This is a genomic window from Fodinicurvata sp. EGI_FJ10296 (genome assembly GCF_040712075.1).
GTDB lineage: Bacteria > Pseudomonadota > Alphaproteobacteria > DSM-16000 > Inquilinaceae > JBFCVL01.
This window is the reverse complement of sequence record NZ_JBFCVL010000002.1, coordinates 1-461,373: the sequence shown is the minus strand read 5'-3', so window position 1 is coordinate 461,373 and position 461,373 is coordinate 1. Positions and strand designations below refer to the sequence as shown.

Below are 461,373 nucleotides of genomic sequence, written 5' to 3'. Positions count from 1 at the left end.
GTGACAGGGCGGTGCCGGCGCGTGGGATCGCCGTGGGCGTCAGATACCATTCCTGGTGCGCCGGACCCATGCCGCGCTCGTGATCGTGGCGCATGGATTCCACACTGGCGGCGGCGTCGCGGCGCGCGGCGGCGGCACAGGTAGCGACCAGTTCGCAGGTCACGGGGTTGCGCTTCTGCGGCATCGTGCTGCTGCCGCCGCGTCCCGGAATGGCGGGTTCGGCCAGCTCGCCGATTTCGGTCTTCATCAGCAGCCAGATTTCCTGGGCGATCTTTTCCGCCGTCGTCGCGGCGGCGGCGGCCAGTCCATACGCTTCGGCCAGCGCATCGCGGGATACGTGCCAGCTGATGACCGGTTCGCTCAGCCCCAGTTCACGCGCCAGTGCTGCCCGTACGGCAAGTCCGTCATCGCCAAGCGACGCCAGTGTGCCGACGGCACCACCGAATTGCAGCGTCAGGACGCGGGAACGGCTTTCGGCCATTCGATGGCGATGGCGCGTCATCTCGTCGAGCCAGACAGCGGCCTTGAAGCCGAAGGTCAGCGGCAGGGCATGTTGGCCGTGGGTCCGGCCGGCCATGAGCGTCGAACGGTGCCGTTGGGCAAGGTCGATCAGGATTTCCTGAATGGCGCCGAGGTCCCGGTCGATGACCGTCCAGGCGGCGCGAAGCTGAAGCACGAGTCCGGTGTCCATGATGTCCTGGGTCGTGGCGCCCCAATGGACATAGCCGCCGGCATCGTCGCCGCACCGGTCGGACAACTGATGCACAAGCGGCAGGATCGGCCATCCCAATGCCCGGGTATCGGCGTCTAGCTTCGCCAGATCGAGATCTGATGTCCGGGCCGCGCGCGTGATCGCCGCCGCCGCGGAGGCCGGGATCATACCGATTTCAGCCTGTGCCCGAGCGAGTGCGGCTTCGACGTCGAGCCAGGCCTGTGCCGTTGCTTCGGCGGAAAAGATGCCGCGCATTTCATCGGATAGATAGATCGCATCGAACAGCGCCATGGTGTCGCGTTTCCCGTCAAGGTGCAGTGTGGATCAACCGGCCGGGCGAAGGGCCGGGTGACTGGTCGGGTAATTGGCTGGGGAGGCAAGCGGCGGAACGCGAGCGGTCAGGGTGTCGGGTTCCAGCGTGGCAAGCGCTGCGGTCCATGCCACCAAAGCCGGGTTACGGCCATCGATCGCCGCCCGCGTCTTTGCCAGAACGGCGTCACGATTCAAGGGACAGTCGGGGCTTCCGGGGGCGCTGTCGCATTGCGCGCTTAACCGGCGATTGCCGCAAAGCACGACCGTGACGCGCGCTGGCCGATCCATCGGCGGCGCTGGCAATGGCTGGAATTCCGACAGCCTGACCAGACGGCGAAGGCGTGCGATCAGCGGATTGCTCACCCGATCCGCGGCGAACGAGGCCGCGTCCGCGCGGCCGGTCAACAGCGCGACGGCGATGGCATGGGGCAGCGAGAAACGGGCCGCCAGATCGGTTGCCGGCTCAGCGTCCGCCAGCATCAGAGCCAATGGGTGCGTTGCGACCTCGATCGCTTCGATCTCAGCCAGCCAATCGTCGTCGGTCATTCCGGCACGGATTTCCAGCGCGGCGTGAATGCCCGCATGGGCGTACTGGCAACAGGCATAGATCTTGTGATAGCCGTCGGTCACCGCCCAATGGGTACCCAGATCATCAACCAGCGCGGCAGGGTCGACCGACTGCCGGTCCCGCGCGCCCATGACATCGCTCAGAACTTCAACAACGCCAGCGGCATCGCCCGCCATGCCTGCTTCGACCGCGGTCAGGGTTCTGAAAGCCGTTGTCGCGCCATGCCCGGCCCAGGCGTTGCGGATTTGCAGTCCGCCCATAGCGTGGCTCCAGGGGCCGGGGGCAGAAAGGGTCGCCGCCGCGCCCATGGCTGCCACGCGGTCGTCTGCCGACAAGCCGCGCATATGGGCGAGTGCGGCCGTGGCGGCGATCGCCGACAGCCCGGCGTGTGGATGAACGATCAGTTCCGGTCCGGCAAAGCAGCGGGCGAGGTGGGTCGCCGTTTCGTAGCCGACGATCACCGCTTCGAGCACCAGGGCGGCTGAGGCGCCGGTGGCTTCGGCTTCTGCCAGCACGGCCGGGACCGTATAGAGCCCGGCATGGCAGGCGATGGGGCGATAGCCCTCGTCCAGTTCGCACCAGTTGGCGGCGACGGCGTTGGCGAACGCGGCCTCTTCCCGGCGAAGCGGGGGAAGATCAGTCCCGGCGAGGTGAGCTTCGGGTTCGCCCGGCCGCGTCGACACCAGCCGGTGCAAAGCGGCGACTTCACCGACCACGGTGCCGGCCGCCATGGCGCCGATATCGTCGGCGACGATCAGGGCGGCCCGGCTTTTCGCAGCGTCGGGGATGGCCGTCGGATCAAGTCCGGCGGGCCAGCGGGCCAGCGTATGGATCCGGTCGACCAGATCGCCATCGCCGTCGTGCAGCCTGCGGGCGCCGGATGCCATACCTCAGACCGTTGCAACAGTGCCGGCCGGAAGGCCGGAAACGTGTTTGGCGATCGCACCCGGCCGGGTCAGCCAGATCCGGTCGCGATAGCGCGCGATATGCTCCAGCGCCCGGCGCAGGCGCCGCAGCCGCAGCGGCTGTCCGACGATGAAAGTATGAAGGGCGATCGGACAGACCAGCGGATAGTCACCGGCCTGATACAGACGCTCGTCGAAATCATCGACGATCATGTCCGAGAAGGTGTCTTCCGAGACGCGGCGATAGATGAAGGCCGGCGAGTCGTTCACTTCCATGCTGGGGTAGGGGACGGAGAGGATCGGACCCGATCGGGTGCGGAACCAGATCGGCTGATCGTCGACCGGCCAATCCATCATATAGCTGTAGCCGTGCTCCTTGAGCAGATCGGGGGTTACCGGGCTCTGTGAAATCCAGGGACCGAGCCAGCCGGCCGGCTGCTTACCCTCGTGTTTCTTGTAGTCATCCGTGGCCTCGGCGATCAGGCGGGTTTCGCCGGCCTCGTCCAGTTCGGCCTGTCGCTCGGAATTCGTGCGGCCGTGGCAGACGATCTCGTCGCCCCGCTTTCGGAACGGTTCCAGCACCTGGGGGCAGTGGTTGTAGATCGAGGTGTTCAGATTGACCACGACGGGCAGCTTCAACTCGTCGAAAAGCTGAAGAAGGCGCCAGACGCCGACGCGGTTGCCGTAGTCGCGCCACGCATAGCCGCGGTGATAGGGCGGATTCTGCACGGCGGTGAAATCCGAGCCCGGGAAAGTCCCGAATTCGAAATGTTCGATATTAATAGCGAAATATACGGCAAGGCGATTTCCATCCGGCCACTGATAGGTCGGACGTTCGAAAATCGGGGAAAAGTCGTAGCGTCCGTGCTGGGCCAGCGTCATCGAATTCCTCACTCCCTGGATTCCGTTTTCGGAACCGATTGATCGGCCTGTACGGCACAACTATCCCGATCGCACCGGCATATTCTCATGAATACGAGAAGAGTGCTTCGGGCAAGAGTCTGCCAAGCCGGTTGATGTAGCCATCACCTTACGTATGGGAGTGTATACAGTTCAACCAATTTGTTCTTCAGGGGCAAGGGGCTGCGATTCCCATTACCGGATCGTCCCGGGCGCCGTTGCTCTCGGCGGGCGAAACGCGGACCGTGTTCCACCGGAACGTGTGGGCCCCGGACAGCGCTTCGCGCTTCCGGGGAGGTGAAAGGGGTAGGACGTGCGCAGCGCGGCCACGAAATGACGCGCTGCAGACCCGGGATCGGGTGCGGCGGCTCTCGGCGGGCGAGACGCAATTTGGGTTCAGCCGGGTTTGCGCAGTTTGACCAGCGAAAAAAGCCCGAGCGGCGGAAGTCCGTCCTGGCGATCTTCCAGTTCCAGCGACGTCGACTTCATCATGTCATCGAAATCGAAATCCGGATGCCAGCCGAGTTGCGATGCAAAGCGGGACATGCCACGCTCGATCGCGGCGCGTGCGCCGACCTTGGATTTGAAGTGATTGACGAAAACGATGGTTCCGCCGGGGCGTGTTACCCGTTCGATCTCCCGCAGCGCCTGGTGAACGTCGGGCACGACGGACATGACGTAGGCGGCGATGATGATGTCGAAACTCTCGTCCGGAAACGTTAGCGCGTTTATATCCTGTACCTGCAGGTCGCGGACATGGGTAAGGCCATCGCGATCGGCACGCTCCCGCGCCTTTTCCAGCATCTCCGGCGATATATCGATGCCGGTTACATCGTGGTCGCGGCGATAGAATGGCAGCGTCAGACCTGTACCGACGCCGACTTCGAGCACGCGTCCGGTTCGCTCGTTCGCGATATCGGCGGCAAGGCGGCGCCCCTTCTGGCCCAATAGCCAGCGGAACGTGGAATCATAAACCGGGGCGTATCGGCGGTAAGACCGCTTGACAGCATTAAGATCCATGGTCGCTTCCCGTGGAGCGCTTGTAGTGGTGACGTCTGGCAACAGCCTCAGCGTCGCAGCGTACCACAGCCTAGGCCAGCAGAACGTGGCAAAGTCAAGGTAAGTCACGGAAAACCGGACCGGCACGGCCGGTTGGACAGAAAAATGGCGGCGCAGCCATCCGGCTGCGCCGCCTTCGAGTTTTGGCGATGACACGACAGGAAGAGGAGGGAACGCAATGGCGTTCCGGTACTCTTGCAGTCGTACTGTTGAAACCGAAACGCAAATGCGAGTCATTCTCAACACGAGAACAGTACCACATCGATTGGCGTTGGCAACCTCGAATTTATCGTACCTTGACCGATCCGCCCCGAACCGGCGGAGCGCTTGCAGCCCGGGGATAGGCCGGTGGCGTGTCCGCGCGCTCCCGGCTTGCGGTGCTGCGCGCCGGATTCGATCCGGGGCCGCTTTCCTCGTCGAACAGTTCGGCCAGTTTGTCGACCATGGTGCCGCCGAGTTGTTCCGCATCGACGATCGTCACCGCGCGACGATAGTAGCGGGTGACGTCATGGCCGATACCGATGGCGAGCAGATCGACCGGGCTGGACCGTTCGATCCACTCGATCACCGACTTCAGATGGGTTTCGAGATAGTTGCCCGCATTGACGGAAAGCGTGCTGTCGTCGACCGGTGCGCCATCGGAGATCACCATCATGACCTTGCGCTGTTCCGGCCGGGCGGCGAGACGACTGTGCGCCCACAACAGCGCTTCGCCATCGATGTTCTCCTTCAGAATGCCTTCGCGCAGCATCAGCCCAAGGTTCTTGCGGGCCCGGCGCCACGGCATGTCGGCGGGCTTGTAGACGATGTGGCGCAGATCGTTCAGCCGCCCCGGATAGACGGGCTTGCCGGCCTTGATCCAGTTTTCGCGCGCCATGCCACCCTTCCAGGCCTTGGTGGTAAAGCCCAGAATCTCGACCTTGACGCCGCAACGCTCCAGCGTGCGGGCAAGAATATCGGCACTGATCGCCGCGATCGAGATCGGACGCCCGCGCATCGAACCGGAATTGTCGATCAGAAGCGTAACCACCGTGTCTCGGAACTCGGTGTCTTTCTCCTGTTTGAACGACAGTGGCGTCAGCGGGTTGATGACGATCCGCGACAGCCGCGCCGCATCCAGCAGGCCTTCTTCGAGGTCAAAGGACCAGTTGCGCTGCTGCTTTGCCATCAGTCGGCGCTGAAGCTTGTTGGCGAGCCGCGAGATTGCCCCCTGCAGGTGCTGCAATTGCTGATCCAGCATCTGGCGCAACCGCGTCATCTCGTCGGGATCGCACAGATCCGCAGCTTCGACCACCTCGTCGAATTTGGTCGTAAACGGCCGGTAGGGCTGTCGGCTGGGGTCGTTGATGCGGTCGCGATCCTGCGCCAGGGGCTCGCCGGGCGCCTCGCTCTCGCGAACGGCTGTCTGATCGTCGCCGTCGCTGTCGCCTTCGTCCAGCCCTTGCTGATCCTGTTCTTCCTCGGACCCCTCGGGGTCGCCCTCCTGATTCTGGTCTTCGGCGGAGCTTTCCTCGCCTTCGCGCGAACCCTGATCGATCTGATCGTCCTGCTGATTCTCGTCGTCGTCGTTCCGCTCGTCGTCTTCGGAGGACTCGATCTCGTTGCCCAGTTCAAGGTCGAGATCGGATAGCAATGCCCGCGCGCAATTGGCGTAGCCGGCCTGATCTTCGATCATGCCGCAGAGATCGCGCATGCGATTGCCGAGCTTCTCCTCAACGAAGGGCCGCCACAGATCGACGGCCGCGCGCGCCGCAACCGGCGGCTCCTGGCCGGTGATGGCTTCGCGCGCGAGCATACGCACCGCCTCGGAAATCGGCACCTGCGCCTGCTCGGTGGCCTTGTCGAGGCCCTGACGCCGATACCGGTCGTCCAGCGCGGCCGCGAGATTGGCCTGGATGCCCGACATATGCGCGCTGCCCACGGCTTCGCAGCGCGCCTGTTCCAGGGCCTCGAAGGCTTCGCGCGCGGTCTCGCCCTCGGGCTGGGTGGCGGCGTGGACCTTGCGATCATGGTGGCGCAGGCGCAGCGCGATGGCGTCGGCGGCTCCCCTTATCCGCGCCGCTTCTTCGGCGTTCAGCAGGCGCGAGGGCTGTGGCAGCCGGATCTTGGTACCGGACACTCCGGCCGGGTCGTTGCTGAACTGAAAGCTCAGATCCGACGTCCGGCCAAGGGCTTTGACCGTAGCGGCCGTCGCCTTCTTGAATATCTCGGTTGGATTTTCCTTTTTGGACATCCGGTTAAAGTCCCTGTCTGCGTCAATCGTGCCTGGGAGCGGCCTTGGCTCCTCCCACCACGCGACCCGGCGCCTGCGCGGCCGGTCTGCTACCGGAAGCGCGGGCGCTGCGGGAAGCGCTGAAGGCGGGCCTGATCAGCCGGCAAGTGCCGGTATGGCCGTTTCGGGGAGTTCCTTGTCAAAGGCACGCTGGTAAAACTCAGCGATGATTGGCCGTTCGGTTTCGTCGCATTTGTTGAGGAAGCTGGTTCTGAACGCGAAACCGACATCGCCGCCGAAGATTTCCGCATTCTCCGCCCAGGTGATCACTGTTCGCGGTGACATGACCGTCGAGATGTCCCCGGCAATGAACGCGTTGCGGGTCAGGTCGGCGACGCGGACCATGGACGACACGATTTCGCGGCCCTCGGGCGTATCGTAGCCGTCGAGCTTTGCCAGAACGATCTTGGCCTCGTGCTTGGCATCGAGATAGTTGAGCGTCGCCACGATGTTCCAGCGGTCCATCTGGCCCTGGTTGATCTGCTGGGTTCCGTGGTACAGACCGGTCGTATCGCCCAGTCCGACCGTATTGGCGGTCGCGAACAGCCGGAACGACGGGTCGGGACGGATCACCTTGTTCTGATCGAGCAGGGTCATCTTCCCTTCGGCCTCCAGAATTCTCTGGATGACGAACATGACATCCGGCCGACCCGCGTCGTATTCGTCGAAGACGAGGGCGCAGGGGTTCTGCAATGCCCAGGGCAGAATACCCTCGCGATATTCGGTTACCTGCTTGCCGTCGCGCAGGACGATGGCGTCCTTGCCGATCAGGTCGATTCGGCTGATATGGCTGTCCAGATTGACCCGGACGCACGGCCAGTTGAGACGGGCCGCAACCTGCTCGATATGGGTGGATTTGCCGGTCCCGTGATAACCCTGGATAAGAACCCGCCGGTTGAAGGCGAAGCCGGCCAGAATGGCGACCGTCGTTTCATGGTCGAACTGATACGTCGGGTCCAGATCGGGGACATAATCGCTGCCCTGGCTGAAGGCCGGAACCTTCATGTTGCTATCCAGGCCGAAAGCTTCGCGCACGGATATTTTTGTGTCCGGCTTTCCTTCAGGTAACGCGCTCATCGAATAACAACCTCTCTTCTATTGAATACCGTGATCGCCCGGGCAAAGGGGCGGCCGGCCAGCGGTGCCATACATGTGCCGTGCTATAGGCATTATGTGGCTCGGCAAGGGGACAAACCAAGGTTCGATTGCCAGCTATGCACGGCCAATCGGCCGGCTGCGCACATCGGCAGTGACGAATGCTGAGTGTTAACGGGCCATCGCCGCCTTCAACGTACTATACGCCAGATTGATGGCCTTGAGTTTTTCTTCGGCTTTGCGTGAGCCGCCATGGCGGTCCGGGTGATGCTCCTTGACCAGGGTCTTGTACCGGGCTTTGACGGTGGCAAAATCGACCGGGTAATGAAGATCGAGCACCGCAAGCGCGTGTTCCTCCGCCTGAGTGGCCGCACCGGCCTCACGATACTGTCGGCCTGCCTCCTCCCAGGCGCGGCGGCGGCGCGCGTCGCCGCTTCTGCCGCCAGGATCGCCGCGTTTATCGAAGGCGTCGGCAAAGGCTGCTCGCAGATCCTGTTCCCGGTCGTACCAGTCGCGGCCGGCCCAACCCCTTGCGTCGCCTCCGGCACCCAGGCCCGCTGTTCCGAACGGCCAGCTCGGCCTGTTCCAGGTTACGTCGCGGTACCAGGCGGCGTCGATTTCCGCCTCGTCCATGCCGTCACAGAAATCCCAGCGGGCGTTGTATTCGCGGACATGGTCGATGCAGAACCAATGGAAGTCGGACAAGCGTTCCCGCGATTTGGGTGCCCGATGCTGCCCCTCGGCCTCGCAGCCAGGGTGATCGCATGGTCTTTCCGGTGGGGCGGCCGAAGGCTCGAAATAGGCCGCCCGTTCCTTCCATTTGGGTTTCCGCGTTTCCATAGGCGCCAGTATGGTCACGGGCCGGGGTTGTTGCAAGCCGTCGCAACCGGCTCGAAGCAGCGGAATTCGTGCGGCCCTTGCGCACGCATTACGGCATCACCTGGCCGCCGTTCACCTCGATGATCTGCCCGGTGACATAGCTGCTGAGTGCCGGGGATGCCAGCCACAGGAACGCGCCGGCGCATTCTTCGGCCGTACCAAGGCGCCCCATGGGAATCGACGCGGCGATCACGCCGAGTTGCTCAGGCGATGTGAAGCGGTCGTGCAAGGGGGTCTGGATGACGCCCGGGGCGACGGCATTCACCCTGATGCCGTCGGGTGCCAGTTCCTTGGCCAGGCCGCGCGTCATGGTCGAGACGAAGCCCTTGGTCGACGCATAGATGACGGAGCCCGGACCACCCCCATTCCGGGCGGCGACGGACGAGGTATTGATGATCGCGCCGTTTGCGGATTTGCGCAGATGGGGGATCGCGGCGCGGGTGCAGGCCACGACGCCACGGATGTTGGTGTCGATCAAGTCGTCCAGCATTTCATCGGTTATGTCGGCTACCGGAATCCGCCCGACCAGACTGCCGGCATTGTTGATCAGCAGATCCAGTCCGCCCAGCGCCGCCGCAGCCTCGTCCACGGCGGTCGCCGCCTCTGCCGATCGCCGCATATCCGCACCCAGCGTGACAGCCTCGCCGCCGGAAGCGCGGATCTCCCCGGCAATCGTGTTCGCCGCATCCGCCCCGGTATTATAGTGTATGGCCACATGCATGCCGTGACAGCCCAGCAGCCGCGCGACCGCCGCGCCGATGCCTGAACTGCCGCCCGTGATGAGAACGCGCTGACCCGCGAGATCGACGACCATTGTGATCCTCCCCTTTAATGTCGCATGCCGGGTATTCCGGCAGGTCAAATCTGCCTTTGAACGAAATTATGGAATGTGTATTCTACCGGCGGCACAATTCGCTCGTGCCGTTCAACGCGACCCCAAACGGGGCCTTAGACAATTATGGGAGGGTACGATGCGCTCGACAATACGATTTGCAGGGCTGACGGCGGCTGCGGCCGTGCTGGCCGTTGCCGGACACGCCCCGGGCGTTGCCCAGGCGGACGAGGCAGACCGCATGGAATTCATCGTCGTCTCGCACGGCGCGGCGGCCGATCCCTTCTGGTCGGTGGTCATCAACGGCGTGAACGAAGCTGCCGCGGAAATGGACGTCGACGTGACCTATCGGGCGCCGGAACGGTTCGACATGGTCGAGATGCAGCAGCTGCTGGATGCCGCGATTGCCGCCGATCCCGACGGCATCGTCGTGACGATTCCCGACGCCGACGCCCTGGGCGGCGCGATCGAAGAGGCGCTGGCCGCCGGCATTCCCGTGATTTCAATGAACACAGGTGCCGACGTCTATGCCGATTTCGGCATTCTGGCCCATGTCGGGCAAACCGAATACGAAGCCGGTGTTGGCGGTGGCGAGCGAATGGCGGAGCAGGGCGTGACGAACGCCATCTGCATCAACCACGAGGTCGGCAATGTCGCGCTCGATCAGCGTTGCGAAGGGTTCCAGGAAGGCTTGGGCGAGGACGCGACTGTCGAAGTGCTGTCCGTCGATCCCGACCCGACCGATGTCCGGGATTCCGTCGTCGCCCATATCACGCGCAATCCCGATGTCGAAGGCTTGCTGGCTGTCGGCCCGGTCGGCATGCATCCCAGCCTGGACGCGCTGCGTCAGGAAGGCGTGATCGGCGACATGGTCGTCGGCAGCTTCGATCTGTCGCCGGAAATCCTGGAAGCGGTGGAAAGCGGCGAGATGGCGTTCGCCATCGATCAGCAGCAGTATCTGCAAGGCTATCTGCCGATCGTCCTGCTCAAGGAATACAACAAATACGGCGTGATGCCGGCAGGGATCGTGCGGACCGGCCCCGGCTTCGTCACCCAGGAGAACGCAGCCGACGTCATCGACTGGTCTGCCGAGGGCTATCGCTGACCCTTGACTTCGTGAGGCCGGCGAACCGCAACAGCGGCGCCGACCTCGCCTTTGGCATATGCGTGACCGGCAGTCCGCGAATGTCGGATATGCGTTACATCAGGGAGGAAGGATCATGACCGAGAGGGCCAAGGGGGCCGACGACGCGCCCGAGCAGGGCCGGGACGACCGCCTGGCGCGTCGGTCTCTGGTTCGGCGATTGCTTAACCGTCCGGAACTGGGCGCTGTTGCCGGCGCCATCATCGTCCTGATCGTGTTCCTGGTCGTCGCCGGCGACAGCGGCATGTTCTCGCCCCGGGGCATCGTCAATTTCCTGAACGCCGCCGCCCTTCTCGGCATTGTCGCGGTGCCGGTCGCGCTGCTGATGATCGGCGGGGAATTCGACCTTACCGTCGGATCGATGATCGCCTTTACGGGTATGACCGTGGCGATCGTCGCGGTGTCGATGGAATTTCCCCTGTGGCTGGCGATCCTGGCCGCCTTCGTCATCGCACTCGGCATCGGCTTCATCAACGGCTACATCGTCATCTGGACGGGACTGCCGTCGTTTATCGTCACGCTCGGCGGCCTGTTCATTCTCCGCGGCCTGACCGTGGGACTAACGCGTCACATAACCGGGCGCACCCAGGTCGGCGGCGTACGCGACCTGATGGCGGGCGACCCGCTGGTGCCGCTATTCCACGGGACGCTGCTCGGCCTTCCGCTTTCAGTCGTCTGGTTCCTGATCCTTGGCGGTTTGGCGACCTATGTGCTGCTGTTTACCCGGTTCGGCAACTGGATATTCGCGGCCGGCGGCGACAAGAACGCGGCCCGCAATGTCGGCGTTCCCGTCGATTTCGTGAAAATCGTTCTGTTCATGCTGACAGCGGCCGGTGCGACCCTGGCGGCCGTGATCACCGTTCTGGACGCGGGTTCGGCCGATACCCAGCGCGGTCTGCTGCGCGAACTCGAAGCGATCGCCGCGGCGGTCATCGGCGGCTGTCTGCTGACCGGGGGCTACGGATCGGCGGTCGGGGCGATGCTCGGCGCACTGATCTTCGGCATTACCCAGCGCGGCATTTTCTATACCGGCATCCCGACCGACTGGTTCCTGGTCGTCCTTGGCGGCATGCTTCTGGCCGCCGTGATGTCCAACAGTTACATCCGGCGCAAGGCATTGGAGGGGCGGTGATGAATTCCGAAACGCCATTGCTGGAAGTTGCCGGCTTGTCCAAGAGCTTCGGGTCTGTCACCGCGCTCAAGGATGTTTCGATGAAACTGGATGCCGGCGAGGTGCACTGCCTGCTGGGTGACAACGGCGCCGGGAAATCGACCCTGATCAAGGTTTTCGCCGGCGTCCACGAGCCGACGACCGGCGAGTTGCGTCTTGAGGGCAAGCCGACGCGGTTTCAGTCGCCGCGCGATGCCCTGGACCACGGCATCGCCACCGTGTTCCAGGATCTGGCGATGATACCGTTGATGAGCATCACGCGGAATTTCTTCATGGGCCGGGAGCCAACGGTCGGATGGGGGCCTTTCCGTCGCATCGACTGGGGCTTTGCCGACCGTGTTGCCAGCGAGGAAATGCACAAGATCGGCATTGAAGTGCGGGAGCCGCAACAGCCCGTGGGGACGCTATCGGGTGGTGAGCGCCAATGCGTGGCCATTGCGCGCGCCGTCTATTTCGGAGCCAAGGTGCTGATTCTGGACGAGCCGACCTCGGCACTGGGGGTCAGTCAGGCGTCGATGGTGCTGCGCTACGTGGCCCAGGCGCGCAAGCGCGGACTCGGCGTCATTTTCATCAGCCACAACGTTCATCACGCTTTCGCGGTCGGCGACCGGTTCACCCTGCTGAATCGCGGCCGCAGCATGGGAACCCACAGACGTGGCGAAATCACGCGCGAGGAACTGACCGACATGATGGCGGGCGGCAAGGAACTCGCACAGATGGAAGAAGAACTCCAGCAGATCGAGAGTGCTTGAGCGTTGCCTTCAAGTCGCGAGTGAGGTCGGGCTCAGCTCCGCTGATGCACGGGCTCCATGCGGCCGGACTCTTGCGAGTGGCGGGCCGCCTGGAGCACGTCCATGACCGGCAGCACCGAGGCCGCGTCGGCGATCGGCGTGCGGCCCTGCTGCAGGGCGTCGACGAATTCCGCAAGCTGGACCGTATAGAGGCCGGGATTCTGGTCGCCGGAATGGATGAGTTCGTCGTTCAGCCATAGCCGGGTTCCGATTCCGAATGGGACGCCCGTTGCGTATTCGGCGATTTTCATCACTCCGTCGGTGCCGATGACCACGGTTTCGTGAATATGAGGATTCGTCGACAGCGACAGATGCACTGCCGCCGACGCGGCGCCGGAGAACTCCATCAGGATATCGCCTTCGTCCGACGCGCCAAAGACGGGATTGAACCGCCGTGTCCGCGAGAAGACGGAGTGTGGGATCTCTTCCTTGAACCACAGGGCGAAGTCAATGTAGTGGCTGCCCTGAAGCGGCATGATCAGTTCACCGGTGTCGCTCCACCAGTCGGTCGGCGGCTGGGCAAAGCGCACCATGAAGTTGGTCACCATCCGGAAAATGTTCCCGATACGCGGGCGCAAGTCGTGGGCCATTCGGGCGGCATCGCTGAAGCGGCGGCTTTGGCCGACCATGACCGTCTTTCCGGCCGACCTGGCGCCAGCGACCATGTCGGCAGCTTCGTCGGCATTAGACGCCATCGGCTTTTCGACCATGACGTGTTTGCCCGCCCGGAGAGCTGCCAGAGTCGTCTGGTGATGGAGGACAAAGGGCAGGCAGATGATCACGGCATCCACGTCGGGGTCGGCCAGCAGGCTGGTCGTGTCCTCGTGAATTCGGTCGATGGGCACAATTCCGCGCGCTGATTCCGCCTTTTCGCGGCGGCGGTTGGTCGCTGCAACCACCCGGATCTTGTCCTTCAGATCGGCCGCGGCGGCAAGATGCGCCCGTCCGATCCGGCCCGTTCCGATGATGCCGAGATTGAGCCGTTCCTGTGCCATTGCATAGTCTCCCGAGATCGTTTTAGTTAAGGAAAAGGTTCGGCAGGAACAGAACCCAGCCGGGGAAATAGGTGACCAGTAATAGACAGATGATCAGTGGTATGTAGAACGGTATGACTGCCTTGAAAACCTTCTCGAATGGCGCCTCCGCAATGTCGGCGGCAATATAGAGGCAGACTCCCAGTGGCGGCGTCAGCATGCCGATCATCACGTTCAAGGTCATGATGATTCCGAAATGCACCGGATCGATCCCCAGTGCCATGATCATCGGGTTGAACACAGGGATGGTCAGGACGAGGATGGTCGACGAATTCAGGAACATTCCCAGACCGAGCAGCAGAATATTGATCAGCAGCAGGATGAGGTGAGGGTTGTCGGTCAGGCCGAGCATGAAAACGGTGACCGTCATCGGCACGCGCTCTACTGTCAGGATCCAGCCGAATATGGTCGCGCCGGCCAAAAGGAACATGACGGCGGCTGTTTGCTCGGCGGTCTCCCCCAATATGCCGGGCAGATGTCGGAAGATGATCTCGCGATAGAAGATGCCGAGAATAATGGCGTAGATGACCGCGATGACGCCGGCCTCGGTCGGTGTCACGACGCCGCCGGCGATACCGCCCAGCAGAATGATCGGCGCCAACAGCGTGAAGAATGCCTTCTTGAACGATACCCATATCTCGCAAAGGCTTTGCCGTGGCCGTGTCGGCATGACTTCCCGCCCGGATGCGGCCAGGAAGTACACCATGCACATCAGCGAGAAGCCCATGACGATGCCTGGCAGGACGCCGGCCAGGAACAGGCGGCCGACCGACACCTCGGCCAGAACGCCATAGATGACGAGCGTGATGCTGGGCGGAATGATCGGCCCGATAATCGCCGAGGCCGCCGTGATTGCCGCCGACATGGCACGGGAATAGCCTTCCCTGATCATGGCGCGAATTTCGATCAGGCCGAGCCCGGCGGTGTCGGCGACGGCCGCGCCCGACATGCCGGAAAAGATCATGCTCGCCACGATGTTGACGTGCCCGAGGCCGCCCTTGATGTGGCCGACAAGGCTGAGCGCGAATTCGAAGATCCGGTGGGTGATGCCGGCGGAGTTCATGAACCGTGCGGCCATGATGAAGAACGGCACCGCCAGAAACGGATAGCTGTCCAGGCCGTCGATCATTCTTTCCGGGATGATCGTGAGCGAAAAGGCCCGCTCGCTGAAGACCAGATAGAGCGTCGACGAAACGGCCAATGCCAGACCGATGGGCATCTTCAGCGCGATGAAGACCAGCAGGCTTCCGATCAGTAACGCCAGATCCATTTAATTTGCCTTCGGATTGCCGCGCGGTTCATACCGGTCAGCCGGCGGGCAGTGCGGTCGAACCTGCCGGGCAGCCGCCATGGGCGCATGTTTTCGAGAGGAGCAACCGTTCTACAGCCCCTTGACCACCGCTTCTGGTTCGAGCGCGTCAGGGTCGGCTGGCGGACGCAGGATCGATCGAAAATCTTCCAGAATGATCTGTACCGACGAAAGCGCCATCGAACAGGCGGCCAGGAACAGGCTTGCCGTCAGATACGCCTTGGGCCATCGAAGCGCGGCGCCGAATTCCAGAGTCAGCTGGGGCCCCATGATTCGCCACGAATACTGGATCACAATGACGAAGAAGAAGAGCCCCAGGAGATGCACGACGATATTGACCAGCGTTCGCGCGACGAACGGCATGGCGTCGACAAAGAACGAGATCGAGATATGTTTGCGGCGTCTGAGGACGACAGCGGCGCCGATATAAGACATCCAGACATAGATATAGACGCCGAATTCCGGTGGCCACGGAAGTGGCTGGTCGAGGATATAGCGCGAGAATACACCCCAGCCGGTCGCCACAACCAAGAGTCCGGCGGCGAGGCTGATCACCGCGACTTCGACCTTCTGTATCAATTGGCCGACGGTCTGCAGCGGGCGCAGAAAGAAATCGATTGCACCGACGATGGCTCGATCGTTCACGATTCCGACTCCGACGTTTCATGCCACACGTATTGGCTCCGGTGCCCGATTGGCTCCCGGCCGACCTGAAGCCGGCGACCGCTCCGGCCGACGAAAGAAGCGTCGTTCCGGAGCGGCGGGGCCGGTCGTCTGCCGGATGACTCCTAGCTTTCGGAGGCCAGATCGAAGACGTAGTCGAACAGCCCTTCGGTCCACTCGCCATCGGCCTCAAGTTCGCGGGCCAATTCCCGGCTGCGTTCGGCGAATGGCTGCAGGTCCGGACGGATCACCTCGATTCCCGCTTCTTCCATTTGGGACAGGGCGGTGGCTTCTTCTTCGTCGCGGATGCTGACGTAGTATTCGCTCCCCTCCAGTGCGGCTTGAATCAGGATTTCCTGCAGTTCTTCGCCGAGTTCCTGGAATGTCTGTTCGTTCACCACGACCGTATAAGGGTTGAGCAGATGGTCGGTATACATGAGGTAGTCGGTCTGCTCGTAGAAGGACATCGCATAGAGACCCTCGATCGGGTTCTCGACACAGTCGGCGATTCCCTGCTGCAAGGCGAGATAGGCTTCGCCATAGTCGATCCGAACCGGATCGGCGCCGACCGCTTCCCATGTCTGCAGATAGATCGGCTGGTCGGGAACGCGCACCCGCACGCCATCCAGATCGTCGGGGCTTTCGACAGGCACGGTGCAGATCAATCGCCGTGGTGAGCGCAAACCGTGATGAGAGATCATCCGGAGATTGCGTGTTTCCCGCAGGTTTTCCTTCATTTCCTCGAAGCGATCGGTGTCCATGAACCGAAGCATGTGGTCTTCGTTCTGGAATCCCCAGCCGATCGAGAAGATCTTGAAATCGGGATTGAAATTCTCGTACCAGGAAATGCCGCCCCAATAGAGATCGATCGAGCCTGTCGTGGTGCCTTCGATCATGGACGACACGGAACCAAGCGCACCCCCGGGATGGACGTCGATCTGAAGCCGCCCATCGCTGCGCTCGGCGGCAAGTTCGCTTATTCGCTCGGCCGCCATATGGGAAGGCGAATCGGGTGCTTCCGACATGCCCATCGTCAGGCGAAATGTTTCGTCGGCGTGGACGCTGCCGGCCGACAGGAACAGAATACTCGCAGTTGTGGCGAGAAGGCTAGACTTACGCATTTCGTCCTCCCTTGATATTATGTCCAAGTGCCTTTTATCGGGCACTCATTCAGTTCATAGATTTATTGTTTTTATTAGCCGGCACATCAAATACGAACCGGCGGGTCAGACCTCTGCCCCGGCAAGAAAACCGCCGTCGACATAAAGGATCTGTCCGGTCATATAGTCCGAGGCCCGGGTGCAAAGGTATAGCGCCGTTCCCTCCAGATCGGGTGGCAGACCTTCGCGCTTCATCGGGATGTAGCGCATCACGTTCGTCACCCACTCTTCATTGTCGAACAGCGCGGTGTTCATTTCGGTCCGGAAATAGCCCGGGCCGATGGCGTTTACATTGACGCCGTGTTTGGCCCATTCCACGGCCAGTGTGCGGGTCAACAGCAAGACGCCGCCCTTGCTGGCAGCGTAGGCGACCCGGCCGGGCAGGCCGATATGGCTGGTCAGCGAGCCGACATTGACGATCTTGCCGCCGCCCTGGGCGATCATGTGCCGGCCGAAGGCCTGACAGGCGAAGAACGGACCGGTCAGATTGACGTCGAGCACGAAACGCCATTTATCTTCAGGAAAATCGACCGTTGGCGATCGATGCTGGACGCCGGCGGAATTGATCAGGATGTCAGCGCTGCCATAGCGCTTGACGACATCGTCGGCAAAGGACTGAACCTCTGCCTGATGGCAGATATCGACGGCTTCGCCATGGGCTTCGATGCCTTCTGCTGCCAGTTCCCCGGCGGCTGCGATGCAGGCATCGGCATTGCGGCTTACCAGGATCACGCGCGCTCCGGCACGTCCGAGGGCGGTGCCCATCTGAAGCCCCAGGCCGCGGCTGCCGCCAGTCACCACGGCAACCTTACCGGACAGGTCGAACATTTCCATTATTTTAGAGTTCAAGCGTTCCTCCCCTTCCTCCGCCGGTCCCTATACGGGCTTGTCCAGTTCCGACCCCGAATAGCCAGACCAAAGGACATAGTGGCGACTGGGTCCATATTGTGGACCTATTATTCTCCATTTGTAGGGATTAGCGTATCACTGCCTACAATCCCTGTCTCGCATTTTGTAAGCGATTTCACCATACGGAACGGTCGAATTCGCCTCGCCGGTCGGGTGTTGGTGAAATGGGGGGGTCGACGTTGGTGTGGCAAGCCTGTAACCACGGCGACCGAGGGACCATTTCATGTCAGCGCCCTCTTTGCCCAAACAGGAGTCCGGCATGTCACAGAACCACGACGACGTCGCCAGCCGTATCCGCGCCAAGGTGACCAATGCGCTTCATCCCGTGCAACTCGAACTGCTGGACGAAAGTGACCGCCATATCGGGCACGCCGGCCACGACGGCCGCGGGCAAAGTCATTTCAAGCTGATCGTGGTGGCGGAAGTGTTCGAAGGGAAATCGAGAGTCGAGCGGCAACGCCTGGTATACGGGGCGTTGGCTGAAGAATTGGCCGATCGGGTTCATGCGCTGTCGATCACCGCGCGGGCGCCATCGGAACTCGACGCCGGATAGCCGGTGCTCCCGGCTGTTCCTTCGTTCGAATGGCTGGTGTGACGGCGATCATCAGCGCATGATTATTGCGCGATTGACCAACTATTATGTCGACGCCAGCCAATTCGTTCCAGTTCGTGGCGGACGCGCCCGCCATTCTCAAGGTCTCGGACCGAGCTTTGCATACCTCAGCAAGCCAGGCTCTTTCTTTAACATCAGATACACTTTTGGCGCGTATTTTATCCTTGACCTTTGACGTCAGGTTGAAATACGAATATATTCATCTCGTCCAAGGCGAGAAAAGGGGAGCCGAAACCCGCCCAGGGCGTGACCTGAAGTGGAGCCATCCATAAACCTTGAATACGAAGGAGACCACGATGCCGAGCACTTTGATCAGCAAGAATGTCACCATCGCCGGTCGTCGAACCAGCGTCCGCCTGGAACCCTATATGTGGGCGTGTCTCGACGATATCTGCACGCGCGAGAACATGACGGCGCACCAGTTCTGCACCGAAGTGGACCGTCATCGGCGGGCATCGTCCCTGACCGCTGCGATCCGGGTCGCGATTCTGGCCTACTATCGCAATGCGGCGCTGCGCCGGGATGATATCAGTGCATCGAGTTCTCGTGAGCGTATCCGGGAAGTTATGGAACTGCGTCCGTGAAAGCGGCCTTACCGCTCGCGGTCGCGGACCATCCATTAATGTGGATGGCGCGGCTGCGGCGGTAGTCGCCCCGGAACACAATCGTCCTGAATACGAACGAACCTGTTCCCGATAGCCCATCATCGTATAGTGTCGCCTCGTGTCATTCGGCCGGGCGGTGAGATGGGAGCTTCTCACCATACGGCCGCATGCGGTACGGCTCGATGGTGAGATGAAAATGGAAATTATTGTCCATATACCGTGGGACAATGCGCCCGACGGGCGTGACGCCCTTCGGCGCCACGGTCCCGATGCGACGGACATCCTGAATCGGCGCAATCCGGGTCGGCTGAGGCCCGGCGCATCGGCGATCAATGCCGGACGCAGTGAGCATCTGGTCGAGAGCGATCTGCGCGCTCTGCTCGAAAGCGGACACCTGTCCGGCGCCGGGGCGCCGCGCATTCTCGACAGCATCCGGGCGATCCTCCGCGGCGAGACTCCCGATACGCTCGTACGCATGGATCTCGAATATTGAAAAACGGCGAATGGTTCAGGTCCGAGTCGGGGCGAAGGGGAGCCGTTCTGCTGGCGGTTCTGTGCCTGCTGATTCTCTATACGCAGTTCATCAGATCGACGACGGCTGCGATCGGCCCGGCAATCATGGACGAACTGGGGTTGTCGCCGGGCGCGCTTGGATTGCTGACGGCGGCGTTTTTTCTCGTCTTCACCGTCTTCCAGATTCCGGCCGGCCTGATCCTGGATCGCTATGGTCCGAAGAAGGCGATTACCGGCTTGCTGGGTGTGGCATCGCTCGGCTGTCTGGCTTTTGCGGCCGGATCGGGCGTCGTCAGCCTCTCCTTTGCCCGTGGACTGATGGCTGTCGGCTGTTCCTGTCTGCTCATGGGGTCGATGATCCTGTGTTCCAGATGGTTCCCGCCGGCGCGCCTCGGTCTCGTTGTCGGTATATTGCTGTCCGTCGGCAATTCCGGTTCGCTGCTGGCGACGGCGCCTATGGCATGGTCGGCGGCGACGATCGGATGGCGCTCGACCTTTGTCGTGCTCGCGGTCCTGACCGTAGGTCTCATCGCGGTTGTTGTCGCGGCCGTCAGCGATCATCCGCCCGGCGGCCAGGCCGATGAACGGACGCGTCCAAAGTCCCAACCCGAGCGGCCGTCGATCTGGTCGCTGATCCGGGGATTGCCGGGGCTGCTGGCAGACATGCGCGTACGCCGGGTCTTTGTCATCGGATTCGTTTCCTACGGTGCGCTGATCAGCATTCTCGGCCTGTGGGGCGCTCCCTATCTGAACCATGTTCACGGCCTGGAGACGATCGAGATCGGGCGTGTTCTTCTGGTAATGGCCCTTGCGACCATTCTCGGACCGCTGGTCTACGGGATGATGGAGCGGTTCATTCCCGATCGGCGCCGGTTGGTGACGATCGGGGCCGGCGGAATGGTCGGATTTCTGCTCGTGCTGGCGTTTGTTCCGACGCCGCCGATCTGGGGTATCGCCATGATACTGGGCGGGATGGGGCTGATCGGAACCTATAACGGCGCTTTGCTGGCGCAGGCCCGGACGCTGTTTCCGGAAAATTCCGCAGGCCGCGGCATGACGCTGATCAACCTCTCGATCATGGGCGGTACGACCATCATCCAGTTGGTGACGGGCGGCATTGTCCAGGCTTTCGCCGGGCCTGACGGACGTGTCGATGAAATGGGCTATCGCCTCGTATTCGGTTTCCTGGCGGCAACCGTTGCGCTGTGTCTCTGGTATTTTGCCCGGCCCTTGCCCGCTTCGGATCGATAGAAGCAGGGCGATCGAAGCAGGGCGTGGTGGCGAATGGGCAAAGCGGCGTCAGAACGCGGTCAGCGCGTCCTTGCCTTCGGCCTCCAGTTCCGCTGTCTCGCGGTTCCAGAGGATGCGGCTGTATATGAAGATGGCAATGAACACGGCAGCGGCGACGCTCTTGATCGACCATGCCAGCGGAGCGATCAGACAGCCGCCGACGACCAGCAAAACGGGTCGCAGGAACCAGTTGACCGGCCCCTCCAGGTACCCGGCGATGGCGCCGCTCAGGGCATAGATCCCGATCAGGCCCCAGAAAAAGATCACCAGGGCGACGGGTATGTCGCCGGCCAGGAACGGCGTAAAAGCAAACAGGATCGGGATGAAGTAGAGGCCCTTGGCGATCTTCCAGGATGTCACGCCGGTTGCCATGGCCGGCGTCTTTGCGATCGCTGCCGCTGCAAAGGCGGTGATGCACACCGGCGGCGTGACGTTGCTGTCCTGCGACAACCAATAGATGATCATATGGGCCGATAACAGGGCGGTCGTCAGCATGGCCGGATCGAGGCTGGATTGCCGCACCTGGCTGAGCATTTCCGCCGGAATCTCGGCCACCAGAGCCGCAGCCTGATCGTAGGGCATGGGCTGCCCCAGCGCGTCGGCCAGATCGGGCCGCACGAGCATGGCGACGGATTGCGCCTGCTGGCTGATCGTGCCATCCGCAAAGGCGGCGATCAGGTCGCCGTGGGTGATCATTTCGAAAAGCGCCGGTGCCGAAAGGGTCGCAAGCACGATATAGGCCGCGGTCACCGGCAACCCCATGCCGAGGATCAGCGACGCCAGTGCCACCAGGATGATCGCGATCAGAAGGTTGCCGCCGGACCAGGCGCTGATCATCAGCGAAAACGTGCTGCCGATGCTCGTGGTCCCGATCATGTTGACCACGATGCCGATACCGATCAACAGTACCGCCGTTGCCGTCGCATTGCGGGCGCCGGTGGAAAGGGCTTCGACGATCGCTCTTGGCCCCATGCGATGATTCGGTGAAATCCACGATGCGGCGATAACGGCCAGGATCGAATAGCCGGCGGCATAGGTCGGCGTAAACCCCTGAACAAGAAGCGTGATCAGAACGGTGATCGGGATTACGGTATGGCCGCCCTGTCTCATGACCAGGGCCAGGGACGGTGCGTCCAGGTCGGCGCCGGTGATCCTGAGGCGCATGGCTTCGATGCGGACCCAGAACGCGACGGACATGAAGTAGAGGATGGCCGGCAGAAGCGCGACACCGATGATGTAGAGGTAGCTGATCTGGGTATAGCTGGCCATGATGAAGACGCCTGCGCCCATGATCGGCGGCATGAGCTGTCCCCCGGTCGACGCCGCCGTCTCGATGCCGGCCGCTGTCTTCGGGCGGAATCCTGCACGTTTCATCATCGGGATGGTGATGGTGCCGGTCGAAACGACGTTGGCCGTTGCCGATCCCGTGATCGAGCCCATCAGCGACGATCCCAGAACGGCAACGAATCCGGGACCGCCGATCAGGCGGCCTGTCGCGCATCGGGAAAGATTGATCATGAAGTCGCCGCCACCCGATCGCAGCAGAAAGGCACCGAACAGGATGAACATGAAGACATAGCTATAGGAAATCCGGGCAATCTGGCCGAACATTCCATCCGATCCGAAATAGGATCGATAGAAGATGATTTCGGCAGAAAGACCGGGGAACTGGAAGACGCCGGGCATATAGATGCCAAGACCGGCGGTATAGCCCATCGCCAGCATAATCAGGATCGGGATCGTCCATCCGGTCGTTCGGCGCACGAATTCCAGAACGAGAAGAACCGCCAGAACCGAGAAGATCCAGTCGGTCGCAATGAAGGTGATGCCGCGATCGTAAAGCGCTTCCTCCATCAACATCAGATAGGCAGCGGTGCTGAGCGCCAGAACGCCCAGAATGATGTCGATCCCGAGCGTCAGATTGCGGGCCGATGGCGACGTCGCCCGGCGCACAGGGTAGAGAAGGGCGCAGAGAAAGCCGAGTGTGCCGAAATGCAGGGCTGCGAACCACAGGTCGGACATGGTTCCCAGTGTGTTCAGGTAGATGTGGAGTATCGAGATCGCGGCCCCGAGCCACATTGCCAGGGTATGGGCAAAGGTCCCCGGCGGGCGCATTCCATCGGCCTCGGGATCCGGCGGGTCCGATGGCGGCAGGTCAGTCTGGTCGGTGGCGGTCACGATCGGCGTCTCTTCCCATGAAGAACCGGGCCCGGACGGAAACGGGAATCCGCCCGGCATCCGGCCGGAAACCATTGCGGAACCAATTTGATTCCCCGAACAACCAAGACAAACGGCACCCCGTTCCGTGCAGGATCGGGATGCCGCTCTGTCTGCTCAATGTGGTCTCATCATCGAGCCGGCGTGTTGACGCGTTATGGCCTCAGATTGTCGGGAATCTCCAGGCCCTGCTCCTCGTAGTAGCGCAGAGCACCGGGATGAAGCGGAGCTGGCAGTCCGCCGATCGCCGTTTCGAGGCTCATCGTGCCGGTTGCCGGATGGATGCCGCGCAGGAAGTCGAGGTTCTCGTACATGGCCTTGGTCAGCTCGTATACGTCTTCCTCGGCGACGTCGTTGCGGACGGCAAGAAAATTCGGCTGCGCGATGGTGGTGATATCGCGGTCGAGATTGGGATAGGTCCCGGCCTCGATGACGAATTCCGTCCACAGCGAGTATGGCCCGTTCGCCTGTTCGCGCTGTTCTTCGGTGAATTCCAGGATCGTGATATCGTTGCCCAGGTTGGCGAATGCTTCCGTCACGCCCGCGACCGGAGGGCCGCCCGGGATGTTCATGCCTTCGATGTTGCGGTTCTGCATGGATTCCGCACTTGGCCCATAACCCTGATAGACGACCTCGAAATGGTTATCGACGTCATAGCCCAGGTTGCCCAGGATGGTGCGGCCGGAGCCTTCGGTGCCGGAATCCCTGGCGCCGATCGAAAACGCCTCGCCTTCCAGGTTGTCCAGATCGGGAATCGTGCCGGTTTCCGCATGGTCGCTATAGACGACGAAATGCTCCACATTCGGCCACAGCATGGAAATCGACCGCATATAATCCTGCGGTTCCTCGAATTGCTCCTCGCCGCCCACGGCCCAGGCACCGAAAATGCCCTGAACGATCGCGAACTGGATCTCGTTGTCGCGCATCAGCCGGACGTTTTCGCCCGAACCGGCGGTGCTGATCGCGTTGAGCGAGAAGCCGTGCGTCGGTCTGAGTTGCACCTGACTGAGCGTTCCGACCGCCACGCCGACGGGATAATAGGTGCCCCCGGTCGTCGCGGTGCCGAGGATATAGAGCCGGTCGTCCTGCGCGTGCGCCACCGAAACGGTCAGCGCCAAGCCCGCAGCCGTCGCTGCCAGCAAACCCTTCATACGCGTGTCCCCCGAGAATTTTGCCATCTGTTCGTATTCCGATCGTTTTTGCTCCGAACCCGCCTGGTTGCGCGGTGGTCGAAGGTGTCGGTACATGTTCGGCCGGGCATCGATCGCCTATGCGGCCATTCAATCCAAAAAGGCTATCCTCGTGTGTGCCGAGCGGTCAACATTGGATTCAATGCCGACATTTTCCGAGCCGCGTGGCAGTCATGAAACCAACGGACTTGTTTTCCTGTCGCCGGACGACGATTTAATCCCGCATGTGTCTTGGCGGTACGCGCTGAGCACGGGCCCAGAGGACAGGCCATGGACAGGATCGTAACGGTTTTTCGAATGGTGAGCCGATTGTCGCGGCTGGGCGGTCTGGCCGAGCGGGTCAACGTCTCGGCGGCCGTCGCCGGTGCGACCGCCGATGAGGCGGAGACGGTCGAGCGGGCCGTGGTCGAGGCTGTCGCCAACGCCATCAAGCACGGCTATGATGGCCAGTCGAACATGCCGATGAAGATCGTCGTCGCCTGCACGCCGGCCGGGCTCATGATCGATGTCTTCGACAGCGGGCCGCCGATTCCGCCCGCCGTCATCGCGTCCATGCGCGGTTGCCGCAATTGGGACCCGTCCGATCCGGCACCCGAGGTCGGCGCAGGCCTGCCGACGATCGGCGCCTGTATGGATGGCGTGGCGTACAACCGGCGGCTCGGCGTCAACCGGCTGCGGATGACGAAGAATCTCGGCTGCGCGGCTCCGGAGGCGCAGAAGCGCGGCGCCGCCTGAGGCGGCCCGCGTCCTGTTCGGCCGGCCCCATCAGGCCACCTGGAAGAGATCGACCTTCATTGGCTGATCAAACGCGACCCTGCCGTCGGACGGCGTGCCGAGGGTCGTGAAGCGCCGCTCCAATTCATCCTGCATCGACCTGACTACGGCCAGCCGATCGGGATCGACCCGGGCCATCTCGGCGGCAAAGTCTTCGACGCTGTCGAATTTCTGCACGATCCGGTAGTGCACGGTGGTGCGCGGGGTCAGGCCCATATCCCCGGCTTTGGCGAGATGTTCCTGCGCGGCTGCCCTGATCTCCGTTTCGTCGTCCACCGGACGCATCAGTTCGAAATAGGGTCCCTTGGCCAGCGGTTCCTGAACATAGAGATAGCCACCGGGCTTCAAGACCCGCGCTGCTTCGCCAAGTGCCCGCGTCATGTCGGCAACGGGAACGTGATGGAGCGCGTTGGCGTAAATGATCGCATCGGCGCAATGGTCGGGCAGCGGAAGGTCCTGGCCGGTGCCGTAAAGATAGCGTTCGTTGCTGATCGGTGTTTCCTGCCGGGCCGCGTCAAGCGCCGCTTGACCGCATTCGATACCCGTTACCTCCGCGCCTTCGCGGGCCAGCCGGCGGACCAGCCCGCCGTTGCCGCAGCCGACATCGATGATTGTGCGGCCCTGCAGGTCCAGAAGTTCGGTGAGGACATCGATATTTTTGCGCACCGGTAGCGACATATTGAAATTTTCCCATAGGCCCGGATTGCCATCAGTCGTCCGATGGCGCTGCCGGGACGTTTCCGAGTGAGATAAGACGGTCGCAAGGTAGCCGAATTATCGCTCGGGTGCCAACCTGCGGCTCGCTGGCGATTTCCAGCGAACCGCCATGCTGTTCGCACAGGCGTTGCGCCAGCGACAGGCCGAGTCCGGTTCCCTCGAACCGCCGGTTGCGATCGCCGTGGACCTGAGTAAAGGGCTGCATCGCCCGCCCGATTTCCTCCGGTGTCATGCCGACCCCCGTGTCGGAAATTTCAATCAGCATTTCGCCGCTTGTTGTATCCAGCATTGCCGAGGTCTTTACCAGGCCGTCCTTGCCGGTGAATTTCACGGCATTCGATAAAAGGTTAAGCAGTATCTGCTTTATTCTGACAGGATCGGCCCGAAGATAGGGCAGACTGGCTGCTATGTCGCGGTCGAGATGGACGCCGCTCGCGACGGCCCGCTCCCTGACCAGCGCCAGACATTTTCCGACGGTCTCACCGATATCGATGACATGCTCGGCCAGTTCGAATTTGCCGACCTCGATCTTTGAAAGGTCGAGAATGCTGTTGATGATTTCCAGAAGATGCCGCCCGGAATCGAGAATGTCGGCGACATAATCCTTCTGCCTGTCGGACAGGGAGCCGAACATCTCCTGGTCTAGCACTTCGGAAAATCCGATGATGGCGTTCAGTGGCGTTCGCAGCTCGTGGCTCATATTGGCCAGAAACTCGGTCTTCGAACGATTGGCGGCCTGGGCCGAATACCGTTCCTGGCGAAGTTGACGCTCGTAAGAGATCCTGTCCTCAAGCGTTCTCACGATCAACTGGATCAGGGGCCGACCTTCGACCGTTACCGATGTCGCCCGCAAGGCGGCCGGAACGAGAGAACCGTCCGGACGCCTGAGGGCGAATTCGTCGTCTATGGTCGCCGACTCAGCGGCAGCGGTGCTGAGAAGCCGATCGAGCCGCGCAAGGTCGGAATCGGCGAACAGAGCCCGATAATCGTGATTCACCAGCGTTTCCAGTGCGCGACAGGTAACCACGGTCGCCTGGCGATTTGCCTCGATCACGGTCCCGGATTCGAGATCGAGAATGACGATGGCGTCTCTGGCTGCCTCGAACAGGGCATAGTGCCGGGCGACCGTTGCGCCCAGCGCCTTTTCGGCCTCCTTGCGGTCCGAAATGTCGATCGTCAGGCCATGATGCCCCCGGCGGATGCCGGTAATCGGATCGAATACCGGGATCATGACAACGCGGACCCAGACCTCGCCACCGTCCTTTCGCTGGAATTTGTGCTCAAGATCCATCGGCATTTCGAGTTTATGCGGAAAGCTCGTGAAGCCTGCGTTTATCCGCAGCACTTCGTCGCGTGGCATGAACTCTGCCGGGGTGTGGCCGTACATTTCCTGTGGTTCATAGCCCAGAATACGCGTGACCCCCTCACTGATGAAGCCGATACGGCCGTCACGATCGGTTTTCCACGAGAAGGCGGCATAGGCGGCCGACAAGGCACGCAGACTGCGCTGCAGCGACCAGGTCTCGTCGCCGGTTTCCGTCGGAACCGTCGTCAGCACAGTGTCGTCGGTTTGCTGCACCACATCGAGTTCATCGGTGATCCGGGTATCGATCCTGAGCGCGACGGCGCTGAAGCCGCCGCCAGCATTCATTGGCGTCAGGGTTGCCCAGGGACGCGCAGTCCATGGTACCTCGTCTGTGCCATAGTTCAGCGGAAAAGGTCGAACGAGCGGCGTGCGCATGTCGATGGCGCGCTGTATCGAGTCCGCAAGGGCATGGCGGGCGGCGTCGCATATGTGTTTTGCGGCGTCGAGCGGGCACGGCATGGCAACGGTTTCCGGCAAGCCCACGATCGCGCCGAAGTCCCTGGACCCCATCAGCACCGTGACTGCCGACCCGGCGCTGATCGGATCCGAGCTGCCGACGATGCCCAGTATGGCAACGAAGTCGCCGCGCTCGCTGGATCCGTGGCCGGTTTCGTCGTCACGCGCTCCCTCGTCCCGGTAAGGGCCGGGAACGCTGGTTGCCATATGGGAATCGCGCATCGTCGAAACCTGTAATTCACGGTCGGTCCGGCCCGTAAGGCGCCTGAATACTATTGCGATAGAGGAGATTAGTTAGGGAACGATTAATCGTAGGATGCAGGCGCCAGGAGTGGGCCGGATGGCCGGACTATATGGCCTGATCGTACCTGATGAACCCTCCGGACTGGCGCTTCCACAATCGGCTGTATATTCCCCGCCGGTCGACGAGATCGGTATGCGTGCCTTCCTCGACGATTCGTCCCTGGTCCAGAACGACCAGACGGTTCATGGCGGCGATGGTGGAAAGACGGTGGGCAATGGCGATGACCGTTTTGCCCTCCATCAACTGATCGAGCTGTTCCTGGATGGCGGCTTCGACCTCGGAATCCAGTGCCGATGTCGCTTCGTCGAGGATCAGGATCGGAGCATCCTTGAGGATGACGCGGGCGATGGCGATACGCTGGCGCTGCCCCCCGGAGAGCTTGATGCCGCGCTCGCCGACATGGGCGTCGTAACCTGTCCGGCCGTGGGGATCGACCAGGTCGGGGATGAAGGTGTCTGCCTTGGCGTGGCGCGCGGCTGCGGCAATGTCGGCGTCCGAGGCGTCGGGCCGGCCATAACGGATATTGTCGCGGATCGACCGGTGCATCAGCGATGTGTCCTGGGAGACCATCGCGATATTCGCCCTAAGGCTGTCCTGGGTCACCGACGCAATATCCTGACCATCGATGGTTATCCGGCCGCCTTCCAGATCGTGAAACCGGAGCAGGATGTTGACGAGCGTCGATTTGCCGGCGCCGGAAGGACCGACCAGGCCGATTTTCTCGCCGGGCGCCACTGTCAGGCTGACGTCGTCGATGACGCCGCTGCCGCCTTCGCCGACGGTTCCCCCCGAAGCCGAACCCGAATCCGGGTCGGCGCCATAGTTGAACCGGACGTTCTCGAAGCGTATTTCACCTTTGGTGACCTGCAGCGGACGGGCTCCGGGGGTGTCCATGACGACGTTCGGGCGGGAGACGGTGTCGACGCCGTTCTGAACCGTGCCGATGTTCTCGAAAAGCGACGTAATCGTCCGCAATACCCAGCCGGACATCTGGGTCAGGCGGATGATGAGACCGTTGGCGGTGGCGATCGCGCCGACACTGATGGCGCCCGCCTGCCACATGGTGATCGATTGAACGGCGATCGCCAGGATCAACAGGCTGTTCAGAACCGTAAGGGTGACGGTCATGGTCAGGATCGATCGCATCAACTGGCGAAACGTAGACGTGTGCCGGTCGATGCCGACGCGGGCAAACTGGTCTTCGCGTTCTCCGTGGGCGAACAGCTTGACCGACTGGATGTTCGAATAGCTGTCCACGATCCGGCCGGACAGCGACGAGTTTGCCTCGGAAACGGCGGCCGACCGCGCCCGAACCGGCGGTACCATGGTCATGATGACCACGGCATATCCGACCATCCACAGCGCCACGGGGATCAGAAGTCGCCAGTCCAGCCCGACAAGCAGGGCAATGGTGCCGATAAGATAGATCGCCAGAAACCATACACCGTCGATCACGTTGACCACGGCTTCGCGCAGGGCCGGCCCCGTCTGCATCACCTTTTGCGCGATGCGGCCGGCAAAGTCGTTCTGAAAGAAGTTCAGGCTCTGGCGCACGACATAGCGATGGTTTTCCCAGCGCACCCGGTTCGTCAGGCCCGGCACGATCGCCAGATTAATAAGTCCGCGCGATGCCAGCGTGGAAATCGGCCGTATGATCAAAGCGACCACCGCCATTCCAACGAGCGCCCATCCGTGCACTTCAAAGAACAACGCCGGATCGGTGTTGGCCATCCAGTCGACCAGCAGTCCGAGAAAGGCATAGAGAGCCAGTTCCGACACGGCAGCAATGCCGGCAATGACGAGCGTGACGGCGATCAGCCCCTTGAGCGGGTGCAGATAGGCAAGGAAAAATGCTGCCGTCCGGTCGGGCGGTCGGCTGGGTGTGCCGGAAGTCGAGCCAGGCCGGATTGGGTCCAGGAGTCGCTCGAAGAACGCATAAATCGAATCCATGGATGAAACGGGCCTTATCGGTTGCGGTGCGGGGCAGGTCCTGCTCACCCGCCAGGGCGTCTTCCCCGGGCAATCATGGTAGCAACCGTAGTGATGTCAGGTCGCTGTGCCGCGCGAAGACCGGAGCGGCCGGTGGGGGGTGCGTGAATATCTGCCCCCATCGACGGCCTCCGGAAGATGTGCAGCAAGATAGCCGCACCGAATGCCCTTTACAAGGCGAGGCACCGTACCTAGCTTTCGTTCAAACCAAAGGGGCGGCGCGCGCCTCAGCACCCTTTACCCGAAAGGCGAACAGACATGACGGAAAACGCTGTTCATCAATCCATTGCCCGGGAAGTATCCGGCAATGATGTCGTGCTCTTCATGAAGGGTACTCCGGATTTCCCGCAATGCGGCTTTTCCGCAACGGCCGTGGCGGCCCTGGGCAATCTTCAGGTTCCGTTCGCTGCCGTAAACGTTCTCGAAAGCGACGAGATTCGTCAGGGCATCAAGGAGTTCTCTTCATGGCCCACCATTCCCCAGCTCTACGTAAAGGGTGAGTTCGTCGGCGGCTGCGACATCATCAAGGAGATGTACTTCTCCGGCGAATTGCAGACCCTGATGAAGAGCAAGGACATCAACGTTCTGGAAGGCCCGCCGCCCGGCACCGGGAGCTCGGACTCCCAGGCCTGAACTGACCGACCCGGATAACACTGTCCCGGCGATTACCGGTCGGCGGCAGGCATGAGAGACGCCTGTGCCGCCACCGGGCAAACGCAAAAATCCATGATGTAACCAGACGTCCGACGTAGCAAGGCGGGGGATTTCGAACCGTGTCCACTGATTATCACATCAATGTGATCGACCACGAAGGCATCGCGCACAAGGTGCCGGCGCGCCCTGGCATGCCCGTCATGCGGCTGATCGCCGATGCCGGTCTGCTGATTCGGGCGGAATGCGGCGGCTGTTGTTCCTGTGCAACCTGCCATGTGCATGTCGACGATCAATGGTTCAGCGTGGTCGGAGAGCCCAGCGCGGAAGAGGAGAACACCCTCGACTCCGCCATGGATATCGGGGACACATCGCGTCTCTCATGCCAGATGTCGTTCGTTCCCGAGTGGGACGGATTGACTGTCACCCTGACGCAGGACACGCTTTAGGTACGGCCCCCGGCGCACCCGCTATCAAGGCCGCCCCCACGATTTAATGCCCCTGAATGGCCATCAGCTAAGCACATTGCTATGATGGTTTGAACCGTCTGGAACAGCGGCAGGGCAGGGGCTGTGCGTATGGAAATTCGTTCAGCGAAAAAACCCTGGGGGGAGCAATTGCGCACTGTTTGCGGCAGTCTCACGGTTTGTTTCGCGGTTCTGGTGGCCGGCACCGGTCTGGCCCGGGGTGAAGACGCGGGAAGCTATCAGACGGCTGCGGTCGATGACGCGAACAGCGTCTTGAGCAGTGACGACTGGCCCGTCCGCAGCGTTACCGGCTCGGCAATTGACATATCCTGGCCGGTCGTTGAAACGCTGGACCCCAGCTATGGCGAGCCGGTCACGTTTCCCACCCGCAACCCGTTCACACTGACGCACTGGTTGCTCGGCATTGAAATCGGCGAACCGCATGTGGCACAGGCCCGCCTGTTCGTCCCTGAATCGGCGACAGCGGAGGCGCCGGTACCGGCCGTCGTCCTGATGCACGGGGCCGGCGGCGTTCTTCCGGCGCGGGAGATTGCCTATGCCCGGCAACTTATGGCGTCGGGCATCGCTGCCATCGTGGTCGACAGCTTCGGTTCCCGAAGCGAGTTCACCGGGAATCTTTACGCTGCACGCATCTTCAGAACGACCGAGATGATGATGGTGGCCGACGCCTATGCGGCTCTCGATTATTTGTCGGTTGTCGAAGGCGTTGACGAGTCGCGCGTCGCGCTCATGGGCTTTTCCTATGGCGGGATCACGTCGATGATCGCGGCTCAGGCCCAGGTGGCCGAGGTCGCAATGGCGGATGAGGATCGGCGGTTCGTGGCCCATATCGCCTATTACGGACCATGCATTGCCCGGTTCGCCGACCGCCGCACGACAGGAGCCCCGGTACTTTTCCTGATGGGTGGAAGGGATGCGCTGGTCGATCCCGAACGCTGCGAGGATGTGGCCGAGGATCTTCGTGCCGGTGGCTCGCCGGTCAGGACCGTGTTCTATGAAGATGCCTATCACCAGTGGGACGGTGCGCTGGTTGGCCCACGGCGGATCGGCTACAACATAGCGCCCTGCGACATGCGCATCGGTCCCGATGGGGTCGTCTGGGACGGGCGGACCGGCCTGCCCATGACGGGACCGATCACGCGTCTGGCGATCCTGATGTCCTGCACGACGACCGAAGGTTTCCTCGTCGGCCGGGATGACGAGGTTCGGCATCAGTCGAACGCCGAAGTGGCCCGGGTGCTGGAATCCGTTTTCAACCACCCCGGCCGCGATCCCTGGTCCGACCATGCCGGAAGTGTCGTGACCGAGACCCCGATCCGGTGAACCCCCGATTCGGTGAACGAAGCGCTTGACACCGTGGCGCCTGAAGCCCTAATAACCCGGCCATCTTGACAGTCTGCGAGACGGTCGGGCGCGTAGCTCAGCGGGAGAGCACTCGCTTCACACGCGAGGGGTCACTGGTTCAATCCCAGTCGCGCCCACCATTCTTCAAGTTGGTTATCCCCAAATTGATTCCTCCCAGGCGATTGTCACGAGTGCGTGCCGGAATTTCGGCGTGCCTTGTGCGACGACCAGATCCGGGGAAACTGGCTTTCCACGAGCGGTGCGCCGTCACGGGCGAGAAAGCCGACACCCAAGCCAAACCCTTCATATCGCAGGATAACCATCCGGCTTTTGCGCGATTTCGGCATCTGCCCGTTGTCGAGTTCGATCGTTCGACGGGCGTGGAAGGCGTCACGTTGATCGGCCGTCAGGTCGATTACGTTGCCGCTTGCGAACGGCGCAAGGGCCATGGCGGCCGCTGTGGTCATCTTCGGCGCCGTCCCGCGGGCTCGCGCCAGCGGCAAACCGTATGTCGCCGGGACCGGGTGCGAGGGCGCCTGAAGATCGCGGGCGACCATCACGATTGCCTCGCCCTTGGCGACGAGCACACGGCCGTCGAACGCGGCATCGGGAAGCCCGAATATGTCCTGATAGGCCGCGCGCAGTGCGCCGTGATCTTCGTCGCGGAAAGCCCGGTGCCGGTGGCGTTCGGGCATCTGACCGGGGGGCTCTCCGAGGACATCGATCGCCGCGGCGAAGAAGCCGCCGGTCCCGGCGATATGCGGCCAAAGCCTGACCGACCTTGCCAGTTCCGGCGCAAGCGGCCGTCCGCCGGAGGATAAGCCGGTTGTGCCGGTGAGGCCGGGCGAGGTGCGCAGCCCCGGCAATCTGACATCCGCCAGTCGTGCCCGATCGCCGACGTCGTTCAGGACAGCGGCAACGACGCCCTCGTTCTCGTCGGGGCAAAAGGTGCAGGTGGAATAGACGACCCTCCCGCCGGGCCGGCACAGATCGATCGCCCGGCGCAGCAGTGCCTTTTGCTGACCCATGACCCAGCGGCGGTATCCGGGGTCGACCACGCGGTCGGGATCGCGGCTGACCTTCGACGAGCCTTCCGACGTACAGGGAGCGTCGACCAGGACGCGGTCGAACGCTCCGGCGGGCAACGGAAAGGTGGCACCGTCGTGCACGACTGACACAATGCGGTCGAGTCCGAGGCGAAGCGCGGTGTCACGCACGACGCCGAGCCTGTGGGCGTCGCGGTCGTTGGCGACGGTCGTCCCCGTCGGCCCCACCGCCAACGCGATTTGCGCCGTCTTGTTGCCCGGCGCCGCGCAGAGATCGAGCACCCGTTCACCGGGCTGCGGTTGCAGCAGGGCCACGGGCATCATCGAGGCTTCTTCCTGACCCTGATAGAGCCCGGCCCGATAGGCCCAATGACGACCGGGCGAACCGACCTTTGGAAGCCTGATGCCCGATGGCATCCAGCCGAGGGGTTCGGCGCGCCAGCCATCGGACTGGAATCGCTCGATCAGCGACGGCGGGCCAATGCGGGCAGTGTTGACATGAACCGTCGGTGGCCTGGAAGCGTTCAGTGCATCGTTCAGTGCCTCGATATCCGCGACGATCGAACGATACGGCTCTAGGCCGGGGCGGAGATGGCGCATGGTGGTCGTCTATCCCTGGTTCAAGACTCGGTCCGTGATATGGGCCGCCGGCGCCGGTCACTGCATTGACAACGGTCATAGCGGGTGCGGTTCGACGCGCAAAGAGCCCTGGCCTGCCGACACCGAAAAAATTTGTGGAACCGAAGCTGGATCAGCGTTGTCAATACCGGGACAGGTAAAGTGAAGGGAGAGAGATCCATAGCATTTGATGGAATTGAGTGCAGCGCATCCATGAAAGCGGCTGTAATTAGGTTTTTCTAATGCGGCTACATCTGGGTTGCGCTTCGATATTGATCGAATGCTTCAAATTATCAGGGATTGCCATCAATAGCAGTCCTGGATCGTGGATCTGCTTTGCCGTCGTGTGAAGAGATATACAGTCAGAAGGAAAGGATGGTTCCCATGGCTAAGATGATCACGAAGACCCGGACCCTTTTTGCGGTCTTGTTGGCAGTTTCGAGCATGGCCTTTGTGACGGCCTGCGACGAAGTGGATGACACTGGTGGTGGTCAGCCTCCGCCGGAGCAGCCGATGCAATAATCGGCTCAGCACTTGCACCCAGCACTTGCAGGGGAGCGCTCCGCCGGTTTGGCCGGCGGGGCGTTTTCCGTTCGTAGCGCCGTTTGGCCTATCGGTCGAAAAAGCTGTTGCCCTTGTCGTCGACCACGATAAAGGCATCGAAATTCTCGACCTCGATCTTCCAGACGGCTTCCATGCCGAATTCCTCGAAATCCAGTGCCTCGACCGAGGTAATGCAGTCCTGTGCCAGCCGGGCCGCCACGCCGCCGATCGTGCCCAGATAGAACCCGCCATGCTCGCGGCATGACGCTGTTACTGCCGGATCGCGGTTGCCTTTCGCCAGCATGACCAGCGATGCGCCGACAGCCTGAAAGGCGGGGACATAGCTGTCCATTCTTGCCGCAGTTGTCGGGCCGAACGATCCGGATGCCATGCCCTCCGGCGTCTTGGCCGGGCCGGCATAATAGATCGGATGGTTCTTCATATAATCCGGCAACGGCTCCCCCTTCGACAGCCGCTCTTCCAGATAGGCATGAACCAGATCGCGGGCGACGATCATGGGTCCCGTCAGCGAAAGGCGCGTTCCCACGGGGTGGCGGGTGAGCGTTGCGCGAATGACGTCCATCGGCTGGTTCAGATCGACCGGGACGGCGGTCGATTCCTGGGCGGCGATGTCTGGCAGCAACCTTTCCGGCGACCGTTCCAGCGCCTCCAGGAAAACGCCATCCTCATCGATATACGCTTTGGCCTGCCGATCGGCCGAACAGGAAACACCGAGTCCGATCGGCAGCGAGCCGTTGTGGCGCGGCAGACGGACGACGCGGACGTCGTGGCAGAAATACTTGCCCCCGAACTGAGCGCCGATGCCGAAGTCGCGCGTGATATGGAGAATTTTTTCTTCCAGCCCCTTGTCGCGAAACGCCCTGCCTTCGGGCGAGCCGGTTTCGGGCAGGGCATCCAGTTCCTTGCAACTGGCCAGCTTGACGGTTTTCAGCGTCTGTTCCGCCGACAGGCCCCCGATCACGATCGACAGGTGATAGGGCGGGCAGGCGGCGGTCCCCAGCGCACGGATCTTTTCTTCAAGGAACGCCAGCAGCCGGTCTTCGCGCAGCACGCCCTTGTTCTGTTGAAAGAGGAACGTCTTGTTCGCCGATCCGCCGCCCTTGGCGATGAACAGCAGCTTGTAGCGGTCGCCGGCCCCGGCCGCGATGTCGATCTGGGCGGGAAGATTGGTGCCGGTGTTGCGCTCCTCGTCCATGCTGAGCGGGGCGAGCTGGCTGAACCGCAGATTGCGCGTGCGAAAGACCTCGGCGATACCGGCCGACAGCGCCGCCGCATCGGTTCCGCCGGTCAGCACGCACTCGCCCTTCGTGCCAGTGACGATCGCGGTACCGGTATCCTGACACATCGGCAATTTTCCGGCGGCGGCGATCACGGCGTTGCGAAACATCTCGCGGGCGACGGTGCGGTCGTTGTCCGACGCTTCGGGGTCCTCCAGTATGGCGGCCAGCGATTTCAGGTGCGCCGGGCGATACAGGTGCGAAATGTCGGTAAAGGCCTCTCGTGCCAGCCGCGTCAGCACGGCGGGCGATACCTCCAGGAAGCGCCGATCGCCCAGCTGGCGCAACTCGACCGTTTCACCTTCTTCCAGCGAAAGCCGCCGATAGACGGTGTCGTCGGGGCCGGGCTGGAAGATGGGGCTATAGTCAACCGGTCCCGGTTCTGTCTCCCGATGGGTCCCGGACGTCGTGTGCGCCGTGTCAGTCGTCATCGCATCCAGCCTGTATATCTCATTTGCCGATATCGAGGGTCGCGCATCGCGGCCGTTCCTATTAGAAACATAAGGTACAATAGGGCTCTCGGCCACCAACTCCGAGGGATCGCGCACTCACGTATCGGGAAACACCGCCATAATGTCGAAGGATCTGGAAGGGCTGCTGGTCGTATCGCTCGAACAAGCCGTCGCGGCGCCTTATGCGTCCTGCAAACTGGCTGATGCCGGGGCGCGCGTCATCAAGCTGGAACGGGCGGAAGGCGATTTCGCGCGGGGCTACGACAAATATGTCAACGGCCTCAGTGCCTATTTCGTCTGGTTGAATCGGGGCAAGGAGTCCGTCTGCATCGATATCAAGAATGCCGAGGACAGCGCCTTTCTGCATAACCTGATCGCGAAGGCCGACATTTTTATACAGAATCTGGCCCCGGGCGCGGCCCAGCGTGCCGGTTTCGGCAGCGACGAGCTAAGGGCACGCTTCCCGCGCCTGATTTCGTGCGATATCAGCGGCTATGGGCTGGAGGGGCCGTATCGCGACATGAAGGCCTATGATTTCCTGGTGCAGGGAGAATCCGGCCTCGCGATGGTGACCGGCACGCCGGAAAGCGGCGCCCGCGTCGGCGTTTCGGTTTGCGATATCGCCGCGGGCATGTACTCCTATCAGGCCATCCTGGAGGCTTTGTTCGCCCGCGAGCGGACCGGCAAGGGCCGCGGTATTCAGGTTTCCCTGTTCCATGCCCTGGCCGACTGGATGAACGTGCCGTTCCTTCAGTACCTTTATGGCCAGCACACGCCCGCGCGCAGCGGCCTGAACCATCCAACGATCGCGCCCTATGGCGCCTATCGCTGCAGGGGCGGCGAGGAAATTCTGATCTCGATCCAGAACGCCCGCGAGTGGAAGAAGCTGTGCGAAGAAATTCTGGAGCGACCTGATATGGTTGATGATCCGGCTTTTGCCACGACACCCGACCGCGTGGCCAACCGGCCGCAACTCGACACTATCATCAACGGCGTCTTCGGAACGATGGACCGCGACGAACTCGCCGACCGTCTGTTCAAGACCGGTATTGCCTTCGGGCGGCTGAGCAGTCTGGAGGATCTGGTTCACCATCCCCAGGCCCGGCACGTGCGCATCGCCACTTCGGCCGGTGAAATCAAGGTGCTCGCTCCGCCGGCGGTGATAGATGAACCCCGTGAAGATTACGGCGCCGTTCCGGAACTGGGGGCCGACACCGACAGGGTGAAGGCGGAATTCACGACCGGCCGGTCCTGATCGTCTGCGAACCGGCGGCGGAGGTCAGGGAGCCGGACGCCCGTTATCCGCCGCCGATGTCAGCGCCGAGCCACTGTCATCGAGAACGAGTGAAACGAGCGCCAGCGGCCGGTCCTGATCGTCCGTCGGTCGCCGCCCCGTCGCCCGAAACCCCAGAGAACGATAGAAGGCGAGCGCCCGTTCGTTGCGTTCGTAGACCTCGAGCGACAAACGACCCTTGCGCCGGATCGCGTCCTCGATGAGGCGTCGGCCGATACCCTTGCGGAAACGAGCCGGATCGACGAACAGTCCGCCGATGAAATCGTCGAGCAGTGCGATGAACCCGGCAACTGTGCCGTCCACGACCGCAACTCGCGTCTGTGCCATCGGCATATACACATCCCGAACCTTGCGTTCGTCGGCATCCAGGTCCCGGGTCGTCAGAAACGGGTGACCGTCTTCGGATGCGGCGCGCCAGATGGCCATGCAGCCTGGGAGATCAGTGGCGGCATTATAGGGCTGGATATCCATCTCGACCGTCATCGGTGGAAACAATCTTCGTCGTATTGCGGGACTGCCGGTATATCAAACTCCCGGGACGGTTCAAGCGCGTAGCAGAGGATCGGGCCTGCCGACGGCAGCCCGGCTATAGCTGCGGTTCGGAAGTCGACGAAACATAGGCTCCGACCAGCACTATGCGCGTGGCTCCGTCGTCGTCGGAGCGCATCGGCAGTAGAAGCCTGTCGAAGCTGATCGGTTTTCCGTGCCATGCGGGCTGTCGATGGCGGATCAGGACGGGCTGCGGGTCGCCGTGGACAGTGCGATAGGACTCGGCGATTTCGTCCGCAAGCGCGTTCCTCAGACTTTCGCGGTATCGCCGACCGGTAAGCTCGTCACCGATCGCCGCCGTCAATTCGCTTCCAAAGATACGATAGTGGAAATCGAACGGGTCACCCGCAACGTCGACAACGTTCAGATAGCCGAGCCATTGTTGCAGTTCGAGCACATCGAAATCGCGCCACGAGGGCAGCGTCCCGTCAACGCATTTGCCGTGCCAGAGAGTGTAAAGATCCCTCAAGCCGGGCAGGGCCTGAAGCCGGCGCTCGAGTTCGGTGCCCACGAAGGGTCCGGTGGATGTATCCCGATCGGGTGCGTTGCTATGTGGAAGGCCGGTATCGGAAAACTGCATCTGCCTGATCTTTCGGCTGGAAAAACATAAATATAACTACCATTTAACATAAATGTCGCCGATATTGTCAGTATATAATAAACGGTCGATTTAATTGTAGCATCACTGTATTAACGATGGCTTATAATGACTTGGTGCGGGTGTATATTTTTGTCAATGATTTACAACTTTAAGTAGACAAGATTGCAATATTTCTGCAAAATATACAAAATCCTTCACCATCCTCGATCGCGGGCTCTGATTAGGCACAGTCATTGAATCAGCCGAACGGTTCAGCCAGGAACCGTGCCAGTTCGCGGAGCGCACCGCGATTACCGCCGGCCGCCGGCAAGTTTGCCGGCCGCCGGGTGGCGGCGCAGGCGCCACTTGGCGACGATGCCGATGGCCGGGCTGATCGCGAGCGGCGCGAAGCCATACCGCCAGCCTACGGCCTCGACGGCACGCGCGATCAGATGAATGGTGACGAGCGTCAGCAGGAAGCCGGCAAAGGTCTGGATCGTCAGCATGGTGGCGACGAGCGGAAGCTCGGCCAGTTCGATTTTGCTGGCCGAGAATTGCGGTGAATCAGCAACCACGGCCGCGCCCCAGACCAGGCACAGAAAGTATAACACGCTGCTTTTTTGGATCCGGGGCCCGCTGTCTACGCTCTCCCGGCGCGTGTGGTCCCCGGATGTCGCTTCGCTCCTCCGGGGATGAGGTAGAGAGGCGGCGCAAGAATGAAATCCCTGCCCCGGATCGTGCTTCGCCTATCCGAAAGGTGAGAAGGGGCGGTGTCGATTATCGACCGGTCAGAAGCTTCCTGACCGTCGAGAGCAGGGTATCGTTCGGAACCGGCTTTGGCAGGAACTCGATATTCCTTAGATGGACCGGAACGATATGATTGGGGTAGCCCACTCAGAAAGGCAAACGGGATGCTGGCGGCGGCAAGGCGGTCGGCGACGGCATAGCTATCCCCGTCGTTGACGCAGATATCAAGCAGCGCCGCGTCTACCTGCTGGGAATCCAGAAGCCGCATCGCCCGCTCGACGCTGGGCACCGGGCCCGCGATCCGGTATCCGCCCGACCGCAGCCCACTCGCCTGATCCTCGGCGATCAGCCATTGATCTTCGACAATGAGAACGTGCGGTCCTGCGGCCAATCTACCCCCTATGGGCTGTGCAGAAAGGAGAGTCGGACTTTCAAACCATCGGTATGGAAGTTTGTTTCGACCTCACCATTCAGCTTGTATTCGATCTCGCCTCTGATCAGCTTCAGACCGAAATTCACCTGGCCCGGTTCTTCGACCGGTGGGCCATCCTGCTCGCGCCAGTCCAGACGGAAGGTATCCCCTTCGACCGACCATGTCACGAAGACGCGGCCATCGTTCGTAGAAAGGGCACCGAACTTCGACGCGTTGGTCGCCAGTTCATGCAGCACCATCCCGACGGCAAGTCCCTGCTGTGGCGGAAGCGACACATCGTCGCACCCATGGAGGATTGCACGTTCAAGTCCGAAGGGCTCGATTTCCTGCGTGACGAGGTCGCGCACCGATGCCTCCTGCCATTTCCTGCGCGACAGCAGGTCGAAGGTGCGGGCCATGGCGTGGAGCCGGCCGACAAAGGCGTCGTTGAACTCATCGGGCGACAGTGTCGTGGCGCGGGTCTGGTTGGCGATGCTGACCACAACGGCCAGCATGTTCTTGACCCGGTGGTTCAACTCGGCGACCAAAACCCTCTGCTGCTCCTCTGCCTTAGCCAGACGCGTGACATCAATGAAGGTCACGACGACGCCGCGAATGTTTTCGTCGGCGTCCCGGTACGGAATCAGCCGCACGAGATATTTCTTGCCTTCGGCGTCGTGCGACAGGTGATGCTCGCGGATCTCGCCGGTGTCGAAGACCATACGAATATCCGTCTGCAGTTCCGGATAGTCGAGATTGTTGGACAGGTCGGTCAACGGCCGCCCGATGTCAGACGGCAGCAGACTGAAAAAAGACGAAACCGCCGGCGTATAGTTGCGGACCCGGAGGTTGCGATCGAGGAACACGGTCGCGATCTGGGTGCTGGAAAACAGGTTCTTCAGGTCCGCGTTCGCACGGTCCAGTTCCTCGACCTTGCTGTTGAGCTCGGCATTGATGGTATTAAGTTCCTCGTTCAGCGACTGCATCTCTTCCTTCGAGGCTTCGAGTTCCTCGTTGGTCGATTGAGCCTCTTCGTTGACCGAGACCAGTTCCTCGTTCGAAGACTTGAGTTCTTCCAACGCCGTTTCGTATTCCTCGATCGTGGATTGCAGCCGGTCCCGCGTTTCCCGAAGCTCCCGTTCGAGCTCCGCCGTGTCATCCGGGCGGCGTCCGCATTCCGCTGCGATCTCGCCCGGATTGCGTATCGGGCTCTGCGGCTCGAAAAGGATGAGCAACAGTGGTTCCCGCGTGCTTGTATCGTCGAATGGCTCGACACTGATCCGCATGATCTGGCTGCGGCCATCGCCGTATTCGACGGCAATGTTATCCCTCGCCGCCAGCTGGCGTGTTTCCGTTACCTCGCGCAGTGCGGCGCGCAGATCCATACGCAGGCTGCGTCGAACCATGCTCAGGATCTGCCGCGTGGGCGCACCCTGTGGTGCCTCGAGCAGGTGTCCGGTCTTGGCGGAATAATAGACCACATCCCCATCGTTATTGACGACCACATGCGGCGGCGCATGACGTTCCAGCACCCGCGCCTCGACCGACTGGCGCAGCGCGTATCCGGTTGTGCGCCCATCGCCGGTGCCGGAAAATCCGGCCCCGGGCGACCGGGTATCGGTACCGCCATGGAAGGCCGGCAACCGGCCGATGCGAGTGACGTGTTCGCGGGCCTGGAAAATCCGGCGTTTCTTGTCGATCGTCACGAACAGATCGGCGTGCTGGCTAAGGCTCTCCGAACTTCCCAGAAACAGGAATCCCCCCGGCCGCAGCGAGTAGTGAAAGGCGGGAATGACAAGGTCCTGCGCCTCCGGGCTCAGATAGATCAGCAGGTTCCGGCAGGTCACCAGATCCATCCTCGAGAACGGTGGATCCCGGGTGATGCTGTGCGGCGAGAAGATGCACATTTCCCGTACATCCTTGCGCAGCACAAAGCTGCTGCCATCGCTCTGGAAGAATGATTGCCGCCTTTCGTCCGACACGCCACTCAACAGCGGTGCCGGATAGCGCGCGGCCCGGGCCACTTCCAGTGCCGGTTCATCGATGTCGGTTGCGAATATCTGCACCCTTGGACCGGGCGCCGGCAGCTTCTCCAGTTGTTCGGCCATCAGGATGGCGATGGAGTAGACCTCTTCCCCGGTGGAGCAGCCCGCGACCCATATCCGAATTGTGTCGCCCGCATCCCGACCGTGAAACAGCTTCGGCAGGACTTTTTCTTCCAGCTCCCTGAAGGAATCCGGATCGCGGAAGAAATTGGTCACATTGATCAGTAGATCGCGAAAAAGATTGATGACCTCGGTGGAGTCCCGTTTCAGCAGGGCGATGTAGTCGTCGACCTCTGTCACCTGGGCGATCTGCATGCGCCGTTTTACCCGGCGCATGAACGTCTTTGCCTTGTAACCGGAGAAATCGTGGCCTGTGTGGCTCTTTATCAGGCCGTGGATCGACTCGCGAGCCTGCTTCAGCTCGTTCTCAGCGTCCTTCTCGTTGTTCGGAACCACATCAATGGCATCGAAGCTGTGGGCGAACGCCATTAGCTTCCTGCCCATATCCTCTGCGGTCACGGCAATGTCGACGAAGCCGCTGGCGATCGCGCTCCTGGGCATGTCGGGGTTCCGCGGACCCGAACCGTCGGGGATCTGGGCCAGTGTCAGCCCGCCATATTCCTTGATTGCCTTTACCCCCAGGGTGCCGTCGGAATCGCCGCCGGACAGGACAATACCTACGGCTCTTTCGCCCTGATCCTGGGCCAGGGCGCTGAAGAACGCATCGATCGGCTTGCGCTCGCGGTGCAGCGCATCGGCCGGGGAAAGTCGAAGGCGGCCCTGTTCGATCGTCAGAGCGGCATTTTCGCCCAGAACGAAGACGGTGTTGGGTGCCACCGCAACACCGTCCTCTGCCACCTTTACCGCCATGTCGGTATACCGGCCGACGACCTCGTGCAGCAGGCTTTCGCGGTCGGGGCTGAGATGCGTGACGACGACGAATGCCATGCCGCAGTCCGACGCAACGCCCTTGAAGAGGGCTTCCATGGCTGCAATGCCACCGGCAGAAGCACCGATACCGACAACGGGAAAATTTCCGGTCATGGCGGAACTGGATGAAGCGATGCTCATTGAAGGTCCGGTTCCAGATTGGCCCGGCTAACATATAGGAAACCGGCACGGGTTTGGCACAGGTGATCACGACCTTGTCCAGGGTAGTCTAACTGGAAAAGCGATCGCCGTCGCGGTGTCGCTGAAAGGTGCCGGTCATTGGAACCGCCAGGGCCTGCCGGCAGTTGATCATGCTCAAACAGCGGACGTCTGTCCTTTGAATGCCGAGCACAATCAGTATCCAGCATAGTGCATCCCAGCCAGACTCAAAAGGGCGGTGTAATCGAGCGCCGGCATACCAAAATAACACTGTATCGTTGACCAAAAGCGCCTCGAAAGGCACATTGAGACAAAGGGATGCAATCGAATGGCCCGGTTGGTTGCCGATTGAGCACGCAATACCGCACCTTTGGGTGTCGGGCCATTTCTTCCGGCCAGGAGCCTGAGTATGTCGAAATCCAGAAGAACGCCGATTATCGATCGCAACGTTCGGGTGAAAGACAATGAGACCGGGGAGTCCTGGGTTACGGATATTGAGTACGAGCCGGTGCCGGAGCGCATTCTGATTCTTGCGGAACTTCTTCAAGATGCACTGGACCAACGACGTGAGGAATTTGAGAACGAGCGCCCCGTTCACAAATCGAATTACCACTAGCCACAGGGCGCGCCAGCCTTTCGGCGGTAGACGCCGAGACTGAAAGTGGGAACGATGTGGAACCTTCAGGGCTTGAACATCCTGATCGTAGAGGACGAATTCCTGCTGGCTGATGATTTGGCGAGCTATGTTGCCGAGGCCGGTGCGAATGTTCTCGGGCCATCTCCGTCTTTGGGGCATGCGGCGAATTATCTGTCGCGCGCCGATGCCGCTGTTCTGGATGTCAATCTGAACGGTTGTCCCGTGTTTCCGCTGGCAGACGATCTGATCAAACTGGGCGTACCGTTCGTATTCTTCACTGGTTCTGACGACTTCGAGCTGCCATCGCGCTTCATCCATCTGAATTTTCTGCGCAAGCCGGCCAGCCGGCAAAAGCTGATCGGTGCGATGCTGGGCCGTGACCTGCTCGAAACTGACGCCAAGGGCCAGCAGCGACGGCAGGTTGGCCGGCAAGGAAATGCCCGCACGATGCCGAGGCACGAGGCGTCGGTGGCAGAAATCATGCTGCTGCTGCCGAGGTTGCGCCTTGCTGCGCGTGTCATGACCGGTGGCGAAGAAACAGGCGATCATCTGGTCGCGCAGACGCTGGAGCGTGCAATCGCCGAGGCGGCGGGCAAGCCGTGGGAAGTCCCGCTGCTGGATTGGTTGAACAGGATCATGGATGAGTGTCTCGGCTCGCGCTTGCATATGGGCGGCGATGCTTGCGGTCGTCAATCTCACTGACAATTCAGGCTCAGCGCGGGCGACCGGACGAAACCCGCGCCGGTTGGGCTGCGATCTTCATCGGTTCGTCACGGGGCGCATTGCGGTATAAATGGAGATTTTTTCACCCTGATCGTCCCGGGCGTTGCGCGGCCACAAAGTGACGCGCTGCCGACCCGGGACCTCTTGCAGCAACTCTCGATTATTTTACGCGAAACAGCTGCATTCGGCTCGGAGTCTCCGATTTGTGTGGGGGACGATCACAGTCGGGCGATCAACAGGGCGCAGGCGCTGTGCGGACGGTTACTGGACGCCCCGTTGCTCGGCAACGCCAAGGAAATCCTTGCCGTTGATCAGATCGGTCGGGCTTTTTTCGCCAGTCGTTTCAAGGAGTTTCTGACGTGCGCGGCTGAGCCGACTCTTGATCGTCCCGATCGAGCAATCGCAGATTTCAGCCGCATCGGGATAACTCATCCCCAGCATCGAGATCAGCATGGTGACTTCCCGCTGTTCGTAGGGAAGATTGAATACAGCCTGAGTAATCTCGCTGCCGCGAATACCCCATTCCTGCGACGGCAGGCTGGACGGCTTGCTGGATACGCAGTCGGCCGCTCCCGGGCATTCGCGATTATAGACTTTTATGCCCGTATAGAACGTGTTGCGCATGATCGTGAACAGCCAGGATTTCATGTTTGTTCCCGGCTGGAATTTGTCAATATTGGCGATGCCCTTCATCAGGGTTTCCTGTACAAGGTCGTCGGCATCATAAGGACTTCGGCAAAACGATCTCGCGAATGCGCGAAGCGCCGGGATCATCTCCAGAAGTTCCGATATTGCTTCAGGTGCTTCTCCATCAGGATTCGGTGCAGGCATTTTCGTGCGTGTGTTAGCGGCCTCTTGCATAGCCTTAGCTCCGTTTGTAAACCCAGATTTCGCCGGCTAGCGCCCGTGAGTTCGCAACAGTAACAAATGGTCTGTCACTTAAGTTCCGAATGTGGCGCTAAATTCGTAGCTGCACAAGCGTCTACTTGTAGCCAATTGGTGGTATCTCCGAGTAACATATGTTAATTTGATAAGGGCAAGACAATTACATTGTAGCGTTCTGATGCCAGTTGAGTCCGGCTAGCCCGAGATTTCACTCACAAAATGGTTATCTCGAATGCGTTTTGTCGAACATTTGTCCGGCTTTCGAGCGGATGCCAAATGGCGCGTCGTTCGGGCGACGCGTGGCCCGGGCCGGAACAAAGGGAGCGCCACGGCCGTTCGAGAAAAATGAAGCCGGCGATGACGTTGTGAAATGGTATCGGCACTGATCGGACAGGGCGGATCGATCGTAAGAGAAGTGCCGTCAATCCAATGGATCATCGAACCAGGGATACGTTGAAGGCGGGCAGTGGCGTGTCCATTGTGGCGGACTGGCGTTGAGCGCCCGAGCGGACCCAGGCGGGGACCTGGCGGGAGTCGTGTAGCGGATTGTCAGAGTGCGGTGAATGTTGGGACGATGAACAAGAACAAATCCGAACCTGCCGGGCACCCCCCCGATGGTCCGGTGGAGGGGCGGAAACCCGCTGACGACCGCGAACCTTCCGCGTCCGCTTCGCCCACCGACCGGGGCGGTCTGGAGACGTATTTCGCGCAGTCCCGCTGGTATCGGCGACGGTCGTACCTTTGCTCGAAGGAGAGCATACCCAAGCGTGTCTATTACGTGCGGTCCGGGATCTGTCTCGGCTTCGATATGATGGCCGACGGCCGTCGTCAGGTCGTGTCGATCTACATGGCTGGCGATTTCATCAATGCCGAAGCCGTATTCACGCGGCGCACCAGTCTCGACATTATGGCGATGGAAGACGCCGAAGTTGCCGCAGCCACCGTGGCGGATATCGATGTCCAACTGACGGCCGATGACGGCTTCCGAATGTTGCTGACCAAGGCGATCGCACGCCGGAACGCCATTCTCGAGGCATGGGTTGGCGCGCTGGGTCGGAAATCGGCGATGGAGCGGATGGCCATGCTGTTCTGCGAGTTGGCCTGGCGTCTGAAATCCAAGGGCCCCGGCGATGGGGGCCAATCCTGCAGCGTTCCGTTCAACCAGCACGATCTGGCCGATATTCTCGGCATCTCGGTCGTCCATGTGAACCGTGTTCTAAGGACAATGCGGGAACTGGGCCTGGCCACCTTCGATGCCGGCCAGATCGAGATCCTCGATCCCGTCAGGCTGTCCGGCATTGCCGAGTTCGATGCCGCCTATCTGCATTAGAGACCGGTCGACGGATCGTTTCCGCATGCCGATCGCTCAGCCGGTTCAATAACAGACGTCGGTACGATACCATTCTCGCGGGTGCGCCGAAGTCCGAACCGTACCCAAGTGCATATTTCGCTGTCTTCCGATTCCATGGTATCCGGGGAACCGCTGCGCTTGGCGGATCGTCCGGGCCGGTGGAACCGGCTTCCGAGCGATGGTATGGTGCGGCATGATACGCTGGCGGCTGACGCTGCCATAACTGACGTGAGAGCGATAACGATGACCAAGGACTCCCGACCGGCCTTCGACTGGACCGACCCCCTGAAGCTGACGGATCTGCTGCCGGAAGAAGAGCGGATGGTCAGCGAGACAGCCGAAGGATACTGCCGCGACCGGCTTATGCCGCGCGTGCTCGAAGCCAATCGCCACGAACGCTTCGATCGGGAAATCATGACCGAAATGGGCGAGCTGGGCCTGCTCGGCTGCACGCTGCCCGAAGCGTATGGCGGGTCGGGCATGAGCTACGTGTCCTATGGCCTGATCGCCCGCGCGGTGGAGCGGGTGGACAGCGGCTATCGTTCGGCGATGTCGGTCCAGTCCTCACTCGTCATGCATCCGATCTTTGCCTATGGCACCGAAGATCAGCGCAAGCATTTTCTGCCCAGGCTTGCCAGCGGTGAATGGGTCGGCTGTTTCGGTCTGACGGAACCGGACGCCGGTTCGGATCCGGCGTCGATGAAAACGCGCGCCAAAACCGTCGACGGTGGATACCGGCTCAGCGGCACCAAGACCTGGATCACCAATTCCCCGATTGCTGACGTATTCGTGGTCTGGGCGAAGACCGACGACGGCAAGATACGCGGCTTCATCCTGGAAAAAGGCATGGAGGGGCTGACAGCACCGAAGATCGAGGGCAAATTCTCGCTGCGGGCGTCGATCACCGGGCAGATCGCCATGGACGATGTCTTCGTGCCCGAAGACCATCTGCTCCCGAATGTCAGCGGTCTTGGCGGGCCTTTCGGATGCCTGAACAATGCGCGCTATGGCATTGCGTGGGGCAGCATGGGTGCGGCGGAATTCTGCTGGATGGCAGCCCGCGATTATGCCCTTGAGCGCCAGATGTTCGGCAAGCCCCTGGCGGCGACCCAGCTGATCCAGAAAAAGCTGGCCGATATGCAGACGGAGATCACGCTGGGCCTGAGCGGTGCCTTGCGGCTGGGCCAGTTGAAGGACCAGAATGCCGCGGCGCCGGAAGCCATCAGCCTGATGAAGCGGAACAATTGTGGCAAGGCGCTGGACATCGCCCGCGCTGCCCGCGACATCCACGGCGGCAACGGCATTTCCGACGAGTACCACGTCATCCGGCATGTCATGAATCTCGAAGCCGTCAATACCTATGAAGGCACGCATGATATTCATGCCCTGATCCTGGGCCGCGCACAGACGGGAATTCAGGCGTTCGGATAGTCCGCGTCACTTCGTTCCGCGCTGCGGCCGGGAATACGGTTGGGGTGGAACCGCGCAACCATTCCCTTGATCGTCCTGGGCGCTTTTTCGTTTCCTGGCGAATGGACAAGGGGACAGCGCCCAAAGAATTCCCCCGCCCCGGACGCGATGCGGCACGAAGTGAAGCTTCGCCGAGCCGGGGCCCATACTGCCAACGCTCTCGCGGCGCGTGTGGACCCCGGATGGCGCTTCGCGCCTCCGGGGAGGGGATAGGAAGCGGATTTCGGTTTAACAAGTGCAGTTGGTGCTGCACCGACAATTTGTGAATCCCATAGGACACCGATCGGGGACCAGGAGCCGGATGCACCCGCTTCGTGCCTGACGATCGAGTGTTCAGCGTATTGATGCAGATCTATCGATCGACCGAGAACGTCACACTGTCGTAGTCCAGACGGTGGCCGCTGGCGACGTTGTATTCGAAGACCTCGACGGTCCAGTCGCCAGCGGTCCAGAAACGTTCTTCGAATTCGAACATTCCCCAGTCGCCGTAAGCGCCGCCCATGGCGGAGCCCTCGATCGTCGGTTCCTCGTCGTCGCCGTGATAGGCCTCATACTGGATGTTGGCTTCGAAGGTATTCGAGCAGCCGACGAAGCCGACCGTAACCGGCCCCATACCGGCATCGGTCCAATTCCGTCCCCGGTCATTGGGAAAGACAATGATGCCGCCGGGCGTGCTTTGGTCAATGGCCCCGCAGTCGACCAGTTCAGAGGTCGCGACGGGCGGCATATGCGCGCCGTCCGGGCGATAGGCCGGCATGTTCAGGGCCTCGGCTGGAACGATCGCGTCGATCGATGTGCCCGGCTCTCTGGGCGGTGCGCTGGTCAGCCCGTCGACTGACGGCTCAGAGCTGGTGGCCATGTCGGGCTGCGTTCGGGCTTCGGCCACCTCGGCCGTCACCAATAGCGGCTCCTGACCCGGTCCCATGGATACGGCAACGACGCGCCGCCAGAAGGCTTCGGTCATATGGTCCATCAAATGCGTGTCGTGTATTGCCGCATCGACGACCTCGTCCTGGCCCAGGTTGATCTCGATAATGGTTTCGACGAACGGTTCGGCGAAGCCGACACTCTCGCGCGGTTCGACCTGGCCGGGCCAAAGCCGGCCATCATGGATCGATGCGATACCTTGCTGCAGCGCAAGCATATCCATCGCGGCGGCGGGCGAGATTACACCGCCGCGGCGAACGCCATAGGGCTGATCGAAATCGATGCTGGCATCGCGTTCGTTGCCCCAGGAAACGGCATCTTCAATAACGGTATCGGTCGTCAGGCACGAGGTGTCGAAACAGTCCACCGAGGCGGCTTTGGCGTCAGGCATTTCCATGCGGGAAATCGAATTGATCGAGGCCGGTGTGCCTTGAACCGGCGACATGGCGAACCGATACGAAACATGAGGGCCATCGCCGAACACGCCAGCGGGCGGCGCATGCTCGGCGCCGTGGGTTTCGATCAGTTCTTCCCGGATGGCCGGCCCCAGATTGAACCGGTCGATCTGGATGAAGGTCATCTGGGTTACCCGTCCAGGGGGATGGCCACCAACGCCGCCCAAACCGAGCTTCAGCCGGTACCGCGCCCGCTCAACCGGCTCTTCGTGGGCCTCGACCGCCAGGATCGCCATGACTTGCGGGCTGATCGTGCCCATCGGCGTAATAGGCGGTGTTCCGTCCCATTCGAACCCGTCGTGGATCGGATCTGAAAAGCCGGCGGTATCGATTGGTTGATACCCGGAGATATCGGTGAAGTCCGCGGCTGCGTCCACAAGTATGGGGGCGTCAGCCTGAGCCGGGGCTGCCGAAGCGAACAGCATCGCGGTGGCTGTGATCGATGCTGTGGCGAAGCAGGATGGCTTCCGGAGCATGAGCGACGCGTCCCCCATTCTTGTGTTTGGCACTACAGCCTGTCGAAATTCCGGATTCCCCTCGACACCGCCGTAACGTGTTGCTTTGGCTCAGCTGCCGAGTTCGGCCTTTGCGGCCTTGGCGCCGGCCATGAAAAGGACGATGTCGCTGGGGCCGGCGACCAGCCGATGGCCGAGCTTGGCCGTGTCGGTCATCGTGCGGCCCGGGATCGGGATCGTGCCCATCCATTTGCCGGTCCTGGTGATGCGCTCTTCGGCGTTCTCCATCACCTTGACGAACTCCGGATCGGCCAGCCGTTCCAGTTTTCCCATCGATCCGGCGAGGTCGTTGGGTCCGATGAACAGCATGTCGATGCCGTCGACGGCGGCGATGTCGTCGATGGCCTCGACCGCCCTCACGCTCTCGATCTGGACGATGACCATGATCTCGTTGGCGCTTTCGGTCATGTAATCGCTGTCGATGCCATAGCGGGCGGCTCGGGCGATCGGCGGCGCATAGCCGCGCAGGCCCCGGGGCGGGTAGTGGCAGGACCGGGCGGCGATCAGCGCGTCGGCGCCGCTTTCGACCATCGGGATCATGACCGATAGCGCCCCGGCGTCCAGGATGCGTTTCAAAGCCGTTGGATCGTTGGCCGGAACCCGAACGATCGCTTCGCCCCCGGCCGCCTCGACCGCGCGTACGGTGTTGATGGTGGTCTCGAACCCGCCAGGACCGTGCTCGGTGTCGATCAGCACATAGCGCCAGCCAGCGGCAACCGCGGCTTCGGCCAGGGCCGGACTGCCCGTCTGGTTCCATATCAGGAACTGGGGTTCGCCGCGTTTCATGGCCGCTTTGAGGGTGTTCTGTTTCATGATGTTTCTCTGGGTTACGAAATAGTTGATCAGGCCGAAGGCGTTATGCCCAACTCGCGCCGCCGCCCGCGGACGCCCTTGACGATCATCGCGATCCACAAGGCGACGGTCAGCACACCAAGCACGCCGGAAACCGGGCGGTCGAAAAAGGCCACGATCGACCCCTGGCCGCGCATGACCGTGATCATGAAGCGATCCTCGACCATGGGACCAAGCACGATGCCCAGAATCGCCGGCGCAATGGGAATGTCGTTCTCCTCCATCAGGAAGGCGATGATGCCGAGCCCGAACAGGATCCAGACCGCGAACAGCGTGTTGTTCACGGCATAGGCGCCGACGATGCAGAAGATCAGAATCATCGGCATGAGAATGCGCATCGGCACCCTCAGCACCATGCCGGAAATTCGAATGACCATGAATCCGAGCGGCAGCATGATGATATTGGCGACGATGAAGGCCAGAAACACCGAATAGACGAGGTCCGGCTGCTCCGTGAAGACAAGCGGCCCGGGCGTTAGCCCCTTCAGGAACAGGATGCCGATGGCGATCGCCGTCACTGTGTCGCCGGGAATGCCGAACACCAGCGCCGGCGTCCAGGCCCCGGCGACCGCGGCATTGTTGGCCGATCCCCCGTCGACGATGCCCTCCACATGGCCAGTGCCGTACTTTTCCGGCTCGCGCGAGAACCGCCGCCCGAGGGTGTAAGAGATCCATGCCGCGATATCGGCACCCGCGCCGGGCAGCGTGCCGAGGCCGCTGCCGAGCAGGCTGGACCGCAGGATGTTGACTTTGTAGCGGCGCAGCATCCGGCCCATTCCGGTGAACAGGGGACCGACGCGCGGCGGCTCGACGTCTTTGCCGGGATCACCCTTGAGCGCATTGCGCAGAATTTCCGAGATCGCGAACATGGCGATCATCGCTGGAATAAAGCTGATACCGTCGAGCAATTCGACCGATCCAAAGGTAAAGCGCGGATAGCCGACCGCGATGTCGATTCCCACCGTGGCAATGAACAGCCCGATCAGCAGTGACAGTGCGCCGCGCACCGGCGAAGGGCCCGAGATGAGCACAGCGCAGGTCAGTCCGAGGCATGCCAGCCAGAAATATTCGACGGAACTGAACTGGATGGCGACCCGTGCCAGTTGCGGCGACAGCGCCATCAGAATGATCGTGCCGATGATGCCGCCGATTACCGAGGTGACCAGACCGGCGCCAAGGGCATAGCCGCCTTCGCCGCGCCGCGTCATCTTGTAGGCCTCGTCGACATAGGCGGCCGAGGCCGGTGTGCCGGGAATCCGCAACAAGGCACCGGGTATGTCGCCGGCGAATATCGCCGTTGCGGTTGTGGTCACGATGGCGGCGATCGCCGGAACCGGTTCCATGAAGAACGTGACCGGGACGAGCAGCGCCACCGACATGGTCGCCGTCAGTCCCGGGATCGATCCGACGAGCAGCCCGTAGATCGCCGCCAGAAAAATGACCAGCAGGGTCTGAGGCTCGGTTATATGGCCGATGGCCTGGATGAAGGCGTCCATCGATTCCCCTCTACCACGCGATCGGCAGCAGAATGCCCCAGGGCAGCGGCACTCGTAGCAGACTATAGAAAATGTAATGAATGACCAGAGCCGCCACGATCCCGGCCGGAACCACGGCAATCGGGTTCACCTTGAAGGCGGCCAGCATGCCGCCGACGACGATTGCGGCTGTGATATGAAAGCCCAACCATTGCGAGGCGGCAATGTAGAAAAGGAGCGACGCCAGGACCGCAACAGCCCGGAACCATCCCAGCGGCTCGCGCGCCCAGTCAGCCAGAACCAGCATTGGCGCGCCTCTGCCTTGCCGATGGTCCAGGACGGCCCGTCCGATCAGGACAATCCCGCATATCGCCATGCCGCCACCGATGATGCTCGGGAACAGCCCCGGCCCTACGGGCATGCCCGCCAGGATCGGGAAGGTCTGGGCGTAAAGGGCGACCGCGCTGCCGAAAAGCAGCACGATCACCCCGATAACGGCATCATTCGCCTTCATGATTGCAGAACGGCCCTGACTTACTGCGCCAGGCCAATCGCCTGCATGGTTTCACCAAGGCTTTCGTCAGAGTTCTCGATATATGTGCGAAGATCTTCGCCGCCCCGGAACACGACTTCCGCGCCGCGGCCTTCCTTGAATTCCGCCCATTCGTCGGTCTGGGTGATTTCCTCAACCGCATTGGCATACGAGCAGGCGATGTTTTCGGGCATGCCGCCGGGGCCGCTGATCGTGATATAGGCAGCCAGGGTCCAGCCGCTATCCAGGACTTCGGCCGTCAGCGGCACGTCGGGCAGGGCGCCCATAGGCTCGTCGTGCATATAGGCCAATGCTTCAAGCTCGCCGGCCTGGACCTGTGCCAGCGCTTCGGAAAGGGCAACCGTCACCATGTCGACGCCGCCGGCCATCAGTTCCTGCATGCCCGATGCGGCACCGTCCGAAGGAATCCAGCGGATCGCCTGCGGATCCATGCCTTCGGCGTTCAGCATGCCGGCAAGCGCGAGGTGCCAGATGCCGCCCTGCGCCGTTCCGGAAGCCGTCAATTCGCCTGGGTTCTCATCGGCATAGGCGAGAACGTCTTCAAGCGACTCGAATTCGCTGTCGGCGGCAACCGTGACGCTCGCCGGCACGATATCGATCAGGGCAATGGGTGTGATGCCGGTGTGGTCGAGGTCGGTCAGGCCGGCCCAATGCATCGTCGCGATTTCAACGGTCACGGCGCCGACGGTGTGGCCGTCGGGTTCGGCGTTGGCGATCGCCGTGTGGCCGACGACGCCGTTGCCGCCAGTCCGGTTGACGACGTTGAACGGCTGTCCGAAATGCTCCTCCAGCATGCTGGCCAGCATGCGCGAATTGGCGTCCGTGCCGCCGCCGGCGCCCCAGGGAACGATATACGTTACGGGGCGATCGGGGGTCCAGTCGCAATCCTGTGCCACGGCCGTGTTGGCCGTACCGGCAACGAATGCACCCGCGGCGATGCCTGCGGTCAGGGCGGCTGTCAGAATGTGTCGGGTCATTTATGATCCTCCCAAAGGATTGTTGATTTCACTGAACCTTGCGTCGGCCGTCTTTGGGCCGATGATTGCGAATGGTACGATGTCTTATCAAACGGGGTGGCGCAAGCCTTTTTGAACCGGTTCAAATGGCGATATTGGACGGCGGAGTGGCGGCAACGAGCGGTTATGGAGCCGTGAAGCGGGAACTGTGAGGGGCAGGCTTTGAAGATCACATTGCGCGATGTTGCAGAGCGGCTCGGCATTTCCGTATCCACGGTCTCCATGGCCATGCGCGACAATCCGCTGGTTGCCGAGGAAACCCGGCGCCGGGTCCGGGCCGCCCTGGATGAGATGGGCTATGTTTACAACCGGGCCGGCGCCCAGCTACGCACCCGCCAGTCGCTCAGCATCGGCGTTGCCATAAACGATCTGATGAACCCGTTTTTCGCTGAGGTCATTGCCGCGGTCGAGGATCGTCTGGCGGCGGCTGGCCGTATGGTTTTTCTCGCCAATACGTCGGAATCGCCGGAGCGCCAGCAAATGTTTCTCAGGGCGCTGGCCGAACACAACGCCGACGGTCTGATCGTTTGTCCGGTAGCGGGATCATCGGTGGAGGATTTCCGGCGGTTCGCCGCATCGCGCCCGGTGGTCCTGGTATCGCGGACGCTTGCGGGTTTGACATGCGATCATATCGTCAATGACGACGAGATGGGCGGCATGCTGGCCGCGCGTCACCTTCTTGATCTGGGGCATCGGCGGATCGCCTGGATCGGCGGCGGCACCAGGACGTCGACGTTTCAGCGGCGGTGGGCCGGCTTTACCGCGACCCTGGAACGCGCAGGCGTTGCCCCGCCGGTACGCATCGCGGCCAGAGCCACCAGAGAGGCCGGCGCCGCGGCCGCATCGTCACTTGTGGAAATCGATCCACCGCCCACGGCCGCCGTCTGCTTTGGCGATCTGTTGGCGCTGGGACTGCTGGCAGGATTGCGGCGGAGCGGTGGGCCGCGGGTGCCGGAAGACCTGTCCGTCATCGGTTTCGACGGCATCGGCGAAGGCGAGATGGCCGATCCCGTGCTGACGACGGTATCGATCGATCGCGAGACCATCGGCAAGACGGCGGCGGCCTTTCTGCTGGAGCGGCTGGCCGACAAGGGGCGGCCGATCCAGTCCAGCGTCGTCGTGCCGACACTCAGGCCCGGAGCAACGACCGGGCCTTGCCGGTGACAACGGAAGACGCCGTTCAGCGCCCCCGCGTTCCGCTTCCTGATCGTCCCCGCCTTGAGTGGGGACCTCGCGCGGCGGCTCTCGGAATCGGAGACACGAACCGGGTTCATCCGGCTCGGGGCTCCCGATCGACGTCGGGAGCGATCAGGGAATGGCTGGTCGTGATCAGCGAGTCCCGCTAACGACTCTGGCCGATCTGGTCCAGGGCGATGCGGTTGGCAACAGCCAGTTTTTCGCCGGCATCTCCATTGGCCGATGCGGCCACCTTGCGCGCCTGACCGATCAACCGGTCGCGACCGGCTTCGGCCTCGGGCAGGGAAAGCGGCTGGTCCTGCACCTGATCGACGAACTCCCGCGCTGCCATGGCCAAAAGGATCAGCGCGGCGGCATTTTCGGAATCCTGCTCCGCCGTCGCCAGACAACCATCCGCAAAGGCCATGAAGCTGGTCGTTCCCGGCTGGGACTCCTCGAAGCGCTTGATCGTGTCGGTGAGCATGAAGCCGGTCTTCCCTTGTGGCGTTGACGTGATATGAGTTCAGCGTTCCGGAAGCCACGACACGGTTCGTGATCCGGGCCTCAAATTTTGTAGACTTCAGTGTGTATATCAAATTCCGCCCATTTGGCAACGGAGGCCGTTGGTATGAAGGCGCCAGACACCCCGAATTCTTCGTCTTCGGCTGCAAGGCGTTCGAGCGGCTGGATCGGTCTGCTGGGTTGGGGAATTGGCCGACGACTGGGTCTGGCGGCGGTGCTGCTTATCGCCATTTGGGCCGCTGTCTACTGGGCACTTGCCTAGCCGTGACCCGTGCCGTTGACCGTTCGGCCCAAACTGCAACACGCTTGTCCGGGACGCCGTCAATGACAATGCCGGTGGCCTCACCGATCGCCGCCGTGTTGTTGATGGTAGCGGCCAGCGCCTGCATCGCGGCCACGACGCTGATCGCCAAAACGCTCGGGGATGCCGGCGTTCAGGCCGGTGTCGCGGCCGAGGCGCTTCACCCGGTTCAGGTCAGCGCGGGGCGCTTCGTCTTCGCGTTTCTGGCACTGGTGCCGCTGCTTGTCGTTTACCGTCCCGGCCTGCGCGGAGCGGCGTGGCCGATCCATATCGGGCGATCGGTCGCCGGCTGGAGCGGCGTCAGTTGCATGTTCGCCGCCGCCGCGATGATGCCGCTGGCCGAGGCGACGGCAATTAGCTTCCTCAGCCCCGTCGTGACAGTGCTGCTGGCGATCCCGCTGCTGCGCGAGCGGGTGGGCATCTGGCGGATCGGGGCGGTCATTACCGCCATGATCGGCGCGCTGGTGCTGATTCAGCCGGGAACGGCGGCATTTCAGGTTGCGGCGCTGCTGGCGCTGGCGGCGGCCGGATTTCTTGGCCTGGAAGCGATCTTCGTCAAGAAGCTGACCGGTGGGGAGCCGCCGCTGCGCATTCTGGCAATCAACAATGCCATCGGCAGCGGATTGGCGATCGCGGCCGCTTCGTTCTTCTGGGTCGCGCCGTCGCCGACCCAATGGCTGTTGCTGGGGGCCATCGGCGTGATCATGGTCGTGGCTCAGGCGCTCTTCATTCAGGCAATGCGCCGGGGCGACGCCAGCTTCGTCATCCCGTTCTTCTACGCCACGCTGATCTTCGCCGCGCTCTATGATATGGGCGTTTTCGGGGTGATTCCCTCGCGGACCGGCATGGCCGGCGCCGCCCTGATCGTCGCCGGCGCCCTGGTTCTGGCGTGGCGGGAGCGCCGGCCCGGCTGAAGGCGATCAGCCCAGATCCTGGCTTGACAGATGTTATGATGTAACATATCAATTCGGAGCGTATCGATGGATGATCGCTTCGTTCCGGAGTCCTCATGGTCAAAGCCACAGCAAGCGTCGACGTCGAGGGCATCTGCCTCGCTTATGGCCGTACGACAGTCGTCGAGGGTGTCGACGGTTCATTCGAACCGGGCTCGATGACGGCCGTCATCGGTCCCAACGGCGCCGGGAAAAGCACGCTGTCGAAAGCTCTGGTCGGGTTGATCCGTCCGGCACGCGGCGTGATACGGCTGCATGGTCAGCAAATCGCCTATCTGCCGCAGCGCGCCGACATTGACAGCAGCTTTCCGATCTCGGTACGGGACGCCGTACAGTTGGGGCTCTGGCCGCGTCTCGGCGGCTGGCGGGGCGTCAGCCGCGACGACCGGGACCGCGTCGATGCGGCGCTGGAGGCCGTCGGACTGGCCTCATTGGCCCGCCGGGTCGTCGGCGACCTTTCCGTTGGCCAATTGCAGCGCGTCTTTTTCGCTCGGCTGATGGTTCAGGACGCACCCGTCATTCTGCTGGACGAGCCGTTCAACGCGGTCGACGAAGCAACGGTGTCCGACCTGCTGGAAATCACGCTCGGCTGGCGCGACGAAGGCCGGACCGTCATTGCCGTGCTTCATGACCAGTCGCAGGTCCGGCACTATTTTCCCGATTGCCTGGTGCTGGATCGGACGGTCAAGGCCTGGGGGCCGACCGCGTCAATCCTGGGCCCAATCTCGACCATTCCCCGGAGCAGCGACCGCCGGATGCCGGCCTTCGGTGCTGAGAGTGTGGGTGCCGAGGGCTTGGGCAATGGAGACCGGGGGCATATCGGCGCGGGTGGAGTATGACCGATCTGGCCGGCCTGCTGGTCGATCCCATAAACGATTACAGCTTTATGCGCCGGGCGCTGGTGGCGGGGTTTGCCCTGGCGCTGGCCTGCGGGCCGGTCGGCGTGATGCTGATGCTGCGCCGGATGAGCCTTGTCGGCGACGCGATGGCCCATGCGGTGCTGCCCGGTGCGGCAATAGGGTTCCTGATTGGCGGTCTGAGCCTGACGGCCATGACGCTGGGCGGGGCGATCACCGGCGTCGTCGTCGCGGTGCTGGCTGGTGTGATGGCGCGGCTGACCCCATTGCGCGAAGACGCGACCTTTGCCGGTTTTTACCTGATTTCGCTGGCGCTGGGCGTGCTGCTGATTTCCACCGGCGGCAGCAGCGTCGATCTTGTCCATATTTTGTTTGGCACGATCCTCGCCATTGATCGGGAGTCGCTGTTCCTCGTTGCGGGGCTGTCCAGTCTGACAGTCCTGGCGCTGGCAACGTTCTATCGCCATCTGGTCGCCGAAGCGTTCGATCCGAATTTCCTGCTTTCCGTCAAGGGTGCCGGCGGCGTCGTCCATGTCCTGTTTCTGGCACTGGTGGTCGTCAATCTGGTTGCCGCCTTCCAGGCGCTCGGTACCCTGATGGCGGTCGGCCTGATGATGCTGCCGGCGCTGGCGTCGCGTTTCTGGGTGCGTCAGGTCTGGAGCCTGTTCGCCGTCGCCGCCGGCGTCGCCTTTGTCAGCGCCTATGCGGGCCTGATCCTGTCGTTCCATCTGGATCTGCCCACCGGCCCGGCGATCGTGCTGTTCGCCGGGGTCGTTTACCTGCTCTCAGCCGTGATCGGTCCGTATGGCGGACTGATCACACGACAATGGCGGACCGCTTCCAGCGCCGCCTAGGGACCGAAACCAAACTTTCATCGACCAAACCTCCACTCGGAGCCTGCGCGACGTTCACCGCTAGAACGGCTCGTGCCCGGGAATGGGCAGGGTCTGTCCGCTGCGAAGCAAATCAACAGGATGGAGCATCACATGACACCAGGAACACTGAGCATGGCCGTGCTGGCGGCCGGAACATCGCTGCTGACGAGCGCCGCGGTGGCGGCGCCAGCGGAACGCGCGCCGCTGAACGTCGTCGCCTCGTTCACGGTGCTGGCGGATATCGCCCGCAATGTCGGCGGTGACGATGTGGTGGTCGAAAGCCTTGTTGGCCCCGACAGCGACAGCCACGTTTTTGAGCCGTCGCCATCGCACGCTCAATCCGTCGCCAATGCCGACCTCGTGGTGATCAACGGCCTTGGTTATGAAGGCTGGATGGGTCGGTTGATCGATGCCAGCGGTTTCGATGGTCCGGTCGTCATGGCATCGGCCGATGCGGAATTGATCGAGACGGGCGGCGCCGACCATCACGGTCATGACGATCACGGTCATGACGACCACGAAGAAGACGATCACGGGCATGACCACGAGGGTGATACCGGAGGCGACTACAATCCGCATGTCTGGCAAAGCGTTTCCGGCGGCCAAAGCTATGCGCGCACCATTGCCGATGCGCTGGCCGACGCCGACCCGGACAACGCCGAGGCCTATCGGGACCGGCTGGCCGCCTACGATAGCGAGTTGGCCGCGCTGGACCGGGAAATCGACGACCTCCTCGGATCGTTGCCGGAAGAGCAGCGCACCGTCATCGTGCCGCACGCCTCATTCGATTATTTCAGCCGGGAATACGGGATCACGTTCCTGTCACCGTCGGGCCTGACGACCGAGGCGGAGCCGACGGCGGCACAGATGGCCGGTCTGGTCGACCTGATCCACGCCGAGGGTGTTGCCGCGATCCTGGCCGAGAATGTTTCCAGCCCCCGAATGGTGGAACTGCTGGCCGAGGAGGCGGGACTGGCCGTTGGCGGCACGCTGTACTCCGACGCGCTTTCGGGCCCCGACGGCCCAGCGCCGAGCTATATCGACATGCTGCGCCACAACGCCAGCGTTCTGCATGACGCGGTGGATCAGGGCGTGCATTCCGAATAGGGACGCTTAGCCGACGGGTTCCCACTGCCCGCTGGCGCCCGACCGGAAGAGGGCATCGATGACGCGCATATTGGCGATGTCGTCGTTCAGGCTTCCATCGGCGTCGGCGGCGCCGTCGCCGGCGTCGCACAGGCGCGCGCGATGGGCAAAGGACTGCACTTCGAGCGCGAACTGGTCGACGGCGGGAACGGTGATGATGTCGGACCGGGCACCGGTAAGATCCGATCCGTCATCGATGATGATGCTGGCCGCATGGTCGCGGGGCGGGTTGAACGGCAGGGGCAGCGTCATGTGGGCGGTCTCGCCCAATATCTGGCAGAATTGGCGCTTCGCGAGTTGCGTGGCACAGGTAAAGGTCAGATGCCGTCCGCCGGGAAACTCCACGATGGCGCTGGTCAGCCGGTCGACGCACATTTCGGGATCGGTATCCATGGCGGCGAAGACACGGGTGGGCTCCGCGCCGAACACCGCGCGCGCCGTTGTGATCGCATAACATCCGATGTCATATAGCCCGCCGCCGCCGGTTTCGGGACGGTTGCGGATGTCGCCGGGATCTTTCTGACGATAGGTAAAGGCGGTCTGGATCGCGCCGACGGCCCCGATGCGGCCGTCGCCGATCAGTTGCCGCGCCATTTTCCATTGCGGATGATGGTGCACCATGAACGCCTCGACAATCAGCCGGCCGCTTTCGCGCTGCGCGGCGCGCAGTTCCTCGGCTTCGGCGGCGGTCATCGCGATCGGTTTTTCGCAGAGCACATGCTTGCCGGCTTTTGCGGCCAGGACCGTCCAGGGCACGTGAAGGTCGTTCGGCAGCGGGTTATAGATCGCGTCGATGTTGGGGTCGGCGAGTAGCGCCTCATAGCCTTCGCAGGCATTGGGAATGCCGTGGGCTTCTGCCATTTCCGCCGCCCGCCCGGCACTGCGCGAGGCCACCGCGACCACCCGCTGTCCGGGGGTCGCTTCCACGCCGGGAATGAAGCTGCTGCGGGCAATTCGGGCCGTGCTCAGAATGCCCCATTTGAAATCCGCACTCATTTGTGCCTCCCTGTGGTCGATTATCTTTGATGTCGCGGAGCTCGGCGCCGTCGGACGGGTTGCCAGGTGCCGCCCCTGCAACCGGGAGATACCATGGACTTGCCGCAGATCGCGAATACGATTCTCTCGTGGAAGAATCGCCAGGAACGCTCGGTTGGCTCCCGTTTTGTCGTCGGTATAGCCGGGCCGCCGGCGAGCGGCAAGTCAAGCCTCGCCGACCGTCTTTGCGCCGAACTGGCGGAGTCAGGCAGTTCGACGCCCGCCGTCGTCCCGATGGATGGCTATCATCTCGACAACGCGGTTCTGACGTCGCATGGGCTGCTGGCGAAAAAAGGCGCACCGGAAACCTTCGATGCCGACGGTTTTATTCGCGATCTTCAGCGGCTGAGGAACCCTCGCGGCGCCGTCTATGTACCCGTCTTCGATCGGGGGCTCGACCTGGCGCGGGCAGCGGGGCGCGAGATCGGTCCGGAGATCGACACCGTTCTGGTGGAGGGCAATTACCTGTTGCTGGACCGTTCTCCCTGGTCTTCGGGCCGCGCCGTGTTCGATCTGAGTATCATGCTGACGGTGCCCGAACCGGTGCTGCTGGATCGCCTGATAAAGCGGTGGCGTGACCACGGTCACGATGCCAGGGCCGCCGAAGAGCGCGCGCGCGGCAACGATCTGGTCAATGCCCGCGTCGTCGGCCGCGAGTCCGTGCAGGCGGATCTGATCGTATCCAGCGACGAGGGATGATCGTGGCTTTTCGATGGGCGCAAAACCACTTGCCGCGTTCGGGCCGCATCGCCATCATCGCCGCATGAGTATTCGGTTTCAGGATATCGGGCAGCGGCTCAAGGCATTTCGCATCGGCGCCGGGCTTTCGGCGGATGAACTGGCGAAGCAGATCGGCATTTCGCGCGCCGCGCTCTATCGCTACGAAAAGGGCGAGGTCGCCAAGGTCGATACGCTCGAACGCATTTCCGACGTTCTGGGCGTGTCGGTGCCTAATTTGCTGGGCGTCGGCATGGAATATGTACCGTCGGCCATCGGCTTTTTCGAGCGGATGCGCCAGATCGAGGCGGATGCCGAGCGCATCATCGTTCTGTTCGGCCCGGTGTCCTATCTGCTGACATCGGATGCGTTCGACGAAACGTTACGCGTGGTGCTGAAGGAAGGCATCCCGGAACAGGTCGACAACCGGACCCAGGCGCTCGCCGCGGTGGACGAGTTGATGGAGATCCTGCTGGCCCGCAAGCGCCAGTACCGGGAACGCCGGCCTGCCGTCGTCAGCCTGATTTCGGGCGCGGAGTTCGAGCGGTTTCTGCGCAATGGCCTGGTCGGCACGCTGGATATGGACCCTGAAACCCGGTACCGGCGACGCGTCATGGCGCTGCGCGAAGCCGACCACATCGTGCATCTGATGGAGGAACAGCCCATCGGCGTCCAGATCGGCGTGGTCCTCGATACCATGCCCAATACCAGCTTTCAGATCTTCGGCCAGACCGACCGCGCGCTGCTGGCGATAAGTCCGTTTCGTTTGGGCGAGCAACCGAATATCCGCGTCGGCGTCGCCCTGATCACGGCGGCGCCGGAAGCCATCGACCTGCATCAGCGGATCGCCGACGATCTGTGGTCCCGCGCCTTGAAGGGGCCGGAAGCCGCCCGTTATCTGCGCGGCCTGATCGATCGTTGCGGCGTGCGCGAGGAAACGCTCTCCGAACGAACCGCATGACGCCAATTGCGATCCCATCGCCGGAGACGCAAAGCATCACATCGTGCGGCATCGCCCCCTGATCCCCTCGCCGGAGGCGCGGGAGCGCCATCCGGCGTCCACACGCGCTGGGTCGTTTGGCGCCGGATCTGCGAATTCGGCATCGCCTCTCGCGATAACGGTCTATCCACATTATCGTAGGCATCATGGGCGGCGGCTTCGGGCACACCAAGCCGCAAGAGTTCATCAGAAGCGTTGCAATTCAGCCCGTGTCTCAAAATTGAGAATTATCTTGACTTTGTGACATGCCAGTGTCTGACTTCTCCCGGAGCCGACGCGGTTCCGGGTTACCGATGGGAGCACGAAAAAATGAAATTCGAGAATCGCCACAGCATAATCGTCGCCACCGTGGCAGCCGCGATCGCCGCCGGCGCTGCCGGAACTGCGGGTGCACAAAGCTATGTTGCGCAGATCGGTCATCTGGAGGCACCCAGCCAGCCACGCCACCAGGGCCTTGAGCGGGTTGCCGAACTGGTCGAGGAACGTACCGACGGCGAGGTCGCGTTCGAACTTTACCCGTCATCACAGCTCGGCGACGCGCGGGCGATGAACGAGGGTGTGCAGCTCGGCACGATCGAGGGCACCGTTTCCCCGGCCGCATTCCTTGGCGGCTTTAACCCGGCGGTCTCGATCCTGGACATTCCCTATCTGCTGCCGACCGACCTGGAAGACGCCAGCGAGATGCGCCAGGGCGAATTCGGCGACGCCGTTCTGGAGACATTCGCCGAGCGTGGTTTTCATGCCGTCGGGCTCTGGCCGAACGGCCGCAAGCATTTCACGTCGGTCAATCCGATTGCTGATATCGAGGATTTCGAGGGCCAGCGGTTCCGGGTCATGGACTCCGCCATCCTGATCGAGCAGTTCAACGCGCTGAACGCGTCGGCCGTCGCCCTGCCGTTCGGTGAGTTGTATACCGCCTTGCAGACCGGCGTGATCGAGGGCCAGGAAAACCCGCTCGATACCATTGCCACCATGCGGTTCTACGAGGTGCAGGACTATCTGCTCGTCTCCGACCACGGACACATGGAAGATGTCATCCTGTTCAATCCGGCCTGGTGGGAAAGCCTGCCGGCGGAATATCAGGACATCATCGTAGCGGCCTTCGAGGAAGTCGCCCCCGAGGTCGAGGAACTGAAGGAAACGGCACAGGAAGAGGCGCTGGCAACCATCCGCGAGGCGGGGCTCGAGGTCGAAGAACTGACCGACGAGGAAAAGGCCCGGATGCGCGAGACCATGTATCCGCGGGCCCGCGATGCCTATCTGGAGCAGGCCGGCGAAGAGGGTGAAGCCCTGATCGAGTTGTACGAGGAAGAGTACGCCCGCATCGTCGGCGAATAAGGCCGAAAGGCGAGGGTGGCGGACGAGGGGGCCGCCCCCGTGCCCGCCACCCTGATGCCCAACAAAAGGAACCGGCCCATGTCGAGTTTCGTCTCCGGCCTGTACGGCGGTCTTCGGCGCGTGGAGTCTTTGGTGCTGTCGGCGATCATGCTGGTGATGGTCGGACTGTACGGCACGAATGTCGGCGTTCGGACGCTGCTTCCGCAATATTCCAGTTCCTTCGCCTGGATCGACGAGGCGACGCGCATTTTGCTCGTCTGGTCGGTGTTTCTGGCACTGGGCGCGGCCATGGAGCGGGGTCGGCATGTCGCCATGGGCTCGGTGTTCGAGCGCTTCAGCGTGACCGGCCGGCGCTGGGTCGGGCGCTTGATAGACGCCGTCGGCTGCGTCTTCGCGCTTTATATTGCCAAGCTCAGTTTCGACATCACGCTGTTCGTCGCCGGGATGGGTCAGACCAGCCCGACGCTCGGCATCTCGATGGCCTGGCTGTACGCGGTCGTCCCGGTCGGCATGACCCTGCTCGCGCTGCGGTTTGCGATCCGGTTCGTCCGCCGGGGTGCCCATCCCGACGGCTGGGCTCATGTGCCCGACGACGAGACCGGCCGGGATGCCACCGGTCCGGCCGCCAATCCGACGCCCTCGCACTAGGACGACGCTGAATGATAATCGGCCTGATCATCGCGCTTGCCGCCGGATTGCTGCTTCTCGGATTCGAGATGTTCCTGGTGCTGGGCGTTCCGTCGCTTCTGACCAAGTTCATGTTCTTCGGAACCGTGCCCGACGTGATCGTCGTTCAGCGGCTCGTTGGTGGTGTGAACCACTCGACGTTGCTGGCGATCCCGTTCTTTATCTTCGCCGCCGAAACGATGGCGAGCGGTCAGATCGCCCTGCGGCTGACCGCGCTGATCAAGTCGATGTTCGGCCATCGAACCGGCGGCATGGGGCACACGACCATCGGCGCCTGCATGGCGTTCGGATCCGTCTCCGGCTCGGCCCCGGCCACGGTGGCAGCACTTGGCCGCATCATGCATCCCGAATTGATGCGCGCGGGCTATCGCGAAAAGTTCTCGCTCGGCCTGATCGTGTCGAGCGCGGAAACGGCGCTTCTGATCCCGCCCAGCATAACGCTGATCATCTATGGCTGGCTGACGGGAACCTCGATCATTGGCCTGTTCGCCGGCGGCCTGGTCGTCGGTATCGTGCTTGGTCTGGCCTTTGCGCTGCTGGTCATGTGGGAAAGCGTGCGCACCGGCGCCGGCAAGGGCGCCCGGCCGCCGAAGGGTGAGGCGGTCGCCGCGCTGAAGGCGGCGCTGTGGGCGCTGGGACTGCCGATCATCATTCTCGGTGGTATCTATACGGGGTTCTTCACGCCGACCGAAGCGGCAGCCGTTGCTGTCATTTATGCCATCCTGATCGAGTTCGTGATTTACCGCGATCTGTCATGGCGCGATCTGCTGAAGATCGCCGAGCGAAGCGCCGTGACGAATGCCGTCATATTCATCCTGCTCGCCGTCGGCAGCTTGCTGTCCTATTTCATTACCCGGGCGCAAGTGCCGGCGGAGATCATCACCTTCCTGGCCTATATCGATGCCGGGCCGGTGATGTTCCTGCTGATCGTCAATCTCGCCCTGCTGATCGCGGGCATGTTCATCGATCCGAACTCGGCACTGCTTATCCTGGTGCCGGCACTCGCGCCCGTCGCGGCGACATTCGGCATCGACCCCGTGCATTTCGGTCTGATCGTTTGCCTGAATATCTGCATCGGCATGATCACACCACCGTTCGGGCTCGATATTTTCGTGGCCTCGTCGACTCTGGGGAAACCGGTCCTGACCGTGATCCAGGGCGTCTGGCCGTTTCTGGCAGTCAATCTGGTCGTGCTGGTTCTGATTACCTATGTACCGGACGTGTCCATGTTCCTGCCGAACCTGATCTTGCGGTGAGCCAGCCATGACACTCATGCCGACGCAACCGGAAATCCCGAACGCCAGCGACCGGCAATTTGCCGTCGCCGAACGGGAATGCGCCGTCATCTCCAATGACGCCGTCAATGCCGAATACCGGATGCTGGTGCTGTCGGCGCCGCCGGTGTTCACCGCCGCACAGCCCGGCCAGTTCTTTCATCTGCTCTGTCCGCGCGGCGGCGGCGAGGCTCCGTTCTTTCGTCGGCCGATGAGCGTGTATCGCGTCGACCCCGACAAGGGCGAGGTCGCTTTCCTTTACAAGGTCACCGGCGCGGGTACCGAATCCATGGCCGCCTTGCGGCCGGGTGACGGCTTCAACATTCTGGGGCCGCTGGGGATCGGCTTCGATCTGCCGGACGGCATCCGCCATGTTCTGCTGCTGGCGCGAGGGGTCGGGCTGGCAACGCTGGCGCCGCTGGCCCAGGTGGTTGCCGCCCGTCCGGATGTCAGGGCGACGGCCATCTTCAGCGCGCGCAAGCCGGAATTCCTGATGTCGGTCGACTATATGGCCGCCCACGGTGTCGACGTCGTCGGCGTCACCGACAGCGAGGGTACCAGCGCCGTCGACCGCGTCGAGTCCCTGATGCGCGACCTGCTCGCCGGGGGCAACGGTGTGCCGCCGGTGGACGCCATCTATACCTGCGGCTCGAACCGGCTGATGCGTCTGGCGCAGAAACTGGCGGCCGAGCGCGGGATTTTCGGGCAGGTGGCCATGGAACAGCAGATGGCTTGCGGATTGGGCATGTGCTTTTGCTGCGTGCGCGATTTCAATGTCGGTGGCGATATCGTCCATCGGCGGGTCTGTTGCGAAGGCCCGGTCTTCGATCTGCAGGAGGCGGTATCGTGGTAGATCTCTCGACGACCATCGGGTCGCTTTCCCTGGCCAATCCGGTCATGCCGGCGTCGGGCACATTCTCCGACGAACTGGCCCAGGTCATCGACCTCGACCGCATTGGCGCCTGCGTGATCAAGACCATCACGCGCGAATTCCGTGCCGGCAATCCGACGCCGCGCGTGGCGGAAACCGGCGGCGGCATGCTGAATTCGATCGGCATCCCGTCCAAGGGGCTGGGCGATTTTCTGGATCGCATCGTGCCGGTCTATCGCCGGATCCAGGCGCCGCTGATCGCCAGCGTCTCGGCCAACACGACGGCCGATTTCGCCGCGCTGTGCCGGGATGTCAGCGTCGACGGTGTCGAGGCGATCGAAGTCAACATCTCGTGTCCCAACCTCGAAGCCGACGGCCATGCATTTGCCATGCGCCCGGATCTGACGGAAGAGGTCATCACGGAGATCCGCAAGGCGACGACGCTGCCGATCTGGGCGAAGCTGACGCCAAACACCGGCGATATCGCCGGTGTCGCCCGCGCGGCCGAGGCCGGAGGCGCGGACGCCGTCGTCGTTGCCAACACGATTCTGGGGATGAGCATCGACCTGACGACATTCAGACCGTCGCTTGGCAGCGGCATGGGCGGCTTTTCAGGGCCCGCCGTCAAGCCGATCCTGTTGCGCATGGCCTATCAGTGCAGCCGGGCGGTTTCGATTCCCGTCATCGGTTGCGGCGGCATTTCGACCGCGTCTGACGCGCTGGAATACATTGTTGCCGGTTGTTCGGCCATCCAGGTCGGAACCGCCACCTTCGTTCATCCCACCGCCATGATCACGGTGCTGGAGGGACTGGAGGCGTTCTGCCGGGAGCGGGGACTGGCACGGTTGATGGATATCAGGGGCGCGGTCGGCGCCGTCGGCGAGACGGCGGGCGACCTTCCGGCACAGCCGGTACCGGCGGAGGCAGTCTGATGGATACCACATTGGCAAAATCCGAGGGTGTGTCGACGGCAGTATCGCGACGCGAACTCGCGCGCCGGCTTTTTGACCGGCTGGCAGAGATCGGGGGCGGCGGGATCGGCACGACCCGGCCGTCCTATTCGGCCCTGGAAACCGAGGCAATAGAGGTCATCGCCGATGCTGCGCGTGAAGCCGGGCTGACCGTCGGGCGCGATCCGGCGGCCAATCTGACGATCGATCTGATCGGCAGCGATCCGGATGCGCCGGCGGTTTGGGCCGGATCGCATCTGGACAGCGTCCCCCAGGGCGGCAATTTCGACGGCACTGCCGGGGTGATCGCCGCGCTTCTGGCGCAAATCCGCATGAAGGAAGACGGAATAACCCCGAAACGGACGGTCCGGACGATCGTTCTGCGGGGCGAGGAAAGCCCCTGGTTCGGCCAATGCTATCTCGGTTCGATGGCGATCCTGGGCAAACTGACCCAGGAGGATCTGGCCCGCCCCCACCGGACGGACGGCCGGACACTGGCGCAGCACATGGCCGATATCGGCATCGAGACCGATCGGCTGACGGCCCAGCAACCGCTGGTAACGCCTGCGGAAGTCGCAGCGTTTTTCGAACTGCATATCGAGCAGGGGCCGGTACTGGTCGCGCGCAATCTGCCGGCCGGCGTCGTCACCGGTATTCGCGGCAATCTGCGCCACCAGAATGTGGTCTGCCGTGGCGAGGCCGGGCATTCCGGTGCCGTGCCGCGCTGGCTGCGCCACGATGCGGTGCTCGCTGTCGCCGATCTGCTGTCGACCATGGACGAGCACTGGGCAGCGTTGATGGAACGCGGCCTCGACCTGGTCATGACGGCGGGCATCCTGCAGACCAACCCCGACCAGCACGCGATGACCCGGATTCCGGGCGAATGCAGTTTCAGCATCGATGTCCGCAGCCAGAGCGCCGAGACCCTGCAGGCTTTCCACCATCTGCTGCACTCCGAGGCCCGGCGCATTGGCCGCGATCGGGGTGTGGTCTTCGACTTCGGCCCGCATTCGTATTCCGAGCCCGCGATCATGGACAAAATCCTGCAGGAACGGCTACTGGCGCAGGCCGAGGCTCTGTCGATACCGGCCGAAGCCATGCCCAGCGGGGCCGGGCATGACGCGTCGGTATTCGCCAATGCCGGCATTCCGGCGGCCATGGTGTTCGTGCGCAACCGTAACGGCTCGCACAATCCGGACGAACATATGGATCTGGACGACTTCATGATGGCCAGCGACATCATGCACGCAGCCATTGCCCAAACCGCGGCGAGCGGTTAATGCCGGAGACGAGAGCCTCCGGCTGAGGCGTTCCCAACGAAAGGACCAAGCCCGTGCAGGACCGACCGCAACACCTGACGCTGCGCCGCCCCGACGACTGGCATCTGCATCTGCGATACGGCCCGATGCTCGGTGCGGTGCTTGGCTGGTCGGCCCGGACGTTCGGCCGGGCGATCATCATGCCCAATCTGACGCCGCCGGTGACCGACAGCGCCGCGGCCACTGCCTATAAAAGCCGGATCATGGCGGCAATGCCCGAAGGCAGCCGGTTTCAGCCGCTGATGACCTGCTATCTGACCGACCGCACCGATCCCGACGATCTGGAAGCCGGATTCAGGAACGGAACCTTCGTGGCGGCAAAGCTGTATCCGGCCGGGGCGACGACCAATTCGAGCCACGGCGTCAGCCGGATCGAAGCCATCGACGCGCCGCTGCACCGCATGCAGGCGATCGGTATGCCGCTGCTGATCCACGGCGAAGTCGTGGATCCGGCCATCGATATATTCGACCGCGAGCGTGCCTTCATCGATCGCGAACTCATTCCGCTGAGGCGCCGGTTTCCCGATCTGAAAGTGGTGATGGAGCACATCACGACTGAAGACGCCGCCGATTACCTATGGGCCGATACGACCGGCCGGCTCGCCGCGACGATCACGCCCCAGCATCTGCTGATCAACCGCAATCATATTCTGGTCGGGGGCATCCGGCCGCATATGTACTGCCTGCCCGTGGCAAAGCGCGAACGCCACCGTCGGGCCCTGTGCCGGGCTGCGACATCGGGCGATGCCCGGTTCTTCCTCGGGACCGATTCCGCGCCGCATGCGTTGCACACCAAGGAAAATGCCTGCGGCTGCGCGGGCATCTTCAATGCACCCTCGGCCATGGCGGCCTATGCGACGGCATTCGACGAGGCGGGGGCGCTGGACCGGCTGGAGGCGTTCGCCTCCCTGAACGGGCCGGCGTTCTATGGCTTCTCGCCCAATGAGGACACCATCGAACTGGAGCGTGGCGCGCCGGAACTTCCCGATACCGTGGCGGTTGGCGACGGCGCCGAAGCCGTCGTCGTCTTCAAGGGACCCGGTTCCCTGACGTGGCGCGAGGTCGGATCGGCCGCGTGCTGATACTCTCGCTGAAACTCTCCTGACACCCCAGTTGTCTTGGCGACCGTGTTGCCCTATACAAGCGGCGCCCGGGGCGGGGGAGCCGATCCCGGGTCTATCGTTGACGGCTTTCGGAGCGACGCGGATGGCATTCGGCAGCACCTTTCCCGATCGGGACGTAATCGCCACCATGACGGCAAAGATGCTGTTGGAAGTGCAGGCGATCCATTTCAACCCAAAGCAGCCGTTCCTTTTCACGTCCGGCTGGGCCAGTCCGGTTTATATCGACTGCCGAAAGCTGATTTCCTATCCGCGGCTGCGCCAGACGCTGATGGATTTTTCAGCCAGCGTGATCCTGCGCGAGGTCGGGTTCGAGACGATCGACACCGTTGCCGGCGGCGAGACTGCGGGTATTCCTTTTGCCGCCTGGATCGCTGACCGATTGATGCTGCCGATGCAGTATGTCCGCAAAAAGCCCAAGGGCTTTGGCCGCAACGCGCAGATCGAGGGGGCGCTGGAAGCCGGCAGCCATACGCTGCTGGTGGAGGACCTGACAACCGACGGCAAGAGCAAGGCGAATTTCTGCCTTGCGCTGCGTGAGGCGGGCGCGCGGGTCGAACATGCCTTCGTGATCTTCCACTACGATATTTTCCCGCAAAGCCGCGCGGTCATGGACGAGATCGGGGTCGAGCTTCACTCGCTGGCGACATGGTGGGACGTCCTGCGCGTTTGCGAGGAAGAGTCATATTTCGACACCGAAACTCTTGACGAAATCCGCAAATTCCTTCATGCGCCAGCCGAGTGGTCGGCGGCGCATGGCGGTGTGTCTGACAGGGGATAAGTCGGGCGCCCCTTTACTCGCGACCCCTGACGCCGGGCGTCCCGACGTCGGGGGCAGAGGATCGGATCAGGACGTCAGGCGGCGCTCAGCTTGACGTCGATGGTCTGCTTGATGGCATGGCTGTACGGGCAGATGATATGGGCCTTGTTCATCAGGTCCTCGGTCGTCGCCTTGTCCACGCCGGGAATGTTGCCGGTCAGCGCAACGGTCAGGCCCAATCCCCCGCCGTCGTCGCGTTTGCCCACGCCGATCTCGGCACTTACCGTGGCGTCGTCCGGGACGGTTACGCCGGCCTTTCCAGCCGCGGCCTTCAGTGCGCCCAGGAAACAGGCCGCGTAGCCGGCAGCAAACAGTTGCTCCGGATTGACGCCGTCACCGCCGTTGCCGCCCATTTCCTTTGGCGACACCATGGTGAGGTCCAGGACACCGTCTTCCGTTCTGGACCGGCCGGTGCGTCCGCCAGTGGCCGTCGCCTTGGTCTTGTACAGCGTATCCATGAACTTCCCTTTCCCTATTGGCGGCCCGAACATCGGGGTATTCGATGGCCGGTACCGTCTCGTGCAACTTGGAAGCGGACCGGGTCAGATCAAGGGGTGAAGTGGCGATCGGGGGACAGGAGTCTCAATGCTTTCCCGACCCGTGTTCTGGATCCGGACGAGCGGACGTGTGGCGTCATCCCTTGATCGATCCCCTTCCTGATCGCTCCCCTGCCTGATAGCTCCTGACATTGTTCAGGGGCCCCGACCCGTCGGTGCCCGGTTCACGTTTTGCCCGTCCGGAGCCACCGCGCGAGGCTCCCGCTCAAGGCAGGAGCGATCAGGACGGCGGTTGTGCCAGCCACGCCTTCAAGAATGCAGGGGCGGCGTGAGATTCCCCTTCATCAGTTCAGGCCAATTTGGGTAACCCAATTGATGGGCTCTGATATCGGGAACGTGATTTATAATCAGCCAGACCTGGATTTCGTTTTGGAGGGTTCTCATGAGATATCTATGGTTTATTTGTCTTTTTATACTTTCGCCGACAATTTCTCACGCGCAGGCGAGCTTCGACTGCAGCCTCGCAGCAACCCCCACAGAGAATGCGATTTGCACGCATGACGATCTCTCACAGCTTGACCGGCAGATGGCCAGCGCCTTTCGTGATGCACGGGGTGCCGCTTCGCAGAACCAGAGCGATCGAATATTGAACGAGCAACGCGCCTGGCTCGGTCGCCGGGATGCCTGTGGTTCGGATCGGGACTGCTTGTCGCGTGTCATGCGGGATCGCATCGACGCACTCACTTTGCCGGAAACGACCCAAAGTGCCGGGTTGACCGGGCTTTATTGCAACGATGCCGCAGTTATGGGCCTTCAGGAGCAGGGCGCAAACCTGCGGTTCGACTTCCTGTTCTTTTCCGGGGGATTTTCTTGCGGTACCGGAATACTCACTGCGCAACGCAGTGGCGCAGGCTGGACTTCGATGAGCGATGGCTGCCGGTTGAACCTGACGCACGAGGGCGGCGCGATGGTCGTGCGCACCGATACGGTCGCGGCTTGCCAGGAGAATTACTGCGGGGCAAGAGCGGCAATCACGGAGTTCCGGATGCCGCTTGCCGACAAGGCGCCCGGTATTTCAGATCCGTTCATCGGTGGGGTGGGCGAAAGGCCTTGTTGATCAGGGCTGCAGCCCTATCGCCAATAAAACCCTGCCCCGGATGCGATGCAGCACGAAGTGATGCTTCGCCGGGCCGGGGCCCACACTTTCAACGCTCTACCTGAGCATGTGGACCCCGGATGACGCTTCGCGTCTCCGGGGAGGAGACAGGGGCGGATGCGCGCGGGAGAATTCCCCTTCCCCGGACGCGCTGCGGCACGGACGTGACGCGGCGCTGATCCGGGGACCACACTACCAGCTCTCTACCGGTGCATGTGGACCCCGGATGGTGCTTCGCACCTCCGGGGATGAGACAGGGGCGGATGCTGCATTGATAGACAAAGTTGCCGGACTGCGCTTCGCGCATCCGGGGAGGGGGAGAGAGGCGGCGGCGCCCGGTTCAGTAGTCCAACCCAAGACCCATGCGCGTGATCACCATCTCCGGATCCTGTTCGGTGGCCGTCATGAAGTCAGCCATGGTAACCGGCTGATCGGGCGACAGGCTGAGTGTGATCGGGTTTGAGAGGTTCGGCAGATCTTCCACGATGGCCATCAGCGCCGCTGCAATTTCGCTGCCCCGTTCGCCCTGCAGCATCATCTGTGCCATGGGCGCCTGGGCGCGGACCATGGTCAGCGCTTCCTCGCGGTCCATTCCGAACTGTTCGGCCGATGCCGCAATGATGTCGGCCAGCCCGCCGAAATCTTCCAGACGCAATGAGAAATTGGCCAGACGGGCGGTGCCGGCGGCCATCATCGGGTTTTCGAGTTTCTCGGCACCGGGGATGCCCTGGGCATCCAGCGCCAGCGCCAGCCCGATGACGTCGGGTATCGTGATCGCGAAATCGCGAAGATCGACGGCTTGATCGTCCCGCTCGTAATCGATCGCGACATCGGCTGCCACCCGGTCACCGAAATCATAGCCGATGTCGCCAATTTCCTCTTCGAACAGGGCGGCCGGAATGTCGATACCGGAGATGGTCGCGGTCAGGAACGACGGTTCCTCGTCGGCCATGATGGCGATCCAGTCCATGCGATCGACCTCGATCCGATTGACGAGGATCGATTCCTCCTCGCCGGGCGGCGTCATGACGGCGCCCAGCATGACGAATCCTTCGTCGCCATTCGCCTCGATGCTTTCGTATTCCAGGAGCCCGTCGGGCGTCATGCCGAGCATCATGGTGACGAAATCATGGGCCGATTCCGGCATGACGTCGGATGGGTCCTGCGCCGTATCCTGAGCAGCGGCGGCATTGGTGACAAAGGCCAGGGCAAGCGCACTGGCGCCGGCGAGTATGGATCGCTGTATCATGTGATGCTCCTTGGAAATTCTTGTTGCGGCTTTGAATGCCAGGCGAAGCCATACTGGATTTTCGCCTGCCGACCGTTCGCCCCGCTTGTGGGTGCGGTCGCATGATTAGCATCCGGTGACATTTTGTTGCCGGACGGCCGTGAAGATAACACGATCGCTGGCGTCGCCAAGGCTTGTGATCCGCACTGGCCTCGTCACCTGATCTTGGGGTAGAGTCCGGACGTCAAAAAAGTACCGACAGGTGCATCAAGGAGGAAACGATGAACAGGAAGAGCAGCTCTCTCAGTGTAGCCGGAAGCCTCGTCGGGCTGGCACTTCCGGCAGCCATGGTCGCGGGTCCGGCTCATGCCGACACCGGATGGACCCCATCGGAACCGGTCGAATACATCGCGCCCGCCAATCCAGGCGGCGGTTGGGATACGCTTGTGCGGACAACGTCGCAGGTCATTCAGGAAAACGAACTCGCACCGGTCAATTTCCCGCCGATCAACGTCCCCGGCGGCGGCGGTGCGGTCGCATGGGCGCAGATTGCGGCCGATGCCGGCAATCCGCACAAGCTTTTCGCCACGAGTCCGCCGATCATCCTCGTCCCATTGAGCGGGCAGTCTGAATACAACCACCAGGACTTCACGCCGATCGCGCGGCTGATCACCGACTACGCCATCCTGCTGGTGCGTGCTGATTCGCCGTACGAAACAGCGTCCGATCTGTTCGATGCCATTGAAGAGAATCCGAGTCTGGCGGTCGGCGGTGGGTCGGCGCCCGGGTCAATGGACCACATCGCAGCGGCGGACGCGGCCCAGGCCGCCGGCATCGATGCCTCGACGGTCAACTATATCGCCTTCTCCGGCGGTGGTGAGGCGATGACCAATCTCCTCGGCGGCCATGTCGAAGCCGTCATGACCGGTGCCGGCGAGGCGGTCGGCCAGCTTGAAGGCGACGATATTCGGGCGCTCGGCGTGTCCGCGCCGGAACGGATCGACGCTCTGCCCGACGTGCCGACTTTCGAGGAACAGGGGATTGATCATACCTTCGAAATCTGGCGCGGCGTCATGGGTCCGCCCGATATGCCGGAAGAAGCCGTCGCCTATTACGAAGAGCTCTTCGCGGAGGTGCTGGAGACCGAGTCGTGGATCGAGGCCCGCGATCAACTCGGCTGGTTGAACGCCTATCAGAACAGCGAAGAATTCGGCGAGTTTCTGGACGGGCAGTTGGACCAGTTCGAGTCGATCCTGAGCGATCTGGGTCTTCTGGAACAATAGCTCTGCTCTTCCCCCCGGGCTTGTCCCGGGGGGCTTCCGATCGGCCGCGCCAGTGTAGAGCGAGGGTCGTCGGAAAATCACGCCACAAAGAAACGATGGCGAAAACAACAGGGACGATCAGATGCGCCGGCTCAACATAAACCAGATACTGGCCATCGTCATAGCCGTATTCAGCGCGGCCTACCTTTACGAGGCCTTCCAGATCCGTCAGTTTCCGCTGCCCCGGCCGATCGATTCGGATCTCTTCCCCAAAGTTCTCGGAACTTCCCTTCTCGTCATGGCCGTCTTTCTCTTCTTTCAGCGTCCCCGTGATGGTGAATTTCTGAGTATAGAGGTCGCGCCCGATACGCCGATCCATCATCACCCCTGGGCGATGGTCGCGGTGACCGCGCTCGCCATTGTCCTCTATGCCTTTGCATTGCGGCCACTCGGATTCCTGGTTTCGTCGACGGTTCTGGTGATCGCACTGTCTGTCTACTATGGATATCGGCGGCTGGTCGTCGTCATACCAGTCGCAATCACCATTCCATTGGTGCTCTATCTCGTACTGACCAGGGTGATGGCGATCGCCATGCCCAGGGGCATTCTTCCTATCTGAGCCCGTGCCCATTCCAGTTTCGGTGCCCGGCCGATGCTCCCTTGCCGGTCACTGACATCCCGCGGTGCATGTCGGCTCGGATTTCGGCAAAAATGGAAGTTCCGGCATCATGGAAGCACTCAACAATCTGATATTCGGCTTCGGGATCGCGCTTCAGCCGATCAATCTGATGTTCGTTTTCGTCGGCGTACTTTCGGGCACGATCATCGGAATGCTGCCGGGGCTCGGGCCGATCAGCGCCATTGCGTTGATGATTCCGATCACGTTCGGGCTCGATCCGTCATCCGGCCTTATTCTGATGGCGGGCGTCTATTATGGCGCGGTCTTCGGCGGTTCGACATCGTCCATCCTGTTGAACGCGCCCGGCATTGCCGGAACTGTGGCAACCGCCTTTGACGGCTATCCGATGGCGCGGCGCGGCGATGCCGGCAAGGCGCTTGCGCTTGCGGCATACGCGTCGTTCATCGGCGGAACCGTGGGCGTCATCTTTCTGATGCTGGTGGCGCCGCTGCTCTCGCGGGTCGCCGTGTCGTTCGGTCCGGCGGAATATTTCGCGCTGATGGTGCTGGGCCTGACGGCGGTGGTCAGTTTGTCCGACAAGTCGCTGCTCAAGGGGCTGATCGCGGCGGTTTTCGGGGTCATGGTTTCAATCGTGGGCATCGATCTGCAGACCGGCACCCAGCGGTTCACCTTTGGCAATCTTCAACTGCTGCAGGGTATCGACTTTCTGATCGTGGCCCTGGGCGTTTTTGCTTTGGCCGAAGTCTTTGTAATGCTGCTTCAGTCCGTCTCCGGACCGAAATCGGCGCAGAAGATCGGCTCGCTGCGTCTTGATCGCAAGGAGGTCCGCCAGATCGCGGCGCCGATCGGCCGCAGTTCCCTTCTGGGATTCTTCGTCGGCGTTCTTCCCGGTGCAGGGGCGACGATCGGGTCGTTCCTTTGCTACTCGATGGAAAAACGTCTGGCGTCCGATGCCGACACATTCGGGCATGGGAATATCAAGGGCGTTGTGGCGCCCGAGGCCGGCAACAATGCCGCCTGTACCGGGTCCTTCGTGCCGCTGCTGACGCTGGGCGTGCCCGGATCCGGGACCACCGCCGTTCTGCTCGGGGCGCTACTGGTGATGGGGGTCACGCCCGGCCCGATGATGCTTCAGTCCCGTCCGGACGTTTTCTGGGGCGTGATCGCGAGCATGTATATCGGCAACATCTTTCTGCTGCTGCTGAACCTTCCGTTGATCCCGTACATCGCACGCATACTTGAAACGCCCAAGGCCCTGTTGCTGGCCCTGATCATCATCTTCTGCCTGATCGGCGCCTACGGACTGAAATTCAGCACCTTCGATATCAACATGCTGCTGGCGTTCGGTCTTATTGGCCTCGTGATGCGCATGACCGGATTCCCGCTGGCGCCATTGATACTGGCGATGATTCTGGGCGCGCTGATGGAGGAGAACATGCGTCGTGCCCTGCAGATTTCGGGCGGGGACTGGTCGGTATTCGTCACCAAGCCGATTTCACTGGTATTGCTGGTCCTGGCGGTGGTTTCCGTGGCCGGACCGATCATCGCCGGCCTCGTCAAGCGGCGCCCGATCTGACCATGCCTCAGATTCGTCGTGTTCCTGAGATAGCCAGTCGGGTCACTGATACCGGCCTTTCAGGATATGCGGACGACTATGGTGAAACGAGTGCACAGGTTTACTCGGCGTTCCGCTGTCGCGACAATGGCGGCAGGCTGGCTTGCTCTGGCGGCGCCGTCGGTCCAGGGGGCATCGGATCCGACGTTTAGGGTGGCCTATGACATCTATTTCGGCGGCCTCCATCTTGCCGTCGCGGATGCTTCCGTCAGCCTCACAGGCGCGCGATATGTTCTGGGTCTGCGGGCAAATCTGCGGGGGATTTCGAGCGTCTTCAGCAGTTGGCGGCTGGAGACAAATTCGCGCGGTGCGGTCAACGGCAGCAGCATCCTCCCGGATGCTCACACGCTGACCCAGGCGCGCGGCGGCGATGCGGACAGCGTCAGAATGCGGTTCGACTCGGGCCGGCCGGTGGATGTCGTGCACACGCCCGAGCGCGAGGAGCCTGCCCCCGGTCACGAAGATTTCATACCGGAGTCCGAATTGCAGGGAGCGCTCGATCCGGTGAGCGCCCTGATCCTGGCCATGCAAACGGTAGAGAACGCGCAATCCTGCCAGATGCGGGCGCCGGTCTATGACGGCCGGCGACGTTTCGACCTGGTTTTCTCTTCACTGGGGTCGGAAAATCTGGAGGCAACGCGTTACAATGCCTATTCAGGGCCCGCTACCCGGTGTCGCGTGCACATCGAACTGGTGTCCGGCGCCTTCAGCGCTGCGGACAGCGACAGCTTCTGGAGCCGCGGCGCGGATCGGTCAGACCGGCAAATGGACGTGTGGTTCGGCCGGCCGCTGAGCGACGGACCGGTTCTGCCGGTGCGCCTGCAGGGTGATACGCGGTTCGGCCGATTTCTGATCCACTTGCGTGAAGCCGGGTCGATAGGGCAATAACGCGAGGGGGCCGCAGACACGGCGGCGATGGTTTCGGTCGCGCTTCGGGTTGCGGTTCCGCCCTGCCGACCCGATTTTTCAAGTTCTGACCGGGTCCCGGGGCAACATTGGGTGTCCCTTTTTTCGGGGGTCCACTCGTTGAGTGTCGTTAAGTGAAAGGCGTCGAATTAATGCCGCAGTACCACGCCAATCGTGAATTGCCGTTCAGCGCGTCTCACCTCTTCGATGTCGTCGCGGATGTCGAAAAGTATCCCGAATTCGTCCCCGGGTGCAGCGGATGCCGCATCATCCGCTGGGATTCAGAGACGCAGTTCGTCGCAGAGGTCACCTACGGCATTTCCGCCCTCAGCCTGGGCTATGTTTGCGAGATCATCCTTGAGCGACCCAGGGAAATTCATGTGCGTGCCACTGAAGGGGCGTTCCGCCATCTGACCAACCATTGGCGGTTCGACCCCACCGAAACCGGCTGCCGCGTGGAATACAAGCTCGACTTCGACTTTCGCTCGCGGCTGATGTCGAAGATCGGTGAGAAGATCATGCATCAAGCCGCCCTGCGCATGATCGATGCCTTTCACAAGCGTGCCCGGATGCTGGAGAAGCGCAATCAGGCCCAGGGCCGTTCCAGCGGGGACGGGAAGCCCGGCGAAGACGAAACCGAAGTCGCCGGAAGCTCCGGTCCCGTCCGCTGAACTTGCGCCCGGGCCCCGGGTGTCGCCGTCAAGCTGCGGCAGTGTCGATCCAGCCGGGCACGGCATCAACGCCGTCCAGTACAGCGAGCGCGCCCCAGTTCTCGATCGGCCCGTCGCCATAGCCGGTTCTGACAGCGATTACTGTGCAGTCGGCGGATTTTCCGGCCTTCACGTCCTCTTTCCTGCCGATGATCAGCAGATTGGCTTTTCCTTCGGGTTGACGTGCGGCGCGTGCCGTTGCGATGGCCTCGCGGATCGGTGCCGGGTCCGGTTTCGGTGGAGACTGGGGCTGGCCGCAGACTATGGCGTCGAACAGCCCGGTCAGGCCGAGACGCTCTATCGTGGCGACGGTAACGTCGTGGAACCCGTTGGTGCACAGGGCAATGGCCATGCCGCGCTGGCGAAGCGCTGTCAGCGTTTCCGATACGCCAGCGAAGACTTCGTCGGCGGCAATGGCGCGGGCTTTCATCGCTTCGCGGAATGACTGTTGCCGGGGATTGGCTTCATAGGGCACAAAGGCGAAACCCTGGGTTTTGTAGGCCTTCGGAACAATGCTGTCCGGATTGTCGCCAATGAACGGTTTCACCGCATCGGCGGAAAGCGGGCCCAGGCCGTCGCCGTCCATGACCACGTTCAGGGCGGCCGTTATCCCGGCAGCGCTGTCATGGAGAATTCCATCAAGATCGAATACCACACATCCGACATCAGCCATGATCCATCCTGTAATAAGTCGTCACAAAAGGTGATTTCTGATCGCGCGTATGCTGTGGCACGACGTCCCATATCCCGGCGTGCCCGCGCGGTCGGGCAATTTCGGCGCGAAACGAAGTTCGTGGTCGATTCCGGGGCCGACAAGCACAACGCAGGATAGTATAGCCTCCACAGGCACCCTATGCACGAAAAACGTGTGTATATGATATAAAGGCAACCTTAATATGGCAGCATCGACGCGGCAGGACGAAATGGGGCAGGACGAATCGGGGAAGGGCGAGGCGATCCCCGACACCGGGCTGGCCTGTATCGTTCTGGCGGCCGGAAAGGGCACGCGCATGAAATCGCGGTTGCCCAAGGTCATGCATCCGCTGGCCGGAATTCCGATGATTGGTCATGTCCTCGCCAGCCTGTCGGCGCTGGGGGCGGTGCGGAGCGCCGTGGTCGTCGGGCCCGGGATGCAGGCGCTTGCCAACAGCTGCGCGCCAACTCCTGTCCGTATCCAGGAAGAGCGCAACGGCACCGCCGGCGCGGTCCTTGCCGCCGCCGACATAATCGAGAATTTTTCGGGCGATGTCCTGGTCGTCTATGGCGACACGCCGCTCGTTCGTCCGGAGACGCTGCGGGCGATGGTGCACAGCCGGCGCGAGACCGGGGCCGCGGTCGTCGTTCTGGGGATGCGGCCCGTCGACCCCGGCGCGTATGGGCGCCTGATCCTCGACGAGGCTGGCGGATTGCAGCGTATCGTCGAAGCCGCCGACGCCTCAGCCGCCGAGCGCGCGGTCGAAATCTGCAACGCGGGGCTGATGGTGCTCGATGGCAGCGTGGCGCTCGAACTGTTGCGCGCCATTCGGCCGGACAATGCCAAGGCAGAGCTTTACCTGACCGATGCCGTCGCGGTCGCGCGGGAACGGGGGATGGATTGCCGCGTCGTCGAAGCGCCGGAGGACGAGGTCCTCGGCATCAACAGCCGCCGCGAACTCGCCGTCGCCGAGGCGATATTGCAGCGGCGACTGCGCGATAACGCCATGGATGCCGGCGTGACGATGACGGATCCGTCGACCGTCTATCTTGCCGCCGATACGCGTTTCGGCATCGATGTCACGATTGGACCCGGCGCCGTGTTCGGGCCGGGCGTGACGGTCGAGGACGACGTCGTCATCAACGCCTATTGCCATCTGGAAAACTGCACCGTACGGACCGGGGCCACGGTCGGGCCGTTCGCGCGGCTGCGGCCGGGAGCGGATGTCGGACCGTCGGCCCATGTCGGCAACTTCGTCGAACTCAAGAACGCCCGGCTCGGCGCCGGAGCCAAGGCCAACCATCTCAGTTATCTCGGCGACGCCGATATCGGCGCCGGAACGAATATCGGTGCCGGAACGATCACCTGCAATTATGACGGCGTGTCGAAATCGCGGACATCATTGGGTGATGGGGTGTTCGTGGGGTCCAACACGGCGTTCGTGGCCCCGCTTTCGGTTGGCGACGGTGCGGTTATCGGTGCCGGCAGCGTCATCACGGCGGATGTTCCGGCGAACGGTCTCGCCTCGGCCCGGGCCGGTCAGAAGGTGACGCCCGATGGCGGCAGACGCTATTGGGACAAACGGCGCGGCGGCAAGAACGCGAAGTAACAGGCTAGCATCGCTCCGGCCCGGGGGCGTTATCGGTGAACAGGAGAATTGGGTATGTGTGGCATCATCGGCATCCTTGGCCATGACGACGTGGCGGACCGGTTGGTCGAAGCCCTGCAACGGCTCGAATATCGCGGCTATGACAGCGCCGGCGTCTCGACGCTGGTGAACGGCGAGCTGCAGAGGCGGCGGGCCGAAGGCAAGCTGGTGAACCTGCGGGACCTGCTGGAGCGCAAGCCGCTGACCGGTCGCAGCGGCATCGGCCACACGCGTTGGGCGACCCACGGCCGGCCTTGCGAATCCAACGCCCATCCCCATGCGACGGACGATGTCGCACTGGTTCATAACGGTATCATCGAGAACTACAAGGCCCTGCGTGCGGATCTCGCTGAGCGGGGGCACCAATTCGAGACCGAGACCGATACCGAGATCGTCGTGCACCTGATCACCGATCTGCTGGGCCAGGGGCACCCTCCGCGCCAGGCAGTTGCACAAGCGCTGGAACAACTGGAAGGGGCATTTGCCCTGGTTATTCTTTTCCGCGGCGAGGAGGATCTGCTGATCGGCGCCCGTCGCGGCAGCCCGCTGGCGGTCGGCATCGGCGACGGCGAAATGTATCTGGGATCGGACGCTCTGGCGCTGGCGCCGCTGACATCGCAACTCGTCTATCTGGAAGAAGGCGACCGGGTCGAGCTGACACGAGCGGGTGCGACCTATTTGGATGGGGACGGAAACCCGGTGGAACGTCGGGTGACGAAGTCCTCGGTATCCAGTGCCATGGTCGGCAAGGGCGGCTATGCCCATTTCATGCTCAAGGAAATTCACGAGCAGCCGGCTGTCATTGGCGACAGTCTGCGGGCCCATATCGACCCCGGCACCCGGCAGGTCACGTTGCCGCCGATGCCGGTCGACTGGAAGGTCGTGCCCAGGATCACGATGGTGGCGTGCGGCACGGCCTATTACGCGGCCATGACGGCGAAGTACTGGTTCGAGCGGATCGCGGGTCTTCCGGTCGAGACGGACATCGCATCGGAGTTTCGATACCGCGAAACCCCGATGCCGGAGAACGGCATCGCACTGTTCGTTTCCCAATCCGGCGAAACCGCCGACACATTGGCCGCGCTGCGGCACGCCAAGGAGCAGGGGCAGACGATCATATCCGTCGTCAATATGCCCGAAAGCTCCATGGCGCGGGAAAGCGACGTCGTCTTGCGCACGCTCGCGGGCCCGGAAATCGGCGTGGCGTCGACCAAGGCATTCACGACCCAGCTTGGCGTCCTCGCATGCCTTGCCATAGCCGCCGGGAGGGGCCGGGATGTACTGACAGCAGAGAATGAGCGGGCATTAACGGATGCCCTGATCGAAGTACCGTCCCGGATCGCCGATATTCTCGATCACGGCGACAGTATCGACTCGATCAGCCGGTGGGTGGCTTCCGCGCGGGACGTGCTTTATCTGGGGCGCGGAACGTCCTATCCGCTGGCGCTCGAAGGGGCGTTGAAACTCAAGGAAATCAGCTATATTCACGCCGAGGGCTATGCCGCCGGTGAAATGAAGCACGGGCCCATTGCCCTTATCGACGACAGCGTGCCGGTGATCGTGCTGGCGCCGTCCGACGGTGTCTTCGAGAAGACCATTTCCAATGTTCAGGAGGTCGTCGCGCGCGGCGGCCGCGTGATCGGATTCACCGACGAGCAGGGAAGCAGCCATTTCGATGGTCTGGCCGAAGTGTGCATCGAGATGCCGACCGTCCATCCCTTCGTGGCGCCGATCCTGTATGCCCTGCCGGTTCAGCTGCTGGCCTATTTCACGGCGGTGGCCAAAGGGACCGATGTCGATCAGCCGCGAAATCTGGCCAAGTCGGTAACAGTCGAGTAGCCGCCAGCGTCGTTCCGATCCCGCCACCACTCACCCGAGTTCACCGGCCTTTGCCAAGGACATTGGGAGCAGGGTGGCGGGAGGGATGTGGCGGTGAATGCGGCCCGCTGGCAGCCTTGACGAGTGCGCGACTTTATGCGGCGCGGGATACGGCTGCGGTCGGCGAACCGGCGGCCTGGGCTCCGGCATTTCGCGACTCCGTCGTCTGCGCCAGGGTCTGAGCCGATCCGAACAGCCGGCTATAGGTCAGGGCGAGGACGCGAAGCCGACGGCTGAGATTCTTCGCCCCATTTTCACCGTTCGGCCCATCAGTCGCGGCAATGCGCGCGCAAAGCTGGTTCAATGTCAGCTCTTCGGCAAGACAAAGCTCCGTCAGCATATCCAGAACTTCGCGCTCCAGCCCGACCGACGTGCGCCGCCCATTAAAGGATACGTTCATCCGGATATAGGTTTGACGTCGATCGATATTTGCCAGTGCGTATCCGAGTCGGTCCATCCTTTAGCCTCCTTAACAATCCTGTTGCGCCAGTATTCGAGAGAACCGCGCCCTCACTACATTCATAGGTTGTCAAAGGCAACGAAAACTTTTCATACTGAAATATATCACGTTTTGTTGACTATCCGAGCAACCGGAAACGTTCAGTCTTGAACGGTCGTGGAAATTCGGAAGAGCATGTCGGTCTGCCGATCGCACTCCTGTTCCAGTGCCGGATCTGTGCCGGGCTGGCGTTCGCCCGAAGGGCCGCCTATGTTTCAAACCATGATCGTCATCAAGCGCCTTATTCCGTGGATGTTTGCCGTCTTGTTGGTGGCATGCGGCAGTAGTCCGCCCGAAACGGACTTCTCGGACGCTGAGCAGGCACGCGAAAGTTTCGGTCTCGTGACGGCCGATCTGTCCGATCGCGATCGCAACCGCGTGGTCGACACGCTGGCATGGACGCTTCTTGCGCTCGACGGCATGCCCGAGGCGGAGCCGGGGACGCGGACCCATCAGGACATGCGCGGGGAAATCGCGGCCATGACCGATCCGGCGATCGTCGAGCGTCTGGCCGATGCCGGGTTTGGCGGTCTCGCCGGACCCGGCCTCATGGACCGGGCGGCGGGCATCCTGGCCGAGCGGGTCGGTGCGGCGATGGGGCAGGCCGGTATAGCCCTGGCCGACGCAAAAATTCCGCTCGACGACTATCGGACGGCCCGGGACACGGCTCGAATCCGGCTTTCGCCCCTGGGCATCGCTGATGCCGATATCGACCGCGGCGTCATACATCAGGCGGATCGGGCGAGGCTGCGGGCAACAATCGAAAACGGTTTTGATCGCCCGATCGTGCGTGTTCAGCTCGACGTGGCGCTCAGGGATCGGGAAAGCAACACCCGGGCCGATGCGGATGTTACTGTACGGCTGGACAGACCGCTATTGCCGGGCAGGCGAATGACGATAGAAGGACTGGGCGGGCTTGCCGACGACCTCGACGGGGACCTGGCCGCGCGCTATGCAGGTCAACGGCACCGAGGCGCGGTTTCGGCTCTGGCCAGCCGCGTCGAATTCGAGGACGGTAGCAGCATCGATTCGGCCCGACCGCCGACGCCGGGGGTGCTAAACCGCATCGACCGGCTCAGGGAGCGACATGAAGCATGGATTGAACGCTATCGGTCGGCGCGCAGTCTGTCCGTCGACTGGACACCGGCAGAAGATCGTGACAAGGCGGCGGGCGAAGGAACGGCTGAGAACGGTGGCAATGTTCACCCCGGCGGCGGTCCGCCCGGTACGCAATCACCACTTTCCTTTATTCCTCTGCCGGACGCTGCGCAGGGAATACCGGATACGATGACGAAATTCGCCACGAGGGAGTTCATCACAAATGAAACTGCATGATCAAAGTCTCCTGCGGGAGCAATGCTATATCGATGGTGCGTGGGTCAAAAGCAGCGAAGGCGCGACCGTCACGGTGATCAATCCGGCGAACGGCGATGCCGTGGCGACCGTCCCCAGGCTGGGCGTCGCCGAGACCCGCCGCGCGATCGAGGCCGCTGATGCCGCCTGGCCGGCATGGCGGTCGAAAACGGCCAAGGAACGCGCTGCCATACTGCGCAAATGGTATGATCTGGTGATGGCCAACCAGGAAGACCTCGCTGTCCTGATGACAATGGAGATGGGCAAACCGCTGGCGGAAAGCCGGGGCGAGATCGCCTATGGCGCCAGTTTCATCGAGTGGTTCGCCGAAGAGGGCAAACGCGCCTATGGCGAGACGATCCCGACCTATGCGGCCGATCGGCGGCTGATGGTCACCAAGGAGCCGATCGGCGTCGTCGGCGCGATCACGCCCTGGAACTTCCCCAATGCGATGATCACCCGCAAGGTCGCACCGGCTCTGGCGGCGGGATGCACAATTGTTCTGAAGCCGGCCGAGGACACACCACTGTCTGCCCTGGCGCTGGCCGAACTGGCCGAGCGGGCCGGCATCCCCAAGGGTGTGTTCAATATCGTCACCGGCAAGGCGTCCGAAATCGGCGGCGAACTCACCTCCAACCCGACGGTGCGCAAGATCACCTTCACCGGCTCCACCGAGATCGGCAAACTGCTGATGCGGCAATGCGCCGATACGGTGAAGAAGGTGTCGCTCGAACTGGGCGGCAACGCACCCTTCATCGTTTTCGATGATGCCGATGTCGATGCAGCGGTCGCTGGCGCCATAGCGTCCAAATTCCGCAACGCCGGCCAGACATGCGTTTGCGCCAACAGAATCCTTGTCCAGGCGGACGTCAAGAACGTGTTCGTCGCAAAACTGGCCGAGGCGACGCGCGCCCTCAAGGTCGGTAACGGGCTGGAATCCGGGGTACAGGTCGGCCCGCTGATCAACGGCGAGGCTGTCGAAAAGGTCGAGGCGCACATTGCCGACGCGGTATCCAAAGGCGCCCGGGTCATGGTCGGCGGCGAGCGCGGCAATTTCGGGGGAACCTTCTTCCAGCCGACGGTCCTTTCGGACATGAACACCGACATGCTGATTACCGAAGAAGAAACTTTCGGTCCGGTCGCTCCGGTTTATACCTTTGAGAACGAAGCGGATGCCGTTCGTCTCGCCAACGACACCCGTTTCGGGCTGGCAGCCTATTTCTACAGCCGTGACATCGGACGGATCTATCGTGTGCAGGAAGGGCTGGAATACGGCATCGTCGGCGTGAACACCGGTATCATTTCCACCGAGCTGGCGCCTTTCGGCGGCGTGAAGGAAAGCGGGATCGGTCGCGAAGGCTCGAAATACGGCCTCGACGATTTCATGGAGCTCAAATACGTGAATATCGGCGGCATCGATTCCTGACGCTACCGATGACGTAAGGCGTGGCGATAGGGCGAATGGTTGAAGATCGGCGGGTATGGGCGTCACCATACCCGCCGTCGCATGTCGGGTGAGTACAATGTCAGACTACGATTTTGATTTCTTCGTGATCGGTGCCGGCTCGGGCGGGGTGAGGGCGGCACGGATCGCCGCCGGTCATGGTGCCCGTGTCGGCATCGCCGAGGACAGGGACCTGGGCGGCACCTGCGTCAATGTGGGCTGCGTGCCAAAGAAGCTGTTGGCCTATGCCGCCCATTTCCGTCATGACCTTGAGGATGCGGGCGCCTATGGCTGGAATGTCGGAACATTTACGCATGACTGGGCTCGCCTGATCGCCAACAAGAACGAGGAAATCAGCCGCCTGAACGGCGTCTATCAACGCCTGCTGGATGGCGCCGGGGTCGAATTGATCAGGGGCCGTGCGGTGCTGACCGGCCCGCATTCGATGCAGATCGGCGACCGGGAAGTGACGGCCGAACGCATCCTTATCGCCGTCGGCGGATGGCCAAGTATGCCCGACATTCCCGGTGCCGACGAATTCGGTATATCCTCCAACGAAGCATTCTACCTCGACGACATGCCGGAACGTGTTGTCATCGTCGGCGGCGGATACATCGCGGTGGAATTCGCCGGCATCTTCCATGCGCTGGGCGCTTCCGTCACGCTCGTCCATCGGGGCGACCGGATCTTGCGGGGATTCGATCAGGATCTGCGTTTGGAGCTGGAGGAGGAGCTGCAACGATCGGGCGTCGACGTGCTGTTGAACACCCTGCCGGCAGGATTGACCGCCGACGCCAATGGTGTGCGGCGGCTTTCGCTGTCGGACGGCCGTGAACTGCCCTGCGATCAGGTCATGTTCGCCACCGGCCGCCGGCCCAAGACAGCCGGGCTGGGCCTGGAGACCGCCGGCGTCGGCGTCGATCCCTATGGCGCCGTCGTGGTCGACGACCAATACCGGACCAGCGTGCCCAACATCTACGCCATCGGGGACGTGACCGATCGTTTCAATCTGACGCCCGTTGCCATCGCCGAGGGGCATGCCCTGGCGGATACGGTTTTCGGCAACCGCCCACGCGGCATTTCGTACGAGAATATCCCGACGGCTGTGTTTTCCATGCCGCCGATCGGGACCGTCGGTCTGACCGAGGAAGAGGCCCGCCTGCAGTTCGACGTCGGTATCTATCGCACGCGTTTCCGGCCGATGCGGCACACGCTGTCGGGACGCCAGGACAAGATCATGATGAAGCTGATCGTAGACCGGGCGAGTGACCGCGTACTGGGCTGCCACATGATCGGGCCCGACGCGCCTGAGATCATCCAGGCCCTGGGGGTGGCGATGAGCGCCGGTGCGACGAAAGCCGACTTCGACAGCACGATTCCCGTTCATCCGACGGCGGCCGAGGAATTCGTCACCATGCGCAGCCCTGTAACCGATTGAGAGCGCGGTCGATCGAGGGACCGGTGGAACTGCCTAAAGGTACGCAAACCGTTCGGAAAACGGGTGGAATTGTGGCGGCAAACATCGTATAGCCTGAAAGCGGATATATCCGATCGTCATGGGGCCGCGGAGGAATCGCTGATCGGGTGATTGCCGGGGAATCGCGACGCGAACGGCCGAAGACCGAGCTAGGAGAGCTGAAATGCCGACGCTGACGGGAAACCGCCCGACTGGGAACTGGACGCCGCAATCCTGGCGGGCCCTTCCGGCGAAACAGATGCCGGCCTATCCCGATGCCGACCATCTGGCGCAGGTCGGGGCGCAGCTTTCGCGATTTCCTCCATTGGTTTTTGCCGGTGAAGCGCGGGAGCTGAAGTCGCAGTTGGCCAAGGTCGCCCGGGGTGAAGCTTTCCTGCTTCAGGGTGGTGATTGCGCCGAAAGTTTCCAGGAATTCCACCCGGACAAGATTCGCGACACCTTCCGCGTCCTGCTGCAGATGGCCGTGGTCATGACATTCGGCAGCGCCGTGCCAGTGGTCAAGGTCGGCCGCATGGCCGGTCAGTTCGCCAAGCCGCGGTCGGCCGACATGGAGACAGTCGGCGGCGTGGAATTGCCCAGCTATCGCGGCGATATCATTAACGGCTTCGACTTCAACGAAGAATCCCGTATTCCCGACCCGAACCGCATGCTCAATGCGTACAACCAGTCGGCATCGACGCTGAACCTGTTGCGTGCCTTCGCACAGGGTGGTTACGCGGATCTGCATCAGGTTCACCAGTGGATCCTGGGCTTTGTCGGCCGGGGGCCAGAGGTTCAGCGCTACGAGGAATTCGCGTCACGTATCGACGAAGCCCTGCAGTTCATGGCGGCTTGCGGGGTGACGGCGGAAACGACGCCGGCCATTCGCGAGGCGGCATTTTTCACGTCTCACGAAGCCCTGTTGTTGCCATACGAAGAAGCGCTGACCCGCATCGATAGCACGACCGGCGAATGGTACGACGTGTCGAGCCATCTGCTGTGGATCGGCGACCGTACCCGTCAGGTCGATCATGCGCATGTCGAGTTCCTGCGCGGCGTGCGCAATCCGATCGGCATCAAATGCGGACCCAGCCTCGATCCGGACGAACTGATGCGTCTGATCGATCTGCTGAACCCCGAGGATGAGGCCGGACGGCTTACGCTGATCGTCCGCATGGGCGCGGAAAATCTCGACAAGGGCTTCGCGCCGCTCGCACGACGGGTCAAGAAGGAGGGACGCACGGTCGTCTGGGCATCCGACCCGATGCATGGCAATACCGTCAAGTCGACGTCGGGCTACAAGACCCGCCGGTTCGATGCCATTCTGGAAGAAGTGCGCGCCTTTTTCGGTGTCTGCCACGGTGAAGGAATTCATCCCGGCGGTGTGCATTTCGAGATGACCGGGCAGGATGTGACCGAGTGCACAGGCGGTGCCCACGAAGTCACCGACGACGCATTGTCCGAGCGTTATCATACGGCTTGCGACCCGCGATTGAATGCCAATCAGGCGCTTGAACTGGCGTTTCTGATCGCCGAGAAACTGAAAGAGGAGCGCGCGGAGAAGGATCGGGCGCGACGCATCGCCGCCGCGGAGTAAACACGCTGGCGATTTCCAGCTTCATGGCGGCCGCCGGTCGGGCGGCCGCTCCACGTCGCCGAGAGCTTCTTGTATGACGAAGTCAGCCTATCCTCCGATCGAAGAAATCGGCGCATGGACGGATGCATATTTCAATCGAACCAAAGAGACAGTGGCAAAATGGGGTGACGCGACTGTTACCTATGCGCTGTTTCTGAGACGGCCCTGCATCTCGGCCCCCAGGCTCGCGTTCGATTGGCTGGAAGCGGTCATGGCAGCGCGCGGCACGGCGGTGAATATCGACCTGCGCTATCCGGAGGGCAAATGGGTCGGCGCCGGTGAGCCGATCGCTTATATCACCGGATCGCTGGTCGCGCTGGTCGATCTGGAAACCATCCTTCTACAGAAACTCGGGCCCGCCTGTGTGGCGGCTTACAACGCCTATTCGATGGCCGCTGATCTGCCCAACGTTTCCTTTCTGGCGATGGATGCGCGCCATTGCGCCGGAACCGAAATGGCGGACATGATGGCTTATGCTGCGTCGGTCGGCTCTGATCGTGCCAAGCGCAAACACGGTGCCGTCGGCTTTATCGGGAATGCGACGAACGCCACCGCCCATTATTTCGGGCAGGAGCGCGGCTTCGGAACCATGCCCCATGCCCTGATCGGCTATGCCGGTTCGACCGTCCGTGCGGCCGAGATGTTTCACGAGGTCCATCCCGATGCCAAACTGACCGTTCTTGTCGATTATTTCGGTAAGGAGGTTTCCGACAGCCTCGCCGTTTGTGAACGGTTTTCGGGCCTGGCGGCAGACGGCCGTCTGGCCGTTCGCATCGATACCTCGGGCGGACGTTATCTGGAAGGCCTGGACCCCCCATCGTCCTATGCCGTTCTCGAACGTTATGTTCCGGCGGCGATCCGCGGATATCGCGACGAGTCGGAGCTTCGCTATCTGATCGGCACCGGCGTTTCGGCGGCGGCGATCCACCATCTTCGCGAACAGCTCGACAAAGCCGGCTTCAGCAAGGTCGGTATCGTGGCCAGTTCGGGCTTTTCGCCCGTGAAGTGCCGGATTATGGCACTGGCAAAAGCGCCGGTGAATATCATCGGGACGGGCAGCTATCTGCCGGAAAAATGGTCCGAAACCTATGCCACAGCCGACATCGTCGACTATGACGGCCAGCCCCGGGTTAAGGTCGGGCGCGAGTTCCTTCTGCGGCGATAGCCGTCACGCCGGAACCGGGGCGGAATAATGTTGGCGCTTCGTTTGATTGACAGGTCCGAGCGGCCCATTATCGTCGCCTGCGAAGCACGCCGCTGTCTTGCGGATATCACCGGAACGGAATGACCATGACCGATCGGCTCGCCATCGCGCTGGCACAAATCAATCCCACTGTCGGCGACATCGACGGCAATATCGAGCGCATATTGAATGCCCGCGCCGAAGCCGCGCGGCAAGGGGCCGATGTGGTCGTGACACCGGAACTCTCGGTCAGCGGGTATCCGCCGGAAGATCTGGTGATGAAACCGTTCTTTCTGGATGCCATCCGTTCGGCCGTCGATAAACTGGCGGCGGCGACGGCCGATGGCGGTCCCGCGCTGATCGTCGGAGCGCCGTGGCGTCCGGATCAACATCTCGTCTTGCCGGACGAAGGCGATCAGCGACGGATCGCCTGCAACGCAGCGATCGTCCTCGATGGCGGTGCGATCACCGCCGTTCGGGCAAAGGTGGAGTTGCCGAACTATGGCGTTTTTGACGAGCAGCGCGTTTTTCTCAGGGGTGGCATGCCCGGTCCGGTCGAAATCAGGGGTGTTCGGGTCGGCTTGCCGGTTTGCGAGGATATCTGGATCCCCGATGTCGTTGAATGCCTTGAGGAGTCCGGGGCCGAACTGCTGATCAGTATCAACGGCAGTCCGTTCGAACGCGGGAAGATGGATACGCGGGTGTCGTTGGTCGTCACGCGCGTCCGCGAAACCGGGCTGCCGTTGATCTATCTGAACCAGGTCGGCGGCCAGGACGAACTGGTCTTCGACGGCGCGTCATTCGTGATCGACGGCGACTTTACACTGAAATCGCAGCTGCCGGCGTTCGAGGCCGCCGTATCGGTGACCCAGTGGGCGCGGGGCAAGGGGGGACGGTGGTCCTGCCACAGTGGCCAGACGGTGCCACCGCCAGAGCCGCTGGAGGCCATCTATCAGGCCGTCGTGCTCGGCCTCAGGGACTATGTCGGCAAGAACGGGTTCCCAGGCGTCGTTATCGGATTGTCGGGCGGGATAGACAGCGCCTTTTCCGCAACGATCGCAACGGACGCTCTGGGTCCGGATCGGGTCCGGTGCGTATTGATGCCGTCGCGCTATACGGTATCCGCCAGTAACGAGGATGCGGCAGAGTCTGCCCGACGTCTTGGTGTGGCGACAGACACGATACCCATAGAGCCGGCCGTTGAAGCCTTCACCGAAATGCTGGCGCCGATATTCGGCGATCGCCCGGCCGATCTGACCGAAGAAAACATTCAAAGTCGCATTCGTGGCCTGATCCTGATGGGCGTTTCCAACAAGCTCGGCCCCATGGTGCTGTCGACCGGCAACAAGTCGGAAATGTCGGTCGGCTATGCGACCTTGTACGGCGACATGAATGGCGGCTTCAACGCGTTGAAGGATCTCTACAAGACGACGGTGTTCGATCTGGCGCGGTGGCGCAATGCCCATCATCGGCCGGGATGGCTGGGGCCTTCGGGCGAAGTGACGCCCAAACGCGTCATCGACAAGCCGCCATCGGCGGAACTGAGGCCCGATCAGAAGGACGAGGACAGCCTGCCGCCTTATCCGATCCTCGACGACATCCTGGCCTGTCTGATCGAAAGCGAGATGGGGATCGAGCAGATCATGGCGCGCGGTCACGACCGGGAGACGGTGGTGAGAGTGTGGACCTTGCTCGACCGTGCCGAATACAAGCGCCGCCAGGCACCGCCCGGCGTCAAGATCACCTCGCGCAGCTTCGGCCGTGACCGGCGTTACCCGATTACCAACAGGCTGCTTTCGCATGTCGTGAAATAGCCGGTCCCGCCGACCGCCGAACGGTGAGTTAATCGCACAAAAGGAAAGGGCGGGGAGATTGCTCTCCCCGCCCCGGCCAACGGTCTTTGTTCTGAGCGCAGGGCGCGATCAGTAGTCCATATCGCCCATGCCGCCCATACCGCCCATGCCACTGGCACCGGCGCCCTTTTTCTCGGGCTTTTCGGAGATCATGGCCTCGGTCGTGACCAGCAGGCCGGCAACCGATGCCGCATCCTGAAGCGCCGTGCGGACGACCTTGGTCGGGTCGATGACGCCGGCCTTGATCAGGTCCTCGTAGGTGTCCGTGGCGGCGTTGTAGCCGTAGTTGGGGTCTTTCTGGTCCAGCAGCTTGCCGATGACGATCGAGCCGTCGATACCGGCATTGGTGACGATCTGCCGGATCGGGGTCTGGATCGCGCGGCGGATGATGTCGATTCCCACACGCTGGTCGTCGTTCACCGGCTTGATCGCGTCAAGTGAGCGAACGGCGTAGAGCAGGGCGACGCCACCACCGGCAACGACACCTTCCTGTACGGCCGCGCGGGTCGCATGCATGGCGTCGTCGACGAGGTCCTTGCGTTCCTTGACTTCGATCTCGGTCGCGCCGCCGACACGGATAACCGCAACACCGCCGGCCAGCTTGGCGAGGCGTTCCTGCAGCTTTTCACGGTCGTAATCGGACGTGGTCTCCTCAGCCTGCGACTTGATCTGACCGCAACGCGCTTCGATATCGGCCTTGTTGCCGGCACCGTCGACGATCGTGGTATCGTCCTTGGTGATGGTAACCTTCTTGGCCGAGCCGAGCATTTCGAGCGTGACGTTCTCAAGCTTGATGCCGACATCCTCGGAGATGACCTGACCGCCCGTCAGGATGGCCATGTCTTCAAGCATCGCCTTACGACGATCGCCGAAACCGGGGGCCTTGACGGCTGCGATCTTCAGGCCGCCGCGCAGCTTGTTGACGACCAGCGTCGCCAGGGCTTCGCCTTCGACGTCTTCGGCGACGATCAGCAGCGGGCGGCTGGACTGAACGACCGATTCCAGTACGGGCAGCAGTGCCTGCAGGTTCGACAGCTTCTTTTCATGGAACAGGATGTAGGGGTTCTCAAGCTCCGCCTGCATCTTTTCCGAGTTGGTGACGAAGTACGGGCTGAGATAGCCGCGGTCGAACTGCATGCCTTCGACGACTTCGAGTTCGGTATCGAGCGACTTGGCTTCCTCGACCGTGATCACGCCTTCGTTGCCGACACGCTTCATCGCCTCGGCGATCATCGCGCCGACAGTCTTGTCGCCGTTGGCCGAGATCGTGCCGACCTGGCCGATTTCCTCGTTCGTATCGACGTTGCGCGAGCGGGACTGGATGTCCTCGACCACTGCCTTGACGGCGATGTCGATGCCGCGCTTGAGATCCATGGGGTTCATGCCGGCGGCAACGGCCCGCACGCCTTCGCGAACGATGGCCTGCGCCAGAACAGTGGCGGTCGTGGTGCCGTCACCGGCGGTGTCATTGGTCTTGGACGCGACCTCACGCAGCATCTGCGCGCCCATATTCTCGAACTTGTCGGTCAGTTCGATTTCCTTGGCGACGGTGACGCCGTCCTTGGTGATCCGGGGCGAGCCGAAGCTCTTGTCCAGAACGACGTTGCGGCCCTTGGGGCCGAGGGTCACCTTGACCGTGTCGGCGAGAATATCCACACCGCGGAGCATGCGGTTGCGGGCGTCGACGCCGAATTTAATGTCTTTAGCGGACATGATTGTTCAATCCTTCAGAAAAATACCAGCCGTTCAATAATGTGCCCCGACAAGGGGGTCGCAGACACATGATCATGAGCCGCGTTATGCGGCCTTGGCAGCAGCCGACGGCTCGATGATGCCGAGTACGTCAGACTCTTTCATGATCAGCAGATCTTCGCCGTCCAATTTGATTTCAGTTCCCGACCACTTGCCGAAAAGAATGCGGTCGCCGGATTTGACGTCGAGTGCCTGGATCTTGCCGCTCTCGTCGCGGACGCCGGGTCCGACGGAGACGACTTCGCCTTCCATCGGCTTTTCCTTGGCCGTATCGGGAATGATGATTCCGCCCTTGGTCTTGGCGTCTGCTTCGATGCGGCGGACCAGCACGCGATCATGCAATGGACGAAAACTCATGATGTCTTGCTCCTGTAATGCGGCCCCCTCATCGAGGCGAGCCGGTCGTAGCGTCCTCGGACGCGGAATTAGCCAAAGCTGTTGTGCAGCCTGCTCGTCGGTGCCGAAGCCTTTGAGGCGCCGCAACCGTGGGCCGCGTGTGTTAGCACTCCAGCCCCGCGAGTGCTACTGATGTACGGAGTGGCCGGCGCCAATACAAGCCTCTTGATGATGCCGCTCCAATTTTTTGGCAGCAGCCCAGCGTCATGGCTGCTAATAGATTGAATTAATTGACTTTTCTTCCAGATGTGCCAGCATTATCATGGGGCTTATGGAAAATATGGGGGTCCGCACCTGCTGCGTTCCCCAAATCCCGAACCCCGAATCAAGTACCGGCAAAACAAGAAGAGGTCGAGACATGGAAAAGTCGGGATTGGACCTGGAGCACCAGTTGAAGGGATATCGGCTGACGACTGCGGAAATTCTCTATCGTCTGCCCGACCATCCCGCGTTTCTTCAAACATTCATCTGGCAGGAGCTGGATCTGGCGCCACGATATCCGACCCTGCGACGCTTCCTGGATTTCTGGGATCGGGAAATCGAGGCGAAGATCCACACCGTGACGGTGGCCTCCCAGGGCATTGTCACTGCCGGCGAACTGCGTCGTTGTGACGTCGAACTTCAGATGCAGTAGCGGGTTGGTATTACAGATTTTTGTGCAGTCCCGCCGCCACCCTGATCGTCCCGACACCGATCGGGGACGCCGCGCCGGATGCACCCGGCTTGTGTGTCACGATCGAGAGTTGCTGCGCGAGATCCCGGGTCGGCAACGCGTCACTTCGTGCCGCGCTGCGCCCGGGAATACGGTTGGAGTGGAATCGCGCGCAACCATTCCCTGATCGTCCCCGACACCGATCGGGGACCCCGCGCCGGATGCACCAGGTTCGTGTGTCACGATCGAAAGTTTCTGCGGAGAGTTCACGTGTCAGCGTCAAGGAGGCGATCCGGCGTTGACGACGGGGCCGGAAGGACTTATAAACCACGCATCGCCAACAGCATGAGGCCTATGAGCATCATGGACGACCCGAATAGTCTGTCGCGGATGTTAAGCGAACAGGCCCAGAATACCGCCAAAGCGGGTTCTATCGGGATCATCGGCTGACACCCGTCGGCTCGGTGAGACCGGGCCGATAGGGCAAGAATCGAATTTCAATTCGTTTCGACCCTCCTCTTATCATCCGCGAAAACGACGATCGGCGGCACCGGCAAACGGTCCCGTCCGATAGACGTGTTTAAACGGCATGAACTTGTCACACGCGTTCCATGGGAACGCGATGTGCTGGAGGGTGTGATGACAGCAATCGACACAGACATCACCAAGGGCGGCATCACCAAGGGCGGCATCACCAAGGGGTGTCCGGCCAAAGGGCACACCGTCACAGGGCGCCTTCGGCGCTTCCTGGCCAATGGTGCATCGGATATTCGGCCGGCGGATCTGTTCGCCGACTGGCGGCCCGCCGACATCGCCAATATCCTCGGCGGGTTCGATGCGGCCGATGCGGCCCGCATCCTGACTGCGCTGCCGCCGCGGCAGCGCGCAGCAATCATCGTTTACTTCGACACGGCCACCCGCAGCGCCATATCGGATCATCTGCCGGCCCGTTTGCGAGAGCATCTGGCCACCAGATCCGATCGCCTCGCGCGACGCCAGGAGCGGTCAGCGGCGCGCGAGTCCGGACGCGGCATACGCGGTCAACCGGCACGGCCACGTCGGCGCGACGGCTACGGCGTATCCGGCTGGGCGACCAATGTCGCGTTGGATGCGGCCACTGTTCTGCTGCAGCGGGGGCATCGTCTCGGCGTCATCGGGCCGAGCCGACTGGCGCGGGGATTGATGAAGGTTGCCGGATGGCGCGGTCGCCTCCGCCGCCAGTCGGCAAGCGGAAGCTGGGCCGCCTGACAGAGGCGATGGGTACGTTGAGCGCTGGAAGTTGGGCGTCGGGAACTGTATCGTGGCGCCCGAGCCCATCCTTCCGGCAATCGCGGACCGTATCGACCGACAATGCAGACACATCCGGACTTCCCGAGCCTCGTCGTCCTTGATCACCCGCTGATCCAGCACAAACTTACCCTGTTGCGCCAGATCGATCGCTCGACCAACGGATTCCGGCGGTTGCTTCGCGAGATTTCGCTCCTGATGGGGTACGAGGTCACGCGCGACCTGAAGTTGACGACCAAGCGCATCGAGACGCCGCTGGAACCCATGGATGCCCCGATCCTTGCCGGCAAAAAGGTGGCGATCGTGGCAATTCTGCGCGCCGGTCTCGGCATGACCGAGGGGTTGCAGGAGCTGATTCCCTCCGCCCGTTGCGGTCATATCGGCCTGTATCGCGATCCGAAGACCCACGAGCCGGTGGAATACCTGGTTAAACTGCCGGCACCGGAGGAGCGGATGTTCATTCTCGTCGACCCGATGCTGGCGACGGGAAATTCGGCTGCTCATGCGGTCGATGTTCTGAACGCACACGGTGTCAGCGACGCAAATATCCGTTTCGTGGCCCTGGTCGCCGCACCGGAAGGCGTGCGCCGGCTGGCGGCCGATCATCCGTCGGTGCAGGTGTTCACCGCCGGCCTCGACCGTGAATTGAACGAGCACGCTTATATTTTGCCGGGTCTCGGCGACGCGGGCGACCGGATCTTCGGCACCAAGTAGCCGTCAATTCGTCGTTTCAGTGCCCGCTTCATTGCGGCCTTGCTCGCGCGCCAAAATCGCTTTAGACTTAAAACATTAAGGGCGAAATGGCCGGAGTGAACTGCCTTGAGCGAGGCGAGACCCGACAGCGCGCATTCGATCGATAATGCCCGGCCCCTGGCCGGTCGTCATGCCGTCGTCACCGGTGGCGGGCGCGGGATTGGCCGGGCGATCGCGCTGAGGCTCGCCGATGCCGGGGCCCGGATCACGGTCATGGGACGGTCGGTGGATCAACTGGCCGCCGTTGTCGCTGAAATTGGCGACCGCAACGGTGCCGGCCCGGCGCAGCATCTGGGGGTCGATGTCGCCGATGAAGACAGCGTCGCCCGTGCATTCGGCGCCGCCGGTGAATTTGCCCCGATCGATATACTGATCAACAACGCCGGTATAGCGGACAGCGCGCCGCTGAAGCGGACGACTTTGGCACAGTGGAATGCCATCATGGCGGTCAACCTGACCGGGGTCTTCCTTTGCACCCGCGCAGTGCTGCCCGCGATGACGGAACGCGGGTTCGGGCGTATCGTGTCGGTGGCGAGCACCGCCGGGCTCAAGGGCTATGCCTATGTCGCGCCGTATTGCGCCTCGAAGCACGGGGTGATCGGCATGACGCGGTCGCTGGCGCTGGAAACCGCGCGAACCGGTGTGACGGTCAATTGCGTCTGTCCGGGCTATACCGACTCCGACATCGTCGACGCCGCCGCTCGTACCATCGCCGAAAAAACCGGCCGCACCGAAGAGCAGGCAAAGGTCGATATCTCGTCCGGAAACCCCCAGAAGCGCCTGATTCAGCCGGAAGAGGTCGCCGAAGCCACATTGTGGTTGTGCGACCCGCGCGCCGGCTCGATGACCGGACAATCCGTTGCCGTCGCTGGCGGAGAAGTGATGTGAGCACGGATCAGCCGGACGACCACACACCCGATGTCGCCAGCGTGGACATTGGGGGCGTCGACTACGAAACCGCTGCCAGCGGCGACAAGCCCAATCTGCGTCTGTGGCTGCGCCTGCTGACCTGCGCGAACATGATCGAGACGGAGGTGCGGTCACGCCTGCGCAGCGATTTCGACGTGACATTGCCCCGCTTCGATCTGATGGCACAGTTGGAAAAGGCGCCGGATGGCCTGACCATGAGCGAGCTGAGCCGCCGGCTCATGGTCTCCAACGGCAACATAACCGGTATCGTCGATCGGCTGGTCGCGGAATCCCTGATCACCCGAACGCCCAATCCCCATGACCGGCGCACCCAGTTCGTCCGGCTGACGGCCCGGGGACGCAGGGTGTTCCTTGACATGGCCGCCATTCACCAGGGCTGGATCGACGACCTGTTCTCGGGCCTGACCCCGGACGAGGGGCGGGACCTGTTCGCACTGCTCGGCCGGGCAAAGGCGTCGATCCGGACGGCCACCGAAAACGGAGAAGCGTGATGTCGCTCGGGTCCTATCAGGCACAGCATTTCCTATGGTCCGTGGATGAGGCGAGGCCGGGCGGGGCGGTGGCGACGATCACCCTGAACCGCCCGGATCGCAAGAACCCGCTGACTTTCGACAGTTATGCCGAACTGCGCGACCTGTTCCGCACTCTGGCCGAGGACGACGAGATCAAGGTCGTGGTCGTGACCGGGGCGGGGGGGAATTTCTCGTCCGGCGGCGATGTGATGGAGATCATCGGCCCGCTTACCAAAATGACCATGCCGGATCTGCTGCGGTTCACGACCATGACGGGCGATCTGGTCAAGGCGATGCGCGCCTGCCCGCAGCCGATCATCGCCGCCGTCGATGGCGTCTGCGTCGGCGCCGGGGCGATCATCGCCATGGCGTCCGACCTGCGCTACGGCACGCCGGAGTCGAAGGTGGCGTTCCTGTTCACCCGCGTCGGATTGGCCGGATGCGACATGGGCGCCTGCTCGATCCTGCCCCGGATCATCGGCCAGGGACGGGCGTCGGAGCTGCTTTATACCGGCCGCTCGATGGACGGCGCCGAAGCCGAACGCTGGGGTTTCTACAACGCTCTCGCCACGCCGGACGAGGTGCTGGACACGGCGAGCACAATGGCGCGCCGGCTGGCCGAGGGGCCGACCTTCGCCCACGGTGTAACCAAGAAGATGCTGCACCAGGAATGGTCCATGGGTGTCGATGAAGCGATCGATGCCGAGGCGCAGGCGCAGGCGATCTGCATGGCGACGAAGGACTTCCAGCGGGCATACGAGGCCTTTGCCGAAAAGCGAAAACCCGAGTTCAAAGGCGACTGACGCTCATGGCCGACACCAGCTATCTGCACTGGCCGTTCTTCGACGATGACCACCGGCGCTTCGCCGCCGGTCTCGACGCCTGGGCGGCGGACTCGGTGCCGGCGATATTGGCGGCCAATCTGGATCACCACGACCGTGACGCACTCGACGCGACATGCCGGTCGCTGGTCGCCGCGCTGGGCCGTGCCGGGTGGCTGAAAGCCTGCATTCCGGGCAGCCATGGCGGCCTGCGCGACAGGCTCGACGTGCGTAGCCTGTGTCTGGCGCGGGACATTCTGGCCCGGCACTCGGGTCTGGCTGATTTCGCCCTGGCGATGCAGGGGCTTGGGACGGGCCCGATTTCGCTCGCCGGAACGAAAGCCCAGCAGGACCGCTATCTGGCGCCGGTCGCGGCGGGCGAGAAAATCGCCGCCTTTGCCCTGTCGGAGCAGGAAGCCGGTTCCGACGTCGCGGCGCTGGCGACAACGGCGCGACGCGACGGCGACGGCTATGTCATCGACGGGTCGAAAACCTGGATATCCAACGGCGGCATCGCCGATCATTATGTCGTCTTCGCCCGGACAGGCGAGGCGCCCGGCGCCAAGGGGCTGAGCGCGTTCGTGGTCGAGGCCGGCAATCCCGGCCTGTCGATCGCCGGGCGGATCGACGTGATCGCCCCGCATCCGCTGGCCACGCTGCAGTTCGACCACTGCCGCGTCGACGGCGATGCCCTGATCGGCAAGCCGGGCGACGGTTTCAGGATCGCCATGGCGACGCTGGATGTCTTTCGGTCGACGGTCGGTGCGGCGGCGCTGGGTCTGGCGCGGCGGGCGCTGGACGAAACCCTGTCCCATACGTCGGCACGTCACCTGTTCGGCGCCCCGCTGGCCGATCTGCAAATGACCCAGGCGCGGATCGCGGACATGGCGACCGGCGTCGATGCGGCGGCGCTGATGGTCTATCGCGCGGCCTGGGCCAAGGACTGCCATCAGGACCGCGTCACCCGCGAGGCGTCGATGGCCAAGATGATGGCAACCGAAACCGCGCAGAAAGTCGTCGACGATGCCGTGCAGCTGCATGGCGGCGCCGGCGTCACGACCGGCGTCAAGGTCGAGGAACTTTATCGCGACGTCAGGGCGCTGAGAATCTACGAGGGGGCGACCGAGGTTCAGAAACTGATCATCGCGCGGCAGACGCTGGCCGAGTACGCAAAACAATAACGATCGCGGCGACGATGGATTTGCGACCTTGCCGGTTTGTCCGGGGTCCGGGAACGGGGATTGGATGAATGACGGAACCAACTGCACACAGGGATACTTTTGCGCGCGATAACCTGCCGCCGAAGGATCTGTGGCCGGTGATGACTTTCGATCTGCCGGAGCTTCAGTATCCAGAGCGGCTGAACGCGGTGAACGAGTTTCTGGACAAGCGGGTCGCGGCCGGCGACGGCGACCGTCCGTGCATCCTGTCGCCGGATGCGCGCTGGACATATTCCGATCTACTGGCCCGGACGAACCGCATGGCCCGGGTGTTGACCGAAGATCTGGCCATGCAGCCGGGCGAACGGGTGATGCTGCGGGCGGCGAACACGCCGATGATGGTGGCGGCGTTCATGGCGGTGATCAAGGCCGGCGGCGTTGCCGTACCGACCATGCCGCTGCTGCGGGCTCGCGAACTCGGCTATATCCTGGATGCGGCGCGGGTCAATATTGCACTGACCGATGAACGGCTTGCCGATGCGATGGACGCTGCGGCGGTGGGCCGGAGCGATCTGCGCCGCGTGGTACGGTTCTCCGCGACCGGCGAAACCGGGGGCGATGGGTCGCTGGACGGGATGATGGCCGGCAAGCCGACGGATTTCGCGCCGCTGGATACGGTCGCTGACGATGTCTGCCTGATCGCCTTTACCTCGGGCACGACCGGGCAGCCCAAGGGCACCATGCATTTCCACCGCGATCTGCTGGCGATCTGCGATACGTTCGCGCGCCATGTGCTGAAGCCGACCGCCGACGATGTCTTCTGCGGCAGTCCGCCGCTGGCGTTCACCTTCGGCCTCGGCGGTCTGGTGCTGTTTCCGATGTCCGTCGGGGCGTCGACCTATCTGCTGGAGGCCGCGCCGCCGAAAAGCCTGGCAGCGCTGATCGATGCCGAAAAGACGACCGTCTGTTTTACCGCGCCGACAGCCTGGCGGGCATTGATCGACATGACAGGGGAGTTCGATCTTTCCAGCCTGCGGCGGTGCGTTTCCGCCGGCGAGGCGCTGCCGCTGCCGACCTGGGAGCGCTTCCTGGAGGTCACCGGCATCCGGATCATCGACGGCATCGGCGCGACCGAGATGCTCCACATCTTCATTTCCGCCGCCGACGATGATATCCGTCCGGGCGCGACCGGCAAGCCGGTGCCGGGGTTCACCGCGCGCGTGGTCGACGAGAACAACGTCGAAGTGCCGCCGGGTACGGTCGGCCGATTGGCCGTAAGGGGGCCGACCGGATGCCGGTATCTGGCCGACGACCGCCAGTCGCGCTATGTGCAGGACGGATGGAACGTCACCGGTGATGCCTATCTGATGGATGAGGACGGCTATTTCTGGTACCAGGCGCGCACCGACGACATGATCATCTGCTCGGGGTACAACATTGCCGGGCCAGAGGTCGAAGAGGCGCTGCTCGCCCATCCATCCGTTAGCGAATGCGCGGTCGTCGGCGCGCCGGATGCGAATCGTGGCGCCGTTCCCAAGGCATTCGTGATTCTGCGCGAGGGGTATAGCCCCAGCGACGTTCTGGCGAAAACGCTCCAGGATTTCGTCAAGGACGAGATCGCGCCTTACAAATACCCGCGCATCATTGACTTCGTTGCCGATTTGCCCCGGACCGAAACCGGAAAACTTCAGCGGTTCCGGCTGCGCCAACTTGAAGCGGAAGCCACAGGCAAGGCACTCTAGTGGCAACCGGCCGGTGGCGAACCGGGCGATTGCGAACCAACAATCAATGATATCAGGAGGCACCCGATGATGAAATTCGCATCCCTTACCACAGTTGCAGCCGCAGCGTTGCTCGCGGCCGGCAGCGGCGCCGCCGTCGCCGACCAGTCCGGTGAAGTCCGGATCGGCATGATCACAACCTTGTCCGGACCGGGTTCGGGGCTGGGCATCGACGCCCGCGACGGATTCCAACTCGGTATCGAGCATCTGGGTGGTACGCTGGGCGGGCTGGAGCCCGTGATCTTCGAAGGTGACGACCAGCAGGAACCAAGCGTTGCTGTGGAACTGGCCGGGCGCATGGTCGAGCGCGACGAGGTCGACATCGTCACCGGGGTGATCTGGTCCAATCTTGCGCTGGCAGTGATGCCGACGCTGGCCCGCAGCGAGACGTTCTTCGTCAGCGTCAACGCCGGACCGTCGGAACTGGCCGGCGCGCAGTGCAATCCGTTCTTCTTCAATGTCGCCTGGCAGAACGACAACAACCACGAAGCCATGGGCCAGCACGTCCGCGACGAGGGCTACGAGCGCGTTTACATCATGGCACCGAACTATCCGGCCGGGCGCGATGCGCTGGCGGGCTTCAAGCGGTTCTATGGCGATGACGTCGTCGACGAGGTTTACACGCCGCTGGGGCAGCTCGACTATGCCGCTGAACTCTCACAGTTGCAGTCCGAAGACCCGGACGCCGTCTATATCTTCTATCCGGGCGGTATGGGCATCAACTTTATCCGCCAGTACGAACAGGCGGGCCTGAAGGAAACGACGCCACTGTTCGGACCGGCGTTCTCGTTCTCGCAGGATTTGCTGCCGGCCGTGGGCGAGGCGGCGATGGGTGTGCGCAACACGTCGCAGTGGAGCCCGGATCTGGACAACGAAGTCAATGCCCGCTTCGTCGAGGGATTCGAGGAGCGATACGATCGTCTGCCGTCGCTCTACGCATCGCAGGGTTACGACGCCGCGCTTCTGATCGACAGCGCCCTCAACATCACCGGCGGCGACGTTTCGGACAAGGACGCCTTCCGCGAGGCGTTGCGTCAGGCCGATTTCGACAGCGTCCGTGGCGATTTCGAGTTCAACAATAACCACTATCCGATCCAGGATTATTACCTGCGCGAGGTCGTCATGGATGACGAAGGGCGGATCACCAACCGGCTCGTCAGCACGATCTTCGAAGACCATGCTGACGCGTATCATCAGGACTGCGCGATGTAGCGGCGGCGGCGGGGCGGCGTCACGGCACCGCCCCGACCATCGGTTCATTTTTACCACCGGCACAATCGAAAAGGCTGAGCGCGACAATGACGGCTCTTGCCATCGTGCAGACGCTGAACGGGTTTCAACTGGGCGTGACCCTGTTCCTGATGGCCGCCGGGCTGACGCTCGTCTTCGGCATCATGGACATGATCAATCTCGCCCACGGCTCGTTCTATATGATCGGCGCCTATCTGACCGCGACCTTCGTCGGCGTGTTCGACAGCTTCCTGCTGGCGGTTCTGTTCGCACTGCCGCTGGCGGCGCTGGTCGGCCTGCTGGTCGAAATGGTTGCGCTGAGGACGCTCTATCAGCGCGATCATCTGGATCAGGTGCTGGCGACCTTCGGCTTGATCCTGTTCTTCAACGAGTTGGTCAAGATCATCTGGGGCCCGGTGCCGATCTTCATGGGCGTGCCGGAATTTCTTTCCGGCCGGATCATGTTCGGCCCCGACCTGGAATACCCCGCCTACCGCCTGGCCATCATCGTCGTCGGCTTCCTGGTCGCGATCGGCCTGTGGCTGATGATCTCCCGAACCCGTCTCGGCATGCTGATCCGCGCCGGCGCCAGCAATCGCGAGATGGTCACCGCACTGGGCGTCAACATCAAGCTGCTGTATTCGCTGGTCTTTGCCCTGGGGGCAGGACTGGCGGCGCTGGCCGGTGCGATGGCCGGGCCGATATACTCGGTGCAGGTGGGGATGGGCGAGCAGATCCTGATCCTGACATTCGTCGTGATCGTGATCGGCGGCATCGGGTCGATCCGCGGGGCCATGGTCGGCGCCATTCTGGTCGGGCTGGTCGACACCTTCGGCCGCGTGCTGCTTCCTGGCGCGATGTTTGCGTTGACCGGCTCAACGGCGGCCCAGGGGGTCGGATCGGCCATCGCGTCGATGTCGATCTACATTCTGATGGCAGCGGTTCTGTTCTTCAGGCCGCGCGGCCTGTTCCCGGTTAAGGTCTGATCGATGCGCACACGTGAAAAGATCGTCCTGCTGATCACGCTGGCCGTGCTGCTGTTGTTGCCGATGGTGGCGGAAGCCACCGGGAACTCGTTTTACATCCGGCTGGCCGCGCGCATCCTTATCCTGGCGCTGGCGGCTGTCAGCCTCGACCTGATCCTCGGCTTCGGTGGGATGGTCAGCTTTGGTCACGCCGCCTTCGTGGGGCTTGGCGGCTATGTCGTCGGCATCATGTTCTATCACGATTTCAACGCCGAACCGATCCTGGGCCTCGACGCCACGCAGAGCTTCCTTGCCATACTTGCGATGGCGGCTGTGGTGTCGGCCATGTTCGCGCTGGTCATCGGTGCGATCTGTCTCAGGACGCGGGGCATATCGTTCATCATGATCACGCTGGCGTTTGCGCAGATGCTGTACTTCCTGATGGTGGCGGCGCGAAAGTACGGCGGCGAGGACGGGTTGGCGCTATGGAACCGCAACGAGATGCCGGGCGGTGTCGTCGACCTGCACGATCATGCCGTCTTCTATTTCGTGTGTCTGGGCCTGCTGCTGGCGTTTCTCTTCATCGGCTATCGGGTCGTCCATTCCCGGTTTGGGCGTGTGCTCCGGGGTGCCAAGGATAACGAGCGGCGAATGACGGCGCTGGGCTTCCCCGTCTATCGTTATCGCCTGGCCGCATTCGTCATTGCCGGGGCGGCCGCCGGTGTCTCTGGCGCCCTGCTGGCGAACTATACGATGTTCGTGGGGCCGTCCTATCTGTCCTGGACCCAATCGGGCGAGCTGATCGTCATGGTCGTTCTGGGCGGCATCGGCACGCTGTTCGGCCCGGTTTTCGGTGCGGCCGCATTCGTTCTGCTTGAAGAATTCATCCCGGAGATCCTGAACCATGTCCGCGACGGGTGGGGGGAGCACTGGCAGATACTGCTTGGCCCGATCCTTTTGTTCATCGTTCTGTTCGCCCGCAACGGTTTGTACGGGGCGCTGCGTGGCCAGACGGGCGGCCCGATGCTGGCCCCCGATCTGACCGGAGCAGACCTGACCGAACCTGACCGGCCGAAGGATGCCGATGTATCCGTCGAACCGGCGACCGATACGGGGAGGCCGGTATGACGGAGGAGCCCATCCTCGAAGTTCAGGATCTGGTGAAACGCTTCGGTGGTATTACCGCGACCGATCATCTGTCGCTGACGGTCGGCAAGGGGCGGACCCACGCCGTGATTGGCCCGAATGGCGCAGGAAAGACGACGTTGATCGGCCAGTTGACCGGCGAGATCAAACCGGATTCCGGGCGCATCCTGTTCGAAGGCAACGACATCGTCGGCGTCCCGGCCCACAAGCGCCCGCATCTCGGCGTCGCCCGTTCATTCCAGATCACCAGCATCTTTCCGTCCTTTTCCGTGATCGACAACGTGTCGCTGGCCGTCCAGGCGCATCAGGGGCACAGCTTTCGTTTCTGGCGCAATGCAGCGATCGATCCGCTTCTGACGATGCCGGCTATGGACCGGTTGGTACAGGTCGGCCTGGATCATCGGGCGGAGACGCTGGCGGCCAATCTGGCCCATGGCGAAAAGCGTCAATTGGAGATCGCCATGGCGCTGGCCACGCGCCCGCGCCTGCTGCTGCTGGACGAGCCGATGGCCGGCATGGGCACAACGGAGTCCGCCCGCATCGTCTCGTTGCTGAAAAGACTTCGGGGCAGTGTCTCGATTCTGCTGATCGAACACGACATGGACACCATATGGGCACTCGCCGACGACGTCACTGTGCTGGTTTACGGCCGGGCGATCGCCAGCGGTCCGCCATCGGAAATCCGCAACGACAAGGCGGTTCAGGAAGCCTATCTCGGCGGGGAGGGCGCGCTTTGACGATGCTCGATATACGAGACATCCATACTGCCTATGGTGATTCCAGGGTCCTGTTCGGCATGACGCTGTCGGTGGACGAGGGCCAGGTGGTCACGCTGCTGGGCCGCAACGGCATGGGCAAGACGACGACCATCCGTTCGATCCTGGGGCTGGTGCGCCCCCTGTCTGGCACCGTCCATTTCGATGGCCGCGACGTTACCGGGCTGCCGGCCTATCGGATTGCACAGCAGGGCATCGGCATCGTGCCGGAAGGCCGGCAGATCTTCGGCAATCTCGACGTGACCGAAAACCTTGTCGCGACAGCCGCCAACCGCCATGGCCGCGCCGACCCCTGGACCCTGGATCGCGTGTTCGGCTTCTTCCCGCGTCTGGCCGAGCGGCGCCGGAACATGGGCGGGCAGCTTTCCGGCGGCGAGCAGCAGATGCTGGCGATCGGCCGCGCGCTGATGACGAACCCCAGGCTGCTGATTCTGGACGAAGCGACCGAGGGGCTTGCCCCGCTCATCCGCCAGGAGATCTGGGGCTGTCTGACCGCGCTCAAGGCCGAGGGGCAGTCAATTCTGGTCGTCGACAAGAATGTCGAGGCCCTGCTGAAGATTGCCGATCACCATGTGATCATCGAGCGTGGCCGGCCGGTGTGGTCCGGCGACAGCGGCGCCTTCAGAGCCGACGCCAGTCTGAAACAGCGGTATCTGGGGATATGATGGCTGAAGGTAGAGGCGGCTCCGATAACGGGACGATCATCATCCCGGCCGAAGCGTTTACCGCACGGTTCCGTATCCGGTTTTCGCACTGCGACCCGGCGGGGATCGTATACTATCCGCGGTATTTCGACATGTTCAACGGCGTGGTCGAGGACTGGTTCTGCGACCGGCTGGGCATTCCCTATGCGGGATTCCTTCTCGAACGCCGTTTTGGACTGCCGACGGTGCGGGCGGAATGCACCTATCATCGCCCGACCCGGATGGGCGAGATGATGGGCATGACCCCGCTGATCCGGCGGATCGGCGGGTCGTCGGTCGATCTTGCCATTGTCGGGCATATCGATGGCGAACGCCGCCTTGAAGGCCGCATTGTCCTGGTCACAACCGATCTGGACAGCGGCCGGTCGATCGCCATCCCCGATTTTCTGCGCGACGCGTTGGAGACCTATTTGACGGCATGCGGTCCGATCGCGATCGACCGTCCCTAACACCCGGAGCACGTTTAACGATGTCAAATTCGAACGATCACACTATCGTCAATCCGTCGTCCTGGCCGCGGCCAAGAGGCTATTCGAATGCCGTGATGGCCAGCGGGCAAGTGCTGTATCTCGGCGGCCAGATCGGCTGGACGGCCGATCAGGAATTCGTTGCGCGCGATTTCCTGGGTCAGACGCGTCAGGCGCTGGAGAATATCGTGACGATCCTTGAAGAGGCTGGCGGTGGTCCCGAGCACATCGTCCGGCTGACCTGGTATGTGACCGACGTCACCGAGTATCGCGCAGGCCAGAAGGAACTTGGCGCTGTCTATCGCGACGTTCTGGGCAAGCATTTTCCGGCGATGACCCTGGTGCAGGTATCGGCACTGGCGGAATCGCTTGCGAAAGTCGAGATCGAGGCCACCGCCGTGCTTCCTGCTGCCGGGTAACGTCGAACCTGCGACCGGTGGCCGCTTGCGCGCCAATATTTTAGGCCTAAACTAATAGCAGTCGAAACGGAGGCACGGTCATGGCAATGAAGATCGTCTGCATCGGCGGAGGGCCTTCGGGGCTGTACTTCGCGATTCTGATGAAGAAGGCAAACCCCGCTCACGATATCACCGTGATCGAGCGCAACAGGCCTTATGACACCTTCGGGTGGGGCGTGGTCTTTTCGGACGAGACGCTGCGCAATCTCGCAAATGGCGACGATGTCAGCCAGGGCCGGATCATCGACAGTTTCGCCCATTGGGACGATATCGACGTTCACTTCAAGGGACGGGTGATCCGTTCAACGGGCCATGGTTTCTGCGGCATCCATCGCAAAAAGCTCCTGAACATCCTCCAGGAGCGGGCCGAAGAACTGGGCGTGACGCTGGAATTCGAGCGCAATGTCGAGGATATCGGCGAATTTCCCGACGCTGACCTGATCGTCGCCAGCGACGGTCTGAACAGCCGTATCCGGACGCAATACGCCGACCATTTTCAGCCCGATATCGATCAGCGGAAATGCCGGTTCATCTGGCTCGGTACGAAGAAGCTGTTCGAAGCGTTCACCTTCATCTTCGAAGAAACCGAATGGGGCTGGTTCCAGGCGCACGCCTATCGATTCAACGACGAGATGTCGACATTCATCGTCGAGACCCACGAGGATACCTGGCGCAAGGCCGGCATCGACCGGATGGAGAAGGAAGAAGGCATCGCGTTCTGCGAGAGCCTTTTCAGCAAGTATCTGGACGGGCATCACCTGGAATCCAACGCTGCGCATCTTCGTGGCTCGGCGGCGTGGATCAACTTTCCGCGCATCACCAACAAGACGTGGATCAAGGATAACGTGGTGCTTATGGGCGATGCCGCCCATTCCGCCCATTTCTCGATCGGGTCGGGCACCAAGCTGGCGCTGGAAGACGCCATCGGCCTGGCACAGAAGCTGAAAAATCCTGTTACGGACCTCGCCACCGCGCTTCGGGAATACGAAGACGAGCGCCGGGTCGAGGTGCTGAAGCTTCAGTCAGCCGCGCGCAATTCAACCGAATGGTTCGAGAACGTCCGGCGCTATACCGGTTTGGAGGCCGAACAGTTCGCCTATTCGTTGCTGACCCGAAGTCAGCGGGTCAGCCACGAAAATCTGCGCCTGCGCGACCGGGACTATCTTGAGGGCATGGAAACCTGGTTCGCGGAAAGGGCCACCGGACATCCCGTGCAACAGCCCATTCCGCCGATGTTCACGCCGTATCGCTTGCGATCAATGGATCTGGCCAATCGCGTCGTCATGTCGCCCATGGCGATGTATAGCGCCAAGGACGGAACGCCCAACGATTTCCATCTGGTTCACTTCGGCAGCCGGGCGTTGGGCGGTGCCGGCCTGATCTATACCGAGATGACCTGTGTGTCGCCCGATGCCCGCATCACGCCGGGCTGCTGCGGGCTCTGGACCGACGAACACACCGCCCAGTACAAGCGGATCGTCGATTTCGTACATGCGAATGGCGAGGCCAGGGTCTGCCTTCAGCTTGGCCATGCGGGTCCGAAGGGGTCAACCAAGCTTGGCTGGGAGGGTATGGACGAGCCGCTCGATGACGGCAACTGGCCACTGATCAGTGCGTCTGCCGTCGCCTGGCAGCCTGGCAATCAGGTGCCGACGCCGTGTACGCGCGCCGATATGGACAGGGTGATTGCCGATTTCGAAGCCGCCACGCGGCGCGCGATCGAAGCCGGTTTCGACATGCTGGAGCTTCACTGTGCTCATGGCTATCTACTGTCGGCCTTCATCACGCCGGTAACCAATAAGCGCGAGGATGAATACGGAGGGGCGCTTCACAACCGGTTGCGGTTTCCGCTACAGGTGTTCGACGCCGTGCGGGCGATCTGGCCTGAAGAACGGCCGATGTCGGTGCGTATTTCTGCAACGGATTGGCACGACGGCGGCATCACGCTGGAAGAGGCGGTGGCCATTGCCAAGGCTTTCCGCGACCACGGTGTGGACATCGTCGACGTCTCGGCCGGCCAGACGACGCCGGAAGCAAAGCCCGTCTACGGGCGGATGTTCCAGACTCCATATGCGGACATGATTCGTAACGAAGTCGGCGTTGCCACCATTGCCGTCGGCAATATCTCGGATTCAGATCAGATAAACTCGATTCTGGCTGCGGGGCGTGCCGACCTTGTCGCGTTGGCCCGACCACACTTGTCGGACCCGTTCTTCACCCTGCATGCGGCGGCAAAACTGGGCTACGAGCAGCAACCCTGGCCGGCGCCGTACCTGACGGGACGGGCGCAGTACACCCGCAACCTTCAGCGCGAGATGGAGAGCGCATCATCGGTATGACGGTAGCAGTCACCCGCTGTTGCTAATTTATCACAGGTGTGGGCTTTTTGGGCGATTGTGGCTCCAGAAGCTCATCTAATGTTCGCTTACCAATGCCGCTTGGGGTATTGTTGCGGTGCAGTGATCCTTCGGGGTCCTGCGCGTCCATCTTGGGCGTTTCCTCCCTAAACTCGGGCCGCGCATTTGCGCGGCTCTTTTTTTGTCCGGTGATTGGGCTGGCGATCGTCTGATCGTATGTTTCATTAGTATCTAAAGGGTCGTCTGCAGGATCCTGGCGCTCCAATGATCAGACAACGAAGCCCAGATAGCGCGGAAGCCACAGCGCCAGTTCCGGGAATACGGCGACCAGAACCAGTGCCGTCCCCATCGACAGCACCATCCACGCGATCCAGCCGAACGTCCACTCGATGGGAATGCCGGCGATCCGTGTCGTCACCATAAGGTTGACCGCGATCGGCGGCGTGAACTGACCGATGGCGATGTTCATGGCCATGAGAATGCCGAACCACACGATATTCCAGTCGAAGACGGCCACGACGGGCATAAGCAACGGCAAGGTGATGAGATAGATCGAGATGCCGTCCAGCAACATGCCCGCGATCAGAAGGAAGACCATGATCAGAGCCAGAATCACCATTTCCTGGTCGGATAGGGTCAGCAGCCATTCCGCTGTCCGGGAAAAGGCGCCCAGCGTACTGCCGGCCCAGGCGAAGATTCCGGCGAGCGAAACGATCAACATGATTACGGCCGTCATCGCGCCGGCCTCCGCCAGCAGACGGTAGACATCGCCGAATCCCAGATTCCGGTATATGACCGTCCCGACGAGCAGACCGTAGCTTGCCGCGACTGCGGCGGCTTCGGTCGGCGTGAACAATCCGGTCCGTAGACCGCCCAGAATGATCACCGGCGCCAACAGACCCGGAAGAGCCCGTACGAAGGCGGTCCGGATTGACGGGCTGTTTGCGGCGTCCAGACCCTCCTTGGCGCCGAAATCGTATTTCCGGCTGAGCAGGATCGCAGGGACGAGAACGGCGGCGCCGCACAGCAGCCCCGGGACCACGCCGCCGGCGAACAGCGCCCGGATGTCGGCGCCGGGCACCTGCACCGCATAGATGATCAGGGCGATCGACGGCGGTATCAGAATGGCGGTTGACGAGGCGGCCGCGATGACGCTGGCAGAAAACGCCTTGGGATAGCCCGCACGCATCATGCTGGGGATCATGACCGTCGCGACGGCGGCGGCGTCGGCCGGGCCCGACCCCGACATTCCGCCCATGATCAGGCAGGTCATGATGGCAACGACGGCAAGACCGCCGCGCCGGGGGCCGACGCAGGCCGAGGCGAAATCGACCAGACGTTGCGCAACGCCCGATCGTTCGAACGCCAGGCCCGTCAGGACGAACAACGGGATGGCGATGAGAGGATACTTGGCAATACCGCTGTAGACATTGGTGCCGACGGTGCCGAGCATGGCCGGCGGCAGTCCGGCCCAGATACCGACGACCCCGGCCATGCCCAATGAAACGGCGATCGGGGTGCCGATGATCATCAGGACGACAAAAGTAAGCAGCAGTAACGTGTCAGCGCCGATGGCCGCGAGCATGAGCCGTCCTGTCTCTAGTCATTTTCGATGCCGGGCGTTCTTATCTGGCTATAGCCCGTTCTGAAGGTCCGCCAGGCGTAACCGGCGACGCGAAGCAGAATGGCGACGGACAGGATCGGCAGCCATACTGTATAGATCCAGCGGGGATATCCCAGGCCGGGCGACCGTTCGCCGAACGCATACTCGTCCCAGGCCAGCAATCCGCCGTAATAGACGATCAGCGCGAACATGATGGTCGTCGCCAAGATCGCGACGGCCTCGCACATCAGGCGCAACGGCAGCGGCATCTTGCCGACCAGATAGGTGATCCGTATGTGGCCGCCCTTGGCAAAGGCGAGTGCCGATCCGGCGAACGTCATCACGACAAGCAGGAATATCGAGTATTCTTCGGTAAAGGCGAAGGAATAGTCGGACAGGTAGCGGACGACGACATTGCCAAAGCTGATCAGACAGATCAGCCCCATGGCCCCGGCGCAAATCGCTTCTTCCAGCTTGAGCGGGACCCGCGGTTCGTGCGCATCCTCGACCGGGTCGCGCTCCCCTGCCTCGACATGATCCACCATATGAATTTCCGCTATCAATTCCTGGAGCCGATTTGAAACGGCAAAACGGGAAGCGCGTCGCCGCGCTCCCTGGATTGCCGGTTCCGGATGGGGCCGGGGCCAACGCCGAGATCAGCGGTTGGCGATCGCCTCTTCGGCCGCGGTGACCAGATCCTGGCCGATGGTCTCGCTCCATTCGTCATAGACACCGCGCGTTGCGTCGACGAAGGCCTGGCGCTCATCCTCGGTCAGGCGGGTGATCTCCACGCCTTCGGATTCGATCTCTTCGATCAGTGAAAGATCCGGCTCGACCAACCCCTCGCGGGCCAGTTCGATACCATAATCGCCGGCTTCGACGGCGGCTTCGCGCAGGATCTGCTGATCTTCCTCGGTAAACGTGTCCCATACCTGGGCGCTGACGCCAAAAATCAGCGGATCGGCCACATAGCCCCAAAGCGTGATGTAGTTCTGATCGACATTCTGCATTTGCAGGCCGCTATAGATGGTCAGCGGGTTTTCCTGCCCGTCGACCGCGCCGGTGGTCAGGGCCGGCTGGGCATCGGCCCAGCTCATCTGCGTCGGATTGGCGCCGAGTGCGGAAAAGATGTCGCTGAACAGCGGCGACCCGACGACGCGGATTTTCATGCCATCCAGGTCTTCCGGCGTCCGGATGGGACCGATCGAATTGGTGATCTCCCGGAATCCGTTCTCGGCCCAGGCGAGGGGAACGACGCCGGCCTCTTCGATCCGCTCGAACAGACGATTGCCGACTTCGCCGCCGGTCAGGGCATCGAGAGCGTCATAGTCCGGCATCAGGAAGGGCAGGGCGAAGATATTGAGTTCCTGAATCTGCGGCGACCAGTTGATGGTAGAACCAACGGCCATGTCGATGATGCCCTGACGCATGGCCGTGAATTCGCGGGTCTGTTCGCCCTGAACCAATTGGGTGCCCGGATAGATGCGCATGTTGATGCGGCCGTCCGTGCGCTCGTCGACCAGATCCGCCCAGCGCTGAGCCGCCGCACCCCACGGAAAGCTGTCCGGCAGGACGGTCGAAACCGTGTATTCGTCCTTGTAATTCTGTGCCGTCGCGTGGGCCGTGAACGCGATCGCAGCGGTTGCGGCCATGGCGGCCAGCATCAATTTCTTCATGATTGGATATCCTCCCGATTTTCTTCATTCGTCCAGGCCCGGCGGAGGCATGGCTGGTTGCCCGGTCTGTGCGGTGCCGATCGAACGCATGGTTTGCGGGCTGGCACGACCGGGTCAAGCATTAATGTTGCCACGAAGGATCGTCCGCATGAAGGCACATGTGTGGCCGGGGCGGACGATTGCACCGACGCGGCGCCGATGAAGTCGATTTTCGTTGCGCGCCACCTGCTTGTCGTGATTGCTCTATACTCGGCCCATGTGCCTTCGGCATTCAAAAATTCGGAGTGTGATACAGCGATGTCCCAGAGCGCATCCGGCGTGCAGAGCCTTGGCAATCAGCCCTTCGTTCCCTTTCTTTTGTCGCAAGGGTCACTGACGCACAAGATCCTGGCCGTGCTGGCCGGGTCCTGGTTCCTGGCGGCCTCGTCGCAGCTCTCGGTGCCCATGTATCCGGTGCCGATGACCATGCAGACATTCGCCGTATTCATGGTTGGTGCCCTTTATGGGTGGCGTCTCGGCGCGATTACCGTGCTGGCGTTTCTCGGTCAGGCCCTTGCCGGCATGCCGTTCCTTGCAAATGCGACCGGTGGACCGGCGCCGTTCGTCGGGCCGACCGCCGGATACCTGCTCGGATTCGTCGTTTCGGCGGCGATCGTCGGCTGGATGGCCGAAAAGGGCTGGACGGCGAACGGCCTGCTGCGATTGCTCGCGACCAGCGTCGTTGCTCATGTCGTCATTCTGGCTTTCGGCGTCACATGGTTGGCAGCGATGATCGGACCGGCCGGGGCGGTCGCCCATGGCCTGACGCCGTTCCTGCCGGGAATGGTGCTGAAATCCGCGCTTGGCGCTGCCGCCATACTGGGTGTGGCCAGCCTTCGCGATCTGCTGCGCCGCAAAGAGTAGACCGACGCGCGGATGGTGAGACGATCGTCCGGACGACCTGATTGGGCGCCGGCGGCCGGGGCAGAGCCGGCGCCGGCGGACCAGATCGTCCGGCTGCGTGGGCACCATCTGCTTTGTCTCCTGACTTATGTCGGGCGCGGCTATACGGCAGAGTTTGTCGCCAATTTTGATTTGCTGGCAACGGCGCTGTCCGACGGTGTCCGTCGTATTCGGATTGTAGACGGCCCTGACGACATCTGCCGTCCAGTCGAAAACTGTCCCGACAGCCATTGTCACGAGCCGAGGGTGAAGCGCCGCGATGCGGCGGCGCTTGTTGATATCGGTCGCATCCTCGGCTGTGACCTTCTTCCAGGCGCCGACATTGAATTGGACCGCGACCGGATCGCCCGCCTTCGTGCCGCCTTCGCCGAGGGGTCTGCCCGGTCGGCCTGCCAGGGATGCCAGTGGCACCGGATCTGTTCCGATGTCGCCGATAGCGGCTTCGACGGGACCAGATTCTGTCCGGGACGCTGATCCATCGATGGCAATCCGCGATTTGGCCTCCATCTGATGGGGTATGGCTGACGATAAATCGCAGAATACGGACCATCCGAACCCGGATGGTCGAGAAGCTGCCCGATCGGCATCGGTCGAGGGCGAGGACTGGCTGGTTCCCGATGCGGCGCGCGATCCGGTAGCGCTGCCCGATAGGCGACTGAAATGGTCGACCGCCAAGCAGTTCCTTCCCGTCGTGGTGCTGCTGGCCGGGTTGCTCACGGCGATCTGGATGGGCTGGGTCGATCAGATATCACTGACGACGCTTGCCGATCATCGTGAAACGCTCATTGCGTGGGTCGATCGCAACGGCCTGGCCGCCGCCGCCGTATATGCTGGGCTGGTTACTGCAGTGGCGGCTTTCTCCATTCCGGCCATGTCGGTGATGAACATTTCCGCCGGTTTCCTTTTCGGCCCCGTTTCGGGGACGGCCATCGCCACTGTTGGACAGACCATCGGCGGCTTCGTGGTTTTCCTGGCCGCCCGCTATGCCTTTCGTGATGTACTGGCGAGACGGGCCGGTACGATGGTGAGGCGAATGGAGGCCGGCTTTCGGCGCAACGCCTTCAGCTATATGTTGACCGTACGTTTCATGCCGATGTTTCCGGCCTGGCTCGTCAATCTTGTTCCCGGTCTGCTCGGTGTTTCAGCGCGGGTCTTCTTGCTCGGCACCGTAATTGGCGTCATCCCCTGCACCTTCGTTTTTGCGACCGTCGGCGACGGGCTGGGGCAGGTGATCGACAAGGGCCAGGTCCCCAGTCTGATGATCTTCCTGGAACCCCGGATTTTGCTGCCATTCGTCGGACTGGCACTGCTGGCCATCACTCCGGCGATCATTCGGTGGCGCCGCGGCCGGATGCAGAACGCGGCTGCTGCCGAGCAATCCGAAGGCTCCGGGGCTACTCAGGAAAAATCGTGCTCGAATGCTGGATAGAATCCGCTCCCGAATGTGTCGATAGTCATATAGAGGGAGTCATCGTCTTGCCGCGCAGCCACACACCCGAGCAGCCTTCAGCCAGCACAATGATCCGCGGCACTGCCGGTGACCGTTCCGCTGTCGGCATTCTGCCGCCGCCGCGGAAGACCACTGCAACGGGCAGCGAACGCCGTGTCGGTGTCGAAATCGAATTCGCTGGCATGGAGACCGAAGAAGCGGCGCTTGCCGTACAGGACGCCTTCGGTGGCACCATCACCTATGTCGACAAATACGCACGACGCGTCGAGACCGATATCGGTGCCTTTGCCGTGGAACTGGATATGAGCAGGGCGCACCCGGACAAGAAGCCTGGCAAGCCGGCGCTGCTGGACGAGATGGACACTTATGTATCATCAGCGGTTGGTGCGATCGGGCGGTACTGGATGCCACAGGAGATTGCGGCCCCGCCAATCCCCTTCAGCCGCCTTTACATAATCGACGATCTGGTTGCCGCCCTTCGGAAACGGGGGGCACTTGGAACCAGTGCCAGCCCGATCTATGGATTCGGCATTCATCTGAATCCGGAAGTGCCCGATACCTCGCGCGAAACAATACTGGCTCACCTCAAGGCCTATCTTCTATGCAGCGATTGGCTGCACGAACGCATCGATATGGACGTGACGCGCCGGCTAATGCGGTTCGTGGCGCCGCTGCCGAATTCATATACGCGCATGGTTGTCGACCCTGACTACGACCCCTCGCTCCCGGACCTCATGGTCGATTATTTCCGGTTCAACCCGACAAGGAACCGCGAATTCGATATGCTTCCCATCTTTGGCTTTATCGACCCGCGCCGGGTGCGTATGCTGTCGTCGGGCAAATCGGTTTCGGCGCGGCCTACCTTCCACTACCGATTGCCGGACTCACGCGTCGATCGGACCGACTGGGGTGGTATCGTGGCGGAATGGAACAACTGGGTCCATGTCGAATGGCTTGCTTCAGACGCCGATGCGCTTGCGGCCGCCGGGCGTCGTTGGGCCGCACTGTATGATCGGGGCCGGGTAAGCGAGTGGAAACACGAAGTCGCGAGCTGGCTGGTCGAGCCCTGCGGCACCCGGAGCGCCGTTGACATTGAGCGTGCATAATTATGTCGGCAACGACTCCGACAACCCTCGGCGTACGGATCGGGTCGATGTGGGCTCGGGCGGGGATCGGCCCCTGCGACGATCAGGCGACACGCGCCGCCCCCTGATCGGCATAACCGCGTCGATGCGCGGTGGCCGTTGGATGGCAGCCTTCAATCATCTCGCGGTCCGACGTGCTGGCGGCATTCCGGTCAAGATCACACCCGGGAACGCCCGCGATATCGACCGTGTCGATGCGTTGATAATCGGGGGTGGCGATGATATCTCGGCGACGCTGTACGGCGGGACGCTAAACCCGACGATCCGCATCGACCCTGATCGCGACGCCTTCGAGCAGAAGGCGTTGGAGCGCTCGATCGATCGTGATCAGCCGGTGCTCGGGATATGCCGGGGCGCGCAGATGATGAATGTCGTGCTTGGCGGCACGCTCCACGAAGACATCTACAGCGCGTTTCCGAATCTTCCGCGAATGCGGACGCCCTTGCCGCGAAAGACCGTTACGGTCACGGCGGGCAGCCGCCTGAGCACACTCCTGGGCACGGAAAAATGCCGGGTAAACGCGCTTCATCATCAGTCCGTGGACAGGGTCGCCAGCGGGTTGACGGTCGTCGCCTGCGATAGCTTCGGCATCGTTCAAGCCGTCGAGGCCAAAGCGCCGGGCCATTGGATCGGTGTTCAATGGCATCCCGAATTTCTTGTCTTCGACACCCGCCAGCAGGCATTGTTCCGTGACCTGGTGGCCCGGTGCCATGACCGATCGGCGCACCCCGGGAGGCACGGCTGAGCTTGTTGTCGGCCGTTATTATCGCGAATTCTCGGAACTCCCTTCAATTCCTGCCTTTCGACCGCAGCTTTTGGCTGTTTCGATAGTGCCGTCACTGTCATCCGTTGAATTCGGGTCCTCGCGACATTAATTTAGTTAAAAATCTCTTGATCGCGTGACGAAACGAGAATAAAAGTTGGTAAGAGAGCTTAGCAATGGGTGAAAGCTTGCACAGATCAAGGCGTTGCGCGGTTTTCCGGAAGTTTCGGGAGAGCGAACGCCGGTTTGGCAAGGTTCCGCTAGAGTCTGCAAGATTTGAAATCTAATGATTGATTTACGTTTGGCTGGATAAGATCTGGCGTCGGGGTCCGGTTGGCCGATCATCGGCTGTCCGCGCGTTGGGAAAGATGTCATGGCACTGACCAAATATCTGATGGTCCTCGGCTGGATCGTCCTCCTGGTGGGCGTCACCATCATGGCATCGGTACCGACGACCATTCCAGCCCAGATGTGGCTGGCGACCGCCATGCTGGCCATGATGATCATCATCAAGCTGCTCGATCCGCGGGACATGCTTCGCGCAATCCTGGTGGCGCTCGGCGGGTTCGTGGTGCTGAGATATCTGTTCTGGCGCGTCGCGAATACTTTGCCCCCGGCGGAGCAACTGCTCGATTTCGTTCCCGCCGTGCTGCTGATGATCGCGGAATTGTACGCAATCTCGATCCTGTTCATGGGCCTGATCGTGGTTGCCAATCCGATCAAGCGCAAATCGCTGCCGAAGATTGCGGAATGGCCACGGATCCCGACCGTCGACGTCTTCGTCCCCTCGTATAACGAAGACGAGGAAATTGTCGAGGCGACGCTCCTTGCTGCGTGCGATCAGAATTATCCGGCCGACAAATTCCGCGTCTATCTTTGCGACGATGGCGCGACGACGGCCAAACTGAACGATCCCGATCCTGACAAGGCCCGGGCAGCTTTTCGGCGGCAACAAACAATGATGGCGCTATGTCGGCGGGTCGGCGCGATCTATCTGTCGCGCGAGGACAACAAGTCGGCAAAGGCCGGCAATCTGAACGCGGCGATGGCGAAAACGACCGGCGAACTCGTCGCCATTTTCGACGCAGACCACGTTCCCGCGCGGGATTTTCTGGCACAGACAACGGGGTATTTCGCCTATCAGAATGACCTGTTCCTGGTGCAGACGCCGCATTTCTTCATTACGCCCGACCCGCTGGAGAGAAATCTCAGAACCTTCGGCAAGATGCCGGCTGAGAACGAAATGTTCTATGGCACCATCCAGCAAGGATTGGACAAATGGAACGCATCGTTCTTTTGCGGCTCGGCGGCTGTTCTTCGGCGTACCCATCTCGATGAAGTAAACGGCTTCTCCGGTAGCAGCGTTACTGAGGATGCGGAAAGCGCGTTAATGCTTCACGCCAAAGGGTACAAGAGCCTGTACGTGTCTACACCATTGATTGCAGGCCTTCAGCCTGAATCCTTTACCGAGTTTATCGCCCAGCGGTCGCGTTGGGCGCAGGGCATGACCCAGATATTTCTGCTGCATAGTCCGATATTTAAGCGCGGGCTGACCGTGACGCAGCGTATCGGATACGCCAATTCTTCGATGTTCTGGTTCTTCCCGTTTGCGCGTCTGGCCTTTCTTATAGCGCCGTTGTTCTATCTGTTCTTCGGCCTGGAAATCTATGTTGCCACCTGGGTCGACTTCCTGGCCTATGTGCTGCCGTACATCATTGCCACGCTCCTCATCCAGAATACGCTGTTCCGGACCTCGCGATGGCCGCTCATTTCCGAGTTGTACGAGTATGTGCAATCGATGTTTACGTCGCGCGCCATCCTGGGCGTGCTGCTCAACCCACGCTCGCCATCATTCCGGGTGACGGCCAAGGGCGAAACGCTGGCTGAGGATACGCTGTCACCCCTGGCTCGGCCCTTTATCGTCGTTTTCGTGCTAACGCTGGCCGGTATCGTGGCGACGATCGTCCGGTATCTTCTCGCCCCCGAAACGAGCGGAATCCTTGCGGTCGTCTCGCTGTGGAACGTCTTCAACTTCATGTTGGCGTCGGCGGGCCTCGGTGTCGTCTGCGAGCTGCAGCAGCGGCGCAATAATCCGCGCGTGCCGGTAAACCGGGCTGCGACAATTGCACTGTTTGAAGACGGCGACCAGCGCATGATCGATGCCGATATCCAGGACGCGTCGATGGGGGGTGTCAAAATCTCCATCGATCAGGGCGCCCTGGAAGGAGACCCGATCAAGCCGGGAACCCAGGCTGTGCTGTACCTCGAAGACAATGGCGACGACCGCCCTCTATCCATTCCCATACGCCTGCTCCAGGGGCGGGCAGAAGGTGGCCGCCAGGTATTCGGTGCGAATTTCATGGCGACGGCAACGGACAGCAAGGCCAACATCATCAGATTGACCTATGGCGACTCCAGGCGGTGGGCAAAGATGCTTGCGGATCGTCAAACCTCGCCGGGGGTCCTGAAGGGCATTGGGATGTTCGTTCGTCTCAGCTTGCGCTATTCGGTCCTGGGAACCAAATTCATCTTCACACACTGGAACAAGCGCCAGGCTGACACGGCCGGAACTGCCCAGACTGCGGGGGCGCAGCGCACATGAAACGATACGCCAAGCTTCTGTCGGTCAGCCTGGCCATGGGCGCGCTGGGTCTGTCGGTCGCCATCGGCGTTGGTTTGCCAGCGGCGGCACCTGCAGCGACTTCTGCTCCCATTCCGCTTTATCCCTTTGAGCAGCAGCCGACCCCGGCGGAACCTGTGCCTGCGGATCGGTCTTCGGACACGGGTCCGGCTGCGGGATCAACTTCGAGAATTGCTCAAGTGCTGGAACCCCGAACTCAGCGGCCTGAGGGCACACGGTCGGGGCCTTCCCTGATCCTGCAGTCGCCGGATGTGTTCGGCGATTCTGCCGGGACGGGGTCCGAAAATCGGTCGATCCTTGCCCCGGGCCGGACGTCGGGCAGCGGCGCTTCGGATGCGACGACAGGTCGTCAGACAGATATCCAGTCAATCGTTCGCGGCGGGGTGCTCGACGGCGACGGAACGAGTGGCGATCGTGCCCAGCCGCGTCGGATAGCGCCGGGACCGATTCCGGCCGATGACAGTGCGCCCGAAGCGGCTTCGCCCCGGGACGTGGCTGACGACGGTGACATCGCCGACGGGGAAGCAGGGGCACGCGGATCGGCGCCGGCGCCGGTGATGCGCGAACTGCCGCGGTTGGCGAATGACGACGATGCAGGGACGGAATCGGCCGATCCCTTTGCCGGGAATTCGCCGCGCGCCGGCCGGCCGATTCTGACCGATACCGGGTTCCGGTCGCTGTTCGGCCGGCCGGGATCTGCACTCCCTGGACCGGCGCCAGCAGAAGGGGCTGTCGATCGATCGGTCGCATCCCGGTTCAACGACGGCCCGGAAGTCGAGAGCGCGTACAGAAGCCGTATCATGCCGACGCCGTCAACGACCGTTGCCGGCCATATGTATTCCAGCCGTGATGCGGCCAGCTTCGCCGCCTGGCTTCCGCCGAACCGTCGTGGTGGCTCGGCGACTCTGGTTTTCACTATGGTGAACAGTGCTGATGTGTTGCCGGGAAGTTCAGAGGTTGCCGTCTTCGTGAACGGCGAGCATCTGGGCGATATCGGGACGACAGCCGACGGCAGGGGTCGCCGGCTGGCGATTTCGCTTCCGGAGCGGTTCCTGAACGATGGCTATAACACCATCGAGTTCCGGTCCAGTCTCTTCCATCGCGTGGCCTGCACCATCGAAAGCGGCTACGATACCTGGGTCCAGATCCCGGCGGACGAAGCCTATATCGGGTATGACCTCGAAGGCGGCCTGGATCATACGGCCGTGCTGGGATGGATCGGTCAGGCGATGCAGGGCAGGCCGTTGCCAGTCTACTCGCCGGGCCGGCAGCCTCAGGATACGGTCATTCGGGCCGGTTTCAGTTTTGCGCAGGGTGTATCGGTATCGACGGGCATCGAGGCCCATCCGATCGTTTCCCATCCGATCAGCGATTTGCAGACCGATAGTCCATCTCAACGCGGTCCGGAGTTCCCCGGGATCGACCTGCGACGCATAAACGGGCCTATCGCCGTCGTCATGGGAACCGCCCAGGATCTCCGTGGCGTTGTCGGCGCGGGGCTGCTCGACCGGGTCGACGGTCCCCATCTTTCGACGCACCAGATCGGCGACCGCATCATCATCCTTGTGTCAGGCCTCAATGGGTCGGACATTGCCTATGCCGCGCATGGTTTCGCGGAAGAAGTGGCGCAGGATCAACCCCCCTGGCGCTACTTCTCGACGATCCGCCAGAATATGTCCCGTGACTGGGCAACGCTCGGCGGACATACCGAATCCGCATACGGCCCTCTTTATCGATCTCGCGTTGCTGTCAATCTGCCCGTCGATGTGTCAACGACGCACGAACAGTCGGCCAGACTCTCCCTCAACCTTGCCTATGGACCGGGACTTGCCGAAGGGGCGGAACTGCTGATACTCGTGAACGGTCGGACGGCCTCGGCCTACCCGCTGTCTGAGCGGGAAGGCGATCTGCTCGAAAATACGCCGATCGATCTTCCGATGCGGTATTTTCGACCGGGCGCCAATCTGATCGAGTTGCAGGCCCGGTTGCCCTATGTCGACGAGGGTCAGGATTGCTTCTGGCGTGGCGGCCCGCCGACGGAAGGCCGGCCCCGGCTGACATTTTTCGAGGATACACGGATCGAGTTCCCTGGATTCGGTGACACGACGCTGCTTCCGGATCTGCGGCTGTTCACCGAAGAGATGCTTCCCTATGCCAGTTCCGGCCGTATGCCGATGATGCTTACCAGCGGCGATCACGACACGGTATCGGCGGCCTGGTCGTTCATGGGCGCGCTTTCGGCCCGATCCGGTCGCGTTCTGCCCGTCGATCTTCAGATCGGCGGGGAACCGTCGCCCCGAAACGATGCCGTCGTATTCGGCATATCCCGGGAATTGCCGGCAATCGTCCGCGAGCGGGGGACCGAAGATCTGCAGGCGGTGATGACCGACTGGGAGACGCGTCCCGAGACCCCTGATGTCGATTGGCTGCCGCCGGACCGCCGACCCCGCCCCGTTCCCATGCCACAGACTTCGCCCGGAGAGGATACCGATTCCGTCGTCCGGTCGCTCCGTCGGCTGCAGGTTTCCGATAGTGGCCCCAACCCCGGTGCGACCACCTCTGACTTCACCGGCGGTATGTCGCTGGCGCGTGTCGATGGGAATGCCTCCGCCAACCGATACTTCACGAACGGTGACCGTTCGGTTCTGGGCGTCAACGGATCGGAACCCATCCGCGCGATCGATGAGACGGCGCTGGAGCGGGCGGACTGGCGCAACAGGCTGTCGACAGAAGGCGAGGAATCCGGTTTCTTCCTGGGATGGCTGGAGAGGGCATCGAACACACTGGTCAGCGAGGCCTATACGAGTTCGACGGATTATCGCATGCCGGTGTGGTCCGAGACCGATCGTCGTGACGCCGATAGTCGCCGGAATGCCGATTTCGTCATCTCGCAGTTTTCGCCGAGAAGCTGGATAGAAACGCTGCCGGGCGTCAGTCCGTCGACCTGGACCGTCATTGCGGCCCCGACGACCAGCGGTCTCTGGGCTGGCGTGGAACGATTGCAACGGATCGACAGCATTAACGGGGTTGCGGGTGACACCGCGCTGTTCGACCTGCCCGATGGAGAGATCGTCGTCCGGAAGACGACCGGCGACTACGTCTTCACCGGTCACCAGGGCTTCAGCCTGTCGTTGTTCCGCTCCGTGCTGGGGCAGTGGTTCTCGATCAATGTCGGGGTCTGGCTCGCCTTCGTGATCGGTATCGTCGTTGTTGTCGGGCTGATCACCAACGCTCTGCTCAAATCGGTTGGCCAACGCGAGGATATCCGATGATCGCATCCACACTATTCAGGATCGCGGTAATGGCCGTTTGCGTTGCTTTTGTCATGCAGGACAGGGGCGCCGACGCACAGGAGTTCGAGTCGGACGATCGGGACTGGCAACTCTATACCGACTCTTTCGTCGAGGATGGCCGCGTCATCGACACCGGCAATGACGATATCAGCCATAGTGAAGGGCAGGGCTATGGCATGGTGCTTGCGGTCGCTTTCAACGACCTGGAAACCTTCGGGTCGATCTGGTCCTGGACGAGCCACCGGATCTGGGTGCGCGACGACAGATCGATCGCCTGGCGGTGGGAAGAGGACGAAAGGCCGCCGATCACCGACGCCAATCCGGCGCCCGACGGCGACATCCTGGTCGCATGGGCGCTGATCAGAGCCCATCAGACCTGGGGAATCGACGAGCACGCCGAGGCGGCGCGCGCCATACTGGACGGGATAAAGGAAAACCTCATTCGCCGGGTCGGCACCGTTCCGGTCATCAGTGCCGGGATCAGCGGGTTCGACGTTGAAGGCGGTTTCATCGTCAATCCGTCCTACTGGATCTTTCCGGCATTGACGGACATCCGCCGTTTCGACAACGATCCGCTTTGGGACGCGGTGCATGAAACCGGTCGCCGGCTTGTTCGCAATGCGCGGTTCGGCCGATTGAATCTGGTCCCCGACTGGGTCGTGATCGACAGCAGCAACGGTCGCCTGACAACATTGCCCGACGATATGGACGATCTGTTCCGCGGCTTCGGCTACAACGCCGTGCGGGTACCGCTCTACCTGCTGTGGGATGAGCCGTCCGCCGGCGACGATATTCAGCCGATTGCGGACCTCTGGGACCATCAGGGCGATGGGCCGGTCGCGATTGAAGTCGATCTGGGAAGCGACCGACTGCTGCACCGCTCCGACGGCCAGGGATACCGGGCTGTGCGGGCGCTTGTGAACTGTGTCGTTGCCGACGAGGCGATGCCGTCAGGCCTGCAGTCGCTGAACGAGGGTCAGGATTACTATTCCGCCAGTCTGTATTTGCTGACCAGGGTTGCGATGGCCGAAAGGGACCTGGCATGTTGACGGTTCGTGGAATTGGCGCCAGAGCTGCCTTGGCCTGTGTCGGCGCCTTGTCGATGGCGCTGGCGTCCGCCGCTGTTTACGGTCAGGAAGCCGGGGGCCAGGAACGCGCGGCAAACCGGCAGACGGATCCCGAAGCGGTGACAATGGTAGCGCAGGATGCCGCCGTCAGGGTGATTTATGGCGACCCCGGCCCGGCCGAGAATCCGCTTCTCGATTTGACGGCGCTGCGTCTCTATGCGGTGGCCAATCGCATGGACTATGTCGAGTCGGAGGTACGGCGGCTCCGGTCGATCGATCCGAACTGGGTTCCGCCGGACGATCTCTTCGACCCGCTTGCACTCCAGGAGCAGGTCGACGAAACGCCGATCTGGGATCTGCATGCTGCGGGCCGGCTTCACGACGCAGAGGGAATGATCACGCGACTGAGGGTCGAAAATCCCTCCTGGACGCCCTCGGAAGATCTGGCAACCATCATCAGGATGGATCTGAAGCGCATTCGTCTGAATGCAGCCTATGGTATCGAGCAGTGGGAAACGGTACTGGCCGTTGCACGCGGGAACACGGACCTTCTGGCGTGCGAAACGGTCAACGAAATCTGGGAAACGGCCCATTCCGCAGCTGAGCTGGCTGAGGTTAATACCAGTTTCGGCCTGTACGAGTATGTCGTTATAAACTGCGATCCGGGCGGGCCGCGTTTTGCGTCCGTTCAGAAGGCCAACGAGCACCTGGGCCTCGATTACGCCTTGCCATTGATCGAGATCGAGGATGCTCAGGGTTATCGGCGGACCGTTTCCGAGGACGCCGAGTGGCGCCGGATCCGGGCCGAGATCATCGGCGAAGGGATCGGCGTCTCGGAACTCGCCGAAATGACCGACGAGGAAATCGCGGCATTGGAGGCCGAGATTCTGGAGGAGCGCGACATCGAACGCGCGCTGTATCTCGGTTGGGAATATTTGACGCTTCAGCAGTACGAACGCTCACGCGAGTGGTTCCAGACCGCCTGGGATTGGGGCGAGAGCGCCGACGAATGGAGCGAGCGCTATGTGGCGCTGCGTGGCATCGCGTTGACATACGAGCGCGAAGGCAATTTCCTGGAAGCCGTGCGATTTGCCATGCGGATACTTGAGGAGGACCCCGAAGCCCCCGACCTCTTTGCCGGCATCATGCTGCGGATGCTCGCCGAAGATGCCGAGACGGCACCGCTGGAGGAGCACATCGAACGATTCAAGGAATTGGTGATCGCGCGCGAGGACGCCGCGTCGGCCAAGGCGATCGGATGGTTCGACTATCGCGGCAACCGCTTCAGCCAGGCAGCGATCTGGTTCGAGCGGGCGCTTGAATGGGAAGAAGAGGAAGAGGCGGCCGAAGGTCTGGCGCTCAGCCTGCTCAGGTCCGGAGATCGCAGCGGCTTCAACGCCGTAGTCGAAGAATGGCGGGCCCGGTCCAGCGCGATCCGCAGGCTGGAGTCCGAGACACGGGTACGGGCGGCGGCGCCGGCAGCACCATCCGGGCCGCCAGCGGCGGTCACGGCGTTCGAGGCGGGCCGCTATTCGCAATGCCTCGACCTGTCGGCCGGAAATCCGGACCTTGCGGAAGTCCGGGGTTGGTGTCTGATCGAATTGAACCGACCGACCGAAGCCGAACGGGCTTTTGCCACGGCGATCAGCGCCGGCGTCGGCGATGCTGCCGATCTCGATCTCGGACTGGCGCTGTCCTATCTCAGCAGGGGTATGGCCGGAGACGCCGAACGCGTGCTGCAGCGCGGAAATCTCGCGGCCGACAAGCGCGCCGAGGTCAGGGCAGAGATCCTCGCGCGGCGCGCCACCAACGCCTATAGTGCCCAGGACTACCGGACGGCGATCGCTCTGATCGATGAGCGGTCGCTCATCGCACCGGCTCGGCGCGATCTGTTGATGCTGAAAGGATGGGCCTTGCACAATCTCAATCGCCGAACCGATGCACTGGAACTTTTCAGCGCATTGGACCGACAGATGAGTACAACCGAGTCCCAGAATGCTATCCGGATCGTTCGGTCGGCCCTCAACTAGGAGCGGGAATTCGGATGACCAGAAAGTTGAACGGCGCGTCGCGGCCAGCTTCAGGGCGCCGGTCGTCCCGTGGCCGCAGGGCAGTCGGGCTGTCCCTCATGGGATCGGCCTGCCTGCTGCTGTCGGCCTGTGCCAATCCCCTCGATCCGTCGCAGCGGCTGTACGACCCGCTGGGGACGCCCAACTACGATGTGTTCGGCGGCGTGTCGGCGCCAATTGCCCGAAGCATCGGCCGTTTCGCCGTCGACGACATCGAAGTGCTCGACGTTCGCGAGAACCGGTATCCCGATACATATGTCCAGAGAACGATTTATGAGAATCCGACCAGTCTGCCGGGTGAAAACTATCTTGAGGCGTCGGTGAGGCTTCGGACCGGCCCGGTCTGGGCGACCGATCCGTCCGATCGCTGGGAGGCGCCGACGCAGACGGAAATCGCAACCCGGCTTCGAGAGGATTTTCCCGGCATTCGCATGGCGATAAGCGGCGACCTGCGGCGCAACGGGTTTGGCATATACAATCACGCGATTGGCGAAGCCGGCGGACGCGCCGCCTGCATCTTCGCGTGGCAGGACGCAAACGCCCAGCGCCTCCCCCGCGACGTGGATGGCCTGTTCATCGAATTCCGGTATTGCGACCGATCGAGGTCGCCGGAGGAACTTGTCGGCCTCTTCGACGGACTGTCTCTGGGCTATTGACCCGTATTCTGCCGCAGGTCTCTGCCATCCCTTATCGAAACAACCCGATCCTGGCCCCTTTATCGAAACCAATGCGCAGCTACCGCGGGACCGGGCGCAGGGTGTCAGCCAACTTGAACCGGATCACCAATTCCGCTACCCCGGAATGCATACGATACGGAATTTCAGGGACGGAGCGGAACAATGGACTTGGGTTTGTCAGGCAAGCGGGCGCTGGTTATCGGCGCATCACAGGGTATCGGCCGCGCCATCGCAGAGGGGCTGGCGTCGGAGGGGTGTAACGTCGCCATCGCCTCCCGCTCGGCGGAGAAACTGAAAACCGTCGCCGACGGTATTGCGTCCGCCGGCGGCAGTGCGTCGGTGCACACGGTCGATCTCTCTGATATTTCCAGCGTTTCGGCGCTGGCTGAGTCCGTGTTGGCAGCGGGCCCCGTGGATATACTGGTCAACAATTGCGGCGGACCGCCGCCATCGGGCGCGCTGGGCGTTGCCGCCGACGAATGGCGCCGGCAGTTCGATGCCATGGTGATCAGTTCCATTACTCTGACCGAAGCGGTCGTTCCCGGCATGCGTGAACGGGGCTGGGGGCGCATCCAGTTCATTCTGTCGTCAGGTGTCATTCAGCCGATCCCGACGCTCGGCATTTCCAACGTTCTGCGCTCCAGCGTCGCGAGCTTTTCCAAGACACTGGCGAAAGAGGTCGCGCCGCACGGCATTACCAGCAATGTCCTGCTGCCCGGCCGGATCGAAACCGACCGTTTGCTGTCGCTCGATCAGAAGACGGCGGAGCGCGAGGGAATGGATGTTGCCGATGTCCGCAAACGGTCCCAGTCGGCGGTGCCGGTCGGCCGCTATGGTCAACCCAGGGAATTCGCCGATGTGGCGGCATTCCTGGCCAGCGAGCGCGCGTCCTATGTCACGGGCATGATGATGCGGATCGACGGCGGCCTCATCAACACGATGTGAGCTGAAAGGGCGATCGGGGAACGGGCAATGCGGCAACGGATGCCGCATTTTCCGTTGCTTTGATACGCCGGATCAGAATCCGGCGACGACAGCACCTTCGAAACGTTCGTCAACGAATGCGCGCACTTCATCGCTGTGATAGGCGGCGATGAACCGCTCGACCCACGGGGCGTCGGCATCTTCGGCGCGGACGGCGATGATGTTCATGTACGGGCTTTCCGGACCTTCGCGCAGGATCGCGTCCTCGTTCGGGTCGAGACCCGCTTCGACGGCGTAATTCGTGTTCACCGAGGCCACGTCGACATCGCTCAGCGAGCGCGGCAGCTGCGCGGCGTCCAGTTCGATGAATTCAAAGCCGTGCGGATTTTCGGTGATATCCAGGATCGACGGTGTCAGCCCCGTATCCTCGCCCAGTGTGAGAAGCCCGGCCGACTGCAGCAGCAGCAGGGAACGGCCGCCGTTGGTCGGGTCGTTCTGGATCGCAAAGGTCGCGCCGTCGGGCACGTCTTCGATCGACTCGTATGTCTCGGAGTAGAAGCCCATCGGGAAGACGACGGTCGGGGCGACCGACACCAGATCGAATCCGCGGTCGCGAACCTGATTGTCAAGATAGGGCTGATGCTGGAACGAGTTCAGGTCCAGGTCGCCATCGGCCAGCGCCGTGTTCGGCACGACATAATCGGAAAATTCGGTGATATCGAGGGTCAGTCCGTTCTCGGCCGCGACCTCGGCGACGACTTCCATGATCTCGGCGTGGGGGCCGGGTGTGACGCCGACCCGAAGCGTTTCGGTATCGGCGCTGGCATGGCCGGAGACGAATGCGGTCGTCGCGGTCAGCAGACCGGCGAGCGCCGCAAGACTGGTAGTTGATGCCTTCATGAGAGGTGTTTCCTTCGTTCTGGTTGGATGGGGAGGGGAATGGAATTGGCGGATCAGGACATCAGCCGCTTGTTCACCCGCCGGGCCAGATAGTCGCCGATCGTCTGGACCGACTGGACCAGAATGATGAGGACCAGGACGACGAGCGCCATTACATCCGGCATGAAGCGCTGATAGCCATAGCGGATCCCCAGATCGCCCAGGCCGCCGCCGCCCACCGCGCCGACCATGGCCGAATAGCCGATCAGGCTGACAAGGGCGAGGGTGAGGCCGGCAACGATACCGGGCATGGCCTCCGGGATCAGGACTTTGCGGACGATCTGGAGCGGCGTCGCGCCCATGGCCTTGGCCGCTTCGATCAGTCCCTGGTCGACTTCGCGGATCGCGTTTTCCACGACGCGGGCAATAAAGGGCGCAGCGGCAACGGTCAGCGGCACGATGGCGGCGGTGGTGCCGATCGACGTGCCCGCAATCATGCGGGTGAACGGAATGATCGCCACCACCAGAATGATGAATGGCGTCGACCGGGTTGCGTTGACGACGAGGCCGGCGACGCGGTTGAAGCCGACCCATTGCAACAATTCGCCGCGGCCGCTGGTCGCCAGAACAACGCCCAGCGGGAGACCCAGCAACGTGCCGATCCCGCCGGAGACCGCCGTCATGTGGAGGGTTTCGAGCGTCGCCTCAACCAGCAGCCCGGAGATCTGCGGCGATATACCCAAGAGGCTCAACAGTGACATTATTGGTCTCCAGTAGCGTAATGGCAGACGCAAGCCGCTCGCCAGTCGCCGGCACACCGACGAGCAGCGTTCCGATCGCCGTCTCCCGGACGACATCGACCTGCGCCTGCAGAATTGAAACGTCGAGACCGTGGCTGCGCGACAGCAGCGACAGCGCCGCGTTGCCGTCGGCGCCGGCGCCGGCCAGTCTCAGACGAAGGACGGCGCGGCTACCACTGCCCACGGGTTCGGGCGACAGGCGCCGGCCGATCGCGGGCGGCAGCGCATCGCGTCCGGTCGCCGCCAGAAGCCGTTCCGTTATCTCGGCCTCCGGGCGCGACAAAATTTGTTCGACAGAGGCCAGTTCGGCGAGGCGGCCGCCGTCCAGTACCGCAACCTGCTGACAAATTTGCCGGATGACGTGCATTTCGTGGGTAATCAGCACGATCGTGATCCCCAGTTCGGCGTTGATGTCGGCCAGCAGGTCGAGAATGGCCCGCGTCGTTTCGGGATCGAGGGCCGAAGTCGCCTCGTCGCACAACAGGACCTTGGGTTCCGTCGCCAGAGCGCGCGCGATGCCCACCCGCTGCTTTTGTCCGCCAGACAGTTCGGCCGGATAGCGGTTGGCCTTGTCGGTCAGCCCGACACGGTCGAGCAGGGGTGCGACCCTGGCCGCAATCTCGCGGCGGTTCATGCCTGCCAGTTCGAGGGGCAGCGCGACATTGTCAAAAACGGTGCGGGACGAGAGAAGGTTGAAATGCTGGAAAATCATGCCGATCTGTCGGCGCGCTGCGCGTAAGGCCGCTGGCGACAGCGCGGTCATATCCATACCGTCGACGGTCACCGTTCCTTCGGTCGGCTTTTCCAGCAGATTGATCAGACGCACCAGTGTTGATTTGCCAGCGCCCGACCGACCGATGACGCCGAATATCTCGCCACGTCCGATTTCCAGATCGATCGCTTCCAGAGCCGATACCTCGGCCGATTTGCCGCGCTCGGGGTATCGCTTGGACACATTGTTGAGAGTAATCATCGCGGGCATGACCAATCAGTCCGTCCGCGTTGCGGTCGGAGGAACAACCTTGCCTGTTTGCCCGGAATGTCGTTGGAGATGCGTCATCGTCTTGCCCTCATACCACGAGGGACCAACCACGAATGACTCGTGGCGCTTTAGCATTGTTGACGCGGTGCAAGCTGCCCCTCAAAGATCCGCGGGACCGACAGGTTCGGCCCAAACCATTCCGTTCGTTTGCGAACGAGCGACGACATTGCCTCCCGCTCCGTCAGCCGTCAAGCCGAAACACGGATTTGCGGCGCGAAACCCTGGTATTCACAAACATGTAGCGTAAATTTTCCGACGACGGCCGGGTATAGATAAAGATCCCAGAACGAAATAAAACTTCGTCATTGATCCGCAATCTTCGGTGCATTCTGGTATCGAAATCCGTTTGAAGTCGGCGATGAAGTGGACTATATTAATAAGGCCTACGTGGTTGATGGCTCGTATTGCAGATACCCTTGCCGCCACTGAGTATTTGTGATGAATACTCATGTCGGGGAAGGTCGCCGTAGGGCCCGAGTCAGTACGAGGACCCGCGTTTGGCTGATCGTCTTCACCAGAGGGGAGGTGCGTTTGCGCATGGAAGAACCACCTATTCGCCTTTAGGTGCCCTGTCTGAACATCAGGGCTCGGCCGCGCCACTAGTCGGGATCCCGGTGAGCGGCCGCTGATTCATACAATTGAACTTCGAATGACAGAACCAGGATGACCTTCTGGTTTGAGTATTCTGGCTCGAATGCCGGATTGCCGATACGGCAATGACCCCGGTTCGGAGGGTACTCCGATCCGGGGTCAGTTATGTGTGCACATCGCCGTTCAGTGTCACCAGCCATGACGAGGCGGATGCCCGGTTTGCGCCCCGCGCAGACTCTGCTCAACCAGCTTCATTGACAAAAGTGTCATCGATGCAATGTTGGCTCAGCCGACTTAACGGTATAGGGTGTTGTAAAGGAAAATCATCACACTGCCGGTTGATCGCGTCGATGCCCGGCACAATTCATAACTCCTGAACAAGCAGAATTATCGATGAACATGATTTGGCCGCCGACAAAGGCATTCTACTTTCTTCGCCATGGTGAAACGGACTGGAATCGCGCAGGCCGACTGCAGGGCTCCAGTGATATTCCCCTGAACGGTCTGGGTGTTCAACAAGCCGCCCGCGCGGCCGGCATTCTGGCCGAATTGCCGATCAGGCGGGTTCTGATGAGCCACCTGACACGGGTCCGGCAGACCGCGGACCCGCTGCTGAACCGATGGAGCCTTGTTCCCGAGATCCACGAAGGTCTGGCCGAACGCCGTTATGGTGCATGGGAGGGGAAAACCCACGCTGAAACCGACGGCTCGGGCGCACCCGAAGGCGGCGAAACCCGGCGGCAGTTCAATGATCGGGTCATTGCCACCTTACGGCAGATTGCCATGGATCCCGATGTTGGGCCGGGCAACGATTCCGGATTGTTGATCATCGCGCATGGCGGTGTCTTCCGAGCCATTAGCGAGGCTCTGGACATCAGGCTGACGGCCGGGATCGGCAATGCCCAGCCGGTGATCGTACAGCCCGGCGCCGCGGGCCAATGGCAGTTCAGGCACCTCTCCGCCGATCTGGAAGCGATTTCCGCTTGAAAGCCGGTTGGCGAACAGGCACTCGTTCCCTAAGAGGCGCAAGGGGAGCAAATCATTGAACAGGGCTGTTTCCTGGCTAACGGGGGCGTCGGCCCTCCTGGCCGTGCCGGCCACCGTATCGGCATTCGAACTCGATCGTTCGTTGTCGGATGCCATGACGAGCATGGACAAACCCGTCGTCGCTGGCCTGGATGAAGGGGAAACGGGGCGGGTCGATGTATTCGACAGTTCGTGCGTCGACAGTAACGGCCGGCTGTTCGTATTCGGACATACATCGACGGAGCCCGATCCCACATTTCCGACCATCGGTGTCCGGCGCGGAGACGGCGACGATGTCGATCTGACGATGAGCGCCGATGCGCTGAACGATTTCATCGTCTATATGGGCTTCATGCCGACCTGCGAGGCCGCAACGGCCGCCACGTTCCGCAAGGCGCCGCTGTTCGAGGTCCGGTATATCAACGGTCACGGACGGCTGTCGGCCCTGATCGATACGCTGTTCCGGCCCTGACGCTTTCCGGTCGCCGATCTGCCGCGGATCGTCGGCGATAGCGAAAATGGTGATCTCCCACACCCTGATCGTCCCGGGCGGAGCGCGGCACGGAAGTGACGCGTTGCTTGACCCGGGACCTCGTGCAGCAATGCTCGATCGTGATACACGAACCGGCTGCATCCGGCTCAGGGTCCCCGATCGGTGCCCCGGTACGATAAGGGCGGCGACGATCAGGAACGGGGCGCGATCACGCGGGGGTTATGGTGGCCACGGCGGATGAAGCGACAAATCCCTCGTGATCGATGACGCGAAGTTGGCGGCGGCCGGCATCGTCCGGATCGTCGGCAACGGCAACACGGATCGGCGTTCCACAAATCACCGGCCGTCGGCCGCGGAACTCGAAATGGCTCAGCGGCCCGTCTTCAGCGGCAGCGGCAGCCATCAGTGTCGCCAGTAGCGGGCCGTGAACGACCAGACCGGCATAGCCTTCGACACCGGTGGCATAGGGGTGGTCGTAGTGAATGCGGTGCCCGTTCAGGGTCAGGGCGGAATAGCGGAACAGCAGGACGGGGTCGGGCGTGAACACGTTCTCGCGGCGAACGGCTTCCGGTGTCAGATCGCTGGTCACGCCGGCAGGTCTCGATTCCCCCGGCTGTGCCGGTTCGCGATAGACGATGTCGTGTTCGTCGGTCAGAACCGGTTCTCCGTCCGCGAAGAATTCATGTTTGACCGTGACGAATGCCAAGCGCCCCGTGCGTCCGGTCTTTTCATTAATTGCGGTGATCGTGGAACGGCGTTCGACTTCGGCGCCGACCCTCAGCGGCCGATGGAAACTGATCCGGCTGCCGGCCCACATCCGTCGGTCGAGTGGCACCGGCGGCAAAAATCCGCCCAGCGCCGGGTGACCGTCGCGCCCGAGTTTATGTGCGGCGACCGGTTCCCAGAAATACATCCAGTGCCAGAGCGGCGGCAGCGCGTCGCCGATCTGCGGTGGCGGGCCATCCAGATCGAGCGCGGCGTGCAGGGCGGCCGCCCGGTCGGCGACGAAGACGTCGGTCATGGATTGGCTGCGGCCCAGCCACGCCATCCACGGCTTTTCTGCCGATGCCTTTGCGGCGTCGTCGGGCGTGCCGTTTTCGCTCCGGGTCATGGATCGGTTCCTTGTGGTGGCTGTCCGGCACATTAGCTTGTTCGACTTAGGCGCATCGCATAGGTAAAGCGGTCGGCCGGGTGGCGACTGCTGGAGATTTCGAACGCCCGCCCGTCCTGGCCGGTGTAGCGCCGGTCGATCCGGAGCGCCAACCCTCCGCGCGGGGCTTCCAGCGCGTCGGCGATCGGGTCCGGAAGCTGTTCGGGCCGGATCTCCTGGGCGATGTCGCTGATCCGCTCGTCGTAGAGTTCCTCGACCAGCGAGGCGATGGCGCCGCGATAGGTGCCGAGATGGTCCTGCACGCCGGCATAGGCATGGGCGACATAGATGTCGGTCCAGCAGATCGCCTCTTCCGCGCCGGTTGCCTGACTTCCCCCCTGCCGTTGGCTGGCGGGCGCCATGCGCGGGCCTTCGATATGGAGAAAGCGCTGGCCCGGTTGGCATTTGAGTGCAGCGGCCAGTGCGGCATCGGCTTCGACCGTCTCCATGGTGACCGGGTCGAGTCGGGTCAGCCGCGCATACTGCATTATGTCTTCAATGGAACCCCAGGATTGCGCATAGGATCTGTCCAGCGTGTCGGTGACGACCCGGCTTCCTACCCCCTGACGCCGTGAGATGAGGCCCAGCGACTGAACATGGCGCAGGGCCTCGCGCGCCGTGATTCTGCTGACATCGTAGAGGCGGCACAGGCGGGCTTCTGTCGGCAGCAGCGAATCCACCGGATAGGTGCCGGCCACGATGTCTTCGACCAGCCGGTCGGCGACCTTCAGGTATCGGGGCTTGCCCGTTCCGGTTCCCGCGACCATTGGCGCTAGTCCTGCGCTCCGGACGGGGAGTCCGATGCCGTCTTTTCCGGCCGGACGGCGGCCATGATCGCCGGCAGGTCCGACTTTTCGAACCGCATTATGGCATGAAAAAACGCGGCCTCGCGATCCTCGCCCAGAATGGGCATAACCAGCGATGCCGTCTTCTCGCGGATCTCGTCCGGCGTCAGCGGGGCTTCGGGCTCGCCCCGACAGATCTTGACGAATTTGTCGAAAGTCCGCCCGTCGCGAAGGCCGAGCGTCAGCGATCCGGCCATATATTCCGGTGCGGCCTCCTGAGCGCGCGGGTCCTGAACCGCCTTGATCCGTGCGGTCAGGGCGAGGGTATCCGGGTCGGCGAGGTGCACTGCATAGTCGTCCCAACCGAACCGGCCCTGGCGCAGCATCACCGCGACGCAAAAATGCACCGAGAACTGTCCGTCGACGATGTTCTTCGGCGCGCGTTTGCGCTCCTCGGGGATACCGGTCAGTTCCATGCCCGATTGCGGCAACCCGGCCGTGACGGACTCGATATCGTCGACCGAAAGTCCGTTCTCCGCCATCAGCGCCTGGGCGGCATCGACGCAGGCATGGGTATAGCGGCACGACGGATAGGGCTTGACGGCGATCGCCGCCGTTTCCCAATGGCTGCCAAGCCGATCGGCGGCGCGCTTGGCATCGGCATCGGGGGCATATCCCTTGAAGAATCCGTGGCGGCCTTCGATTGCGTCGCTCGCCCCGGTAAAGCCGCGCCGGGCAAGGAGCGCAGCCTGAGCCCCGGCCATGGCGGCGTGCCCGACCTGGAAGCGCTTGGTCCAGGCGCCGTTGGCCAGATACTGCATGGAGCCGGACGCCTGACTGAGCGCAATGCCCAGCGCATGTTCCATCTGGTCCGGCGTCAGCGCCAGCACGCGGCCGGCGGCCAGCGCAGCGCCGAATGCGCCGCAGGTGGCGCTGGGGTGAAATCCACGGGCATAGTGGTCGGCCGGATCGACTGCCAGGCCCAGCCGGCAGATTGCCTCATACCCGGCAATGATACCGGCAAGAACATCGGCGCCGGATGCCCCGGCGGCCTCGCCGACCGCAAGCGCGGCCGGGATGACCGGCGCGCTGGGGTGCAGCGACGAGGCGGCATGGGTGTCATCGAAGTCGAGGCTGTGGATGAGTGTTCCGCCAGCGAGTGCGGCACCAAGAACGCCGTATCGTTCCGAATCGCCCGGAACCGTTGAATTGCCCTGATCGAGACCGCCATCGGCCAATGCCGCCATAAGTGGCGCCGTGCTGTCGACTTCGTGACGGGCACGGATGGCGATGGCCAGACTGTCGAGCACCAGCAGCCGGGCGTGGGCGACGACGGTCTCGGGTACGGATTTCAGATCGATGCCGGCGCCGAAGGCCGCCAGCTTTTTGGTTTCGTCCGCCATTCTTGCGGTTCCTTCTGTCTGATGGCCTTGCAGTTGGTATCAGCGGTCATCGACCCGAAGCCGGGTTCAATAGGATCGCGGCATTCCCAGAACATGCTGTCCGATATAGGCCAGCACCATGTTCGTGGAAATCGGCGCTGTCTGATAGAGACGCGTTTCGCGCCATTTCCGTTCGATATCGTATTCGCGGGCGAAGGCGAACCCGCCGAAGGTCTGGAAGCAGGCTTCGGCCGCTTTCCATGACGCTTCTGACGTCAGCAGCTTGGACATATTGGCGGCGGCGCCGCAGTCCTTGCCGGCATCGAACAGCGCGGCGGCTTTGCGTGCCATCATGTCGGCGGCCTCGACATCGGCATAGGCGCGGGCGATCGGGAACTGAATGCCCTGGTTCTGGCCGATGGGACGGCCGAATACCTGACGTTCGTTGGCATAGTCGCGCGCCTTCTGGATGAAGAAGCGCGCATCGCCCAGTGCCTCGCCCGAAAGCAGAATGCGCTCCGCGTTCATGCCGTCCAGCACATAGCGGAAGCCCTTGCCTTCTTCGCCAATCAGGCTGCTGGCCGGGATCTCGACATCGGTAAAGAACACTTCGGTGGTGTTGTGGTTGATCATCGCCTCGATCGGCTGGATGTCGAGGCCCTTGCCCCGGGCTTCCTTGATGTCGATCAGGAAGGTCGAAAGGCCGTCGGTGCGCTTCTTGCACTCTTCCTTGGGGGTGGTTCGGGCCAGCAGCAGCATGAGGTCGCTGTGCAGCGCGCGGCTGGTCCAGACCTTCTGGCCGTTGACGACGTAAACGTCGCCCTTGCGTTCGGCACGTGTCTTGATCTGCGTGGTGTCAGAGCCCGTCGTCGGCTCGGTGACGCCAAATGCCTGCAATCGCAGTTCGCCACTGGCGATGCCTGGCAGGTACTGCTGCTTTTGCTCTTCGCTGCCGTGACGCAGCAACGTCCCCATGATGTACATCTGGGCGTGGCAGGCTGCGGCGCTGGCACCGGTCGCATGGATGGTTTCCAGAATGACCGCGGCTGCACGGATCGGCAGGCCCGATCCGCCGTATTCCTCCGGTATCAGGGCGCCGAGAAAGCCGGCCTCGGTCAGGGCGTCGACGAATTCCGTCGGATATCCCTCATCGGACTCCAGCTTGCGCCAGTATTCGTTGCCGAACGACTCGCAGATACGGGAAACGGCATCCCTAATGTCTTCGAAATCCTTGCCGGGATCGATCAATCCATCTGTCGCGTCGCTCATGTGCGAATCCTTCAGCATTTGTCGGTGGGTGGTGATGCGGGTGCTTTACAGCCCGTGTCTTGAGGCCTTGTTGATATGTTGTCATAACAAGTGCCCGACCCACTACAGTATGTCAAGCATGGCGGGTATTGGCGGAATCTGGAAATTTGGACAAAAAAAGGGCCGGTCGGTAGGGCAACCGGCCGGCCCTCAAGCCTCGATCGGGGAGAGGCATTCGGAGATGAGGGGAAAAAACCCTCGACTCAAACTGTACGGTATTCAATCTCCAGAAGCACGATATTTTTTCGTCGAGCGTGACTTATTCGTCACATCCCTGAGCAGGATGTCAAAGCGTCTGACTGGACGAGGGTGGACCTGAGCTTGCGCGCGCGCGCAACTCGATATCCAGCGTGCTCCGGCTGGGCACGCCCGCCGTGGTCAGCAGGTTTTCAACAGCGATTACGCCTTTTTCGCGAAGTGGTTGATGGACGGTGGTCATCGCCGGTGTGGCGTGTTGGGCTGCCGGGATATCGTCGAAACCGACGATCGACAGATCTTCAGGCACTCGAATCCCGTGCGTTCTGGCCATATCCAGCGTCATGAGCGCCAGAACATCGCTCATGGCAAGGATTGCGGTGGGGCGGGGGTCGGCGGTGATCAGGCGTTCGATGGATGCCTTCGTTTCCGCCGGGTCGGTGACATCGGTCTCTTCAATGCCGGTTACGGCCGCGCCGTCGCGTTCGATCGTCGTCAGATAGCCGTCGAGTCGCGCCGCTGAAACGCCATAGGTGGCGCCCCGCTGTCTGGCGATATCGACCGGTCCGGTCCGCCCGTCGGCCAGCAATTCCAGCGACAGGATGCCGATGTTCCGATGGCCGAGGGCCAGCACATGCTTTGCTGCAAGGGCGGCGCCGCCGCGGTCGTCGATCGAGACGGAAGATACATGGGCCGGCAGTTCGGCGTTGGGAACATCGACGGCGAGAATGGGAAGGTTGCGTTCGAGCACGGCCGTGAGCATTCCGGCGCCGGCCGCCATGCAGTGGACGATGAAGCCGTCGACCGCCGCCTGGCCGACCGACCCTAGTGCGGAGTCGTTTTCCGCCGGCAGAAACAGCAAGCCGACATCGTTTCGGTCGCACCCGTCGGCGACGCCGGTCAGAAATGCGACCGATGCCGGGTCGGTGAAGGCGTGGGCAAGAGGGCCGGGAAAGACCATGCCGATTGCGCCTGCACGCCCCGTCCGCAGCATCCGGGCCATGGGGTTCGGTCCGGCATACCCGATCGAAGCGGCCGTCGACAGAACGCGGTCGCGCAGGGTCTGCGAAAGCTGATCCGGGCGATTGAAGGCGTTCGAGACGGTGGTGCGCGAAACGCCGGCCGCACGGGCGACGTCCATCAGCGTTATCTGGCGGCGTGAGGGTGCGATTGGGATGGATCCTTGCTGTCGTTGCCCGCATTGGATTGGCGGTGTCACCGGCCTTCGCCGACGCCCAGATTAGCCGTTGGCGCCCCTTCATGCACTAACAACAAAAAATGCACTTGAACGATCCAGAAACACGATGCATTCTGCCGATCTGTCCTACTGAATGCATTCAGTTGGCGCCTTTTGATGCTGTGGTTCCGCTTTTGGGGCTGCGGACAGTGCACCGGCTCTGTCAGTCCGGGCGCGAAACAGGTTGGAGATTGCAGCCATGACAATTATTGGAATTCTGGCGGCGGCGGTCCGTCGTATCGGGCAGGAACGTGCCCGGCGCCGCATCCGCAGTGAAGCCCGTGCAAGGCTGGCCATGCTCGACGATCGGTTGTTGCACGATATCGGCCTGGAGCGGCAAACGGTCGAGGATGAACGTCGCCAGCCGGCCAGCCGGCCGCTCGGCCTGATCATCGGCGAGACGCATCTTGTCTCCCGACCGATCGATCTCCACGACGAGGGAGTGGTCGACATGGTGGAATCAGAGTTGGCACCGCTTCAGACCGGTGACCGGAAGCGAGGGCACGAATCGGTAATGCAATGTCAGCCGTCCTGAAGAATATCGATGACTTGATATACGACCCGGTCGCCCGTGCCATAGGGCTGGCTTTCGCCTTGAATGCCGTCCTGTTTTCCGCCTGGTACACCCGGATTGCCGACGTCCAGGTCGCGCTCGGCCTCAGCGATGGCGTCCTTGGTCTGGTCATGCTCGGACTGCCCGTGGGGTCAATAATCGCGCTGCCGATCGCCAGCGCCATTATTGGCGCTGTGGGCGAGGGCCGGTCGACATTGATTGCCGGTTTTACCTGCTGCGCGGCCCTCGTGTTGCCTGCCTTCGCCCCGGGCGCGCCGTCCCTTTTTCTGGTTCTCGTCGTGCTCGGCCTTGGAAACGGCACCATGGACGTTTCCATGAACGCCGCCGCTTCGTCGTACGAGCGGCTTTCGGGGCGTTCGATCATGACCACGTTTCACGCGATGTTCAGCGTCGGCGGCATCGTCGGGGCCGTGATCGGCACGCTCGCCATCATGGCAGGCCTTGCGCCCGGGGGGCATCTGGCTCTGGTGGCGCTGGCAACGGCAGCACTGCTGATAGCCTGCATCGCCGGCTGGCGTCGATTTCAGCCGGCGGTACGGCTTGGGCCGGTCTTTGCTTTACCGTCGCGCCCGCTGCTGGTTCTGGCCGGGATGGCTTTTCTGATTTTCATGGGCGAGTCGGTGGTTGCGGATTGGAGCGCCGTGTTCATCGCCAACCACCTGGGTGCGGCACCGGCCATGGCACCGCTCGGGTTCATGGCGTTTTCGACCGGGATGATGGTCGGCCGTGTTTTCGGCGATGCCGCCATCGACCGTTTCGGTGCGCTCACGATCATGAGATTCGGCGCCTTGATGGCATTCGGGGGGCTGCTGGTGGCGGCCGTGCCGGCGTCGGTACCGCTTGCGATCGTCGGATTCGGTGTCACCGGCCTGGGCCTGTCGGCACTGGTGCCGATCCTGTTCGGCATGGCGGGGCGGACGCCGGGAATGTCGAGCGGGACGAGCATCGCTGCTGTCGCATCCATCGGCTACAGCGGCTGGCTGGCCGGACCGCCCCTGATCGGTGCCATTTCCGAAGCCTTCGGTCTGTCGATGGCACTGGTGCTGATCGCGTTCGGCATGTGCGTCGTTGCCGCTGCCAGTGGCCTGATCGGACCCCGGTCGGGCGGTCGGGCGGCCTGAGTCCGGCGATGGCCTCGACCCGTCATAAGGTGACTGAAGTATGTGGTGTCATCGTGTAGGCTGTGCGCAATACGAAACCGAATGATCAGGAGGAAATGCATGCCGGGCACCGATTTTTCCGGACAGATTGCGGTCATAACTGGTGGCGCCCAGGGGATCGGCTTTGCGGTGGCAGAGCGCATCGCGGATGCCGGCGGGTTTGTTCATTTGTGGGACCAGGACGAGGAACTGGCCAAAAGCGCGGCCACCGAACTTGGCACTGACAAAGCCGCTGCCCATGGACTGGATATCAGCGATCACAAAGCCGTCGATGCGGCAACCCGCGCCGTTGTCGACCAATCGAGCCGGATTGATGTGCTGATCAACAGTGCCGGCATTACGGGGCCGAATGCAACGACCTGGGAATATCCGGTCGATGCCTGGCAGACGGTCATGGCGGTCAACCTGAACGGTACGTTCCTGACTTGCCGGGCCATCGTGCCGCACATGCGCGAAAAGGGCTATGGCCGCATCGTCAATATTGCATCGATCGCCGGCAAGGAAGGCAACCCCAACGCACCGGCCTACAGCGCGTCAAAGGCGGGTGTGATCGGGTTGACCAAATCGCTCGGCAAGGAACTGGCCGACATGGATATCGGCGTGAACTGCGTTACGCCGGCGGCGGCGCGAACCCGAATCTTCGACCAGATGAAGCAGGAGCATATCGATTACATGCTCTCGAAGATTCCGCGCGGCCGGTTTCTGGAACTCAACGAGGCATCGGCGATGATCGTCTGGATGGCCTCACGCGAGAACAGCTTTACGACCGGCGGGGTCTTCGATCTTAGCGGCGGTCGGGCGACCTACTGACCTTTCCGCAATTCCCGATCATGTCGAGGAAACTGCTTCGAGATCGCTTCTGAGCCGACCGGGGCTACCCTCGGGCAGCAGGCGATCGACTTCGTCATGGGTTTCCTGCCAAACGGGTACCGCTCGTGCCAGCAGCTTGCAGCCGTCGGCCGTCAGAGACAGCCGGCGGTTGCGCCGGTCGTCCGGGTCCGGCTTGATCTCGACCAGCCCCCGGCGTTCCAGCGGCTTCAGTGCGGCGGTCAGGGTGGTGCGGTCCATTGCCAGAAAGGTGGCGACGGCCCCTATCGTCGGTGGGTCGGGGCGATTCAGCGACATCATCAGTGAAAACTGGCCGTTGGTCAGGTCGAACGGCCGCAGCGCGGCATCGAACCGTCGCGCCAGCGCTCGGGCTGCCCTTTGAGCATGAAGACAAAGGCAAGTGTCGCGAACATGAAGGGTCGTCTCACGGGATACCTTTTGCGTCTGTTCCATGTCATTCATATGTTGATATCAATCCATTTAGTCAACCCGTTCATTGGTCGCAGGGCGTTTTGAATGTCGCACCAGCGGCTTAACCAAGGTTTCATTGTGGTTCCGTTACCAGTAGAAGTCGTCAGGCCCCCGTACGAGGTGCGGGGCAACAAGATCAATAAAGACGAGGGGTTGGCATGCGTAAACCTGCCGAAGAACGGGGCAACTGCTATCAGGCGGGCGTCATCCGCTTCAGGTCTCCCGAAAATGTCGCAGGGTCTCTGGCGGCCTTCGCCATCGTGGCCGCAACGGCGCTGCCGGCGTATGGACAAGAGGGTGCAGGGGCCCGAAATGCGGGACCGGAAAGGCTGGCCAGCCCGATCGACAGTCCTGAACTCCTCGCCCTCAGTCCCGATGCCGGTCGGCTGGCGGTTGCCGACGCCGGCAATGTTGCTGTCGTTGATCTGCAAACGGGCGACGCAGTGGACAGCCTGGCGGGAGATTGCTGCATCAGCGGCATGGCGTGGGTGGGTGAACAGGACGTGCTGATCGCCCGTGACAGCGGGACCGGTGCGGACGCGGCAGGGCCGGGCCTCGACCTTTATCGGCCCGGCGTCTATCAGCCGCCGAGCCGGCTTTCCTCGGCGCCCTGCACGGCGGTGTCGGCCGCAGGCAGCCTTGCGGCCGCGGCCTGCGGCGACGGCCTGGTGCTGGTCGGCGTCGAGGACGGCGCGGGCTCGGTCGTTGCCTATGGCGGACTGGGCTTTTTCCAGGACATCGCGATCACGCCCGATGGTTCGATGGTCATCGCCGCCCACCGCGACGTGGCCGGGTTGGCAGCAGGTGAATCGATTGCCCCCGAATCGATAGCGGGAGATCCGGCGACGGCGCTCTTTCTCGACGTTGCCGCCGATTGGCCGGTCGATCCGCCGGCTGCCTATGGCGAGATGGTGCTGGATGCCAATATCCGTTATCTCGCGCCGGCGCCGGATGGTGCGGTGGCGACGCTGGCTGACGGTTCGGTGGCCGAACTGTCGACTGACGGCATCTCGGTCATCCACGATGTGGCACTGCGTGATGATGCCGGCCCGCTGGTCGTGCTGCCGGAGGGCAGATATGCCGTCGGCGATTTCCAGAACGGTTCCGTGCTGGATCTGGCGACGGGAGAAATCTCCGCTATGCCCAATGGCGATTCGGCGCCGACGATGGACGGCGTGGCGCGTGGCGCGTGGGCCGCGGCGGCCGGTCCGACAGTTGCCTGGGCCGGTCCCGATCCGGCGAACGGGGCCGTCATATTGATCTGGCGGAATCTGGTGCTGGAGTGAGCAGCGCCGGCTATGCCGCATTGGTCAGACCGATCCGCCGGGTTCGGAGTCGCCCGGAAATGCGCATGGCCGGCGAAAATGGAACTCCACGGTGTCGCTGATGTCATCGATGGCCCTGGTCCAGCCGGTGAATACAAAGCCGAGACGCGCATAGAACCGATGCGCGGCCGTGAAGCGCGTGTCGGTCCATAGCTCGACGCCGGCAGCGCCATTCTGTGCCGCGAAATCCACTGCTGTCGTGACCAGCCGATCCGCGATGCCGCGTCCCCGGCATTGCCGGTCGAGATAGACCTTGCTCAATTCCATCGCCGGGACCCATGGTCCCAACGGGCGCTCCATCGGTTTGACAGCGGCACACCCCACAACGCTTGAATCGATGCAGGCGACCCAGCACATTCCGCTCAGCGCGGCGAAGTGGGCGGCAAGCCGGTCCAGTTCCGGAAACTCCAGCGCGCGGTCGTAGTGGCATCCTTCATATTCCGAGAAGGCGGCGGCTATGATACGACCTACGCAGTTGCCGTCGGCGTCGGTCGCGGGGCGGATTTCGAACGGGGTCATCATGGGTGCCGGGATACATCACGATGATCCAATCAATCAAATGCCACGGCACCGAAACTGGATGCTCCGACATTCTGGCTGACGGTCGGCGACGGAAGCGGCTTCGCCCCGCATTGCCGGGAATTCCCGGGCCGCCAGCCGGCACCTCGCTTTCACCACGAGTATTCGACGCATGACATTCGATCAGTGGACGATCGTCGCGATCATCGCCGCCGCCCTCGGCTTGTTCATATGGGGGCGGTACCGCTACGACGTGGTGGCCATGATTGCGCTGACCGCCAGCGTCATCGTCGGCGCCATTCCGCCGAACGATGCGTTCAGGGGGTTCGGTCATCCGGCGGTAGTGACCGTGATCGCGGTCCTCATCATCAGCCGGGCGATCGCCAAATCCGGCGCGCTGCAGGGCGTGATCCGCCAGGTTTCACGGGCGTCCGGGACCACGACCGGCCATGTCGGTGCGCTGACCGTCGCAGGCGCGTCCTTTTCCGCGTTCATGAACAATGTCGGCTCGCTGGCACTGCTTCTGCCGGTCGCCATACAGAGTGCGCTGAAAGCAAAACGTCCCGTGGCGCTTGTCCTGATGCCGTTGTCGTTCGCTACCCTGCTCGGCGGGCTGATAACGATGATCGGGACGCCGCCGAACCTGATCATTTCCGCATACCGCGAGACCGAAACCGGCGAGCCGTTCGGCATGTTCGACTTCACGCCGGTCGGGCTGGGCATCGCCGTCGTGGGTATCCTGTTTGTCACGCTGGTCGGCTGGCGGCTGCTGCCGAAAAACCGCAAGGGGCAGTCGCACACCGAATTGTTCAGGATCGAGGACTACATATCGGAATTGCGTATTCTTGAGGAATCGGAGCTTGTCGGTCGGACGGTCCTTGATCTGCGCCGGCGGATGGACGGCAATCTGGCGGTCATGAGCCTGATCCGGGGATTGCGAAAGATACTGGCGCCGTCGCCGATCGAAACCTTGCAGGCAGGCGATGTTCTGGTGGTCGAAACTGATCCCACGAGCCTGCGCCAGCTCGTTCGCTCCGGTCAGGTGGAGCTGCGCGGCGGCAAATCGTTCAACCGGAGCGACCTGGAATCGGAAAAGGTGGTGATCATGGAGGCGATGATCCCGCCGGCCTCGGCCATGATCGGACGGACGCCATCGGAACTGCATCTGCATGGCCGTTTCGGGATCAATCTGATCGGGCTGGCGCGCCATGGCCGGACAATTCAGACGCCGCTGGGCCGCAAAAGGCTGGAAGTGGGCGACGTCATACTCGTTCAGGGCGACAGTGCCACGCTGATCGAAAGCCTTCGCGAACTGGGCTGCTTTCCCCTTGCCGATCGGGGCCTGAACGAGGCCTCGACCGGCAGAAGCTGGCTGCCGGCGGCGATATTCGGCGCGGCGATCGGCGTGACAGCAGTCGGACTGCTGCCGGTGCATGCGGCGTTCATGACGGCCGTGGTCGCTCTGGTACTCACGTCGTCCATCACGCTGAGAGAGGTATATTCCAACGTCGAATGGCCGATCGTCATTCTGCTTGGGGCGATGCTGCCGGTTGGGCAGGCGCTGGACAGTTCCGGTGCTGCCTCGGCGATCGCGATGGGACTGGTGGGGCAGATCGAGGCTCTGCCGCCGGGCGTGATCCTGCTGGTGCTGTTTGTGATGACGATGGTGCTGACGGACGTCATCAACAACAATGCCGCCGCCGTCATCATGGCGCCGATCGCGGTCAATGTGGCAGACGCGCTCGGCGTCAACACGGACCCGTTTCTGATGGCGATCGCCGTCAGCGCGTCATGCGCCTTTCTGACGCCGATCGGCCACCAGTCCAACACTCTGGTCATGGGGCCGGGCGGATATCGCTTTACCGACTATTGGCGAATGGGCCTGCCGTTGGAGATGGTGATCACGGCCACCGGAGTCCCCCTGATCCTGTATTTCTGGCCTCTTTGACGGACCCCGGTGCTAGTGGAATGAATTTGACATTTGATACCCAATCCGCGGTAGGCGCTCGATCAAATGTCAAATTCGAAATTCCACTAGATAACAATGTTTTACTAGTGGTTCATAGATTCCGACATTTGCTACGGAGCGTGCGGAAATGGGATGCAAATGTCGGAATCGAACCACTAGCGGTTGCCGCCCAGCGTGAACGCTGTCACGTCCGGTGGCGGTTCCAGACCATCCAGGTTGCGCGGATCGGCTTGTGGCTCACCGACGACCGTGGACAGCGGTATCACACCGGCCCAGATCGGAAGTTCATAGTCTTCCTCGTCGTCGACCGGCGGTCCGGTCCTGACCTTCGCCGACGCTTCCTCGATCGGCATCGACAGGACCGTCGTCGCCTTGACCTCCTGATCGGTCATCGGCCGCAGCGTCGATGAGCGGCCGGGAAACAGGTGGTCGATGAAGTATTCCAGCGCCGCCGCCTTTTCAGCCGGGTCGTCCAGTTTGGTCGCTGTGCCGTAGATCACGACCGAGCGGTAATTGGCGGAGTGATGAAACCCCGACCGGGCCATGACCAGACCGTCGAACAGCGTCACGGTCAGGCAGACCGGGGCTTCGGTCGCATTGCGCAGCGCCCTGCTGGCGGCGGAACCATGCCAGTATACCCGATCGCCGTCGCGCCACTGAAGCGTCGGCGTGACCGCCGGCTTGCCGTCGAGCAGATATCCGACATGGCACATCGGGGTTGCGTCGAGAATGGCATCGATGGTGGCCCGTTCGTGGGTTCCGCGCAGATGGTTCCGCCGAAGACGGGTCCGTTCGGTGATGGGCAGGGTTTCTGATGTCATGGCTGAATCTCCGACACTAGAAAGTGGATCGTTTCTCCACCATCGAGTAGGACAGAATTGGGTCGTCGAAAATGTCCAATTCTGCGCTTTCTCACCAGACCAATTCAGAGGCCGCAATCATGGCGCCGTTTGCCCTGGACCGGACTGGCGGTCAGCCGCTATTTCTTCAGATCTACGAGATCCTTCGCCATCGCATCATCTCCGGCAGGGTGCCGGCCGGCGGGATCCTGCCGCCATCGCGGCGGTTGGCGGTCGATCTGGGCGTGTCGCGATCGACAGCCATCGCCGCTTATGACCAGCTGGTCGCCGAGGGCTATGTCGAGAGCCGGCGTGGCGCCGGCATATTCGTCAACGCATTGCCGGAAGCAGCTGGCGACTTCGGCGGCAGTTCGCCCGGCGGCGCAAAGGCTCCGGAGCGGCCGTTTGCAGTCGGCTCGGCACCGCTGGATCCGCCCCCATTTCGGCCCGGCATTCCCGATATGTCGCGGTTTCCGTTCAGGGCCTGGGCTCGTGCCGTCGCGCGGGCCGCCCGGCAGGCCCCCGAGGCCATGGTGCTTGCGACGGATCCGTTCGGTGACCCGGTGCTGCGCCAGGCGATCGCCGGCCATGTAAGATCCGCGCGGGGCATCGAGGCCGATGCCGATCGAATTGTCATCACGGCCGGTGCGATCGGTGGACTCGATTTCATTTTGCGCACCATCATGAAGCCTGGTGATCGACTGGCGCTGGAGGATCCCGGCTATCAGGCCGTGCGTGCCATGGCACGCACCAGAGGGCTGGAGCCGTTGTGGCTGCCCGTGGACCGCGACGGCGCCGTCGTTCCGGCATCCGGCGGCGGGCTCGATCCTGTCGCCGCCATGTTGACGCCCTCGCATGAATATCCGCTGGGCGGAACCATGCCGATGGCCCGGCGGACGGAGTTTCTGAACTATGCCGGCCAGACAGGCGCATGGCTGATCGAAGACGATTTCGACAGTGATTTCCGTTATGCGGGTCGTCCGATCCCGGCGCTTTCCAGTCTCGATGACCAGGGCCGGGTGATCTATGTCGGAACCTTCGCCAAACTGTTCTCCCAGTCGTTGCGGATCGGCTATGTCATTCTGCCGTCATCGCTCGTCGATCGATTTCGTCAAGCTGTGCCGCCGTTCGGAGCGGGGGCATCCCTTGTCCCTCAGCGGGCGTTAGCGGCATTCATAGAATCCGGAGAACTGCAGCGGCATGTCCGCCGCATGCGTCGCGTCTATGGCGTCAGACGCGCGCATTTCGTCGCGCTGCTGCGCGAGATATTGGGCGCGCGGATCAGTTTCGATGACCATCCGGTCGGCATGCAACTGGTGGCACGGCTGGCGCCCGGCGTTGATGATCGCGCGGTTTCGGCGGCGGCCGAGGCGGCGGGCATCGACTGCCCGCCGCTGTCCGGCCACTATGCCGAGATGCCGCCGGTATCGGGGCTTCTCATGGGCTTTGCGGCGTTCGAAACGGGACGGATGGCGGCGCCCATGGAGACGCTGCGCACCGTCCTCGACAGGATTTCCCCGACCGTCAGAGCTTGAAGTTCAGCTTTTCCAGGTCGGCGAGCAAGGCGCTGCCCTTGTCATCTGCCAACGGCACCAGCGGCGGGCGAACTGTCGCCAGCGATTCCTTGCGGTGGAACCGGGACAGGATGAATTTGAGGGCAGGGACCATCGGATAGGCCTGGATGGTCTTGCGCACGGTAACCATGGTCTCGTTCATGGCATCGGCCTGATCGGTTTCCCAGGCGCGATAGAGCGCCGAGATGCCCTTGATATTCACGTTGCCGGTCGCGGTGATACAGCCGACACCGCCGATGCGCAGGGCGTCCAGCATGAAGACTTCGCTGCCGGGGAATACCTGGAAGCCGGGGAAGCGTTCGATCAGCGCCTTGGTGTTCGACCAGTCGCCGGAGCTGTCTTTCAGCCCGACCACGGTCTTCGGGAACGCGTTGATCAGGCGCTCCACCAGGTCCAGCGAGAGCGGAACCTGCGACATCGGCGGGATGTGGTAGAGATACAGGTTCAGACGATCGTCGCCAACGCGCTGGATCACCTCGGAATAGAACCGGAAAAGGCCGTCGTCGCTGACGCCCTTGTAGTAGAACGGCGGCAGCATCAATGTCCGGGTGACACCGCGGGACAGCGCGTGACGCGTCAGTTCCACGCTTTCCGTGATCGAACAGGCCCCGGTACCGGGCATAAGGACATCGGCCGGTACGCCGCTGTCGACCAGATGATCGAGCAAAGCGCGCCGTTCTTCGCCGGAAAATGAATTGGCCTCGCTTGTCGTACCGAAAATCGCCAGACCGGTCGCGCCCTCGCTCAGCAGCCATTTGCAGTGGTCGACAAACGCGTCGCGATCGGGTGCAAGGTCCGACGTTACCGGCGTGATCGCCGGAACCAGGACGCCGCCATAAGCCGGCTTCGTGTTCATTGCCTCAGGTCCCCTTTTTGAAACTCGTATGCCGCACGTATACCATAGTGCATTGGTAGCCTCTGAGGATCGTCGTCGCAAGCATTGCCGGAACCCATGGCATTTCCGTTCCGGAAAACGATATGATTGCCGCGAGATTGAATGACCGTCCGGTTGACGGGAGTCGCGACGGCTCCGAATCGTCTGCCGGGCCCGAGCAAAGAATGGTGGATCAGCTATGGCCGAGAAGATCAAAAAGACAGATGACGACTGGAAGGCACAACTCTCGCCGGAACAGTACAAGGTCGCCCGCAAGGGTGGTACCGAGCGGGCCTTTACCGGCGAGCTCTATAAGGAAAGCCGAAAGGGCGTCTATACCTGCGTCTGCTGCGGCGCGCCCTTGTTTTCATCGGCGACGAAATACGAAAGCGGAACCGGCTGGCCGAGTTTTTATGCGCCGGTCTCCGACACCGCGGTCGAGGAGCGCGAGGACAAGTCCCTGTTTCGCCGTCCGAGAACCGAGGTCGTCTGCGCCCGCTGTGACGGCCATCTCGGCCACGTCTTCCCAGACGGCCCGGAGCCGACCGGGCTTCGCTATTGCATGAATTCTGCCGCCATGGGATTCGAGCCCGACGACGGCTAGCTCTGGCGCCCACTTTCATCCCGAAGCCGGGGCAGGGCATTTCTGCTGCGCTGGCCCCAACCACTGCCCCGTAGGCGCGAGGCGTCGTCCGGGGTCCACCTGCGCCGCGGTAGCAGGGTGAGAGCGTGCGTCTCGGACCAGCTGCACGTCTCGTTGTGCTGTCCAGCATCCGCGCCAGGGGGTTCCTCGCGCGGCCCTTAAAACGTGCTTGATGATCGAATGATTGCAATTAGTAATTGCAATCATGCATCAAAGAATTTACTAAAAATTAGCTGCGCTGCCCCATGATAACGCCTACAGGCAGTGGTGCGCCAGCCTGGTCCAGGCAGGTGCGACGGGCCGGCTGTAGGCCACTCGAAGATCGGGGAACCCCATATTTCGATGATTTTGCCATTTCGCGACCGACAGATCCTGGTCCGCTCGGAACAAGGGGTGCGCCATCTCCATCTTCGCGCCCGCCATCAGGTCCTTGCGGTTTCCGCATGTGCGGCTCTGCTGATATTGGCCCTTGCTGGAACAGTGGGCACGGTTGTCGGCGTCACCAAAGTCGGCAACCGTGAAGCCCGTCTGTCAGAGATGCGTGTGGAATATGCCCAGGTGATTGCCCGGGCCGCAGAAAGCCGTACTGCATTCGCGGCCGGGGCGGCTGGCAGCGGCATCGACACCGACGTTGCTCTGGCCGACGCCGAAGCCGACGCCGGCACAGGGGCGGGGGGGCTATCACAGCCAAATTCTGTTGCAGATCGCGTGCTGACCGATAACGCCCATCTTCGCGACGCGCTTCAGGCCGTCCGATCCGAGAAGCGTCACCTTGAGGCGCAGCTTGCCGGTCTCGATGAGCGGCTGGACGAGCGCGCAGCCGAGGTCGTGCAGCTCGAAACCCGGCTGAGTGAGGCGCTGCGGGCAGAGAGCGAAGCCAGCCATCGCGTTGCCGTGCTTGATCGCGATCTGAATTCGGTCCGCGCCGAGATGCACAATCTGAATTCACTCTCTGCGGATCGAGCGTCCGAGATCGGTCGGCTGGAAACGGCATTGGCCCGTGCCGAGGACTGGAATCAGTCTCTGGAATCAGAAGTTCGCGATCTTTCGCAATCGGTCAATCGGGCGATCACGACGGCTCGTGCAACGGCAGACGACCGCAACCGGCTTTCCAGCGAGATCGACGGCGCCCTGCAATCGGTCGCGAACGCGGATCGCGAGCGCGAAGACGCCCGCCAGCTTATGCACGCAGCTCTGTCCGGCGCCGAAACACTGCGCAGAAACCGCAATGCGCTCTTGACCGCACTCGGCACCGAGCAGGCACGGGCGGATCGGCTCACCGGAATGATCGATGATCTGGTCGCGTCGCAGCAGTATGTATTCGCCGAGTTGCGCGATCGTACCGATCGTCAGCGGGAAGAGCTGGCCGAGGGCCTGGGGCATACCGGACTGGATATCGACAGTATGATCGATGACGTCTGGTCAGAGATGTATCCCGGCGTCGGCGGTCCCTTTCTTCCCGTCTCCGGAATCTCTTTCCTCGACGCCACCGTGTGGTCGGCAGCAAACGAACTGACTGAAAGCGTGGAGCGTGCGACGGCCACTCACGAACTGGTGGCGCGGCTGCCAGTCGCCATGCCGGTGCGCGACGACTATCGCCTGTCAAGCCGGTTCGGGCAGCGCAGGGATCCGTTCACGGGTCGGGCTTCCGGTCATCTGGGACTGGACTTCGCCGCACCGCGTGGAACGCCGGTAACGGCTCCGGCCCATGGCACCGTAACTTCGGCCGGGTGGCGGGGCGCCTATGGACGGCTCGTAGAAGTCGATCACGGCTTTGGCATAACCACGCGCTATGCTCATCTTACCCATATCTCCGTCCAGGAGGGGCAGGAACTCACCACGGGGGAAGAGATCGGAAAGATAGGCACGACAGGCCGCAGCACGGGGCCTCATCTCCACTATGAAATCCGATCCAGCCAAACAGCGATGAATCCCGAAAATTATCTGGAAGCGGGGAACCATGTTTTCGCGGTCACAAACCAAGAATGATAAGCTGCAAGCCGATGCGGTACCGTCAATCGTCAGCCTGGACCTGCGTGTTTCGGGCGACCTGAAATCGGACGGTGATATTCAGGTCGACGGCATCGTCGACGGTGACATCCACAGCTCGACGTTGTCCATTGGCAAGACAGCCGAGGTCAATGGCAGCATCGAAGCCGAAGTCGTGCGTGTCTGGGGCCGTGTAAACGGTCGCATCAAGGCGCGTCAGGTCACTCTCCTGGAAACGGCCGAGGTGTCGGGCGACATCGTCCACGAGTCGCTGGAAGTGGCTCGCGGCGCCTACATAGAGGGTATGGTCAAGCGCGACCGAAAGCAGGAAACGGACCGGCCACCAATGAATCTCGTCGTCAGCGACGCCGATGCGATGTTGGCCGACGCACCGGCCGAGAAAACGACGGAAAAGCCGCGCTCGTCAGGGTTTCCGATCAAGGCGAAGTCGAAATTGCCGCAGCCGGCCGAAGGGCAATAGCCGGCTGCGACGGCCCGCTTTCAATCAGCCCGTCAGGATGCGGGAGAAAAGGGCGCCATCGACGTTGCCGCCCGAGGCGACGCAGACGACTGTCTCGACCTCTTTCGGCAGCTTGCCGCTCAGCGCGGCCGCCAGAGCGACAGCGCCGCCGGGCTCGATCACCAGTTTCAAATGCGCGAAAGCCAGCCGCATGGCCTCGGCGACGTCGTCGTCCGTAACAACCAGACCACCTGCCAAAGTGTGGCGCATCACCGGTAATGTGACTTCACCCGGCATCGGTGCCAGCAGGGCATCGCAGAACGAGTCGCCCGTTCCATCATTGGCGACCCGTTCACCCGCTGCCAGAGATCTGGCGATATCATCGAAACCAGCGGGTTCCGATGCATAGACCGCCATGTCGGGCCAGGTATCCCTGACCGCAAGCGCGGTACCTGAAACCAGGCCGCCGCCGCTGCAACTGCAGACGACAGCATCCGGCCGAATGCCCATCGCCGCCGCTTGCCGCGCGATCTCCAGACCCACGGTTCCCTGACCGGCAACGATATAGGGATCGTCATAGGGCTTGACCAGCGTCGCGCCGCGCTCACGGGCCAGTTGTTGGCCGATCTCCTCCCGGCTCTCGTTCTGGCGGTCATAGGGCCGAACTTCCGCCCCCCATGCACGCGTCGCGTCGAGCTTTACCGCTGGCGCATCGGCCGGCATGACGATGATTGCCGGCAGGCCGAGCCGCGAAGCGGCCGCGGCGACCCCTTGCGCATGGTTGCCGCTGGAATAGGCGACGACACCGCCGCCGCGGTGATCCTCGGGTATTACGGCGATGCGGTTGCTGGCGCCGCGCAGTTTGAACGAACCGGTGATCTGCAGCGATTCCGCCTTGACCAGTATCCGCCGTCCCGCAATCCGGTCGAGGGACGGCGCGTTCAGCAATGGCGTCTCTCGCACAAGGCCCGCTATGCGTTCTGCGGCATCGTGAACCATGGCGGCGGTCGGCACGGGCTCATCGCCGGCGGCCCGGATATCAGGTTCGCCGGGCTTCATTTGGGCGGATGTCATCGGGTGAGGTCCTCTTCAAGCATGCCGACCCTCGGCGTCTGGCCCATTCTGATGCGATACACTTGGGTGTTTTCCAGGACGCGTTGGACATAGTTGCGGGTCTCGTAGATCGGAATGCTTTCCATCCAGTCTATGATTTCATCGATATCCGACATACGCCGGGGATCGCCCCTTTCCGACAACCATCCCGCCACGCGATTGGGGCCGCCGTTGTATCCAGCCGCGGCGAGGATATACGAGCCGCCGAACCGCGCCACCTGATCGGCCAGATAGCGAGAACCGAGCCTGATATTGTGCGCGGGGTCGGCCGTCAGCATGCCCGTGCTATGGGAAACGCCCAGAACATGGGCGACATCCTGTGCCGTTGCCGGCAAAAGCTGCATCAGACCGCGGGCATTGGACCGGCTGACTGCGCGCGGATTGAATTCGCTTTCCTGACGAATGATCGCGTGGACGAATGCCGGGTCGATGCGGTCGTCGGCATTGGACATGTTTGCAACGGGAAAAGCGATGTCCGGAATGATGCGCCCTTCCATCACGGCCATCTTTCCCCCACGTACGGCCATGAAGGTATTGCCGTCTTCCAGCGCCAGCCTGCCGGCGGCCGCGATCTCCGATGCGCTCGTCGATGCGCCGAGCAACGCCGCCATGAAACGTTGCTGAAGGTCTTCCGCGCCGATCTGGCCGAGCGCGATCGTCACCCTGGCCAGTTCGGGATCCGCCGTCGCGTCGGCACCGGCATGTTCCTGAATCTCTGAAAGCCCGGCAACCGTCGGACGCCCCAGTTTCCCGGCCGCCAGCTGCCCATAGAAGACCGTATCGTGGACGGCCGCGCGCGCATACCATTCCTCGGCTTCGTCGGTGTTGCCAAGTGCTTCGTGCGATCGCCCAGCCCAGTATGCTCCGCGTGCGAGGCTGATCGGCGTGCCGACATTCTCGAAAAGGGTCACGAAGTGCGAAAGGGCATCGTTCGGCCGATCAAGGAAGCGCAATGCAAACCAGCCGGCAAGCCACTCTGCTTCCGCCAGCGAGGAGCCGCCGTCAGTGCCGTGCTCGGCCGCGAGGCGTTGGGCCTCGGCATAGCGTCCATCCTCGAACAAGCGGCGGACGATGATATTGCGCTCGCGCCACCAGGCGTTCGGCTGTTTCATTTCTGGCGGTTGCTGGTCGAGGATCTCGATCGCGCCCGCATCGTAGCCATAATACCGCCGCCAGCGCAGACGCTCGTAAAGCAGCCCCTCGTCGTCGGCAAGCGTATTCGGGACGCGGTTGATGGCATCGTCGACGCCATCGTCGCGATTGGCCAATCTGATCCGCGCGTCGGCGAGCCGCATATAGCCGTCGTCGACGAGCGGCGACATGCGGCGAGCTTCGGATTCCCGGTTTGCCCATAGCAGGTTGTCAAGCCGCTCGATGTGATCGGCTTCGGTAAGGAATCCGCCGTAGAGGCCCAGATATTCCGATTGCTGATCGGCCGTCAGAACCTGGCTGTGCCAGCGGTCACGGGCGACAGCGCGCGCATCGTTCTCCCGGCCGACGGACATCAACCCCCGGATATGGTTCAGAACCGCATCATAGGTTTGCGGCGGGAACGCATCGTGATGGGCGACAATCTCCGCTGGCGCCAGCAAGGTCGGCATGCGCCGTTCGGCCTGCAGCATCAGCGTCGAACGGTCTGGCCAGTTGGGATTGTCGGCCAGAAACCGGGCCGTTTCCGCGAAATCGCCGTTATGATCCGCCCGGAGACGCTCCCAGGTGACGACTTTGCGCAGGATCGGATCCGACGCCCTTGCGGCAGCTTGTGCCGCGGCGCTATGGTCGCTGCGCGCGGCCGCGTCCAGGGCCTCGCGATAGTTCCGTATATCGCTGCCGTTCAACACATCGGCAACCGCCGCCGGACTCGTGCCGCCCGCAACCGCCAAGCTCAGAAACAATCCGACTGCTGCCGATTTCGCGAGTATTTTTGCCATGACCACAGCCTTGGCTTTTAAGAGACGAGGCGCTATCGTGCCGCTCTTTCCGTTCAGGCCCATCGGGGTTTCACCATGATGTTCAAAGGTTCCTTCACTGCCCTTATCACGCCATTTACCGAGTCCGGAATCAACGAAGCCGGTTTCCAGTCGTTTGTTGACTGGCAGATCGGTGAAGGCGTGGACGGGATCGTTCCGGTCGGAACGACCGGCGAGTCGCCGACACTTTCGTGGGACGAGCATAAACGCGTCACTGAATTGTCGGTCGAAGTAGCCAAAGGCCGCGTTCCCGTCATTGCCGGCGCCGGTTCGAACTCTACCGCCGAAGCCGTCGATTTTGCCCGACATGCACATGCTGTCGGCGCCGATGCGATTCTCGTCGTGACACCATACTATAACAAGCCGACGCAGGAAGGGCTTTACCAACACTTCAAAGCGGTTGCTGGCGCTGCCGATATTCCGCTGCTCATTTATAATATTCCGGGTCGCAGCGTGGTTGACATGTCTGTCGAAACCATGGCGCGATTGGCCAGGATTCCCAATGTGGTCGGCGTGAAGGATGCGACCAACGATCTCGCCCGTCCTTCGGCAATCCGTGACTTGATCGGCCCCGATTTCTGCCAGCTGTCCGGAGAGGATGCAACGGCGGCCGGATATCTGGCGCAGGGAGGGCACGGATGTATTTCAGTGACCTCGAATGTGGCCCCCCGGCTATGTGCCGCCATGCACAATGCATGGTGGGCCGGCGATCTGAAGACCTTCGCGGAGATCAGGGACAAGCTGGCACCGCTGCACCGCGCCTTGTTCCTCGAAAGCAGCCCGGCGCCGGTGAAATATGCCGCCGACCTGATCGGGAAAGCGCCGTCACGGGTACGGCTTCCATTGGTAGGGATCGGCGACGACACGAAGGCTGCCGTGCGCTCTGCCCTTGAGATTGCGGGCATCCTGAGCTAGACGAGAGCGCCGCCCGAGATTTCTCCTTTCCCCTCCCGCACGCCCACGGCGTCGGCCGGCTGGGATTCGGTCGGGTGGTGGATCGTGATCGGAGGTGGGCTATGGCCGTAAAGAAGGCGCCGTCGGGAAACATAGTGGGCGTCAACCGGCGCGCGCGTTTCGACTATTTCATCGACGAGACCCTGGAGGCCGGGATCATGCTGGCGGGAACGGAGGTCAAGGCGCTCCGGCTCGGTCGATTGAATCTCCAGGATAGCTATGCCGGCGAAATGAACGGCGAACTTGTGCTCATTAACGCGCATATCGGTGAGTATCCGGCCGCCAACCAGTATAATCACGAGCCCAAGCGCCCCCGCCGCCTTCTGGTGAAGCGGCGCGAGCGGGCTCGGCTGTTCGGTCTGGTTCAGCGCGAACGTGTCACGATCGTTCCGCTGAAGGTCTATTTCAACGATCGCGGAATCGCGAAGGTGGAATTGGGTATCGCCCGGGGCAAGAAGAAATACGACAAGCGTGAAACGGAAAAGAAGCGCGACTGGAACCGTGAGAAGGCCCGCCTGATGCGCGAAAAAGGATAAGCCGCGAGGGTCGCTCGCGGTTCATCCCTGACGGCCCATCGTTGATCGCGGTGCGTCGAGTCTGTCGGCCAGCCGCTTTTTACAGATCGGACTCGGAGTCATCCTGCAGTTGACCGTCGTCCATGCCGTTGTCGCTCGGGACTTCCAGCCATTCACCGGTTTCGGCGTCGAACTCGATGACAAGGGTCTGGCCTTCGGCGCCCTTTGCCTCGATGATGTAGAAGCCTGCGGCGGCTACTTCGTCGACGATGGTCACGTCGGTATAACCCCGGGCCTCGATTGCGGAAACCGCATCATCCGGCGTCATCGTCTGGGCAATCGCCGCGTTGCTCAGAAAAAAAATGCCGGCCGCAGCACAAGCGATCATTCTGTTTTTCATCAGTGCACCTTTTGAACGCATGAACCGTTGTCACGGATTGCCGAAAGTTGAATTCTCCAGTTCCTGCAGCAAAGACGGTCTGAAGTGACAAGCCGATCCGTGACAACGGTGTGATGGTGACTTCCAGCCCCATCAGATCGTCGTTCCTGGCTGTATGGCCGGTCTGCAGTGCCATTTCGTCTCGTGGCCCGTGTCTTGCTTCCGTGCGCTTGCGTTCAACGGCATTGCGCAAGGCGCGCAATAGTCCGGGCAGATCGATCGCTCAGTCCGGCTGCCCCACCGTCAGGTCATCGGGGCCGGCCAATCCGATATCCAGCAGCTCGTTGTCGGACCGAAAATTCACAGGGGTGTGGAGTTTGACGGCGCTGTATAGATACCGGCAGACTCCGAGGTCATCGTATAGGGGCGTCAATAGCCGACGACTCCAGAAGATATCCCGATGATCGACGCGCACGGAGTCGGTATAGAACAGGGGTGTGCCGCGTTTGCAAACCTGGTGATAGAGGAAATACCGGACCGCCGTATGATCATGGCTGATATAGTCTTCCAGGAAGCTGCCAGTAACGTCGTGACCGATCATGCCGTTGGCGTGCGTTCCTGACAGGCGCACACGAATCCTGTTGTCGTCCAGTGCCTCGAAAATCTGAACGTGGCCCAGCATCGGTGAAACCGCGAGCGGATCGAATGCCGACTTGGCGGCCCCGTGGTTTCTTGATAAATACAACCAATAGTCGAATAAATGTTGAAGGTCTGTGTCGTGCAGAGCCGCACGAAAGGTTCCGGAGGCCTGTTCCGCCAGACGCACTGCGGAGAACCATAGTTGACGATCGCTTTCCTTGAGGTCCGTCGCTTCGACAATCATGCATAGCCTCATTTAAGGTCCTGTTGGTGCATCCCTGCCATGTCGCCAGTCCTCGTGTTTCGAGCGGCAATCCGAAAGTCAGATTGCTGCAAGAATGGGGAAAATCGGGATGGTTATATTAGCTATACAGCTTGCAAGTTAACACCATGTAACCATTTAGCGTTGGTCGCCGGGCTTAGTGCCGGAGACTTTCCTAAAATCACTGCCTATTTTTAGGAAATAAAATCCAGGGTTGTTTGTGTAGCGGAACGGTTGAGGCTATACCCAACATTTATCGGCCTGGTCGCGCACTTTTTGGCGCCCAAAGCAGCCGAGTTGGGCCAACGACTTCAGAGCTTGAACTCCCATGGCTTCAGCCCATCAACGGGCATCGGGAATCGATGCCGGATCCGCAACGAGCCGAAACGCGTCGGACAGCAACGGCTTCCCACAATCTGTGCCGGCCCAAAATCCGTGTCTCGTCGCGCACTATGCCGGCGTTGTCGGCCGCCTTCGGGCCGAAGCGCAGCATTTGCCGCCCGAACAATCCGTCGCATTGCAGGCCGTCGCCGATCGAATCGAGCTCAGCCTGTTGCCCGGTCTGTCACCGGATAGGCTATCGACCGACTTGACCCGGCTTTAGGCCAGCTTTCTGGCTTTTCCGGATTTCAGTATCTGCGCCAGATAATGGCCAGTGTGGCTGTCCGTGTTGCCTGCGACCTGTTCCGGCGTGCCGGACGCGACCAGGCGTCCACCGCCGTCGCCGCCCTCCGGCCCCAGATCGAGCAGCCAGTCCGCCGTCTTGATGACTTCGAGATTGTGCTCGATGACGACGACGGTGTTGCCGGCGTCGACCAGCTCGTGGAGAACCTCAAGCAGTTTGCGGACATCGTCGAAATGCAGGCCCGTGGTCGGTTCGTCGAGGATATAGAGAGTTCGACCGGTCGAGCGCCGCGCCAGTTCCTTGGCCAGCTTCACCCGCTGGGCCTCGCCGCCGGACAGGGTTGTCGCGCGCTGGCCGATCTTGACATAGCCGAGACCGACCCGGGCCAGCGTCTGCATCTTGTCCCGGATCGAGGGGACGGCCTGAAAGAACACCGCTCCTTCGTCGACCGTCATGTCCAGGACTTCGGCAATCGATTTGTCGCGGTAGTGAACCTCAAGCGTCTCGCGGTTATAGCGCTGGCCGTCACATTGTTCGCAGGTCACATACACGTCGGGCAGGAAGTGCATCTCCACCTTGATCACGCCGTCGCCCTGGCACGCCTCGCACCGGCCGCCCTTGACGTTGAACGAAAACCGGCCGGGACCGTATCCCCGCGCCTTGGCCTCGGGCAGGCCGGCGAACCACTCCCTGATCGGGGTGAAGGCCCCGGTATAGGTCGCCGGGTTCGAGCGCGGCGTCCGGCCGATCGGGCTCTGGTCGATATCGATGATCTTGTCGATATTCTCCAGTCCGACGATCTCGTCATGGCCGCCGGGAATCTCGCGGGCGCCGTGCAGCGCCCGGGCGACCGCCTTGTACAACGTCTCGATGATCAGGCTGGATTTGCCGCCGCCGGAAACCCCGGTGACGCAGGTAAAGGTCCCCAGCGGGATATCGGCATCGACACTTTTCAGGTTATTCGAGCGGGCCCCACGGATGCCGAGCAGCGCCTTCTTGCGTCCGGCCTTGCGCCCCGGCCGGCGCGACGGCGGTACGGGAATGGCCTCGGCGCCGATGAGATAGCGTCCGGTCAGGCTCGCCGGATTGGCCATGATCTCGGCCGGCGTGCCTTCGGCGACGACATTGCCGCCGTTGACCCCGGCGCCGGGGCCCATATCGATTACCTGATCTGCCGACCGGATGGCGTCTTCGTCATGCTCGACGACGATCACCGTGTTGCCCAGATCGCGCAGGCGTTTCAGCGTTTCCAGCAGGCGGTCGTTGTCGCGCTGGTGCAGTCCGATCGACGGCTCGTCAAGAACATAGAGCACGCCTGTCAGGCCGGAGCCGATCTGCGAGGCGAGGCGGATGCGCTGGCTCTCGCCGCCCGAAAGCGTGCCCGAAGCGCGGCTCAGTGTCAGATAGGTCAGGCCGACGCTGGTCAAAAATCCGAGTCGGTCGTTGATTTCCTTCAGAATGCGGCTGGCGATCTCGCGATCCTTGGCCGACAGCGACTCTGCCAGCTTGCCGAACCAGATTTCCGCCTTACCGATTGAAAGTTCGGCGGCTTCAGAGATATTGCGGCCGCCGACCTTCACCGCCAGCGCCTCCGGACGCAGCCGCTGGCCGGCGCAGGTATCGCAGCTCAGGCTGCTTTGATATTTGGCCATCTCCTCGCGGATCCAGTTGCTGTCGGTCTCGCGATAGCGCCGGGTCATGTTGGGAACGATGCCTTCGAAGGTCTTGGTCGTATCGTAAGACCTCAATCCGTCGTCATAGGAGAACTTGATCTTCTGACTGCCGGATCCGTGTAGAATGCAGTTTCGCACCTCGTCGGGAAGCTCTGACCATGGCGCCTTCGTACTGACACCGAAATGGCCGGCAATGCTGTTCAGCGTCTGGCCGTAATAAGGGGACGACGATCCTGCCCAGGGCGCGATGGCGCCGCGATCGAGCGACAGTTTCGGGTCCGGCACGACAAGTTCGGGATCAATGACCGTCGTGCTGCCCAGGCCGTCGCAGGCCGGGCAGGCACCGAACGGATTGTTGAACGAGAACAGCCTGGGCTCGATCTCCTCGATCGTGAAGCCCGAGACCGGACAGGCGAATTTCGACGAGAAGACGGTCTGGGCGCCGCTATCCGCGTCCTCGGCAATGCAAATGCCGTCGGTCAGCGAAAGCGCCGTTTCGAGACTGTCCGGCAACCGGTTGCCCAACCCTTCGCGCACGACCAGACGGTCGACCACGACTTCGATGTCGTGCTTGGTCTTCTTGTTGATGGCAGGAACTTCGTCGATTTCGTGCAGGGCGCCGTCGACGCGAACGCGCTGAAAGCCCCGCTTGCGCAGGTCCTGAAGTTCCTTCTTGTATTCGCCCTTGCGGCCGCGGATGATCGGCGCCAGCAGATAAAGGCGCGTTCCCTCGGGCATGGCCATGATCCGGTCGGCCATCTGGCTGACCGTCTGGCTTTCGATCGGCAGCCCGGTGGCCGGAGAGTAGGGAACGCCAACCCTTGCCCAAAGCAGCCTCATATAGTCGTAGATTTCCGTGACCGTGCCGACGGTCGATCGCGGATTGCGGCTCGTCGTCTTCTGTTCGATCGAGATGGCGGGGGAAAGTCCCTCGATGGAATCGACGTCCGGCTTCTGCATGAGTTCGAGGAACTGCCGCGCATAGGCGGACAGGCTTTCGACATAGCGTCTCTGTCCCTCGGCATAGATGGTGTCGAACGCGAGCGACGATTTGCCGGACCCGGACAGGCCGGTGATGACCACGAGTTTGTCACGCGGAATCCGGACGTCGATGTCCTTGAGGTTGTGTTCCCGCGCGCCTCTGACGCTGATATGTGTCAGCATTATCCGTTCGTCCCGACCGGCTGTGGCTGTTGAAGGGGAGGGCGGCGGATCCAATCCGCCACCATATCCATGGGTCGAAGAGTCTCGACCCGGGACCCTGCATGATCCGCAATGAGAGGTAGCATGACAAGATTGAAAGTCAGGGTCGTCATGCGGTAATACATGTTATGTTCGGCATTTGATCACGAAATACACCATTATGCGGGCCATCGCAAATCTGAAATGGCATCGGGCTTGCCGGTTGAACACCTGTGCGGTGGCGGCTATGGTCCGGAATTCGAGTCTGAAACCCGGGACAGGTTTCGGGTCCGGGTCCAGTTGGCGGAACCCGGTGAACATCGTCTCTCGATCCACAAATTACAACGGTAGGCTCCGATGGCGGGTAGCATCAACAAGGTCATTCTGATCGGCAATCTCGGCCGCGATCCCGAGGTCCGGACCTTCCAGAACGGTGGACGGGTGTGCAATTTCACCATTGCCACGTCCGAACAATGGCGGGACCGCGCCTCTGGCGAACGCCGAGAGAAGACGGAATGGCATCGGGTCGTGATCTTCAGCGAAGGCCTGGTCGGCGTTGCAGAGCGATTCCTGAAAAAAGGCTCGAAGGTCTATGTCGAGGGACAGCTTGAAAGCCGCAAGTTCCAGGATCAGTCGGGCCAGGAGCGCACGATCACCGAAGTCGTCCTCAGGAACTTCAACAGCAACCTGACCATGCTCGATGGCCGTGGCGGCGGTGACGGTGGTGGCGCTCCCGCAGGCGGGTACCAGGGCGGAAATCAGGGTGGGTCGTCGGGTGACTACGGTGGCGGCGACTACGGGTCCAGTGGCGGCTCCGGCGGCGGTGGCGGTCGGGGTTCCGATCTGGATGACGAAATCCCGTTCTAAGGCCCCGGGACCGTTCCAGGGATAAGGACCGATTGTCCGGTCAGCCACGGCGTCTTTAAACGCTGTGGCTGTCGGGCTTCATAATGTTCGTTCATAGATAGTAATAAATTTTCTCTTAACGTCTATTTTTACACATATTCTTGCTAAATCGGCTTGCCTGTCAGCTCAAGACCTCTCATAGTAGAGACAAGGTGGGTGGCCTTACGCGATTCGCCGATCAAGTATAGACAAAAAACCAACACCGGCGCATTGAGATGACAGTATCATTGATCCATTCCGCGAATGGACCCTCGTCCGGCGAGCCTCTGGATGGGCCGGAACCTGGCAGCATTTCTTTGGAAAACCTTCTGTTCCCGATCGACGTCGACAGGTTTTTCGCCGAGTATTGGGAAAATGATGTCCTGGTCGTCAATCGGGATCAGCCGTCATACTTCAAGAGTTTCCTGTCCCTCGACGATCTCGACGCATTTGTCGCAACGGGTGGTCTGGACGGCAGCGTTCTCAGCATGGTGGATGCCAAGCGCGAGATCGCGCCCGACGACTATCTGTTTCCAACTGGTGTTGTGGATCCGGTTCGCGCGTTCGGCCTGTTCGCCGAAGGGGCAACCCTTATCCTGCAGCAACTGCAAGGCCGGCACGGCCCGCTGGCGCAGCTGTGCCGGGCCATGGAAGCGCGCTTCGGCTATCGGTTCCAGACGAACGTTTATTTCACGCCGGCCGGATCCGCTCAGGGATTCAAGCCGCATTGGGACAGTCATGACGTATTCGTCATCCAGGTCGCCGGTTCGAAGTCGTGGAAGATCTATGACACGCCCATGACATTGCCGGACCGCACTGTCCATTTCGATCCCAAGTCTTACGAACTGGGCGCTGTCACGCGGAGCTTCACGCTGAACGCCGGTGATATCGCCTATGTCCCGCGCGGCGTGGTCCATGATGCACAATCCACCGACGACATGTCCTTGCACATCACGCTCGGTTGCATGTCGACGACCTGGCGCGAAGCCCTGCATGCGGCAGTGGACGCCCTGTCGCTCACCAACCCGCGGATCAGACAGGCATTGCCGCCCGGATTTCATGCGGATGGATTCGATGCGACGGGCGCGGCGGGAATCTTCCGGGACATCGTCGACGCCCTGGGCCGTGAGACCGATGTTGGGGCGGTGTTGCGGGAGTTTGCCGACGATCTGGCTGAAACCCGCATGGCGCTGGTTCCCGGGCAATTGGCGGCGTTGGCAATGCTGCCGGCACTTGACGCCCAAACGTCCCTGCGAACGCGGCCCGACCTGATTTTCCGCCTGGAAACCCATGATGACGAAACGCTGGGCGTCTATGTATTCGGGCGCGTTCTGAAATTTCCGCTCCATGTGCGCCCTGAACTCGAAGCTCTCTTGCGGCCCGGCCCGAAAACGTCCGCAACGCTGCCCGGGGACCTGGATCCGGACAGCCGGCTGGTGCTGGTCCGGCGCCTCGTCAAAGAGGGGGTATTGACCGCCGATTGAGGCGAGTGCCGGCAGAACTTCTGGAATTAATCAACAATCAACAGGATTCTCAGCGATGACCAAGGATGTCGAAAAGACAGGTGTGGGGGCAGGCGGGCCGGACAAGAGCACGCGCCTGACCGATGACGACATCAGCGTTGCGCCCAGCCTGGGGCGGCGCTCGGTACTGCTGCGCGGGGCCGGGCTGGCGGCCGGCGTTGCGGCGGCTGCGGGTGTAGGCCTGAGCACGGGGACCGCAGAGGCCGCAACCGACAGCGACGGCGGCGGCGGATATTCCGATCCCGGCGGCCGCGGCCGTGGCGCGTGCCGGGCGTATCGTTCGAACATGACGGACGGTGATAGCGGCAACAACTCCGACCCGGGTGGAAACGGCCGGGGGGGATCGGGCTATCGCCGTGGTGGTATCACCGACGGCGACCTGGGCAATTGGTCCGATCCGTCAGGCTCGGGACGCGGGAACTCACGGACCTATACCAGTGGCCGAACCGACAGCGACGGCGGCAACTGCTCGGACCCGGTGGGCAACGGCCGTAACATCTGACAACAGTTACCGAAGGGCCTTCCGGTGGCGCCGATGGCGTCACTCGGAAGACGGTTTGCTGGACCGCAGGGATTTTATCGACGACCGGGCTTTCTTGCCTTCGAGGCGTCGGCGCTTGGCGCCCAGTGATGGCCGGGTTGGCCGACGCCGCTTCGGTCGGACCAGGGCCTGGCGAATGAGGTCAGCCAGACGCTCCCGTGCATCCTGACGGTTGCGTTCCTGCGTTCGGTGCTGCTGGGCAGTAATGACGAGAACGCCGTCACGCGTCATGCGGTGACCGGCGATCGAGGTCAGACGATCCTTCACTTCCTCGTCAAGGGATGGCGAGTTGCGGACATCGAACCGCAGTTGAACCGCCGTTTCTACCTTGTTGACATTCTGTCCGCCCGGGCCGGACGCACGGTGGAATGTCTCCTCTATTTCCGACGGGTCCAGGCTGATCGATCCGGTAATTCGCATGCTGCCCCGTTCCTTCGAACTCGTCACTTCGAGTGCCGGGATCGTGAAAACCGGCATCGCCCGATACGCTGGCGGCTTTCCCTTTGCAAATCCCGCTCTGTCATGTATCCCACGGTTCCCGCCGCCGCAATGGTGCAACCGGCGCGTTGGGCGTGTGCCCGTGACGCGGAAGCCCGACGCACCCTGTTTTGCAGCGGCTGACTCATTATCGTTCCTGCCGCTTCGACCTGTCGGTGAAAGAAATGTCCACCCCGCCAGCGACCGGGCCAGAGACCGGGACCCTAGGCTGGGCCGTCGCCCGCATTCGCCGTCACCTTTCCGAACTGATCCGCCTCGCGTTTCCCGTGATGGTGGCGCGTGTCGGCGTGCTGTCCATGGCGCTGGTCGATACCGTCATGGTCGGTCGTTTCAGTTCCGAGGAACTGGCCTATCAGTCGATAGGACTGGCGCCGATCAATGCCCTTTATGTCGGCAGCCTCGGCCTGTTGATGGGGACGCTGGTGGTCGCGGCCAATGCCATGGGCCGGGGCCGACCCGAGGAAGCCGGGGCGGCATGGCGCCGGTCGATGCCTTATGCCGCGGCGATCGGGGTGGCCGGCTGGGCGCTGTCGCTCGCCGGCGGCCCTTTCCTGGCCCTGACCGGCCAGTCTGCCGATCTGAGCCGCGGCGGCGGCGAGGTCATGACCGTCATTGGTATCGGCCTGCCGTTTCTGATGATCTACCTGACGACATCCTTCTTCCTGGAAGGCATCGGCCGCCCGATGGCGGGCATGGTGTTCATGATCATCGCCAATCTGCTGAACATCGTGCTCAATTGGGTGCTGGTTTTCGGCGTGGGGCCGATTCCGCCGATGGGGGCAACCGGATCAGCCTGGGCAACCACCAGCCTGCGGATTTTCGGCGCCGTTTTCCTGGTTGCCTTCGTCTGGTTCATGACGGATCGGGACCGTTTTGCCGTCCGCCGTCCTGCCGAGGGTGGCTGGCGTGCCTGGCGGCACCAACGGATGATCGGCTATGCCGCCGGGGCGAGCATCGGCGCCGAAGCCACGGCCTTTTCGATCCTGGGGCTGATGGCGGGCTGGCTGGGCGTCCTGCCGCTGGGCGCATTCTCCATCGCCCTCAATCTGGTCGGTATCGTCTTCATGGTCGCGCTGGGCATCGGTGCGGCGACGGCCGTTCGCGTTGGTAACGCCCATGGACGGCGCGATACCGCCGACATGGTGGTCGCCGGCTGGACGGGCCTGGGGCTGAACACGGTCCTGATGGGCGGCATCGGCGTGGTTTTTGCGGCAATGCCTGTCGCATTTGCCGGGTTCTACTCGACGGACGCCGAACTGCTGGCGCTGACGGCGCCGCTGATCGCCTTTGCCGCACTCGTCCTGGTGGTCGACGGAGGACAGGCCGTGGTTGCCAATGCTCTGCGCGGGCGGGCCGATACCTGGATACCGACGTCGACCCACATTCTGTCGTATTTCGGCGTCATGGTGCCAGTTGGCTACCTTCTGGCGTTTGTGATGGATCACGGTGCCATGGGACTGATGGAAGCGATCCTGGTCGCAAGCATCGTCTCGGTCGGCCTGCTGATCGTCCGCTTTCAATGGCTGGCCGCGCGCGATGCCCGCATCCGCTCGGCCGCCGCCGGGTAACGACGGCAAGGACCCGCTCCCCGCAGCGGTGTCGCAGGCCAGATTGTGGGCTGCTTCCAACTGTGCTAAACCGCGCACGCGGACGAGCGTCGGCGGCGCATTTGCGCCGGTCCGGCGGTGTGTCCCGTGAAGACCAACCGCATTTCAGGGATTTTCCGTGAGCGACACCGTCAATCCGTCACCGCACGAAGCTGTCGGCATCGAAGACGAGATGAAGCGCTCGTATCTCGATTACGCGATGAGCGTGATCGTGAGCCGGGCACTTCCCGATGTGCGGGACGGGCTGAAGCCCGTCCACCGCCGCATCCTCTTCGCGATGAAGGACGGCGGCTACGACAGCACCAAGCCCTTCAAGAAGTCGGCGCGTATCGTCGGTGATGTGATGGGTAAGTACCATCCTCACGGCGACTCGGCGATCTATGACGCCATGGTTCGTATGGCGCAGGATTTCGCGATGCGCCTGCCGCTGATTTCCGGACAGGGCAATTTCGGGTCGATGGACGGCGATCCGCCGGCGGCCATGCGGTACACAGAGGCTCGGCTTGCCAAGGCGGCCGAAGCCATGCTCGACGACATCGACAAGAATACGGTGTCGTACATACCCAACTACGACGAGACGACGCACGAGCCCAGCGTGCTGCCGTCGCGGTTTCCCAACCTGCTGGTGAACGGTGCGGGCGGTATTGCCGTCGGCATGGCGACGAACATTCCGCCGCACAATCTCAGCGAAGTGGTCGACGCCTGCAAGGCGATGATCGACGACCCGGATATCCGCGCGGAGACGCTGCTGGAATTGATTCCGGGCCCCGATTTCCCGACCGGCGGCGTCATTCTCGGCCGCTCTGGAAGCCGCGCCGCGGCCCTGACGGGCCGTGGCAGCGTCGTCGTGCGCGGAAAGGTCGCGATCGAGGACATCCGCAAGGACCGTCAGGCCATCATCGTTACCGAGATCCCCTATCAGGTCAACAAGGCCAAGATGATGGAGCGGATCGCCGAGGTCGTGCAGGAGAAGCAGGTCGAGGGGATATCCGACCTGCGCGATGAGTCCGACCGGGACGGCGTCCGTGTCGTCATCGAGCTGAAGCGCGACGCCAATGCCGATGTCGTTCTGGCCCAGCTCTATCGGTACACCCAGCTTCAGACGTCGTTCGGCGTCAACTGCCTGGCATTGAACGGCGGCCGCCCGGAACTGATGACGACGCGCCAGGTATTGCGCGCCTTCCTGGATTTCCGGGAAGAGGTGGTCATCAACCGGACGATCCATCTGCTCGGCAAGGCGCGCGAGCGGGCGCATACATTGCTCGGTCTCGGGGTGGCGGTCGCCAATATCGACGAGGTCATCACGCTGATCCGTCAGGCGCCCGATCCCCAGACGGCCCGCCAGCAATTGATGGACCGCCGCTGGCCGGCCGGAGATATCGCGCCGCTGATCGAACTCGTCGACGAGCCCGACCGGCCCGTGCACGAGGACGGCACGTATTCCATGTCGGAGACGCAGGCGCGGGCGATCCTGGATCTGCGCCTGCACCGGCTGACCGGCCTTGAGCGTGAGAAAATCAGCGATGATCTTCAGGCGGTCGTCGATCAGATCGCGGAATATCTGGCGATCCTCGGCAACCGCGAAAAGCTGCTGACGATCATCCGCGACGAACTCGACGAGATGAAGGAGAAATTCGGCACGCCGCGGCGCACGGTGATCGAAGAGGCGGAATTCGAGACGGACATCGAGGACCTCATCCAGCGCGAGGACATGGTCGTCACCGTCAGTCACCAGGGCTATATCAAGCGGGTGCCGCTTTCGACCTATCGCGCCCAGAAACGCGGCGGCAAGGGCCGTGCGGGTATGGCGACCAAGGAAGAGGATTTCGTTTCCGATCTCTTCGTCGCCAATACGCATACGCCGATGCTGTTTTTCTCGTCACGCGGCATTGTCTATAAACTCAAGGTCTATCGCCTGCCGCTGGGGAGCCCGACGAGCCGCGGCAAGGCATTGGTCAACATGCTGCCTCTGGACAAGGGCGAGTGGATCACCACCGTCATGCCGATGCCGGAAGACGAGGAAGAGTGGGGCGGTCTGAACGTCGTGTTCGCAACGGCCAGCGGCACTGTTCGGCGCAACCGGTTGTCGGATTTCACCCAGATCAACCGCAATGGCAAGATTGCGATGAAGCTGGATGACGGCGATTCGCTGATTGCGGTCCGCACCTGCCGCGAGGATCAGGATATTCTTCTGGCGACCCGCAACGGTATGTGCATCCGCTTTTCCGTGACCGATGTCAGGGTGTTTTCGGGGCGGACATCCACGGGCGTTCGCGGGATCCGGCTGGCGGACGGCGACCGCGTCATCTCGATGTCGGTGCTGGAAGGCAGCGAGGACAGCGCCGAGCGGCGGCAGGCCTATCTCAAGGGCGCGAATACACTGCGACAGGCCGAAGGCGAGGACGTTGACGGCGAGGACGCACCCGAAGCGGCCGCTTACGAGATCGACCCCGAGACTTTTGCCGCAATGGAAGAGCGGGAGCAGTTTATCCTTACGATCAGCGAGACCGGCTTTGGCAAGCGGTCGTCAGCCTATGCCTATCGCCGGACCGGGCGGGGCGGCAAGGGTATCTGGAACATGCAGATGGGCGAACGCAACAAGGCGATCGCCGCATCCTTCCCCGTCGTCAACGAGGCGGAGATCATCCTCGTTACCGATGGCGGGCAAGTCATGCGATGCCCGGTTGACGATGTCCGTATAGCCGCCCGCAAGACCATGGGTGTGACAGTCTTTCGCGTCGCGCCGGGCGAACGGGTGGTGTCGGTTGCGGCGGTGGTCGATGATGCCGGCGAAGACCAGCCCGAGGACGGCGAGTCGGCCGGAACAGACCCGACCGGGATCGATCCAGCTGGCATCGGCCCAACAGAAATCGGCCCGACAGAAAACAATGAAGAGCCGGAGGACGGCGATACAGGCGGGAGGAACGACGAATGACCCCAAAGCGGCGGGTTGCGTTGTATCCGGGTACGTTCGATCCGATAACGAACGGGCATCTCGACATTATTCAGCGCGGGATGAGCTTGTGCGACGAGCTGATCGTGGCCGTGGCGCGGAATGCCGGGAAAGGGCCGCTGTTTTCGACCGATGAACGCGTCGAACTCGTGCGCGAAGAGGTGGGCCCGCTGGTTCAGGCCGGCGCTACGATTCAGGTCCGCCCGTTCGACAATCTGCTGATGCATTTCGCGGAATCGGTCGAGGCCAGCATGATCGTGCGCGGACTTCGGGCGGTATCGGATTTCGAGTATGAGTTCCAGATGGCCGGAATGAACGCCAAGATCAATCCAACGATCGAGACCGTCTTTCTGATGGCATCCGATCGCAATCAGTTCATATCATCCCGTTTCGTCAAGGAAATCGGGCGGTTGGGTGGCAACGTCACCCATTTCGTCAGCCCTCGGGTGGCCCAGCGGCTGGAGACCCAGTTCTCGCGCGAGAAGCAGGTGCGGATCGCCGAATAGACCATGGTTCGGACCCGACCGCTTCGGCACGGCGCAGAGATCAATAACCGCTCAGCCGTATCGCAGCCACTCTGAGATCGGTGGAGGGCGCCGGTCCCGTGTCGGCCATGATGGCGAAAGCGACGCCCAGACGCCGCAGCATCAGGCGAATTCCGCGGGTTGTCAGGCACAGGATGAATTGTCGGTTACCGGCCTCCGCGAACATCACCAATGCCTTTATCAAGGTATCGGCTTCGTGGCGTCCCGTGGCGACGAGCGGGTAGACTTCCAGAATTCTGTGGCGCGAGATCGTCCGGTTTTCAGCGCGAGAGAGTAATCGTTCCACAGGTTCATTCAGAAACTGCTCGGCAAGGAACGGTACCCTGGAACAGTTGATGCCGGCGCAGGCGATGGCCCCGGTCTCCCGCGGCATACCCGGCATATCCGCGGCCCGGTTGTCAGAGATCGCCAGATGGTATGCTTCCGGCTCGGCCGGGAAACAGCTGCCGCCAGCGTTGCCGCCTTTCTGCATGATGGCGGCTCCGGACGGGACCGAAAGCGCATCATAAAGGCGGACTGCCAATTGCCATCCGGTTGAACCACGCTCCGCCGATATGACACGGGTTGCGTCGCAGTTCTGACCATCGCCCCGTAAAGCTTCCATCGACATGACATTCATTTTCCGATCTCCCGCCGCGCCATCGAGGGTGGAAAGACATTAAAGCAACTAAAAGTTTATAATATGTCCTTTTGTACGCGCATGAGTAATAAAAAATTGCGCTTTCGCCGGCGATTTGGGGGCGCACGGGTTTGGCAGGCTTGATGAGGGCGCCGCTGGACGCATCTCTTAGGCGTATGAAATGGATCAACAATCCAACTGAGGGAGACGGACGACATGTTCTCGGAAAATCTGCATCGCCGGACACCGCGCCCTACCAACACCCGTGCAGCAGCCGCCACTGCTATCGGCGCCGCACTTGGCTCGGTTCTCGCGCTGACGCCGCTTTCGGCCTCGGCCGAGATTGTCGGGGAGTCCGTCATCTACGAGGTCGATGGCGAAACTTTTGAAGGCTATCTCTCCAGAAATACGGCGCTGGGCGATGATCGTCCGACGGTCGTGATCGTTCATGATTGGGATGGACTGACGGAATACGAGATGCGCCGGGCGGACATGCTGGCCGCGCAAGGTTATGCCGCATTCGCCATCGACGTTTACGGGCAGGATGTGCGCCCTCAATCGACCGAGGAAAGCCAGGAAGCCAGCGGCGCCATGTATGGCGATCGTGACACCTTCCGCGCGCGTCTGATGGGGGGATTGGAGGCGCTGGGCGACATCGATGGTGTGGATGACGACGATGTCGTTGTCATCGGCTATTGCTTCGGCGGCGCCGGCGTATTGGAAATGGCGCGTGCCGGGGCGGACGATGTCGAAGGATATGTCGTCTTCCATGGCGGGCTCGGCACGCCCGAGGGTCAGGACTATGGCGGCCTCGACGAGCCGATGCTGCTGCTGCACGGTTCTGCCGATCCGGTTTCGTCCATGGCCGATCTCGCGGTCCTGACGGAAGAACTGGACGGCGCGGGCGTCGATCATCGAGCCATGATTTTCGGCGGCGTCGGCCATGCCTTTACCGTCTGGTCAAGCGGCGATTACGACCTGGAGGCGGATCGGGCGTCCTGGCAGGCCATGCTCGACTTCCTCGATGAAACGCTGGACTGATACCGGCCATGCGGCCAGTAGACCGGTCCAGATCGCCCCGCTCCGGGCCGGCCCGGTCTACGGGATCAGGCCAGCGTCAGATAATCGCTGGCCCATCCCAAACCGGCGAGCGTTCCTGCCGCGGGCCGGTATTCGCAGCCGACATGTCCGCTATATCCAATATCGTCGAGAACGCTCAGCAGGACATGGGGCGCAATTTCGCCCAGGTCCGGTTCGTGGCGATCGGGGACGCCAGCGATCTGCACATGCCCGATCAGATTGAAATGGCGATGAAGGCGTGTGATCAGATCGCCTTCCATGATCTGGGCGTGATAGAAGTCAAATTGCAGCCGGACATTGGGTCGGTCGATTTCGGCGATGATCTCGGCAGCCCGGTCGGTCGTGGCGACGATATAGCCGGGTACGTCGCGGCTGTTCAGCGGCTCGATACAAATCGTTCTGCAGCTCTCGGCCGCGCGATCGGCGGCATAGCGGACATTGTCGATATAGGTTCGATGCGCGTCAGCCGCGTCGATCTTCGATCCGACCACGCCGCCCATCAGGTGCAGGCGCGGACACGATAGCGCTTTCGCATAGGACAGCGCCTTGTCGATACCGGCTCTGCACTCGCTCAGGCGCGCGGGCAATGCGGCGGTCCCTCGCTCGCCCGCGTCCCAATCGCCGGGAGGGCAGTTGAACAGGACGATTGCGACGCCGGCTTCTTTGGCGGCTTCGGCCACGGCCTCCGGCGAATGATCGTAAGGAAACAGGAATTCGACAGCACGAAAACCGGCTTCGCGCGCATGGGCGAACCGGTCGAGGAAATCATGCTCCGTGAAGAGCATCGATAGATTTGCTGCTAAACTCACCATGAAGACATTGAATGGTAGAGTATGGCACGGATCCGGTACAGAATTTTCAATGGCCGGTGAAAGCTTTGTCGCAGGAAATTATCGTCGGCGGAACTGCTGAGGGAAAGCATAAGGGGGACCGTCAGGCGCGTCCCCCTTTTCTTTGATCGGTTCAGCCGAATACAAAGCTGATCGCGGCCAGCAAAGTAACCGCACCGAAAACCGACAGGCCGACTTCGTTAAACACCGACATGACGTTTTCCTTTAGGTTCGCGTTTCACTCTAAAGCCTAAGTAATCCGTCCGGCATCGCGGCGCAAACGTCCTCGCTGCATGCCTGTCAAGCGAGAATCGCACACCTTGGGTCACAGCCTGAAAAGCCCGAAATCCAAGACATTTTGCCGAGTCGTGTCAGGTGTCGGATTGGTGTTCGCTCGTCCAGCGCGGCACGGTAGTGACGCTGTCGGTGCCGCTGGATGCTTACCAAGCCGACGCGAGCCGGGATTGTATCTGTGGTGAGAGAACCCAATTAATTCGGTGCTATCTTATGTTTTGAAGGCGCTCATCGAATAGCAAAGAATGTCGGGCGGCAAAGCAACCATATCCCGGCGAAAATCTCTACAGACCTCTTTGAAATTGATCTCAGCGGCACCGGAGTTCCAGGTTGTGAAGAGACCTCATCCTCGATCGGCAGCAATTCTCGAAACCGAACTGAAGCTGCTGATGGCGGCGGATGCCTTGAACCGCATATCCATGTTGCCGGTCGTTGCGGCCCATGCGCGCGACGTTGGTACGCAAGAGACCTTGACCGCCCGGTATTTCGATACCGCCGATCGGCAGCTATCGAAGCGGGGCATCACGTTCAGGGTCCGCAAGGAAGGCGGAGGCTACGTCCAGACCGTAAAAACTGCTCCCCCCAAGGACGGCGCCGCTCTGACGCGTTGTGAATGGTCGGCGCCGGTCGATGGGTGGGACCCCGATCGAGACCTGGTCGCCCCGGCAGCAGCGCATGAGTCCCTGCTTCGGAAGATCGTGCTCGGCAATCGCCTGGAACCGATATTCGAGACAGATATCCGCCGTGATAAGCACCTTATCGATTTGCCAGCCGGCCCCCTCGGCGACGGGGCGCCAACGGGCGAGCGGGCGGTCATCGAAATGGCGATCGATCGCGGTACCGTCGCAGCCGGCGGCCGGAAGGCGCCGATCGCGGAGATCGAGTTGGAGTTGATCGAAGGCCGGCCTGATTCACTTTATCGCTTTGCCATGGCAATAGCCGCCGATCTGCCTGTCAGACCGTCCGTGATCAACAAGGCCGCCATGGGATGGCGTTTGGCCGAGGTCCCTGCCGACTCCTCTGAATTGACCTCTCCGACCTGGGTTGCCGCTCCCGATCCGAAATGGACCAAGCGCAAGCCCATCTCGACCGACGATGCCTTGGCGGCTGTCGTTTCCCAATGCCTATTCCACCTGGTCGCAAATACCGAACCGGCGCGGGAAGGGGTGGCCGAAGGCATCCACCAGATGCGGGTTGCCACCAGGCGGCTGCGCTCGATTGAAGCCTTGTTCCGCTCGGTCCTGCCCCAGGAGGACCGTGATCGATTGCGGGAGGGCGCGCGGATGATCGCAGCGGCGCTTGGCCCGGCCCGGGATTGGGACGTTCTGCAAATCGAAACCCTTCCTGCCGGGCGCCTTGGCGCCGGGAATGGTACGACACTGCAAGAGGAACCGGCATGGGATGCCTTGAAAGTGGCGGTGGAGCAGCGGCGGGCGGCTGCCCATCGGTCGGTCGCGGCCATGATCGATGACGGCGCGTTCGGCCGATTCACGATTTGGCTGGGTTGGTGGTACGAAAGTCGGGGATGGCGAAACGGCTGCCCCGCCCCGAACCGCCTCGACCGGTCGGTGACGGCACTGGCATCAAAACGTCTTGCTGCCCAGCACCGAAAAGTGACCACTGATGCGGCCCTGTTCGCCACACTCGACACCGAAGCCCGGCACGCAGTGCGAAAGCGTGTCAAGAAACTGCGCTACAGCGTCGATTTCTTTAGCGGGCTGTACAAGACAAAAAGCGTCAAGGGCTATCGCAAAGCGCTGAAATCGATCCAGGACCGGCTCGGCCGCATGAACGACGCTGCGGTCGCTGACGCGCTCTTGACGAACCTTTGCCGGGACCTGGCCGCGAAGGCCGATATTGAGTTCGGTCTGGTGGCCGGTAGGACCATCGGATGGATCGATCGCGATGCGGCCGAGGCGCTCGCCGCGACCGACAAGATATGGAACCGGTTCAGGAATGCCGAGCCGTTCTGGCGTTAATACTCATTTTCCACCAAAACGAGGGCCGAAGCGGCCGATTAGATATCAGCGCGGTTTCGAGCGAGTGACCGCTCTTGGCTGTCGCATGGTCGGCCGGGTCAATTCCGGTATGACGGATCCTGGCGATCAAGCAATCGGACGAATGCCTGCCACTCCATTTCCAGCCCGTCGCTCTCGATGAATGCATCGACGGGAGTTCCGAGACCCGCTTCATACTGACGGGCCGTGTGCTCGCAGACATCGGCCGGGGGCAGGACAAGATCGCGGGCCATCGACAATGCCGAGATCTGAATTTCGCAGGCCTTGTTGAGGTAATACATCAGCGAGAAGGCGTGCGGAATGGAGCGCCCGGCGGTCAGCAATCCGTGATTGGCCAGCATCATCGCATCGCGGTCGCCAAGGTCGCGCTGCAACCGCTCGCGTTCGGAAAGATCCAGTGCGATGCCCTCGTAATCGTGATAGGCGAGCCGGTCATGGAACTGCAGGGATATCTGGCTGATCGGCAGCAGCCCGTCCTTCAGCGCGGCCACGGCCATGCCGGCGCGCGTATGCGTATGGGCGACGCAAATGGCGTCGTGCCGTACCGCGTGGATGGCGCTATGAATGGTGAAGCCGGCGGGATTAACCGGGTATTCGGTCGCCTCGACCGGATTGCCATCCATGTCGATCTTGACCAGGTTGGATGCGGTCACTTCTTCGAACCGCAGGCCATAGGGATTGATCAGGAAGTGCCGTTGGCCGCCGGCACCGGGAACGGCTGCCGACACATGGGTATAGATGTGGTCGGTCATGCCGAACATGGCGAGCAGCCGGAAAAACGCGGCCAGCTGAAACCGGTGGTGGGCTTCGACCCGCTCGGGTTCCGAATGGCGAGAAATCAAATCTTCATTCATTGCTGATGTCGTCATGGCCAGGGCCCGCCTCGTATGTGGTGTGTGTTTTGGTGAAGAATGAATATCACGAATGCCCGGGCGCTCACGAGAGGCGGCATTCGGCGGCCTGGAGTGAGAAAGCCGTTGAGTCCACCGCACGATTGTGCAATCCGAACGTGTGATCTGTATAACCGGGGTTGAGAATGAGATTGTCGCCGCTGACGGACCGCATACGCAACGAGGGGTCCCGCGCCTGGGCCATCCATAGCCGCGCGATCGATCGCCAGCGTCGTGGTGACGACGTTATCGTGCTCAGCGTCGGCGACAGCGACACCGGCACACCACCTGCGGTCGTAGAGACGGCGAAACGGTCGCTCGACAGCGGCCGAACCCACTACACCCCCGTTGCGGGCGAGCCTTGGGCCCGCCGCGCCATTGCCGCGGCGCACGAGCGGCGCACGGGTGCCGCCACCGCACCGGAAGACATCATCGTGACGACAGGGGCGCAGAACGCGCTGTTCTCGGCGGCGATGTGTCTGTTGGGGCCTGGCGACGAAGTGATCGTTCCGGCACCGATGTACGCGACCTACGAGGCGGTGTTCGGCGCCTGCGGCGCGACGATGATTGTGGCGCCAAGTAGCGCCGACAGCGGTTTCCGCACTGATCCGCGAGCGATTGCCGCTGCGGTCTCAAGCCGTACGAAGGCAATTTTCGTCACTACGCCGCACAATCCAACCGGCGTTGTGCTGGATCGGGCGGAACTGGCGGCCATCTCCGATATCTGTATCACGCGGGATCTGTGGCTGCTGTCGGACGAGGTTTACTGGTCGCTGGTCTATGATCGTCCGCACACCAGCGCGCGCAGTCTGCCGGACATGATCGAGCGGACGGTCGTCATATCGAGCCTGTCGAAATCCCATTCGATGACCGGATGGCGGATGGGCTGGGCGGTCGTTCCGCCGCAATTGGCCGAAGCGATGAGCAACCTGCTGCTATGCACCAGCTATGGCCTGCCGCCCTTCGTGCAGGATACCGTGCCGGTCGCCCTGGCCGAAGACGATACCAGCGCCACGGACCTCTGCGCGCGCTTCCGTGCCCGACGCGACCTGGTCTGCGACAATCTCGGCGGCATCGACGGCCTGGTCGCGCGCAAACCCGAAGGCGGCATGTTCGTTATGGCCGATATTCGCGGTACCGGCGTCGGATCGGAGGTCTTTGCCAACGGGCTACTGGATCGTTACGGCGTGTCGCTGCTGGCGGGCGAAGGGTTCGGCGGCGGCGCCGAGGGTTTCGTGCGCATCAGCCTGTCCGCGCCGGAGGACCGGCTGGTCGAAGCATGCCGCCGGATCGCCGCCTTCGTCGCCGAGGGCGCCGGGTCTTGGTCGGCACATCACATGCGAGGGTAGAACTTCGGAGGAGGGGGCTGATATCGAGCTCACCCCCACCAGAAACACAAGGCAGTTCTCGGACGGCACAAATTTAAAGGCCGGCAGAATCTATTACTTCGTGAATGAGCGGCTGCAGCAATCGGTTCGCGGAAACCGAGAGGTGGTCGTCATCCGTGTACAGCCACCCACCGTTGTCGAAGACAGCACACCGTCCGCCAGTTTCGCACAGCACATCCAGGGTGCTGTGGAACGATGTCTCTGACGACGATGCGCGCGCCAGCGCAACTCTTTCAACTTCCTCGATCTCTCGACGGAGTTCGACTGATGCTGACAGATCCAACAACCATTGGCTCGCCCAGATTGGCCTTCCCACCGAGAGGAGCGATCGAGGCGAGTCGCCTATTACCGCAACGTGCGCTCCGGTTGTAGTCAAATCCTGCGCCGTTATAGTTGCCTGCCGGGACCATCGATCATATCCGACGCGGAGCCGATGAATGTAGATCTCTGAGAACTGATGCACAACGACCAAGTCGACAGGAGTATCTGTCAAATATGCGAGCGCGCGATTGGTGTAGCCGTCGCAGCTCGGCCGGTAGTCGTGGATTTCAGGATGCGGATACATGGCACAGGCTGAGCCGGTCGCGACTTCCGCTATGCCGCCCCGATTTGTAACAACATCAACGAATGCCTGCGAGATTGCGGCCGCATGAGAATCGCCGAGCAACAGGGCGCGAAATGCGGGTTCTACGTCTGGGTGATAGCGGCACGGATCAAATCCATTATCGCCTCGTTGACGAGCGCAGTCAGAATCGAGCGTTGTTGCCCGGACTGCCGGCTCTGAATGGTACTTTTCGACAATCATTGGGACGGCCCAAAGTCCGACTATGGAGATCGTGACGGCAATGAAATAGGTTGCCGTATTGCCGCGACTGCTCTTGCCACGCGTGTCTTGAGTTTGCCGATATCCTGATCGATAGCGGTTCTCGATAAATGCATGTGTTGGAATAGCCAACGCGACGCTCATCATGGCTGCGATTAACGCAGACATACTCGTCGAAAACAGCGTCAAGGCGTAGGCGATCAGCGGTCCTTGCCAGAGATACACCGAATAGGAGCGATCACCCAACCAGACCAGTGCTGCGTTGCTGATAAGATGATTTGTTGGTCCAGTGTCAAGCGCCCCAGACCAGAGCAGGAATGCTACGGCAAGCGTCGTGTATATCGATGTGTTGCCCGGGATCACGGCCGTATCTGAAACAGTCGCGAAGCTGTAGGCGATCACCAACAGGGAAAAAATCTGGAGTACCCAGATCATCGGCCTGAGTGTGCTGCGCCTTAAAATAGTAGTGCATATTGTTGCAGCTATTATTCCCAGTGAAAATTGCCAAAGCCGCGATCCTGTAAAGAAGAATGAAAATGCGCGAATGTCGCGAAATTCAAGAAGCTGCCAGTTGTTTGCGAGAGCGAGGGCCAGCCATAAAGACGCGATGAGGCATGCAATCCATAACCACCGGGTGAATGTCTTGAAATTCTTGCCCGGTGCCGTCGAAATTTTTCGGCCGATAATGAACGAAAAGAATCCTCCGGTGGCGGAAAACAGTAGGTAGAACTGGATCTCGACGCCGAGTGACCACATATTTAATAGAGGATTCGATTCAAATCCGCCGAAGTAATCTTCGGCCTCTATATAGAAATAGATGTTCGCTGCACCTGCGAGGCTAGCCAATGCGGAATGGGGGACGGTTCGCGCCAGATGCTGAGGTGTGTCGATCAGCATTGACAGTAAAAGTACGGCTGTCACGACTACGGCTAGTGCGGGAGCCAGCCGCCGAATCCGACGCATGACAAACAATTTTGGAGAGAAATGTCCTGTCGTGTTCACTTCGTGAATTGCGGTGCTGGCAATGATGTACCCGGAGATTACGAAAAAAATATCGACGCCGAGAAAGCCGCCGGACACATTTTCGGTGGCATGATACAGAATCACGCCAAGGACTGCCAATCCTCGCAACGCTTGAATATCAAGACGTTTGGCCGCTAACGGTTTGATACGGGTGCTCGCCATCGTTCGTCCGTTCTTTATTTCGTATTATGTTTTTGTTCAAATAATCTATATTGTATTCAATTTCATACAGTTTTCCTGAATGGTTGACAGTATAGAACACATGCCAGCTTAGTCCGTTTCAGCCGCAGCGAACATGACTGCATCGGGCTTGGAACACAAGACTTGTGTCGGATCCGGAATGGCATCTGGTGGCGCCTGATTTGCCGCGAAATCTGAGGCATCGACACAATCCATAGAAGGAATTGTGGGCCGTTATCTCTGCGATATTCCACGAATTCCAAGCGGGCCAAGTTCCGTCGGCGACGTTGGGTAGGCAATCGCTTTCCTGCCGGCGCGACCGGGATGTGAAGGCGTGCTGGGCGACGACTGCCATGGGCGATCGCCGAACGCCGGGTGGCAAGGATATCCGACCCAGGCATGGGTGGCGCGCGCCGTACGGTGGAAGGATGATTGATCCGAAGGCGCGGCGCCCGCCGAACATAAAAAGCCCGCCTGCCGGGGGTGCCGGTAGGCGGGCCATTCTATTCGTCATGAATCGCTGCTGAAACGACCAGGTCGGCTCAGCAGCAGGTCCGATAGTTATGCAGACTGGCGCTGACGCGGGCGGCCGCCGGCATCGCCGGTCTTGGCTGGTCCGTGTCCACCCGGTCCGCCGTTCGGGCGACCCTGCGAACGCGGAGCACCGCCGCGATTCTGTTGCTGGCGTGGCCGTCCGGCCCCACCGCCGCCCGGCTTGCCGCCGCGTCCACGCGGTCCGCCGTTCGATTGCGGCCGGGGTTCCGGCGCGGCGCCTTCGATCATTACACCGTCCGGACCGACGCCATAGCCGATCAGCCGCTGGATGTCACGCAACAGGCCGCGCTCCTCGCCGTCGCAAAGCGAAATGGCGATGCCGCTGTTGCCAGCCCGTGCCGTCCGGCCGATCCGGTGAACGTAGGATTCCGGAACGTTGGGCAGGTCGAAGTTGACGACATGGGACACACCGTCGACATCGATACCGCGAGCGGCGATATCCGTCGCGACCAGGATCGATTCACGGCCGGCGCGGAAGCCCGCAAGTGTCCGTTCACGCTGGCTCTGCGTCTTGTTGCCGTGGATGGCCCCGGCCGAAAGCCCTGCATTCTGCAGATGGCGCGCGACCTTGTCGGCGCCGTGCTTGGTGCGGGTGAAGACGATCGCGCGATCGACCTCGGCCACCGAAAGCAGATCGACCAGCTTGCCTGATTTGTCGCCACGATTGACGAAGACGATCTTCTGTTCGATCCGCTCGATCGGCTGCGCTTGCGGCGTGACAGCGATTTCGACGGGATCGGTCAGGAAATCCGCCGCCAGGGCGCGGATCGGCTTTGGCATGGTCGCCGACAGCAGCGCCGTCTGACGCTTTGCCGGAAGGGTCGCCAGGATCCGGCGGATCGCCGGCATGAAGCCCAGATCCATCATCTGGTCGGCTTCGTCCAGGATTACCGTGGTTGTCCGGTCGAGCCGGATGGCACCGGTCGACATGTGGTCAAGCAGGCGTCCCGGCGTGGCGACGACAATGTCGGCGCCGCGTGCGACGGCCCGAATCTGCGGACCCGGCTTGGCGCCGCCGACGATCAGAGCCACCGAATGGCGGACGTTGCGGCCGTAGGTGCGGATGTTATCGGCGATCTGATTGGCAAGCTCGCGTGTCGGCGCCAGGATCAGGGCCGTGCAATTCTTGGGCTGCGGACGGGCGCCACCTTCGGCAATCCGGTTAAGCAGCGGCAGTACGAAGGCCGCCGTCTTGCCGGTGCCCGTCTGGGCAACGCCGACGATATCGCGACCGCTGAGCATCGCCGGGATGAACTCGGCCTGAATCGGGGTCGGAGTCGTATAGCCTTCGGTCGTGACGGCGCGAAGGATGGGCTCGGCAAGGCCGAGATCAGTAAAATGAGTCAAGAGGATACTTTCATTCCAGGTCCATGCCGCCGACGAAGCCGACAGTCAGGGACGCAATCTTCTATTAGGGGGAAGCTTGTGCAGATCAGCCGCCGAGATATGTGCGCTGGGCACCAAGGTCAGGCAACGATCAACATGGAAAGTTGCCTCTTGTGTCGTCACCGCCGACGATCGGATCGTCCTCTACACGCGGATAACGCGGACGAACTTCTCGCACATGCTCTACGGCAGCGCAACAAGAAACGGTCGCGGGGCTGATGCGCGCAATTCGCAACGACGCCCGTCTTGAACCCGCCATCGCTCATTTTCGCGCACCGGGATAGGCCGGCTTACCTTTCCGGTGTCCCGGCGTCGCTGTTGCCGTGCCATTGCGCGCGATCGCGGCCGCAGGCGAAATTCGGCGCGAGCGTATCGGCGATCTCGCGGGCGAGCGTATTGGCGTCCGGCGTCAGGGTCGCGTCGACATAGCCGACATCACAGCTTTTGCCCGCGGCCCTATTGGCGACGGTGGAGACGACCAGCACGGCGCGCCGCTCGCTTTCAGTGCCCGCGCTGCCGACCAACCAGCGATGAATGGTGGCAAATGGGCGGAGTTCGCCGCCGGTATCATGCAGCCGCCATTCAATGGTGTCGTGCACTTCGTTGAAGCCGGCAAAGCTGTTCCAGTGCCGGGTTTTCTCTGACTGGTGGCCATAGCTGAGTGACATCCGCCCGTTATCGTCGGCCACATGGACCGGCAACCCGCCATAGCCATCGCAGCGCAACTGAATCCAGTTCTCTTCCGGCGCGTCCGCGGTCGGCTCGCCCGTCACGGTGCAGTTTTCGTCCCAGTTCAGCGTGGAATAGGCGCTTGTGGCCCCGGTCTGATTATCGGCGGCGGCGAAGGAGCCCGCCGCCGCCAGCATCAATCCTGCGAGTGTCGCTGTCGGGGTCGTCGTTGTGCTGAGCTTCGGCATTAATGAGCCTCTGGTCTCGGGGTATCGGGGCAAGCGGTTTCCGCCTCCTTCATTAACGCATCAACGGTTGCCGTCGCCAGAGGGAAGCCGGTTTTCAGGCGTTCGGTGCGTTTGGCGACGGCGCGTTGGCCGGGCAGACGCACCGGGGGATCTCCCGGCCGGACGGCAGAGGCCCGGCAGGCGCGGGCCAGGAATCCGGTTTCGCGCACCAGGGCATCGCGTCCGCCGAAGGCGTCGGGGTCGAGGATCTGGACGAACACCGATGCCCCCCATTGCTCGACACCGTCGGCGCGGCCGTGGCCGGACAGCCCGCAGGTCATCGCCTCGACCATCAGCCCCATGCCGAAGCCCTTGTGGCCGTGATCCGGGCCGCCCATCGGCATCAGCGTGCCGGGCGTGTCGGTGAACAGCACGGCCGGATCGTCGGTCGGGTTGCCCGCGGCATCCTTGACCCAGGCATGGGGCAGCTTGCGCCCCTCACTGTGGTACTGGATCGTGGTGTTGTTGGCGGTGGTCGACATGCTGACATCGATCAGCACCGGGCCGTCGTCGGTCGGATAGCCGAAGGCCAGCGGGTTGGGCGACATGACCCCCTCGATCCCGCCATGCGCCGACACCGTTCTGTTGTGGGGGCTGGCCGACATGATTTCGATCGCAAAGCCGCGTTCGACCGCGCGATTGAGATAGGTGACCAGTCCGGCGATATGGTGCGAACGTCGCATGACCACCGTGCCGGTGCCGTAGGTGGACGCCATGTCGATCGCGTGGTCGATGGCCTGCAGCGTGAGCCATGGGCCCGGCAGGTAGTGGCCGTCCCACGTAAGGGCCGCAGGGCGCTGTGCTATGACCGTCGGCGCGCCATCTTTCGACATTCTGCCCGATCTGATTTCCGCCAGATAGCGCGGTAGCAGCCGCAGACCGTGGGTGGTGTGATCCATGAGATCGCCATCCATCAGAATGTCGACGACGGCGTCGGCCTTGTCCGATGCCATGCCCGTGCCGATGAGCAGGTCCAGGGCGAGGCGGCGAACGGTAGCGAGCCGCCACAGCGGCGCGGATTCGGTTTCGGATGATGTCATGAATGGCGGCCCACTGGTTTGAATGCGTCGATTGGTTGGTGGTTGATACACCATCGGGGTCAGATGGCGGGAAGGTCGATCGCTGCGCGCATCAGGTTGGCCAGTCGCGTCGCGTCGTCGGTCACCCCGGCGAGGTCGAGGGTCAGCAAATCGCGGTCGCGCATCAGCCAGCGCCCGGCGACCATGCTGTCGCGCACATCGCCCGGCCGCGCGGCATAGACCAGGGCCGCATAGGGATCGTGGCGGGGGTGAAAGCGCGGCGCGCGTGTATCGATCCGGATGATGTCAGCCTGATAGCCCGGCGCCAGGCGGCCAATGCGGTCGCCGAGGCCAAGGGCGTCAGCGCCGCCGCTCGTCGCCAGGGTCACCGCCTGCCAGGCCGGCATAACCGTTCGGTCGTTAGCGCGCATCTTCTGCATCTTGGCTATCATATCCATCTGGGCGAACAGGTCGATGGTATTGCCGCTCATCGGGCCGTCGGATCCCAGACCGACCCGCGCGCCGGCGGTAATCAGGTCGAGGGCCGGGGCGATGCCCTTGCCGGCCTTGGCATTGGCCCCGGAATTGATCGCGACACCGACCGATCTTTCGCCCAGCAACGCGATGTCGGACTCGGAGACCGTCAGGCAGTGTGCGGCGATCAGCCGTTCATTCAGCAATCCGCAGCGATCGTAAAGGCCGGTTGGTGTGGTGCCGTATTTCTCGCTCACCCAGGTCGTTTCATAGGGCATCTCGGAAAGATGGCTCTGAACACCGATATCGTGATTTTCGGCAAAGGCGGCACACCGCCGGAGAATGTTCTCGCCGGTCGTGTAAGGCGCGTGTGGTGCGATGGTCGCCGTCAGCAGCGGGTTGCCCACCGTCGCCGCGATCAGGTCTTCCGTCAGCTTGAATCCGGCGTCGGGTCCCTGTCCGTCCGGCGCCTTGAAATCGACGATCGTCTCGCCGAGTACCGCGCGCAGACCAGTGGGGGCGAGGGCGTCGGCGATGTCCGGTTCGAAATAGTACATATCCGCCGCGCAGGTCACGCCGCCGGCGATCAGTTCCGCCGCCGCCAGCCGCGTTCCGACGCGCACCATTTCCGGGGAAACGAGTTTCGCTTCCAGGGGAAATATGTATCGGCGCAGACGATCGGGTTCGTCGTCGCCCAACCCGCGAAACAGGCTCATCGGCAGATGGCCGTGGGTATTGACCATGCCGGGCATGACGATATCGCCGCCGCAGTCGATGATCTCTGCCGCCTCGGCCCGCAATTCCTGCGATGGGTCGCCAGCGCCGACCGCGAGAATCGTCTCGCCCCCGACGGCGACGAACCCGGGCGAGACCACGGCATCGGTGCCTGTGCACGGCAGCACGGTGGCGTTCTCGAAGAGGATGCTGGCTTTCGATGCGGGCATGTCGGTTTCCTGTACGGTCGGCCGGGGTCAATCCGTTGCCGGAAGCAGGCAGCATTGCTCGGGCACCAGCGTCAGTCGCGCCGATTGCCCTTCCTCCAGAGGGCGCGTCATCGCCCCAGTGGCCTGGACGGTGCCGATCGAGGTATCGGCCTTGTACTGATACGATCGGCCGAGATAGGTGCGCACGGCCAGCCGGGCCCGGAGACCGTGGGTCTCGTCGGAGGCTTCGTCTTCCGGGATGGCGGTCAGCCCTTCGGCCCGGGCGCCGAGGGTGAAACGGTCGGGAATGGTGCCGAATGCTGCCTGGTCCATGCGGAGCGTGTCCGATTCCGCCCGGACGGTCGCGACCGAGCCTTCGCGATCGATGACCTCCATCGGTATCAGCGTCTCGAAGCCGACGAATCGGGCGACGAAGGCGTTGGCCGGCCGGCGGTACAGGGTCTCCGGCGTGTCGAACTGGCTGACCCGGCCCTGATCCATGATCGCGACCCGGTCGGAGATCGAGAACGCCTCTTCCTGGTCGTGGGTGACGTAAAGCGACGTGATGTCATGGGACCGCTGAAGAGCGCGAATTTCGACACGCATGTCCACGCGCAGTTTGGCATCCAGGTTGCTGAGCGGCTCGTCGAACAGTAGCAGCGAGGGCTTGATCACCAGCGCGCGGGCCAGCGCCACCCGCTGTTTCTGCCCGCCGGACAGGGCGGCCGGATAGCGGTCGGCGAATTGGCCAAGGCCGACACGCTCCAGTATGTCAGCCACCTGGCGCGCGCGTTCCGCGCCACCGATGCCCCGCTGCTTCAGGCCAAAGCCGACATTATCGGCCACCGTCAAATGCGGGAAAAGGGCGTAGCTCTGAAACACCAGTCCGATATCGCGTTTGTGTGCCGGTACGCGGTTGATGTCCTGACCGTCGAGCAATACGCGGCCCTCGGTTGCCGACAGGAAACCGGCGACCAGCCGCAGTGTCGTCGTCTTTCCGCATCCGCTGGCGCCCAACAGCGAGACCAGCTGACCCCGGCCGATATCGAGATCGAGGTCGAACAGCACCTGCGTCTTGCCGTAGTGGACGGAAATATCGTTCAGGCTCAGGGATTTGGTCATGAAATCTGATTTTCCGCTTTAACGATTAGCGCACGAAGTAACCAATGCCGAGGGTCCGCTCCACGACGATCATCACGACCACGGTGAACAGCATCAGCAACACGGACAGTGCCGCAACTGTCGGGTCGAAGAAGTTTTCCACATAGGTCAGCATCTGGATCGGCAGTGTGCTGACGCCGGGACCGATCAGGAACAGCGACACCGGCACATTGTTCAGCGACGTGATGAACGCCAGGATAAAGGCGGCAAGAATCCCAGCCCTGATATTCGGCAGAACGACGGCGAAGAATGCCCGCGCCGGCGGGCAGCCCAAAGAAACGGCGGCCTCCTGAGCCGCGAAGTCGAACGTGGCGAGGCTGGCGCTGACCACCCGCACCGAGTACGGAAGGATGATCAGGCTGTGGGCGATCAGCAGCGTGGGAAACACTGGCCACCGCAGATCCGCCGCAAGCCATTGCAGCATCGAAAAGCCGAAGACGATTTCCGGCACCAGGATCGGCAGGACGAAGACCGTCGACAGGAAACCCGGCAGCCTGACGCCGTATTTGCGCATGGCATAGGCGGCCGGAATGCCGAGCATCAAAGAGATCGTCGTCGCCAGAAACGCCAGTTGGAGCGACAGCCAGAATGTGCGGCGAAATGCTGAAACCTCGAAAATATTGGCGAACCAGTCCCAGGTGAATCCGCGTGGCGGAAACGCCAGAAAGGTCGTATCCGAAAAAGCCGCCGCCGCGATGATCAGCAGTGGAGCCTGAAGGAATACGAATACGGCCAGGGCGGCAGCGGCAAGCAAGGGGTTCGATTTCTGGTCGGCGTGCATGGTCGCTGTCTTTCCCTTAGCCGGCTTCGGGGTTGAGCCGGCGCGCCAGCCGGCCCATGGCCAGAACGATCGCCACTGTCGCCACCATCATGATGACGGCGATCGTACCGGCCGCGGCCCAGTCGAAATTCACCATTGCCTCGCGATAGAGGAATGTGGCCAGCACGGTATTACGCTGTCCGCCCAGAAGCAGCGGCGTGGTGTAGGCGGTGAAGCTGCCGGTGAACACCAGCACCGAGCCGACGATGAGGCCGGGAACGGCGAGCGGCAGCGTCACCTGAAAAAAGGTCGCGACGGGCGTTGCGCCGAGCGACCGCGACGCCGCCATGAGATCGCGGTCGATGTTTTCCAGCACCCCCACCAGCGACAGGATCATGAGCGGCGTGAACAGATAGACAAGACCGCTGATGATGGCGAACTCGGTATAAAGAAGCGTCAGCGGCTCGCTGATCAGCCCTATTCCGACGAGGGCCTCGTTGACGATGCCGTTGCGGCCCAGGATCGCGATCCAGGCAAAGGAGCGCACGACCGTTCCGGTCAGCAATGGAAAGACGGCGCATACGATCAGAACGCTGCGCCACGATGCCCGGCAGCGGGCGATATAGGCCGCGGCTGGAAGCCCCAGCACGATCGCGATCACAGTGACGATCAGCGCAATCCTCATCGTTCGGATCAGCACGCCCCGGGCGAAGTCGTCGGCGAAGAATGCGGCGTAGCTGCCGAACGGGTCGGACAGGTCGAACGTCGTCGCGACAGTCGCGCCGAGCGGCAGCAACAGGAAAATCGCAATGGCCGCCAATCCGGGGGTGACCAGGATCCAGGGCAGGGCTCGTGCCATCATGGGCCTTGTCGCGGGTTGTCGTGGGCCGTTGGACGGGCGGTGCCGGAAGTATCCGGCACCGCCGCAACGTCAGGAAAGAAGGTTCGGCTGGGCCGGCATCAACTGGCGAAAATGTCTTCCCAACGATCGACCCAGTCGTCGGCTACCTCATTCAGCCGTTCATAGTCGGGAATGCGCAGGGCATCGACGACATCCTGACCATAGGTCCAGGGGGCGGCTTCTTCCTCGGTCAGTTCAACATTGGTGTTGATCGGAGCGTCGACGCCACGAACGGCCAGCGCCTTCTGAACGTCCTGGTCCAGATGGAAGTTGATGAAAGCGTGCGCCAGTTCCTTGTTGTCGCTGCCTTCGAGGATGTTGATCGTGTTGAGATTGGCATAGGAGCCTTCTTCCAGATCGGCCCAGACCGCCCCCGGTACGGCGTCGACGACCGATGACAGGGTAAAGTCCTGAGCCGCCGCGACGCTGATTTCGCCCTGGGAGAACAGATTGACCATTTCCGACCCGCGGCTGTAAGCCGTCAGAACGTTCGGCTCCAGTTCCGCCAGGCTCTCGAACGCAGCGTCCGGGTTTTCGAAGGCATCGACGCCGGCGCGTTCGGCAGCGGCCAGGATGATCAACTGGCCGGCGGTGGTGACCGGATTGGGGATCGAAACCTCGCCTTCGAGATCGTCGCGCCACATGCCGCTCCAGCTCGTCACCGGCTCGTCCAGCGCCTCGCTGTCATAGATGATGCCATAGCGCCCGATCGTATAGGCGGGGCCGTATTCTTCGTCGTGCGGCGCCCGTCCGACTTCGTAGATGTTATCGATATTCGGGATCAGGCTGCGGTCGATCTCGGCGAACAGCCCGGCATCGATCGCCTGCTGGGCAAAGGCATCGGCCAGATAAATCAGGTCCACGCCTTCCCGCACGCGGACGCGATTGAGACGGTCGGCGTTGTTGCCGGTCTCCAGGACGATTTCGACGTCGTGTTCTTCCTCGAACGGCGCGTAGAGTTCTTCTTCGAGAATGTCGCCGTTGAAGCCCCAGGTCGAGATCACCAGTTGGTCCTGCGCCAGCGCCGGGCCGGCGGCCAGGGCGGCGCCGATGCCGGCGACGAGTGCCGAACGTGAAATTGCGATCATTTCGAGTACCTCCTGTTTTTCCGGTTCATGCCGTCGAAAGCGGTCCGTTCAGTTCCTGTTCGACGAGTTCGGCCCAATAGCTCGCCCCCGTGGCGATGGCGGTGTCGTTGAAATCGTATCGGCCATTGTGGTGCAGGGCGCCTTCGCGCGCCGGACCGTTGCCCAGCCACACATAGCTGCCCGGTATCGCGCTGGAGAAGACGGAGAAATCGTCGCCCGCCGTCGACGGCGGGAATTCCCGTACGACCCCAGCCTCGCCGACCACGGCCGCCGCCGCGCGAATGGCCCGGGACGTCACCCCGGCGTCGTTGATGACAGGGGCAATACGCCGAATAAAGGTATAGTCGGCGGTCATTCCCGTTGTAGCGGCGATGCCGAGGGCCAATTGCCCGATCTCGTGTTCCAGCATGTCGCGCACTGTGGCGCTGTAGGCCCGCGCCGTCCCCTGTATTGTGACGGTGCCGGGAATGACGTTCGCGGCGTTGGGATCGCCCGCTTCGACAGAGCATGCACTGACTACGGCCGGCTGCAGGGGGTCGACCCGCCGCGCGACAATAGTATGCAGCATGGTCAGGAAATGTCCGGCTGCGGTAACGGGATCGCGTCCCAGATGCGGCTTGGCGCCATGGGTTCCTTCGCCCCGCAAAACGACGCGCCACGTATCCGACGACGCGAGTTGCGGACCCGTGACGACGGCAATCTGATCGGTATCGAGCCCCGGCATGTTGTGCAGCCCATAGACCGCCCGCATGGGAAAGCGGTCGAGCAAACCGTCATCGACCATCGCCTGCGCCCCGCCGCGGCCTTCTTCAGCCGGCTGGAAGATGAAATGCACGGTTCCTGAAAAGCGCCGGGTTTCGGCCAGATAGCGCGCGGCCGCGAGCAGCATGACGGTGTGGCCATCATGGCCGCAGGCGTGCATCTTCCCCGGTATGGTCGACCGATAGGCTCGCTCCGTTTCCAGTTCGGGCATCGCCAGCGCATCCATGTCGGCCCTGAGACCGATTCCAGATGCATTGGATGGTCCGTTGGCCAGTGTCCCGACAACGCCTGTGCCGCCAATGCCGCGGGTCACCTCGATTCCCCAATCCGTCAGCGAGCGTGCCACGATTTCGGACGTGCGGGTTTCCTCGAAGCCCAGCTCAGGGTGAGCATGCAAATCCCGCCTCAGAAGCGTCAAGTCGTCCAGCCAGGGCGTGATTTGCGGTTTCACAGGCATGGGCACCAATCCGGCTAAGATTACGAATGGTTCGTCCTTGCCCTATTCGGCCTGATGGTGCAAGTCGATCCGTATGCATGCAGCCTGTCGAAGATCAGCATGCCAATGCAGGATTGTGGCCGAGGGCGGATTATGACCGTACGAATATCCGAAGCGTCATTCGCACCCCACGATTACTGGCAGACACTGTATCCACCCGGCAGCATCGTACCGGACGCGAACGGATGCTATGGCCGGATGTTTCCCGGCAGCTTACCCGACGGCCGGCAGATCGCGCTCCCGATCCGCCCTTTGCCGCGATCGGAGCATGACGAGGGGCCAGCGCAGGCGGTTGCATCTCTGATCCTGACCCAGGCCGGATTTCTGGTGGAGGAGTCGCTCGTATCGGCGGCAGCAGACCTGGTGCGGCGTTACGAGCCGGATATTGTAGTCGCCGTCCCGACTCTCGGCCTGATCGCCGGCCGCGGTGTCGCTCGCGCGCTCGGCCATGGCCGCTATGTTGCCCTGGGGACCAGCCGCAAGTTCTGGTATCGGGAGGAACTGTCGGTACCGATGTCGTCGATCACCAGTCCGGGTCCGGGCAAGACGCTTTGGCTGGACCCGCGCATGGTGCCTCTGCTCGAAGGCGCGCGGGTTGCGCTTGTCGATGATGCCGTCTCGACGGGCCGATCGCTGACAGCGGCAATGTCGGTTTTGCGACTGGCCGGCATCGAACCGGTCTGCGCGGCGGTCGCCATGCTTCAGACTGACCGCTGGCGGGCTGCTGTCGAGAACGCTGCCCCTGGCTTCAGCCGGCATGTCCACGGCGTGTTTCAGACGCCGATTCTGGTACAGAGTGCGTACGATCCACCGAGATGGCGTCCCGCCTGAAAACGGGAATAGCGAGACATTTGTTCTTTAAAGACGTGTGGCGCTGCATGCTATCGTGTCGATGATTCAATGATCGGCGGAGACGATGGCGGCACCCGCGAGCAACCCTCATGACAGCCTGTTCCGGGCGCTGCTGGACGATCCCGGCCGGGCGGCGGTTGTCGTGCGGGAATTTCTGCCGCCCGCAATCGCATCATTGATCACGCCTGAGCCGCCGCGGCTCATCGACGGCAGCTTCATCGACGAGACGCTGGCCGACAGCCAGAGCGACCGCTTGTTCGAGGTAAAGCTGACCAGCGGCGGGACGGCCTTCGTCTATGTGCTGATGGAGCACAAAAGCAGCCTGGACGCCCGCACACCATTGCAGCTGCTGAGCTATATGGTGCGGATCTGGGACCGCTTCGCCGGGAGCAGGCGCGACCGGCTGCGCGCCCTGCCGCCGATCCTCCCGATCGTCGTCTATCACGGCCGGCGTCGCTGGACCGTGGCGGACACGCTGCTCGACTGCGTGGATACGGGGGGCAACAGCGCCATCGCCGACTATGTGCGGGCGTTGCGCTATGAAGTTCACGATCTGGGGCGCCGAGAAGACGACCGGCTTTCGGCCTCACCGGAGGTGGCAGCGGTGTGGCTGGCGCTGAAATATGTCAGTCACAGCAACGCGCCGCCCGAAGCGATCATCCGCGTCATGGCCCGTCTGAGTGACGGCACCCTTCTGGCGCAGCAGATTGTGCGTTATATTCTGGATCGTCAGCAATGGATCGATGCCGACCACTGGAAGCAGTTCGCAGCCGAAGCCAAACCGGGCATGGAGGACAGCATGGTATCACTGGCAGCGCAGGAATGGCTGAAACAGGGCAAGGCCGAGGGAATGGCCGAGGGTAAAGCTGAGGGCCTGCGGTCAGCGCGCAGGGATGATCTTCTGGACATTCTCGAAGCACGATTTGGACTCGTCGATCAGTCGTTCCGTGAACGGATCAATGCAATGTCGGCCGACGACCTCCGCCCTCTGCTTCGACGGGCCGCCACCGCACCGACCATTGCAGATGTCCTCGACGGGGTTTCCTCCCACTGAGAAGCGAAAGCCAGAGTCCGGCTATTCTGTGGTGATAAGTTTGACGATGGTTTCCGGGACCTCCCAGTGCGGGATGTGACTGCCGCCGTCGATCAGGTGAATCGCCGTTGTCGGCGGCAACGATGCGACCTGGACCCACGGAAACATGACATCCTCCGTTCCCATGATCACTAATACAGGAATGCTCAGCGACTCCAGGCGTCTGGGCAGGCTGTGACGCTGTCCGGCCAGGCCGGCGAGATCGTCGGCGAGATCCGGTAGATGGGGATGGCTTTGGTTCTGGGCCAGTATCTGACGGCAGACCGCAAGCGGCGGCGGCGGGAGATTACCACCGATTTCACGAAGCAGCAGTTCGATGCTGTCAGCCGTGTCCGCCCATGCCAGCGCCTGCAGGATCTCGTAGTTGACCGTATGCCCCATGCCGGCCGGTGAAATCAGCATCAGGCGCCGCAAACCAGCGATCTCGCCCGATGCCGCCAGGTCGGCGGCAACGAGTGCGCCCATGCTGTGAGCGACAATGATATCCGGCATCGGAGCAAGCGCTGTGGCGGCTTGCCTCACAAGCGCCGACAATGCCTCGATCGTGGTCGGGTCCACTGTAGAAGTACCGTGAGATGGAAGATCGAAGGCAATGGCCTCAATTCCCGCATCGGCCAGGAGCGGCCCGATTGGTAACCATGTAGAGCCATCGGCTGCAAATCCGTGAAGCAGCAGCGCCGTCGCACGGCGTTTGCCCTTTGCCGGCCACCGGCGCACCGCCAGATGGCCGCCGGATACCTCTATTCGCTCGCGGCTCCGGTCGGCGTTACCGGTGCCGGCCGAGTTGCCGTTTTCCTGGCGTATGTCAGCCGTTTCCACACGCCCGCGCGGACCGGTTCCGACGATTGTTTCGATGTCCACGCCAGTTTGCCGCGCGATGCGGCGCGCAGCCGGCGTTGCCCGCTTGCGGGCCGATTCCGGCATCTCGTGCTGTTGTCGTTGAACTGATCCCACGTCTGACGGTTCGGGGGTTGCTGATTGGCCGGCCGGACCCGTAACATCTTCAGATGTGCCGGGTACTGTAGTGGCGTCGGCCGCATTTTCGTCTTCGATCCTGGCCAGCGGCATGTCGACCGTCACTTCGGCGCCCGGTTCGGCCAGGATCTCAAGAATGGTGCCGTTGGTAAGAGCCGGCAGTTCGACCACCGTCTTGTCGGTCTCGATTTCGGCGATCGTCTCACCGCGGCGGAAATGCTCGCCTGGCTGTTTCAGCCATTCGACGATGCGCCCGGTCTCCATGGTTTCGCCGAGACGGGGAAGTGTCAGAATCCGCTCGCTCATGCCGCGCTCCGATGACGTGTCAGCCGACGTGCGGCGTCGGCGATGCTGGGGACCGACGGGATGGAGGCAGCTTCCAATGCGGGAGATACCGGTATCGGCACGTTCTCGGCGGCAACGCGGAGCACGGGTTCCTCCAGAAAATCGAAACACCGCTCCTGGATCGCTGCGGCGAGCTCCGATGCGACCCCGGCGGCAGACACACCCTCGCTGACCACCATGGCGCGACCGGTCGCCGACACCGCCTGTTCGACCGTATCCAGATCGATCGGATGCAGCGTGCGCAGGTCAATGACACCGGCGGAAATGCCCTCGTCGGCCAGGTCCTTCGCGGCCTGTTCGGCATAATGAAGCATGCGCGAGTAGGTTATGATCCACAGATCGGTACCCGGCCGGCGAATGACGGATTTGCCCCATGGCGCGTCAGGGGCGGTCCGGTCGAGCATGCCCTTGCTTGTATATAGGCCCTTGTGCTCGATGAATACGACCGGATCGGGAAGGCTCATCGCGTGGCGCAGCAGGTGATAGGCGTCATTGACGGTCGCCGGCATTGCCAGATGCAGTCCCGGCGTATGCATGATCCATGCTTCCAGACTTTGGGAATGCTGGGCGCCGGCAGACCGGCCGGTGCCGCCCTGGGTGCGCAGAACCATGGGAACGCCGGTCTGGCCACCGAACATATACCGGATCTTGGCGGCCTGATTGCCCAGCTGGTCCATCGACATCGCGATGAAGTCGACATACATCAGTTCGGCAACGGGACGCAGGCCCGTCATCGCCGCGCCCACCGCCGCGCCGACGATGCCCGGTTCCGATATTGGCGTATCGATCACGCGGTCGGCGCCGAACCGCTCGTACAGACCACGCGTCACCCCATAGGCCCCGCCATAGCGGCCGACTTCCTCGCCCATGACGACGACTTTTTCGTCCTCGACCATGGCGTCGGCAAGCGCCATACCCAATGCCTCGCGGTAGGTCGTTTCGAACGGTTCCGTCTCGGCGGCTGTCCGGATTACCGGGCTTTGCGATTTCTCACTCATTGGCGAATATCCGGTCCAGGCGGTTGGCTTGAGGTTCGGGCGCCGGACTGTCGGCGTGAAAGACGTGCCGGAAAAGGGCGTTGGCATCCGGACGTGCTGCGGCAACGGCGAAATCGATGGCGGCGTCCATCTCCTTGGCGATATCACCGTCGAGGCTGTCGAGCGTGTCTTCGTCAGTTCCGGCCTCGATCAGCGTTTGGCGTGTCCGGGCGAGGGGGTCGCGCTTGCGGCCGGTATCTTCTTCATCGGCCGAGCGATAAGGACTCTTGTCCATTCGGGCATGGCCGAAAAACCGATAGCAAGAGACCGACAGAAAGCCGGGCTTTCCGCCACGCGCCAGTTCCAGCAGATCGCTGGCGGCACGGTGGACGTCACCGACATCGTCGCCATCGACCATCATGGCTTCGAGACCGAATGCCTTGGCCCGGGCCGCGAAATCCGTGCTGCGGGTCGCCTGATCGATGCGCGTTCCCATGCCGTACTGGTTGTTGACGCAGCAGAACAGGACCGGCAGGTCCCAGAGCGCGGCCATATTCATGCTCTCGTACAGGATACCCTGCTGCATAGCGCCGTCGCCGAAAAAGGCGACCGATACGGCGCCCGTCTTGCGGATCTTGTAGCTGAGGCCGGCGCCGACCACGGTCGGTATGCCGCCGCCGACGATCGCGTTCGCGCCGAGATGCCCCAGCGTCATATCCGCGATATGCATCGAGCCGCCTTTGCCGGCACAGTAGCCGGAGTCCTTGCCGGCGATTTCGGCCATCATGCGGTTGGGATCAGCCCCGCGCGCAAGGAAAATGCCATGGCCGCGATGATGGGTCGTGAAACTGTCGCCGTCACGCATGGCAAGGCCAACGCCGGCTGCGGCGCCTTCCTCGCCAATGGAAAGATGCAGCATCGACCCGGCGGATTCTCCCCGGACGAACAGTTCTCCCACCCGTTCCTCGAACGACCGGATCCGGCGCATGGTTCGGTAGAGGTCGGGGTAGGGCGTGTTGCTGGTCTCACTCATGATGCGGCGTCACCTTTGCTTGTCGAAGACGCGACGGGCTCGTCGCGCAACGTTTTCATCAGCGGGTAAAGCTGTTCGTAGCGATCGAACAGTTCGGCATAGGCCGCTGCTTTGGAAGCGTCCGGCTCGATGGTCCGGTCGATGCGCACCATGGCGTCGATCGCTTGATCGATATCCGGATAAAAGCCCGCGCCTACGGCAGCCAGGATCGCGGAACCCAGTGCGGGGGCTTCGGCGAAGGCGGGCACCTTGACCGGAATTTGTGCAGTATCGGCGTGAATCTGCAGCCAGAGCGGCGAGCGTGTGGCCCCACCGGCAACGAAGATCTCGCTTGCGGTAAAACCCGCGCGGTCCATGGTCTGCAGGATCGACCGTGTGCCCAGGCAGATCCCTTCGATGATGGCGCGGAAAATGTGGGCGGGGCCGTGCGACAGCGACAGGCCTGTGATGGCCCCACGCGACAATGGGTCGGTATGCGGTGTGCGGTTGCCCTGGAAATGGTCCAGCACCATGACACCTTCGGCGCCCGGCGGCAGAGCCGCCGCCTCGGCGTTCAGGCGCTCCAGATCCACGTGATCGCCGGTCAACCGCTGATACCAGGCGATGATCGAGCCGGTCGATGTCTGGCCGCCTTCGATGATGTGGCGTCCGGGATAGACGGCGTCGGCATAACTCCCCCACAGACCCGGGGCAGACATCGGTTGGTCGGTGACGCCGAGTTGCAGATGCGACGAGCCGGTGATCATGGCCAACTGTCCGGGCTTTGCGACGCCCAGACCGATCATGCCGATGAAGGCATCCGCGCCGCCCTGTGCGACCACGACGGATTGCGGCAATCCCAGGTGATCGGCAGCTTCGGCGGTCAGCTTGCCCACCGGCGCACCGGGCGCGACGATCTCTTCCGGCCATTTATCGGCCAGAACATCGAGATCAAGAGCCTGCAGCAGCGTCGTCGGCCAGCCGCCGTGCCCGGTGCGATAGTGCCACCGCATCGCGACGTTATCGAGACTGGCGACGCGCCGCCCGGTCAGGTGCCGGATCATATAGTCCTGATACTCGCAGATGGTCGCCGCGCTGTTGAATACGTCCGGATCGTGGCGCTTCAGCCACAGCGCCTTGGGGATCATCCATTCCGACGATACCGGCCCCTGTCCCGCGCCGTTCAGCGCCAGAGCCGGATCGCCGGTCGCCAGCACGTCCTCTGCCTCGCGGGCCGCTCGCATATCCATCCACAAGATAGCCGGGCGGAGCGCGTGACCGTCAGCATCGAGGGCAACGACCGTGCAGGAAGTGGTGTCCAGGCCGAGCGCCGCGACGTCGCCAGCGTCAATTCCCGCGTCGGAAACTGCGCCGCGGACGGCTGTGCCCAAGGCGCGCCACCAGTCGCCGGGCGTCTGCTCGGCGCGGCCCGGTTTCGGAAATCGCGTTTCATAGGGCGCGGCGGCCGTGCCAATGCTTCTTCCGTCGAGCGTGAAAACATGGGCACGCAAGGATTCCGTGCCGCCGTCGACCCCGACTACGTATGGCATCCGCTACCTCCCGCGTTCGTTGCGCGCCGTGCCGGCGTCTTCTTCTCCACCCCTACCGCACCGCACACTCTATTGTGCACTGCGACAGATGTCATTGTATGTGACTTTTGTGATGACAGCACATTTGTATCATGGCAATACTTTTTTCATAAGGGAGGAAATGAAGCTGATGACCCTCGCGGGAGCATCTACTGGTATTGCGCTGACGCAGGAACTGAGCGGCCTGGCTGACGAGGCGCTGGCCGCGCGGTGCGCATGGCTCTACCATGTCGGCGAACTGAGTCAGGGGGAAGTGGCCTCGAAGCTCGGGGTTTCCCGGACGCGGGTCAATCGTCTGCTTCAGGAAGCGCGCAGTGACGGCCGCGTGTCGATCAGGATCGATCACGATGCCGCTCGGCTGTCGGCTGTCGAACAGGCAATCACCGATTCATTCAAACTCGACTTCTGTCTGACGACGCCGCCGATCGGCCTGGACGATCTCGATCTGAGCGACCCGAATCAACGCGCCGTTCAGGGGCGGATAGCGCGGCGGGCCGTCGGTGTGGCCGCCGCACGATTTTTCGAGGCCAAGCTGCGTCATACGCCCTCGCTAACGGTTGGCGTTGCCTGGGGACGGACCTGCATGGAAATGGCGGCAAATCTGGCCGGCCTCCGGGCGCCCGAGGCGCGGTTCGTTTCGCTTATGGGCTCGTTCGGCCGTCACGGCGGCGCATCGGCGTTCGAAGTTGTTCAGGGGCTTTCGGCCAGAACGGGCGGGCAGGGGTTCTTCCTTCCGGTCCCGTTCGTCGCCGACACGCCGTCGGATTGCCGGGTTCTCATGGCGCAGAGCGTCGTTCAGGAGACGCTTGGCGTCGCCCGCGAAGCCGACATCAATATCATTTCGGTTGGAGAACTCGATGAGCAGGCGCTCATCCGCCAACTCGACATGATCTCCGCAACGGATCTGAACGCGCTGCTCGGATCGGGTGCGGTCGCGGACACCGCAGGCCATTTTTTCGATTCCGACGGGCGTCTCGTTCACGATCACCCGCTGGACGGGCGGATGGTTGCCCTGCCGGCGGCGGAGGTCGGTCGTGTGCCAACGGTTCTACTGGCGGCCGGCGGCGAGAAGATCGCAGCGATCAGGGCGCTTTTGCTGTCGGGTCTGGTCGATGCGATGATCATCGACGGCGACACCGCGACGGTCCTGTCCGCCAGCACGCTGCCTGACCATACCAACCATTGAGGGCATTCTGGCGGGCCGTTCGGTCCCGGAAGACAATCGAGAATCGAATTGTTTTACACGATGCGTCAATTGCCGGTGGCCGGTGTATTTTCCGTCCGCGAGAGGCATTGAGCAAACCGATTTTGCGTATTGTGATCTCAAGATGTTGGATATAATGGTAGAGTAGATATTGGTAAGAACAGAGGGCATGTAGTATTCAGTACCCGCGCGGCAGTCGGTCTCCGGTCGCCGTGCATTTCGTCACGCCAGAATCCGCGGGAGGATTGCGTCCATCATGAAGAAGATACTCAACGACCCGTATTCCTATGTCGATCAGATGCTTGAAGGGCTGGTCGCCGCCCATCCCGAAACCTACCGGTTGACCGGCGATGGCGATCGTGTCGTGGCGCGTGCCTCCGGGCCGAAGGATGGCAAGGTCGGCATCGTTTCCGGCGGCGGCTCCGGGCATCTGCCCGTCTTCACCGGCTATGTCGGCCATGGCCTGCTCGATGCCTGTGCCATTGGCGATGTCTTTGCGTCGCCGTCTGTGGAACAGATGGCCGATGCCATTCGCGCGGCCAATGGCGGCGCCGGCGTGCTTCGCCTTTATGGGAACTATGGCGGCGACGTCATGAATTTCGATATGGCCGGCGATATGGTGGAGATGGAGGACATCCCGACGACGACGGCGTTGCTGACCGACGACGTGGCGTCCGCCGCACCGGCCGAAAAGGAAAAGCGGCGCGGCGTTGCCGGCATGGTCTATGCCTTCAAGATTGCCGGCGCCAAGGCCGAGACCGGCGCCGACCTGGAAGCCGTGACGGCGATCGCACAGAAAACGGCGGATAACTGCCGATCGATTGGTGCCGCGCTGACGCCCTGCACCGTACCCCAGGCCGGCAAGCCGACCTTCCAGATCGCGGATGACGAAATGGAAATGGGCATGGGCATACACGGCGAACCCGGCGTGTGGCGTGGCAAGCTGCGCACGGCCGACGAGATCGCTGAAGAACTGATGGATCGGCTGCTGGCGGATATGCCGGTTGCTTCCGGTGACCGGGTGTCGATCCTGGTCAATTCGCTGGGCGCGACCCCGGCGGAGGAGCTTTATATCCTCTATCGGATCGCAAAGAAGCGCCTGGAAGCCGAAGGCGCGACCATCGCCGTGCCGCTGGTCGGGCGTTATGCGACCTCGATGGAGATGGCCGGCGTCTCGTTCACGTTGTGCAAGCTCGATGGCGAGATGGAAGAGATGCTCAAGGCGCCTTGCGACTGCGCATTCTGGAAGGTGTGAGGCCGATGACTGCAACGGCAATAGCGCGCGGCACGCTCAAAACGGGGATCGGCCGGCTGACCATAGCCATGGAGGCCGATGCCGAGATGCTTAATGCCGCGGACGGCCAACTGGGCGACGGTGATCTGGGCGTCACAATGGTGCGGGGCATGCGCCTGGTGTCGGAAAAGGCTGACGACCTGCCGGATGACGTCGGCATGGCCCTGATGGCCTGCGCTCAGGCTTTCACCAAGACATCCGGGTCGAGCTACGGGACCTTGCTGGCGACCGGGCTGATGAACATGGCGAAAGCCACCAAGGGGCGCACGGACGTGCCGTGGCCCGAATTGGGCGACCTTGTCGGCGGCGCCCGTGACGCCATGATGCAGCGAGGCAAGGCGTCGCTGGGAGACAAGACGGTGCTCGATGCGCTGGATGCCATTGCGTCGGCGATTGCCGGCAAGGACGATCCGGCCGCCATCGGTGAGGCGGCGGTCGAGGCCGTGCAGACGACGCTGGACCGCTTCCGCGGCAAGGAAGCCAAGATCGGCCGCGCCCGAATATTCGCCGAACGCAGTGTCGGTCTGGACGATCCGGGCATGCTGGCGATGCAGCGGGTGGTGCTGGCTTTTGCCGGCAAGCACCCGGCCCAGTAGAGGTTTTGGGCCGGGCGGCGCCGTTGCCGCCCGGCGCGCTTCTCAGGCGCTGCGGTGCACCGGCATTTCGACCGCCGGCGCATCGCCTGGCTTCAGTTCACTGGCCTGCTTTCCATAGGATTTGAAGCGGGCCAGAACGCCGGTCATTTCCGCGTCGGAGAGGATGACGGGCTCGCCGAGTTGGCGGGCGACGAAATACTGCTTGGCCAAAGTCTCGACCTCTACCGCCCGCCAGAGGGCCTTGGCCAGGCTGTCGCCATAGCAGATCATGCCGTGATTGGCGAGCAGGCAGGCCGTGCGATCCTTCATGGCCGTGAGCATGGTTTCGGACAGCGCCTGGGTGCCGAAGGTCGCGTAATCGCTGCACCGAAGATCGGGCCCGCCGGCGATGCCGATCATATAGTGAAAGGCCGGAATGCCGATGCGAAGACATGACAAAGCCGTGGCATAGACGGAATGGGTATGAACGACCGCGACGGCATCGGCGTGATGACGAAGGATGTCCATGTGCATGCGCCATTCGCTCGACGGCAGGAAATCGCCGAAATAGCCACCGTCGAGATCCATGAGCACGACCTGCTCCGGGGCCATGGTTTCATAAGGAATGCCGGATGGGGTGATCAGAAAACCTTCGGGCACGCGCACGGAGACGTTGCCCGACGTTCCCTGGTTGATTCCGGATGCATTCATCCGGCGGCAGGTGTCGATCAGCTCGATGCGCAGATCGTAATTGGAAAGGGCGGCCACTGTCTGTCTCCTCGGAAAACGATAGATATTTTTTCTAGTACAGTAAGTCACCATGCAATGTAATTGTCAATGTTAAAATTAACGATCATAATAAAAACTCCGGAGTATGGGTAATGGATGTCGTATTAGTTCTGGATATTGGTTCAACGAACTTCAAAGCCGCGGCCGTTTCATCATATGGTGAAATCGTCTGGACGTGGCGGCGTCGACAATCCCCCATTTCCGGGTCACCTTACTTGCATTTAGACACTCGGAATGTCTATCGATGGATCATCGAGGCTCTGGCGCAGGCGGTGGCACAGTTCCGGATCGCCGCTGTGATTCCGTGCACCCACGGGTCGTCGGCCGCGTTGGTGGCAAACCGGGCCGAGCCCGATGCCGATGATCACGACGCCGGCGGGCTGGCGCTGCCGGTAATGGGCTACGAAGCCGATATTCCCGACGACGTCGCCGCCGAATATGCCAGGATCGCGCCGCCCTTCGACGAGGTCTATGCCCCCACCAATCCGGCGGGTCTGACGCTCGCTCGCCAATTATACTGGCAGCAGACGCGGTTTCCCGACGCCTTCGCCCGGACCAGCGTCATAATGCCCTATCCGCAGTACTGGGGCTGGCGCCTGACCGGCGTTAATGCGGCGGATGTCAGTTCTCTGGCCGCGCAAACCCATCTTTGGGACCCAGTGAACAGGCGCCTCTCTTCGTTGGTACATGCTCGCGGCTGGGATCGGCTGATGGCCCCGGTTCGCCCGGCCTGGGACGTGGTGGGAGTCTTGCGCGAGGAAATCGCCCACCGTGTCGGCGCCGCCGTCCCGATTCCCGTGCTTTGCGGCATCCACGACAGCAGCGCGAATTGCCTGCGCTATCTTTGCCTGCCGGATCGCGACTGGACCTTGCTCTCGACCGGGACATGGCTGATCACCTTCAACCCCGGACAACCGTTGGATCGCCTCGATCCGCGCCGGGATACGGTTTCAAATACGGATGTCGACGGCAATCCGATTGCGTGCTCGCGCTTCATGATCGGACGGGAGTTCGAACTGGTCGCTGGTCCCGACGGTCTGACGCTGGAAACGGACAGCGCGGACTGGCATTCGGTTGCCGCCGATGTGATCGGGCGCGGCATCGTCGCACTTCCGTCCTTCACCGACAGCGGCGGGCCGGTTCCGGGTTCGGGCGGTGCGGGGCGGATCACCGGCGGCGATGGACTGCAACCGGCAGAGCGGCGCAGTTTGGCCAGTCTGTACTGCGCCCTGATGACCTGCGAAAGTCTGACCGCCGTCGGCGCGGACGAGGCAGCGGCTCCGACCCTGATCATTGACGGCCCGTTCGCCACCGATCCGCTTTTCCCGGGCCTGTTGGCGGCGCTGATCCCGAACGCCACGTTGCGCGTTTCCGAAGAGCGGGACGGCACTGTTGTGGGCAGCGCGCTTTTGTGGGATCGCCATCTTGGCCGCTATCCGCACCCGCCGGCCCTGCGGACGGTGGCGCCTTTGGACTTGCCCGGACTGGCCGCATATGCCGCCCGATGGCGGTCCCTGGCCGGATTGATTTAATCGTGTATGGCTAGCGAGGTCGGACTGGCGGGGCGGGATTGGCCGGGTAGGGTGCTGCGGTGGCAATCGGCATTTTCTCCCCGGCCGATACCGGTGCTATACGGTCATCATGTGGTACCGAAGCGTCTCTCTGATCGTATTTTTTCTGCTGGTGCTATCCAGCGTTGTTGTTGCCGCGGCGTCCGCGGCGCATGGCCAGGAACGGCGTGAGCGCGTATCCAGCGCCGATGACAGCGTCCTTCATGTGGCATGGTCACTTCAGGAACCGTACCAGTTCATCGATGATCGCCGTGAATTGAGCGGCATCGACGTTACGATCATGAGGGAAGCCGCCGACCGTGCGGGGATGACTGTCGTATTCCGGCAAATGGCCTGGTCGAGTGCCCTTGACGGCCTGACCGACGGACGCGTCGATGCCGTATTGGCAGCCTTCGAAACGCCCTGGCGCAACGAGATCGGGCAGTTCTCCGACCCGATCCGGACCAGCGAGGAAGCCTTGTTCATGAGGCGGGAGGATATCGACGACCTGAGCGTGTCGGCGCCCGAAGGCCTCCTGGACCGGTTGGCGGGAAGCGGTCACCGGATCGCGGTGATCGAGGATTACGATCTCGGTCCGGCGTTCGAGGCATTTCGCGCGCGGGTGCAGAATCAGGGCGTCATTCGGCCCGCCACGGATCTCAGGCAGGCCATGGCGATGTTTTCCGTTGGCGTCGTGGATGGTTTCATCATCGATCGCCATGTGGGCAACGCCGCGGTTTCAGAGGCTGGCTGGCGCGACGTCGCGGCGCATCCGGCGCCGGTCTACAGTGCCGAGGCTGGCGTCCTGTTCTCGAAGAATTCGGTCGGTCAGCCGACCGTCATAGCCTTCGATCGTGCGCTCGCCGATCTGCGGCAGGACGGCGCGATCGACCGGATCCATGACCGCTTCGTCTTGCCGATCATGATCGACATGGCGCTCGCGGGTCCATGGTTCGGGGCGATCCTGACCGTTGGCATGATCGCGTTTTCGATATCGGCGGTGGTTCTGGCGCGTACCGGCGGTTACGGGCTCTACGGCGCGTTCGTCCTCGCAGCTCTGCCGGCGCTTGGCGGCGGCGTGCTGCGCGATCTGGTGATCCTGCGCGAGCCGTATATCTTCGATTATCCGGTTTATATTTTCATCGTTCTGGCCACGTTGGGGATAGCGTTATTGCTCAATCGGCTGCTCGATGCGATGCGCGGGCGTTCGCTGCTGTTGTTCGATGTCGTCAACTGGCTTCTGCGGATGCGCCGCAGGATCAGTCCCGCTTTTGTCATGGCCATCTTCGATGCGGCGGGAATTGCCGCCTATACTGTTGTCGCGGTCACGATCGCTGTGGAATTCGGCCGCGACCCACTATGGTTGTGGGGGCCGGTGTTGGCGGTGATAACCGCGACAGGCGGGGCGATCGTGCGCGACATGATCCGCAGCGACGGCGAGAATGCCATCCTGCGCGGCAGCTTCTATGGTGAGACCGTGATTCTGTGGTCGCTGGTTCTGTGCCTGTTTCTCGGCACCTACGGCCATGCCGCCGATCCGACACTTCTGTTCTGGGCGCTGATGACCACGATGGCCGGCATTTTTCTGACGCGACTGGCCGTCGTCTATCGGGATTGGCAGCCCCCGCGGTACTGACTGCGGTCAGCCGGTGAGGGCTGTCAGCGTCCGTCCTTGCCGCGCTTTTTGCCGCTGGCCCGTTTGTGGTCATAGGCCGCGCCGATGGCCAGACCGAGACCGATCCCAATGGCAATGCCAATTGTGACATTGCCCAGCACGGTCAGCCCCAACCCGACGCCCACCGCCACGCCGAGAGCTATGCCTATTCCAATACCGGATTGGCCGGTAGTGTCATCGCGTGAATCGTCTGCCATTGATTTCGCCTTTGCGCTGCGGGCCTTGTGCATCCGAGCATTTGGCACGGGACGCCGCCGACTGCAAGGCTATGCCGTGGCGACCCTTCCATGCCGACATTGCCGAAGAATGCTGCACCCACAGTGCCTATTTCAATAGCCACTGATGCTGGGCCTGGGTCGTGAACTTCCAGACCCGCCTGGGGCCGGCCATAACGTTCAGATAGCAGAGCGCATAGCCGTGCGGAGCGCCGCAGGGGTGATAGCCCTTGGGAACCATGGTGACGTCGCCGTCATGAACGGTCATGGTTTCGTCCAGATCGCCGCTGTCGGTATAGACCCGCTGGAAGGCAAAACCCTGGGACGGGTCCAGGCGATGATAGTAGATTTCTTCGAGATATGATTCGTTCGGAACGTCGTCGGTGTCGTGCTTGTGTGGCGGATAGCTCGACCAGCAGCCCGACGGCGTGATCACTTCGACTACGATCAGGCTGTCGGCGATACCCTCGACACTGTCCGGCAGAATGTTGCGCACATGGCGGGTATTGGTGCTTTCGCCGCGTGTTTCCGTCGGCACCGACGCCCCGGGAATCAGAACCGGCTTGCGGGTGCCGGGCTTGCCGGGGGCGGCGCAGACCGCCAATTCCAGTGTCGTGCGCGGCATTACGGTATAGGACGATCCGGCCGGTACATAGACGCTGTCAGGCGATACGTCATCGAAGGGTCCCTTGCGTCCGCCCAGATTCTCAAACGATTGACCGGCCGCCGTGATATCGGCCGAACCCGCGATCAGGACCAGAAGCACTTCCTGTTCGCCGGTCGATCGTTCCAGTGTCTGACCCGCTTCGAGCCGGTACAGATCAAAGCCGACATAGGTCCAGCCGGCGGACTCCGGCGTAATCGACAGCGTTCTGCCATTGGCGTCCGGCGGGGAAGGGCGGGCCAGCAGATCGGCCATTGAGACTCTCCTTTTTCAATTCGTCGTCTTTGAACCCGTCATTGAGTTCCGCGCCACGCCCCGAGAAGCCGGGCATAGGCGTCGCCGATCCGGTGCGCCGCCTCGCGATCGTCGATCGTACCGGCCAGCCATTCCCGGGCGGCGGATTGGAACACGGTCCGCCCGACGGCAAAGCCCTTGCAGATCGGCTGTCCGGCGGCATCGGCCAAATGGCGGCCGAGATCGTCGATCGGGGCGTCGAGGCCAAGCACGAGCACGCCCCGGCAATACGGGTCGTGCGCGCGGATGACGGTCTCGATCGCTTTCCACCCCGCGTCGCCGCCGGCCGGGGTCTCAAGCTTCCACCAATCCGGATAGATACCGAGTGCATAAAGACGGTCCATCACCGCCGGCACCGTATTGGCGTCGACGCCCTTGGCGGATTTCGACGCCACGACTTCCATCAGCAATTCGTGGCGGGTGGCCCGGGCGGCATGGGCAAGCTGGACCAGCTGTTCCTCCTGCGTCTGCCGGAGGTCGGCGGGGTCGTCGGGATGATAAAAGACGAGGCATTTGACGATCTGTGTCGTCGGCCATTCCCGCAGCGTCGTTGCGACATCCGGTCCGCCTTCGAACTCCAGCGGTGTCTTGCCCGGCGTCTCGATGGGGCGCGCGACCCAGCAGCCGGTTCCGGTGATGTCGTCCAGCGCGTCCTGCCCCAGCCGGCGGTCGAGAAGAACACCGAACGCCGGATCGTCGCCAGCCGCCCGGCGCGCGGCCGCAACGGCCAGGGCCTTGAATTCGGCGATACGGTCCGGCGACGCACCGGCTTCGGCCGCCATCTCCTCGAACTGCATGCGGTGATCGATGGCGAGGGCGCAGACCTCCGGCCAGTCTCCATGGCGCGTGGTCGACCAGTGAAGCTGGTTCAGGGCCTCGTCCTCGCGTAGGCGGCGAGTCTTGCTGCCATGGGTCAGAAATGTCTGCAATTCGTCCCAACTGGGCACGGCAGGGGCGCAGCCGTGCCGGGATACGGCAAAGGCACCGCAGGCATTGGCAAGGCGGCAGCATTCCGCGATCGGCTCGCCGCGCAGCCAGCCGCGCAGAAAGCCGCTCATGAAGGCATCGCCGGCCCCCAGCACGTTATAGACGTCGACCGGAAAGCCGGGTCCCTTTATCCCCTGTTCGATGTCGTCGGGTATCGCGTCGGGAAAGGCCACGCAGCCCATTGGCCCGCGTTTCAGGACGATCAGAGCCGGCGATATCGCACGGACAGCTTTCAGGGCCGTCAGCGTGTCGGTCGATCCGCCCGCGATGTGGATCTCCTCCTCGGTCCCGACGACGAGATCGCAATCCGGCACGATGCGCTGCAGATGCGCCGATACCGCTTCATCGGCGACGAACCGGCTTTCGCCCTGTCCGTGACCGGCGGCACCCCAAAGCACCGGGCGATAGTCGATATCCAGAATGACGCGCGCCTCGTTCTCGCGGGCCAGCGTCATTGCCCGCCGGCTCATGGCATCCAGGCCGGGCGTGGAAAAATGGGTGCCGGTCACGACCACCGCCCCGGCGCGGGCGATCAGCGCCGGGTCGATGTCGTCCGGTGTCAACGCGGCGTCGGCGCAGTTCTCGCGAAAGAAGATCAGCGGGAAACTGTGCTGATTACGGATGCCCAGAATCACCAGGGCCGTCAGCCGATCGGGGTCGGTTTTCACACCGCTGATGTCGACACCCTCGCGGGCGAGTTCCTCGCGGATGAAGCGCCCCATATGTTCGTCACCGACGCCGGTCACGACGGCCGATTTCAGCCCCAGCCGAGACGTGCCGATCGCGATGTTCGCCGGACAGCCGCCGATATATTTCGCGAAACTTGCCATGTCTTCCAGACGGCCACCGACCTGATCGCCATAAAGGTCGATCGATGACCGGCCGACGGTGACGACGTCGAGCGCGTCTTCTCCCGGCCTCGTCGCATTCGGGCCGGGTTTGTGCGCTTTCGTGGGTGCTGGCGCTGTCATCCTGGTCTCCGCCTGGGTCTTGTTGGGACGCTCTCCCGGTCCGGTCCTGCCGGTTCGGTTCTGCGCCTGTTCCTCCCGCATGGCGATATGAAACAAAAATTCCATGCGGGTATCAAGCAGGAATATACTGATCTCACGGAGAGCGTGGTGTTTCCGCCGGTGCGGCCTGACGATGGGTCAGGATATGGCCGACGGCGACAACGAGCGATATCGCCAGGCACATCGTGGCCGTCAGCGAGCGGAATGTCTGCACCTCGGCGTCCTCGACCAGAAAGGTTTCAGATGCATCCTGGGCGATCGGGGACAAGGCAGTGTCGGTCACGGCGACGATGCCTGCGCCGACCTCTTGCGCGTGGCGAACGATGTCCAACGTTTCCGGCGCATAGGGGGCGAAGCTGACGGCAATCAGTGTATCGCCCGGACGCATGCCGGATGCCTGGATCCGGCCCATTCCGCCCAAACCGTCGATGTGATGGACCCGCAGTCCCAGATGACCGAATGCGTAGCTCAGATAGGCGGCGACGGGGTAGGAACGGCGATGGCCGCAAACATGAATGATTTCAGATGCGGCAAGGCGTTCGGCCGCCTGGCTGAAGCGATCCGCATCGACCGTATCGCGCAAATGATCCAGGGCGTGCAGCCCCGCGTCTACGAAATGAGTGAGGATATCGGGAATGCTGTCGATCGCCGCAGTCTTCCTGGCACCCTCCAGACCACCTTGCCGCAGCCGTTCCTGATAACTGGGCGCGCGGGATGCCAGCCGTGTGCGAAAGACCCGCTGCATCTCCGAAAAGCCGTCGAAGCCGAATGCCTTGGAAAATCGAATGAGCGCCGACGGCTGAACGCCGGCCCGGGCGGCGATCGTCGCCACCGTTTCCAGCGCCAGTTCCGTCGGGTTCGCCAGAGCGAAGCTGGCGATCTGCCGCAGCCGGGGACTCAAGGATCCATAGGCCGCCGCGATTTCGGCTTCGAGGACCTCGAAGCTGGTTGCATTTTCTGAGGTGTCGGGCACGCCGTCGTTCATTGCCGCTCGTCTTCATCGCCAGTGGATTGCTGAACCGACCATAGAATATTTGTTCCGTCCGTAACGCAAGACCGCGTTGAGCATATGAGCTGACGGCGGGTCCGTTCATTCGGCGGCGTGGCGCACCTGGCTGCCTTGATAGTGGCGGTCGCCTGACTCGTCCCCCGTTGGTTGCCCGGTCGTCTCCGGCACCGGCGCACCCAGTCCTCGACGGCCGGCGTCGCGCAACTCCTGCTCCAGGGCGGCGCCCTCGGCGGCACGGGGTTTTGCGAAACGGGCTATCAGTGAAAACATGACCGGTGTCAGGAACAGCGTGACGACCGTCGACAGCCCCAGCCCGCCGACGATGATCCAGCCGAGCGCCTGACGCGCTTCCGCGCCGGGGCCGCCGGACAGGATCAGCGGCAGGCCACCCAGTATCGTCGAGACGAGCGTCATCATGACCGGCCGGAATCGCACGCTGCAGGATTCCCGGATCGCTTCGGCGGTCTGGAGCCCCTGATCGCGAAGCTGGTTGGCGAACTCAACCACCAGAATGCCGTTCTTCGCCATCAGCCCGACGATCATGATCAGGCCGATCTGACTGTAGAGGTTCAGGCTGCCGCCTGTGAGCGCCATGGCAAAGACGGCCGCGCCGAGGCCGAAGGGCACCGTTGTCATGATGACGATGGCGCTGTTGATGCTTTCGAACTGCGCCGCAAGCACCAACAGCACGATCAGCACGGCGAAACCCAGCGTCCAGATGAAGCTGTTGGCGGTTTCGTTCATGGCGGCGGCATCGCCCAGGAAAATCAGACCGATGCCCGGCGGCAGCGTTTCGGCGGCGATCGCCCGCATTTCCGTGACACCCTCACTTAGCGGCGTATCCGGTGCCAGTCGCGCTGAAATGGATACTGCGCGCTGCTGGGCCTCGCGCGCCAGTTCCGGGGCGGAAGGTACCTCTTCCATGGTGACAAGCGAGGACAACGGCAGGACGCGGCCATCCCTGCTTGAGATGAAGATCGATTCCAGATCGGCCGGGCCAGAGATGGTGTCGTCCCCCGCCGTCAGCCGGATCGGCACCATGCGGTCGTCAATCGACAATTCGGTGACCGTACGGCCGTCGAGCACGGCCTGGACGGTGGCCGAAACCGACTCCAGCGGGACATTCAGGTCTGCAGCGCGCTCACGGTCGATACGCACGGAAAGTTCGGGCTGGGTGGCATCGAAATCGAGCGATGGCGAAGCCACCGCCTCACCGCGCATCTCCAGGGCCCGCATAAAGTCGTCGCCGGCAGCCACGAGGCTGTCATAATCCGGTCCCGTGAGTGCGGCGCGCAGGCCCTGGCCACCGCCGCGGATGCCCAGGCTGTTGCCGGTTCGCGTGCTGATGCGGGCGCCGGCGAAATTCGCAAGGGATTGATCGATCTCGCGCGTGATGTCGGCCTGACTGCGATCGCGTTCGCCCCAGTCGGCCAGTTGAAGCGTCACGAACCCGCGTGTGCCGCCGCCCCAGCCCGAGATCGTGAGCATGTTCTCGACTTCGCCGCTGTCGATCAGCGGCTGAACCACGCCTTCAACATAGGCGATCTGGCTTTCCGTGTATTCCAGGCTGGCCCCGTCCGGTGCGCTGACAAAGATCCGGATCACGCCGCGATCCTCGTCAGGCGTCAGTTGTTCCGGCAGCTCGCCATAGGTCGCCACCGCCAAAAAGCCGAGGGCCAGAAAGCCCGCGACGACGACAAGGGGTGCTTTCAGGGCGAGATCGAGGGCACGGCGGTAAAGCGTGGCCACGCCCGTGCCAAAGGCCGCAAGTGCCCCGCCGCCCGTCGGTGGCGGACCCGTTCGTGCCGCCATCATCGGCCCCAGCGTCAGGGCGACGAAAGTGGAGATGCTCACCGCGACCGCCAGAACGAAGCCGAATTCGGCGAACAGCGCGCCGGCGGTGCCGGGCATCATCGAAATCGGCACGAAGACGGCGATCAGGGTCGCCGTGGTGGCGAGGACCGCGAAAAAGACCTGTCTGGTCCCCAGAACCGCCGCTGCCCGGGCCGACATGTTCAGGCGCTTGTGACGCTCGATGTTTTCCAGAATGACGATGGCGTCGTCGACGACCATGCCGGTCGCCAGAACGAGGGCGAGCAGGGTCAGGATGTTGATCGAAAAGCCCATCAGCCAAATGCCGGCAACCGTGCCGATCAGGGCCACCGGAACGGTCACGGCGGGGATCAGCGTCGTCCGCCACGACCTGAGGAACAGGAAGATGACCGTGATGACGATGAGCGTCGCGATCATCAGATTGACCGCTACCTCCTGCACCGCGCCATTGATGAACACGGCGTCGTCTGATGTGACGGCGATATCGACATCCTGCGTCAGGGTCTGCTGCAGATCGTCGACCGCCGCGCGTACACCGGCAGAGATTTCCAGCGTGTTGGAACCGGCCTGCCGGACGATGCCCAGCGCGATGCCCGAATCTCCGCCGCGACGGATCGATGACGAGCGGTCTTCCGGCCCGAATGTCACTTCGGCGACATCGCCGATCCGGATGCCATTGGGCAATCGTATTGCCGCGATCTCGTCCGCCGATTCAAGGGCTGCATTGGCACGTACGGTCAGCGTGCCGCCGCCCGTGTCCAGTGTGCCGGCGGGCGCATCAAGACCCGCCGAATTCAGGGCCGTCTCCAGGTCGCCAGCGGTCAGACCGCGTGACGCCAGAGCTGTCTGATCCAGACGTACCGTGATTTCAGATCCACGCGCCCCCCAGACCGATACGTCGGCGACACCGTCCACACCCGCCAGACGATCGACGATGACACGATCTGTGACTGCCGTCAGTTCATCGATTGCCAGCGTCGGCGAGACCACCGATATCTGCATGATGGCCGACGCGTCACTATCGGCCTTCACCACCCGGGGCGGATCGACCGCGTCGGGCAGGCGGTTCTGAATGCGGCTGACGGCCTCGCGAATGTCGTTGGCGGCCACGTTCAGGTCGACCTCGGGGCCGAACTCCACGCGTACACGCGCATCCCCGCGAGAACTCTGCGACGAGATATCGGCGACGCCCTGGACGCGGGCAATGGCGCCTTCGAGGGCGCTGGTCACCTGTCGATCGACGGTCTCCGGCGCGGCACCGGGGTAATCGGCCCTGACGGTTACGACGGGACGGTCGACGCTTGGAAGCTCACGGACCTCGACGCCGAGAAACGCAGCGATGCCCGTGATGATGATCAGCAGATTGACGACGGCGACCAGGATCGGCCGGCGGACCGACAGAACGGCCAGTCCGTCCGTACCGGATCCCTTCATCAGCTCCGGCGGTTCCCCGTCCCGGTCCGGGGTTGGTGACGCCGGACCCTGGTGGTTGCGATCATCCGGCATTGGCTGGCTCCACATGACGGACGGCCGTTCCCGCCCGAATGCCCTGGAAGCCTTGCACGATCACGGGAGCTCCGACAGCAATGTCGGCATCCACGATGATACTGTCGTCCAGACGTTGCAGGATGCGAGCGTCGACCCGCGCGGCGACGCCGTCACGGTCGGTCCAGAAATAGGCGCCGTCGCGGTCCAGTTGAATGGCCATGGGCGGGATTATCAGTCCGCTCCTCGTCGAAAGCCCGACGGTAACGTCAAATGACATGCCGGGGCGAAGCCGGTCGTCGGCGTTGTCCAGTTCGGCCCGCACTGCAACGGTCCGGGATACAGGATCCACGCGGCTGTCGATCGCAACGATCTCGCCCGATGCGGCAACGCCTGCGTCCGAAGGTGTCCGGGCACGCACTGGCATCCCGACTTCGATCGAACCGATGTGACGTTCGGGGATTTCGAAATCGACGCGGATCGCGGTTCGATCGTCGACGGTGATCAGCTCGGTCGAATTACTGACCAGATCGCCTTGCGCTACCTTCGGTATGCCGACGATTCCACCGAACGGCGCTGCTACGGTGCGCCGGTCCAGCGCCAGCTGCGCCATCTCCAGATCGGCGGCGGCGGCACGGGCGGCTGCCCTGGCGTCATCGACTTGCGATTGGGTTGTGTTGCCGGATTGAGCCAACCGTTCGTAACGGCCCAGGGTGGCGTCAGTCGCCTCCCTGATGCTACGGGCTTGCTCCAGCGCTATGCGTTCGTCATCGGCGTCGAGGCGAACGACGGTCTGGCCGGGCTCTACGCGTTCGCCGGCGGAAACCGGTATCTCCTCCACAAGTCCCGCACTGCGGGCGACCAATGTGACCGACCGGGTGGCAGTACCTGTTCCGATGGCCCGCAGGTCGTTTTGCGTCGACCCTTCGCGGACGGGCTCGGTGACGATGGGGGTCGCCGGTCGACCGCCGCCTGGATCGCCGCCGGCAGGCGTGGAGGCATCGGTGGTCGCGAAACCCGGCAGCGCGCCTGAATACATCGCCCAGCCAACGGCGGCAATCGCGGCCCCGGCTACCAGCTGTGTCCAAATTCTCATCGCTCGCTGCCCGCCCCGCGGCCTTGCCGGCGCCGACCCAATGCCGCCACCCATCCGCCGCCTGCCTGGAAACGCCGGCTACGGCAATCCAGTGGCCATACACACGTCAATTCTGGCAACCATTTGGCCGTGGCGAGGTTGTTGGCAAGTCCCGGTTGCTATTGCGCCTCCATATTATGCAGCGCCTGGCGGGCTTTGGTAAAGCCCGGTGCCTTTGCCAGCAGGCGTTTCAGGTCCATCATCGCACTATCGACATTGCCTCTGGCGGCATATGTCATCGCCCGCTGGAAATGGACTTCCTGCAGCAGGCCCGGCGGCCTGCCTTTGGGGCGGCGCATAGCGTTGGTCAGTGTGTGAAGCGCCGTCTGGTGAAGCCTCAGCCATCCCAGCGCGCGAGCACGGTAGAGCAATAATGCCGTACCGATGGGGGAGTCGTTTTCGATGTCCGCCGTCAGGTCGATCAGACGCCGCATCGACGCTTCGTTGCCTGTGCCCGTTCGCCATACCAGTTCCGCAAAATACAGGCGAACGACCGGATCGGCCGGCGATACGGTGAGCAGTTCTTCCAGCCGGTCCAGGGCGTCCCGTGGCCGGTTGGAATGGTGATAGACACCGATCAGACCGAGAAGTGTACCTGGTGTCTGGGGCGTCGCGTAAGCCGAAACGCGGTTGGAAATGGGGAAGCGGGCAACTGCCTCGATGCCGAATTTCTCGAAGGTCGCGCCGAGATCGTCAACTCTGCCGAGGACATTCCGGAAACGATGTTCAGCTGCTGAATAGTCGCTCATGCGAAGGTGCAGCATGGCGGAAAGCCATTCGGCGTCGGCTATTTCCCGCGCCGCCTCGAAACAGGGCAGGGCGGTGGCATGGGCCTGACGATCGGCGGTATCGCCTGCGAGCGCTATCAGACCATCGAGCAACGACGATTCCGGCGCCGTCGTCACATTTCGGCGAAATTCCGCCAGGAGGCAGCGTTCGACGCCCTCCAGGCGCAGCCGGATGGCGCGCCGCCCGGTTTCATTGCCCGCAATCGTATAAAAAAGATCGCCTTCGTTGCGCCGATGGCCTTGAAGCCGTCTCGGGCGTGGCGGCGTTTCGCCCGCTGGTTGAGGGGCATCGGGACGAGTGATCCGGTTGAACTGAAGCTGCAGATCGTGTGGCGCAGCGTCCGGTACGAAAAACTGAAATCCCATACGTCTTCACTCACATGCAAAACCCGGAATGACTTGTAGTCAGACTATCTTTATAAATTGTTTAAGTGGAAATTTTAATGAGTTATGCACCTTAGATTTCTAAGTAATTTCGGAATGAGCATCGCTACTTCGTTGCCGATGACAAAAACGGGCTTCGTTGTTCGAAATTGGACGCGCGGGATCGGGGGCTGACTCCGGCAACTGAAAGCAATCAATGGGCGCGTTTTGCGATTGTTTTTCTCGCAAAATTGCGCGACTGTATGGAGGGGCCAATCCGGGGCCTCGGCCTGTCGCAGAAGCAGGCAAAAGAACGCGGCGCGGAATTGCTGGCCATGGTCGGTCTTTCCGACAAACTCAACCACTACCCGAGCCAGATGTCAGGCGGCCAGCAGCAACGGGCGGCCATCGCACGGGCGCTTGCCGTGCGGCCCAAGGTCATGCTGTTCGACGAAGTGACGTCTGCCCTCGATCCGGAACTTGTCGGTGAAGTGCTCAATGTCATTCGCAAACTTGGCGCCGAACATGAATTGACGATGCTGATGGTCACGCATCAAATGGGGCTTGCGCGCGAGTTCGCCGACCGCGTCTGTTTCTTTTACGGGGGCAAGATTGCCGAATAGGGGCCGCCCGACAGAATGTTCACCGATCCGGGCAACGAGCCGACGCGCCAGTTTCTCAGTGCCATGCTCGACGCTGCCTGATTTGCCCGGTCTTGGCTTGTCCGGTCTTGATTTGTCAAGTCACTGGGCGTGGAGCTGCGCTCATGCGCCGATTGGTTAAAGGTCTCGCCACAGCATCGGTGCTGGTTGGCTTGGCCGGCGTCGGCACGGCGGGGTGGTCGCTGCTTCATCACCCGGTCGGGCAATGGCTGGTGCCTGTCGCAGATACCGAGCTGCGCAGTCGATTGCGCACGGCAGTTGCGTCCGAAGTATCCGACGAATGGCTCGAAGCCGAACTCGAATCGGCGCTCGCGGATAATCCGGTCGACTGGGTCGATATCGGTGTACTGGAAGAAATCCGCGACGAGCAGGCCTTGTCCGTCTCGCCGGAACTCGACGCCCGGCTTGACGAGGCGCGGCCGGGATTTGCGTCAGGCGCCATGTCATGTGCGCGCTGCATGGTTCAGCCCTCGGCCTGTGATCTCCAGCAATTGTTTTACTGCCGTCTGCCCATTGAACTGACGCCGATCGGTGATGTGTCGATACTGGCTTCGGCCGGTGCCAACGCCGCCCGGGGTGATGCCGTGGACGGGTTCGACGTCGCACTGGCAACCATCGGCCTGGGGGCGACGGCCCTGGCGCTTCCCTCGGGTGGCAGCAGCATTGGGCTGAAAGCGGGCGCGGCCACGATGAAGCTCGCCCGCAATGCCGGGCTGCTGTCAGCGCGCCTTCTGGGTGAAGTCCGCACGCTGGCGTCACGGCTCGTGCGGTGGGATCGGGCGCCGGTCGGCCTCAGTCGATTTTCCGGTACCGCCTGGGCCGAGGCGATGGATCCGGCGGCCATGGCGCAGGTTCAGCGTCTTGGTGGCGATCTCGGTGTATTGGCCGGCACCATGTCGCCCGCACATGCGGCCACCTTGCTTCGCGGCGCCGACACGATCGATGATGTCAGCGGGCTGTCGCGCATTGCCCGTGTTCAGGGAGAAGGGGCTGTTCGCACCGTGCGTGTTCTGGGCAAATCCCGCGCTCTGCGTGCCGGTATGCGGCTCAGCCGCACGGCCATGGGGATACTGGCAGGCATTGCCGGATTTCTGTTGGGGGTCGCCGGACTGGTGGGCAGTCTTGTTCAGTCGATTGTTAGCCGCCGACTGGCGCGGTAGGTCACTCGCGCCGTTGCTCAACCCCGGTTCACCAGGAGCTATTCGACTTGTGCGGGAAAGAATGGCTGGGGGACCTGGATTCGAACCAGGGTTGACGGAGTCAGAGTCCGTAGTCCTACCGCTAGACGATCCCCCAGCAGGCGGTAACCAACGCGGCGGATATATCAACGTGACCGGCTGGATGCAACGCTTTTTTCCCCCAGGTCATGTTGGCGGCACCGGCAACTCGGGTGTGTCCTTTGCGTTCGGCCCGCTATGGGCTATCCTTATCCAAAGGCCGGTACCACGTTAATGGCAAAGCGCCCGGACCGGCCGGTCGCGCGGAATGTTTTGCGGCGAGGCGATAGGCGTGGACAGGACAGACGGCAGGACGGACGATCATGGCAGCGCCTTTGGCGCCGCTCTTGGTGCGTCGGCCGATTGTGCAACTGGCGCCCAGAGCCCCGGTACCCAGAGCCCCGATACCCGTAACTCCAGTCCTCAAGGACGACGCAATCGCGCCTGGACGCGCGGCTTCAGCGACGATCGGACCGACTCCGGCGCGATCGCAGCCATCGATCTTGGCACGAATAACTGCCGGCTGTTGGTCGCGCGCAAGGCGGACGACGGATTCGCCGTCATCGACGCCTTCAGTCGCATCGTCCGGCTCGGCGAGGGGGTCGCCCGCCTGGGCCGGCTCTCCGACGAGGCCATGGACCGAACTGTTTCCGCTCTGGCGGTTTGCGCCAACAAGCTGCGCCGCCGATCCGTTGGTCCGGGCCGCAGCCGCGCCGTCGCGACCGAGGCCTGTCGGCGAGCCGTGAATTTCCCGGAATTCCGGGAACGCGTCAACGAGCGGGTCGGCATCGACCTGGAAGTCATTTCCGCGCTGGAAGAGGCGCGCCTGGCGCTGGGCGGCTGCGCGCCGCTGCTTGATCCGCAGATCCCTCATGCCCTGGTTTTCGATATCGGAGGTGGCAGTACCGAGATCATGTGGCTGACGGTTTCGCCCAATGGCACCGAAAACGCCGCGTTTCCGCCGGCCATCCGCCTGATCGACAGCATCAGTCTTCCGGTCGGCGTCGTCAGTCTTTCCGAGCGTCACGGCGGCCAATGGGTCTCGCAGGATCTGTACAAGGAAATGATCGCCGAAGTCACCGGCCCGCTTGCCTGGTTCGAAGAGCGTCACGGCATCAGGTCCCTGATAATGTCCGGTGAAGCGCAGATTCTCGGGTCTTCCGGTACGGTCACGACATTGGCCGGCGTTTCCATGGGGCTGCGGCGCTATGACCGGTCGCTCGTCGACGGAACGTTTCTTGCCACGCAGGAGGCCCGCACCATAAGCCGCAACCTGCTCGCCATGAGTGTCGGGGAGAGGTGCTGTCAGCCCTGTATCGGCCGCGACCGTGGCGATCTGGTCATTTCGGGCTGCGCAATCCTTGAGGCCATCCTCGATCAATGGCCCGCCGAGCGATTCCGGGTGGCCGACCGCGGCGTTCGCGAAGGCATTCTCTACGATCTCGTGCGCAGCCATCTCTGACCCTCCGCCGGCCGGAATCAAATTCCGCCGGGCTGGACCTGTGCCGGCCAATGGGTCACTATACGTTCCTGTTTATGGGGGTGCCGCTGCGGCTGCTCCCGGGTGCGACGGCGAAGACGGACACAGATGACAACAAAACGGACTGGTGGACGCTCTGGTACCAGTGGTGCCGGCAAGGGCGCCACACCCACGCGTCCGAGCGGGCGGGACCTGACGGTGCGCGTCAAGACGGCCGCGCGGCGCAAGACGTCGTCCACGCGCTGGCTTCAGCGGCAGTTGAACGACCCCTATGTCGTGGAGGCCCGCCGCCGCGGCCTCAGATCGCGTGCGGCGTTCAAACTGATGCAGCTCGATGAGAAGTTCGACCTCCTGCGACCCGGCGACCGCGTCGTCGATCTCGGCGCCGCACCCGGCGGCTGGACACAGGTGGCAATCGAACGGTGCCGCAAGGGAACCGTCGACCCCAAGGTCGTCGCCGTCGATTATCTGCCGATGGAGCCGGTTGCCGAGGCGACCGTACTGGAACTCGACTTTCTCGATGACGATGCGCCCGAACGCATCATCGCGGCGCTTGACGGCCAGGCCAACGTTGTCCTCAGCGACATGGCCGCACCCACCACGGGCCATCACAACACCGATCACCTGCGAATCATGGGGCTGGCCGAAGCGGCCTATGAATTCGCCGAACGGGTGCTGGCACCGGGCGGAACCTTCATTTCGAAGCTGTTCCAGGGCGGTGCGGAAAAGACACTGCTCGATCGGCTCAAGCGTGACTTCAAGAAGGTCCGGCACGCCAAGCCCGAGGCATCGCGCAGCGACAGTTCGGAGATGTATGTCGTGGCCACGGGATTTCGCGGCAACCCGGGTGGCGATTCCAGTGGAAACTCCGGCGGCAGCGAAAGCGGGCCTGCTTCGCAAGCCCCGTACGCAGCGCAGGGCTGACGGCGGACTGCCGCACTTCACAGGGGCGTCGAGATCGGTATAGTGCGCGCACGTTCAGCCGCGCCGTTCCCGGCGGCGCACAGCAATTGACAGAATTCGAGCCGAGGCGACCGCCATGGATGTCCGCAACGCCATTGAAATCCGCGAAGCCCTGACTTTCGACGATGTGTTGCTTGAACCTGCGCGCTCGGCGATCATGCCCAATCAGGCCGACACCCGTACCCGGCTCACGCGGTCGATCGAACTCGGCATTCCGCTGGCATCGGCCGCGATGGATACGGTCACCGAGGCGCCACTTGCAATCGCAATGGCCCAGTCCGGCGGCATCGGCGTGCTCCACCGCAATATGTCGATCGAGCGGCAGGCCGAGGATGTTCGCAGGGTCAAGCGCTTCGAAAGCGGCATGGTCGTCAACCCGATCACCATTACCCCTGACGCGCCACTGTCTCAGGCGCTCGAACTGATGCGCGAGAACGCGATTTCCGGCATTCCGGTGACGGAATCGAGTGGCCGGTTGGTCGGAATTCTGACCAACCGCGACGTTCGGTTCGCGTCCGATCCCGGCCAGCCTGTGCGCGAGCTGATGACGCATGAAAACCTCGTCACCGTGCTGAACGGCGTCGACCGGGGCGAAGCCAAGCGACTGCTGCACCGCCACCGGATCGAAAAGCTGCTTGTGGTCGACGATCAGGGTCGATGCACCGGGCTGATCACGGTCAAGGACATCGAAAAGGCCACGTTGTTCCCCAACGCGTGCAAGGACGATCGCGGGCGTCTGCGCGTCGCGGCGGCGACCGGCACCGGCGATAATGGGCGCGCCCGCGCCGAGGCACTTTTCGATGCCGGGGTCGACGTATTGGTCATCGACACGGCACACGGCCATTCCGAAGGCGTTCTGGAGGCTGTCGCGGCGGCTCGGCGGCTGTCGAACGCAACCGAAATCATCGCCGGCAATGTCGCGACCGCCGATGGTGCCCAGGCACTGATCGATGCCGGGGCCGACGGTATCAAGATTGGCATCGGCCCGGGGTCGATCTGCACGACGCGAATCGTGGCCGGCGTCGGCGTGCCGCAGCTGACCGCCGTGATGGAAGCCGCCGAAGTCGCGCACCGCAACGGCGTGCCGGCGATTGCCGATGGCGGCATCAAGTATTCCGGCGATCTGGCCAAAGCCATCGCGGCCGGTGCGGATTGCGCCATGATCGGCTCGTTGTTTGCCGGCACGGACGAAGCGCCGGGCGAGGTGGTCCTGTATCAGGGCCGGTCCTACAAGGCCTATCGCGGAATGGGGTCGGTCGGCGCCATGGCGCGCGGTTCGGCCGATCGCTATTTCCAGGCCGAGGTGTCCGATGCGCTCAAGCTCGTGCCCGAGGGGGTCGAGGGGCGCGTTGCCTACAAGGGACCCATCGCCACGGTAATCCATCAGCTCGTCGGCGGCTTGCGCGCGGCAATGGGCTATACCGGCAACGGCACGATGTCGGACATGCAGGGTGGTTGCCGCTTCCTGCGCATCACCAATGCCGGCCTGCGGGAAAGCCATGTTCATGACATCACGGGCGTGCAGGAAACGTCGAACTATCGCCCCGGGGGCTGACGGGTTTGTCCGGTGTGTCGATCTGACCGCTGCTTCTTCTCGCTCCCGTTCGCCAAGCTTCACCTGATTTGAAAGTTTTCGCCATGACGCCCGCAGCCAGGGTTCAGGCCACGATCGACCTGTTGACGGAAATCGCGGACGCCAGTGACCGGCCGGCCGACGGAACGATTTCCAAGTTCCTGCGGGCCCGCCGGTATATCGGGTCCAAGGACCGGGCATCGATAACCGGCTCGGTGTTTGCCGTTCTGCGCCATCGCGCGCGTCTGGACTGGTGGCTGGAGGCGGTCGACGTCGAACCGGCGCCACGGTCGCGGGCGATTGCCGCGCTGACATTGCTTGACGGCCATTCGGCCGATCAGGTCGATGCGCTTTTCCCCGGCGATCAGTATGGCCCGAAGCCGCTTTCGCCGACCGAACAGCGGCTGATCGCCGCAACGGCGGGCCGTCCGATCGATGATCCGGAAATGCCGCGCCCGGTGGCGCTGGAGTGCCCGGACTGGGTGGCCGATTCCCTGCGCGGTGTCTTCGGCGACGACTACGAGGCGGAACTTGCCGGCTTGCTCCAGGAAGCCCCGGTCGATCTTCGCGTCAACACGCTTAAGGCCGCCCGGCAGCCGGTACTCGACCGTTTGCTCAAGGACGGTTTTGCCGCGGCGCCGACCCCGCTGTCGCCGATCGGTATCCGTCTGACGGTTGACGGTGGACGCCCCAATGTGTCCGGGCATCCGCTGTTCCGCGACGGCGTGATCGAAGTGCAGGACGAAGGCTCGCAGCTTGCCGCGCTGTTGGTAGGGGCCAGGGCTGGATATCAGGTGGTCGATATCTGCGCGGGCGCGGGCGGCAAATCGCTGGCGATGGCCGCCGCGATGGGCAACAAGGGCCGGCTGGTGGCAGCTGACATATCCAAGGGCCGGCTGCTGCGATCCAAGGAACGTCTGCGCCGCGCCGGGGTCGACAATGTCGAGCCGCGTCAGATCGAGCCGGAGCGCGATCGCTGGGTCCGCCGGTCGCGCGGAAAGTACGACCGGGTGTTGGTCGATGCGCCGTGCACCGGCACCGGCGCATGGCGCCGCAACCCTGACGCCCGCTGGCGGCCGGTCGATCTGGAACGGGTCGTGGCGCGGCAGACGGCGATCCTCGGTCAGGCGGCGCGTCTCGCCAAGCCTGGCGGCCGCGTCGTCTATGTCACCTGTTCGCTGTTGCCCGAAGAAAACGAACAGGTGGTCGATGCCGTCAAGCAGCACGATCCCGCGCTCAAGGCGGTGCCGATCGAGCAGGCCTGGGACGAGGCCATCGGCGTCGGGGAATGCCCGGGCACCGGCGACGTGCTGAGGCTGACGCCTCACCGGCACGGCACGGACGGGTTCTTCGTGGCCGTGCTGGAACGCACCGCCGACGCGCCGGAGCCGGAAGCTGGCGAAGACGCGGCCGAAGAAGCGGTAGGCGGTGACGTCGACTCCCACGAAACGGTGTAAAGACCATCCAGGAAAGAGCGACCGCCATGCCCGGTGATACCGTGACCGAACTGCCCGAGACCCAGAACCACGACCGCATCCTGATCCTGGATTTCGGCAGCCAGGTGACGCAGCTTATCGCCCGCCGCGTCCGCGAAACCGGCGTCTTCTGCGAGGTATGGCCGTTCAACAAGGCGACCGACGAGACTGTCGCCGCCTTTCGGCCCAGGGGCGTCATCCTGTCGGGCGGCCCGTCCTCGGTCGTGGAGACCGGCACCCCGCGCGCGCCGGACGTCGTATTCAGCCTCGGCGTTCCCGTGCTGGGGATCTGCTATGGCGAACAGACCATGTGCGCCCAGCTCGGCGGCCGGGTCGAAAGCGCCGATCACCGTGAATTCGGACGTGCGACGATCGATGTCGTGGACGACTGTCTGCTATTCGAAGGTGTCTGGCATAGCGGCCTTCAGGTCGATGTCTGGATGAGCCATGGCGACCGTGTTTCCGCGTTGCCCGACGGGTTCCGCGTTGTGGCGCGCACTGGCAGCGCGCCCTTCGCGGCGATCGCCGACGACGAGCGCCGGTACTATGGTGTCCAGTTCCACCCCGAGGTGCTGCACACGCCTGATGGCGCTGCATTATTGCGCCAGTTCGTGCGCGGCGTGGCCGGCTGCCGGGGCGACTGGACCATGGCGGCGTTCAAGCAGGAGGCCATGAACGCAATCCGCGAGCAGGTCGGCAGCGGGCGCGTGATCTGCGGGCTGTCGGGCGGCGTCGACAGCGCGGTGGCGGCCGTGCTCATTCACGAGGCGATCGGCGACCAGCTGACCTGCATTTTCGTCGACACCGGGCTGCTGCGAAAGGGGGAGGCGGAGCAGGTCGTCCGTCTTTTCCGCGAAAGCTATAACATCCCGCTGGTTGCGGTCGACGCCGGTCCGACATTCCTCGGCCGCCTTGAGGGCGTCGACGACCCCGAGCAAAAGCGCAAGATTATCGGCAAGACCTTTATCGACGTATTCGAGGAGCAGGCAAAAGCCGCGGGCGGGGCGGATTTTCTGGCGCAAGGCACGCTCTATCCGGATGTGATCGAAAGCGTCAGCTTCGCCGGCGGTCCCAGCGTCACGATCAAGAGCCACCACAATGTCGGCGGCCTGCCGGAACGCATGAACATGAAGCTGGTCGAGCCGCTGCGCGCACTGTTCAAGGACGAGGTTCGGGCGCTTGGATATGAACTGGGCCTGCCGGCACACTTCGTAACCCGCCATCCGTTCCCGGGCCCCGGGCTGGCGGTGCGGATTCCCGGTATGATCACGCCGGAACGGATCGCCGTGCTGCAGCAGGCGGACGCGATCTATCTGGACGAGATCCGAAAGGCCGGCCTGTATGACGAAATCTGGCAGGCTTTCGCCGTGTTGCTGCCCGTGCGTACCGTGGGCGTGATGGGCGACAGCCGCACCTATGACTGGGCCTGCGCGCTCCGGGCGGTGACTTCCACCGACGGCATGACAGCGGATTATTACCCTTTCCCGCATGATTTTCTCGGCCGCGTCGCCAACCGCATCATCAACGAGGTCCGGGGCATCAACCGCGTCACCTACGACATCACCTCCAAACCCCCCGGCACGATCGAGTGGGAGTGAATTAAGTATATACTGACGATCACCGTTTGGAGTTTGGGGTCGGGCCGATCTGCAAGCATCTGCCGATCGTCCCCGTCCACCTGCAAGATGCGTTGAGCTTTGCGGCAGCCAGCGCACGACATCGCGGGTTCTGGTGGAATTTGTGGGTGGTTCTTGAAAGTCGCCGACCGGTCTGAAAGGTGAGCGCGTGAACTTGCATCCTGGAGCGTTCGGGGCTATTAATCGCCAATCGACGATATACGATGAGAGTGGCAGATGAGCACATTGGCGGCGGATCGCCCGGATGCCTTCGAAAAGGCCTCCACGGTCACTTTCAGTGACGACGATATCGCGGGCATCGCAAAGGCGCTGGCCCACCCGGCACGGATCCGGATAGTCCGCCTGCTTCTGGAAAAGCAGGCGTGCATCGGCTGCGATATTGTCGATGAAGTCGGTCTCGCCCAGTCAACCGTTTCGGAGCATCTGCGCATTCTCAAGGCCTCGGGCGTCATTACCGGAGAAGTCGAGCATCCGCGCGTCTGCTATTCGCTGAACCCGGATCGTCTGGTCCCTTTGGCGGCCCTCCTGAATGCCGTGTTCGAGAAAGACAGTCGCGGGGAATTAAGGGGCTCTATCTGTTTCGCCCCATCCGCTTGAAGGCCTGGACGGTTGAACATCATGCCTCGGAACCGCGCAGACGACCGGATCGCTGCCGCATCAGAGGGCGGTAGCCGAAGCGCCGCAGATTCTGAAGAATGAAAGGACGCCGAAGTGTCGGTATTTGACCGCTATCTCTCGCTCTGGGTTGCACTCTGCATCATCGTGGGCGTGGCGCTGGGTACATTGCTCCCCGGGCTTTTCCAGACCGTCGCATCGTGGGAATACGCTTCGGTCAATCTGGTCGTTGCCATGCTCATCTGGGCAATGGTCTACCCGATGATGGTCGCGGTCGATTTCGCAAGCCTCCGCCATGTCCACAGACGTCCAAAAGGTCTCATCATCACAGTAGTCGTGAACTGGTTGATCAAGCCATTCACGATGGCGGCGCTCGGCGTGCTCTTCTTCGAGTTTGTTTTCGCCGACCTGATCGACCCGGCCGATGCCGGGCAATACATTGCGGGGCTGATCCTGCTCGGCGCCGCACCGTGTACGGCCATGGTATTCATCTGGTCGCAATTGACGCGCGGTGACGCGAACTACACGCTCGTTCAGGTGTCACTCAACGACGTCATCATGATCTTCGCCTTTGCGCCGATCGTCGCGCTGCTTCTTGGCGTCACTGACATCGAAGTACCCTGGGAAACCCTGCTTCTGTCCGTTGTGCTCTACGTCATCATTCCGTTGGCGGCGGGTGCCGCGACACGGGCGGTTCTGGTCCGGAAGGCCGGAAACGGCGTGCGCGGCGAGGCCCGTGTGTCCAGCTTCACGGCTTCGGTGAAGCCTTTTTCGATTCTGGGACTGTTGGCCACCGTGGTTCTGTTGTTTGGCTTTCAGGGGCAGGTCATTCTGGAACGGCCGTTGCTGATCGCGCTGATCGCCGTCCCGCTGCTGATTCAGTCCTACGGAATATTCGCCATTGCCTATGCGGCTGCCTGGATCTGGCGTGTGCCGCATAATGTCGCCGCACCCTGCGCCCTGATCGGTACGTCGAATTTCTTCGAACTGGCGGTTGCGGTCGCGATCGGCCTGTTCGGCCTGAATTCCGGTGCGGCGCTGGTGACGGTCGTCGGCGTTCTGGTCGAGGTTCCGGTGATGCTTTCCCTCGTCGCCTTATCGAACCGGACCCGCAGGTATTTTCCGGCCGCGGATGAGGACGCTGAATCCTCTGCCGCGTCGAGCTTGCGGACCGAAGAGGTGCGGCAATAAATATCCTGTGGTGCCGCTGAAGCAAGGATGAAACCCGATGCTGGAATACTCCGTTCATGCACGCCGCGTCGACGACCACGGTAGCCTCGCCACGACGAAGAAGGCCGACATCACTCTCGATACCGATATCAAGGGCCGTGACGATGCGTTCAACCCGGCCGAGTTGTTTCTGGCGTCAGTGGCGGCCTGCATGATCAAGGGAATCGAGCGCGTCATGCCAATGCTGAAGTTCGAACTGCGCGGCGTTGAGGTGAGACTGCACGGTGTTCGGCAGGACAGCCCGCCGAAGATGATCTCCATCGACTACGAGATCATCGTGGATACCGACGAGGATGACCGCCGGCTTGAGCTTATGCATACGAACGTCCGCAAGTTCGGCACCATCTCGAATACGGTCGCGGAAGCCACGAAGCTGGAAGGCAGGATCCGGAGGCGTGAATGAGCCGCCCCCACACTGAGCGTCATCTGGTCACGCGCATCGGGTGGTTGCGCGCCGCCGTGCTCGGCGCCAATGACGGCATCGTTTCTACCGCGAGCCTGATCGTGGGTGTGGCGGCGGCATCGGCGGGAACCGGTGAAGTGGTCGTCGCCGGTATTGCCGGTCTTGTTGCCGGTGCCATGTCCATGGCCGCCGGGGAATATGTCTCGGTCAGTTCGCAGTCCGACACCGAGCAGGCAGATCTTGCCCGAGAGCGTGCGGAGCTTGTAAGCCAGCCCGCTTTCGAGCGCGAAGAATTGGCGCAGATTTATGTGCAGCGGGGCGTTGAGCGGGAACTGGCCTGCAAAGTCGCCGAGCAGCTGATGGCCAGGGATGCGCTCGGCGCGCACGCGCAGGATGAACTTGGCATTTCCGAGGTGACAACGGCGCGCCCGATCCAGGCTGCCCTGACTTCCGGCGCGATGTTCTCCATTGGGGCGGCGATGCCACTGCTTATGGTCGTTGTTTCACCGACACCGCTTCTTGTTCCGGTCGTCTCGATCGCTTCGCTATTGTTTCTGGCCCTGCTGGGAGCGGTTGGCGCCCGCGCCGGCGGCGCAAATGTTGTCAGGGCGACCTTGCGCGTCACGTTCTGGGGGGCACTCGCAATGGCTCTGACTGCGGGCATCGGCGCACTCGTCGGCTCGGTGGTTTAGCAAATACACATAGTCATGATCACGAGGCTCCTGTTGACAATGACCTGAAGCCGGTCCTTTAGTGGTGCCGTGGCGCTTGGTGTGGGTTAAGTCGTTATCGATCAACGCGTCTCCACGTCAGAAGCGCCGGCATCGCGCAATGCCGCTTCGGCGTTTGCGATCTCGTCGCCGCTTACATCCGCCGACACCTGGACACTGCCATGAAGCGGCGCCCCGAAGGGTGAGCGTTCGCCCTCGCGTTCGGAGACGTCGCCGCCGGAAGGTTCCGATCCGGCGGTGTTCTCGGCATCGGCCGGCTGCACGAAGATATCGGCCCGATCGATCCCGTACTCCTGCACGAGACGTTCGATCGCAATCTCTGCCGCTTCCCGCGTGGAAAAGGTTGCGTGGATCGTCTTGACACTATCATCGGCCATGGTCGGTTCTCCTTTGGAAGGCCAACGAAAAACGCTGTCCGGCCCGTTTTGGTTCCTTCGGGCGTTCGGTTGCCGGCAGGTGCGGGAACAACCGGCCGCCGGTCGGCGTTTGTCCGGAGTGAGATGTTACCAGGATGCCAACATGTGTAAGGCCGCGATGATGGAAGGGGATAGGAAGCGCAGCAGTAACCTGAAGGACAATAGCGAGAAACTGCCCCGCCGATACGACCGGCCGGTTTCGCCTTGATGCCGGACCGTTCTGCGCACATGGTGGTGCTGAAGCGCGACGGCGGGTCACCATCGCCGGGGCGCCAGTTGGCCAGCGAGAACGGCGAGGTGAAAGCACTGAACGATAGTCAAGAACCGTCGGCGCGCATCTGCCGGCCACCAGACAATTGCTGGCGCCTGAGTTCGGCCGACCGCGCAGCCCTTCTCGTCGATGGTGCTGCCTATTTCAGCGCGTTGGACAAGGCTTTGGACAACGCCGCCAAACGCATCTGGATTATCGGGTGGGATTTCGATCCCGAGATAACCCTGCGCCCCGATCAGCCGGACGCCGTTTCACTTGGGTCACGCCTGCGCCGTCTGGTCGAGACGCGAGAGGGGCTGGAGATCCGCCTGCTGGTCTGGGCGCTCGGCCCGATTTACTCCAGCAAATCCCTGCATCTGTTCACGCATCACCCATGGGCCGACCATCCGCGCATATTCCTTCGTTTTGACCGGCGGCAACCGCTGCGTGGCGCGCAGCATCAGAAAATCGTTTGTATCGATGACACGCTGGCATTCGTCGGCGGTATTGATCTGACGTCGGGACGCTGGGACATGTCCGCGCATGAAGCTCATTCCGCCGTCAGACTCAAGCCGAATGGCGATAGCTATGGCCCCGTGCATGATCTTCAGGCTGCCTTTTCCGGTCCGGCGGCACGTGACGTCGCCGAATTGGCCGAGACGCGCTGGAAGGATGCCATCGGCGAGGCGCCGCCGCCGGTTGAACGGTCGCCAGCGTTCTGGCCCGCCGGTGTCGAGCCCTTGTTCGAAAGCTGCCGCATCGCGCTCGCCCGCACGGTGCCACGGCTTGTCGGCCGGGCGGCCCATCACGAAGCCATCAACCTGACGCTGGACGCCATCGCGGCCAGCCGGCGGCACGTTTATATCGAAACCCAGTATTTCGCCTCGTTCCGGGTTGGGCGGGCCATTGCGGAGAAGCTGCAGGAACCGGATGGGCCGGAGATACTCGTCATCGCAACGCAGAGTTCGCGAGGTATCATCGAGCAGTTCATGATGGCCCATAATCGCGACCGTCTCATCCGGCGATTGAAACGCCATGACCCTAACGGGCGGCTGCGCGTCATGTACGCGGTGGTGCCCGACGAAACGGCGGGAGACCAATCGGGAGATGGGGGCGGAAGCGCGGAGCTGGAGGTCCTGATACACTCCAAGGTAATCGTGATAGACGACCGCTTCGTGCGGGTCGGCTCGTCCAACCTGAACAACCGGTCCGAGGGCCTCGATACCGAATGCGACGTGGCGGTCGAAGCTGATCATCAAGGGCATCGAACGGCGATCGCGGGTTTCCGCAACAGACTGCTGGCAGAGCATCTGGGCAGTGATGCGCAAAGCGTCGAACGCGCGATCGCCGACACCGGCTCGCTGTTGAAAGCTGTCGATCGTCTGAACGTGAAGCCGCGCGGGCTCCGAGGCTATGACGTGGGCATCGAGAAGGGCGGCATCACGCCGCTGCCGGCGACCGGACTTCTCGATCCGCGTCAGCCCTATTGGCCGCTACAGCGACTCATTGATGGCTTGAGACGGTTATTCGGCGGATCGGGGCGAGGCCGATGATCCGGGTCGCATGAAATATTCGCTGCCCAGGAACAGGGGTAGGCCCAATGCGAGTGGAACGAAAAAATAGACAATGCGAAATGCGATCATCGCGGCGACCGAACCGGCACCGGGCAGCAGAAAGACGACCGTTGCTTCCAGAACCCCAAGTCCGCCGGGCACATGGCTGACCAGCGCAGTGCCGTTTGCGATCGCATAGACGGCCGCCACTTCCAGGTAGGGCACGGGCGCAAGAGCCGTCAGTAGTTGGTGCAGACAGGCGGCCACGAAAGCGTAGTTCGCGGCGCCGACAGCGATCTGTGCGATGGCGAGTCCGGGCCGCGGCAGGCGGAAATGCCAGCGCCGGACCCGGACGGTACCCCGGACAAATACCGATGCGGCGAGATAGGCTGCCGGCACGGCGAGGCAGGCGAGTGCTGCGCCGATGACGGCCCGTTCGCTCATGTTCATCAGGCTTTCGGCGTCTTCGGGATACATCAGCAGGCCGATGCCGCCGATCGTGACCAGTCCGAGACCGACGGTAATCCCGGAAAAGATGATGATCTTTGCGACATGTTCGGCATTGAGGCCCCAACGGCTGTAGAAGCGGTAACGGATGGCCCCGCTGCTGAGTGCGGCGACGCCGACATTGTGGCCGATCGACAGACTGGTGAAGGACGCCAGCGCCACGCGGCGATAGGCCAGGCGATTTCCTGAATAGCGAATGCCGAGATAATCGAAGCCCGTAAGGCAAAGATAGGATCCTGCGGCAAAGGCCACAGCGGCGATCAACCGACCCGCCGATATGGTCGAAAGCGCATCGGTGATTTCGCCGAAGCTATAGCGGTTGAGGGCGCGATAAATCAGCCAGGCCGCCCCGCAGATCGCCGCGGCGATACCAATTCTGAGCAGTATGCGCGAAATCGACATATTTTGCGTCAATCTGTCCGCCATTGTTGTCGACTACGGGAAGTCCCTGGGTTGGATATGAACGCTGTCTCCGGCGCCGGCCGGCCGCACATCTTCCGCATCATGACCTATAACGTGCACCGCTGCATCGGCACGGATCGCCGACTCGATCCGGCGCGCATAGCCGATGTCATCGCGGCCTCGGAGCCCGATATCGTTGCGCTGCAGGAACTCGATGTGGGACGGCATCGGACCGGGGGTGTCGATCAGGCGGTTGCCATCGCCCGCCACCTGTCGATGGAATCGCATTTTCACCCGGCCATGCATGTGGAGGAAGAAAAATACGGCGATGCCATTCTGTCACGCTTTCCGTCCCATCTGATCAAGGCCGCCGCACTGCCCTCGCTTGGGGAACCCCGCGGCGCGCTGGCAGTGAAGATCGACGTCGGGGGCGCGGCGGTTGCGGTCGTGAACACGCATCTGGGCCTTCGCCGCCGGGAACGCATCATCCAGGCCGACACACTGTTGGGGCCGGCATGGCTGAAGCATCAGGAGGTCGTGCATCTCCCGACGATATTGATGGGCGATTTCAACGCGATGCCACGGTCCGCAGCCTATAATGCCATCGCGGGGCGCCTCACGGACGCAGCCGCATCTGCTGCGGGGCGCGCGCGTGCCACCTTTCCGTCCCGAATCCCGATGTTGCGTATCGACCATATTTTCCTGAGCGCTGGTCTGTCGGCCCTGAATACGAGTGTCGAGTCCAGCCGCACCGCGAAAACGGCGTCCGATCATCTGCCGCTGGTGGCATCCGTTTCCTTGCTTTGATCATCGATCACCGAAAGCAACTGCCAAGGGCGGGTATTGTTCCGAAGACGCGCCGCACCAGGGCAGCAAGCTGCGGAGGTTCGGGGAGAAGCCAGGGTCAGGGCATGCTCTCATAGCCAACGGGGGCATAGCGGGACAGAATCATCTCCACCGGCCAGCCCAGGATGAGCAGGGCGATGCCTGCTGGCGGCAGGACAAATGCTACCGCTGTTGCCACCGAGACAACCCCCACCCAGGCCAGAAAACTGCCGACGGCAAAGCGATGGACATCGCGGCCGACGGGCCAGCGAAACGCATTTGCGCCACGGGCGCGCGCGAGCATCAGCGTCTGGACCAGTCCGATTCCGATCAGCAATCCCAGATACGGCACGACGGCGGCATGGCTGACCGGGCCAGCGGCACTGAGCAGGGCGGTCGTGAAGGGGACCAGCGCCACCAGCCCCAGCATGAGGAATGTCAGCAGGATCAGCCCAGGCTCCAATGCCCGGACGATTGCGGTAAACCGATGATGGAGCAGCCAGAAGCGCAGGATCACCGCAAAACTCAGCCCGAACGCCAGCAGATTCTGCCAAAGGCCGGCCAGATCGCCGAGACTGACGGGAACAGGATCGGGTACTTCGACATCGAAGACGAGCAACGTCAATGCAATGGCAAAGACGCCATCCGTCAGTGTGTTGATCCGATCGAATTCAATCGTACCTCTTGCATACCACGAGGCCAAAAGCGGTTCGTCTTCGGTCGGGTCGCGTTTCATGGCCGTGATCTTACAAGCCGATCGAGGCGACTGTCGAGGGATAGCAGCGGCCGTGCCTCGTTGCGGGTGCGGCTACCGGTCGGTGACGGCGACTTCGACCGTCATCCCGTCGAAATCCCGGCTTTCGCCGGCGAAGCTCCCCGCGACCGGTACGACGAGACCGATGTCACGGCCGACCGCCGTTGGAATCAGGTTGGCGCCACCAACGCTGCGATTGGTCGGGTCGAAGGCGATCCATCCGGCACCGGGCAAATAGACGTCCGCCCAGGCATGAGTGGTACCGTCGCCGCCGGATCCCACGGCCCGCCGGTCGGGATCGTACAGATAGCCGGATACGATGCGTGCGCCAAATCCCAGCACGCGGACGGCTTCGGCAAACAGCACCGCCAGATCGCGGCAGGATCCGCAGCGCCTACCCAGAGTCTGCAATGGCGGTTGGGTGCCCTCGTCGTCGCGGCTGAGATAGCTGATCCACGACGCGACGCCGGCATTCACGTCCTTGAGCAGTGCCAGCGTGTCGGTCGGCGTCGCATAAACGAACCCGGCTACCCAATCGCGTAATTCGCCCCTCGGGTCCTCGTGCTGAGGGACCGCCAGAGCGCCGAGGTCGGTTTGCTCGTCCCTGCCATAGGCAAAAGGATACGAAATGGCAGAGGCTGCTATGTCGAAAACCGGCCAGGCAACGCTGTTCAGTTGCACCTGGACGAGGCTCTCGATAGCGAGGTCGGTGGTCATGGCCGGGAAACTTGCTGTTGCCACGCTGTTGCCGACGATATCCTGCATCCATGCAATATGCGCGGCCGGTTCGATCGCAAGGTCCATGGCATGGAGCCGCAGGTCGCGGCTCTCTCGCGGCCGCAGCATGAGGCGGTGCGGATTGAGCGCTACCGGCATGCGATAGCGATAGGTCGTCTTGTGGCGGATGTTCAACAGGACCAAGGGTTACTCCTGCACGAAAAAAGTGTCGCCGAACCGGCGATCCCACGATATCGCGTGACGGCGTGCCGTAACATCGCCGCAAGGGTAGCTGTTCTTATGCGCCGCTCTGCGCAGACCGTAACACTGGATTTCCGATTTCTGATGGACAATGATCGGATCCTACGTATGTGTGCCGATCCGGCAGGCGACGCAATGGAGGGCGCACGCAATGTGCCGTTGTGATCGAGAAAATGTTAACCGTTCTGCCGGTCGTTCTCCGGATTCAATCATCTGTATTCAGCTGAAGCATTGAATAGTGGCATGCTCCAGAGTCCGAGGCGTACGGTGATTTTATGAGCCTGTATTTGTTCGAGAATCATCCGGATCCAATGTGGATTTACGATCCCGGTACGCTGAAGCTACTGGATGTCAACGGGACCGCGGTCGAAAAGTTCGGGTATTCCCGCGCGGAACTGCTTTCGAGAACGATAGCGGATATTCGTCCTCCCGAAGATGTGCCGGCGCTACTGGCCTCCGTCCGCAGGCTGGAGTCGGGATTCTATGAGGGCGGTCGGTGGCGGTTGCGAACGAAGGGCGGCGATTTGATCGATGTCGATATTCGCTGGCACGTGATCGAGCATGAGGGGAAGAAGGCGATCCTCGCCTCGGTCCGGGACATTTCGGCGATCGTCGAGATGGAGCGGGAGCGCGATGCACTGCTGGAGCGCGAACGCCAGGCGCGCCTGGCGGCAGAGGAGTCGGCCGATCATTTTCGTTCCATGTTCGAGGCGGCGCCCGCCGACGCTCGCAATCTGAAGGCCGCCAACAAAAGATTGAAGCAACAGGACGCTCATCTGCGCACGGCCCAGCGACTGTTGGGCCTTGGCATGTGGTCGCTCAACCTTGACAGCGGCGCCCTTGTTCTGTCCGACAGCGGGTACGAATTGTTTGGCGTGGACCGGGAGACGTTTTCGTCGGACTTTCAGGGGCTTCTCGGTCTGGTCCATCCTGACGACCGGCAGCGCATCCAGGCCCTGTACCAGGGATATCAGGAATCGCACGATCCGGTCATCGAGTTTGAGTATCGGATGGTCCGACCCACCGGTGAAATTCTGCAAATCCGGGGAGTCGGCGAATTGGCGGCCACCTCCGCCGGCCGGGTCTATACCGGTGTCATGCAGGATGTGACACGGCAGAAGCGCGCTGAAGCCGATCTGATTGAGGCAAATACCCTGATCAGGATTGCCGGACAGGCCGCCAGCCTCGGTGGCTGGCGCGTCGATCTGGCTACTCGCCACGTCACCTGGTCGCCCGTGACCGCCGAAATTCACGAGATCGACGTCTCTCAAACGCCTGACCTCGACAGTGCGATCGAATTCTATGCACCGGAGTACCGGGATCGCGTCCTCGACCTCTTCACCGCCTGCGCCGAGCGGGGGCATCCCTATGATGAAGTCCTGCAGATCGTTACGGGGAAAGGCAATCGGGTTTGGGTCCGATCGATCGGAGAGGCCGAGTACGACGCCGACGGAGCCATACAGGCGGTTCGGGGGGCATTTCAGGATATCTCCGAGCTGGTCGCAGCGCAGCAGCGGACGGCGGGATTGTCTCAGCGGCTGCTCCAGACGCTGGAGAGCATGAGCGATGCCGTTTTCATGCTCGATACCGACTGGCGGTTCACGTTCCTGAACGGCCAGGCCGAGATTCTGCTGAGCCGAGGCCGGAAGGATCTGGTCGGCCGGCGGATCTGGGAGGAATTCCCCGATGCGGTCGGCATGGCATTTCAAACGCAGTATGAACGCGCGGCTTCGACGCGGAAAGCGGCCCGCTTCGTTGAATATTTCCCGCCGCTCGCCAAATGGTTCGAAGTCAGCGCCTATCCGGCTCCGGACGGGTTGGCCGTCTATTTCAGGGATATCACCGAGAAGCGGGCACGCGAAGAGCAGCTTCGCCTGCTTGAAGCTGCCGTCTCGCGGCAGAACGATCTGTTGATCATTACCGAAGCAACGCCGATTGACGAACCGGACGGGCCCAGGATCGTCTATGTGAACGATGCATTCGTCCGGCGAACGGGCTATAGCCGGGATGAGGTTCTGGGCTGGTCGCCGCGTTTCCTGCAGGGGCCGGAAACCGGCCGACGCGAGCTGGATACGATCCGCCGGGCGATGGAGAACAACGAGTCCGTGCGTGTTGAACTGGTCAATTATACCAGGGACGGCGATCCGCTATGGCTCGACATCGACATTTCGCCGATCGTGGATGAAGCCGGGCACCACACACATTTCGTCGCCGTCGAACGCGATATCACGGCGCGAAAACGCACAGAAGAGGCCATCCGGATCAGCGAAGAGCGCTTCCGTCTGGTCGCCAAAGCGACCAACGACGTGATCTTCGACTGGAATTTCGAGGCCGATACGATCTGGTGGAACGAAGGTCTCGTCAATCATTTCGGCGGTTCCGTCAACGGATCGGTCATGTCGGGCGACGTGACCATGGAGCCGGGATCGGCCTGGATGAACCGCATTCATGCCGACGACAGGGAGCATGTGATGGCGGCGGTGCGCACTGTCACCGAAGGGGCGGCGGCAAGCTGGAACACCGAATACCGGTTTGCCCACGCCGAAGGGCATTATCTCACCGTCTATAGCCGAGGATTTGCCATTCGCAACGACTCCGGCGATACCGTCCGGATGCTCGGCAGCCTGACCGACATCACCGAGCAAAGGCAACTCGACGAGCGGCTGCGCCAATCGCAAAAACTGGAGGCCGTTGGCCAGCTGACCGGTGGGGTCGCCCACGATTTCAACAATTTGCTGACGGTGATCCTCGGCAATGCCGAAATCCTGGTGGAACGGCTTCAGAACCAGACGCAGCTTCGGTCCATGGCCGACATGATGGTCACAGCTGCGGAGCGTGGTGCCGACCTGACGAACCGCTTGCTGGCCTTCGCCCGCCGGCAGGCGTTGGAACCCAAACGGATCAATGTCAATCGGGTTGTGGCCAGTATGGATGGCCTGCTCAGAAGAACGCTGAGCGAGGAAATCAGCCTGGAGATCGTTCAGGCCGGCGGCCTCTGGACAACCGAGGTGGATGCCGGGCAACTTGAAGTGGCTATGCTGAACCTCGCTCTCAACGCCCGCGATGCGATGCCCGACGGTGGCTTTCTTACCATCGAGACTGCGAACACAGTTTTGGACGACGCCTATGCACGGGCGCATCAGGAAGTCAGTCCCGGCCAGTACGTGATGATTTCGATCTCCGACACGGGTCTCGGGATGGGACCGGATGTGGCCAGCAGGGCCGTGGAACCGTTTTTCACGACCAAGGAAGTCGGCAAAGGCAGCGGTCTCGGACTCAGCATGATTTATGGTTTCGTGAAGCAGTCCGACGGCCATATGAAGATCTATACCGAAACGGGTGAAGGTACGACCGTCCGGCTGTATTTCCCCCGGGTTTACGCCCGGCCGTCCGACGATGAGCGAAAGGCAGCGGATCCGCGGCCGGTCGGCGGCAATGAGCACATTCTGGTGGTCGAAGACGACGACCTCGTTCGGGAACATCTGATCGCGCGGCTCATGGGGTTGGGGTACCGCGTCACGGGCGCAACAAATGGTGTGGAGGCGATGGAGATTGTGAAGAATACATCCGGTTTCGATCTGCTTTTCACCGATGTCGTCATGCCCGGCGGAATCAACGGTCGCCAGCTTGCGCGGTTCGCACAGGACCTGTATCCGGAATTGCGGGTGCTTTTCACCTCGGGCTATACCGAAAATGCGATCGTCCACCACGGGCGCCTTGATCCCGGTGTGCATCTGCTGAGCAAGCCGTATCGATATCAGGAACTGTCTGCCAAGATTCGCAAGGTTCTCGACGAGAATGGTGATCGATGTCCACTGAAGTGACGATCTATGGCATCCGCAACTGCGACACGATGAAGAAGGCGCGGGCCTGGCTCGACGGCCGCGGCATCAACTATCGTTTCCATGACTACAAGAAGGACGGCGTCGACCGTGATCGCCTCGGCCAATGGCTTCGCTTGGTGGATTGGCCGGTGCTGCTGAACCGGGCCGGCACCACGTTCCGAAAGCTGCCCGATGTCGATAAATCGGACCTTGATGCCGACCGGGCTGTCGATTTGATGGTGACCTATCCCTCGATGATCAAACGACCGGTTCTCGACGTCGATGGCCGCATCACCGTCGGGTTCAGTACGGAAAAATATGAGCAGGTGTTCGGTCCGGCGCCGGCCTGATACCGCGATGGGGCGAGTCCAATGGCCGCTACAGAAACCCGATCCAGCGTCCGGAAATCAGCGCCGCCGGCCAGACAGCCAGAGACACCACGGCCGAGGCACGAAGGCCCGGCGTGATCGTCCCGCCCTTGCACGCTCTTTGCCATCCGGACGTGACCCTGAGCGCCAGAGCGTTGGCTGTCCCAACCGCAACCAGGGATATCTTGGTGAGAAAAGCCGGGTTGGCGGCGTATTCATGCGGGTTGACCGCGAACAGCAGAAACCCCGACACGGCGGCGATGCCCAGTCCGGTCGCCGCAAAGCGGATCAGAACTGTCGCGAGATCCGGCAGCGAAACGCGGTGAAACACGCCCAGCAGGCGCAGATCGACGGGCACGATGGCCCCGATCAGCAGGGCGATACCGAAAATATGGCCTGCAGTGACCAGCGGGTATACGGTGACCGATGTCCTCAGCGCTGCGGCAACCGGCCACGATTCCAGTTGGTCGAAAAGGGCGGTCAACACGGACGAAGTCGCCTGGCGGCCACGTTGAAGCTGCCCTAAAACGCCCGGGCGCGTTCGGGATAGACGTCGTAGGTTCCACCCCCGACCACGACGCGGACGGCCTTCATCGCGTATTCGGATTCATTTCGTGAGCGATGGCCGTATACCGTGACCGCGTCGCCCGGTGACGCCACGCCTTCAACGAAGCCGGCGTTGGTCGTCGCGCCGACAGGGGCCAGATCGACCTCCCAGAGGTTTCCGTCGGACCGGATCGTCAGTGTCGGGTGCGGCTGGCCGATATATATGTCCTCGATCGTGCCCGAAAGTTCGAACGGCGCACCGGACGTCCATTCCCAGCCATGATGAGCGGCAGCATTTCCGCCAGGGACCAGCGGCCCGACTGCGATCAATGCCGCGAACAGTCCAAACCGGATACCACAGGTTAGCGATTTGATCAGCTTCATCCGTCCGTCTCCCATCAGCGCGCCCCTTGTGCCCTGCGGGTCCAGATCGTCTGCGTCATATTTGCCTGCGGCGATGGGGGGTCAAGTGCTGGCAACATTGATGATCGGCATTGTCCCTTCCTCATCCCCGGATCAGCGAAGCGTCATTGCATGCCGCATCGCCACCGATCCCTTTCCCGGAGGAGCGAAGCGACGTCCGGGATCCACGCGCGCCGGGGGAGCCCTGGCAGCGTGGGCTCAGGACCGGCAGCGCAATCGACCTCAGATCACGCGTGATCCGCTGGCGCTTCGGTGACGGTCTCGTGCCGCCACGGTTCGAGGATTTCCAGCGCGACTGCCCGTCCCTTCGCCGTCAGCTGCAGCAATTCCCCGTCGCGGGTGATCAGACCCTGGTCGAGACCGCGCAGCACGATACGGCGGGCCTTGGTCCGATCCCACCTTAGATGCTCCATCAGTGCGTGGGCGACATTCTCCTCGCCCTGGTTCGGTTCATCCTCGTGGTTGTAGAGATGGACGGCCAGGGTTCGGCTTTCGTTGGCGCGGGTCTGGCTTTGGCGGCGGATGTGCTGGGCGATGACGCCATAGCGGGGCCCGAACAAAAAGGCCAGCGCCAGGAAAACGCCGGTCATGACGGCCATCATGCCGCTGATCGAAACATTCCAGGCGACGGCTGCATAGTACCCGCCGACGCTCGACGCCACGGCTATGGCCGAGCCGAGGCCGAGCATCATCCATAGCCGATCGGTCAGCAGATAGGCCGCGGACGGCGGAACGATGACAAATGCGATGAAAAGAATCGCGCCGACGGCATCGAATGCCGCGACAGCCGTGGCGCTGGTAAACATCAACAGCGCATAGAACAGGAAGCCCGGCGCGAAGCCCAATGCCTTGGCGAGCGCCGGGTCGAATGTCGCCAGCTTTAGCTCCTTGTAGAGGAAGGCGACGAACAGCAGATTGGCCAGCGCCATCGCGCCCATCCAGATCAGTGATTGGGGCACCCTGTAGCCGCCGATCATCATCGTGTCGAGCCAGACGAAGCCGATCTCGCCCAGCAGCACGGTATGCTGGTCGATATGGACGTCACGGGCATAGAGGTTGAGGAGCAGCACACCGATCGAAAACAGTACCGGGAATACCAATCCGATGGCCGCGTCATGCTTCACGCGGTTGGTGCTGACCAGCAGTTCGGTCAGGAAGACGGTCAACAGGCCCGTCAGGGCCGCACCGACGATCTGCACGGGCCCGCTCTGCGCATGGGTCAGAAGCCAGACGATGACGATGCCGAATACGATCGAATGGCTGATGGCGTCGGACAGCATGCTGTTGCCGCGCAGCACCAGAAACGTGCCGACCAGGGTTGCGGCGATACCGACCAGGGCGCCCGTCAGCATGATCATGATCGCCGGGTTGTCGAAGAATGCTTCCAGCATCACCTTGTCTCCCGGCCCAGTGTGTCCAGGATGCGGCGCGCTTCGACGATGCCGGCCGGCGTCAGTTCCCAATGCGCCGTTTTCTCGGGCTGGTGGGCAACCGGCCGGACCATGCCCTGCGCCTGGAGTTTTTTTAGCGCCCGCTGCGTACCGACGCCGTGATAGGTGTCGACCGCAGCCTGTTCCGCGGGAAACGTCGGGTTGTCGTGGTCGGCCGCCAGCCGATAGAGCGAGGTCAGCACCTGCTGGCCTTCGAGTCGGCGTCCGTCGCGCCATCGGCGAAGGCCGTTCCACAACAGGCCGTGTTCGGGCGCCGCCACCAGCGATACGATCACAACGGCGGATACGCTGAGCACGATCAGCGGTCCGGTTGCCAGTCCGCGGGCCGTCGCGCTGAGGACGGCGCCGAAAACGCCTGACGCCATGCCGATGACGGCCGCGAGCACGACCATGACTTCGAGCCGGTGGGTCCATTGCCGTGCTGCCACCGCGGGTGCGATCACCATTGCCGCCATCAGGACCACACCCACCATCTGCAGACCAACCACGACCGCAAGAGCGATCATGACGGTCAGGACCACGTCGAGCGCTGCTACCGGCATGCCCAGCGACTGTGCAAAGCCGGGATCGAAGGAAACGAGCTTGAACTCCTTCCAGAACGCCGCGACAAGCCCGATCGCGGCCACTGTGATCGCGCCCATGATCCACAGATCGCTGCGCAGAATCGCCGCAGCCTGCCCGAAAAGGAAAGAGTCGAGCCCTCCTTGCGCCGCATTGCCGGTTCCCTGGATATATGTCAGCAGCACAACGCCAACGGCGAAGAAAACACTCAGCGCGATCCCCATCCCGGCATCCGTTTTCAGGCGGCTGTTGCGCGTCAGGAGCAGAATAACCAGCGCGGCGAGCGCGCCGGTGAGCAGTGCGCCGAACAGGATGCTGCCCATATGCCGCGTTCCCGCGACCATGAAGCCGAGACAGATGCCCGGCAGTGCCGCGTGGGACAGGGTGTCGCCGAGCAGGCTCTGCTTGCGCAGGACAGCGAAACAGCCAAGCACGCCGCTGATAATCCCGAGCAGCGCCGCACCGATGGCGACTGTTTGAATGGTGTAGTCCTGGAACAGCGCCAGCATTCTATCCCTCGTTCCCGATCCGGGCTCTGCCTGGGTCCCGGCGCGGCGCTACGGTTTCGCTGCCCGGAAACGTCTCGTGCTCGATCAGGGCGATCCGGCCGCCATAAGCCCGGCGCAGATTTTCGGCCGTATAGACGTCGCGCACGCGGCCCTGGGCGACCGCGCGAACATTGAGGATCAGCAGCCAGTCGAAATAGTCGCGCACCGTCTGGAGATCGTGATGGACGACAATCAGCGTCTTGCCCTGATCGCGGAGCGTGCGCAGGATGTCGACGATGGCGCGTTCCGTCGTTGCGTCCACGCCGGCCATGGGTTCGTCCAGAAAATAGACGTCGGCCTGCTGAACCAGCGCGCGCGCCAGAAACACGCGCTGCTGCTGCCCTCCGGAAAGCTGGCTGATCTGGCGGCCGGCGTAATCTGCCATACCGACCTGATCCAGGGCGTGGGTGGCTTCTTCCCGCTCCAGCCGGCCGGGGCGTCTCAGCCAGCCGAGATGCCCGTAGAGGCCCATCGTCACGACGTCGAGAGCGGTCGTCGGAAAATCCCAATCGACGCTGGAGCGTTGCGGCACATAGCCGACCCGCCGTCTCTGCGCCTTGTAGGGACGTCCGAAAATGCGGACATGGCCCGCTGTCGGCCGTATCAGACCGAGAACAGCCTTGATCAGCGTGCTTTTTCCCGCACCGTTGGGCCCGATAATCGCCGTCATCATGCCGGGCGGGACGTCGAAATCGATATCCCAAAGGACAGGTTTGCTGTGATAGCTGACTGTCAGGTCTTCGACATGCAGTGCGAGCGACGGCTCATGAAGCAAATCATTCATGTCGCGCTCCCGATCCGGTTGCTACAGGTTCCACTGTTCTGCCCAGCCGGCCAGGGCGTCGGGCAGGGGAGGCACCGTCCCGCCCAGAGCGTCGACGATGTGGACGGTGTTGGAATGTATCATACCGATATATGTACCGCTCGCGGTACCGTCGTCACCCATCGCGTCGGAATAAAGTTCTCCGCCAATCTCGACGTCGTGTCCGCCTTGCCTGGCCGCATCGATGACGGCCTGCATCGTCCGGGGGTTGATCGTTGTTTCCACGAAGACCGCCGGTACGCCCAGTTCCGCAACCATGTCCGCCGTTTCGCGAATGTCTGCGACCGAGGCTTCGGCTTCAGTGCTGATGCCCTGAATGCCGACGACGTCTATTCCGTAGGCCCGGCCATAATAGGCGAAAGCGTCATGAGCCGTGATCATCGTGCGCCGATCCTCTGGTATGGTGGCAACGCTTTCATGGACCCAGTCGTCCAACGCGGCAAGTTGGGCGGCATACGAGGCGGCGTTCGCCTCGATCGCGTCGCCGCAATCGGGGCGAAGTTCCGTCATCGTCCCGGCGATCGTGGGGACGATGCGCGACCACAAGCCGGCATCCATCCATAAATGCGGGTCGTTGCCGGAGCCGTCCTGCACGGTGATCAATTCTTCGGGAGGAATTGATGCCGGGGAGACCGCAACCGTCGGCTTTGTCTCGGAGAAGCGTTCCAGAACGTCGCCGAGTTGTCCCTCAAGTGTATATCCCGAATAGAAGATGACCTGTGCGTCGCGAAAGGCCTGAACGTCCCGCGCGCTTGCCTGATATAAATGAGGGTCGACGCCGGGCCCCATAAGGGCGGTCACTGTTACGCAGTCGCCGCCGACATTCTTCACGACATCGCCGATCATCCCGATCGTCACCACGACGTCGAGCGGGGTGTCATTCGATGGCGTGGAATCGGCATTAGCGACGGTCGTGCCGGCAACTGCTGACAGAACCATCAGTGGCAACGACCTGGCCAGCGGGGCGAGCCGCAGCTTTATCCTATACCCATTTGTCATCCAGTTTGCCTTCCGTAAGAGAATTAGCCTAGGCTATATTTTGGTGCCGCATATGTCAATGGGATCACACCGGTGCCGAGCCGGCCCGCTCCGGAATTCGGTTTTCAGCCCGGCTCATCCTCAGTCCGGGGTTTCGTCCGGGATTCTGCCGGGACCGGTAGTGCGGCCATGGAGAAATCGCTCGAACGCCTGAAGCGTTTCGTCACTGACATGGTGTTCGATGCCTTCCGCGTCGCTGCGCGCGGCATCGTGTCCAACCCCCAGCGATAACAGGAAAGCCTCAACGAGCTGATGGCGCTTGCGGCTGGTCTCGGCAAGCTGTTTGCCGGCGTCGGTCAAAAAGACGCCCCGATACGGGCGGCGTGAGATCAGTCCTTCCTCGTCCAGCCGCTTGAGCATTTTGGCGACGGTCGGTTGAGCCACGCCCAGGCGCTGGGCGATGTCGACCTGTCGGGCTTCGCCATGGGCGTCCATGAAATCGGCGATCAACTCGACGTAATCTTCCGCCAATTCGGTCCGACGGGCATTGCGGGCCTTGCGGAAACCTTCCGCGTGGCTTTCGGCATCGATCAGGGCCGGCTGGTTGGTGCGGGCGCGCTTGGGGTTTTTCATCGGGGCAGGGGGCGTCGTTCCATTGCGGCTGGCGTCTCATTATCATTCTCACAGGCAATTTGTATAGAGCTTGCTATATGCGACGGCCCGTTGCTGTGTGTCCCCCCCTGTGCCCCCCTGCGACCGCGCCCGTTCTGCAATCTCACGAACTCACATCCCTTCGTCGAATTTTGCTGCAAGTACGCTGGATACGGATAATCTGTGATTTTCCTCGGACAAAGTCACCGGCAGTGCGCCGGTTGTGTATAAGACCGCATATTGCAACTATAGGGGTGGATCATGCCTGATATTACACTTGGTGTTCATCGTGGGGGAGCCTCCGGCGTTTCGCACAGCCCGCCAAAGGTCAAGTCGACCGAGCAGGGAGTCGCCTACAATCCGTTCTGGCTGGATCTGTCGCAGGAACCCACGCCGCTCGACCCGGAATGGCGCATGAACGGCATTGTCATCAACTGGCTTCTGAAAGAAAGCCCGATGGGGCTGTGGTCACAACTCATCATCGGGTTCGAGGCGACCAGCCTTGGCGCCATCAAGGCTTTCATGGCAAAATTCTTCCCGAATATCGTCATGTCCGATGACGATCTGCGGAAATTCCTGATGCTCGGGCATCCGACCCTGGCCAGCCACATACGCGGGGGTACGGTGCTTTCGCAAATGGTCGGCGGCGCGGCTGCCAGAGAACAATTCATCATCGGCAATTACAGCGGCGTCCTGGGCGGCGAACTGCACCACAGCAAGGGTTTTTTCCAGCGCAGCCGACGCTGGAAAATCAATTATAATTCAGGCCGCTACGGCGATCAGCATATACTGAATTCGGCGGACAAGAATCTTGCCAAACAGACCGTAAAGCTTCTGTTCAAGCGCTATACCGGTTCCGACGTCACCGATTGAACGCGCAGTTCATCGGCCCGTCACCGAACGAGACCAGGCGCGCGTGATATCGAACTGAATAGTGTCGATTGTCGCGATTCAGACTATAAGGGCCGGCTGTCTTCCATCGACAGCCGGCCCTTTTCCTGTGGGTAGAACATGGCGTTCAATGGACCGTCGTGCTCGCCCGCATGACTTCCAACTGTTCGGCAATGCGCTTCCAGTTGTATGTCTTGTCCTGGTCGCCGCTGGCGCTTGCCCATTGTGCTCTCAGCACGGCGGCGGCTATCGCTGTTTCTCCCAGGCTTGCGTCAAGGGATAGGGCGATAGCGTTTATATCGGTTTGTGTCAGCATCTTGCCGTCCCTCCGGTTAAGTTGTTCATTCAAGTATACGCTCATAGTGGTCGTTTGGTTCAGAGACTATTTTGTGAACTTTTCCGTTATCGGATGCGGGAGCCTACCCCGTTTGGGTCGGGTGCACCGACTTCAGCCATGACGGGTAACCGGTGCTTCATGGGGCCAGGCCGGCCGGGTCGCGACATCTCTGGCGCCGCAGCGCCCGCAAACCATTCGTGCGCCGACTTCCGGGACCGGAAAAGCCGCTCCCAGACGGCCAATCAATGTCGCCAACGGCACGACCGCGTTGTGCCGGCAGCGATTGCACCAGCAAAAGACATCGTTGCCGCCGGCATGGAGATCCGATAGCGTTGCCGGCTGTCCTGCCGCCTTCTCCTGCCGGTCCAGTTGTTCCCGTTTGATCGCACCCATATCATCGGTTCCGCCATGTCTTTGAAGGGCATGTCATCAAGTGGCGGCCGGAATGTCGGCGCCATGGCGGCGATGGTATCCCCTGGATGAGAACATAACAAGAACAAACGCGTCATAACGACGGCCCCCGACCGGCAGCTGGGCCAGTGCGGGGGGCGGACCGGCTCTTCAGTCGCTGATCACCCTGAGCCGCGGTCGCCTCAGACAGTCGATGGCATCCCTCAGCGACGAGGAGCGTGCAATCCGGCGGTTGGAGTCGAACACCGCGAACTCGATGCCGCGCGGTTGCGGGATCTTCGCAATCGAGAACAGGGCCTTGTCATGGGTATGACGAAACACGCTGAAGACCGCTATGCCGGACGAGTGGTCGATGGCATAGTCCCGCCAGTCGCCTTCAGAGACATGGGTGCTGTAGAGAGCCAGGAGCTGGGACAGTTCGGAACGATCGAAGAAGACCCGGCCTGCGCGTTTTCGCCGATAATCCGAAAGCCGGACAATGCGGCTGTCCCGTTGGCCGGCTTTCCGGTGCACGGGGGGCGTTTCCATTGCGGAAGACATGGTGTGGTGACTCCGTTACGCCTGAAGATCGACACTCCCACTTTTTCACGTATTGTTCATCGAAAAGGGCTCCGCGTCCAGCAATCGTCCACTGGACCGAATTGGCCCCCGGTCGGGGGCGAATGGAGGGATGAACGGGGGGCGACCGGCGGTCGTGCTTGACCCGGTCGCGGGGGATTGGTAACTCGCCAACAGGCGGGCCGATCTCTGTCCGCCCCTGGCAAGACTGCCGGGCCCAAATTCGTTGGGCTTGAACTCACCGGGCATGACGCCCACGCGACGGGATGGCCGAGTACGATGTCCGATATTTTCCGTGAAATCGACGAGTCAATGCGCGAGGACCGCGCCAAACAGGTCTGGCAGCGCTATGGGACCTGGATCGTCGCGGCTGTCGTGTTCGTCGTGGCGGCATCGGCGGGGTGGGTATTCTATCAGAATTACGCCGAAAACCGCGACCGCGCACAAACCGCCGAGTTGATCAGGGCGAGCGAAACGGCGGCGGAAGACACCGAGGCCGGCCTTGCGGCCATTCAGTCCTATCTGCAGTCGGCCGATGGCGGCCAGTTGACGGTTGCCCGCTTCCACGAGGCCGCATTGCTCGCCGAATCGGGCAGGCGCGAGGACGCCGTCGCGGCGTATCGTCTGATCGCCGAACAGACACAGGCTCCGTGGTCCGACGCCGCGACCGTGCTCGCTGTTCTGCACGATCTGGATAATGGCGACCCTGCCTCGCTCCGCGATGACCTGACGCCGCTTGCTGCCGGTACCAGTCCCTGGCGCTTCTCCGCACGCGAAATGGTGGCGCTCCTCTATAGCCGCGAGGGGCGCATCGCCGATGCCATCCCGGAATGGCAGGCGCTGGCCGACAGCGAAGACGCGCCGCCGGGTATTCGATCCCGTGCGTCAGAGATGCTGGCGCTGCACGATGGACAAGCCGCGCCGTCGGGTTCATGACGTGGGGACGAGTTCATGACGTCCAGGTTAATGACTTGATTTCAGGCACGGGCAAATCAGGCGCCAACAAGAAGACGGGCGTCGAAAGGAGGTCGAGGGTGATCGAAACTGGGGGTGCATTAGTCCGTATAGGATCACTCGCGGCCGTCGTGCTGGCAGTTGCCGGCTGCGATACGTGGTTTGGCGGTCAGGACGATCCGCCGTTGCCGGGTCAACGCATCGCGGTCATGGAATCCTCGGAAACACTGTCTCCGGACGGGGCGCTTTCCGGCGCGCCGATCCAGATATCGTCGCCGACGACCAATGCTGCCTGGCCACTGGCCGGCGGTAATGCGGCGGCGAATCCTGACCATCCCGCTCTCAACTACCCGCTTTCTCGGGTCTGGGCGACTGATGTCGGTACGGGCAGCGGCAGCATCCGGCGCGTGACGGCGCGGCCGATCGTCGCCGGCGGAACGGTCTACACCATGGATGCCGAGGGTCGGGTGGCAGCCGTCGACGCGACGTCGGGCAACCAGCGTTGGCGCGTCCGCGTTGGCGATCCCGACGAACGGGGACGCGGCCAGGCGGGTGGTCTTGCATTCGCCGACGGAAAATTGTTCGCCACGACCGGCTTCGGAGAAGTGGTCGCCGTCGACCCCAGCAATGGCGGCCTGATCTGGACACGCAAGATCGGTGCGCCGATCCGCAGCGCCCCGACCGTGGCCGGAAATACCGTCTATGCGATAACCGCCAACAACCAGATGCACGCGCTCGATGCCGGCAACGGCCAGCCGCGCTGGTCGCACACCGCGATCGAGGAACCGACCGGCCTTCTGGGCGGTGCCGGACCGTCGATTGCGCCCGGCGTCGCCATCGCACCCTATTCGTCGGGCGATATCTACGCTTTGCGGCAGGAATCGGGCCTGGAGCTCTGGGTCGACAGCGTCGCAACATTGCGCCGTGGCCGGGCCAACATCTCCGACGTGACGGCCGATGTCGTCATCGACGGACCGATTGCGATTGCATCGGGTCAGAGCGGGCGGATGATTGCCGTGGATGTTCGCAGCGGCGCCCGCATATGGGAGCAGCAAGCCGGAGGTGGCACGACACCGTGGCTGGACGGCGATACGGTTTTCGCCGTGACATCCGGCAATCAGGTTGTCGCCCTTTCGCGAACGGATGGCCGTGTCCGCTGGGCTCGTCAGCTCGATCGGTATCGCTATCCGGACAGCCAGACCGACCCGCTGCTCTGGAGCGGTCCGATATTGGCCGGAGGCCGGCTGATCGCGGTAGGGTCGCACGGAACGGCGGCGGTCCTCGATCCCCGCTCGGGCGAGGTCGTGGACAGCTTCGAGATCGGTGCCGGCTCGTCGGTTCCGCCGGTTGTCGCCAACGGAACGCTTTATGTCCTCGATGACAACGCGACGCTGATCGCCTATCGGTAGCCCGGCTGATTTCGGCAGCGCGCCGGTTCAGACCGGGTCCGATTTCGGGTCCGACTGGTGAGCCGATTGCCAATCGCCGGTCCGGTTCCGGCATGTTGTGCCGAGACCGGCTTTGCGTGATATGGTAGTCCGGTGCCGTCCGGACTGCTGCTCGCCGCTCGTAGTTGTCCGAAGGCGGGGTCCGATTGGTTCGGGCCCCCATTTTCATGAACCAGGAAGTTAATCGGGCCATGGCTCTGACCGTCGCCATTCTCGGCCGGCCGAATGTCGGAAAATCCACGCTGTTCAATCGTCTGATCGGGCGGTCGCTTGCGCTGGTCGACGACACCCCCGGCGTTACCCGCGACCGTCGCTATGGCAAGGCGCGTATCGGGTCGTTTTCGTTCACCGCCATCGATACCGCTGGTCTCGAGGACGCGGAGGAGGGGACGCTTGCCTTTCGCATGCGGGGGCAGACCGAACGCGCATTGGCCGAGGCCGATGTCGCGCTGTTGATTTACGATGCGCGGGCCGGACTGACGCAGATGGATCGCCAGTTTGCCGAAGAACTGAGGAAATCTCCGACACCCGTGATCCTGGTGGCCAATAAATGCGAGGGCCGCAAGGGCGATGCCGGGCTGTACGAGGCGTTCGAACTGGGCCTTGGCGATCCCGTGCCGCTCTCTGCGGCGCATGGCCAGGGGATGGCCGATCTGGTCGAGGCGCTGCTGCCGTATGAACGGCCCGACGCGCCGCCGCCCTCGACAGCGGGCGACGACGACGGCGGTATCGATCCGCTGGAACTCGACGAGGAAGAACTGGCCCGGCTGGCCGAGGATGACACCGTCCCGGCACCTGACGCGCTGGCTGCCGGACCGATCCAGCTCGCCATCATCGGCCGCCCGAATGCCGGAAAATCGACCCTGGTCAACGCCCTGCTGCACGACGACCGGGTTCTGACCGGACCGGAGCCGGGCGTTACCCGCGACAGCATTTCTGTTGACTGGTCATACAAGGATCGCGCCATCCGGCTTGTCGATACCGCTGGCATGCGTCGGCGCAGCCGTGTGCAGAACAAGGTCGAGCGGCTGTCGGTTTCGGATGCTTTGAACAGTGTGCGCCTGTCGCAGGTCGTCGTTCTGGTCATGGATGCCGAAAGCATTCTCGACAAGCAGGACCTGACCATCGCTCGGCACGTCGTCGAGGAAGGGCGCGCTCTGGTCGTCGCGGTGAACAAATGGGACACCGTCGCTGATCACAAGGCGGTCATCCGCCGCCTCAAGGATCGGCTGGAAACGTCATTGGCTCAGGTTCGCGATGTCGCGACCGTCACGATCTCGGCGCTGCGCGGCCAACGGCTGACCCTGCTGATGGATACGGTTCTCGAAACCTACGATATCTGGAACAAGCGGGTGTCAACGGCGCGTCTCAATCGGTGGCTCTATGCGATGATGGAGTCCCATCCGCCGCCGATGGTTTCGGGGCGGCGACTGAAGCTGCGCTATATTACTCAGGTCAAGGCGCGGCCGCCGACCTTCGCCCTGTGGTCGACGCGGCCGGACGAACTGCCCGACGCGTATTCGCGCTATCTGGTGAACGGGCTGCGTGACGCATTCGACATGCCGGGAGTTCCGATCAGGCTGTTGCTGCGCAAGATCAAGAACCCCTACGACAAGGGCTGATCGAACCGCAGCCGTCTTCATCATTTGGCGGGTCGATAGAGAAAGTCGTCCGGGAGGCCGAGGCGGCGGCAGGACTGGACCGCCGGCGAGGACGGCAGTACCGTCCTGTCGGCCATCCGGCCGGCCCACCGCAGGGCCCGCAGTTCCCAGGGCTTCGGCATCCACTCCCGTCCCAGTTCGAGGCGCTCGCGGATCCAGTCCGGCAAAATGGCGACCGCAGCCTTTATCAGCGATTGCTGTAGACGCCGGAACGGGCCGGGAAGTGCCGGAACGGTCCACATGATCTCCAGAAATTCGAACACGATCGGCGAGGGGACCAGACGTGGTGCCATGGCTTCGAACAGGGTGTCGAGATCGGCTTGCGTCGACGGAGCGCCGGTGGCGCCGTAAAGATCGGCGGCGGCTTTGCCTTCGCTCAGCAGGCAATCCCGCTCTGCAGCCGACAGCGGCCGCGCCAGTCTGTGATAGGCTTCCATGAAGCCGAAGCTCGCGGTCGCCTGAACCCAATTCAGCAATTCCGGGTCATTGGCACGATAGGCCATGCCCTCCAGGGTCGTTCCGGTTACGCGGCCGTGCCGGGCGACGACGCCGGCAATCATGGCTTCCGCCTTGCTGCGCGGGCCGTAGACGGTGACCATCGCAGCGAGCCCGGTACGCTGAAGTCGGGTCAGCGGCGCTGTACGAAAGCTGCTGTGCTGCCATACCCCATCGCGGATGCGCGGTTCGGCGAACTCCAGCAGCACGGCCCCGACGCCGCCGACGAACAGGGTAAGCGGGTTCTTGAACACTCGCCACGACACGGAATCGGGGGCCACCAGAGCGGGCTCGCCCACCGGTCGGGAAAAGTCGAACGTTAACGCGGATGGTGCATCGTCTGGCTGAAGCAGCCGGCTTGCTGTCCTGTCGATCCAGCCTGTGAACGGTAACGCCAACGTCGTCCATCCTCCGGCTTCATTGCCCGCACCAGGAACGCCGGCCATGCCGATACGTTCCCATCATTGCCAGGTGGGATGAAGCACGGCGGGGAGCAATCAGGCGATCGTATCGACGCCGTTCCGGTCGAGGCGGGCACCATTGAGCGTACAGGCCGTCTCGGCCAGTTGGACAAAGGCCTCCGTCACCGCATCGGGCATTGGATTCTTGTCCTCCGGCTCGCCCGGAAAACCTTCACGCCGCAGACCGGTCTCGACCGGGCCGGGATCGATGAGATTGACGCGCATCAGGCTTCGCGCCATCTCGGCGGCATAGGTGCGCACAAGCATTTCAAGGCCGGCTTTGGAAACGCCATAGCCGCTGAAATAGGCCGTCGGTGTATGGCCGGCGCTGCAGGTTACGAATAGTGCGCGCCCGGCGTCGGACTGTCTCAGCAGCGGGTCCATCGCGCGGATCAGGCGGTGATTGGCCGTCAGATTGACGGCAATCGAATTGTCGAAATCATCCGGCTTGGCATGGGCGAGCGGGGTCAGTGTGCCGAGCCGTGCCGCGTTGCCGACCAGTACGTCCAGCCGGCCGAACCGCTCCGCCAGCGACGATGCCAGGGCGTACACCCGTTCGCTTTCCGTCAGATCGATCGGAATGCCGACGGCCTTGCCGCCAGCCTCGGCGATTGAATCGTACACTTCTTCCAGGGCGCCGACGGTCCGGGCACATAGCAGAACGGTGGCCCCTTCGGCAGCGTATCGCCGCGCTACCGCCGCGCCAATGCCGCGTGACGCCCCGGTAACGAGTGCGATACGGCCTTCCAGCCGCCGTGAGGAGGAGAACCCGGAATCGGGGCTGGCGTCGGTCATGGGATAAAGAATTCCGTTGTCGTTGTTCAGCGGCGATAGGCGTCAGATGCGATGGGACATCACGGACGCCGCACTTCGGTCAATCCGGACAGTTCGGGCTGGCGCTCGGCATCGTCGCGGTCGGTCAGGCCAATCGGATAATCGCCCGTGAAACAGGCATCGCAGAATGTCGGGTTGGCCGGATCGCGCCTGGCTTCGCCCATGGCGCGGTACAAGCCGTCGATGCTGATAAAGGCGAGGCTGTCGACGCCGATGGCTTCGGCCATCTCTTCGACTGACATTCTATCGGCCAGCAGTTCCTCCTTGGCCGGGGTATCGATGCCGTAGAAGCAGGGATGAGCGGTCGGCGGGCTGGATATCCGCATATGCACTTCGCGCGCTCCGGCCTGGCGGACCATCTGCACGATCTTGCGGCTGGTCGTGCCGCGCACGATGCTGTCATCGACGAGGACCACGCGCTTGCCTTCGATCATCGAGCGGTTGGCGTTATGCTTGAGCCGCACGCCCAGATTCCGGATCTGGTCCGTCGGCTCGATGAATGTGCGGCCGACATAGTGATTGCGGATAATGCCGAGTTCGAAGGGTACGCCGCTTTCGGCGGCATAGCCGATGGCCGCCGGTACACCGCTGTCCGGAACCGGGATCACCGCATCGGACGGTGCCGGTGACTCTCGCGCCAGTTCCCGACCGATTTCCCGCCGCGCGGCGTAGACCGATCGGCCTTCCAGCGCGCTGTCGGGACGGGCGAAATAGATGTACTCGAAGACGCAGAACCGCGACTTTTTGGGCGCCATCGGGTGCAGGCTCTTGACGCCGTCGGCGGTCAGAACGACCATTTCGCCCGGTTCGATGTCCCGGATATAGGTGGCGCCGATGATGTCGAGCGCGCAGGTTTCCGAGGCGACGATGTTGGCCGTCGATCCCGACGGCGTTTCAAGGACACCCAGCACCAACGGCCGCACGCCCAGGGGGTCGCGAATGGCGATAACCATGTCCTTGGCCATGGCGACCAGCGAATATGCCCCTTCGATCTGACGGACCGCCTCGACCATCTTGTCGATAACCGATCCACCGAGGCTGGTGGCCATCAGATGGATGAGCACCTCGGTATCGGTCGTCGACTGGAACAGCGAGCCGCGCCTGACCAGCTGCCGACGCAGTTGATAGGCATTTGTCAGATTGCCGTTATGGCCGATGGCAAAGCCGCCGAACTCGAAATCGGCGAACAGCGGCTGGACATTGCGCAGGCGCGTGGCCCCGGTCGTCGCATATCGGTTGTGACCGATCGCCGCATGGCCGAGCAGCGCGTTCACCACGCCCGGCGCGTCGAACGTATCGCCGACATGGCCGAGAGCGCGGTGGGCGTGAAAGTGGAACGAGTCGCCGGCGGCGTCTTCCATGGAAACTATCCCGCAGGCTTCCTGGCCCCGGTGCTGCAGCGCATGGAGGCCGAGCGCGGCCATGGCCGCGGCTTCCGGATGGCCATGCACGCCGAAGACGCCGCATTCCTCGTGCAGCTTGTCGTCGTCGTGCCCGCTTTCATCCGTGATGTCGGCGATAGGCTGGAACGGATCAGTTGTCAGCATAGTCAATCGGCTCTCCCGATGGATGCGGCGCCCAGAGCCGCCGCAGGGCTAGTTTCCGTGCTCGATCAGGCTTTCCAGTCGACCGCGCGCGGAATCGCTGTAGCCGGTGTCAGGATTCTCAGGCGGCGTTGTAGCCGACGGGTCGCCATCACGGAAGCGAGAAGGGTCAAGTCGCCTCAGTCTTTCGTAAGAATCGAGCGTTTCATCGATGCGCCCCCGCATCCCGTCGGCTCGTCCCAGTCCGTCGGCCATGGTTTCGTCGGGTACCACCGAAACCAGTATTGCGGCGCCCCGGGCAACCATTGCCTCGGAGCGGGCATCTGCGACCCAGTCGGGGCGGGACGCCGGATCCGGGAAAAACCATACGATCACCAGATAGCCGAGCGATACCAGTGCCGCACCCCGCAAAAGACCGAACAGGAAGCCAAGCGATCTGTCGATGGCATTGATGGCCGATCCGGTGACCAGACGGGCGATATAGTGGCAGATGATCGACAGCACGATCAGGGTCACGATGAACACGACGGTTCCGCCGACGATATCAGCGAGCAGGTCCATACTGATATAGGTGCGGGCGACATCGCTTGCCACGGGAAACGTATACAAGGTCACCAGCGCAGCGCCAACCCAGCCGGCGATTGCAAGAACCTCGCGCGTGAAGCCCCGGAAGAACGCCAGAATCGCCGAGACGAACAGAATGCCCAATACCGCTATATCGCCCGGCGTCATTTGTATCGATCCCGCTGCATCATTCGAACATGTCCATCCGTTACCTGGTATACGTACCAAAGTCATGCATAGCCATTCCGGCTCAGTCCTGCAGGGCTATTGTTTCGGCCCCGACCAGAGTTCGTCGCCGAACATCGGCAACAGGTCTTCCACATGCGCCATTTCCGATACCTGAAGGGCGTCATGGCCGGAAACGGTGGCGGATTTGCGGCCTTGGCGTCCGCGCCGTACCGGCACGATGGCGCTGGTAAAGCCGAGTTTGACGGCTTCTTTCAGGCGTGTGTCCATCTGACTGACAGCCCTGATCTCCGCCGACAGGCCGATTTCACCGAAGACAACGGTTTCGCGCGGCAAGGGCTGGCCCGAAAGTGAGGACAGAAGCGCGGCGGCGACGGCAAGGTCGGCCGCCGGTTCCGCGATTCGAAGGCCACCGGCGACGTTCAGATAGACGTCGCGCGGCCCGATAGGCACGCCGCAGCGCGCTTCGAGAACGGCAAGCACCATGGCCAGACGGGCGTTGTCCCAGCCGACGACCGCGCGCCGGGGCGTGCCGAGCGGCGAGGGCGCCACCAGGGCCTGAATTTCCACGAGGACCGGCCTCGTGCCCTCCAATCCGGCGAACACGCTGGCGCCGGACACATCTCCGCGCCGGTCGGCAAGGAACAGTTCGGAGGGATTCTCGACCTCAAGAAGCCCTTCTTCGGCCATCTCGAACACGCCGATTTCGTCGGTCGGGCCGAAACGGTTCTTGATCCCGCGCAGGATGCGGAAATGGTGGCCGCGCTCACCTTCGAAATGAAGGACACAGTCCACCATGTGTTCCAGCACGCGCGGACCGGCGATGGCGCCGTCCTTGGTCACATGCCCGACCAGAAACAGGCAGATGCCACGCCGCTTTGCAACGCGGATCAGTTCCGACGCCGAGGATCGGACCTGGGCCACTGTCCCCGGCGCGCTGTCCAGACTGTCGATATACATTGTCTGGATCGAATCGATCACCGCCACCTTGGGGCCGTCGGCGCGGTCGAGGGATGCCACGATATCGCGGACACTGGTCGCGGAGGCCAGCTGGACGCCGGCGCCCGCCAATCCCAGGCGGGCTGCGCGCATGCGGACCTGCTCTACGGCCTCCTCGCCGGAGATATAGGCACAGCTCTGATCGGCCGCCATTCGGCATACGACCTGAAGGAGCAATGTCGATTTGCCGATGCCGGGATCGCCGCCGATCAGGATCGCGGAGCCCGGGACCATGCCGCCGCCGCAAACGCGGTCGAATTCCGCGATGCCGGAAAGGCGCCTCGGCGGATCGGCCGTGTGCTGGTCCAGGCCGACGAAGTCGATCGCCCGCCCGCGGCCCGCCGACAGTCCCTTGGGCCGGGTTTCCGGAGCCGCTTCTTCGACGATGCTGTTCCACGACCCGCACTGGTCGCACTGGCCCGCCCATTTGGTGTGAACGGTGCCACAGGTCTGACAGGTATATCGGGTCGATTGGCGGGCCATCCGTGTCTCATTCTCGGCTGCGTGGCGTATTGAGGGGGCTTACCGGGCCAACACGGGCATGGTGATCGGACCCTCACCGTGGCCGTTCACGAACTGGTCGACATAGGGATTGCCGGAGTTGAAGATTGTGTCGGCCGGGCCGGCCCAGATGATCCTGCCCTCGTACAGCATTGCGATTCGGTCTCCGATCTTGCGGGCGCTCGCCATATCATGCGTTATCGACAGAGCCGTCGCGCCCAGGCTTCGGACGCAGCGGACGATCAGGTCGTTGATCACGTCGCTCATGATCGGGTCCAGGCCCGTCGTCGGTTCGTCGAACAGCAGAATTTCCGGGTCGGCCGCGATGGCGCGCGCCAGCGCCACCCTTTTCTGCATGCCGCCCGACAGTTCCGACGGCAGCAATTCCGCAACCTCGGCATCCAGACCCACCATCGCCAGCTTGTCGACCGCGAGCGCGCGGGCCTGCGCCTTGTTCAGGTGGCCCCGCTGCAGCAGTGCGAAGCTGACGTTCCGCCAGACCGGCAGGCTGTCGAAAAGAGCCGAGCCCTGAAACAGCATGCCCACTTGCTGCATTCTTTCGAGGCGGGCACGGCGGCCCAGGCCGCGCGTTTCTTCGCCATCGATCCGGATACTTCCGGCGTCAGCCTCCATCAGCCCAAGCAGACATTTCAGCATCACCGATTTTCCGGTGCCCGACCCGCCAATGACAACCACGCTTTCGCCTTTGGCAATGGTGAGGTCGAGTCCGTCGAGGACGGATTTTTCGCCGAACGATTTGCAAAGACCGGCCAAAGCGATCTTGGGGACGGGGTGATCGTGCATCATCGCGAGAAGAAGACCTCTGTCAGCCCGTAGTTGAAGCACAGGATCAGGATCGAGGCGGAAACCACGGCGCTGGTCGTTGCCGCGCCGACGCCCTGGGCGCCGCCGCGCGAAGAATAGCCGTGATAGCAGCCCATCAGGGCGATGATGAAGCCGAACACCGCTGCCTTGACCAGCCCCGAGATGACGTCGATCGCCTCAAGATAGCCCCAGGTATTGCTGAGATGCACAGCCGGATTGAAGCCCAGCTTGTAGACCGCGATCAGGAACCCGCCGAAGACGCCGATAATATCGGCGACCAGAACCAGACATGGCAGCATCAGGGTGCCCGCGATCAGCCTTGGGGCGATCAGGTACTTCATCGGATCGGTCGACAGCGTGGTCAGCGCATCGATCTGGTCGGTCACGCGCATCGTGCCGATTTCCGCAGCCATGGCGGCACCGATGCGCCCGGCGACCATCAGCCCTGCAAGCACGGGCCCGAGTTCGCGGGTGATCGAGACGACGACGATCGTGGCAATCGCGTCTTCGGCATTGAACCGTGAAAAGCCGGTATAGCTTTGCAGCGCCAGCACCATCCCGGTAAAGAGCGCGGTCAGCCCGACCACCGGCAGCGAGTAATAGCCGATGTCGACCATCTGGCGGACGATCGCTCCGACATGGATTGGCGGGCGGAAGCAATGGCTGACGCCGGTGGCGGCAAAAATCGCGATCCGGCCGACGGCGGCCAGGAAGCCGAGAAACGAGCGCCCGATCGGCGCGATCGGGTTGAACGTCACGAAGACACCACGCGACGATGATAGCGACGGCCAAGATCAGTCAGGATCTCATAACCGATCGTGCCGGCTGCAGCGGCGACCCGGTCGACCGGCATGCCGGGCCCTATCGCCTCGACCCAATCCCCGGCCGCGAGCCCCGAGAGCGGCAGGTCCGTGACATCGACTGTCGTCAGATCCATCGAAACACGGCCCATTACCGGCACCTCCTCGCCATTTACCACCATCTTCCCCCGATTGCCGATCGATCGCAGATATCCGTCCGCATAGCCGATGGCAAGGGTGGCAACCGTCATCGGGCGGTCTGCCGTCGCTGTTCCACCATACCCGACCGCATCGCCGCGTCGAACGGAACGCACCTGAAGCACGCGGGCATGAAGTGAAATGACGCACTCCATGGGATTGTCGGCTTCGGGCGTCGGATTGACACCATACAGCGCGCATCCGGGCCGGGCGATATCCAGCCCCCGGCCAGCTTGCCGAAACATGGCCGGCGAATTGGCGATGCTGCCGGGTGCCGAGGGCAATTGGGCGCGGATGGCATCGAATGCCGCGCGCTGACGATCGAGCACCGGGCTGGCGGCGTCGTCGGCCGATGAGGGATGGGACAAATAGCCGGCGACCGAAATCGTCCCCAGCGATGCCGGATCGGCCGCAAGGGCTTCCTGTTCTTGCCAGGTGAGGCCCAGACGGTTCATGGCCGTGTCCAGGTGGATGAATGCCGGCCGCCGTGCGCCGATCGACTCGCACCATCGGCTCCAGCGCTGGATCTCTCCGGGGTGATTGAGAACCGGCATCAGTGAGGCCTGGTCGTAGTCGGCCTCGCATCCCGGCATCAGGCCATTGAGAATACCGATGCGGGCCTGCGGCAGAATCTGACGCAGGTCCAGACCTTCATCGAGATGCGCAACAAAGAAAAGCCGGGCGCCGGCCTCCCACAGGGCCGGGCCGACGATGGCGGCACCCAGGCCGTAGCCGTCGGCCTTGATGACGGCGGCAACCTCATCGGCCGCACCGGTGGCGACGAGCTGGCTGTAGTTTCGGGCGAGCGCGCCGGTATCGATGGTAAGGACGGCGCCGGCCCGCGCCGCCGCCCGGCTGCTCGTCGGAAAATCCGTCAACGGCACGGTCTCTAGCATCCTTTTCGGTACCTGGCCTTTTGCTGGTCGTGCGAGGCCGTTTCACCGGTCGCAGAAATGGGGTGGTTCACAAATCGCCGTCGGCATCGAAACGGGTCTCAAGATTCGAGAACCGGGTGTACGACCCTTCGAAATGAAGGTCCACCGTTCCGGTGGGTCCGTGACGCTGTTTGGCGACGATCACCTGGGCGATGTTGTGTATGCGTTCCATGCGCGATTGCCAATCGGCATGTTCGGGCGTCCCCGCCTCGGGTTCCTTTTTTTCTTCGTAATAGGCGGGGCGGTATACGAACAACACGACATCGGCATCCTGCTCGATGGAGCCGGACTCGCGGAGGTCAGCCAGTTGCGGACGTTTGTCTTCGCGCTGTTCCACCGCGCGCGACAGCTGGGAAAGGGCGACCACAGGCACGTCCAGGTCCTTGGCGATCATCTTAAGACCGCGTGTGATCTCGGAGATCTCCTGAACCCGGTTCTCGGCGTTGCGGCCGTTGGTGGTGGCACCGCGCATCAACTGTACATAGTCGACGACGATCATGCCGAGATCGTGTTGGCGCTTCAGGCGCATGGCCCGCGTGCGCAGCATGGAAATCGTCAGTCCGGCGGTATCGTCGACGAAAAGCGGCGTCGAGCGGATATCCTGCGCCGCCTCGACCAGCCGCGGGAAGTCCTTGCGGGCTATTTCGCCTTTGCGGATCTTCTCGCTCGAAATCTCCGCAGCGTCGGAGAGAATTCGGGTGCCCAACTGCTCCGACGACATCTCAAGTGAGAATACCGCGCAGACGGCCCCCTCGCGCCCCTCGTTGCGGGCATGGGCGCGGGCAGCGTTAAAGGCGATATTGGTGGCCAATGCGGTCTTGCCCATGCCGGGGCGGCCGGCGAGTATCAGCAGATCGGATCTTTGCAGACCGCCAAGCATCCGGTCCAGGTCAACGAGGCCGGTGGTGCAACCCGTAAGGGCGGTGTCACGGTTGAGGGCTTCGCTGGCCGACTGGATCGTGCGGTCGATGATCGTCGAGAACGATTCGAATTCCTTGCGGAAGTCCCCTTCGTTCGCCAGGACGTACAGTTTTTCCTCAGCGCTGCGAATCAGGTCGGGGGTGTCGAGATCGGGATCATAGTCCAGCGCCTCGTCCGTCGTCTCCTGGCCGATGCGTATCAGTTGCCGGCGGACATTCAGGTCGTAGATCGTCTTGGCGTAGTCCTCGGCCGAGCGGGGGGAAACCACGGCAGCCGAAAGCTCGGCGATGTAGCCGATTCCGCCGATGGTTTCCAGCTCGCCGTCGGCCTCGAAATACTGCTGCAGCGTTACCTCGTCGGCGACGCGCAGGCTTTGACGCAAGGTCGAGCAGGCGCTGTAGATCCGGCCGTGAATCGGCCAGAAAAAATGGTCCGGCTTCAGGAAATCCGCGACTCGGTCGATCAGCTCGTTGTCGAACAGAATTGCCCCGAGCAGTGCTTTTTCGGCGGCCTCGTTGGACGGCATGCTGACGGAGGCTTCCTGCCCATTTCCGGCAGCACGACCCGCGTCCGGCCCTGGCGGCCGATTCACGGCCGACGGGTCGGCGGGAAAGGAAACGCTGGATGAGTGCATCGATATGGGGTCGTTTGGCATGGCGGCACTCTAACCGGTTACGGTCGAAAGCGACAGCCTTCAAGCCCGTCACAAGACCATAACCGGATACGATCAGGCTGTGTGCCGATCGCCTCGCCAGCGCTAGGCCGGATTACGAAGCCCGCGCCGTTTCCGTGTGCGCCATAATGTGTTCGCGGTTGCCAGCGAACACCTCGCTCTCTCTTTCTGCGAGTCTTCGCTCATCATCGACCATATAGTCGCGGGTGCGGGGCAGGGTATCGACGTTCTTCGTGATCTGAAGCTGGAACACCATATGGCCCCGATGGCGGAAGGTCGCTTCGCTGGCGGCGAGATAAAATTCCCACATCCGGCAGAACCGCTCGTCATACAGGTCTCTTGCCCGGTCCCGGTTGGCGACGAACCGTTCGCGCCATAGCTTTAGTGTGTCGGCATAGTGAAGGCGGAGAATTTCAACGTCCGTCACCCACAGACCGCGGTTTTCGATCACGGGCAGCACTTCCGACAATGCCGGCGAGTAGCCGCCCGGGAAGATGTATTTGCGAATCCACTGATTGGTGATACCCGGCCCGTCCATGCGTCCGATGGAATGAATCACGGCAACGCCGTCGTCGGTCAGCAGATCGCGGATCCGTTCGAAGAACGCGGGATAGTGGGGAGCGCCGACATGCTCGAACATCCCCACGGAAACGATCCGGTCGAATTTCCCGGAGATGTCCCGATAGTCCGTCATGCGGAAGCCGACGCGGTCGGAAAGGCCGCTTTCCCGGGCGCGCCGATTCGAAACGTCGAATTGTTCCCGGCTCAGGGTGACGCCGGTGACGTCGCATTGCCCGATCGAGCCCAGATAGAGGCCCATGCCGCCCCAGCCCGATCCGATATCGAGCACGGACAGATCGCTGCGGTTCAAATACAGTTTCGACGCAAGGTGGCGTTTCTTCTCAAGTTGCGCACGTTCCAGGTCTTGGTGACCCTCTGTGAAATAGGCGCACGAATACTGGTGATCGTCATCCAGAAACAGGTCATAGAGTTCACCCGACAAGTCGTAATGATGCGCCACGTTGCGGCGCGACCGCTCTGCCGGATTGAACTGGTGCAATAGTCTGCGGATCGCCCGAAACGGCCGGCCGGCCTGCTCGAACGGCAATCGCCCGGAAAAGCCCATATTGCGGCTGACGAGGTCGAGCAAATCGTAGATGGTTCCACGCTCGACCCGTAGTGTGCCGTCCATATAGGCTTCGCCCAGGTGAAGTTGCGCGTTGAAAAAGAGTTTGCGTGGCAAGGCCGGGTCGGTCAGCCGGATAACAACCCCTGTATCGGGAGGGGCGTCGCCGAAGTGATGCCGTTCATTCGACGGGTCGATCACCGTCAACGATCCGGACCGCACCAGTCGATTCAGCAGTCGGGCTAGGAGCATGTCCTTCTCCTGCATAGCCGGGCCCGTGACATGCCGCCAATCGCAGGCGGTGCGAGCCCTATCGCACCATCAAAGGGTCATAATTACACCACCGGACGACCACATCTGTAAATATGTCATCCGCTCTTCGTTCGTGTTGACGTGGATTATCGGGATGGATGGCACGAAAAAAAGGGGACACCCGATGGTATCCCCTTTTTGCACGAACTTTTCTGCGTCCGGTTCAGGCAGAAGGCTGCTCGGCGCCTTCGTCGGTCTGTGGTTCCCCCGGGGCGGCCATCGCTTCGTTTTCGACGTCCTCTTCGAGATCGGCGCGGGTCAGCGCGCGGCCGCGACTGGTTTGCTGATCAGCTTCATCCTGGGAACGGGCGACGTTGACGGTAATGTCGGCGTAGACCTCAGGGTGCAACTGCAGCTGAACGGGGAAGATGCCCAGTGTCTTGATCGGTCGGTCAATCACGACCTGATTGCGCCCGACCTTCAGATCGTCGTCGCCCAACTGGTCCGCGATATCCCGGGCTGAAACCGAGCCGTAAAGCTGTCCGCTCTCGCCGGCCTGGCGGATGATGACGATCGCCTTGCCTTGCGCCCGTTCCTTGACCGCCTCGGCTTCCTGTTTTTGCTTCAGGTTGACAGCCTCTAGCTTGACTTTCTGGGTCTCGAAGTAAGCCAGATTGTCCTTGGTCGCACGAAGCGCCTTTTCCTGCGGCAAAAGAAAATTGCGGGCGAAGCCTGGGCGAACTTTGACGACATCGCCCATCTGACCCAGTTTTTCGATCCGCTGTAAAAGGATCACGTCCATGATCAGTCCTCCTCATCGGGCCGGCTGCGCATCGATCTTTCGCGCATCCGGGCCCATTGCTCAATAATCCCAAGTCCGGCGACGACGAGCGCGAGCCATCCGGACATCAGAACCAGCACATAAAACAGCGTCAGGATCAGCACCCTGGCCGGTTTCCCGATCGTCACCACATGAACGACCGAAACGCCGACCAGAAAGAAAACCAGGACCAGCAGGACGACGGCATTGCGCGATACAAGAGCGGTGACCGATCCCTCGATCAACGATCCGCTTGCGAACGCCACCGCGACCAGAACGACGAAGGCGCCGGATACCCAGGCTGGCGGCGCCACGGTCATGGCCCCGAAGTCAGGCCTGAGCGTCTGACCGAAACGCCTGAGCATCCCGTTGGCGATCCCGATATTGACGATCGACCAAAGCACCCAGTAGATGCCGAGAGCCGCAGGCAGCGATACTGCCATCGATTGCGCGATCATCTCGATCTCGTCCTGCGACATGCCGAGATCCATGGCCAGCATCACACCCTGCAGTGGCTCCCGCATGGTCGCCAGCATCAGTCCGGTCAACCCGCCATCATAGCCGGCGAACGCGAATCCGGCGATCGTTATGATCGTGACCGCGTAGCCGACCATCAGCGTCAGCAACTGGCCGCTGCTGAGTCTCCGGAAGCTGCCGTCACCGGCAGGCTGAAGGGGTGTCAGCGCCGCCCAGCTCAAGACAACGACGGGTATCGCCACCGTCAACAGGAACATCGGCAACACCGGAAGCCACAGGATGCCAACTGTCACAGCGCCGACGGCCGCCCCGCGAAGGGCGAATGCCGGTCCTGACGACAGGCCCACCATATAGAGTGGTACGGCGGCGACCCAGGAGAGGAAGAGCGCGACAGGCCCTCCGACGACCGCAGCAAGAATGCAAAGAGCGCTTGCCACGCCACCGGCAACGGCTTGCGGCGTCTTACCGGTAATCATTCGGGGACCCCGCTATCGTGCCGAAATCGATTCTGATCCTTGGCTGTATTGACTGGTCCTATCTGATGACGAACGGCAACAGGGCAAGCTGCCGGGACCGCTTGATGGCCCGGGCCAGTTCGCGCTGCTTTTTCGCCGAAACGGCAGTGATCCGGCTCGGCACGATCTTGCCGCGCTCGGAAACGAATCGGCTCAGGAGCTTGACGTCCTTGTAGTCGATCGCCGGGGCGTTTGCGCCGGAGAAGGGGCATGTCTTCCGACGGCGGAAGAATGGACGGCGGGTTTGTGCTGCACTCATCGTTCGCCTCCTTGATTCGCAGCCGGGCTGCGTTCACGGTCACCACGTTCGCGGTCCGGACGCGGACCCCGGTCTTCCCGCGGCCCCCGATCTTCACGTGGCCCCCGGTCGCCGCCGGGACGGTCGCTACGGCCGCCACGTTCGGTGCGCTGCTGCGCCATGACGGACGGTCCTTCCTCCAACTCCTCGACCTTGATCGTAAGGTGGCGAAGAACTTCCTCGGTCAGACCCATCTGGCGTTCCATCTCATGAACGGCCGGGGCCGGAGAATCGATGTTGAGGTGAACGTAATGGCCTTTGCGGTTCTTCTTGATGCGGTAGGCGAGTGTCTTCAGGCCCCACATTTCCCGCTTAGTTACCTTGCCGTCGCCGTCTTCTATGGCTTTGGCAAAAGTGTCCGTCATCGATTCGACCTGAGTGGACGGAACGTCCTGGCGAACGATGTACGTGCATTCGTAAAGTGGCATAAGAGTATATACTCCCTCTGGCTGATACCGATGCGCCGCCCACTCCCAAGTCTGCCGCCGTATAGACGGTGCCAGACTCCAAGCATGGCAAAACGCACCTAGCCGACCGCACCAATGCGGCCGGCAAGGAGTTCCGGTGAGGCGCGCACTATAGCGACGGTGAACAACTCTTCAAGGGGTTTCGTCGCCGTTGTGTGCCGCCCAGGTGGCTTGACACCGCCGCCTCAGCCGCTATGAGTGGCCGCAATTTTCGCGGCGGCGTTTTCGCGCAGGCTGACGGTCCTGGCGGTTGACGGCATCTGTGACACGGTTGGGACATTAACGATGAAGCGAGCGTTCGTATTCCCCGGGCAAGGCAGCCAGACTGTCGGTATGGGCAAGGCGCTGGCGGCGGCTGACCCCGTGGCGCGCGCGATCTTCGAGGAGGTCGACGACGCCCTGGGCGAGAAGCTGTCTAGCCTGATGTTCGACGGTGATCCGGAAACGCTGAACCTGACGCGCAATGCGCAGCCGGCGCTGATGGCCGTGTCGGTGGCGGCAACGCGGGTCCTGCTGGAAAAGCTTCAGCGCCCGGCGCATCAGGCGGCATCTTTCGTTGCCGGACACAGTCTCGGCGAATACTCAGCCTTCGTGGCGGCCGGATGTCTGAGCGTAGGCGATGCGGCGCGCCTGCTGAGGCTCAGGGGCGACGCGATGCAGCGGGCGGTTCCGGTGGGCGAAGGAGCGATGGCCGCTGTTCTGGGTCTTGATATGGAGGCCGTCGAAGCGATTGCCGCCGAGGCCGGGAAAGCTGGGGCCGGGCACGCTGAGGCGGGGCAGGCGGACGACCTCGTATGTCAGGTTGCCAACGACAATGCGCCGGGGCAGATCGTCGTCAGCGGCCACAAGGGGGCAATCGAGCGCGCCATCGACCTGGCGGCGGCGCGCGGCGCCAAACGCTCGATGCTGCTGCCGGTCAGTGCGCCGTTCCATTGCAGTCTGATGGCGCCGGCCGCCCGCGTGATGGCCGACGCTCTGGCACAGATCGATCTCGGGGCGCCACTCGTGCCGGTTGTCCCGAACATGACGGCTACGGCCGTGACCGACCCTCCCGAACTTCGCCGGCTTCTGGTAGAGCAGATTACTGGTCGGGTGAGGTGGCGCGAGAGCGTCATTCATATGCGCAGTGCCGGGGTCGATCAGTTTGTCGAACTCGGGGCCGGAAAAGTGCTGTCCGGTCTGAGCCGACGTATTGACAAAGGGGCGTCCGCTCTTTCTCTTGGCACGCTTGAGGATATCGAAGCCTTCGTCGCGACGACGGTATAGAGTACGGTTTTGGTTTGTGGTCTCGGATCATGTCGCGGACATGGTGATGCGCCTGAACCCGATGATCTTGGGCGACAGAAAGAGCCACGGCGGAAGGAACGTCAGACATGGATGATCTCACCGGCAAGGTTGCTCTTGTTACCGGCGCATCCGGCGGCATCGGTAGCGCCATTGCCCGATTGCTGCACAGTCGCGGCGCATCCGTCGCACTCGCCGGAACGCGCGAAGACCGGCTGGCGGCAGTCGCAGCGGATCTCGGGAACGAGCGGACGGCGCCCGCGATCGGCGATCTCTCGACAGCCGACGGTGCAACAGCAGTCGCCAAAGCGGCCGAGGAAGCATTCGGCCCGATCGATATTCTGGTCAACAATGCCGGACGCACGCGGGACAATCTTGCGATGCGCCTGAAGGACGACGATTTTCTCGACATTCTCAACGTCAATCTGATGAGCGCGTTCAGGCTGTCGCGTCATGTGATGCGGTCGATGATGAAGCGCCGCTGGGGGCGCATCGTCAACATCTCCTCGGTCGTCGCATTTCATGGCAATCCGGGTCAGGCAAATTATTCGGCGTCGAAGGCCGGTCTGGTCGGTATGAGCCGCTCACTTGCAGCGGAGTTGGCTGTCCGCGGGATCACCGTGAACTGTGTCGCGCCGGGCTTCATAAAGAGCGACATGACCGATTCCCTTACCGACGAGCAGCGTGAGAAGATCCTCGGAACCATTCCGGCGGGACGATTGGGCGAGCCGGACGAAGTTGCCGAGGCCGTTGCCTTTCTGTGCCGGAGTGGGGCCGGATATATGACCGGTCAGACCTTGCATGTGAACGGTGGCATGATAATGCCCTGAGGACGAGCCTGAAAGGCGGAGTTGTACTGGTCAGTCGGAATCAGGTGTGTTACACGACCTTCCGAAATCGCCGACCGGAACAGCTCGTTTTGTTTCCTGTCGGACGAGTAGTACATAGGCATGACGACCATTTGAAAGGTTCCAGAAGATGAGTGATGTCGCTGAGCGCGTTAAGAAGATTGTTGTCGAACACCTCGGTGTTGAGGAAGGGAAGGTCGTCGAGACCGCCAGCTTTATTGACGATCTGGGGGCTGACAGCCTCGACACCGTCGAGCTGGTGATGGCATTCGAAGAGGAATTCAGCGTCGAAATCCCTGACGATGCGGCCGAAAAAATCCTGACCGTTCAGGATGCGATCGACTTCATCAAGCAGAACTCGGCCAGCTGACCGCAGAGGGCTGCCCGGGCTCCGGAATCGGGGTCGAATGGGGGCATTGGTACGGAACTCAGCCGGCCATCCGTCCGTCCATTTCGGGCAGACCGTAATTCAGGAATGAGGGCAGTAACCGATATGCGGCGCGTCGTGGTAACCGGCCTCGGGATGGTGTCGCCACTCGGAAACGGTGTGGCATCCACCTGGGAAAACCTGCTGCAATGCAGATCGGGAATTTCTCGGATCGATACGTTCGAGACGTCCGATCTGCCGAGCAAGATTGCAGGCAACATCAAGTGGGGTGACGGAACCGGCGGTACCTTCTGTCCCGATCCGGTTGTGGAACCCAAGGACCAGCGGAAGAACGATCGCTTCATCATCTATGGCATGGTTGCTGCCGATGAAGCGGTTCGGTCCTCGGGCTGGCAACCGGAGGGCGACGAGGCACGCAATCGCACCGGTGTGATGATCGGTTCGGGAATCGGCGGGCTTCAGACCATCGCCGACGGGGCGATTACCTTGAAGGAAAAAGGGCCGAGGCGAATTTCGCCCTTCTTCATCCCGTCAGCCCTGATCAATCTCGTTTCGGGGCAGGTCTCGATACGATATGGCTTCCGAGGACCGAATCATGCGGTCGTAACCGCCTGTTCCACCGGCGCCCACGCGATCGGCGATGCGGCAAGACTGATCATGTTGGATGACGCGGATGTGATGATCGCCGGCGGTGCCGAGGCAGCGATCACGCGTCTTGGAATAGCCGGCTTTTCTGCCGCCCGCGCCTTGTCCACGAAGTACAACGACACGCCGGAAGTTGCGTCACGGCCTTATGACGTCGGCCGCGACGGGTTCGTCATGGGCGAAGGAGCCGGCGTTCTCGTCCTGGAAGAACTCGAACACGCCCAAAAGCGTGGCGCGACGATCTACGGCGAAGTCATCGGCTATGGCATGTCCGGGGATGCCTATCATATCACCGCTCCGGCCGAAGACGGCAACGGCGGGTATCGATCGATGTCGGCGGCGCTGAAGCGGGCCGGAATCGCACCGGAGCAGGTCGACTATATCAATGCGCATGGAACATCGACGCCGCTTGGCGACGAAATCGAGTTGGGCGCCGTAAGGCGATTGTTTGCTGGTCACGAAGACAAGATCTGCATGTCTTCAACCAAATCGGCCATCGGCCACCTGCTGGGTGCGGCCGGGGCGGTAGAGGCGATCTTCAGTCTCTTGGCCATACGCGACGGTGTCGTGCCGCCAACTCTGAATCTCAACTCGCCTTCCGAAGCTTGCCAGGGCGTGGATCTGGTGCCGAATGCCGTCAAGGAGAAGCCGGTCAAGGTGGCGCTGTCGAACAGCTTTGGCTTCGGCGGCACCAATGCCAGCCTCGTTTTTCGCGGTCTGTGATCCATTCTCGATAATCCGGTATTCGCCATGGGGGGCTTCGCAGCCGATGGAAGGGCGGTCGGGATAACACCGATGCCGGCTGCATCTCCGTCGGCAGCACCTCGATCGGATCCAATGGCAGCAGCATGACGAACTTCCTCAAAGGTATGGCGGGTCTGTTTGCCGGCCTGACGCTGCTTGTCCTTGTCGCGGCCGGCGGGGCAGGTTTCGTCCTGTGGCAGGCATGGCAGCCGGCGCCGGTCGAGGACGAGGTCGTCGTTGTCGTGCCGCGCGGCATCGGTGTCGGTGCCATTGGCGAAATCCTGGCGGCGGAAGATCTCGTACCGTCCCGCTGGCACTTGATGGTATGGAGCCTTCTGCTGCCGGACGATCGCTCGCTGAAAGCTGGCGAGTATGCTTTTCCGCCCGGCGCCACCGGCGGAGAGATCATCGGGATTCTTCGCGCGGGCCGAACGATCCAGCACACACTCACGATCCCCGAAGGACGGACCAGTTTCGAAATCGTCGAGTTGTTGCGCGCCGACGACCGGCTGACGGGAGAGATCGAGGCGATACCCCCTGAGGGTGCCCTGCTGCCGGAGACTTACGCCTTTACACGCGGAGACGGCCGGCAATCGCTGGTCGACCGGATGGAATCGGAGATGTCGGCGGCAGTCGAGCGCCTGTGGACCCAACGGGACGAGAGCATACCGCTGGAGACGCCGCAGGACGCCGTTATCCTTGCCTCCATCATCGAAAAGGAGACGGGCGTGGCGGGCGAGCGCGACCTCGTTTCTTCCGTGTTCATCAATCGCCTCCGGCAAGATATGCCGCTGCAATCGGATCCGACGGTCATCTACGCGCTGACCGAAGGGCGCGAAGCGCTCGGGCGCACACTTTTCCGCAGCGATTGGGACGTAGACCATCCCTACAACACCTATCGCAACGACGGATTGCCTCCAGGTCCGATCGCCAACCCGGGCGTGGAAAGTCTGCGCGCCGCCATGAATCCGGCCGAGAGCAATTATCTCTATTTCGTCGCCGATGGAACCGGCGGTCATGCCTTTGCGCAAACGCTGGCCGAGCACAATCGAAATGTCGCGGCATGGCGGCGTGTTCGCGACAGGTCCGACCCGCCAGATTCCCCTGATCTTGAAGACGGCTGACGCTTGGCGCTTCAGGCTTCGTCCATTGGTGGTTTCGAGGGCGCCCGACTGAGCAGCAGGTCGACGATCGGCCAGGGGAGAATCTGCCCGGCCCGCGCGGCCACGGCCATGGCAAGGGGAAAAGCGATCCGGCCCCGGCCTTTGGCGAGTTTGCGCCGGATAATTTCGGCGGCCTCATCGGCGGTCATCTTGAATGGCATCCGATAGGGGTTGCGCGCCGTCATCGCCGATTCGACGAAACCGGGCAGGATGACCGAAACCGACACCCCCGATCCCTTCAAAGCCACGCGCAGACTGTCGCCATAGCTGAGCACCGCCGCCTTCGATGCGCAATAGGCCGGCGCACCGGGAAATCCACGCAATCCCGCCAGTGATCCCATCAGCGCTACCTGGCCGCGGCTTCGGGCGCGCATTCGGGGCAAGAGTGGCAGAACCGTATTGAGCATGCCGGTTACATTGACGGCGAAGATCCGGTCGATCTGTTCACGAGATTCCGATCCGCCTTCGCCGCCGCCTGAAATTCCGGCATTGGCGATGGCAAGATCGATTGGCGTGTCGTGATCCACCCGTTCCAGCCAATCCGTCACAAAGTTGGTGTCGGTGACGTCGATAGTGGCGCTGTGAACGTCGGCGCCGGCGTCGCGAACCTTGTCGGCGACCGCGTCGAGACGTGCCTGATCCCGTCCGATGAGAATCAGGCGGCGCCCGGGTCGAGCATATGAACGCGCCAATGCCGCACCGATGCCGCTTGACGCCCCGGTGATCAGCACGGTTGCGGGATCCTTGAGAAAGTCTCTGGTCGGGGCGGTCAGCATGTTCGGGGTCTCCGTCTCGTGGCGTCTCCCGCCTTGTTGCAGGGCGGTTCCGGGCGTATAAGGGGCGCCAATACTGGCGCCCGTAACCGGAATGTTTCATTGACCACACCCACAACGCCGCCGTCCACCGGTGCGTCTGCCGGAACCGTTGCAACCCCGATCGTCGTGAGCATGACGGGGTTTGCGCGTGTCGAGGGCGGAAACGATCGGCTGGCATGGATCTGGGAGGCCCGGAGTGTAAACGGGCGCGGCCTGGATATCCGCACCCGGTACCCGCAGGGGCTGGACGCCATGGACGGCATTGTCCGGTCAGCCGCCACCCCGCGGTTTCGACGGGGGACGATCACCGTTTCGCTGACGCTGCGCCGTCCCGAAGGGGCAACAGGATACGCCGTCAACGAGGCGTTGCTTGACCAATTGGTCAAGTCAGTCCTGAAGCGGACACCGTATGACACTGTCTCGGTCGAGTCGCTTCTTTCCGTTCGCGGGGTTGTGGAACAGGCCGATCCGTCTGCGGCTGAGATGACGGGAGACGATCAGGCGGAAATCGAAGCCGATCTCGGCCGAATGCTGGAAACGCTGGCCGCTTCCCGGGCCGGTGAGGGCGGGAGGCTCGGTCCGGTCCTTGGCGGACAGGTCAGCGACCTTCGGGCCCAGACCCGCGAAGCCGCGACCACAGCCGATATGCAACCCGCCCATATTCAGGAAAAGCTCAACCGGGCACTCGCAGATCTTCTGGGGCCGGCACCCGGGCGCGACAACGCCCCCACGGACGGATCAGGCGAAGGGCAAGGCGAGGGTGCTGCGGCGCCCGGTGTCAACCCGGAACGGCTGGCGCAGGAAGTGGCATTGCTCGCTTCCAAGGCGGATGTCCGCGAAGAACTGGATCGCCTCAATGCCCATCTGGATCAGGCGGAGGAGCTTCTGGCGTCCGGTCAGCCGGTTGGCCGTCAACTGGATTTCCTGTGTCAGGAATTGAACAGGGAAGCCAATACCCTCTGCTCCAAAGCCTCAACGGTTGCGCTGACCCGGATCGGTATGGCGATGAAGGCGGGCATCGAGCAATTCCGCGAACAGGTGCAAAACGTCGAATGACAGAACGAAACCACGATAACGATCCCCTGGGCAGCGCTTCCGGCCCTGTGCGCCGCCGCGGCCTGATGCTCGTGCTGTCGTCGCCGTCCGGGGCCGGCAAAACGACGATTTCCCGCGCATTGCTGGATCGCGACGATAACCTTTCGATGTCTGTCTCGGTGACGACACGCATCATGCGGCCGGGCGAGCGCGAGGGCATTGACTACAGCTTCATCAGCCGCGAACGATTCGACGCGATGGTGCGCGACCACGATCTCCTTGAATATGCGGAGGTGTTCGGTAACGCCTATGGCACGCCCAAGGCCGAGGTCGACAGCCTGCTTGCCGGCGGCCGCGACGTTTTGTTTGATATCGATTGGCAGGGGACGCAGCAACTCGCGGAATCCGCCCGTGACGATCTGGTCAGCGTGTTCGTGCTGCCGCCATCTCATGACGAGTTGGAGCGCCGGCTGCGGGCGCGGGGGCAGGACACCGACGACGTCATTGCCACACGCATGGAAAAAGCGGCCGACGAAATGAGCCACTATTTCGACTATGACTATGTCATCGTCAACGAGGACCTGAATGCCAGTATTGCCGCCGTCGAATCCGTGTTGCAGGCCGAGCGGCTGCGCCGGACGCGGCAGATCGGGCTGAGCGGCTTCGTCAAATCCCTCCAGGGGCGCGATCAGGGCCGGATCTGAGGGGCCGCGGCCTGGTCCTGTCCGTTCCCGCGCAAATCCGACAGTGCATGGGCGAGGCGCACGAACGCGTCGATGTCGAGTTGCTCGGCTCTCAGGGTCGGCTCGATTTCTGCGGCCCGCAAAAGCTGATCCGCCGCCCCGAGCGATTTCAGGCTCGCCCTCAACATTTTTCGGCGCTGCCCGAATGCCGCCGCCGTCACAGCCTCAAGGGTCGGCAGATGGACTGCCTGCCGGTCAGCGCGCGGGGTAAGCCGAACGACCGTGCTGCGGACTTTCGGCGGCGGGGTGAAAGCGCCCGGCGGCAGTTCCATGACGCGCCGTACCGTGGCCGCCCACTGGGTGATGACCGAGAGCCGTCCATACGCGCCGCTGCCCGGCGGGGCGAGCAGCCGATCCGCCACTTCTGCCTGAAACATCAGCGTCAAGCTGTCGAAGTCATCGATCGACCGCAGCCAGCCGATAAGCAGCGGTGTGGCGATATTATAGGGCAGGTTGGCGACAATGGCCCGCGGAGCCGGGACGAGGCTGACGAAGTCGGTTGCAAGGGCGTCGGCTTCGATCACCGAAAGCCGTCCGTCAGCGGCCTCGATCAGAGACTCCAGAGCGGCAATGCAACGCCGGTCTTTCTCCACGGCAACGATCCGGGCTGCCGGTGATTCGACCAGTGCGCGGGTCAGTCCCCCGGGGCCGGGCCCGATTTCCGCCACTGACATGCCGGGCTCGATTCCGGCCCGGGCCACGATCCGGCGGGTCAGGTTCAGATCCAGAAGAAAATTCTGTCCGAAGGCTTTACTTGCGCGCAAGCCGGCCGATCGTATCACCTCGCGCAGCGGCGGAAGGCCGTCCAGTGTCATCGGGGCAAGTCCGCCCGCCGACCCGCCATATCCGCGGCGAGTTTCAGCGCCTCGATAAAGCTTTCCGCGCTGGCCGATCCCTTGCCGGCGATATCGAGCGCCGTCCCGTGATCGGGAGACGTTCGCACGATCGGCAGGCCGAGCGTGACATTGACGCCACGGTCGAAGTCGATCGTCTTGATCGGGATCAAGGCCTGATCGTGATACATACAGACCGCCGCATCGTACCGGGCACGGGCGGCGGGGTGGAACATTGTATCGGCGGAAAGCGGCCCCCGGAACACGACCCGGCGCGCCATCTCGGCCCCCAGGATGCCAATCAGCCGTTCGGACGCCGCCGCGATGCCGGGTGCGATCACCGTCGTCTCTTCATCGCCGAACCGGCCGCCTTCTCCGGCATGCGGGTTGAGCCCTGCGACCGCGATGCGCGGTGCGGCAATGCCGAAATCTTGGATCAGGGCAATGGCGGTCGTTGCCAATGTCTCGCCAATCAGGTCCGCGTTCAGGGTCTCGGCAACCGTTGCCAGGGATTGGTGAATGGTGACCGGGACGACCCGCAAATCGGCGCAAGCCAGCATCATGACCGGCTTCGCTGTGCCCCCGCAAAGAGCCGCCAGATATTCGGTATGACCGGGATGGGAAAATCCGGCCCGGTAGAGCGTTTCCTTCTGAATCGGCTGAGTGACCACCGCACCGGCGCTGCCGTCGAGACAGAAGGAAACAGCCCGATCGATACTGGCGATAACGGCGGCGGCTGACGCCGGCGACGGGTGCCCCGGATCGGCCGTGATGCTGGTGCCGACGGGCAGGACGGGCAGGGCATCGGGGAAATGACGCTCTGCGTCCGCAGGCGCCGCGATTTCCCTGATCGGCACATCCAGACCCAATCCATCGGCAATAGCGGACAGGCGCCGAGGATCGTCGATCGCGAAGAATGGGGCAAGGCCTGACGAATCCGCGCGACGCCACGCGGCGAGCGTAAGCTCACCGCCGATGCCCGCCGGCTCCCCCATGGTTACCGCTGTCGGTTTCCGCCCTGTCATTCCCGGATTTCGACATAGGCCGCGTTGCGCAGGTCGCGCATGTACCGGCGCTGCATCATGTCGAGACGCTCTCGCGTCAGGCTCGCCCGGACCTGCTCTCGCGATGGTGCCGTTGTCGTCGGGCGCTCCCGGTCGCAGACCATATAGATGATGACGCCGCCGTCGATGCGATATGGAGCCGTCGGCTGGCCGATCGGAAGATCCGCGATCAGCGACCTGACACTTTGTGGCAGCAGGCCGAGGCGCCCACTTCCGGCATCGGTGGTTTCCCCGATACCCAACTCGTCCGCACGTTGCTGCAACGAACCACAGCCGCGGACGTTCCGGCTGACGTCGTGGGCGATCTGCAGCACGGCGTTGGAGTGGTCCTGCGGTGCGTTCGGCGGCACCGCCAGCGCGAAGCGCCGAAGATCGACGATGGTGTCGTTCTCCGACGGCATCAGGGACTGACGCGTGTCGCGCACCCGCATGATGTGATAGCCGGATGTCGATCGGATCGGGCTGGTCGTCGTGCCGGCCGTTGCACCCTGCAGGGCCGCCGCGATGTCATCGTCCAGTTGCGCAACGGGGACCCACCCGATGTCGCCACCTTCGGTGGCGCCGGCCCCCTGGCTGAACTGCCGGGCGATGTCGGCAAAGGAGGCACCGGAGCGGATCTCGGATACAAGGCGATCCGCAAGTTGACGCATTTCGGCCTCTCCGGCGGATCCGTCGACGGAAAGGTAGATCTCGGAAAGCAGATATTCCGTCTCGCCGCGTGTCGCCTCGATTTGTGCGATCATGTCGTCCACATCGGATTCGCTGATCGCGACCTGCGAGCCGTATCGACTCTGGACGAGGCGTGCCCAGGCTATCTGTGCTTCCAACTGGTCGCGCAATGTCGATACCGGCACCCCGTTGTTGCCCATCATGCCGAGAAAGGCCTCCCGGCTCATGCCGTTACGCTGGGCGATGTCGGCGAGGGCCTCGTCGATCTGGGCATCGGTTACCTCAATGTTGAAGCGGTCGGCTTCCTGGCGCTGCAGCTCCTCGTCGATAAGCGTCCTCATCACCTGCGAGCGCAGTCGCTCGCGGTTCTCGGCCGTGTTGGCGAGACCGGATGCCACCAGGGCGAGCCTGACCCGGCCATCGACCTCGGACGATGTAATGGCGCCGTCATCGACCACGGCTGCAATTCGCTCGACCGACTGCGCCTCGGCAGAAAAGGGAGACACAAGAATAATCGCCGCAAACACTGCTGCGATCAGTGAGGTGAAGGTCGTCAAGCTTCGTCGATACAACATCATGGTTCGCCGTCTTTCGCCTTGGGTCGATACAGTCGGTACATATGTACGGGCGCCGCATCGCGGTTTGAAGCGTCGGTTCCGGGATGGTGCCGGTGGCTGGTGCCCAGTGGCCGGCCGCCGGGATCGATTGTCAGCCGTCCTCGATATAAAGCAGCGTCGCCGCGCCCAAAAGCAGTGTCGAGAACGCAGGCGCCCAGGCCGCCAGAAGAATCGGCAGGTTTTCAGCCGCGCCCAGCGCCCTGACGATATCACTGAAAACGAATACAAGGAAACCTGTCACGATGCCGGCAACGCTCATGGCCAGGGCGCCGCCACGGCGGGTTTGCCGAAGCGAAAATACGGCCGCGAACAGGACCATCGCGGAGAACAGCACCGGCTGTGACAGCAGCGACTGAAACCGCAGCCGATGGGACCGAGCCGAAAAGCCGGCACTTTCCATTGTTTCGATGAAGTCCGGCAGCGTCCAGAACGATATCGTGCGTGCCGACGCAAAGCTGTTCTCGATCCATCCTGCCGTCAGGGTCGTTGGAACAGTCAACGTCTCGTGCACCGTCGGACGGCCGGCGCCTTCCAGTACATAGGCATTTTGCAGGCGCCATTCGTTGTCGCCCAGATCCGCCGACATGGCGTCGATTCTCGTCTCGAAGGCCTCGCTGTCGTTATAAAGGAAGAAGGTGACATCATTCAGGGAAATGCCAGGCCCGTCGAGTACACGGGCGAAAATGACCGACGTGCCGTCGTCGTCGCGTTGGCGCAGCCATAATCCGCCGCCGGAGATGTCCAGCACCGTCTCCCGCCCGGAGAACCACTGTGCCTCTTCCTCTTCGTACATCGCCAGCATGGTCGCCGACAGCGGATTGAGAACGGCAATCATCGCTGCGCCGAGCAGGGCGGCCGCGGCAATGACGGGCAACGTGAACTGCCAGACGGAAAGGCCGGCTGACCGGATGACGACCAGTTCGGAACTGCGATTCATTCGCCAGAAAGTGAACATCGCACCGAACATGACGGCGAATGGAAATACGAGTTCGACCACTTCCGGCATCTTCAGAACGGAAAGCCGCAGCGCCACGCCCATGGTGATGTCGGGCCGGTCGGCGCCCCGCCTGAGCATTTCCACATATTCGAACATCAGAATGATGCCCAGAAGGATGGCCATGATGGCGGCAAACCAGGTGAGGAACTGCCGGACGATGTATTTGAACAGCACGCGATTTGGCATCATTGCGGTGCCCCGGCAATTGGCTGCTCGATTTTCGAGCGCGGCATCGGCGGCGGCGGTTTCGGACGTCTGTGCAGCAGGTGCATGCCGACTCCGAAGCCGGCCACCGGCAAGAGATAAAGTACCGGAAAGAGCATGAGGTTGTTTTGCAGAACGTTGTCGAGGCCGAGTGACATCGCCTGGACCAGGACGACGGCCAAAACCGCGAGGGATACGCGGCCCGGCATGCCGCGCCGGTTGATTTCCCCCTGCAGCATGATCCCCAGCGCCAGAGCGACGAACGCAAACGCGAGCAGGGGCGTCGCCAGACGCTGGTGGGCTTCGGCGATCAGGCGGCCTTCTGCGCGGACGTCGCGTTCGTTTTCCATGTCAGGAAACAGCAGGTCGGGCAGGAAACGTTCGCGCGGCGATCGCCAGTCGCTTGTCTGGAAGTCGCCGGCCATATCGGAGAAGTCGACCGCGTACTGGTCGAAGTGCAGGATTTCGGTCTCGTGGTTGCGGGTGTCGTGCTCCTGGTGCTGGCCGTCGAACAGGACGACTTCGCGCGTTTCACCCCGTTCGACCAGCGCCCCCTGCCGTGCCAGGATGGTTACCGGCCGTTGGCCGTCGCTCGTATCGTGAATCAGGATATTGCTCAGATTTCCCAGCCGGTCCCGCTCCTGGAAGTAAACCGTCATGGTGCCGTCGAGGTCGTTGAACTGCCCCTCCCGCAGCAGGGTTGCGGCATATTCGTTGGCGACCATGGCACGAAGCGATTCGAATTGCTGTGTCGCCAGGGGCACGACATAGAGATTGAGGGCATAGCTGAGGATCGCGATGCAACCGGCCATCATGATGGCGGGCTTGGCGATCTGCATCGGGCTCATGCCGGCGGCCCGCATGACGATCAGTTCGCTGTCGGAAACAAGCCGGTTATAGGTGAAGATGGTGGCGCCGATCATCCCGAGCGGCGCCACCGCAGCCACGAGATGAGGCATCGACAGCGCGACGAGCTGGAAAAACAACCCGATCGGCGCGGCGCCGTCGACGATGACCTCAAGGAGCCGCAACGACTGGCTCAACCACACGGCACCGGCCAGCACCCCGACCGACAGAACGGTGGCGACGAAAAGGTGACGAAATATGTAGAGGCTGATACGGTCCATCTACCTGCCGTGCCCAATACCCAGAAGTTGGCCGTCCGCGTTTCCCGACCGGCATTGCTCGCTGCTATTCGTTGTCCGTGTCGGTATGATGGCGAAAGCCGTGCTTGGCAAGTCCGGGGGTCAGGCGGCGGACCGTTTCGCGGGTAGGACATTCGCGTTCCGGATGTGCCCGACCCCAAATTCGATCGCAGACAAAGAGGAACCGATGAAGGTAGCATTTGCGGATCCGATCGCCTTCGACAGCAAAGAAATCGCCAGGGATGGGGTGGTCGTGGTGGTCGGCGTTATGGCCGAAGGTGTGCTGACTCCCGCCGCAAAGGCGCTGGATGATGCGGTCGGCGGCGCCGTATCGGCGGCGCTGAACGGCGTAGCCCGATTCTCCGGCAAGGCCGAGGAAACGCTATGGCTGCCATTTGCCGGTGACGGCGGGCCACGTGCGGTCCTTCTCGCCGGTCTGGGAAGCGGCAAGGATATCGACGCCGGCCGGTGCCAGAAGATCGGCGCCGCCATCCGTGCCGCACTCGGGTCAAGCAAGGCGACCGACGCGACAATCGCCTTCGATCTTCCCGATGCGGGCGAACAGGACGCCCCGGACACGCCCGGTCTCGCTGCCAATCTTGGCTTCGGCCTCTATCTGCGATCCTATCGGTTCGACAAATACAAGGCCGCACCGAAGGACGACGAAAAACCGACACTGGGAGCGGTAACGATAGCCGTCGACCGGAAAAGCGCTGCCAAGAAGGCTTATGGTGCGCTGCAAAAGGTTGCCGAGGGTGTCAATCTGACGCGCGATCTGGTCTCCGAACCGGCAAACGAGCTTTATCCCGAAGTGTTCGCCCAGCGTTGCCAGGAACTGGAGAAGAGCGGGCTGACCGTCGAAGTCATCGAAGAGAAAAAGCTTCGCAAGCTTGGCATGGGCGCCTTGCTGGCCGTCAACGAGGGGTCGCAACGCGAAGCCAGGGTCGTCGTGATGTCCTGGAACGGCGGCAAGGCCAAGGAGGCGCCGATTGCCTTCGTCGGCAAGGGCGTGACCTTCGACACCGGCGGCATCAGCATCAAGCCCGCCGCCGGTATGGAGGACATGAAGTGGGATATGGGCGGCGCCGGTGTCGTTACCGGTTTGATGAAGGCGCTGGCAGGTCGAAAGGCCAGGGTCAATGCCGTCGGCATCATCGGGCTGGTCGAGAACATGCCGTCGGGTTCGGCGATGCGGCCGGGCGACATTGTCCGATCGATGTCCGGGAAGACGATCGAGGTTCTCAATACCGATGCCGAAGGACGACTGGTACTCGCCGACATTCTTCACTATGCGCAGGACCGATTCAAGCCGGCGGCCATGGTCAATCTCGCGACACTGACAGGCGCCATAATCGTCGCCCTTGGCGAGGATCAGGCGGGCCTGTTCTCCAACAACGACGATCTGCGCGACAAGCTGCTGGCGGCATCCAAAGCGGTGGATGAGCCGTTGTGGGCCATGCCGCTGGGCGAGGGTTTCGATCGCCAGCTCGACAGCGATGCCGCCGATGTGAAGAATATCGGCCAGGGTCGTTTCGGTGGCGCCAGCGTTGCCGGACAATTCCTGAAGCGCTTCGTCGCCGACGATGTGGCCTGGGCTCATATCGATATCGCCGGCGTTACCTGGTCGAAAAAAGACCGGGCGACCAACCCGCGCGGCGCAACGGGCTTTGGCGTTCGGCTGCTGGACCGGCTCGTCGCCGACCACTACGAAAATCAGTAAGAACACGAACCACTGACCCCGGGGGACCTGCGTGTACCCCGGGGCGGTTGAGGGCCAACGGGCGTAATAGTGGAAATCCGCTTCTATCACCTGATGCGCACGGGCCCTGACCGGGCTCTGCCTAGCTTGCTGACGAAATGTCTGCAACGCTCGCTCCGGGCGGTCGTCGTTGCCGGGTCCGAGGAGCGGGCGGAAGCCTATGCCGAGATGCTCTGGACGTTCGACGACCGAAGCTTTCTGCCGCATGGGACCCGCCGGGACGGTGAAGCCGAGCGACAGCCGATCTGGATTACCGACCGGATCGAAAATCCGAACGAGGCCAGCGTTCTGTTCCTGACCGACGATGTCGGACCGCCGGACGGTGAGCCGACGGTCAGCCTGGAGGGGCTCACGCTGGTCTGCGATCTGTTCAACGGCGACGACGCCGAAAGTCTTGCGCTGGCGCGGGAGCGCTACCGCCTTGCGCTTTCGACCACGCACACCCTGAGCTACTGGCAGCAGGACGAGCAGGGGCGGTGGTCGGAGCGCCACCGGCGCGAAGGCGCCTCAACAAGCAGCCGCGAAGGCGCCTCAACAAGCAGCCGCGAGGGCGCCTGAAAGATCTATTGCGCCTCCAGCGTCTCCTGAAGGCTGAGCCAGCGTTCTTCTTCACTCTTCAGTGCGGTGTTCGTGTCATGCAGCTTTTTCTGGAGTTCGGTCGCGCTCTCGGCACGCGTCTGATAAAGCGTCGGATCGGCCAGCGCGGCCTCCAGCTTGGCGCATTCCGACTGAAGGCCGGTAATCCGCGCCTCGACAGACTTCAGTTCCTTTCGGATTGGCGCCTTTGCCTTGCGACGCTCTGCGGCGTCGCGCCGCTGGGATCGGCGTGCGGCAGCGTCGTCTTCACCCGATGGTGTCGATCCGGCGCCTGGCCTGGCTGTTGCGCCCTCGGGCGTCGCGTCGGTCGCGTCGCCATTACCGGAAAGCGAGGTCGCCTTGATCGAAGCGGCCTCGGTCCGCCGGGCGTCGGCGAGATACTTGCGATAATCATCCATGTCGCCGTCGAACGGACGGCAACCACCGCGCTCGACGAGCCAAAGCCGTTCGGCGGCAAGATCGACCAGAAACGGATCGTGGGATACGAGGATTACGGCGCCCGGGAACGCGTTCAGGGCATCGAGTAGCGCGCGCCGGCTGTCGATATCGAGATGGTTCGTCGGCTCATCGAGCAGCAGAATATGCGGCGCTTCCCAGGCGATGCGGCACAGCAGCAGGCGGGCTTTCTCGCCGCCGGACAGCGCGGCCGTTTTGGTCTCGGCCTTGTCGCGGCCAAAAGCGAACCGCCCTAGATGGTTGCGCAGGCGCTGGTCGGTCGCCCCGGGGGCAAAGTGCCGCATGTTCTCCAGCGGCGTGAGAGCCGGATCGACCTCGTCAAGCTGGTGCTGCGCGAAATAGCCGACCTTGAGATGACGCGATTTCTGAATCTCGCCATCCATGGGATCGAGGCGGCCGCCGAACAGTTTCGTCAGGGTCGACTTGCCGTTACCATTGGCACCGAGCAGTGCGATCCGGTCGTCCATATCGATCCTGAGCGAGAGATTCTTCAGGACCGGCTTGCCGTCATAGCCGACGGTGACCTTGTCGAGCGTGATGATCGGCGAGGCCAGCGGCTCCGGCGCCGGGAAATCGAAGTGAATCGGTGTGTCGTCTACCGGGACCTGGACGTCGGGCAGCTTTTCCAGCGCTTTCAGGCGGCTCTGCGCCTGTCGCGCCTTGTTCGCCTGCGCGCGGAATCGATCGACGAACGCCTGCATGTGGGCCCGTTGTCGCTCGACCTTCTTGGCCTGAGCCGACTGCAGTTCGCGCTGGAGCCGTCGGGTCTCCTCGAATTTGTCATAGTTCCCGGCATAGCCGGTCAGTTTGCGGCCCTCCAGATGAATGATGCCGGAAACGGCGCGGTTCAGCAGCGACCTGTCGTGACTGATGATGAGAATCGTGCCCGGATACGATTTGAGGAACGATTCCAGCCAGATCGTCGCGTCGAGATCCAGATGGTTGGTCGGTTCGTCCAGCAGCAGCAGGTCGGGCTGCCGGAACAGCAGCGAGGCCAATGCGATCCGCATTCGCAGTCCGCCGGAAAAGCTGCCGCAGGGTTGCCCCTGCGCCGATTCGTCGAAGCCCAGGCCGGCCAGGATCGAAGCGGCCCGTGCCGGTGCGGCATAGGCCTGAATATCGGCCAGGCGGGTGTGGACCTCGGCGATGCGCATGGGGTCTGTTGCCGTATCGGCTTCGGCCAGCAGCGCGGCGCGCTCGCGGTCGGAATCGAGGACCGCCTGCAGCGGCGTCGTGTCGCCGTCCGGCGCCTCCTGCGCGATGGTGCCGACCGACCACCGTGACGGAAGCGAGATTTCGCCACTGTCCGGGGCCAGTTCACCGGTGATCATACGGAACAGCGTCGTCTTGCCGGTGCCGTTGCGACCGATGAGACCGACATGATGGCCGGGGTCAATCGTCGCGCTGGCGCCATCGAGAAGCAGCCGGCCTTCGATACGATAGGTGATGGAATCGAGTTTCAACATAAACGACTGTCCGTACCAGGATCTGGGTATGTTACCGACGCGGTTGCCCGCCGGTGCGGGTGCGGTTATAAGGCCGCGGGTCCAGGTGTCTCAACACCCAACGTCTTACGAGAACATTTAACGCAATTTACAGCAGGTGCCGAAATGGCCGTCGAACGTACTCTTTCAATCATCAAGCCCGACGCAACGCGCCGGAACCTCACTGGCACCATCAACGCCCGATTCGAGGGCGCCGGGCTGCGCATCGTCGCACAGAAGCGTATCCAGCTGACCCGCCAGCAGGCCGAGCGGTTCTATGCCGTACATGCCGAGCGGGCCTTCTTCGGCGAGCTGTGCGCGTTCATGGTCTCCGGGCCGATCGTCGTCCAGGTTCTCGAAGGCGAGAACGCCGTCGCGAAGAACCGGGAAATCATGGGTGCGACCAACCCGGCCAATGCCGACGCCGGAACGATTCGCAAAGACTTCGCCGAAAGCATCGAGGCCAATTCGGTCCATGGCTCCGATGGTGCCGACACGGCCGCCGAGGAAATCTCGTTCTTCTTCGCCGGCACTGAAATCGTCGGTTAACCGGACCAATTGTAACCCGACGATTCGGATCATGTGACTCGAGAGGCCGGGAGGGCGATTTCCCGGCTTTTCGTTTTTACAGTCATTATCAGTTTTTACAGTCATTATCATGTGAATTGAACGCGTGCGCCGCAGCCACGTTCGATCCAGACAAAGGCCGCTTGGCCGAACGCAGCGGCAAGGTCGCAAGCATGCCTGAGTGAGCAGCCGAGAATGCACAGACCGGGTTCCGGGGGCCACCGCCCGCTTACGTCAATCCCGGCGGCGTGAAGAAACCGGTGGCCGCTTTTCCGCACCCTGAGGATCAGACGGTGATGCGCGGCGGCGTTGAAGGTTGCCGCGCGATGGCGGCTGTATGGGTTGTCGGCGGTGACGATTGCCGCGGAATCGGCGCCGATGGGAAACAATTTTGAAGCGCGAGGGTCATCCGCGGTCCAATGGCCGGGTCGAATGCGGCGTGGACCGGCATAGGGACGCTTGGCGGCGTCTATTTGAACGAGGATCGACCCGCCCGGCGCGTCAATTCGGTACACCGCCGTTTCGTACAGTTTCTTGAGCCCGATACGGGTGTAAGCCGTCAATCTTCGTGATGCATTGATGCTGCACATGATCGGAAAACATCTGTCGGCGAATGTATCCGTCCGGCGATCAGGCCAGGAACAGGGCCAGACCGATCAGGATAAGGCAGACACCGACGATGGAATAGGTACTGAACCTGATGAAGCCGCTCCACATCTGGCGGCGAGATTCCATCAAGTCATCGTGTTCGGACGTACGATGATTGTCGGCTGCCATGTCATTCATCCCAAGAGCGTTTTCGCGTTAGAGGGTACTTAAATTTCGTCATCGGCTTTGACAAGGGAAATCGATCCGGCAGGTCCGTCCGGCACCTGATGAGTGCCATCGGGCGGGAACGATCATGCATCCCGCGTCGGGTCGCCTGCAGTCGTCCCGGCGAAGGTCGGCGCCATTATCATGCAGGTTGGCGGAGTCCCGTTGGCGTTGCCGTGTTCCGGCGGGTCGCCGGGAACGGCAATGATCTTGCCCGCAGAAAGCTGCAGTTTTCCTGAAGCATACAATGACAAAGCATGCGGGTAGCAGGAATGTTCAGCCGCCAGCACCCGCTGCGCCAGACGATCGGGGGTATCGTCGAGGAGCACCGGTACCGCTGCCTGCACCAGGATCGGGCCGGAATCCATATCCGCCGTTACCAGATGGACGGTGCAGCCCGTCAAGCGGACACCGGCATCGATCACCCGACGATGCACATTGAGGCCCTTGAACGCCGGTAGCAGCGACGGATGGATGTTCAGCAGGCGCCCTTCCCAGCGTTCGGTGAACGCCGCCGACAAGAGCTTCATGAAGCCTGCCAGACACACCAGTTCGATATCTCTGGCCTTCAGCGCCGCGTCCAGTTGCGCTTCGAATTCAGAAGGGCTGCCGAATGCCTTGTGATCGATTGTCAGAGTTTCGATTCCGGCGCGGCGTGCGTAGTCCAGGCCGGCGGCGCCGGGGCGGTTGGAGATCACAGCCGTCACGGCGGCGGGAAAGGCATCCTGCCTTGCCGAATCGACCAACGCGCCCATGTTGCTGCCGCGTCCGGAAATGAGTACCGCGACTCTGGGGCGGGTCCCGTTGCCGTCGTACCCGGTGTTCGGTTCGTGCACGTGATTATCCTGCCCAGTGGCCTGCCCAGAGACTGTCGACATTGCGCAGCAGCGTTCTGGAACCGGAACCTTCATCCGCTACGACAGTCCCGATACGACAGACGCTTTCGCCGGCGGTCGTCAGTCGGTCGATCGCCGCATCGGCGTCGCCCGGATCCACCACCACTGTCATCCCGATCCCGCAGTTGAAAGTCCGCGCGAGATCGCGGGCGGAAAGGGCGCCATTCTCCTTCAGCCAGCGAAATACCGGGGGCAGCGTCCAGGAGGCCCCATCCAGGTCGGCCGCCAATCCAGCAGGCAGTGAGCGGGGTATGTTTTCGATCAGTCCGCCGCCGGTGATATGGGCGAGGGCCTTGACTGGCGAACCGCCTGTCGCAGGCCCGGTCGAGCGGATAAGATCCAGCAGTGGCCGGACATAGATCCGGGTCGGAGTCAGAAGAATGTCACCCAGCGACGCCGACGGATCGAACGGCGCCGGACCGTCATAGGTCACCAATGCCGTATCGACGATTTTTCTGATCAGCGAGAAGCCGTTCGAATGGACGCCGCTTGAGGCCAGGCCAAGGATGACATCGCCGGCCTTGACGCCGCTGCCGTCGACGAGCGTGCCGCGTTCGGCCGCGCCAACGGCGAAACCGGCAAGGTCATAGTCGCCAGCACTGTACATTCCCGGCATTTCCGCCGTCTCGCCGCCAATCAGGGCGCATCCCGCCTGTCGGCAGCCTTCGGCGATACCCTCGACGACGGTCTTTCCCATGGCCGGGTCCAGACGCCCCGTTGCCAGATAGTCAAGGAAGAACAGCGGTTCGGCGCCCTGTACCACAAGATCGTTTACGCACATCGCGACCAGGTCGACGCCGACCGATTGATGGCGTTCGGTATAAATCGCGACCTTGAGCTTTGTGCCGACCCCGTCGGTTGCGGAAACCAGAATCGGATCGCGGAATCCGGCGGCGCGGAGATCGAACAATGCGCCAAAGCCGCCGAGACCGCCCATGGTGCCGGACCGTTGCGTCGATCCGGCCGCCGGCTTTATACCCTCGACAAGGGCGTTACCCGCATCCACATCGACGCCCGAGTTCTTGTACGCGTCATCACTGCCGGGCCCGGTGAAGCCGGGTCCGCCAGTGCCGGGGGTGCCCGTTTCGGATGGTGTAGTGATGGCGGCCTCGCTAGAGTAGACTGTCCGTATCGAAGCATCGTATCGATGCATCGGCTTGCGGTCGTGGCTGATCAATCTTCGGATGTCACGACCGGATGTGCCGCAGCTTAGCGGAAACAGAAGGCATTGCAATGCGTCGTGAAATTTTTGGCTCCCCGTCCGTCACTGCCCACTCCGGTATCGGTTCCTTCAGTCCCGTTCAGTCCAATACCGGCTCCTTCCTCACTGCATCGTTATTGGCGGGTATGGTGCTCGTCCTGGTCGCTTTGCTGACCAGCGCGCCCGTTGCCGCGCAATCGGACGATAATTTCGTTGTCAGCGGCGTTACCGTCGAGCAGAGCGGGTCGTCGATGAATGATGCCCGAAGTGCCGCCTTTGACGAAGGGCAACGCCGCGCCTTCGTTCAGCTCCTCGACCGGCTGTCGGTTCCGACGAGCCGCGTCGACCCGCAGGCCGTCGGTATGAACACCATCGCCAACCTGATCGCCGCGACCCGCGTCGAAAGCGAGAGTGCGTCCGGCGGAACATATCGTGCGACCCTTGCAGTCGATTTCCGGCCCGAAGCGGTCCGCGACCTGCTGCGCGAGCGCGAGGCGACCTTCACAGAGGTGGCTACGGAGAACACGGTAATCCTTCCCGTCTATCTGGCGTCCGGCGGCGCTCGACTGTGGGAGGGCGATAATCCCTGGCACGATGCCTGGCGCAGCCTCGATCCGGCGGCCAACGACCTTCCGGTCGTGGTTCCCCCGGGAGACATAGAAGACGTTCGGACGATATCCGCCGAGCGTGCGATGAACGGCGATCCGGCGGCGCTTGGTGCGATGGCCGACCGCTACGACGCCGGCGGGGCCGTGGTGGCTGTGGCAGAACCCGGTGCCGACGCATTGACGGTCGTGCTCAACCGTACCGCCAGCGGGCGGAACGAGAGAGAAGTCATACGCGTTTCGGGTGCCCCCACGGATCCGGAGACGTTCCGGGAAGCGGCACGCCGGGCAGGGGCGTTCATCAGGGACAACTGGCGGATCGAGACGGAGCTGCACTCGGGCACCGAGCGTACGATGGTCATGCGGGTCCCGTTGTCGTCGGCAGGTGACTGGTACGATATTCAGCGCCGCCTCGACCGGATGGCCAGTGTGGCAGAAGCGCGCGTGGTGCGCATGGCGCCGGGAGAAATCATCCTGGAGGTGACCTATTTCGGTTCGGTAGACGAATTGGCTGCAGCTGCAGGACGGGAACGATTGCGCCTCGATCGGGGGACTGATCCGGGCGCGGGTGGAAGCGGCGCCGATATCGTCATTCTCAGACGCGAGGGGTAAATCCAGTGCAGGACGTCGACCCGAAAGAGGCGACGGCCGCAGAGCCCACCTGGCACAGCATCGGGTCGAAACCGGAGGTGATTCACCGCCACAGCGGCGGATGGGCGACGCCGCCGAATGTCGTCAGTCTGATTCGTGTCGCAATGGCGCCGGTCGTCGGTTGGCTGATCCTCGTGGATCAGCCGCTCTGGGCTTTCTGGGTATTCCTGGTGGCGGGACTGAGTGACGGGCTTGACGGCGGTCTGGCCCGGTGGCTGGACATGCGCTCGGATCTGGGCAGTATCCTCGACCCGGCCGCCGACAAGGCGCTGCTGGGAATCGCGTTTGTGGCGCTGGGGCTGCAGGGCGCGATCCCGCTGTGGCTCGTGGTGATTGTGATCGGGCGCGACGTGGGATTGGTGCTGGTGACTCTCGTTCAGTACATTCGGGCGCGGGCCGTGCGTGGCCTCAGTCCCGCCAGGATGAGCAAGATCAACACGGTGCTGCAGATCGTTCTCGTCGCCTCGACCCTGGCGGCGACGGCCTTTGGGCTGGCGCTCGGCCTGGCCGGGCATGTTCTGGTCTGGGCGACGGCATTGACGACGATCGTTTCCAGCGCGGAATATCTGGTCCGATTGATGCGTTCGGCGGCGAAAGATCGGAGGTTGGCATGACGGCCGGGGACCGAACCGGCACGTTTCGTCAATTGCCGCTGGACCTCGGCTGGCGGGCGGCCATGGACGCCGAGGATTTTCTGGTCGCTGCGCCCAATCGCGACGCGGTCAACTGGATCGACCGCTGGCCATATTGGCCGGCGCCGGCTCTGGCGATCTGGGGGGCGACAGGATCGGGCAAGACTCATCTGATGCGCGTCTGGCTGCGGAAATCGTCCGGTGCACCGGTGGTCGGCCCTTTATCCGGCCGTGCGCTCAGCGACGATCCGGTCCTGGCGGGCCCTGCAGGGCCATGGGTCGTCGACGACGCCGACCGAATGCTGTCGGTCCATGGCCGGGTCGGGCAACAATGGCTTCTGCATCTGCTCAACCGGGCCCGCGACGATGGCGGAACCGTGTTGCTGACGGGCCGTACGGCGCCCGCCGCCTGGTCCATCGACCTGCCCGATCTGGCATCGCGGGTCCGGTCACTGCCCACCGCGCGGATCGATGACCCCGACGATCAATTGGTCGGTGCATTGCTGATGAAATTGTTCGCAGACCGTCAGATCCGCCCGTCGGCCGAAGTGCTGACCTATGCGGTTCGGCGGCTGCCGCGGGATTTTGCCATCGTGCGACGTTTCGTCGTCGAAGCCGACCGGCACAGTCTGGCCGGCAAGCGTCCCGTTACCGTTCCGTTGATCCGCTCGATTCTGGAGACACTTCCGGATGGGGCCGCCGGTGCCTCAGGCCGAACCCAGCGATTTGGGTGTGACGAATTGCCGTAGTGTTCCGATCGCAGTTGGCAGATCGGCCCAGCGATCGATGGAAAGATCGATTTGTGCCAGGGCGCCGGTCGGGAACTTTGCTTCCATGGATTTGACGAGGGCGCTATCGCCGTCGCGACCGAGGCTCAACGCCAGTTGTGCAACATCCGGGTTGTGGCTGATGGCAAGGACACGACGAATGTTGTCGTTGACACGCGCAATTCTGCTCAACAGCGCATGGCGTCCCGTAAGGTACAGATCGGCCTCGATCTCTGTCGGGGGCGTGCAGGGCCACTCGGCTGTCAGGATGCGCATGGTTTCCGTTGTGCGCACCGCCGTCGAGCAGAGGATCAGCTCGGGCAGCATATCCCGACCGAGCAGATATCTACCCATGACACCGGCGGCCTGGCGGCCTCTGTCGGTCAGCGGCCGGTCGTGGTCGGGTATATCGGGATCGTCCCACGACGATTTGCAGTGCCGCAGCAGGAAAAGTTCTTTCATCGGGTGCCCGCCTTCGGCCTCGGTTCGGGAGGTAACGGCGATTCTTCTCGCCCGTGCGGAAACTAACAGCTTGGGCAAGGTAGCGGGAACCGCCAAGATGCCATATATGGCAGGGAGACCCGAAGGATTCGATGCCCAGATGATCGAACCCCAGACGATTGAGAGACCGGAGCGTATTGGTCATGACCAAGAGGACGTCCAGATCGACGCACATGGCCGGGACGCCCGGTTCCAACGCCGCAGGCGACCTTGCTACCGAGCCGGAAAATCTCGTTGCCGGTGAGCCCGCTGCTGCTGAAGATCAACGTGTCGAAGGGCCGAGCGTCGCCGAGGCGCCGGTGTCCGGTGTCAGCGGCGGGTCGACGCCCCCACCGGTTCCCAGGTTAAGGCGTGGACCCGAACGTTTCATCAATCGCGAACTGTCATGGCTGTCGTTTAATCGTCGTGTGTTGGAAGAGGCGCGCAATCCCGGCCATCCGCTGCTGGAGAGGTTGCGATTTCTGTCGATTTCATCGAGCAATCTCGACGAATTCTATATGGTCCGCGTTGCAGGCCTGAAGGCGCAGGTTGCTCTGGGCGTTCAGGGGCCCAGCCAGGACGGCCTGTCGCCGGCCCAGCAGCTGACGGCAATCACCACCGAAGTCAGCCGCCTCATGGAAGAACAGCAGGCGTGCTGGGCTGCATTGAAGCGGGCTTTGGCCGAAGAAAACTTCGAAGTCGTTGTCGACGAGAGTCTTTCCGCCGAAGACCGGCAATGGCTGGAGCAGACTTTTGTCGACGAGATATTCCCCCTTCTGACGCCGCTGGCGATCGATCCGGCTCACCCGTTCCCGTTCATCCCCAATCTGGGTTTCTGCGTCGCGCTGGAGCTTTTCAATCCCGACGAGGACCTGAACCTGAACGCACTGGTGCCGGTTCCCACCCAGCTCAAGCGGTTCGTCCGGATTCCGGGCCGGGGGCAGCGCTATTTCCTGATCGAACATCTGATCATGATGTTCCTGAACAAGCTTTTTCCCGGATTCGTTGCCGGCGATCACGGCGTATTCCGCGTCATCCGCGATAGCGAGATGGAGATCGACGAAGAGGCCGAAGATCTGGTCAAGACGTTCGAGAGCGCATTGAAGCGCCGCCGGCGCGGCAGCGTCATCCGCCTTTCCGTCAATGCCGGGATGCCGCAGAAACTTTGCGATTTTGTCCGCAAGGAACTTGGCGCCGCCGGCAGCGACGTCTTCCCGCTCGACGGTCTGATCGGCTTGGCGGATACCAGTGAAATCATCGTGGATGACCGGCCGGATCTGCTGTTTCCCCCCTACAATCCGCGATTCCCCGAGCGAATTCGGGACTTCGCCGGCGACTGCTTTGCTGCCATTCGTTCCAAGGACATCGTCGTTCACCACCCTTACGAGAGCTTCGATGTGGTGGTGCAGTTCATTCACCAGGCTGCGCGCGACCCCGATGTCGTGGCCATCAAGCAGACGCTCTACCGCACGTCCAAGAACTCGCCGATCGTCAGCGCCCTGATCGAGGCGGCAGAGGCCGGAAAATCCGTAACGGCGATGGTGGAGCTCAAGGCCCGTTTCGACGAGGAGGCCAACATACGCTGGGCGCGGGATCTCGAACGCGCCGGGGCTCAGGTCGTCTATGGCTTCATCAACCTGAAAACCCACTCGAAGGTATCGCTGGTTGTGCGCCGGGAAGCGGGCGGGCTGCGGTCCTATGCCCATTTCGGGACGGGGAACTATCATCCCATCACCGCCAGGATTTACACCGATCTGAGCTTTTTCACCTGTGATCCGGTTCTCTGCCACGACGCCGCGGCAATGTTCAATTACATGACGGGTTATGCTCGGCCCATCGGGCTGAAGAAGGTCGCGATCGCGCCGCTGCAATTGCGTGACAGCCTGACGGCGCTGATCGATGCCGAGATCGCCAACGCACGCGAAGGCTTGCCGGCCCAGATCTGGGTAAAGCTCAACAGCCTCGTCGACGAAGAGATCATTGACAAGCTCTATGACGCCTCGGACGCGGGCGTTCAGATCGACCTGATCATCCGTGGCATCTGCTGTCTTCGCCCCGGCGTCGCCGGGTTGTCGGAAAACATCCGTGTGCGCAGTATCGTCGGCCGGTTCCTCGAACACTCGCGCATCGTCTGCTTCGGCAATGGCCGGGCACTACCGTCGCCGGCGGCCAAAGTTTACATATCCTCCGCCGACTGGATGCAGCGGAACTTCGACGGCCGGATCGAAACGCTGTGCCCGATCGAGAATCCGACCGTACACCGGCAGATCCTTGATGAAATCATGGTCGCCAATCTGCTGGACGAAACCAATTCCTGGACGCTTGCCAACGACGGCAGCTTCGAACGCGTGCCGGCGCCGCCGGACGCTTTCAGCGCCCATCGCTACTTCATGACAAATCCAAGCCTCTCGGGGCGGGGAAGCGCCCTCGACGAACCGCGCGCCCTGCCACGCCTTGCCTCGCGGCTTTCATCCTCCTGATCGGATCCGAACGCCAATGCCGCTACCCAAAGCCGACATCGCGCCCGCCTCCGGCAAGCCCGCTTCCGGTAAAACCGACATCGCGCCATCCAATGTCCGGCCCATCCTTCCGGCGATTGCCGAATCCCCTCTGGCCATGTCGGGAGGCGGGCGGATCGGCATCATCGATATCGGTTCGAACTCGATACGGCTTGTCGTTTATGACGGCCTGACGCGATCGCCGACGCCGATTTACAACGAAAAGGTCCTATGCGGCCTGGGACGCGACATTGCCCGTTCCGGCCGGCTGCATCCCGAGGGTGTGGCGATGGCGCTGACCAATCTGGCGCGGTTCACCAGTCTGGTTCAGGGCATGGAGGTGGTTGCGGTCGATGTGCTGGCGACGGCCGCTGTCCGTGAGGCGGTTGACGGTGCGAGCTTCGTGGCCGAGATCGCGCGCCGCTGCGCCCTGAAGGTGACGGTCATTACCGGTGAGGAAGAAGCCCGGCTGTCCGGCATGGGCGTCCTTGGTGGCAACCCCGGTGCCGAAGGCGTCATGGGCGATCTGGGCGGCGGATCGCTGGAACTGGTCGGGCTTCACGATCGCGTGATCCATGAACAGACGACCCTGCCGCTTGGGGCGCTCAGGTTGATCGGCGGCAAGGGCTGGCGCAAAAGCGCGGACGAGACCATCTCGGCCCTGCTGTCGCGCGAGACCTGGATCGAAGCCTATCGTGGCCAATCGTTCTTCCCGGTCGGCGGTAACTGGCGATCGCTGGCCAAGCTCGACATGGCCCGGCGGGGTCACCCGATCCACATCATTCATCAGTATAGTATCGACGGCGCCGAGATCACGGATCTGGTGCGATTGATCGCCCAGCAGGGAAAGTCGTCGATGGCATCGCTCGAAGCCGTGTCGCGGCGGCGGGTCGAGACGCTGCCCGCCGCCGCCATGGTCATGCTGGGCATCCTCACCCGGCTTCAGCCCAAACGTGTCGTATTTTCCGCGCTCGGACTCCGGGAGGGGCATCTTTTCGATCTGCTGCCGCCGGACAAGCGCGACCATGATCCATTGATTGCCGGGTGCGAGGCGCTGGCAAAGCGCATCGACCGGTTTGGGGACGGCGATGTCCTGTGCAACTGGACGCAGCCGCTATTCGAGGATGACGTTGGCAGGACACTGGATAGGCTGCGCCGCGCCGCGTGTTTGCTCAGCGACCTCTGTTGGACGGAACATCCCGATTATCGGGCCGAGCATGCCTTCCTGCGTGCCTTGCGGCTTCCGATAACCGGCATGGACCATGAGGAACGCGCTTTTCTCGCGCTCAGCCTTTACGTTCGGTACGGCGGGAAGCCTGGCGATTCGGTGGTCGGGCCCACTGTTGGAATTCTGCAGCCGGACCGGCGGCACAAGGCAACCATGCTCGGCCAGGCACTTCGGCTGGCCCACACTGTCAGCGGCGGCGTCATGGCCCTGGTGGCGCAGACCTGCCTGCAGGTAACGCCGGAAATCGTGGTTCTGTGGCTGCCCGATGGTGGCGGCGCCCTGGGCGGCGATGCGGTTCAGCGCCGGTTGCAGTCTCTGGCCTCCACGCTGTCCGTCGTAGGGCGGATCGCCGTCAGCGATACCGATCCGGCCACGCCGCCGGACGCGGTACATGATCAGGGATAGCGGCGCGGACTGGACGGAGGGCGTGGCGGAATGACGCCGGGAAATTGGGGCGCGGGGGTCCTGCGGGCGATTGCCGGCATGGGGATCTGCGTCCTTGCGGTAGCCGGGTTCGCCATCGCGGCGGACCGGGTTTTTCCGCCGGACCTCACGCGGTTCGATGACATCTCGCAAACCGTCGTCGCCCGTGATGGCCGGTTGCTGCGTGCCTATCTCTCCGACGATCAGGCCTGGCGATTCACCGTTGAAACAGCCGATGTCTCGCAGACTTATATCGACATGCTGATCGCGGTCGAGGATCGCCGCTTTTTCGACCACGCGGGCGTGGACCCCTTTGCCATCCTGCGTGCCGTCGCCGACGCCTCGACGCGCGGCCGTGTCGTCTCCGGCGCTTCGACCCTGACCATGCAGGTTGCCCGCCTGCTGGAGCCCCGCCCCAGGACCCTGTGGTCGAAAATCGTGGAGATGGGGCGCGCCCTTCAGTTGGAATGGCGCTACTCCAAGGACGAGATTCTTCGCATCTATCTGACGCTGGCGCCCTTCGGCGGCAATCTGGAGGGCGTCCGCGCCGCCTCGCTGGCCTGGTTCGGCAAGGAACCGCGTCATCTGACACCGGGTCAGGCAGCGCTGTTGGTCGCGCTTCCGCAGTCGCCCAATGCCTTTCGACCCGACCGTGCGCCCGACCGTGCAGTGGCGCGGCGGAATCGGATCCTGTCGATCGCGGCCGAGCGGGACGTCCTCAGCGACCGGCGCGCGACCGAGGCGCAAGCAGAGCCGATACCGACCCGTCGGCGGGACATGACGCTTTTGGCCGGGATCGCGACGGATCGGCTCGTGGCAGAGGATCAGAGTTCTATAGTATTCAGTACGTTGGACTACGATCTTCAGGTATCGTCTGAAGAGATACTGGGGCAGTCGGCGCGGCTGCTCGGCGCAGGTACGGGGGCTGCCGCCATTGTCGCCGAAATCGAGAGCGGGACGATCAGGGCGCTTGTCGGGTCTGCCGACTATCTTGATCCGGACCGTGCCGGCATGGTCGATCAGACCCGCGCCGTCAGGTCGCCAGGATCGGCGCTGAAGCCCTTCATCTATGCCATGGCCTTCGACCGGTTTGTGGCCCATCCGCGGACCGTCATCGCGGACCGGCCACGACGCTTCGGCGCCTTTGCCCCGGTCAACTTCGACCGAAGCTGGGCGGGCGATGTCTCGCTGCACGACGCGTTGCGCCTTTCGCTGAACGGTCCTGCGGTGGCGCTGCTCGACCGTCTCGGCCCGCAACAACTGCTTAACGCCTTCGAGAATGCGGGTACGCCGCTGACGCTTCCGCCCGGTACGACAAGCCCGGGTCTCGCCATCGCGCTGGGGGGTGTCGGAACGACGCTGGAGGATCTCGCGACCCTTTATGCCGGCCTGGCCCGAGGCGGCGCGAGCGATCCGCTGCGGCTGGCGGCGTCCAGTCCGGAGGTCCCGGAAACGGGATCCAGTTTTCTGACCAACCCGGCGGCTGCCTGGTATGTGACGCGGTCGCTGTCCGAGACGCCGCGCCCGCTGGCCTATCGGCAGGACGGCCATGAAGGCGGGCGGCGGATCGCATTCAAGACGGGGACCTCGCATGGCTATCGCGACGGCTGGGCGATCGGCTATTCCGGCGATTTCGTTGTGGCGGTCTGGGTCGGCCGTCCCGACGGCGCGCCGTGTCCGGGTTGTTCGGGCATCGGTGCGGCGGCGCCAGCCATGTTCCGGTTGTTCGACCTTTTGCCCGCCGACACCCATGCTCTGCTGACGGCCGCTGCGCCAGCGGGAGCGATCACGGGCGGACCGGCCGACCTGCCGGTCCGGCTGCGCCATTTCGACCGACGCGACACGATCATGGCATCGCTGGACGGGGGCGGAGCGGACGGTGCGACTGCAATGCACGGACCACGGTTCGACTTTCCGGTCGACGGGACCGAAATCATGGTGGCCCCGGCGCTGCCGGTCCGCATCGCGGGCGGCATCCCGCCCTACCGCCTATTGGTCGACGGCGCGCCAGTATCGGGCACAGTGGGCCGCGGCGGCAGCGTCTGGCGCCCCGACGGTCCCGGCCGATCGATCCTGACCGTTGTCGATGCCGAGGGCCGGACGGCAAGAAGCCGGATCGATCTCCTTGATCCCTGATTAGGCCCTCTGGCGGCTCAGGCGGCATTGAGCACAATGGCGGCAAGCGCGAGATACCGTCCGGCCTTGGCGATTGTTACCAGAAGCAGGAACACAAAAAGCCGCTCCCGCATGATGCCGGCGACAACAGTGAGCGGGTCGCCAATGATCGGCATCCAGCTCAGCAGCAGCGACCATCGTCCATAGCGTCCGTACCAGTCCTGGGCGCGTTCGAGCGATTTCCGGTCGGCGGGAAACCACCGATGATCGCGAAACCGCTCGATCCCCCGGCCCATCAGCCAGTTAACAACCGATCCCAGAACATTGCCGGCGCTGGCAACCAGCACCAGCAGCGCGGGATGATAATCGGCAAACAGCAGTCCTGCCAGAAGCGCCTCTGACTGCATCGGCAAAACGGTGGCTGCAACGAAGGCCGAGGTGAACAGGCCGGCATATACGGCAATGTCGATCATTTCCGCGGGGTTCGGTCCGGCGCCGGATTGCCACTCGGACCGGGCGCGGGCCTGCGATTGACCAGATACATCCCGAAAAAGACGATTGCCGCTCCGGCAATTTGCGGCGCCACAAGTGTCTCCTGCAGGATCAGCACGGCAAGGATCGGGCCGAAGACCGGCATCAGGTGAACGAACTGACCGGCACGCTGAGGGCCCAGCACGCTGACGCCGTATGACCAGAGCAGGAAGGCGATCAGCGACGCAAACACGGCGATATAAAGCAGTGCGCTTACAACACCCAGCGACCAACTCCATGGATCGAGGGGGTCGGAAAAAACGGTCAGTGGCGCTATCAGGGCGAGCCCGAAGGTGATGCTGACCGCAAGGGTCACATCCTGGGGCAGATCGGCCGGCCGTTGGCGGAGCAGCAACGAATAGACCGCCCACGCGACGACAGCGCCGAGCATCCACAGGTCACCCCGGTTGAATGAAAAGGTCAGTAGCACAGAGACATCACCGCGTGTGATCAGCACTGCCGCGCCGATCAGGGAGATGGCAGTGCCGGCCCCTTGAATGGCTGTCGGTCGGGCGCCGCCGCTGAGCGCCCCGCCGATCAGGATGGCGGCAGGCGTCAACGCCAGCATCAGCACGGCATTCGCCGCCGTTGTCTGGCTGAGCGCCATGTATATCATGGTCTGGAACGCTGCGATTCCGGTGGCGCCAAGGGCAAGCAGCAGCCGCCAATCCCGCCTTACCAGATGGCGGTAGCGGATGACCCGGCCGCCGACCAGTGGCAGAAACAGGGCCAGACACAACAGCCAGCGCAGTGTATTGAGCATGACCGGGTCGATGTCGTCGCGCAACGCCCGTCCGGCGATGAAATTGCCCGACCAGAACAACGCCGCCAGTGACAGGGCGAAGACGGCCAGTATGCCGGGCGACGGCCGATTTGCGCCACCTGGCAATAAGCGTTTGCCGAACATTATCCAATCCTCGATTTCGGTTTCCGGCTGTCGCCTCCGGCCCCGGTCCCGGTCCCGGCTCCGCTCTCGGGGCAGGCGGGCTGCAGGGAAAGTGCCGTCATGCTCGCAGCAGCCGTGGCATTCCGGTTATGCTTGGGTCTGAACCCCGTAATCGGGTGTCGATAACGAAACAGCCTTCTCAGCATTACGGAGGAATGAGAGTGAAAGCCCAAGTCAAATGGGTCGACGGCGTCATGTTCGTCGGCGAGACCGAAAGCGGTCATGCGATCGTCATGGACGGCGCCCCGGCATCCGGCGGCCGGAACATGGGCGCCAGGCCGATGGAAATGCTGTTGCTCGGGATGGGAGGATGCACAAGCTTCGATGTCATCAACATTCTGCGCAAGGGCCGCGAGCGGGTGACCGATTGCCACGTCGAAATCGAGGCCGAACGGGCCGAAAGCGATCCGAAGGTATTCACCCGGATCCATGCCGAATTCGTCGTGACCGGCCGGAACCTGTCATTGGCAAAGGTCGAGCGGGCGGTATCTCTGTCGGCTGATAAATACTGCTCGGCCAGTATCATGCTGGGCGCGATGGCCGAGATCACCCACAGCGTGCGCATCGTTGAAGACGATACGTGAACTGCAGCGCGGCGGGCGCCGGGCCTGGTGCCCGGCGGGCGATCATCCTCATCCCAGTGCCGACAGGAAGTCGTCCAGCAGGTCGTCGGCATCTTCCAGCCCGATGGAAATCCTGACCATGCCCGGTGTGATGCCCAGCCTCTCGCGCTCGTCGTCCGTCAGCCGCTGATGCGTCGTGGTCGCCGGATGCGTCGCCAGGGTCTTGGCATCGCCGAGATTGTTGGAGATATCCGCAAGGGACAGCGAATTGAGGAACTGGAACGCCTGCTTGCGGCCCCCGGGCAGGTCGAGTGCTATCATGGGACCGCCGGAGCCGGACATCTGGGCCATCGCCAGTTCATGCTGCGGATGGCTGCCAAGGCCCGGATAGATCACCTTGACGTCCGGTCGCTCGGATTCGATCTTGCGTGCAATGCGGTCGGCATTTTCGCAATGCCGGCGGACGCGCAGATCCAGCGTCTCCAGCCCCTTGAGCATCACCCAGGCATTGAACGGACTCAGCGACGGGCCGGTATGGCGCAGGAAATTAACCAGGTAATCGGCGCAGAATTCCTCTGAGCACAGCACGGCACCGCCAAGGCATCGTCCCTGGCCGTCAATGTGCTTGGTGGCCGAATAAACGACGATATCGGCCCCGAACGTCATTGGCTTCTGCAGTATGGGCGTGGCGAATACATTGTCGACGACGACACGGGCACCGGCGGCGTGCGCAAGGTCACAGACGCGCTGCAGGTCGATGATGTCGAGGTTCGGATTGCTGGGCGTCTCAAGAAAGACGACGTCGGCCGGTTCGGCCAGTGCCTGTTCCCATTGCTGCATGTCGGTGCCGTCGACCAGTTCCGACCGCACGCCGAAGCGGGGCAGGATGTCGTTGACGATGTACAGGCACGACCCGAACAGCGCCCGCGACGACACGATCCTGTCGCCGGCCTTGAGCTGGGACATCAGCGCGGCGAAAACGGCCGCCATGCCGCTGGACGTCACCCGGCAGGCTTCGGCGCCCTCCATCAGGCAAAGGCGCTCCTCCAGCATCGATACCGTCGGGTTCGCATAGCGCGAATAGACGAATCGCGCCTTGTCGCCCTTGAAGGCGGCTTCAGCTTCCTCGGCCGATTCATAGACATAGCCGGACGTCATATAGATCGCTTCGGAGGTTTCGTCGAAAGCAGATCGGAGTGTGCCGCCACGGACCAGACGCGTCTGGGGGCGAAGTGAACTGACGTCTTTTGACCGGGCCACGAAGAATATCCTCGGATTGGAAGCAGAAGCGGAAGGGCGATGGTCGCTGCCTGTTGTGGCAGCCGTCCGGGCGGCAATCGGAAAGAAGGCCGCCCGTGTGGTGCCGGGACTGTTTATCGGCCGATAGACGGGTCGCGGTCAATACCGCGCTTGCCGGTGCCGAGGCGCCGCCGGACGGCATCAAGCTTGGGGTCGTCGTACAATACCCGCTCCTGGCGAACATCCGGGTCGCGATCCGTCTGGAAGTTCGTGACCAGCAATGCGATCGAATCGCCAAGCGGCTCCAGGCGTTTCGCCGATCGGCGGGGCAGGGGGACGCCGTTCTGCCGGCACCAGGCAAGGATGGCGACGGTTAGATCGTATTCTGAAATCCTGTGCTCGGAGATCGACCCCTGTGCCTTCGCGTGGTCGCCGACGCGATAGATGGCCTCCAGGCTGTCGGACCCTTCGCGGACGCTGACAGTGACGCTGAAAATCGAAGCCAGTGCCAATGGTTTGCCGTCCATACGCCGCCAGTCGGCGATCGCGCGGGCGATTTCGGCCTGCTCGAACAGGATATAGCGAATTTCGCGCGGCATCGGACGTTTCCCCCGAGATCCGGCCCCGGAACAGAGCAGATCACATGACAATCCTTTGGACGCTATGGAATTGAAGTTAACCGATCGTTAACCGACGCGGGCGGCAACATTCAGGACCTCGATCACGGCGGCCGGCGTCATGGCGTCGAGCGTGGTGTTGCATAGTTTCAGCAGGTGCGCGGGTATGGTGGCGTCCCCTGCTGCGGCGCTGGTTGCACGGCGCCCGATCCACGCGCCCGAACGGCATTGGAAAACGGCGACGACGGTGTTGGTTCCGGCAATGACGGCTGCCGTCAGGTCGCGGCGAAGGAAGATGAGTTCCAATCCCGCTTCGGCGACCGGCGCGCGCTCGCCGAAGGTCGGACGCCCGGTGACGTCTACCTCGGTAAGGGGGGTGAATGTCCGCCGGTGGTGTGCGGTTATCCCCTGCCTGAGCAGGGCGATGTAGTGGTCGGGAGCCGGATATCCGGCATTGCGTTCCCAGCCGTAGCCCGGATGACGGATGGCAAGGCCGGACATGATGTGATCGCGGGTGACCTTTGCGACCACCGATGCCGCCGATATCGACAGGCAGCGACGGTCGCCGCCGACGATCGTCGTCACCGGAATGTCCGTCACGGGCGCAGCGTTGCCGTCGACCAGCAGGTGACCCGGTCTGGTGGGCAATGCGGCGACGGCGCGGCTCATGGCAAGCATATCGGCGCGGCGGATGTTCAGCGTTTCGATTTCCGCAACGCTGGCGGCGCCGACGCCAACCATGCCGATTGACCGGATCACGGCGTAAAGGCGCTCACGCGCGGCTTTGCCCAGCATCTTGCTGTCCGTCAGTCCGGCGAGATCCGGCTCGACTTCGGCCCCGGGCGGCAGGATCACGGCGGCGGCCACGACGGGGCCGGCTAGGGGCGCGCAGCCTGCTTCGTCGACACCGGCGACAGGCATCGAAAGCCCATGCTCCAGAGAACGATCGGGCCCCGTGTTACCGCTACCGGCTGAGGCGGGAGATTTTTTTTGAGGTACTTTCATTGCTTCCGAAAGTGGTGCGGTCGAGAAGACTCGAACTTCCACGGGCTCATCGCCCACAGCGACCTCAACGCTGCGCGTCTACCAGTTCCGCCACGACCGCATCATCACTTTTGGCACGCCCCCTATCCTGGTTCATCGTCATATGATGCCTCACCATATGATGTTTCGCCTTGATCGGGGCCGGAGCGTCGGTTGGCAAGATTTCTTGCACCGAAGCCAAGGGGGGAATACCAAAACCCATGACGAGGTTCAAGCGGCACGATGCACCAATGCAGAATTCTTTTTCCGACGGTCCCGAATGGCTGATCTCCGAGGCTCCCGTTGCCTATCCAGACGCCATGGCCTTCATGGAGGATCGGGTGGCGGCGATCGCCCGGGGTGAAGCGGGTGATCTTGTCTGGCTGCTGGAGCATCCGCCGCTCTACACGGCGGGGACCAGCGCTCGGGACGAGGACCTGCTTGAGGGCGCGCGATTCCCGGTATTCAAGAGCGGGCGGGGCGGTCAGTTCACCTATCACGGGCCGGGGCAGCGCGTTGCCTATGCGATGGTCGATCTCCGCCGCCGCGGGCCGGACATTCGGCGCTATATCCACGACCTGGAAGCATGGGTGATCGCCACCCTGGATCGGTTCAACGTGGCGGGCGAACGCCGGGCCGGTCGGGTCGGCATCTGGGTCGATCGCGGGCGCGAGGGCGGGATGCCGGGGCGCGAGGACAAGATCGCCGCCATTGGTGTCCGCGTTCGCCACTGGGTGGCGTTTCACGGCGTGGCGATCAACGTAGATCCGGACCTCGGCCATTTCGACGGCATCGTGCCGTGCGGCATTCGCGAACACGGTGTTACCAGCCTCGTCGATCTCGGTCGGCCCGTGACGATGAGCGACGTGGACATGGCACTGAAGGAATCATGGCAAGAGACATTTGGCCACGGTTGAGGTTTTGCCGTATTTTCTGCAGGAGAATGTCAGGGCTGCAAAACAACCCTTTGGCGAGTTGCGGCAAATACGATAATAAAACGGCGAATGCCGCCGAGGCACGACTCGGAAACCCCACGGACAGGAGGAACCAATGAAGGCCGAACAGCTCAAGGCATTATACCCGACGATGCAGGATATTCCGGATCAGCACCGGCTGCCTGAACCGGTGCACGAGCGCCGAATTCTCGTCAACGGCGAGTTCAAGTCCTGGGACGGCAAATGCCATACCGTGATTTCCCCGATTCGCCTTCGCAACGAAGACGGGTCGCTGGCCGAGATGGAGATCGGCAGTTATCCGCTGGGTGGCGAGGAAGAAGCCGAGGAAGCGCTGGAGGCAGCCGTCGCCGCTTATCGCGACGGCCGGGGCGAGTGGCCGACCATGACCGCAGGGGAGCGAATCGCCTGCATGCAGGAATTCGTTCGGCAGATGGCTCAGCGCCGCGAAGAGGTCGTCCGCCTGATCATGTGGGAGATCGGCAAGAGCCTGACGGACTCACAAAAGGAATTCGACCGCACCGTCGATTACATCGAAGCGACGATCGACGCGTTGCGCACTGTGGACAACGAACATTCGCGATTTACCGTCGTGGAAGGCACGATCGGCCAGATTCGCCGGACGCCGCTGGGTGTCGTTCTCTGCATGGGCCCCTACAACTATCCGCTGAACGAGACCTTCGCGACACTGATTCCGGCGCTAATCATGGGTAATACGGTGGTCTTCAAGCCGCCGCGTTTCGGTTGCCTGCTGTTTGCCCCGCTGCTGGAGGCATTCCGCAATTCCTTCCCCAAGGGCGTGGTCAATACCGTCTATGGCCGGGGCGCGGTCGTCGTGCCGAAGCTGCTGAATACCGGCAAGATCAATGTTCTGACGCTGATCGGCTCCAGCAAGGTAGCCGACCATCTGAAAAAGCAGCACCCGAAGGCCCACCGCCTGCGCGCGATTCTCGGCCTCGATGCCAAGAACGCTGCCATCGTCATGCCCGATGCGGACATCGATCTGGCGGTCAAGGAATGCCTGCTGGGCGCTCTGTCGTTCAACGGCCAGCGGTGTACGGCGCTCAAGATGCTGCTGGTCCATCGGTCGATCGCCGACACTTTCGTGAAGAAGTTCAGCGAAGCGCTGAGCAAACTGAAAGTCGGCATGCCCTGGGACGAAAAGGTGACCATCACACCGTTGCCGGATGCTCCGAAAGTCGGCGCCATGACCGAGTTCGTCGAAGACGCCAAGGCGCAAGGGGCGGCGGTCATGAATGAAGATGGCGGCGAGGGGGCCGAGACCCTGTTCTATCCGGCCGTTGTCTACCCGGTGAAGGAGGGGATGAAACTCTACCGCGAGGAGCAGTTCGGGCCGGTCATTCCCATTACGCCGTTCGACGACATCGAAACGGCGCTGGAGTATGTTATCACGTCGGACCACGGCCAGCAGGTCAGCATCTTCGGCAGCGATCCGGGCCAGATCGGCGCCCTGGCCGACCCTCTGGTCAACCAGGTTTGCCGGGTGAACATCAATTCCCAGTGCCAGCGCGGCCCCGACGTCTTCCCGTTCGCCGGACGCAAGGATTCCGCCGAGGGTACCCTGTCGGTGACCGATGCACTGCGGTCGTTCTCGATCCGGTCGATGATCGCCGCGAAAGCCACGGATGAAAACCGGCGCATCCTGGACGATATCGTTACCAACAACCGGTCGAAGTTCATCAGCACGCGCTTCATTTTCTGATCGACCGATACCACCCGCGCCCATTCCCGGGTCGAAGCGCGAGCCGGGCTCATGCGGGTCGGGGTCCCACCCACTCCAATTCCCGGGCGCAGCGCGGCCACGAAGTGACGCGCTGCAGACCCGGGATCTGGTGCAGTAACTTCCCGGGGGGAAACGCGGACCGGGCTCGTCCAGCGCGTGTGGACCCCGGACAGCGCTTCGCGCTTCCGGGGCGGAGGAAGGAGGGGGTGGCCGGGTGATTTCCACCTTCTCCAATTCCCGGGCGCAGCGCGGCACGAAAGTGACGCGTTGCTGACCCGGGATCGCGTGCAGCAACTTCACGCGGCCGAAACACGGCCCGGGCTCCGTTCCCGATTGACTCAGCACGCCGCCGAAACTAGAACATAACAAGAACAATCAGGCGTGAGCAGTGTGCGGGAGCAGTGGGTTCGACCATGCCGGTTCGGCGATATCTGGCGATTTTCATGCCGTATTTTGCGGTCGAGCGTGCGTACGGCGACTCCGGAGCCTCGGGAACGGCGGGGCAGGCGCCGCCGCGCGTTCTTTACGTCATGGAGCGGGGTGTGGCGCGGCTCTATCGGGTCGATCCGGCGGCGGCCCTTTGCGGCATCGCGCCGGGGGAGAGTGTGGCCGATGCGCGCGCCCGCATTCCCGAACTGGCGGCGCGGCCGGCGGATCCGGTCGATGACGCCCGGGCGCTGGACCGGCTCGCCGATTGGTGCGGGCGGTACAGCCCCTGGGTCGCCGCCCGGCCGCCGGAAGGACTGGTGATCGACGTCACCGGCTGTACCCATCTGTTCGGGGGCGAGGTTGCGCTTGGCCGCGACGTTCTGCACCGGCTGGCCGATATCGGTCATGATGCCCGCCTGACCATGGCCGATACGCCCGGCGCGGCCTGGGCGCTTGCGACTCATGGCGCGAATGCCTGGTCCGATCCGGCCCGTCCGGTGGCCGAGGCGATCGTGCCGCCCGGCGAAACCGCCGCCGCACTGGGGCCGGTCGATCTCGCGGGGTTGGGGCTGGAGTCTCGGACGCTTGAAGGTCTTCATCGCCTGGGGCTGCGCCGGATCGGCGATCTTTATGTCATGCCGCGCGCGGCTCTGGTCCGGCGTTTCGGGCAGGGGCTGCTCGACCGGCTGGACCGCGCGCTCGGCCGTCATGACGATCCCATCAGCCCGCGCCGGCCGGTGCCGCCGCGTCTGGTGCGTATGGCGTTTGCCGAGCCGATCGGCCGTACCGAGGATGTTCAGGCGGCACTGGAGCGCCTGCTCGACGGCTTGTGCGCGGGGCTGGAGCGCGACGGGCAGGGCGCGCGGCGTCTGGAGATCGCCTTTTACCGGATCGACGGCGGTGTCGAACGCCGCACCATCGGAACTGCGCGCGCCAGCCGCGATCCGCGCCATCTGGCCCGGCTGTTCGCCGATTCCATCGACGGGCTGGATGTCGGTTTCGGTATCGAGGCCATGGTGCTGTCGGCCGGGCAGGTTGACGCCCTGCAGCCCGTTCAGCGCGATCTGCACGAGGGATCGGCGCAACGAACCGGGGGCGAGGCGCTGGATGTGCTGGTGGACAGGCTGATCAACCGGCTCGGCTCGGCCGCCGTGTGGTGCCCGGCGATGCGGGAAAGCCATGTCCCCGAACGCAGCGCCGTCCGGGCGCCGCCGGTGCTTCGGCCCGGTGACGGCGTATCCGGCACGGCGTCCTGGCCGCCGGACCGGATGCGCCCCGTTCGGCTGCTGGCGATGCCGGAACCGGTGGAGGCGATTGCCCCGATCCCCGACGATCCGCCGGTCATGTTCCGGTGGCGCGGCGATGTCCATCGGGTTCGGCATGCCGACGGGCCGGAGCGGATCGAGCCCGAATGGTGGCGATGCAGCAATCCCGACCCCGACCCCGACTCCGACCCCGACCCTGACGCGGTTCGGGATAAGCCGGAGCCGGTCCGCGACTATTACCGCGTCGAGGATCAGGAGGGCCGCCGCTACTGGCTGTTCCGCCAAGGGCTCTATGCGCCGGATGCCCCCGCACCGGCCTGGTTTCTGCACGGAATGTTCGCATGAGCGCGCCGGTTTACGCCGAACTTCAGGTGACCAGCAATTTCTCGTTTCTGGAGGGCGGGTCCCATCCGGAAGAACTGGTGCTTGCCGCCGCTGCATTGGGGCTGCAGGCGGTGGCGATCACCGACCGGGCGTCGCTGGCCGGGGTCGTGCGCGCCCATGTCGCCGCCCGGGACCATGGCGTCCGCCTGATTGTCGGCGCCCGGCTGGATCCGGTCGACGGGCCGCCGCTTGTCTGCCTGCCGACCGACCGGGCCGCCTATGGCCAATTGTCCCAACTGATTACCACCGGTCGCCGACGGGCCGAAAAGGGCACGTGCCGCCTGACGATGGCGGATATCGACGCCGCGCGGCAGGGGCAGATCCTGATCGCCGTCCCACCCGACCGGACGGCCGATCTCGCCGCGTTCGAGACGGTGCTGGCGGATTGCCGGGATCGCTTCGGGCCGCCGTTGTTTTTGGCGGCGAGCCACCGTTACGGCGGCGACGATGCCGCGCGGCTGTTCAGGTTGAACACGCTCTCCCGGCGGCTGGGCGTTCCGATGGTCGCCACCAACGACATTCTCTATCACCATCCCGGCCGCCGTATCGTTCAGGACGTTCTGACCTGCATCCGGCATGGCTGCACCATCGGCAATGCAGGCTGGCGTCTTGCGGCCAATGCCGAACGTCATCTGAAGGCGCCGGCGGAGATGTCCCGGCTGTTTCGGCGATACCCCGATGCCATCGCCCGCACGGCGGAGATCGCCGCCGCCTGCCGGTTCTCGCTCGACGAACTGCGCTATGAATATCCCGAGGAGATCATGACGCCGGGCGAGACTGCCCAGCAGACCCTGGTGCGGACCACCTGGGAAGGGGCCGATCGCCGCTACGACGGTACTGTGCCCGACGGCGTTGCCGAGCGTCTGTGCTATGAACTGGAGCTCATCCAGTCTCTTAACTATGCGCCCTATTTCCTTACGGTATATGACATTGTCCGGTATGCAAGAGAGCGGGGCATCCTGTGCCAGGGGCGTGGATCGGCCGCCAATTCGGCCGTCTGCTATGTGCTTGGCATCACCGCCGTCGATCCGGCGCGGGCCGATCTTCTGTTCGAGCGTTTCGTCTCGGCCGAGCGCAACGAGCCGCCCGATATCGATATCGATTTCGAGCATGAGCGCCGGGAAGAAGTCATCCAGTATGTCTACGAAAAATACGGCCGCGACCGCGCGGGCATGACGGCGACCGTCATCCATTACCGTCCGCGTGGCGCCGTCCGCGACGTTGGCAAGGCCATGGGATTGTCGCTCGACGCTGTCGGCCGTCTGGCGGAAACCATATGGGGGTGGAGCGACGACGGCCTGGACGAGGAGGCGGTCAAGCGGGCGGGTCTGGATCCTGGCGATCCGACGGTCGCCATGACGGTGGATATCGTCCGCACCCTCATCGGCTTCCCGCGCCATCTCTCGCAGCATGTCGGCGGACTTGTGATCAGCCGGGGACCGCTGTCGGAACTGGTGCCGATCGAAAACGCCGCCATGGCGGACCGCACCGTCATCCAGTGGGACAAGGACGATCTCGATGCTCTGGGCCTGATGAAGGTCGATATCCTGGCGCTGGGCATGCTGTCCTGCATCCGCCGGGCTTTCGACCTGATCCGCGACCATTATGGCCGCGATATCACCCTGGCGTCGGTGCCGGCGGAGGAACCGGCGGTCTACGACATGCTGTGCCATGCCGACAGTCTGGGTGTCTTTCAGGTCGAAAGCCGGGCGCAGATGGCGATGCTGCCGCGCTTGAAGCCGCGCTGCTTCTACGACCTGGTGATCGAGGTCGCCATCGTCCGGCCCGGTCCCATCCAGGGTGACATGGTTCATCCCTATCTGCGCCGCCGGGCGGGCGAGGAACGGATCGACTATCCCGAAGGGGCGCTGAGACCGGTCCTGGAGAAAACGCTGGGCATTCCCCTGTTTCAGGAACAGGCCATGAAGATCGCCATCGTCGGGGCGGGGTTCACGCCGTCCGAGGCGGATCGGTTGCGGCGCGCCATGGCGACGTTCCGCAAGAACGGTGATATCCATAAGTTCCGCGAGATGATGATCGACGGCATGGCCGCCCGAGGCTACGACGCCGCGTTCGCCGAGCGGTGCTTCAATCAGATCGAAGGCTTCGGCACCTATGGATTTCCCGAAAGCCACGCGGCCAGCTTTGCGTTGTTGGTCTATGTTTCCGCCTGGATCAAATGCTTCTATCCCGATGTCTTCGCCGCCGCCTTGCTCAACAGCCAGCCCATGGGGTTCTATGCGCCCGCCCAGATCGTTCGCGATGCCCGCGAGCATGGGGTTGAGGTGCGGGCCCCGGACGTCAACGCGTCGGACTGGGATTGCAGCCTGGAGCGGGTCCCGGAGCGAACGGCCGGCGGATCAGAGGAGGAGCCGCCGGGATGGGCGCTGCGTCTCGGGCTGCGTCAGATCGGCGGTTTCGGACGGTCTCCGGCCGATCGGCTGACCGCCGCCCGGGCCCGGGGCGGTGCGTTCGTGGATCCGGCGGATTTGTGGCGCCGCGCCGATCTTCAGGCCGGTGGGTTGGAGATACTGGCGCACGCCGACGCCTTCCGATCGATGGGAATGGACCGCCGATCAGCCTATTGGGCGGTAAAGGGGCTGAAGGATAAACCCCTGCCGCTTTTCGACGGTATTGCCGACGATGCCCCGGATCCTTCGACCCCGGCCCTGCTGCCGGTCATGTCGCGGGGCCAACATGTTGTCGACGATTATGCGGCCATGTCACTGAGCCTGAAGGATCATCCGGTGGGATTGTTGCGGCCCGTGCTGTCCGCGCGCGGATACCGGCAATCAAGCGATCTGATATCGTGTCGGCACGGGCAGCCGTTTCGTGGTGCAGGGCTGGTGCTGGTCCGGCAACGGCCCGGAAGCGCCAGAGGCGTGTTGTTCATCACGATCGAAGATGAAACCGGCGTTGCCAATCTCGTGGTATTGCCGCCGGTGTTCGAACATTTCCGTGCCGTCATTTTGGGCGCACGTCTGCTTGCCGTCGACGGCCGGGTCGAGCGGCCGGTCGGCGTGGGCGGCGCAAGCGGCGAGGTCATTCATGTCCGGGCCGAACGGCTGACCGATCTGTCATCCCTGCTCGGTATCCTGACCGAAGACGACATCGACCGTCATCCGATCTGGTCCGGGGCAATCTGGTCGGGGGCGTTGGCGCGCGCGGACGAAGTCAAGCACCCGCAGGCAGATCGTCGAACCGCTCGGGACAACGACCGGCGAGGGGATGACGGGCGAGAAGAACCCGGGCGAAGGGAACACCGGGAAGTCGACGAGGTTCGGGAAGAAAGCCGGCGCCAGCGGGATATTGGCCGCAGCTTGGCCAAGCCGCGGAACTTCCGGTAATGCCCCGAAGGCCCCAATTGACGCTCATGAGGCAAGTTGATATCAACTTTATTATACCATCACCGGAATGAATGGGCCGGTTCCGGTCGCCGATTGCGGCAAATGTTCTGGGAGGAAAGCGATATGTCATCCATGCACGGTCGATTCGTCTGGCGCGAACTCATGACGAACAATATGGCTGCGGCCGAGAAATTTTATTGCGATCTCATCGGCTGGAAAGCCAAAGATGCCAGCATGCCCGATGGCGACTATACACTATTTACCGCCGGAGATACCGAGATTGCCGGCATGATGCCCTTGACAACGGAGGCCCGTGACCATGGCGCAAGGCCGGGCTGGATCGGCTATATCGCGGTCGATGACGTGGATGCCTGTGCCGATCGCATCGCCGGAACGGGTGGACAGGTTCACGTCAAACCCCGGGATATTCCATCGGTCGGCCGCTTTGCCGTTGTCGCCGATCCCCACGGTGCCGTATTCAGCCTGCTCAAACCGGTCAGTGAAACCGATCAGGGTGCGCCGGACGCAATGCTGCCCGGATACCCCGGTTGGAACGAACTGTGCGCCGATGATCTGAATCAGGCATTCGACTATTATTCGAACCTGTTCGGCTGGACGAAGGCCGACGCTGTCGACATGGGTGAAATGGGCCCTTATCAGCTATTTGCCGCATCCGACGACGCCGGGGGACAATCCCTTGGCGGCATGATGAAACGGCCTGAGGCAGTGCCGGCAGCGTTCTGGCAATATTATTTCATCGTTGATGGTATCGAGGCAGCCGCAGAACGCGCCAAGAGCGGCGGTGGGACGGTCATTGCCGGACCGCATGAGGTTCCCGGCGGCTCGTGGATAATTCATGTTCTCGATCCCGAGGGCAGCGTTGTGGGACTGGTCGGACCGCTCAAAAAATAGAAGGGTCGCCTCGCCCCACTGATCGTCCCGGGCGCTTTCTCGTTTCCTGGCGAATGGACAAGGGGACAGCGCCCAAAGCATTCCCCCGCCCGGGACGCGACGCACCATGAAATGGTGCGCAGCAAGGCCGGGGCCCATACTGTCAACGCTCTCGCGGCGCGTGTTGACCCCGGACAACGCTTGGCGTTTCCGGGGAGGGAATAAAGAACTGACATCGCAACAAGAAACCCCTGCCCCGGACGCGCTGCGGCACGAAGTGACGCGGCGCCGAGCCGGGGCCCACACCATCACCGCTCTCGCGGTGCGTGTGGACCCCAGACAACACTTCGCGTTTCCGGGGAAGGGATAGGAAGCGGATTTCGGCTAGACAAGTACAGTTCGCGCTGCACCGACAATTTGTGAATCCCGTAAGGGATCGTTCCGGGGGCTGTCTCGAAATCCGGGGATGACGGGTTAGACGGATTCCGGAACTTCCCGTCGTGTCGTATCGGCCATCGCGTTGCGCGTGGTCTTCTCCACGGCATCGCCGTTCTCGTCGAACAGGTGGCACAAAGTCTTGTGCAGGCCCACATTGATCGTATCGCCGACTTTCACCCGGCTGTCGCCGGCCGCCTTGACGACGATTATATTGTCTTCATCGGTCTTGAGATAGAAATAGGATTCGCCCCCAAGTCGCTCAACGACGAAAACCTGGCCACTGATATAAGCGTCGGCCGGGCCCTCTTCAGACATATGTTCCGGTCGATAGCCAAAGGTGACCTTGTCATCGACACGGAGTTGGCCGGTTTTAACCGGTACCGAAATCGAGCTTCCTCCCGGCAAACGAACGGTCGCCTGGGCACCCGTTACGTCGGACACTGACGTTTCAATGAAGTTCATTTTCGGCGAACCGATGAACCCGGCAACGAAAAGGTTGGCCGGGTGATGGTAAAGTTCCATAGGCGAGCCGAACTGTTCAACCCGACCGCTGTTCAGAACGACGATCTTGTCCGCCAGGGTCATGGCCTCGACCTGATCATGGGTCACATAGATCATGGTCGCGTGCAGTTCCTGGTGCAGGCGCGCGATCTCGATCCGCATTTGAACGCGCAATGACGCGTCGAGGTTCGAGAGTGGTTCGTCGAACAGGAAGACCTTCGGATCACGTACGATCGCCCGGCCGATGGCGACCCGCTGCCGCTGACCACCCGAAAGCTCCCGGGGTTTGCGCTTCAACAGGTGCTCGAGCTGCAGAACGCGGGCAGCGTCGGCTACCTTTTTTTCGACGCTCTCGCGGCTCTCCTTTGCAAGGCGCAGGCCGAACGAGATGTTCTCTTCGACGGTCATATGCGGATACAGCGCATAAGACTGAAACACCATCGCGATGCCGCGTTCGCTTGGCGGCAAATCGTTGACGACCTTGTCGTCGATCATCAAGTCGCCCGAGGTAATATCCTCGAGACCGGCAATCAGCCGTAGAAGAGTCGATTTACCACAGCCCGATGGGCCGACGAAAACGACGAATTCATCATCCTTGATGTCCAGGTTCACACCCTGGATGATTTCCAGTTCTCCGAAAGATTTTCGGACATTCGTCAGTGTGACCGTCGCCATTTGGTTTACTCCTCCCTCGGCGAGCCGACATTGGGGCGGGTGCCTCGCCGGAACTCGATATTGACTGTCTGCCGGCCACCGGCGCCACATCGGCCGGCGGGTCGGTCCATGGGTTTCTCGAAGTGCAGCACGGGGAGCGGCTCGTACCTGCCCCCCGCCATGTTCCCTATCCCTTTACCGCGCCGGCCGTCAGGCCGGAAACGATGCGTTTCTGGAAGATCAGCACGAGGACGATCAACGGAACCGTGACGATAACCGATGCCGCCATGATGTTGCCCCAGGGAAGTTCGAACTGCGTGCCACCGCTGATCAGCGCGATTGCCACGGGAACGGTTCGCTGGTCGTTGGTCAGCGTGAAGGTGAGAGCGAACAGGAATTCGTTCCACGCCACGATGAAGGCCAGCAGACCGGTCGTCGCCATTGCCGGTCCCAGAAGCGGCATGAAGACCTTGGTTATGATCTGCCAGGGCGTCGCGCCGTCGACAATTGCTGCTTCCTCCAGTTCCTTTGGCAGTTCCCGCATAAAGGTCGTCAACACCCATACCGTGAATGGTAGCGTGAAGATCAGGTAAGACAGGATCAGAGCAAACGGTGTGTTGAAGATGCCAAGCAGCCGGACCAGCTCAAACATGCCGGAAAGCACCGCGACCTGCGGGAACATCGAGACACCGAGCACGATCAGGAGCAGAGCCCCACGCCCCCGGAAATAAACGCGGCCCAGCGAATAGGCGGCTGTAACGCCGAAGAATAGCGAGATCACCACCGTCAACACCGCAACGAACACGGAATTCGCAATGTTGCGTGCAAAGGGCTGTTCCTGGAAAACAGAGGTGTAGTTGGACCAGGCCGGATCCGGCGGGATGAAATCGACGCTGAACAGCGCCGACCCCGACTTCAGCGACGAAACGATCGCCCAGTAGAACGGGAAAACCGTGTAAAGAACGATCAGTGCGACGAGGAGGTAGAAGCCGACCGTAAACCACCGGCGTTGTGCTGTATAACTCATCGATCAGCGCCTTTCGTCGAAGTTCACCCGCCCGAGGACGATGTAGATGACCGTGAAACACGCGATGATCAAAAACAGCATCGTCGATGCGGCGGAGCCGTATCCGACATTCTGGAAATCGACGAGCTGTTGCCGCGCATAGACCGACATCGACATCGTATCCCGGCTGCCGGAGGTCAGAACATAGATCAAGTCGAAGATTCTGAGAGCGTCCAGGGCGCGGAAGATGACAGCGACCAGAAGCGCCGGCCTTATCAGCGGCAGGGTGACACGGAAGAACATCTTGACCGGGTGGACCCCGTCGACTTTGCCGGCTTCATAGATTTCTCCCGGCAGCATCTGCAGGGCAGCCAGCGTCAGCAGCGCCAGGAAGGGTGTCGTCTTCCAGACATCCACCAGGATGACAGCCGGAAGAGCAAGCGCCGATTCCGCCGTAAACGCCAACCGCGTCGTGGTGATGCCCGCACCAAGCAGCAATTCGTTAATCACGCCGTACTGGTCGTGGAACATCCAGCCCCACATCTGGGCGGACACGATGGTCGGAATGGCCCAGGGAATAAGGGCGGCAGCGCGCACGAGTCCGCGGCCTGGCATCGCCGCGTTCAGAACCAGGGCGACGGCCACGCCAAGGATCACTTCCAGTCCGACCGATGCGACTGTAAATACGAATGTGTTCCAGACCGAGCGCCACCACATCTGATCCGCAAGCACGCCCTGCCATTCGAAGAACCGGGCGTCGTCAATGGGCCGCTCGACAACCTCGTCCGTATCCAGATCAAAATACTGATCGGGCCCTGGCCGATACACCATGGCATCGCCGGTATCCTGGTCGAAAATGAAATAGCCGTTCAGCTCGTCGTCCCAGTCATTGAGATTGGGACCGTGGAAAAGATAATTGTTGAACCCGATGAATTGAGACTGGTCGTCCGCGCCCAGCGAGGCGTCGGTGAAACTCAATGTAAAGGTACGAACGAGCGGCCAGCCGGCCACCAGCAAAAGAACGATCAGCATCGGTATCAGAAAAAGCCAAGCCGATCGTACCCGCTCTTTCGTCAGTTTGGATGCGCGTACGGTCATTTAGACGTCCCTTCGGATTCGTGCCGACGCCGGTACAAGAGCAAGAACGCGTGAGTCGTAGAATGGATTTCTGTCGCCCCGGGGATAGTGAGGGACAACTCTGAGGAGAACGACGCACGCGGCATGGCGATCGCCCCGGCGTCCCGGGAGAGGGACACCGGGCCGATACGCGGATCGTGCTACCAGCGGCCGCCGCGGCTCATCCGCTGCAACTCGGCCTCGACCGTCGACAGGGCTTCACTCGCCTCTGAACCGCCGGACAGGGCGTCGTGGACGGCATTGTAGAACGCGCTGGAGACTTCGTTGTAACGTCCAGCCGTCACCGCCGACGGACGCGCAACGGCATTCACGAAGGTGTCGTAGAGTTCGCCGAAGAACGGATTGGCTTCGAGCACATCTTCGTCGTCGTAGAGAGCGCCGATGGTGGGGTTATACCCGCCGACGATGGCACGGCGTTTCTGTTCTTCCATGCTGACGAGATAAGCGACGAGATCTGCAGCTTCAGCTGTATTGTCGGAGTACCGGGAAACGGCGAGATTCCAGCCGCCCAGCGTTCCGGTGTGTTGACCATCGTCGCCACCCATGGGCAGCGGCAAAACGCCGACATTGCCGCGGATTTCGGAGTCGTCGCTTTGCGCGAGGGCCCAGGCATAGGGCCAGTTGCGCATGAAGGCCGCATTGCCGGACTGGAACACACCGCGGGCGTCTTCTTCCATGTAATTCAGCACGCCGTTGGGCGATATGGTGCCGATCCAGGAACTGGCGAGTTCCAGTGCTTCCAGGTTGGCGTCGTTGTTGATCGTGATCGAGCCATCATCGGCAACGATCGTTCCACCATTGAAGCTGTCGAACCACTCCAGCGCATTACAGGTCAGGCCCTCATAGGCGCGGCCCTGCCAGACATAGCCCCAGAAGCGGTCATTGCCCTTTTCGCGTTCACCGGCCTGAATGATCTCGGCGGCTTCGGTCAGCTCCTGCCACGTGGTCGGCGGTTCGACATCATATTCCTCAGCCAGATCGGTGCGGTAATAAAGGACGCCGGCATCGGTGAACCACGGCATTGCGACGATTTCACCGTCGACCGTGTTGTTTTCCACGATCGCGTCGAAATGCTCGTCTATCTGGTCCTGTTCGATGTGCTGCGACAGATCGACGAAGTGAGAGCCGAGAATGCCGGGCCAGATCACATCGATCTGATAGACGTCGATGTCGTCCGCCTCGGCACTGAGAATCTGCTGGTACAGCGCCAGTCGCTCGGACGCGCTGTCAGGCGTGGAAACGATCTCGACCGTGTTACCTGTTTCCGCGGCCCAGGCCTCGGTCCCTTCGCGGCAGAGCTCGAGCTCGATGCCGACGGCGCCACATGCGATCGACAGTTCGACCTGAGCATGGGCGCTGGACGCGAATCCGCCCGAAAGCGCGGCGACGGAGCCGGCGGCGAGCAGAAGTGTCTGGAATCTGTTGGTCATAGTACCTCCCTAAGGCAGTATTCGAAGAATTTGGGCGGACTAACCACCTTCACCATATATTGGGAAAGAACGGTAATCGCCCGTACGAGATTTCGCAAGCGGAACGCCGATCCTGACGTGCAAAACGCTAGACATATTCGATCGCATATAACAGTTTCGGCTATGTTGCACTGCAAACAACTGGTAGGTTAGATTTCATTCCGCCCCTGTTGCGGCATGAAATGGATTGAACATCCCAGAGGTCAACGAGCCGGAGCTGCGCCGACACCTGTTCAGCAGGCGACACTTTAGGGACGTTCCGGAACGAATTTCAATCATTAATCGTAAAATGCCGCTCCCATGCAGCCATAAAGAGATCATGGTGTGAGCCGGGACCTTTCGCGCGGCCTTGCGCACGGGGCGTGCCGATGCTACGCGCATGGGCAGGATGCTGCCTCCAATTTCGATTCCTTTTATTCGCTCCCCTTTCGAATCTCAGCCGGGACACCGAAACCGTGAATGCGCGACCGATCATCATTGATACTGATCCGGGCCAGGATGACGCTTTTGCCATTCTTCTGGCACTATCGTCCCCGGAGCTCGATGTGCTCGGGATTTCGGCGGTGGCGGGCAACGTTTCCGTCGACAAGGCTGAAATCAATGCACGCAAGATCTGCGATCTCGCCGGCCGGTCCGGCATTCCCGTTTTCCGTGGATGCGACAGGCCGCTGAAACGCGACCTGCGGACCGCCGAGCACATTCACGGCGAAAGTGGTCTCGATGGGGCCGATCTGCCGGCCCCGAAGACGCCCTTGCAGCCCAAGCACGCGGTCGACTGGATCGTAGAGACCGTGATGGCCGCGCCGGAGGGCACGATCACACTGTGCCCGCTCGGACCGCTGACCAACATCGCTTCGGCCTTTGCGCGGGAACCGGAACTTCCGGCTAGACTGAAGGAAATCGTCCTGATGGGCGGTGGCTTTTTTCAGGGCGGCAATATAACGCCGGCGGCCGAGTTCAATATTTACGTCGACCCGCACGCCGCAGACATCGTGTTCCGGGCGGGCGTCCGAATTACCATGATGCCGCTCGACGTTACTCATCGGGCACTTATTCCCGTCGATTGGCCTGAAAAGCTGAAGGACATGGGCAATCGTACTGGTGCGGCGGGCGCGGGCCTGATTGAATTCTACCAGCGCTATGATCTTGAACGGTACGGCGAAACCGGCGGCCCGCTTCACGATCCCTGCGTCATCGCATGGTTGGTTGAGCCAGACATCTTCAAAGGCAGGGAATGCAACGTCAGGATCGAGACGGGATCGGAAATGACGATGGGCATGACGGTCGTTGATTGGTGGAATGCCACCAAACTGCCTGCGACCGCCACTGTGATCAACAGGCTGGATGCTCCCCGGTTTTTCGACCTGATGCTGGAGCGGTTCCGGACGCTGCCCTGACGTGCAGCAACCGAAGGGCGACCCGGTTCTCGGTGTCGCCTCTTCGGTTCCGAACTGAAATCCTATCGTCTGGGGCCTTGGCGTTCGGCCGAAGCCGCCCAGAGGTTGACGTTAGCGTCGCGGGCATAGGTATCGATTTCAGCGAGTTCCTCGTCGGTGAAATCCGGCACTTTTGCAGCCGCGGCCGAGTCGATCACCTGTTCGGGTCGGCTGGCACCGATCAGTGCAGTCGTTACCCGCTCACGACGCAGGACCCAGGCAATCGCCATCTGGGCAAGAGACTGGCCCCGCCGTTGGGCGATCCGGTCCAGCGCGCGGATATTCTCCAGCGTCTGCTCGTTCAGGAATTCCTGGCGAAGCGATTTTCCCTGGGCCGCACGGCTTTCTTCCGGGACGCCGCCCAGGTATTTGTTCGTCAGCATGCCCTGCGCGAGCGGTGAAAACGCGATCGATCCGATACCCAGTTCATCCAGCGTGTCCAGGAGGCCGTCATCCTCCACCCAGCGATTGATCATCGAATAGCTGGGCTGATGGATCAGGCAGGGCGTACCTAGTTCCTTGAGGATCGCGTGTGCCTCGCGCGTGCGCTGCGAATTGTACGAGGAAATCCCGACATAGAGCGCGCGCCCGGATCGGACGGCATGGTCGAGCGCCATCATGGTTTCTTCCAGCGGCGTGCGCGGATCGAACCGATGCGAGTAGAAAATGTCGACATAGTCCAGACCCATCCGCTTCAGGCTCTGGTCGAGGCTCGACAGCAGGTATTTGCGGCTTCCCCATTCGCCATAGGGGCCTGGCCACATATTATAGCCGGCCTTGGTCGAGATGATCAGTTCGTCGCGCAGGCCGGCAAAATCCGTGCGCAGGATTTCGCCGAATGCAGTTTCCGCCGAACCGGCCGGCGGGCCGTAATTATTCGCCAGATCGAAATGGGTGATCCCCTGATCGAACGCCGTTTGGCAGATCGCGCGTTTGGTCGCGTGCGGTGTATCCTCGCCGAAATTGTGCCAGAGCCCTAATGAGACAGCGGGCAGGTCGAGGCCCGATCGACCGCAACGGCGATAGGTCATCGATTGATAGCGATCATCCGCAGGTGTCCAACTCATTCGTATTCCTCATCCCGTGGGCCGGCTGGGAAGCCCTTCTTGTGCGGGGTCCTCAGCCGGAATGCTGGTTTGTGCTCGGCACGAAGCGATCGGGCCGCCTGCATGCCGAGAGCGTTTTTGCGCTGGCATGACTTCCGCAGCATGCAACGCTATGTCAACGCTGCAACGATGAGGACCATTGTCGCGAATGGCAAGCGCCATATCGGTTAGTCCGGCGTATTGCGGCACCGGGCCACCCGGGCGTGCCCGTTCAAAGACCCAGGGCCTCTTCGACCGGTGTGTAGTCAGCGTCGAGAGCGGTCGCCACGGCTTTGTGCGTGATCCGCCCTTCGTGAACGTTCAGGCCGGCGGAAAGATGCGCATCTTCGTACAGGGCCCGCCGGACACCTTTGTCAGCAAGGGCGAGAACGAACGGGATTGTGGCGTTGTTCAGGGCGACGGTCGAGGTTCGGGCCACGGCCCCGGGCATGTTGGCAACGCAGTAATGCACGACATCGTCGACGATATAGGACGGATCGTCATGGGTCGTGGCATGTGACGTCTCGAAGCAGCCGCCCTGGTCGATGGCGACATCGACCAGCACGGAACCGGGGCGCATCGCCTTGACCATTTCGCGGGTGACCAGTTTCGGCGCCGCCGCTCCCGGTATCAGAACCGCACCGACAACGAGATCAGAGGCCATGACGAGGCTATCGATGGCGTCGACCGTCGAATAAGCGGTCGTCAACGCCGGGCCGTACAGGGCGTCGAGTTCCTTGAGGCGCGGCAGGCTGCGATCGATGACGGTGACCCGGGCTCCCAGACCAAGAGCCATGCGCGCGGCATTGGTGCCGACGACGCCCCCACCGATGACCGTTACTGTCGCTGGCGGTACCCCCGGGACGCCGCCGAGCAAAACGCCGCGGCCGCCCCGGATACGCTCCAGGCATGCCGCCCCGGCCTGGATCGACATTCGGCCGGCCACTTCACTCATCGGAGCCAAAAGCGGCAATCCGCCGCGATCGTCAGTGACAGTCTCATAGGCGATGGCGATGGCGCCGCTGTCGCGCAGCAGCCCGGCCTGGACCGGATCGGGCGCCAGATGCAGATAGGTAAACAGAATCTGGCCAGCCTTCAGCATCCGGCACTCGTCGGGCTGGGGTTCTTTCACCTTCACGATCATGTCGGCTTGGGTGAACACCGCGCCCGCATTCGGCGCCAACCGGGCGCCTGCCGATTCATACTGTGCGTCGCTGAAATCGATCGCTGCCCCGGCGCCGGTCTCGACCACGACCTCGTGACCCCGTGCGCACAATTCGCGAACCGCCGCCGGAGATAGTCCGACGCGATATTCGTGGGATTTAATTTCTTTGGGTACACCGACCAGCATAGGGGCTCTCCGGGACGTGGACGCCTGGCGGGCGGCTGATGAGCATCGCCGTCGTGGCATCGGTTACGCGTGCGCCGCCGGCCAGGCCGAAGGCGCCATTCCTGGAGAGACTATGGCGAATATTTGCTGAATGGGCAGCGGAGATAGGGGGGTGCCGCCGTTGGTTTTTCGGCGGCACCCGGTCTCAGGCGGCATTTACGCCGTATCCGGGAGTTCCCGGTCGGCGTCGTCTTTTGGCAACGGTTCCTTTATCGCCACCCGGCTTTGCCAGAACGCCATGGCGACGGCGACGCCGATGCCGGCCAGGTCGCTGAGCCAATGGCCCTGGATCAGAGAGATGGATGCTGCGAGCAGGATGATGCGGAAGATCACGTTCATGCGCCCGAAGAACCAGCCTTGCACGGCCGCCGCCAGCAAATAGATGCCGATCGTTGCCGTTATGAAAACCTGGATAATCTTCGGCCACTCTGCGTCCATCAGGATTGCAGGGCTATAGAAGAACATGAACGGGACGACGAACGCCGCCAGTCCGATCTTGAACGAGGCGATGGACGTGCGCAGCGGATCGGCACCGCTAATGGCCGACGCCGCATAGGAAGCGAGGGCGACCGGCGGCGTTATGGCCGACACGACGGCGAAGTAGAACACGAAGAAATGCGCGACCAGCGGCTGCACGCCGAGCTGGATCAATCCCGGCGCAACGACCGATGCCGCGACGGCATAAGCCGCCGTCGTGGGCATGCCCATGCCAAGCAGGATCGAAATGCACATGGCGAAGAACATCGCCAGCAACTGGCTGGCCTCGGCGACGCCCAGCAGCATGGACGAGAACCGCTGTCCAATCCCGGTCATGGAAATAACGCCGACGATGATGCCGGCGCAGGCGCAGACGGCAATGATCTGGATCGACATCTTTGCCGCACGGTCCAGCGCGTCGAGAATTTTCGAGGGCCCCATGCGATAAGGGGTCAGCCAACTGACGATGACGGCCGAGACCATGGCCAGCGTACCGGCGCGAATGACCGAATACCCCATGAACAGGGCGCCGATCAGGATCACGATTGGCAGGAACAGGAATATCTGCTTCGCGAGGTCGGCCACCCGGGGCAGCTCGCTGCCCTTCATTCCGCGCATGCCGAGCTTGGTGGCTTCCAGATCGACCATGAAGAAAATCGACAGGAAATAGAGGATGGCCGGAATCAGCGCCGCTACCACGATTTCGGTATATGGAATGCCGGTGATTTCGACCATGATGAAGGCGCCGGCACCCATGATCGGCGGCATGATCTGACCACCGGTGCTTGCCGCCGCTTCGATCGCGCCGGCGCTTGTCCTTGGATAGCCGACCCGTTTCATCAACGGTATGGTCAGGCTGCCCGTGGCGACGACGTTGCCGGCTGAGGTGCCGTTGATCATGCCCATCAGCCCCGACGCAAAGACGGCGACCTTGGCCGGCCCGCCGCGTGTCCGTCCGGCGACGGCAAAGGCGAAATTGACGAAATAGTCGCCGACTTTGGATGCCTGCAGAAAGGCGGCGAAGGTGATGAAGAGGATGATGTAGGTCGACGAAACGGCGATGGTCGGGCCCAGGATGCCGCTGTCGGTGTAGAGATAGGTGAAGAACCGCTGAATCGAATAGCCGCGGTGCTCCAGAATTCCCGGAAGGAAGGGTCCGCCGAATGCGTAGAGCACGAAGATGCCGGCAATGGCCACCAAAGCCAGTCCGGCAACCCGGCGGGTCAGTTCGAGGATCAGCAGAACGCCGGTCATGGCGGCCCAGAAATCGCCAATCAGGGCGAACGACGTTCCGGCCCGCATTCTCAACCCCTGAAGGTGGAAGAGAAGATAGGCGGCGACGCCCATCGCCAACAGGCCGAGCAGAATGTCGGGCCATGCCATGCGGTTGCGTTGCCCCTGAAACGTCCAGGACGCCAGGATAGCGAGTAAAGCAGAAACGAACATCGGCGGGCCGAATGTCGAGAACGTCCAGTCCGGTGCCGGCGTACCGCCGCCGAAATCCCTTAGGATATAGGCATACGCGATGCAGCCGAGGGCATAGGCGCCAGTCGCTATGGCGGCGATCGTGATGACGGCGCTAGCCGGTTTCAACCAGCCGACCCAGCCGGGAGCGGCACTCGACCCCTCGTCGTCGAAATTGAACGCCGCCATGACGATGAAACCGATAAGCAGGGCGCCACCGATGTGAAGGATGCGAAATGCCCAGGTCTCTATCGGAGATATATTAAGGGAATAAAGATGAATGGACGTGAACAGGATGCACAGAATGAAAAAGAGCCATCCCTGCCAACCGGAGAATTCCCGTTGATTGGCTACGACCGGTTCCTGGTCGACACCCTCGACGACCAAAGCGCCGGCCTGCGTTCCCTCCGTGTTCCTCACCGCGTTGCTTTTCGCGTTCATGGGCAGGTATCTCTCCTGGCGCCGCTTTGGGATAGTGTCGCGTTCCCGACGGCAGATTGCTAAATGCGGACAGAAGTTCGAGAAACTATTTCAGTCAAGAATAATTCGGCAATGAACCAATAAACGCATCGGCCGGGATTGCCGACCGATGCGCTTGGCTTTAGTCCGTCACCGGCTGTACTAGTCGGCCTGCAACAAAGACCTGTTACTTGAGGTCTTCATCGATCTCGTAGCCGTTTTCCTCGAACCAGCGGACAGCGCCAGGGTGCCAGGTCAGGAACGTGTTCTTGTCGTAGTTCTCCGGCAGCGTTTCGGCCGACGCGGCGTGAATTTCCATCATCCGGTCGTGGTTTTCCATGACGATCCGGGTGGTCTCGTAGACGAGATCTTCCGAAACATCGGCATGGGCCACGGCGAAGTTCCACATCGCCACCGACTGGAAGTCTTCTTCCTGGCTGACATAGGTGTCGGCCGGAATGGTGAGCGGCAAGACATAAGGATACTCAGCCGTCAGCGTCTCGACCTCTTCATCGGTGAAGCCGAAGATATGGGCGTCGGTCTGCGCTTCGACCTGGCTGAACGCCGCAATCGGAATACCGGCGGCGAACGCGAACGCATCGATCAGACCGTCCTGAAGCTGTCCGGCCAGATCCGAAGCTCCGCCGTAACGGACTTCGACCTCGATATCGAGGATGTCGAAGAAGCGGGGGAAGTAAGTGCCGGGCGTTCCGCCCGCAGGGCCGACGCCGACAGTCAATCCGTCAAGATCGGACAACGATTCGATACCGGAACCAGCGAGGGTCACGACGTGGAACGGCGTCTGATACATCGGGAATACGGCACGCAGCTCGGTATGTTCGAGGCCCGGAGCGAGTTCGCTTTCACCCTGCAGGGCTTCCCAGGCCGGTCCCATGGTAACCATGCTCATGTCCAGATCGCCGGTCTGAACCAGCGTGGCGTTCTGAACCGGACCCCCGGTCACTTCGGAACTGGCGCTGATGCCGAGTTCTTCCGCCACCAGATTCGCCCAGCCCGCGCCGTAGACGAAATAGGTGCCGCCTTGGCTGGCCGTTCCGACGGAGAATTCCGACGGAATGTCCTGGGCGGCGGCGCCGCCCGCGATCAGAGCAGTTCCCAAAGCGGTTGCTGCGAACAGTTGAGCGGATTTCCGAATGGTCATATTCAAGTGTCCTCCCGTGTGGACGGTTGGAAGCCTTTATATCAAAGGCCCTCCGTTTTTTCGACCGGTACATACTATGTGGCCGATCTGCATCTGTCTCCACCATCGAGCGCGCTGCCGACGGTGACACGCGACCAAGAATTGGCTTCCCTGTTCATTCGGTCAAGTATCAAATTCTTCCTCTCCGCCGTCGCCGGTCTGCTGACGGGCGTTATCCGGCCCAACAGAAGCCGTTTGCATCAGGTGGTAAACGACACCGGCGGACCCATGTTATGGGTGTGGATATGGTATTGTGCGGGAGCCGAACGACGGGATCGGAGTCGATGGCGGAAAAACGGAATGATAGCATCACCCGGACGGGCAATGGGCCAGTGCAAGGCACGAGTTCGGGGGCGGTCGACGCATTTCTGGCGGCAGTGAAGGCGACGCCCAAAAAGGCGGGCGATGGCAACACGGGTCGCCTGATTTTTGCGATGGACGCAACGGCAAGCCGGGAGCCGACCTGGGACCGCGCCTGCCACCTGCAGGCGGAGATGTTCGAGGCGACACGCGATCGCGGCGGCCTTGCGGTTCAACTGGTGTTTTTCCGTGGTTTCGGCGAGTGCAAGTCGAGCCACTGGATGTCCGACGGATCCGGCCTTCGCGACGCGATGCTCAAGGTGCGTTGTCACGCCGGACTGACGCAGATTGATCGCGTCCTGAAGCACGCTGTCGCCGAATCGGGCCGTCAGAAAGTCAACGCGCTTGTGTATGTCGGCGACAGTTTCGAGGATGATATCGACAAAGTGGGCCAGACGGCGGGTCAACTCGGCCTGAACGGGGTGCCGGCATTCATGTTTCACGAGGGCGGCGATCCGGTCGCGGCCAAGTCCTTCAAGGAGGTTGCGCGCCTCACGGGCGGCGCATATTGCCCCTTCGACACCGGATCGGCGGATACGTTGCGCAGACTTCTTGGCGCGGTCGCAAGCTTCGCCGCAGGGGGCTGGGCGGCGCTGGAGGATTACGGCCACAGCACTGGAACGGACGTTCCCAGGCTCATTCACCGTGGGCACGGTGCCTCCCCTGGTGCCGGCCGCAAAGGATCCTGACCGGCACCCATGCAATTCCTTCTCCTCGGTATCGCGGCTTTCCTGGCGGTCATGGTGATTGGCCGGCTGATGTTGACGGCTCCGGCCGGCACAGTCGCCCGCATCCTCAAAATTGCCGCCGTCGTGGTGGCCGCGGCCGTTGCGATCGTCATGGCGGCGACGGGCCGGCTCGGGCCCGCGATCGCCACGCTGATTTTTCTGGCGCCCATGTTTCTGCGCTGGCGGGCGATCGCGCGTCGGCTGAAATCGGCAACCGGGCCGACGCCGGGCCAGTCTTCATCGGTCAGGACCGCGCATCTGGAAGCCGTTCTCGATCACGATAGCGGCGAGATGAACGCGCGGATCATCGACGGACCCTCCGCCGGCCGGATGCTGTCTGATTGCGAACTCGATGACCTCATGGCGTTGCTGGCGGAATATCGCCATATCGACCCTCAATCGGCGGCGATTGTAGAAGCTTATCTGGACCGCGTGCACGGTGCTGCCTGGCGGGCAGGGGACGAGGCTGGTAGCAGCGGGTTTGGCAACGACGGAAACGGCAGTAGGAGCAGCGGAAGCCGCGAGTCCGGAGGGGCTGGGAGCCGTATGACGGTGGAGGAGGCGCGGGCGGCGCTCGGTGTAGGGCCGTCAGCCACGCGTGAGGATATCAAGAGAGCCCACAGGCATCTGATGAAGCGGTTTCATCCCGATCACGGTGGAACAGATTACTTGGCCGCGAAATTGAATGAGGCGAAGGAAATCCTTCTTGAGTATGTCGGTGACTGAAGTGGTACCCTGTGTGCAAGTTGCCCGCATCGGGGACGAGGGCAGCAAACGAATTGAAGTTCGCCGCGGTCGCGCCGCAGCTATCGGCCCGATCGGTGGCGATTCTGCGCATGGCGGCATTTCCGAGATGGGAAGACCAGACAATGGCACATAATGTTCGCAAGGCCGTGTTTCCAGTCGCCGGGTTGGGGACCCGGCTGTTGCCCGCATCCAAGGCAATACCCAAGGAAATGGCGACGGTCGTGGATCGACCCGTCATCCAGTACGCGATCGAGGAAGCGCGTTCAGCGGGAATCGAGGAATTCATTTTCGTCACGTGCCGGGGGAAAGCATCGATCGAGGACCACTTCGACGTTGACGTCGCCCTGGAGGCGGAACTCCGCTCGAAGGGCAAGGACGATGCGCTTGAAGATGTCGCTTCCACTGAATTGCCGACCGGCAGCTTCACTTGCATCCGGCAGGGTCGGCCGCTCGGATTGGGCCACGCCGTCTGGTGCGCGAAGGCCCTGGTGGGTAATGAACCGTTTGCTGTAGTTCTGCCGGACGATGTCTTTCTGTCGGACAAGCCCGTCCTGCAGCAGATGACCGAAGCTTACGACCGGGTCGGTGGCAATATGCTGGCGGTGGTTGAGGTTCCGCGCGAAAAGACGAACAAATACGGTATTCTGGATATCGGCGATGATGACGGTACGATTGCTACCGTCAAGGGAATGGTCGAGAAGCCGAATCCAGCGGACGCACCCTCGACTCTCTCGGTAGTGGGCCGGTATATTCTGCAGCCCGAAGTCATGACGGCACTGGATGATCAGGAGCCGGGCAAAGGGGGTGAAATTCAATTGACGGATGCGATCGCGCGGGCTATCGGCCACCAGAAGGTCGTTGGTTTCCGATACGAAGGCGAGCGATTCGATTGTGGCGACAAAGCCGGATTCGTAATGGCGAACCTGGCATTTGGTCTCAGAAACAAGGACGTCGGACCGTCGCTGAAAAAGATGATCGCCCAACTCTCCCGATAACAATGCCGGATTTCCCGATAGACCAATGGCCAGTGCCGGATCGAGTGGCAGCTCTGTCGGCCGGGCGATACATCAATTACAGGAATGACGCATGAAGATTGCCGTAATCGGAACCGGTTATGTCGGCCTTGTTTCCGGAGCGTGTTTTTCGGAGTTCGGCGTGGACGTCGTATGCGTCGATACCGATGCCGGAAAAATTGCGGCGCTCAAGGATGGCCGGATTCCAATTTTCGAACCGGGGCTCGAACGAATCGTAGAAACCAACGCCTCCGCCAGCCGACTGACCTTCTCCACCGATCTGGCTGAAAGCGTCAAAGGTGTCGATGCTGTCTTCATTGCCGTCGGTACGCCGTCGCGCCGCGGCGACGGCCACGCGGATCTCAGCTATGTCCATGCGGCAGCGCGTGAAGTGGCGCGGGCTCTGACGGACTATGCGGTGATCGTAACCAAGTCGACCGTTCCGGTCGGCACTGGGCGAGACCTGCAACGAATCATCAAGGCCGAACGCCCCGATCTCGAATTCGATGTGGCCTCGAACCCCGAATTCCTGCGGGAAGGATCCGCGATCGAAGATTTTCTTCGCCCCGACCGGGTCGTTATCGGCGTCGAGACGCCGCGGGCGGAGAAAGTCCTTCGCGATCTCTATCGGCCGCTGTTCCTGATTCAGACACCGATCGTCGCGATGTCGATTGAGACGGCCGAACTGACCAAATATGCCGCCAACAGCTTTCTGGCGCTCAAGATCGCCTATATCAATGAAATCGCCAACCTGTGCGAAGCGGTGGGCGCCAATGTTCACGACGTTTCTCGCGCCATGGGGCTCGACGGTCGTATCGGCCCCAAATTCCTTCATCCGGGGCCCGGATTCGGCGGCTCATGCTTCCCCAAGGATACCCGGGCTTTCGCGCAGATCGGTACCGAGGCGGGGGTGAGCCAGTACCTGATCGAAACTGTAATCAGGCTGAACGACGCCCGGAAATCGGACATGACGGACCGGATCGTTGCCGCACTAGGCGGCGAAGTCGCCGGAAAGTCCGTTGGAATACTGGGTCTGACCTTCAAGCCCAACACCGACGACATGCGCGAGAGTCCAAGCCTCGCCATCGTTCCGGCCCTCGTGGCCATGGGGGCCAGTGTCAAGGCCTATGATCCCGCCGGCATGGGCGAGGCGCGCAAACTGCTGCCCGCGACTGTGAATTATGCGGAGTCCGCGTATGACGCGATCGATGGCAGCGACATATGCGTGGTCCTGACCGAGTGGAACGAGTTCCGGTCGCTCGACCCGGTACGGATCAAGCAGCACCTGCGCCATCCGTTGATGATTGACTTGCGCAACATCTACGATCCACAAGACATGCGGGCGGCGGGACTGACCTATGAAAGCGTCGGCCGGCCGTGAGGCGCCCGCAGTAACGCCGGGGCCCGGTATCGGAAGAGGTAAACGCTCAATGACCGACAAATACACTTTCAACCCGACGATCCTGCGCGAATACGACATCCGCGGCATTGTCGGGGACACGTTGAACGCCGAGGACGCAAGAGCCGTCGGCAGGGCATTCGGCACCATGGTCGTCCGCGATGGCGGATCGGTCGTGTGCGTTGGCTATGACGGACGTCACTCCAGCCCCGAACTGGAAGCCGCCCTGGTAGAGGGGCTGGTTTCTACCGGTCTGTCGGTCGAGCGGGTCGGCCTGGGGCCCACCCCGATGCTGTATTTCGCGGTCAAGCACCTTGGTGCCGCCGCCGGTGTCATGATCACGGGGTCCCATAATCCGCCGGAATACAACGGAATCAAGATGACAACCGCCAAGGCGCCGGTTTATGGCAGCCAGATTCAGGAGATCGGACGGGTCTCGGCAGCCGGCGATGTGATGAAGGGGCAGGGGGTCGCCCGCGATTGCCCCATCATGACGGCCTATATCGACCGGATTCTGGCCGATGTCGACCCCGGTCGGGACCTGACGGTGGTCTGGGATGCCGGCAACGGTTCGACCGGTGAAGTTTTGCGCCGAATGACCGAACGGCTGCCGGGCAAGCATATCCTGCTGTTTGATGATATCGACGGCGATTTCCCCAATCATCACCCCGATCCAACGATTCCGGAGAATCTGGTTTCTCTGATCGCGTCGGTAAAGGAGCATGGGGCCGATCTCGGCATCGCGTTCGACGGTGACGGCGACAGGATTGGCGCGGTCGACGAAAAGGGGCGGGTGATCTGGGGCGATCAACTCCTGGCCATCTATGCCTCCGACGTTCTGAAGTCACATCCGGGCGCGACGATTATCGCCGATGTGAAGGCAAGCCAGACCCTTTTCGAAGAAATCGCCAGGCTTGGCGGCAAACCGTTGATGTGGAAAACGGGCCACTCTCTGCTCAAGGCCAAAATGGCGGAAATCGGTTCTCCGCTCGCCGGTGAGATGTCGGGCCACATCTTTTTCAACGATCGATACTATGGCTATGATGATGCACCGTATTGCGGCATCCGGCTGATGAATGTCGTGGCCAAGGGCGACGAACCGCTTTCGGCGATGCGCGATCGCATACCTCCCGTTCTGAACACACCGGAAATTCGGTTCCAGGTCGACGAAACCCGCAAATTCGCCGTCGTCGACGAGGTGAAGGCCAGGCTCACCGGACCCGATGCGCCCTTGGATGTGCAAGTGAACGACATCGATGGGGTCCGTGTGACAACCGCCGATGGCTGGTGGCTGTTGCGCGCCTCCAACACGCAGGATGTTCTTGTGGCACGCGCGGAAAGCCAGACAAAGGAGGGCCTTGAGCGCCTGAAGGACCAGATCGTCGATCAACTTACGGCATCGGGTTTGCCACGGCCCGATTTTTCCGCGGGCGGTCACTGATACTGATCAAACGGCTGGGGCCAAAGTTTCAGATTTCAGGTGAACCGAGGAAGCTAAATGGCGGACAAAACTGACAAATCTAGTGATCTCGTCGATCTCGATCGCTTGGCGCCGCTTGCCCTGCACTCGTTCGACCCGGCGTCGCTCCGGACAGGGCTGATCATCGTCGATGAGGTCAACGGGTTTGCCACCACCGGCGCTGGTAATCTGGCGCCGGCGGAGCCCGATGCGCAGGTAGACCGGATGGTGTCCGAAACGGTTCGGCTCGCCCGGCGCTTCGATCAGTCGGGCTGGCCGGTTCTCGCCTTTCTCGATACGCACGAACCTGGTGTTCCGGAACCTCCGTATCCGCCGCACTGCGAGAGGGGAACCGGTGAAGAAGATCTGGTTCCGGCGCTGGCATGGCTGGAAAGCAGCGCCAACGCGACACTGATGCGCAAGGATTGCATCAACGGGTTTGTCGGCGGCATCAGGGCCGATGGCAGCAATCAGGTCGTGGACTGGGTCCTCCGGCATAATCTGCAAACACTTCTGGTTGTGGGGATCTGCACCGATATTTGCGTCATGGATTTCGTGCTCACAGTGCTTTCGGCGCGTAACCACGGAATGCTCGGCAGCGTCGGCGATATTGTCGTCTACGAACCCGGCTGTGCAACCTATGATATGTCAGTGGACACCGCTGCGAAATTAGGGCTGCCGAAAACGGCGACGCACCCGCAGAATGCGACCCACCATATGGGGTTGTATTTCATGGCGTCTCGCGGCGCCGTACTCGCCGACCGGCTGCAATGAGAATCGACCGGCTGGGCCGAGTCAGGCCCGGCCGTTCAGCCCCGCCCCAAGCCCGGTCGATCAAAAAGTCAGTTCCTTTTCCACGATCGTCGTCATGAGCGGGTAGTTACCGACGATGATGTGGTTGATCTGGTCGTTCTCATTGGACAGGGGCAGCAACACCCGCACGACTTGCCACAGGCGGCCCGGGGTCACTTCCTGGCTCTGGACCTGATACAGGGGTGCCCGATGGCTAAGGACCTTGTTATAGGAATCGCGTGAACTGGCGGGGGCGGCGCCCGCGTCGATGCATTCGGACAACCATTTGCCCGTCAGATCGCGGCTCGTGTTCTGAGATATCAGGCTGCCGAACACGCGGTAAAAGTAATCGAGGGGATCGTGGCGCACTTCGAGCAGGATCAGATTGCCGAGCCACGGTTTCAGGTCGATGACGTCCAGGTCGGCGCGTGACGGCATGGAACGACCCCCCCGACACTCGTTCCAGAATTCGACGAGGTCGCCTAGACGCGGCTCTTGCGCGTGGGCTTCAGTCGGTTCGGTGTATATTCCATTTTCAACGAGCATCGCACACACAGACGTTTTTCCTCCGAAGTATCTGCTTGGTGGCCGGCAATTCCTTCGCTTCCCGCAGACGAAGGCCTCGCTGCTATCGGTTTCGCCGTTTTACCGTAAAGCTAAGAATAAAATACAATTATTGAGCGAAACGTAAACGACAAATTTGCGTCGCTCGACAGGATGGTGACCGTCGCAGGTTTTCGCCTATCGCCCGACCTCGCGCGCTGCGACTCTGGTCTGGTCGTCGACCCCGTCACTTGGATGCAGGATCACGACCGCGTCTTGCGGCAGGCCTGACGCAATTTCCGCAAACCGGTCATTCATCAGCCCGATTTCCGGGTAAGCCAGAACTGCCCGATCATCCTCGCGTTGGAACACCGCCCACCGATCGTCGGCACGAAACAGGGCGCCAACCGGAACTCTCAGCACCTCGTCAGCCCGATCGATCTCGATGTGCGTCATGACCCGATAGCCGTGACCGAGACGGTCGCGTTGCTCTGATTCGGCGGTCTCGACAAGGTCGATCAGAACATTCACGCGCTGTTCTTCAATGCCCAGTGCCGAAACGCGCGTGAAGGCCGAAGGCTCGACACGCCGGACCTCGCCGGCCAGGCTGCTGCCACCCCAGCCTTCAATCGTCACACGGGCGCCGGGTTGGACGTTCACTGCCTCGCGTGAGGGCAGGTCGACGCGTATCTCAAGGTTCGTCGGGTCCCCGATTTCAACCAGCGGCGTTCCGGCCTGGACGACCGTCTCGCTTTCCTGCAACACCCGCAGCACCGTGCCGTCGACGGGCGCGCGGATCGGCACGCAGCAGCGCGGGCCGGCTACAGCATCCGGCGAACCGGGCTCTATCAGCGCCGCTCTGGCCGATTCCAGTTCCGAGACTCGCATCCTGACGGCGGCTTCGGCGGTGGCGACCCGGGCTTCCCCCGTCCGCACGTCCAGTTGCGCTTCCTCCAGTGATCGCGTGGTGGTGGCGCCCCGCGCGTGGAGTTCCTGACGTCGGCGCAACTCCACCCGTGCGAAATCGAGATAGGCCTGGGCCTGGTCGTGTTCGGCGCGAGCAAGCGCGAGAGCGGCTTCGGCAGCATGCAGACGCGCCTCCGTTTCAGCGCGGGTCCGGGCATCGAGAAACGACGGGTCCATTTCTTCGATCGATGCCAACAGAGTGGATTGGGTCTCGACGGCGTCCCCGGGGCGCAATTCGATCCGGGCCAGTCGGCCGGCAAGGGGGGCCGCGACCGTATAGACGTCTCGGACGCGGGCGATGCCCTCGGCATCGACGGTAACGACGATTTCGCCACGGTCGAGAGAGGCGAAGTCCACCGGAACGGCGCGCGGCCAGAAGGCGATCAGCAACGCGCCGACGAATGCCGCTGCGAGGACGGAGATGAATATCGCCCGCTTCCATGACGCCCGCATGCTCAGGACCCTTTTTCCATTCGTACCAGGTGCGACTTCATCGTCATTCGCGCGCCTTCAGTACCGCTACGAGGTCGAGTTTGCCCAGGCGCCGCGCCACGATGAGGCCCGAGATCAGTGCCGCCCCGCCCACCACGGAAAGGGCGAGGCCATATGTCCATGGTTCGACGATCAGGGGTATCCGATAAAGGTCGGTCTCGAAGGCGCCGGCCAGCGATGCCGCCATGCCCCAGCCCATCAGGCAACCCAGCGGCAAGCCGATCGCGGTCAGCAGGGCGAGTTCGCCCAGCAGGATGTATGTGATTTCAAACCGCGTGAACCCTAGAACGCGCAGGCTGGCAAGTTCGCGCGAACGCTCAGAGACCATGATTCGTGCACTGTTGTAGACCACGCCGAAAGCGATAAGCCCGCCGAACAGGCTGTTGATGATCAGGGTCTGATAGAATGTGTCGGTGACCTGGGTTCGGAAACTCTCGATGATCCTGGATTTCATCGATATCGCCGCGATTGCCGGTGTTTCCTTGAGCCGGTCGTGGAATGGCCCTTCGAATGCGGAATCCAGGGCAATATAGGCACCCGATAGGCGTGGCGACTCGTTCATCAGGCGGGCAAGCGCGTCGCGCCGCATGACCACCGAGCCGCCGATATACTCTTCGGCGATGGCCGTGACCGTCGCCGTCAGGGTCGGGCGGCGGCCTTCCATGACCTCGATGGTAACCGTGTCGCCGCGGCCGACGGCGAGGTTTTCGGCCACGGACGCTGCCAGCATCAGACCATAGGGTGGCACGGAAATCGGTTCCAGTTCGGTGTCCAGCAGGCGAAACAGATTGTTGTCGGCGTCAAGCCCGGTAATGCTCGTTCGCTCCCGGCGGATGCCGGCACGAAGATTAACCGGTACGCTGCGAAAGGGTTCGACGTCGATCACGCCGGGAAGCCGCCGGATCTCCGGAATGACGGATTCCGGGCGGGGATTGACGAAAGTGATCGTCGCGTCCTGGCGCTGAGCGCGGTTGAACTGAACGTCCATCATGTGCTCGATGGCCCCGAGCGCGAACATGGCGCCGATCATGATCGCCGCCGCAACGGCCGTTCCGGTGGCGGTAAGGGCGCTCCGGCCTGGCCAGCGCCTGATATTGCGCAGGATGATACGGTCGGTCTGCGTCAGCCACGCGGTCAGCTGTGCCCGGTCGAACGGGCCACGGCTAAATTTCGCGGGCGCTGGCGGGCGCATGGCTTCGGCAGGCGGCAACACGACAGCGCGCCGAACGGCGGTCAGCGTTCCGACCAGCGCGGCCGCCGCCCCGATCGCCGCAGCGAGCACGAATATCGCCGGCGCCGGCCGATACTGCAGAAAGGGAAACCGGAAGAAGGCGGCATAGATCTCGGTCATTCCGCGGCCCATCCAGGCGCCGAGCAGACAGCCGGCGGCGACGCCGACGGCGGCCATGGCCAGCGACATCTTCGCGTAATGCCAGCCGACTTCCATATCGGAATAGCCGAACGCCTTTAGCAGCCCGATCTGCTCGCGCTCGGTCTCGATCAGCCGGGCAACGGCGATGTTCAGCAGAAACGCCGCCACCACCAGAAAGATCGGCGGTAGCACGCGGACGGTGACTCCGAGCTGCTCCAGTTCGTTGGCCAGGAACCAGTGCGAGGTCTGGTCGGCACGCCCGATCGCCCCTATGCCGCCATAGGGTTCGAGAATCCGGTCGATCGCCGCGATGACGGGCTCCGGTTGCGTTCCGCGCAGCAGGGCGACGGTCAGCGAGTTGAAAGCGCCTTCCATATCGAAGGCGGAAGCCAGGGCCGGCCGCCGTACCCAGAATACGCCGAATGTCCGATCGTCGGGAAACAGCGCACCCGGACCGATGGAATAGACATATTCCGGCGAGAGACCGATGCCGCTGATGGTAAGCACCCGCCGCCGTTCGTTCATCACCGTGGCGACGGTGTCGCCGGGTTGAAGGCCGTGGGCTTCGGCAAATCCCTCGCTGACGACGGCTGCGAGCGGGTCTCCGGGGTCGGGCAGGGTGCCGGCGACCACGGCCAGCTGGTTGAGGGCTGGCTGCCCCTCATCAGGGATCGAAATGAGCCTTCCTGTAGCCGGTTCGCTCAGCGTGGCAATGTCCAGCGTCACATTGGCCGAGACCCGGCCCTCCGCCACCTGAACGCCGGCGATACCGGCGATTTCGACCAGTGAGGATTGCGGCACGCGGCGGGCTTCGGCAAAGACATGGGCAAAACGGTATCGCTCGTAATAGGCGTCGCGTGTCTGTTCCAGGGATTGCAGCGTTCCCAGCATCAGAACGAACAGGGCGACCCCGCCGGCAAGGACGGCGGCGATCGCCATCACCTGTCCCTTGATCCGCCAAAGATCGCGCAACAGCTTTTTGTCCAGGCTGGCGACTATTCCCGCTTTCACGCGCTCACCACTCGACTTCCGAGGGCCGCTTGCGCACGGCATTGCGGGTGGTGGAACCGATGGTGCCGTCAGCAAAATGGACCACGTGATCGGCCATGGCCGCGATTCCGGCGTTGTGGGTAATGACGACGCTGGTGGTGCCGAGTTCGCGATTCACGGTGTCGATCGCCTCCAGGACTACGACGCCCGTGGCGCTGTCGAGCGCGCCCGTCGGCTCGTCGCACAGGAGGACCCGCGGCCGTTTCGCAATGGCCCGGGCGATGGCAACGCGCTGCTGTTCGCCGCCGGAAAGCTCGGCGGGGAAGTGGTCATGGCGCGTTGGCAGACCGGCCAGCGCCAGGGCCTCCTCCGGACGCATTGGGTTGTCTGCGATTTCGGTGATGAGGGACACGTTTTCCAGGGCCGAGAGGCTGGGAATCAGGTTATAGAATTGGAAAACGAAGCCGACATTGCGGCGTCTGTACATGGTCAGTTCGCGGTCGCTGAATGTCGTCAGGTCGCGGCCGTCGAACATGATGGTGCCCGCGGTGGCAACGTCCAGGCCGCCCAGAATGTTGAGAAACGTCGATTTGCCGCTGCCGGATGGTCCGAGCAGGACGGTCAGTTCGCCTTCCGGCAGATCGAGATTGACGCCGCGCAAGGCATGGACCGCAAGCGGGCCGCTGCCATAGGTCTTGCTCAGATCCGAGATCGAGAATGTCGTGCCGCGAACTGCCCCGCTGCGGGTGCTTCTGGATTCCATCCGCGATTACCTCGACCGCACGACGTCTCCCATTCCCTGGCGACGCGTGGTTGATGCCGGTGGGAGAGGCGGGGGCAGACTCCCGTCTTCAGGTGTAGCCGCATCGGTGCGAATCCTCAACGGTGATCGCTTTATACGATAAGAGAGTGTAGCAATAAAAACGGGAAAAATTATTCGAAAATACCCGACAAAGTGTCGTATAGGGTGGGGTGCCATACGGTCGCGTTGCGAATGCGCGCCGTTCGGGTCCACTTCGTCGAACGGCGATGAACAGAGGAGACAACCATGCTGAGTCCAACCACGATAGGAGTCGCGCTAACAGGTTGGTCATTGCCGGTGGTTTATCTGGCGCTGGCAGCCTTTGCCGGTGTAGTGCTTGTGAGTCGCTGGCGGTACGTCGATTGGCCGGACCGAATCGCGCTCGGCTGTCTGTCGATCGGCGCCGCCATCTGGGCATCGCTGGCAGGCGTCTGGATCGCCACGGCTGCCTACGGTGCTGTCGGTCAGGCGCAAAGTCTGGGTTGGGCCGTGCTGGAGGTGGTGCTGGCGCTGGCCGCCATGCATTTGGTACGACGGGCATATCTGGACCCACGTCCGATAGGGCGCCGGGAAGGGTGACGGGCCGCTCCTGAGCCCGCTCTTATCCGGTTGCCGTCCGGACGTGCCAAACGCGATAGGAGACGACGCCCGTGAAACGGTCTGAAATCAACCGCATTATCAAAGATTCCGACGCTTTTATTCGTTCCTTCGGCTTCTGCCTGCCGCCCTTCGCCTATTGGTCGCCGGCAACGTTCGAGGCCCGGCGCCACGAAGCGGCATCGATCATTCGCTCGGGCCTGGGGTGGGACATCACCGACTACGGTCTGGGCGACTTCCGCGATACGGGGCTATTTCTGTTCACGCTGCGCAACGGCGACCATCGTGATCTGGCGCGCGGAACGGGCATGCTCTACGCCGAAAAGATCATGATCGTTCTGAACGGCCAGTATTGTCCAATGCATCGCCATGTCGTCAAGGCCGAGGACATCATCAATCGCGGCGGTGGCCGTCTGGTGGTCGAGATCTTTGCGGCGTGTCCGGACGGGTCGATCGACGGGGAGCGGCAGGTGACGGTCATGTCCGACGGGTTGGCACGGGAATTGCCCGCCGGTGGCCGGTTGTCGCTGGCACCGGGCGAGAGCGTGACTCTGTTGCCAGGTGTCTGGCACGCCTTCTGGGCCGAAGATGCCGACGTGCTGGTCGGCGAGGTGTCGACCGTCAACGACGACCGGACCGACAATGTTTTCCGCGATCCGGTCGGCCGGTTTCCGACCGTCGACGAGGACGAGCCACCCGTTCATCTCCTCGTCGGGGACTACGACCGCTTGTCCTGACGGGGCGCGGTGTACGTGGGCGCGTCCGGCTCTGCCCCGAGATGGCGGTATTGCTCCCGCAGCCGGTATTTCTGGATCTTGCCCGATGGCGTACGGGGGATCCGATCGGTAAAGACCAGATGGCGCGGCTTTTTATAGCCCGCCAGCAAGGACCGCACATGACGGATCAGGTCGTCGGCATCGGGCGGCGCCGAGGGGTCGGCCGGAACGACGACAGCACACACGGCCTCCAGGAATTTGCTATCGGGGACGGCAATCACGGCAGCCTCCCTGACTCCGGGGTGGCGCGCCAGGACGTCCTCCACTTCGCGCGGATAGATGTTTTCCCCGCCGCTGCGGATCATGTCCTTGGTACGGCCGGAAACCACGAGCAGCCCGTCGTCTGTCGCGCGGCCGAGATCGCCCGTTCGGCACCAGCTGTCAACGAAGGTTTCGGCGGTGGCCTCCGGCCGATGCCAGTACCCCGAGGCAACGGCCGGGCCGCGTATCCAGATTTCTCCTTCTGCCCCGGATTTCAGCGCGACGCCCTCGTCGTCGCGGATGGAGATTTCGGTAAACGGCATCGGGCGTCCCACGCTGTCGGAGTGAGCGCGGCTTTCGGCGCCGGTGCTGCAGGCGCCGATGGGGCTGCCTTCGGTGAGGCCGTATATCTGTACGAATTCGATATGGGGATGATGGGTCGCCAGCGCCTCGATCGCCCAGGGCAGAACCGGATCGCCGCCGGAAACGATCCGGCGGACTGTCGAGAGATCCAGGCTTTCGAAATCCGGGTCGCGAACCAGATCGTAGACCATATACGGAAACAGCATCAGATCGGTGACTTTGTGCGCGGTAGCGACCGCCAGCACGTGACGGATATTGAAGGCGCCGCTTCTGAGGCAGACGGCATGCCCGCCGACCGCGAGCGCCGCGCTCAGCAAGTCCTCGATCGCACCGACATGGTACATGGGGCCGGTTGTCATGGCGACGGTATCGGGGTCATAGCGCCACTTGATCGCCTGAATGGCGCCGAACCACAGAACATTGTCATGGGTCCACAGCGCGCCCTTGGGCCGGCCGGTCGTGCCGGACGTATACATCAACATCGCCGGCGATGCGCCCTGCGGGCGGGCGCATACCGGCGGATCGTCGCTGGCGTCTGACAGGAATTCCAGCCACGACACTGAAAATGGCGCTGCCTGATCGGATGAACGGGGAATCCGCACGTACCAGCGCACGGGGAGACCGTCGCGGATATTATCGAGCGACTGTGTGAAGTCGTCGTGGAATACCAGCATCATGCAGCCGGAATCGGCCAGCGCGAAGGCCAGTTCATCCTCCGCGAGGCGGAAATTCAACCTGACCGCGATCGCACCGACGCGCATGATGGCCAGGTAAAGCGGAATATAGTCGATGCAGTTATAGAGCAGGATCCCCACACGGTCGCCCGGCTTGACGCCACGGGCCAGCAAGGCGTTGCCGATACGGCTGGACCGCTTGGCGAGGCTGTCGTGGGACAGCGTTTCGTCCAGGTCAAACGAGAGGGCCGGACGGGCGGAGTCAACCGCCGGCAACGCCCCTTCGAAACGGCGTGTCAGAAAACCCGCATCCATTGAACGTTCCCCTCCAATGTCCACCGAGGCTGCTCGTTGCTGCCGTCAGAACTCTACTTCCACAACAGCCTTGCGTCGATGAGACACGACCGGTCGGACCGGCAAAGGTGGACGCATCCTCGCACGATTGGCTACGATGACGGACCATAGGCCGAAAACCGCCCCCGAAATCGCCCAGGCGGAAAATGATAACGAACGCCCGAAGGATGACGGAAATCGAAATGCGCGCAAGTACGAGGCGGGTCCCGGCGGTAGCCGCGTGGGCCGGATTGTTCCTGGCCGTCACCCTGGCACCGGCGGTGGCCGAGGACAGCGGTGCGGCTCCGGTCGAGGCCACAACCGAAGCCGGCGAACGGGTTCTTCTCTATTCTGACGGCACCTGGGAACGAGTCCCGGAAACTGGTGTGGATAACGCAGACGCCGAATCCGGCGACGATGCCCCCGCTGCACTGGCGCTTGGCGAGCTCATTGATCGCGCCCGGGATTTGCGTGGAGATACGATAGCCGTCGAGGGTCAGATCCGCTGTTTCAGTGACACTGATTGCGACATGGTGAGTGACGCTGACGAATTCTATACGCGCCAGAATGTCGATGTCACCATCGGCGATCTGGTCCGTGACGAACGCCTTCGACTGGTTGATGAATGCGGCCGGTTCGACGCCCGTTGCCCGGTGGTGCTGGTCGCGGTCGTCGATCTCAACCGTTACAATGCCCTTGTTCTTCGCGCGGAAAGCATAGAGCGGCAATGAGTACAGAGGACCCGAACCGGTTTTCCGTTTCCGAGCGCGAAGGGCTTTTCAAGGCAATCCGTGAACGCCGCGACGTCCGCTCGGAGTTTCTGGCCGACCCTATTGCACCAGACGTCCTGGTACGTCTGTTGCGGGCGGCTCACCATGCACCATCAGTCGGGCTGATGCAGCCCTGGGACTTCATCCTGATCGACGATGTCGAACTGCGTCGTTCCGTCAAGGCGATCTTCGACGACGAGAATGAAAAGGCGGCGCGGAATTATCAGAATGACCGCGGCGCGGACTACCGGCGCCTGAAGCTCGAAGGGATCCTGGAAAGCCCGATCAATCTCTGCGTCACCTGTGACCGCTCACGCGGTGGACCGCACGTTCTGGGGCGGAACTCTATCTTCGATACCGATATTTTCAGCGTTTGCCTAGGCATCCAGAATCTGTGGCTGACGGCCCGCGCCGAGGGGCTGGGCGTCGGCTGGGTCAGTATTCTCGACCAGACACGCCTTGCCACGGCGCTTGACCTGCCCGACGAGGTTTATCCGGTTGCCTATCTGTGTATCGGATATGTCAGCGAATTTCGTGATCGTCCGGAACTGGAAGCCAAGGGCTGGCGCCGGCGTCTGCCGCTCGGCGACCTCGTCCATGCCAATGGCTGGGGCCGGAAGCCGACCGACCCGTCGATTGCCGCGGCCATCGAGGAAAGCGGTCCGCTCAGCACGTCCGCATCGAAGGGCCGGGTCTCTGGCTAGAGGCTGACAAGTTTGCCCGGGTTCATCAGATTGTGGGGATCGAGTGCGCGCTTCACGGCCACCATCATGGCGTATTCTGTCGGGTCCTTTCGGCGCGCATTCTCGTCACGCTTCAGGATGCCGATGCCATGCTCGGCGCTGATCGATCCGCCCAACGCCGAAACGATGTCGTGAACCCGGTCGCTGAACTCGTGCCATCGGTCGAGAAAGGCCTGACGATCCATGCCCTCGGGCTGTGACAGATTGAAATGGATATTGCCGTCGCCGAGATGTCCGAACGGGCATGGCCGTATGCCCGGCAACAGCGTCGTTACCGCGCCCATGGCCTGATCGAGAAACGCCGGGACCGCCGAAATTGGTACCGAAACGTCATGCTTGATCGAACCGCCTTCGAATAGCTGTGCTTCGACCAGTCCGTGCCGGATATGCCAGAAGGCGCGCGCCTGAGCTTCGTTGGTCGCAAGGGCGGCATCCGTCACGATCGCGGCTTCGAAGGCCTCCTCAAGGATCAATTCCATGCGCCCGCGCATGGTGCCGTCATCGGCCGTCGACGACAATTCCAGCAGAATGTACCAGGGGGATGGTTCGCTCAACGGATTGGTGACGCCGTTGATGTGCTTGCAGGCGAACGATACCCCCGTATCGTCCATGAATTCGATGGCTGACACGGCCTCTCCGGAACCGGCCCGCGCTCTGTTGAACAGGTCCAGAGCGGCGTCGGGCGAGGGAACGGCGATGAACGCCGTTTCGACCTGCCGTGGGCGCGGAAACAGCTTCAGCACCGCAGCGGTAATGATGCCGAGCGTCCCTTCCGATCCGACAAACAGATGCTTCAGGTCATAGCCGGTGTTGTCCTTGCGCAGGCGGCGCAGGCCGTTCCAGACCGACCCGTCGGCCAGAACCGCCTCGATCCCCAGCGTCAGGTCGCGCGTATTGCCATAGCGCAGCACGCCGGTACCGCCGGCATTGGTGCCGAGATTGCCGCCGATCCGGCATGTCCCCTCGGCGCCGAGTGACAGCGGGAATAGCCGGTCGTGCTCGGCCGCCGTTTCCTGAAGGGTCTGAAGAATGCATCCGCTTTCGACCGTGATCGTGTTGTCGTTCAGATCGATCGACCGGATCGCCGTCATGCGTTCAGTCGAGATGATGACCTGATCCTCGGCACTGACCGCGGCTCCGACCAGACCGGTGTTGCCGCCCATTGGCACCATGGAGACCGATTCCGCCGCGCATCGGGCGACGACGCGTGCCGTTTCGTCGGTCGAGGCGGGGCGGACGATGACGCGGGCCCGGCCCTGATACAAGCCCCGCCATTCCCGGTGATAGACCGACAGGTCGTCATCTGCGGTGCGTATCCCCTTGGGGCCGACGATTTCCTGAAGCGATGCGATGAATTCCGGATTTGTCGCGCTGTTCTTCTCTGGCATCTGTGGCAATCCTTTTCACGCGACCCGATCGGCCGGGCAGACGGCCTTGTCGCTGGTCACGAACGGGGTGCCGCCGCACGGCGCAGGCGGTCATTGATGGCAAGGCCGATACCCTGATCGGGAATTTCCGTTACGGCAATGCCGCTCATGCCGGGCCGGTCAGCCGCGATCAGGGCCGCGAACAGATTGGCTGCGGCCTCCAGCAGGTCGCCCTTTTCACTCAGATTGATGACCCCGTCGCCTTTGCGGAGATCGGGACCGAAGGTGATCAGAATCTCGCCCGGTCGGGCCGATTGAGCGTTGAGCCTTACCGGCGCATGCGGGGCGTAATGGCTGGGCAATTGGCCCGGTGCCGTCGGCCGGCCTTCGTCGCCTGCATCCGAGCCGCCGTGATCGATGGGACCGATCAGGGACTCGATGTCTGCGGCCAGAACGGCACCGGGCCGCAGAAGCCGGGGGCGGGGGCCGGAAAGGTCCAGGATCGTGCTTTCGATGCCGACGCTGGTGCGGCCACCCGCCACGATGAGATCGACGGCGGCGCCGAGGCCATCCGAGACGTGTCCGGGCGCTGTCGGGCTGACGCGGCCGGAGGGATTGGCGCTGGGTGCTGCGATGGGAACGCCGGCCTCTTTCAGGATCGCCCGCGCCAGATCGTGGTCGGGCATGCGTACGGCGACCGTGTCGAGACCGGCGGTGACGAGGTCGGAAATGCCGCTATTCTGCGCCTTCGGCAGAATCAGGGTCAGGGGCCCGGGCCACAGCGTCGCGGCGAGGATGCTGGCCCGCTCGTCGAAAATGGCGATCTGCCGCGCCGCCTTCTCATCGGGAACATGAACGATCAGCGGGTTGAAGCTCGGCCTCTTCTTGGCCTCAAAGATGCGGGCCACGGCCCGGCCGTTTGTCGCGTCGGCGCCGAGGCCGTATACAGTCTCGGTCGGGAACGACACCAGACCGCCTGACCGCAGGATTTCACCCGCTTTTTGAACCGCCGCCGCACTGTTACCTGTGACCGTCGCCATACCCATCGTCTTTCGGTTTGCCGTGTTCGTACTTTCCAATGCACTATCGGTCGTACGGCTGTAAAGATTCAGGAGGGGCAGGCGCATGGCGGCGGCGAAATTGACGATCGCCCAGCAGAAGGGCGGCGCCGGCAAGACGACCCTGGCGGCACATCTGGCGGTTGCTTTCGCCAGCGAAGGACGGTCCGTCGCAACCGTGGATATCGACCCGCAGGGCAGCCTTTCGCGGTGGCACGCGATGCGGGTTCAGGCCGGGCGAGGAGACAATCCCGTGCACGAACAGGTGACGGGATGGAGGACAGCACAGACGGTCGATCGTCTGGCGGCGCATCACGATGTGGTCGTGGTCGACAGCCCGCCGCATATGGAAACCGACGCCCGATTGGCGGTCCGCAGCGCCGATCTCGTCCTTGTCCCGATTCAGCCGGGGCCGCTGGATTTCTGGGCCGTCGAGCCGACGCTGGCCATGATCCGCACAGAGGGGCGCCGTGGCCTTGTGGTCATGAACCGGGTTCCCGCCCGTTCCAGGCTGACCGACCAACTCGCCGCCACATTGGCGGATATGGACGGCGTCACCATCGCCCGGTCCCGGATCGGCAACCGCGTTCCTTTTGCCGCCGCGATGATGGAGGGGCTGGGCGTTACGGAACGGTCACGCGGGGGCGCTGCCGCCGGTGAAATCACGGATCTGGCGGCGGAGATCGCCGGGATGGTCGGGCTCGGCAAGTCGTAGCGATCCATGGCTCCTACTAACATCCCCGGAGGCGCGAAGCGCCATCCGGCAACTCTGTAATTCACACGACATCCGCCCCCTATCTCATCCCCGGATAGCGCTGCGCGCTTCCAGGGCAGGAAAAGGTGGTCCGGGGCGCTTTCCACCTTCTCCAATTCCCGTGCGCAGCGCGGCGCGAAGTGACGCGCTGCAGACCCGGGATCGGGTGCCATGGCTCTCGGCGGGCGAAACGCGGGCCGGGCTCTCGCGGAACGTGTGGACCCCGGACAGCACTTCGTGCTTCCGGGGATGAGATAGGGGGCGGATGCTGAGGCAATAAACACAGTTGCCGGCTCTGCAAAGCAGCATTTCATGCTGCATTGCGTCCGGGGCAGGGGACTCTTTGCGGCGTCACCGCTCTATCCCTTCCCCTGAAACTGTATTCAGCTCTCGGCTCGCTCTCGGTAGTCGGTGCCGTTTTCCAGCATGGCAGTCAGTTCACCAAAGCAGCCCGTGTGGTCATGATCGGACTGGTCCCAGACGATTCGCAGTTGTTGGCGAACGAGGCGCTGCCAATCATGGAAACCGAGTTTCCGATCAGGTTCAGGCATCCCGCTGAGCCCGGATTGCCGGCAAAGTGGATGTTGCCCTGCGGCGTGTAAACGGCGCCATCGATGTTGACGTTCGGATTACCCTGCATTCGGATATCGACATTGCCGAGGCCGACCAACGCCAATCCGGCGGTGCCGCCCTCCGACGGTGCCACGAGATTGACGGTCACATTGCCGGGGAAGGTGAGGTCTTCGGCGATGTCGACGTCTCCTCGGACGATGATGGTCACGTCACTTCCAGTCACGGTGACCGATCCGCCGAGGTCGAATCCGCTATCAAAGACATAGACGCCGCTGTCGAGCACGACGTCGAAATTACCCCGGAAACTGACCGGATCGCTGTAAATGCCGGGTTGCATCGTGACCGACTGGTTGCCTTGCTGTGAAGGAACAGTGCGATAGGTCAATCCGGTCGGTACGTCGAAATCGGCGTAGGGATCCGCGAAGGCCCGGCCACGATTCAGGCGTGCCGGTTCCAGCAGGTTGATTTTCTCCAGGTCGGATTCGATCGCCCCGCCGACAGCGTGGAAGGACTGGAACGTCACATTGCTGGGCTGACCGGTAACCCGCATGCTGGACTCGGCGGTCGAGTTGGATGCGGCCGAACAGCCGGGCGCATCGACGATCAACTGGTTGCCGCCTTGAAACGCGATGTTCTCGGCCTGCGTTCCCAATGCCAGAACACAGAAGTTGCCGGGTTCGGCCACAAGCGCGGCGATGGCCGATGCGTCCACATCGGTCCAGCCCGTTCCCCAGATGCGCGCCAGAAATAACGGCACCTGGCGCCGTGCCGTCACCCTGATGGCATTGCCATTCCCGTTGGCGGTCGGCTCGAAGCGTCGAGCCTCCGCGTTCCAGATTCCGATCACGACGTCTTCGGTGCTCACGACGGTGCCGTATCGATCCGTCGGCATATTCCGTTCGCCATAGTAGAGTGCGGCGGCGCGGGCGTCCGTTCCATCGGGAAGATGCGCGACGCCGGCCCGGGCTGCGGCGTCGGCGGAGGTCTGCAGCAGGTTGCGGTTGACATACAGATTGGATCCATCGATAGCGACGGCCCCGAACCCCAGGGCCACTGGCACCACGATTGCAAACAAGACTGCCACCACGCCCTTGTCGTCGGCCAGAAATCCGTTTTTTGTCGAGCGCGCGACGTTCCGGCGTAATTGGCTCAGGCAATTGAGCGGGATTCTGACTTGCAGTCTCATTTCGAATGAATCCGGTAAGGATTGTGCCGGTAGGATCCGGCAGATCTGCGGACAGTTTCTGAGGGCGAGAGCCGGGCCATGATCGACACGCTGATATCCATCGCCGTCATGGCCGCATTTCTTCTGGCTGCCGCGATCGATCTGCGCGAGCGCCGAATCCCCAATAGCGTGGCCCTGTTCGTTGCCGTCATGGCCGTCGCCCGCCTTTCGATCGCCGCTTTCACGGGCGAGGGGATCGGCGCCGTCGCCATCGACTGTGTCGCGGCCCTGGCAGGATTCGTGCTGCTGCTGACGGCCTTCCGGTTCGGTGTCATGGGCGGCGGCGACGCGAAATTGATCACGGCGGGAATCCTTTGGTTCGGTGTGCCCGAGGCAGCGGCATTTCTTGTCATCACCATGCTGGCAGGCGGCGTTCTCAGCGGTGCTATTCTCGTGCTTGACCGCGTGCGGGTCGGGATCGCCGCCAGCGGTGTGCCCTATGCTGTCGCGATAGCCGTTGGCGGCGTCGCAACCATTTCCGTTGGACTGAGCTGACGCGGCGCAGCCGGTGTCATCTCGACAGGCTGTCCACGATGTTCAGTCCAGCCGGCCCCAGCAGAACGACGAACAGCGCCGGCAGAATAAAGACGATCAGGGGAACCGTCATGGTGGCGGGCAGCCGGGCAGCCTTTTCTTCCGCCCGCATCATGCGTTCGCTTCGCTGCTCCCGCGCCAGCAGGCGCAGGGCTTTTGCCAGCGGCGTTCCATAGCGTTCAGACTGCGTCAATGTATTGACCAGAGCCCGCACCGACGCCAGATCCGCGCGGTCGATCAGATTATTCAGCGCGATCCGCCGCTCCGGGAGAAAGCGCAATTCCAGGCCGGTATAGGCCAGCTCGTCCGAGAGAGCGGACGAAGATTTCGCAATCTGTTTCGATACCCTCTCCAAAGCCGAGTCGAGGCTGATGCCGGACTCCACGCAGATGACCATGAGATCGAGCGCATCGGGCAACGTCTCCAGAATGCTGGCGTTCCGCGATCGGGCCCGACGCTTCACATAGAGGTCGGGCAGGTAGCTGCCGGCCAGCGAGCAGGCCAGAACAGCTGAAATCTGAAGCAATGGTGTTGCGTAATCGGCGAAAAAGATTTGCAGGCCGAAAAAGCCGGCAACCGCGCCTGCCACCGGCAGCGTGATCTTCAGGAAAGCGTAGACGATGATCGCATCGCGTGATCTGAGACCCGCGCGGTACATCTCACCCTTGATTGCCTTTGCCTGCTTGTCCTTGACGAAACTGATGCTGGCGACCACCGCGCGCATGAAACGGATCAGCCGTGCCCTGGGCTTGCCGGCGCCCGGTTCGGCGGCGTCGCCCTGCCTGTGGCTGCGGCCGCCAACGACGGAGCGAAGGCGCTGCCGGCGCGTCATCCATTCGGCCGCCCACAAACCCATGAGCGCAAACAGGACGAACATCGCAGTGGCAGCGATGAAAAAACTGGCGGACAACCCGAAAGGAAAAATTTCGGCCATTGCCTTGGCCCTCCGGACACAGTGTTGGCCATCATCGGCGGAGCGGCCGGAGCATCAGATCTTGAACCGGATCATCCGCGCCATGACCACGATGCCGAAGCCGATGCTGGCCAGCCCTATGTAAACCAGATTCTGGCCGCGCTCATCGGTGAACAGTGGCATAATGTAATTCGGATTTAGTAAATAAATGATTGCGCCCATGATGAAAGGCATCGAGCCGAGAATATAGGCGCTCGCCCTTGCTTCGGATGAAAGCGCTTTGATTTTTAGCTTCATTTGGCGCCTGTCCCGAAGAGTGGTCGAAAGATTTTCCAGCGCCACGGAAAGGTTGCCGCCCGTTTCCCGCTGGACGGCGATGCTGGTCGACAGGAAGCTGACCTCGGGCTTGCCGATCCGCTCTGCCATTTCCGCCAGCGCGCGATCGATCGATTCTCCCAGGCGCACCTTGTCGCGCACGGCTCTGAATTCGATACCGATCGGGTCGGAGAACTCTTCTCCGACGACAGCAATACTGTCGATTACGGGAAGACCGGCCTTTATCCCGCGGACGATGACGTCGATCGCATCGGGAAGGCCGGCCAGGAACTTTTCACTTCGGCGCCAGCCGATGAACCCGACGATCATATGCGGCAGGATCAGCCCTGCGGCGGCGGCGGCCGCTATTGTTTCAGCCGGCCCTGTCGAGAATGCGACGCCCACTGCCTGATAGGCAATCGTCGCGATGATCGAAATCATCAGAAAATAGCTGGTAATGCTGATGTTGAGACCGGCCCGGCGCAGCCGGGCCTGAATCCGCGCGGCGCCCAGTGCCGGGATTCTGTTGAAGAACGCCTCGATCCGTCGCAACCCCTTGGGAACGGGCTCGCTTCGTCGCAGCGACGATGGCGCGCCGGCGCGGGCGCCCCGGTCCGACGACCGGCCATCGGGATGAGCCACGCGGTGAAGGCGGCGCTTTCGGCTGCGCCGTACGGGATCGCACGTCATGCTGATGGCCAGGAGCAGGCACAGAAAGCCGATGAAGGCGCCTGTGAAGACGTGGAATGAAAGTGTCGAAAGTGTCAGTGGCATCCCATTGCCTCCATCAGCTTGCCCCCAAGGCCGTAATACTCGGCCTTGGGAAGGAAGCTGGGCCTGAATCCGCTGCAGATGTGGCGTCCCATCAGGGTCCCGTCGCTGCGCTCGCCTTCGTATTCGAATTTGAACAGGTCCTGGAGCGTGATCACTTCGCCCTCCATTCCGGCGACTTCGGTGATCTGTGTAACCCGGCGTACGCCGTCGCGCATTCTGCTGATCTGGACGATCAGATGGACGGCGCTGGCGATCTGCGAGCGGACGGCTTCGGATGGAAGCCGAAATCCCGCCATGGCGACCATGTTTTCAAGCCGGGTCAGTGCCTCGCGCGGGGTATTGGCGTGGAGTGTGCACATGGACCCGTCATGCCCGGTATTCATGGCCTGCAGCATGTCTATGGCCTCTTCGCCCCGGACCTCGCCCATGATGATGCGGTCCGGGCGCATGCGAAGCGCATTCTTCACCAGATTTCGCATCGAGATCTCGCCGTCTCCCTCAAGGTTCGGCGGCCTGGTTTCCAGGCGCACGACATGGGGTTGCTGCAGCTGAAGTTCAGCGGCATCCTCGATCGTCACGATACGCTCGCCATGGTCGACCAGCCGCGAGATGGCGTTCAGCAGGGTCGTCTTTCCCGATCCAGTGCCACCCGATATCAGGATGTTCAAACGGCACCGGCCCGCCACCTTGAGCACGGTTGCCAGGGGATCGGTGATGTTGCCCTGACGGGCCATGATGTCGAGGGTGATCTTTCTCTTGGCGAATTTGCGGATCGAGATCGATGGGCCGTCGATCGCCAGCGGCGGTACGATAATGTTCACCCGGCTTCCGTCGGGCAGGCGTGCATCGACCAGTGGCGACGCTTCGTCGATCCGTCGGCCGACCCGGGTCACGATCCGGGTGGCGACATGCATGACATGGGCATTGTCGCGGAACGTCACGTCGGTCAGTTCCAGCTTGCCACTACGCTCGACATAAATCTGTTTCGGCCCGTTGACCATGATGTCGGTGATCGAGTCGTCGGCCAGAAGCGGTTCGAGCGGCCCCAGCCCAACCATGTCGTCAACGAGCAGCCGGACCATCAGCCGTTGCTCGCTGGCGTTGAGCTGTATCTTCAGTTCACCCAGAATCTCCGCGACGATCTCACCGATCTGGGTTTCGAGGATATCGACGGTCAGGTGGGAGGCGACGGAAATGTCTATTCTTTCCATCAGCAGGGGGAGAATCCGGCCCTTGATGGCATAAACCCGATCATTGGCGCCCTGACGATCGTGGCTTTCCGCCGGAACCTCGTCAGGTTCGAGCACCTCGACGTCTGCCGAAGTCGGCGTTGATCGCTTGATCCAGTTCTGGATGGCGGCAACGGCACCTTCGACGATCAGCCGCTGTTCGAGCAGGCCGGGCCGCGGCGACAGCGTCGGCAGCATGGCTTCGAGGCCGTCACTGAAATGCTCGGCCAGATCACGGCGCGCCATGTTCTGCGCGTCGGTGGGGGCGACCTGCTGCTGAAAAGCATGGCACAGGGCTTCAATCACCTCCGTGCGCGCAACGCTCCTGGCATCCCTTTCGACGCCCCGGCTTTCCGTGGCGTGTTCCCTGATTGCGGAATGCGTGTTGTCGGCCATCTTTTCCGTCGAACCCTTTCTCGCCGTTCCGGCTATCCCCCCAAGACGCTAGCTGCGAAGCAGCCGTTTCCATATCGGGCGCTTTTGTTTGACCGGCACGCCGGCCAGCGTCACCGCCAGGCCGCCGAGCTGACGAACCCAGGGATGACGCGGTTTCATGTCGGCCAGCGGCCGACCCGCGATTTCGCTTTGCGCCATCACCTCGGCGTTTTCGTCCAGCCAAAGGTCCACGCTGCGGCCGACGCCGCTCTCGACCTCTCGCAGGGACAATTCCGGCTTTCGCGAAACGCGGTTGACCAGCACGCGAATGTCGCTCGACGAATTGCGTGTTGCCACCAGGGCCGCCAGCCTGTTTGCGTCTCGGACTCCGGCCAGGGTCGGCTCCAGAACGATGCAGACGGTCGTTGCGTCTTCGATGAGTGCTGGCCCCTGGGCAATGGCCCACCGTGGAACGTCGGCGACGACGACGTCGAAATGATCTCTCAGGCTCGACACGATCATGCCTGCGGATGCCGGGTTTCCGGGCGCCGGGCCCAGCGGTTCCTCGGCGGCCAGAATGCTCAGCGATTTGCCGAGATGGACCATGGCGCCTTTCAGGAAGACATTGTCGATGCGTTCCGGATCGTCGAAAATTTCCCGCAGCGCGGGCGTCGGCTCGATGTCGAGGCCGAGCGCCACCGACCCGAACGCGGTATCGAGATCGATCAGCGCCGTCCGGCGGCCCTGGCTCTCGGCGATCTGCCAGGCGATGTTCGTCGTGACGGTCGTCGTCCCGACGCCGCCACGGGCGCCGACGAACATGATCAGCCGGGACTGGACGCCCGCCGCCGGATCAGGCCGTTCCAGCGTGCGCAATGCTTCATCGACCTGATCGACCGTGACCGGCTTGACGAGATAGTCGCGCACGCCGGCGGCCGCCAGTCGTCTAAACAGATGCACGTCGTTCTCCGGGCCGACCGCGAGGACCGAAGATCCGCCGTCAACCAGCTCGGACAGTCCCTCGACGGCGTCGTCGACGGTCAAGCCGGATATATCGACGACGATCGTCCGCGCAGGCGCCGAGGCAGCGGTGGTTCTGATCGCCGCAGCCAGTCCGCCGCCACGTATGTCGCGGGGGTCCCATTGCCGATGTTCGGCGACAATGGTCAGGACGGCGCGCAGTTCCTCGTCGGACACAAAGGCGGCGAAGGGGTCGCGGCCATCATCGACAGCGCCGCCCGTATTCTTTCCCCCTGGGGATTTTCCGGCCATACCTAGGGTGCCTGTGTCGTCGAAATGCCCACCGGCATCGTGGAGTCGGTGGGACTGTGACCATCGGTCCCTGCGCGATAATCCTGTATCGAGAGGACCGCGCGATCGGCGGGCGTTGTGCCCATTTCGCGGCCGAGGACAAGATCGCGCGGGCGCGAGACCTGCGTTGCGAGGTTTCGGGCCGTGCTGCAACCGAAAGCCGTGGTCTCCGACGCATCGACGGGAAACCGGATCAACCGGTTCGGCGGGGGCACGCAGTCGGGCGAGTGTGCATGATAGCGGGCAAGAATTACCGTCGCCCGATCCGCATTCCGGGCGATTGGCCGGCCAGCGATGGCAGAACCCATCCTCGCGGGAGGCGGTGCAGAGGCGGTCCATGAATCAAGGCCGAGATCGGCCACCACCTGTGCGATGTGTTGACGCCGCCGATCATCCAGCGTTGGCTCTATCCCGGCTTCGACGCTGATCTGCACGGCATCGTCGGGTGAGGCCCTGTGATCCTCAAGAAAGCGCGCGAGCCGGTGGGACTCAGCGGGCTGCAACTCGGAGCTTCCCGGCGAAAAGTACAGATCGATATGATTCTGCGTTACCGCGGCGCTCGCATCATAGTCATGCTGCGGAACGGGCGTGCAGCCGGCCGCCAGCGCCACCGAAGCTATGAGACACGCAGCGAACGTCCACGCCGGTGACCTGCGTCTGGTTCTGGCGGATGCAGCCGCGCAGGAGGGCAGCCCCTGATTCGGCATTCTGGTCACTCCAGCATGAAGCCAATAGGTCCGCGCGGCGATACGTTTGCCCCCGGTCGCTGCCTTTCCGGCTGGCCCGAAAATCGGCCGAAGAGAATGCGCTCGACTGCGGTTGGCGGCACGAAATCGTCCAGCGGTGTCGCGAGCGAAGCGCCATCGACGGGCTCGACGATATAGGGGGTGATGATGATCACCAGTTCTGTTTCGCCGCGCGTGAAGGCCGTCGAACGGAAAAGGGCGCCCAGGACCGGCAGGTCGCCGAGACCGGGCAGCCGGTCAATTTCCTGGGTCGTTGTTTCGCGTAGCAAACCTGCGATCGCAAAGCTCTGTCCGCTGGCGAGATCGACGGTCGTCGAAGCCCGCCGTGTTGTCAGCGCCGGAACCGTGATGCCGCCGACGGTAATGCCGTCGTTGGGGTTCAGTTCGCTGACCTCGGGCGTCACGCGCAGGCTGATGCGATCGCCGTCCAGCACGGTCGGTGTAAATTCCAGGCCGACGCCGAATTCCTTGAACTCCAGCGTCAGGGCTCCCTCGCTCTGGGCGACGGGGACCGGGAACTCGCCGCCCGCCAGAAAACTGGCCGTCTCGCCGGATTGGGTGGTCAGGTTGGGTTCGGCGAGGACGGAAATCACGCCTTCGCTGGCCAGGGCGTCGATCAGCAGATTCAGATCGATCGGCCCGCGCAAGCCGGCCAGGCCGATGGTGAAGCTCCCGGCTGCCTCGGCGCTCTGTCCGCCGCCGATCCCCTGCAAAAACGACGAACCCGGGTCCGACGATGTCAGTTCACGCCACTGGATGCCCAGTCGTTCGTCCACGCGCCGGGCGATCTCGGCCACCCGGACCCGCAGATTGACCTGCCGGGGTCCGCTGACAGTCATTCTATTGATCAGGTTTTCCTCGTCGCCGACGAACTGCTCGGCCAGCCGCCGAATATCTTCGGCCATTTCAGCCGAGTCCACATTGCCGCTCAGCAACAGGTTGCGGTCGAGCGATTCCACGGACACACCGGCGCCCGGCGCCAGTCGGTCGATCGCCGCCTGTAGCCGGCCGACGCCGAAAGTGACCGTAATGTCCCGGCTGAGAAGAATCTCGTCGTCCTCGTTCACGGCGAACAGCGTCGTCGTGCCGACGCCCGTGCCGAGGATATAGAACAGGCGGGGCGATCTGACCTGAACGTCGAGGATTTCCGGATCGGCGACAAAAACGCTGGCCGCTGGCTCTTCCAGTCTTATCAACTGGCCGCGTCCCATGTCGACCGAACCGACGCTCGTGGCCGAAATGATTTCGTTTGCCATCGACCGGCCGGGCAGCGCCGTGACCAGCAACAAACCGACCAGGGATATGGCCATCAGCATGAAGGACGGTGCCGGGAGGCGCGGCAGGAAACTTTCGGCGCCCTGGACGCATGAACGATGTGATGTCACGGCATCAGGTCCCCTGTTGCATGTACCGCGGCATCGGGTCGGCGGATACAGCAGCATTCGATATACGGGAGACGGCTAAAGTCCCGGCAGTCCCGCAGCAGAATTAGCCACCGATCGACCGCGCTCCGCCGTGGTCGAGCCGGATTGGATCCCGTCCTCGTCTGTGGATGAGGACGCACCATCACCGAATGTTAGCATCTGACTGGAAGAACCGCGAACAACTTGTAGATTATGACTGACTTTTTCCGCCTCCTGGTCCGCATCGCCGGGCGTGTCGTCCTCAACCGGCGCAGCGTCCGCCTGTGCAGGTACCGGGTGACCGAGAACGCGACTGACATCGGTGTCCAGGGTATATGTCGGCAACGCCGCCAATGGCGGAAGCGTCAGCTGCCGAACGTCTTCACTGACTTCATCGGCACTGGCATCGGTGTGCAAGTCCGACGGCGTCCGGTGCTGAGCGAAAGGCGGGGAACCGCGATCGAAGGCCGCATGGACGACCGGTGACGCCCGTCCGGGACCTGTGGTCGGCTGGAATCCGAAAGGCACTGAGGCCGGCGACGAACGCATTAGTCTCGCCATCGGAGCGCCTTCGCCGGTACCACCATCTTCTTCGCGCTGGACGTCGATGTCGTCGGGTCGCGCACTGTTGAGCGTCAGGGTCAGATCACCCATGCTCCGCGCCAGTGCGACAGTCTCGGCCTGTGTAGGTGAGACTTCCAGTGTCGCTGTTCGTGCTTGTTCAGCGACGCCATCGATACTTTCCAACCGCTGATCGAGAGCAAGAACCCGAATATCGGAAAGCACGGTTTCGCTTGCCTGACGGCTGCCGGGAACGGCCCCGAATCCCGCGGCATCCTGCGCGCGGTGGGTCAGGAGCAGGTCGACACGATCGCCGGGGAAGACGAGCCCTGCCAGTCCGGTCGTCTCGTTGACGCTGATGGAAATCGCGCGTTTTCCGGGCGCCAGGACCGCGGCCAGAAAGCCTCTGTCGCCCGGCTTCAGTACACTGTCGAGGGTCAGGGGCGTCGTTGGGGCAATCGGACGGCGAACGACGCTGCCGGTCAAGGTCTGAACGGTATCGTCCGCACCTTCCGTTGGACGGGTGACGAAAGCGGGATCGACGTTATCTTCGGGCCAGGGTTGCCAACGCAGATCGTCGACGCCGAGCAGCGAACCGGCCGCGAGCGACTGTGCCGCCACAAGGACATCGACCATAGCCATCGATGATTCGGATGGTTGGGATGGCTCCGCGATGGATGGTGGCGGCTGGGATGCCCTGTCGATTACGGCGTATGTCGTTGATACCGCCGCGATCAAGGCCGCCGACAGCAGCAGAAAAATCCGCATGGATTGATCCTGTCGGTATCATATGGGCCGTCCGCCGGGAGCCGACGATCCCGCCGGCTCCCGAGGACAGGGTGCCACCAGTGAAATTATCAGGTGCCGTCGCCACCGCCACCGCCCGCGCCGGTGAGTTCGGTCGACACGTCGCCGAAGATGCCGCCGAGATCGGTACCGAGTGTCGTAAGGGCGGTGACCAGACCGACGGCGATCAGGGCTGCGATCAGACCGTACTCGATTGCGGTGGCGCCGGAATCGTTCTTTTTGAAACTACGGAGAATGGAAAGGAACGACATATCGTGGCCTCCTGGTAAATGTGATAGGTGGATACGAACGAAATATGAGCCCAGAAGATTACCGCGAGGTTAAGATCCGTAGACAAAATTGAATAATACCGAGACGCTCGCAAATTACGGGACGTTGATACTTGTCCGAAAATTAGCGAGAATTTTACCGAAATTAGGCTAATGCGCGGCGTTCAGGTTTTTGGAAAATTCCTAGATAAATTCTATGCACAAATATTTGTTGTCCCATCGAATGATCCGGCACGAACGCTTGGCGCCGCCACGAATATCCAGAAGAAACTCGTCAGGGATTGCGACGCCATCTACCGGCAGTACACGTGCGCCATGATCCGAAAGATCGAATACAGTACAACCAATTCGGCAGTGGCCGTGACTGAAGACAATGGTCGCTTCTTTCAACTGTCGGCGTCGCGGTGAGCGGCGCTGATCTGTGCCTGACGTGCTGTTCATGGCCGTGCCCGTTTCAAATGACTGCCTGCGTAATCTGATCGACTACCACCCCTAATGAAATAGAAGCCGGCAACCCCGATCGGGCATTATCGGCCCCCGATCTTTAAGAATTGTTAACCGTATCCGCGGCACAATACCGAATTCCCGATTCCCATTCCACTAAGGCAGGTGCGACACGGGAGTCCCGAAAGGTCGAGTATGAGCACCCAGCGAGCGGGCCGCGTCCCATATTTCCGGAATTTGCTGATGCGCGACGAGCGCGGAAGCGCCGCCGTGGAATTTGCGCTCATTATACCGGTATTTATATCGATACTGTTCGGGGTAATGCAGTTTGGTTACGTTCTCGTGGTCCAGAACTCAATGACCAACGCAGCGCGGGAAGGCGCCCGCGCCATGGCCATTCAACAGGCCACCACCGAAGACGGGGTCGCCATGGTGCGCAGTGCGCTCGAACGCTGGAGCGTCGAGTTCGATGTCGAGGCCGAAACGCAGATGGATCCGGCCGGTCGCAACGAAGTATCCGTCGTCGTTTCCCTTCCGCTTTCGGAAATCGCTTTCGGCGACTATCTGGGCGTTTTTGCCGGACGCCGGATAGAGACGGTCGCCTCGATGCTGCAGGATTGACGGCTGGGCACGCCTGGGTTTCCGGCCCCTCTTGCGTTGCATGATGGTGGCTGGCAAAAGTACATATACCATCTACCATCGTCGGGACGCCGTGTGTGGTGTTGTGAGGGGTAGAGGCGGGCAGGGGCAGCCGTACCGAGAGGAAAGCAGGACATTGACCAATGCCCGAGTGAGATCGACCGTGCAGGTCGGTACCGTCCTGCGTGCCCTGCTGCGTCGGACTGTTCCGGTGATCGCCGCTGTTTCGCTCACGTCATGCCTTGGAGCCGGCGACTGGGCGGAAAACATCGGTATTGGCAGCGACGGCGTTGGCGACAGCCATTTCGTCAATCTGGGTGATCGCACAGCTTCGGACGGCGATTATAGCAGTGCGCTGACATTCTACCGGCAGGCGCTCGATGCCAATCCTGGCCGCATTTCCGCAATGATCGGTATGGGGCGAAGCTTCGAAGGTCTGGGCCAGTTCGGTCGGGCCGAACGCAGTTTGCGGCCTGTCCTGGAACGTGAGCCCGACAACGAGGAAGCCGCTCTGCTTCTGGGGAGGGTGCTGTTGCAACAGGATCGGCCGCAGGAGGCACTTGAACTGTTCGATCGGGTTCGCCGAAACAATCCCTCGCAATTGCGCGCCTATCTCGGCGCCGGTGTTGCACTCGATTCAATGGGCAATCATCTCCAGGCCCAGGACGCCTACCGCGCAGGGCTTGAGATTGATCCGGTCCACCTTTCGCTGCTCAACAACATGGCACTTTCGCTCGCCTTTTCCGGTCGTTCGGACGAAGCTATCGGCATCCTGCGGGAACTCGTCTCCGATCCATCCTCGTCGTCAAAAGTCGTTCGCAATCTCGCCCTGATCTACGTTTTGGCGGATCGTCGCGATGCGGCTGCCGCGACGCTGGCGACGTATCTTCCATCAGCCGACGTGGCCGACGAATTGGCGTATCTGGACTATCTCAGTCGCAACCGCCGAAGCCTCTAGATCAGTTCGGCCTGAAATGCGGGTCGCCGGATGGGGGGGCTGGTCAAGTATCACGTTTTAGCGAGAATTCTCCGTTGCGGATGCGGTCGGGAAGGTCAGCCATCATCGAGGCTACGTCTTCCTCGCCATGAAGATCGACCATATCCGTCAAGGCCGCAAAAATGGCCGTCGTTGCGAGCAGTTCCGGCTGAACGCCCTCTGACAGAGCTGCATCCCACGCATCCAGTATACGTTCGAGTGCAATTCGCTTCTGCTCGTCGCCAGATGGAGAGGAATCTGACGGGGAGTGTTCGGAATCGGACACGGATAGCGCTCCCCTAGTCTGCGGCCGCTACAAAATCGGGATTGATGTAACCGGTCTTGCCATAAAGCAGATCCTCGCCGGCCGTTGTTCGCGTGCTCCCGCCGGCCGCCCGCAGGACGGCATCGCCCGCCGCTGTATCCCATTCCATCGTCGTCCCGAACCTTGGGTAGATGTCGGCGCGCCCGGCAGCGATTTCGATGAATTTCAGGCTACTTCCGGCAGAGCGCCATTCTGCTACGGGCCGGCCGTCGAGAAACGTCTTCAATCTGTCGGGGTCTCCGTGGCGGCGGGACGCGATGACAACGGCGCCCTCGTCGGGAATACGCCTTACCGACAGGGGGGAAACGTTCCCCTTCGGATCGCTCTCGTAGGCGCCGTGACCCACGATACCCCAGGCGGATGTGCCGAGCGACGGACAATGTACCACGCCCAGGACCGGCCGGCGCTGGCTGATAAGGGCGATATTGACGGTGTATTCGCCACTCCCGGAAACGAACTCGCGCGTGCCGTCGAGCGGGTCGACAAGCCAGAATGTCTCCTCGGCTTCAGGGCGGTAGCCGGCGGCGAACGCCTCCTCTGACACGATCGTGATTCGCTCATCGATCGCCTTCAGGCCCTGAAGAATCACCCGTTCGGCCGCATGATCGGCTTCGGTGACCGGACTTCCGTCCGCTTTGTCCCAGGAATCGGCCGATGCGCTGCTGGCGACCTTGATAATCGCGGCCCCCGCCTCCAGCGCAAGCAACCGCAAGGGAGCCATCAGGGCGTGATGATCCGGGACGCCGTCGTCAGAAAACAGCGCCCTTCCGTCAGATTCCGTCATCTCGGTCATTCGGCCGCCAGTCCTGTCATTGAATTCCGGGCGGCGCGCCAGATGATTTCGGGAGTCGCCGGCATGTCGATGTGGCGGATACCCTGATCGTACAGGGCGTCGACGAGGGCATTGATAATCGCCGGCGGCGCGCCGATCGATCCGGCCTCGCCAGCGCCTTTAATGCCCAGCGGATTGGTCGTGCACGGAACCTCGTTATAGCGGAACGTCACGAAAGGCAGGTGGTCGGCGCGCGGCATGCAATAGTCCATGAACGATCCCGTCAGAAGCTGGCCTTCGTCGTCGAAAACGGTTCGCTCCAACAGCGCCTGGCCCATGCCCTGAGCGATGCCGCCATGCACCTGACCCTCGACCAACAGGGGATTCAGGACCGTCCCGAAATCGTCCACGACCGTATATGTGATGATTTCGACCTGGCCGGTTTCGGGATCGATCTCCAACTCACATACATGCGTGCCATTGGGAAAGGTTGCAGCTGGCGGTTTGAAGCCGCCCGATTCATCGAATGCCGTCTCTTCTGCAGAGGCCTTCGCCACATCCACGAAGCTGATCCGGCGATCGGTCCCGACGATGGTAAACAGGCCGTCGGCAAATTCGATATCGGCTGCCGCAGCTTCGAGCATATCGGCCGCGCGCTCGCGGGCTCGTTCGAGCACCTGTTCGGCGGCCGTCGAGGTTGCCTGACCGCCAACCGGAATGGATCTTGATCCGCCGGTTCCGCCACCGGTGGGGATGAGATCGCTGTCGCCCTGAACGACGTCAATCGTTTCGGGCGCCAGCCCCAGTCGTTCCGACAGGATTTGCTTATAGGCGGTTTCGTGGCCCTGACCGTTCGACTGTGTACCAATCAGCAACGTCGCGCGCCCTTCGTTCGTCACCTTGATGCGCGCGGTTTCCGCTGCTCCGCCTGCGCAGGCTTCGATATAGGTGGACATGCCGATGCCGCGCAGCCGGCCGCGATCGCGCGCCGCGGCCCGCCGCTTTTCGAAGCCGTCCCAATCGGCAATCGACATGGCGTCGTCCATGTTGCGCGCAAAGTCGCCGCTGTCGTAAGTCAGGCCAAGGGCGGTGTCATAGGGCATCGCATCGGGCCTGATGAAATTGCGCCGGCGCAGGTCTGCCGGTGAGAATCCCAGTTCGCGGGCCGTCTTGTCGACCAGACGTTCGACCACGAAGCACGCTTCGGGCCGGCCGGCGCCGCGATAGGCATCTACGGGCTGAGTATTGGTGAACACACCACGGACGTGAACGTGAATGGCGGGGAAATCATAGACCCCTGCCAACATGCGGGAACCGGCGAGCGTCGCGACGAAGGGCGCCGCGTTGGACAGATAGGCGCCGAGATTGGACAGCGTATCGACCTTCATCGCCAGGAACTTGCCGTCGGCATCGAGGGCGAGTTCGGCGTGGGTCTGGTGATCGCGGCCATGGTCGTCGCTGACGAATCCCTCGGAGCGGTCAGCCGTCCACTTGACCGCGGAGCCCAGTTTGCGCGCCGCATAGGCGACCGCTACGTATTCGGGATACATGAACAGCTTCATACCGAAGCCGCCGCCCACATCAGTGGTCCGGACGAGAACCTTGTCCTCGGGCATCTTCAGGATGTCCTTGGCGATCTGCGACTTGTGGTCGTAGACCCCCTGGCTCGACACATAGAACGTCAACCGGCCGGTCCCGGTATCGAAATCGGCGTTGCAGGCGCGGCCTTCCATCGAATTCGCGATCACGCGGTTGTTGATCAGATCCAGGCTGACCCGGTGGGCCGCGTTTGCAAAGGCATCGTCGACTGCCGGACCGTCGCCGAGTTCCCAGTCTAGGCAGAGATTGTCCGGTGCCTGATCCCAGACCACCGGCGCCCCGGGCGAGACCGCGCGGCGCATATCCGCCACGGCGGGCAGGGTATCGAAATCCAGTTCGATCAACTCTGCGGCATCGCGCGCGGCAGACGTACTCGTCGCCACGACCATCGCTATCGGTTCGCCGACATGCCGGACCCGGCCGACGGCCAGAGCGTGGCGCGGCGGACGAACGATTTCCGATCCGTCGCGATTCTGGATTTTAACCTTGCAGGGGATGGGGCCGATATCGTCGGCGAGCAGATCGTCCCCGGTGAATACGCCGATGACGCCATCGGCCTTTTTGGCCTCGGCCGTGTCCAGCGTCGTGATTTCGGCGTGAGCGACAGGGGAACGCAGGAATACGGCATATGTCTGGCCGGGCAGCGTAATGTCGTCCGTGTACCGTCCCTGGCCCGTTATGAACCGCGGGTCCTCGGAACGACGGACGGGTTGGCCGATACCGAATTTTGCCATGGTCGATCCCTTGTTTCTGCAACGATGGCGACTACCATCGCGCCCAACAGCCGTCAGGTCAATCAGAGCGCGCTAACATTTCAGGGACGGCCGGCCGGGTCAATCGTGTTCGATCCGCAACCTCGGCTTTCAAGGCCGCCGATATGGTTGCCCTTGGGAACTGGTAATCAGCGCACGGGTTCCGGCTCATAGACCGAACGCGTGTAGCGCTCGCCGTCGAATTGCCAGGTATCCGAACCGTCGAGAACGATGTCGGTCAGCCCGTTGCTGCGCTGCTCGCCGAGTTCGACATCGGTGGCGTCGGTCTCCAGCACCGGAACGTAATGATCCCCCGCGTGCTGCATGACGTCGAGCCGGCAACGGTCGGCCTCGCAGAAACGCCGGTCGTTGAAGAAGGCGACGATGTCGGGTCGGTCACTATCGGCTGCTGACTCGCCGGTCGACAGGTCCACGAAGGCGAGTTCGAACGGGGGGTTGTTCCAGTCGATCTGCTGAGGCGCGACGAGGTCACCGAACAGCGTGTCGATCAGGTCGCGATGACGGTCGGGCACGGTCGCGCGAAGTTGAAGGCCGGCATTGCCAGTCTCGACCGGAATTGGCCGAACTTCCGCCGCCGATGCCACGGCTCCTTCGACCGCCATTTCCAGATGATGGAAGGTTGAAAGGGTGAGGTTCCGGTTTTGCGGCAGGTTGTTCTGAGCCTCGAACCGGTTCATCGCCTGCCGCGTGCTCGGCCCCATGATGCCGTCGATTCGGCCAACCGGCAGGCCGAGTTTGCCCAAATTTTCCTGGGCAGCGACGATATGCTCGCGATCCAGCGATATGTTGGAGGACGTGCTGATATAGATCCCGGCGATCCGCGCCCCCGCGTCGCACACCGACTGGGTAGAGCCGGCGGTCTCGACCTCAGCGTTGTTATCGAACAGCCGGATCGTCAGAACGCCGTCAGGAAGGTCAAGGCGCGCTTCGTTGCCATTGAACTGCCCTTCTCCCAGCAGGCGGCACCTCGCGCCGTCCCGGGCAGTCTCGATCAGCACCGTTGCCGTTCCGGATTCGGAGCGGGCACCGCCATCGGTCTCAGCGCTGGCTTCAAGGCGTAGCGCGCCGGTTGCTTCCGGTGAAACGTACTCGTATGTACCCGTAACGTCAGACTGGGCTGCGACACGATCGGGAAGGGCCACCGCCAGCGCCACAAGCGCTGCTATGGGCAGGAGAACCGTTCCAGGTGTGGTAAAAGCATTTTCTGGGCACATGTCTTTTGATCCCGGTTTTGTTTCCGTCGCCGACCCACCGCCAGTCTCTGATTCTCGGCGTGCCCCTCGATTAGCCGCATGTTGCCCGAACCGGGGCAGGGAGGCCGGTGCAGGAGGTCGGCTTCGGCAATTCATCGGGCAATTCATTGCAGGAACGTCTGGAAAATCAAATTGGTTCCCGGGCCAAAGCTCCCGGGCGGAAGCTATTGCATATGGGGACCAAACAGCCTAGTTTCCGCGCGGTACCGGGATCGGGGCGTAGCGCAGCCTGGTAGCGCGCCTGCTTTGGGAGACGGCTGTCCCCACTGGCTAACCGGTTGATTCCTTCTGATCTTTATCCACTGTACTGTCGTCGGCGTGACGAGTCCGTGACATGGCTTCCATAGCGGCGCGGGCGTCATTGAGGTCCGAATTCGCGTAGCGAAGCGTCGACTGTATGTCACGGTGACCGAGCAGGCGTTGGACCAGTCGCAGGTTCCCAGTCTGACGCAGCATCCGCGTTCCGAACGTATGGCGCAGGTCGTGGAACCGGAAATCTTCTATGTCGGCCGTCGCCAGAGCACGTCGCCATTCACGTCGCCATCCATCCCGCGTGAAGGGGCGCCGCTCGCCCTTCTTCTGGATCTTGCCGCGTTTCGGATCGTGCCGGTTCTTGGCGCATTCATACGTGAAGACATAGGTGTCGTGGCGACCACGCTCCCGCGAGAGAATGGCTCGGATCTCATTCGAGATCGGAAGCGTATGCGTCTCGCCACCGGGACGACGTGACTTCACCTTGAACGAGATAACGGCAGCATCGAGATCGACCTGACGCCATGTCAGTGTCCGGGCGTTCGACACCCTGACCCCGGCCAGGAGTGCGAACAGTATCATCGGGCGGAAGTCCTGCCGAATCGCATTCAGCAACCGGAATTCCTCCGATTCGCTAAGGGTCCGATCGCGCGGCGCCGGCTCCTGGAGCAACATCGATTTCCAATCCGGCATGGAAACCTGCGCTTCCCATATGTCCCGCGCTCGGCGCAGGACGCGCCGCAGAAGTTCGGTGTGCCGATTCGCGGAACTGTCGGACATCTTGCCGCGCAGCTCGGCGACCATGCGGGCGACGGCAGCGTTGTTCACCTTGTCGAGATTCGTCCCGCCCCCCAGGATTTTGAGAATAACCCCGGATTGGCGCTCGGTATCCGATGCGCTGGACTGACGATGGGCGATTTCGATCCAGTACCGGCCGAACGCCTCGTCAAGGGTCATCGTTGGCTTGCGTCCGGTGTGGTGATCGACGATCAACTGGGCCTTGAGACGCGCCTCAACTATCTCCGCGACTTCTTTTTGGTCTGTCTCAGTGCTTCCGCGAAACCGACGACCTTGGACCGTGAAGTTGTACCACCAGTGGGCCGAGTCTTTGCGTCGATAGAGGGGCATGGCACGCGCCTCCGCTCAATGAATGATTGCAAATCACTATCCGCAAAGAAGCGGCGACGCCCGACCAGAACGTAAGTTAGGTTGCCCGCTTTGACCTCATCGCGCAATATCCTTTCGCCAACGCCCAATCGGCTGGCGGCTTCGCGCTGGGAGTAAAGAAGGCGGTTCTCAGAACTGGAAGACGCGTCTGGCATATCTCACCAATTGCCGTCCGGTTTGCATCGAATGGGATGGGAGGCCGCGGGCTGTGGAACGTAGCGCCGGGCTTGGGTCGCGATCACGCGCTCTCGCCGGCCTCGGCCAAGGTGATCGCGATCCGATTGATTGCGTCCAGGTGGTAGGGCGTTCGGATCCGGGCCAGCGTCTGGACGACGCTCAACTGCGCGCGATCGAGGTCCGGCTCGTCGGACCGCTCGCCGAGCCGTGGGAGAAAGTCGGCCGGATCCGATTCAAGTACGCGCGCGATCTGAACCAGCTTGCTGGCCGAAACCCTGTTTCCCGCGCGTTCGTACTTTTGAATCTGCTGATAGGAAACTCCGATCAGCTCACCCAATCTTTCCTGGGAGTAGCCCAGCAAGGTTCGACGCAGGCGGATCCGTCGGCCGATCACGACATCGATGTCGGTATCGCAAGCGGGTTTGGGTTTCGGTTGAACTGATACGGTTGGCTCGGACGTTGCCGGAATGAACATCGATGGCTCCATCGTCGGACTGCAGAATTCGTGTGCTTCGACTATGCGGCTCGGCTTGCCGGTTCGGTCACCGGCCGCGCGGTGCCGGCATCGATCCAGAGCGTGATGCCCCGTCCTCTGGCGGACAGGTCCGGTACGCGGTCCGGGCCGCTTTCGGTCATGGCAATGACGGCCGCGAGGCCTGTACCGGCGAGCATCTTCATCAGCCCATTGCGACCGCCTCGGTCGAGTACGTCCGCGCCATCGACGATGACGATTTCGGATCCGTCGATCTGTGCCATGGCCACCTGGAGCGCCACGCGGCATCGGTACTGTTCGGATTCCGACAAGAGCGCAAAGGGGCGGCCGCGATAGGTCGGCATGAGATCTTCGTCCAGGGCCACTTGCCCCCAGCCGGCCGCATCTGAAATCGGATCGAGGCGCTTGGCCCCGAATGTCGACAGGGCCTTCCGAAGTTTCGCGGCCCGGACGCCTTCCGGCGCCAGAGCATCTACGATCATCTGATTCGTCTCGATCGACTGGTGGATGCGATCAGCTTCGCGCTTCTGCTGATAGGCCCGCACGCGGGTCTCGGCACGGCGGACACGCTCTCGGGCCGCTTCGACGTCAGGACTGTCGGAAGTCGGTTCGGGCAAGGACGCCAGTTCGGCTGCGGCGTTCTCGGAATCAGCGACCAGCCGCTTGGCTTCGGCCAGATCCCGTTCGCATTGATCGACCTCGCCTTTAAGGCGGCTGAGGGTGCCGTCCGCTTTGGCGATGGCGGAACCGCGAGCCTTCGCTTCGGTCTCCGAAATCGGTCCCGGCGGCTTCTCCAGAAGAATTGCGCCGGGCGTGCGCTTGATGCTGATCCGCTCCCCGCAATGGGGGCAGGGGACACCGCCGCCGCCCTTATCGGCGGGGGGTAGTCCGTCGCGGTGTTCCTGCGCGGTCGTCAGCTGCTGGCGAAGATCGGTCGCCCGCGTCTGAGCATCGTCGACTGCCTGGCGTCCCGTGTCGATCGAGTCGACCTTATCCTGCAGCTGCTGGCGGTAGTCGTCGCTTACCGCCTGGGTCGCAATGGCCGCGTCCAGGTATTCCCGTTCCCGGGCCAGGGTATCCTGCAGACTTTGCTCCGATGCACCTTCGAGATCATCGCCCCATTCATCGGGCAACCACCCGGCCCCTTTCTTCGACCCGTACTTTTCGCCGGTCACCTGCGCCCAGCGGCCTTTGAACTCGATCCCCTTGTCGCGGGCCTGGCTGTGCGCCAGATCCCAGCCATTTATCTCGATCGATTCCCAAAGCCGGCTCAGCTGGTCCTCGGGCAGGTCGGTAAGAACGCTGGTCAGATCCGTGTACTGAGGTTCCGCATCCAGATACGGCGCCAGCATCTTCGGCCGTTCACTCTTTGAAAAGCCGACGATCGATTGCAGGCCGGCGGCGAATGTCGACCCTTGCGGCGCGGAACCTTCGCTGGCGACCTTGCAGGACGGCCACCGGACAGTGACGGTACCGGCCTGCCCTTCGACCACCACCTTGCCATCGGCCGCGCCGGACCGGACAAGCGCCCCGGCATCGGATTTGCGAAGGCCCGCCAGCGGGATCGACGATCCACTGACCGCCGCCCCCAGGGCTTGGCACAGCGATGTCTTGCCCGCCGCATTGTTGCCGGCGATGAGCGCCATCGGGGCGACGTGAAAATCCGCCGACACCAATCCCCGGAAATCGTTGATTTGAATCCGCATGCCGGGCCCCCTTTAGAAGAAATCATCGTTGCTGGAATCGGGATTAGCGCCGGCACCGGCAGGGCTTGAAGTGTCGGCAGGAGGGCCGTCGGCCGCATCGGCCTGTTCCGCTGAGATCGTCTGCTCGCTGGCGGCTGCGTCGGCGGCCGGATGTGGTGCTGCCGATGCCGGGTGCTGTGTGAACCGCTGCCGGATTTCCGCAATCCGTTCTGCAGCCTTCGGCTTCTCAGCGGCTATCCGATCGAGTGTGTCGGCGTTGGCGGCAATGACTTGCGCGGCATCGCCTTGTTCCGCCAGCTTTTCCAGCGCGTTCAATAGATCGCCGATCCGGCGGTATTCCTGCACGACTTCACCGTCGGCGGAAATCAGCGGCACACCGTCCGTCGGTCCCGGGTTGGCCGAAGCTGTGGTCTCACCGGCCGCATTGGTCGCCGGTGGCGCCAGAGCGCCGACATGATCGACCGCGGCTTGGTGGGGCGTCGACTGCACGATGTCCGAGGCCAACGGTTCGATCTCGTTGACCTCTTCGGCGGTCTGCATGCCCATGAGAACGTCGGGCGCATAGAGGTTCCCGAAGAACTTGGCAGCGCGATACCGCAACATGAGTTCCGGCATCGTTTTCCATTTGCTGCCGTTCTTGCCGTACCAGCCTTCGTCCTTGGCCATCTGGATCGAGACGGGCGGACCCTCCAGAACATTGCCGTGCCGGTCGCGTGTCCAGGCCACGCATACTCGGCCGTCGCCTTCCCCCTCGACCCGGTACTGCAGCGGCTGAAACCGGCCGCAGGAGTTCAGGGCGGCGATCACGAATTGCGATGACCAGGACGGCCGACCATGGATCACATGCATGTTCTGCATGACCATCAGCGGCGATGACCCGGTTCGCTGCGAAATCTCCAGCGCCACCAGGGCGTCGGGAAGGTTGTTTTGATATTGCTGCGGGACCATACGAGACTGCGACAGGAGTTTGGCCATGCGCTGAGCCGACTCAAAGGCGCTGCTGCCGGAAAATGCGGTCCCGATATCTGGCAGGTTCCGGCCGGATTGGTCCATCGGCACGATTGCCGTGCCGGTGTTTGTCTCAGTAGCTTGGAGTGTCATTGTCACCTCTTTCGTGGCTGGTGCCGAACTTGCAGAAGCCGGTATTGCGGGCGGGGCAGTAGCGGTCGCTGGCGCACATCATGCTCAGCGGATTGCATGGGAAGGACCACGGGTCGCCGGTGCGGCGGAACAGTTCGAGATCAGCCTTCATGCGCTGCACCGTGGCGCGCGCGGCGGCCTCGCTCTCGCTCAAATCGTATCGCTCGATCTGCGGCGGATCCTGTGGCTTCGTCTTAGGGGCTCGCCGAAGAAAATCGATCGACAGCGCCTGGATCTGGATTGGCTGCGCCTGGCTTCGGGCCAGGAGCGAATAGCCCCCGACTTGCGCCTGATAGGGGCGGGGAAGGGCGCCGGTCTTAAGATCGCGGACGCCCGCATCCATGGTGATGACGTCCACATGGCCGCTCAATTCGAAGCCGTCGCCGACGTCGGCCGTAAAATGCTGCTCGACCAGCCAGGGATCGACATGCTTTCGGGCGTGCTGGCAATAGGCGTTGGTTAGCCGCAGGATCTGCTTTTCGGCCGAGCGGCGATCAGGTGTCGTGTCGTCCCATTCGCAACCGGTCTCGACCTCCGTGCGGAATGTGGCCAACGCCAATTCAAGCGCTGCGTCCGGCTGCCCATATCGCCCGCTGTCGATGCGATCCTGCAGCACTTGGCACGCGGCCGCATGGACGGCGGTACCTACGGCAGCGCCGGCCGTCGGCGGCAACTCGCGAAGCTCAAAGCCCGCAGCCAGGATTTCTGTGCGAAACAGCTTCGCTGCCGCCCGTCGTGGACTGTCAAAATAGGCCGGCAGAGCGCTGCAGCGGATCTTTGTGGTCATGGGCGGCCGTTGTGTTTTGCCTTCAAACTGGACAACTGCATCCAGTGAGGGCGGCTCATTCTGGATAACGCAACAAATGGTAGTGACAATGGATACGAAAAGCGTTCCTCGGGTGTCAACACGAAATGTCACATTCTGTATCGGCTGCGATCATAAGAATGCAAAACGTCATACCTCTAGGAGGCGAGCGGGAATACGAAACAGGCGTGCAACCTAACGACCGGCATGTTCGGAATGCTCGTGATTGGTCATAAATTGCGGCGATGAAGGTTATGGGGATTGCCTTTGGCAGTCTTGGTCAAGGCGCATGTTCCAAAAGGCCGTCCCGTAACGGCCGCTCGAAATTCCGATGAAATATGTTTTTCGGCGGAAGAGCCTTCGGCAGCAATTGTCAATGGCTAACCGATTGAATATTTTAGAAAATGGTGCCGACGATGGTCGGGAGATCCTATGGTCGGTTTCCCTTTAGTTCGGCTGCAGCGGCATGAATGGCATAAGCAAAATGCCAATTTGCATCCGGTATCGCTTGCGCAGCGAAGCACACTACGGGCATGATCAGCGTGTGTGAAAGTGATCCAATGATCCCTTCCTTCTATGTTGACAGTGAGAGGTGGTGACCAAACCTTCATTTTTTTCAATGACAAATGACCGAAAAGAAAGCAGTAAATGTTTATATATATGGATCACCAAACGAGGAAAAATTTATGAGAATAAAGGTTGCGCTATTGAATATTGTGGATGCATTATTTAGTCAAGAACCAATAGAATCATATATAATGAACGTTATTATAAGCTTATATACCGCAATTGTAATGAGCTTATTTTTATTTTACTTTGATGATTCTGTAAATTTAGCTTCACTAATTTTCTTCTTTCCAGTATTGGTATCTTTAATTTTTGGTTTTAATATGGTGATTATGACTTTCGCCGCTATAATAATAGGAATTATGGGTATTATAGTAAGAATTTATTTATATACACGAGTTTTATCAAAAAATATATTTTCATATTTAAATGGTCGTACTTAAAATGGAATCCATTACATTTTATATGCCGTCAGTATAGTATTAAATTGAGTATTTCGATTGACGATGATATGAGTGGGTTTCGCTTTCTAGATGAATTGATATGGTGGCAACTTTTTTAAACAATGCTTCAGATTTCATCTCAGACCATTCAAGTCAGACTTGGCGTCCTGCAAGAGTTTCAGGACACGGCCCCCGTGAATGTGCTGGATATCGCCCATCGTCTCGGGCTGCGGGTTTACAAGGTGAACGATTGGCAGCCGGACGTTTCCGGATCCATTCGTCGGGATGAGAAACGCGGCGGTGAAAGTGGCTATGCCATCTTTATCAATGCCGATCATTCCCCGAAGCGGCAGCGGTTTACGATTGCCCACGAAATCGCGCACTACATCCTGCATCAGGATCTGATAGGCGACGGTATTACCGATGACAGCCTATATCGCAGCTCGCTGCGCAATCGCCAGGAGACCCAAGCCAATCAATTGGCGGCGGATATTCTAATGCCGTGGAAACTGATCAACCGTCATCCGCCGCAGGAATGGTCCGTGAAGAGCCTTGCCGACGAACTGGACGTATCGGAAAGCGCACTATCGATCCGGCTCGGCGTACCCGTCGAAAACTGACGCCCTGCGCCGCGATCAGTCGCGGTTCAGGACCGGCCGGTACTCGGCAACAACGATTCCCCGAATCTTGAGATCGTCACGGTCGACGGGCAGCGGCGCCTGGTGGTCGCGGTGGTCGGAATTCGGCCACAGCCATTTGCGCTCGCCGTCGCCGTCTATCGTGTACTGAGCGACTCGGCGTTCGACGAGATCGCCATCCCGGCGTTCGGCGACAACATGCTCGCCATTGCGGGGCGGGCCAAGCGGGCCGTCCGCATTGCCACACACAAGAATAGTTCCTTCACTATAAGAACGGTTCATTCCCGGGCCGACCGACCGAACAGCGAAATCTGGCTGTGGCTTGTTCGGAACGATCGGAATATGCAGATATTCCACTTTACCCTCGTCATATACAGAGCACCATACTCCTGGCGCTGCGTCGCCAATTATCGGGACTCGGGATATGCCAAGGTATTCGTTTATAATTTCTTGATCGCCGGACGATTTATTTTCGTTTGAGTTCGAAGTAACTGCGCCTTCACCCGTCAGCAACCATGCAGCAGAGACGCGGTAGGCTCGGGCATACCTTTCGGCGGCGTCGAGCTTCATGCCGCGCTGGCCGTTCTCATGCGACCGATAAGTGCTGATGGTCCACCCATGAGCCAGGGCCGCATCGTTGGCCGACCGAAAGCCCGCCTTGCGTCGCGCAAGTTGCAGCCGGTCGTACGGAGTGCTTGGATAATTCGTCATGGTGCGGATCGTATCTATTTGTGTGGCACAATAGGTGACAGATTTTCGCGCAAAAAGTGTTGCTATCCGGCGGCACGAAACGTATCGTTCCGCATCATGAACACGATCTATGACATCGCTGAGGCATGGCCCACCCTTGCCGAGTTCGCACATGACGCAGGCGTGACCGTCGGCGCCGCTCGGATGTGGTGCAAGCGGAACTCCATTCCGGGGGCCTACTGGCTCGCCCTGGTCAATGGGGCCCAGCACCGTGGCATCGAAGGTGTCACTCTCATGCGCCTTGGCCGGATTGCCGCAGCCTCGCTGGTGTCTCGTGCTTCGCAATCCACCAGATCCCAACAGGCCGGCCTATGACCGGCGACCGAGTGCGGACTCGCGACGAGCTGATCCAGGATCAACCACCCGCATTTCACAATCCATCTCGCGAATGCCGGCGGCATCGATCCATGTCCGGATTGCCGTGCCGCGGTTCCGCAATTTCCAAACCCAATCGGCAGAGGTCCCGGAATGACCCCATTCGATCCCGGCTTACTCGCGCTTGGCGGGGCCGTCAAATCACCACCGCCGAAGCCGGCCACGACCTTGGCCCGGACGGTGCTGCTTTCTCTATTGGTCCGGGGTGGTCGCATCGTCGGCCTGTTCCTGCTCGTCACCGTTGCGATTGTCTTGTTAGCCGAAACCGGGGGGTATGATCTATGACGACAATGGTCATGATTTCCCCCACGGGATCGAAAGTCGCCGATCAGATCCGCGACTGGGCCAGCCGATACCCGGTCAAGGAACTGGCGGCGGACCTGTCCAGGGTCATGGGTCATACCGTCGAACCCCGGACGATCAAGGCATGGCGCGATGGAGCGACCAGCCCCAATGTCCGCCACCTGGAAGCGCTGGCAACGCTTCATGGCGAGGCGTTCATTCATCACATTTTCGCGCCGCTGTTGGAGGAGAGCGATGCGGATCTCGGCATGCGGCTGGATCGGCTCGCCGCCGACGCCGATCGCATGGCGGGCGAGGTCAGAAGTCTTCGGAGGGAAATCGATGCGGACCATCAAACGACTCGCGCAGCGGGTCGGGGCACGGCTGATGGCCGGTCGTGCGGAGCAGTTGCAGCGCAAGGCGAGGCTCTGGCTATCCCGCGCTCGCGCGCTGCACGAGGCGTCAAGGCGACCGCAGTAGTCCTTTCCTTCCTGGCCGTCACCGTTTCGCTGACGAACGACAGCGAAATGTTGCGAGCGCAGGGACGCTACGGCGGTCGTCCGCCTGCCGCGCGTACGGTGCGGGCAGGGCGCGAGGTATGACGGCGGCAGCTCAGTCCGGCGCCAGCGCCACTTTGGCCACCATGCGCCTGCTGCGACGCTTGCGGCAGCGGCAATGGGTGTCGATCGCCAGCACTTGTCGAGGGGGCGACGACGAAGGTGCCTGGCGCAGCATGGAAGGCGCGCCCCTGACCATCCGGCAAGCCCGGCGCCTTTACGACGACGGCCATATCGAACTTGCCCAAAGCCGGCGCGACGATCGCTTCGAACTGCTGGCCTATCGCCGGCGGCGCACGGCCGTCCGGCCGGTGCTGTGGGGGAAGGGCGCATGACCCGGCCGAACGAACAGGGTCGAGGGCGCGCAATGCCAGCCAGTCCCATCAGCCGACCGGCACGATCCGGTCGACCCAGTAGCAGCCACCACCAGCAGGAGCAGGCAGCCCTATGAAAGACATCGACAAGTCGGACCTCCAGGCCATTCGCGATTTGGCGGTCGCCTCTTTCAGCATGGAAGAGAGTTTGGAATTCTCCCCGTTCAAGTTGATTCCGGACGGGTTCAAGGCGATCAATCTGGAAAGTTTCAGGCATTGCCCGGCACGCAAAAGGGGCGTGACCCATGTCGCCGACGTCGAAAGCTTCAACCGGTACTTCAACGACCATTCGAACCAGAATTCCCGCATTTACGCCGATCTGACCAAGCCTGAGTTTGTCGGCGTCATCGACGATCATCCCGCCGGTCCGGAAATCAATCAGGCGAACTGGGGCGATCACACGGTCGTTTTGCGTCCGGCCCGTTCCCTGGAGTGGAAGCGCTGGACCGACTACGACCGCAAAGTCATGACCCAACTCGATTTCGACCGGTTCCTGCAAGAGAACGCGGCCGACATCGTCGAGGGCGACGTTGAGGATGTCGTGGGAACGGCGCGCTGCATTCAGGTTCGGGAGAGCCACATCTATTGGCAGGAAGCCCGCTTGCAGGAGGGCACGACCGAGACCGGCTGTAACATCGAGACCGAAGGCACCATGCAGGGTTCCGAAAACCGGCGCGTCCCGTTCGAGTTCTGCATCCGCGCGCCGATCTTCCTCAACGGCATCGTCTACACGATCCGCTGCTTCTTGCGCTATCGCAAGACCCCCGACGGCGTGATGTTCTTCTACGAGATGCACCGCCGCGAACCGGCCGAGCTGTTCGCCTTGAAGGTCATCCTTACCGAGATTCAGCACGGTCTTCCAGGCATCAAGGATGATCCAGACGACGTCACCAACATCGATCCGTCCGGCCGGAAGCCGTTCCACGGGACGAAGATCAGGCCGATCCTGGGCCGCCCGCCTTCGGATCGCGGCTGACGGTATCCGACCCGCCCTGCGAAACGAGGATCGCCCACCGATGATCCAGCTACGCCCCTATCAGAACACGATGATCGGCAACGTGCGCGAGCAACTGCGGTCCGGCGCCAGCCGCGTCGTTCTGCAGGCCCCGACCGGTGCCGGCAAAACGGCCGTCATGTCGTTCATGGCGGCCCGCGCGGCCGAGCGGGGGAAGCGGACGGTCTTCGTTGTTCATCGGGTCGAGTTGCTGCGTCAGGCCAGCCGGGCGTTCGACGAGCTGGGCGTCTCGCATGGGCTTATTGCCCCGGGCTATACACAGACGCGGGATGCGATCCAGATCGCCAGCATCGACACGCTGGTTCGCCGCCTGGATCGGGTGGCGTGTCCGGATCTGGTGATCTTCGACGAGTGCCATCACTGCGCGGCCGCGAAATGGCTGCGCCTGATCGAGGCCTGGGCGGCGGCGAAAATGGTCGGCTTGACCGCCACGCCCTGCCGCCTGGACGGGCGAGGCCTCGACGACGTCTTCGACACACTTGTGCTGGGTCCATCGGTTGGGGTGCTGATCGACCAGGGATTTCTGGCGCCCTACCAGCTCTATGCCCCGCCGATCGGCATCGATGTTGAAGGCGTGAAGTCGCGCGGCGGCGACTTTGCCAAAGACCAGGCCGCCAAGGCGATCGACAAGCCAACCATCACCGGCGATGCGGTCCGACACTATCAACGCATCGCCCCGGGCAAGCAGGGCATCGTCTTCTGTTGCTCGATCGAGCATTCCAAGCATGTCGTCGCCCAGTTTCGCGCCGCCGGCGTGCGGGCCGAACACCTGGACGGGACCGAGGACGATCACCGCCGGCGCCGGGTCGTGGAATCCTTCGCCCGCGGCGACATCAAGATCCTGTCGAACTGCGAACTGTTCACCGAGGGTTTCGACGTGCCCGGCGCGGACGTGGCGATCCTGCTGCGACCGACCCAGTCGCTGGGCTTATATCTGCAGATGGTCGGCCGGGTCCTTCGGCCCCAGCCGGGCAAGACGGCGCTGATCCTAGACCATGCCGGCAACGCCCTGCGCCACGGTCTGCCCGACGACGATCGCGAATGGACGCTCGAAGGCCGGAAGAAAGGCGAGAAACGCAAGGTCGAACCGACCGTGCCGATCAAGCAGTGCCCGCAATGCTTTGCCTGCCACCCACCGGCGCCGAAGTGCCCCGCTTGTGGTCACGTTTACGAGGCCAAGACCAGGGAAATCGAGGCGCAGGACGGCGAGCTGCAACAGGTGGACCCCGAAGAACTGCGCCGCCAGCGTAAAGCGGAGCAGGCCAAGGCGAGAACGCTGGAGGAACTGATCGCCGTGGGCAAAAGCCGGAACTATGAACAGCCGGTGGTGTGGGCGAAGAAGGTCTGTGACGCGCGGCGGCGTAAAGTAATAAATCAACAATCTGTATCTTGAGGGAGCGGTGGCGGTTTAATCGGAAAATCAAAAAGTACATTGTCTAGCATAAATGGCGGTCCAGATGCAAAGACGCAATCCTGAGAGAAATTCAGTGCGCCGTATGACTGTATAGCGGCAAGCCCGAAGAGAGAGATACCTAAGAAACGACATGATCCACGAAAGAAACCTAAAAATGAATATCCGTCTGAATCACTGTCTTCCATGTGCACCTCACCATTTGGAGTCTTAATGATAGTTCTGGAATTATAATTTTTACGCTCAGGTTTTGTTATAATCTGACCAATAATGCTTATTAAAAGTCCGGCAAAAAAATATAACAGTGCGCGATTGTATGAATTGAATACATCAAGACTATATGAGTTTTGCGTTACAGTTGTGAATATCGTCAATACGCCAGCGGCATTTAAAATTGATACTAAGCTGGCCCAGTCACTCTCTGAACGAATTGATGGAAGACTCATAAATGCTCCTCGGTGGGTATAGGTCACTAACATTTATGACGTATAGGATAGAAATTGATCGAACGTAAATGCATTAGTCAGATTCTCCGCACCCACGGCGCCCGCCCGGACCTCCGGCTGTTCCGTAACAACACCGGGCAGGCCTGGACCGGGGATTCCGTTCGGATGCGGGCGGGTGATGCGCTGATCCGCAACGCCCGGCCGCTTCACGCGGGGCTTTGTGTCGGCTCGCCTGATCTGGTCGGGTGGCGTGCGGTCACGATCACGCCGGAAATGGTCGGGGCCCAGATTGCCCAATTCACGGGGATCGAGGTCAAAACCGGCCGCCAACGACCGACAAGGGCCCAGCGGCAATTCCTGGATACCCTTCAACGCTTTGGCGGTTTCGCCTTGGTCGTGCGCGAAGGCGATGATCTGGCGGCCGTCCTGGACGGCACGGGGCCGCTTTCATGATGGCATCGCGATCATGCCGCCGGTTGAACCGTGACCACCATACGACGCCCCAGGGCGGACAGGGCCTGATCGAGCTGGCCAATATGGCTTCGATGATCCAGGTCAAGCAGGCGGCGGACGACAGTCTCGCTGACGCCCAATCGCCGGGCCAGTTCCACATTCGTCACCCGCTGTTCACGCATGGCTTGGTAAAGCGCCAGTTTGGCCGCAGTCAGCGGCGGCGCGCCAACCAACACCTGATCGGCCTGGGCTGGAGACGGTTCGGGCAGCGTCTCGCGCGCATCGATATAGAAGCTCAACGCGGCGATCAGGGCATCAACCGCCATGGCGTTGACCTCGTTCCGCGTATCAGCTTCGCTGATCGCTTCGGGGATGTCGGGAAAGCGGATCCGGAATCCGCCATCCGGGTCCGCCTTGATCGTGCACGGATAGTCAAATCTGGTCATGGCCGTAGCATCGAACACATGTGTTCGAACGTCAACTGCCGGATGGCGAAGCTGTCGGGCTTGCAATCCAAAAACGACGTGGGTACCGTCCGTGCTTGGAGCTTCAAAACTCCGAACACGAGCGGAACCCGCCCCGATAGCGGTAACCTATTTCCCATGTTCCGGGGGCAACGCGCGCATGTCCAAGGCTTAGGCCTAAAGGCGCGTTGGGCCGACTCGTGCCGGTTTTTGAACCCCCGGAGCGCCAGTGCCTTCAAAAGCGGTGTCGTTCCGGCCATTCGAGGCACGAGGAGCGCCACCATGTCCGGCAGCAACGCAACCACTGCGTCCGCACTTTCTGTATCCGATATTACAACCTTAGATGGCGAACCAAGGATAGAAGATCTAAGGATCGCCGAGCGGCTTGGCTTCGATCGGCCGCGCGACATTCGCAAGCTTGTCGAGCGCCATTCCAAAGAGCTGGAAAGCTATGGTGGAATTTGCGCCACCGTGGCGCAAAATACCGAACCCAAGGGCCGCGGCCGTCCTGGCCGCGAATACCGCCTGAACGAAGGCCAGACGCTGCTGATCTGCATGCTGGCCCGCACGCCGCAGGCCGCCGCCGTCCGCAAGGAAGTCATCGACGTCTACATGGCGTATCGGCAGGGCGACGCCGAAGATCCCCGAAAGCTGGAAGACCACCCGGCCGATCCGCTGAATGGCTTCGGCTACATCCGCATGGGCGGCGAGCTGGTCTATTTCGACTCCCGGCTGGAATCAATCAACTGCAAGGACGGCATCGTGGCGATGATGCCCCGGCCCGGCAATGACACGCCGAAGCTGATGGTCCTCGACGGTTTGATGGTCCACATACCCGACGACGGCGGCATCTTCGGGGACCGCAAGGTCGTCCGCTATGCCGGCATCGATCCGCAGCACGGGTTGCCCGTGTACGAGGAATGCATCGCCCTGGGACGCGTCGTGCTGCGGGAGTCGTGCAAATGATGGGGCGCATTATTGGCGTGCACAATCATCACAATGGGGAGTTGGTCGATCCGAAGGTTGAGCAATTTCGTGCTTATGTTCCATTAAAATCGTCGGAAAGGCATGTCGCACGTAATCATTATAACGATTCGAAATGTAGTTTATTCAAACTTGAATATGTAGTAAAGCGTATCAGCAAGAGGAGCGGTTTTCGTGTAAGAGTTGTCATTCATCACTTTGACAATAAAGCGTATTTTGTTTCTTATTCCTTGAGCTTCCAGGAAAAAGTCATTTGTTGTAAAGTATGGAATATTATTATCTCGATAATATCGATCATTTCTATATTTTTCAATTTCTTGAGAAGTTTCTTCAATAAACTTGTAGATCTCAGAATAGACGTTTATTATTTCAATACATTCGTAGTGAGTGAGGAGTGTTATGTTATTCTTTATAGAATCATATATATCTGTTCGAGTAAGTTGCACGATATTATTAGCATAAACGATTTTCTTATTAAATGCAGTATTGTTGTCATTAATACCGTGAAAACGAAGGGGTGTTTTCGTGGGCTTTACGTCCAGTACATCATCCATAAATACACCGCTGATCTGGTCGAGTTCGGATATGATTCCAACCCGGATATCGTCAGCATTTTTCTTCCTGAGCCATTCGTCCCGTTTTCTGTTGAGGTGCGCATTGAACAACGCGGCGCCTCCCAGTCCGAAAAACCCAATTACAGCGCCAATAGCGGCCTGCCACTCCTGTGGCCTCTTAACCACCGGGGGCATAGTCCAGAGCAAGACTGTACCAAACAGCGCAAGAGCGATTACCATTGTCCATTCGCGCTGTCCGATCGGCCAAACGTTCTTGCGCAGAACAAGAATCGCAATGATTACATATGCTTTAAGCTTGCCCCCGAGCACTCGGATCTTAGTCCGCATCGACGCTTGGTTTGGTTTGGCTGTATCCGTCTGTCCGGCTTCGCTTTCGTCGTCCGACGATGCCTTCTCCGGCGCCGATCCAGCCGTTCCGGACACCCATCTTGCGATGAAGCTTGGCAATACCAAGAGCGCCAGCAATATTATCAGCGCCCACCAATTTGGCCGGTAAGAGATTATCTCCGACATGTCCGGCCAATCGAACGGCCAGCCGAAGATAGTGGCGGCGCCAAGGACGCCGATCACTATCCAGAAAATGATGAACGGCGCACTTGGCATACGATCAAACCTTCCCCGCGAGTGGTCGAAGCACCGATCGCTTATAGCGTGGGGGTGTGCCAATGAACAACCGCCGCATCCCCGATTTCGATTCCGTTGCCCGGGCGGCGCTGTCGGCATCGCCGGGCCTGTTGCAACAGTGGTTCCCGGCCGGTCGGCTGAGCGGCCGGGAACTGGCGATTGGCGACCTTGCAGGCAATCCTGGCGATTCCTGCCGGATCAATGTTGAAACCGGGAAGTGGGCCGACTTCGCGACCGACCATCGCGGCGGCGATCTCGTTTCGCTCTATGCCGCCATGCGTGGGCTGGAGCAGGGCAGGGCCTGCCATGAACTGGCCGGGGAGTTAGGGCTGGTCAACGGCCATGAGCCCGCGACAAGCAATGGCGCCGCCGCCGCGAAGGCCAACGGACCCGCGCCCAAAGCCAAGCCGGCCGCCAGTGGCCGGAAAAAGGTCACCTGGACACCGATCCATCCTGTCCCGGACACCGCACCGCGCCCGTCGCATCATCATTTCGAATACGGCGAGCCGTCGGCGGTGTGGACCTATACCGACGCCGATGGCCGGGTTGTGGGCTATATCTGCCGGTTCGAGAAGGCCAAGGGCAAGGAAATCGTCCCGCAGTCGTGGTGCCGGGGCGACAATGGCAAGTTCGAATGGCGATGGCTCAGCTTTGCCAAGCCCCGGCCGATCTATGGTCTCCAGGCGCTGGCCGCGCGGCCGGACGCGACCGTTGTTCTGGTCGAGGGCGAGAAGACCGCCGATGCCGGGGCGCGTCTGTTACCCAAGGCGGTGGTGGTCACGTTCCCCGGCGGGTCGAAGGCCTGGCGCTATGTCGACTGGTCGCCGCTGAAGGGGCGCAAGGTCATCGTTGTCCCCGATGCCGATGGGCCCGGCTGCGATGCGTTCGACGGCTATCTGGACAACTACGGCGTCTGGAAACCCGGAATCGCCCAGGAGCTGCAATCGATCGCGGCGGGCGTGCGCGTGGTTCAACCGCCCGACGGCGTTGCGCCGGGCTGGGATCTTGCCGACGCATTGGCCGAGGGCTGGTCGCCTGAACAGACCGAGCAGTTCATCCGCCGGGCATTGCGGCATCCGTCCAAACCACCGACCGACCCTCCGCCGGCGGACGATGGCGATCCCGTACTGGTCAATGACGATAGCGATCGCGGGGCGCCCGATTATGGGGATCCGCCGCCCGACGACGGTTGGCACGGCGGGCCGGATCAGTTCGCCCCGGTACCGCTGGGGTATGATCGGACGCATTACTATTATCTCGCTGCCGGCACTCGCCAGATCACCGCCCTTTCGGCCGGGCAACACAACAAATCTGGCATGATGAGCCTTGCCGGTCTGTCGCGGTTCTGGGAGCGCACATGGTTCTTCGCGCGCAACGGCGTGGCCTGGGATACGGCGGCCGACTCGCTGATGCGGGCGTGTGAGGCCCGCGGCTTCTTTAACCCCGCCAACCGCCGGCGGGGCCGGGGGGTCTGGATCGAAGACGGCCATGCGGTCGTCAATATGGGCGACAGCCTGATCGTCGACGGCCAGGAGATGCCGTTCAACCAGTTCCGGTCGCGCTATGTCTACGAAGCCGGGGAACCGGTCTCGGCCAAGATGGAAAGCCCCCTGACCGATGCCGAGGCGCGGAAACTTCTGACGATCGCCCAGTCTCTGCGTTGGCAGAAACCCGTCTCGGCGGAACTGCTGGCGGGATGGATCATGATCGCCCCGCTTTCCGGCGCGCTGGAATGGCGGCCGCATATCTGGGTGACAGGAACGGCGCATAGCGGCAAGACCACGGTCATCCGCGATATTGTACGGCGTGCGCTTGGGCCGATAGCGTTCTGTTTCGACGGGAAGTCGAGCGAGAGCAGTCTTCGCCAGCGCATGGACTATGACGCCCTGCCGGTGGTTTTCGATGAACCGGAACAGAGCGACGACGGTTCACGCCGGATGGTTCAGAACGTGATCGAGCTGGCCCGGATCTCGTCATCGGGCGGGCTGATCTTCAAAGGCACCCAGAACCAGAGCGGTGCCAAGGGCTATCTGGCCCGGTCGGCGATGTGCCTGAGTTCGATCAATATGACCCTGCAGCACTATCAGGACGAGACGCGCTTTACGCCGCTGGTCCTGGAAAAGAACGAGCCGAAGGATGACGAAGAAAAGGTTCGGTCCGAGGAACACTTCCAGACGCTGATGCGGGATATCAACGCGACTCTGACGCCCAGCTTCTCTAACCGGCTGTTAATGCGGTCGGTGCGGCTTCTGCCGATAATCCTGGACAACGCCCGGACATTCACCGACGCGGTGGCCGCCGTGATGGGCAACCGGCGCATCGGCGACCAGATCGGCACGATGATGGCCGGGGCTTACGCCCTGGAAGCCCATGATCGGCTGACATTCGACCAGGCCGTCGCCTGGATCAAACGATCGGACTGGACGGATCATACGCCTGTCGAGGCCGAGAAGAACGAAACCCGCCTTCTATCGACGATCATGCAGTACCAGCTTCGGGTGATGACCGGGACAGGGACCGGACACGACCGGACAATCGGAGAGCTGGTTGACGCGGCACGAGGAAAGGACGACAATTTGGTACCCGATTCGGCGAATAAAACCCTTAGGCGTCATGGCATTAGGTACGAACCGCCCAATGTCGGAAAGGGGCACGGTGCGGGGATTTGGATCGCAAACCAGCACCAGGCCCTGAAGAGAATTCTTCGAGATACGCCCTGGGGGACGAACTGGCGTAACGGTTTGCTCAGCATCGACGGGGCAGTGAAGTCGAGCGACGCCATAAGGTTCGGAGCCGGGGCGGTTAGCCGAGCAGTCTTCTTACCAATCGAGGTTTTGGATACGAGTTAGGAAAATCGTTGCAAATCAGTGACTTAGGCGTAACGACCCCGTTACAGAGTTACGGGCGAGTTACATCTAACCTATTGATATTAAAGGGATGTAACGGTTGCAACGAATTCCGGCTCCAGAAACGATCCTCGCGCGCACGCGCGCGCCTGCGGGAACGCAGCTATATATCTCTATATCCCTATATATATATGTTACATATGTTACATATATATAAATATATAATAGGATCAGTGGGTTAGATGTAATTTTGGGGGTGTAACAGGGGGGTAACAGAGCGCAACGCCCCGGAAGCCTGCCAGATTCGCCCGATTTCCCCCACCCGGCATCCCTTGCAAGGCCATATGGCATGACTGCCGGGGCCGAATCTTTCCCAAAGCACGAAGGTTCATCATCCATGCCTGAAAGTCTTTCCTATCGAACTGTCCTGCAATCTCTGGAAGAACTGAACGCACCGGCTGAACTGATCCGGGAATTCGTCGAGCGCTTCGAGGTCTATGGCGAAAAGCCGGAGAACGTCGAATATACCTTGATCGAACTTTGTGCCCGGCATCGTTGGGCGCGGATTTTTGAGTCGGATGGCAGCCCCAGAACATTCAGGGCGAACCTGTTGGCGCCGGATGATCCGGAGTTTCGCAGAGACAGCGGCAGCCAGACTTTGGGCGAAGAGCAAAGCTATCGCCGAGGGTACGATCAGGGCTTTGGGGCCGCACTCGCTGTTTTCAAATCACACGGCGTAAAGCGAGCCGAAGAACTGTCGAGCATGGTTCGCGAATGGCGTGTCCGCCGAGTTCAGCGAATGGGTTCTCCTCCGGGCTCTCCAGAACCGATCGCCTACGATATCCGTAAGCCGCATACGGACCGGAATTGACCCCAGCCGGCAGACTGCCGGCGATCCGATCATGAACGCTTCGACTGCCGCAAACGCCAGAGACCGACACCATGGCCAAGACCAAGACCAAGAGCCGCAAACAGCGCATCGCCGACACCGCCCCGGGCATTCCGGGCGCACTGCCGCGCGACACCGGACCGGCGGAGCGCTGGAACCACGGCGACAAGTTCGTCGAGGAAGCCAGCGACATTCCCGGCATCAATCGGCGGCGCGTTGCCAATCACGGCCCCCTCGATCGGTACCTGTCGCGCGGCCAGATCACGCAGGAACAGTTCGATGCCGGCGACTGGCTGCGGAGGCGCTATCAGTCCATGAAGCTCGCTCCAGGGGCCGCTGCGCTCGATCCGGCGAAGCTGCGGGTCGATTGCGGCAACCGGCCTGCGGAAATCACCTGGAACCAGTCAGAAGCGCACAGGGACGTCCTGGACGCGTTGAGATGCGTCGGGCCGGAACTGTCGCCGGTGCTCATCCGGGTTTGTGGGCTCGGCGACACAGCCAGCGGCTGGGCAACGGGCAATGGCTATTCCGGCCGGCCCGCCGAAGTTGCAGGCATGGTCACCTTGCGGCATGCTCTGAGCGCGCTTGCGCGGTTTGTTTAGTACCGGCGCGTTCATCCAAAAACGTTAGTGGATTTCCACCAATGGGAAAAAAATCGAAAATCAATAAAACATGTTATTGTTGCGATAAAATAGGTATTGGAAGAGAGCATATCCCGCCCAAAGGTTTATTTCCAGATATGAGAAATGCCCCAATAGGGTATAACAAATTTAGAAGTTTGGTGATGAAAACGGTACCTTCTTGTGATGAACATAATAACAAAAAAGCTAGCTTAGATGAGGTTTTTATATATCAAATAGTATCTGCAGCAAAATTCAAAAATAACTCTGCAGTTGAAAATATTGCCAAAAAGCGAATAAAAAGGCTAGTAGAAAGTAAAACGTTCCATGATAAGGTATTCAAAGATAATAAAATTATAATAAATAATGGCAAAAAAACTTTGGCATTCAGAGTTAATAGAGATAATTTCGATATGGTTGTGTCCTGTATTGCATCCGGAATATATTTTAATGAGACAGCCGATAAAATATTACCTCAAAGATGGATAATCGCGAGTAATATATTTAAGAATGAAAATGGTGGTTCAATTTATAATGATGAAAAATACGAGAAGATTGAAAGCCTTTCGAGATTATTAGAATGTCACGTTCAGTTTAATTCAGATTGTCCATGGTTGTTTAGATATTTTATTTACTGTGGTAATAGTTTATTGATAAGAATGGTTATTTACGACTCGGTCGAGATCAATGCGCTGGTTCCCGATTGGAACAAAACGTAGCAGTGTCGGTAACAAGCTAAGTTGTCCGGCTTTTGTAACACGTCAATTGTCCGCTTCGTTCACGATCCGGTCCGGGGGCATGCCCCCGGACCGGATCGGCGGCGTGGAAGCGTGTCACGCCGCCTGCTCCTGGTGGCCGATCAATGTGCCATCCGGACAATAGCGCCCGATGCATCTCGGCCCGTAGAAGATCGCGATGGTATCGTCGGCATAGCGCCGAACCTGAACGGTCGTCTTTACGAAATGCGCCCGCCATGGGCTGGGTTCGATCTGGAGTTTGAGCTTGCCATAGCTGACGGTGTTGTCATTGCCGACGATGCGGTCGTCCTGCAGGCAGAGAATCTCCGAAAGATCGGCGCCCGCCCACGGCAACAGTGCGGTGCCTGGCTCTGTTGCCTCAACGGCAAAGCGCTGGTTGTGTGCCGGCAGATAGATGTCTTCGATAAACCGGTTCGCCGCCTCGATCGTTGTTATCCCGGCATCGGCCAGCTCCTTCACCAGACGGTCTTGCAGGGTCGCGAACATGCGTTCCGACCGGCCTCGCGCCTCCGGCGAATAAGCCGGAATATGGCGGATGCCCAACTGCTTCAGGGCGCGGCCAAATTGGGTCAGGCGGGTTTTATCGACCGCTTCTCCGGCCTTGGGCGTGTAGAAATAATGGCTTCCCCGGTCGGTGTAGAGGGAACAGAACAAGCCGTGGCCAAGAATGGTTTGCTGCACACCCCTGAAGCTGGAAGCCGTTCCCTCCTCGTCCACCAGAAACGCCGAATAGATCGTACTGGTCGCATCATCCAGCGTCACGATCAGATCTATCTGCCGCCCCAGATCCGCTACCCAAAGGTGTCGAGAGCCGTCCTGGTGCAACATCATTCCCGGGACCGGCTTGCGCGCTCGCTTCTTGCGGTGGGCTGAACGCCTCGCCGCCGGACGAACCAAACCCGAGGCCTGCAAAACACTTTTCGTCCAGCCATAGCTGGCCGTCAGACCGTGCTTCTCGCGAGCCCGCTCATGGAAGTGCTTCACCGTCCACCCGCCATAACGATCCCGATACAGCGATACCACCCGATCCACTTCATCCGCGCCGATCCGATGCGGGCTCACTTTGCCCAGGCGACGGTCCAAGAGCCCTGAAGGACCTTCCGACTCAAACCGAGCACGATGGCGGCGGAACGTCCGCTCCGTTACCCCAAGCCATTCGGCCGCTTCCGCCGAACTCAAACGACCACCGACAAAGCGATCTCTGATTTCCTCGAACCGCATCTCCCGGATCCCTTGCAACACCTCCGTCCGTCTCATGCGCCCACACCTCAATGCCAAGGGTGGCCATTAAACCGGACAGATCACTTGTTACAAACCACGGACAGATCACGTGTCACCGACAGGAACAAAACGTAGCAGTTGACAGCCGTACGGCCAAAAAGTAGCATTTCTCCATCATCGCAATACGAAACATTGAAGCCCGCCGGCAGCCCCGAGCGGGCTTTGTCGTTCACGATGGAGCCCCAACGGTGTCCCGTCCCGATTTCGATATCAGCGTCGCCGCGCAGCTTGATTCGGCCCATGCCGTGCTGGATCCGTACCGGGCGAAGCGGGCGATCAGCCGGGCGGTTACGGCGACGGCGCGGACGGTGCGCACGCATGTCTCCCGCGATGTGGCCAAGTTCACGGGGCTGAAGGTCGGCGGCGTCCGCCGGGCGATGGAACTGAAGAACGCCTCGCCGGATGATCCGGTCTCGACCGTCACCGGTACCGGCCGTCCGCTCCCGCTCCATCAGGCCGCCAAGCGGGTACGCCAGACCGAGACGGGGGTGCGGGGCAAGGCCTATGGCCAGAGCAAGAAATTCGACCGGGCGTTTGTTGCCATGATGACCAATGGCCATGTCGGCATCTTCACTCGCGCCCGCGTTGTCGGGGGCGGCGGCAAGAAGGTCGGCCGCCTGAAGATCCGCGAGTTGTATGGCCCGAGCATCCCGAGCGCCATGGTCGAGGATCATGTCGAGGAGACCTTCGCCGCCGTCGTGGCCGACCGCCTGCCGCGCGCCCTGTCGCGCGAGATCGACCGCGAACTCTACATGGCCGACCGCGCCGCCCAGAAACAGGGCCTGGCTGCTGCCCATGCGCGGGCCGCCGCGCGCAACCGCCGCCCTTAGCCGGGCCGGGGGCCGCCCAGGGGGTATAGGGGCGCCCGGGGGGCCCCACCCCTTCAGGTACTCCCGGGCCGGGTCGGCAGGTGCGGGGGTGCGACTGCGGGTTTTCGGTGCTTCCAGGCCCCGAATTTCGGTTGACAAAACTGTACACTCGAAACCTAAGCATCGGCCAAATCATTGATTTTGTGGGCAAAAAAGTGTCCACCGCAGGTGTACACCGGTGAACAGTGAACAGTTGGGTGTACACCCCAGGTGAACAGCGGTGACCGGACAGCCGAGGGCGCCCCTTGAAGGGATGATCCCGATCCATGGCCCGACAGCGACAAGGCGCCAGCGTGCGCGAATACGCCGACGCCGCCGGCGTCAGCGCGGCCATGGTCGGCAAGGACAAGAAGGCCGGGCGGCTGGTCCTGCATCCCGACGGGTCGATCGACGTCGAGGCGTCGCTGGCCCGGCGCGGCGCAACGGTCAATCCGGCCTACGAGGCAGGCGCCGCGGCCAGTCCCGGCTCGGGCTTTGCCGGCAAGCAGCGACGGGGGCAGGCGGCGCCTCCGGATCATCCGCCGGCAGCGGTCGTCGAGGCGGTCGGCGACGCGCTCGACCCGGACGCGGTCAGACTGCCGACGATTGCCGGTGGTGAGGATGCCGCCACCGCCTATCTGCGGGCCAAGACGGCGACCGAACTGTTCAAGGCCAAGAAGGCCCAGCTCGACTATGACCAGACCTGCGGCACGCTGGTGAGCCGCGCGGCGGCGGAGAAGCTGTTGTTCTCCGTCCTGCGCCAGCACCGCGATGCCCTGGTCAATCTGCCCGCGCGCATTGCCGGGCCGCTGGCCGCCGAGCTGGGCGTGGCCGAAGGCCCGCTGGTGGTCGCCCTGGAACGGGTCCTCCACGATCATCTGGAATCGCTGGCCGATGCTGAATTTGACATGGGATAGCGGGACCGACCCGGCGCTGGCGGATGTCGACTCGCTGCTGAAGGCGGCGGTCCGGGGCGTGCGCCCGGAACCGCGTGTGACGGTGACCGAATGGGCCGAGCAGTATCGCCGGCTGTCCAGCCGGGCGAGCGCCGAGCCGGGCCGCTGGGATACCGGGCGCACGCCGTATCTGCGCGAGATCATGGATCAACTGTCGACCACCAGCCCGGTGCAGCGGATCATCCTGATGAAATCGTCCCAGGTCGGCGGCACCGAGGCCGGGAACAACTGGATCGGCTATGTCGTCCACCGCGCGCCCGGGCCGATGATGGCCGTGTCGCCCACCGTCCAGATGGCCAAGCGCAACGGCCGCCAACGAATCAAGCCGCTGATCGAGGAAACGCCGGTGCTGTCGGAGCTGATCCGCCCGCCACGGGAGCGCGACAGCGGCAATACCGAACTGTCCAAGGAATTCCCCGGCGGGGTGCTGGTGCTGACGGGCGCGAATTCGGCCTCGGCGCTGCGCTCGATGCCGGCGCGCTATCTGATGCTCGACGAGGTCGACGCCTATCCGGGCGACGTCGACGACGAGGGCGACCCGGTCCAGATCGCCGAGGTCCGCACCAAGACGTACCGGGCCCGGCGTAAGGTGTTCCTGGTGTCGTCGCCGACAATCACCGGGGCGTCGAAGATCGAGAGCGAATACGAGGCTTCGGACCAGCGGCGCTACTTCGTGCCGTGCCCCGACTGCGGCCATTGCCAGCATCTGGTGTTCGCGCAGCTGCGCTGGGATCCGGGTCGACCGGAGACGGCGGCTTATGCCTGCGCGGACTGCGGCACGCTGATCCCGGAACGCCACAAGACGGCGATGCTGGCTGACGGCGTCTGGCGGGCGACGGCGGAATGCAACGATCCGGCGACGGCCGGCTATCACATCAATGCGCTCTACAGCCCCGCCGGCTGGGAAAGCTGGGCCGATCTGGCGCGCAAATGGGAAGCCGCGACCACCGACGAGGGCCGCAAGGTATTCTTCAACACCGCGCTCGGCCTGACCTTCCAGGTCAAGGGCGAAGCCCCGGAATGGGAACGGCTCTATGATCGCCGGGAAGAGTGGGCGGCGGCCGTACCGGCGGGCGTCCTGGTCATCACGATCGGGGTCGACGTCCAGGGCGACCGGCTGGAACTCTCGGTCTGGGGCTGGGGGCGGGGGCTGGAGTCCTGGTGGCTCGACCATCACGTCATCGATCACGGCCCGCACACGCCGGAGGCCTGGGACGCGCTGACCGCGTATCTGGATCGCAACTGGGTGACGGCCGACGGTGCGCCGTTGAAAGCCGCCATGACCGCCATCGACAGTGGCGAGTTCACCAATGCCGTCTACGCCTATGTGCGCCGGCGGCGGTCGGGCAAGATCATCGCCGTCAAGGGGATCGACAGTTTCAGCCAGGTCGTGCCGGTCTGGGGGCCGACCTATGTCGACGTGACCGAAGCCGGGGTCAAGCGCCGCCGGGGCGTCCGGCTGTGGAAGGTCGCCTCCAGCGCGTTCAAGGTCGAGACCTATGACTGGCTGCGCCTGGCGCGGCCGACAGAGGAGGAACGCGCCGAGGGCGTCGTCGATCCGCCGGGCACGGTGCATGTCCCCCGGCATATCGGCGCCGAACCACTCAAGCAGCTGGTGGCCGAGGAACTGGTCCGCACCAAGGGGCGCCACGGCAAGCTGCAATGGCAGAAGCGCCGCGACCGAAACGAGACACTGGACTGCCGGGTCTATGCCCGGGCGGCGGCGGCGATCCTGGGTGCCGATCGATGGCAGGAGCGGATCTGGGCGCGGCTGGAAAGCCAGATCCGGGATGCCGCCGGCGAATGCGAACCGCTGCCGCCCGGCGCGGCCATCGCGGATCCGGCACCGGACGCGGGCGAGACGTCGACGCCGGACGGCAACGCGGCGCCGACCCCCAAACGCAAAGCCGGGCTGATCAAGCCCGTGCGCCCGCCATCAACGGCCGGGCAGGCTGTTTACAGCACCTATTGACCACCTTTCCTGACGAGGCATCCATGGAATCGCTGGACGAGCTGAAAGCGCGGCGCGCCCGCCTGGCCGGAATCCGTTACGGCGGGGCGTCCCGGGTCAAGCACGGCAACAAGGACACCCAGTTCCGGTCCGACGAGGACCTCGCCCGGGCCATCCGCGACCTCGATGATCGTATCGCCCGCACCGAGGGCCGGGGCCGGCCGCGATTCGACCGCGCGGTCTATATCGGGAAGGGGCTGTAGATGGCCGGTCACACCCCCGGATTCGAGGCGGCCGGCGCAAGCCAGCGCCTGCGCGCCTTCCAGCCCAGCCGCGCGCATGTCAACGAGATGATCGCCGCGACCGGGGCGACCGTCCTGGCGCGGGCGCGCTGGCTGGTCCGCAACAACGGCTATGCCGCCAATGCCGCCGATGCCTGGGCGGCCCATGCGGTCGGCGAGGGGATCAAGCCCAACCCGGAGGCCAAGGGCCGCAAGCGCGAGCAGCTGCTGGAACTGTGGCGCTACTGGACCGACGAGGCCGACGCGGACGGCCGGACCGACTTCTACGGGCTGCAGCGTCAGGTGGCGCACGAGGTGTTCGTGGCCGGCGAAGTGTTCCTGCGCTTCATCCCGCGTCCGGCGCCGGACTTGCTGGCGGTGCCGCTGCAGATCCAGCTGGTTCCTTCCGAAATGGTCCCGCTCGACAGGTCGGAGGATCTGCCGGGCGGCAATGCGGTGCGCAATGGTGTGGAGTTCGACGGCCAGGGCCGGCGGGTCGCCTATCACGTCCATCGTCATCATCCCGGGCGCGGGGGCGGTGCCTTCGGTGCGGCAAGTGCGGCCGAGACGGCGCGCGTGCCGGCGGAAGAGATGATACATGTCTTCGATGCCGACGAGGTCGGCCAGCTCCGCGGCGTCAGCCGTCTGGCGCCGGCGGTGGTCAAGCTGTTCACGCTCGATGCCTATGACGATGCCGAACTCGACCGCAAGAAGATGGCGGCCATGTTCACCGCCTTCGTGCAACGGGCGGCCAATGACGAGCAGCCCGAGGAACGCTCGGTACCGGACTCGGCCAATTCGGGCGCCGCGCCGGCGCCGATGCCGCTCCTGCCGCTGACGCCGGGCCTGATCCAGCGGCTGGGTGAGGGCGAAGAGGTCACCTTCAGCCAGCCGGCCGAAAGCGGGTCGAGCTTCGAACCGTTCCAGTACCGCACGCTGGCGCAGATCGCGGCGGCGGTACGCATGCCCTACGCCTATGTGTCGGGCGATATGCTGAAGGCGAACTACTCCAACAGCCGGACGTCGCTGATCGACTTCCGCCGCCGGATGCAGTCGTTCCAGTTCTCGGTGCTGGTCCACCAGCTCTGTCGGCCGATCTGGCATCGCTGGCTGGCTACCGGAGATCTGTCCGGGGCGCTGACCCTGCCGGCCGGGCGCATGGCGCGCCGTCGGCTGCGCTATGCCGAATGGCTGCCGCCGCGCTGGGACTGGATCGACCCCGGCCGCGACAGTGCCGCTGAAATCCAGCAGATCCGCGCCGGTCTCAAGTCCCGGACCCAGGCGATCGCCGAGCGCGGCTACGACCCCGGCCAGATCGATGCCGAGATCGCCGAGGACTATGCCCGGGCCGACGCGCTGGGGCTGGTGCTCGACACCGATGGCCGGAAGGTGAGCCAGGCCGGCCTCGCCCAGCCGCAACTCCCGGCTCCCGATCCCGATGCCGCCCCCGATTCCGACACCAAGGACGACGCCCCATGACCGCACGCAGCTGGTTCACGATGACAGCCACCGCCGCCGGCGCGGCGGAGATCTGGATCCTGGACGAGATCGGGGCCTTCGGCGTCTCGGCCGCCGGCTTCGCCCGCGACCTGGCCGCGCTGGGCGAGGTGGACGCGATCACGCTGCGCGTCACCAGCCCGGGCGGGGCGGTGTTCGACGCGATCGCCATCCACAACATCCTGCGCCGTCACCCGGCCACGGTCACCGCCCGGATCGAAGGCGTGGCCGCCTCGGCCGCCTCGCTGATTGTCATGGCCGCCGACCGGATCGAGATGCCGGGTAACGCGCTGATGATGATCCACGACCCGGCCGGCTCCGTCGCCGGCGGGCCGGAACAGATGCGCCAGATGGCCGAAGGCCTGTCCCGCATCCGCGACGGCGTGGTCGCGGTCTATGCCGAGCGCAGTGGCCAGACGCCGGAGTCGGTGCGGTCGCTGATGGCCGCCGAAACCTGGATGACGGCCGAAGAGGCCGTGGCCGCCGGGTTCGCCGATGCCGTGCTCGACCCGGTCACCGTCACCGCCCGGTTCGAGGCCGGCCGCTACTTCGCCGACCCGCCCCGGGATCTGGCGCTCTGCCTGTCCCCTTCCCACCAGCCCGAAAGGATTCCCATGCCCGATCCCAGTCCCCAACCGAACGCTGATCCCGCTATGACCGCCGATCCCGCAGCCAGTCCCGCTCCGGTGCCCGCCGCCCCGGCCGAGGCGCCCGCCGTCCCGCCCGGCATCGTCGGCGCCCGCGCCGCCGCAACGACGCAGCCCAGTGCTCCGGCAGGCGACACCGCCGCCATCCGCCGTCAGGCGGCCGCGGTCATGCGTGTGGCCGAACAGGCGCGGATGTTGAACGTCACCGTCGATGCCATGGCGGCGATCGAGCAGGGCGTCGATCCCGGCGCCCTGCGCCAGGCGGTGCTGGACGCCGCCGCCAATGCCGCGGCCGCCGCGCCGGCGATCGTCACCGCCCGGCCGGTGGATGCCCCGAACCAGCCCGCGCCGGGGCAGGGCTGGGACGCGGCCATGTCGGGTGTGGCCGGTAAGTCGGAGGCTGGCTGATGGTCATGCTCGATACCCCCCTTTCCGAAGGCCCGCGCCCGCTGGCCTTCCTGGTGTCCGAGGCCTCGGGCCGCCGCTCGCGCGCCGTGGTCACGGTCGAGGAAGGCTTCGATCTGGAGCCCGGCACCGTGTTCGGCATCAGGACGGTGACCGGCCGGGCGGTCCCGGTCGATCCGGCGGCCGAGGACGGCTCGCAGGATCCGGCCGGGGTGCTGGCCTATGCCGCCCGGGCGGCGCGCCACGCCGTCAAGGTCACGGCCATCACCCGCGACGCCGAACTGGCCGCCCACGCCCTGATCTGGCCCGACGCGGTGTCGGCCGAAGACAGGGACGCCATGACCGATACCCTGGCCGCGCGCGGCCTGATCCTGCGCTGAGCCCTTTCCCGACCAAGGAATCCGAACAGATGGATATCTTCCAGCACGAGGCTTTCTCCCAGGCCTCGTTGACCCATGCCGCCTCGAAGATCCCGTTCCGGCCGCGATTGCTCGGCCAGATGGGGCTCTTCCAGCACAAGCACAGCTTTACTACCGTGCTGAAGGTCGAGCGCCGCGACGGCGTGTTGCGCCTGGTGCCGACCTCGCCGCGCGGGGCGCCGCACCAGCACTCCCCGGGCGGCAAGCGCGAGATCCAGTTCTTCGAACCACCCCGGCTCCAGGACGGCTTTACCCTTTATGCCGACGAGCTTCAGAATATCCGCCAGTTCGCGTCGAACGAGCTGGCCGACGTCCAGCGCGAGTTCGCCGAGCGCAAGCTTCAGCCCCGCGACAATCTGGAACTGACCATGGAGCATCACCGCGTCGGGGCGGTGCAGGGGATCGTCCTCGACGCCGATGGCGAGACGGTGCTGATCGACTGGTTCGAGGCCTGGGGCATCGAGCGGCCCGAGGCGATCGTCCTCGACCTCGACACGGCCGAAGCCAAGGTGCGCCTGCAATGCATGGATATCCGCCGGCGCATGGCGCGGGCGGCCAAAGGGCTGTTCGGCGAGGATGTGCGCATCGTCGCACTGACGGGCGACAGCTTCTTCGACAAGTTGATCAGCCACCCGGAGGTCGAGCGCACCTATCTGAACCACTCGGCGGCGGCCGAGCTGCGCGAGGGCAAGGCCTATGACCGGTTTACCTACGGCAATATCGAGTTCGTGAACTATCGCGGCACCGACGACCAGTCGACGGTGGCGATCCCCACCGACGAGGCGCGGTTCTTCCCTGTCGGTGTGCCCGATCTGTTCCAGGTCGGCTTCGCGCCCGGCGAATCCTATGACGCCGTAAACCGTAAGGCCCAGGAACTCTATGCCCGGGTCATCCTCGACCGCGACCGGGATGAATGGTCCCAGTACGAGCTGACCAGCTATCCGCTGCATATCTGCACCCGCCCGGAGGTGCTGTTGACCGGCAAGGTATCGGCATGAGCTGGGCCGATCATGTCGCCATGGCGAATGACGTCTGCGAGGCGGCCTTCGGCCGGGAGGTGACCTACCGCCCGGCCGGGGCCGAGCCGGGCGATCCGCCGCTGACGGTCGTTGCGATATTCGACAACGAGCCGGGTCACCTGACCGCCGCCGGCACGGTGCCAATCAGCACGGCGGAACCGACGCTGGCCGTGCGGGTCTCGACGCTCGGCCGGGAGCCGGTGCGGGGTGACCGCGTGACGGTGGACGGCCAGCAGTACAAGGCCATCGACGTGCAGCCCGACAGCGCCGGCGATGGACGGACACTGCGGCTGCACCGGGACGCGGATGGCGTCGGCGCCGGCGCCGGCAGCGGGGGAGGCCCCCATGCGCGCCGCCCGTGAGGCGATCCGCAGTGCGGTGCGCGACCGGCTGGTGGGGGACAGCGAGGGCGGTGCCTATGCCACCCGGGCGGAAGGGCGTGTCTGGGCCAGCCACACCGTCGCCGCGCATCCCGGCGACTTCCCGATCATCCTGGTCTACACCCGCGAGGAGACGCGCGAACGCGAGGCCTGGCCCGGCGGTCCCGATCGGCGGCGTCTGTCGCTGGCGGTGGAGATCTATACCGCCGGCCCCCGGGCTGACGATCACGCCGACTGGATCGCCGAGGAAGCCGAGACCGCGCTGGTCCGGGATCCGACGCTGGGTGGTCTGGCCGAATCGCTGGACTACCGCTCAAGCGAGACCGAACTCGGCATCCACGGCCAGGGCGAGCCCGGCGAAATGCCGTTCCTGGTCATGACCCAGATGTGGGACATCGTCTATCGCACGGCCGACCGGCGCGTTCCCGACACCGCGCCGGTCCTGAGCGAAGCAATGACCACGGACGCCATCACCGCCCTGGTCCGGGAGCGGCTGCCGGCCGATCCCGATATGGGCCGTGTCGCCGCCAGACGTCTGGAAGCGGTCGAGGCCTATGTTGCCGATGCCCCGGATCCGGCCAGCGACGGCGACAGCTTCGATCCGACCGCCCACGACCCCGATGCCGCAACCCCTTTTGTCGTTGTCCGGCAAAGCTGGATCACGGTGCATCCGGCCTGGCCGGTGGGGGCCGATCCGGCACAGCGGCCCGACACCGTCTATCTCGGCCACGCCCCGGAAATCGGCCCGGCGCACGAGCCGGACTACGAAGCCCTGATTCGCAACGGATAAGCCCATGGCCGAACGCCCGACCCTCGATCGCGACCTGTCTGAGGCCGAACGCCGGATCGCCGGGCTGGTCCAGTACGCCGTGGTGACCGAGGCCAGCTACGACCCGCCGCGCCTGCGCGTCTCGACCGGGCCGGTCACCAGCAACTGGATCCCCTTCGCCACGGCGCGCGCCGGGCAGGACCGGACTTGGCACCCGCCGGAGGTGGGGGAACAGGTGGTAGTGATCTGTCCCGGTGGCGATCTCAATCAGGGCTGCGTGGTCGGCTCGCTCTACCGCGCCGCCCATCCGCCCCCGGCCGACAGTGCCGATATCCACCGTACCGAATATGCCGACGGCACCGTCGTCGAGCATGACCGCGCCCAGGGCCTGACCCGCATCGCCGCCAAGGGGCGGGTCAGGGTTGAAGCCGAGGGGGACATAACGCTACGCTCGAAAGGGGCGATCGCGATCCGGGCCGAGGGGCCGATCACGATCAATGGGGCGACGGTGGATATTAATTAATTTACGGTGATACTAATTTTACTTGTGTCAATAATTCTCGCCTAGAGGATGAAATGAGCAAGAACATAGATGAATTCTGTCGTGATCATAATATGTCGAAACAACGATATGGGTATTGCGTTTACTCTATCCATTCTGATGATGGAAAAAATTACGTTGGATCAACGACTAATCTGTATGACAGAATACGTAAGCACTATTATGAGCTTATAAATAATAAGCATCACTCTGTCAAACTACAGTCGGAATTCAATAAAAATAGCTCTGGATTGTCAGTTTCAATTCTTGAAGAATTAACAAATGATTCAGATATAAAAACGTTGCGAAATAAAGAGCAATTTTGGATCGACAAACTTAATAGTTTTCTAGAAGGGTACAACTCTAAAAGCCGCGCCGAGGGACCCGAAGTCGGATTACTGACCTACGCGCTCAATCTAAAAAGAAGTCGTCAAGAAGAATTCATCGACGTATATATGACGAAAGTAAATTATGAATTGAGCGCCACAAAAGAGGATATTGAAAATCATAATACAGAATTTCAGGAAACGATTCATAATCGGGGTAAATACGGATTGTTTCTGTTTCTAATGTTTGGAGTGGGATTTCATTTTGAAATTTATATTATCATGGTGATTGCGTTCATCGGATCTATATTTATTATTTTTCCACTACCAAAATCTTTAAATAGCGTTTCGAGAGAGAGAGTGAAAAGAGAGGAAAATAGAGAATTAGAGAACGCAAAGTTGTTTGCATTAGATAGCCTCGCAAAAATAATGTCTTACGAAAAGATGATTGATTTCAACAGAGCGAAAGATTTAATTGAAGATTGTGAACAGATGTATATGGAACGCGAACAAAAAGCAGAGTTTTATAGAATGAAAAGTAATTCTAGAAGAAGATTAAAAAAATACTTTTAACCTACTATAATATTTTGCCTACTATTATATGGATAATAGTATTAATAAATTGAAATCACGATCCGTTCGTAGGATGAAATATTACAAAGACCGATTCTCGGAAGATACTGATTGAGTGCCGATTTTTTGTATCAAACACGTTGGTCTCTCGCTGCTGATCCTACGAGTCAATTCTATGCCCCCAGCCACCCGCCTCGGCGATCTCTGCACCGGCCATGACTGCTGGCCGTCCCGGCCGTCGGTCGCGGGTAGTGGCGATGTCCGGATCGAGAGGAAGGCCGCGCATCGCGTTGGTGACGCCTGGGACGTGCATTGCTGCGTCGACCGGTCGAGCGATTGCCATGCCGGGGTTCTGGCGGCCGGGTCCGGCACCGTGCGGATCAACGGCCGCCCGGCCGGTCGGATCGGCGACCCTGTGAGTTGCGGCTCGGCGGTCGCGACCGGCGCCGCCACGGTGCGCATCGGCGGATAAACCGAGGGTTTCCCATGCAAGGCATGAACGCCATCACCGGCCAGCCTGTGGCCGGAACGGATCATCTCGCCCAGTCGATCCGCGACATCCTGACCACGCGGGTCGGCACGCGGGTGATGAGGCGGGCGTACGGCTCGGACCTGCCGCGTCTGGTCGACGCCCCGCTGACGCCGGCGACCGTCGTCGATTTCTATGCCGCCACCGCCAGGGCCCTGCGCCGGTGGGAGCCACGCCTGCGCCTGACCCGGGTCCAGGCGGTCGCCGGATCGCGTCCCGGCCAGGTGGTGTTGAGCCTGTCCGGCCGGGTGGTCGCCGACAATCAATCCGTTTCCCTGACCGTGGAGCTGTCGCCATGACCGACCTCGATATCCCGCCGGTGCGCGCCTATGCCGGGGTCGATCTGGCTTCGTTCACGCCGCCGCCGATCGTCGACGAGGGCGATTTCGAGGCGATTTATGCCGAGATGCGCGCCGAGTTCGTCCGGCGCTATCCTGATTACTCGGCCATGGTCGAGTCCGATCCGGTCTCGGCGTTGTTGCAGGCCAATGCCTGGCGCGAGCTGCTCTTGCGCCAGCGTATCAACGAGGCCTCGCGCGCCACCCTGCTGGCCAGCGCCCGGAGTGAGGATCTCGACCGCAAGGCCTGGGACCTGTCGCAGACCAAACGGCTGTTGATCGAGCCCGGCGATCCCGACGCCCTGCCGCCGGTCGAACCGGTCTGGGAAGAGGACGACGCCCTGCGCGAACGGGCCCAGCTGGCGCTCTACCGGCTGAGCGTGGCCGGGCCGGACAACGCCTATATCTCCGCCGCCCGCGATGCGCATCCGGCGATCAAGTCGGCCTCGGTCGCCAGTCCGGAACCGGGCCGGGTGATCGTCACCGTGCTGACCCGCGAGGGCCGGGGCGTGCCGGGACCGGAAGTATTGGCGGCGGTGGAAGCGGCGCTGTCCGCCCGCGACGTCCGGCCGCTGACCGACCGGGTCGAGGTGCGCGCCGCCGCGATCATCGCGTACCGGGTCGAGGCGCGCTTGCGGGTCTATGACGGCCCCGACGCCGAGGTGGTGCGCGCCGAGGCCGAAAAGCGCCTGCGGGCTTACGTCGCCGCCCGTCACCGGCTGGGCGATCCGGTCGCCCGGTCGGGCCTCTTTGCCGCGCTGTCGCCGTCGGGGGTTCAGCTGGTCACGCTCGACAGCCCGGCCGATCACATCCTGCCCACGGCGCATGAGGCGGCGTGGTGCGAAGCCGTCACCATCACTCTGGAGGATTGACCCCATGGCCCTGACACCCCTTGGCACCGACACCGCCGTTGCCGCGCTGGCGGCGGCCGCGACCTCCCTGTCGCTGCACGGCGACGATCCCGGCGCCGACGGCGCCCAGGAGATCGACGGCGGCGACTATGCCCGCCGCCCGGTGACCTGGAGCGCGCCGGAGAACGGCGCGGTTGCCGCCACCGGCACGATCGGCTTCGAGGTGCCGGCCGGTGCTGTCGTCTCCCATATCGGCCTGTGGTCGGAGACCGGCGGCTTTCTGGCGAAGATCAGCGTGCCGGAAGAGATGTTCGGCTCGGCCGGCGAATACCGCGTGACCGAACTGACGCTGACCGTCGGCGACTGCCCCGTATCCGGTGACGGGGGTGGCGCATGACCGCGCTGGTCTTTCCCGGTGAGCCCGACGCCGAGGGCTGGGCGCCGGTGGTCGCCGCCCATCACCGCCCGGACGACCTGGCGCCCGAGCGCCGGGCGCAGGGCATCGAAGTCGACACCTGGGATCCGCCCGCCGACACCGAATTCCGCACCCATACCGCTTTCGTGCAGGTCGAGACCGGTGTCGTCGAGTATCGCCCGGTCGCCCGGCCGGTCGATCCGCGCCGCGTTCGCGCGCTGTTCACCCATGCCGAGCGCCGGGCGATCAAGCTTGCCGACGGTCTGGACGTGGCCGGGGCCGCCGATCTCGCCATCCTCTGGGAAGACGTTTTCGACCGCGAGACCGTCACCCTCGACGATCCGGCGGTGGCCGACCTGCTCGACTGGCTGGTCGCCCGCGATCTGCTGACCGCCGAACGCCGGGACGCCATCGCCTCCGGCCAGCCGCCTGCCTGATCTGCTGCCCCGCTCCCTTCCATAGGCCCTCATGACCGAACCCGCGCCCTATCTTGTCGGCAGCGATCAGCTGACCGACGGGACCGGTCTGCGCGGATTCGCGGCCGACGGCACCCCGCTCTGGGCGCGGGAGGTCCGGGCGACGGCGCTGGCCCGCCATCGCGACGGCTGGCTGGTCGCCGGTGGTGCGAGCCGTGTCCGTCGTCTCGACCCCGACGGGACCGAGATCTGGTCGGCGGAGGCCGGCGGCACCCTGCGCGCCGTCGCCGTCAACCTGGCCGGAACCGTGGTCGCCGCCACCGCCGGCGGTGTGGCCGCCTTCGACGCCGATGGCGCGCCGCTATGGACGATAGAGAGTAATTCGGACGTCTGGGGCGTTGCCATCGACCGCGACGGCGGCATTGCGCTGGCCAGGGTCGATGGCCGGGTCGAGCGCCGCGACGCCGGCGGTGCCCTGATCTGGGCGGTCGAGCGGGGCGCCGCCGCGATCGCGGTCGCGCTGACCTCAGCCGGCGGGGTCATCGCCACCGGCAGCGCCGACGGCGATGGCCGGCATCTGACGGCTTATGACGCCGATGGCGCCCCGCGCTGGTCGGCATCGTTCGGCTCGGCCCCCTATATCTGGGCCGTCGCGGTCGATGATCGCGGCCATGTCACGGTCGGCGGCGCCCCCGATGCCGGCATCGTCGCCCGTCAGTACACCGGCGACGGCGAGGTCGTCTGGTCGAGCACTGCAGGCGACCCGGGCCAGATCCGCGCCCTGTCGGTGACGCCGGACGGGACCGTGCTGACCGCCGGCGCCTGGGGCATTGGCCCCAAAGCGGCGCTGCTCGACGCCGGTACCGGCGCCGTGATCTGGACCGATGACAGCTTCGACCGCGCCGCCTCGACGGCGGCCGCACCGGGCGTGCGCGGCGGTGGACACTGGCGCCACGAGGCCGAACGGGCGGCGCACGCCCGGGCTGCGGCGACGCTTGCGGCCGTCGCCCGCAAGCGAACCGGCGGTGGCGGCGGGATCGTCTCGACGGCCAGGGTTACTCCGATGGTCGCGCGCCGATCGGGGGAGGCGGCGGCCCTGACGGTGGGGGTGATCGGGGCCGCCGCAGCCGCGAGAACAGCCCGCGTCGTCGGCAACGTGCGGGCCGCCGTAGATCTTCCAGCGGCTGCCTTCAGATTGATCCGGACACCGGCAACGATCAAGACGGACGTAACCGTCGGAGCCGCCGGCGTGGCGATCACGGACGCGCCGGCCGAGCCGCAGATTGTAACCGCCGACGTCACCGTCACGGCAGGGGCAACCCTCGATGTCTCAGCCGGCCGGATCGCCGGTGGTGGGGCGGGATCGCGGGTCGACGTTTCCTTGGCCAGCACCGGCCACAAGCGGGCCGACCGCACCGGGGCGACCGCTTTCACATTCGGGATCGCCGGGCACGGTCGACCGTACCGGCGGGGCGCCGCCGGAACTGTTGCCGGTGGCACCGGGCGCGCCGCGACAACCGGCCTTAGGGTCACCGTTGCCTCAACACGGGCAATCGGCAGCGGCAATGCCACCACGACCGCCGCCCACTACGGCCGGGCCCGATCGCGCATCGGCAACCGGGGCCGGGCGGCGATCGCAACCGCCAAGCCGCGCCCGACGCTGCTGCCGTCGAGCGCCACCAACGAAATGCGCGCGCTCGAGGCCGTGACCGTTCGCACCACCGATCTGCCGGCACTGCACCGACACAACGCCGATCCCGAGCGGGTCCGCTCGCAGTTGCTGCCCTGGCAGGCCTGGGAGCGCGCCGTCGATATCTGGGACACGACCTGGCCCGACGCCACCAAGCGCGCGGTCTCGGGCCGCGCCATCGCCACCCACCGCATCCGGGGCACCCCGGCGGCGGTGGAATCGGCACTCGCCAGCCTCGGCGTCGACGACTCGGTACTGACCGAATGGTTCGAGGAAGACCCTGCCGGGCCGCCCTACACCTTTCGCGCCACCGTCACCCGCGCCGGCGGTATCGAGCGCGGGCTGACCCGCAATCTCGGCCGCGCCGTCGCCGCCTCCAAGAACACCCGCAGCCACATGACCCGGCTGACCCTGGTCGTGCCCATGGCCGCGACGCCGTTTCATGCCGCCCCGGCCGCACTCGCCGGTCAGGCGGTCACCGTCGCCCCGATCTGGGATCCGCCCGGACCGATCGCCGGCACCGCCGCCGGGGCGGGTGCGGTCCACACCGTCACGGCCGTCACCGTGCCCGCTCACCATGAGGCCCCCCACAACGAGGATACTTATGCCTGACCAGGACTATTACACCATCCTGACCGATGCCGGCCGGGCCGAGCTGGCCGCCGCCATGGCCGACGATAGCCCGCTGGGCATTGCCGAGGCGGCGCTGGGCGATGGCGGCGGGACGAGCTATGACCCGACGCCGGACCAGACGGCACTGGTCGGCGAATGGCATCGCCGGCCGGTCAACCGGATCACCGTCGATCCCGCCAACCCGCATTGGGTGGTGGTCGAGGTGGTGGTGCCGATGTCGGTCGGCGGGCATTACGTGCGCGAGGTCGGGCTGATCGACAGCGACGGCGCCCTGATCGCGATCGCCAAGTTCCCGCCGACCTACAAGCCGACGCTGATCGCCGGTACCGGCTCCGACCTGATCATCCGGGTGATCCTGGAGGTGGTCAACGCGGATTCGGTCGAACTGCTGATCGACCCGACAGTGGTCACGGCCAGTCGCGCCTATGTCGACCAGACGGTCGGGGCGATGGCCGGTGATCTGACGCAGGCGATCGGGACGTTGGCCGATGATCTCGATGACGCCGCCTGGCGGCCGGTCATCGACGCGATCGACAAAGCGGACCCGTCCACCGCCGGCCTGCCCACGGCCGCCGCCGTGATCGCCGCCGTCAACGACGCGCTTGCCGCCGGCCTGCGGCCGCGCCGGGTGACCATCCTCGATAATCCGGGCGATCACAGCTATCGCAAGCCCGTCTGGCTGCGCGAAGTCTGGGCGATCGGTACGGCCGCCGGCGGCGGGGGCGGCGGCACTGAAGCCGGGGCGGGCGGCGAAGCGGTCGGCTCCGGCGGCGGCGCCGGCGGCACCTTTCTCCGGCGCCGGCCGGCAACGGCCCTGAACACGGCCGAGAATATCCGGGTCGGCTGGGGCGGACCCGGCGGATACGGCCACGATCAGGGCGGTCATGGCGGGGCGACGTCGTTTGGCGCCCACGCCACGGCGACCGGCGGGCGCGGCGGTGGCGGGTCCGTCAACCGTGATAGCGGGACGGGGCGCGGCAGTGGCGGGCTCGGTGGCAGCGCCCATGGCGGCGACCTCAATCTCGGCGGTCAGGCAGGCGGATCGGCACCGGTGATCCGGGGGCGCGGCGTTCCCAGCGGCTTCGGCGGCGCCGGCTTCTGGGGTGGTGGCGGTATCAGCCGGATGAACAGCTATGTCGTGATCGACGGCACTGACGGCACCGCGCCCGGGAGCGGTGGCGGCGGGGCAAGCACGAACTACAAGAACGCCCATGGCCGGGGCGGTCGCGGCGCCCACGGGCTGATGATGCTGATCGAACTGGAGGCTTTGGCATGAAAGCACTGATCCATAACGGCCGGATCGAACAGATCGAAGGCGAAGCGTTCCCGGTGGCGGCCCCGCTTCACTGGGTCGACGCGCCCGAGGCGGCCGAGGTCGGCTGGCACCATGACGGCACGGTCTTCGCCCCGCCCCCAACTGATGCCGGAACCGTCACTTGGCCCGCGATCCGCCGCGAGCGCGACGACCGCCTGATCGCCAGCGACTGGACCCAATTGCCCGACGCCGATCTGAGCGACGCGGAACGAGAGGCCTGGCGCGGCTATCGCAAGGCCCTGCGCGACATCACCGACGCCTTCAACGACCCGGCGGCGGTTGTCTGGCCGGATCCGCCTTCGGTGACTGACGGCTAAACGATATCGTCGAGATCGACCTTCAAGGCCCCGGCGATGGCTTCCATCATCGACTGGCTGCCGTCTTTCTGGCCCGACTCAATTGCCGACAGGTCAGCCGCGTCGACACCGGCGGCGGCCGCCAGGGCCTCAAGCGTCATACGGCGATGCTCCCGCCACACCCGCACCGGGTTCTCACCGGCGTTCACCCGTCGTGAAACCGCAGCCGGCGTCAACTGATCGACGCTCCGGCGAATGGCTTCGGCGAGCGACAGTTCGCGGTCATCAGGCACTTGTTCGTCTCCGTGGGTCCATCACTCGTGCGCCTTCCTAACACCACCCGCCAGCGAGCGGGTTTTTTTTGCTCAACCACAGGAGATCGTATGCCTAATTCCTTTCTTCACGGCGTCGAGGTCGTCGAGATCGACCACGGCCCACGCCCGATCCGCACGGTGCGCTCGAGCGTCATCGGCGTTGTCGGCACCGCGCCCGACGCCGATGCGCAAGTCTTTCCCCTCGACACGCCGGTGCTCGTCGCCGGCAGTCGCCGCGAGGCGGCCGGACTGGGCGAGGCCGGCACGCTGCCCGACGCGCTTGCCTCGATCTTCGACCAGGTCGGCGCGATGGTGGTGGTCATCCGGGTGGCCGAGGGCAGTGACGACAGCGACACCCGCGCCAACGTCATCGGCGGGGTCGACGCCGAGACCGACGCCTATACCGGCGTGCATGCGCTCAAGGCCGCCCAGTCCGGGCTGGGGCTGACGCCGCGCCTGCTGATCGCGCCGGGCTTCACCCATCAGCGCCCGCCCGACCCGGACGATCCCGACCGGCTGCTGGCCAACCCGGTGGTCGCCGCCCTGCAGGCGATCGCGAAGCAGCTGCGCGCCGCCATCATCGCGGACGGCCCGGACACGACCGATGAGGCGGCGATCGGGTATCGCGGCGACTGGGGCAGCGCGCGCGTGTTCCTGGTCGATCCGCATGTCAGGGTCGATCGCGGCGGGATCCGCACGGTCCCGGTCAGCGCCGCCGTGGCCGGGCTGATCGCCCGCATCGACGCCGAGCGCGGCTTCTGGTGGAGCCCATCGAACCAGGAGCTGTTCGGCATCATCGGCACCGCGCGGCCGGTGGACTTCCGGCTCGGCGACCGCAACGCACGCGCCAACTATCTGAACGAGAACGACGTCGCCACCGTCATCCGCGAGAACGGCTATCGGCTGTGGGGCAACCGCACCTGTTCGTCGGATCCGCGCTGGGCGTTCCTCAGCGTCCGGCGCACCGCCGACATGGTCAACGAGTCGGTCCAGCGCGCGCATCTCTGGGCCGTCGATCGCGCCATCTCCCGGACCTACATCGAGGACGTGACCGAAGGCGTGAACGGCTATCTGCGCAGTCTCAAGGCCCGCGGCGCGATCCTGGGCGGCGAGTGCTGGCCCGATCCCGACCTCAACACGCCCGCCAACATCTCCCAGGGCAAGGTCTACTTCAACTTCGACTTCACCGCGCCGTATCCGGCCGAACACATCACGTTCCGGTCGATGATGACCGACGGCTATCTGGAGGAACTGGTCGCATGAAACACCCGCGTGTCCTGAAGGACTTCAATCTCTTCATCGACGGCGAAGGCTATATCGGCCGCGCCGAGGAGGTGACGCTGCCGGTGCTGGAGCTGAACACCGACGAGTATCGCGGCGCCGGCATGGACGCCCCGGTCGATATCGATATCGGCATGAACAAGCTGCGGGTTTCGCTGGGGCTGAAGGATTTCGACGACCGCGTTCACCGGGTGTTCGCCAAGCCGGAATTGCCCATTACCGTGCGCGGCGAGATCCAGGCCCAGGGCGAGCCCAGCCGGGCCGTCCTGGCCCAGATGCGCGGCATGTTCACCAAGGTCGATGCCGGCGCCTGGCAGCCCGGCTCCCCCGGCAAGCTGTCGGGCGAGGGGACGCTGACCTTCTACAAGCTGACCATCGACGGCCGCGAAGCCGCCTATATCGACATCATGAACACGGTCCGCCGCATCGACGGTGTCGACCATCTGGCCGAGCGGCGCGAGATCCTCGGCATCTGAACCACCCCCATTGCTATTCCCCCCTTATCACAACCCGTTGGAGCCTGAGCGATGACCAAAGCCGTCACGGAAATCACCCTGTCCCATCCGCTGGATGACGGGCGCACGAGTTTGCGCCTGCGCCGACCGCGCACCGGCGATCTGCGCCGTATGCAGGAGTACGGCAATCAGGCCGAACAGACCTTCTATCTGGTCGGCCAGCTGGCTGAATTGGGTCCCGAAGAAGTTGATCAGATCGATGTCGAGGACTTCGAGGCCATCGCCCTGGCGATCGAGGGAATGCTGGGAAAGCGCGGCAAACCATCGGGTCGCGCGGCCTCGAAGCGCTGATCGCGGTTGTTGCGGCGGTCTTCCACTGGCCGCTGTCGGAGATCGACCAGCTGACCCCGGCCGAGCTGGTCGCCTGGGCCGACCGGGCGATCGCCTGCCACAAGGCGCTCAGTCCCCGCATGTGAGGCGCATCCATGTCTTCCAGGACCACCGCCACGATCGAGATCGCGGCGCTCGATCGGCTGTCGGCCCCGGTGCGTCGGATGAACGACGCCATCCAGCGGATGACCAGTCCGATCGGGCGGTTGACCCGATCCGTCCGCGCCCTTTCGCGGGAGACCGGGTTTTCCCGGCTGGGTGCCCAGGTCGCCGACGTTCAGCGCCGGCTGATGGGGCTAGGCGCCGGCGTCCAGCAGTCGATCGGCCGGCTGGGGCAGCTATCCGCGATCGCCGGGCTTGGTGGCGGTGGGGCTGCGGCCGCGCTCTTCACCCTGACCAACCGGGTGTCGGAGCAGGGCGATGAACTTATCATCGCCGCCCGGCGCCTCGGCATGGGCACCGATGCCCTGCAACGCCTGCGCTTCGCGGCCGAGGAAACCGGCGTCGGTGTCGCTACATTCGACCGATCCATCGAGCGTCTTGGCCGATCGTCCCAGCAGGCGATCGAGGGCAACGACAATCTGCGCGCGGCTTTTGGCGAACTGGGCGTCCGGGTCCAGGAAGAGCAGGGCAACATCCGCGAGACCGACCAGCTGCTCTACGAGATGGCCGATGCCCTGGCGGCGATCGAGGATCCGACCCGCCGGGCCTATCTCGCCCAGCAGCTGATGGGCCGGTCCGGCCGGGCCATGGTCGACATGATGGCCGACGGGTCGGCGGGGCTGGAAGACCTGGGCCGACAGGCCGAGGAAACCGGCAACATCTTCAGCGATGACGCGCTGGACTCCGCCCAGGCGTATCAGGGAGCATTGGGCGACCTGTCCAACCGGGTCACGGGCCTGCGCAACCGGCTCGGCCTGGAACTGATGCCGGTCATCCAGGATGTCATCGAGCGGCTGGGCGGGTGGCTGGCCGCCAACCAGGATCTGATCCAGTCCCGCATCGAAGCCTGGGTCGGACGCTTCGCCCAGGTCATGGCCGATCTGGCCGATCCGGCCAGCGACATCCGCGTGCGCATCGCTGAACTGACCGACGGTCTGGCCACGGCCTGGGACGCCTTCTCCCGCGTCTCCGAGGTCGTCGGCGGGCCGCTGAACGGGGCATTGCTGGCGCTTGGTGGGTATGTCCTGACCCCGGTGATTGCGGCAACGGTGTCGTTGGCGACCGGGCTGATCGGCCTGGCCGGGGCATTGTCGACCGTCGTGACCGGGTTGGGCGCCATGGCGCTTGCCGCCATCCGGGCCGGGGTCGCGTTCATGATGACCCCGATCGGCTGGATCACCGCCGGCATCGCCGCCGTTGCCGGGGCGGCCTATCTGATCTACCAGCATTGGGAACCGATCAGCGCGTGGTTCGCCGGGATGTGGGCGTGGGTCAAGGAAACGGCCGGCGCCGCCCTGAGCTGGATCACCGACTTCCTGTGGAACTGGAATCCGGGCGTGATCGTGGCCCGGGCGATCAACGGAATCGTCGAGGCGCTGTTCGGCATCGACCTGTTCGAGGTCGGCCGCGACTGGATCGGCCGGCTGGCCGAGGGCATCGCCGAGCGTTGGCAGCGCCTGACCGCCTGGCTGCGCGAAGCGATATCCGGTCTCACCGCCTGGATGCCGGACTGGGTCAAGGAACGCCTCGGCATCGAGGTCACGGCCACGCCGCTGACCGACGACGAGATCGACGCCCGGGCCGCCGAAACCGCGCGGCGGGAGACGAGCGGGCAGGGGCCCGGACCGGGTGCCGGCTACGACGAGGCCTTCGCGCGCGAACGCGACCGTCTGCGCGCCGAGAACGCCCGCTTGCGCGAAGAGGCCGAAGCGGGTCTGGCGGTGCCGGAGCTGCCCACGACCGAGACACCGGCGGCGACCCGCGCCGCCCCGGACCCGTCGCGCTATACCGTCGCGGTGGACGTGCCCGAGATCGCGGCGCCGACTGTCGTCGATCGCGCCACACCGCCCCGGCCGTCGCTGCCGACCCTCGATCCGGCCGACACCGCGCTGCCCGAGATAGACGTGCCGACGGTTGCCGCGCCGGCCACCGAATCTAGCCTGTCGGCGCTGGACGCGGCGGCGCCGACGGCCGGCATCGGGACGACCGGGACCGACCCGGCGGACATGGCGTCGCTGACCGCGCTGTTGGAAGAGGCGACCGGTACCGGAGCGGCGGCGGCTGAGGGGGCCGCCGGCCGCGTGCTCGGCGAACAGACCCGGCCGGTGCAGATCACCATCGCCCCCGGTGCGGTCCAGGTGACGGCCCAGGGGCCCGATCCGGACGACGTGATCCGGCAACTGCGCGAGCGGCTGCCCGACCTGTTCGAGGATGCCGGCGCGGCCGCCCGCGACCGGTTCAACGATTAACCCCGGTTGAACGATCAGAAGGAGACCGTCATGGCCGACATCATGATGGCGCTGGGCGATTTCCGCTTCTCGCTCGACACGGCCGCCTATCAGCGGCTCGACCGTGTGGCCCAGTGGCGCTGGGAACCGCAGGACCGGATCGGCCGTCCGCCGGCGCATCAGTTCCTGGGGCCGGGTGCGGAGACGGTCACGCTGGATGGCGTGATCTATCCGGAGTTCCGGGGCGGGTTCGAGCAACTGGACGCCATGCGCCGCAGCGCGGACGCCGGCGAGCCGCTCGACCTGGTGGACGGCACCGGCCGGGTCTGGGGTCTCTGGTGTCTGACTGAGGTAAAGGAGACCGCCAGCGTCTTCCACGCCGATGGCCGCCCGAAGAAACAGGAGTTCACGCTCCAGCTGGTCAAGTTCGGCGAGGATGCCGCTGGCGGGCAGGGGGCATCGTGACCGCGCCCGTTGACACGGCGACAGTCATCACCACCGAGGGCGCCGTCCTCGACGAGATCGTCTGGCGGCATTACGGCCGCACCGAAGGCGTGGTCGAGCGCGTCATCGCCGCCAACCGCCATCTTGAGTCCTTCGGTCCGATCCTGCCCGCCGGGGTCCGGATCACGTTGCCGCCCTTGCCGCCCGCGCCCGAACGCCGTGTCATCCGCATCTGGGGATAATCATCATGTCCGAAACACCCGAGAACTGGACGCCGGCCTTCCGGCTGGTGGCCGACAATACCGATATCACCGAGTCCATTGCCGACCGGCTGGTGTCGCTTTCGGTCGAGGATCAGGCCGAGGACAAGTCCGACCGGCTGACGCTGGAGATCGACGATCGGCCGGACGGCGAGGGACGGCCGGTGGCGTTGCCGGCGATCGGGACCCGGCTCGATCTCTGGCTCGGCTATCGCGAAACCGGCCTGGCCGAGATCGGTCATTACCGGGTCGACGAGTTGGGCTATGCTGGTCCGCCGGCGCGGCTCGACATCAAGGCGCGGGCCGCCGCCATGGCCGGTCCGATTCGCTCGCGCCAATCCCGGTCCTGGCACCGGGTGACGCTGGGCGACATCGCGCGGCGGGTGGCGGGCGACCATGGCCTCGACCCGCGCGTCGACGCCGCACTCGCCGATCTGCCGGTGCCGCATGCGGACCAGCAGGGCGAATCCGATCTTGCATTCCTCAACCGGATCGCCCGCGGCCACGATGCCGTCGCCCGACCGCATGGCGATTGGCTCATCCTCGCCCCGCGTGGCCGTGCCCGGGCGGCGACGGGCGAGGCGCTCGACGTCCTGACCCTGACACCCGGTGACGTGTCGACTTGGTCCTATACCCACGCCGCGCGGCGCGAATCCGGCGAGGCCGGGCAGGGCGGTGGCATGCGCGCCTGGTGGTGGGACCATGAGGCGGGCGAACGCCGATCGGTGGAACGCGGATCCCCGCCCTTCGAAGAAGTGACCTGGATTCATCACTCCGAGGCCGAGGCCCGCGCTGCCGTCGGAACGGAGACCAACACCCGGGAACGCAACAAGGCGGAACTGTCGCTGACACTGCCCGGGCGCGCCGACGTCGTTGCGGAAGGTCGGCTGCGGCTGGCCGACTGGCGTCCGGAGATCCCGACCGATTGGCGCATCACCCGGGTCACCCATCGGCTGGCCGCCCGTGGCTATTCCCTGCGGCTGCGGGCGGAGACCTTCGCCCCCGATCAGTCCGACCCCGCCGCCCTGGCGGCGCGCGCCACCCCGCACCCCGACGACGCGCTCTAACCCCATCCACCCGACAAAGGAGGCCGCCATGCCGGCGAGCGATTCCGCGACGGCCGAGATCCGGCCGAATGTCCCCCCTATGCCCGCAGCCCATCTGAGCGAGGATTACCTGCACCGCATCGTCCAGGAGGCCGCCGAAGCGGCGGCCCGGCGGGCGGTCGCCGACGTCCTGGAGCGGCTCGGCTTCGATGCCCAGGACCCGCGTTCGGTCCGTCAGGATGCCGACTGGCTGCGCGAGGCCCGCCTGCGTTCGTCGGATCCGGAATACCAGAAGGACCGGCAGTTCCTGCGCCGGCAGCGCGAGACCCACGAGGCGGTCGGGCGCCATACCCGCCGCGCGATCCTCACCACCCTGATCGGCGGCACCATCACCGCCATGATTCTCGGCCTGCAGGAAATGCTGCGCTGAGGCCCGATCCCTATTCCCCCACCACAACAGGAGATCATCCACCATGACGCCCTTCGATTCCGCGCTGGCCTTCGTGCTCGACCACGAGGGCGGCTTCGTCAACCATCCCGAGGATCCTGGCGGTGCCACGAACCAAGGCATCACGCTGGCGACCTTCCGCCGGTGGGCGCGCCGGCATGGTCACCATACGCCCACGGTCGACGAGCTGAAGGCGATCCCGGGCGCCACCGTCCGGGCAATCTATCGCGACGATTACTGGCAGGCGCTGCTGGGCGACGAGCTGACGCCGGCAGTGGCGCTGATCACTTTCGACATGGGCGTCAACGCCGGCCCGGACCGGGCGGTACGGATCCTGCAACAAACCGTCGGCGCCATCGTCGACGGCAAGATCGGGCCGCAGACGGTCAGCTATGCCCGCCGTGAAGGCGATGACCCGGCGATACTGGACGAGATCACCGCCAGACGGCTGCACTATTACGGCCAGCTCGGCCATTTCGGCACCTTCGGGCTAGGCTGGGCCCGCCGCACCGTCGCCGCCCGCCGCGCGGCCGAAGCCATCGCGGTCGCCGGCTGATCCCCCTTCCACACGAACGACCCATCCGCCCGCCCTCCGGCGGGTTTTTTTGTGCCTGAACCCCGAGAGAGACCATGAATTCCAAAGCCACCGGCGATACCGCCTTCGACGACATGCGGCCGGTCACCCCGACCCTGCCGGTCGCGCCCTATCTGGGCGGCAAGCGCAACCTCGCCCGGCGCCTGACCGAGCGCATCGAGACGATCCCCCACACCACCTATGCCGAGGCCTTTGTCGGCATGGCCGGGGTGTTCCTGCGCCGCCGCTCGGCGCCCAAGGCCGAGGTGATCAATGATTACAGCCGCGACGTGGCGACCTTCTTCCGGGTGATCCAGCGCCACTATCCGGCGTTCCGCGACATGATCCGGTTCCAGATCACGACCCGGGCCGAGTTCGACCGGCTGACCGCCACAGACCCGAAGACCCTGACAGACCTGGAGCGATCGGCCCGGTTCCTCTATCTGCAAGCCACTGCCTTCGGCGGCAAGGTGGCCGGCCGGACCTTCGGTGTGACGCCCCAACGCCCCGGTCGGTTCGACCTGACCCGGCTGGGGCCGATGCTGGAGGACGTCCACGCCCGGCTCGCCGGCGTGACGGTGGAATGCCTGCCCTATGACCGGTTCATCCCGCGCTACGACCGGCCGGGCACGCTGTTCTATCTCGACCCGCCCTATTGGGGCTGCGAGACGGATTACGGCAAGGGGATGTTCGGCCGCGACGACTTCGCCCGGCTGGCCGAAATCCTGGCCGCGATCCAGGGCCGGTTCCTGCTGTCCCTCAATGACAGGCCGGCGCTGCGCGAGATCTTCGCCGGCTTCGAACAGGAAACCGTCGCGACCCGATACAGCGTCAAGGCGACCGGCAGCACCGCGCCAGCGTGCGAACTGATCATCAGCAATGTCTGACCGTCCCGCACCGAGATTTCGACGAACTGGAACTGCTACTTGATGGCCTGAACCGCAGGGACCAGGCGGCCGAGGATCCGGCCGGGCGCCACGCCGCCGCCGATGACCCTGATATCGGCAAGCTCGCCAGCCGGATCTTCTCCGTCGACGGCATCACCGACACAAAGCACCGTCGTCTCGTCGGTCCCGAGACGAATGCACGCGACTACGCGGTCGCCGGCCCGGATCGGCCGGCGCTCCGTGTCGAAATAGACCGTCTCGCCGCCGATCACGACGGCGCCGAGACCCTCGAACCGGGCCACGTCGTCGGCACACGGCCGGCGATCACGCCCGGACGATCCGCGGCGACAGTTCATCCTTACCTCGATCGTTGGCGTGACGGGGCCTGCCGGGGGCCGTTCCTGGTGACGGTCTCGCCGTCGCCCCTATAGCGCTGATCGCATCCGCCGACAAACGCAATCACCGGCCGCAGCAGGCCTCGTCGATTCGCCGGTGGGTAGGCCGAACCGGCAAACCACCGTGAACCCTCATCTGAAAATGTTACCTCAAAAGGAAAGACCATGACCGAAGTCGACCTGGCCCCTGTCATCGATCTGGCCATCACGCTCGGCGTCGCCGGCGTCAGTACCGCGGCCGGCTGGCTGATCAAGCGCGCCGGCGAGCTGGTCGGCGTGCGGGTCGAGGATACCCTCGCCCGCCGCGTCCAGGAAGCCGCATCCTGGGGCGCCCGCCGCGCGATCGCCAATGCCCGTGGCAAGGGCGAAGACATCGAGCGGATCGACGTCCGCAGCCGCGCAACGGCCGAGGCCGTCAATTATGTCCTCGACCATGTTCCCGATTCCGCCCGTCGGCTTGGATTGTCCGAAGCCGGCGTGCGTGAACTGGTCGAGGCTCGGCTATCATCGTAAATGCACAGGGAGGACGTCGGAGTGGCTACTGCGGCGTTCCTCCCGACTGCCGGAGATGAAGGCCGATTCCATTGCATCTAAAATGGTAGTCGAATAACTGATGGCGTGTGGAAGGAATTGGTATTAACCGATCTAGCTAGATACTCCACACAGAGGCTTCAGTAAATGTTAAGGGGCACACAAAACATTGCCCTATCGGCATCTAAATGTTGTTTTTTATATACTCTTTCGCCATACCGAGTGTCGAGAAATAATTCCCATCCACGCAATATTTATTGTCTATAGAATGGATGATTTTATTGTGATATAATCTAGAACCCTCTGGTATATCTTCTTTGTTAATAATCTCGCCCTCATGTTGATTGCTTTCGGTACTCTCATGTAAAGATCCGTCCATTGCAGAACTTTGTTTGCTTAATATCGAAAGAATTTTACCAGTATGTTCTGCATTATCGATTATAGCTAAACCAACCCTGACAACAGCAACGTGAATTATTCCAGTTGAAATACATATTATTCCGAATGTGATGTATGATGAAACAAGCGCAACGTAGGCTCCACTCTGGCTATTAATAGAAGCTATTGCATATATTATAAGAGAGATACCAATTACAACAGATAACCATCCGAGATTTTCTATGAAGCGCAACAAACTTTTTGTTTCACTGTAGTTATTCATGTTGCCAACTGCCTTCTATAGTGATTTGTCTGTTGATGATCATAACGATAATAGGCATCTAAATCACGCGAATTATTAGAAGAAATATTCAATCTCCTGCAATACGCCTGCGATCTCTGTCAATCAGCGCCAGTGTATAAGATACTATAAACGCGGTATGCGGGTCGAGAAGTGGTTTATCTGCCCATTCGCTCTTTCTGCGGTGTAAGTGTCGGCTATGCCGACACCGCCGCCCCTGGATGATGATTTCCCAGATCACTGCGACCATCGTGGCCCCGTTATACCGTTTTCAGCCCAATCCGCATTAGGGCCTGTCGTTTCTTGAAACCGCCACCGCGCCGATAGGCGCGCTCGACCGCCGGGCCGACAATGTGGGCCAGGGCATGTTCGGCGATGTCGGAGGGATAGCTGGTCGTCTCGGCGACCGAAACCCGAAGCGTCGAGCGGAAGCCATGCACCACCAGACCGACACGGCCCATCCGACGGAGAAGCATCAGGATGGTCATGTTGCTGATCCGTAGGCTTGCCCAGAATGACATAGCCCGACTAAGTTCGCTCCCGCAAACTTAGAACCCAACATGAACATGGCGTGACGCATACGTGACGCGATTGCGTCACGTCATTCGCATTTGTTCCCATTTCTGCCAATCACGGCTCTTGCAAGACGCGTCTCAACCGCCTAGTTTCCGCGCGGTACCGGGATCGGGGCGTAGCGCAGCCTGGTAGCGCGCCTGCTTTGGGAGCAGGATGTCGGCGGTTCGAATCCGTCCGCCCCGACCACTGGTTTCGCCGTCAGCACGCGGCTGCCGGGAATTGCGGATCCAATGAAGGGTTGGCTGATGATGAGCGCATCGCGTCGGCCTATTTACGTCGGAGTTCGGGTGTCGGGATGACTGCAAACGTGCGAATCTACAAGCCGGCCAAGACGACGATGCAGTCGGGTCGCGGAAAGACCAAATCCTGGGTACTGGAATACGAACCCGCGACACCAAGGCGACCGGAACCCTTGATGGGTTGGGTGTCCGCTGGCGACACGCTCAATCAGGTAACGCTGCGCTTCGAAACCAAAGAAGATGCAATCGCATTCGCTGAGCGTAAGGGGCTTTCTTATACTGTGGAGCCCGAACATCAACGCCGCGTTGTTCCGCGCAATTACGCTGACAACTTCAAGCGACGCCCGACAGCCTGACGCTCCCGATACCTGACATACGCCCACATCACGGTCTTGTTTCCGCACGGACTCGCAGTTACAACGGTGAGGGTCCATGGCGTCGAGATGTGGCTTGTAGCGAGGCCCCGTAGCTCAATCGGATAGAGCATTCGCCTTCTAAGCGAACGGTTGCGTGTTCGAATCACGCCGGGGTCACCACCGCACCTGCTTCTGATCGCAGATCGAAACTTCCGTCTTTCCCGGTTCTGCTGTTGCGTCAACGAGTTGTAGCCCCATCTAACTGGTAATCCGGGCGCGACATCGCGCCGTTTGGAACCGAACAATCTCGAACAATCCGGGTGGGGCAGCATCGCGATGATGGTAGATCGCAAGGCACTAACCGAGGCCATGGCCCAGGCAATCGGGCAGGCGATCGGCGGTAAAGGTTGGTGGGCCGTGGCGAAGCACGACGCCCGCGAGGCGACCAGACGTGAGGCATCGGCGGCAATCGAGGCGCTGGAGGGCGCGGGCTACGTCATTCTTCCTCGGCATCTGTCGGACAGCGCGGCAGAGGCACTGTCCGGGGATGACATCTCGCGCGAGACGGTGCGTATCATTCACGACCGCATGGTCGCCGCAATTGAAAGCCGATGACGGGGTGTGCAGGGTAGCGGGTCCAGTGGTGCGCGCCGGTCGGGATCACGCGGAACCGTAAAGGCTCGCGGGGTCCGTCTGCACGCCATGTATGATCTCCGGGCCCTGCGTGCCCACCTCGCGATAGAAGCAGGATCTGCGGCCGGTATGACAGGCGACGCCTTTCTGATCGACCAGCAGCAGCAGGCAATCTCCGTCGCAGTCGATCCGCATTCCAACCAGTCGCTGTGTCTGCCCGCTGCTTTCTCCCTTTCGCCAAAGGCTCGATCGGGAGCGCGACCAGTAGCAGACCTGACTCGTTTTCAGTGTCTCGCGGACCGCATCTGCGTTCATCCAGGCGACCATTAGCACCTCGCCCGAATCATGCTGCTGAGCGACGGCCGATACCAACCCATCGCTATTAAAGCAAAGTTCGGCCAGGGTGGCGTCGATGGCGGGTTGGGGGAGCTGCTGCGTCATGGTGCGGCCTTCAGCCTCGTGAAGCCGCCTTCGAGGTCCTCGATCAGATCGTCGACATCCTCGAGCCCGATATGCAGCCTTATAAGAGGCCCTTCGGCCGTCCATGGTACGGTGCGACGGTGCGATTCCGGGTTCTGAGGCACGATCAGGCTCTCATAGCCGCCCCAACTGAACCCGATTGAAAACAGATCCATTTCGTCGATCATCCGGGCCACTGCGGCGGCATCGACCGGCTTCAGCACAATGGACATCAGGCCCGAAGCGCCGTGGAAATCGCGCTTCCAGAGTTCATGCCCCGGGTGGCTCGGCAGGGCGGGATAAAGAACCTGCGCAACTTCCGGCCGGGTTTCGAGCCACTGGGCAATCTGCAGCGCCGAAGTCTGATGCTGTGCCAGACGGGCCGCCATAGACCGGAGTCCGCGCTGTGCCAGATACAGGTCATCGGGACCGGCCGAATGTCCCAGCAGGTAGCACTCGGTCTTCACGGCACGGAAATGCTCCTCGCTGTTCGTGCAGATCACTCCCATCATCGCGTCCGCATGACCAACCATGTATTTGGTCGCGGCGTGTACCGACAGATCCACGCCGTGGTCAAATGGCCGGAAAAACAAAGGGGTGGCCCAGGTGTTGTCGATCATCGTCACGACGCCGCGATCACGGGCAGTCGCCGAGATCGCGGGCACGTCCTGCACCTCGAAGGTTTGCGATCCCGGACTCTCCAGCACGATCATCCGCGTATTCGAAGCGATGAGGTCGCCGATTCCCGCCCCGATTTCAGGATCGTAATAGGTCGTCTCGACACCATAGCGCCCGAGCACCTTGTCGCAATAGGCCTTGGTCGGGGGATAGGCGCTATCGGGGACCAGAAGATGGTCGCCCGCTCGCACGAAAGCGCCGATGGCAACCGTTATGGCGGCAAGGCCACTGCTGACAGCCACAGAACGGTGTCCGCCCTCAAGCGCCGTGACGGCTTGCTCGAACGCGGTTGTCGTCGGTGTACCGCTGCGGCCATAGCGATAGCCGTCGAAAGGCCGTTTCGCGCTTTCTTCCATTGATTCGATGTCTGGAAACAGAATCGTGGACGCATGATAGACTGGCGGATTGACGATTCCGTAATTCGATCGCGGATCGCGGCCGGCATGAGTGAGGATCGTCTTCGTCCGATGGTTCTTCATGACATCATGGCCCGCTTCATCATAAGAGACAAAAAATCACACGCGCACGTCCTGGTCGCAGCAGCATCAATGGCCAGTTTCCGTCGCTTAGGGAGTGCCGTCAAACCGAATAACACACCGGTGGGGGCTCCCGACACCGGAGGATTGAGGGGGTTCAATTGAACCAATAGGTGGATTTTGTTTCAATCATGGCGCCAAGCTTGCTACTAATGCGGTCAGGGGCGGCGAAGACCGCTCTGAGAGGCTTCACCTATGAACAAACGACTAGGGTGCATATCTAATGAGAATTAAGACCCTTCTGGCCGCCAGTGCGGCGGTTTCCGCATTCGCAATGATCGGTACTGCCGCGGCGCAGGATCTCACCCAGACAATCCAGGAACGTGACGAGCTGAATTGCGGTGTAAGCACCGGCTTGGCCGGCTTTTCGAATCCTGACTCCGAAGGCAACTGGACGGGCCTCGACGTCGATGTCTGCAAGGCCGTCGCAGCCGCCGTGCTCGGCGATGATGACGCCGTCAGCTATACGCCGTTGACCGCGCAACAGCGCTTCACGGCGCTGCAGGCGGGCGAAGTGGACATCCTGTCGCGAAACACCACCTGGACCCTTACCCGCGACACCTCACTTGGTCTCCATTTCGCCGGCGTCACATTCTATGACGGCCAGGGCTTCATGGTTCCGGCCGATATCGAAGTTGATAGCGCCCTGGACCTTGACGGCGCCAGCGTCTGCGTTCAGCCGGGCACGACCACCGAACTGAACCTCGCCGACTACTTCCGTGCCAATGACATGGAGTTCGAGCCGGTCGTCATCGAGCAGCTCGAAGAAGTGAACGCCGCATACTTCTCTGGTCGGTGCGACGTCTACACCACGGATCGGTCCGGCCTGGCGTCGATTCGCGCAACGGTTGCCGACAACCCGTCGGACCATGTGATCCTGCCGGAGACGATCTCCAAGGAGCCCTTGGGCCCGGCCGTGCGTCAGGGGAACGACCAGTTCCTGAACATCGTCAAATGGGTCGTTTTCGCACTGGTCGAGGCCGAAGAACTCGGTGTCAACTCCGAGAATCTCGACGAGATGATGGACAGCGAGAACCCGGGCATTCAGCGTTTGCTCGGCGTCAGCCCGGGCATGGGTGAGCATCTCGGCCTCGACGAAAGCTGGGCCTACGACGTCATCGCGGCAGTTGGAAACTACGGCGAGATCTTTGATCGCAACGTCGGGCCGGATACGGCCGTCGGTCTGGATCGCGGCGTCAACGATCTCTGGACCAACGGCGGCATCATGTATGCGATGCCAGTACGGTAAACTCCCGTGACTGCGGCACGGGCGGCTCCGGCGGAGCCGCCCGTGCCGGCGATTACGGCCGCACGGCTATATCGCTTCCGTCGATAAGAGAGCCAACAGGGTTCCCGGCGAGAAGAGAATAACCGTAGCGGCCGTTCGTCTTTGCGGGCTCTACGGCATACGCAATATACATGGGGCTTCACACATTAATCGCCTGGGGAGACGTCGGTTGACAGTCGAAACCCATCCTCATCGGGCGCCGATTCCGAAGGGCCGCTGGCTCTATGACGCGCGCGTGCGATCGGTACTCTATCAAACTCTGCTTGTTGTCATCCTCGTCGCAGTTGGCTGGTATCTGATTTCGAATCTGCTCGTGAATCTTGAACGCCAGAACATCGCGACAGGCTACGGATTCCTCGACCGGGAAGCCGGATTCGAGATCAGCGAAAGTCTTATCAGCTATGGTGCCGCCGACAGCTACGGCAGAGCGTTCATCGTAGGGCTGCTCAATACCTTTCAGGTTGCCATCCTCGGTATTGTCCTGGCGACAATTCTGGGGACACTGGTCGGCATCATGCGGCTCTCGTCGAACTGGTTGCTGGCGAAGGTGTCTGCCGTCTATGTCGAGATCATGCGCAACATACCGTTGTTGCTGCAGCTCTTCATCTGGTACGCGATCATCACCGTATCAATGCCATCGCCACGGGCCGCGTTGCAGCCGTTTACCGGACTGGTCCTGTCGAACCGCGGGATCCAGATGGCTGTTCCGGCGGCCGATCCAATACATCCCTGGATGTGGGCAGGCCTGCTGATCGGTATTGGACTGGCGATTGGTATAAAAATCTGGGCCAAACGTCGTCAGGATGCGACCGGCCAGCCGTTCCCGGTCGCACTGACTGCCGCCGGGGTGATCATCGGCCTCCCGCTCGCGATCTGGGTCCTTGGCGGCGCACCGACTGAGATGAGCATTCCCGAACTTCAAGGCTTCAATTTCCGGGGCGGTCGGACAATCAGCCCGGAATTCGCTGCGGTGTTGTTCGGACTGACGTTCTATACGGCGGCGTTCATCGCGGAGATCGTCCGCGCAGGCATCCTGGCCGTGAGTTATGGTCAGACCGAAGCGGCCGCGGCCCTTGGTTTGCGCAGCAATATGATCATGCGGCTCGTCGTACTGCCTCAGGCGTTGCGTATCATTATCCCGCCGACGACAAGCCAGTATCTCAATCTTGCCAAGAACAGTTCGCTGGCCGTGGCGGTTGGATATCCGGATCTGGTGTCGGTGGGCAATACGACCCTTAACCAGACGGGCCAAGCGATCGAGGCCATCAGCATATTCATGGCGGTCTATCTATCGATCAGTCTTTCGATATCGGCCTTCATGAACTGGTATAATAAACATATCGCGTTGGTGGAGCGGTAGCCATGACCGATCAGTCAGCATCGAATGCACCGGTTCAATCGGCGCTTCAGGGAAAACTCCGACCACCTGCGGTGTCACTGAGTATCCTTGGGTGGCTGCGGGCGAACCTGTTCAATAACTGGTATAACAGCGTCATAACGCTCGTTCTGCTCTGGCTTCTATACGTCCTTATCCCGCCGATCTTTCAGTGGCTCGTGAGCGACGCCGTCTGGTGGGCTGCGCCTCCGGAGGTATGTCGAGCGGCCGGCGGCGCCTGCTGGGCGTTCATTCACGAGAAGGCCCGCCTGATCCTGTTCGGCCTCTATCCCTATGATGAACAGTGGCGACCGGCATTGTCGGTAATGCTGCTGCTCGGGCTGATCGGCGCCAGTCTAAACCGTTTCTTCTGGAACGCCTGGCTGATTGCCGCCTGGATCGTGGGTGGCACGATCATCGGCTGCCTGATGGCGGGCGGTGTCCTGGGTCTGCCGCCGGTCGAAACATCGCGGTGGGGTGGGCTGCCGCTGACACTCGGGTTGGCAACAATCGGGCTGGCAGTGGCGTTCCCGGTCGGGATCGTGCTGGCGCTGGCCCGGCGCTCCACCATGCCGGCCATCAGAACAGTGTCGATCGTCTATATCGAACTGATCAGGGGTGTTCCACTCATCACGATCCTGTTCATGTCGTCGATCATCATTCCGTTGTTCCTGCCAACCGGTGTCGGCATCGATCGGGTGTTGAGAGCACAGATCGGGATGATAATGTTCGCGTCCGCCTATCTGGCAGAGGTCGTGCGCGGTGGATTGCAAGCCATTCCCGGTGGCCAGTACGAGGCTGCCGACAGTCTGGGTCTCGGGTATTGGCAGAAGATGCGGCTGATCGTACTGCCGCAGGCTCTGAAGATATCCATCCCGCCGATCGTGAATACCTTCATCGGCTTCTTCAAAGACACCTCGCTGGTCATCATCATTGGACTGTTCGATCTGGTAGGAGCCGCCAAATCGGCGCTCACCGACCCTTCCTGGCGAGGGTTCTACAAGGAGGCGTACTTCTTCATCGCCGTGATCTATTTCATCTTCTGCTACTTCATGTCGTGGTACAGCCAGTATCTCGAACGGACCCTGAACCGTGACGTGCGCCGATAGGAGGATAATTGCCAATGATCGCTACCGCTTCCAGCCATGCGGAGCCGCAATCGGGCCCGGACACCAATGCGCCGGTCATCGTCATGGACAACCTCAACAAGTGGTACGGAGACTTCCACGTGTTGAAGGACATTAACCTGAATGTCGCAAGCGGCGAGAAAATCGTCATCTGCGGTCCTTCAGGTTCAGGAAAATCGACGCTCATTCGGTGTGTCAATGCCCTGGAGGAGTACCAGTCCGGGGAACTGCTGGTTCAGGGAACCCCTGTGTCGAACGATTTGAAGAATATCGATACGATCCGTTCCGAAGTCGGTATGGTGTTTCAGCAGTTCAATCTATTTCCGCACCTGTCGGTCATCGAGAATCTGACACTGGCGCCGATCTGGGTGCGCAGAATGCCAAAGGCGGAAGCCGAGGATCTGGCCATGCATTTCCTTGAGCGGGTTCGTATTCCTGAGCAGGCGACCAAATATCCGGGCCAGCTTTCCGGGGGCCAGCAGCAGCGTGTTGCCATAGCCCGGAGTCTGTGCATGCAGCCGAAGATCATGCTTTTCGACGAGCCGACCTCAGCACTCGATCCGGAGATGATCAAGGAGGTGCTCGACACGATGATTCAGCTGGCCGAGGAGGGGATGACGATGTTGTGCGTCACCCACGAAATGGGCTTCGCGCGTAAAGTGGCCAACCGCGTGATTTTCATGGACCAGGGCGAAATCATCGAGCAAAAAGATCCCGAGACATTCTTCAACGCCCCGGAGAATGACCGTACGAAATTGTTCCTCAGCCAGATCCTCGGTCACTGACCGGATCCTTTGGCTGACAACGGATTTCGAAACGTCGGGCTCCGCCGATTTATCGAGCGGGGCCCGTTTCCGTTGCGAGGGAGGGATCGAGGCCCCATTCGGCCCATGATCCATCATAAACGGCTGCATCCATGACACCCAGGCGGTGAAGGCCGAGCGCAAGCACGCAAGCCGTCACACCGCTGCCACAGCTGGTGCAAACCGGCCGTTGGACATCGATCCCTGCCTGCACGAACTTCTGTGCCAGGATCGACGCGTCGTGCAGCAGGCCCGAATCCGGATTAACCAGGTCTACAAATGGCAGGTTCCGGCTGCCTGGAATGTGCCCGCGGCGCCGACCCGGCCATCCGTCGTCCACTGTCCCGTCAAACCGTTCTCCGGCGCGCGCATCGACGATCTGACACTGTCCGCCGGCCCCCTCAACGACCGACACGATCTGCTCGCGAGAACGGATCAATTCCGGACGAAGGCGCGCCTGGAACTGCGTGCTGGCGCAGACAGCGGGGCCGGTTTCGATTGGCAGGCCGGCTGACTTCCAGGCCGGGAGTCCACCATCCAGAACCGAGACATTGTCGTGGCCGAATAGCCGGAACATCCACCAGCACCGTGCCGCACTGAGCAGCCCGTGAGTGTCGTAGACGACGACATGGTCCGCATTGCCCACACCGAGCGCGCCGACGGCATCGGCGAACGCTGTCGGGGTCGGAACCATATGCGGCAGGTCGCGTGTTTGATCGGAGATTGCGTCAATGTCGAAAAAACGAGCGCCCGGAATATGTCCCTTCGCGAATTCTGCGCGGGCATCGCGTTGCCACTGAGGCATCATGTATGTTGCATCCAGCACCTTGATACCCGTGTTGTCCGGCCCAGACCGGTCATTGATCGCTTTTCGCAGCCAATCGACCGATATCATCGGATCCGTGAACTCACCTGCTGCCGCCATAGGTTTGTCTCTCACTGAAATGGATGTTGGGAGCCGCTCGATGCCCGTGCCGGCTGATCAGGTCAGCCGGTCGCCAGAGCCACGGCAATCCGCCGGTTCTGCCGGCCTTTTTTCTCGATTTTGGCAACGGTGACCGGCCCGATTTCGCCTGTTGACGCGACATGGGTCCCGCCGCATGGCTGGCGATCGATCGGTGCGTCGGGCGGGCCAATTCGGACCAGCCGTATGCGGCCTTCGCCGGTTCGTGGCGGCTTCACCGACAATGTGCGAACCATTTCGGGGTTTGAATCCAGTTCGGCCTCATCGATCCATTCTTCAACGACCGGATGGTTGGCGGCAATAAGGACGTTGAGGCGGTCGGTCAGCGCGTCCTTGTCGGGCGCCGTTTCGAGGTCGAAATCAAGCCTTCCGCGGTCCTTGCCGATTGACCCGCCGGTAACCCAGCCGTCGACGATAGCGCACAGCAGATGCAGCGTCGTGTGAATCCGCATGTGCCCCAGCCGGCGATCCCAATCGACGATGCCGGTCACCGTTGAACCGACCGGGGGCAGGGGGTCCGCGCCGTCCAGCCGGTGAACGATGTTACCCGGGGACTGGCCGTAAATGGCTTCTGATACGGGCCACATTGCATCTCCGGTCGAAAGGACGCCGCTATCTCCGGGCTGGCCGCCGCCAGTTGGATAGAATACCGTCCGATCGAGGACGACGCCCCCTTCGGCGTGGCCGGTTACCGTGGCCGTCATTTCGCGATCATAGGGTGCAGCACGAAAGAGCGTTTCGGTTTGCGGCATCGATCGACTCCGTTGTCGCCTCTGCGCTCAGGCGTCGCCGATCCAGTCAGGTGTCGGCAGCCCTTTTTCCCGCAGAAAGGCCGGGTTGAAAATCTTCGATTGATATCGGCTGCCCAGGTCGCAAAGCACGGTGACGATGGTGTGTCCGGGCCCCATCTCGCGCGCCAGTTCGACGGCGCCGCAGACATTGATGCCGGTCGAGCCGCCCATGATCAAGCCTTCTTCCCGGACCAGACGGAAGACCATCGTCAACGCATCGCTATCGGAGATTCGTTGTGCCCCGTCGATGGGGGCATCCTTGAGGTTCGCCGTGATCCGACCTTGACCGATGCCTTCGGTGATCGATGATCCTTCGGCGCGAAGTTCACCCTCAACGTACCAGGAATAAAGGGCCGAGCCCATCGGGTCACTGAGGACCGTGCGGATCGAGGCGTTATGCTGCTTAAGCCCCATTGCGACGCCGGCGAGCGTTCCGCCGGTGCCGACAGAGCAGGTAAAGGCGTCGATCCTGCCGCCGGTCTGATCCCATATTTCCCGCGCCGTCGTCGCCCGGTGCCCCTCGCGATTCGCGACATTGTCGAACTGGTTCGCCCAGATGGCACCATTGGGTTCGGATTCAGCCAATTCGGCGGCCAATCGCTCGGACACCTTCACGTAATTGCCCGGATCCTTATAGGGTACGGCCTTGACCAGCCGAAGATCGGCACCGCAGAGCTTGAGTGCGTCTTTCTTCTCCTGCGACTGGGTTTCCGGCATGACGATCACAGTCCGATACCCCAGGGCATTTCCAACCAGCGACAGTCCGATGCCGGTATTGCCGGCGGTTCCCTCCACGATGACGCCGCCGGGTCGGAGCATCCCGCGCGCCTCGGCGTCCCGAACGATGGCGAGTGCGGCTCGGTCCTTGACCGAGCCGCCAGGGTTGAGGAACTCGGCCTTGCCGAGTATCTCGCACCCGGTCTCGTCAGAGAGCCGATTCAATCGGATTAGTGGCGTGTTGCCAACGGCCCCGACGAAGCCCTTGCGGATGTCGCTCACAGAAAACCTCATCGATTGGTGTAAAACAGTGAATTTACTGCGATATCGGTGTGTAAACCATCGGTTTCAAGCCGTCCAGATACCCGAGCCGCGGGCGCGCATCGCAGCGAACCACAGGCCGCAGACGAGAGCCGTCGCGTTGTCGAGTTTACCCGACAGCGCCTCATCGACAAACCGGTCCGCCGGTACCGAATAGGCCCGGATATCCTCGTCTTCGTTCTTGGCACCGAACAGACCTTCGGCGCGCGTTGAATCGACCTCGCCGCAAAAGCAGGTGACCTTTTCGGTGCATGCTCCCTGGCTGGAATAGAACGCCCCGATTCTCGCCAGGCGGCCGATAGTCAGGCCTGCTTCTTCAAGAGCTTCCCGGCGAACGGTTTGTTCTGGCGATTCGCCCGGATCGATCAGGCCGGCCACAAGTTCGATCATCCAGGATGGACCCTCCACCAGATAGGGAGCGGGCCGAAACTGCTCGATCAGAATGATCCGGTCGCGCAGAGGGTCGTATGGTAGAACGGCCGCGGCCGGACGCCTGATAATCACCTCCCGTTCGAGTGGTTTGGACATGGTCCCGTCGAATCGCGAGTGGCGGATCATGATCTTGTCGAGTTTGACGAAGCCGTCGTGAATGCGGTCGCGACCCACCAATTCAACGCGTCGATCAAATTTTTTATCCATGGGTGGTATTCCAGTCGTGTGCCGAGCATGATGTCGAATGGTTGGCGATGATGCCGGAATTCGGACGTTCCAGCGTCGATTCGCCCTTGTCGCGCGGCGCTCGATGCCCGGAGCAGCCTGCGACATATCCTTTTGGACGAGTTGCGCCCTGACCTACTGATGATATCAATTGATTACTAATGAGTTGTGGCCGTCGGCCAGGTGTGCAACCTGCGACGCTGCCGATACATGGCAACACGGCTTCGACTATAGCCTAGGGCCAATTCAGGACAGGACAAATGGTAGAAACAGCAACGAGACAACCCCCGCAGCGACGCCGCAAAACGATTGCCGAAGATGGACCCGACCCAGTGGACGTTCATGTCGGCAAGCGGTTGCGACAGCGCAGAACGCTTCTGGGCATGAGTCAAGAGAAGCTTGCGCAAGCTTTCGGCGTTTCCTTCCAGCAGGTTCAGAAATACGAGCGCGGTGCCAACCGCATCAGTGCCAGCCGGCTGTATCTTCTGACAAAAATTCTTGATGTACCGGTCACCTACTTTTTCGAGGGATTGCCGACGGTGGCGCCGACGCCGGCCGATACCGAAGCAGCCGATACGCCGGACCGCATGACCAGCCGCGAAACGCTTGAGCTGGTTCGCGCCTATTATCGGATCACTGACCCGGTCGTAAGAAAACGGCTGGTTGATCTTGCCCGTGCGCTGAGCCGTGAGGAAGTCGACGAAACCGAACTGGCTACACTGGACGAATGATGGGGAGCGTTGGGGCGGGTGCCGCCCCAATTTTCCACAATGGGGGGCGTTTCGCACCAGTCATCGCGCAATCTGCATGTAAACAAACAAAAATAAGGGCCGAGAACCATGCGGCTCTCGACCCTTAAAAGATGGCTCCCCGGGCCGGACTCGAACCAGCGACAGGGTGATTAACAGTCACCTGCTCTACCAACTGAGCTACCGGGGATCAGAGCGAACTAAGTTCGCGATGACCTGTCAGGCTTATAGCAAAGCCGATTTGTGAATTCCAACACCAAATTTCTAAAAATTCACGCGGCCAGCCGATAAACCAACGGATAACTGCCGATAACGGTAAGCCTGCTTCAACGACATTGGAGGCGCGGACCGGAATCGAACCGGTGTACACGGATTTGCAGTCCGCTGCCTGACCACTCAGCCACCGCGCCGATGCCCGCCTCAACAGAAACTGTATCGACGGCGCTGGTATAATCCCGGCGGGCCGACAAGGTCAAGCGCTCCTGCCCAGGCCCGACGGAAAACCACACCCGAAATTGAACCCGACCCCGCTTTGATACCTGCTCGACTTTCAATTCTTGTTTCGCGGATGCGGGGAGGATAGAACCTAGGGCTATCGCCGGAGCGACGTCATCGGTCCGGCGGCTGTCAATGTCTTGCGGCTACAATTCGGGAACGCTGTTTCAATGACCGACTATTCGGACGCCCGTTTCAACATGGTCGAGGGGCAGGTTAAGCCCAATAAGGTGACGGATTCGGCGCTGATGAACGCCATGCTGAACGTTCCCCGCGACAAATTCGTTCCCAAGGCAGTGCGCGGTATTGCTCATGTGGACGAGGATGTTCCGATCGGCAACGGCCGCTATCTGATGGAGCCGATGGTTTTCGGCCGTCTGGTTAACGATGCCAATGTAAGGCCCACGGATATCGTTCTGGATATCGGTTGCGGCTACGGCTACTCAACCGCCATTCTGGCCCGCCTTTGCAGCACCGTCGTCGCCCTTGAGAGCGACGGAACCATGGCAGACAAAGCGGCCGACATCCTTGCGGAACTCGGAGCCGACAATGCCGTTGTACTAACGGGAGACCTGACGGCGGGGTGGCCGGATCAGGGCCCATACGACGTTATCTTCATCAACGGCGCCGTCGATCACGTGCCGCAGGGCATTCTTGATCAATTGGCGGATGGAGGCCGGTTGGCGACGGTACTGGCGTCGGCCGGTGGCCGGAGTGCCGGATACCTCTACCAGAAGTTCGGCGAGACCATTTCGAAGATCGAGAGATTCGACGCCTACACGCCGTATCTTCCAGGATTCGAACCGAAACCGGTCTTTGAATTCTGACAACTAGACGGGCGAGGACTTCGGCGGGACAGCCGCTATAGTTAAAGGCAAAGATTTCTGCAGCGCCAGACCGAAAGAGGCATGAATGACGTTTCGGACCAGCACATCGGATCAGTCGGCCTCATGGGGTCTTGAAGGGGTCTGCCGGACGATCCGGTACCTGGGGGCAGCCGCCGCGATGTGTGCTGCGATGGCCGGTTCGGGGACGTTCGCCGCAACGGGCATTGCGTTCTGGGCGCTGTCGGGCAGCGCTCAGGCGCAGACGTTGCAGGAGACATTGGCCGAGACGTACCGGACCAATCCCGACATTCGGGCCGAACGGGCCAATCTGCGGGCGACCAACGAGGACTTGTCTCAGGCTCTTGCCGGGTATCGGCCGACGATCCAGGGGGAAGCCAGCGTCACGGCCCGATCTTCCGAGTCACCATCGCAACTGCAGCCCGGACGAACGGCCCAACGGGTCAATCCGGCAGAAGTGGGCATCAGTCTCAGTCAACCGCTGTACCGCGGTGGTCGGACCGTTGCGTCGGTCGAGCAGGCCGAGGCGGTTATTCAGGCGCGACGAGCCGCTCTCGCCGACGTAGAGCAGTCGGTGCTTCTGTCCGCTGTCGTGGCCCATGTCGATCTGGTGCAGGCCCGGGCTGTGCTGGCGCTGGCCAGGAATAACGAGTCCGTCATCAGCCGGCAGTTGCAGGCGACGCGCGACCGATTTTCGGTCGGCGAAGTAACGCGCACCGATGTCAGTCTTGCCGAAAGCCGACTGGCTGCGGCCGAGTCGCAGACGATAGCTGCCGAAGGATCGCTCAGGAACGCCAGGGCAGCGTATGAACGTGTCGTTGGCGTGCCGCCGGGCGAGGATGTGGACGAACCTTCCGGTGCGCCGCCGGGTATTCCGGCCTCTCTGGAAGAGGCGCTAACATTGGCCGAAAGCGCCAACCCCCGCGTTACCGTTGCGCTGTTCACCGAACGGGCGGCACAGGCCGGTGTCGATGTCGCACGGGGTGGACTCCTTCCGGAGGTGACGCTGAATGCATCTGTCAGCCGGAGTTATTCGGACATTGCGGAATCCATGCCGTCGGACTCGATCAGCTTGACCGCGCGGCTGACGGTGCCCCTCTATCAGGCTGGCGCGCAATCGTCGCGGGTCCGCCAAGCGCGTGAGCAGGCCAGTCAACGCCGGATCGAGGTCGAGTCGGTGCGCCGCGGAACGATCTCCGATGCGATCGAGGCCTGGGAGACGGTCGCAACCGCGCGTTCACAGATCCAGTCGCTGAATGCTCAGGTGCAAGCGCAGCAGGTTGCACTCAACGGCGTGCGCGAAGAGGCCCAGGTGGGGGAGCGGACGCCGCTCGACGTATTGGACGCGGAACAGGATCTGTTGGATGCTCAGGTCGATCTGGTGGAGGCCCAGCGCAATCTTTTCGTGGCGCATTATCAGCTGTTGTCGTCCGCTGGACGTCTCAGAGCCAGCGAATTGGGCCTCGATGTTGACCTTTACGATATTGAACCGGCTTACCAGCGGTCGCGCGACGCCTGGTGGGGAACATCCGTCCCGGAGGCCGAATAGGCCGGATCCTGAGCCGGTGGCCTGTCGTCGACTTGCGAGCGATGGCTTCCGACCTTTACTTCGGTGAGTATTCGTTGTTTCGTATGGGCCAAAGGCAGGTGAGCAAAGGGCAGGGTGGTCCGTTCAATTCCACCGGCCAGGATCTCCAACTGGCTTCTCATTAGAGTTCCTCGACTGGATCCCGGATACAGGACCCGGTCCTGCTTCAAAACGCGGTAGAAGACGGCAAGGGCATATGAGCGACCCGAAACAAAAGCAGCCAGAGCCGACGATGGAAGAAATTCTGGCGTCGATCCGGCGGATCATCTCGGATGACGATCAGCCGGCAGACGGTGATCAGAACAAGGCGTCGGCCGACAGTGCCGTCGGAGATGATCCGCCCATGGCGGCCCAACCCACGACGACCGCGCCTCCACCGCAGGAAGATCACGGATCCGGTGAGGATGGGGGTTTCGGGGAAGACGACGCTTTCGGCGACTCACCATTCGAGCTCGGGGACGATGATCGTCTCGACGGCAGCGACGACCCATTCGGCGCAGCACCATTCGAATCGTCGGCTCTGGTGGGAGAGTCCGACGAAGACGATGACGACATACTGGACCTGACGGAGCCTGCCGACGATTCTTCCTTTGGGGCTGCTGTCGAGCCAGAGCCCGCGCCCGACCCGGTCGCGTCAGAGGAATCCGACCCGTTCAGTTTTGATGATCATGATCCGATGACCCAGGATCTGACGACTCAGGAAGACCCAATGCCAAAGCGCGATCAATTCGAGAACGATGATCTGGACTTCGAGAAGGCCTTTGACGAGGCTACGGGGGACGACCCCGGATTCGGCGCCGATGCGGGTTTCGATGAAGACGGAGGATTCGGGGACGGCGATTTCGAAGGTGAAGACACCCTTGTGTCGGGCGCAACAGCCGCCGCTACGGCGGCCGCTTTCTCCAAGCTGACCGAACAACCGGAACCAAAGCCGATGCCCACTTCCACTTCTCAGACGCCGATCGGCGATGGCTCCAAGACGCTTGAGCAGATGGTCCGCGAAATGCTTAAGCCGATGCTTCGCGATTGGCTCGACCAGAACCTGCAGCCGATCGTTGAAGAAGCCGTGCAGCGGGAGATCAAGCGCGTCGTGGGTGGGCAAAAGCGCCGCTGACCGGCAGGCCGATCGCCCGGGCTCTCGATCGCGGCATGACAATGTGTGTCGCATTCGACTGTCGCCCGAGGTCGATGCGCCGGTTTGATCCCGAAGAGCCATTTTCTGCGGTCTCTTGCCGTCCGACGGTCCTTACGGTAGGGATTTGCCTGTCGTTGGACCGTTTTTTTCGTTCAGGTTAATGGGTTGTGCTGGCAATGCTGGAAAAGACGTTTGCGCCGCAGGAACACGAAGCGAGGCTCTATAGCGAATGGGAGCAGCGCGGTCTGTTTGCCTGCGATCCCCAGTCGCCAGCGCCGCCCTTCACCATAATGATGCCGCCGCCGAACGTAACCGGCAGCCTGCACATGGGGCACGCGCTGAACCATACGCTCCAGGACGTCCTGATTCGGTACTACCGGCGCAACAACCGCGACGCACTGTGGCAGCCGGGTATGGATCACGCGGGTATCGCCACCCAGATGGTTGTCGAACGCAATCTCGCGGCCGAAGGAACATCCCGGACGGCGCTTGGTCGGCAGCAGTTCCTTGATCGTGTCTGGTCGTGGAAAGAGGAAAGCGGCGGGTCGATCGTCAATCAGCTCCGCCGGCTGGGGACGTCGCCGGATTGGCCGCGTGAGCGCTTCACGATGGACGAGGGGCTGAATGCCGCTGTTCGAAAGGTTTTCGTCGATCTCCACAAGAAGGGACTGATCTACAAGGATCAACGCCTGGTCAACTGGGATCCGAAATTGCGCACCGCCATTTCGGATCTCGAGGTCGAACAGCGCGAGATCAAAGGGCATCTCTGGCATTTCAGATACCCGCTTGCCGACGATCCCGACAGTTTTATCACCGTCGCTACGACACGGCCGGAAACGATGCTCGGCGACACCGGTGTTGCCGTCCATCCGGACGATGCGCGGTATCGCCCGCTGATAGGTAAATTCGTGACGCTGCCGCTGGTTGGGCGCAGGATTCCGATTGTGGCTGACGAATACGCCGATCCGGAGCAGGGGTCTGGCGCGGTCAAGATAACTCCTGCCCACGATTTCAACGATTTCGAGGTCGGCCGACGTCAATCATTGGAGACGATCAACATTTTTGACAACGAGGCCCGCATCAACGACGCCGCGCCGGAAAAATATGTCGGGATGGACCGTTTCGACGCGCGAAAAGCCATCGTCGCGGATCTTGAAGCCGGCGGATTTCTTGAGAAAATCGAAGACCACGTCCACATGGTTCCCTATGGAGACCGCGGCGGCGTACCGATCGAGCCGTGGCTTACCGATCAGTGGTACTGCGATGCCGCTACGCTGGCTAAACCCGCGATTGAGGCGGTGGAGAGTGGCCGCACCAAATTCGTCCCCGCCAACTGGGCAAAGACCTATTTCGAATGGATGCGCAACATCCAGCCTTGGTGCATCAGCCGCCAGCTCTGGTGGGGGCACCAGATCCCGGCCTGGTATGGTCCGGACGGGACGGTCTTCGTCGAGGAAACCGAGGACGCGGCTGCTGCGGCCGCCCGAATGCATTACGGCGGGAACCAGACGCTGGTTCGCGACGAAGACGTATTGGACACATGGTTTTCGTCAGCGCTCTGGCCGTTCTCTACCCTCGGCTGGCCCGAGGAGACTCCGGAACTGGCCCGCTATTATCCCGGCGATGTGTTGGTGACGGGATTCGATATCATCTTTTTCTGGGTCGCCCGCATGATGATGATGGGGCTGCACGTAATGGACGATGTGCCGTTCCGGACGGTCTACATTCATGCCCTGGTCCGTGACGAGAAGGGCCAGAAGATGTCGAAGAGCAAGGGCAATGTCATGGACCCGCTCGACATTGCCGATCGCTATGGTGCCGATGCATTGCGTTTCACGCTGATCTCGTTCGCCGCGCAGGGGCGGGACGTGAAAATGTCGGAACAACGGGTCGAGGGGTATCGCAATTTCGCGACGAAGCTGTGGAACGCGGCGCGATATTGTCAGATGAACGGGGTCCGCGTCGATCCGGCTTTCGACCCGGCATCGGCGCGTCTGCCGGTCAATCGCTGGATCATCGGCAAAGCGGCCGAAATGGCTCATCAGGCTTCGCTTTCTCTTGAGCAGTTCCGATTCAACGACTCCGCCGGAGCGATATACCATTTCACCTGGGGCACGTTCTGCGACTGGTATCTGGAGTTCACCAAGCCGATCCTCAATGGCTCGGATCAGGCCGCCGCTGCTGAGACGCGAGCCGTAACGGCGTGGGTGCTGGATCAGATCCTGCACAATCTAAATCCGCATATGCCGTTCATCACCGAGGTGCTTTGGGAATCGACCGGCGATCGCGACAGAATGCTCATTTCAGCGCCCTGGCCGGAGTATCCCGACAACGGTTATGGCGACGGCGATGTCGGTGCCGAAATTGAATGGGTTGTGCGCCTGGTGTCGTCTATCCGAACAATCCGGTCGGAGATGAACGTTCCACCTTCCGCCCGAATTCCGGTGTTTCTGAGGGGCGCATCAGATGAAACGCGGCGGCTCCTGGAATCCCACAGCCAATTGATCCTGTCTCTGGCGCGGGCGTCAGCCGTCACGGCCGACGACGAAGTTGACACGTCCGGATGCGCTCAAGCGATCGTCGGTGAAGCGACCATCGTCCTTCCCCTGGCGGATGTGATCGATCTCGACCAGGAGCGAGCCCGGCTGTCGAAGGAAATTTCCAGGGCCGAAGCGGAAATGGGCAAACTGTCCGGCAAACTTCAGAACGAGCAGTTTCTGGCCAAGGCGCCCGAAGCGGTCGTGGAGGAGCAACGCGAGCGGCTGGCCGACGCGACAGCGCTGCGCGACCGGCTACGGTCCGCGCTCGACGGTATCAACCCGACGTAACTGCGGATCGTGCGGTTGGTATTGATGTGACAAATGCGCAATGACACTTGCAGCGGTCGGCCGATCGGCGGCTCGGCTGCCAAAGCGAGAGGGATGGATGCATGCCGATGGATGATGACAAGCGGAACCCTGGCCGATTCGACAAGTCGAAGCTGCCTAGCCGTCACGTATCGATGGGCCCTGACAAGGCGCCGCACCGATCCTACTACTATGCGATGGGCTTGACCGAAGAACAGATCGAGCGGCCCTTCGTCGGTGTGGCGACCTGTTGGAACGAGGCGGCACCGTGCAACATATCGTTGTCGCGTCAGGCCAAGTCCGTGAAGGTCGGCGTTGATGAAAAGGGCGGTACGCCGAGAGAATTCACGACCATCACCGTGACTGACGGTATCGCGATGGGCCATCAGGGAATGAAATCGTCCCTGGCCAGCCGTGAAGTCATTGCCGATTCCGTGGAATTGACGATGCGGGGTCATTGTTATGACGGCCTGGTAGGGCTTGCCGGCTGCGACAAGTCTCTTCCCGGAATGATGATGTCGATGGTTCGCCTCAACGTGCCCAGCGTCTTCATGTACGGCGGATCGATCCTGCCGGGCCGATACAAGGGCCACGACGTGACGGTTCAGGATGTCTTCGAGGCGGTCGGGGCTCATGGTGCCGGGAATATGTCCGACGAAGATCTCCATGAGCTCGAATGCGTCGCATGTCCGTCTGCCGGGTCATGCGGCGGACAATTCACGGCCAACACCATGGCCTGCGTATCCGAAGCCATGGGCCTGGCTTTGCCGGGTTCGGCCGGAGCCCCTGCACCCTACGAGACGCGGGACGAGTATGCGCGCGCCTCGGGTGAGGCCGTAATGGACCTCATTGCCCGGCAACTGCGCCCGCGGGATATTGTCACGCGCAAGGCACTTGAGAATGCAGCAACCGTCGTGGCGGCGTCCGGCGGTTCAACGAATGCGGGGCTGCATTTGCCGGCGATCGCACATGAGTGTGGCATCGAGTTCGATTTGCATGACGTGGCCGAGATATTCAAGCGCACACCTTATATCGCTGATCTGAAGCCCGGCGGCCGCTATGTGGCAAAGGATATGTTTGAGATCGGCGGCGTGCCGGTGCTGATGAAGGCGCTGCTGGACGGCGGGTTCCTGCACGGAGACTGCATAACCGTCACGGGCCGGACAATCGCCGAGAACCTGGCGAATGTCGTCTTCCCGACCGATCAGGATGTTATCCGGCCGACCAGCAACCCGATCACGCCGACGGGCGGGGTTGTCGGATTGCGCGGCAATCTTGCCCCTGAGGGCGCGATTGTTAAGGTCGCCGGCATGAAAACGTTGAAATTCAGTGGCCCGGCCCGTTGCTTCGACAGCGAAGAAGAAGCATTCAAAGGCGTCCAGTCGCGGTCCTACGAGGCCGGCGAGGTAATCGTCATTCGTTACGAGGGGCCGCGCGGCGGTCCGGGAATGCGCGAGATGCTCTCAACGACAGCGGCGCTGTACGGGCAGGGCGTGGGCGACAAGGTTGCGCTGATTACCGATGGCCGCTTTTCCGGTGCGACGCGGGGCTTCTGCATCGGTCATGTCGGACCGGAGGCAGCGACGGGCGGTCCGATCGGATTGCTCAAGGATGGCGACATCATCACGATCGATGCCGTCAACGGAACACTGTCGGTCGATCTTTCCGACGAAGAGCTGGAGAACCGCCGCAAGGTCTGGAAGCCCCGGGCGCATGACTATCAATCCGGCGCACTGTGGAAATATGCGCAGACTGTCGGAAGCGCTGAGAAGGGCGCGGTAACGCACCCCGGCGGCAAGGCCGAAACTCATGTCTATGCCGATATCTGATCGGCGTGGTACTTGATCGGGCGCCCGATAGGCAGAGCCTATCGGGAAGCCTGGGGAAAATGTTCGGAAACAATACATGGGCGTTGCTGAGGTTTCGCCCGCAATGCCGGCCAGCGTCCACCAGGAAAGGCCCGTGTTACAGCGGCGTCACGTCGACGGCTTCCCGTGGGGCAGCCTCAATGGCAGGCCCATCATTCGGGTTTGCTTCCTGCGCGTTTGCGCTTGGCGTCTGAACGGAATCGGTAGCCCCTGAAGTGGAGAAATCCGCGCCGTCGGCAGAAGCAGATGGAGTGCTTGAAACTGCGCAGCCACAGCCGCCCAGAAATGCGGTAAGGGTCACCAATGCGACTGCCCGGAGCGGCCCCGCCACTGCCTGCTTCGGTCGGCTCTTATCGTTCCGATTCCGCCAATTCATAGCCACTGTCCGTTTCCGGGCTGTTATCGGATATTCGCGTCAACATGGCGCCGTCGCCATTGCCAGCAACAATATGCGCCGCGAGTTCGCGCGCGCATAGCCCTAGGGAGAGTGCAAAAACGAAGAAAATGGGCAAAACCAAAAGGGTTAAGGAATTGACCCCAAGGCCCCGCGTCGGAGCGCCTGAACCATTAGTATCCGAATTTTCACTGGGCATGCGAGGTCCAATGTCGTTTGGGAACGGAAATTGCCGAACGCGCAAAAGGATTACTGAGTACGACCCTTATGGGGTAGACCATCGTCTAGCCTGGGGCAATGCATATATTTGGGATAAGGCTGGAATCTTCAGCAGGATTACGATCAAAATTCAATAAAAAAGACCGATCCGTGAGGACCGGCCTTTAACCAGAAATCAAGTCAATGACTCTGAGCAGGAATTCGGTGCTTTAGAAGCCCGAATACAGTTAAACTGCCTTAACATCCAACCTGGTCATCTTGATTGAAACCATTTTATGTGGATGATGGCAATCTGTTTACGACGGTGCCTCCCTAAACTCGGACCGTTCATCTCCGGAGGCTATTAATTGCCGATCTCAAGACGCATGTCAAGTATGTCCGCGGTGCATGGTATGATTTTCGGGCGGCAGATCGGGCGCTTAGGGTCGGCGGCTGAGCAACGTCCGAAATTGACGTCAGAGGTGAAATGATGACAGATGCCGTACTTCTTTACATGACCGTATCTAGCGACGACGAAGGGCGCCGGATTGGCCGGGCGCTGGTGGAAGAAAAGCTCGTCGCATGCGTCAATGTTATGGCTCCGATGACGTCGCTGTTCAGCTGGGAAGGAGAGGTTCAGGAAGACGGGGAAGTTCCGGTTGTCGCCAAGACGAGGCGGGATTTGGTGGGCCGCGTCGTTGAACGCGTTCAGGCCCTTCATTCCTATGATGTGCCGTGTGTTGTGGCACTTCCGATTACGGCCGGCAACGCGGCATTCATATCCTGGATCGGAGAAACCGTTCTGCCGGAGACCAACATGACGTAGCGGAATCAGCTGGATTTCGGGCCAGTTTCGGGGCTCGGCTGCGGTTGTGACATTTGGGATCGTATGGACACGATCCGGTCAATCTCGCTCCGGATGTCAGGATTGTGGTCCAGAAGACGGCGGAATGTCGTGTCATTGAGGACGAGGAGATGGCAGAAGCCCAGACTACGGACATCTGAGCGCCGCCGCCGGCCGCTGAGAATGGCCATCTCACCGAAAAAGTCGCCGCGGCCCAAGCGGACTGACTGATCCGAATCTTCTATTGTGACTTCGACAGCGCCTGAGGCGATAAAATAGACGCTGTCGCTTTTCTGACCTCGCCTGATAAGCCAGGAACCCGGCGAGGCAAACCGGGCCTCCAGCTGCGTTGCAATGACTTCGATTTGCTCGTCGGACAGATGGGCGAATAATGGAAATTGGCGGACGAGGTCGCGTGTGTTCAAAGCAAGATCGAGGGGAGGCAGGGCGTCGGATCGCGTGCGGTCGGACTCGACCTCGCTGCGCAAATGGAAATACAGTTCCTGTCCGATCAACGCTTCGTCCCGCAGAACCTGGTACTCGACCTCTTCCAGCCGCAACGCGAAACGCCTCAGAAAGCGCCGCTCAAGTGATTCGGCATAGCTGGGATACTGGAGCCGAAGAGCATCCAGCGCCTGTTCGACGTGATCCAGGCGCGTTGCCAGCATGTCCTCGACGATCTCGGCGACACGATCTCCCAACAGCGGCGGCAGGCGGGATCTGCCAAAGCTCTGCAGTTCGTCAAGGACCAACTGGCTTAGAAGCTGCATCTCGAATCGGAGCGTAAGCTGCGTGACGAGCGGCCGCGCGTAGCCGAGGCGCCGGTGGATGAACTCGGCCATTCTGAATTGGAACGGGAACGCCAGCATGCGGCGGGCAGCGCGATTATAGCCAATCCGGCCCTGTGCCCGGGCACTGTCGGCCAGGTGGCCGGCATAAGCCATCAACGGTTCGACGATCACGCTTGAGACGGTTCTCTGCTGATAATGCGCGAGGATCAGTTCCCGTTCGCGATTCGCCAGCGCAACCAGCCCGATGGTAATGCGGTCGCGGTCGGCGATCTGGTCTTCGATCGATTGCCCTTCCGTCGCGTTCTTGATCCGGGTTTCGTAAGGACGAATGACGTCGCGGGCGATGTTGCGTGGTATCTGGTACTGCGTAGCCGTCCGGCGGATCGAATCGCGGACATTGGACAGGGCCAGCGCCAGGACCTGTTCGCGCAGGACACGATCGATCGGCGACAGCCGATCGAGGTGCAGTCGCCTTATCATCGGCTTCAGGGTAATCCCGTTACCGAACAAGGTGAAAAGGACGAATCCGGTCGACATGATGGCGACGAACCGTTGAACCTCATCGTCGATGAACCGGTTTTCGGTAACGCCGAGCGCGAGGGCGATGGTGACAGCGCCACGAAGCCCGCCCCAAAGGATGACGATCGTGAGCGGCCTGTCGACCGACTGGCTGAGCCGCATGACGCTGAGGAGGGGGAGAAAGCCGAACAGCACGACGGCGCGGGCGGCGAGGGCGCCGATGATCACGATTGCCAGTAGCAAAACATCCCACGGACCGATGTCGGCGATCAGTCCCGGCATCAGGATCGCGGCCAGAACAAAAACCAGCGAACTGGCCCAGAACCCCAGCTGTTGCCAGATGTCCTGGAGAAAGCGCCAGTTCTCCGGTGCGATACGGCCCCGGCCGGTGGCGCTGAGTGCGAGCCCCGCCGCAACGGCAGCGACGACACCGGAAACGCCGAGATAATCGTTGGAGACGATATAGACGATATACGGCAATGCCAGAGTCATGGTGACTTCGGCCAGCCTAAGATCGCGAAGGAACCTGATCAGAAATGCGATAAGCCGTGCACCGGCGACACCGACTGCTGCACCGCCGACAAAGCTGATCACGAAGGTGATCAGCGCACCGCCGGCGTCGACCTGCCGGCCGAGAAGCAGCAGGTCCAGAAAGATCGTGAACAGGACGATTGCCGCGGCGTCGTTGAGCAGACTTTCTCCTTCGACAAGGCGCGTGAGCCGGGCCGGTGCTCCCAAGTCCCGAAAAATGCCAACGACCGCCGAAGGGTCCGTGGTTGCGACGATGGCGCCAAGCAACAGGCAGGCAACGAGCGGGAGACCGGAAACCGGCCACAACGCCATTCCAACGACGATCGTCGTGATCAGAACGGCCACGATTGCCATCAGCAGGATCGGCGCCGCGTCTTCGGCCATGCGCCGCACATCGATCGTCAATGCCGCCTGGAACAACAGCAGAGGCAGAAAGACGACCAGAAAGGTCTCGGAGGTCAGCCTGAAGCCGGCGACCATGTCGCCCGGTGATGACGCAGGAATGACGGCTCCCGGCGAGCCCGGACCAGGGAAACCGGATCCCAGCAGGACGGAAACGATGCCGATCAATACCCCCACCGCCGCCAGCAGCACCGTATGAGGCACCGCCAGACGGTCGGCGAGCGGCTGAAGAATGCTGACGATGACAAGAAGGAGCGCCAGACTGAGCAGGAATACCGACAGATCCACTTTGGGGTACACCGATGGAGAGGCCGTGGCCGTCATGGCCGCGGCGACGCTAACCCCCCAAGGCGTACGGCACAAACGGCAATACGTCGATCATCGTGAAAAGACGTCCTCAATTGCCGGCTGTCCGCATCGCGACCCGATCGGCGCGAACCGCCCGGGCCATGCCCGTCTGGCCACGGCCGCCTCTATCCGTGGTCCCCGTGTTGCGATTGTCCATACCGGCGTCATAAATGAGCCGCACCTCGGCGCGATTTTTCAGGAACAGGGCTGTGGTGACCTCGGTGAAGGGTAAGTTCGCGTCGATGGGCAATGAAGAATATGATCCCCGGGCCGCTACCCTGCGGCGAGCGGCCCGGTCCCCTGGCGTTTGGTGGTATACGATTACATGACCGTCCCTGATCATCTTTGGCCTGATCATCTGTGGATTGAGTCGCCATGATGCGCCTGCTTCGGCGGATTCTCGGCCTCTTGATCCTTGTTGCCCTGCTCGTATCCGGCGCGATGGTGGCGGCGATCGTGGCTGTGCAATCACCGTGGGGCGCCGATCGTGTTGCCGCGGTGCTACGGGGCTGGGGGCATCCGATCAACCGGTTTCGAGTCGAGACCGCCGGCTGGAACCGGCTCGTCCTGACCGGGATATCGGCGGATGACGGTCGCCATTCGATCGACCGCCTCGAAATGGTCGTCGAAGGGTCCTGGTTCCATGCTCTGGCGCCCTGGCTGGATCGCGACGGTGGACAAGGCGCGGCAGTCGCCGAATTGGCCGAAATTTCCGTGCGGGGACTTCGAACGGAAGCAGAAGTCGCGGCGGACGGTACATTTCAAATTCCAGGATTCGAGCATCTCGAATTCGGCGGAGAATCGGACGACGGTGCCAGCGGCCCGGCGTTCAGGGTCGACGCTCTGACTCTGGAGGACGCTCACCTCACCCTCGATACCCCGGTCGGTCGATTCGGCTTTGACGCCGCCATGAATGGCGCGATGCGCAGCGATGGCCTCTCCGGCAGTGCCGACGGCCGCGTTTCATATGCCGGATTCGGTGAGCGGTTTACCGGACAAACCGACGTCGATGTCCGGTTTACGCAGGATGCCGAGGGCCGCTTTGTCCTTTCCCTGTCAGGCAATCAACTGGAACTGACGGATTCGGCGATCGGGGACGCTGATCGTGTGTCGGCCTTCGTCTCCCCCACAGTCGTCTCGGATGGGTCGTTCTGGCTGGTGGCCGAAACGACGGCATCGTTCGCACCCTCGCGTGTTGCTTTCCGGGCCGAAAGTGGTCCTGTTAAGCCCGGGAGTGGCGAAAGCGCTTTGAACGCCATCCTGTCGGGCGAGATCACAGGCGATGGTGCCCGGTTCTCCATCGATGTCGAAGCATTCGCTGACGACGAGGGAGCCGGCATGCCTCGTCCGGAGGCGGATGATAGAGGGATCTCGGCCTGGTTCTCCGCCGAAGCGCGCCTGCGCGCGGCTACGGCCGCTCGCCTGATGGCCGGCGGAACCGCAGATTCCACAGCCGATTTGCCGGCGTCGGACGAATTCATCGATGTCGCATTCGATGGTGCGATTGCCGACGCTGCTGCGACCCGGCGTTTGATCGTCGGGATGATGCAATCGGCTGACTTCGCTTTTCTCGATCCACTGACCACCGACCTGACGGCCGCATTGCGCGCCGACCTCGTCCTGAATGGTCAAATTCTGGCGTCCCTGGCCGAATCGCCCGCCTCGGTATCATGGCAACCGTCCGGGATCGTTGACCTTGCCGCCGGGATCGTTGTCGACGGTCTGGTCGGTATCGATGCGGGATCTCCACTCTCTCTCCCGGACTCCCGAATATCCGCTCAGGAGTCATTGCGCGGAACATTCCGCGTGCGTCCGACCGCGGAGGGGCTCCGGTTCACTGTCGACGAAACGACGACGTTTGCGGGCGACCTGGGGATGGGGCCGGTCGTCGCGACCATCGCGCCCGATTCGGTGCTGTCGGTCCAGCGCGGGCCTGATGGTCTTGATCTGGCTGGGCACGTCTATTTTGCCGCCACAATTGGGGGCACGACGGTCCGCGGGGGTGAGGAGGGGCTGTCGTTTACAATCGTACCTGCCAGTGCGGCCGGGTCATCGGCCTCGGCAGACTTGCGGGAAGAGCCAAATGGCGCATGGGCAACATACACCCTGCTCGCCCCCTCCCTGACGATCGACGTGGCCGATTTCATCGAGGCGAGCGCCGGCGGCCTGGGGGTGGATGTCGATCCGGTGCGAATCGCCGTCGGCGGGCAGGGACGGCTGGACCGTCCCTCCTTCAGAGCGACGATACAATCGTCCGCGAGGCTCGATCGGAACGAGCTGATGGCCGGAGTAAACGCGGCCGCGACAGTCGACGTGTCGGCCGATCTGCACTCTGGTGTCGTTTCGATCGATCAGGACGGATGTGCCACCATTTCGTTTGGCGATTTCGTCGTTCCGGACGGCGTGAGGCTCGCGGCGCCGGTAGAGTTGTGCATCGAAATCGATTCCCCGGACGGCCGCCTCACACTTCGCCCTGATTTCGGCTACTGGCCCCGGGAAGCGCTGCGCTTTCGGGTTGGCCCCGGTGAAATCGGCCTGATCGGCGGGAGCGATGGCAACCCGCTCGGAACACTGACATGGCCGGAAATCGGCTTGGCGTTGGGCGAAGGAGCCGGCGACGAACCGCTCGACGAAGGGAGGCAGCGTCCGGCGACCTTTTCCGCGAGCTTGTCCGATGGCGCACTGGATCTCGGTCAGGGGTTGGGCACGATCAATGGCGCATCGTTGACGGTTCAGGCGACCGGGCGGGACGTGGAGGCCACGCTGACCGGTGGATGGCGGACCCGGGTGCTCGGCCCGCAGCAGCTCTACAACGTCAGAGCCTCGCTCTTCTCGGCCGACGGAGGACGCGGAGAAATCAGGTTGGTCGGACCGGCGGGATTGCCGGTGCTGACCGCGACAGGAACCTATGACGAGGCGTCTGGCGCCGTCGTGGCGGATTGGCGGATCGATCCGATAGATCTTTCCCGTATCGAGGATCTATCCGCCCTTGTCCCTGCCCTCGGCTCGGTCGCCATCTCCGAACAGCGTGGCGTGGTCTCCGCGCGCGGCCGCGCCGCGTGGGACGATGGTATCAGTGCGTCGGGATCGCTGAGTATCGCCGATCTGGGATTCGCCACGCCGTTCGGCAGCCTTTCCGGTCTGAACACAACGCTGCAGATCCGGCGTCTGCTGCCGCTGTCGATTCCGGGCGGTCAGCAAGTATCCATCGACACCGTCGATCTTGGCTTCGTTCTGGAAAACGGAACTTTCGATCTTGGTATCAGCGGACAAACGGTGAGCATCGACGATCTGCGCTTCGCCTGGGCGGGCGGCGTGGTCCGCGCGGAACCGGTCGTGACCCGGCCGAGTGATCGCGAGCGCACCCTGACACTTGAGGTGGAGAGTGTGCGGCTGGCCGATCTGTTCTCGGACGTTCCGGTCGATGAATTCTTCATCAACGGCACGGTTTCCGGACGGATCCCGCTGCGCCTTACCAATGACACGGTCTATATCGACCATGGAATCCTGACATCCGACGCGCCCGGACAGATGCGATACGAAGGCGCGCCGGACGATGTTGCGTCATCCGGCGACGGCGGCATGGATATACTGTACCGTGCGTTGGAAGATTTCCGGTACAGTCAATTGATCATGACGCTGAACGGTCAGACAGGTTACAACCTGGAACTGGGGCTGACGATCGAAGGCGCCAATCCGGATCTGTATGACGGCTATCCTGTAAGACTGAATGTCGGCGTGAGCGGCGCTCTTGACGAGATGCTGAGGCGAGGACTGGAGACGACCCGTATAGGCCGCGAGGCGGAGGAGTTGCTCCGCGAGTTCGACGGCGAGATGAATGAAGATGAATTGATCCGGCGGCTTCAGGAACTGGAGCGTTGAAGCGGACATGGAGGGTGAGGGGCTATGACAGCGATTGACGAGGCACTGCCGGAAGCCGAACGCGTCGGCGATCGGCGGGCATTCCTGTACCGATCGGCCGGTGTCGCCGGAGCGGCGGCGGCCACTGTTCTTCAAGTTGCGTGTTCGCCCACCGTGCGCGTCGAGCCGTCGGACAAGCCGATCGAGATCAATCTCAATATCCGCATCGAGCAAGAGGTCCGGATAAGGATCGAGCGCGAATTGGAGCGCGTATTCGAGGAAAACAGCGATATTTTCTGAGCTGGCCGTGTATGGCTGCATGGACGTGGAAGGGACAAGAATAATGACGCGATGCAACCGGTGGACGCAGCCGACCAGACGCAGGCTGTTGGCGATGGGCGCCAGTATTGTCGTCGGGCTTTCGATGCTCGGTGTAAGCTGGCCAGCCCTGGCTTTAACCCTGGATGAAGCCCGCAATCAAGGCCTGGTGGGCGAGCGGCCGGACGGCTATATCGGTGCCGTACGAAACGCTGCCGGCGTTCAGGAACTGGTATCCAGCATCAACGCGCAGCGCAGGCAGCAATACGAACGCACAGCGCAAGAGACGGGCCGACCGCGCTCCGAGGTGGAGGCCGTCGCCGGACGCACGCTGATCGAACGGGCGCAGCCGGGTTGGTATGTTATGGATCCCAATGGAAACTGGCGGCAGAAATAGCCGCCGCATTTTTCTGTTCATCCGCGCCGATCATCCAGGAAACGGGCAATTGTCCGAGGTCACCTGGACGAACGAACGTTCATCACCTTCGACCGCGGTGAATCGGTATTCCCGGTCGCCCAACACGACCGACTGGTGAACGGGAAGCGTGCCGGTCGCGGTCGTCTCCTCACCTCCGACGGTCGCAAAACGCAGCGTTACCTCTTGGCCGGGGTCAAACCAGGGCTGCTGGGCGCCGCCGTCACTCGTCGCCGATTGCCCCATCCCCGTGACCGAGATTCGGCCATCGGCGAAACTGACCGACGTGTTTGCGCCCTGGTAAACGGGCGTTGGCATGATGAAGCGCCTTGTGATCGGATCAGTGCAGTCCCGGGCCTCCTCGGCGGCTTCAATGAAAAAGGCCAGCCTGTCGGCCGGCACATCCTCGTTCAGACGGTCCGACACCAACTGCATGAGCGCGCGAAGTTCGCCGGTCGGGACCTCCCGCGCGAGCCGGTCCGCCGCTTCCTCGTATCGGGCCTCCGCCGTGCGTGCGGCGGCCTGAGCCTGAACGGCCGTCTGTTCCAGCGCTCGCTGCTGCTCCTGAAGCCGGGAGATCTGATCGCGCAACTGGCGCTCCCGACTTTCAACCTGCTCGACACCAATCTGATACGTGAAGACGCCTATGGCGCCCACCGTCACGAGGTAGAAAGAGAGCTTCAGGACTGTCGAGCGCAATCGCCGCCGATATCGTCTGTCCGGATCGTGGAGGCCGAGAGTCATTGATTGCTGCCGTAGAGGATAAACACGGACGTAGGGATCATTGTGGATGCCAGTACCATTGCCGCCTCATGATGGAAAGGCGTAGATATTGGGTCCGGGGGTGTCTGCTTTAGCCGGTAGATACGTATGGCAAAATGGTATCAGCCGTATTGTCGAGTGTCGTAACGGCTTGATACGGTTTGATACCGCGTTTTTCAAGCAGCCGTTTGTGCTGCGACAACGGAGGATAGCATGGTCGCTACGGTCGATCACTTCATCAACGGGCAAATGACAAAGGGGCAAAGCGGCCGATTCGGCGACGTTTTCAATCCCGCGACTGGCGAAGTTGCCCGCAAGGTTGCCTTGGCGTCGGCCGACGAGGTCTCCGCCGCGATCGAATCCGCCCGCACGGCGCTGCCGAAATGGGCCGAGACGCCGCCGCTCCAGCGGGCTCGCGTGATGTTCAAATTCAAGGAACTGATAGAAACCCATATTGACGAACTCGCCGCTATCGTCACCGACGAGCATGGCAAGGTGCTGTCGGATGCGCGCGGTTCGTGTCAACGTGGGCTGGAAGTCGTCGAATTCGCGTGCGGCATACCACATCTGCTGCGCGGCGATTATACCGAGAATGTCGGCCGCGGTGTGGACAGCTATTCGGTTCGCCAGCCGGTCGGCGTCTGTGCCGGCATAACACCCTTCAATTTTCCCGTCATGGTGCCGCTGTGGATGTTCTCCATCGCGATCGCCTGCGGCAATACGTTCATCCTCAAGCCCTCGGAAAAGGATCCGAGCGCGGCAATGCGGCTGGCTGAACTGCTCAAGGAAGCGGGCGCCCCGGATGGCGTCCTGAATGTCGTTAACGGCGACAAGGAAGCGGTCGACACGCTTCTGACCAACCCGGGCGTCAATGCCATAAGTTTTGTCGGATCAACGGCGGTCGGAGAGTACGTCTACAAAACCGGTTGCGGAAATGGAAAGCGCGTACAGGCGCTTTGCGGTGCGAAGAATCATATGGTCGTCATGCCGGATGCCGATCTCGACAAGGCGGTGGATGGGCTGATGGGAGCCGGGTATGGCTCTGCGGGCGAACGTTGCATGGCGATTTCCGTCGCCGTGGCCGTTGGCGACAGCGCCGATGCGCTCGTCGACCGTCTGGGTCCCAAGGTGCGGGAACTGAAGGTAGCGCCCGGCACTGATTCCGAGGCCGAAATGGGGCCTTTGATTACGCGCGAGCATCTGAACAAGGTGCGGGGCTATGTCGACCTGGGGGTGGACGAGGGCGCCGATCTGGTTGTTGACGGCCGTGATCTGAAGCTGCAGGGCTACGAGGATGGTTTCTTCATTGGCGGCTGTCTCTTCGATCATGTCCGGCCGGATATGCGGATCTACCAGGAAGAGATCTTCGGTCCCGTCCTTAGCGTCGTCCGCGTTCCGGATTTTGCCGCGGCGCTCGAACTGGTGAACAACCATCAGTACGGCAACGGAACGTCGATCTTCACCAACAGCGGTGACGCCGCGCGGACATTCGCCAACAAATGCAATATCGGCATGGTCGGTATCAATGTGCCGATACCCGTGCCGATGGCGTTCCACAGCTTTGGTGGCTGGAAAAATTCCGCGTTTGGCGATCATGGGATCTACGGAATGGAAGGGGTACGCTTCTTCACGAAACTCAAGACCATGACCAGTCGTTGGCCCACGACGATGGCCGAAGGCGCGCAATTCACGATGCCGGTCATGCGCTGAGAACAGGCGGAAGGGTAATCCGATTTGCTGCCGGCAGCCTGATACAGGCCTGCCGGCAGCGGCCGGTAACGTGAAGCGGACATGCAGTTGTCCGCAGGCTACTCATTCTCGGCCGCGTCAAATCCGAAGTCGAAGCCGATATCACCCAGATTGGCGAGAGACACCCTGAGCAGGATCGATCGATTGTCCCGCTGAGGCTGCTCCTGATAGGCGATGTCGAGAACGATACACTCGCAGGTGTAGCGCAGACCGGCTTGCCATGTCGTCACGGCGTCGGCCTCCAGGTCGATCCTGTATAGCCCACGGGTCGACCAGCCGCCGTAGAGCGGCGCCGATCCGCTGAGCAGCAGTTCTTCGCGCTGCCGTTCCGCCACGTCGGACAGATAGGTATATCGGCCCATGAGGCCCAGTGGCCCCAATCTCGACGTCGCCGTCAGTTCGTGACGTTTCGCTTCAAACGTCTCGTCGTCGAGCCTGAATCGATAATTGAGATCGAGCCATCGGCCGGCAGACGCGTCGACACGGCCGACGATGTCCGAAGTCGCGTCGGCGAGCCCGGTCGCCGGGTCGAACAAGTCCGACGCTTCGGCCCGAAAGCTCTGTGCCAGAAGGATGCTCGCTGATCGCCCGCTCCCGTCATCGATCGAATATCGACCACCAACCGTCAGACGCGAGCCGCCGTCGTATCGGTCAATTCCCGCAAACCTGTTGGGCCTGAAAATGGATATTTCGTCCAGTTCCGGCGCCGCGCTATCGTTGCGCGGAATATCTTCGAAATCCGAACTGGTGAAGCTCGGAGCGATCGTAGCCGCCACAATCGGCTCGACAACCTGGGTAAAGGTTTCACCGTGCCTGACAAAAGGATAGCGGGCACTGGCGTGAAGTCGAGGAACTGTCAGGAATGCCTGGGTATCATCGCTCGTTTCTCCAGCAACCTGACCGTTATCATCGAGCAGGTCCTGGGTGGCCCAGAAACTGGCCTGATTTGCAAGTTCTACATCCGCAACCACACCGATGGGCGTATATATCGTTCGTCGCCATCCGATATCCGTCGATGCGCGGAACGTGCCGATCCCTTCCAGCGGCGATCGGCGCCCCTCGCCAGGTCGGCGGAGATAGAGCAATTCCGAATCGGCAAACAATTGTCCGCCGAAGTAGCGCGCTGGTTCACTGACAATCGACGAACGCATCCACGGCAGAATGATCGGCTCGTCTTCGACATTGCCGCGAAGGTCCTGGAACGAAAGAACTTCGGCCGTATGATAGTTCAACCCGTGGAAACCCTCGGCCTGGATATTGCTTTCCAGAACATCCAGATCCGAAATGTCGAAATCTTCCAGATAGGTATCGTCCGTCGTCCGGTTGAGTTCACCGGAGATGCGCCAGTTCTCGTCGATATCGTAGCGACCTTGCGCGAAAACATGACCGCGGAATTCCTCATCTCCGCCTTCCAGCACTTCGCTCTGGTTCGCCGAGGCATCGATCTCGATACGCCCGGACTCGAAGCGGCGCCGGTATTCTCCACTCAGCAACACACCGCGTTCGCCAGTCGGGCGTGCTCTCAGCGTGGCATCCTGTTCCGGGGCGATATCCACAAAGTATCGGAGATCGATGAATTGACCGAGCGTGGACGTAGAACCGAACGAGGGCGTCAACCAGCCGGTTCTGCTTCGGACTCGCGGGTCCGGCGTCGAGAAATAGGGCGTGTACAGAATGGGAATGCCGAATACGTCGAAGAACACGTTCCGAAAGATAATGTCCATCGATTCGGCATCGTGTTCGACTTCGGAAGCGCGCAACTGCCAGATTAATGGCCGGTCCGGGTTCTGCGCGCACGGCAGACACGGCGAATAGATGCCGTCCTCCATCGTGACGGATCCGTCTGCGCGGCGGATTCCGCGTCGTGCAGCAACGCGGCTATCGTCTATCAGGAGGCCACCGACACGGTCGATGAACCCCTCGGCAAGGCCATCTTCAAGTTCGGCATAATCGGCAAAATAGGTATCGCCGGACTCTTCGATGATGACGACATTGCCGGTAGCGGTTACGACTTCGGTCCGGCTGTTGTAGGTTACCCGGTCGGCGAGAACGATGCGTCCCTCTCTTGCGAGGCGGACGGAGCCGGTCAGGATCACCAGTTCCAGCGTTTCATCGACGGTCAAATCGTCGGCTTCGAGCAGAAGCGGCTCTTCCGGTGCCTCTTCCTCTTCCCCGGTGTCCAACTGCGCGGTTTCGGAATACGGAGGACCTGAGGTGCCATTGGCGCCGGATGAAATCTCTGAGCGGTCGTCGATACCGTCGTCATCGCCGCCCGCCGTGTCTGCGAGCGCGGGTCCGGTGTCCGGCCACAAGGCCAGTGCCGCCAGAACTGTGGTTGTGAGAAACCAACCGCGGTACGTCATTCAGGCAGGTCCGTAAATTCTGTTGAGACGCTTATCTGCAGTCGCTGAAACGCCGGCTGCTTCATGACCATTTACCGGGCGCTGGCCGAAGTCAACATCGTGGTCGTGCCGTAAAGCAACTGTTGCTCCGGTGATCGCAGACCCGGGATAAATCAGGACAGTCAAAGGTCAGGCCGGGAAAAATCAGCTCCCGGCCTTCTTGTTCAGCTTGGGGACGGGCCGCAAAAGGAATGCCGGCACATGATCCCCCATGCCGACAACGGAATCGTCCTCGTCGCGTCGCCGGGTCTGGCGAACCGCGCCGCCAGTGGTCTCGGCACCGTCGTCCTGGGCCGATGGATCGGCATGCTGCTCGGCGGCGGATATGCGTTGCTTGTCGCTTGCCGGTTCGGCACCGCCGCGCGGCTCGGACTTTCGAGCATCGGCCGAACCATTTGAGGTCCGACCCGATCGACCTCGGCCGGAACGCTTGCGGCCGGCAGGTTTGGACGAGTCGCTGTCGACGGTCGGAGCCTGCCGGGTTTCTGGCTGGTCAACTGGTTGCTCTGACGCTGCATCAACCGCATCCGCCGGCGTCGCCTGAGTTTCGGCGTCTTTGCGGCTCCTGCTTTCAGGTTTGGCCTCAGGTTGGGCATCAGCGCCGCGGCGCTGCCCGCGGCCGCTTGCGGGGGTGGAAGCACGGCCACGCCCCTTCTTGCCCCCATGTCTGTCATCAGAGGCCATCGACAGGAACGTCTCGATATCTTCAGCCACGGTATCGACGTCGGGTACCGAGACGGCGGTCAGACTGATGCCTTCCAGGTTACTGATGCTCGCGATGTATTTGGCGTCTTCGATCGTCGCCAGACTGTAGGCCCGGCCGCTCTTGCCTGCGCGCCCGGTTCGACCGATGCGGTGAATATAGTCGTCGGAGGATGTCGGAACATCGAAGTTGAAGACATGGCTCAGGTCGGAAATGTCGATACCGCGCGCTGCGACGTCGCTGCATACAAGCAGCTTGACCTCGTCGTTCTTGAACCTCTCAAGCGTTTCAGTGCGTGCGGACTGGGCCATATCGCCGTGGAGCTCGCCGGCATCAAAACCGTGCTTTTTCAACGACCGGCACACGGTGGTCACATCGCGTTTGCGGTTACAGAATATCAACGCGTTGCGCACGTCTTCCTGTCGAAGGATCGATCGCAGAGCGGCCCGCTTGTCCGCCTTGTCAACGAAAGCGACATGCTGAACGACGCTTGCCGCCGGTGCGATCGTGCGCTCGACCGAGATCTGCTTGGGGTTGCTCAGAAAGCGTTCGGCCAGACGACGGATTTCCTTCGGCATGGTCGCCGAAAAAAGCAGGGTCTGGCGGATCGGCGGCAGATGCGAGACGATTTCCTCGATATCCGGAATGAAGCCCATATCGAGCATGCGGTCGGCTTCGTCGATGACGAGGATCTTGACGTCCGGCAGCAGCACTTTGCCGCGCTTGTAGAGGTCAAGAAGCCGTCCGGGAGTCGCGATCAGGACATCGACACCCCGATCGAGCTTCTTGATCTGGTCGTCGAGGCTCTCGCCGCCGATCAGCAGCGCATAGGACAGTTTCTCGTATTTCCCGTAGAGTTCGAAATTTTCGGCGACCTGAGCGGCCAGTTCCCGAGTCGGCTCCAGGATTACCGATCGTGGCATTCTTGCTCTGGCGCGACCATTGGCCAGTATTTCGATCATGGGGAGAGTGAAACCGGCCGTCTTTCCGGTTCCGGTTTGAGCAACACCGAGTATGTCGCGCTGCTGCAGCACGATCGGAATCGCTTGCGCCTGAATGGGTGTCGGCGTCGTATAGCCGACTTCCTCGATGGCGCGGAGTATTTCGGGCTTCAGCCCCAGATCCGCAAAACGCATGTCCTTGAGTATCTTACCTCTCGATCTTAACGGCTTCGGCCCGTCGCGACGTAACGCCATTTGCGCGCCGTGCGGCTGGAAGGATCGTCGTGTGGACGCTCGTGGCCCGAAGAGGGTCAGTTGCTGCGTCCGGCACCGCCTCTGTTGTCGCGAGTCCTTATGAAGATGGCTATTGCCGGTGTCAATGACGATGGCCGCGACGCTGCTGCGCCTGGCCATCATCGGGGAGCCGGAATTGTGGAGATCGGTGCTGCAATGCCGAAGTCATTGGGCATGGGGTAGTGAGGTACATTGTGGACGGGCTTTCGGAGGAATGCTATCCGGTGTTGGTCAGAACCGGCCGGGAATGCCGCATGCCTCTGCTGAGCGCCGAACGATCGGTCATTGTGATTGTAGACATTCAGGAACGTCTGGCTCCGGCAATCGACGGCCTGGATCGTGTGGTTTCGTCGGTCGTGAAGCTGGTTCTCGGTGCGCAACGTCTTCAGATTCCGATTATCGTCACCGAACAGTATCCCGAAGGCCTCGGCGCGACGGTTACCGCGATCCGTTCTAGCATCGGAAACGCGACAACGATCTCGAAAAGGTCGTTCGATGCCACGGCCGAACCGGAACTCCGCGCCGCGCTCGACAGTCATGGCCGACCGGACATCGTCGTTTGCGGCACCGAAAGTCACGTCTGTGTACTGCAGACGGCATTCGGTCTCGCGTCGATGGAGGGGTGTCGGCCGATCATCGTCGAAGACGCGTGCGGGTCGCGGCGCGAGAGCGACCGGCGGCGGGCGATGATGCGCATGGACCGCGCGGGTATCGATATCGTGACGACGGAAATGGTCCTCTTCGAATGGATGCGCCGGGCGGGAACCGACATTTTTCGAGACATCATCAAGGTAATCAAGTGACTGACAAGCCCCAACTCGTGCTATTGCCCGGCCTCCTTTGCAACGCCCGCCTTTTCGCCCATCAGTGCCGCCACCTGGCGGATGCCGCCGATTGCCATGTCGCAGACCTGACAGGCGGTGACAGTATTGCCACCATGGCGGCGGGAGTGCTGGATGGCGCACCGGAGAGTTTTTCGCTCGCCGGGTTGTCAATGGGCGGCTATGTAGCGCTGGAAATCATGCGCCAGGCTCCCGAGCGCGTGGAAAGGCTCGCTTTGCTCGATACTTCGGCTCGGCCTGATACGGCCGAACAGCAGCAACGCCGTCGCTCGCTGCTTAAGCTTGCCGAGACCGGCCGCTTCAAGGGCGTGACGCCGCAGCTTTTGCCGCTTCTGGTGCACGAGGACCGGTTGTCGGATTCGCCCCTGGTCGACGAGATCATGGCAATGGCCGAAGCCGTGGGCAGGGATGCGTTTGCCCGTCAGCAGACCGCCATTATGAACCGGCGCGACAGCCGCGACACCCTGGAGGGGATATCCTGTCCGACATTGGTCGTCTGCGGCCGTCAGGATGCCATAACGCCCCTGGAGATATCAGAGGAAAGCGCATCTTTGCTGCCGCGCGGGCGGTTGGTCGTCATCGAGGATTGCGGCCACCTGTCGTCGATGGAGCGACCCCAGGCGACCACCGCCCTCATGCGCGATTGGCTGCTTAACAGATAGGCCGGTGCCGGCTTAGAGTCCGGATCAAACGTCGAGATCGCGCACCGAGGGGGCGTGTTCCTGGATATAGCGGAAGCGTAACTCGGGCTTGCGGCCCATCAACTGTTCGACCAGCCCGGCGGTGGCGGCACTTTCTTCGGGCTCCGCACGATCCGGGATCGTCACCTGCCACAGTTGGCGCTTGGCCGGATCCATCGTCGTGTCGCGGAGCTGGGCGGGCGGCATTTCACCCAGTCCTTTGAATCGGCTGATTTCAACTTTCGACCGGCCCTTGAAGGTCGTGCGCATGACCTCGTCCTTATGGGCATCGTCCCGGCAATAGACCGATGTGCCGCCGGCCTGCAGGCGGTACAGCGGAGGCTGGGCCAGGAAGAGTCGGCCGTCGCTGATCAGTCCCCGCATTTCCTTGTAAAAGAACGTCATCAGCAGCGAGGCGATGTGAGCGCCATCGACATCGGCGTCAGTCATGATGATGACGCGGTCGTAGCGCAGCCGGGCGCCGTCGTAGTCGCGCCGGGTGCCGCAGCCCAACGCCTGAACCAGGTCACTGATCTCCTGGTTGCCGGACATCTTGTCGGCGGACGCGCTGGCGACATTCAGGATTTTGCCGCGCAAGGGAAGGACGGCCTGAGTCTGTCGATCCCGTGCGGCTTTGGCGGAGCCGCCGGCGCTATCGCCCTCGACCAGAAATACTTCTGTATTGCGGCGATCGGTGCGGGAGCAGTCGGACAGCTTGCCGGGCAATCTTGTCTTGCGCGTCGCGGTTTTCCGTGTCGTTTCCCGTTCCTTGCGCCGCCGCGCCCGCTCGTCAGCCCGCTCCACGAAGCGTTCCAGCAGCTTTGAGGCGGATGCCGTGTCGGCGGACAGCCAATGGTCGAAACGGTCCTTGATGGCTGTCTCTACAATCCTGGTCGCTTCCGGAGTGGCCAGTTTTTCCTTGGTCTGCCCCTGGAATTGCGGATTGGAAATGAACACGGACAACAGGATTGCGGCGCCGGCTGTTATGTCTTCGGCCGTGACCGACGCACCACGCTTGTTGCCGGCCATATCCGCGTGGGCCTTGATGCTTTTCAGCAGACCGTTGCGCAGCCCGACCTCGTGAGTGCCGCCCTGGGCGGTCGGCACCGTGTTGCAATAGGAATGAACGAAGCCTTCGTCATCCTCCGGCCAGGCAATCGCCCATTCCACCCGTGCGCCGGCATCGGCCAATTTGGCCACGCCTGCGAATGACGCCTGCGTTGTCGTTTCCCGCCCGTCCAATGCCGTCGCAAGGAAATCCGCGAGCCCGTTCGGAAAATGCAGTACCGCATCTTCCGGCACGCCAGTATCCGGTGCAATCAGCGATGGCGGGCATGTCCAGCGCAGCTCGACGCCGCGATAGAGATAGGCCTTTGACCGGGCCATGCGAAACAGCCGATCCGCCCGCAATCGGGCGGCATCGCCGAATATCTCGGGATCGGGCAGAAATGTTATCGCCGTCCCGCGACGATTCTGGGTATGGCCGCGATTCTCCAGTGCGCCGAGGGGCGCGCCTTGCGAATACTCCTGTGCCCAGAGGGTCCGATCCCGAGCAACCTCGACCGTCAGACGACTGGACAGGGCATTGACGACCGACAGCCCGACACCATGCAGGCCTCCCGAGGTGGCGTATACCTTGTTGGAGAATTTGCCGCCGGAATGAAGGGTGGTCATGATCACCTGCAGCGCCGAGACGCCGGGGAACTTCGGATGGTCGTCGACCGGAATGCCACGCCCGTTGTCCCGAACGGTGACGGATCCGTCCTCCTGCATGGCCATCTCGATCCATGTCGCATGGCCGGCAACGGCCTCGTCCATCGCGTTGTCCAGCACCTCGGCGACGAGGTGGTGGAGTGCGCGGTCGTCGGTACCCCCGATATACATGCCCGGCCGGCGGCGGACGGGCTCCAGACCCTCCAGGACCTCGATGTCCTGGGCACCGTAATTGCCGGTCGTGCCGTCTTGTGGCTGGAACAGGTCGTCGTTCATGGGGTCTGCTCGATCGCTCTTCGTCATAGCCGTGTCGGATATAGCATTAGCAGCGGTGGTGAAAGAGTTGATACGCTGTGGCAGACATCGTTAATCGCCGATGAAAAGGGACGATCATGACCAGCGATCTTGAAACGGCGCGTTTGGAAGTGGCGGCTCCGCCGGCTGGCGAGGTCGCATTACGAACCATAGCCATGCCGGCCGACACGAATCCGAACGGCGATATCTTCGGCGGATGGTTGCTGTCGCAAATGGACATCGCCGGCAGCGTCATCGCTTACGAGCGCGCCGGAGGCCGGGTTGCCACGGTCGCCATCGACGCGATGACATTCATGCAGCCGGTATTCGTCGGCGACCTTGTCAGTTGCTATGCCTCGCTCGAAAACGAAGGTCGGACGTCGATGCGGATCAAGGTGCAGACCTATGCCCGGCGGCGCGGCGGCCAGAACCTCGTACAGGTGACCGAGGGGATGTTCACCTATGTCGCCATAGGGGACGACCGGCGCTCCCGCGCTCTTCCCGCCAAAAGCGGCTGAACCCCCGTTTGGTCAGGCACCGGGCGGAAGAACGAACAGAACCGCCATCAGCGATCCGAGAAAGACGAGCACCGTTGCGGTCTCGCAAGCGAACCGATTCGCGAGTTCCTGATCCGACATCGTTATGTTCCCTTCCTGTTCTAAATAGAACACTAAGGGAACGACGCAGTGATGTCAACAGAACGAGAACGTCGTCAGCGGGACATTCAGGGCGTCGGTTCGGCGTCGAGCATCGTGATGGAATCCTTGCCGACATCGACTCCGATGACATAGCCCGCGAAAAAGCCGATTCCGATACCGAATATCAGGGCCCAGACTGCGAACAATCTCCACTGGCCCGGCTTTCCGGGCGGTTTTGGTTGCTGCTGATCGTGTGAGTTTGTTTTCATGTCGTCTCTGCTCATGCGGGCATCTCAGCTTTGTTCTGCTCAAGCGGACCATTGCGCGGATCACGGGCGACCTCAAGCACTAAAGGGGCAGGGCCCATGTGGCTACGTCACGCAACGCGCGTGGTGATGGCGGACACAAAAAATCCGCGCCCCGGTGGTCCCGGGACGCGGATTGAGCAGTCGATACCGACGTAATCAGACGGAGAAATACATCTGGAATTCGATCGGGTGCGGCGTGTGTTCGAAGTTATAGACCTCTTCCCATTTCAGATCGAGGTAGCCTTCGATCATGTCGCTGGTAAAGACATCGCCCTTGGTCAGGAACTCGTGATCCTTTTCGAGCTCGGTCAGTGCTTCCCGCAGCGAGCCGGAGACTGTCGGAATGTCCTTCAGTTCCTCTGCGGGAAGATCGTAGAGGTTCTTGTCCATCGGGTCGCCTGGATGGATCTTGTTCTGGATGCCGTCAAGCCCGGCCATCAGCATCGCCGAGAAGGCCAGATAGGGATTCGCCGTCGGATCCGGGAACCGGATTTCCACCCGCTTGCCCTTCGGGCTGGTCGCATAGGGAATACGGCAGGAAGCCGACCGGTTCCGCGAGGAATAGGCAAGCAACACGGGCGCTTCGAAGCCGGGGACGAGGCGCTTGTAGCTGTTGGTCGACGGGTTGGTAAAGGCGTTCAGCGCCTTTGCGTGTTTGATGATGCCGCCGATATAATAAAGGGCGGTCTCGGAAAGATCTGCATAGCCGGATCCGGCAAATGTCGGTTGGCCCTCTTTCCAGATCGACTGGTGAACATGCATCCCCGAGCCGTTGTCGCCCTTGACCGGCTTCGGCATGAACGTCGCGGTCTTACCATAGGCCTGGGCCACCATGTGGACGCAGTATTTATAAATCTGCATCTGGTCGGCATGCTCGACCAGCGTACCGAATTTCGTGCCGAGTTCGTGCTGGGCCGGCGCCACCTCGTGGTGGTGCTTCTCGATCACCAGACCCATTTCTCCCATCACCGACAGCATTTCCGCACGGAGATCGGCGCCGCTGTCGACGGGTGGAATCGGGAAATAGCCGCCCTTGATGTAGGGGCGGTGTCCCATGTTGCCTTCGGGAAACACCTTGCCGGAAGCCGATGGAATCTCGCTACTTTCAAGATGATAGTAGCCCTGGTGCATGGACTGCTCGAAGCGAACGTCGTCAAAAACGAAGAACTCCGCCTCGGCGCCGAACACGGCGCGGTCGCCGATCCCCAGAGACGCCATGTAGTCCTGCGCCTTCTTCGCCACCGAGCGCGGATCGCGGTTATACGACTGACCGGTGGATGGCTCGTAGACGTCGCAGAACAGAATCAGGCTGGGTTGCGCCGAGAACGGATCCATGACGGCGGATGACGCGTCGGGAATCAGCGACATGTCCGACTCGTTGATGTCCTTCCAGCCGTTGATGGACGATCCGTCGAACATGAATCCGTCGGTGAAGACGTCCTCGTCGATCGTACTGACATGCTGGGCGGTATGCTGCCACTTGCCCCTTGGATCGGTAAAGCGGAGGTCGACGTATTTGACGTCGTGTTCCTTGATCAGGTCGAAGACTTTCGAAATCGCTTCGGACATTTCCTGTTTCCTGTGGTTTTTCCGTGTCGGCTTTGCGTACCCGGATTGGGTCTCTTACGCGGAGAGATCGTTTCCCGATACCCGCCCTTGACTGATTACTGAGACTGATACCTCTAACGGCTTGTTAGACCGCGTCTGCGCCCTTTTCCCCGGTACGGATCCGGATGACGTCATCGATCGGCGAAATGAAGATCTTGCCATCGCCGATGCGGCCGGTATGGGCCGCTTGCTGGATCGCTTCCACGGCCCTCTCGACCATGGAATCTTCCATGATTACCTCAATCTTCACCTTGGGCAGGAAGTCGACGACATATTCGGCCCCACGATAGAGTTCGGTGTGACCCTTCTGCCGTCCGAACCCCTTCGCCTCGGTCACGGTAATGCCCATGATTCCAACGTCGTGGAGCGCTTCCTTAACCTCGTCCAGCTTGAACGGTTTGATGATCGCTTCGACTTTCTTCATCGCCTCTCGCCTGTTGTCTGACGTCGCCCGGACAATATCGCTGCCCCGGAATGACGGCCCCCGGGAACTCGACCCCGAGGATAAGAGCATGGTGCCGAGTGGAGCAATTAGTGTGCCAACCGCACCGATCGAAAGCATGTCAGGACCAAGCGTCTCCACTTGCTCCCAAACTTTGTACAATGAGTGCGATAGTCGGCCTATCGAATTCGGCCTGCTGACTGTGCACCCTTGCCGACCGCTCAGAAAATCGGCATTTTGCCTATTTTATAGGCACAATAGACCCTCATCCTCCAGATTTCAACCGGTTGGCGTCTCTCCATCTCGGCCGATACTTCGCCGGGCGTGAGTGGGGGGCGGTCACAGCGTGCCGACGAATTTATTGACGCGCTGCAGAGCTTCCTCGATGGCTTCGATGCTGTTTGCGTAGGATAGCCGGATGAAACCCTCGCCGTTTCCGCCGAAACTGGTTCCGGCAACCGTTGCCACGCCGGCTTCGGTCAGAAGTCGGTCTTGCATCGTGCGGGCATCCAGACCGGTTGCCGTGATATCAGGGAACGCATAGAAGGCGCCGCCGGGCTCAACGCAGCGAAAGCCGGGGATACTATTCAGTCCGTCTACGACGACGCGGCGGCGCGACGTGAACGCTTGCAGCATTTCGTCTACGGCATCCTGAGGTCCGGTCAGAGCGGCGATGGCCGCCATCTGGGCAGCAGCGTTGACGCATGAATGACTGTTGACGGCAAGCCTGTCGGCAAGGTCGATCAGTGCCGATGGCCAAACGCCGAATCCGAGGCGCCAGCCGGTCATCGCATAGGTCTTCGACCAGCCATCGAGCAGAATCAGCCGGTCCTCAAGTTCCGGATAGCTGAGCAGGCTGCGATGCGCGTGCGGCGGATAGAGCATCCGGCTGTATATCTCATCACTCATGACCGCCACATGCGGATGCTTTGCAAGGCCAGCCACGAGCCGATCCATGGCTTCCGGCGGCACGACCCCGCCGGTGGGGTTGGCGGGACTGTTGACGATCAGCAGCCTGGTAGCCGGGGTAATCGATGCCAGGATGGCATCCGGATCGAAGGCAAAGCCCTTTTCCTGCAGAAGCGGGTATGCGACCGGCGTCGCGCCCGTGTAGCGGATAACTGAGCCATAGATCGGGAATCCGGGATCAGGATAGATGATTTCGGCGCCCGGCTGACCGAACATCAGAATGGCGAACCACATTGTCACCTTGCCGCCGGGCACGATCACGACTCGCTCCGGCGACACGTCGACGCCGTGACGGCCTTGCAGATCTGCGGCGACGGCTTCACGAAGCGGCTGGATACCACGAGCCGGCGTATACCCATGATGGCCGTCCCGAAGAGCTTGTGCTGCAGCTTCGACGATGTGGTCGGCTGTTTTGAAGTCTGGCTGGCCAATGCCAAGATTAATGATCGATCGGCCATCGCGCTCCATGGCGGCGGCGCGGGCGAGCACCTGAAAGGCCGTCTCGGTTCCAAGGCGGGACATCGCGTCCGCCGGCCTGATCGATGCTGGGGCCGTATCGCTGGTGCTGGGCATTCGTCCTGTTCCCCTTCAGCTGGTTTGCGCCGCTTCGGCATCATTTGACTGTATGACAGCCTTCCGCATTTCATGGCTGCGGTTCAAGCGTCCAAACGAGTCCATGCCCTCTGCTGGGCCTTGGTCTGATCGAGCCGGGTGGCGGCAGGCGCGGAAAAAGTTGTGGCGTTGGGCTTGACGGGCAGCGATGGATCGTCCATATCCACCGCGCCTGCCGATCACGGCAGTGTTATGGCGATCGTAGCTCAGCGGTAGAGCACTCGGTTGTGGTCCGAGATGTCGTGGGTTCGAACCCCATCGGTCGCCCCATTTTCCCCTTTATGCAATCTGAATAGATATAGCAGGACGTGCCCGCAGCGTATCTTGGGCAGGTCCATGAGAAGGCGGCTGTCCGCGCCAACGCCCTTGGTATACATTTGTGCGTAGATTCAGCAGGTCGGAAGGGGACCGCGCGATGAACAACGCCGAGTGGCCAGTGGAGCTGTTGACCGCCGCGGAAATGGGCGCGGCCGACGCTCGCGCCATCACTGCCGGAACGCCGGGCCATGTGCTCATGCGTCGGGCCGGCCGAGCCGTCTCGGATGCCGTCGGGCGTCTGTCAGCGCCCCCGGGGCCGGTCCTTGTCCTCTGTGGGCCTGGAAACAACGGCGGTGACGGCTTTGTCGCGGCCACGTTTCTGGCACGTCGCGGGTGGTCCGTGAGCGTTGCGCTGCTTGGAGATCCAGGCCGCCTTTCCGGTGATGCGGCAACGGCATTCGCCGATTGGAACGGCCCCCTGGAGATCATCGACGATTCCTGGTGCCGAACCATGGCAAACGATCAACGAACGCCGGCCGTGGTCGTCGACGCCCTGTTCGGCGCCGGTCTGTCCAGGCCCTTCAACGGGGCGCCGGCCATGCTGCTCGCGCGGTTGCGCCAAAGGGGGGGGCGTATCGTCGCCGTTGACGTTCCCAGCGGGCTGGACGGAACGACGGGTCGGATAAGGGGAGGAGACGAGGGGCGAGCCGTTCCAGCGGATGTGACTGTCACATTTTTCCGGCTGAAGCCCGGTCACTGCCTCCAGCCTGGACGGTCGATCTGCGGCCGCACCGATCTCGTCGACATCGGCATCGATCCCACCGTGCTGCACGTCATTGCGCCGACGGCGCATATTAACAGGCCGGCGGCATGGGACGGCGTGATTCCAGCGCCGACAATCCAGGACCACAAATACAGCCGTGGCCACGTCGTCGTTCTGGGCGGTGAGATGATTGGTGCGGCCAGACTGGCGGCGGCGGCCGCCCGGCGTCTGGCCGGCTACGTAACATTGGCGGGTGAGGGCGTTGACGGCATTTGCGCCGTCGAACCGGGACTCGTACTCCGCCCAGGGGGCGGTGGCTGGGAATCGGCGATGTCGGCCGCTGTCGGGCGTCCGGATCACATGGCCGCCGTCATCGGGCCGGGTGCGGGAGTGGGCGATGCCGCCGCGGCAGAGAGGTTGAGAGGCCGGGCACGCGACTGGCTCTCCACCGGAGCGGGACTGGTGCTGGACGCCGACGGCCTTACGGCATTCTCGCCGGCGCCCGACCTGCCGGCGCCCGACCTGCCGACGGATGGGGCTGCCGGCCTGCCGAAATCACCGAAGGGGCATCGCCTTGTTCTGACGCCACATAGCGGTGAGTTTGCCCGCCTTTTTCCAGACCTGGCCGGCAACGATACGGACAAGTTATCATCCGCGCGTGCGGCAGCGCGGGCGACCGGCGCCGTCGTGGTACTGAAGGGCGGAGACACCGTGATCGCCGCCCCCGACGGTCGTGCCGCGGTCAGCGTCGACGGACCCGCTTCGCTGGCCACCGCCGGAACGGGCGATGTTCTTTCAGGTCTCATCGGCGCATTGATTGCCGCGGGAAAGCCGCCGTTTGATGCGGCTCGAATGAGCGTATGGCTACACGGCGAGGCGGCGAAACGCCTGGGAGTCGGCCTCGTCGCCGAGGATTTGCCGGCCGCGATCGCTGATATTCTTCGACTTGGTCCGACCGCTGGACGCCGGACGTTCGCAGGCATGATGCCGGCGTGGTGACGGGACGGTTTTTGGACTGTTTGCGGCTATGAAGCTGTGCTATCACCTCCACCGGAATAGGCGCGGCAGGTTCGCGCATGCGGGCGTGGCGGAACTGGTAGACGCGTCAGGTTTAGGTCCTGGTGGCTTTGGCCGTGGGGGTTCAAGTCCCTCCGCCCGCACCAAATATTTCGGCGTCCGGTCAAATTCGCAAATGCGCGGATGACCTCGGCAACTGACGACTGTCAGTCGCGTAGCCACGTTCAACGTGGCGAAGGGGCTGTCGTCGCTTGCTGCCACACCGAACAGGCGTGTTGCCATGCGGCGGTGAGTCGTTATTTCTTGACCCGCCATGGTTTACACGTTCAAACACCAACGCGTCGGACCAGGGGGGTCCGGGGCGATAGGCGGCAACGAAACAGGCAAGCTTTTGAGATGCAGGTAACCGAGACCAACGCCGAAGGGCTTCGCCGGGAATTGAAAGTCATCATTCCGGCGGGTGACATCGAGCAACGGGTTGATACGCGACTGAGCGAAATCCAAAAGGATATCCGCCTTCCAGGCTTTCGTCCCGGTAAGGTGCCGATGTCGATTCTTCGCAAGCGGTATCGGAAATCCGTTATGGGCGAAGTGGTGGAGGGCTTGGTCAATGAAAGCTCTCAGGAAGCCATTTCCGACCAGGGTATTCGACCCGCGCTGAAACCCGAGATCGATATCGCCAGCTTCGATGACGGCAAGGACCTGGAAATCAACCTGAAGGTCGAGGCACTTCCTGACATTCAGCCGCCAGACGTCTCCGACATTTCTATTGAAAAGCCGGTTGCGGAAGTGTCGGACGAGACCGTCGACGAGGCTCTCAAGCGCCTGGCCGAGAATCAAAAATCCTACGAGGCAGTCGACGAAGCGCGCCCGTCGGCCGATGGCGATCAGATCCTGATCGACTTCGAGGGCGAGATGGACGGCGAAAAGCGCTCCGAACTGGCAAGTGAGGATTTCGCACTCGATCTCGGGTCGGGTCGCATGATCCCGGGATTCGAGGATCAGCTGGTCGGTGCTTCCGCGGGCGAAACCAAAACCGTAGATATCACCTTTCCGGAAGATTACCCGGCCGAGGATTTCCGCGGCAAGTCGGTTTCCTTCGAAGTCACTGTCAAAGAAGTCCGGGCGCCGAAGGAAACGGTGATCGATGACGAATTTGCCAAGGGGCTGGGCTTCGATGATCTCGATGGCCTGAAGGATGCCATACGCAAACGCACGGCCAACGAATACGACCAGCAAAGCAAGGCGCGGATGAAGCGGCAGCTGCTGGATATTCTGGCTGAGCGTCATTCTTTCGAAGTTCCGCCCGGCATGGTCAAACTGGAATTCGATTCCATCTGGCGCCAGGTCGAAGAGGCGATGAAGAACCCGGATCCCAATGATCCGGACAAGGACAAACCCGAAGAGCAGCTGCGCGACGAATATACGCAGATCGCCGAGCGCCGCGTGAGGCTGGGACTGCTGCTGGCTGAAGTCGGGAAGGCCGAGAGCATCCAGGTGACCCAGGAAGAACTCAATCAGGCGCTTCTGAGCGAGGCGCGTCGCTACCCTGGACAGGAACGGGAAGTGATCGATTTCTTCCAGAAGAACCCTCAGGCGATCGAAAATCTGCGCGCGCCGATTCTCGAGGACAAAGTCGTCGATCACATCATTTCCAAGGTCTCCGTCGATGAAAAGACGGTGAGCATCGAGGAACTGATGCGGGACCCCGACGAGATTGACACGGGCGAGAACGCGGATCCGGAGCAGAAAACGGAAGAGGCCAAGGCGTAGCTACTGGTCCCGTGGCCCCGGTCGATTGCCGGGGCCATTTTCCGCATTTTGCGCGAGAGGTTGTTGCTGCGCGCCGACGATGCCATCTAAGGCTGGGCGACACGGTCGGGAGGCTCTTGTTGAAGAGCATCCGGTGCGCGATGGTCTCACTGGCAGTGGCCGGCGCAGCGTCCGGACCAAGACCAAAGTCGCACCATCGAACGCAGACCTGAGGACGGTAATGGCCGAATTTGAAGATCCAAGGATGAACACCCTTGTCCCGATGGTCATCGAGCAGACCAACCGGGGAGAGCGGTCGTTCGACATCTATTCGCGGCTTCTCAAAGAGAACATCATCTTCCTGATCGGGCCGGTGAACGACAATGTCGCGAGTCTGATTTGCGCGCAGTTGCTCTTTCTGGAGTCGGAAAACCCGAGCAAGGATATATCGCTTTATATCAACAGCCCGGGCGGCGTCGTGACAGCCGGACTGGCAATTTACGATACGATGCAGTTTATTAGACCGGAAATCTCGACCGTGTGCGTCGGTCAGGCGGCGTCGATGGGATCGATGCTCTTGGCGGCCGGTGCAAAGGGCAAGCGATATGCTCTGCCGAACAGCAGGATCATGGTTCACCAGCCATCCGGCGGCGCGCAGGGTCAGGCTTCGGATATCGAAATTCAGGCGCGGGAGATTCTCAAGATTCGCCGTCGCCTCAATGAGATTTATCAGAAGCATACGGGACAATCGCTTGAATCGATTGAAGCATCTGTGGATCGCGACAAGTTCATGTCGGCGACCGAGGCGGCGGAATTCGGTATCGTTGATGAAGTTATCGAGAAACGTCCAGGGCCGGAGGTCGGGCCGCTTTCCGGGTAAAGCGTCCGCTCACTGTAACTAAGCCTTGAACCGATGCGATCCCTTATGTTCAATGGGTATCGACCGGGCGTCGGCGGGGGGCGCCGCGGGGCACGAGCGTCGTGTCATCGATTGCTTGGTGTGAATGCGTACCCATTTAGGTGGGGAACAGGTGTGGAGTGGCCCGATATCGGTTCCTGACGACATGATCGGGTCCAGGACTGGCCAATTGGGGCTTTTATGAGCAAATCTTCCAGCGGAGACGCAAAGAACACCCTGTACTGCTCTTTCTGCGGAAAGAGCCAGCACGAGGTTCGCAAGCTCATCGCCGGTCCGACTGTATTCATCTGTGATGAATGCGTCGAACTGTGCATGGATATCATCCGCGAAGAGAACAAGACGACCCTCGTGAAAAATCGCGACGGCGTCCCGACACCGAGAGACATCCATACCGTCCTTGATGACTATGTCATTGGACAGGAGCACGCGAAGCGTGTTATGTCGGTCGCTGTTCACAACCATTACAAGCGGTTGGCGCATGGACAGAAGGGAGGAGAGGTCGAACTGGCCAAATCCAACATCCTTCTGATCGGGCCAACAGGATGTGGCAAAACGCTCTTGGCGCAGACCTTGGCGCGCATCCTCGATGTCCCGTTCACCATGGCCGATGCAACGACTTTGACTGAGGCTGGTTATGTCGGCGAGGATGTCGAGAACATCATACTGAAGCTGCTGCAGTCGGCGGATTACAATGTCGAACGGGCTCAGCGCGGGATCGTCTATATCGACGAAGTCGATAAAATCAGCCGGAAGTCGGACAATCCGTCAATCACTCGGGACGTGTCGGGTGAGGGCGTTCAGCAGGCCCTGCTGAAGATCATGGAGGGCACGGTTGCTTCGGTTCCGCCTCAGGGCGGTCGCAAGCACCCGCAGCAGGAATTCCTTCAGGTCGATACGACGAACATCCTCTTCATCGTCGGCGGTGCATTTGCCGGATTGGAAAAGATCATCGCCCAACGGGGCCGGAAGTCGTCCATTGGCTTCGGCGCGAATGTCGACCGTCCGGAAGATCGCCGGACCGGTGATATCCTGAGGGAAATCGAGCCGGAGGATCTTCTGAAGTTCGGATTGATCCCCGAATTCGTCGGTCGGGTGCCCATTATCGCTACACTCAATGATCTGGATGAGCCGGCCCTGATCGAGATCCTGACGGAGCCTAAGAACGCATTAATCAAACAGTATCAGAAGCTGTTCGAGATGGAGGAGGTCAAGCTTTCTTTTTCTGAGGATGCACTGAAAAGTGTGGCTCAGAAAGCGATTGCTCGCAAAACAGGTGCTCGTGGGTTGCGGTCGATACTTGAGGGAATTTTGCTCGAACCGATGTTCGACCTCCCGGGCCTGGATGGCGTTGAAGAGATCGTCATTAACGCCGAAGTCGTCGAGGGACGCAGCAAGCCGCTCATGATCTACGCCGAGAAGCGAGGCGGCGCGGTACCCAGTGCGTGAGTGACGATCGTTTGAGATATACGAGAGGTCAAAGCCAAACGAGCGGAAAGGGGCGGTTCAGAAGATCTGAGCTTGCCCCTTCACCATTTCTTGACCGTGTTGGCTATCGGAGGCTTTGATGTTGGGTGTATACACTGACATTTACAGCCCCATGGTATGTGGTCGTTGGAAATATCATGCATGAAACGGCCCTGTCTCTTGATCCGCAGACTTGGCGAGGCCACGTTCAATAAGCGTTAGCAATCGTCGGCGAGAATTGGTGTTGTGAGAATTGCCGGCGTCCGCCTCTTTTCAGAGGTCGTCGGGCCTCCTTGTTCCCGCCTTGATATCATGAGGCATATGCAGATGTTGGACGTAAAGCGCGGTGCGCTGTACCCCGTTCTCCCGCTAAGGGATATCGTTGTTTTTCCGCACATGATCGTGCCGCTGTTCGTCGGTCGCGAAAAATCGGTGCGGGCGCTTGAGGATGTCATGCGCGACGACAAGCAGATTCTTCTGGTCACCCAGAAGAACGCATCCCAGGACGATCCCAAACCAGACGAAATATTCGAGATCGGGACTATCGGAACCGTTCTTCAATTGCTCAAACTGCCGGACGGGACCGTAAAGGTTCTGGTCGAGGGTGGGCAACGAGCGCGGGTGACGCGGTTCACCGACAACGAATCGTTCTTTCAGGCAGAGGCCGATCCGATCCCCGATGACGCGGCAAGCCCGCAGGAATTGGAGGCCCTTGGACGCGCGGCGGTTTCGCAGTTCGAGCAGTATATCAAGCTGAATAAAAAGATCCCGCCGGAGGTGCTGGTATCGGTCAATCAGATCGAGGAGCCCGGTAAACTCGCGGATACGATAGCGTCTCACCTGTCGCTGAAGATTCCCGAGAAACAGGAGCTGCTCGAAACGCCGAGCATCGGTGAGCGGCTGGAGCGCGTATACGGGTTCATGGAAGGCGAAATCGGCGTCCTCCAGGTTGAAAAAAGGATCCGCTCCCGCGTTAAGCGGCAGATGGAAAAAACGCAGCGCGAGTATTATCTGAACGAGCAGCTCAAGGCCATTCAGAAGGAGCTCGGGGAGGGTGAAGACGGCCGCGACGAGCTTCAGGAGCTCGAGGATCGTCTCGCCAAGACAAAGTTCTCGAAGGAAGCCCGCGATAAGGCGACAGCGGAACTGCGCAAGCTACGAAATATGAGCCCGATGTCCGCCGAGGCTACCGTCGTTAGGAACTATCTTGATTGGATGGTTTCCATTCCGTGGCGCAAGCGGTCGAAGATCAAGAAGGATGTAACCCTCGCAGAGCAGGTGCTCAACGAGGATCACTTCGGACTCGAGAAGGTCAAAGAGCGGATTCTGGAGTACCTGGCGGTGCAGCAACGCATGACCAAGGTCAAAGGTCCAATTCTTTGTCTGGTCGGTCCCCCCGGCGTCGGCAAAACGTCATTGGGTCGATCCATTGCGCGCTCGACAGGTCGAAATTTCGTGAGAATGTCGCTGGGCGGCGTTCGCGACGAGGCCGAGATCAGAGGACACCGCCGGACCTATATCGGCTCCATGCCGGGCAAGGTCATCCAGTCGATGAAAAAGGCGAAAACGTCCAATCCCCTGTTCCTTCTGGATGAGGTCGACAAGCTGGGCGCGGACTACCGAGGTGATCCTTCTTCGGCCCTGCTGGAGGTTTTGGACCCGGAACAGAACAGCACGTTCAATGACCACTATCTCGAGGTCGACTATGATCTTTCGGACGTGATGTTCATCTGCACGGCCAACAGCCTGCAGCTTCCGCAGCCTCTGCTGGACCGAATGGAGGTAATCCGGATCCCCGGTTATACCGAGGACGAGAAGATTGAAATCGCGAAGCGTCACCTCATCAGCAAGCAGCTCAAGGCCAACGGCCTTAAGAATGGTGAGTGGGCGATAACGGACGAAGGTCTTCGCGATCTGATCCGCTACTACACGCGAGAAGCCGGCGTGCGTAATCTTGAGCGTGAGATTGCAAATCTTACGCGTAAAGCCGTCAAGGAGATCCTGACGAGCAAGGGTGAGGTGACGTCGATCACAATCACGCCCGATAACCTTTCGGACTATGCGGGTGTGCAAAAATACCGCTACGGCGAATCGGAACTCGAAGATCTCGTTGGCGTAACGACCGGATTGGCGTGGACTGAAGTTGGCGGCGAGCTGTTGTCGATTGAGGCCGTGACAGTACCGGGCCGAGGGCGCGCTGTGACCACTGGCAAACTCGGCGATGTCATGAAGGAATCGGTTCAGGCCGCCGAGAGCTATGTTAAGTCTCGTAGCATCGACTTCGGCATCAAGCCGACCATCTTCGGCAAGAAAGACATCCACGTCCATATTCCCGAAGGCGCGACCCCAAAGGATGGGCCCAGCGCGGGAGTGGCAATGGTGACGTCGATCGTGTCGGTCCTCACGGGCATTGCGGTTCGCAAAGATCTGGCGATGACCGGAGAGATTACACTGCGCGGCCGCGTCCTGCCGATTGGGGGCTTGAAAGAGAAGCTTCTTGCGGCGCTACGAGGCGGACTTAAGACGGTCCTGATTCCGAAGGACAACGAGAAAGACCTTGTCGAGATACCGGAAAACGTCAAATCCGGGCTTGAGATAATTCCCGTATCGTCGGTCGACGACGTACTGAAAGCAGCACTTGTCCGCCCTCTGGAACCGATCGAATGGATCGAGCCTGCGGACATTGAACCGGTCGCCGCTGTCGGAGACGATGATCAGAAGCCAGGTGTACTGCGCCACTGATACGAGAGGCGATTCTGCGAAAGGGAATCCTCCCGGTTGCGCATCGAACGTGGAACCCGCAAATTCCCTAGGGTTCAGTCATTGAATGCGTTGACCGGGAGGAACTCATGTGCCTAAACTTCCCGTCACCAGTCGCTAGGGCTGGACGAGTCATGGTAAATTGTCGGCAAGTAGATTGCTGACAATTCTTACTAAACTTCTTTGTTTTTCTTGGCTTTTCGACAGGGGGCTAATTGTGAATAAGCAAGACCTCGTTTCTCATGTTTCCGAAGCTACCGGGTTGTCCAAAGCCGATGCCGGTTCTGCTGTCGACGCTGTGTTTGACGGTATAACTTCGGCTCTCAAAGGTGGCGATGAAGTGCGGTTGATTGGGTTTGGTACCTTTGCGGTGGCCGAAAGGGCCGCGACTGAGGGCCGCAACCCCCGTACTGGGGAAAAAATCGCGATCCCGGCGTCTCGTCAGCCCAAGTTCAAGGCCGGCAAGGTGCTGAAAGATTCACTGAACTAAACAAACCAGACCGGACAGAGAGCTCCCGGGAGGCCGCCGAACTGGGTGGCCGCAAATGGGTCAGTGGTTTCGACTGGGTTACCCGGGCAAGCTCTTTTGAGACCGTTTCAGTCAGTTGCAGCTCTGGCGGCTGCTGAAACCCAAGGGCTAGCGAAAGGTGATTCGAGGCTTGTTGAAGTCCGTAAACCTTTATATGGTGGCAGGCCAAACACTAGGGGCGGTTAGCTCAGCTGGCAGAGCGTCTCGTTTACACCGAGAATGTCGGCGGTTCAAATCCGTCACCGCCCACCAATCACCATATTGACGACTCTCTACAATAATTGAGGCGGGCCAGATATTGGCCCGTTTTTTTTGGTCGATTGCCGTTGTGACCCATCAATCAGGACCCGCCGATTTCCTGACATATCACATTAGTAAATGTCTCTAAACGGTTAGTACCTAACCGTTTTTGCGTCATAGAGTTCGATGGAATTTAGTAGCAGCGAGACGTCTTTGGGCGCTTGACAGGACCGGGTCTCCCGGCGTAAACACTGCCCACCTCGCTCGGAGGCGATTGCGGGAGTAGCTCAGTTGGTTAGAGTGCCGGCCTGTCACGCCGGAGGTCGCGGGTTCAAGTCCCGTCTCTCGCGCCATCTACTCCGAGCCGGAACGGATACTATAAGGACTCATTAGGGGAGTCCTGCTGCGGGAGTAGCTCAGTTGGTTAGAGTGCCGGCCTGTCACGCCGGAGGTCGCGGGTTCAAGTCCCGTCTCTCGCGCCATAGTATCCTTTGCCCGACCCGGAGACATCGGTAACAGAACTACCGAAGACATGGGTGACAAGTTCGTGCCGAACGACTTGTCGATTGTCTGCAGGTTTAGTTCCCCCGGTCGAGATGTTTAGTCGTAAACGACGTTCTACCTCCACATTTTTGTAATCGGTGCCTGCGGCCCACGGTATCATGTAAGCAATGGGGTGGACGCCCCCCGGCGGCATCGATGTGCCAAGGTGGCGGGTGTTGAAGCACCGCTACGGAGGGGAACCCATGGAGAGGTTAGCATCATTGGCCTGGATTTGGCCAAGAACGTGTTTCAGGCGCACGGCGCAGGATTGGATGGATCGATTGTCTTCCGCCGCAAACTATCGCGCGCGCAACTGCTGAAGCTCCTGGCCGGTCAGCCGTCTTGCGTGGTGGCGATGGAGGCTTGTGCCAGCGCGCATCATTGGGGTCGGGCAATCAGCGATCTCGGCCACGAGGTCCGGCTGAACCCGCCGGCCTATGTGACGCCGTTCGTGAAGCGCCAGAAAGACAACATGGCGGATGCAGAGGCGATCGCGGAAGCGGCATCGCGTCCGACCATGCGGTTCGTCGCCGTGAACAGCGAGTCGCAGCAGGCGGCGGCGATGGCCTACCGGACCAGGGACCTGCTGGTTCGGCAGCGCACGCAGACGATCAATGCCCTTCGTGCCCATCTGGCCGAGTAGGGCATCGTTGCGCCAATCGGCCCGGCGCATGTCGGGCGTCTCGCGGCCATCATCGACGGAGATGACGGCATGCTGCCTGCGGCGGTGCGTGACCTGGCACGCCTTCTGTTGGACCAGATCGCCAAGCTGGCCGAGAGGATCGCAGGCCTCCATGCTGAGCTTCGCAGTAAGCGGAGCCTGCGGCCCATGTTTTCCGGATTGAGGTATTGTGAGAAGACGTTGGGAAGGCTTGATTGTTATGGAGTTTCTCCATGGAGCACTCAACGGAGTTTCTCACTTCGGGCGGTGAGGTTGTTGCCGGTAAGGCACGCCGGCGCTGGCCGGATGAGGTGAAGGCCCGGATCGTCGCTGAGACGCT

The 461,373-nt window shown here is 62.2% G+C and carries 419 protein-coding genes, 12 tRNA genes and 1 pseudogene (1 of these 432 only partly in view); 240 read left to right on the top strand and 192 right to left on the bottom strand.

The features are described 5' to 3' along the window. The 8 genes from ABZ728_RS05560 to ABZ728_RS05525 all read right to left on the bottom strand — a co-directional run. On the bottom strand, positions 1-1,003 hold the 5' portion of the coding sequence (locus ABZ728_RS05560; protein ID WP_366654930.1) for an adenylosuccinate lyase family protein. The gene continues 365 nt to the left of window position 1, outside the view; 1,003 of the gene's 1,368 nt are visible here — the first part of the coding sequence; the start codon lies at positions 1,001-1,003; its stop codon lies off the left edge, out of view. 33 nt (positions 1,004-1,036) lie between these two features. Next, the gene (locus ABZ728_RS05555; protein ID WP_366654929.1) at positions 1,037-2,479 is read right to left on the bottom strand and encodes an MmgE/PrpD family protein; all 1,443 of its coding nucleotides are present in this window, start codon (positions 2,477-2,479) and stop codon (positions 1,037-1,039) included. 3 nt (positions 2,480-2,482) lie between these two features. Next, complete coding sequence (locus ABZ728_RS05550; RefSeq protein ID WP_366654927.1) at positions 2,483-3,379, bottom strand: polysaccharide deacetylase family protein; 897 nt, start codon at positions 3,377-3,379, stop codon at positions 2,483-2,485. Positions 3,380-3,793: 414 nt separating this feature from the next. Next, entirely contained in the window at positions 3,794-4,417 is a 624-nt protein-coding gene (locus tag ABZ728_RS05545; protein WP_366654926.1) for a methyltransferase domain-containing protein, read from the bottom strand. Between the two features lie 325 nt (positions 4,418-4,742). After that, on the bottom strand, positions 4,743-6,689 hold the full coding sequence (gene cobT, locus ABZ728_RS05540) for a cobaltochelatase subunit CobT (RefSeq protein ID WP_366654925.1): 1,947 nt from the start codon (positions 6,687-6,689) through the stop codon (positions 4,743-4,745). Between the two features lie 135 nt (positions 6,690-6,824). After that, the gene (cobS, locus tag ABZ728_RS05535; RefSeq protein WP_366654924.1) at positions 6,825-7,805 is read right to left on the bottom strand and encodes a cobaltochelatase subunit CobS; all 981 of its coding nucleotides are present in this window, start codon (positions 7,803-7,805) and stop codon (positions 6,825-6,827) included. A 189-nt stretch (positions 7,806-7,994) separates the two neighbouring features. After that, on the bottom strand, positions 7,995-8,528 hold the full coding sequence (locus tag ABZ728_RS05530) for a J domain-containing protein (protein WP_366654922.1): 534 nt from the start codon (positions 8,526-8,528) through the stop codon (positions 7,995-7,997). Between the two features lie 223 nt (positions 8,529-8,751). After that, on the bottom strand, positions 8,752-9,516 hold the full coding sequence (locus tag ABZ728_RS05525) for an SDR family oxidoreductase (RefSeq protein ID WP_366654920.1): 765 nt from the start codon (positions 9,514-9,516) through the stop codon (positions 8,752-8,754). Between the two features lie 157 nt (positions 9,517-9,673). Between ABZ728_RS05525 and ABZ728_RS05520 the strand changes: the two genes are divergently transcribed. The 3 genes from ABZ728_RS05520 (at position 9,674) to ABZ728_RS05510 (ending at position 12,601) form a co-directional block, all read left to right on the top strand. Beyond that, the gene (locus ABZ728_RS05520; protein WP_366654918.1) at positions 9,674-10,639 is read left to right on the top strand and encodes a sugar ABC transporter substrate-binding protein; all 966 of its coding nucleotides are present in this window, start codon (positions 9,674-9,676) and stop codon (positions 10,637-10,639) included. A 115-nt stretch (positions 10,640-10,754) separates the two neighbouring features. Beyond that, positions 10,755-11,810 carry an ABC transporter permease gene (locus tag ABZ728_RS05515; protein WP_366654917.1) on the top strand — a complete coding sequence of 352 codons (1,056 nt, stop codon included), beginning with the start codon at positions 10,755-10,757 and terminating at the stop codon, positions 11,808-11,810. Beyond that, positions 11,810-12,601, top strand: coding sequence for an ATP-binding cassette domain-containing protein (locus tag ABZ728_RS05510; RefSeq protein ID WP_366654915.1), 792 nt, complete (start codon positions 11,810-11,812; stop codon positions 12,599-12,601). Before ABZ728_RS05515 ends, ABZ728_RS05510 begins: the two co-directional genes overlap by 1 nt. A gap of 32 nt (positions 12,602-12,633) precedes the next feature. Here ABZ728_RS05510 and ABZ728_RS05505 read toward each other — a convergent pair whose 3' ends face one another. The 5 genes from ABZ728_RS05505 to ABZ728_RS05485 all read right to left on the bottom strand — a co-directional run bounded on the left by ABZ728_RS05505 (position 12,634) and on the right by ABZ728_RS05485 (position 17,655). Beyond that, positions 12,634-13,635 (bottom strand): Gfo/Idh/MocA family oxidoreductase, encoded by a 1,002-nt coding sequence (locus ABZ728_RS05505; RefSeq protein WP_366654913.1) that lies wholly within the window; start codon positions 13,633-13,635, stop codon positions 12,634-12,636. A gap of 22 nt (positions 13,636-13,657) precedes the next feature. Further along, on the bottom strand, positions 13,658-14,944 hold the full coding sequence (locus tag ABZ728_RS05500; RefSeq protein ID WP_366654911.1) for a TRAP transporter large permease: 1,287 nt from the start codon (positions 14,942-14,944) through the stop codon (positions 13,658-13,660). 111 nt (positions 14,945-15,055) lie between these two features. Then, complete coding sequence (locus ABZ728_RS05495; RefSeq protein WP_366654910.1) at positions 15,056-15,628, bottom strand: TRAP transporter small permease; 573 nt, start codon at positions 15,626-15,628, stop codon at positions 15,056-15,058. Between the two features lie 143 nt (positions 15,629-15,771). Further along, complete coding sequence (locus ABZ728_RS05490; RefSeq protein WP_366654908.1) at positions 15,772-16,767, bottom strand: TRAP transporter substrate-binding protein; 996 nt, start codon at positions 16,765-16,767, stop codon at positions 15,772-15,774. A 105-nt stretch (positions 16,768-16,872) separates the two neighbouring features. Then, positions 16,873-17,655, bottom strand: a complete 783-nt coding sequence (locus ABZ728_RS05485; RefSeq protein ID WP_366654907.1) for an SDR family oxidoreductase — start codon at positions 17,653-17,655, stop codon at positions 16,873-16,875. Between the two features lie 319 nt (positions 17,656-17,974). Between ABZ728_RS05485 and ABZ728_RS05480 the strand changes: the two genes are divergently transcribed. The 4 genes from ABZ728_RS05480 to ABZ728_RS05465 all read left to right on the top strand — a co-directional run bounded on the left by ABZ728_RS05480 (position 17,975) and on the right by ABZ728_RS05465 (position 20,697). Continuing rightward, complete coding sequence (locus tag ABZ728_RS05480) at positions 17,975-18,268, top strand: BolA family protein (RefSeq protein WP_366654905.1); 294 nt, start codon at positions 17,975-17,977, stop codon at positions 18,266-18,268. Between the two features lie 356 nt (positions 18,269-18,624). Then, complete coding sequence (locus ABZ728_RS05475) at positions 18,625-18,912, top strand: ribbon-helix-helix domain-containing protein (RefSeq protein WP_366654904.1); 288 nt, start codon at positions 18,625-18,627, stop codon at positions 18,910-18,912. A gap of 217 nt (positions 18,913-19,129) precedes the next feature. After that, positions 19,130-19,426 (top strand): hypothetical protein, encoded by a 297-nt coding sequence (locus ABZ728_RS05470; protein ID WP_366654902.1) that lies wholly within the window; start codon positions 19,130-19,132, stop codon positions 19,424-19,426. Further along, a complete protein-coding gene (locus ABZ728_RS05465) occupies positions 19,423-20,697 on the top strand; it encodes an MFS transporter (protein ID WP_366654901.1) in 1,275 nt (424 codons plus the stop codon). The genes ABZ728_RS05470 and ABZ728_RS05465 overlap by 4 nt, the downstream gene beginning before the upstream one ends. Positions 20,698-20,745: 48 nt before the next feature. Here the strand turns inward: ABZ728_RS05465 and ABZ728_RS05460 are convergent, their stop codons facing one another. Beyond that, positions 20,746-22,914: a TRAP transporter fused permease subunit gene (locus ABZ728_RS05460; protein WP_366654899.1), complete on the bottom strand. Its 2,169-nt coding sequence runs from the start codon at positions 22,912-22,914 to the stop codon at positions 20,746-20,748. Positions 22,915-23,108: 194 nt separating this feature from the next. Next, positions 23,109-24,131: a TAXI family TRAP transporter solute-binding subunit gene (locus ABZ728_RS05455; protein ID WP_366654898.1), complete on the bottom strand. Its 1,023-nt coding sequence runs from the start codon at positions 24,129-24,131 to the stop codon at positions 23,109-23,111. Positions 24,132-24,413: 282 nt separating this feature from the next. On the opposite strand from ABZ728_RS05455, the gene ABZ728_RS05450 reads away from it, so the two are divergent. Beyond that, the gene (locus tag ABZ728_RS05450) at positions 24,414-24,878 is read left to right on the top strand and encodes an ATP-binding protein (protein WP_366654897.1); all 465 of its coding nucleotides are present in this window, start codon (positions 24,414-24,416) and stop codon (positions 24,876-24,878) included. Positions 24,879-24,908: 30 nt separating this feature from the next. Here ABZ728_RS05450 and ABZ728_RS05445 read toward each other — a convergent pair whose 3' ends face one another. From ABZ728_RS05445 to ABZ728_RS05435, 3 genes are all read right to left on the bottom strand, one after another. Next, complete coding sequence (locus ABZ728_RS05445) at positions 24,909-25,595, bottom strand: class I SAM-dependent methyltransferase (protein ID WP_366654896.1); 687 nt, start codon at positions 25,593-25,595, stop codon at positions 24,909-24,911. Between the two features lie 31 nt (positions 25,596-25,626). Next, positions 25,627-27,678, bottom strand: a complete 2,052-nt coding sequence (locus ABZ728_RS05440; protein WP_366654894.1) for a PAS domain S-box protein — start codon at positions 27,676-27,678, stop codon at positions 25,627-25,629. A 127-nt stretch (positions 27,679-27,805) separates the two neighbouring features. Then, a complete protein-coding gene (locus tag ABZ728_RS05435) occupies positions 27,806-29,710 on the bottom strand; it encodes an ABC transporter ATP-binding protein (RefSeq protein ID WP_366654892.1) in 1,905 nt (634 codons plus the stop codon). A gap of 297 nt (positions 29,711-30,007) precedes the next feature. On the opposite strand from ABZ728_RS05435, the gene grxD reads away from it, so the two are divergent. The 4 genes from grxD to ABZ728_RS05415 all read left to right on the top strand — a co-directional run bounded on the left by grxD (position 30,008) and on the right by ABZ728_RS05415 (position 32,372). Continuing rightward, positions 30,008-30,382, top strand: coding sequence for a Grx4 family monothiol glutaredoxin (gene grxD / locus ABZ728_RS05430; RefSeq protein WP_366654891.1), 375 nt, complete (start codon positions 30,008-30,010; stop codon positions 30,380-30,382). 140 nt (positions 30,383-30,522) lie between these two features. After that, positions 30,523-30,849 (top strand): 2Fe-2S iron-sulfur cluster-binding protein, encoded by a 327-nt coding sequence (locus ABZ728_RS05425; protein ID WP_366654890.1) that lies wholly within the window; start codon positions 30,523-30,525, stop codon positions 30,847-30,849. Between the two features lie 129 nt (positions 30,850-30,978). Next, entirely contained in the window at positions 30,979-32,211 is a 1,233-nt protein-coding gene (locus ABZ728_RS05420) for a dienelactone hydrolase family protein (protein WP_366654889.1), read from the top strand. Between the two features lie 86 nt (positions 32,212-32,297). Then, positions 32,298-32,372, top strand: a tRNA-Val gene (locus ABZ728_RS05415). 45 nt (positions 32,373-32,417) lie between these two features. Here ABZ728_RS05415 and ABZ728_RS05410 read toward each other — a convergent pair. Beyond that, complete coding sequence (locus ABZ728_RS05410; RefSeq protein ID WP_366654887.1) at positions 32,418-33,878, bottom strand: RsmB/NOP family class I SAM-dependent RNA methyltransferase; 1,461 nt, start codon at positions 33,876-33,878, stop codon at positions 32,418-32,420. A gap of 402 nt (positions 33,879-34,280) precedes the next feature. Between ABZ728_RS05410 and ABZ728_RS05405 the strand changes: the two genes are divergently transcribed. Continuing rightward, complete coding sequence (locus ABZ728_RS05405) at positions 34,281-34,418, top strand: hypothetical protein (RefSeq protein ID WP_366654886.1); 138 nt, start codon at positions 34,281-34,283, stop codon at positions 34,416-34,418. An 88-nt stretch (positions 34,419-34,506) separates the two neighbouring features. Here the strand turns inward: ABZ728_RS05405 and ABZ728_RS05400 are convergent, their stop codons facing one another. Further along, positions 34,507-36,168, bottom strand: coding sequence for a FumA C-terminus/TtdB family hydratase beta subunit (locus ABZ728_RS05400; RefSeq protein ID WP_366654884.1), 1,662 nt, complete (start codon positions 36,166-36,168; stop codon positions 34,507-34,509). 142 nt (positions 36,169-36,310) lie between these two features. Here ABZ728_RS05400 and ABZ728_RS05395 point away from each other — a divergent pair, with 142 nt between their 5' ends. Beyond that, positions 36,311-37,444: a CaiB/BaiF CoA-transferase family protein gene (locus ABZ728_RS05395; RefSeq protein ID WP_366654883.1), complete on the top strand. Its 1,134-nt coding sequence runs from the start codon at positions 36,311-36,313 to the stop codon at positions 37,442-37,444. Between the two features lie 24 nt (positions 37,445-37,468). Here the strand turns inward: ABZ728_RS05395 and ABZ728_RS05390 are convergent, their stop codons facing one another. The 4 genes from ABZ728_RS05390 to ABZ728_RS05375 form a co-directional block, all read right to left on the bottom strand. Then, entirely contained in the window at positions 37,469-37,966 is a 498-nt protein-coding gene (locus ABZ728_RS05390) for a GNAT family N-acetyltransferase (RefSeq protein WP_366654882.1), read from the bottom strand. A 103-nt stretch (positions 37,967-38,069) separates the two neighbouring features. Further along, positions 38,070-38,543: a PAS domain-containing protein gene (locus ABZ728_RS05385; RefSeq protein ID WP_366654881.1), complete on the bottom strand. Its 474-nt coding sequence runs from the start codon at positions 38,541-38,543 to the stop codon at positions 38,070-38,072. A 380-nt stretch (positions 38,544-38,923) separates the two neighbouring features. After that, complete coding sequence (locus ABZ728_RS05380) at positions 38,924-39,187, bottom strand: hypothetical protein (RefSeq protein ID WP_366654879.1); 264 nt, start codon at positions 39,185-39,187, stop codon at positions 38,924-38,926. Between the two features lie 571 nt (positions 39,188-39,758). Next, positions 39,759-42,887: a CheR family methyltransferase gene (locus tag ABZ728_RS05375; protein ID WP_366654878.1), complete on the bottom strand. Its 3,129-nt coding sequence runs from the start codon at positions 42,885-42,887 to the stop codon at positions 39,759-39,761. A gap of 427 nt (positions 42,888-43,314) precedes the next feature. On the opposite strand from ABZ728_RS05375, the gene ABZ728_RS05370 reads away from it, so the two are divergent. After that, positions 43,315-43,521, top strand: a complete 207-nt coding sequence (locus tag ABZ728_RS05370; RefSeq protein ID WP_366654876.1) for a hypothetical protein — start codon at positions 43,315-43,317, stop codon at positions 43,519-43,521. A 45-nt stretch (positions 43,522-43,566) separates the two neighbouring features. Further along, entirely contained in the window at positions 43,567-44,244 is a 678-nt protein-coding gene (locus tag ABZ728_RS05365; RefSeq protein WP_366654875.1) for a hypothetical protein, read from the top strand. A gap of 282 nt (positions 44,245-44,526) precedes the next feature. On the opposite strand, the gene ABZ728_RS05360 is transcribed toward ABZ728_RS05365, so the two are convergent. Then, the gene (locus ABZ728_RS05360) at positions 44,527-45,096 is read right to left on the bottom strand and encodes a sigma-70 family RNA polymerase sigma factor (RefSeq protein WP_366654874.1); all 570 of its coding nucleotides are present in this window, start codon (positions 45,094-45,096) and stop codon (positions 44,527-44,529) included. A gap of 628 nt (positions 45,097-45,724) precedes the next feature. On the opposite strand from ABZ728_RS05360, the gene ABZ728_RS05355 reads away from it, so the two are divergent. Together ABZ728_RS05355 and ABZ728_RS05350 are read left to right on the top strand one after the other, a co-directional pair. Then, complete coding sequence (locus ABZ728_RS05355) at positions 45,725-46,480, top strand: Crp/Fnr family transcriptional regulator (protein ID WP_366654872.1); 756 nt, start codon at positions 45,725-45,727, stop codon at positions 46,478-46,480. Positions 46,481-46,744: 264 nt separating this feature from the next. Further along, positions 46,745-47,932: an acyl-CoA dehydrogenase gene (locus tag ABZ728_RS05350; RefSeq protein ID WP_366654870.1), complete on the top strand. Its 1,188-nt coding sequence runs from the start codon at positions 46,745-46,747 to the stop codon at positions 47,930-47,932. A 391-nt stretch (positions 47,933-48,323) separates the two neighbouring features. Here ABZ728_RS05350 and ABZ728_RS05345 read toward each other — a convergent pair whose 3' ends face one another. The 5 genes from ABZ728_RS05345 to ABZ728_RS05325 form a co-directional block, all read right to left on the bottom strand. Continuing rightward, positions 48,324-49,829, bottom strand: a complete 1,506-nt coding sequence (locus ABZ728_RS05345; protein WP_366654869.1) for a hypothetical protein — start codon at positions 49,827-49,829, stop codon at positions 48,324-48,326. A 90-nt stretch (positions 49,830-49,919) separates the two neighbouring features. Further along, positions 49,920-50,681 carry an aldolase/citrate lyase family protein gene (locus ABZ728_RS05340; RefSeq protein ID WP_366654868.1) on the bottom strand — a complete coding sequence of 254 codons (762 nt, stop codon included), beginning with the start codon at positions 50,679-50,681 and terminating at the stop codon, positions 49,920-49,922. 29 nt (positions 50,682-50,710) lie between these two features. After that, on the bottom strand, positions 50,711-52,216 hold the full coding sequence (locus ABZ728_RS05335; protein WP_366654866.1) for a tripartite tricarboxylate transporter permease: 1,506 nt from the start codon (positions 52,214-52,216) through the stop codon (positions 50,711-50,713). Positions 52,217-52,226: 10 nt separating this feature from the next. Then, positions 52,227-52,709, bottom strand: coding sequence for a tripartite tricarboxylate transporter TctB family protein (locus ABZ728_RS05330; RefSeq protein WP_366654864.1), 483 nt, complete (start codon positions 52,707-52,709; stop codon positions 52,227-52,229). Between the two features lie 20 nt (positions 52,710-52,729). Continuing rightward, positions 52,730-53,725 (bottom strand): tripartite tricarboxylate transporter substrate binding protein, encoded by a 996-nt coding sequence (locus tag ABZ728_RS05325; protein WP_366654862.1) that lies wholly within the window; start codon positions 53,723-53,725, stop codon positions 52,730-52,732. 201 nt (positions 53,726-53,926) lie between these two features. Here ABZ728_RS05325 and ABZ728_RS05320 point away from each other — a divergent pair, with 201 nt between their 5' ends. Further along, on the top strand, positions 53,927-54,928 hold the full coding sequence (locus ABZ728_RS05320; RefSeq protein ID WP_366654861.1) for a LacI family DNA-binding transcriptional regulator: 1,002 nt from the start codon (positions 53,927-53,929) through the stop codon (positions 54,926-54,928). 178 nt (positions 54,929-55,106) lie between these two features. On the opposite strand, the gene ABZ728_RS05315 is transcribed toward ABZ728_RS05320, so the two are convergent. After that, positions 55,107-55,424 carry a hypothetical protein gene (locus tag ABZ728_RS05315; RefSeq protein WP_366654860.1) on the bottom strand — a complete coding sequence of 106 codons (318 nt, stop codon included), beginning with the start codon at positions 55,422-55,424 and terminating at the stop codon, positions 55,107-55,109. Positions 55,425-55,568: 144 nt separating this feature from the next. Between ABZ728_RS05315 and ABZ728_RS05310 the strand changes: the two genes are divergently transcribed. From ABZ728_RS05310 to ABZ728_RS05290, 5 genes are all read left to right on the top strand, one after another. Then, positions 55,569-55,724: a hypothetical protein gene (locus ABZ728_RS05310; protein ID WP_366654859.1), complete on the top strand. Its 156-nt coding sequence runs from the start codon at positions 55,569-55,571 to the stop codon at positions 55,722-55,724. A 62-nt stretch (positions 55,725-55,786) separates the two neighbouring features. Next, positions 55,787-56,677: a DMT family transporter gene (locus ABZ728_RS05305; RefSeq protein WP_366654858.1), complete on the top strand. Its 891-nt coding sequence runs from the start codon at positions 55,787-55,789 to the stop codon at positions 56,675-56,677. A 95-nt stretch (positions 56,678-56,772) separates the two neighbouring features. Beyond that, positions 56,773-57,555 (top strand): ABC transporter ATP-binding protein, encoded by a 783-nt coding sequence (locus ABZ728_RS05300; protein WP_366654856.1) that lies wholly within the window; start codon positions 56,773-56,775, stop codon positions 57,553-57,555. Then, positions 57,552-58,427: a metal ABC transporter permease gene (locus ABZ728_RS05295; protein ID WP_366654854.1), complete on the top strand. Its 876-nt coding sequence runs from the start codon at positions 57,552-57,554 to the stop codon at positions 58,425-58,427. Before ABZ728_RS05300 ends, ABZ728_RS05295 begins: the two co-directional genes overlap by 4 nt. A gap of 132 nt (positions 58,428-58,559) precedes the next feature. Then, a complete protein-coding gene (locus ABZ728_RS05290; RefSeq protein ID WP_366654852.1) occupies positions 58,560-59,555 on the top strand; it encodes a metal ABC transporter solute-binding protein, Zn/Mn family in 996 nt (331 codons plus the stop codon). Between the two features lie 6 nt (positions 59,556-59,561). On the opposite strand, the gene ABZ728_RS05285 is transcribed toward ABZ728_RS05290, so the two are convergent. Beyond that, a complete protein-coding gene (locus ABZ728_RS05285) occupies positions 59,562-60,590 on the bottom strand; it encodes a Gfo/Idh/MocA family oxidoreductase (RefSeq protein ID WP_366654850.1) in 1,029 nt (342 codons plus the stop codon). 93 nt (positions 60,591-60,683) lie between these two features. Between ABZ728_RS05285 and ABZ728_RS05280 the strand changes: the two genes are divergently transcribed. From ABZ728_RS05280 to ABZ728_RS05235, 10 genes are all read left to right on the top strand, one after another. After that, positions 60,684-61,328: a nucleoside triphosphate hydrolase gene (locus ABZ728_RS05280; RefSeq protein WP_366654849.1), complete on the top strand. Its 645-nt coding sequence runs from the start codon at positions 60,684-60,686 to the stop codon at positions 61,326-61,328. A 64-nt stretch (positions 61,329-61,392) separates the two neighbouring features. Next, positions 61,393-62,307, top strand: a complete 915-nt coding sequence (locus tag ABZ728_RS05275) for a helix-turn-helix transcriptional regulator (protein WP_366654848.1) — start codon at positions 61,393-61,395, stop codon at positions 62,305-62,307. 348 nt (positions 62,308-62,655) lie between these two features. Further along, positions 62,656-63,684, top strand: a complete 1,029-nt coding sequence (locus tag ABZ728_RS05270; protein ID WP_366654846.1) for a TRAP transporter substrate-binding protein — start codon at positions 62,656-62,658, stop codon at positions 63,682-63,684. A 78-nt stretch (positions 63,685-63,762) separates the two neighbouring features. After that, positions 63,763-64,332: a TRAP transporter small permease gene (locus tag ABZ728_RS05265; RefSeq protein ID WP_366654844.1), complete on the top strand. Its 570-nt coding sequence runs from the start codon at positions 63,763-63,765 to the stop codon at positions 64,330-64,332. Positions 64,333-64,343: 11 nt separating this feature from the next. Then, positions 64,344-65,627 (top strand): TRAP transporter large permease, encoded by a 1,284-nt coding sequence (locus ABZ728_RS05260; protein WP_366654842.1) that lies wholly within the window; start codon positions 64,344-64,346, stop codon positions 65,625-65,627. Between the two features lie 7 nt (positions 65,628-65,634). Then, entirely contained in the window at positions 65,635-66,498 is an 864-nt protein-coding gene (locus tag ABZ728_RS05255; protein WP_366654840.1) for a dihydroorotate dehydrogenase electron transfer subunit, read from the top strand. Beyond that, positions 66,492-67,448 (top strand): dihydroorotate dehydrogenase, encoded by a 957-nt coding sequence (locus ABZ728_RS05250; protein WP_366654839.1) that lies wholly within the window; start codon positions 66,492-66,494, stop codon positions 67,446-67,448. Before ABZ728_RS05255 ends, ABZ728_RS05250 begins: the two co-directional genes overlap by 7 nt. Next, positions 67,448-68,746 carry a Zn-dependent hydrolase gene (locus tag ABZ728_RS05245; RefSeq protein ID WP_366654837.1) on the top strand — a complete coding sequence of 433 codons (1,299 nt, stop codon included), beginning with the start codon at positions 67,448-67,450 and terminating at the stop codon, positions 68,744-68,746. The genes ABZ728_RS05250 and ABZ728_RS05245 overlap by 1 nt, the downstream gene beginning before the upstream one ends. 53 nt (positions 68,747-68,799) lie before the next feature. Next, positions 68,800-69,867, top strand: coding sequence for a dihydroorotase (gene pyrC, locus ABZ728_RS05240; RefSeq protein ID WP_366654836.1), 1,068 nt, complete (start codon positions 68,800-68,802; stop codon positions 69,865-69,867). A 124-nt stretch (positions 69,868-69,991) separates the two neighbouring features. Beyond that, positions 69,992-70,687: an orotate phosphoribosyltransferase gene (locus ABZ728_RS05235; RefSeq protein ID WP_366654834.1), complete on the top strand. Its 696-nt coding sequence runs from the start codon at positions 69,992-69,994 to the stop codon at positions 70,685-70,687. Positions 70,688-70,761: 74 nt separating this feature from the next. On the opposite strand, the gene ABZ728_RS05230 is transcribed toward ABZ728_RS05235, so the two are convergent. Next, a complete protein-coding gene (locus ABZ728_RS05230; protein WP_366654832.1) occupies positions 70,762-71,184 on the bottom strand; it encodes an organic hydroperoxide resistance protein in 423 nt (140 codons plus the stop codon). Positions 71,185-71,665: 481 nt separating this feature from the next. On the opposite strand from ABZ728_RS05230, the gene ABZ728_RS05225 reads away from it, so the two are divergent. Beyond that, positions 71,666-72,340: a lysozyme inhibitor LprI family protein gene (locus ABZ728_RS05225; protein WP_366654830.1), complete on the top strand. Its 675-nt coding sequence runs from the start codon at positions 71,666-71,668 to the stop codon at positions 72,338-72,340. Between the two features lie 379 nt (positions 72,341-72,719). Here the strand turns inward: ABZ728_RS05225 and ABZ728_RS05220 are convergent, their stop codons facing one another. Further along, positions 72,720-73,628 (bottom strand): hypothetical protein, encoded by a 909-nt coding sequence (locus tag ABZ728_RS05220; protein ID WP_366654828.1) that lies wholly within the window; start codon positions 73,626-73,628, stop codon positions 72,720-72,722. A 260-nt stretch (positions 73,629-73,888) separates the two neighbouring features. Between ABZ728_RS05220 and ABZ728_RS05215 the strand changes: the two genes are divergently transcribed. The 5 genes from ABZ728_RS05215 to ABZ728_RS05195 all read left to right on the top strand — a co-directional run bounded on the left by ABZ728_RS05215 (position 73,889) and on the right by ABZ728_RS05195 (position 78,701). After that, positions 73,889-74,890, top strand: a complete 1,002-nt coding sequence (locus ABZ728_RS05215; RefSeq protein ID WP_366654826.1) for a tripartite tricarboxylate transporter substrate binding protein — start codon at positions 73,889-73,891, stop codon at positions 74,888-74,890. A 121-nt stretch (positions 74,891-75,011) separates the two neighbouring features. Next, a complete protein-coding gene (locus ABZ728_RS05210) occupies positions 75,012-75,488 on the top strand; it encodes a tripartite tricarboxylate transporter TctB family protein (RefSeq protein WP_366654825.1) in 477 nt (158 codons plus the stop codon). Between the two features lie 109 nt (positions 75,489-75,597). Beyond that, entirely contained in the window at positions 75,598-77,085 is a 1,488-nt protein-coding gene (locus tag ABZ728_RS05205) for a tripartite tricarboxylate transporter permease (RefSeq protein ID WP_366654824.1), read from the top strand. A gap of 90 nt (positions 77,086-77,175) precedes the next feature. Then, on the top strand, positions 77,176-78,012 hold the full coding sequence (locus tag ABZ728_RS05200) for a DUF3108 domain-containing protein (RefSeq protein WP_366654823.1): 837 nt from the start codon (positions 77,176-77,178) through the stop codon (positions 78,010-78,012). A gap of 170 nt (positions 78,013-78,182) precedes the next feature. Then, positions 78,183-78,701 (top strand): type II toxin-antitoxin system RatA family toxin, encoded by a 519-nt coding sequence (locus tag ABZ728_RS05195; protein ID WP_366654821.1) that lies wholly within the window; start codon positions 78,183-78,185, stop codon positions 78,699-78,701. Between the two features lie 28 nt (positions 78,702-78,729). Here ABZ728_RS05195 and ABZ728_RS05190 read toward each other — a convergent pair whose 3' ends face one another. After that, a complete protein-coding gene (locus ABZ728_RS05190; RefSeq protein WP_366654819.1) occupies positions 78,730-79,413 on the bottom strand; it encodes an HAD hydrolase-like protein in 684 nt (227 codons plus the stop codon). A gap of 223 nt (positions 79,414-79,636) precedes the next feature. On the opposite strand from ABZ728_RS05190, the gene glmU reads away from it, so the two are divergent. Together glmU and glmS are read left to right on the top strand one after the other, a co-directional pair. Next, positions 79,637-81,043, top strand: coding sequence for a bifunctional UDP-N-acetylglucosamine diphosphorylase/glucosamine-1-phosphate N-acetyltransferase GlmU (gene glmU, locus ABZ728_RS05185; RefSeq protein WP_366654817.1), 1,407 nt, complete (start codon positions 79,637-79,639; stop codon positions 81,041-81,043). A gap of 54 nt (positions 81,044-81,097) precedes the next feature. Beyond that, positions 81,098-82,921: a glutamine--fructose-6-phosphate transaminase (isomerizing) gene (gene glmS / locus ABZ728_RS05180; protein ID WP_366654816.1), complete on the top strand. Its 1,824-nt coding sequence runs from the start codon at positions 81,098-81,100 to the stop codon at positions 82,919-82,921. A 133-nt stretch (positions 82,922-83,054) separates the two neighbouring features. Here glmS and ABZ728_RS05175 read toward each other — a convergent pair whose 3' ends face one another. Further along, a complete protein-coding gene (locus ABZ728_RS05175) occupies positions 83,055-83,417 on the bottom strand; it encodes a ribbon-helix-helix domain-containing protein (protein ID WP_366654814.1) in 363 nt (120 codons plus the stop codon). 252 nt (positions 83,418-83,669) lie between these two features. Here ABZ728_RS05175 and ABZ728_RS05170 point away from each other — a divergent pair, with 252 nt between their 5' ends. The 6 genes from ABZ728_RS05170 to ABZ728_RS05145 all read left to right on the top strand — a co-directional run bounded on the left by ABZ728_RS05170 (position 83,670) and on the right by ABZ728_RS05145 (position 92,345). Further along, entirely contained in the window at positions 83,670-84,794 is a 1,125-nt protein-coding gene (locus ABZ728_RS05170) for a hypothetical protein (RefSeq protein ID WP_366654813.1), read from the top strand. After that, on the top strand, positions 84,781-86,238 hold the full coding sequence (locus tag ABZ728_RS05165) for an NAD-dependent succinate-semialdehyde dehydrogenase (RefSeq protein WP_366654812.1): 1,458 nt from the start codon (positions 84,781-84,783) through the stop codon (positions 86,236-86,238). The genes ABZ728_RS05170 and ABZ728_RS05165 overlap by 14 nt, the downstream gene beginning before the upstream one ends. Before the next feature lie 97 nt (positions 86,239-86,335). Further along, a complete protein-coding gene (gor, locus tag ABZ728_RS05160; protein ID WP_366654811.1) occupies positions 86,336-87,694 on the top strand; it encodes a glutathione-disulfide reductase in 1,359 nt (452 codons plus the stop codon). Between the two features lie 202 nt (positions 87,695-87,896). After that, the gene (locus ABZ728_RS05155; protein WP_366654810.1) at positions 87,897-89,309 is read left to right on the top strand and encodes a class II 3-deoxy-7-phosphoheptulonate synthase; all 1,413 of its coding nucleotides are present in this window, start codon (positions 87,897-87,899) and stop codon (positions 89,307-89,309) included. Between the two features lie 73 nt (positions 89,310-89,382). Beyond that, complete coding sequence (locus ABZ728_RS05150; protein ID WP_366654809.1) at positions 89,383-90,513, top strand: nicotinate phosphoribosyltransferase; 1,131 nt, start codon at positions 89,383-89,385, stop codon at positions 90,511-90,513. Positions 90,514-90,638: 125 nt separating this feature from the next. Beyond that, on the top strand, positions 90,639-92,345 hold the full coding sequence (locus ABZ728_RS05145) for an NAD+ synthase (RefSeq protein WP_366654808.1): 1,707 nt from the start codon (positions 90,639-90,641) through the stop codon (positions 92,343-92,345). A gap of 108 nt (positions 92,346-92,453) precedes the next feature. Here the strand turns inward: ABZ728_RS05145 and groL are convergent, their stop codons facing one another. Together groL and ABZ728_RS05135 are read right to left on the bottom strand one after the other, a co-directional pair. After that, positions 92,454-94,097 carry a chaperonin GroEL gene (gene groL / locus ABZ728_RS05140; protein WP_366654806.1) on the bottom strand — a complete coding sequence of 548 codons (1,644 nt, stop codon included), beginning with the start codon at positions 94,095-94,097 and terminating at the stop codon, positions 92,454-92,456. Positions 94,098-94,181: 84 nt separating this feature from the next. After that, the gene (locus ABZ728_RS05135) at positions 94,182-94,493 is read right to left on the bottom strand and encodes a co-chaperone GroES (RefSeq protein ID WP_366655099.1); all 312 of its coding nucleotides are present in this window, start codon (positions 94,491-94,493) and stop codon (positions 94,182-94,184) included. Between the two features lie 397 nt (positions 94,494-94,890). Between ABZ728_RS05135 and ABZ728_RS05130 the strand changes: the two genes are divergently transcribed. The 16 genes from ABZ728_RS05130 (at position 94,891) to ABZ728_RS05055 (ending at position 110,513) form a co-directional block, all read left to right on the top strand. Then, complete coding sequence (locus tag ABZ728_RS05130; protein WP_366654805.1) at positions 94,891-95,166, top strand: Usg family protein; 276 nt, start codon at positions 94,891-94,893, stop codon at positions 95,164-95,166. 657 nt (positions 95,167-95,823) lie between these two features. After that, positions 95,824-96,432 carry a hypothetical protein gene (locus tag ABZ728_RS05125; protein WP_366654803.1) on the top strand — a complete coding sequence of 203 codons (609 nt, stop codon included), beginning with the start codon at positions 95,824-95,826 and terminating at the stop codon, positions 96,430-96,432. 102 nt (positions 96,433-96,534) lie between these two features. Further along, positions 96,535-97,185 carry a uracil phosphoribosyltransferase gene (gene upp, locus ABZ728_RS05120; RefSeq protein WP_366654801.1) on the top strand — a complete coding sequence of 217 codons (651 nt, stop codon included), beginning with the start codon at positions 96,535-96,537 and terminating at the stop codon, positions 97,183-97,185. Between the two features lie 105 nt (positions 97,186-97,290). Then, positions 97,291-98,112, top strand: a complete 822-nt coding sequence (locus tag ABZ728_RS05115; protein WP_366654800.1) for an SDR family NAD(P)-dependent oxidoreductase — start codon at positions 97,291-97,293, stop codon at positions 98,110-98,112. Continuing rightward, on the top strand, positions 98,109-98,645 hold the full coding sequence (locus tag ABZ728_RS05110; RefSeq protein WP_366654799.1) for a MarR family transcriptional regulator: 537 nt from the start codon (positions 98,109-98,111) through the stop codon (positions 98,643-98,645). Before ABZ728_RS05115 ends, ABZ728_RS05110 begins: the two co-directional genes overlap by 4 nt. Then, on the top strand, positions 98,645-99,469 hold the full coding sequence (locus ABZ728_RS05105; RefSeq protein WP_366654798.1) for an enoyl-CoA hydratase family protein: 825 nt from the start codon (positions 98,645-98,647) through the stop codon (positions 99,467-99,469). The genes ABZ728_RS05110 and ABZ728_RS05105 overlap by 1 nt, the downstream gene beginning before the upstream one ends. 5 nt (positions 99,470-99,474) lie before the next feature. Further along, complete coding sequence (locus ABZ728_RS05100) at positions 99,475-100,668, top strand: acyl-CoA dehydrogenase family protein (protein WP_366654796.1); 1,194 nt, start codon at positions 99,475-99,477, stop codon at positions 100,666-100,668. A gap of 68 nt (positions 100,669-100,736) precedes the next feature. Next, entirely contained in the window at positions 100,737-102,389 is a 1,653-nt protein-coding gene (locus ABZ728_RS05095; RefSeq protein ID WP_366654795.1) for a benzoate-CoA ligase family protein, read from the top strand. A 66-nt stretch (positions 102,390-102,455) separates the two neighbouring features. After that, the gene (locus ABZ728_RS05090; RefSeq protein WP_366654794.1) at positions 102,456-103,640 is read left to right on the top strand and encodes an ABC transporter substrate-binding protein; all 1,185 of its coding nucleotides are present in this window, start codon (positions 102,456-102,458) and stop codon (positions 103,638-103,640) included. 86 nt (positions 103,641-103,726) lie between these two features. Beyond that, on the top strand, positions 103,727-104,644 hold the full coding sequence (locus ABZ728_RS05085; RefSeq protein ID WP_366654792.1) for a branched-chain amino acid ABC transporter permease: 918 nt from the start codon (positions 103,727-103,729) through the stop codon (positions 104,642-104,644). Between the two features lie 3 nt (positions 104,645-104,647). Continuing rightward, positions 104,648-105,751, top strand: coding sequence for a branched-chain amino acid ABC transporter permease (locus ABZ728_RS05080; protein WP_366654791.1), 1,104 nt, complete (start codon positions 104,648-104,650; stop codon positions 105,749-105,751). Then, a complete protein-coding gene (locus ABZ728_RS05075; protein WP_366654789.1) occupies positions 105,748-106,506 on the top strand; it encodes an ABC transporter ATP-binding protein in 759 nt (252 codons plus the stop codon). The genes ABZ728_RS05080 and ABZ728_RS05075 overlap by 4 nt, the downstream gene beginning before the upstream one ends. A 2-nt stretch (positions 106,507-106,508) precedes the next feature. Next, entirely contained in the window at positions 106,509-107,210 is a 702-nt protein-coding gene (locus ABZ728_RS05070) for an ABC transporter ATP-binding protein (protein ID WP_366655097.1), read from the top strand. Continuing rightward, positions 107,210-107,698: a thioesterase family protein gene (locus tag ABZ728_RS05065; protein ID WP_366654788.1), complete on the top strand. Its 489-nt coding sequence runs from the start codon at positions 107,210-107,212 to the stop codon at positions 107,696-107,698. The genes ABZ728_RS05070 and ABZ728_RS05065 overlap by 1 nt, the downstream gene beginning before the upstream one ends. 20 nt (positions 107,699-107,718) lie before the next feature. After that, positions 107,719-108,135 carry a RidA family protein gene (locus tag ABZ728_RS05060; protein WP_366654787.1) on the top strand — a complete coding sequence of 139 codons (417 nt, stop codon included), beginning with the start codon at positions 107,719-107,721 and terminating at the stop codon, positions 108,133-108,135. Positions 108,136-108,215: 80 nt separating this feature from the next. Further along, complete coding sequence (locus ABZ728_RS05055; RefSeq protein ID WP_366654786.1) at positions 108,216-110,513, top strand: bifunctional salicylyl-CoA 5-hydroxylase/oxidoreductase; 2,298 nt, start codon at positions 108,216-108,218, stop codon at positions 110,511-110,513. A 286-nt stretch (positions 110,514-110,799) separates the two neighbouring features. On the opposite strand, the gene ABZ728_RS05050 is transcribed toward ABZ728_RS05055, so the two are convergent. The 3 genes from ABZ728_RS05050 to ABZ728_RS05040 form a co-directional block, all read right to left on the bottom strand. Further along, positions 110,800-112,116 (bottom strand): TRAP transporter large permease, encoded by a 1,317-nt coding sequence (locus ABZ728_RS05050; protein WP_366654784.1) that lies wholly within the window; start codon positions 112,114-112,116, stop codon positions 110,800-110,802. Between the two features lie 14 nt (positions 112,117-112,130). Continuing rightward, on the bottom strand, positions 112,131-112,679 hold the full coding sequence (locus ABZ728_RS05045; protein ID WP_366654782.1) for a TRAP transporter small permease: 549 nt from the start codon (positions 112,677-112,679) through the stop codon (positions 112,131-112,133). A 111-nt stretch (positions 112,680-112,790) separates the two neighbouring features. After that, entirely contained in the window at positions 112,791-113,810 is a 1,020-nt protein-coding gene (locus ABZ728_RS05040) for a DctP family TRAP transporter solute-binding subunit (RefSeq protein ID WP_366654781.1), read from the bottom strand. A 297-nt stretch (positions 113,811-114,107) separates the two neighbouring features. Here ABZ728_RS05040 and ABZ728_RS05035 point away from each other — a divergent pair, with 297 nt between their 5' ends. The 11 genes from ABZ728_RS05035 (at position 114,108) to ABZ728_RS04985 (ending at position 128,802) form a co-directional block, all read left to right on the top strand. Beyond that, positions 114,108-114,713, top strand: coding sequence for a biotin transporter BioY (locus tag ABZ728_RS05035; protein WP_366654780.1), 606 nt, complete (start codon positions 114,108-114,110; stop codon positions 114,711-114,713). Positions 114,714-114,725: 12 nt separating this feature from the next. After that, positions 114,726-115,226 carry a DUF1284 domain-containing protein gene (locus tag ABZ728_RS05030; protein WP_366654778.1) on the top strand — a complete coding sequence of 167 codons (501 nt, stop codon included), beginning with the start codon at positions 114,726-114,728 and terminating at the stop codon, positions 115,224-115,226. Between the two features lie 43 nt (positions 115,227-115,269). Further along, positions 115,270-116,181 carry a TVP38/TMEM64 family protein gene (locus tag ABZ728_RS05025; protein ID WP_366654777.1) on the top strand — a complete coding sequence of 304 codons (912 nt, stop codon included), beginning with the start codon at positions 115,270-115,272 and terminating at the stop codon, positions 116,179-116,181. A 47-nt stretch (positions 116,182-116,228) separates the two neighbouring features. Further along, entirely contained in the window at positions 116,229-117,308 is a 1,080-nt protein-coding gene (locus ABZ728_RS05020) for an amidoligase family protein (protein WP_366654776.1), read from the top strand. Positions 117,309-117,357: 49 nt separating this feature from the next. Next, positions 117,358-118,092: a gamma-glutamyl-gamma-aminobutyrate hydrolase family protein gene (locus ABZ728_RS05015; protein WP_366655095.1), complete on the top strand. Its 735-nt coding sequence runs from the start codon at positions 117,358-117,360 to the stop codon at positions 118,090-118,092. Positions 118,093-118,483: 391 nt separating this feature from the next. Continuing rightward, the gene (bcsA, locus tag ABZ728_RS05010; RefSeq protein ID WP_366654774.1) at positions 118,484-120,712 is read left to right on the top strand and encodes a UDP-forming cellulose synthase catalytic subunit; all 2,229 of its coding nucleotides are present in this window, start codon (positions 118,484-118,486) and stop codon (positions 120,710-120,712) included. After that, positions 120,709-124,023, top strand: a complete 3,315-nt coding sequence (locus ABZ728_RS05005; protein WP_366654772.1) for a cellulose biosynthesis cyclic di-GMP-binding regulatory protein BcsB — start codon at positions 120,709-120,711, stop codon at positions 124,021-124,023. The genes bcsA and ABZ728_RS05005 overlap by 4 nt, the downstream gene beginning before the upstream one ends. Further along, on the top strand, positions 124,020-125,093 hold the full coding sequence (locus tag ABZ728_RS05000) for a glycosyl hydrolase family 8 (protein WP_366654771.1): 1,074 nt from the start codon (positions 124,020-124,022) through the stop codon (positions 125,091-125,093). The genes ABZ728_RS05005 and ABZ728_RS05000 overlap by 4 nt, the downstream gene beginning before the upstream one ends. Then, entirely contained in the window at positions 125,087-127,141 is a 2,055-nt protein-coding gene (locus ABZ728_RS04995; protein ID WP_366654770.1) for a hypothetical protein, read from the top strand. The genes ABZ728_RS05000 and ABZ728_RS04995 overlap by 7 nt, the downstream gene beginning before the upstream one ends. Positions 127,142-127,155: 14 nt before the next feature. Next, a complete protein-coding gene (gene bcsN, locus ABZ728_RS04990) occupies positions 127,156-127,836 on the top strand; it encodes a cellulose biosynthesis protein BcsN (protein WP_366654769.1) in 681 nt (226 codons plus the stop codon). Between the two features lie 183 nt (positions 127,837-128,019). Next, positions 128,020-128,802, top strand: a complete 783-nt coding sequence (locus ABZ728_RS04985; RefSeq protein ID WP_366654767.1) for an SDR family oxidoreductase — start codon at positions 128,020-128,022, stop codon at positions 128,800-128,802. Positions 128,803-128,874: 72 nt separating this feature from the next. Here the strand turns inward: ABZ728_RS04985 and ABZ728_RS04980 are convergent, their stop codons facing one another. From ABZ728_RS04980 to ABZ728_RS04970, 3 genes are read right to left on the bottom strand one after another with little or no spacing between them, the layout of a single operon-like run. Further along, positions 128,875-129,681, bottom strand: a complete 807-nt coding sequence (locus ABZ728_RS04980; RefSeq protein WP_366654766.1) for a MetQ/NlpA family ABC transporter substrate-binding protein — start codon at positions 129,679-129,681, stop codon at positions 128,875-128,877. 53 nt (positions 129,682-129,734) lie between these two features. Beyond that, entirely contained in the window at positions 129,735-130,421 is a 687-nt protein-coding gene (locus ABZ728_RS04975; RefSeq protein WP_366654763.1) for a methionine ABC transporter permease, read from the bottom strand. Next, on the bottom strand, positions 130,366-131,433 hold the full coding sequence (locus ABZ728_RS04970) for a methionine ABC transporter ATP-binding protein (protein WP_366655093.1): 1,068 nt from the start codon (positions 131,431-131,433) through the stop codon (positions 130,366-130,368). Before ABZ728_RS04970 ends, ABZ728_RS04975 begins: the two co-directional genes overlap by 56 nt. 1,053 nt (positions 131,434-132,486) lie before the next feature. Between ABZ728_RS04970 and ABZ728_RS04965 the strand changes: the two genes are divergently transcribed. Both ABZ728_RS04965 and ABZ728_RS04960 read left to right on the top strand, forming a co-directional pair. Beyond that, a complete protein-coding gene (locus ABZ728_RS04965) occupies positions 132,487-133,080 on the top strand; it encodes a histidine phosphatase family protein (protein ID WP_366654762.1) in 594 nt (197 codons plus the stop codon). 55 nt (positions 133,081-133,135) lie between these two features. Then, positions 133,136-133,591, top strand: a complete 456-nt coding sequence (locus ABZ728_RS04960) for a hypothetical protein (RefSeq protein WP_366654761.1) — start codon at positions 133,136-133,138, stop codon at positions 133,589-133,591. A 229-nt stretch (positions 133,592-133,820) separates the two neighbouring features. On the opposite strand, the gene ABZ728_RS04955 is transcribed toward ABZ728_RS04960, so the two are convergent. The 5 genes from ABZ728_RS04955 to ABZ728_RS04935 all read right to left on the bottom strand — a co-directional run bounded on the left by ABZ728_RS04955 (position 133,821) and on the right by ABZ728_RS04935 (position 139,573). Next, complete coding sequence (locus ABZ728_RS04955) at positions 133,821-134,723, bottom strand: MaoC family dehydratase N-terminal domain-containing protein (protein ID WP_366654759.1); 903 nt, start codon at positions 134,721-134,723, stop codon at positions 133,821-133,823. 32 nt (positions 134,724-134,755) lie between these two features. After that, complete coding sequence (locus ABZ728_RS04950) at positions 134,756-135,529, bottom strand: GntR family transcriptional regulator (RefSeq protein ID WP_366654757.1); 774 nt, start codon at positions 135,527-135,529, stop codon at positions 134,756-134,758. Positions 135,530-135,534: 5 nt separating this feature from the next. Continuing rightward, positions 135,535-136,950 (bottom strand): MmgE/PrpD family protein, encoded by a 1,416-nt coding sequence (locus ABZ728_RS04945; RefSeq protein ID WP_366654755.1) that lies wholly within the window; start codon positions 136,948-136,950, stop codon positions 135,535-135,537. 66 nt (positions 136,951-137,016) lie between these two features. After that, a complete protein-coding gene (locus ABZ728_RS04940; protein ID WP_366654753.1) occupies positions 137,017-138,198 on the bottom strand; it encodes an acyl-CoA dehydrogenase family protein in 1,182 nt (393 codons plus the stop codon). A 325-nt stretch (positions 138,199-138,523) separates the two neighbouring features. Then, positions 138,524-139,573, bottom strand: coding sequence for a LacI family DNA-binding transcriptional regulator (locus ABZ728_RS04935; protein WP_366654751.1), 1,050 nt, complete (start codon positions 139,571-139,573; stop codon positions 138,524-138,526). A gap of 295 nt (positions 139,574-139,868) precedes the next feature. Between ABZ728_RS04935 and ABZ728_RS04930 the strand changes: the two genes are divergently transcribed. The 3 genes from ABZ728_RS04930 to ABZ728_RS04920 all read left to right on the top strand — a co-directional run bounded on the left by ABZ728_RS04930 (position 139,869) and on the right by ABZ728_RS04920 (position 142,213). Next, the gene (locus ABZ728_RS04930) at positions 139,869-140,204 is read left to right on the top strand and encodes a DUF1127 domain-containing protein (RefSeq protein WP_366654750.1); all 336 of its coding nucleotides are present in this window, start codon (positions 139,869-139,871) and stop codon (positions 140,202-140,204) included. Continuing rightward, entirely contained in the window at positions 140,189-141,364 is a 1,176-nt protein-coding gene (locus ABZ728_RS04925; protein ID WP_366654749.1) for an MFS transporter, read from the top strand. The genes ABZ728_RS04930 and ABZ728_RS04925 overlap by 16 nt, the downstream gene beginning before the upstream one ends. A gap of 99 nt (positions 141,365-141,463) precedes the next feature. Next, positions 141,464-142,213, top strand: a complete 750-nt coding sequence (locus tag ABZ728_RS04920) for an SDR family NAD(P)-dependent oxidoreductase (RefSeq protein ID WP_366654748.1) — start codon at positions 141,464-141,466, stop codon at positions 142,211-142,213. Positions 142,214-142,231: 18 nt separating this feature from the next. Here ABZ728_RS04920 and ABZ728_RS04915 read toward each other — a convergent pair whose 3' ends face one another. Next, a complete protein-coding gene (locus tag ABZ728_RS04915) occupies positions 142,232-142,693 on the bottom strand; it encodes a MarR family transcriptional regulator (protein WP_366654746.1) in 462 nt (153 codons plus the stop codon). Between the two features lie 167 nt (positions 142,694-142,860). On the opposite strand from ABZ728_RS04915, the gene ABZ728_RS04910 reads away from it, so the two are divergent. Further along, positions 142,861-143,988, top strand: a complete 1,128-nt coding sequence (locus ABZ728_RS04910) for a hypothetical protein (RefSeq protein ID WP_366654745.1) — start codon at positions 142,861-142,863, stop codon at positions 143,986-143,988. A gap of 24 nt (positions 143,989-144,012) precedes the next feature. On the opposite strand, the gene ABZ728_RS04905 is transcribed toward ABZ728_RS04910, so the two are convergent. Further along, on the bottom strand, positions 144,013-144,546 hold the full coding sequence (locus ABZ728_RS04905; protein ID WP_366654744.1) for a GNAT family N-acetyltransferase: 534 nt from the start codon (positions 144,544-144,546) through the stop codon (positions 144,013-144,015). A gap of 172 nt (positions 144,547-144,718) precedes the next feature. On the opposite strand from ABZ728_RS04905, the gene ABZ728_RS04900 reads away from it, so the two are divergent. Continuing rightward, positions 144,719-146,494, top strand: coding sequence for an SLC13 family permease (locus tag ABZ728_RS04900; RefSeq protein WP_366654742.1), 1,776 nt, complete (start codon positions 144,719-144,721; stop codon positions 146,492-146,494). Between the two features lie 176 nt (positions 146,495-146,670). Here ABZ728_RS04900 and ABZ728_RS04895 read toward each other — a convergent pair whose 3' ends face one another. Beyond that, positions 146,671-147,336 carry a pyridoxamine 5'-phosphate oxidase family protein gene (locus tag ABZ728_RS04895; protein ID WP_366654741.1) on the bottom strand — a complete coding sequence of 222 codons (666 nt, stop codon included), beginning with the start codon at positions 147,334-147,336 and terminating at the stop codon, positions 146,671-146,673. 71 nt (positions 147,337-147,407) lie between these two features. On the opposite strand from ABZ728_RS04895, the gene ABZ728_RS04890 reads away from it, so the two are divergent. Then, a complete protein-coding gene (locus ABZ728_RS04890) occupies positions 147,408-148,889 on the top strand; it encodes a PLP-dependent aminotransferase family protein (RefSeq protein ID WP_366654740.1) in 1,482 nt (493 codons plus the stop codon). On the opposite strand, the gene ABZ728_RS04885 is transcribed toward ABZ728_RS04890, so the two are convergent. Beyond that, entirely contained in the window at positions 148,879-149,784 is a 906-nt protein-coding gene (locus tag ABZ728_RS04885; protein WP_366654739.1) for a dihydrodipicolinate synthase family protein, read from the bottom strand. The two genes, ABZ728_RS04890 and ABZ728_RS04885, sit on opposite strands and share 11 nt — an antisense overlap. 217 nt (positions 149,785-150,001) lie before the next feature. Between ABZ728_RS04885 and msrB the strand changes: the two genes are divergently transcribed. The 3 genes from msrB to ABZ728_RS04870 all read left to right on the top strand — a co-directional run bounded on the left by msrB (position 150,002) and on the right by ABZ728_RS04870 (position 152,915). Next, positions 150,002-150,406: a peptide-methionine (R)-S-oxide reductase MsrB gene (gene msrB, locus ABZ728_RS04880; RefSeq protein ID WP_366654737.1), complete on the top strand. Its 405-nt coding sequence runs from the start codon at positions 150,002-150,004 to the stop codon at positions 150,404-150,406. Between the two features lie 381 nt (positions 150,407-150,787). Next, complete coding sequence (locus tag ABZ728_RS04875) at positions 150,788-152,434, top strand: peptidoglycan DD-metalloendopeptidase family protein (protein ID WP_366654735.1); 1,647 nt, start codon at positions 150,788-150,790, stop codon at positions 152,432-152,434. Beyond that, positions 152,406-152,915 carry a polymer-forming cytoskeletal protein gene (locus ABZ728_RS04870; protein ID WP_366654733.1) on the top strand — a complete coding sequence of 170 codons (510 nt, stop codon included), beginning with the start codon at positions 152,406-152,408 and terminating at the stop codon, positions 152,913-152,915. Before ABZ728_RS04875 ends, ABZ728_RS04870 begins: the two co-directional genes overlap by 29 nt. A 24-nt stretch (positions 152,916-152,939) precedes the next feature. On the opposite strand, the gene ABZ728_RS04865 is transcribed toward ABZ728_RS04870, so the two are convergent. Then, positions 152,940-153,968, bottom strand: a complete 1,029-nt coding sequence (locus tag ABZ728_RS04865; protein WP_366654732.1) for a threonine/serine dehydratase — start codon at positions 153,966-153,968, stop codon at positions 152,940-152,942. Continuing rightward, positions 153,965-155,938, bottom strand: coding sequence for a lytic transglycosylase domain-containing protein (locus ABZ728_RS04860; protein ID WP_366654730.1), 1,974 nt, complete (start codon positions 155,936-155,938; stop codon positions 153,965-153,967). The genes ABZ728_RS04865 and ABZ728_RS04860 overlap by 4 nt, the downstream gene beginning before the upstream one ends. Before the next feature lie 78 nt (positions 155,939-156,016). Between ABZ728_RS04860 and dapA the strand changes: the two genes are divergently transcribed. Together dapA and smpB are read left to right on the top strand one after the other, a co-directional pair. Further along, positions 156,017-156,892 (top strand): 4-hydroxy-tetrahydrodipicolinate synthase, encoded by an 876-nt coding sequence (dapA, locus tag ABZ728_RS04855; protein ID WP_366655091.1) that lies wholly within the window; start codon positions 156,017-156,019, stop codon positions 156,890-156,892. Between the two features lie 101 nt (positions 156,893-156,993). After that, positions 156,994-157,467: an SsrA-binding protein SmpB gene (gene smpB, locus ABZ728_RS04850; protein ID WP_366654729.1), complete on the top strand. Its 474-nt coding sequence runs from the start codon at positions 156,994-156,996 to the stop codon at positions 157,465-157,467. 79 nt (positions 157,468-157,546) lie between these two features. Here smpB and ABZ728_RS04845 read toward each other — a convergent pair whose 3' ends face one another. From ABZ728_RS04845 to uvrA, 4 genes are all read right to left on the bottom strand, one after another. Beyond that, a complete protein-coding gene (locus ABZ728_RS04845) occupies positions 157,547-157,774 on the bottom strand; it encodes a hypothetical protein (protein ID WP_366654727.1) in 228 nt (75 codons plus the stop codon). After that, positions 157,761-158,021: a hypothetical protein gene (locus tag ABZ728_RS04840; protein WP_366654726.1), complete on the bottom strand. Its 261-nt coding sequence runs from the start codon at positions 158,019-158,021 to the stop codon at positions 157,761-157,763. The genes ABZ728_RS04845 and ABZ728_RS04840 overlap by 14 nt, the downstream gene beginning before the upstream one ends. Positions 158,022-158,108: 87 nt before the next feature. Continuing rightward, the gene (locus tag ABZ728_RS04835; protein WP_366654725.1) at positions 158,109-158,708 is read right to left on the bottom strand and encodes a PAS domain-containing protein; all 600 of its coding nucleotides are present in this window, start codon (positions 158,706-158,708) and stop codon (positions 158,109-158,111) included. Between the two features lie 618 nt (positions 158,709-159,326). After that, complete coding sequence (uvrA, locus tag ABZ728_RS04830; RefSeq protein WP_366654723.1) at positions 159,327-162,188, bottom strand: excinuclease ABC subunit UvrA; 2,862 nt, start codon at positions 162,186-162,188, stop codon at positions 159,327-159,329. A gap of 375 nt (positions 162,189-162,563) precedes the next feature. Here uvrA and ssb point away from each other — a divergent pair, with 375 nt between their 5' ends. The 3 genes from ssb (at position 162,564) to ABZ728_RS04815 (ending at position 165,116) form a co-directional block, all read left to right on the top strand. Next, complete coding sequence (gene ssb, locus ABZ728_RS04825; RefSeq protein ID WP_366654721.1) at positions 162,564-163,073, top strand: single-stranded DNA-binding protein; 510 nt, start codon at positions 162,564-162,566, stop codon at positions 163,071-163,073. A gap of 254 nt (positions 163,074-163,327) precedes the next feature. Beyond that, entirely contained in the window at positions 163,328-164,575 is a 1,248-nt protein-coding gene (locus tag ABZ728_RS04820) for a cupin domain-containing protein (protein WP_366654719.1), read from the top strand. Between the two features lie 55 nt (positions 164,576-164,630). Further along, the gene (locus ABZ728_RS04815; protein ID WP_366654717.1) at positions 164,631-165,116 is read left to right on the top strand and encodes a hypothetical protein; all 486 of its coding nucleotides are present in this window, start codon (positions 164,631-164,633) and stop codon (positions 165,114-165,116) included. Positions 165,117-165,155: 39 nt separating this feature from the next. On the opposite strand, the gene arfB is transcribed toward ABZ728_RS04815, so the two are convergent. Then, a complete protein-coding gene (arfB, locus tag ABZ728_RS04810; protein ID WP_366654716.1) occupies positions 165,156-165,575 on the bottom strand; it encodes an alternative ribosome rescue aminoacyl-tRNA hydrolase ArfB in 420 nt (139 codons plus the stop codon). Between the two features lie 242 nt (positions 165,576-165,817). Here arfB and ABZ728_RS04805 point away from each other — a divergent pair, with 242 nt between their 5' ends. The 3 genes from ABZ728_RS04805 (at position 165,818) to coaD (ending at position 170,719) form a co-directional block, all read left to right on the top strand. Next, positions 165,818-167,221 (top strand): MATE family efflux transporter, encoded by a 1,404-nt coding sequence (locus ABZ728_RS04805; protein ID WP_366654715.1) that lies wholly within the window; start codon positions 165,818-165,820, stop codon positions 167,219-167,221. 157 nt (positions 167,222-167,378) lie between these two features. Next, on the top strand, positions 167,379-170,195 hold the full coding sequence (gene gyrA / locus ABZ728_RS04800) for a DNA gyrase subunit A (RefSeq protein ID WP_366654714.1): 2,817 nt from the start codon (positions 167,379-167,381) through the stop codon (positions 170,193-170,195). Further along, positions 170,192-170,719 (top strand): pantetheine-phosphate adenylyltransferase, encoded by a 528-nt coding sequence (gene coaD, locus ABZ728_RS04795; RefSeq protein WP_366654712.1) that lies wholly within the window; start codon positions 170,192-170,194, stop codon positions 170,717-170,719. The genes gyrA and coaD overlap by 4 nt, the downstream gene beginning before the upstream one ends. 40 nt (positions 170,720-170,759) lie before the next feature. Here coaD and ABZ728_RS04790 read toward each other — a convergent pair whose 3' ends face one another. Next, on the bottom strand, positions 170,760-171,377 hold the full coding sequence (locus ABZ728_RS04790) for a thermostable hemolysin (RefSeq protein WP_366654710.1): 618 nt from the start codon (positions 171,375-171,377) through the stop codon (positions 170,760-170,762). A 216-nt stretch (positions 171,378-171,593) separates the two neighbouring features. On the opposite strand from ABZ728_RS04790, the gene ABZ728_RS04785 reads away from it, so the two are divergent. After that, positions 171,594-172,418, top strand: coding sequence for a dienelactone hydrolase family protein (locus ABZ728_RS04785; protein WP_366654709.1), 825 nt, complete (start codon positions 171,594-171,596; stop codon positions 172,416-172,418). A 65-nt stretch (positions 172,419-172,483) separates the two neighbouring features. Here the strand turns inward: ABZ728_RS04785 and otnI are convergent, their stop codons facing one another. After that, entirely contained in the window at positions 172,484-173,269 is a 786-nt protein-coding gene (otnI, locus tag ABZ728_RS04780; protein WP_366654708.1) for a 2-oxo-tetronate isomerase, read from the bottom strand. A gap of 644 nt (positions 173,270-173,913) precedes the next feature. Between otnI and ABZ728_RS04775 the strand changes: the two genes are divergently transcribed. After that, a complete protein-coding gene (locus tag ABZ728_RS04775) occupies positions 173,914-175,560 on the top strand; it encodes a CYTH and CHAD domain-containing protein (protein WP_366654707.1) in 1,647 nt (548 codons plus the stop codon). A 98-nt stretch (positions 175,561-175,658) separates the two neighbouring features. Here ABZ728_RS04775 and ABZ728_RS04770 read toward each other — a convergent pair whose 3' ends face one another. Further along, entirely contained in the window at positions 175,659-176,468 is an 810-nt protein-coding gene (locus ABZ728_RS04770; RefSeq protein WP_366654706.1) for a class II aldolase/adducin family protein, read from the bottom strand. A gap of 167 nt (positions 176,469-176,635) precedes the next feature. Here ABZ728_RS04770 and ABZ728_RS04765 point away from each other — a divergent pair, with 167 nt between their 5' ends. Beyond that, the gene (locus tag ABZ728_RS04765; protein ID WP_366654705.1) at positions 176,636-177,838 is read left to right on the top strand and encodes an aminotransferase class I/II-fold pyridoxal phosphate-dependent enzyme; all 1,203 of its coding nucleotides are present in this window, start codon (positions 176,636-176,638) and stop codon (positions 177,836-177,838) included. Positions 177,839-177,911: 73 nt separating this feature from the next. Here the strand turns inward: ABZ728_RS04765 and ABZ728_RS04760 are convergent, their stop codons facing one another. From ABZ728_RS04760 to ABZ728_RS04715, 10 genes are all read right to left on the bottom strand, one after another. Beyond that, positions 177,912-179,885, bottom strand: coding sequence for an acyltransferase family protein (locus ABZ728_RS04760; RefSeq protein WP_366654703.1), 1,974 nt, complete (start codon positions 179,883-179,885; stop codon positions 177,912-177,914). A gap of 579 nt (positions 179,886-180,464) precedes the next feature. Beyond that, on the bottom strand, positions 180,465-181,805 hold the full coding sequence (locus ABZ728_RS04755; RefSeq protein WP_366654702.1) for a DEAD/DEAH box helicase: 1,341 nt from the start codon (positions 181,803-181,805) through the stop codon (positions 180,465-180,467). Between the two features lie 329 nt (positions 181,806-182,134). Next, complete coding sequence (locus ABZ728_RS04750) at positions 182,135-182,761, bottom strand: hypothetical protein (protein ID WP_366654701.1); 627 nt, start codon at positions 182,759-182,761, stop codon at positions 182,135-182,137. Next, on the bottom strand, positions 182,761-183,840 hold the full coding sequence (locus ABZ728_RS04745; RefSeq protein ID WP_366654700.1) for an Ldh family oxidoreductase: 1,080 nt from the start codon (positions 183,838-183,840) through the stop codon (positions 182,761-182,763). The genes ABZ728_RS04750 and ABZ728_RS04745 overlap by 1 nt, the downstream gene beginning before the upstream one ends. A 59-nt stretch (positions 183,841-183,899) precedes the next feature. After that, positions 183,900-185,237 carry an amidohydrolase gene (locus tag ABZ728_RS04740; RefSeq protein ID WP_366654699.1) on the bottom strand — a complete coding sequence of 446 codons (1,338 nt, stop codon included), beginning with the start codon at positions 185,235-185,237 and terminating at the stop codon, positions 183,900-183,902. 27 nt (positions 185,238-185,264) lie between these two features. Then, complete coding sequence (locus ABZ728_RS04735) at positions 185,265-186,338, bottom strand: ABC transporter ATP-binding protein (protein WP_366654697.1); 1,074 nt, start codon at positions 186,336-186,338, stop codon at positions 185,265-185,267. A gap of 25 nt (positions 186,339-186,363) precedes the next feature. Next, positions 186,364-187,158: an ABC transporter permease gene (locus ABZ728_RS04730; protein ID WP_366654696.1), complete on the bottom strand. Its 795-nt coding sequence runs from the start codon at positions 187,156-187,158 to the stop codon at positions 186,364-186,366. 16 nt (positions 187,159-187,174) lie between these two features. After that, complete coding sequence (locus ABZ728_RS04725) at positions 187,175-187,999, bottom strand: ABC transporter permease (RefSeq protein WP_366654695.1); 825 nt, start codon at positions 187,997-187,999, stop codon at positions 187,175-187,177. Positions 188,000-188,097: 98 nt separating this feature from the next. Next, entirely contained in the window at positions 188,098-189,126 is a 1,029-nt protein-coding gene (locus tag ABZ728_RS04720) for an ABC transporter substrate-binding protein (protein ID WP_366654694.1), read from the bottom strand. A 25-nt stretch (positions 189,127-189,151) separates the two neighbouring features. Then, entirely contained in the window at positions 189,152-190,345 is a 1,194-nt protein-coding gene (locus ABZ728_RS04715) for an amidohydrolase (protein WP_366654693.1), read from the bottom strand. 132 nt (positions 190,346-190,477) lie between these two features. Here ABZ728_RS04715 and ABZ728_RS04710 point away from each other — a divergent pair, with 132 nt between their 5' ends. Both ABZ728_RS04710 and ABZ728_RS04705 read left to right on the top strand, forming a co-directional pair. After that, positions 190,478-191,215: a phosphoribosyltransferase gene (locus tag ABZ728_RS04710; RefSeq protein WP_366654691.1), complete on the top strand. Its 738-nt coding sequence runs from the start codon at positions 190,478-190,480 to the stop codon at positions 191,213-191,215. An 85-nt stretch (positions 191,216-191,300) separates the two neighbouring features. Beyond that, positions 191,301-192,290 (top strand): Rpn family recombination-promoting nuclease/putative transposase, encoded by a 990-nt coding sequence (locus tag ABZ728_RS04705; protein WP_366654689.1) that lies wholly within the window; start codon positions 191,301-191,303, stop codon positions 192,288-192,290. A 21-nt stretch (positions 192,291-192,311) separates the two neighbouring features. On the opposite strand, the gene ABZ728_RS04700 is transcribed toward ABZ728_RS04705, so the two are convergent. From ABZ728_RS04700 to ABZ728_RS04685, 4 genes are read right to left on the bottom strand one after another with little or no spacing between them, the layout of a single operon-like run. Continuing rightward, positions 192,312-193,610 carry an alpha/beta fold hydrolase gene (locus tag ABZ728_RS04700; protein WP_366654687.1) on the bottom strand — a complete coding sequence of 433 codons (1,299 nt, stop codon included), beginning with the start codon at positions 193,608-193,610 and terminating at the stop codon, positions 192,312-192,314. Continuing rightward, positions 193,607-194,647: an alpha-ketoacid dehydrogenase subunit beta gene (locus tag ABZ728_RS04695; RefSeq protein ID WP_366654685.1), complete on the bottom strand. Its 1,041-nt coding sequence runs from the start codon at positions 194,645-194,647 to the stop codon at positions 193,607-193,609. Before ABZ728_RS04695 ends, ABZ728_RS04700 begins: the two co-directional genes overlap by 4 nt. Then, the gene (locus ABZ728_RS04690; RefSeq protein WP_366654684.1) at positions 194,640-195,659 is read right to left on the bottom strand and encodes a thiamine pyrophosphate-dependent dehydrogenase E1 component subunit alpha; all 1,020 of its coding nucleotides are present in this window, start codon (positions 195,657-195,659) and stop codon (positions 194,640-194,642) included. Before ABZ728_RS04690 ends, ABZ728_RS04695 begins: the two co-directional genes overlap by 8 nt. Next, entirely contained in the window at positions 195,656-197,188 is a 1,533-nt protein-coding gene (locus tag ABZ728_RS04685) for an FGGY-family carbohydrate kinase (RefSeq protein ID WP_366654683.1), read from the bottom strand. The genes ABZ728_RS04690 and ABZ728_RS04685 overlap by 4 nt, the downstream gene beginning before the upstream one ends. Positions 197,189-197,357: 169 nt before the next feature. Here ABZ728_RS04685 and ABZ728_RS04680 point away from each other — a divergent pair, with 169 nt between their 5' ends. From ABZ728_RS04680 to ABZ728_RS04670, 3 genes are all read left to right on the top strand, one after another. Next, on the top strand, positions 197,358-198,413 hold the full coding sequence (locus ABZ728_RS04680) for a sugar-binding domain-containing protein (protein WP_366654682.1): 1,056 nt from the start codon (positions 197,358-197,360) through the stop codon (positions 198,411-198,413). A 274-nt stretch (positions 198,414-198,687) separates the two neighbouring features. Beyond that, positions 198,688-199,686 (top strand): dihydroxyacetone kinase subunit DhaK, encoded by a 999-nt coding sequence (locus tag ABZ728_RS04675; RefSeq protein ID WP_366654680.1) that lies wholly within the window; start codon positions 198,688-198,690, stop codon positions 199,684-199,686. Between the two features lie 5 nt (positions 199,687-199,691). Beyond that, positions 199,692-200,321: a dihydroxyacetone kinase subunit L gene (locus tag ABZ728_RS04670; protein WP_366654679.1), complete on the top strand. Its 630-nt coding sequence runs from the start codon at positions 199,692-199,694 to the stop codon at positions 200,319-200,321. A 42-nt stretch (positions 200,322-200,363) separates the two neighbouring features. Here ABZ728_RS04670 and ABZ728_RS04665 read toward each other — a convergent pair whose 3' ends face one another. Then, positions 200,364-201,068 carry a class II aldolase/adducin family protein gene (locus ABZ728_RS04665; protein WP_366654678.1) on the bottom strand — a complete coding sequence of 235 codons (705 nt, stop codon included), beginning with the start codon at positions 201,066-201,068 and terminating at the stop codon, positions 200,364-200,366. A gap of 236 nt (positions 201,069-201,304) precedes the next feature. Here ABZ728_RS04665 and ABZ728_RS04660 point away from each other — a divergent pair, with 236 nt between their 5' ends. Further along, positions 201,305-202,621, top strand: coding sequence for an FGGY family carbohydrate kinase (locus ABZ728_RS04660; protein WP_366654676.1), 1,317 nt, complete (start codon positions 201,305-201,307; stop codon positions 202,619-202,621). Between the two features lie 109 nt (positions 202,622-202,730). Further along, complete coding sequence (locus ABZ728_RS04655) at positions 202,731-204,275, top strand: transporter substrate-binding domain-containing protein (RefSeq protein ID WP_366654675.1); 1,545 nt, start codon at positions 202,731-202,733, stop codon at positions 204,273-204,275. Between the two features lie 23 nt (positions 204,276-204,298). On the opposite strand, the gene ABZ728_RS04650 is transcribed toward ABZ728_RS04655, so the two are convergent. The 7 genes from ABZ728_RS04650 to ABZ728_RS04620 form a co-directional block, all read right to left on the bottom strand. Next, the gene (locus tag ABZ728_RS04650; protein WP_366654672.1) at positions 204,299-204,511 is read right to left on the bottom strand and encodes a hypothetical protein; all 213 of its coding nucleotides are present in this window, start codon (positions 204,509-204,511) and stop codon (positions 204,299-204,301) included. Positions 204,512-204,638: 127 nt separating this feature from the next. Then, entirely contained in the window at positions 204,639-205,448 is an 810-nt protein-coding gene (iolB, locus tag ABZ728_RS04645) for a 5-deoxy-glucuronate isomerase (RefSeq protein WP_366654671.1), read from the bottom strand. A gap of 38 nt (positions 205,449-205,486) precedes the next feature. Continuing rightward, positions 205,487-207,550 (bottom strand): 5-dehydro-2-deoxygluconokinase, encoded by a 2,064-nt coding sequence (gene iolC / locus ABZ728_RS04640; protein WP_366654669.1) that lies wholly within the window; start codon positions 207,548-207,550, stop codon positions 205,487-205,489. A 28-nt stretch (positions 207,551-207,578) separates the two neighbouring features. Next, positions 207,579-208,457 (bottom strand): MurR/RpiR family transcriptional regulator, encoded by an 879-nt coding sequence (locus tag ABZ728_RS04635; RefSeq protein ID WP_366654667.1) that lies wholly within the window; start codon positions 208,455-208,457, stop codon positions 207,579-207,581. A 117-nt stretch (positions 208,458-208,574) separates the two neighbouring features. Further along, on the bottom strand, positions 208,575-211,832 hold the full coding sequence (locus ABZ728_RS04630) for an efflux RND transporter permease subunit (protein WP_366654666.1): 3,258 nt from the start codon (positions 211,830-211,832) through the stop codon (positions 208,575-208,577). Continuing rightward, on the bottom strand, positions 211,822-212,907 hold the full coding sequence (locus ABZ728_RS04625; protein ID WP_366654664.1) for an efflux RND transporter periplasmic adaptor subunit: 1,086 nt from the start codon (positions 212,905-212,907) through the stop codon (positions 211,822-211,824). Before ABZ728_RS04625 ends, ABZ728_RS04630 begins: the two co-directional genes overlap by 11 nt. Positions 212,908-213,065: 158 nt before the next feature. Further along, positions 213,066-214,100, bottom strand: a complete 1,035-nt coding sequence (locus ABZ728_RS04620) for a hypothetical protein (RefSeq protein ID WP_366654662.1) — start codon at positions 214,098-214,100, stop codon at positions 213,066-213,068. Between the two features lie 260 nt (positions 214,101-214,360). On the opposite strand from ABZ728_RS04620, the gene ABZ728_RS04615 reads away from it, so the two are divergent. Together ABZ728_RS04615 and ABZ728_RS04610 are read left to right on the top strand one after the other, a co-directional pair. Next, positions 214,361-214,720: an ATP-binding cassette domain-containing protein gene (locus tag ABZ728_RS04615; protein WP_366654661.1), complete on the top strand. Its 360-nt coding sequence runs from the start codon at positions 214,361-214,363 to the stop codon at positions 214,718-214,720. A gap of 143 nt (positions 214,721-214,863) precedes the next feature. After that, entirely contained in the window at positions 214,864-215,919 is a 1,056-nt protein-coding gene (locus tag ABZ728_RS04610) for a hypothetical protein (protein ID WP_366654660.1), read from the top strand. 62 nt (positions 215,920-215,981) lie between these two features. Here ABZ728_RS04610 and ABZ728_RS04605 read toward each other — a convergent pair. After that, positions 215,982-216,055, bottom strand: a tRNA-Gln gene (locus ABZ728_RS04605). Between the two features lie 213 nt (positions 216,056-216,268). On the opposite strand from ABZ728_RS04605, the gene ABZ728_RS04600 reads away from it, so the two are divergent. From ABZ728_RS04600 to ABZ728_RS04560, 9 genes are all read left to right on the top strand, one after another. Further along, a complete protein-coding gene (locus ABZ728_RS04600) occupies positions 216,269-217,438 on the top strand; it encodes a Ppx/GppA phosphatase family protein (protein WP_366654658.1) in 1,170 nt (389 codons plus the stop codon). 126 nt (positions 217,439-217,564) lie between these two features. After that, positions 217,565-218,380, top strand: coding sequence for an RlmE family RNA methyltransferase (locus ABZ728_RS04595; protein WP_366654656.1), 816 nt, complete (start codon positions 217,565-217,567; stop codon positions 218,378-218,380). 115 nt (positions 218,381-218,495) lie between these two features. Continuing rightward, the gene (guaB, locus tag ABZ728_RS04590; RefSeq protein ID WP_366654654.1) at positions 218,496-219,974 is read left to right on the top strand and encodes an IMP dehydrogenase; all 1,479 of its coding nucleotides are present in this window, start codon (positions 218,496-218,498) and stop codon (positions 219,972-219,974) included. An 83-nt stretch (positions 219,975-220,057) separates the two neighbouring features. Beyond that, the gene (locus tag ABZ728_RS04585; RefSeq protein ID WP_366654652.1) at positions 220,058-221,449 is read left to right on the top strand and encodes an RsmB/NOP family class I SAM-dependent RNA methyltransferase; all 1,392 of its coding nucleotides are present in this window, start codon (positions 220,058-220,060) and stop codon (positions 221,447-221,449) included. A gap of 26 nt (positions 221,450-221,475) precedes the next feature. Continuing rightward, on the top strand, positions 221,476-223,065 hold the full coding sequence (guaA, locus tag ABZ728_RS04580) for a glutamine-hydrolyzing GMP synthase (RefSeq protein ID WP_366654650.1): 1,590 nt from the start codon (positions 221,476-221,478) through the stop codon (positions 223,063-223,065). A 255-nt stretch (positions 223,066-223,320) separates the two neighbouring features. Continuing rightward, positions 223,321-223,701: a metalloregulator ArsR/SmtB family transcription factor gene (locus ABZ728_RS04575; RefSeq protein WP_366654648.1), complete on the top strand. Its 381-nt coding sequence runs from the start codon at positions 223,321-223,323 to the stop codon at positions 223,699-223,701. A 114-nt stretch (positions 223,702-223,815) separates the two neighbouring features. After that, positions 223,816-224,910 (top strand): ACR3 family arsenite efflux transporter, encoded by a 1,095-nt coding sequence (arsB, locus tag ABZ728_RS04570; RefSeq protein WP_366654647.1) that lies wholly within the window; start codon positions 223,816-223,818, stop codon positions 224,908-224,910. A 37-nt stretch (positions 224,911-224,947) separates the two neighbouring features. Beyond that, complete coding sequence (locus ABZ728_RS04565) at positions 224,948-225,352, top strand: OsmC family protein (RefSeq protein ID WP_366654645.1); 405 nt, start codon at positions 224,948-224,950, stop codon at positions 225,350-225,352. After that, positions 225,349-226,044, top strand: coding sequence for a VIT family protein (locus tag ABZ728_RS04560; protein ID WP_366654644.1), 696 nt, complete (start codon positions 225,349-225,351; stop codon positions 226,042-226,044). Before ABZ728_RS04565 ends, ABZ728_RS04560 begins: the two co-directional genes overlap by 4 nt. A 101-nt stretch (positions 226,045-226,145) precedes the next feature. On the opposite strand, the gene ABZ728_RS04555 is transcribed toward ABZ728_RS04560, so the two are convergent. Then, positions 226,146-226,460, bottom strand: a complete 315-nt coding sequence (locus tag ABZ728_RS04555) for a hypothetical protein (protein WP_366654642.1) — start codon at positions 226,458-226,460, stop codon at positions 226,146-226,148. A 246-nt stretch (positions 226,461-226,706) separates the two neighbouring features. Between ABZ728_RS04555 and ABZ728_RS04550 the strand changes: the two genes are divergently transcribed. After that, complete coding sequence (locus ABZ728_RS04550; RefSeq protein ID WP_366654641.1) at positions 226,707-228,302, top strand: phospholipase D-like domain-containing protein; 1,596 nt, start codon at positions 226,707-226,709, stop codon at positions 228,300-228,302. On the opposite strand, the gene ABZ728_RS04545 is transcribed toward ABZ728_RS04550, so the two are convergent. After that, positions 228,273-229,223 (bottom strand): lysylphosphatidylglycerol synthase domain-containing protein, encoded by a 951-nt coding sequence (locus ABZ728_RS04545; protein WP_366654639.1) that lies wholly within the window; start codon positions 229,221-229,223, stop codon positions 228,273-228,275. The two genes, ABZ728_RS04550 and ABZ728_RS04545, sit on opposite strands and share 30 nt — an antisense overlap. A 45-nt stretch (positions 229,224-229,268) precedes the next feature. Between ABZ728_RS04545 and ABZ728_RS04540 the strand changes: the two genes are divergently transcribed. Next, positions 229,269-230,018, top strand: coding sequence for an endonuclease/exonuclease/phosphatase family protein (locus ABZ728_RS04540; RefSeq protein ID WP_366655089.1), 750 nt, complete (start codon positions 229,269-229,271; stop codon positions 230,016-230,018). Between the two features lie 97 nt (positions 230,019-230,115). On the opposite strand, the gene ABZ728_RS04535 is transcribed toward ABZ728_RS04540, so the two are convergent. Further along, positions 230,116-230,772, bottom strand: coding sequence for a TMEM175 family protein (locus ABZ728_RS04535; RefSeq protein ID WP_366654637.1), 657 nt, complete (start codon positions 230,770-230,772; stop codon positions 230,116-230,118). A 72-nt stretch (positions 230,773-230,844) separates the two neighbouring features. After that, positions 230,845-231,711 carry a transglutaminase family protein gene (locus tag ABZ728_RS04530; RefSeq protein ID WP_366654636.1) on the bottom strand — a complete coding sequence of 289 codons (867 nt, stop codon included), beginning with the start codon at positions 231,709-231,711 and terminating at the stop codon, positions 230,845-230,847. 332 nt (positions 231,712-232,043) lie between these two features. Between ABZ728_RS04530 and ABZ728_RS04525 the strand changes: the two genes are divergently transcribed. After that, the gene (locus tag ABZ728_RS04525) at positions 232,044-235,592 is read left to right on the top strand and encodes a PAS domain S-box protein (protein ID WP_366654635.1); all 3,549 of its coding nucleotides are present in this window, start codon (positions 232,044-232,046) and stop codon (positions 235,590-235,592) included. Beyond that, positions 235,577-235,942, top strand: a complete 366-nt coding sequence (locus tag ABZ728_RS04520; RefSeq protein ID WP_366654633.1) for an ArsC family reductase — start codon at positions 235,577-235,579, stop codon at positions 235,940-235,942. Before ABZ728_RS04525 ends, ABZ728_RS04520 begins: the two co-directional genes overlap by 16 nt. A gap of 28 nt (positions 235,943-235,970) precedes the next feature. Here ABZ728_RS04520 and ABZ728_RS04515 read toward each other — a convergent pair whose 3' ends face one another. From ABZ728_RS04515 to mntR, 7 genes are all read right to left on the bottom strand, one after another. Further along, complete coding sequence (locus tag ABZ728_RS04515; RefSeq protein WP_366654631.1) at positions 235,971-236,447, bottom strand: DUF2214 domain-containing protein; 477 nt, start codon at positions 236,445-236,447, stop codon at positions 235,971-235,973. 35 nt (positions 236,448-236,482) lie between these two features. Then, positions 236,483-236,890, bottom strand: coding sequence for a hypothetical protein (locus ABZ728_RS04510; RefSeq protein ID WP_366654630.1), 408 nt, complete (start codon positions 236,888-236,890; stop codon positions 236,483-236,485). A 266-nt stretch (positions 236,891-237,156) separates the two neighbouring features. After that, positions 237,157-238,320, bottom strand: a complete 1,164-nt coding sequence (locus tag ABZ728_RS04505; RefSeq protein WP_366654629.1) for a metal ABC transporter permease — start codon at positions 238,318-238,320, stop codon at positions 237,157-237,159. Continuing rightward, positions 238,320-239,450: a metal ABC transporter permease gene (locus ABZ728_RS04500; protein ID WP_366654628.1), complete on the bottom strand. Its 1,131-nt coding sequence runs from the start codon at positions 239,448-239,450 to the stop codon at positions 238,320-238,322. The genes ABZ728_RS04505 and ABZ728_RS04500 overlap by 1 nt, the downstream gene beginning before the upstream one ends. Position 239,451: 1 nt before the next feature. Next, positions 239,452-240,273 carry a metal ABC transporter ATP-binding protein gene (locus ABZ728_RS04495; protein WP_366654627.1) on the bottom strand — a complete coding sequence of 274 codons (822 nt, stop codon included), beginning with the start codon at positions 240,271-240,273 and terminating at the stop codon, positions 239,452-239,454. Positions 240,274-240,294: 21 nt separating this feature from the next. Beyond that, on the bottom strand, positions 240,295-241,311 hold the full coding sequence (locus tag ABZ728_RS04490) for a metal ABC transporter solute-binding protein, Zn/Mn family (RefSeq protein ID WP_366654626.1): 1,017 nt from the start codon (positions 241,309-241,311) through the stop codon (positions 240,295-240,297). Positions 241,312-241,431: 120 nt separating this feature from the next. Continuing rightward, the gene (gene mntR, locus ABZ728_RS04485) at positions 241,432-241,923 is read right to left on the bottom strand and encodes a manganese-binding transcriptional regulator MntR (protein WP_366654625.1); all 492 of its coding nucleotides are present in this window, start codon (positions 241,921-241,923) and stop codon (positions 241,432-241,434) included. A gap of 279 nt (positions 241,924-242,202) precedes the next feature. Here mntR and ABZ728_RS04480 point away from each other — a divergent pair, with 279 nt between their 5' ends. Then, positions 242,203-242,814 carry a hypothetical protein gene (locus tag ABZ728_RS04480; protein WP_366654623.1) on the top strand — a complete coding sequence of 204 codons (612 nt, stop codon included), beginning with the start codon at positions 242,203-242,205 and terminating at the stop codon, positions 242,812-242,814. 145 nt (positions 242,815-242,959) lie between these two features. Here ABZ728_RS04480 and ABZ728_RS04475 read toward each other — a convergent pair whose 3' ends face one another. The 3 genes from ABZ728_RS04475 to ABZ728_RS04465 all read right to left on the bottom strand — a co-directional run bounded on the left by ABZ728_RS04475 (position 242,960) and on the right by ABZ728_RS04465 (position 244,120). Continuing rightward, a complete protein-coding gene (locus ABZ728_RS04475; RefSeq protein ID WP_366654621.1) occupies positions 242,960-243,148 on the bottom strand; it encodes a hypothetical protein in 189 nt (62 codons plus the stop codon). 132 nt (positions 243,149-243,280) lie between these two features. Next, positions 243,281-243,562, bottom strand: coding sequence for a hypothetical protein (locus ABZ728_RS04470; protein ID WP_366654619.1), 282 nt, complete (start codon positions 243,560-243,562; stop codon positions 243,281-243,283). A gap of 168 nt (positions 243,563-243,730) precedes the next feature. Then, positions 243,731-244,120, bottom strand: coding sequence for a DUF2794 domain-containing protein (locus ABZ728_RS04465; protein ID WP_366654617.1), 390 nt, complete (start codon positions 244,118-244,120; stop codon positions 243,731-243,733). A gap of 297 nt (positions 244,121-244,417) precedes the next feature. Here ABZ728_RS04465 and ABZ728_RS04460 point away from each other — a divergent pair, with 297 nt between their 5' ends. The 3 genes from ABZ728_RS04460 (at position 244,418) to der (ending at position 248,162) form a co-directional block, all read left to right on the top strand. Continuing rightward, the gene (locus tag ABZ728_RS04460) at positions 244,418-245,074 is read left to right on the top strand and encodes a tetratricopeptide repeat protein (protein WP_366654615.1); all 657 of its coding nucleotides are present in this window, start codon (positions 244,418-244,420) and stop codon (positions 245,072-245,074) included. Positions 245,075-245,172: 98 nt separating this feature from the next. After that, positions 245,173-246,501 (top strand): PQQ-binding-like beta-propeller repeat protein, encoded by a 1,329-nt coding sequence (locus tag ABZ728_RS04455; RefSeq protein ID WP_366654613.1) that lies wholly within the window; start codon positions 245,173-245,175, stop codon positions 246,499-246,501. Between the two features lie 230 nt (positions 246,502-246,731). Then, on the top strand, positions 246,732-248,162 hold the full coding sequence (gene der, locus ABZ728_RS04450) for a ribosome biogenesis GTPase Der (protein WP_366654611.1): 1,431 nt from the start codon (positions 246,732-246,734) through the stop codon (positions 248,160-248,162). 20 nt (positions 248,163-248,182) lie between these two features. Here der and ABZ728_RS04445 read toward each other — a convergent pair whose 3' ends face one another. The 14 genes from ABZ728_RS04445 to rpsF form a co-directional block, all read right to left on the bottom strand. After that, a complete protein-coding gene (locus ABZ728_RS04445; protein WP_366654609.1) occupies positions 248,183-249,142 on the bottom strand; it encodes an oxygenase MpaB family protein in 960 nt (319 codons plus the stop codon). Between the two features lie 51 nt (positions 249,143-249,193). After that, complete coding sequence (locus ABZ728_RS04440; RefSeq protein WP_366654607.1) at positions 249,194-249,952, bottom strand: SDR family NAD(P)-dependent oxidoreductase; 759 nt, start codon at positions 249,950-249,952, stop codon at positions 249,194-249,196. Between the two features lie 59 nt (positions 249,953-250,011). Continuing rightward, positions 250,012-251,538 (bottom strand): amidophosphoribosyltransferase, encoded by a 1,527-nt coding sequence (gene purF, locus ABZ728_RS04435; protein WP_366654606.1) that lies wholly within the window; start codon positions 251,536-251,538, stop codon positions 250,012-250,014. A gap of 48 nt (positions 251,539-251,586) precedes the next feature. Continuing rightward, positions 251,587-252,267, bottom strand: coding sequence for a CvpA family protein (locus tag ABZ728_RS04430; protein WP_366654604.1), 681 nt, complete (start codon positions 252,265-252,267; stop codon positions 251,587-251,589). 96 nt (positions 252,268-252,363) lie between these two features. Beyond that, entirely contained in the window at positions 252,364-253,767 is a 1,404-nt protein-coding gene (gene radA, locus ABZ728_RS04425; protein ID WP_366654603.1) for a DNA repair protein RadA, read from the bottom strand. Between the two features lie 39 nt (positions 253,768-253,806). Next, on the bottom strand, positions 253,807-254,589 hold the full coding sequence (locus ABZ728_RS04420) for an ATP-binding cassette domain-containing protein (protein ID WP_366655088.1): 783 nt from the start codon (positions 254,587-254,589) through the stop codon (positions 253,807-253,809). Beyond that, positions 254,589-255,368 carry an ABC transporter permease gene (locus ABZ728_RS04415; RefSeq protein WP_366654602.1) on the bottom strand — a complete coding sequence of 260 codons (780 nt, stop codon included), beginning with the start codon at positions 255,366-255,368 and terminating at the stop codon, positions 254,589-254,591. Before ABZ728_RS04415 ends, ABZ728_RS04420 begins: the two co-directional genes overlap by 1 nt. After that, entirely contained in the window at positions 255,365-256,492 is a 1,128-nt protein-coding gene (alr, locus tag ABZ728_RS04410; RefSeq protein ID WP_366654600.1) for an alanine racemase, read from the bottom strand. Before alr ends, ABZ728_RS04415 begins: the two co-directional genes overlap by 4 nt. A 79-nt stretch (positions 256,493-256,571) precedes the next feature. Next, positions 256,572-258,056, bottom strand: coding sequence for a replicative DNA helicase (locus ABZ728_RS04405; RefSeq protein ID WP_366655087.1), 1,485 nt, complete (start codon positions 258,054-258,056; stop codon positions 256,572-256,574). A gap of 175 nt (positions 258,057-258,231) precedes the next feature. Continuing rightward, positions 258,232-259,515, bottom strand: a complete 1,284-nt coding sequence (locus tag ABZ728_RS04400) for a cyclopropane-fatty-acyl-phospholipid synthase family protein (RefSeq protein ID WP_366654599.1) — start codon at positions 259,513-259,515, stop codon at positions 258,232-258,234. A gap of 223 nt (positions 259,516-259,738) precedes the next feature. Continuing rightward, the gene (gene rplI / locus ABZ728_RS04395; RefSeq protein ID WP_366654597.1) at positions 259,739-260,317 is read right to left on the bottom strand and encodes a 50S ribosomal protein L9; all 579 of its coding nucleotides are present in this window, start codon (positions 260,315-260,317) and stop codon (positions 259,739-259,741) included. A 2-nt stretch (positions 260,318-260,319) separates the two neighbouring features. Then, positions 260,320-261,288, bottom strand: a complete 969-nt coding sequence (locus tag ABZ728_RS04390) for a DUF2232 domain-containing protein (RefSeq protein ID WP_366654596.1) — start codon at positions 261,286-261,288, stop codon at positions 260,320-260,322. 58 nt (positions 261,289-261,346) lie between these two features. Further along, entirely contained in the window at positions 261,347-261,586 is a 240-nt protein-coding gene (gene rpsR / locus ABZ728_RS04385) for a 30S ribosomal protein S18 (RefSeq protein ID WP_366654595.1), read from the bottom strand. Then, positions 261,583-262,053, bottom strand: a complete 471-nt coding sequence (gene rpsF / locus ABZ728_RS04380) for a 30S ribosomal protein S6 (RefSeq protein WP_366654594.1) — start codon at positions 262,051-262,053, stop codon at positions 261,583-261,585. The genes rpsR and rpsF overlap by 4 nt, the downstream gene beginning before the upstream one ends. Before the next feature lie 324 nt (positions 262,054-262,377). On the opposite strand from rpsF, the gene fabD reads away from it, so the two are divergent. The 5 genes from fabD (at position 262,378) to mltG (ending at position 267,125) form a co-directional block, all read left to right on the top strand. Beyond that, positions 262,378-263,358 (top strand): ACP S-malonyltransferase, encoded by a 981-nt coding sequence (fabD, locus tag ABZ728_RS04375; protein WP_366654592.1) that lies wholly within the window; start codon positions 262,378-262,380, stop codon positions 263,356-263,358. A gap of 107 nt (positions 263,359-263,465) precedes the next feature. Beyond that, positions 263,466-264,206, top strand: coding sequence for a 3-oxoacyl-[acyl-carrier-protein] reductase (fabG, locus tag ABZ728_RS04370; protein WP_366654590.1), 741 nt, complete (start codon positions 263,466-263,468; stop codon positions 264,204-264,206). A 148-nt stretch (positions 264,207-264,354) separates the two neighbouring features. Then, positions 264,355-264,594 carry an acyl carrier protein gene (locus tag ABZ728_RS04365; RefSeq protein ID WP_366654589.1) on the top strand — a complete coding sequence of 80 codons (240 nt, stop codon included), beginning with the start codon at positions 264,355-264,357 and terminating at the stop codon, positions 264,592-264,594. A gap of 123 nt (positions 264,595-264,717) precedes the next feature. Further along, on the top strand, positions 264,718-265,980 hold the full coding sequence (gene fabF / locus ABZ728_RS04360; RefSeq protein WP_366655085.1) for a beta-ketoacyl-ACP synthase II: 1,263 nt from the start codon (positions 264,718-264,720) through the stop codon (positions 265,978-265,980). A 125-nt stretch (positions 265,981-266,105) separates the two neighbouring features. Beyond that, positions 266,106-267,125, top strand: coding sequence for an endolytic transglycosylase MltG (gene mltG, locus ABZ728_RS04355; protein WP_366654587.1), 1,020 nt, complete (start codon positions 266,106-266,108; stop codon positions 267,123-267,125). A gap of 11 nt (positions 267,126-267,136) precedes the next feature. Here the strand turns inward: mltG and ABZ728_RS04350 are convergent, their stop codons facing one another. Then, on the bottom strand, positions 267,137-267,940 hold the full coding sequence (locus tag ABZ728_RS04350; protein ID WP_366654586.1) for an SDR family NAD(P)-dependent oxidoreductase: 804 nt from the start codon (positions 267,938-267,940) through the stop codon (positions 267,137-267,139). Between the two features lie 99 nt (positions 267,941-268,039). On the opposite strand from ABZ728_RS04350, the gene ABZ728_RS04345 reads away from it, so the two are divergent. Together ABZ728_RS04345 and gmk are read left to right on the top strand one after the other, a co-directional pair. Then, complete coding sequence (locus ABZ728_RS04345; protein WP_366654584.1) at positions 268,040-269,035, top strand: DUF1732 domain-containing protein; 996 nt, start codon at positions 268,040-268,042, stop codon at positions 269,033-269,035. After that, positions 269,032-269,718, top strand: coding sequence for a guanylate kinase (gene gmk / locus ABZ728_RS04340; protein WP_366654583.1), 687 nt, complete (start codon positions 269,032-269,034; stop codon positions 269,716-269,718). Before ABZ728_RS04345 ends, gmk begins: the two co-directional genes overlap by 4 nt. Here the strand turns inward: gmk and rsmA are convergent. From rsmA to lptF, 5 genes are all read right to left on the bottom strand, one after another. Continuing rightward, positions 269,703-270,572: a 16S rRNA (adenine(1518)-N(6)/adenine(1519)-N(6))-dimethyltransferase RsmA gene (gene rsmA, locus ABZ728_RS04335; RefSeq protein WP_366654582.1), complete on the bottom strand. Its 870-nt coding sequence runs from the start codon at positions 270,570-270,572 to the stop codon at positions 269,703-269,705. The genes gmk and rsmA overlap by 16 nt on opposite strands. Then, positions 270,569-271,615: a 4-hydroxythreonine-4-phosphate dehydrogenase PdxA gene (gene pdxA / locus ABZ728_RS04330; protein WP_366654580.1), complete on the bottom strand. Its 1,047-nt coding sequence runs from the start codon at positions 271,613-271,615 to the stop codon at positions 270,569-270,571. Before pdxA ends, rsmA begins: the two co-directional genes overlap by 4 nt. Then, positions 271,612-272,901, bottom strand: a complete 1,290-nt coding sequence (locus tag ABZ728_RS04325; RefSeq protein WP_366654579.1) for a peptidylprolyl isomerase — start codon at positions 272,899-272,901, stop codon at positions 271,612-271,614. Before ABZ728_RS04325 ends, pdxA begins: the two co-directional genes overlap by 4 nt. A gap of 130 nt (positions 272,902-273,031) precedes the next feature. Further along, positions 273,032-274,126, bottom strand: a complete 1,095-nt coding sequence (gene lptG, locus ABZ728_RS04320) for an LPS export ABC transporter permease LptG (RefSeq protein ID WP_366654578.1) — start codon at positions 274,124-274,126, stop codon at positions 273,032-273,034. Continuing rightward, positions 274,123-275,268, bottom strand: a complete 1,146-nt coding sequence (lptF, locus tag ABZ728_RS04315) for an LPS export ABC transporter permease LptF (protein ID WP_366654577.1) — start codon at positions 275,266-275,268, stop codon at positions 274,123-274,125. The genes lptG and lptF overlap by 4 nt, the downstream gene beginning before the upstream one ends. A 205-nt stretch (positions 275,269-275,473) precedes the next feature. Here lptF and ABZ728_RS04310 point away from each other — a divergent pair, with 205 nt between their 5' ends. Together ABZ728_RS04310 and ABZ728_RS04305 are read left to right on the top strand one after the other, a co-directional pair. Further along, positions 275,474-277,006, top strand: a complete 1,533-nt coding sequence (locus ABZ728_RS04310; RefSeq protein WP_366654576.1) for a leucyl aminopeptidase — start codon at positions 275,474-275,476, stop codon at positions 277,004-277,006. A 69-nt stretch (positions 277,007-277,075) separates the two neighbouring features. Next, a complete protein-coding gene (locus ABZ728_RS04305) occupies positions 277,076-277,603 on the top strand; it encodes a DNA polymerase III subunit chi (protein ID WP_366654575.1) in 528 nt (175 codons plus the stop codon). Positions 277,604-277,608: 5 nt separating this feature from the next. Here the strand turns inward: ABZ728_RS04305 and ABZ728_RS04300 are convergent, their stop codons facing one another. Next, the gene (locus tag ABZ728_RS04300; protein ID WP_366654573.1) at positions 277,609-279,564 is read right to left on the bottom strand and encodes an ABC-F family ATP-binding cassette domain-containing protein; all 1,956 of its coding nucleotides are present in this window, start codon (positions 279,562-279,564) and stop codon (positions 277,609-277,611) included. 144 nt (positions 279,565-279,708) lie between these two features. Between ABZ728_RS04300 and ndk the strand changes: the two genes are divergently transcribed. Then, on the top strand, positions 279,709-280,131 hold the full coding sequence (gene ndk / locus ABZ728_RS04295; protein ID WP_366654571.1) for a nucleoside-diphosphate kinase: 423 nt from the start codon (positions 279,709-279,711) through the stop codon (positions 280,129-280,131). 107 nt (positions 280,132-280,238) lie between these two features. Here the strand turns inward: ndk and ABZ728_RS04290 are convergent, their stop codons facing one another. From ABZ728_RS04290 to purM, 4 genes are all read right to left on the bottom strand, one after another. Then, entirely contained in the window at positions 280,239-280,739 is a 501-nt protein-coding gene (locus tag ABZ728_RS04290) for a DUF3293 domain-containing protein (protein WP_366654570.1), read from the bottom strand. Between the two features lie 40 nt (positions 280,740-280,779). Next, on the bottom strand, positions 280,780-280,926 hold the full coding sequence (locus ABZ728_RS04285) for a hypothetical protein (protein ID WP_366654569.1): 147 nt from the start codon (positions 280,924-280,926) through the stop codon (positions 280,780-280,782). A gap of 122 nt (positions 280,927-281,048) precedes the next feature. Further along, positions 281,049-281,798: a phosphoribosylglycinamide formyltransferase gene (gene purN, locus ABZ728_RS04280; protein ID WP_366654568.1), complete on the bottom strand. Its 750-nt coding sequence runs from the start codon at positions 281,796-281,798 to the stop codon at positions 281,049-281,051. Between the two features lie 4 nt (positions 281,799-281,802). Next, a complete protein-coding gene (gene purM, locus ABZ728_RS04275) occupies positions 281,803-283,035 on the bottom strand; it encodes a phosphoribosylformylglycinamidine cyclo-ligase (RefSeq protein ID WP_366654567.1) in 1,233 nt (410 codons plus the stop codon). A gap of 56 nt (positions 283,036-283,091) precedes the next feature. Between purM and ABZ728_RS04270 the strand changes: the two genes are divergently transcribed. From ABZ728_RS04270 to ABZ728_RS04260, 3 genes are read left to right on the top strand one after another with little or no spacing between them, the layout of a single operon-like run. Further along, positions 283,092-284,276 carry a DUF2066 domain-containing protein gene (locus ABZ728_RS04270; RefSeq protein ID WP_366654566.1) on the top strand — a complete coding sequence of 395 codons (1,185 nt, stop codon included), beginning with the start codon at positions 283,092-283,094 and terminating at the stop codon, positions 284,274-284,276. A 5-nt stretch (positions 284,277-284,281) separates the two neighbouring features. Beyond that, positions 284,282-284,929, top strand: a complete 648-nt coding sequence (locus ABZ728_RS04265) for a CDP-alcohol phosphatidyltransferase family protein (protein WP_366654565.1) — start codon at positions 284,282-284,284, stop codon at positions 284,927-284,929. After that, positions 284,926-285,696 carry a DNA replication protein gene (locus ABZ728_RS04260; protein WP_366654563.1) on the top strand — a complete coding sequence of 257 codons (771 nt, stop codon included), beginning with the start codon at positions 284,926-284,928 and terminating at the stop codon, positions 285,694-285,696. Before ABZ728_RS04265 ends, ABZ728_RS04260 begins: the two co-directional genes overlap by 4 nt. Here the strand turns inward: ABZ728_RS04260 and ABZ728_RS04255 are convergent. Further along, positions 285,655-286,176, bottom strand: coding sequence for a histidine phosphatase family protein (locus ABZ728_RS04255; RefSeq protein ID WP_366654562.1), 522 nt, complete (start codon positions 286,174-286,176; stop codon positions 285,655-285,657). The two genes, ABZ728_RS04260 and ABZ728_RS04255, sit on opposite strands and share 42 nt — an antisense overlap. 182 nt (positions 286,177-286,358) lie before the next feature. Between ABZ728_RS04255 and ABZ728_RS04250 the strand changes: the two genes are divergently transcribed. The 3 genes from ABZ728_RS04250 to pbpC are packed head-to-tail and all read left to right on the top strand — an operon-like array spanning position 286,359 to position 292,479. Further along, complete coding sequence (locus ABZ728_RS04250; protein WP_366654561.1) at positions 286,359-288,674, top strand: RNA degradosome polyphosphate kinase; 2,316 nt, start codon at positions 286,359-286,361, stop codon at positions 288,672-288,674. A gap of 16 nt (positions 288,675-288,690) precedes the next feature. Then, on the top strand, positions 288,691-290,325 hold the full coding sequence (locus ABZ728_RS04245; protein WP_366654560.1) for a Ppx/GppA family phosphatase: 1,635 nt from the start codon (positions 288,691-288,693) through the stop codon (positions 290,323-290,325). A gap of 30 nt (positions 290,326-290,355) precedes the next feature. Next, the gene (gene pbpC / locus ABZ728_RS04240; RefSeq protein WP_366654559.1) at positions 290,356-292,479 is read left to right on the top strand and encodes a penicillin-binding protein 1C; all 2,124 of its coding nucleotides are present in this window, start codon (positions 290,356-290,358) and stop codon (positions 292,477-292,479) included. 17 nt (positions 292,480-292,496) lie between these two features. On the opposite strand, the gene ABZ728_RS04235 is transcribed toward pbpC, so the two are convergent. Then, complete coding sequence (locus tag ABZ728_RS04235; RefSeq protein WP_366654557.1) at positions 292,497-292,931, bottom strand: YqaA family protein; 435 nt, start codon at positions 292,929-292,931, stop codon at positions 292,497-292,499. After that, positions 292,928-293,896 carry a DMT family transporter gene (locus ABZ728_RS04230; protein WP_366654555.1) on the bottom strand — a complete coding sequence of 323 codons (969 nt, stop codon included), beginning with the start codon at positions 293,894-293,896 and terminating at the stop codon, positions 292,928-292,930. Before ABZ728_RS04230 ends, ABZ728_RS04235 begins: the two co-directional genes overlap by 4 nt. 200 nt (positions 293,897-294,096) lie before the next feature. On the opposite strand from ABZ728_RS04230, the gene ABZ728_RS04225 reads away from it, so the two are divergent. Continuing rightward, positions 294,097-294,519, top strand: coding sequence for an OsmC family protein (locus tag ABZ728_RS04225; RefSeq protein ID WP_366654553.1), 423 nt, complete (start codon positions 294,097-294,099; stop codon positions 294,517-294,519). A 48-nt stretch (positions 294,520-294,567) separates the two neighbouring features. Here the strand turns inward: ABZ728_RS04225 and metZ are convergent, their stop codons facing one another. From metZ to ABZ728_RS04205, 4 genes are all read right to left on the bottom strand, one after another. Next, positions 294,568-295,758 carry an O-succinylhomoserine sulfhydrylase gene (gene metZ, locus ABZ728_RS04220; RefSeq protein WP_366654552.1) on the bottom strand — a complete coding sequence of 397 codons (1,191 nt, stop codon included), beginning with the start codon at positions 295,756-295,758 and terminating at the stop codon, positions 294,568-294,570. Between the two features lie 113 nt (positions 295,759-295,871). Beyond that, complete coding sequence (locus ABZ728_RS04215) at positions 295,872-296,336, bottom strand: hypothetical protein (RefSeq protein WP_366654550.1); 465 nt, start codon at positions 296,334-296,336, stop codon at positions 295,872-295,874. Positions 296,337-296,423: 87 nt separating this feature from the next. Then, a complete protein-coding gene (locus ABZ728_RS04210; protein ID WP_366654549.1) occupies positions 296,424-297,275 on the bottom strand; it encodes a ribonuclease HII in 852 nt (283 codons plus the stop codon). 96 nt (positions 297,276-297,371) lie between these two features. Then, positions 297,372-297,459 (bottom strand) — tRNA-Leu (locus ABZ728_RS04205). 169 nt (positions 297,460-297,628) lie between these two features. On the opposite strand from ABZ728_RS04205, the gene lipB reads away from it, so the two are divergent. From lipB to ABZ728_RS04180, 5 genes are all read left to right on the top strand, one after another. After that, on the top strand, positions 297,629-298,294 hold the full coding sequence (gene lipB / locus ABZ728_RS04200) for a lipoyl(octanoyl) transferase LipB (RefSeq protein WP_366654548.1): 666 nt from the start codon (positions 297,629-297,631) through the stop codon (positions 298,292-298,294). A gap of 133 nt (positions 298,295-298,427) precedes the next feature. Continuing rightward, positions 298,428-300,053, top strand: a complete 1,626-nt coding sequence (locus ABZ728_RS04195) for an NADP-dependent glyceraldehyde-3-phosphate dehydrogenase (protein WP_366654547.1) — start codon at positions 298,428-298,430, stop codon at positions 300,051-300,053. A 434-nt stretch (positions 300,054-300,487) separates the two neighbouring features. Further along, positions 300,488-302,113, top strand: coding sequence for a DNA polymerase Y family protein (locus ABZ728_RS04190; protein WP_366654546.1), 1,626 nt, complete (start codon positions 300,488-300,490; stop codon positions 302,111-302,113). Then, complete coding sequence (locus tag ABZ728_RS04185; protein WP_366654545.1) at positions 302,110-305,499, top strand: error-prone DNA polymerase; 3,390 nt, start codon at positions 302,110-302,112, stop codon at positions 305,497-305,499. The genes ABZ728_RS04190 and ABZ728_RS04185 overlap by 4 nt, the downstream gene beginning before the upstream one ends. Positions 305,500-305,622: 123 nt before the next feature. Continuing rightward, positions 305,623-306,411: a VOC family protein gene (locus tag ABZ728_RS04180; RefSeq protein WP_366654544.1), complete on the top strand. Its 789-nt coding sequence runs from the start codon at positions 305,623-305,625 to the stop codon at positions 306,409-306,411. 453 nt (positions 306,412-306,864) lie between these two features. On the opposite strand, the gene ugpC is transcribed toward ABZ728_RS04180, so the two are convergent. The 4 genes from ugpC to ABZ728_RS04160 form a co-directional block, all read right to left on the bottom strand. Beyond that, a complete protein-coding gene (gene ugpC, locus ABZ728_RS04175; protein ID WP_366654543.1) occupies positions 306,865-308,004 on the bottom strand; it encodes a sn-glycerol-3-phosphate ABC transporter ATP-binding protein UgpC in 1,140 nt (379 codons plus the stop codon). A gap of 166 nt (positions 308,005-308,170) precedes the next feature. Beyond that, positions 308,171-309,010 (bottom strand): carbohydrate ABC transporter permease, encoded by an 840-nt coding sequence (locus ABZ728_RS04170; RefSeq protein ID WP_366654541.1) that lies wholly within the window; start codon positions 309,008-309,010, stop codon positions 308,171-308,173. A gap of 3 nt (positions 309,011-309,013) precedes the next feature. Next, complete coding sequence (locus tag ABZ728_RS04165; RefSeq protein WP_366654539.1) at positions 309,014-310,087, bottom strand: sugar ABC transporter permease; 1,074 nt, start codon at positions 310,085-310,087, stop codon at positions 309,014-309,016. Positions 310,088-310,266: 179 nt separating this feature from the next. After that, positions 310,267-311,556 (bottom strand): ABC transporter substrate-binding protein, encoded by a 1,290-nt coding sequence (locus ABZ728_RS04160; protein WP_366654538.1) that lies wholly within the window; start codon positions 311,554-311,556, stop codon positions 310,267-310,269. Positions 311,557-312,050: 494 nt separating this feature from the next. Between ABZ728_RS04160 and ABZ728_RS04155 the strand changes: the two genes are divergently transcribed. After that, on the top strand, positions 312,051-312,992 hold the full coding sequence (locus ABZ728_RS04155) for a nucleoside hydrolase (RefSeq protein ID WP_366654537.1): 942 nt from the start codon (positions 312,051-312,053) through the stop codon (positions 312,990-312,992). A gap of 62 nt (positions 312,993-313,054) precedes the next feature. Here ABZ728_RS04155 and mgrA read toward each other — a convergent pair whose 3' ends face one another. The 4 genes from mgrA to ABZ728_RS04135 all read right to left on the bottom strand — a co-directional run bounded on the left by mgrA (position 313,055) and on the right by ABZ728_RS04135 (position 319,068). After that, the gene (gene mgrA, locus ABZ728_RS04150; protein ID WP_366654535.1) at positions 313,055-314,098 is read right to left on the bottom strand and encodes an L-glyceraldehyde 3-phosphate reductase; all 1,044 of its coding nucleotides are present in this window, start codon (positions 314,096-314,098) and stop codon (positions 313,055-313,057) included. Positions 314,099-314,348: 250 nt separating this feature from the next. After that, positions 314,349-315,467, bottom strand: a complete 1,119-nt coding sequence (gene ald / locus ABZ728_RS04145) for an alanine dehydrogenase (protein WP_366654534.1) — start codon at positions 315,465-315,467, stop codon at positions 314,349-314,351. Between the two features lie 195 nt (positions 315,468-315,662). Then, the gene (locus ABZ728_RS04140) at positions 315,663-317,888 is read right to left on the bottom strand and encodes a TRAP transporter permease (RefSeq protein ID WP_366654533.1); all 2,226 of its coding nucleotides are present in this window, start codon (positions 317,886-317,888) and stop codon (positions 315,663-315,665) included. A 205-nt stretch (positions 317,889-318,093) separates the two neighbouring features. Then, positions 318,094-319,068 (bottom strand): TAXI family TRAP transporter solute-binding subunit, encoded by a 975-nt coding sequence (locus tag ABZ728_RS04135; protein WP_366654532.1) that lies wholly within the window; start codon positions 319,066-319,068, stop codon positions 318,094-318,096. 323 nt (positions 319,069-319,391) lie between these two features. On the opposite strand from ABZ728_RS04135, the gene ABZ728_RS04130 reads away from it, so the two are divergent. The 6 genes from ABZ728_RS04130 (at position 319,392) to ABZ728_RS04105 (ending at position 325,587) form a co-directional block, all read left to right on the top strand. After that, positions 319,392-320,156 carry a VWA domain-containing protein gene (locus ABZ728_RS04130; RefSeq protein WP_366654530.1) on the top strand — a complete coding sequence of 255 codons (765 nt, stop codon included), beginning with the start codon at positions 319,392-319,394 and terminating at the stop codon, positions 320,154-320,156. Between the two features lie 9 nt (positions 320,157-320,165). After that, positions 320,166-320,921 (top strand): DnaJ domain-containing protein, encoded by a 756-nt coding sequence (locus ABZ728_RS04125; RefSeq protein ID WP_366654529.1) that lies wholly within the window; start codon positions 320,166-320,168, stop codon positions 320,919-320,921. A gap of 143 nt (positions 320,922-321,064) precedes the next feature. Continuing rightward, positions 321,065-321,937 (top strand): UTP--glucose-1-phosphate uridylyltransferase GalU, encoded by an 873-nt coding sequence (gene galU, locus ABZ728_RS04120; protein ID WP_366654528.1) that lies wholly within the window; start codon positions 321,065-321,067, stop codon positions 321,935-321,937. Between the two features lie 91 nt (positions 321,938-322,028). Beyond that, complete coding sequence (locus ABZ728_RS04115) at positions 322,029-323,336, top strand: UDP-glucose/GDP-mannose dehydrogenase family protein (RefSeq protein ID WP_366654526.1); 1,308 nt, start codon at positions 322,029-322,031, stop codon at positions 323,334-323,336. A gap of 49 nt (positions 323,337-323,385) precedes the next feature. Further along, positions 323,386-324,795 (top strand): phosphoglucomutase/phosphomannomutase PgmG, encoded by a 1,410-nt coding sequence (gene pgmG, locus ABZ728_RS04110; RefSeq protein WP_366654525.1) that lies wholly within the window; start codon positions 323,386-323,388, stop codon positions 324,793-324,795. 57 nt (positions 324,796-324,852) lie between these two features. Continuing rightward, positions 324,853-325,587 carry an isochorismatase family protein gene (locus ABZ728_RS04105; RefSeq protein ID WP_366654524.1) on the top strand — a complete coding sequence of 245 codons (735 nt, stop codon included), beginning with the start codon at positions 324,853-324,855 and terminating at the stop codon, positions 325,585-325,587. 60 nt (positions 325,588-325,647) lie between these two features. Here the strand turns inward: ABZ728_RS04105 and ABZ728_RS04100 are convergent, their stop codons facing one another. From ABZ728_RS04100 to ABZ728_RS04085, 4 genes are all read right to left on the bottom strand, one after another. Continuing rightward, the gene (locus ABZ728_RS04100) at positions 325,648-326,151 is read right to left on the bottom strand and encodes a PAS domain-containing protein (RefSeq protein ID WP_366655084.1); all 504 of its coding nucleotides are present in this window, start codon (positions 326,149-326,151) and stop codon (positions 325,648-325,650) included. 195 nt (positions 326,152-326,346) lie between these two features. Continuing rightward, positions 326,347-327,567, bottom strand: a complete 1,221-nt coding sequence (locus ABZ728_RS04095) for an HlyD family efflux transporter periplasmic adaptor subunit (RefSeq protein WP_366654523.1) — start codon at positions 327,565-327,567, stop codon at positions 326,347-326,349. Positions 327,568-327,610: 43 nt separating this feature from the next. Next, a complete protein-coding gene (locus ABZ728_RS04090; protein WP_366654522.1) occupies positions 327,611-329,989 on the bottom strand; it encodes an ABC transporter permease in 2,379 nt (792 codons plus the stop codon). Between the two features lie 4 nt (positions 329,990-329,993). Further along, on the bottom strand, positions 329,994-330,731 hold the full coding sequence (locus tag ABZ728_RS04085; protein WP_366654521.1) for an ABC transporter ATP-binding protein: 738 nt from the start codon (positions 330,729-330,731) through the stop codon (positions 329,994-329,996). A gap of 285 nt (positions 330,732-331,016) precedes the next feature. Between ABZ728_RS04085 and ABZ728_RS04080 the strand changes: the two genes are divergently transcribed. Beyond that, on the top strand, positions 331,017-331,349 hold the full coding sequence (locus ABZ728_RS04080; RefSeq protein WP_366654520.1) for a hypothetical protein: 333 nt from the start codon (positions 331,017-331,019) through the stop codon (positions 331,347-331,349). Positions 331,350-331,420: 71 nt separating this feature from the next. Further along, entirely contained in the window at positions 331,421-332,104 is a 684-nt protein-coding gene (locus tag ABZ728_RS04075; RefSeq protein WP_366654518.1) for a D-lyxose/D-mannose family sugar isomerase, read from the top strand. Here the strand turns inward: ABZ728_RS04075 and ABZ728_RS04070 are convergent. Further along, positions 332,086-333,696 (bottom strand): class I adenylate-forming enzyme family protein, encoded by a 1,611-nt coding sequence (locus ABZ728_RS04070; RefSeq protein WP_366654517.1) that lies wholly within the window; start codon positions 333,694-333,696, stop codon positions 332,086-332,088. The genes ABZ728_RS04075 and ABZ728_RS04070 overlap by 19 nt on opposite strands. A gap of 221 nt (positions 333,697-333,917) precedes the next feature. On the opposite strand from ABZ728_RS04070, the gene ABZ728_RS04065 reads away from it, so the two are divergent. After that, the gene (locus tag ABZ728_RS04065; RefSeq protein WP_366654516.1) at positions 333,918-334,445 is read left to right on the top strand and encodes a hypothetical protein; all 528 of its coding nucleotides are present in this window, start codon (positions 333,918-333,920) and stop codon (positions 334,443-334,445) included. After that, positions 334,442-335,188 carry a 5,6-dimethylbenzimidazole synthase gene (gene bluB, locus ABZ728_RS04060; RefSeq protein WP_366654515.1) on the top strand — a complete coding sequence of 249 codons (747 nt, stop codon included), beginning with the start codon at positions 334,442-334,444 and terminating at the stop codon, positions 335,186-335,188. The genes ABZ728_RS04065 and bluB overlap by 4 nt, the downstream gene beginning before the upstream one ends. Here bluB and ABZ728_RS04055 read toward each other — a convergent pair. Continuing rightward, on the bottom strand, positions 335,185-336,615 hold the full coding sequence (locus ABZ728_RS04055; protein WP_366654513.1) for an FAD-binding oxidoreductase: 1,431 nt from the start codon (positions 336,613-336,615) through the stop codon (positions 335,185-335,187). The genes bluB and ABZ728_RS04055 overlap by 4 nt on opposite strands. Positions 336,616-336,671: 56 nt before the next feature. Further along, positions 336,672-337,634, bottom strand: a complete 963-nt coding sequence (locus ABZ728_RS04050; protein ID WP_366654512.1) for an L-threonylcarbamoyladenylate synthase — start codon at positions 337,632-337,634, stop codon at positions 336,672-336,674. Between the two features lie 85 nt (positions 337,635-337,719). On the opposite strand from ABZ728_RS04050, the gene parA reads away from it, so the two are divergent. Then, positions 337,720-338,367 (top strand): ParA family partition ATPase, encoded by a 648-nt coding sequence (gene parA / locus ABZ728_RS04045; RefSeq protein WP_366654511.1) that lies wholly within the window; start codon positions 337,720-337,722, stop codon positions 338,365-338,367. Between the two features lie 472 nt (positions 338,368-338,839). Here parA and ABZ728_RS04040 read toward each other — a convergent pair whose 3' ends face one another. Next, the gene (locus tag ABZ728_RS04040; RefSeq protein WP_366654510.1) at positions 338,840-340,165 is read right to left on the bottom strand and encodes a TadG family pilus assembly protein; all 1,326 of its coding nucleotides are present in this window, start codon (positions 340,163-340,165) and stop codon (positions 338,840-338,842) included. 78 nt (positions 340,166-340,243) lie between these two features. Here ABZ728_RS04040 and ABZ728_RS04035 point away from each other — a divergent pair, with 78 nt between their 5' ends. Further along, positions 340,244-340,699, top strand: coding sequence for a prepilin peptidase (locus ABZ728_RS04035; protein ID WP_366654508.1), 456 nt, complete (start codon positions 340,244-340,246; stop codon positions 340,697-340,699). A 16-nt stretch (positions 340,700-340,715) separates the two neighbouring features. Here the strand turns inward: ABZ728_RS04035 and ABZ728_RS04030 are convergent, their stop codons facing one another. From ABZ728_RS04030 to ABZ728_RS03995, 8 genes are all read right to left on the bottom strand, one after another. Then, positions 340,716-341,672 carry a type II secretion system F family protein gene (locus ABZ728_RS04030; protein ID WP_366654507.1) on the bottom strand — a complete coding sequence of 319 codons (957 nt, stop codon included), beginning with the start codon at positions 341,670-341,672 and terminating at the stop codon, positions 340,716-340,718. A gap of 54 nt (positions 341,673-341,726) precedes the next feature. Continuing rightward, positions 341,727-342,740: a type II secretion system F family protein gene (locus ABZ728_RS04025; RefSeq protein WP_366654505.1), complete on the bottom strand. Its 1,014-nt coding sequence runs from the start codon at positions 342,738-342,740 to the stop codon at positions 341,727-341,729. After that, positions 342,731-344,365, bottom strand: coding sequence for a CpaF family protein (locus ABZ728_RS04020; protein ID WP_366654504.1), 1,635 nt, complete (start codon positions 344,363-344,365; stop codon positions 342,731-342,733). Before ABZ728_RS04020 ends, ABZ728_RS04025 begins: the two co-directional genes overlap by 10 nt. A gap of 48 nt (positions 344,366-344,413) precedes the next feature. Continuing rightward, positions 344,414-345,616, bottom strand: coding sequence for a hypothetical protein (locus tag ABZ728_RS04015; protein WP_366654503.1), 1,203 nt, complete (start codon positions 345,614-345,616; stop codon positions 344,414-344,416). Positions 345,617-345,618: 2 nt separating this feature from the next. Then, positions 345,619-346,362 carry a CpaD family pilus assembly lipoprotein gene (locus tag ABZ728_RS04010; protein ID WP_366654501.1) on the bottom strand — a complete coding sequence of 248 codons (744 nt, stop codon included), beginning with the start codon at positions 346,360-346,362 and terminating at the stop codon, positions 345,619-345,621. Between the two features lie 5 nt (positions 346,363-346,367). Further along, positions 346,368-347,786, bottom strand: a complete 1,419-nt coding sequence (locus tag ABZ728_RS04005) for a type II and III secretion system protein family protein (RefSeq protein WP_366654499.1) — start codon at positions 347,784-347,786, stop codon at positions 346,368-346,370. Positions 347,787-347,861: 75 nt separating this feature from the next. After that, positions 347,862-349,070, bottom strand: coding sequence for a Flp pilus assembly protein CpaB (gene cpaB / locus ABZ728_RS04000; RefSeq protein WP_366655083.1), 1,209 nt, complete (start codon positions 349,068-349,070; stop codon positions 347,862-347,864). Between the two features lie 152 nt (positions 349,071-349,222). Further along, entirely contained in the window at positions 349,223-349,423 is a 201-nt protein-coding gene (locus ABZ728_RS03995) for a Flp family type IVb pilin (protein WP_366654498.1), read from the bottom strand. A gap of 171 nt (positions 349,424-349,594) precedes the next feature. Here ABZ728_RS03995 and ABZ728_RS03990 point away from each other — a divergent pair, with 171 nt between their 5' ends. The 3 genes from ABZ728_RS03990 to ABZ728_RS03980 all read left to right on the top strand — a co-directional run bounded on the left by ABZ728_RS03990 (position 349,595) and on the right by ABZ728_RS03980 (position 351,482). Then, entirely contained in the window at positions 349,595-349,849 is a 255-nt protein-coding gene (locus ABZ728_RS03990; protein WP_366654496.1) for a hypothetical protein, read from the top strand. Between the two features lie 279 nt (positions 349,850-350,128). Continuing rightward, a complete protein-coding gene (locus ABZ728_RS03985) occupies positions 350,129-350,506 on the top strand; it encodes a TadE/TadG family type IV pilus assembly protein (RefSeq protein ID WP_366654494.1) in 378 nt (125 codons plus the stop codon). A gap of 154 nt (positions 350,507-350,660) precedes the next feature. Further along, a complete protein-coding gene (locus ABZ728_RS03980) occupies positions 350,661-351,482 on the top strand; it encodes a tetratricopeptide repeat protein (protein WP_366654492.1) in 822 nt (273 codons plus the stop codon). Positions 351,483-351,525: 43 nt separating this feature from the next. Here the strand turns inward: ABZ728_RS03980 and ABZ728_RS03975 are convergent, their stop codons facing one another. From ABZ728_RS03975 to ABZ728_RS03935, 9 genes are all read right to left on the bottom strand, one after another. Then, the gene (locus ABZ728_RS03975) at positions 351,526-351,786 is read right to left on the bottom strand and encodes a hypothetical protein (protein ID WP_366654490.1); all 261 of its coding nucleotides are present in this window, start codon (positions 351,784-351,786) and stop codon (positions 351,526-351,528) included. Between the two features lie 13 nt (positions 351,787-351,799). Next, a complete protein-coding gene (locus ABZ728_RS03970) occupies positions 351,800-352,618 on the bottom strand; it encodes a 3'(2'),5'-bisphosphate nucleotidase CysQ (RefSeq protein ID WP_366654489.1) in 819 nt (272 codons plus the stop codon). Continuing rightward, complete coding sequence (locus tag ABZ728_RS03965) at positions 352,615-354,930, bottom strand: xanthine dehydrogenase family protein molybdopterin-binding subunit (protein WP_366654487.1); 2,316 nt, start codon at positions 354,928-354,930, stop codon at positions 352,615-352,617. Before ABZ728_RS03965 ends, ABZ728_RS03970 begins: the two co-directional genes overlap by 4 nt. 167 nt (positions 354,931-355,097) lie before the next feature. Beyond that, complete coding sequence (locus tag ABZ728_RS03960; protein ID WP_366654485.1) at positions 355,098-356,183, bottom strand: peptidoglycan-binding domain-containing protein; 1,086 nt, start codon at positions 356,181-356,183, stop codon at positions 355,098-355,100. Positions 356,184-356,492: 309 nt separating this feature from the next. Then, positions 356,493-357,431, bottom strand: coding sequence for a site-specific integrase (locus tag ABZ728_RS03955; protein ID WP_366654484.1), 939 nt, complete (start codon positions 357,429-357,431; stop codon positions 356,493-356,495). Between the two features lie 448 nt (positions 357,432-357,879). Further along, entirely contained in the window at positions 357,880-358,293 is a 414-nt protein-coding gene (locus ABZ728_RS03950) for a helix-turn-helix transcriptional regulator (protein WP_366654482.1), read from the bottom strand. A 41-nt stretch (positions 358,294-358,334) separates the two neighbouring features. Continuing rightward, positions 358,335-360,017 carry a hypothetical protein gene (locus tag ABZ728_RS03945; RefSeq protein WP_366654480.1) on the bottom strand — a complete coding sequence of 561 codons (1,683 nt, stop codon included), beginning with the start codon at positions 360,015-360,017 and terminating at the stop codon, positions 358,335-358,337. 12 nt (positions 360,018-360,029) lie between these two features. Then, positions 360,030-361,118 carry a hypothetical protein gene (locus ABZ728_RS03940; RefSeq protein WP_366654478.1) on the bottom strand — a complete coding sequence of 363 codons (1,089 nt, stop codon included), beginning with the start codon at positions 361,116-361,118 and terminating at the stop codon, positions 360,030-360,032. Further along, positions 361,099-361,830, bottom strand: coding sequence for a hypothetical protein (locus tag ABZ728_RS03935; protein ID WP_366654477.1), 732 nt, complete (start codon positions 361,828-361,830; stop codon positions 361,099-361,101). The genes ABZ728_RS03940 and ABZ728_RS03935 overlap by 20 nt, the downstream gene beginning before the upstream one ends. 758 nt (positions 361,831-362,588) lie before the next feature. Here ABZ728_RS03935 and ABZ728_RS03930 point away from each other — a divergent pair. Both ABZ728_RS03930 and ABZ728_RS03925 read left to right on the top strand, forming a co-directional pair. Then, positions 362,589-362,972, top strand: coding sequence for a hypothetical protein (locus tag ABZ728_RS03930; RefSeq protein WP_366654476.1), 384 nt, complete (start codon positions 362,589-362,591; stop codon positions 362,970-362,972). Positions 362,973-363,172: 200 nt separating this feature from the next. Beyond that, complete coding sequence (locus ABZ728_RS03925) at positions 363,173-363,592, top strand: ImmA/IrrE family metallo-endopeptidase (protein ID WP_366654474.1); 420 nt, start codon at positions 363,173-363,175, stop codon at positions 363,590-363,592. 15 nt (positions 363,593-363,607) lie between these two features. Here the strand turns inward: ABZ728_RS03925 and ABZ728_RS03920 are convergent, their stop codons facing one another. Then, entirely contained in the window at positions 363,608-364,321 is a 714-nt protein-coding gene (locus tag ABZ728_RS03920; RefSeq protein WP_366654473.1) for an XRE family transcriptional regulator, read from the bottom strand. A 507-nt stretch (positions 364,322-364,828) separates the two neighbouring features. On the opposite strand from ABZ728_RS03920, the gene ABZ728_RS03915 reads away from it, so the two are divergent. The 5 genes from ABZ728_RS03915 to ABZ728_RS03895 all read left to right on the top strand — a co-directional run bounded on the left by ABZ728_RS03915 (position 364,829) and on the right by ABZ728_RS03895 (position 368,356). Further along, positions 364,829-365,020 (top strand): hypothetical protein, encoded by a 192-nt coding sequence (locus tag ABZ728_RS03915; RefSeq protein WP_366654471.1) that lies wholly within the window; start codon positions 364,829-364,831, stop codon positions 365,018-365,020. After that, positions 365,017-365,619, top strand: coding sequence for a hypothetical protein (locus tag ABZ728_RS03910; protein WP_366654470.1), 603 nt, complete (start codon positions 365,017-365,019; stop codon positions 365,617-365,619). Before ABZ728_RS03915 ends, ABZ728_RS03910 begins: the two co-directional genes overlap by 4 nt. Beyond that, positions 365,616-365,909: a hypothetical protein gene (locus tag ABZ728_RS03905; RefSeq protein ID WP_366654468.1), complete on the top strand. Its 294-nt coding sequence runs from the start codon at positions 365,616-365,618 to the stop codon at positions 365,907-365,909. Before ABZ728_RS03910 ends, ABZ728_RS03905 begins: the two co-directional genes overlap by 4 nt. Positions 365,910-366,021: 112 nt before the next feature. Next, positions 366,022-366,924: a DUF2303 family protein gene (locus ABZ728_RS03900; RefSeq protein ID WP_366654466.1), complete on the top strand. Its 903-nt coding sequence runs from the start codon at positions 366,022-366,024 to the stop codon at positions 366,922-366,924. Further along, a complete protein-coding gene (locus ABZ728_RS03895; RefSeq protein WP_366654465.1) occupies positions 366,821-368,356 on the top strand; it encodes a DEAD/DEAH box helicase in 1,536 nt (511 codons plus the stop codon). The genes ABZ728_RS03900 and ABZ728_RS03895 overlap by 104 nt, the downstream gene beginning before the upstream one ends. Here ABZ728_RS03895 and ABZ728_RS03890 read toward each other — a convergent pair. Next, entirely contained in the window at positions 368,338-368,820 is a 483-nt protein-coding gene (locus ABZ728_RS03890; protein WP_366654463.1) for a hypothetical protein, read from the bottom strand. The genes ABZ728_RS03895 and ABZ728_RS03890 overlap by 19 nt on opposite strands. Positions 368,821-368,985: 165 nt before the next feature. Between ABZ728_RS03890 and ABZ728_RS03885 the strand changes: the two genes are divergently transcribed. Continuing rightward, positions 368,986-369,273 (top strand): VRR-NUC domain-containing protein, encoded by a 288-nt coding sequence (locus tag ABZ728_RS03885; protein ID WP_366654462.1) that lies wholly within the window; start codon positions 368,986-368,988, stop codon positions 369,271-369,273. Positions 369,274-369,284: 11 nt separating this feature from the next. On the opposite strand, the gene ABZ728_RS03880 is transcribed toward ABZ728_RS03885, so the two are convergent. Continuing rightward, the gene (locus tag ABZ728_RS03880; RefSeq protein ID WP_366654460.1) at positions 369,285-369,719 is read right to left on the bottom strand and encodes a type II toxin-antitoxin system HicB family antitoxin; all 435 of its coding nucleotides are present in this window, start codon (positions 369,717-369,719) and stop codon (positions 369,285-369,287) included. 300 nt (positions 369,720-370,019) lie between these two features. Between ABZ728_RS03880 and ABZ728_RS03875 the strand changes: the two genes are divergently transcribed. Beyond that, complete coding sequence (locus tag ABZ728_RS03875) at positions 370,020-370,703, top strand: hypothetical protein (RefSeq protein WP_366654459.1); 684 nt, start codon at positions 370,020-370,022, stop codon at positions 370,701-370,703. 140 nt (positions 370,704-370,843) lie between these two features. Here the strand turns inward: ABZ728_RS03875 and ABZ728_RS03870 are convergent, their stop codons facing one another. Then, positions 370,844-371,899 (bottom strand): hypothetical protein, encoded by a 1,056-nt coding sequence (locus ABZ728_RS03870; RefSeq protein ID WP_366654457.1) that lies wholly within the window; start codon positions 371,897-371,899, stop codon positions 370,844-370,846. 62 nt (positions 371,900-371,961) lie between these two features. On the opposite strand from ABZ728_RS03870, the gene ABZ728_RS03865 reads away from it, so the two are divergent. The 4 genes from ABZ728_RS03865 (at position 371,962) to ABZ728_RS03850 (ending at position 376,994) form a co-directional block, all read left to right on the top strand. Then, entirely contained in the window at positions 371,962-374,769 is a 2,808-nt protein-coding gene (locus ABZ728_RS03865) for a DUF6371 domain-containing protein (protein ID WP_366654456.1), read from the top strand. A gap of 346 nt (positions 374,770-375,115) precedes the next feature. Next, positions 375,116-375,637 carry a hypothetical protein gene (locus ABZ728_RS03860; protein WP_366654455.1) on the top strand — a complete coding sequence of 174 codons (522 nt, stop codon included), beginning with the start codon at positions 375,116-375,118 and terminating at the stop codon, positions 375,635-375,637. Between the two features lie 71 nt (positions 375,638-375,708). Next, on the top strand, positions 375,709-376,257 hold the full coding sequence (locus ABZ728_RS03855) for a DUF6456 domain-containing protein (protein WP_366654453.1): 549 nt from the start codon (positions 375,709-375,711) through the stop codon (positions 376,255-376,257). A 41-nt stretch (positions 376,258-376,298) separates the two neighbouring features. Next, positions 376,299-376,994 carry a hypothetical protein gene (locus ABZ728_RS03850; RefSeq protein WP_366654452.1) on the top strand — a complete coding sequence of 232 codons (696 nt, stop codon included), beginning with the start codon at positions 376,299-376,301 and terminating at the stop codon, positions 376,992-376,994. Between the two features lie 114 nt (positions 376,995-377,108). On the opposite strand, the gene ABZ728_RS03845 is transcribed toward ABZ728_RS03850, so the two are convergent. Next, positions 377,109-378,254: an ISNCY family transposase gene (locus ABZ728_RS03845; RefSeq protein ID WP_366654451.1), complete on the bottom strand. Its 1,146-nt coding sequence runs from the start codon at positions 378,252-378,254 to the stop codon at positions 377,109-377,111. A 248-nt stretch (positions 378,255-378,502) separates the two neighbouring features. Between ABZ728_RS03845 and ABZ728_RS03840 the strand changes: the two genes are divergently transcribed. From ABZ728_RS03840 to ABZ728_RS03745, 20 genes are all read left to right on the top strand, one after another. Further along, the gene (locus ABZ728_RS03840) at positions 378,503-379,144 is read left to right on the top strand and encodes a phage tail protein (RefSeq protein WP_366654450.1); all 642 of its coding nucleotides are present in this window, start codon (positions 378,503-378,505) and stop codon (positions 379,142-379,144) included. A 305-nt stretch (positions 379,145-379,449) separates the two neighbouring features. Continuing rightward, entirely contained in the window at positions 379,450-380,079 is a 630-nt protein-coding gene (locus ABZ728_RS03835; protein ID WP_366654449.1) for a hypothetical protein, read from the top strand. Then, positions 380,057-382,090: a phage terminase large subunit family protein gene (locus tag ABZ728_RS03830; protein WP_366654447.1), complete on the top strand. Its 2,034-nt coding sequence runs from the start codon at positions 380,057-380,059 to the stop codon at positions 382,088-382,090. Before ABZ728_RS03835 ends, ABZ728_RS03830 begins: the two co-directional genes overlap by 23 nt. Positions 382,091-382,113: 23 nt before the next feature. Next, on the top strand, positions 382,114-382,332 hold the full coding sequence (locus ABZ728_RS03825; protein ID WP_366654445.1) for a phage head-tail joining protein: 219 nt from the start codon (positions 382,114-382,116) through the stop codon (positions 382,330-382,332). After that, the gene (locus tag ABZ728_RS03820) at positions 382,333-383,829 is read left to right on the top strand and encodes a phage portal protein (protein WP_366654444.1); all 1,497 of its coding nucleotides are present in this window, start codon (positions 382,333-382,335) and stop codon (positions 383,827-383,829) included. Continuing rightward, entirely contained in the window at positions 383,826-384,902 is a 1,077-nt protein-coding gene (locus ABZ728_RS03815) for a head maturation protease, ClpP-related (protein WP_366654443.1), read from the top strand. Before ABZ728_RS03820 ends, ABZ728_RS03815 begins: the two co-directional genes overlap by 4 nt. Before the next feature lie 5 nt (positions 384,903-384,907). Continuing rightward, positions 384,908-385,279 carry a head decoration protein gene (locus ABZ728_RS03810; RefSeq protein WP_366654442.1) on the top strand — a complete coding sequence of 124 codons (372 nt, stop codon included), beginning with the start codon at positions 384,908-384,910 and terminating at the stop codon, positions 385,277-385,279. 29 nt (positions 385,280-385,308) lie between these two features. After that, positions 385,309-386,316 (top strand): major capsid protein, encoded by a 1,008-nt coding sequence (locus tag ABZ728_RS03805; RefSeq protein ID WP_366654441.1) that lies wholly within the window; start codon positions 385,309-385,311, stop codon positions 386,314-386,316. Continuing rightward, on the top strand, positions 386,313-386,699 hold the full coding sequence (locus ABZ728_RS03800; RefSeq protein ID WP_366654439.1) for a hypothetical protein: 387 nt from the start codon (positions 386,313-386,315) through the stop codon (positions 386,697-386,699). The genes ABZ728_RS03805 and ABZ728_RS03800 overlap by 4 nt, the downstream gene beginning before the upstream one ends. After that, entirely contained in the window at positions 386,683-387,507 is an 825-nt protein-coding gene (locus ABZ728_RS03795; RefSeq protein WP_366654437.1) for a hypothetical protein, read from the top strand. Before ABZ728_RS03800 ends, ABZ728_RS03795 begins: the two co-directional genes overlap by 17 nt. Before the next feature lie 4 nt (positions 387,508-387,511). After that, a complete protein-coding gene (locus ABZ728_RS03790; RefSeq protein ID WP_366654435.1) occupies positions 387,512-388,009 on the top strand; it encodes a phage baseplate assembly protein V in 498 nt (165 codons plus the stop codon). 53 nt (positions 388,010-388,062) lie between these two features. Then, a complete protein-coding gene (locus tag ABZ728_RS03785; RefSeq protein ID WP_366654434.1) occupies positions 388,063-388,926 on the top strand; it encodes a GIY-YIG nuclease family protein in 864 nt (287 codons plus the stop codon). Between the two features lie 175 nt (positions 388,927-389,101). After that, on the top strand, positions 389,102-389,398 hold the full coding sequence (locus tag ABZ728_RS03780) for a PAAR domain-containing protein (protein WP_366654433.1): 297 nt from the start codon (positions 389,102-389,104) through the stop codon (positions 389,396-389,398). Positions 389,399-389,412: 14 nt separating this feature from the next. After that, a complete protein-coding gene (locus ABZ728_RS03775; protein WP_366654432.1) occupies positions 389,413-389,754 on the top strand; it encodes a GPW/gp25 family protein in 342 nt (113 codons plus the stop codon). Beyond that, complete coding sequence (locus ABZ728_RS03770; RefSeq protein ID WP_366654431.1) at positions 389,751-390,665, top strand: baseplate J/gp47 family protein; 915 nt, start codon at positions 389,751-389,753, stop codon at positions 390,663-390,665. The genes ABZ728_RS03775 and ABZ728_RS03770 overlap by 4 nt, the downstream gene beginning before the upstream one ends. Before the next feature lie 4 nt (positions 390,666-390,669). Further along, positions 390,670-391,041, top strand: a complete 372-nt coding sequence (locus tag ABZ728_RS03765) for a hypothetical protein (RefSeq protein WP_366654430.1) — start codon at positions 390,670-390,672, stop codon at positions 391,039-391,041. Continuing rightward, the gene (locus ABZ728_RS03760) at positions 391,038-391,496 is read left to right on the top strand and encodes a hypothetical protein (RefSeq protein ID WP_366654429.1); all 459 of its coding nucleotides are present in this window, start codon (positions 391,038-391,040) and stop codon (positions 391,494-391,496) included. The genes ABZ728_RS03765 and ABZ728_RS03760 overlap by 4 nt, the downstream gene beginning before the upstream one ends. 31 nt (positions 391,497-391,527) lie before the next feature. Then, positions 391,528-393,777: a phage tail protein I gene (locus ABZ728_RS03755; protein WP_366654428.1), complete on the top strand. Its 2,250-nt coding sequence runs from the start codon at positions 391,528-391,530 to the stop codon at positions 393,775-393,777. Next, the gene (locus ABZ728_RS03750) at positions 393,770-395,074 is read left to right on the top strand and encodes a phage tail protein (RefSeq protein ID WP_366654427.1); all 1,305 of its coding nucleotides are present in this window, start codon (positions 393,770-393,772) and stop codon (positions 395,072-395,074) included. The genes ABZ728_RS03755 and ABZ728_RS03750 overlap by 8 nt, the downstream gene beginning before the upstream one ends. After that, positions 395,071-395,430 carry a tail fiber assembly protein gene (locus ABZ728_RS03745; protein WP_366654426.1) on the top strand — a complete coding sequence of 120 codons (360 nt, stop codon included), beginning with the start codon at positions 395,071-395,073 and terminating at the stop codon, positions 395,428-395,430. Before ABZ728_RS03750 ends, ABZ728_RS03745 begins: the two co-directional genes overlap by 4 nt. Here the strand turns inward: ABZ728_RS03745 and ABZ728_RS03740 are convergent. Continuing rightward, a complete protein-coding gene (locus ABZ728_RS03740; RefSeq protein WP_366654424.1) occupies positions 395,427-395,702 on the bottom strand; it encodes a helix-turn-helix domain-containing protein in 276 nt (91 codons plus the stop codon). The two genes, ABZ728_RS03745 and ABZ728_RS03740, sit on opposite strands and share 4 nt — an antisense overlap. A gap of 90 nt (positions 395,703-395,792) precedes the next feature. On the opposite strand from ABZ728_RS03740, the gene ABZ728_RS03735 reads away from it, so the two are divergent. The 11 genes from ABZ728_RS03735 to ABZ728_RS03685 all read left to right on the top strand — a co-directional run bounded on the left by ABZ728_RS03735 (position 395,793) and on the right by ABZ728_RS03685 (position 403,898). Next, positions 395,793-396,986, top strand: a complete 1,194-nt coding sequence (locus ABZ728_RS03735) for a phage tail sheath subtilisin-like domain-containing protein (RefSeq protein ID WP_366654423.1) — start codon at positions 395,793-395,795, stop codon at positions 396,984-396,986. Next, on the top strand, positions 396,983-397,480 hold the full coding sequence (locus ABZ728_RS03730) for a phage major tail tube protein (RefSeq protein WP_366654422.1): 498 nt from the start codon (positions 396,983-396,985) through the stop codon (positions 397,478-397,480). The genes ABZ728_RS03735 and ABZ728_RS03730 overlap by 4 nt, the downstream gene beginning before the upstream one ends. 51 nt (positions 397,481-397,531) lie before the next feature. Beyond that, on the top strand, positions 397,532-397,810 hold the full coding sequence (locus ABZ728_RS03725) for a phage tail assembly protein (protein WP_366654421.1): 279 nt from the start codon (positions 397,532-397,534) through the stop codon (positions 397,808-397,810). Next, positions 397,783-397,935: a GpE family phage tail protein gene (locus ABZ728_RS03720; RefSeq protein ID WP_366655082.1), complete on the top strand. Its 153-nt coding sequence runs from the start codon at positions 397,783-397,785 to the stop codon at positions 397,933-397,935. Before ABZ728_RS03725 ends, ABZ728_RS03720 begins: the two co-directional genes overlap by 28 nt. Positions 397,936-397,944: 9 nt before the next feature. Next, on the top strand, positions 397,945-400,260 hold the full coding sequence (locus ABZ728_RS03715) for a hypothetical protein (protein WP_366654419.1): 2,316 nt from the start codon (positions 397,945-397,947) through the stop codon (positions 400,258-400,260). A 6-nt stretch (positions 400,261-400,266) separates the two neighbouring features. Further along, positions 400,267-400,704 carry a phage tail protein gene (locus ABZ728_RS03710; protein ID WP_366654418.1) on the top strand — a complete coding sequence of 146 codons (438 nt, stop codon included), beginning with the start codon at positions 400,267-400,269 and terminating at the stop codon, positions 400,702-400,704. Then, a complete protein-coding gene (locus tag ABZ728_RS03705) occupies positions 400,701-400,925 on the top strand; it encodes a tail protein X (protein WP_366654417.1) in 225 nt (74 codons plus the stop codon). Before ABZ728_RS03710 ends, ABZ728_RS03705 begins: the two co-directional genes overlap by 4 nt. A gap of 5 nt (positions 400,926-400,930) precedes the next feature. After that, positions 400,931-402,010: a contractile injection system protein, VgrG/Pvc8 family gene (locus tag ABZ728_RS03700; RefSeq protein WP_366654416.1), complete on the top strand. Its 1,080-nt coding sequence runs from the start codon at positions 400,931-400,933 to the stop codon at positions 402,008-402,010. Positions 402,011-402,038: 28 nt separating this feature from the next. Continuing rightward, entirely contained in the window at positions 402,039-402,419 is a 381-nt protein-coding gene (locus ABZ728_RS03695) for a hypothetical protein (protein ID WP_366654414.1), read from the top strand. A gap of 43 nt (positions 402,420-402,462) precedes the next feature. Next, positions 402,463-402,993, top strand: a complete 531-nt coding sequence (locus ABZ728_RS03690) for a glycosyl hydrolase 108 family protein (protein WP_366654412.1) — start codon at positions 402,463-402,465, stop codon at positions 402,991-402,993. 74 nt (positions 402,994-403,067) lie between these two features. Then, positions 403,068-403,898 carry a DNA adenine methylase gene (locus ABZ728_RS03685; RefSeq protein ID WP_366654411.1) on the top strand — a complete coding sequence of 277 codons (831 nt, stop codon included), beginning with the start codon at positions 403,068-403,070 and terminating at the stop codon, positions 403,896-403,898. A gap of 35 nt (positions 403,899-403,933) precedes the next feature. Here the strand turns inward: ABZ728_RS03685 and ABZ728_RS03680 are convergent, their stop codons facing one another. Then, on the bottom strand, positions 403,934-404,254 hold the full coding sequence (locus ABZ728_RS03680; RefSeq protein WP_366654410.1) for a hypothetical protein: 321 nt from the start codon (positions 404,252-404,254) through the stop codon (positions 403,934-403,936). Between the two features lie 204 nt (positions 404,255-404,458). Between ABZ728_RS03680 and ABZ728_RS03675 the strand changes: the two genes are divergently transcribed. Then, positions 404,459-404,806, top strand: a complete 348-nt coding sequence (locus ABZ728_RS03675) for a hypothetical protein (RefSeq protein WP_366654409.1) — start codon at positions 404,459-404,461, stop codon at positions 404,804-404,806. Positions 404,807-405,008: 202 nt separating this feature from the next. Here the strand turns inward: ABZ728_RS03675 and ABZ728_RS03670 are convergent, their stop codons facing one another. Both ABZ728_RS03670 and ABZ728_RS03665 read right to left on the bottom strand, forming a co-directional pair. Then, the gene (locus ABZ728_RS03670; protein ID WP_366654408.1) at positions 405,009-405,485 is read right to left on the bottom strand and encodes a hypothetical protein; all 477 of its coding nucleotides are present in this window, start codon (positions 405,483-405,485) and stop codon (positions 405,009-405,011) included. 278 nt (positions 405,486-405,763) lie between these two features. Beyond that, positions 405,764-405,991, bottom strand: coding sequence for a hypothetical protein (locus ABZ728_RS03665; protein ID WP_366654406.1), 228 nt, complete (start codon positions 405,989-405,991; stop codon positions 405,764-405,766). Positions 405,992-406,188: 197 nt separating this feature from the next. On the opposite strand from ABZ728_RS03665, the gene ABZ728_RS03660 reads away from it, so the two are divergent. The 4 genes from ABZ728_RS03660 (at position 406,189) to ABZ728_RS03645 (ending at position 407,289) form a co-directional block, all read left to right on the top strand. Continuing rightward, positions 406,189-406,265 (top strand) — tRNA-Pro (locus ABZ728_RS03660). Between the two features lie 52 nt (positions 406,266-406,317). Beyond that, the gene (locus ABZ728_RS03655) at positions 406,318-406,674 is read left to right on the top strand and encodes an ETC complex I subunit (RefSeq protein ID WP_366654405.1); all 357 of its coding nucleotides are present in this window, start codon (positions 406,318-406,320) and stop codon (positions 406,672-406,674) included. Positions 406,675-406,777: 103 nt separating this feature from the next. After that, positions 406,778-406,854, top strand: a tRNA-Arg gene (locus ABZ728_RS03650). A 156-nt stretch (positions 406,855-407,010) separates the two neighbouring features. Beyond that, a complete protein-coding gene (locus ABZ728_RS03645) occupies positions 407,011-407,289 on the top strand; it encodes a hypothetical protein (protein WP_366654404.1) in 279 nt (92 codons plus the stop codon). 45 nt (positions 407,290-407,334) lie between these two features. Here ABZ728_RS03645 and hisI read toward each other — a convergent pair whose 3' ends face one another. Continuing rightward, entirely contained in the window at positions 407,335-407,748 is a 414-nt protein-coding gene (gene hisI, locus ABZ728_RS03640) for a phosphoribosyl-AMP cyclohydrolase (RefSeq protein ID WP_366654403.1), read from the bottom strand. Continuing rightward, positions 407,745-408,923 carry a cystathionine beta-lyase gene (gene metC / locus ABZ728_RS03635; RefSeq protein ID WP_366654401.1) on the bottom strand — a complete coding sequence of 393 codons (1,179 nt, stop codon included), beginning with the start codon at positions 408,921-408,923 and terminating at the stop codon, positions 407,745-407,747. The genes hisI and metC overlap by 4 nt, the downstream gene beginning before the upstream one ends. A gap of 280 nt (positions 408,924-409,203) precedes the next feature. Between metC and ABZ728_RS03630 the strand changes: the two genes are divergently transcribed. The 4 genes from ABZ728_RS03630 (at position 409,204) to ABZ728_RS03615 (ending at position 413,555) form a co-directional block, all read left to right on the top strand. Continuing rightward, the gene (locus ABZ728_RS03630) at positions 409,204-410,229 is read left to right on the top strand and encodes an amino acid ABC transporter substrate-binding protein (protein ID WP_366654400.1); all 1,026 of its coding nucleotides are present in this window, start codon (positions 409,204-409,206) and stop codon (positions 410,227-410,229) included. A gap of 208 nt (positions 410,230-410,437) precedes the next feature. After that, complete coding sequence (locus ABZ728_RS03625) at positions 410,438-411,628, top strand: amino acid ABC transporter permease (protein WP_366654398.1); 1,191 nt, start codon at positions 410,438-410,440, stop codon at positions 411,626-411,628. Between the two features lie 2 nt (positions 411,629-411,630). Beyond that, positions 411,631-412,752 (top strand): amino acid ABC transporter permease, encoded by a 1,122-nt coding sequence (locus ABZ728_RS03620; RefSeq protein WP_366654397.1) that lies wholly within the window; start codon positions 411,631-411,633, stop codon positions 412,750-412,752. Positions 412,753-412,835: 83 nt separating this feature from the next. After that, on the top strand, positions 412,836-413,555 hold the full coding sequence (locus ABZ728_RS03615; protein WP_366655081.1) for an amino acid ABC transporter ATP-binding protein: 720 nt from the start codon (positions 412,836-412,838) through the stop codon (positions 413,553-413,555). Positions 413,556-413,604: 49 nt separating this feature from the next. On the opposite strand, the gene sseA is transcribed toward ABZ728_RS03615, so the two are convergent. From sseA to ABZ728_RS03595, 4 genes are all read right to left on the bottom strand, one after another. Further along, positions 413,605-414,498 (bottom strand): 3-mercaptopyruvate sulfurtransferase, encoded by an 894-nt coding sequence (gene sseA / locus ABZ728_RS03610; protein WP_366654396.1) that lies wholly within the window; start codon positions 414,496-414,498, stop codon positions 413,605-413,607. Between the two features lie 62 nt (positions 414,499-414,560). Further along, positions 414,561-415,289: an alanyl-tRNA editing protein gene (locus ABZ728_RS03605; RefSeq protein WP_366654395.1), complete on the bottom strand. Its 729-nt coding sequence runs from the start codon at positions 415,287-415,289 to the stop codon at positions 414,561-414,563. A 27-nt stretch (positions 415,290-415,316) separates the two neighbouring features. Beyond that, positions 415,317-416,327 carry a cysteine synthase A gene (locus ABZ728_RS03600; RefSeq protein ID WP_366654394.1) on the bottom strand — a complete coding sequence of 337 codons (1,011 nt, stop codon included), beginning with the start codon at positions 416,325-416,327 and terminating at the stop codon, positions 415,317-415,319. A 66-nt stretch (positions 416,328-416,393) separates the two neighbouring features. After that, the gene (locus ABZ728_RS03595; protein ID WP_366654392.1) at positions 416,394-417,005 is read right to left on the bottom strand and encodes an NUDIX domain-containing protein; all 612 of its coding nucleotides are present in this window, start codon (positions 417,003-417,005) and stop codon (positions 416,394-416,396) included. Between the two features lie 278 nt (positions 417,006-417,283). On the opposite strand from ABZ728_RS03595, the gene ABZ728_RS03590 reads away from it, so the two are divergent. Beyond that, a complete protein-coding gene (locus ABZ728_RS03590; protein ID WP_366654389.1) occupies positions 417,284-417,754 on the top strand; it encodes a helix-turn-helix domain-containing protein in 471 nt (156 codons plus the stop codon). Between the two features lie 132 nt (positions 417,755-417,886). On the opposite strand, the gene ABZ728_RS03585 is transcribed toward ABZ728_RS03590, so the two are convergent. Together ABZ728_RS03585 and ABZ728_RS03580 are read right to left on the bottom strand one after the other, a co-directional pair. Then, positions 417,887-417,962 (bottom strand) — tRNA-Asn (locus ABZ728_RS03585). A gap of 146 nt (positions 417,963-418,108) precedes the next feature. Beyond that, a tRNA-Cys gene (locus ABZ728_RS03580) sits at positions 418,109-418,182 on the bottom strand. A gap of 255 nt (positions 418,183-418,437) precedes the next feature. Here ABZ728_RS03580 and ABZ728_RS03575 point away from each other — a divergent pair. The 6 genes from ABZ728_RS03575 (at position 418,438) to cutA (ending at position 427,967) form a co-directional block, all read left to right on the top strand. After that, positions 418,438-419,094: a protein-L-isoaspartate O-methyltransferase gene (locus tag ABZ728_RS03575; RefSeq protein WP_366654388.1), complete on the top strand. Its 657-nt coding sequence runs from the start codon at positions 418,438-418,440 to the stop codon at positions 419,092-419,094. Between the two features lie 85 nt (positions 419,095-419,179). Beyond that, positions 419,180-420,661 (top strand): TolC family outer membrane protein, encoded by a 1,482-nt coding sequence (locus tag ABZ728_RS03570; RefSeq protein ID WP_366654387.1) that lies wholly within the window; start codon positions 419,180-419,182, stop codon positions 420,659-420,661. A gap of 235 nt (positions 420,662-420,896) precedes the next feature. Then, complete coding sequence (locus tag ABZ728_RS03565) at positions 420,897-421,814, top strand: DUF2497 domain-containing protein (protein ID WP_366654386.1); 918 nt, start codon at positions 420,897-420,899, stop codon at positions 421,812-421,814. Between the two features lie 197 nt (positions 421,815-422,011). After that, a complete protein-coding gene (locus ABZ728_RS03560; protein WP_366654385.1) occupies positions 422,012-424,663 on the top strand; it encodes a valine--tRNA ligase in 2,652 nt (883 codons plus the stop codon). Positions 424,664-424,770: 107 nt separating this feature from the next. Then, positions 424,771-426,510, top strand: coding sequence for a dihydroxy-acid dehydratase (gene ilvD, locus ABZ728_RS03555; RefSeq protein WP_366654384.1), 1,740 nt, complete (start codon positions 424,771-424,773; stop codon positions 426,508-426,510). 1,118 nt (positions 426,511-427,628) lie between these two features. After that, positions 427,629-427,967 (top strand): divalent-cation tolerance protein CutA, encoded by a 339-nt coding sequence (gene cutA, locus ABZ728_RS03550; RefSeq protein WP_366654383.1) that lies wholly within the window; start codon positions 427,629-427,631, stop codon positions 427,965-427,967. A gap of 5 nt (positions 427,968-427,972) precedes the next feature. Here the strand turns inward: cutA and ABZ728_RS03545 are convergent, their stop codons facing one another. Further along, the gene (locus tag ABZ728_RS03545; protein WP_366654382.1) at positions 427,973-430,516 is read right to left on the bottom strand and encodes a cation:proton antiporter; all 2,544 of its coding nucleotides are present in this window, start codon (positions 430,514-430,516) and stop codon (positions 427,973-427,975) included. Between the two features lie 109 nt (positions 430,517-430,625). After that, positions 430,626-430,826, bottom strand: coding sequence for a hypothetical protein (locus tag ABZ728_RS03540; protein ID WP_366654381.1), 201 nt, complete (start codon positions 430,824-430,826; stop codon positions 430,626-430,628). A 125-nt stretch (positions 430,827-430,951) separates the two neighbouring features. Between ABZ728_RS03540 and ABZ728_RS03535 the strand changes: the two genes are divergently transcribed. Genes ABZ728_RS03535 through ABZ728_RS03525 form a run of 3 tightly spaced genes read left to right on the top strand, consistent with a single transcriptional unit; the run spans position 430,952 to position 435,152 of the window. After that, a complete protein-coding gene (locus tag ABZ728_RS03535; protein WP_366654380.1) occupies positions 430,952-434,458 on the top strand; it encodes a YdbH domain-containing protein in 3,507 nt (1,168 codons plus the stop codon). 24 nt (positions 434,459-434,482) lie between these two features. Further along, positions 434,483-434,737 (top strand): YnbE family lipoprotein, encoded by a 255-nt coding sequence (locus ABZ728_RS03530; protein ID WP_366654379.1) that lies wholly within the window; start codon positions 434,483-434,485, stop codon positions 434,735-434,737. Between the two features lie 43 nt (positions 434,738-434,780). Next, positions 434,781-435,152 carry a YdbL family protein gene (locus ABZ728_RS03525; RefSeq protein WP_366654378.1) on the top strand — a complete coding sequence of 124 codons (372 nt, stop codon included), beginning with the start codon at positions 434,781-434,783 and terminating at the stop codon, positions 435,150-435,152. Between the two features lie 30 nt (positions 435,153-435,182). Here ABZ728_RS03525 and ABZ728_RS03520 read toward each other — a convergent pair whose 3' ends face one another. Continuing rightward, a complete protein-coding gene (locus ABZ728_RS03520; RefSeq protein WP_366654377.1) occupies positions 435,183-435,914 on the bottom strand; it encodes a hypothetical protein in 732 nt (243 codons plus the stop codon). A 231-nt stretch (positions 435,915-436,145) separates the two neighbouring features. On the opposite strand from ABZ728_RS03520, the gene ABZ728_RS03515 reads away from it, so the two are divergent. Next, positions 436,146-437,642: a CoA-acylating methylmalonate-semialdehyde dehydrogenase gene (locus ABZ728_RS03515; protein WP_366654376.1), complete on the top strand. Its 1,497-nt coding sequence runs from the start codon at positions 436,146-436,148 to the stop codon at positions 437,640-437,642. Positions 437,643-437,740: 98 nt separating this feature from the next. Here ABZ728_RS03515 and ABZ728_RS03510 read toward each other — a convergent pair whose 3' ends face one another. Together ABZ728_RS03510 and ABZ728_RS03505 are read right to left on the bottom strand one after the other, a co-directional pair. Further along, positions 437,741-440,044, bottom strand: a complete 2,304-nt coding sequence (locus ABZ728_RS03510; protein ID WP_366654375.1) for an LPS assembly protein LptD — start codon at positions 440,042-440,044, stop codon at positions 437,741-437,743. A 183-nt stretch (positions 440,045-440,227) separates the two neighbouring features. Next, a complete protein-coding gene (locus tag ABZ728_RS03505) occupies positions 440,228-441,922 on the bottom strand; it encodes a DEAD/DEAH box helicase (protein ID WP_366654373.1) in 1,695 nt (564 codons plus the stop codon). Positions 441,923-442,275: 353 nt separating this feature from the next. On the opposite strand from ABZ728_RS03505, the gene ABZ728_RS03500 reads away from it, so the two are divergent. Together ABZ728_RS03500 and ABZ728_RS03495 are read left to right on the top strand one after the other, a co-directional pair. Further along, positions 442,276-442,824 (top strand): isochorismatase family protein, encoded by a 549-nt coding sequence (locus tag ABZ728_RS03500; protein ID WP_366654371.1) that lies wholly within the window; start codon positions 442,276-442,278, stop codon positions 442,822-442,824. Beyond that, positions 442,821-443,525, top strand: coding sequence for an alpha/beta fold hydrolase (locus tag ABZ728_RS03495; protein WP_366654369.1), 705 nt, complete (start codon positions 442,821-442,823; stop codon positions 443,523-443,525). The genes ABZ728_RS03500 and ABZ728_RS03495 overlap by 4 nt, the downstream gene beginning before the upstream one ends. Positions 443,526-443,549: 24 nt before the next feature. Here ABZ728_RS03495 and parE read toward each other — a convergent pair whose 3' ends face one another. Continuing rightward, positions 443,550-445,532, bottom strand: coding sequence for a DNA topoisomerase IV subunit B (gene parE / locus ABZ728_RS03490; protein WP_366654368.1), 1,983 nt, complete (start codon positions 445,530-445,532; stop codon positions 443,550-443,552). A gap of 116 nt (positions 445,533-445,648) precedes the next feature. On the opposite strand from parE, the gene ABZ728_RS03485 reads away from it, so the two are divergent. After that, on the top strand, positions 445,649-446,068 hold the full coding sequence (locus ABZ728_RS03485; protein ID WP_366654367.1) for an acyl-CoA thioesterase: 420 nt from the start codon (positions 445,649-445,651) through the stop codon (positions 446,066-446,068). Between the two features lie 206 nt (positions 446,069-446,274). Here ABZ728_RS03485 and ABZ728_RS03480 read toward each other — a convergent pair whose 3' ends face one another. From ABZ728_RS03480 to ABZ728_RS03465, 4 genes are all read right to left on the bottom strand, one after another. Continuing rightward, the gene (locus ABZ728_RS03480) at positions 446,275-446,457 is read right to left on the bottom strand and encodes a hypothetical protein (RefSeq protein WP_366654365.1); all 183 of its coding nucleotides are present in this window, start codon (positions 446,455-446,457) and stop codon (positions 446,275-446,277) included. A gap of 195 nt (positions 446,458-446,652) precedes the next feature. Further along, complete coding sequence (glnA, locus tag ABZ728_RS03475) at positions 446,653-448,065, bottom strand: type I glutamate--ammonia ligase (protein ID WP_366654364.1); 1,413 nt, start codon at positions 448,063-448,065, stop codon at positions 446,653-446,655. A 124-nt stretch (positions 448,066-448,189) separates the two neighbouring features. Further along, positions 448,190-448,528, bottom strand: coding sequence for a P-II family nitrogen regulator (locus tag ABZ728_RS03470; protein ID WP_366654363.1), 339 nt, complete (start codon positions 448,526-448,528; stop codon positions 448,190-448,192). 357 nt (positions 448,529-448,885) lie between these two features. Next, entirely contained in the window at positions 448,886-450,088 is a 1,203-nt protein-coding gene (locus ABZ728_RS03465) for a pyridoxal phosphate-dependent aminotransferase (RefSeq protein ID WP_366654362.1), read from the bottom strand. 234 nt (positions 450,089-450,322) lie between these two features. Here ABZ728_RS03465 and ABZ728_RS03460 point away from each other — a divergent pair. From ABZ728_RS03460 to ABZ728_RS03405, 12 genes and pseudogenes are all read left to right on the top strand, one after another. After that, positions 450,323-450,397: transfer RNA gene (locus ABZ728_RS03460), tRNA-His, on the top strand. Between the two features lie 145 nt (positions 450,398-450,542). After that, positions 450,543-452,147: an NAD(P)H-hydrate dehydratase gene (locus ABZ728_RS03455; RefSeq protein WP_366654360.1), complete on the top strand. Its 1,605-nt coding sequence runs from the start codon at positions 450,543-450,545 to the stop codon at positions 452,145-452,147. A 79-nt stretch (positions 452,148-452,226) separates the two neighbouring features. Then, positions 452,227-452,311, top strand: a tRNA-Leu gene (locus tag ABZ728_RS03450). Positions 452,312-452,348: 37 nt separating this feature from the next. Continuing rightward, positions 452,349-453,938 (top strand): trigger factor, encoded by a 1,590-nt coding sequence (gene tig / locus ABZ728_RS03445; protein WP_366654359.1) that lies wholly within the window; start codon positions 452,349-452,351, stop codon positions 453,936-453,938. Positions 453,939-454,158: 220 nt separating this feature from the next. Next, on the top strand, positions 454,159-454,797 hold the full coding sequence (gene clpP, locus ABZ728_RS03440; RefSeq protein WP_366654358.1) for an ATP-dependent Clp endopeptidase proteolytic subunit ClpP: 639 nt from the start codon (positions 454,159-454,161) through the stop codon (positions 454,795-454,797). A gap of 219 nt (positions 454,798-455,016) precedes the next feature. Further along, the gene (gene clpX / locus ABZ728_RS03435) at positions 455,017-456,282 is read left to right on the top strand and encodes an ATP-dependent Clp protease ATP-binding subunit ClpX (RefSeq protein WP_366654356.1); all 1,266 of its coding nucleotides are present in this window, start codon (positions 455,017-455,019) and stop codon (positions 456,280-456,282) included. A gap of 345 nt (positions 456,283-456,627) precedes the next feature. Next, positions 456,628-459,042 carry an endopeptidase La gene (lon, locus tag ABZ728_RS03430; protein ID WP_366654354.1) on the top strand — a complete coding sequence of 805 codons (2,415 nt, stop codon included), beginning with the start codon at positions 456,628-456,630 and terminating at the stop codon, positions 459,040-459,042. A gap of 235 nt (positions 459,043-459,277) precedes the next feature. Then, positions 459,278-459,550, top strand: coding sequence for an HU family DNA-binding protein (locus tag ABZ728_RS03425; RefSeq protein WP_366654353.1), 273 nt, complete (start codon positions 459,278-459,280; stop codon positions 459,548-459,550). Between the two features lie 215 nt (positions 459,551-459,765). Continuing rightward, positions 459,766-459,841, top strand: a tRNA-Val gene (locus ABZ728_RS03420). A 264-nt stretch (positions 459,842-460,105) separates the two neighbouring features. Next, positions 460,106-460,182: transfer RNA gene (locus ABZ728_RS03415), tRNA-Asp, on the top strand. 52 nt (positions 460,183-460,234) lie between these two features. Further along, positions 460,235-460,311, top strand: a tRNA-Asp gene (locus ABZ728_RS03410). Positions 460,312-460,589: 278 nt separating this feature from the next. Next, a pseudogene (locus ABZ728_RS03405) lies at positions 460,590-461,012 on the top strand (transposase); the annotation flags it as partial. Positions 461,013-461,373: the final 361 nt, after the last annotated feature.

Excerpts from the sequence above, each read along its gene's own strand:
- ABZ728_RS05555 (WP_366654929.1), bottom strand. The coding sequence starts at position 2,479 with ATGGCATCCGGCGCCCGCAGGCTGCACGACGGCGATGGCGATCTGGTC.
- ABZ728_RS05550 (WP_366654927.1), bottom strand. The coding sequence starts at position 3,379 with ATGACGCTGGCCCAGCACGGACGCTACGACTTTTCCCCGATTTTCGAA.
- ABZ728_RS05545 (WP_366654926.1), bottom strand. The coding sequence starts at position 4,417 with ATGGATCTTAATGCTGTCAAGCGGTCTTACCGCCGATACGCCCCGGTT.
- cobT (WP_366654925.1), bottom strand. The coding sequence starts at position 6,689 with ATGTCCAAAAAGGAAAATCCAACCGAGATATTCAAGAAGGCGACGGCC.
- cobS (WP_366654924.1), bottom strand. The coding sequence starts at position 7,805 with ATGAGCGCGTTACCTGAAGGAAAGCCGGACACAAAAATATCCGTGCGC.
- ABZ728_RS05525 (WP_366654920.1), bottom strand. The coding sequence starts at position 9,516 with ATGGTCGTCGATCTCGCGGGTCAGCGCGTTCTCATCACGGGCGGCAGT.
- ABZ728_RS05520 (WP_366654918.1), top strand. The coding sequence starts at position 9,674 with ATGCGCTCGACAATACGATTTGCAGGGCTGACGGCGGCTGCGGCCGTG.
- ABZ728_RS05515 (WP_366654917.1), top strand. The coding sequence starts at position 10,755 with ATGACCGAGAGGGCCAAGGGGGCCGACGACGCGCCCGAGCAGGGCCGG.
- ABZ728_RS05510 (WP_366654915.1), top strand. The coding sequence starts at position 11,810 with ATGAATTCCGAAACGCCATTGCTGGAAGTTGCCGGCTTGTCCAAGAGC.
- ABZ728_RS05505 (WP_366654913.1), bottom strand. The coding sequence starts at position 13,635 with ATGGCACAGGAACGGCTCAATCTCGGCATCATCGGAACGGGCCGGATC.
- ABZ728_RS05500 (WP_366654911.1), bottom strand. The coding sequence starts at position 14,944 with ATGGATCTGGCGTTACTGATCGGAAGCCTGCTGGTCTTCATCGCGCTG.
- ABZ728_RS05490 (WP_366654908.1), bottom strand. The coding sequence starts at position 16,767 with ATGCGTAAGTCTAGCCTTCTCGCCACAACTGCGAGTATTCTGTTCCTG.
- ABZ728_RS05480 (WP_366654905.1), top strand. The coding sequence starts at position 17,975 with ATGTCACAGAACCACGACGACGTCGCCAGCCGTATCCGCGCCAAGGTG.
- ABZ728_RS05475 (WP_366654904.1), top strand. The coding sequence starts at position 18,625 with ATGCCGAGCACTTTGATCAGCAAGAATGTCACCATCGCCGGTCGTCGA.
- ABZ728_RS05470 (WP_366654902.1), top strand. The coding sequence starts at position 19,130 with ATGGAAATTATTGTCCATATACCGTGGGACAATGCGCCCGACGGGCGT.
- ABZ728_RS05455 (WP_366654898.1), bottom strand. The coding sequence starts at position 24,131 with ATGGCAAAATTCTCGGGGGACACGCGTATGAAGGGTTTGCTGGCAGCG.
- ABZ728_RS05450 (WP_366654897.1), top strand. The coding sequence starts at position 24,414 with ATGGACAGGATCGTAACGGTTTTTCGAATGGTGAGCCGATTGTCGCGG.
- ABZ728_RS05445 (WP_366654896.1), bottom strand. The coding sequence starts at position 25,595 with ATGTCGCTACCGGTGCGCAAAAATATCGATGTCCTCACCGAACTTCTG.
- ABZ728_RS05440 (WP_366654894.1), bottom strand. The coding sequence starts at position 27,678 with ATGCGCGATTCCCATATGGCAACCAGCGTTCCCGGCCCTTACCGGGAC.
- ABZ728_RS05435 (WP_366654892.1), bottom strand. The coding sequence starts at position 29,710 with ATGGATTCGATTTATGCGTTCTTCGAGCGACTCCTGGACCCAATCCGG.
- grxD (WP_366654891.1), top strand. The coding sequence starts at position 30,008 with ATGACGGAAAACGCTGTTCATCAATCCATTGCCCGGGAAGTATCCGGC.
- ABZ728_RS05420 (WP_366654889.1), top strand. The coding sequence starts at position 30,979 with ATGGAAATTCGTTCAGCGAAAAAACCCTGGGGGGAGCAATTGCGCACT.
- ABZ728_RS05410 (WP_366654887.1), bottom strand. The coding sequence starts at position 33,878 with ATGCGCCATCTCCGCCCCGGCCTAGAGCCGTATCGTTCGATCGTCGCG.
- ABZ728_RS05405 (WP_366654886.1), top strand. The coding sequence starts at position 34,281 with ATGGCTAAGATGATCACGAAGACCCGGACCCTTTTTGCGGTCTTGTTG.
- ABZ728_RS05400 (WP_366654884.1), bottom strand. The coding sequence starts at position 36,168 with ATGACGACTGACACGGCGCACACGACGTCCGGGACCCATCGGGAGACA.
- ABZ728_RS05395 (WP_366654883.1), top strand. The coding sequence starts at position 36,311 with ATGTCGAAGGATCTGGAAGGGCTGCTGGTCGTATCGCTCGAACAAGCC.
- ABZ728_RS05390 (WP_366654882.1), bottom strand. The coding sequence starts at position 37,966 with ATGACGGTCGAGATGGATATCCAGCCCTATAATGCCGCCACTGATCTC.
- ABZ728_RS05375 (WP_366654878.1), bottom strand. The coding sequence starts at position 42,887 with ATGAGCATCGCTTCATCCAGTTCCGCCATGACCGGAAATTTTCCCGTT.
- ABZ728_RS05370 (WP_366654876.1), top strand. The coding sequence starts at position 43,315 with ATGTCGAAATCCAGAAGAACGCCGATTATCGATCGCAACGTTCGGGTG.
- ABZ728_RS05360 (WP_366654874.1), bottom strand. The coding sequence starts at position 45,096 with ATGCCTGCACCGAATCCTGATGGAGAAGCACCTGAAGCAATATCGGAA.
- ABZ728_RS05355 (WP_366654872.1), top strand. The coding sequence starts at position 45,725 with ATGAACAAGAACAAATCCGAACCTGCCGGGCACCCCCCCGATGGTCCG.
- ABZ728_RS05350 (WP_366654870.1), top strand. The coding sequence starts at position 46,745 with ATGACCAAGGACTCCCGACCGGCCTTCGACTGGACCGACCCCCTGAAG.
- ABZ728_RS05345 (WP_366654869.1), bottom strand. The coding sequence starts at position 49,829 with ATGCTCCGGAAGCCATCCTGCTTCGCCACAGCATCGATCACAGCCACC.
- ABZ728_RS05340 (WP_366654868.1), bottom strand. The coding sequence starts at position 50,681 with ATGAAACAGAACACCCTCAAAGCGGCCATGAAACGCGGCGAACCCCAG.
- ABZ728_RS05335 (WP_366654866.1), bottom strand. The coding sequence starts at position 52,216 with ATGGACGCCTTCATCCAGGCCATCGGCCATATAACCGAGCCTCAGACC.
- ABZ728_RS05330 (WP_366654864.1), bottom strand. The coding sequence starts at position 52,709 with ATGAAGGCGAATGATGCCGTTATCGGGGTGATCGTGCTGCTTTTCGGC.
- ABZ728_RS05325 (WP_366654862.1), bottom strand. The coding sequence starts at position 53,725 with ATGACCCGACACATTCTGACAGCCGCCCTGACCGCAGGCATCGCCGCG.
- ABZ728_RS05315 (WP_366654860.1), bottom strand. The coding sequence starts at position 55,424 with ATGCTCACCGACACGATCAAGCGCTTCGAGGAGTCCCAGCCGGGAACG.
- ABZ728_RS05310 (WP_366654859.1), top strand. The coding sequence starts at position 55,569 with ATGAAGGCGCCAGACACCCCGAATTCTTCGTCTTCGGCTGCAAGGCGT.
- ABZ728_RS05305 (WP_366654858.1), top strand. The coding sequence starts at position 55,787 with ATGACAATGCCGGTGGCCTCACCGATCGCCGCCGTGTTGTTGATGGTA.
- ABZ728_RS05300 (WP_366654856.1), top strand. The coding sequence starts at position 56,773 with ATGGTCAAAGCCACAGCAAGCGTCGACGTCGAGGGCATCTGCCTCGCT.
- ABZ728_RS05295 (WP_366654854.1), top strand. The coding sequence starts at position 57,552 with ATGACCGATCTGGCCGGCCTGCTGGTCGATCCCATAAACGATTACAGC.
- ABZ728_RS05290 (WP_366654852.1), top strand. The coding sequence starts at position 58,560 with ATGACACCAGGAACACTGAGCATGGCCGTGCTGGCGGCCGGAACATCG.
- ABZ728_RS05285 (WP_366654850.1), bottom strand. The coding sequence starts at position 60,590 with ATGAGTGCGGATTTCAAATGGGGCATTCTGAGCACGGCCCGAATTGCC.
- ABZ728_RS05280 (WP_366654849.1), top strand. The coding sequence starts at position 60,684 with ATGGACTTGCCGCAGATCGCGAATACGATTCTCTCGTGGAAGAATCGC.
- ABZ728_RS05275 (WP_366654848.1), top strand. The coding sequence starts at position 61,393 with ATGAGTATTCGGTTTCAGGATATCGGGCAGCGGCTCAAGGCATTTCGC.
- ABZ728_RS05270 (WP_366654846.1), top strand. The coding sequence starts at position 62,656 with ATGAAATTCGAGAATCGCCACAGCATAATCGTCGCCACCGTGGCAGCC.
- ABZ728_RS05265 (WP_366654844.1), top strand. The coding sequence starts at position 63,763 with ATGTCGAGTTTCGTCTCCGGCCTGTACGGCGGTCTTCGGCGCGTGGAG.
- ABZ728_RS05260 (WP_366654842.1), top strand. The coding sequence starts at position 64,344 with ATGATAATCGGCCTGATCATCGCGCTTGCCGCCGGATTGCTGCTTCTC.
- ABZ728_RS05255 (WP_366654840.1), top strand. The coding sequence starts at position 65,635 with ATGACACTCATGCCGACGCAACCGGAAATCCCGAACGCCAGCGACCGG.
- ABZ728_RS05245 (WP_366654837.1), top strand. The coding sequence starts at position 67,448 with ATGGATACCACATTGGCAAAATCCGAGGGTGTGTCGACGGCAGTATCG.
- ABZ728_RS05235 (WP_366654834.1), top strand. The coding sequence starts at position 69,992 with ATGGCATTCGGCAGCACCTTTCCCGATCGGGACGTAATCGCCACCATG.
- ABZ728_RS05230 (WP_366654832.1), bottom strand. The coding sequence starts at position 71,184 with ATGGATACGCTGTACAAGACCAAGGCGACGGCCACTGGCGGACGCACC.
- ABZ728_RS05225 (WP_366654830.1), top strand. The coding sequence starts at position 71,666 with ATGAGATATCTATGGTTTATTTGTCTTTTTATACTTTCGCCGACAATT.
- ABZ728_RS05220 (WP_366654828.1), bottom strand. The coding sequence starts at position 73,628 with ATGATACAGCGATCCATACTCGCCGGCGCCAGTGCGCTTGCCCTGGCC.
- ABZ728_RS05215 (WP_366654826.1), top strand. The coding sequence starts at position 73,889 with ATGAACAGGAAGAGCAGCTCTCTCAGTGTAGCCGGAAGCCTCGTCGGG.
- ABZ728_RS05210 (WP_366654825.1), top strand. The coding sequence starts at position 75,012 with ATGCGCCGGCTCAACATAAACCAGATACTGGCCATCGTCATAGCCGTA.
- ABZ728_RS05205 (WP_366654824.1), top strand. The coding sequence starts at position 75,598 with ATGGAAGCACTCAACAATCTGATATTCGGCTTCGGGATCGCGCTTCAG.
- ABZ728_RS05195 (WP_366654821.1), top strand. The coding sequence starts at position 78,183 with ATGCCGCAGTACCACGCCAATCGTGAATTGCCGTTCAGCGCGTCTCAC.
- ABZ728_RS05190 (WP_366654819.1), bottom strand. The coding sequence starts at position 79,413 with ATGGCTGATGTCGGATGTGTGGTATTCGATCTTGATGGAATTCTCCAT.
- glmU (WP_366654817.1), top strand. The coding sequence starts at position 79,637 with ATGGCAGCATCGACGCGGCAGGACGAAATGGGGCAGGACGAATCGGGG.
- glmS (WP_366654816.1), top strand. The coding sequence starts at position 81,098 with ATGTGTGGCATCATCGGCATCCTTGGCCATGACGACGTGGCGGACCGG.
- ABZ728_RS05175 (WP_366654814.1), bottom strand. The coding sequence starts at position 83,417 with ATGGACCGACTCGGATACGCACTGGCAAATATCGATCGACGTCAAACC.
- ABZ728_RS05170 (WP_366654813.1), top strand. The coding sequence starts at position 83,670 with ATGTTTCAAACCATGATCGTCATCAAGCGCCTTATTCCGTGGATGTTT.
- ABZ728_RS05165 (WP_366654812.1), top strand. The coding sequence starts at position 84,781 with ATGAAACTGCATGATCAAAGTCTCCTGCGGGAGCAATGCTATATCGAT.
- gor (WP_366654811.1), top strand. The coding sequence starts at position 86,336 with ATGTCAGACTACGATTTTGATTTCTTCGTGATCGGTGCCGGCTCGGGC.
- ABZ728_RS05155 (WP_366654810.1), top strand. The coding sequence starts at position 87,897 with ATGCCGACGCTGACGGGAAACCGCCCGACTGGGAACTGGACGCCGCAA.
- ABZ728_RS05150 (WP_366654809.1), top strand. The coding sequence starts at position 89,383 with ATGACGAAGTCAGCCTATCCTCCGATCGAAGAAATCGGCGCATGGACG.
- ABZ728_RS05145 (WP_366654808.1), top strand. The coding sequence starts at position 90,639 with ATGACCGATCGGCTCGCCATCGCGCTGGCACAAATCAATCCCACTGTC.
- groL (WP_366654806.1), bottom strand. The coding sequence starts at position 94,097 with ATGTCCGCTAAAGACATTAAATTCGGCGTCGACGCCCGCAACCGCATG.
- ABZ728_RS05135 (WP_366655099.1), bottom strand. The coding sequence starts at position 94,493 with ATGAGTTTTCGTCCATTGCATGATCGCGTGCTGGTCCGCCGCATCGAA.
- ABZ728_RS05130 (WP_366654805.1), top strand. The coding sequence starts at position 94,891 with ATGGAAAAGTCGGGATTGGACCTGGAGCACCAGTTGAAGGGATATCGG.
- ABZ728_RS05125 (WP_366654803.1), top strand. The coding sequence starts at position 95,824 with ATGACAGCAATCGACACAGACATCACCAAGGGCGGCATCACCAAGGGC.
- upp (WP_366654801.1), top strand. The coding sequence starts at position 96,535 with ATGCAGACACATCCGGACTTCCCGAGCCTCGTCGTCCTTGATCACCCG.
- ABZ728_RS05105 (WP_366654798.1), top strand. The coding sequence starts at position 98,645 with ATGTCGCTCGGGTCCTATCAGGCACAGCATTTCCTATGGTCCGTGGAT.
- ABZ728_RS05100 (WP_366654796.1), top strand. The coding sequence starts at position 99,475 with ATGGCCGACACCAGCTATCTGCACTGGCCGTTCTTCGACGATGACCAC.
- ABZ728_RS05095 (WP_366654795.1), top strand. The coding sequence starts at position 100,737 with ATGACGGAACCAACTGCACACAGGGATACTTTTGCGCGCGATAACCTG.
- ABZ728_RS05090 (WP_366654794.1), top strand. The coding sequence starts at position 102,456 with ATGATGAAATTCGCATCCCTTACCACAGTTGCAGCCGCAGCGTTGCTC.
- ABZ728_RS05085 (WP_366654792.1), top strand. The coding sequence starts at position 103,727 with ATGACGGCTCTTGCCATCGTGCAGACGCTGAACGGGTTTCAACTGGGC.
- ABZ728_RS05080 (WP_366654791.1), top strand. The coding sequence starts at position 104,648 with ATGCGCACACGTGAAAAGATCGTCCTGCTGATCACGCTGGCCGTGCTG.
- ABZ728_RS05075 (WP_366654789.1), top strand. The coding sequence starts at position 105,748 with ATGACGGAGGAGCCCATCCTCGAAGTTCAGGATCTGGTGAAACGCTTC.
- ABZ728_RS05070 (WP_366655097.1), top strand. The coding sequence starts at position 106,509 with ATGCTCGATATACGAGACATCCATACTGCCTATGGTGATTCCAGGGTC.
- ABZ728_RS05065 (WP_366654788.1), top strand. The coding sequence starts at position 107,210 with ATGGCTGAAGGTAGAGGCGGCTCCGATAACGGGACGATCATCATCCCG.
- ABZ728_RS05060 (WP_366654787.1), top strand. The coding sequence starts at position 107,719 with ATGTCAAATTCGAACGATCACACTATCGTCAATCCGTCGTCCTGGCCG.
- ABZ728_RS05055 (WP_366654786.1), top strand. The coding sequence starts at position 108,216 with ATGGCAATGAAGATCGTCTGCATCGGCGGAGGGCCTTCGGGGCTGTAC.
- ABZ728_RS05050 (WP_366654784.1), bottom strand. The coding sequence starts at position 112,116 with ATGCTCGCGGCCATCGGCGCTGACACGTTACTGCTGCTTACTTTTGTC.
- ABZ728_RS05045 (WP_366654782.1), bottom strand. The coding sequence starts at position 112,679 with ATGGTGGATCATGTCGAGGCAGGGGAGCGCGACCCGGTCGAGGATGCG.
- ABZ728_RS05040 (WP_366654781.1), bottom strand. The coding sequence starts at position 113,810 with ATGAAGAAATTGATGCTGGCCGCCATGGCCGCAACCGCTGCGATCGCG.
- ABZ728_RS05035 (WP_366654780.1), top strand. The coding sequence starts at position 114,108 with ATGTCCCAGAGCGCATCCGGCGTGCAGAGCCTTGGCAATCAGCCCTTC.
- ABZ728_RS05030 (WP_366654778.1), top strand. The coding sequence starts at position 114,726 with ATGGTGAGACGATCGTCCGGACGACCTGATTGGGCGCCGGCGGCCGGG.
- ABZ728_RS05025 (WP_366654777.1), top strand. The coding sequence starts at position 115,270 with ATGGCTGACGATAAATCGCAGAATACGGACCATCCGAACCCGGATGGT.
- bcsA (WP_366654774.1), top strand. The coding sequence starts at position 118,484 with ATGGCACTGACCAAATATCTGATGGTCCTCGGCTGGATCGTCCTCCTG.
- ABZ728_RS05005 (WP_366654772.1), top strand. The coding sequence starts at position 120,709 with ATGAAACGATACGCCAAGCTTCTGTCGGTCAGCCTGGCCATGGGCGCG.
- ABZ728_RS05000 (WP_366654771.1), top strand. The coding sequence starts at position 124,020 with ATGATCGCATCCACACTATTCAGGATCGCGGTAATGGCCGTTTGCGTT.
- ABZ728_RS04995 (WP_366654770.1), top strand. The coding sequence starts at position 125,087 with ATGTTGACGGTTCGTGGAATTGGCGCCAGAGCTGCCTTGGCCTGTGTC.
- bcsN (WP_366654769.1), top strand. The coding sequence starts at position 127,156 with ATGACCAGAAAGTTGAACGGCGCGTCGCGGCCAGCTTCAGGGCGCCGG.
- ABZ728_RS04985 (WP_366654767.1), top strand. The coding sequence starts at position 128,020 with ATGGACTTGGGTTTGTCAGGCAAGCGGGCGCTGGTTATCGGCGCATCA.
- ABZ728_RS04980 (WP_366654766.1), bottom strand. The coding sequence starts at position 129,681 with ATGAAGGCATCAACTACCAGTCTTGCGGCGCTCGCCGGTCTGCTGACC.
- ABZ728_RS04975 (WP_366654763.1), bottom strand. The coding sequence starts at position 130,421 with ATGTCACTGTTGAGCCTCTTGGGTATATCGCCGCAGATCTCCGGGCTG.
- ABZ728_RS04970 (WP_366655093.1), bottom strand. The coding sequence starts at position 131,433 with ATGATTACTCTCAACAATGTGTCCAAGCGATACCCCGAGCGCGGCAAA.
- ABZ728_RS04965 (WP_366654762.1), top strand. The coding sequence starts at position 132,487 with ATGAACATGATTTGGCCGCCGACAAAGGCATTCTACTTTCTTCGCCAT.
- ABZ728_RS04955 (WP_366654759.1), bottom strand. The coding sequence starts at position 134,723 with ATGACCCGGAGCGAAAACGGCACGCCCGACGACGCCGCAAAGGCATCG.
- ABZ728_RS04950 (WP_366654757.1), bottom strand. The coding sequence starts at position 135,529 with ATGGTCGCGGGAACCGGAACGGGCAAGCCCCGATACCTGAAGGTCGCC.
- ABZ728_RS04945 (WP_366654755.1), bottom strand. The coding sequence starts at position 136,950 with ATGGCGGACGAAACCAAAAAGCTGGCGGCCTTCGGCGCCGGCATCGAT.
- ABZ728_RS04940 (WP_366654753.1), bottom strand. The coding sequence starts at position 138,198 with ATGAGCGACGCGACAGATGGATTGATCGATCCCGGCAAGGATTTCGAA.
- ABZ728_RS04935 (WP_366654751.1), bottom strand. The coding sequence starts at position 139,573 with ATGGACGTCGCCCGTGCGGCCGGCGTTTCGCGCACCACCGTCTCGAAC.
- ABZ728_RS04930 (WP_366654750.1), top strand. The coding sequence starts at position 139,869 with ATGACAATTATTGGAATTCTGGCGGCGGCGGTCCGTCGTATCGGGCAG.
- ABZ728_RS04925 (WP_366654749.1), top strand. The coding sequence starts at position 140,189 with ATGTCAGCCGTCCTGAAGAATATCGATGACTTGATATACGACCCGGTC.
- ABZ728_RS04920 (WP_366654748.1), top strand. The coding sequence starts at position 141,464 with ATGCCGGGCACCGATTTTTCCGGACAGATTGCGGTCATAACTGGTGGC.
- ABZ728_RS04915 (WP_366654746.1), bottom strand. The coding sequence starts at position 142,693 with ATGAATGACATGGAACAGACGCAAAAGGTATCCCGTGAGACGACCCTT.
- ABZ728_RS04910 (WP_366654745.1), top strand. The coding sequence starts at position 142,861 with ATGCGTAAACCTGCCGAAGAACGGGGCAACTGCTATCAGGCGGGCGTC.
- ABZ728_RS04905 (WP_366654744.1), bottom strand. The coding sequence starts at position 144,546 with ATGACCCCGTTCGAAATCCGCCCCGCGACCGACGCCGACGGCAACTGC.
- ABZ728_RS04900 (WP_366654742.1), top strand. The coding sequence starts at position 144,719 with ATGACATTCGATCAGTGGACGATCGTCGCGATCATCGCCGCCGCCCTC.
- ABZ728_RS04895 (WP_366654741.1), bottom strand. The coding sequence starts at position 147,336 with ATGACATCAGAAACCCTGCCCATCACCGAACGGACCCGTCTTCGGCGG.
- ABZ728_RS04890 (WP_366654740.1), top strand. The coding sequence starts at position 147,408 with ATGTCCAATTCTGCGCTTTCTCACCAGACCAATTCAGAGGCCGCAATC.
- ABZ728_RS04885 (WP_366654739.1), bottom strand. The coding sequence starts at position 149,784 with ATGAACACGAAGCCGGCTTATGGCGGCGTCCTGGTTCCGGCGATCACG.
- msrB (WP_366654737.1), top strand. The coding sequence starts at position 150,002 with ATGGCCGAGAAGATCAAAAAGACAGATGACGACTGGAAGGCACAACTC.
- ABZ728_RS04875 (WP_366654735.1), top strand. The coding sequence starts at position 150,788 with ATGATTTTGCCATTTCGCGACCGACAGATCCTGGTCCGCTCGGAACAA.
- ABZ728_RS04870 (WP_366654733.1), top strand. The coding sequence starts at position 152,406 with ATGTTTTCGCGGTCACAAACCAAGAATGATAAGCTGCAAGCCGATGCG.
- ABZ728_RS04865 (WP_366654732.1), bottom strand. The coding sequence starts at position 153,968 with ATGACATCCGCCCAAATGAAGCCCGGCGAACCTGATATCCGGGCCGCC.
- ABZ728_RS04860 (WP_366654730.1), bottom strand. The coding sequence starts at position 155,938 with ATGGCAAAAATACTCGCGAAATCGGCAGCAGTCGGATTGTTTCTGAGC.
- dapA (WP_366655091.1), top strand. The coding sequence starts at position 156,017 with ATGTTCAAAGGTTCCTTCACTGCCCTTATCACGCCATTTACCGAGTCC.
- smpB (WP_366654729.1), top strand. The coding sequence starts at position 156,994 with ATGGCCGTAAAGAAGGCGCCGTCGGGAAACATAGTGGGCGTCAACCGG.
- ABZ728_RS04845 (WP_366654727.1), bottom strand. The coding sequence starts at position 157,774 with ATGACGCCGGATGATGCGGTTTCCGCAATCGAGGCCCGGGGTTATACC.
- ABZ728_RS04840 (WP_366654726.1), bottom strand. The coding sequence starts at position 158,021 with ATGGCACTGCAGACCGGCCATACAGCCAGGAACGACGATCTGATGGGG.
- ABZ728_RS04835 (WP_366654725.1), bottom strand. The coding sequence starts at position 158,708 with ATGATTGTCGAAGCGACGGACCTCAAGGAAAGCGATCGTCAACTATGG.
- uvrA (WP_366654723.1), bottom strand. The coding sequence starts at position 162,188 with ATGCTGACACATATCAGCGTCAGAGGCGCGCGGGAACACAACCTCAAG.
- ssb (WP_366654721.1), top strand. The coding sequence starts at position 162,564 with ATGGCGGGTAGCATCAACAAGGTCATTCTGATCGGCAATCTCGGCCGC.
- ABZ728_RS04820 (WP_366654719.1), top strand. The coding sequence starts at position 163,328 with ATGACAGTATCATTGATCCATTCCGCGAATGGACCCTCGTCCGGCGAG.
- ABZ728_RS04815 (WP_366654717.1), top strand. The coding sequence starts at position 164,631 with ATGACCAAGGATGTCGAAAAGACAGGTGTGGGGGCAGGCGGGCCGGAC.
- arfB (WP_366654716.1), bottom strand. The coding sequence starts at position 165,575 with ATGCGAATTACCGGATCGATCAGCCTGGACCCGTCGGAAATAGAGGAG.
- ABZ728_RS04805 (WP_366654715.1), top strand. The coding sequence starts at position 165,818 with ATGTCCACCCCGCCAGCGACCGGGCCAGAGACCGGGACCCTAGGCTGG.
- coaD (WP_366654712.1), top strand. The coding sequence starts at position 170,192 with ATGACCCCAAAGCGGCGGGTTGCGTTGTATCCGGGTACGTTCGATCCG.
- ABZ728_RS04790 (WP_366654710.1), bottom strand. The coding sequence starts at position 171,377 with ATGAATGTCATGTCGATGGAAGCTTTACGGGGCGATGGTCAGAACTGC.
- ABZ728_RS04785 (WP_366654709.1), top strand. The coding sequence starts at position 171,594 with ATGTTCTCGGAAAATCTGCATCGCCGGACACCGCGCCCTACCAACACC.
- otnI (WP_366654708.1), bottom strand. The coding sequence starts at position 173,269 with ATGGTGAGTTTAGCAGCAAATCTATCGATGCTCTTCACGGAGCATGAT.
- ABZ728_RS04770 (WP_366654706.1), bottom strand. The coding sequence starts at position 176,468 with ATGACGACATCAGCAATGAATGAAGATTTGATTTCTCGCCATTCGGAA.
- ABZ728_RS04765 (WP_366654705.1), top strand. The coding sequence starts at position 176,636 with ATGAGATTGTCGCCGCTGACGGACCGCATACGCAACGAGGGGTCCCGC.
- ABZ728_RS04760 (WP_366654703.1), bottom strand. The coding sequence starts at position 179,885 with ATGGCGAGCACCCGTATCAAACCGTTAGCGGCCAAACGTCTTGATATT.
- ABZ728_RS04750 (WP_366654701.1), bottom strand. The coding sequence starts at position 182,761 with ATGCCGAAGCTCAGCACAACGACGACCCCGACAGCGACACTCGCAGGA.
- ABZ728_RS04745 (WP_366654700.1), bottom strand. The coding sequence starts at position 183,840 with ATGACATCATCCGAAACCGAATCCGCGCCGCTGTGGCGGCTCGCTACC.
- ABZ728_RS04740 (WP_366654699.1), bottom strand. The coding sequence starts at position 185,237 with ATGCCCGCATCGAAAGCCAGCATCCTCTTCGAGAACGCCACCGTGCTG.
- ABZ728_RS04735 (WP_366654697.1), bottom strand. The coding sequence starts at position 186,338 with ATGACCAAATCCCTGAGCCTGAACGATATTTCCGTCCACTACGGCAAG.
- ABZ728_RS04730 (WP_366654696.1), bottom strand. The coding sequence starts at position 187,158 with ATGCACGCCGACCAGAAATCGAACCCCTTGCTTGCCGCTGCCGCCCTG.
- ABZ728_RS04725 (WP_366654695.1), bottom strand. The coding sequence starts at position 187,999 with ATGATGGCACGAGCCCTGCCCTGGATCCTGGTCACCCCCGGATTGGCG.
- ABZ728_RS04720 (WP_366654694.1), bottom strand. The coding sequence starts at position 189,126 with ATGATCGCAATTTCACGTTCGGCACTCGTCGCCGGCATCGGCGCCGCC.
- ABZ728_RS04715 (WP_366654693.1), bottom strand. The coding sequence starts at position 190,345 with ATGCCTGTGAAACCGCAAATCACGCCCTGGCTGGACGACTTGACGCTT.
- ABZ728_RS04710 (WP_366654691.1), top strand. The coding sequence starts at position 190,478 with ATGACCGTACGAATATCCGAAGCGTCATTCGCACCCCACGATTACTGG.
- ABZ728_RS04705 (WP_366654689.1), top strand. The coding sequence starts at position 191,301 with ATGGCGGCACCCGCGAGCAACCCTCATGACAGCCTGTTCCGGGCGCTG.
- ABZ728_RS04700 (WP_366654687.1), bottom strand. The coding sequence starts at position 193,610 with ATGAGCGAGCGGATTCTGACACTTCCCCGTCTCGGCGAAACCATGGAG.
- ABZ728_RS04695 (WP_366654685.1), bottom strand. The coding sequence starts at position 194,647 with ATGAGTGAGAAATCGCAAAGCCCGGTAATCCGGACAGCCGCCGAGACG.
- ABZ728_RS04690 (WP_366654684.1), bottom strand. The coding sequence starts at position 195,659 with ATGAGTGAGACCAGCAACACGCCCTACCCCGACCTCTACCGAACCATG.
- ABZ728_RS04685 (WP_366654683.1), bottom strand. The coding sequence starts at position 197,188 with ATGCCATACGTAGTCGGGGTCGACGGCGGCACGGAATCCTTGCGTGCC.
- ABZ728_RS04680 (WP_366654682.1), top strand. The coding sequence starts at position 197,358 with ATGACCCTCGCGGGAGCATCTACTGGTATTGCGCTGACGCAGGAACTG.
- ABZ728_RS04675 (WP_366654680.1), top strand. The coding sequence starts at position 198,688 with ATGAAGAAGATACTCAACGACCCGTATTCCTATGTCGATCAGATGCTT.
- ABZ728_RS04670 (WP_366654679.1), top strand. The coding sequence starts at position 199,692 with ATGACTGCAACGGCAATAGCGCGCGGCACGCTCAAAACGGGGATCGGC.
- ABZ728_RS04655 (WP_366654675.1), top strand. The coding sequence starts at position 202,731 with ATGTGGTACCGAAGCGTCTCTCTGATCGTATTTTTTCTGCTGGTGCTA.
- ABZ728_RS04650 (WP_366654672.1), bottom strand. The coding sequence starts at position 204,511 with ATGGCAGACGATTCACGCGATGACACTACCGGCCAATCCGGTATTGGA.
- iolB (WP_366654671.1), bottom strand. The coding sequence starts at position 205,448 with ATGGCCGATCTGCTGGCCCGCCCTTCCCCGCCGGACGCCAATGGCAGA.
- iolC (WP_366654669.1), bottom strand. The coding sequence starts at position 207,550 with ATGGAATTTTTGTTTCATATCGCCATGCGGGAGGAACAGGCGCAGAAC.
- ABZ728_RS04630 (WP_366654666.1), bottom strand. The coding sequence starts at position 211,832 with ATGCCGGATGATCGCAACCACCAGGGTCCGGCGTCACCAACCCCGGAC.
- ABZ728_RS04625 (WP_366654664.1), bottom strand. The coding sequence starts at position 212,907 with ATGAGAATTTGGACACAGCTGGTAGCCGGGGCCGCGATTGCCGCCGTT.
- ABZ728_RS04620 (WP_366654662.1), bottom strand. The coding sequence starts at position 214,100 with ATGGGATTTCAGTTTTTCGTACCGGACGCTGCGCCACACGATCTGCAG.
- ABZ728_RS04615 (WP_366654661.1), top strand. The coding sequence starts at position 214,361 with ATGGAGGGGCCAATCCGGGGCCTCGGCCTGTCGCAGAAGCAGGCAAAA.
- ABZ728_RS04610 (WP_366654660.1), top strand. The coding sequence starts at position 214,864 with ATGCGCCGATTGGTTAAAGGTCTCGCCACAGCATCGGTGCTGGTTGGC.
- ABZ728_RS04595 (WP_366654656.1), top strand. The coding sequence starts at position 217,565 with ATGACAACAAAACGGACTGGTGGACGCTCTGGTACCAGTGGTGCCGGC.
- guaB (WP_366654654.1), top strand. The coding sequence starts at position 218,496 with ATGGATGTCCGCAACGCCATTGAAATCCGCGAAGCCCTGACTTTCGAC.
- ABZ728_RS04585 (WP_366654652.1), top strand. The coding sequence starts at position 220,058 with ATGACGCCCGCAGCCAGGGTTCAGGCCACGATCGACCTGTTGACGGAA.
- guaA (WP_366654650.1), top strand. The coding sequence starts at position 221,476 with ATGCCCGGTGATACCGTGACCGAACTGCCCGAGACCCAGAACCACGAC.
- ABZ728_RS04575 (WP_366654648.1), top strand. The coding sequence starts at position 223,321 with ATGAGCACATTGGCGGCGGATCGCCCGGATGCCTTCGAAAAGGCCTCC.
- ABZ728_RS04565 (WP_366654645.1), top strand. The coding sequence starts at position 224,948 with ATGCTGGAATACTCCGTTCATGCACGCCGCGTCGACGACCACGGTAGC.
- ABZ728_RS04560 (WP_366654644.1), top strand. The coding sequence starts at position 225,349 with ATGAGCCGCCCCCACACTGAGCGTCATCTGGTCACGCGCATCGGGTGG.
- ABZ728_RS04555 (WP_366654642.1), bottom strand. The coding sequence starts at position 226,460 with ATGGCCGATGATAGTGTCAAGACGATCCACGCAACCTTTTCCACGCGG.
- ABZ728_RS04550 (WP_366654641.1), top strand. The coding sequence starts at position 226,707 with ATGCCGGACCGTTCTGCGCACATGGTGGTGCTGAAGCGCGACGGCGGG.
- ABZ728_RS04540 (WP_366655089.1), top strand. The coding sequence starts at position 229,269 with ATGAACGCTGTCTCCGGCGCCGGCCGGCCGCACATCTTCCGCATCATG.
- ABZ728_RS04535 (WP_366654637.1), bottom strand. The coding sequence starts at position 230,772 with ATGAAACGCGACCCGACCGAAGACGAACCGCTTTTGGCCTCGTGGTAT.
- ABZ728_RS04525 (WP_366654635.1), top strand. The coding sequence starts at position 232,044 with ATGAGCCTGTATTTGTTCGAGAATCATCCGGATCCAATGTGGATTTAC.
- ABZ728_RS04520 (WP_366654633.1), top strand. The coding sequence starts at position 235,577 with ATGTCCACTGAAGTGACGATCTATGGCATCCGCAACTGCGACACGATG.
- ABZ728_RS04510 (WP_366654630.1), bottom strand. The coding sequence starts at position 236,890 with ATGAAGCTGATCAAATCGCTAACCTGTGGTATCCGGTTTGGACTGTTC.
- ABZ728_RS04505 (WP_366654629.1), bottom strand. The coding sequence starts at position 238,320 with ATGCTGGAAGCATTCTTCGACAACCCGGCGATCATGATCATGCTGACG.
- ABZ728_RS04500 (WP_366654628.1), bottom strand. The coding sequence starts at position 239,450 with ATGCTGGCGCTGTTCCAGGACTACACCATTCAAACAGTCGCCATCGGT.
- ABZ728_RS04495 (WP_366654627.1), bottom strand. The coding sequence starts at position 240,273 with ATGAATGATTTGCTTCATGAGCCGTCGCTCGCACTGCATGTCGAAGAC.
- ABZ728_RS04490 (WP_366654626.1), bottom strand. The coding sequence starts at position 241,311 with ATGACAAATGGGTATAGGATAAAGCTGCGGCTCGCCCCGCTGGCCAGG.
- mntR (WP_366654625.1), bottom strand. The coding sequence starts at position 241,923 with ATGAAAAACCCCAAGCGCGCCCGCACCAACCAGCCGGCCCTGATCGAT.
- ABZ728_RS04480 (WP_366654623.1), top strand. The coding sequence starts at position 242,203 with ATGCCTGATATTACACTTGGTGTTCATCGTGGGGGAGCCTCCGGCGTT.
- ABZ728_RS04475 (WP_366654621.1), bottom strand. The coding sequence starts at position 243,148 with ATGCTGACACAAACCGATATAAACGCTATCGCCCTATCCCTTGACGCA.
- ABZ728_RS04470 (WP_366654619.1), bottom strand. The coding sequence starts at position 243,562 with ATGGGTGCGATCAAACGGGAACAACTGGACCGGCAGGAGAAGGCGGCA.
- ABZ728_RS04465 (WP_366654617.1), bottom strand. The coding sequence starts at position 244,120 with ATGTCTTCCGCAATGGAAACGCCCCCCGTGCACCGGAAAGCCGGCCAA.
- ABZ728_RS04460 (WP_366654615.1), top strand. The coding sequence starts at position 244,418 with ATGTCCGATATTTTCCGTGAAATCGACGAGTCAATGCGCGAGGACCGC.
- der (WP_366654611.1), top strand. The coding sequence starts at position 246,732 with ATGGCTCTGACCGTCGCCATTCTCGGCCGGCCGAATGTCGGAAAATCC.
- ABZ728_RS04445 (WP_366654609.1), bottom strand. The coding sequence starts at position 249,142 with ATGGCCGGCGTTCCTGGTGCGGGCAATGAAGCCGGAGGATGGACGACG.
- ABZ728_RS04440 (WP_366654607.1), bottom strand. The coding sequence starts at position 249,952 with ATGACCGACGCCAGCCCCGATTCCGGGTTCTCCTCCTCACGGCGGCTG.
- purF (WP_366654606.1), bottom strand. The coding sequence starts at position 251,538 with ATGCTGACAACTGATCCGTTCCAGCCTATCGCCGACATCACGGATGAA.
- ABZ728_RS04430 (WP_366654604.1), bottom strand. The coding sequence starts at position 252,267 with ATGACGCCGGGCGATATAGCGGTATTGGGCATTCTGTTCGTCTCGGCG.
- radA (WP_366654603.1), bottom strand. The coding sequence starts at position 253,767 with ATGGCCCGCCAATCGACCCGATATACCTGTCAGACCTGTGGCACCGTT.
- ABZ728_RS04420 (WP_366655088.1), bottom strand. The coding sequence starts at position 254,589 with ATGCACGATCACCCCGTCCCCAAGATCGCTTTGGCCGGTCTTTGCAAA.
- ABZ728_RS04400 (WP_366654599.1), bottom strand. The coding sequence starts at position 259,515 with ATGCTCCTAGCCCGACTGCTGAATCGACTGGTGCGGTCCGGATCGTTG.
- rplI (WP_366654597.1), bottom strand. The coding sequence starts at position 260,317 with ATGGACGTGATCCTTTTACAGCGGATCGAAAAACTGGGTCAGATGGGC.
- ABZ728_RS04390 (WP_366654596.1), bottom strand. The coding sequence starts at position 261,288 with ATGATTACCGGTAAGACGCCGCAAGCCGTTGCCGGTGGCGTGGCAAGC.
- rpsR (WP_366654595.1), bottom strand. The coding sequence starts at position 261,586 with ATGAGTGCAGCACAAACCCGCCGTCCATTCTTCCGCCGTCGGAAGACA.
- rpsF (WP_366654594.1), bottom strand. The coding sequence starts at position 262,053 with ATGCCACTTTACGAATGCACGTACATCGTTCGCCAGGACGTTCCGTCC.
- fabD (WP_366654592.1), top strand. The coding sequence starts at position 262,378 with ATGAAGCGAGCGTTCGTATTCCCCGGGCAAGGCAGCCAGACTGTCGGT.
- fabG (WP_366654590.1), top strand. The coding sequence starts at position 263,466 with ATGGATGATCTCACCGGCAAGGTTGCTCTTGTTACCGGCGCATCCGGC.
- ABZ728_RS04365 (WP_366654589.1), top strand. The coding sequence starts at position 264,355 with ATGAGTGATGTCGCTGAGCGCGTTAAGAAGATTGTTGTCGAACACCTC.
- fabF (WP_366655085.1), top strand. The coding sequence starts at position 264,718 with ATGCGGCGCGTCGTGGTAACCGGCCTCGGGATGGTGTCGCCACTCGGA.
- mltG (WP_366654587.1), top strand. The coding sequence starts at position 266,106 with ATGACGAACTTCCTCAAAGGTATGGCGGGTCTGTTTGCCGGCCTGACG.
- ABZ728_RS04350 (WP_366654586.1), bottom strand. The coding sequence starts at position 267,940 with ATGCTGACCGCCCCGACCAGAGACTTTCTCAAGGATCCCGCAACCGTG.
- gmk (WP_366654583.1), top strand. The coding sequence starts at position 269,032 with ATGACAGAACGAAACCACGATAACGATCCCCTGGGCAGCGCTTCCGGC.
- rsmA (WP_366654582.1), bottom strand. The coding sequence starts at position 270,572 with ATGACACTGGACGGCCTTCCGCCGCTGCGCGAGGTGATACGATCGGCC.
- pdxA (WP_366654580.1), bottom strand. The coding sequence starts at position 271,615 with ATGACAGGGCGGAAACCGACAGCGGTAACCATGGGGGAGCCGGCGGGC.
- ABZ728_RS04325 (WP_366654579.1), bottom strand. The coding sequence starts at position 272,901 with ATGATGTTGTATCGACGAAGCTTGACGACCTTCACCTCACTGATCGCA.
- lptG (WP_366654578.1), bottom strand. The coding sequence starts at position 274,126 with ATGATGCCAAATCGCGTGCTGTTCAAATACATCGTCCGGCAGTTCCTC.
- lptF (WP_366654577.1), bottom strand. The coding sequence starts at position 275,268 with ATGGACCGTATCAGCCTCTACATATTTCGTCACCTTTTCGTCGCCACC.
- ABZ728_RS04310 (WP_366654576.1), top strand. The coding sequence starts at position 275,474 with ATGAAGGTAGCATTTGCGGATCCGATCGCCTTCGACAGCAAAGAAATC.
- ABZ728_RS04300 (WP_366654573.1), bottom strand. The coding sequence starts at position 279,564 with ATGTTGAAACTCGATTCCATCACCTATCGTATCGAAGGCCGGCTGCTT.
- ndk (WP_366654571.1), top strand. The coding sequence starts at position 279,709 with ATGGCCGTCGAACGTACTCTTTCAATCATCAAGCCCGACGCAACGCGC.
- ABZ728_RS04290 (WP_366654570.1), bottom strand. The coding sequence starts at position 280,739 with ATGTGCAGCATCAATGCATCACGAAGATTGACGGCTTACACCCGTATC.
- ABZ728_RS04285 (WP_366654569.1), bottom strand. The coding sequence starts at position 280,926 with ATGGCAGCCGACAATCATCGTACGTCCGAACACGATGACTTGATGGAA.
- ABZ728_RS04270 (WP_366654566.1), top strand. The coding sequence starts at position 283,092 with ATGCGTCGTGAAATTTTTGGCTCCCCGTCCGTCACTGCCCACTCCGGT.
- ABZ728_RS04260 (WP_366654563.1), top strand. The coding sequence starts at position 284,926 with ATGACGGCCGGGGACCGAACCGGCACGTTTCGTCAATTGCCGCTGGAC.
- ABZ728_RS04255 (WP_366654562.1), bottom strand. The coding sequence starts at position 286,176 with ATGAAAGAACTTTTCCTGCTGCGGCACTGCAAATCGTCGTGGGACGAT.
- ABZ728_RS04250 (WP_366654561.1), top strand. The coding sequence starts at position 286,359 with ATGACCAAGAGGACGTCCAGATCGACGCACATGGCCGGGACGCCCGGT.
- ABZ728_RS04245 (WP_366654560.1), top strand. The coding sequence starts at position 288,691 with ATGCCGCTACCCAAAGCCGACATCGCGCCCGCCTCCGGCAAGCCCGCT.
- pbpC (WP_366654559.1), top strand. The coding sequence starts at position 290,356 with ATGACGCCGGGAAATTGGGGCGCGGGGGTCCTGCGGGCGATTGCCGGC.
- ABZ728_RS04235 (WP_366654557.1), bottom strand. The coding sequence starts at position 292,931 with ATGATCGACATTGCCGTATATGCCGGCCTGTTCACCTCGGCCTTCGTT.
- ABZ728_RS04230 (WP_366654555.1), bottom strand. The coding sequence starts at position 293,896 with ATGTTCGGCAAACGCTTATTGCCAGGTGGCGCAAATCGGCCGTCGCCC.
- ABZ728_RS04215 (WP_366654550.1), bottom strand. The coding sequence starts at position 296,336 with ATGCCGCGCGAAATTCGCTATATCCTGTTCGAGCAGGCCGAAATCGCC.
- ABZ728_RS04210 (WP_366654549.1), bottom strand. The coding sequence starts at position 297,275 with ATGCCTGTCGCCGGTGTCGACGAAGCAGGCTGCGCGCCCCTAGCCGGC.
- lipB (WP_366654548.1), top strand. The coding sequence starts at position 297,629 with ATGCAGAATTCTTTTTCCGACGGTCCCGAATGGCTGATCTCCGAGGCT.
- ABZ728_RS04195 (WP_366654547.1), top strand. The coding sequence starts at position 298,428 with ATGAAGGCCGAACAGCTCAAGGCATTATACCCGACGATGCAGGATATT.
- ABZ728_RS04190 (WP_366654546.1), top strand. The coding sequence starts at position 300,488 with ATGCCGGTTCGGCGATATCTGGCGATTTTCATGCCGTATTTTGCGGTC.
- ABZ728_RS04185 (WP_366654545.1), top strand. The coding sequence starts at position 302,110 with ATGAGCGCGCCGGTTTACGCCGAACTTCAGGTGACCAGCAATTTCTCG.
- ABZ728_RS04180 (WP_366654544.1), top strand. The coding sequence starts at position 305,623 with ATGTCATCCATGCACGGTCGATTCGTCTGGCGCGAACTCATGACGAAC.
- ugpC (WP_366654543.1), bottom strand. The coding sequence starts at position 308,004 with ATGGCGACGGTCACACTGACGAATGTCCGAAAATCTTTCGGAGAACTG.
- ABZ728_RS04170 (WP_366654541.1), bottom strand. The coding sequence starts at position 309,010 with ATGAGTTATACAGCACAACGCCGGTGGTTTACGGTCGGCTTCTACCTC.
- ABZ728_RS04165 (WP_366654539.1), bottom strand. The coding sequence starts at position 310,087 with ATGACCGTACGCGCATCCAAACTGACGAAAGAGCGGGTACGATCGGCT.
- ABZ728_RS04160 (WP_366654538.1), bottom strand. The coding sequence starts at position 311,556 with ATGACCAACAGATTCCAGACACTTCTGCTCGCCGCCGGCTCCGTCGCC.
- mgrA (WP_366654535.1), bottom strand. The coding sequence starts at position 314,098 with ATGAGTTGGACACCTGCGGATGATCGCTATCAATCGATGACCTATCGC.
- ald (WP_366654534.1), bottom strand. The coding sequence starts at position 315,467 with ATGCTGGTCGGTGTACCCAAAGAAATTAAATCCCACGAATATCGCGTC.
- ABZ728_RS04140 (WP_366654533.1), bottom strand. The coding sequence starts at position 317,888 with ATGAACGCGAAAAGCAACGCGGTGAGGAACACGGAGGGAACGCAGGCC.
- ABZ728_RS04135 (WP_366654532.1), bottom strand. The coding sequence starts at position 319,068 with ATGACCATTCGGAAATCCGCTCAACTGTTCGCAGCAACCGCTTTGGGA.
- ABZ728_RS04130 (WP_366654530.1), top strand. The coding sequence starts at position 319,392 with ATGGCGGAAAAACGGAATGATAGCATCACCCGGACGGGCAATGGGCCA.
- ABZ728_RS04125 (WP_366654529.1), top strand. The coding sequence starts at position 320,166 with ATGCAATTCCTTCTCCTCGGTATCGCGGCTTTCCTGGCGGTCATGGTG.
- galU (WP_366654528.1), top strand. The coding sequence starts at position 321,065 with ATGGCACATAATGTTCGCAAGGCCGTGTTTCCAGTCGCCGGGTTGGGG.
- ABZ728_RS04115 (WP_366654526.1), top strand. The coding sequence starts at position 322,029 with ATGAAGATTGCCGTAATCGGAACCGGTTATGTCGGCCTTGTTTCCGGA.
- pgmG (WP_366654525.1), top strand. The coding sequence starts at position 323,386 with ATGACCGACAAATACACTTTCAACCCGACGATCCTGCGCGAATACGAC.
- ABZ728_RS04105 (WP_366654524.1), top strand. The coding sequence starts at position 324,853 with ATGGCGGACAAAACTGACAAATCTAGTGATCTCGTCGATCTCGATCGC.
- ABZ728_RS04100 (WP_366655084.1), bottom strand. The coding sequence starts at position 326,151 with ATGCTCGTTGAAAATGGAATATACACCGAACCGACTGAAGCCCACGCG.
- ABZ728_RS04095 (WP_366654523.1), bottom strand. The coding sequence starts at position 327,567 with ATGCGGGCGTCATGGAAGCGGGCGATATTCATCTCCGTCCTCGCAGCG.
- ABZ728_RS04085 (WP_366654521.1), bottom strand. The coding sequence starts at position 330,731 with ATGGAATCCAGAAGCACCCGCAGCGGGGCAGTTCGCGGCACGACATTC.
- ABZ728_RS04080 (WP_366654520.1), top strand. The coding sequence starts at position 331,017 with ATGCTGAGTCCAACCACGATAGGAGTCGCGCTAACAGGTTGGTCATTG.
- ABZ728_RS04070 (WP_366654517.1), bottom strand. The coding sequence starts at position 333,696 with ATGGATGCGGGTTTTCTGACACGCCGTTTCGAAGGGGCGTTGCCGGCG.
- ABZ728_RS04065 (WP_366654516.1), top strand. The coding sequence starts at position 333,918 with ATGCGCGCAAGTACGAGGCGGGTCCCGGCGGTAGCCGCGTGGGCCGGA.
- bluB (WP_366654515.1), top strand. The coding sequence starts at position 334,442 with ATGAGTACAGAGGACCCGAACCGGTTTTCCGTTTCCGAGCGCGAAGGG.
- ABZ728_RS04055 (WP_366654513.1), bottom strand. The coding sequence starts at position 336,615 with ATGCCAGAGAAGAACAGCGCGACAAATCCGGAATTCATCGCATCGCTT.
- ABZ728_RS04050 (WP_366654512.1), bottom strand. The coding sequence starts at position 337,634 with ATGGCGACGGTCACAGGTAACAGTGCGGCGGCGGTTCAAAAAGCGGGT.
- parA (WP_366654511.1), top strand. The coding sequence starts at position 337,720 with ATGGCGGCGGCGAAATTGACGATCGCCCAGCAGAAGGGCGGCGCCGGC.
- ABZ728_RS04040 (WP_366654510.1), bottom strand. The coding sequence starts at position 340,165 with ATGAGACTGCAAGTCAGAATCCCGCTCAATTGCCTGAGCCAATTACGC.
- ABZ728_RS04035 (WP_366654508.1), top strand. The coding sequence starts at position 340,244 with ATGATCGACACGCTGATATCCATCGCCGTCATGGCCGCATTTCTTCTG.
- ABZ728_RS04030 (WP_366654507.1), bottom strand. The coding sequence starts at position 341,672 with ATGGCCGAAATTTTTCCTTTCGGGTTGTCCGCCAGTTTTTTCATCGCT.
- ABZ728_RS04025 (WP_366654505.1), bottom strand. The coding sequence starts at position 342,740 with ATGCCACTGACACTTTCGACACTTTCATTCCACGTCTTCACAGGCGCC.
- ABZ728_RS04020 (WP_366654504.1), bottom strand. The coding sequence starts at position 344,365 with ATGGCCGACAACACGCATTCCGCAATCAGGGAACACGCCACGGAAAGC.
- ABZ728_RS04015 (WP_366654503.1), bottom strand. The coding sequence starts at position 345,616 with ATGGCCGGAAAATCCCCAGGGGGAAAGAATACGGGCGGCGCTGTCGAT.
- ABZ728_RS04010 (WP_366654501.1), bottom strand. The coding sequence starts at position 346,362 with ATGCCGAATCAGGGGCTGCCCTCCTGCGCGGCTGCATCCGCCAGAACC.
- ABZ728_RS03995 (WP_366654498.1), bottom strand. The coding sequence starts at position 349,423 with ATGTCGTTCCTTTCCATTCTCCGTAGTTTCAAAAAGAACGATTCCGGC.
- ABZ728_RS03990 (WP_366654496.1), top strand. The coding sequence starts at position 349,595 with ATGCGCGGCGTTCAGGTTTTTGGAAAATTCCTAGATAAATTCTATGCA.
- ABZ728_RS03985 (WP_366654494.1), top strand. The coding sequence starts at position 350,129 with ATGCGCGACGAGCGCGGAAGCGCCGCCGTGGAATTTGCGCTCATTATA.
- ABZ728_RS03970 (WP_366654489.1), bottom strand. The coding sequence starts at position 352,618 with ATGACCGAGATGACGGAATCTGACGGAAGGGCGCTGTTTTCTGACGAC.
- ABZ728_RS03965 (WP_366654487.1), bottom strand. The coding sequence starts at position 354,930 with ATGGCAAAATTCGGTATCGGCCAACCCGTCCGTCGTTCCGAGGACCCG.
- ABZ728_RS03960 (WP_366654485.1), bottom strand. The coding sequence starts at position 356,183 with ATGTGCCCAGAAAATGCTTTTACCACACCTGGAACGGTTCTCCTGCCC.
- ABZ728_RS03955 (WP_366654484.1), bottom strand. The coding sequence starts at position 357,431 with ATGACCCTTGACGAGGCGTTCGGCCGGTACTGGATCGAAATCGCCCAT.
- ABZ728_RS03950 (WP_366654482.1), bottom strand. The coding sequence starts at position 358,293 with ATGTTCATTCCGGCAACGTCCGAGCCAACCGTATCAGTTCAACCGAAA.
- ABZ728_RS03945 (WP_366654480.1), bottom strand. The coding sequence starts at position 360,017 with ATGCGGATTCAAATCAACGATTTCCGGGGATTGGTGTCGGCGGATTTT.
- ABZ728_RS03940 (WP_366654478.1), bottom strand. The coding sequence starts at position 361,118 with ATGACACTCCAAGCTACTGAGACAAACACCGGCACGGCAATCGTGCCG.
- ABZ728_RS03930 (WP_366654476.1), top strand. The coding sequence starts at position 362,589 with ATGACCGAAAAGAAAGCAGTAAATGTTTATATATATGGATCACCAAAC.
- ABZ728_RS03920 (WP_366654473.1), bottom strand. The coding sequence starts at position 364,321 with ATGACGAATTATCCAAGCACTCCGTACGACCGGCTGCAACTTGCGCGA.
- ABZ728_RS03915 (WP_366654471.1), top strand. The coding sequence starts at position 364,829 with ATGACCCCATTCGATCCCGGCTTACTCGCGCTTGGCGGGGCCGTCAAA.
- ABZ728_RS03910 (WP_366654470.1), top strand. The coding sequence starts at position 365,017 with ATGACGACAATGGTCATGATTTCCCCCACGGGATCGAAAGTCGCCGAT.
- ABZ728_RS03905 (WP_366654468.1), top strand. The coding sequence starts at position 365,616 with ATGACGGCGGCAGCTCAGTCCGGCGCCAGCGCCACTTTGGCCACCATG.
- ABZ728_RS03900 (WP_366654466.1), top strand. The coding sequence starts at position 366,022 with ATGAAAGACATCGACAAGTCGGACCTCCAGGCCATTCGCGATTTGGCG.
- ABZ728_RS03895 (WP_366654465.1), top strand. The coding sequence starts at position 366,821 with ATGATCCAGACGACGTCACCAACATCGATCCGTCCGGCCGGAAGCCGT.
- ABZ728_RS03890 (WP_366654463.1), bottom strand. The coding sequence starts at position 368,820 with ATGAGTCTTCCATCAATTCGTTCAGAGAGTGACTGGGCCAGCTTAGTA.
- ABZ728_RS03885 (WP_366654462.1), top strand. The coding sequence starts at position 368,986 with ATGCGGGCGGGTGATGCGCTGATCCGCAACGCCCGGCCGCTTCACGCG.
- ABZ728_RS03880 (WP_366654460.1), bottom strand. The coding sequence starts at position 369,719 with ATGACCAGATTTGACTATCCGTGCACGATCAAGGCGGACCCGGATGGC.
- ABZ728_RS03875 (WP_366654459.1), top strand. The coding sequence starts at position 370,020 with ATGTCCGGCAGCAACGCAACCACTGCGTCCGCACTTTCTGTATCCGAT.
- ABZ728_RS03870 (WP_366654457.1), bottom strand. The coding sequence starts at position 371,899 with ATGCCAAGTGCGCCGTTCATCATTTTCTGGATAGTGATCGGCGTCCTT.
- ABZ728_RS03865 (WP_366654456.1), top strand. The coding sequence starts at position 371,962 with ATGAACAACCGCCGCATCCCCGATTTCGATTCCGTTGCCCGGGCGGCG.
- ABZ728_RS03860 (WP_366654455.1), top strand. The coding sequence starts at position 375,116 with ATGACTGCCGGGGCCGAATCTTTCCCAAAGCACGAAGGTTCATCATCC.
- ABZ728_RS03855 (WP_366654453.1), top strand. The coding sequence starts at position 375,709 with ATGGCCAAGACCAAGACCAAGAGCCGCAAACAGCGCATCGCCGACACC.
- ABZ728_RS03850 (WP_366654452.1), top strand. The coding sequence starts at position 376,299 with ATGGGAAAAAAATCGAAAATCAATAAAACATGTTATTGTTGCGATAAA.
- ABZ728_RS03845 (WP_366654451.1), bottom strand. The coding sequence starts at position 378,254 with ATGCGGTTCGAGGAAATCAGAGATCGCTTTGTCGGTGGTCGTTTGAGT.
- ABZ728_RS03835 (WP_366654449.1), top strand. The coding sequence starts at position 379,450 with ATGGCCCGACAGCGACAAGGCGCCAGCGTGCGCGAATACGCCGACGCC.
- ABZ728_RS03830 (WP_366654447.1), top strand. The coding sequence starts at position 380,057 with ATGCTGAATTTGACATGGGATAGCGGGACCGACCCGGCGCTGGCGGAT.
- ABZ728_RS03825 (WP_366654445.1), top strand. The coding sequence starts at position 382,114 with ATGGAATCGCTGGACGAGCTGAAAGCGCGGCGCGCCCGCCTGGCCGGA.
- ABZ728_RS03820 (WP_366654444.1), top strand. The coding sequence starts at position 382,333 with ATGGCCGGTCACACCCCCGGATTCGAGGCGGCCGGCGCAAGCCAGCGC.
- ABZ728_RS03815 (WP_366654443.1), top strand. The coding sequence starts at position 383,826 with ATGACCGCACGCAGCTGGTTCACGATGACAGCCACCGCCGCCGGCGCG.
- ABZ728_RS03810 (WP_366654442.1), top strand. The coding sequence starts at position 384,908 with ATGCTCGATACCCCCCTTTCCGAAGGCCCGCGCCCGCTGGCCTTCCTG.
- ABZ728_RS03805 (WP_366654441.1), top strand. The coding sequence starts at position 385,309 with ATGGATATCTTCCAGCACGAGGCTTTCTCCCAGGCCTCGTTGACCCAT.
- ABZ728_RS03800 (WP_366654439.1), top strand. The coding sequence starts at position 386,313 with ATGAGCTGGGCCGATCATGTCGCCATGGCGAATGACGTCTGCGAGGCG.
- ABZ728_RS03795 (WP_366654437.1), top strand. The coding sequence starts at position 386,683 with ATGCGCGCCGCCCGTGAGGCGATCCGCAGTGCGGTGCGCGACCGGCTG.
- ABZ728_RS03790 (WP_366654435.1), top strand. The coding sequence starts at position 387,512 with ATGGCCGAACGCCCGACCCTCGATCGCGACCTGTCTGAGGCCGAACGC.
- ABZ728_RS03785 (WP_366654434.1), top strand. The coding sequence starts at position 388,063 with ATGAGCAAGAACATAGATGAATTCTGTCGTGATCATAATATGTCGAAA.
- ABZ728_RS03780 (WP_366654433.1), top strand. The coding sequence starts at position 389,102 with ATGCCCCCAGCCACCCGCCTCGGCGATCTCTGCACCGGCCATGACTGC.
- ABZ728_RS03775 (WP_366654432.1), top strand. The coding sequence starts at position 389,413 with ATGCAAGGCATGAACGCCATCACCGGCCAGCCTGTGGCCGGAACGGAT.
- ABZ728_RS03770 (WP_366654431.1), top strand. The coding sequence starts at position 389,751 with ATGACCGACCTCGATATCCCGCCGGTGCGCGCCTATGCCGGGGTCGAT.
- ABZ728_RS03765 (WP_366654430.1), top strand. The coding sequence starts at position 390,670 with ATGGCCCTGACACCCCTTGGCACCGACACCGCCGTTGCCGCGCTGGCG.
- ABZ728_RS03760 (WP_366654429.1), top strand. The coding sequence starts at position 391,038 with ATGACCGCGCTGGTCTTTCCCGGTGAGCCCGACGCCGAGGGCTGGGCG.
- ABZ728_RS03755 (WP_366654428.1), top strand. The coding sequence starts at position 391,528 with ATGACCGAACCCGCGCCCTATCTTGTCGGCAGCGATCAGCTGACCGAC.
- ABZ728_RS03750 (WP_366654427.1), top strand. The coding sequence starts at position 393,770 with ATGCCTGACCAGGACTATTACACCATCCTGACCGATGCCGGCCGGGCC.
- ABZ728_RS03745 (WP_366654426.1), top strand. The coding sequence starts at position 395,071 with ATGAAAGCACTGATCCATAACGGCCGGATCGAACAGATCGAAGGCGAA.
- ABZ728_RS03735 (WP_366654423.1), top strand. The coding sequence starts at position 395,793 with ATGCCTAATTCCTTTCTTCACGGCGTCGAGGTCGTCGAGATCGACCAC.
- ABZ728_RS03730 (WP_366654422.1), top strand. The coding sequence starts at position 396,983 with ATGAAACACCCGCGTGTCCTGAAGGACTTCAATCTCTTCATCGACGGC.
- ABZ728_RS03725 (WP_366654421.1), top strand. The coding sequence starts at position 397,532 with ATGACCAAAGCCGTCACGGAAATCACCCTGTCCCATCCGCTGGATGAC.
- ABZ728_RS03715 (WP_366654419.1), top strand. The coding sequence starts at position 397,945 with ATGTCTTCCAGGACCACCGCCACGATCGAGATCGCGGCGCTCGATCGG.
- ABZ728_RS03700 (WP_366654416.1), top strand. The coding sequence starts at position 400,931 with ATGTCCGAAACACCCGAGAACTGGACGCCGGCCTTCCGGCTGGTGGCC.
- ABZ728_RS03695 (WP_366654414.1), top strand. The coding sequence starts at position 402,039 with ATGCCGGCGAGCGATTCCGCGACGGCCGAGATCCGGCCGAATGTCCCC.
- ABZ728_RS03690 (WP_366654412.1), top strand. The coding sequence starts at position 402,463 with ATGACGCCCTTCGATTCCGCGCTGGCCTTCGTGCTCGACCACGAGGGC.
- ABZ728_RS03685 (WP_366654411.1), top strand. The coding sequence starts at position 403,068 with ATGAATTCCAAAGCCACCGGCGATACCGCCTTCGACGACATGCGGCCG.
- ABZ728_RS03680 (WP_366654410.1), bottom strand. The coding sequence starts at position 404,254 with ATGAACTGTCGCCGCGGATCGTCCGGGCGTGATCGCCGGCCGTGTGCC.
- ABZ728_RS03675 (WP_366654409.1), top strand. The coding sequence starts at position 404,459 with ATGACCGAAGTCGACCTGGCCCCTGTCATCGATCTGGCCATCACGCTC.
- ABZ728_RS03670 (WP_366654408.1), bottom strand. The coding sequence starts at position 405,485 with ATGAATAACTACAGTGAAACAAAAAGTTTGTTGCGCTTCATAGAAAAT.
- ABZ728_RS03665 (WP_366654406.1), bottom strand. The coding sequence starts at position 405,991 with ATGACCATCCTGATGCTTCTCCGTCGGATGGGCCGTGTCGGTCTGGTG.
- ABZ728_RS03645 (WP_366654404.1), top strand. The coding sequence starts at position 407,011 with ATGATGGTAGATCGCAAGGCACTAACCGAGGCCATGGCCCAGGCAATC.
- hisI (WP_366654403.1), bottom strand. The coding sequence starts at position 407,748 with ATGACGCAGCAGCTCCCCCAACCCGCCATCGACGCCACCCTGGCCGAA.
- metC (WP_366654401.1), bottom strand. The coding sequence starts at position 408,923 with ATGAAGAACCATCGGACGAAGACGATCCTCACTCATGCCGGCCGCGAT.
- ABZ728_RS03630 (WP_366654400.1), top strand. The coding sequence starts at position 409,204 with ATGAGAATTAAGACCCTTCTGGCCGCCAGTGCGGCGGTTTCCGCATTC.
- ABZ728_RS03620 (WP_366654397.1), top strand. The coding sequence starts at position 411,631 with ATGACCGATCAGTCAGCATCGAATGCACCGGTTCAATCGGCGCTTCAG.
- ABZ728_RS03615 (WP_366655081.1), top strand. The coding sequence starts at position 412,836 with ATGGACAACCTCAACAAGTGGTACGGAGACTTCCACGTGTTGAAGGAC.
- sseA (WP_366654396.1), bottom strand. The coding sequence starts at position 414,498 with ATGGCGGCAGCAGGTGAGTTCACGGATCCGATGATATCGGTCGATTGG.
- ABZ728_RS03605 (WP_366654395.1), bottom strand. The coding sequence starts at position 415,289 with ATGCCGCAAACCGAAACGCTCTTTCGTGCTGCACCCTATGATCGCGAA.
- ABZ728_RS03595 (WP_366654392.1), bottom strand. The coding sequence starts at position 417,005 with ATGGATAAAAAATTTGATCGACGCGTTGAATTGGTGGGTCGCGACCGC.
- ABZ728_RS03590 (WP_366654389.1), top strand. The coding sequence starts at position 417,284 with ATGGTAGAAACAGCAACGAGACAACCCCCGCAGCGACGCCGCAAAACG.
- ABZ728_RS03575 (WP_366654388.1), top strand. The coding sequence starts at position 418,438 with ATGACCGACTATTCGGACGCCCGTTTCAACATGGTCGAGGGGCAGGTT.
- ABZ728_RS03570 (WP_366654387.1), top strand. The coding sequence starts at position 419,180 with ATGACGTTTCGGACCAGCACATCGGATCAGTCGGCCTCATGGGGTCTT.
- ABZ728_RS03565 (WP_366654386.1), top strand. The coding sequence starts at position 420,897 with ATGAGCGACCCGAAACAAAAGCAGCCAGAGCCGACGATGGAAGAAATT.
- ABZ728_RS03560 (WP_366654385.1), top strand. The coding sequence starts at position 422,012 with ATGCTGGAAAAGACGTTTGCGCCGCAGGAACACGAAGCGAGGCTCTAT.
- ilvD (WP_366654384.1), top strand. The coding sequence starts at position 424,771 with ATGGATGATGACAAGCGGAACCCTGGCCGATTCGACAAGTCGAAGCTG.
- cutA (WP_366654383.1), top strand. The coding sequence starts at position 427,629 with ATGATGACAGATGCCGTACTTCTTTACATGACCGTATCTAGCGACGAC.
- ABZ728_RS03535 (WP_366654380.1), top strand. The coding sequence starts at position 430,952 with ATGATGCGCCTGCTTCGGCGGATTCTCGGCCTCTTGATCCTTGTTGCC.
- ABZ728_RS03530 (WP_366654379.1), top strand. The coding sequence starts at position 434,483 with ATGACAGCGATTGACGAGGCACTGCCGGAAGCCGAACGCGTCGGCGAT.
- ABZ728_RS03525 (WP_366654378.1), top strand. The coding sequence starts at position 434,781 with ATGACGCGATGCAACCGGTGGACGCAGCCGACCAGACGCAGGCTGTTG.
- ABZ728_RS03520 (WP_366654377.1), bottom strand. The coding sequence starts at position 435,914 with ATGACTCTCGGCCTCCACGATCCGGACAGACGATATCGGCGGCGATTG.
- ABZ728_RS03515 (WP_366654376.1), top strand. The coding sequence starts at position 436,146 with ATGGTCGCTACGGTCGATCACTTCATCAACGGGCAAATGACAAAGGGG.
- ABZ728_RS03510 (WP_366654375.1), bottom strand. The coding sequence starts at position 440,044 with ATGACGTACCGCGGTTGGTTTCTCACAACCACAGTTCTGGCGGCACTG.
- ABZ728_RS03505 (WP_366654373.1), bottom strand. The coding sequence starts at position 441,922 with ATGCGTTTTGCGGATCTGGGGCTGAAGCCCGAAATACTCCGCGCCATC.
- ABZ728_RS03500 (WP_366654371.1), top strand. The coding sequence starts at position 442,276 with ATGCCTCTGCTGAGCGCCGAACGATCGGTCATTGTGATTGTAGACATT.
- parE (WP_366654368.1), bottom strand. The coding sequence starts at position 445,532 with ATGAACGACGACCTGTTCCAGCCACAAGACGGCACGACCGGCAATTAC.
- ABZ728_RS03485 (WP_366654367.1), top strand. The coding sequence starts at position 445,649 with ATGACCAGCGATCTTGAAACGGCGCGTTTGGAAGTGGCGGCTCCGCCG.
- ABZ728_RS03480 (WP_366654365.1), bottom strand. The coding sequence starts at position 446,457 with ATGAAAACAAACTCACACGATCAGCAGCAACCAAAACCGCCCGGAAAG.
- glnA (WP_366654364.1), bottom strand. The coding sequence starts at position 448,065 with ATGTCCGAAGCGATTTCGAAAGTCTTCGACCTGATCAAGGAACACGAC.
- ABZ728_RS03470 (WP_366654363.1), bottom strand. The coding sequence starts at position 448,528 with ATGAAGAAAGTCGAAGCGATCATCAAACCGTTCAAGCTGGACGAGGTT.
- ABZ728_RS03465 (WP_366654362.1), bottom strand. The coding sequence starts at position 450,088 with ATGCCCAGCACCAGCGATACGGCCCCAGCATCGATCAGGCCGGCGGAC.
- ABZ728_RS03455 (WP_366654360.1), top strand. The coding sequence starts at position 450,543 with ATGAACAACGCCGAGTGGCCAGTGGAGCTGTTGACCGCCGCGGAAATG.
- tig (WP_366654359.1), top strand. The coding sequence starts at position 452,349 with ATGACCTCGGCAACTGACGACTGTCAGTCGCGTAGCCACGTTCAACGT.
- clpP (WP_366654358.1), top strand. The coding sequence starts at position 454,159 with ATGGCCGAATTTGAAGATCCAAGGATGAACACCCTTGTCCCGATGGTC.
- clpX (WP_366654356.1), top strand. The coding sequence starts at position 455,017 with ATGAGCAAATCTTCCAGCGGAGACGCAAAGAACACCCTGTACTGCTCT.
- lon (WP_366654354.1), top strand. The coding sequence starts at position 456,628 with ATGTTGGACGTAAAGCGCGGTGCGCTGTACCCCGTTCTCCCGCTAAGG.